We start from the raw sequence: 461,373 nt of genomic DNA on the forward strand, positions 1-461,373 counted from the left end.
CGCCGCGCCCAGGGCGGCGTGGTCGTCGGCGGTCTGGTCGGCGTAGGCGACGGCGAAGTCGGCGACGGCCCGGTCGAAGGTGTCGGCGCCGCCCAGGTAGGCGGCGATGGCGATGCGGTCGCCGGAGCGGGCGTGGGCGCGGGCCAGGGCGGTGCCGCACAGGCGGGCGTAGGCGGACAGCTCGGAGGGGCTCATGCCGGCGACGTCCGCGGCGCCCTTCATGTCCCGCAGTTGTCGCCAGTAGAAGGCGCGCCCCTGGGGGCCGCTCATCCACCCCAGGAAGATGTCGCCGGCGGCCTGCGTCAGCCGCTGCCCGGCGACCACGCGGTGGCCGGGATGGACGTACGGCCCGTGCGGCAGATGCTCCTCGAGTACGGAGTTGCGTGCCTCCTTGATCTGCAGGAACAGGAGGTCGTCGGTGTCCCGCCCGGCGAGCAGCACGACGAAGCAGCGCATGCCGACGCTGCCGACGCCGACGAGCTTGCGGGCGGCGTCCACGAAGCGGTAGCGGTCCAGGAGCAGACGGCGTTCCTCGGAGAGGGTGGAGCGGTAGTCGCTGAACATCTTGCGGACGGCGGCCATGTCGGAGACGCCGGCGGGTTCCAGCAGCGGCGGGTCGTGCACGATACGGCGGCGGCCGTCGACGACCTCGGTGAGCTTGCCGACCGCCTGCAGGCTGGTGCGGCGGCGGGCGCGGCTGAGGCTGGCGGCGACCTGCCGGCGGCGGCGTGCGGAGCGGGCCAGTGAGCGCAGGCTGTCGGCGTCGATGCGCTCGTACCAGACCTCCAGCTCGCCGCGCCGGGCCAGCCGGCCGATGGTGGTCCGGTAGGCGGCGGTCGCCGCCAGCGCTGCCCGGCGTGCCTTGTCGTCGGCGTGTCCGTTCTCGCGGGCGGCGACGGCCACGCTGGCCGCGAGTCGCTGGACGTCCCACTCGAAGGGGCCGGGGAACGTCTCGTCGAAGTCGTTGAGGTCGAACAGCAGCGTGCGTTCCGGGGAGGCGTACAGGCCGAAGTTGAGCAGGTGGGCGTCGCCGCACAGTTGCACGGTGAGTCCGGTGTGCGGCCGGGAGGCGAGGTCGGCGGCCATCACGGCGGCCGACCCGCGCAGAAAGGCGAGCGGCGAGGCGGCCATCCTGCCGTACCGGATCGGCAGCAGCTCGGACAGCCGGTCCCGGCCCTGCCGCTCCAGCACGGCGACGGGATCGCCCCGATCGACGGGCGCAAGCCACCCGGCATGCCCGGAGCGAGACACCCGCTTGCGAGCGGCCCTACCACGCTGTGCCCGGTCGGCCGGGGAGGCGGGGGCGAGGGGCGTACTCATGGGGCGGACCGGGGAGTTGCACCGGGACCGACTGGGGAAAGGCCGACGGGCCGGGGGGCTGCGGCGGAGCCGGGGTCGGCTTGGCGCAGGCCGACGGGCCGGGGATCTGCTGCGGAGCCGGGGTCGGCTTGGCGCAGGCCGACGGGCCGGGGATCTGCGGCGGAGCCGGGGTCGGCTTGGCGCAGGCCGACGCGACGGGGATCTGCTGCGGAGCCAGGGCCAGTCGGGCACGGGTCGACGGGCCGGGGGGTTGCGCCAGGGCCGACTGGGCCGACGGGCCGGGGGACTGCGCCGGAGTTGAGGCCGGCCGGGCGCTGGGTGGCGGGTCGGCCGTTTGCGGCGCGGTCAGGGCTGGTGGGGGGCGGGCCGACGGGCCGGGGGGCTGCCGTGTGGGCGTGAGGCATGGGCGTCGGGGACGGCGGGCGTCTCCGTGAGGGTCCGCCCGTCTCGCTTGGTGTGCCGTGACTGCCGTTCATCTCGCCTCCCGCCGCCGTGTCCGTCTGGGACGGTTCCGCTGATCCCCTCGGCTCGTCGCCCCTTGATCGCAGTGAAGGCGGGAGGCGGGTCGGGCGCATGCCGGGTCCGGCAATCGGGTGACGCGGCGCGGGCGTCGCAGGGGGCGGTGTCGTTGTCAGTGGGGTTCGCGATGATGCCTTCAGTGGTTTCTACGGGGTGGAGGGTGCATGGGCGGCAGGGAGCGGTACGTCGGTGTGGCGGAGCGGCGGGCACGGCTGGCGTGGCGGCACCGGCTCGCGGGGCCGGCCCGGGGCGCGGCGCCGGAGGAGATCGCGGACGCGCTCGTCGCGCTGCACGGCACGGACCCGGCGACGGTGTACCTGGCGGTGGGCGCGCGTCTGAGGGATCCGGCCCGGACGGTGCCGGAGACGGACCGGGCGCTGTACGAGGACCGTTCGCTGGTCCGGATGCACGGCATGCGCCACACGGTGTTCGTCTTCCCCACCCCCCTCACCGCGGTCGTGCACGCCTCGACGGGCCTCGCGGTTGCCGCGCGCGAGCGGGCCAAGCTGGTGGCGGACATGGCGAAGGCCGCCGCGCCGGACGCGGCCTGGCTGAAGGAGGTCGAGGACTCGGCGCTGGCCGCGCTGGCCCGCCGCGGCCAGGCGACGGCTGCCGAACTGGCCGAGGACGAGCCGCGGTTGAGGGAGCAGTTCGCGTACGCGGCCGGAAAGGGCTACGAGGGCGTGCACACCGTCTCGTCGCGGCTGCTGCGGGTGCTGGGCGTGGAGGGAAAGGTGGTGCGGGGCCGTCCTCTCGGCTCCTGGACGTCGACCCAGTTCCGCTGGGCGCCCGCCCCCGCCCATCCCGAACTCGACACTGCGGCTGCCCAGGCGGAGCTCCTCGGACGCTGGCTGACGGCGTGCGGGCCGGCCACCGAGGCGGACCTGAAGTGGTGGGCGGGCTGGAAGGTGACCGACGTACGGCGCGCCCTGGCGGCGATCGGCGCGCAGCCGGTGTCACTGGACGAGGGCACGGGGTACGTCGTCGAGAGCGACGTCGATCCGGTGGCCGGGCCAGTCGAGCCCTGGGCGGCGCTGCTGCCGGCCCTCGATCCGACGGCGATGGGCTGGCAGGCGCGGGACTGGTATCTGGCGCCGGAGCTGCGGCCGTCGCTGTTCGACCGCAGCGGGAACGTCGGACCGACGGTGTGGTGGGACGGCAAGGTGGTGGGCGGCTGGGCGCAGCGCGCCGACGGGGAGATCGCCTGGCGCCTGCTCGACGACACGGGCGTGGGCCGCGAGGGTGAGGCGGCGATCGAGGCTGAAGTGGACAGACTGCGCGGCTGGTTGGGGCCGGCGCGGGTGACCCCGCGGTTCCGGACCCCGCTGGAGAGGGAACTGGTGGCCTAGGGCAGGCGTGCCGGGCGCCCCGGTGGGAGGGGTGCCCGGCAGCGGTGGGTCACCTCGAGTAACGCATCAGTGCCCGCACCATGTGGCACGTCGTGTCCGACGGCGGGTGTACTCCGATCGTCTCCGCCGTGCTGCGGATCGTCTCGTTGCGGGCCTGGTTCGGTACGTACACGCCCGAGTCGAGCAGGGCGATGGCCAACCGCATCGCCTTGAGGCGGCGGTTGTGCGTGACGTACCACTCGCGCGGTCGCCCCGGCGGCAACGGGCGCTTCTCCACGGGTTCGTACGGCAGGTCGAGCAGGACGGGGCGGTCCACGGTGGACTGGGTCGGCTTCGGCTTCAGTGCGGCAGCGGGCACAGGCATCCTCCTGTCGCGGTGAGGGGGTCGGCACGGGGGTTTCGGCACCCCCCAACACCCTCGAACACTTCTTCTAGTGTACTGCCCGCCACTGACAAAAGCCCCTGGCCACAAGGGCTTTCGGCCACCCCTGCCGTACCGTGGACCCCATGGAGATCTGGATCAACCCGGCCTGTTCGAAGTGCCGCAGCGCGATCGGCCTGCTCGACGCCGAGGGAGCCGACTACACCGTCCGCCGCTACCTGGAGGACGTGCCGAGCGAGGACGAGATCAGGGACGTACTCGACCGCCTGGGCCTGGAGCCGTGGGACATCACGCGCACCCAGGAGGACCCGGCGAAGGAGCTCGGGCTCAAGGACTGGGCACGGGACGCCACTTCGCGCGAGCGGTGGATCACGGCGTTGTCGCGGCACCCCAGGCTGATCCAGCGTCCGATCATCACCGCGGACGACGGCACCGCGGTCGTCGGACGTTCCGAGGAGGCTGTTCGGGACGCTCTGTCCCGTTAGCCGACGGTATCTCCAGCGAGGGGATTCAGGGCCTCGACTGCTGTTACCCTCCGCCGCCATGACCTTCGGTGATCAAGGAACGCCGTACGACCCGTGGGCGGCGGAGCGGGAGCGCATACGCAGGGCACGACGGGCCCGGGCGGCGGCCGGCGCCGCGGTGGGCGTCGTGCTCGTCGGCGCCGCCGGCGCGGGAATGGTGCTGTACTCCGGTGACGGAGGGGACCAGGGTGCCGCCGCGAAGACGTCGGGGAGCCCCCGCGCGGCCGCCCCCGACGTCCGCGTCTCCGCCTCCCTCTCCTCCGACGCCCCCTCCTCGCTGCCCTCCCTGCTCGCGCGCCCCGTGATCCGTCCCGAGCAGGCGTTCCCGTCGAAGAGCGTCCGCCTGAAGGACGGCTCCCGTTACGAGCGGGTGGACCTGGCCACCACCACCGAGTGCGCCCGCGGGATGTCGCAGGAGCTGGCGGCGATCGTCCAACAGGGCAAGGGGTGCCTCCGGTTGACCGCGGCGCTCTTCACGGATGCCGACCGTCGCTCGCAGATCACCGTCACCGTGGTGAGTTTCCGGCGGGCGGAGGACTCGGGGATGGTGTTCGGGATGGCCTCCATGGATCCGGTGACGTACCAGGTGGTCTCCCTCGACCCGCCCCCGCAGGCGGGGTTGCCGACCGTGCCGCCCGGTTCGGCGGGCGTGTTCCGGCGACTGGCGACCGTGCGGTCCGTGGTGTTCGCCAACGGGCAGTGGGGCGACGGCTCGGAGTCCGGGGAGGCCGCGCTGACGCAGGAGACGGAAGGGCTGCTGAAGCTCGTGAACGACACGGTGGTGGCCTACGAGGAGGGCAAGGGCGGGAACCTGTGAGCCCGCTCCAAGTCTGCTGTGACGCAGGTTACTTCAGCGACTCCCGCGACCACTGAGTAACTCTGTTCGGTATCTCGTACATAGCGACGTACGCTCCCCTACCTCTCAGGAGGCGCGCATGTCGCGCAGGAGAACTCTCGGTACGAAGAAGAAGATCGCGCTGCTGGTGAGCGCGGCGGCGGTGGCGGGCGGTGGTGCCTTCGTCATGGCGAGCACCTCCAACGCCGCGCAGAGTCCGAAGACTCTGTCGGCCGCGGACTCGAACGTCTGCCAGGGCCTGGCCACGGCCCTGGGCAACAACCAGAAGTTCATCGACGGGCAGCGGGCCAAACCCGACGCCCAGTCCGCGGCCCGGATCGCCAACCGCGAGGCGGTCATCGCGCAGATCAAGGTGCAGCAGAAGGCGTCCGGTTGCGTGGTTGGGGAGTCGGCTCAGGGCTCCCAGTCCACTCAGCCCGCGCAGTCGGCCCCGCCCGCGCAGTCCGCGCCGCCCTCGCAGGCGGCCTCGGCGCCCGCGGGAAACGCGAACGCGGGTGGCGCTGCCGCCTCCGGCTCCGCCCAGCAGGTCTGCAAGGGCTCCACCGTGACGCTGTCGGGCGAGGCCGGCGCGCCTGCCGCGTCCAGCAACCAGTTCCCGGCGGGGACGACGCTGAAGGTCACCAACCTGGACAACAACAAGTCCACGACGGTGAAGGTCACTTCGGTCTCCGGCAGCTGCGTCCTGCTGAACAACCCGGCCTTCGAACAGGTCCGTGAGCCCGGCAAGTTCCTGATCCGGCGGGCGGTGATCGAGAAGGTGGGCTGAGGCTCAGGAGTTCAGGAACCCCGTGAGGGCGCGGCCCAGTTCGGGGGGCGCGGACTGCGGCAGCGCGTGATGGGAGACGTCGGGGACCACGACCGTCTCGACGCGCGGCAGCAGTCCGGCCGCCCGCGCCGCCACCTTGCGCGGGTCCTGCGTCCTGCTGCTCCCGGCCAGGAGCAGCAGGACCGGCACGTCCAGCGCGCGCAGCGCCTGCGGTGCCGGCCGCGGACCGGTCACCGGCTTCGACACGGAGGGGAAGCCGGCGGCCGCCTCCTGGAGGCGGAGCCAGTCGGGGTCGAGGGGGACTCCCCCGGTCTCCCACTCCAGGAAGGCCCGGGTCCTGCGGGGCGAGGGCCGCAGCAGCGACGGCAGGGCGTGCAGCAGGTACGCCGGCCGGAACCCGGCGAAGCACAGGGCGGGGTCCAGGAGGAAGAGACGGCGCACCCGCGTGCGTGCGCGCAGGGCGTGGTGCAGGGCGATCCAGCCGCCGTAGGAGTGCCCGCCGAGGGCGGTCCCGTCCAGGCCCAGGCCGTCCAGGACCGCGTCCAGCCAGTCCACCAGGTCCGCTGCCGTACGGGGGTGACGGCCGTGATCCTCGGTGCCGCGGCCCGCGCAGGCGGGGAGGTCCACGGCGTGGACGCGGTGGGTGCGGGCGAGTTCGGCGGCCTGGGCGTACCAGGAGGCCGAGGTGGCTCCTCCTCCGCCGGGCAGCAGGACGACCGGGGGTGCGTGGAGCGGGCCGCACCTGTTGACGTACGCCGTCCCGAAGGGCGTGGGAACGGTCACCGCCTCGCGCTCGGCGGGCCACTTCGCCATGACCTTGTCGTACGCGGCCAGGAAACCGTCCATGTCGAACGCGGTGCCCATCGCCTCCGCCTCCTCTATTATCTCGTCGAGCGAGATACTCGGTGAGCGAGACGATACCGGAGAAGGACATGCAGCCCCAGGGCCCGGAACTGGACCTCGTGCATCTGCTGCGCGCGGTGACCGTCGAGCTCGGTCTACTCAGCGGCAGGTTCGCGAGCCGAAACCACATGCATCCGACCGACGTGCGCGCGCTGATCGCGCTGATGGACGCCTCCCGCGCGGGCGAGGAGACGACCGCCGGGCGGCTCGGCGCCGCGCTCGGCCTGAACTCGGCCGGCACGACGGCCCTGGTGGACCGGCTGGAACGGGCCGGGCACGTGCGGCGGGTCCGCTCGGAGCGGGACCGGCGCAGGGTCGTGATCGAGGTGGAGGAGCAGGCGGTGGCGCTCGGCTGGGCCTTCTTCGGGCCGCTGATCGGGCGGACGGCGGAGCTGCTGCGCGGCTACGACGAGCGGGAACTGGCCGCGATCAGGGGATTCCTGGAGGGCGTACGGGAGGCGGCGGCCGGGGAGGGGTGACCGGTTCGGCCGTCGCAGGCGCCCTCACGCCGTGAGTCGCGCCACACCAGCGCCAGGTAACACGGGGTTCACATTCGAGCAATGGACGGGAAACCGCCTGTTGACAGGCTCGCGGGCATCGAACAGCGGCGCCCCAGTGCCGCAGCGCCGCAGCACCCGCACGTGCGTCTGGACATACCCCGAAGGATGTGGCCCGTGAGCTTCAAGGCTGAGTACATCTGGATCGACGGCACCGAGCCGACGGCCAAGCTGCGTTCCAAGACGAAGATCCTCGCCGACGACGCAAAGGGTGCCGAGCTGCCGATCTGGGGCTTCGACGGGTCCTCCACCAACCAGGCCGAGGGCCACGCCTCGGACTGCGTGCTCAAGCCGGTCTTCTCCTGCCCGGACCCGATCCGCGGCGGCGACGACATCCTCGTCCTGTGCGAGGTCTACAACATCGACATGACGCCGCACGAGACCAACACCCGTGCCGCGCTCGCCGAGGTGGCGGAGAAGTTCGCCGCGCAGGAGCCCATCTTCGGCATCGAGCAGGAGTACACCTTCTTCAAGGACGGCTACCCGCTCGGCTTCCCCAAGGGCGGCTTCCCGGCCCCGCAGGGCGGCTACTACTGCGGCGTCGGCGCGGACGAGATCTTCGGCCGTGACGTCGTCGAGGCGCACCTGGAGAACTGCCTGGCCGCCGGCCTCGGCATCTCCGGCATCAACGCCGAGGTCATGCCCGGCCAGTGGGAGTTCCAGGTCGGCCCGCTGGCCCCGCTGGAGGTCTCCGACCAGCTGTGGGTGGCCCGCTGGCTGCTCTACCGCACCGCCGAGGACTTCGGCGTCTCCGCGACGCTGGACCCCAAGCCGGTCAAGGGCGACTGGAACGGCGCCGGCGCGCACACCAACTTCTCCACCAAGGCCATGCGCGAGGGCTACGACGCGATCATCACCGCGTGCGAGTCCCTCGGTGAGGGCTCCAAGCCGCTGGACCACGTCAAGAACTACGGCGCCGGCATCGACGACCGTCTGACCGGTCTGCACGAGACCGCCCCGTGGAACGAGTACTCCTACGGCGTCTCCAACCGCGGCGCCTCGGTCCGTATCCCGTGGCAGGTCGAGAAGGACGGCAAGGGCTACATCGAGGACCGCCGTCCCAACGCCAACGTCGACCCGTACGTCGTGACGCGGCTGCTCGTCGACACCTGCTGCTCGGCGCTGGAGAAGGCCGGCCAGGTCTGAGCCGCACCCGTGCGAGGGCTTGAAGGGGCGTCCACCGTTCGCGGTGGGCGCCCCTTCGCGTCAAGAAGGAGTCCAAGCAGTGAGAGGAGGCTCCTCGTGGGGGCCGCCGTCTGCTTCAATGGGCCCATGGCCAGCTTCCAGAAGCACACCGCGACGGGTCGCCATGACCTCGAGCCGTTCTGGCCTTCCCGTCAGCACCACGACTTCGACCGGGTGTGTTGCCGCGCGACGAACGCGCCGGCCCTCTGAAGCCGTATCTCACCCGGCCTCCGGCCAGCGCGCAACGGCGTACGTCCTTCCCGACGAACCTCTCGCGCGAAAGAGCTGACCTCTCATGGCGACCACCCTCCCGTTGTCCTCCACCCCCGTCACCGCTCCCGCCCGGCACCGGCTGCGCGCCGTCGACCCCGACGAGGTGATCGACGTCGCGGAGTTCCTGCCGCCGGGCGCCACCTGGCTGCCCGCGCCGCAGCACGCCCTGCCCACCCTGCCGGGACAGCCGCCGATGGTCGGCTACATCGTCCTCATCCCGGCCGACCGCCCGCATCTCGCCCCCGCCGCCCCCGGCCTGCCCGACACCGCCGGCGACGAGCTCGTCCGCATCGACGGCGTGCAGCGCACCGCCTCCGTCGACGGGCGCGAACTCGACCTCACCTACCTGGAGTTCGAGCTGCTCGCCCACCTCGTCACGCACCCGAACCGGGTGCACACCCGCGACCAGCTGGTCACCACCGTGTGGGGTTACGGGCATGTGGGCGACGGCCGCACCGTCGACGTCCACATCGCCCGGCTGCGCCGCAAACTGGGCGCCGAGCACCGGCAGGCGATCCAGACCGTGCGGCGGGTCGGCTACAAGTACACGCCGTCGGCGGGCCGTTGAGGCCGGTCCGTGCCGCTCCGGCCGTCTGCTGACGGCAGAGCGGCGTTCCGTCCCGCGCCCCGACCGGGCAGAGTCACCGGCATGAGACTTCTGGTGCTGGGTGGTACGGAGTTCGCGGGCCGGGCCGTCGCGGAGGCGGCCCTCGGGCGCGGCTGGGAGGTGACCGTCCTCAACCGGGGACGGCACCGGCCCCCAGCCGGCGTACGGGAGCTGCGGGGCGACCGCACCGCCCCCGGTGGGCTCGACGCACTCGCGGACGGCGAGTGGGACGCGGTCGTCGACACCTGGCGGCTGGCACCCCGCGTGGTGCGGGACGCGGCGCGGCTGCTGCGGGACCGCGCGCGGCGGTACGTGTACGTCTCCAGCTGCTCGGTGTACACCTGGGCGCCGCCCGCCGGGTACACCGAGGACGCGCCCGTGGCCGAGGGCGCCGCCCCGGACGCGGAACAGACCGACTACGCCCGCGACAAGCGGGGCGGCGAACTGGCCGTGCTGGACGCCTTCGGCGCCGAGCGCTCGGTGCTCGTGCGGGCCGGGCTGATCCTCGGTCCGCACGAGAACGTCGGACGGCTGCCGTGGTGGCTGGCCCGGACGGCCCGGGGCGGCCCCGTGCTGGCCCCGGGTCCGCGGGAGCTGCCGCTGCAGTACGTCGACGTCCGCGACCTGGCCGAGTGGATCGTCGGCGCGGTCGAGCAGGAGCTCAGCGGGCCGTTCAACCTGATGAGCGAGCAGGGGCACGCCACGATGGGCGAGTTGCTGGATGCGTGCGTGGCCGCCACGGGCTCCGCCGCGGAGCTCAGGTGGACGGCGCCCGAGGTGATCCTCGACGCCGGTATCGCGCCGTGGACCGAGTTGCCGGTGTGGGTGCCGCCGGGGACCGACATGCACGACGCCCTGCACGCGGCGGACGTGTCCCGTGCGGTGGGGACGGGCCTGGTGTGCCGGCCGGTGGGCGAGACGGTCGCGGACACCTGGGCGTGGCTGCGGTCCGTCGGCGGGACGGCCCCGTTGCGTTCGGACGCGGCGGTCAAGGGGCTGGATCCGGAGGTGGAGGCGAAGGTGTTGGGTCGGTGATCCCGCGCGGGCCCGGGGTGTACCTGGCACCACCCCCGAACCCGGGGGTCGGGCCCCGTGACCCTCCCCGTCCGCTCGGCCAGACTCTCTGCCATGAACACCAACACGAAGAGCGGCTCTCTCTCCACGAGGGCCCGGGCCGTGGCGATCGCGGCGGGGCGGGGGTTCGTGCTGGCTCTGGTGAGCCTTCCGGGGGCTGTGCTGGGCTTCACGCTGTCACTGCTGTCGATCGCGCTCGTCCCCCTGGGCATAGGGGTGGTCACCACGCCCTGGGTGCTCGGCCGGGTACGGGCGTTCGCGGACCGGCGGCGCGCGCTGGCGGAGCGGTGGTACGGAATGAAGATCCCGTCCGCGTACCGGCCCGTCCCGGACGGGGCCAACGCCTGGGCACGGACGTACGCGATGCTGCGGGACCCGGCGACCTGGCGGGACCTGCGGTGGCTGCAGGTCGACATGACCGCGGGGTACGTCACCGCGCTGCTGCCGGTGGTGCTGCTCGTCTACCCGCTGGAGGGCCTCGCGGTCGCCGCCGGGCTGTGGCGGCCGCTGTCGACGTACGGCGGGTACTGGTACGGCTTCGTGCACGTCACCGACCAGACCTCCGCCCTCGGCGCCGGCGCCCTGGGCACCGTGCTGCTCACCCTCACGCCCTTCGCCCCGCGCATGCTGACCGCCCACTTCAAGCTGACCCGGGCCGTACTGGGCGCCAGCCAGAGCGAGTTGGCCGAACGGGTGCGGGTGCTGACCGAGACCCGGCGGGACGCCGTCGACACCTCCGCCGCCGAACTGCGTCGGATCGAACGGGACCTGCACGACGGCGCGCAGGCCCGGCTGGTGGCGATGGGAATGGACCTGGGCACCATCGAGATGCTCATGGACAAGGACCCGGCGAAGGCCAAGCAGCTCCTCTCGCAGGCCCGGCAGTCCTCCGTGGACGCCCTGGCCGAGCTGCGCGAACTCGTGCGCGGCATCCATCCCCCGGTGCTCGCCGAACGCGGACTGGGCGACGCCATACGGGCGTTGGCGCTCAGGCTGCCGATTCCGACCGAGGTGAGCGTGGAGTTGGGCGGACGGGCGGAGGCGCCGGTGGAGTCGGCCGCGTACTTCGCGGTCAGCGAGGTGCTGACCAACGCCGTCAAGCACTCCGGCGCGGACCGGATCTGGATCGACCTGCACCACACCGAGGGGCGGCTGCGGGTCACCGTCACGGACAACGGCAAGGGCGGCGCGGTGATCGGGGCCGGTTCGGGGCTGGCCGGGGTGGAGCGGCGGCTCGGTACATTCGACGGCGTCCTGGCCGTCAGCTCGCCCGCGGGCGGCCCCACCATGGTCACCATGGAGATCCCTTGCGCGTTGTCCTAGCCGAAGACCTCTTCCTGCTGCGCGACGGACTGGTCCGGCTGCTCGAGGCGTACGACTTCGAGATCGCCGCCGCCGTCGAGTCCGGCCCCGAGCTCGCCCGCGCCCTGGCCGAGCTGGAGCCGGACGTCGCCGTGGTCGACGTACGACTGCCGCCGACGCACACCGACGAGGGGCTGCAGTGCGCGCTCCGGGCACGCCGGGACAGACCCGGTTTTCCGGTGCTGGTGCTGTCGCAGCACGTGGAGCAGTTGTACGCGCGCGAGCTGCTGGCCGACGGCAGCGGCGGGGTGGGCTACCTGCTGAAGGACCGGGTGTTCGACGCGGAGCAGTTCGTGGACGCCGTACGCAGGGTGGCGGCGGGCGGTACGGCGATGGACCCGCAGGTGATCCAGCAGCTGCTGTCCCGGCGGGCCGCCGACGACCGGCCGCTGGCCCGGCTGACCCCGCGGGAGCGGGAGGTGCTGGAGCTGATGGCGCAGGGCCGCTCCAACGCGGCGATCGCCGGGCAGCTGGTGGTGACGGAACGGGCGATCGCCAAGCACACCTCCAACATCTTCGCCAAACTGGACCTTGAGGTGTCGGACGATGACAATCGCCGCGTTCTGGCCGTCCTCGCCTACCTGGACCAAGGCCGGTGAACGGCCGCTGATTTTCCGTAACCTCCCCTGCTCAGAGGGCGGTTGGGAAGCAAAAGCCGAGTAAACCTCTGATTTGTTCGTGAGGCTGCTGAACACCTCTGGGACCACGCCCGTATGAGTGGGAGCCGCTTCACTCCTGTCGGGCGCCTCGATGCCCCGCCAAGCCCGCAAGGAAGTCAGAGGAGTTCCATGGGACGCAACACACGCAAACGCCGTACGCCGCTGGCCACCAAGGCCATAGCCGCATCGGCGGCCCTAGCGCTCGGTGGGGGCGGGCTGATCTGGGCGAACTTCTACGCCTCGGCGCACGAGTCCAACAACTCGGGGCAGAACCAGACGAAGGCCGCCAGCGGTCAGGTGGCCACGATCTCCTGCCCCGACGTGCAGCAGAAGCTGACGAACGTGCCGGCCAGGGCCCAGCAGGGCGTGGCCACGGAGCTGGCCAACCTCGACAAGCAGATCACCGAGGCCTACAACCGGCTCGCCTCCACGCGCCAGGCGCAGACCCAGGACGCCGGCTTCGTGCAGAACGCGATCGTCGGCCCCCTCAAGGAGAAGCGGGCCGCAACCCTCGACCGGATCCGCATCGACATCCAGCGAGTGGGCGGCCAGGTCGACGCGGCGGGCCTCAGCGCGCTCGCCGCCTGCACCACGCAGACCGCCAACCAGACAACAGCCGGCGGCCAGCAACAGCAGAACGGCGGCCAGCAACAGAATGGCGGCCAGCAACAGCAGAACGGTGGCCAGCAGCAGAACGGTGGCCAGCAGCAGGGCGCCAACGGGCAGGCGGGCAACGGTCCGACCGCGGCCGACTTCGTGGACATCACGAAGGTCCAGCCCAACGTCAAGGCGAAGCCGCGCAGGACCGGCAACGCCTCGACCGGCACCTTCACCACCAACTGCGGTGTGAACGCCAACAGGAACTTCAACACCGACAACGTCATCGTCGCGCCCGGCGTGACCAACGGCGCGCACCACACGCACGACTACGTCGGCAACCAGAAGATCAACGCCTTCTCCAGCAACGCCAACTTCCTGCAGGGCGGAAGCAGCTGCCAGAACAAGAACGATCTGTCGGCCTACTACTGGCCGGTGCTGCGCCTGCAGAACGGCACGCAGGAGTTCGACCAGAACAAGGACGGCGGCGGCAAGGAAGGCAACGTCGGCAAGATCCTGACCGCACAGCAGGCTCAGATCAAGTACGTCGGCAGCCCCACGAGCAAGGTCGTCGCGATGCCGCAGTTCCTGCGCATCATCACCGGTGACGCCAAGACCACGACCAACGGTCTGGCCAACGCCAACGCGCACTGGAGCTGCACCGGTTTCGAGAACAAGGTCCAGTTGACGGAGCAGTACCCGATCTGCCCGCAGGGCAGCAACGTGGTCCGTACGTTCGCCTTCCAGAGCTGCTGGGACGGCAAGAACGCCGACTCCGCCAACCACCGGACGCACGTCGCCTTCGCCGACGCCAACGGCAACTGCCAGAACGGCTTCAAGGCCATTCCGCAGCTGACGATGCGCCTGGTGTACAAGGTCGCGCCGCCGACCATCCAGAACGGCGTGGTCAAGAACGCCTACGCGGTGGACGGCTTCCCGGAGCAGCTCCACAAGGCGGCCACCGACCACGACGACTTCATCAGCATCACGACCGGCGGTCTGGCGAACAAGATCGCCAACTGCGTCAACCGCGGGCAGCGGTGCCAGTGACCCTGTGAACCACTGAGAAGGCCGGTGGCGGGATCTCCCGCCACCGGCCTTCCGGTGTGTGTACGAAGAGCTCAGCCGGTGTGCGACGAGCCGTGCGCGCTGTGGTCGGTGCCGATCTCCTCCTCGCCGCCCAGCGTGGTCTGCAGCGCCTTGACGACCTTGTCGTCGCCGACGGCGACCCACTTGCGGCCGACGAGGTAGTGACCGCCGTAGTCCTTGGCGTCGTTGATCCACTCGCGCTGGCCGCGGTCGGTGGCGAAGGTGACGAAGACGTACTTGCCGTCGGAGGTCTTGCAGATGGCCTGGCGCACCTCGTCGGAGTCGATCTGCATGTCCGGCTTGCACTTCACCTTGGCCGCCAGGCTCTCCAGACTGCCGGTGGCGGCCGTGGGGATCTTGGCGGCCGCGTCGCTGTCTCCGGATCCACAGCCCGCCAGCGCCATGACGGCCACGGCACCGGCCGCGGCGAGCATCGGTCGGGTCAACCTCATCTGTTCCTCCGGGTCGCTGTGTTGGCCAGGCCCCAAGGGCCCGTCCCCTTCGATACGGCTGCGGGGCGCGGGGCGCTCAAATCGGCTGGGGATGCGGGTACTGGTGTGCGAGGGTATGCCGGTGAATCAGGACTGGGAAGATCGCGTGGCCGCCGCCTGGGCCACCTTCGACGAGTATCCGGAAGAGCGGGCGGCGGACTTCCGGGGCGTGATCGACGCCCTCGTCGCCGAGCTGCCGGAGGGCAGCCCGCTCGGCCCCTTCGAGCGGGCCTGCGCCTGGGACTCCACGGGCCACTCCGACAAGGCGGTTCCGCTGTACCGGGAGGCTCTGGCGCTCGGGCTGAGCGAGGTCAGCGGCTACAAGGGGCGACGGGCGAAGATCCAGCTGTCCAGTTCGCTGCGCAATGTCGGGCGGGCCGAGGAGGGTGTCAAGCTGCTGACGCCCGAACTCGACGCGCCGTCGGACGAGTTGGACGACGCGGTACGCGCGTGTCTGGCGCTGTGCCTGTCCAGCCTCGGCCGGGACCGCGAGGGCCTGTCCCTCGTCCTGGGCGCCCTGGCCCCCCACCTGCCCCGCTACCAACGATCGATGGCGAACTACGCCCGGGCACTGATCGAACCGGAGGCCTGAGCGGACGGGGTCGCGGCAAGCGGGCGGGCGACGGGGCGGGCGGGATCGCCCGCAGCCCGACGGCCGCCGCCAGACCACCGCGTCGGCGCCGTCCGGACGACCGGGCCGGATGGCAGCTGGGCGGCCGAAGCACGACCACCTGGCGAAGTTCCCGCAACGGGGCGGGCCGGGTCGCGCGCGGACCGGCGGGTGCTGTCGGGCGACCGCCTGGGCGAAGGCGCGGCGACCGGGCGGCCCAGGTTGCAGCGACGGGACGGCCCCAGCACGACCACCGAGCGAAGCACGGTGACAGGGTGGCCGGAGTCGCGCGCGGCCACATGGGCGAAGGCGCGGCGACCCCGGTGGGTGCGGTACGGCGGCCGCGTGGGCGGAGGCGGGGCGGTGACCATCTGACGATTCGCTCGTTCTGCTGAACGTGCAGTCACAGGATGTCGCCCCGCGCCCCGCAGCCTCCCCAAGCGACCCGGTCGTCGACGTGGAGCGGGCCGAAGCCGCGCTCGTCGAGCACTACCCGCGGCTGGTCCGGCTCGCCTACCTGGTGCTGCCGCCGAGCCTCGGCCGCAACCGGCGCGTGGTGACCGCGCACGCCCTCACCCAGCGCGCCCTGCCCAAGGGCCGCACCCAAACCCCCGTGGTCCCGGCGCAGTCGACGGGCCGCGACGGCGACCCCGGGTACGCCCTGGTCCGCCTCCAGGTGCTGCGCAACGCGCTGGAGGCGGGGCTCCCGCTGAGGTTCACGGCGCTGCCCAGGCGGTCCCAGCTTCCGCCGCTGCTCCCCCAGGTGTGGGGTCTGCGGCTGTTCCCCCGCTCGGGCGGCGCCGACGAACTCGCCCTGGACCAGCGCCTGTCGGCCCTGTCGGGCGCGGCCCGCGCCGCCTACGTGCTGCGCGGTCTGGAGAAGCTGCCGGACGCCGACGTACGCGAGATCCTCGCGGCCACCGGCTGCGACGACGTGTCGGGGGCGCTGCGCGAGGCGGACGAGGTGCCGGCGAGCCACCATCCCCTGCTGGAGTCCCCCGAGTTCGACCCGTGCTCGCTGCAGGCGCGGCCCACCGATCTGATGCGGCGCCGACAGCACACCAAGGCCGCGCTCGTGGCCGCCGCCGCGCTGGCCGTGACGGGCGCGCTGCTCGGGATGCCCGGGGGCGGCTGGGGCCCGGACGGTGCCGCCGCTCCCTCCTACGCGCAGAACCCGGCCGCCGAGGCCGCCCTGAACCCGGCCGAGCTGACCAAGGTCGCCCCCACCGCGTGGGAGGCCTCGGCGCGGACCGACTTCTCCGTCTGGCCCGCCCGTGGCGAACTCACCGACGACCGCGCCCTGTTGCGCCGCGCGCTCGCCGTCTGGGCCCGCCCCGGCGAGCGCGTCCGGGTCTCCGCGACGCCGGGCACCCCGTCCGGCGGCCCGTCCGGCCCGCCCCAGCTCCTGTACGCGGGGACGGTCGACAGCGCGCGGGTGGTCATCTTCTACGACGGTCTGCGCATCGTCCGTTACGCCGAGCCGACCGACGGCACCCAGGGCGCCGCGCTCGACTTCGCGCGGGTCGACGGCGCCGACCGGGCGGGGGCGAGCGCGGTGGTGCTGGGCCGGGCCGACGGCAACGTCCGCTATCTGACGGCGCCCTGGGTGACGAAGACCGCCGAGCGCGACCTGCTCAAGCCGGACGCCGGGGCGACGGACCTCGCCCTCGACAAGGGGATCACGGCACCGCTGGCCGGCCCGGCCCAGCAGACCGGTGCCTGCACGTCGTGGAACGTACTGGAGCTGACCGACGGCACGGGCACCCGGCTGCTCACCGACCTCGGCGAGCTGGTCCCGGCCCTGCTCACCACCGGCCGCCCCGGCTCGTCCGCGCAGGCCTCGACGGCCGGGACGCCGCGGGCCTGGGCGCCGTACGCCTGCTCGCTGGGGACGATGCGTTCGGCGGGCGTGCGGGCGGTCAACGCCTGGGCGTACGCCGCGCAGCCGCTGCCGGACGGGAGCGGGTCGGCGGACTGGGTGTGCACGCGCGCGGAGACCTGGCGGGGCGGCGGCACCCGCGTGCTGGCGCAGTTCCGCACCCCGGGCGGCACGTACGGGGCGGTGGCCGCGAAGGCCGAGAACGTGGCGGCCTGCGGTCCGAAGGACCCGCATGTGCTGGCCGGGGTGCTGTGGAAGTCGAAGACCAAGGGCTGGTACCTGCTGGCGGCCGGAGGGCCGGGGACCGCGTCGGTCGCCGCGACGGGCGGCATCGAGGCCTCGGCACGGGGGAACGCGCTGGCGGCCCCGGCGAAGCAGGGGCAGCAGGCCGAACTGAAGGGCACCCTCGACGACGGCCGGGCGATCGGCGGGCTGCGTTAGGGAAGCCCCCTAGTTGACACTGGCGTCAGCAAGTCGGCGCAGGAGGGTTCCGCCGGGACTTACTCGTCAGTACATTGACGCCATGTCTCATAAGCAGGCCTCGGAGCGGGTCGACCTCAAGGCGCGGAAGGTTTCCTTCTCCTGGGAGGACACCCCGCTGCACTGGGTGCCCGGGGACCCCTTCACCACGCACACCATCAACGTGCTGCATCTGCTGCTGCCTGCCGGTGAGCGGTGGTTCGTGCACGTCTACAAGCAGGTCCTGCCCTTGATCCGGGACGAGCGGCTGCGCGCGGACGTCATCGGGTTCATCGGGCAGGAGGCGATGCACTCGCAGGCCCACGACGAGGTGCTGCCGCACCTGAAGGAGCTGGGGCTCGATCCGACGCCGTACACCGCGCAGGTCGACTGGTTCTTCGAGAAGCTGCTCGGCGACCGGACTCTGCCGCCCGGCCGGGCGCGCCGGTGGTGGCTGCTGGAGCGGGTCGCGCTGATCGCGGCGATCGAGCACTACACCGCCTTCCTGGGCGACTGGGTGCTGAACGCCGAGGAGTTGGACCGGCTGGGCGCCGATCCGACCATGCTCGACCTGCTGCGCTGGCACGGCGCCGAGGAGGTCGAGCACCGGTCGGTCGCCTTCGACCTCTTCACCCACCTCGACGGCAGCTACCGGCGGCGGGTGCGCACCTGGGCCACCGCGTTCACGGCGCTGGTGTTCCTGTGGCAGCGGGGGTCCCGTTTCTTCATGGCGAACGACCCGACACTCGTCGACGGCAAGGCATCCTTCAAGGACTTCTACGTCAGCGGCAGGAAGGGCACCCTGCCCGCGACCGGCGACATGCTCCGGTCCATCCCGCGCTATCTGAGCCGTGACTACCACCCCTCCCAGGAGGGCTCCACCGAGCAGGCGGTCGCCTATCTGGCCTCCTCCCCCGCCGCCACGGCCGCAGAGAGGGGCGCCGCCTGATGCCCAAGCCGCTCACCGTCGCCGCCCTCGCCACGGCCGCGCTGCTCACCCGGCGCGCGCTGCGCCGCCGTGTCCGGGTCTCGCCGCTGTGGCCGATGCCCGCGCTGGACCCGCCCGTCTCCGGCCGGCCCCGCTCCCGGGCCCTGCGGCTGCTGGTCGCCTCGCACGAGACGGTGGCCGACGGCGTCGTACAACTGCGCCTGGAGGGTGAGGATCTGCCCCGCTGGGAGCCCGGCGCCCATCTCGACCTGGTGCTGCCGTCGGGGCTGGTGCGGCAGTACTCGCTGTGCGGGGACCCCGCGGACACCTCCTCGTACACGGTGGCCACGCGGCTGGTCGCGGGCGGGCGAGGGGGTTCGCGCGAGGTGCACGAGCAGCTGGCGGAGGGGATGGAGCTGGAGGTGCGCGGGCCGAGGAACCGGTTCCCGCTCGTCGGGGCCCCCTCCTACGTCTTCGTCGCCGGCGGCATCGGGATCACGCCGATCCTGCCCATGCTGCGGGCGCTGCCGGAGGGCACCGAGTGGCGGCTGCTGTACTGCGGGCGGTCGCGGGAGTCGATGCCGTACCTGGAGGACGTCGAGAAGCTGGGCGCCGACCGGGTCACGGTGGTCACCGGGGTACCGGACCTCGACGCGCTCCGGGTGCCCGAGGAGGCCGTCGTCTACTGCTGCGGCCCGGAGGGGCTGATGGCCGCCGTGGCGGAGCGCTTCGAGCGGGTGCATCTGGAGCGGTTCGCGCCGCGTACCTCCGGCGGCGCCGCCTTCGAGGTCGAACTGCGCCGCAGCGGGCGGACGTTGACGGTGCCGGCCGACTCCAGTGTGCTGGCCGCGGTGCGGGCCGAGCTGCCGGACACGCTCTACTCCTGCGAGCAGGGGTTCTGCGGGACCTGCCAACAGCGGGTGCTGGAGGGAGAGGTGGAGCACCGGGACGAGCTGCTGACGGACGCGGAGCGTGACGACTCGATGCTGATCTGCGTTTCGCGGGCACGAAGTGATCGACTTGTGCTGGACATGTGAACACCGATGGTCGGACCGGCCCGTTCGGGGCCGGATCCGATCGGTAAGGTGTTCGCATGAGTACCGGGGTACGCCGCAGGATGGGAGTCGAGGAGCGGCGGCAGCAGTTGATCGGCGTCGCCCTCGAACTGTTCAGCCAACGCTCTCCCGACGAGGTCTCCATCGACGAGATAGCAGCCGCCGCGGGCATTTCCCGCCCGCTGGTCTATCACTACTTCCCCGGCAAACTCAGCCTGTACGAGGCCGCGTTGAAGCGCGCGGCGCAGGATCTCGCGGGCCGTTTCGACGAGCCGCACGAGGGACCGCTCGGTGACCGGCTGCGGCGGGTGATGCGCCGGTTCTTCGACTTCGTCGACGAGCACGGCCCCGGTTTCTCGGCGCTGATGCGCGGCGGCCCGGCGGTCGGCTCCTCGGCGACCAACGCGCTCATCGACGCCGTACGGCAGGCCGCCTATGTCCAGATCCTTTCGCATCTGGAGGTCGACGACCCGCCCGCGCGGCTGGAGCTGGTCGTGCGCTCCTGGATCTCGCTCGCCGAGTCGACCGCCCTGATCTGGCTGGACGGCCGGCGTATCCCGCGCGCGGAGCTGGAGGTCCAGCTGGTGCACGACTTCGCCGCGCTGGCCGCGGTGAGCGCCGCCTACGACGAGGAGATGGCGGGGGTGGTGCGCCGTATGATCAAGGACGAACCGCCGGACGGGGCCTTCGCGGACCTCGCCGCCCGGCTGATCGGGCTCGCGTCCTGAGCCGGGTCGGCTCCCTCAGCGTTCGAACTTGCGGTAGGACGGGTCGAGGTCGCGCACCTCGGCGGACGCGTGCAGGACGATGTGGCCGTCCTCGCGCACATGCTTCTTCAGCAGCTCCAGCACGGTCTCGGTCAGCTTCGCCTTCGTCTCCTCGGTGCGGCCGGCGAGCAGCCCGATCATGACGTGCACGACGGCGTGGCCCAGCTCGTCCGGCTCCTCGTAGCCGAACGCGGTGACCTCGGAGGCGCGGAACTGCGTCTTGCACGCCTCCGGCTTGGCGGCCGCGATCTCGACGAGCGAGGTGTGCAGGTCCCGCGCGAAGCCCTCCCGGTCGAAGTCGATGTGCTTCGAGTGGTCGACGGTGATCTGCGGCATGGGTACTCCTGTTCTACGACAGCGACAGGCTCACCCTAGTTCCCGAGCTGCAGGGCGAGCATGGCGATGTCGTCCTCGTGGTCGCTGCCGAAGGAGGCCAGGAGGGTGTCGCACAGCGCGTCCAGGCCGGGCAGGGCCCCGACGGCGGCGGCGCGCAGCTGTTCCATGGAGGCCGAGAGGTCCACGCCGCGGGTCTCGATCAGGCCGTCGGTGACCATCAGGAGCCGGTCGGCGGGCTCGAGGTACAGCTCGGCGGGCACCGGGTGCGGCAGGCCCACGCCGATCAGCGGGCCGGCCGCCTTGACGTACTCGGCGTCGCCGGAGTCCCGCAGGAGCAGCGGCGGGATGTGGCCCGCGTTGGCGATGCGGGTGCGCCCGGTGGCGGGGTCGATCAGTACGAGGCACACGGTGGCCGTGACGTCGGGGTGGTAGCGCTGGAGCATCCGGTCCAGTCGTTCGGCGAGCACCGCCGGGTCGCTCTCGTCGACGCAGTAGGCGCGCAGCGCGTGCCGGATCTCGACCATGACCGTGGCCGCGTCCAGCGAGTGCCCGACGACGTCGCCGACCGCGGTGAGCACGCCGTCGTCCACGCGCAGCGCGGCGTAGAAGTCGCCGCCGATCTCGGTCTCCCGGGACGCCGGCACATAGCGCACGGCGAGGTCGATGCCCGGCAGTTCCGGCAGCCGGTGCGGCTCGGGCAGGAAGCTGTGCTGGAGGGTGAGGGCGACATGCCGCTCTGCCTGGTACATCAGCAGCGGTTCGGCGGCCAGCGCGGTGGCCTGCGCCAGCTGGGCCAGCAGGGCCTCGCCCTCGGGGCTGACCCGGCGCAGGCCGCGGGTGGGTGTGGCCAGGCACACCGGGGCCCGGCCCTCCTGGGTGAGGACGAGTGCGAGGCGGGCGTCGTGCTGCACGCCGGGCCGGAAGAACCCGGCGGGCCACAGCGGCGACGGCACCGTGGTGATCTGCACCCCGGCCTGGCCGCGGGTCAGGCGCCGCAGCAGCGCGGCCACGGCCCGGTGCGCGCCCTCGTCCGGCAGGGACAGCCGGGTGCGGGCCCGGTACAGCCCGCGGTACAGCTCGTCGTCCCGGTCGAGCACGAACACCGCGGCGGGGCATCCGAGCAGCCGTGCGGTGCCGTCGGCGGCCGCGTCGGCGAGCTCCTGGAGCGAGCGGGCCGCCTGGATGGTGACGATGGTCTCCGACAGCTGCCGCAGCCGCTTCACGAGCGCCTGGTCGTCGGCCCGCAGCCGGGCCGCTCGTACGGCGGCCCGCACCGCCGCCTCGATCTCCTCCGGCTCGGCCGGCACCGTCAGATACGCCTCGGCGCCCGCGAGCAGGCCCTCGCAGCGGTCGGCGGGCGGCGCGGCGAGCGCGGAGAAGTGCACCACGGGCAGGCCGGACATGTGCGGGCGCTCCCTGAGCCGGCGGCACAGTTCGAAGCCGCTCATGTCCGGCAGGTGCACGTCGACGAGGGCCACATCGGGCATGGTGCCCTTGCGCAGCCGTACGTCGAGTTCGACCAGCGCCTCGCCGCCGCTGCCGACCGGGACGACCTGGTGACCGGCCCGGCGCAGCACCGTGCCCATGGCGTAGCGGCTGGCCGCCACGTCGTCCACGACCAGCACGGTCGTGCCTGTCAGGTTGTCTTTGTCGTCCATCCTCTGCCCTCGGACAGCACCGGTGGGACAGACCGGGGTTCGGGGTCTGTCCCACCAAAGTAGTGCCGTGTCAGTCAGTACGGGAGAAGACGGCGACAGTGCGCCCCGGAACGGCGAAGGTGCCCGATACCCGCTCGTAGGAGGAGGACTTGACGATAGGGTCCGCTCCGGACGCCTGCACGGGGTGCAGGTGATAGGCCGTACCGGCCAGAGAACCGATTCTCTGCTCCTGCTTCGCCGGCGTCGCGTTGAAGACGACGACCAGGTCGCCCAGCTCCATGGTGATCACTCCGGGCGTCTCGTCCTTGCCCGACAGCGGGAACGAGAGCTTCGACTGCACCTGCCCGGCCGTGTCGAGCGAGAACAGCTTCTCGCTCGTACGGATCCTCAGCAGATCACGGTAGGCGGCCGAGGCGCCCTCGATCTGCGGGCATCCCACCTTCACCGTGCTCAACAGGGGCTTGGCGAACGTCCACTTGGACTGGTTGTCGGCCGCCGGCGGCAGTCCGCGGCCGAACCCGTTGCCGTCGGCGCAGTTCCAGTGGATGGCGTTGAACCAGTCGCCGCTGTCGTAGGAGTTGCGGTCCAGGGACTTCGAGCGCAGCAGGTCGGAGCCGGCCTGGGAGAGGGACGGGCCCTGCGAGAGGGTGGCCGTCGCCATCGCCAGGACCTGCATCCGCGCCCGGTCGGCGGCGGAGGTGTCCTTGGGCAGCTTGTACGTCAGCGCGTCGAACAGGGACTCGTTGTCGTGCGCGTCCGCGTAGGCGAGGGCGTCGCCGGGGGCGTCCGCGTATCCGGCGGCCTGGCCGTTGTAGTCGACCTCGGAGCCCTTGACCTCCTTGCCGTCGGTGTCGGTGAAGGCGAACGACCTGAGGTTGCCGGACAGGCCCACCTTGATCAGGTCCTGGTAGTGCAGCAGGCGGGCCTTCTGCTCGGCCGAAGTGCCGTTGGCGGTCGAGGAGTTGGGGTCGGTGTAGAGGCCGGAGCCGAAGCCCTGGACGCCGGGGTCGGAGTCGAAGGGTCCGCCGCCGCGCACCGCGTCCCGCGCCCGGTCGGAGAAGGTCGCGACACCGGTCCCGGCCATGTTCTTCTGCGTGGCCTGGACGAAGCGGGCGTCGTCGGCGACCTCGCCGAAGTTCCAGCCCTCGCCGTACATGATGATCTTCTTGCCGTCGACGCCGTCCTTCTTGAGGGTCAGCGCGTCGAGGGCCTTGCGCACGGCCAGGATGTTCGCCTTGGGCTGGTGGCCCATGAGGTCGAAGCGGAAGCCGTCGACCTTGTACTCCCTGGCCCAGGTGACCACGGAGTCGACGACCAGCTTGCCCATCATGGCGTTCTCGGTGGCCGTGTTGGCGCAGCAGGTGCTGTTGGCGACCGAGCCGTCGGCGAGAAGACGCTGGTAGTAGCCGGGCACTATCCGGTCGAGGACGCTGGTGTCCGCCTCGCCCGCGGCCGAGGTGTGGTTGTAGACGACGTCCATGACGACGCGCAGCCCGTCCTGGTTGATCGCCTTGACCATCCTGCGGAACTCCACCGTGCGCTCGGTGCCGTCCGGGTCGGTGGCGTAGGAGCCCTCGGGGACGGTGAAGTGGTAAGGGTCGTAGCCCCAGTTGTAGGCGTCCTTGGCCGCCGTCCTGGCCACGCACTCCTGCTGCTTGTCGGAGTCGGCGGCGTAGGAGGCGAGGTCGCAGTCGGGGCTCGCCTGGTCGGCCTTCGTCTCCGGCACGGTCGCGAAGTCGAAGACGGGCAGCAGATGGACGTACGAGGTACCGGACTTCGCCAGCTGACGCAGGTGCTTCGAGCCGTCGCTGCCCTTGTCGGTGAAGGCGAGGTAGGTGCCCTGGTCCTTGGCCGGCACGGTCTTGTCCGCGACGGAGAAGTCCCGGACGTGCAGCTCCTGGATCTGGGCGTCCCTGAGCGGCACGGCCTTGGGCTTGGCGAGGGCCGACCAGCCCTTGGGTGCGAGGGACCGGTCGTTCAGGTCGGCGACGACGCTGCGTCCGGAGTCGGCGGTGAGGGCGACGGAGTAGGGGTCGGTGACCTTGTTGGTGACGACCTTGCGGACGCTGGGCGCCCACACCTTCACGACGTACCGGTACTCCTTGCCCTTCCAGGACGCGGGGCCGGTGACGGACCAGACGCCGGTGGCGGCGTCGCGGTGCATCGGCTTGCGGGAACCGTCGAGTTCCAGCGAGACGTTCTGCGCGGTCGGCGCCCACACGGACAGCGTGGGACGGCCCTGGTGGAAGGTCGGGCCCAGGTCGGCCTTGGTGGCGCCCGCGTACTCGTCGTCGAGGACGCCGGCGATCTGGACGCCCGTGGCGGCCAGCACGGCGCCGTTGGCGGCCCGTTGCGAGGCGACGATCTGGCCGTCGAGGGCCCCGCGCACCCGGTCCCGGTCACGCGGGTCGACGGACCAGGCGGTGTAGTCCTTCAGGTAGGGGAACTTCGCCTTCTGGGCGTCGGTGAGCGTGGTCTTCGAAAGGCGCAGCCAGCGCTCGTCGTCGCTGGTCAGCGTCCCGTCCTTGACGGCGATCGAGCCGTCGTGGGAGTACAGCAGCTGGGTGGAGGCGGCGGCGTCGGAGCCGTTCCAGGCGATGGTGTCCCGGTCGATCCAGACCGCCTTGGAGGTGGTCAGGTCGAGGGCGGCGGCCGATCCGGCGGGTTGCGGCAGCAGGTACTTCTCCTGGCCGTTCAGCAGCCACACCTCGTAGCCGTTGGTCTTGAGATCCAGTGACTGGTCGGCGGGCAGGTCCTTGTCGTCGCCCTTGTGGAGGATGTAGCTGAGGCTGGTGGCGCCGTCGGTGAGCGGCACCTCGAAGACCGCGCCGTAGGCGTCCGTCCGCACCGGCTTCAGCGGGCTCGGCCAGTCGGTGGGGTGCGCGGCGCCGGTCCAGACGTGCAGGCCCCAGCCGTCGTAGTTCCCGTCGGCCCGGTGGTAGTGGATGACCGCCTTGGCCTTGTCCTGCGCCGGGTAGTCGGGGCGGGTGGTCTCGACGGTGTCCTTGCCCTGCTCGATCCACACCTCACCGGTCTTGGTGACGTCGATGGAGCGGTCCGCGGAGACGTCCTTGTTGCCGTCCTTGTCGATGACGAGGAACCCGACGTTCGAGGCGCCCGGCTTCAGCTTGACGTAGGCGAAGGCCCCGTAGGCGTCGCGGCCCACGAACGGGTGGCTGGCCGGCCAGTTCGTCGACTCGCCGTCGGCGAGGTCGCCCCAGGCGTACAGGCCCCAGTTGTCGTAGTCGCCGTCGGTGCGCTTGTAGTGGACGACCGCGTAGTCGCGGGAGGAGGCGGTGGGGATCTCCGGTGCGGGCGCGGTGCCGGTGGTGGAGGCCGCCGTGGCGGACGCCGTGTGTCCGGCCGAGTCGACGACCACGGCCTTGTAGCGCAGGGCCGTTCCGGCAGGTACGTCCTTGCCGAGGGTCTGGGTGACCTTGTACGGGGCGTGGTCGGCGGAGCCGAGCACGCGCCATTTGCCGTTGCCGATCTGGGCGGCGAGGACGACCCGGTTGAGCCGGCCGCCGTCCACGCCCGCGGACACCTCGACCGTGCCGGTGGCGCCGGCGTCGGGGGCCTTGAGGGTGACGGTGGGTGCCGTGGCCGGCGGGGCGAGCCTGCCGGCCGCCTTGAGGACGACGGCGGACCCGGCCGGGACGGTGACGGTGACCTTGTGGTCGGCGCCGGAGGTGACGGTGGCCGAAGTGCCGTAGATACCGTGGTACTTCATGTCGGCCGAGCCGGCCGCGAAGGTGGCGCTCTTCGCCTCGCCGGCGTTGTTGAAGGCGACGACGTACTCCTGGCCGGACTTGGCGTCCGTGCGGGAGAACGCGTAGATGCCGGAGCCGTCGGCCGCGTAGCGCTCGGTCTGGACGCCGTCCGTCAGGGCGGGGTTGGCCTTGCGCAGCTCGCCGAGAGCACTGATCTGCTTGTAGAGCGGTGCTTCCCTGTCGTAGGCGTCGCTGGCGGCGGTCCGGTCGGTGCCGATCTCGTCGTCGTCGAGGTAGTCGGCGACCTTCGAGGCGAACATCGTCTGGCGGGCGTCCTTGTCGCCGCCGGAGCCGGTGAAGCCCTGCTCGTCGCCGTAGTAGACGACGGGGTTGCCGCGGCTGAGGAACATCACCTCGTTGGCGAGGCGGTCCTTGGCGAGCAGTTCGGCGTCCGTGGCCTTCGGGTTGTCCTGCTTCAGGAAGTACCCGATCCGGCCCATGTCGTGGTTGCCGAGGAAGGTGACCTGCTCGTACGCGTTGGCCTTGTCGGTCGTGTACTTGTAGTCGTCACCGAAGACCGAGGCGAGCTTCTGGGCGCTGCCGCCCTGCGAGGCGTAGCTGCGGGCCGCGTCCTGGAAGGGGAAGTCGAGGGTGGCGTCGAGACGGCCCTGGGTGACGTACGGCGAGGTGATGGAGGTGTCGGCCGAGTAGACCTCGCCGAACATGAAGAAGTTCTTCCGGCCGCGCTCGGCCGCGTACTTGTCGAGCGCGGTCGCCCACTGCGTCCAGAACTCCGTGTTCACGTGCTTCACGGTGTCGATGCGGAAGCCGTCGACGCCGAAGTCCCTGACCCAGCGCTCGTAGATCTTCTCCATGCCGCTGACGACCTCGGGACGCTCGGTCCACAGGTCGTCGAGGCCGGAGAAGTCGCCGTAGGTGGCGTTCTCGCCCGCGTAGGTGGAGTCGCCGCGGTTGTGGTACATCGTCGGGTCGTTGAGCCACGACGGGACCTTGATGTTCTTCTTCCCGGCGGGCACGGTCGGCGTCCGCGGGAAGGAGTCGGTGTCGACGGCCGGGAACTTCTTCGTGCCGTCCGCGTAGTCGGCGTCGTCGAAGGGCCGCCCGTCCTTGGTGAGGTAGGGGAAGGCGCCCTTGGAGAGGTAGTCGTAGGACTTGCCCTCGTAGTCGACGACGTCGGCGGTGTGGTTGGTGATGACGTCGAAGAAGACCTTCATGCCCTTGGCGTGCGCCTTGGAGATGAGGCTCGCGAGGTCCTTGTTGGTGCCGAAGTGCGGGTCGACCTTGGTGAAGTCGGTGATCCAGTAGCCGTGGTAGCCGGCCGAAGCGTTGGATCCGGTGCCCTGCACGGGCTGGTTCTTGAAGATCGGGGCCATCCAGATGGCGGTGGTGCCCAGGCCCTTGATGTAGTCCAGCTTCTTCGCCAGGCCCTTGAGGTCACCGCCCTGGTAGAAGCCCTTGTCGGTGGGGTCGTAGCCGGTGCTCAGCCGTGAGCCCGTCAGACCGCCCTTGTCGTTGCCGGTGTCCCCGTTGGCGAAACGGTCCGGCATGACGAAGTAGAACTGCTCGCGGGTGTCGTCGTGCCGAGCGGGCTCGGCGGCGAGTTTCGCGTCCGACGGCGGTGACGGCGGGGAGGCCGCCTGCGCGGCCAGTGGCTGGATCAGGGCGGCGGCAACAGCCACGACAGTGACGGCCGCGACCCGTCTCGCTCTCGGTATCACAGGCGGAAACTCCTTGCGATGACGGCTCTGGTGGGTCCGACCCCGCGTGACCGTACCGCCGACGAAAGGTTTACAGCAAGAGGCTTGAAATTCACAGCAAGAAGTTTCAACCACAACCTTGACGTGCCCTTCTCAACTCCCCCACGCTCACCACTGGTTGAAACCCCAACACCCCCTCAACGGAGCCGCACATGAGCAGACACCGACCCCCGGGTGTCCTCCGGCGCACGGCCACGGCCGTCGCCGCCGGCACGCTGGCCCTCGCGGGCGCCGTCGCCCTGCCCGCCGCCGACGCGCACGCCGACACCACCGCCAAGGGCGACGTCATCGCCAACCTCTGGGAATGGAACTGGGACTCCATCGCCTCGGAGTGCACGAACGTACTGGGCCCGGCCGGCTACGGCGCGGTCCAGGTGGCCCCGCCCGCCGAGTCCCTCAAGCAGTCCTCGTACTACTGGTGGGACGTCTACCAGCCCTACTCCTACGACCTCAACAGCCGCTTCGGCTCGCGGGCGAAGTTCGCCTCGATGATCAGCGCCTGCCACACGGCCGGCGTCAAGGTCTACACGGACGCGGTGATCAACCACACCGCCGCCCAGACCGGCACCGGCTACAACGGCACCACCGTCACCAACAGGTACGACACCCCGGAGTGGAACCGCACCGACTACCACGACTCCTCGGACTGCCCCACCTCCGACCTCACCATCAAGGACTACTCCAACCTCACCCAGGTCCAGAACTGCGAACTGCTCGGCCTGCCCGACCTCAGGACCGGCTCCGACACGGTCCGTGCCGGCATAGCCGACTACCTCAACTCACAGCTCGCCCTCGGTGTCGACGGCTTCCGGGTGGACGCGGCCAAGCACATCCCCGAGGCCGACATGGCGGCCATCGAGTCCAAGCTGACGAACACGACGTCCGGTTCGGCGCCGTACGTCTTCCAGGAGATCTACCCGGGCTCCACCCCGCAGCCCTCGGACTACTACGCCTCCGGCGACGTCCTGGACTTCACCTACGCGAGCAGGATGAAGTCGGCATTCCAGGGCAACGTCAGCGACCTGTCCTCGCTGGCGAGCAGCGGCATCCTCCCCGCGGCCAACTCGGTGTCCTTCGTGACCAACCACGACACCGAGCGCAACGGCCTGCACATGTCGTACAAGGACGGCGACACCTACAAGCTCGCCAACCTCTTCCAGCTCGCCTACAGGTGGTCGACCCCCACGGTCTACGCGAGCTGGGAGTGGACGCAGAGCGACCAGGCCCCGCCCAACTCCTCCGGCTTCGTGACCACTACCGACTGCTCGAACGGCTCCTGGTACTGCCTCGACCGTGACACGGGCGTCGTCGGCATGGTGGCCTGGCACAACGCGGTGGACGCTGCGGCGGTCTCCGACTGGCAGACCAAGTCCTCGAACGTGATCGGCTTCGGCCGCTCGGGCGCGGGCTTCTTCGCCCTCAACAACGGTTCCTCGTCCGCAACTTACACCTTCACCACCGGCATGGCCGACGGCACCTACAGCAACGTCGTCGACGGCGGCGCGACCAAGGTCACCGTCTCCGGCGGCAGTGCCTCGATCACCGTCCCCGCCAAGAGCGCGGTCGCCTTCTACAACGCCTCCTACACCTGCACGGTGGGCTGCGGTGACACGGGCGGCGGCTCCGGCTCCACCGGCTCGACGGTCAGCGCGACCTTCAAGGAGTACGCCCCCACGACCAGCGGCACCGACGTCTACGTCGTCGGCTCGATCGCGGCGCTCGGCGGCTGGGACACCTCGAAGGCTGTCAAGCTGTCGTCGTCCGGTTACCCGCTCTGGTCGGGCGAGGTGAGCGTGCCGATCAACACGTCGTTCACCTTCAAGTACATCAAGAAGGACGCGGCCGGGAACGTCACCTGGGAGTCCAACGCCAACCGGTCGGCCACGACCGCGGCATCGGCGATCTCCCTGAACAACTCCTGGAACGTGGCCGACGCGGACGCCACCGACGTCACCTTCAACGAGTACGCGACGACCGACTGGGGCACCGACGTCTACGTCGTCGGCTCCGTCGCCTCCCTCGGCTCCTGGAACACCGCCGACGCGATCCCGCTGTCGTCGGAGTCGTACCCGACGTGGAGCAAGCTGGTGATCGTGCCCAAGAGCACGGCCTTCACGTACAAGTACATCAAGAAGGACGGCTCCGGGAACGTCACCTGGGAGTCCGGGACGAACCGCTCGTACACGACGGGCAGTTCGTCCGGGTACTCCACCGGCGACACCTGGAAGTGAGAGGTCACCCCCTGAGGGTGCAGGTCACCCATGACCTCGCCGGAACCGTCGCGGTCAGCGCGCCCCCGCTGACCGCGACGGTCGTCCGTCGTGCCGTGCCGGAGGGTCAGCAGGTCGACTTGCCCGCATAGATCGCCAGGGCCGTGTTCGAGCCCAGCGTCGCCGTGAACTGTCCGCTGGAGTTGACCGTCACGCTCGTGTTGTTCTGCACGTTGCAGTACGTCCCGGCGGGCAGCGAGGTCTGGTACGTGCGGCTCAGTGAGCCGGACTCGTGGTTGATGGCCACGAAGCCCTTGGTGCCGCGCCCGAAGGCGATGGCGTCGTTGCCGTCGTCCCACCAGTTGGTGACGGCCTGGCCGCGGGTGGCGTTGCGGAAGGCGACCATGCGCATGATCTCGGGCCAGGCGTGCTGGCACTTCCAGCCGTCCTGCCAGCAGGCGTTCACCTGGCCGCCGTTGGGCGGCCCGGCGTCGGCGTCCGACCACTCGTAGCCGGAGTTGATGTCCGGGGCGCCGTAGGGCCAGGCGAGCATGAAGACGTTGGCGAGGGTGTAGTTGGCGCCGTCCTTGTAGTTCAGGGTCGAGCCGTTGCGCTCGGTGTCGTGGTTGTCCACGAAGACGCCCGCCACCGAGCTGCTCATGTACCCCCAGCCCTCGCCGTAGTTCTTCAGGTAGGCGAGGTTCTCGTTGTTGAAGACCCGCTTGAGGTCGTAGGCGTAGCGGAACTCCTGGACGTCCCCGTTGCCGGTGTACTCGGTGGGCTGGACGGCCTCGCCGGCGCCGTAGATGACCTCCTGCTTCCAGTAGGCGTTCGGGTTGGTCAGGCGGGACTTGATGTTGGCGAGGTCGGCGGCGTCGATGTGCTTGGCGCCGTCGATGCGGAAGCCGTCGACACCGTAGCCGAGGAGGGAGTTCATGTAGCCGGCGATGGTGGCGCGTACGTACTCCTCCCCCGTGTCCAGGTCGGCCAGGCCCACGAGTTCGCAGTGCTGGACGTTCCAGCGGTCCTGGTAGTTGGAGACCTGGGAGGTGCAGTCGTCGAAGTCGTAGGAGGAGTACAGCCCGGGGTAGTTGTACTTCGTGTACGACGATCCGCCGGTCCCGGTGCCGCTGCCCGCGGACATGTGGTTGACGACGGTGTCGACGACGACCTTCACGCCGGCCGCGTGACAGGTGTTGATCATGTTCTTGAAGGCGGTGGCGTCACCGAGCCGGCCGGCGATCTTGTAGCTCACCGGCTGGTACGAGGTCCACCACTGCGAGCCCTGTATGTGCTCGGCGGGCGGGGAGACCTGGACGTAGCCGTACCCCGCGGGGCCGAGGGTACTGGTGCACTCCTTGGCGACGGAGGCGAAGTTCCACTCGAAGAGGACGGCGGTGACGTCCTTGGTGCCGGGCGGGGAGGCCTGAGCGCTGGACGTGGTCATGACAAGGGCCGCCGTGGAGAGGGCGACGGCCGTGGAAAGGATTCTGCGCGGTGCCATGTGGGGTTCCTTCACCGTTGAAGGTTTTTGCTGCAAGCTTTCAACCAACTTGCGATGACGGAGATGTTAAATGCCCGCCACCTGAAAAGGCAGCGTGCGGTGTGAAGTTGATGCAAGAAATTTCAGCGCGTGGGAGCGGGCAGCCGATACAGCCCCTGCGGGCTGCCGAACTGCACGAACCGCTCGACGAGGACCGCGCCCAGGTCCTCGAGAAGCCGACGCGAACGCGCGTTGGCCTCCTGTGTCACGGCGACCAGGTCCCGCCCCGGCACAGCGGCTTGAGCCCAGTCGACGACGGCCGTGACGGCCTCGCGTGCGTAGCCGTGGTGCCAGTGTTCGGGCAGCAGTTGGTAGGAGAGCTCGGTGCGACCGTCCCGGGCGTCCGGCTCCACCAGCATCGAGCCCACCATCCGGTCGTCCGCCCGGAGCACGACGCTCAGCAGGCCCGGCACGCCCACGCACAGCCGCTCACGGGCCCGGACCACCTCCGCGTCGACCGGTCCGCCCAGGTAGCGGCGCACCTCGTCGTCGGCCCAGAGACGGGCGTGTGCGGCGACGTCGCCCGGCTCGACGGGGCGCAGCAGCAGGCGTCGGGTCGTGAGAGAGCAGGGCCACCAAGTGGCCTCGGAAGTGGCGGACATGAGGGCGAGCATGGCAGAGGCCTGCCGCCCGAGGGTGGGGTGGCAGGCCTCTGGGGGTAAGGGGCGTCAGGGCGTTGTGAACCACACCGTCGTGTCCGACGGGACCTTCGTCTCGCCGTCCGCCTCCGTCACCTCTCCGCTGGTGAGGAGGACGCGGCCGTAGGCCGGGGTGGTGATCGACTCGCCGGTCGTGTTGGCGACGCACACGAACTCGCCGCGCCGGAAGGCGAGTACGCCCTCGGGGGCCCGCAGCCACTCCACCGAGTCGCCCGCGCCGAGGTCGGGGTGGGCGCTGCGGATGGCGAGGGCGGCGCGGTAGAGCTCCAGGGTGGAGCCGGGGGTGCCCGTCTGGGCCTCCACGCTCAGGTCGCCCCAGCCCGCCGGCTGCGGGAGCCAGCTGCCGCCGCTGCCGAAGCCGTACGAGGAACCCTCCCGCGTCCACGGGATCGGGACCCGGCAGCCGTCGCGGAAGCCGTCCTGGCCCGCGCCACGGAAGTACGCGGGGTCCTGGCGGACCTCGTCCGGGAGGTCGACGACGTCCGGGAGGCCGAGTTCCTCGCCCTGGTAGACGTACGCCGATCCGGGCAGCGCCAGCATCAGCAGGGTCGCGGCCCTGGCCCGGCGCAGGCCGAGTTCGCGGTCGCCGGCCAGCCGGATCTGGGTGCCGAGGCCGGGCGGGTTGGCGAAGCGGGTGGCGTGCCGGGTGACGTCGTGGTTGGACAGCACCCAGGTGGACGGGGCGCCCACCGGCCGCATCGCCTCCAGGGTGCGGTCGATGACCTCGCGGAGCTCGGCCGCGTCCCAGGCGGTGGACAGGTACTGGAAGTTGAAGGCCTGGTGGAGCTCGTCCGGGCGGACGTAGTTGGCGGTGCGCTCGACGGTCGGCGTCCAGGCCTCGGCGACGAAGATGCGCCCGCCCGTCTCCCGCCCCCGCCCTTCTGCGGAAGGCCCTTCGGGCCCCTCTCCCTTTCCGCTGTACTCGTCGAGGATGAGCCGCCACTGGCGGTAGATCTCGTGCACGCCGTCCTGGTCGAAGAACGGCATGACATCGTTGCCCAGCAGCTTCAGCTGGTCGTGGGCGCCGAGGTCGGGCAGGCCCGCGGCCTTGACCAGGCCGTGCGCGACGTCGATGCGGAAGCCGTCGACGCCCATGTCGAGCCAGAACCGCAGGATGGAGCGGAACTCGTCGCCGACCGCCGGGTGCTCCCAGTTGAAGTCGGGCTGCTCGGGGGCGAAGAGGTGCAGGTACCACTCGCCGGGGGTGCCGTCGGGCTCGGTGACGCGGGTCCATGCCGGGCCGCCGAAGATGGACTCCCAGTCGTTGGGCGGGAGTTCGCCGTCGGCGCCCTTGCCGGGGCGGAAGTGGTAGCGCTCCCGCAGCGGGGAGCCGGGGCCCTCGCGCAGGGCCCGCTTGAACCACTCGTGCTGGTCGGAGGAGTGGTTGGGGACCAGGTCGACGATGATCCGCAGGCCCAGCTCGCGGGCGTCGCGGATCAGCGCGTCGGCGTCCAGGAGGTTGCCGAACATCGGGTCCACGGCGCGGTAGTCGGCCACGTCGTAGCCGGCGTCGGCCTGCGGGGAGGCGTAGAAGGGGCTCAGCCACACGGCGTCCACGCCGAGGTCGCGCAGGTACGGGAGTCGGGAGCGTACGCCTTCCAGGTCGCCCATGCCGTCGCCGTTGCTGTCGGCGAAGCTGCGCGGGTAGACCTGGTAGATCACCGCGTCGCGCCACCAGTCCCGGCGCTTGGCGACGGTGGCAACGGCGGAGGTCGGGGCCGGGTCGGCGGCAGTGTGCTGCTGGCTCATGGCGTCCTTGATACGTGACTGGGGTGGGGTCATGGGCTGTGGTGCGGAACGGCGGCGGGTCGGGCGACGAGGCGGCCGCGGTCGCAGCGGGGTCGGATGGCGACCGCGACCGCCTCGGGTCCTGTCCCCAGGGCGTCAGCCCTTGGTGCCGCCCGCGGTGAGGCCGGTCACCAGGTTCTTCTGCACGAGGTAGAAGAACGCGGAGACCGGTATGGCGATCAGTACCGCGGTCGCGGCCATCAGGTTGCGCTGGGCGTCGTGCTCGCTGATGAAGGTCTGCAGACCGACGGCGAGCGTGTACTTCTGGTCGTCCAGCATGAACGTGGTGGCGAAGGCGACCTCGCCGAAGGCGGTGATGAAGCTGTAGAAGGCGGCGACCGCCAGGCCCGGCTTGGCGAGCGGCAGGATCAGCCGGGCGAAGGTGCCGAAGGGGCTGAGCCCGTCGACGCGGCCGGCCTCGTCGATCTCGAACGGGATGGTGTCGAAGTAGCCCTTGAGCAGCCAGGCGCAGTACGGCACCGCCGTCGAGCAGTAGACGAGGACGAGACCGAGGTAGCTGTCGATGAGTCCCAGGTCGCCCAGGATCTGGTACATCGGCACCATGAGCACGGCCACCGGGAACATCTGGGTGAGCAGGAGCACCCACATGAACTTGCGGTAGCCCGGGAAACGCATGCGGGAGACCGCGTATCCGGTGGTGGCGGCGACCAGGACGCCGAGCACGGTGGTGCCGAGCGAGACGATCAGGGAGCTCTTCAGCCAGTCGAAGAAGCTCGTGTGGTTCAGGACGAACGAGTAGTTGTCGAGCGACATCTTCTTCCAGATGCCACCCGGGTGGAGGTAGTCGTCCTTGTCCGGGCCGAGGGAGAGGAAGACGAGCCAGGCGATCGGGAAGAGCGCGACGACGCTTCCGGCGATCAGGATGCCATGGGAGGCGAGCGAGGCGCCGAGGCTGCGCTCGCCGCGCCCGCGGATCTTGCCGGGGGCCGCCGGCGCCGGACGGTCGTCGGTCGCCGCGGACGAGGTCTGGACAGTGGTCGTACTCATGGGAACTCCTGCCTCAGATCGCGAGCTGCTGCTCATTGCGGTTCAGCCAGCGGCGGTAGAACGAGGTGAAGACGATCAGGATGGCCAGCAGCAGGATGCCGTAGGCGGCCGACTGCGCGAAGTCGCGCGGCTGCTGTCCGAAGCCGAGGAAGTAGGCCCACGTGACGAGGATCTGGGCGTCCGGGGCTGAGGTGGGGCCGAAGAGCAGGAAGATCACGGCGAACTGGTTGAAGGTCCAGATGATGCCGAGCAGGACGACCGTGGAGCTGACCGAGCGCAGGCCCGGGAGGGTGACGTAGCGGAAGCGCTGCCAGGCGCTCGCGCCGTCCATCTCGGCCGCCTCGTACAGGGAGGCGTCGATGGACTGCAGGCCGCCGAGGAGCGAGACCATCATGAACGGCACACCGCACCAGGTGTTGACCGCGATGGCGGCGAACCGCTGCCAGAAGGTGTCCTCCAGCCAGGACGGCTGCGGCAGATGCAGTGCGTGCAGGGCGGTGTTGATGATGCCGCCGTCGGAGAGCATGATCCGCCAGCCGAAGACGGTGACGAAGGTCGGCACGGCCCAGGGCACGATGAGCAGCAGCCGGTAGAGGGTGCGGCCGCGCAGTTTCTGGTTGAGCAGCAGCGCGAAGCCGAGGCCGATGCTGTAGTGCAGGGCGACGCACAGGGCGGTCCACACGACGGTCCAGATGAAGTGCGACCAGAAGCGGTCGTAGGACAGCGGGCCGAACAGGATGTCCTTGTAGTTGTCCAGGCCGATGAACTTGTAGGTGGCGTCGATGTGGTTGACGCCGATGGTGCGCGCGGTGTTGAGGCTGTTGGCGTCCGTGAGCGTCAGGTAGAGGCCGTACACCAGGGGATAGAGCACGAGGACACCGAGGACGATCACCACCGGGGTGATCATCGCGTACGCGTACCAGTACTTCTGGTAGCTGTGCTTGAGGCGCTGGCCCAGCCCGGGCCGCGGCCCGCGCTCGCCACGGCGTTTGCCGGTGGCGCGGTCGATGGCGACTGTCATGTTCGACACCTTCTGGAAGTTCTACGGCACTGAGAAGAGGCTGGGCGCAGACCGGTGGCCGCCGGTTCCGTCCTGTGGAGGGGGATCCGGCGGCCGCTCGGATTTACTTGCTGAAGTCCGGCACGAGCTTGGCGATGGCCAGTTCGGCGTTGCTCAGGCCCTTGTCCAGGGACTCCTTGCCACCGGCGATCTTCGGCAGCTCGGTGTCCAGCGGACCCCACAGGGAGCTGTACTCGGGCAGCGCGGGCCGCGGCTGGGCGGCGGACAGCACGCCCTGGTAGCCGGCGATGCCCGGGTCGGCCTTGACCTCGGAGGTGTAGGCGTCGGCGCGGGTCGGCAGCGTGGAGTTCTTCAGCGCGATCTCCGTCTGCGACTTGGCGGAGGTCATGAAGTTGACGAACTTCAGGGCCGCCTTCTGGTGCGCCGAGTCCGAGCCCGCGTAGACGGACAGGTTGTGGCCGCCGGTCGGGGCGCCCGCCTTGCCGGTGGAGCCGGCCGGGACGGTGGCGATGCCGAGGTTGGACTTGTCCTTGAAGGCCGAGCCCTTGTAGAAGTTCGTGATCTCCCAGGGGCCCTGGATGATCGAGGCGACCTTGCCGTTGACGAACGCGTCCTGGATGTGGGCGTAGGCGTCGGCGGTGGTGTCGGCCTTGTGCAGGCCCTTGCCGGAGAAGAGGCTCAGCCAGGTGCCGTAGGCCTTCTTCGCGGCGGGCGAGTTCACGGTGATCTTCTTGGCGGAGGCGTCGACGGTGTCGGTGCCCTCGCCGTAGAGGAAGTTCTGGGCGTAGTAGGCCTGGGTGGAGCCCCAGTAGCCGTCGACCTTGGCCTTGTCCTGGACCTTGGCGGCGTCGGCCTTCAGCTCGTCCCAGGTCTCGGGGGCCTCGGTGATGCCGGCCTTCTTGAACAGGGCCTTGTTGTAGACGAGGGCGAGGGTGTCGGTGACCAGCGGCACGCCGTAGGTCTTGCCCTGGTACTGGGCCTGCGTGATCAGGCTGGACTGGAACTTGTCCTTGTCGGCGAGGGCGTCGGTGCCGTCCAGCGGCAGGAAGTAGCCCTTCTTGGCGAAGGCGGGGGTCCAGCCGACCTCGGAACGCAGGATGTCCGGGGCGCCCTTGGAACCGGCGGCGGTGTCGAACTTGTTCTGCGCCTGGTCGAAGGGGACGTTGACGTACTTGACCTTGATGTCCTTGTTGGCGGCCTCGAACTGCTTGACCAGGGCCTTGTACGTCGGCGCCTCATTGGTGGCGTTGGAGGTGTCCCACCAGGTGATGGTGACCGGCCCGCTGCTCTTGTCGCTGCCGCTGTCGCTTCCGCCGCAGGCCGTCGCCGCGAGGGCGAGGGACGCCACCAGCGCGGTGGCCGCTATGCCACGCCGCATGAGTTCTCCTTGAGGGTTAAGCCCGTGTGGTGCGGGAGCGGCCCCGTCCGCCGTTCCCGCTGTGTTGCCGACTGCGCCGTTGCGGCGGCCGGGCGTCAGGGAACGTAACAGCGTTGCAAGCGTTGCGAAAGACCTTGCAGCAAAAAAGTGCAAGAGGATGCGGAAGTTACTCCGCTGTGACCCCCCGTCGACCGTCGCGAGACCCTTGTTCTCCAGGCACGAGCGGGACGTGGCCGGGTTGTGCAAGACTCTGCAAGGCCTTGCCATCCGGCTCCAGCGCGGGAATCATCCCCTTGCGGACAAGGGGCACCGACCAGAACAGAGGGACCGCGATGACGATACGGCCGGTACAGTCCGGTGCCGTGACCACACGGCTTGCCGACATCGCTGCTCAGGCGGGGGTGAGCGAAGCGACCGTCAGCCGCGTCCTCAACGGCAAGCCGGGCGTCGCCGCCACCACCCGCCAGTCCGTGCTGGCCGCACTGGACGTGCTCGGCTACGAGCGTCCCGTGCGGCTGCGGCAACGCAGCGAGGGTCTGGTGGGGCTGATAACCCCTGAGCTGGAGAACCCGATATTCCCGGCCCTGGCGCAGGTGATCGGGCAGGCGCTGACCCGCCAGGGCTACACCCCGGTGCTGGCCACGCAGACGCCGGGCGGCTCGACCGAGGACGAGCTGACCGAGATGCTCGTCGACCGGGGGGTCGCCGGGATCATCTACGTCTCCGGGCTGCACGCCGACACCACCGCCGACATGGAGCGCTACGAGCGCCTGCGCGCGCAGGGTGTGCCGTACGTCCTGGTGGACGGCTTCTCGCCCAAGGTTCAGGCGCCCTTCATCTCCCCCGACGACCGCGCGGCGATGACGCTGGCGGTGACGCACCTGGCGTCCCTGGGGCACGCGCGCATCGGTCTCGCCCTCGGCCCGAAGCGGTTCGTGCCCGTCCAGCGCAAGATCGAGGGGTTCGTGCGCGCGATGCAGGACCAGCTCGGCCTGAACGCGGAGACCATCGAGAACGACCTCGTCCAGCACTCGCTGTACACCCTGGAGGGTGGTCAGGCCGCCGCCACCGCGCTGATGAACCGTGACTGCACGGCGATCGTGTGCGCCAGCGACATGATGGCGCTCGGCGCGATACGCGCGGCGCGGCAGCGCGGTCTGGACGTCCCGAAGGACATCTCGGTGGTCGGCTTCGACGACTCCCCGCTGATCGCCTTCACGGACCCGCCGCTGACCACGATCCGCAAGCCGGTGCCGGCCATGGGGCAGGCGGCGGTGCGCACGTTGCTGGAGGAGATCGGCGGAACGCCCGCGCCGCACAGTGAGTTCGTGTTCATGCCGGAGCTGGTGGTACGGGGTTCGACCGCTTCGGCCCCTGGGGAGCGCAATCGTCCCTAGGGCGGAGAATCCGGGGGATTCGCCGGTACGCCGGGAGTAGGCGCGGCAGTCCGCGCGTTGTAGGAAGTGCGACCTGAACCCAACCGGGGGATGATCGGTGGCGGAAGGCATTTCTGGCAGACTCTGTGCCCATGGGTGACTCGACCGTGACCAGTCTGGGAGACCGTGAGCAGGCGGCCGTTCCGGACTCCCCCACGGCCGCGGAAGGGGCTCCCGCGACCCCGCGTCTCCTGGGCCGGCTGCGCACCCCCCGCCGCCCCCGTCTGTGGTTCGAGATCCTTCTGATCGCGGTGAGTTACTGGACGTACTCGATCGTCCGCAACGCGGTCCCGGAGCAGCGCGGCAAGGCGCTGCGCAACGCCGACTGGATCTGGAAGACCGAGCACCAACTGGGCATCGCCGTGGAACAGTCGGTCAACCACACGGTGAACTCGGTGTCCTGGCTGATCGTCGGCATGAACTACTACTACGCCACACTGCACTTCATCGTGACGCTGAGTGTGCTCGTGTGGCTGTTCCGCAGTCATCCCGGCCGCTACGCGGCGACCCGGCTGGTGCTGTTCGCGACGACGGGTGTGGCCCTGGTCGGCTACTACCTGTACCCGCTGGCACCCCCGCGTCTGATGAACGGCAGCCACTTCCTCGACACCGTTCTGATCCACCGGACCTGGGGTTCGATGGCCTCCGGCGACCTCAAGCACATGTCCAACCAGTACGCCGCGATGCCGTCCATGCACATCGGCTGGTCCCTGTGGTGCGGACTGACCGTCTTCGCGCTGGCCAGGGTGCCCTGGGCGCGGGTGCTGGGACTGCTGTACCCGGTGGCCACCCTGATCGTGATCGTGGCGACGGCGAACCACTTCTGGCTCGACGCGGTGGGCGGCCTGCTCTGCCTGGCGTTCGGGTACGCGGTGGCATGGGCGTGGTACGGGAGGCTGCCGTACGCCCTGCCCAGGACGGTGCCGGAGAAGGCGAGGGAGAGCGGGCCACTGCCGGCGAAGACCTAGTTCAGCCCCCTCGGTGCACCACGTGGCCGCCGGTGACCGTCAGTCGTACCGGGGCCTCGGCCAGCTCGTCCGCCGGGGCCTTCACGGCATCGAGGGCCAGGGCGGTGAGGTCGGCCCGGTGGCCGACGGCGATCCGCCCCGCCGTCCGAGACTCCCCCGCCGCCCGCGCCGCGTGGGTGGTGCAGCCCTCCAGCGCCTCCAGACCCGTCAGGCCGACCCGCGCGGCGGCCGCTCCCCTGGGCGCCCGTGCCGTCGCCAGGACGGCCCGCACGTCGTAGTGGGCGATCGGCCAGTCCGAGCCCAGGGCGACCGTCGCGCCCGCGTCCCGCAGGTCCCGCAGCCGCCAGGCGTGCCCGGCGCGGGTTGCGCCCAGGCGCCGGGACCACTCGTCGGTGCCGTCGGCCCGGGTGTACGCGGTGTGCGGCGGTTGCATGGACGCCGCCACCCCCAACTCGGCGAACCGCGGCAGCAGCGCGTCCGGCGCCGTCTCGATGTGCTCGATACGGTGCCGGCCCCGGGCGCCGGGGCCGAGCCCCGCCACCACGTCCAGGACGCGCCGTACGGCGGCGTCCCCGATGGCGTGGGTGGCGGTGCGGACGCCGGCGGCGTGCAGGTGCCGTACGGCGGCCGCGTACGCCTCGGGGTCCGGCCAGAAGGCCTCGGTGCCCTGGCCGTGGCAGTCCGCGTGCTCCAGCCACGCGGTGCCGCCCTCCACGGTGCCGTCCATGAAGAACTTCACCCCGCCGACCCGCCAGTGTCGGCCCCCGCGCCCCTGCACCTCCACGAGCTCCGCCAGCGCGGCCGCGTCCGCTCCGGGCATGCACCAGGGCGCGAACCGCAGGCGCACCGGCAGCACCGTCTCCCGGGCGACCGAGCCGACCAGCTCCATGTCCCCCGCGTCCATGACGTGCGCCCCGGTCAGGCCGGTCGCGGCCATCGCCGTGAGCAGGTCGACCAGGCGGGCGCGGCGGGCCGCGTAGGAGGGCCGGGGCAGGACCTGGGTGAGCAGGTCCATCGCCGCGTGTTCGACGAGGTGCCCGGTGGGCCGCCCGGAGGCGTCGCAGACCACCTCCGAGCGCTGGGCGAAGACCCGCGGCCCGGTGACGCCCGCCGCGGCCAGCGCGGCGCCGGTCGCGAGGGCGGAGTGGCCGTCGTAGAGGCGGAGGAAGGCGGGGGTGTCCGCGCCGATCGTGTCCTCCACGAGCACGCGGTCGATCGGCCGCCCCTCGAAGGCGTTGTGGTCGAGGCCGAATCCGACGACCCACCCGTCGATCCGCTCGGCCCCGGCGAGTGCGGCCAGCAGCCCCGCCAGATCCCGCACGCCCGACAGGTCCACGCCGGTGGCCATGTCCAGCCCCCACACGGGATGGCTGTGCGCGTCCACGAGCCCGGGTACGAGATGCGCCCTCTCCAGGGCCACGACCTCGGTACCGGGCCCGCGCCAGGCGGGTACGTCCGCCTCGTCGCCGACCGCCGCGATCACCCCGTCACGTATGGCGACGGCGCCGGCGTAGGGGCGTTCGGGGTCGAGGGTGCGGATCTCGGCGCCGGTGAGGATCAGATCGGGGGCGAGCATGGCTGGGGTGGACTCCTTCTCTCGTACGGCTATTCGGCGGGCTCGGCGGCGAAGTCCCGGTACACCTCGGGCCGTTCGCGGCGCAGCCACCAGGCCAGGGCCAGGCCCGTGACGAACACGGCGGGGGCCGTGACGATCAGGACGGTGTCGACGGTGGACGAGGCGCCGGTGAACAGGTTGATGTGGGTGATGACGAGCCCTATCGCGGTGGCGAGCAGCACCGCGGCGACCACCGGCGCGACGATCGTGCGCAGGGCGCCCTCCTGGTGGCTCACCCGCCGGAAGTAGCAGGGCACGGCGATCGCGGCGAGCAGTTGGAGCAGGAACAGGCCGATCATTCCCGGGGTGTTCACCCACAGGAGGAGTTGCTGGTAGGGGTCGGCGCCGACCGCCCAGAAGGCGACGACGACGGCCGCGCCGAGGGCGGTCTGGGCGATCCCGGCGACGTACGGGGAGCGGTGGCGGGGGTGGACGCGGCCCAGCGACTTCGGCAGGACGCCCTCCTCGGCGAGGGCGAGGGCGTAGCGGTTGATCGCGTTGTGGAAGGCGAGGAGGGAGGCGAGGACGCTGGTGACGATGAAGACGTGCATCAGGTCGGCCGCCCAGCCGCCGACGTAGGTGGTGATGGCGGAGAAGAACAGCCCGCCGGGGTCCTTGGCGGCCGCGGCGATCACGTCGGCGTCGCCGAAGGCCTGGATGACGATCCAGACGACGAAGGCGTAGAAGAGGCCGAGGAAGGCGACGGCCACGTAGGTGGCACGCGGGATGGTGCGGTGGGGGTCGCGGGCCTCGCGGCGGTAGATGACGGTCGACTCGAAGCCGGTGAACGCGGCGAAGGCGAAGGCCAGGACGACCGCGGTACCGGAGACCATGACGTGCCCCGGCGCGAAGGAGGCGCCCGACAGGCCGTGCGCACCGCCCTTGACCAGTACCCCTCCCGCGAGGAGCACCAGGATGCCGGTCTCGGCGAGGAGCAGCACGCCCAGCACCTTGGCGCCGAAGTCGATCGAGCGGAAGCCGCCGTAGCCGACGAGGAGCAGGCCGGCGAGGGAGATGGGCAGCCAGGGGACGCCGGTACCGAACAGGGCGTGCAGGGTGTCCTTGGTGGCGGAGGCGAGGAGGCCGTAGACGCCGATCTCCATGCCGTTGTAGCCGATCAGGGCGAGCAGGGCGGCGCCGATGCCGACCGGGCGGCCGAGGCCCCGGGTGATGTAGGCGTAGAAGGCGCCGCCGCTCTTCACGTGGCGGCTCATGGTGGTGAAGCCGACGGCGAAGACGGCGAGGGTGATGCCGGCGATGAGGTAGCCGGCCGGGGCGCCGATGCCGCCGAGCAGGATCGCGAGCGGGGCGACGCCGGCCATGACGGTGAGCGGGGCGGCGGCGGACACCACGAAGAACGCGATGTCGGCGCTGCCGAGGGAACCGGAGCGGAGGGTCGCCGTGGCGGCCGGCGTTCTCTCCTCGGGGGTGGTGACGGACATGGGCAAGCCCTTCGGGCGCGGCGGACGGGGAGGATTCCGGACGTGCGGGTCGGCAGACGGCTCCCGGGCGGGAGGATGGCACCCGGGACCGTAAACCTAAAGGCTTTCGGTTTCGGCAATGTAGCCTCCTCCTGGGCATCCGGGAAGACCTCAAGGGGGACCGCCAACCATGGGACGGCCGCGCACACCGCTCCTCGACCGCGAGCGCATCACCACGACGGCTCTGCAACTGGTCGACGAGCAGGGGGACTTCAGCGTGCCGCAGATCGCGAAGAGGCTGGGGGCGCAGACCGGCTCGGTGTATCACCATGTGGACGGCCGGGACGGGATCGTGGAGCTGCTGCGGGAGCGGGTGGCCGAGGCGATCGACCCCGGGACGCTGGACCTCGTCCCCTGGGACACGGCGCTGGAGGCCTGGGCCCGCTCCTATCGCGCGGCCTTCGCCGCCCACCCGAGGGCGATCCCGCTGCTGATGACCTCACCCGTGCGGGCGCCCCGGGTGCTGGAGCAGTACGAGCGCGCGGTGAACCTCCTGCTGGCGGCGGGATTCGCGACGAGTGAGGTGATGCCGCTGATCATCGCACTGGAGAACCTGGTCCTGGGCTCCGCGCTGGACCTCGCGGCGCCGGAGACGATGTGGGAGCTGACGGAGCGGACTCCGACGCCCCGGCTGGCGGAGGCGCTCGCGGCGGTGGGCGAGGGGCGGGCGGACCGGGCCTTCGAGGTGGGGCTGGCGGGGTTCCTCGGGCACGCGCGGGCTCTGCTGGGCAGGTGATCCGGGGCGAGCCGAGGGAATCCGCTCAGCCCGCGCAGCGCCCTGGGGAACTGCGCTCAGCCCGCGTAGAACAGCTCCTCCACCACCGACCGTGCCCTGCGCGCCGTGCGGCGGTAGGCGTCGAGCATGTCGCCGACCATTCCGTCGCCGTAGCCCAGGTAGCGCCCCACGGCGGCCACCTCGCGGCCGTCCGACGGGAAGGTGTCCCCGGCCCGGCCGCGTACCAGCATCACGGCGTTGCGCACGCGGGTGGCCAGGACCCACGCCTCGTCCAGGATCTCCGCGTCCTCGGCCGAGATCAGTTCGGCGGCACGCGCCGCCGCGAGGGCCGCGCGCGTCCGCGTGGTGCGCAGCCCCGGCTCCGCGTGCCCGTGCCGCAGCTGCAGCAGCTGCACGGTCCACTCGACGTCGGACAGGCCGCCGGGGCCGAGCTTGGTGTGCAGCTTGGGATCGGCGCCGCGCGGCAGCCGCTCGGCCTCCATCCGGGCCTTCAGCCGCCGGATCTCCCGTACGGCCTCGTCCCCGAGCCCGCGCGCCGGGTACCGCAGCGGGTCGATCAGCTCCACGAAGCGGCGGCCGAGGACCTCGTCGCCGGCGACCGGTTCGGCCCGCAGCAGCGCCTGCGACTCCCACCCCAGCGACCAGCGGCGGTAGTACGCCTCGTACGACTTCAGCGTCCGTACGAGCGGGCCGGACTTGCCCTCGGGCCGCAGGTCCGCGTCGATCAGCAGCGGCGGGTCCGCGCTCGGGATCTGCAGCAGCCGCCGCATCTCGGAGACCACCTTGTTCGCCGCGTCGGCGGCCTCCCGCTCGTCCACGCCCTCGCGCGGCTCGTGCACGAAGACGACGTCGGCGTCGGAGCCGTAGCCCAGTTCGTGGCCGCCGAAGCGGCCCATGCCGATGACGGCGAACCGGGTCGGCAGCTCCTCGCCCCAGCCGTCCCGCACCACCGCGCGCAGCGTGCCCGCGATGGTCGCCGCGGTCAGGTCGGACACCGCGGCGCCGACCAGGTCCACCAGCGCGCCCTGATCGGCCTCGGCGGGGTGCGTCTCGGTGCCGTACGAGCCCACGATGTCCGCGGCGGCCGTGCGGAACAGCTCCCGCCGCCGTACGCCACGCGCTGCCGTGACCGCCTGGACCGCGCCGTCCGCTCGGCTGACCGCGGCGAGTATCTCCTGCTCCAGGTGGTCCCGGCCGCGCGGCTCCAGCCCTCCGCCGTCGCCGTCGCCGAGCAGCGCCACCGCCTCGGGTGCGCGCATCAGCAGATCGGGGGCGAGCCGGCCGGCGGACAGCACGCGCGCGAGGTTCTCCGCGGCGGCGCCCTCGTCCCGCAGCAGCCGCAGGTACCAGGGCGTCTTGCCCAACGCGTCCGACACCTTGCGGAAGTTGAGCAGGCCCGCGTCCGGGTCGGCGGAGTCCGCGAACCAGCCCAGCAGCACCGGCAGCAGGGTCCGCTGGATCGCGGCCTTGCGCGTCACCCCCGACGCCAGCGCCTCCAGGTGGCGCAGGGCGGCCGCCGGGTCGGCGTAGCCCAGCGCGACCAGCCGCTCCCTCGCCGCCTCGGGGCTCAACCTTGCCTCTCCGGGCGCGAGTTGGGCCACGGCGTCGAGCAGCGGTCGGTAGAAGAGCTTCTCGTGCAGGCGGCGTACGACGGCCGTGTGCCGCCGCCATTCGCGGGTCAGCTCGGCGACGGGATCGACGCGCAGGCCGAGGGAGCGGCCGATGCGGCGCAGGTCGGCGTCGTCCTCGGGGACGAGGTGTGTGCGCCGCAGCCGGTACAGCTGGATGCGGTGCTCCATGGAGCGCAGGAACCGGTAGGCGTCGTCGAGCTGCACGGCGTCCTGCCGTCCCACGTACCCGCCGGCGGCGAGCGCCTGCAGCGCGTCCAGCGTCGTCCCGCTGCGCAGCGACGCGTCCGCCCGCCCGTGCACCAACTGCAGCAGCTGGACGGCGAATTCGACGTCCCTGAGGCCGCCCGGGCCGAGCTTCAGCTCGCGGTCGACCTCGGCGGCGGGGATGTTCTCGACGACCCGGCGGCGCATCTTCTGCACGTCCACGACGAAGTTCTCGCGCTCGGCGGCCTGCCAGACGAGGGGTTCGAGGGCGGTGACGTACTCCTCGCCGAGTTCGATGTCGCCGGCCACCGGGCGGGCCTTGAGCAGTGCCTGGAACTCCCAGGTCTTGGCCCAGCGCTGGTAGTAGGCGAGGTGGCTGGAAAGGGTGCGCACGAGGGGGCCGTTGCGGCCCTCGGGGCGGAGGTTGGCGTCGACGGGCCAGATGGAGCCCTCGACGGTGGTCTCCGAGCAGACCCGCATCATGTGCGAGGCCAGCTTGGTGGCGGCCCTGAGTGCCTTGCCCTCGTCGGCGCCGTCCGCCGCCTCGCCCACGAAGATGACGTCCACGTCGGAGACGTAGTTGAGCTCGTGGCCGCCGCACTTGCCCATCGCGATCACCGCGAGCCGGCACAGCGCCGCGTCCTCGGGCGCGGCGGCTCGGGCGAGGGCGAGGGCGGCGCGCAGGGTCGCGGTGGCGAGGTCGGCGAGCTCGGCGGCGGTCTCGGCGACGTTCGTGGTGCCGCAGACGTCACGGGCGGCGATGGACAGCAGGCAGCGGCGGTAGGCGACCCGCAGGGAGACCGGGTCGCCGGCCTCGGCGAGGCCCCGCTCGAACTCCTCCACGCCCGGGTGCAGGTCGCGCGGCTCGTACGTGACCAGCGCGTGCCAGTCCCGGGGATGCCGGGCGAGGTGGTCGGCGAGCGCGGCGGAGGCGCCGAGCACGCCGAGGAGGCGGTCGCGCAGCGGCTTGGCCGCTATCAGGGTGTCGAGCAGCTCGCGGCGCGCGGTGGGGTCGGGCTGCGCCTCCAGCAGCCGTACGAGACCGAGCAGCGCCTGGTCCGGGTCGGCGGTGGCGCCCAGCGCCTCCAGGAGCACCGGGTCGTTGCGCACGGGCATCAGCTCGGCGCTGTCCAGCAGCCGCTCGGCGGCCGAGGCATCGGTGAAGCCGTGCCGCAGCAGCCGTGTGAAGGTACTGCTCCTGCGCCCCGGCGCCGTCATCCGCGGCCTCCCCTCGGATCAAGGTCGTACTGGCCCGAGCCTAACCGCAGGCACTGACACGGGCGCCCGGGCGGAGCCTGCGCCTTCGTCCTGTTCGGTGGTGCCAGGACGCATTCGGTGGCGCCCCGCCCGGTTTTCGGCTTCGGTGAGGAGCGGTGGCAAGGAGCAGCCGTACGACGACGAGGGAGTCGTTTCCATGGACATGAGCCTTGAAGTGATCATGCTGCCGGTCTCCGACGTGGACCGGGCCAAGGAGTTCTACCGGGACAAGGTCGGCTTCCACGTCGACCTCGACGGCGAGGTGATGGAGGGGGTGCGGATCGTCCAGCTCACCCCGCCCGGCTCGGGGTGTTCCATCGCGCTGGTCGACGGGTTGCAGGTGCCGACCGGCATGCCGCAGCCTGGTACGTACCACGGGATGCAGCTCTGTGTGGCGGACGCGAAGGCCGCGTACGAGGAGCTGACCGCGCGCGGTCTGGAGGTCAGCGAGCCGCAGCGGTTCGCCGACCAGGACGGGGCGACATTCCTGTACTTCACGGACCCGGACGGCAACGGATGGGCGATCCAGGAGTACCGGCGCCGGGCGACCGAGCCACTGCACGAGGTGCTGGCGCGGCAGGCCGCCGAGCGGCAGTAGTTCACCCGCTCTTCATCCGTCCGGTTGGGCACCGTGGGGCGCGGGAATGTTGGCGTGTGCATGCTCTGTCCGCACTGCCAGCCCCGCCCTTCCCCCCTCCGGAGGTTGATGTGTCCGGCAGCACCGCAAGTCCTGCCCGTCCGAGAGCCCGCCGCGGCCGCGCCGCACTCGCGTCCACGCTCGCCTTCACGGCCGCGGCCGTCGGTCTGTGGACCGGTCTCGGCGGCTCCTCGTCCGCGGCCGCGGCGGCCGTGCCGAGCCCCGACCACGTGGTCGTCGTGGTCATGGAGAACCACGCCTACAGCCAGGTCATCGGCTCCTCCAGCGCGCCGTACATCAACTCGTTGAAGACCGGTGGTGCGAACCTGACCCAGTCGTACGGGATCACCCACCCGAGCCAGCCGAACTACTACGCCCTGTTCTCCGGCTCCACTCAGGGCGTCACCGACGACAGCTGCGTCACCCCGGGCTTCTCCTCGGCCGCCAACCTCGCCTCGGAGGCCCTCGCGGCGGGCCGCACCTGGGCCAGCTACAACGAGTCGCTGCCCAGCCAGGGCTCGACCACGTGCGGCAGCGGCAACTACGCCCAGAAGCACGACCCTTGGTTCGGCTTCAAGAACGTGCCGACGTCCAGCGCCAAGACGTTCGCGCAGTTCCCCACGGACTACTCGACGCTGCCGCAGATCTCCTTCGTCACCCCCAACCTGTGCAGCGACATGCACGACTGCTCGGTGTCCACCGGCGACACCTGGCTGAAGAACAACCTGGGCGGCTACGCCACCTGGGCCAAGACCCACAACAGCCTGCTCGTCGTCACCTTCGACGAGGACAACCGGCTGTCGGGCAACCGCATCCCGACGGTCCTGTACGGCCAGCCGGTGACGGCGGGCTCGTCGTCGTCCACCACGTACAACCACTACGACCTGCTGCGCACCCTGGAGGACACCCAGGGCCTGTCCACGCACGCGGGCAACGCGGCCTCCGCGACGGACATCACCGGTATCTGGGCGTCCTGACGTGTACGTAGCGGACAGCCGGGCGACGCTCGACGACGCTCCGCGCGGGGGACCCCCACCGGCATCCGCGGAAGGCGCCGCCCGGCCCAGCACTGGCCGGGCGGCGCCGCCCCGCGGTCGCGCCCACGGTTCTCGCGCCGGCATCGACGGCGGCGCCGGCGCTGTGCACGGCGGTGTCCCTGGCCTTTCTGCGCCCCACGGCACGCGAGGCGACGGCGTGACCCCCGCCGCGCCCCCGCCGCTCGCCCTCCCGCGCCCGACCGCCGTCCGGAAGGGGCCCGCATGATCCTGCGCAACCGCATCCTCGTCCTGCTGGCGGCCCTGGCGGCGCTCGGGGCGGTCGCCGTGGCCTCGGTCCTGCACGCCTCGGCGCGCGCGGACCGGCGTGACCGGGCCCAGCCCGGCGGCCCGCAGGTGACCTCGGGGACCGTCACCCTGACCACCCCCGGCCGCATGGTCTTCCGCAACCTGGCGTGGGGCCCGCACCGCGACGAGCTGACGACGGTCCCGGCGACCGGCCCCTCCGGCCCGCGCACCGCCTCCGGCGTCAAGTGCCTGCGCTTCTACGCCGCCTCGGGCACCGGGGTGTGCCTGCAGGCGGTGCACGGCGCGGTCTCCGACACCTACCGGGCGGTCGTCCTCGACGCGCACCTGAAGGAGCGGGCGAGGTACGACGTCCCCGGCATCCCGTCCCGCGCCCGCGTCTCCCCGACGGGCCACTTCGCGGCGTGGACGGCCTTCGTGGGCGGCGACTCGTACGCCGGCACGAACTTCTCGACCCGCGCGGCGATCCTGGACGTCCGCACCGGGAAACTGACTCCGTCCCTGGAGGCCTACCGGGTAGTGAAGGACGGCCATGTCTACCGCGCGGCGGACCTGAACTTCTGGGGGGTGACGTTCGCGTCGGACGACCGCACGTTCTACGCGACGATGGCGACGCAGGGCCGGACCTACCTGGTCAGAGGCGACCTGCGCACCCGCACGGTCACCACGCTCCACACCAATGTCGAATGCCCGTCCCTGTCCCCCGACGACGCCCGGATCGCCTTCAAGAAACGGGTGCGGGGACTGCCGAGGGACGCCCCCTGGCGGCTGTACGTCCTCGACCTGCGCACGATGCGGGAAACCCCGCTGGCCGAGCCTCGCAGCGTCGACGACCAGGCGGTCTGGCGCGACGCCCACACCCTGGTCTACGCCCTCCCCGGCGACTACGGCGCAGACCTGTACACGATCCCGGCGGACGGCACGGGAAAGCCGCGGCGCATCAGCACCGCGGCGGTGTCACCGGCGTTCGTGGGCTAGTTCCTTCGGCGATCAGAAATCCGCGTGGGGAAGGACCTTGAACCTCCCCAACCGCGCACGGGGAAAAGGCCGCACCAGCGGAAGGACGTTCCGTGCGACGCCTTCCGCGATTCCCGCGTCGAGCATCCGCCGGTATCCCTCCAGCGCCTGGCGATACCTGCTCACCAGAGCCACCTGAGCCGACCTGTCCATCCGCGGCAGCAGGTAACAGCGGTCCGCGCTGAACTCCACGAAAGAAAGCCCCTCGCGCGACACGTAGTCGTCTCTCATCAACGCCGTGAACTTCAGCTCGAAGCCGGTCTGCCCCGCCGGCGTCATCCAAGAGGCGTCGATCGACTGGATCTGGTTGTCGTCGATCATGATGCCGTCGGCGCCGGTGACGGCGTCGAGGATCGGTTTCATGACGTTGTCGAGGTCCGCCACCAGATGGGTCTGGTAGCGGCGTGACTCCTCGATGAGCCACACGAGGTTCACTTCGACGTCGTGCGTGAACACACCCGTCGTGGCCCTCTGGACAGCAGCACCGAGAGCGGCCTTGAAGCCGGCCTTCCGTGCGGGATCGGCCTGGAGGGAAACGGGATCCACCGCGCTCCGGATCTCGACCCGCCCGTAGTCACGGAACTCCCGCACCACGAAGTCGCGTTCGGTCACCCCTGAACTGGACATGGACGGCATGCTCTCAACGCCCGACGATCACCACAAGCGCGAGCGGGGCTGACGGCCCACGCCCGACAGCCCCACCCGACGAACCGATCCGCGCTTACAGCACCGGCAGGTTCTTCCGCAGTTCGAACGCCGTGACCTCGCTGCGGTACTCCTCCCACTCCTGGCGCTTGTTGCGCAAGAAGAAGTCGAAGACGTGCTCGCCCAGGGTCTCGGCCACCAGGTCGCTGCGTTCCATCAGGGTCAGGGCCTCGCCCAGGTTCTGCGGGAGCGGCTCGATGCCCATCGCGCGGCGCTCGGCGTCGGAGAGGGCCCAGACGTCGTCCTCGGCGCCCGGCGGGAGTTCGTAGCCCTCCTCGATGCCCTTGAGGCCGGCGGCCAGGAGGACGGCGTAGGTGAGGTAGGGGTTGGCGCCGGAGTCGATGGAGCGGACCTCCACGCGCGCGGAGCCGGTCTTGCCGGGCTTGTACATGGGCACGCGGACCAGGGCGCTGCGGTTGTTGTGACCCCAGCAGATGTAGGAGGGCGCCTCGCCGCCGGCGCCGGCGGTGCGCTCGGAGCCGCCCCAGATGCGCTTGTAGGAGTTGACCCACTGGTTGGTGACGGCCGAGATCTCCGCCGCGTGACGCAGCAGGCCCGCGATGAAGGAGCGGCCGACCTTGGAGAGCTGGTACTCCGAGCCGGACTCGTAGAACGCGTTGCGGTCGCCCTCGAAGAGGGAGAGGTGGGTGTGCATCCCGGAGCCCGGGTGCTCGGAGAACGGCTTCGGCATGAACGTCGCCTGGACGCCCTGCTCCAGCGCCACCTGCTTCATGACCAGGCGGAAGGTCATGATGTTGTCGGCCGTCGAGAGGGCGTCGGCGTAGCGGAGGTCGATCTCCTGCTGGCCGGGGGCGCCCTCGTGGTGGGAGAACTCGACCGAGATGCCCATCGACTCCAGCATGGTGATCGCCTGGCGGCGGAAGTCCATGCCGATGTTCTGCGGGGTGTGGTCGAAGTAGCCGGAGTTGTCGGCGGGGGTGGGGCGGGTGCCGTCGAGGGGGCGGTCCTTCAGCAGGAAGAACTCGATCTCGGGGTGGGTGTAGAAGGTGAAGCCCAGGTCGGAGCCGCGCGTGAGGGCACGCTTGAGGACGTAGCGCGGGTCGGCGAAGGACGGGGAGCCGTCCGGCATGAGGATGTCGCAGAACATGCGGGCGGTGCCGGGGGCCTCGGCGCGCCAGGGCAGGACCTGGAAGGTGGACGGGTCCGGCTTGGCGATCATGTCGGACTCGTACACGCGGGCGAAGCCCTCGATGGCCGAACCGTCGAAGCCGATGCCCTCGTCGAAGGCCTGTTCCAGCTCGGCCGGGGCCACGGCCACGGACTTGAGGAAGCCCAGCACGTCCGTGAACCACAGGCGTACGAACCGGATGTCCCGCTCCTCCAAGGTCCGGAGCACGAACTCCTGCTGCTTGTCCATCTTCCGCTTCCCCATCCTTGCTGGTCAGGCCGCCTGTCTCCCTGTCCCGCAGGAGGCGGTCGGGCACCTGAGCATCACACCACAACAGCATTTCATGCGCGTTGCCGACCTTGATCGTCGAGACGGCCTCGGCCTGAACGCCTCCCATACGGCGGGTGTACGGCTCCGCAGCCCATCTTGCCTGCTCGGACCGACATCCGTAACGCCCGGATCCCCTCCATCCGTGAGCGACGCCACTCCCTGATAATTTGCATCTCAAATGCAAGTTTAACTACGGTTCCGATCAGCCGAGTTCGCAGGACCGGGCTCGGACGACCAAGAGGAGCCCCGATGCTGTCCGAACAAGCCGCCGTCACCGTCCGCGCCACACTCCCCGCCGTCGGCGCGCACCTCGACGAGATCACCGAGCGCTTCTACGCCGGCCTGTTCACCGCCCGTCCCGAGCTGCTGCGCGACCTGTTCAACCGCGGCAACCAGGCGGCCGGCACGCAGCGCCAGGCGCTCGCCGGTTCGATCGCGGCCTTCGCGACGCACCTCCTGGAACACCCGGAGTCGCGTCCGGACGCGATGCTGGCCCGCATCGCGCACAAGCACGCCTCCCTGGGGGTCACGCCGGAGCAGTACGCCCTGGTCCACGAGCACCTCTTCGCCGCCATCGCCGGCGTCCTCGGCGAGGCCGTGACTCCCGAGGTCGCGGCCGCCTGGGACGAGGTCTACTGGCTGATGGCGAACGCCCTCGTCGCGATCGAGAAGCGCCTGTACGAGGAGTCCGGCGAACCGGGCTGGCGGAACTGGGAGGTCGTCGAGCGCGTCGCCGAGACCGCGGACGTCGTCACCTTCCGGCTGCGCCCGGCCGACGGCGGGCCGGTCGCCGACTTCCGCGCCGGCCAGTACGTCTCCGTGCGCGCCGAGCTCCCTGACGGCGCCCGTCAGATACGCCAGTACAGCCTGTCCGGGGCGCCCGGTTCGACCCTCCGGCAGATCAGCGTCAAGCGGGTCCTGGACGCCGGGGACGCGCCCGACGGCGAGGTGTCGAACCACCTCCACGCGCGCGTGCGCGAGGGCGACGTCCTGGAGCTGTCCGCCCCGTACGGCGACCTCGTCCTCGAGGACGCCGCCGACACGCCCCTGCTGCTCGCCTCCGCCGGCATCGGAGTGACCCCGATGGTCGCCATGCTGGCGCGGCTCGCGGAGACCGGTCACCGCGCCCCGGTCACGGTCGTCCACGGCGACCGCTCCCCCGCCGACCACGCCCTGCGCGCCAACCACGAGGCCTACGCCGAAAAGCTCCCCGACGCGGCCGTGCACTTCTGGTACGAGCAGGACGCGACGCCGGGCACCCGCACCGGCCTGGTCGACCTCGACACCGTCGACGTCCCGGCGGGCACGCGCGCGTACCTGTGCGGACCGCTGCCCTTCATGCGGGCGGTACGCGCCGGCCTGCTGGAGAAGGGCGTCGCCGCGTCCGACATCCACTACGAGGTCTTCGGCCCCGACCTGTGGCTGAGCCGGGCCTGAGCCGCGCACGACCGGGCCTGCGCACGGCCCGATCCAGGACACCCGCCGACCGGGCCCGGTCCACGGCACGGGCCACGGCCCGGTAGCGGACACCACACGCGCCCGGGCCCATGCCGGACACTCTGCTGATCCGCGCCCGCCGCGGGCACCCGGGAACCCCATCCGGCTCGGAACACCCGAAAGTCCCGCCCCGCCCGGGCACGCGGAAGCGCGCCCCGGCTCAGGACGCCCGCGAGATCCCCAGCAGCAACGGCCCCGTCGGTTCCGCGACGATGTCCTTCACGGTCAGTGGGTCCAGGGTGGCGAAGAACGCCTCCTGGGCCCGGCGGAGCGCGCCGCGCAGGCGGCAGGCCGAGTTGAGTGGGCAGGGCGTCGATCCCTCGCAGTCGACCACGTCGCCGTCGCCCTCGAAGGCGCGGACGACGGCGCCCACGGACGCCGTGCGGCCCCGCTCGGTGAGGGAGAGTCCGCCGCCCCGGCCGCGGCGGGCGTCGACCAGCCCCATGTGCTGCAGTTCGGCGACGACCTTCGCCGCGTGGGTGTAGGGCACGTCCACGCCGGCGGCGACCTCGCGGGTCGTGGGGCTGGAGTCGCCCGCGACGGCGAGCCGCATCAGGACGCGCAGGGCGAGGTCGGTGGAGCGCAGCAGCCGCATGGAACCAGCGTAGATAATGCGCATCCGCGGTTCAAATTATCGGTCGGCAGTGGTCGGTATCGGTCGGCAGCGGTTGGCTGTGACCCGTCTACGAGATCACCGCCCGGCCCCACTACGATCAGTCACCCGACCGTCCCATTTCCCAGAAGGACCCCGCGATGGCTTCCGGCAACAAGAGCAGCGGCGCGGCACGCAGGGCGCGCATAGAGGAGATGCGGCGCGCCGAGCAGGCCCGTGAGCGGCGCAACCGGATTCTGACCATCGGCGCGAGCGTGGTCGTGGTCGCCGCTCTGGTCGTCGGCGGCGTCCTCGTCGTGAAGTCGCAGAGCGGCGACAACGGCAAGAAGGACACCGCGAGCGACGCCAAGGGCGGCAACTCCGGGGACTCCGGCCACTTCGTCACCGGCAAGGACGGCGTGCGCACCTGGACGGGCAAGCTGTCGCGCACGCATGTCACCGGGACGGTGAACTACCCGATGCACCCGCCGGTCGGCGGCAACCACAACCAGGTGTGGCTCAACTGCAACGGCGACGTCTACACCAAGGCCGTGCACGACGAGAACGCCGTGCACGCGCTCGAGCACGGCGCCGTGTGGGTGACGTACACGAGCAAGGCGAAGAAGGCGGACGTGGACACGCTCGCGGCGAAGGTGAAGCAGACGCCGTACACGCTGATGAGCCCGTACGAGAAGCAGACCTCGCCGATCGAGCTGTCGGCCTGGGGGCACCAGCTGGGTGTGACGAGCGCGAGCGACCCGAAGGTCGCCAAGTTCTTCGAGACGTACGTGCAGGGCAAGCAGACGCCCGAGCCGGGTGCCTCGTGCACCGGCGGGACGATGTGACGTGAAGCGGCACATCGGCTGGATCACGGGGGCCGCCGCCGCGGTCCTCGTCGCGGCCGGCGCGGTCACCTACGCGGTCGCCGAGGACGACGGTTCCGGCCCGAGTACGCCGTCCGCCGACTCCGCGGACGCCGGGTTCGCCCGGGACATGGCGGTGCACCACCAGCAGGCCGTCGAGATGTCGTACATCGTGCGGGACCGCACGAAGAACGAGGAAGTGCGGCGGCTCGCCTACGACATCGCCCAGACGCAGGCCAACCAGCGCGGCATGCTGCTGGGCTGGCTGGACCTGTGGGGGCTGCCGAAGGTGTCGGCGGACCCGCCGATGACCTGGATGGGCATGGGTGACATGGCGTCCGGCAAGGACGGCGCGCTGATGCCCGGGATGGCCACCAACACCGAGCTGGAGAAGCTGCGGACGCTCGGCGGCAAGCAGGCCGAGGTGCTGTACCTGCAGCTCATGACGGACCATCACAAGGGCGGTGTCCACATGGCCGAGGGCTGTGTCGCCAAGTGCACGGTCGGGGTGGAGAAGCGGCTCGCGCAGGGCATGGTCGACGCACAGCGGTCGGAGATCCAGCTGATGGCGGACATGCTCGAGGAGCGGGGCGCGAAAGCGCGTTCCTAGCAATTCGGACCTCGCCACCACGGGGACGAAAGCACCAAATCGCCCTTCATGACGGTTCTTTGAGGTTCTCTTGGCCTGCGATTTCCCCTGGCATGAACGGTTCATCGAAAGAGTGACCCCCATCGCTTGATCCACAGCCCGCGCCTCCGCCGCGGAGCGGGATGTCTACGCGGATCACGCGACGAGACGACCACACATGCGAAGAACCGCATCGCAGGGGGTTCCATGAGATCCAACCGCGCCAGACTTCGCGCCACGAGCATGGCGGCAACTCTGCCCATGCTCGCCGGTGCGTTGGCGCTCGGCATACCCGCGGCGCACGCTGCGGACAACCCGGCCAGGGACGCGCTCGTGGGCACCAAGCCCGCGTGGGCGACGGCCAAGGCGGACAAGGGCGATGCCTCCAACGGCACCCAGCTCTCCCTCCGGGTCTATCTGGCCGGCAAGGACGCGGCGGGCCTCGCGGCCTACGCAAGGGCCGTGTCCGACCCGAGCTCGCCGCTCTACGGCAAGTACCTCAGCTCCAAGAAGGCGCAGACCCGCTTCGGCGCGACCAAGGCCCAGGTGGCCGCGGTCAAGTCGTGGCTGACGTCGAACGGCCTGAAGGTCACCGGCGTCACGCGGCACTACGTCTCCGTCTCCGGTGACGTGGCCGCCGCCGAGAAGGCGTTCGGCACGCAGCTGCACAACTTCACCAAGGGCTCGAAGACCTACCGCGCGCCGTCGAAGACGGCCTCGGTGCCGGACAGCCTCAAGGGCGCCGTCCTGACCGTCACCGGCCTGGACAACGCCCCGCACATGTCGCGCCACGACGACCAACTGCCGCCGCCGGAGACCGTGTTCCGCAACTCCGGGCCGTTCTCGTCGTACTACGGCTCGAACATCGCGAGCACGCTGCCCGACGCGTACGGATCGAAGATCCCGTACGCCATCAAGGGTTACACCGGCAAGCAGCTGCGCGCCGCCTACGGCGCGGGCAGCTACACCGGCAAGGGCGTCCGCGTCGCCATCACGGACGCCTACGCCTCGCCGACCATCGCCCTCGACGCGCAGACGTACGCGACGAAGCACGGCGACGCCAAGTGGACGACGGGTCAGCTGCACCAGGTGCTGCCCACGAAGTACACGAACACCAAGGACTGCTCCGCCGCCGGCTGGTACGGCGAGGAGACCCTGGACGTCGAGGCCGTGCACGCGGTCGCGCCGGCCGCGGACGTCACCTACGTGGGCTCGGCCTCGTGCATGGACTCCGACCTGCTGGACTCGCTGAGCAAGGTGGTCGACAACCACCTCGCGGACATCGTGTCCAACTCGTGGGGCGACATCGAGGCCAACCAGACGCCGGACCTCGCGGCCGCCTACGACCAGGTGTTCCAGTTCGGCGCGGTCGAGGGCATCGGCTTCTACTTCTCCTCCGGTGACAACGGCGACGAGGTCGCCAACACCGGTGTGAAGCAGGTCGACACCCCGGCCAACTCGGCCTGGGTGACGGCGGTCGGCGGTACCTCGCTCGCGGTGGGCAAGAGCAACAACTACCAGTGGGAAACCGGCTGGGGCACCGAGAAGGCCGTGCTGTCGGCCGACGGCAAGAGCTGGACCAACTTCCCCGGCGCCTTCACCTCGGGCGCGGGCGGTGGCACCAGCAAGACGGTCGCCGAGCCGTACTACCAGAAGGGCGTCGTCCCGAACGCGCTCGCCACGGCCAACAACGCCGAGGGCAACCGCGTGGTCCCGGACATCGCGGCCATCGCCGACCCGAACACCGGCTTCCTGGTCGGCCAGACCCAGACCATGCCGGACGGGAAGACCCAGGCCTACGACGAGTACCGCATCGGCGGCACCTCGCTCGCGGCCCCGGTCATCGCGGCCGTCCAGGCCCTGGCCCAGGAGGCACGCGGCGGCAAGGCGATCGGCTTCGCCAACCCGGAGATCTACGCCCGTTACGGCAAGGGCGTGTACCACGACGTGACCGACAACCCGACGGGCTCCGGCCTGGCGGAGGCCCGCGTGGACTTCGCCAACGGCTACGACGCCACCGGCGGCCTGGTCACCTCGGTCCGCAGCCTCGGCAAGGACAGCTCGCTGTCCGCGGTCAAGGGCTACGACGACGTCACCGGCGTGGGCTCGCCCGCGAACGGCTACGTGGAGTCGTACAAGCGCCCCTGAGGTCCACGCGACACCAGCGGCAGCCGCGCCCGCTCCCTCCGGGGAGCGGGCGTTCGCATGGGTAGGGTGCCCACATGACCGGATCGAGAGGCGGGACGTACGGGCTGCTGCTGCTCGCCGTGCTGCTCCTCGACATCGTGACCATGCACACCCTGGGGCATCCCGCGGAGCAGGGTTCGGGGTCCCCGTCACCCGTCGGGACGCACGTCGGTCACCTGATGGCCGCGCCGTTCCCCGTGTCGGCGCACGTGCCGGTGGCGGGTTCCGAATCCGCCGCCATGAGCGGCATGAACCCCGGGTCCGTGTGCCTGGCCGTTCTCGGCGCCTTCACGCTCGTCGTCCTGCTGGCGGCGGCGTTCGGCAGCAGCCCGCCCGCGCCGCTCTCCCCACCCCGGCCCGCCCGCCTGCTGCGGGCCTTGTGGCCCGACCCACCTCCCGCCGGACCGTCGTTCAACGGTCTGGCGGTGCTGCGCATATAGGCCTCGCACCAGCCGCTTCGGCCTGCCCTCATGGAGGAGCGCCCCGAAGCGGCAGACGCGTCCGGCCCATCTTCAGCACCCTTCAGACGAGGTGTCAGCACATCATGCGTACTCCCACACGCCGCTCCGTTCTCGGCGCGTCCGTCACCCTCGCCGGGACGGGAGTCCTGGCCGCCTGCTCCGACTCGGTCGCGAGCACCACCATCCCGGGCGGCTCCGCCGTGAGCGCCCCCAAGGGCTATGTCGTCCCGGACGGCGAGGAGGTGGCCGCAGCCGAGAAGAAGCGCGCCGCGAGCGGCGGCACCGTCCGCAAGGTCCGCCTCACCGCCGCCGAGAGCCGGCTGGACCTCGGCGAGCGCACGGTCAGGTCCTGGTCCTACGGCGGTGACCTGCCCGGCGAGGAGATCCGGGTCACCGCGGGCGACACCCTCGCCCTGACCCTGGCCAACCACCTGCCGGACACCACCTCCTTGCACTGGCACGGCATCGCCCTGCGCAACGACATGGACGGCGTCCCCGGCCTGACCCAGCGTCCGATCGCGTCGGGCACGGAGTTCCACTACTGCTTCACCGTCCCGCATCCGGGCACGTACTGGTTCCACCCGCACGCCGGAGTCCAGCTGGACCGGGGACTGTACGCCCCGCTGATCGTCGACGACCCCCGTGAGCCCCTGTCGTACGACAGGGAGTGGGTTGTGCTGCTGGACGACTGGGTCGACGGGGTGGACGGCTCCACCCCGAACGCCGTGCTCCACGAACTGCGCGGGGGGATGGGCGGCATGGACATGGGCGGCTCCATGTCCGGCATGTCGATGCGGACGGAGAGTGCGACGTCATCGGACTCCGGCCCCTCCAGGAGGCTGACGGGCGCCCACAGCGACAAGCTGGGCGGCGACCCCGGCGACGTGGCGTACCCGTACTACCTCGTCAACGGGCGGACGGCGAAGGCCCCTTCGGTCTTCCGGGCCCGACCCGGGGACCGGATCCGCATCCGCTTCATCAACGCCGGCGGGGACACCGCCTTCCGCGTCGCCCTCGGCGGCCACGAGCTGACGGTGACGCACACCGACGGCTACCCGGTGCGGCACGCGAAGGGGGACGCGCTGCTGATCGGCATGGGCGAGCGGTACGACGTGGTGGTGACGGCCGGCGACGGCACCTTCCCGCTGACCGCGCTGGCCGAGGGCAAGGACGCGTCCACGATGGCCGTCCTGCGCACCGGCGGCGGCGCGGCACCCACCGCCGAGGCCAGCCCGCGGGAGCTCGACGGAAGGCTCCTGGCCGCGCACAAGCTCACGGCGGACGAGTCGGTGGCGCTGAAGCGGAGGTCGCCGGACCGGACGATCAGGCTGCAGCTGACCGGCACGATGACGCACTACGACTGGGCCTTCGACGGCAAGCCCTACAACGCCTCGCAGCGCCACCCCGTGCGCGCCGGGGAACGGGTCCGGCTGGAGTTCCGCAACCGGACGTCCATGTGGCACCCGATCCATCTGCACGGCCACACCTTCGCCCTGGCCAAGGGGCAGGACGGGCCGCGCAAGGACACGGCGCTGGTGCTCCCCGGGGGCATGCTCACGGTCGACTTCGACGCCGACAACCCGGGCCTGTGGATGCTCCACTGCCACAACGTCTACCACTCGGAGGCGGGAATGATGACGGTGGTGGGGTACCAGAGCTGAGGACGCGGGGCGCCCGGGGGGCGCGGGGAGTGGTGCGAGCCACCCCCGCACCCCCCATCGCGTCGCTTTGACGATTACACTGGGCGCCCGCCTCGACTCCGCCTTCACCCGAGGAAGCACCGTTGAACTTCTGGTCGATCTATCAGCACGGCTTCGCACGCGTCGCCGCGTGCACGGGCCACACCGTCATCACCGACCCGCCCGCCAACGCCGAGGCGGTCCTGCGCCATGCGCGCAGGTGCGCCGAGGAGAGTGTCGCGGTCGCCGTCTTCCCGGAGATGGTGCTGTGCGGCTACTCGATCGAGGACCTGCTGCTGCAGGACGCGCTGCTCGACGAGGTCGAGGGCGCGCTGCGGGAAGTGGTGGCCGGCTCGGCCGAGCTGCTGCCGGTCCTGGTCGTCGGCGCCCCGCTGCGGCACCGCAACCGGGTCTACAACTGCGCGGTGATCGTGCACCGCGGCCGGGTCCTGGGCGTGGTGCCCAAGTCGTACCCGCCGAACTACCGCGAGTTCTACGAACGCCGCCAGATCGGCGACGGCGCCGACGAGCGGGGCGGGTCGATCCGGGTCGGCGGTGAGACGGTGCCGTTCGGCGTGGACCTGCTGTTCGCCGCCGAGGACGTGCCCGGTCTGGTGCTGCACGCGGAGATCTGCGAGGACATGTGGGTGCCGGTGCCGCCCAGCGCGGAGGCGGCCCTGGCCGGTGCGACGGTCCTGCTGAACCTCTCGGGCAGCCCGATCACGGTGGGCCGCGCCGAGGACCGCAAGCTGCTGTGCCGCTCGGCGTCCTCCCGCTGTCTGGCCGCGTACGTCTACGCGGCGGCAGGTCTCGGCGAGTCGACCACCGACCTGTCCTGGGACGGACAGGCCATGGTCTACGAGAACGGCGTGCTGCTGGCCGAGACCGAGCGCTTCCCGCTGGGCGACGAGTACGCGGTGGCCGACGTGGACCTCGACCTGCTGCGGCAGGAGCGGCTGCGGATGGGCACGTTCGACGAGAACCGGCGCACCCACCAGAGCCGCACCGGCGACTTTCGGACGGTGACGTTCGCACTCGAGCCGCCCATGGGCGACCTGGGCCTCAGGCGCCGTCTCGAACGCTTCCCGTTCGTGCCGGCCGACGCCGAGCGGCTCGCCCTGGACTGCTACGAGGCGTACAACATCCAGGTCGCGGGCCTCCAGCAGCGCCTGGTGTCGATCGGCGGCCCGAAGGTCGTCATCGGGGTGTCCGGCGGTCTGGACTCCACGCACGCGCTGATCGTCGCCGCCCGGGCGATGGACCGCGCGGGCCGGCCGCGCAGCGACATCCTGGCCTGGACCCTGCCCGGGTTCGCCACCAGCGACCACACCAAGGACAACGCCCACAAGCTGATGAACTCGCTCGGCGTCACCTCGGCCGAGCTCGACATCACGCCGACCGCGCGGCTGATGCTGCGGGAGATGGACCACCCGTTCGCCGCCGGCGAGCCGGTGTACGACGTCACCTTCGAGAACGTGCAGGCCGGTCTGCGCACCGACTACCTGTTCCGGCTGGCCAACCAGCGCGGCGGCATCGTGCTCGGCACCGGTGACCTCTCCGAGCTGGCCCTCGGCTGGTCGACGTACGGCGTCGGCGACCAGATGAGCCACTACAACGTCAACGGCGGTGTGCCGAAGACGCTGATCCAGCATCTGATCCGGTGGGTCATCAGCAGCGGCCAGTTCGACGAGGAGACCGGCAAGACGCTCGCCGCGATCCTCGACACCGAGATCAGCCCGGAGCTGGTGCCGGGCGAGGAGATGCAGTCGACGGAGTCGAAGATCGGGCCGTACGCGCTGCACGACTTCACGCTCTTCCATGTGCTGCGCTACGGCTTCCGGCCCTCGAAGATCGCGTTCCTGGCCTGGCACGCCTGGCACGACCCGGAGGCCGGCGACTGGCCGCCGAACTTCCCCGACGCCAAGCGGGTCGCCTACGACCTGCCGGAGATCCGGCGGTGGCTCGAGGTGTTCTGCCGGCGGTTCTTCGGGTTCGCGCAGTTCAAGCGGTCGGCGATGCCCAACGGTCCGAAGGTGTCGGCGGGCGGTTCGCTGTCGCCGCGGGGTGACTGGCGGGCGCCGAGCGACAGTTCGGCGCGGGCGTGGCTGCGGGATCTGGAGCGGTTCGAGGAGTTGGCCGAGTAGGCGGTGCGGTGCGGGTCGGTGGGGGTGCTCGGCCCTGGGGGCTGCGCCCCCAGACCCCCCGTCGGCCCTTCGGGCCTCGTCCTCGAACGCCGGCCGGGCTGAGAATGCCCGACGGCGTCTAGCGGTGCAGGACCTCCGACGCCTCCGGCAGATGTACGGCGACGAGACGCTCCCTGTCACGCTGCGGCACCGCGCGGCGGTCCACCGCGTACGCCACCCCCGCGACCCCCAGCCCCAGCACCGCCAGCATCGCGCCCGCCGGGGCCGGGGACGTGACTCCGAAGCCCGCGGCCAGGGCGGCGCCGCCGATCCAGGCTCCGCCCGCGTTCGCCAGGTTGAAGGCGGCCTGGTTGGCCGAGGACGCGAGCGACGGGGCCGCCGACGCCTTCTCCATGACCATCAGCTGGAGCGGGGAGCCGGTGATGAAGGCGGCCGCTCCGAGCAGGGTCACCGCGAGGGCCGCGCTCCACTGGGCGGACATCAGCAGGGGGAACAGGGCCAGGACGGCCGCCAGGGCGAGCAGGCCGCCGAAGAGGGTGCCGCGCAGGGCGTGGTCCGCCAGGCGTCCGCCGAGCAGGTTGCCGATGGTCGCGCCGACGCCGAAGAGGGCGAGGAGCAGGGTGACGCTGGTCTCGGCGTATCCGGCGGCATCCGTGAGCATCGGGGTGATGTAGCTGTACGCGGAGAACAGCGCGCCGAATCCGGCGACCGTGGTGCCCAGGGCCAGCCACACCGGCAGGGACCTGAGGGCGGTCAGCTCGCGGCGCAGCCCGGCGGCCGGTGCCTGCGTGTGATCGTGCGGGATGAGCAGGGCCAGCGCGACGATCGCCGCGAGGCCGATCGTGCTGACTCCGAGGAAGGTGGCCCGCCATCCCAGGTGCTGGCCCATGAGCGTGGCGACCGGCACGCCCGCGATGTTGGCGACCGTCAGGCCGAGGAACATCAGCGAGACGGAGCGGGCCTTGCGCTCGGGCGCGACCATGTTCGTGGCGACGACCGCGCCCACACCGAAGAAGGCGCCGTGCGGCAGGCCGCTGAGGAAGCGGGCCGCGAGCAGGGAGTCGTAGCCCGGGGCGAACGCCGAGAGCGCGTTGCCCGCCACGAACAGCGCCATCAGGCCGATCAGGACCGTGCGCCGGGACATCCGCGCGGTCAGCGCGGCGAGCAGCGGGGCGCCGATCACCACGCCCAGCGCGTACGCCGAGACCAGGTGACCGGCGGTGGGGATGGAGATGTGCAGGTCGGTCGCGACGTCGGGCAGCAGGCCCATCATCACGAACTCTGTGGTGCCTATACCGAAAGCGCCGACGGCCAGAGCGAGCAGGGCCAGGGGCATGAAGGGGCCTGTTCCTTTCCGAGATCGGAAGTCAGAGGGACGTGTGTTCCGCCAGTGTATGTTCACTGGCGGAACAAAGCCTCTCAGGCCCACTATTCCGCAGGGTTACGAGCTGGTGTCCAGGTTCACACGGGCCGCCACCGGCAGGTGGTCGCTCCCCGTCGCCGGCAGCGTCCACGAGCTCACCGGTTCGACGCCCTTGACCATGATCTGGTCGATGCGCGCCATCGGGAACGAGGCCGGCCAGCTGAACCCGAACCCGTTGCCCGCCGCGCCCTGCGTGGAGCGCATCTGGGAGGTGACGCCGTTGAGGGAACGGTCGTTCATGGTGCCGTTGAGGTCGCCGAGCAGCACCTTGCGCGGCAGCTTCTCGTCGGCGATGGCCTCGCCCAGCGCGTCGGCACTGGTGTCCCGCTGGCGGGCGGTGAACCCTGCCTTCAGCTTCACGCGGACCGACGGCATGTGGGCGACGTAGAAGGCGACCGGGCCCTGCGGGGTGGTGACCGAGGCCCGCATCGCGCGCGTCCAGCCCAGCTTGATGTCGACGGCCCTGACACCGCTCATCGGGTACTTGCTCCACAGGCCGACGGTGCCCTGCACGGAGTGGTACTTGTAGGTCGGCGCCAGCGCCTTCTCGTAGACCGGGACGACCGAGGCCTTCAGCTCCTCCAAAGCCAGCACGTCCGCGCCGGAGGCGGCCACGTCACGGGCGGTGCCCGCCGGGTCGGGGTTGTCGGCGTTGACGTTGTGCGTGGCCACGGTGAGGTCGCCGCCGCTGCCGGTCTTGTCGGTGAGCAGGCCGCCGAAGAGGTTCAGCCACACGGCGACCGGAAGGATCAGCGCGATCAGGGCCGTGGCCGACCTGCGCACCACGGCGAGCAGGAACAGGACCGGGACCAGCAGGCCCAGCCAGGGCAGGAAGGTCTCGGTGAGACTGCCCAGGTTGCCGATGGTGTTGGGGACCCGCGCGTGCAGCAGCATGACCAGGGCCAGGACCACCGCGAGGGCCGCGAGGACGATGCCCCGGCGCCAGATTCTCGGGTCACCGCGCCAGCCGGAGATCAGACGGTTCATCAGGCGCCGGAACCGGGCTCCCCGACGCTCGGGCCCCGAGCCGCCGTTGTCCGTCTCCGTCATGTATGCCTGCTGCGCCATACCGCGTCGCCTCACTGCCTGCCGTGCACACCGTTCGTCCCCCGAGGAGGGGGAGGCCCCTGAGGGCGTGTGTCGAAAGTGCCGTCGTCCGCCCGAAGGGCGGCCCCCGCGGTGTCTGGCGCGTGCGATCGCAAGGCGCCGGAGCGCCCTGACAGCGGAGCTGTTCGGGCGTTTCGGCAACGCCGCGAGCGTGCGTGCCAGACACCGCGGGGCAGGCGGGACTTTCGACACACGCCCTACTAAGACCCTAGGGGATGATCGGCGTCGATCCTGCCGCCGTGCGGCGGCCGTACGGGCAGTGGGACGAAGGGGCCGACGTCACGGGTTCCGTGTGCACGGGCGGAAAGCGCGCTCTGTGACACAACGCGCACATTCGGGTTACGCGGACGGCGAACTGACGGGCCGTAGTCCTTCTAGGAGCGTGTCCACGATCTGCTCCGACAGGCCCTCGGAGAGGTCGGGCTCCGTCGCGGCCTGCGGGCGCATGACGGTGCGCACCAGCATCGGGGCGACGAACAGGTCGTGCAGCAGGTCGATGTCGACGTCCTCGCGGAGTTCGCCGCTCTGCTGTCCGCGGCGCAGGATCTCGATCTGCATCCGGCGCCGCGGCGCGACGACGGAGGCGTGGTAGGCGGCCCAGACCTTGGGGCTGCTCTTCATCTGGGCGAACACGTTGTGCAGCAGCGCCGAGCTGCGGGTCATGACACCGCGCTGACGCAGCGGCTCCAGCAGGGCCACCAGGTCGTCGCGCATGGAGGTGCCGGGCAGTTCGGGGTCCGGCGGCTCGGCGGCGCGTACGACGTCGACGAAGAGTTCCTCCTTGCCGCTCCAGCGGCGGTAGATGGTGGCCTTGCCGACGCCGGCCGTGCGGGCGATGCGCTCGATGGAGAGGTCGGCGAGCGGCACGCCGTCCTCCAGGAGCTTGAGCACGCCCTCTATGACGGCGCGTTCGACCGCCTCGCTGCGGGGGCGCCCCCGTGCGGGTGCCCCGGAAGCGGCTGGGCTGTCGGCAAGGCTCACTTCTGCGTCCCTTCCTCGTACTGGAGCGATTCTCCCCGCTGCCACCCGGTGTCGCGGAAGGTGTTATTCCGCCGCCGACACCAACTGCTGCTCCTCTTCGCCCTCCTGGCGGGCCGGCGGCTTGCCGGGCAGGAACAGGAAGACCACCACCGCGCCGAGCAGGGCGACGACCGTGCCGCACAGGGCGGTGATGTGCATGGCGTGCAGGAAGGCGTCGTTGGCCGGGCCGACGAGACCCTTGCCGCGCGGGCCGAGCTTGGCGGCGACGCCGAGCGTGGCCTCGATGGACTCGCCGGCCGCGTCCCTGAGGCCGGCCGGCAGGAGGGAGAGCTTGCCCTCGATGCCGTTGCGGTACGCCGTCGACAGCACCGAGCCGAGGACGGCGATGCCGAGGGCGCCGCCGACCTGGCGGAAGGTGTTGCTCAGCGCGGACGCGGAGCCGGCCTTCTCGCGCGGCAGGGCCTGCATGATGACGACGGACGTCGGCGTCATGACGTGCGCCATGCCGGTGCCCATGAGGAAGAACACGACCTCCAGGACCCAGATCGGGGTGTCCGCCTCGAACCCGGCGAACGCGGCCAGCATGCCCGCGAGCAGCACCAGGCCGCCCCCGGTCGTGGCCTTGTGGCCGAACCGGTCGACGACGAGCCGGGCCCGCGGCGCGAAGATCATCTGCGCGGCGGCCAGCGGCAGCATCAGCAGACCGGACTGCAGCGGCGAGTACCCGCGCACGCTCTGGGTGTAGAAGACCGAGAAGAAGGTCACGCCCATCAGCGCGAAGAAGACCAGCGCGATGGCGGCCATGGCGGCCGAGAACACCTTGTTCTTGAAGTAGGACACGTCCAGGGACGGGTGGTCGCTGCGCTTTTCGAACACCACGAACGCGGCGAGGACCAGGACACCGGCGCCGATGGTGGCCAGCACCTGCGGGTCGGTGAAGTCGGCGAGCTCGCCGCCCTTGATGATGCCGTAGACGAGCAGGACGAGGCCGACGACGGACAGCACCACGCCGACCGGGTCGACGCGGCCGGGCCTCGGGTCGCGGGAGTCGGGGACCAGCCAGACCATCAGCGCGAGGGCGAGGAGCACGATCGGCACGTTGATCAGGAAGACCGAGCCCCACCAGAAGTGGTCCAGGAGCACGCCGCCGGTGATCGGGCCGATGGCGATGGCGAGGCCGACACCGCCGGCCCAGATGCCGATGGCCTTGGGCTGCTCCTCGCGCTCGAAGACGTTCATCAGGACGGCGAGGGTGGCCGGCATGACGAACGCGGCACCCAGCGCCATCAGCGCGCGGTAGGCGATGAGCTGCCCGGGTGAGCCGGACTCGGCGGCCAGGGCGGAGCCGATACCGAACACGACGAGCCCGCCGAGCAGCACCTTCTTGCGGCCGACCCGGTCGCCGATGAGCCCCGCGGTGAACAGCAGGCCGGCGAAGACGAGGGTGTAGGCGTTGATCGCCCACTCCAGCTCGCTCTGCGTGGCGCCGAGGCCGGTGGGGGCCGGAGTGGAGATGGTCTTGATGGCGACGTTCAGGATGGAGTTGTCCAGAACGACGATCAGCAGGCTCAGCATCAGCACGCCGAGGATCGCCCAGCGGCGCCGGTGCACCGCTTCGGGTATGCGAGGAGCTGGGACGGCAGGAGTGGTCATGTCCCTACCGTAAGCAATTCCGATACGAGACGGTGCCGTATCGAAAATGTTTTTACCCAGCCCTTACCCATCTTTGTCACGTGACGCAGGTCCTCTTGGCCGGGCCCGGCACGAGGTGCCACCATGGGGGTGATCCGGGGACGCCGTCAGGGCGCCTCGAGATGACGAAGGAGCCGTTGCCATGACGCAGCTTTCGGCTGCCCAGACTGCGCAGCACACCCCCTCCGACGGCAGCAAGGCGCTGTACGGGGGGAAGGGCACCCGCCGCATCACGGTCCGCGACATCGCCCTCGCCAAGGAGCGGGGCGAGAAGTGGCCCATGCTCACCGCGTACGACGCGATGACCGCGTCCGTCTTCGACGAGGCCGGCATCCCGGTGCTCCTCGTCGGCGACTCGGCGGGCAACTGTCACCTCGGGTACGAGACGACCGTGCCCGTCACCATGGACGAGATGACCATGCTGTCGGCCGCCGTGGTGCGCGGCACCCGGCGCGCCCTGATCGTGGGCGACCTGCCCTTCGGCTCCTACCAGGAGGGCCCGGTGCAGGCGCTGCGCTCGGCGACCCGGCTGGTGAAGGACGCCGGGGTGGGCGCCGTGAAGCTGGAGGGCGGCGAGCGCTCGCACGAGCAGATCCGCCTGCTGGTGAAGTCCGGCATCCCGGTGATGGCCCACATCGGACTGACCCCGCAGTCGGTGAACGCGATGGGCTACCGCGTCCAGGGGCGCGGCGAGGAGGCGGCCCAGCAGCTGCTGCGGGACGCCAAGGCCGTACAGGACGCCGGCGCCTTCGCCGTGGTGCTGGAGCTGGTACCGGCGGAGCTGGCGGCCGAGGTCACGCGCGTGCTGCACATCCCGACCGTCGGCATCGGCGCGGGTCCGGAGACGGACGCGCAGGTGCTGGTGTGGACGGACATGCTGGGCCTGACCTCGGGCCGGGTGCCGAAGTTCGTCAAGAAGTACGCGAACCTGCGTGAGGTCATGGGCGACGCGGTGAAGGAGTTCGCGCAGGACGTGGTCGGCGGGGGCTTCCCGCTGGAGGAGCACAGCGTCCACTAGAGCCACTGTGGCACCAAAGCAGCCCGCCGATCTTCCCCCGTCGGCGGGCTGCTGCTTTGTGGCTGCTTTGTGGGGGTGCGCGTCCCTGGGGGCTGCGCCCCCAGACCCCCCTTCGGCCCTTCGGGCCTCGTCCTCAAACGCCGGACGCGCTGGATTTGCCGCTGTCGGTGGTCTGTCGGTCCCTGTCGGTGGGCTGTCGGTGGTTTGTCGGTGGGGGCTGGAACCTTCGTTGTCATGACGCGAATCGACAAGAACTCCAGCGGCGGCGGCAACGCCGTCACCGTGCGGGGGATGGTCAAGCACTACGGCGAGACCAAGGCGCTGGACGGCGTCGACCTGGACGTGCGTGAGGGCACCGTGATGGGTGTGCTCGGGCCGAACGGGGCCGGCAAGACCACCCTCGTACGGATACTTTCCACGCTGCTCTCCCCCGACGCGGGCGAGGCTACCGTCGCCGGCTACGACGTCCTGCGCCAGCCCCGGCAGCTGCGCCGGGTGATCGGCCTCACCGGGCAGTACGCCTCGGTCGACGAGAAGCTGCCGGGCTGGGAGAACCTGTACATGATCGGGCGGCTGCTCGACCTGCCCCGCAAGGAGGCCCGCGCCCGCGCCGACGAGCTGCTGGAGCGGTTCTCGCTGACGGACGCCGCCAAGCGGCCCGCTAGCACCTACTCCGGCGGCATGCGGCGGCGGCTCGACCTCGCGGCCTCGATGATCGGGCGCCCCCAGGTGCTGTTCCTGGACGAGCCGACCACCGGTCTCGACCCGCGCACCCGCAACGAGGTGTGGGACGAGGTCAAGGCCATGGTCGGCGACGGGGTGACCGTCCTGCTGACCACCCAGTACATGGAGGAGGCCGAGCAGCTCGCCTCCGAGCTGACCGTGGTCGACCGGGGCAAGGTCATCGCAGGCGGCGCCATCGACGAACTGAAGGCCAAGGTCGGAGGGCGCGCCCTGCGGGTGCGGCCCGCCGATCCGCTGCAGCTGCGCCCGCTGGCCGCCGCCCTCGACGAGCTCGGCATCACCGGGCTCGCCGCCACCACGGTCGACGCCGAGAGCGGCGCGGTGCTCGTGCCGATCCTCAGCGACGAGCAGCTGACCGCCGTCGTCGCGGCCGTGACCGCCCGGGGCATCACCCTGTCCTCCATCACCACCGAACTGCCCAGCCTGGACGAGGTGTTCCTGTCCCTCACCGGCCACCGTGCCAGTGCCCCGCAGGAAACCGTGCCCGCCGAGACCCGCGAGGAGGTCGCCGTATGAGCGCCGCCACCGCCACCGCCCCCGCTCCGGCCGCCGTGGCCGACGCCCGCATCACGCTGCGCGGCCACCTGCGCCACACCGGCGCCCTGATCCGCCGCAACCTGCTGTGGATCAAGCAGGACCCCGAGTCGATGTTCGACGCGCTGCTGATGCCCGTCGTCTTCACCCTGCTGTTCGTGTACGTCTTCGGCGGCTCCATCGGGCAGGCCCTGGGCGGCGGTCAGGACGGGTACGTGCAGTACGTCATCCCCGGCATGATCGCGATGATGAGCATGACCCTGTCCCAGGGCGTCGGCACCGGCTTCAGCCAGGACTTCAACTCCGGTGTCATGGACCGCTTCCGGTCCCTGCCCATCGGCCGCGGCTCGGTGCTCTTCGCGAAGATCTCGGTGGAACTGGTGCGGATGCTGTTCGCGACCACCGTGCTGATGATCGTCGCCCTGCTCGTCGGGTTCGACATCCACCACTGGGCCGGACTGTTCGCCGCCGTCGGTCTGTCCGCGGTGTTCGCCTGCTCGATCATGTGGGTGTTCCTCACCCTGGGCGTGGTCCTGAAGAACGCGCAGTCCGTGCAGGCCATGGGCTTCCTGGTGCTGTTCCCGCTGCAGTTCGGCTCCTCGATCTTCGCGCCGACCCAGTCGATGCCGGGCTGGCTGCAGGCCTTCACCGACTACAACCCGCTGTCCACGCTCGCCGACGCGGCGCGTGGACTGATGATCGGCGGACCGGTCGCGCACGACCTGTGGGTGACGCTGGGCTGGTCGGTGGCGATCACCGCGGTCGCGGCACCGTACGCGATCCACAAGTTCCGTACCAAGAACTGACGTTCGTCCGGACGGTTCAGACCAGGGCGGTGGCCTCCACGAGGGAGAGGCCGCCGCCCTCGGCGTGTGCGGCCTCGTACGCCTCGTCGCCGAGCGCGGCGCGGGTGTGCCGCTCGGCCCGTTCGTACACCTCGCGCTCCAGCGACGTCGCCGCGTGGCGCGGCGGCAGGGACGCCTTCGCGGCACCGAGGACGCGGGCGCCGTCGCGGGCCCGGCGGCCGCCGTCGGTCTCGGCCAGGCCGATCGCGGCGAGGGCCAGGTAGAGCGGGTGCATGTGCGGGGCGATGGCCTTGGTCAGCGAGTCGGCGGCCCGCTCCAAGGTCTGCCGGGTCTTGGCCAGGGAGAGGTCGTAGTTGCCGTCGACCGCCTCCACCCAGGCCTCCGAGCCGAGGATGAAGGCGTCGAAGACCACGAAGTGGGCGACCTTGAACTCCTCGCGCAGCAGCCGCAGTTGCTCCCGCGCCTCGGCGACCCTGCCCGTCATGGCGAGGCGTCCGGCGAGGAACATCCGGGCGGCCGGCATCGCCTCGTTGCCGGCGCCGTCCCGGCTGGCGATCACCTCGCGCAGGATCCGCTCGCCCCGCTCGGCGTCGCCGGCCTCCAGCAGGGCGCTGCCCAGCCGGGCGCCGAGGGCGGCCCGGTGGGAGCGGACGCCGAGGCGCCGGGCGAGCTCGATCGCGGCCTCGTAGTCGGCGGCGGCCAGGCGGTACTCGCCGGTGCGCTCCAGGGACTCGCCGCGCGCGGACAGCGCCTCGGCGGTGCCCCACAGGTCACCGATCCGCCGGTAGATCTCCAGCGACTCGTCGGCGTCGCGGGCCGCGTCGCCCGCCCAGTCGCTGCGGTTGGCCAGGAGGTTGGCCCGCATCTGCAGGGTGGCCGCGAGGTCCCACTCCATGCCCGGGGTGGCCCGGCAGGTCTCCACGCAGGCGTCCAGGATGCCGGGCAGCATGTCCACGCTGCCGCTCAGCATCACGGCGTAGAACCAGAGCATGCCCGGTGCCCGGCAGGTCTGCGGCAGGCCCGGCTGGTACACCTCGGTGATGACGCGCAGCTTCTCCTTCGCCGCCGGGGTGTCCCAGGCCTCCAACTCGGTGTCCATGCAGGCCAGATGGGCGAGGTGGACGCCGCGCCGGGCTTCGGTGAGGAGTTCGCCGGACCAGGGCGGCGGGGTCTCGGTGCAGCGCTGCCAGACCGGTTCGGCGCGCCGGACCGGGGTGGTGAAGGGGTCGGGGCCCAGGGCCATGACCTCGACGCACCAGTTGCGGGTCTCGATCCGCACGTCGCGCATCTGCCAGTACCAGGCGAGGGAGAGGATCAGGCACAGACCCTCCTGCTCGTCGCGTTCGTTGACGGCGTGCCGCAGGGCCGTGCGCAGGTTCTCGTACTCGCGTTCCAGCAGGGCGATGGCGTCGAGCTGACCGGGGCCGCGCAGCAACGGGTCGGTGGTGCGGGCGAGTTCGCGGAAGTACGTCAGGTGCGCGCGCTCGGTCTCGCGCCGCCGGCCCACCTCGTCGAGCCGCTCGCCGGCGTACTCGGCGACGGTCTCCAGCAGCCGGTAGCGCATGCCGCCCTCGCCCGAAGGGGCCGCCACCACGAGGGACTTGTCGACCAGGGAGCCGAGCACGTCGAGGGCCCATGGGCCGCAGACGGCCTCGGCGGCGGCGAGGTCGCAGCCGCCGGCGAAGACGGACAGCCGCCGCAGCACGTCCCGTTCCTCCTCGTCGAGCAGGTCCCAGGACCAGTCGACCACCGCGCGCAGCGTCTGCTGGCGGGGCAGGACGGTGCGGCTGCCGGAGGTGAGCAGCCGGAAGCGGTCGTCGAGCCGGTCGGCGATCTGCCGTGGCGTCAGCATCCGCAGCCGGGCGGCGGCGAGTTCGATGGCGAGCGGCAGGCCGTCGAGCCGTCGGCAGATCTCGGCGCAGGCCTCGGGGTCGTCCGCCACCCGGAACCCGGGACGCGCGGCGGCCCCCCGGTCGGCGAGCAGGCGCAGCGCGACGGGTTCGGGCAGCGGCTCCACGGGCCGCAGCAACTCCCCCGGCACACCGAGGGGTTCACGGCTGGTGGCCAGCACGGTCAGCCCGGGGCAGCGCTCCAGCAGTTCCTCCACGAGCCGCGCGGCGGCGTCGACGACATGCTCGCAGTTGTCGAGGACGATCAGCATGCGGCGCCGGCCGCAGTGCTCGGCGAGGCGCTCCACGGGGTCGCCGTGCCGCTCGTTCGCGGCGGCCCGCATCGCCTCCGCCCCCGCGCCGTACAACACGGTCTCCCGGGCCCCCAGCGCGGTCAGCACGGCTTCCGGTACGGCCTCCGGGTCGTCGACCGGAGCGAGCTCGGCCAGCCACACGCCGTCGCGTACGTCCCGCACGGTCTCGGCGGCCTCCAGCGACAGCCGCGTCTTCCCGGCCCCGCCGGGGCCTAGCAGCGTGACGAGCCGTGACGAGCCCAGGTCCCCCCGGATGGTCTCGATGTCGACCTCCCGGCCGACGAAGGAGGTGAGACGGGCACGGAGGTTGCCGGGGGGCGGGGCGGCGAAGCCGACGGCCCGCTCACCGGCGGCGGAGGCGACCTGGGCGGAGGACGCGGGGCGATCGCCGGATGCGGCAGGGGCGGCGAAGGCCGCGTGACGATCGCCGGTTCCGGATGCGGCCGGGGGGACGGCCTGCGCCCCGGCTTGCGTGGCGGCACGGGTGAACGCACGCGCCTCCGCCTCCGTCGCGGCACGGGTGAAGGCATGCGCCTCGGCATCCGTGGCGGCCGGGGCGGCGGCGCCCGGCGTCCCGGGCCTGCGGCTCCCGAGAGCGCGTGAACGAGTCGGCCGCCCCCACGGGTCGGCCCCCTCCGCGCCCCCGTCCCGGTCCCGCTCCTCCGGCTGGAGCAACTCGGCGTGCAGGGCTCTCAGTTCGGGCCCGGGGTCCGCGCCCAGGCGGTCCGCGAGGAGTTGTCGTACGTCCTCGAAGGCGGCCAGCGCCTGCGCCGTGCGGCCCGCGTCGCGCAACGCGCGCAGCCGCAGGGCCTGGAGAGGCTCGTCGAGGGGGTGCGCGTCGCACAGGCCGGTCAGCTCGGGCAGCGACTGCTCGGCGTGGCCCAGGGCGAGCGCCGCGGTGTGGCGGGCGCGCAGGGCGTCCAGGCGGCGGGCCTCCCAGCGGGCCGCCTCGGCGGTGCGGTCGGGCAGGTCGGCGAGGGCGGGGCCGTGCCACAGGGCGAGGGCGTCGTCGAGGACGACGGCCGCCTTGGCGGGGTCGCCGTCGGCGAGCGCGCGCGTGCCCTCACCTGTCAGCCGCTCGAAACGGTGCAGGTCGACGTCGTCGGGCGCGGCGGTGAGACGGTAACCGCCCTCCGCCGAGGCGACGGTGTCCGCGCCGAGGGCCCGGCGCAGACGGCCCACCAGTGCCTGCAGCGCACCCGGCGCGTCGGCGGGCGGATCGCCGTCCCACACCTCCTCGACGAGCAGCCGCACCGGCACGGTGCGGCCGGGCCGCAGCGCGAGCACCGTCAGCAGGGCGCGCAGCCGCGCCCCGCCGACCGGGACGGGGCTGCCGTCGGGGCGGAGAGCCTGAGCTGTGCCGAGGATGCGATAGCGCACGGGGTCCATTGTCTCCGGTCGGATCGGCGGCGGTCACGGGTTCGGGGCGAAGGGGCGTCGGGCACGGCCGCCGGACCTCGTCGGACACGGGCCGGTGGCCCGCTCGCCCCACCCTTCCCGGAACCGAAGGCGCACCGCGAGACGTTTTCCCGGTGTGCCCGGTACCGTCGGGCAGTCCCACCCCGTGCTCGTCCAGTCCAGGGAGCCCCATGACCACCGCGACCACCCGCCACAGCGACCGGCGGGTCAGTCCCGTCTTCGTCGGCATCCTGGCCGTGATGGCGGTGACCGGCTGGGCCACCTGGTCCGGGTTCGCCGAACAGCCGGGCGTGGCCGTGTTCCTGTTCGTGACGGCCGCGTGGGTGGTGTCCCTGTGCCTGCACGAGTACGCGCATGCCCGTACCGCCCTGCACAGCGGTGATATCACTGTCGCCGCCAAGGGCTATCTGAGCCTCAATCCTCTCGCCTATACGCACGCCCTGCTCAGCATCGTGCTGCCGGTGGTGTTCGTGATCATGGGCGGGATCGGGCTGCCCGGCGGCGCGGTGTTCATCGAGCGCCAGCGCATCCGGGGCCGCTGGCGGCACAGTCTGATCTCGGCCGCGGGACCGCTGACCAACGTCGTGTTCGCCGCCGTGTGCACCGCACCGTTCTGGCTGCACGCCCTGGACGGCGTGCCGACGCAGTTCCGGTACGCGCTGGCCTTCCTCGCCCTGCTCCAGGTGACGGCCGCGCTGCTGAACTTCCTGCCGGTGCCGGGCCTGGACGGCTACGGCGTCATCGAGCCCTGGCTGTCGTACAAGATCAAGCGGCAGGTGGAGCCGTTCGCGCCGTTCGGTCTGCTGTTCGTGTTCGCGCTGCTGTGGGTGCCGGCGGTCAACCGGGAGTTCTTCGACGTGATCGACGCGATCCTGCGGGGCCTCGGGGTCAGCGACTACGACACCTCGGACGGCTACGCCCTCTACCGCTTCTGGGACTGAGCCGCCCGGCCCCGCTTGATGTAGTACAAGCACATGTTGCTGGACAGGCCCGCCAGCAGCACCCACACGATCCCCAGCCAGCTGCCCTGCGCGAAGGAGACGACGGCCGCGGCGACGGCGAGCGCGAAGACGATCAGGGCGTAGACACCAAGGCGGGGCATTTCAGTCGGCTCCTTCGGGGGACACTGCTACGGCGACCAGTGTCCCCCATCGGCCTATACGTCCGTGACGCGGAGCCCGGCGTGCGCCTTGTAGCGCCGGTTCACCGAGATCAGGTTCGCCACCAGCGACTCCACCTGGTGGGCGTTGCGCAGCCGGCCCGCGAAGATGCCGCGCATGCCCGGGATGCGGCCGGCGAGCGCCTGGACGGCCTCCACGTCGGCCCGCTCCTCCCCCAGCACCATCACGTCGGTGTCGATCTCCTCGATCTCCGGGTCCTGCAGCAGAACGGCCGACAGGTGGTGGAAGGCGGCGGTGACCCGGGAGTCCGGCAGCAGGGTGGCGGCCTGCTCGGCGGCGCTGCCCTCCTCCGGCTTGATCGCGTAGGCGCCCTTCTTGTCGAAGCCGAGCGGGTTCACGCAGTCGACGACCAGCTTGCCGGCCAGTTCCTCGCGCAGGGACTGAAGCGTCTTGCCGTGTCCGTCCCACGGCACGGCGACGATCACGAGGTCGCTGCGCCGCGCGCACTCGGCGTTGTCCGCGCCCTCGACACCGTGCCCGATCTCCTCGGCGGCGGCCCGCGCCCGCTCGGCGGCCCGCGAGCCGATGATCACCTTCTGGCCGGCCCTGGCCAGCCGGTAGGCCAGGCCCTTGCCCTGCGGCCCGGTCCCGCCGAGGACGCCGACGACGAGCCCGGAGACGTCGGGGAGGTCCCAGGGGTCCTTCGCGGGGGCCTTGGCCGGGGTCTGTGCAGCACTGTCGCTAGAGGTCATGGGCCGACCTTACGTCCGCCCCGTCCGCCCCGGCCGGTCAGGTGAGCCGCGTCACCGGCAGCCGCCGGAAGACGATCCGCTCGTAGGCGCCGAAGTCCCCCGTCTCGTAGAGGATTCCGACGGTCGAGTCGTCGACGCGGACCAGGTCGGAGTAGGCGGCGGGCAGGCCGTCCAGGGTGTACACCGGCCGCCAGGTGGTGCCGTTGTTCGTGGAGGCGCGGACGGTCATCAGGGCGCGTGCGTCGGGGTACGCGGGGCCGGAGAAGAGCAGCACGTCCGGGTCGCGGAGCTGGAGCAGGCTGCCCTCGCACACCGGGCCCGCCAGGCCGGCCTGCGGGCGGAAGGGCGTGCGCAGGGTTTCACCGCCGTCCTCGGAGCGGGCGTCGGCGCGGTTGCCGGGAGCCGGGGAGTCGTTGCGGGTGTTGAAGTAGACGGTCAGGTCGGGGAGTTCGGCGGCGGTGGTCTCGTTCACGTTGATGTAGCCGTCGGTGTTGTCGTCGACGTAGCCGATCGACCAGGTCTCGCCGCGGTCGTCGCTGAGCAGGCAGTGGCCGCCGTTGTACTTGGCCTCGGTGCCGGTGTCGGTGCCGGTGGGCGGCAGGCTGTGGTTGGCGGGGACGACGACGCGGCCGGTGCTCAGCCGGAGGGCGTGGCCGGGCGTGGTGGCGTACCAGCGCCAGCCCGGCCGCTTCACGGACGCGGTGATCTCGGCCGGCTCCGACCAGGTGACGCCGTCGTCGTCGCTGTGCTGCACCCATACGCGGCGGCCGTCGGCGTCCGTCACCCTGCCCTGCCGGATGAGTTCCTCGGTGGCCGTGGCGGCGGCTCGGACGTGGACGAGGAGGACGCGGCCGGTGTCGAGGACGACCGGGGCGGGGTTGCCGGCGAGGCCGGTGCCGTTCGCCGCGGCCACCCGCAGCGGGCTCCAGGTGCGGCCGCCGTCCGCCGAGCTCTTGAGCACGATGTCGATGCGGCCGTGGTCGCTCGCGGACGTCACCCGGCCCTCGCAGAAGGCGAGCAGGGTGCCGGTGGGGGTGGCGACCACCGCGGGGATGCGGTAACTGGCGTATCCCTCGCGGCCGGCGCGGAACGGGACGGAGACTTCGGTCATCCGGGCACTGTCCCCAAAGCGGGCGAATTCGCGGTGAACGGCGGGTCACGAGTGACCGGTTGGGGCAGGATGCGGACGTATGGACGCCGTACGGGTCGCCTTGTTGCGCGAAGTGCTCGCCGGGACCGAGTGGTTGGGGGCCACCCGCCGGTTCGCGGGCGCGCTGCGCGGGTCGGTGGTGTCGCACGGGGGCGGGCTGCTGCTGGTGGGCACGCCCGCGTACGAGCCATGGCATCTGGCGGCCCATCTCGTCGACGAGGCCGCGTGGTCGGGGACGCCGGAGCTGGCGCCGACGCTCGTCCGGCATGACGCGCGCACCTCGGATCCGGCTCATCTGGCCGTCGGCCTGGGCAGGTTGGCGGCGGCGCGGCGGGGCGAGACGCTGCTGGTGGTGTCGCCCTGGTCGTCGGAGGCGGTGTGTCCGGGAGAGCCGGCCGCCCCGCTGCTGGAGCGGGTGCACGACGCGCGGCGGGCCGGGGCGACGGTGCTGGCGCTCGGCCCCGGCGAGGGGGACCTCACGTCGATGGCGCACGAGTCGCTGGCCGTGCCGGACGGCTCCGAGCTCGACCTGGACACCGTGCAGCACCTGGTCAGCGCGGCCGCCGGGGAGAACGCGGTGCCGGTCCCCCGGGGCGGCCGCCGCTTCCGGGACCGCCTGTCCAGGCTGGCGGAGACGCTGACCGAGCCGCCGGCCCGCTGGTAGCGGCGGCGCTGCCCGGCCGCGCCGCTGAAGGCGCGGGCCCTGACCAGCCGCCGCACCGACGGCGAGGACCCTGACCAGCCGCCGCACCGACGGCGAGGACCCTGACCGGCCGCCGCGCTGGCGGAAAAAACCCTGACCGGGGCCAACAAGCGCTGAGAGCGGGGGCGCTGCCCCGTCGCCGCCCGGGTGCCCGAGCCGAAAACCGTTTGCCCGCCGCCGTCCGCGCGCCCACCATGAGCCGACGTGACCGACGACGCCCCTGAGCCCCCGTCCCGCCTGCGCGCGATCCTCCCCGACCTCGCCCCCTGGCGGGCCTCCGTCGACTTCCGGCGGCTGTGGGTGTCGGGTCTGATCTCGAATTTCGGGAGCTTCCTGACGTTCGTCGCGCTGCCGGTGCAGCTCAAGGAGCTGACCGGTTCCGCGGCGGCGGTGGGCGCGATCGGGGCGGTGGAGCTGCTGCCGCTGCTGGTGTTCGGGCTGTACGGCGGGGCGCTGGCCGACGCCCTGGACAAGCGAAAGCTGATCATCCGGACGGAGGTCGGTCAGGGCCTGCTGTCGGCGGTGCTGCTGCTCAACGCGCTGCTGCCGTCCCCCGCCGTCTGGCCGCTGTACGTCGTGGCCGCCCTGTCCTCGGCGCTGATCTCGGTCCAGCGCCCGGCGATCGACTCCCTGTGGCCCCGGATCGTGGCCCACGACCACATGCCGGCCGCGACCGCGCTGAACTCGCTGCGCTGGACGGTGGGCGGGGTCGCGGGCCCGGCGCTGGCGGGCGTGGTGGTCGCCTACGCGGGCCTCGGCTGGGCATACGGCGCCGACCTGCTGACGTTCCTCGTGTCGGTGGCCCTGATGCTGCCCATCGCCGCCTCGCCCGCTTCGCACGAGGCCGCGAAGCCGTCCCTCAGGGCGATCGCGGAGGGCGCCCGGTACGCCTGGAGCCGCAAGGAACTCCTCGGCACCTATGCCGTGGACCTCGCGGCGATGTTCCTGGCGATGCCGCTGGCCGTGCTGCCGTTCCTGGCGGACGAACTGCACGCGAACTGGTCGCTGGGCCTGATGTACGCCACCGTCCCCCTCGGGTCCATGCTGGTCAGCCTGACGAGCGGCTGGACCTCGCGGGTGCACCGGCACGGCCGGATGGTCGTCCTGGCGGCGGCGCTGTGGGGCCTGGCGATCGCGGGCGCGGGCGTCGTCGGCAACGTGTGGCTCGTTCTGCTGTTCCTGACCGTGGCCGGGGGCTGCGACATGGTGAGCGGAATCTTCCGGGGTGCCATGTGGAACCAGACGATCCCGGACGAGCTGCGCGGCCGGCTCGCCGGGATCGAGCTGCTGTCGTACTCGGTCGGTCCGACCGTCGGCCAGGTCCGCTCCGGCGGGTTCGCCGCCTGGTGGGGCGTGCGGGCGTCGGTGTGGTCGGGCGGTCTGCTGTGCGCGGGCGCGGTCGGCCTGCTCGCCCTGTGCCTGCCGAAGCTGATGACGTACGACGTCCGTACGAACGAGCACGCGGTGCGGCTGCGCGACCACCGCACGGCAGCCGCACCGGCTCAGGCGCAGGCCTGATCAGTCCTCCTCCGCGCTCCCGGCGGGGGCGTCGTGCCACTTGGGGTCGTTCTCCCACTGGAGATTGCGTTCGCGGGCGGTCTCCATCGCGTGCTGGGCCTCCTGCCGGGAGGCGTACGGCCCGAACCGGTCCTTGGCGGGGCATTCGGGCCCCTCCTCGACCTTCTTGTGCTCCAGGCAGTAGAACCACTCACCCGGCTTGCCGACCGTACGCTTCTTGAACAACGCCATGACCTGCTCCTCTCGCCTCCCACATGTTCCCCCGTCCCGGCTCGTTAGACTCGCTGGCATGTCTGGCCAGTCGCTGCTCGTCCCAGGGGAGCTGTCCCCCATCCGTTCCGTGCCCGGAAACATCCGCCGCCCCGAGTACGTCGGCAAGCCCGCGCCGGCGCCGTACACCGGACCGGAGGTGCAGACGCCCGAGACGATCGAGGCGATGCGGCTCGCCGGCCGGATCGCCGCACGGGCGATGGAGGAGGCCGCGAAGCTGATCGCGCCGGGGGTGACCACCGACGAACTGGACAAGGTGGCGCACGAGTACATGTGCGACCACGGCGCCTACCCCTCGACGCTCGGCTACCGGGGCTTCCCCAAGTCCCTGTGCACCAGCGTCAACGAGGTGATCTGCCACGGCATTCCGGACTCGACGGTGCTGCGCGACGGCGACATCGTCAACCTCGACGTGACGGCGTACATCGGCGGGGTGCACGGCGACAACAACGCCACGTACCTGGTCGGGGGCGTCGACGAGGAGAGCCGTCTGCTCGTGGAGCGCACCCGCGAGTCCCTGAACCGCGCGATCAAGGCGGTCAAGCCGGGCCGCCAGATCAACATCATCGGCCGGGTCATCGAGTCGTACGCCAAGCGCTTCGGCTACGGCGTGGTCCGGGACTTCACCGGCCACGGCATCAACTCGTCCTTCCACAGCGGCCTGATCGTCCCGCACTACGACAGCCCGCACGCGACGACGGTCATGCAGCCCGGGATGACCTTCACCATCGAGCCGATGCTGACGCTCGGCACGCACGAGTACGACATGTGGGACGACGGCTGGACGGTCGTCACCAAGGACCGCAAGCGCACGGCGCAGTTCGAGCACACGCTGGTGGTGACGGAGACGGGCGCGGACGTCCTCACCCTGCCCTGACGGGCCCTCGCATGGACTCCTTCTCCACCGTCATCCGCACCGCCTCCCACGCGCAGCACGCGGAGGCGGAGTCCTCGCCGTTCATGGGTGACCTGCTGGGCGGACGGCTCGGTGTGGCGGCGTACGCGCGCTACACCGAGCAACTGTGGTTCGTCTACGAGGCGTTGGAGGCCGGGGCCGGGCGGCTGGCGGCGGATCCGGTGGCCGGCCCCTTCATCCGGCCCGAGCTGTTCCGCCTGCCCGCCCTGGAGCGGGACCTGGCGCATCTGCGGGGCCCCGAGTGGCGGGCGGGGCTCTTCGCGCTGCCGGCGACGCGGGCGTACGCGGCGCGGGTGCGGGAGTGCGCCGCGGACTGGCCGGCCGGATGCGTGGCCCATCACTACACGCGTTACCTGGGCGATCTCTCCGGCGGTCAGATCATCCGGGACCGGGCGGAGCGGACGTGGGGGTTCGCGAGGAAGGGTGACGGGGTCCGCTTCTACGTGTTCGAGCAGATCGCCAACCCATCAGCCTTCAAACGGAGTTACCGGGAACTGCTCGACGGCGTCCGGGCGGACGACCTGGAGCGGCAGCGGATCGTGGCGGAGTGCAGGCGGGCGTTCGCGCTGAACACGGCCGTCTTCGCGGCGCTGGGCGAGGAGTTCCCGCTCAGCGCCTGACCCGGGCGGCCCTCAGCGCTCCGGCTGGCGCTCCAGGAAGACGCGCCCGCCGATCTCCACCCATCCGTACGGCTGCGGGGCGGTGAGGATCTGCGAACCGGCGCCCTGGGTGATGTTGAGCGCGCGCCCGAGCCCTTCGGTCAGCAGCAGCGCCGCCGCGCCGGTCGCCTCGTCCTCGTCGATCCCGTCGTCCCGGCCCGGGAAGGCACGCGCCCGCACCCGCCCGGCAGCCTCGTCCTCCCAGGCCCAGGCGTAGATCCACTCGCCCTTGGGCGGCACGGGCAGCGCGTCGACCTCGGCGGCCGTGGCGTACTGGCGCAGCGTGCGCGGCGGGGCCCACTCCGCCCGTGCCTCGATCCAGCTGAACTCCCCGTCCTGGCGGGCCCCGACCACACCGGCCGGCGTCACCAGCTCCTCCACGTCCAGGAGCCAGGCCACGCCGACACACGGGTGACCGGCGAAGGGCAGTCGCAGGGTCGGCGTGTAGATGTCGATCACACCGCGCTCGGGATCGTCGACGAAGATGGTCTCGCTGAACCCCAGCTTCCCGGCGAACGCCTGTCGCTCGGCCCGGTCGGCCATCACCGAGCCCTCCCGCACGACCCCGAGCTCATTGCCGTAGCCACCGTTGGCCGCACAGAAGACACGCAGCACGTCGTAGTCAGTCACCCAGAAATTGAAACACCGCTCGCGCAGGGTGCCGTCCACAGCTCTGGTCTCAGAACCACCCGACTCCTTGAAGGTTTCTTGACTATTTCTTGGGGGCTGCTTTTGGCCACCGTGATCGGGGCGTGCTCATACAGCGTCCATGAGAGCTGAATCACCGCATGGGTGGGTATCACGCAGGCAAGGCTTAGATAAGTTAGGCGAGCCTCACCATCCCTGGTGGGTCCGGACACGCGATTTTTCGCCAGCACTTGGAGCCTGCATGCGAGCCGCCAGACTCTCCGTCGTCACCGCCGTAGCCACGGCCGCGGCCCTGGCCGCCGTCACCGGCTGCACGCAGAAGAGCGAGGGTGACGGTGACGGGGCGATCAAGGTGACCGCCGCCGACTCCAAGTGCGACACCTCCGCGAAGTCGATACCGGCCGGTCAGGTCACGCTCAGCATCCAGAACACCGGCTCCCAGGCGACCGAGGTCGAGATCCTCTTCCCCGACGACCGCATCGTGTCGGAGAAGGAGAACATCGGGCCGGGCACCAAGTACACGCTGACCGCCGAGGTGAAGGCGGGCGACTACGAGATCGCCTGCCGGCCCGGCATGAAGGGCCACGGCGTCCGCCAGAAGCTCACCGTCACCGGCTCGGGCGCAGCCGCCAAGCGCGACCCGCGGCTGGACAAGGCCGTGGCCGCCTACCGCGAGTACGCGCAGGAGCAGGCCGACGCGACCATCCCCAAGGTCGAGGTCTTCGCCAAGGCGATCAAGGCCGGCGACCTGAAGGCCGCCCAGAACGCCTACGCTCCCTCCCGCGTCGGCTGGGAGCGCACCGAGCCGATCGCCGAGTCCTTCGGCGACATCGACCCCAAGACCGACACCCGCGCCGACGGCCTGGAGAAGGGCCAGAAGTGGACCGGCTGGCACGCGCTGGAGAAGGCGCTGTGGCAGGACAAGAAGATCGGCGCCGAGCAGAAGGCCCTCGCCGACCAGCTGGTCACCGACCTGAAGGACTGGCAGGAACGGATCGGCAAGGCCGAGATCACCCCGACCTCCATGGCCAACGGCGCCAAGGAGCTGCTGGACGAGGTCGCCACCGGCAAGGTCACCGGCGAGGAGGACCGCTACTCGCACACCGACCTCAGCGACTTCAAGGCCAACGTCGAGGGCGCGCAGAAGGCGTACGAGCTGCTCAAGCCGGTCGCGCAGAAGAACGACAAGGCGCTGACCACCGAGCTGGACAAGCGGTTCGCCGCGCTCGACACGACGCTCGACAAGTACCGCTCGACCAAGACCTCGGACGGTTTCGTCTCGTACGACACCGTGACCGAGGCACAGCGCAAGGAGCTCTCGGACGCGGTGAACGCGCTCGCGGAGCCGCTGTCCAAGCTCGCCGCCGCCGTCGTGAAGTAGGGGACGACTGACCATGACGGACACCCAGGAAGCCACCGCCGCGGACGACCGGAAGGCCGCGCCCAGCCGGCGCTCGCTGATCGGATGGGGCGGGGCCGGGCTCGCGCTCGGCGCCGCCGCGGCCGGCGGCGCGGTCGCGATGACCCGCGTCGGCAACGACGTGGACCCGGCCGCCGCCGAGACCGGCGCCGCGGTCGCCTTCCACGGCGCCAATCAGGCGGGCATCGCCACCCCGGTGCAGGACAGACTGCACTTCGCCGCGTTCGACGTGCAGACCGACGACCGCGCCGAGTTCGTGCGGATGCTCAAGGACTGGACCGAGGCGGCACGTCGGATGACGGCGGGCAAGGCCGTCGGCGAGGGCGCGTACGGCGGTCTGGCCGAGGCCCCGCCGGACGACACCGGCGAGGCCCTGGGCCTCAAGCCCTCCCGCCTGACGCTCACCATCGGCTTCGGTCCGTCGCTGTTCGAGAAGTTCGGCGACGCGTTCGGGATCAAGGGCAAGCGGCCCGAGGCCCTGGTCGACCTCCCGCAGTTCGCCGGCGACAACCTCGACAAGACGCGCACGGGCGGCGACCTGTGCATCCAGGCCTGCGCGGACGACCCGCAGGTCGCGGTGCACGCCATCCGCAACCTGGCCCGCATCGGCATGGGCACGGTCAACATCCGCTGGTCGCAGCTCGGCTTCGGCAAGACCTCCTCCACGACGCCCGACGCGCAGACCCCGCGCAACCTGATGGGCTTCAAGGACGGCACCCGCAACATCGCGGGCACCGAGACGGACCGGCTGAAGAAGTTCGTGTGGGTCGGCGAGAAGGACGGGCCGGACTGGATGACCGGCGGGTCGTACCTGGTCGCCCGCCGCATCCGGATGCACATCGAGACCTGGGACCGCACCTCACTGCAGGAGCAGGAGGACGTCTTCGGCCGCGACAAGGGCGAGGGAGCCCCGGTCGGCAAGGCCAAGGAGCACGACGCGCCCTTCCTCAAGGCGATGAAGCCCACCGCGCACGTGCGGCTCGCGCACCCCGACTCCAACGGCGGGATCACGATCCTGCGCCGGGGCTACTCCTTCACCGACGGCACCGACGGCCTCGGCCGGCTCGACGCGGGCCTGTTCTTCCTGGCCTACCAGCGCGACGTGCGCAAGGGATTCATCCCGCTGCAGCGCAGGCTGTCGGCGCAGGACGCGCTCAACGAGTACATCCAGCACGTGGGTTCGGCGGTCTTCGCCGTCCCGCCCGGCGTCCGCGACAAGGACGACTGGTGGGGCAGCACGCTGTTCTCCAAGGAGGCGTAGCCGTGTTCTCCAACTATCTGATCGGCCTGCGCGAGGGCCTGGAAGCCAGCCTCGTCGTCTGCATCCTGATCGCCTACCTGGTCAAGACCGGGCGCCGGGACGCCATCCGGCCCATCTGGATGGGCATCTCCATCGCCGTGCTGATCGCCATGGGCTTCGGCTGCGTCCTGGAGTTCGGCTCCCAGGAACTGACGTTCCAGGCGCAGGAGGGCCTCGGCGGCACCCTGTCGGTGGTCGCGGTCGGCCTGGTGACGTGGATGGTGTTCTGGATGCGGCGCACCGCCCGGCACCTGAAGTCCGAGCTGCACGGCAAGCTGGACGCGGCCCTCGCGATGGGCACGGGCGCGCTGGTCGCCACCGCGTTCCTCGCCGTGGGCCGCGAGGGCCTGGAGACCGCGCTGTTCGTGTGGGCGTCCGTCCACGCGGCCAGCGACGGCACCCCGCGCCCGCTGATCGGCGTGGCCCTGGGCCTGGCGACGGCCGTCCTGCTGGGCTGGCTGTTCTACCGCGGCGCCCTGAAGATCAACCTGGCCAAGTTCTTCACCTGGACCGGCGGCATGCTGGTCGTCGTCGCGGCGGGCGTGCTGGCGTACGGCTTCCACGACCTGCAGGAGGCCGACATCCTCCCCGGTCTGACGCACCTGGCCTTCGACATCTCCGGCACCATCCCGCCGGACAGCTGGTACGGCACGCTGCTGAAGGGCGTGTTCAACTTCCAGCCCGATCCGACGGTGCTTCAGGTCACGGTGTGGCTGCTGTACTTGATCCCGACGCTCGCGCTGTTCTTCGCCCCGGTAGGGTTCGCCTCCGGGAAGGGGAAGGTGAAGGATCGCGATGAGCAGGGATCGCAGCCGTCCGAGGCGTCCAAGGCTTGACCGGCGCGTAGTGATAGCGGCCTCGCTGACCGCTTTGTCGTTGACGGCGAGCGGTTGCGTGGTGGTGCACGGGGAGCGCGAGGTGCTCCCCTCCGCCACCCGGGCCGAGGCCGCCAAGGCACTGACGGCGTTCACGACCGCGTACAACAAGGCGGACAAGGCGTACGACAGTTCGCTGGACGCCGCCCATGTCACCGGCGCCCTCGGGGACATCGACGCGGCCAGGCTGAAGGCCGGTCACACGACGAACCCGGCCGGCAATCCGGCGTACTCGCCGCTGCAGCTGACCGACGCGAAGTTCACGATCCCGAAGAAGGCCGGCTGGCCGCGCTGGTTCGTGGCCGAGGCTCGGGGCAACAAGGGCGGCAGTCTGCGCTGGCTGCTGGTGTTCACCCGCGACGGACTGGGCCGGCCCTGGCAGGTGGCGTACCTGACGCTGGTCAAGCCCGGCGCGCTGCCGCGGATCAAGACCGACGGGGACGGCCGGGCCGAGGCGGTGCCCGCGAACTCCACCGGTCTGGCCGTCGCGCCCGAGGACCTGAGCAAGGACTACGCGACCTACCTCAAGGGCGGCGGCAAGACCTTCGCCGCCGGTCCGCACACCAGCGAGTGGCGGACGGCCCGCGTCAAGAACGCCAAGAAACCGGGTCTGGCCACGCAGTTCATCGACGAGCCGCTGAGCGAGGGCGACTACGCCCCGCTGGCGCTGCGCACCGAGGACGGCGGCGCGCTGGTGTTCTTCGCCCACCGCCGCTTCCAGAAGATGACCGCGGCCCCGAACTCCTCGATCCCCGCACAGAACGCGGCCGTGCGGGCGCTGACGACGGGGGAGGTCAAGCAGTCGCTCACCATGCAGTTCATGTCGAACGAGGTGGCTCAGGTCCCGGCCGGCGACGGCCAGGTGACGATCCTGTCCCGGCTGGAGGGCATGACCTCGGCCGAGGGCAGCTAGGTTCCGTCAGCGGCGCAGGGGCCAGGCCGCGCCCGGGTGGTCGGTCTCCTGGCCGGCGTGGCGGGCGCCGGCGTCGGTGAGGACCTCGAGGAGGCTCAGCGGGTCGGGCAGGGGGTGTTCCGGGCCGCGCACCCAGTGCACGCGCTGGTCACCGGGGAGCCGGGCGGGCGGCACCAGGACGTAGGAGCCCCGGCAGTGCCAGCGCAGGCCGGGGTGCTCGTCCATGGTCTCGGGATGGCAGTCCAGCTCGCAGGGCCACCACTCGTCCTCGTCCTCGGGGGTGCCGCGGGTGAGGGTGAAGAACAGCATGCGGCCGTCGTCGCTCTCGGCGACCGGCCCGACCTCGATCCCGGCGCCGAGCAGCCGCTCCAGCGCCTCCCGGCCCGCCTCCAGCGGTACGTCGAGGACGTCGTGGACCATGCCGGTCGCGGTGATGAAGTTGGCCTGCGGCTGGTGCCGGGCCCAGCGTTCGATCTGCGCGCGGTCCGTGGTGGACTGCGTCTGCCAGGCGAAGGACACCGGGTGCCGGGCCGGGGTGGGGCAGCCCACGCGGTCACAGGAGCAGCGGTAGTCGGGGCCGGGGTGGGCGGCGGGTGCGAGCGGCAGGCCCGCTTCGGCGGCGGCCAGCAGCAGGGCCTCCCGGCCGCGGTCCTCCGCGGCGGTCTCCTTCGGGCGGCGTCCGCGCAGCCACTGGGAGAGCTTGCCCTGCCGGCCGGTCCGGCCGCCTACGTCCCCGCTCATCTATCCCCTCGCCTCGCCTTCGTGCGAATCAGCATGCCCTATGGTCCCACCATCTGGCGCATCGGGGGTCGGGAGCCGTGAATCGGGGCAGGCGGGACGAGGGGTACGAGCCGGCCACCCGGGTCAGCGGGGGGCGAGGCCGTGCAGGGCGTAGTCGACGAGGGTGTCCGTGTACTCGTGGGAGATCGGGCCCGTGTGCTGCAGCCAGCGCTGGGCCAGCGGTGAGACGAACAGTTCGAGGGCGATGCGCGGGTCGATCTCCGGGCGTACCTGGCCCGCCTCCTGGGCGGCACGCAGCCGGTCGACGTACAACCGCAGGCTCGGTTCCAGCAGCTCGGCCACGAACACCCGGCCGACCTGCTCGTTGACCAGGCCCTCGGCGGCCAGCGCCCGGGACGGCACCTCGAAGCTTGGGTCCGTGAGCTTGTCGACGGTGGCCCGCAGCACGGCCTTGAGGTCGGTGGCGACGTCGCCGGTGTCCGGGATGACGTACGGCTCCCCGTCGGCCTCGCACGCCGCCCGCGCGCTGAGGTCGAGGAACGCCTCCAGCAGGACGTCCGCCTTGGACCCCCACCACCGGTAGATCGTCTGCTTGCCGACCCCGGCCCGGGCGGCGATGGCCTCGACGGTGGTCCTGGGGTAGCCGACCTCGCCGACCAGCGCGAGTGCGGCGTCGTGGATCGCGCGACGGGAGCTCTCGCTGCGGCGGGTGGCGTCCGGGGCCGGCTTCTTGACCATGGGTCGACGGTATCGGTTCGGGCGCTACGGCTGTTCCGTGCGCGGCGGCCAGGAGTCGCCCCAGTCGGCGTCGCGCGCGGCCCTGTACAGCTCGCCGTGCCGCTTGGTGACGGTCGTGCGGCTCAGCCGTTCCTCTGTCTCGCACAGGTCGAGCAGGACCTGGCCCTTGCGGATCTGGGGGCGGCGCACGATCCGGGAGGGGGCGGGGGCGACGGGGAAGCGGGTGGCGGCGACGTAGCTGAACTTCTCGTCCTCGTAGGCCAGCGATCCGCCCTTGATCCGGCGGTGCAGCGAGGAGCGGCTGACCCGGGCCGAGAAGTGGCACCAGTCCTGGCCGGGGACGATCGGGCAGGCGGCGCTGTGCGGGCAGGGGGCGGCGACCCTGAACCCGGCGCCGATCAGCCGGTCGCGGGCCTCGATGACGCGGGCGTAGCCGGCGGGTGTGCCGGCCTCGACGATCACGACCGCCTGAGCAGCGGAGGCGGCGGCGTCGACGAGGGCGGCGCGGTCGGCCTCGGTCAGCTCGTTGAGGACGTAGGAGACCGTGACGAGATCAGTGCTCTCGACGGTGAGCGCCGCTCCGATCCGAGAGCGCTGCCAACTGGCGTCCCGCAGGTCGGGGTTGGCCGCGGCGAGCTCCTTGCCGAGGGCGAGGGCGGGTTCGGCCCAGTCCAGGACGGTGACGCCGCGCCCGCCGGGCCAGACGTCGGTGACGGCCCAGGTGGCGGCACCGGTCCCACCGCCGACGTCCACATGACTGCCGGGCACCCAGTCGGGCACGGCCGCGGCGAACGCGCCGAGCGCCGACCGCACGGCCTCGAAGGTGGCCGGCATTCGGTAGGCGGCGTAGGCGGCGACGTCGGCCCGGTCGCGCAGGATGGGGGCGTCGGTGGGAGTGGCACCCCGGTAGTTGGCGATCAGCCTCTCGACAGCCTGGGCGGCCTGCTTGGGCGGTAGTCCGTCGAGCAGGGCGGCGAGGGTGCTGCGCAGGGTCTCGGCCGGGGATACGGGGGCGTTCACCGGGTGATTCTAAGGCGTCCCGTCTTGACCCCGGTCAGGCCGTATCAGCCCCTCCGGCGATTGAGGACGAGGCCCCTTCAGGGCCGACGGGGGTCTGGGGGCAGCGCCCCCAGGACGGCCCGCGCCACCCGCGTCGCCGCAGCCGCCCGCGGCCCACTGTCAGCCCGCCGCCGCCTCGGATGCACCGCGTTCCCCAGCAGCACCACGAAAGTGTCCGTAGCGGGGTCCAGCACCAACGACGTCCCCGTGAACCCCGTGTGCCCCGCCGCCCCCCGCCCGGCCAACTCCCCCATGAACCAGGTCTGGTCCACGGCGAACCCCAGCCCGGGAGGGCTGAGCAGCAGCTCCACGAAGTCCGGGCCGAGGATGCGCGCGGGCCCGTACGACCCCCCGGCCAGCAGCGTCCGGCAGAAGACCGCCAGGTCCCGTCCGGTCGAGAACAGTCCGGCGTGTCCGGCGACCCCGCCGAGCGCCCAGGCGTTCTCGTCGTGGACGACGCCCCGCAGCATCCCCCGGTCCGCCTTGGCCCACGGCCGCCGCTGGTCCTCGGTCGCCGCCGCGCCGGGGCAGGGCCCGAAGCCGGTGGCGGTCATGCCGAGGGGGCGGGTGATGCCTTCGTGGATCAGGACGTCCAGGGTCCGGCCGGTGATGCGCTCCAGGAGGTACTGCAGGAGCAGCATGTTGAGGTCGGAGTAGGTGTAGGTGCCGGGCACCCCGATGGGGGCCTCCGAGCGCAGCATCGCCATCCGTTCGGCGTCGTCGGCGCAGTCGTACAGGGGGAGTTCGGGTCGCAGTCCCGAGGTGTGCGTGAGCAGTTGCCGCACGGTGATCCCGTGCCGGACCGCCGCCCGGAACTCCGGCAGGTAGGCGCCGACCCGGGCGTCGATGCCGAGGGTGCCGCGCTCGATCTGCTGCACGGCGGCGACGGACGTGAACAGCTTGGTGAGGGAGGCCAGGTCGAAGGGGGTACCGACGGTCATCGGCACCCGGTCCCGGGCGGGCAGCTCGATGCCGGAGTCGGTGTCGGGGTCGTAGGCGGAGTACCGCACGGCGAACCCCGCCGCCTCCTCGACGGCGATCACCGGTCCGCGCCCGGCGACGACCACGACCCCGGCGGCCCAGGGGCGCTCTCCGGTGGTGAGGTCGTGGGCCTCCCGCACGAGGAGGTGCAGCTCCCCGGGGTCGAGTCCGGCTCGTTCCGGGGTGTCGGCCCGCAGTCTCGGCGCGCTCAGCTGTCCGCTCCCTCCGCCGCCGCACGTCTGTTCCAGGGACGGCACATTCCCATGAAGCAGGCCAGCGCCACCAGTGCGGCCACCAGTTGGACGACGGCCATCGGGACGGCGGTGTGCTCGCCGGCGATGCCGACCAGCGGGGAGGCGACGGCACCGATGAGGAAGGAGGAGGTGCCGAGCAGCGCGGACGCTGACCCGGCGGCGTGCCTGGTGCGCATCAGGGCGAGCGCCTGGGCGTTGGGGAGGGTGACGCCCATGGCCGACATGAGGACGAAGAGCGCGGCGGCGACCGGCACGAGTCCGGTCTCGCCGAGGACGCCCGTCGACATCAGGAGCAGCGCGGTGGCGGCCGCGATGACGACCGCGAGGCCGATTCCGAGCACCTTCTCCAGGCTCACCCGCCCGACGAGCACCTTGCCGTTGATCTGGCCGGCCGCGACCAGCCCGACGGAGTTCAGGCCGAACAGCAGGCTGAAGGTCTGCGGGGAGGCGCCGTAGATCTCCTGGATCACGAACGGGGAGGCCGCTATGTAGGCGAAGAGCGCCGCGAAGGCGAAGCTCCCGGCCAGCATGAACCCGCTGAACGGCAGGTCGGCCAGCAGCCGTCGCATGGAGTGCAGCGCCTCGCCCACTCCCCCACCGTGCCGCTCCGCGGCCGGCAGGGTCTCGGGCAGCTTCGCCCACACCAGCGCGCCGAGCAGCAGCCCGACGACGGTGAGGACGACGAACACGCCCCGCCAGTCCGTCACCCGCAGGATCTGCCCGCCGATCAGCGGGGCCACGATCGGCGCGACCCCGGAGACCAGCATCAGGGTGGAGAAGAAGCGGGCCATCGCCACCCCGTCGTACAGGTCGCGTACGACGGCCCGCGCGATCACGATCCCGGCCGCGCCGGCCAGGCCCTGCGCCAGCCGGAAGGCGACCAGGGCCTCGACGGTCGGCACGAGGGCGCACAGGGCGGTGGCGACGACGTACACGGCGAGGCCGGTCAGCAGCGGCCGTCTGCGCCCCCACCGGTCGCTCATCGGGCCGACCACCATCTGACCGAGCGCCATGCCGAGCAGACAGGCGGTGAGGGTGAGCTGGACGGTGGCGGCTGGGGCGTGCAGGGAGCGGGTGACCTCGGGCAGGGAGGGGAGGTACATGTCCATCGCCAGCGGGGGCGTGGCGGTGAGCCCGCCCAGGACGAGGACGACGAGGAGACCGGTGCGGCGCACCGCGGCACCGGCGGCCGGTTCCGTCTCCGGTCCGGCCGCCCGCTGTATGGGGGATGTCGGTACGCCCTGCTCGGGCATGTGCCCCTCCCTTTCCGAGTACTCCGGCACCTATGCTCTCAGCTCGTACACAGTGCCGGACGTCACTTGAGCGAGGGTGGGCATGACCGCGGAAAGCGTGCGGTGGGGGATTCTGGCGACCGGCGGGATAGCCGCCGCGTTCACCGCGGACCTGGTGGACCTGCCGGACGCGGAGGTCGTCGCGGTGGCCTCGCGGTCCCAGGCGTCGGCGGAGGCGTTCGCGGAACGGTTCGGGATCGAGCGGGCGTACGGCGAGTGGGGCGCGCTCGCGGAGGACGCGGACATCGATGTCGTGTACGTCGCCACCCCGCACTCGGCGCACCGGGCGGCCGCCGGCCTGTGCCTTGAGGCGGGGCGGAACGTGCTGTGCGAGAAGGCGTTCACGCTGAACGCGCGGGAGGCGGAGGAACTGGTCGCGCTGGCGCGGGGGCGCGGGAGCTTCCTGATGGAAGCGATGTGGATGTACTGCAATCCGCTGGTACGGCGGCTGAAGGCGCTGGTGGACGACGGGGCGGTCGGCGAGGTGCGCCATGTGCAGGCGGACTTCGGGCTGGCCGGGCACCTCCTGCCGGAGGCGAGGGATGGGGTACTGCCTCCCACGCACCGGCTGCGCGACCCGTCGCAGGGCGGCGGCTCGCTGCTGGATCTCGGGGTGTATCCGGTGTCGTTCGCGCACCTGCTGCTCGGGGAGCCGTCGGACGTCACGGCGAGAGCGGTGCTCTCCGAGGAGGGCGTCGATCTGCAGACCGGAGCACTGCTCTCCTGGGAGAGCGGCGCTCTCGCTTCGGTGCACTGCTCCATCGTCGGCGGTACGGCGACCTCGGCGTCGATCACCGGCTCGCAGGGCCGTATCGACATCCCGCACGGCTTCTTCTTCCCGGACCGCTTCGTGCTGCACCGGGACGGCCGCGACCCCGAGGAGTTCGCCGCCGACCCGGCGGACGGCCCGCGCAACACCCTCCGGCACGAGGCCGCCGAGGTCATGCGGGCCCTGCGCGCCGGCGAGAGCGAGTCCCCCCTCGCCCCGCTCGACGGCACGCTAGCGGTGATGCGGACGCTGGACGCGATCCGGGACCGGATCGGCGTCCGCTACCCCGGCGAGGACCCGGCACCGGCAGGCGGCCCTCTCAGCCCGGTGCGGGCCGTCACACCGGCTTGAGCCCCGGGCTGCCCGCCTCCGTCACGAAGGAGGCTGCGGTGACGGCGGCGGTGCGGGTGCGGCCGGTCCCGCCGAGCCAGGTGCCGGTGCGGAAGCGGTAGTAGTAGACGCGGTCGGGGTCCAGGCCGTCGACCTCGACGTGGACGGTGTGGTTGAACTCGGGGTGCGCGATGGCGGTGGTGCCCTTGGCCACGGGCAGGACGAAGTTCTCGTCCTGGGACATCTCCCGGTCGACGTCGACGGGTTGGGCGGGCAGTCCGCCGTCGGCCTGGCAGGGGCCGGCGCGAGCCGGTCCACAGCACCACCGAGGTGGGCAGCGGGTGGCCGGAGGCGACGCCCGGGGTGAAGGGGTCGCTGTCGATGCGGGCCGCGTCCAGGGTCGCGGCGGCCGCGGTGTCGTTGGCGGGCAGGTCGCCGGCGAAGGCGAGCGCTGCGGCGGCCGCGGTCAGGGTCAGAAAACGGCGGCGCCCGAGCCGCCGGGCGGCGGCGCGCAACTCCGGTGTGTGCCACCGCGAACGGCGTGTGGTCATGATCATCCAGTCCTCCCGTCACAGGTGAGGGAGCGGCCCCGGGAGACCGTGGCCGACCCACCTTGTCGGGTGCACAACACCCGGATGACGGACGAGCCCGTCCCGTATGCCGGACTCTCGCCTACGCTGCCGGGCATGACCGACAGGGAAACGAGGACCGCGGTGGTGACCGGCGCCGGGTCGGGGATCGGACGGGCGGTCGCGGTGGAGCTGCTGCGGGCGGGCTGGTCCGTGGCGTTGGCGGGACGGCGGCCGGAGACGCTGGCGGGGACGGCGGAGCTGGTGCCCGGGGGCGCCTGTGCCGCCGTACGCACGGACGTCTCGCGACCGGAGGACGTCGCCGCGCTCTTCGCGGCCGCCGTGGAGCGGTTCGGGCGGGTGGATCTGCTGTTCAACAACGCGGGGACGTTCGGGCCGGGCGGGATGCCGGTGGAGGAGCTGTCGTACGACGCGTGGCGGCACGTGGTGGACACCAACCTCAACGGGGCGTTCCTGTGCGCGCAGGCGGCGTTCCGGCAGATGAAGGAGCAGCGGCCGCAGGGCGGACGGATCATCAACAACGGGTCCATCTCCGCGCACACGCCCCGGCCGCTGTCGGTGGCCTATACCGCGACCAAGCACGCCCTGACCGGGCTGACCAAGTCGCTGTCCCTGGACGGGCGGCCGTACCGGATCGCCGTCGGGCAGATCGACATCGGCAACGCGGCCACCGACATGACGCAGCGGATGCAGGCGGGGGTGTTGCAGGCGAACGGCTCCGTGGCGCCCGAGCCGGTGATGGACGTCGCCGATGTGGCGCGCACGGTGCGGCACATGGCGGAGCTGCCGCTGGAGGCGAATGTGCAGTTCGCGACTGTGTTGGCGACCACGATGCCGTACATCGGGCGCGGCTGAGCGCGTTCCTGGGTCGCCGAGAAACCGTCAACTCGTCAACTTGCACAAACGGAATTGAAGCGTCCGGACCATTGCGGCCGGTCGTGGATCTATGCTCAAATCTCCTACACAAGAGCTTCACACTTGGAGCAGTGAGGTTCCGTAGGCCCGGGCTGCTCGCACGTCCCGCAAGGCCAAACCGAGGGGGGAGGCGGCAGTCGTTCCGCCGCATCGGGTGGGGGTGGATCCCGCGTTCTACCGCGGGATACGCACCGGTGCGCGGAACGGCTGCCGCACGCACCTCAACCGGCGTGCCCGCCCTCGTCCTTGCGCCTCCTGCGCAGCGCCCACACCCCGCCCGCCAGCAGCGCGACCGTGCCGCCCGCGCCCTCCAGCAGCCGCCACCCCGAGGGGGAGCCGGCGCCCGCGCCGGGAGCACCGGCCGCCGCCTGCACCGTCTTGTGACTCGGCGTCGCCCGCACCCCGCCCTCGCTCAGCGGCTCGACCAGTGTCCCCACCGCTTCCGCCGAACTGGCCTTCTTGAAGCCCCAGTCCAGCAGGGCGGCCGTCTCCTCGTAGACCGCGTTGTAGCCGCTGGTGGGGTGCATCACCGTCACCAGCAGGGTCCGTCCGTCGCGGGTCGCGGCGCCGGTGAAGGTGTTGCCGGCGTGGCTGGTGTAGCCGTTCTTGACGCCGATCAGTCCGTCGTACGTCTTCACACCCCACGCGCCCGTCAGCAGGCGGTCGGTGTTCTGGATCTGGAAGGTCTTCTTGCCCCCGGCCGGGAAGTCCGCGGTCCTGGTGTGGCAGTAGGCGCGGAAGTCGGCGTCCTTCAGGCCGTGCCGGGCGAAGAGGGTGAGATCGTAGGCGGAGGAGAGCTGGCCCTTGTGGTCGAAGCCGTCGGGGCTGACGACATGGGTGTCGAGGGCCTGCAGGTCCTCGGCCCTGGCCTGCATCTCGGCGACCGTCTTCGCGATGCCGCCGTTCATGTGGGAGAGCACGTGCACGGCGTCGTTGCCGGAGCGCAGGAAGACGCCCTGCCACAACTGCTCGACGGTGTAGGTGATCCCGGGCTTGATGCCCACCAGGCTGGATCCGGACGGGACGTCGGCGAGGTCCGCGTCGGTCACCTTGTAGCGCTCGCTCCGGTCGAACTTCTTCAGGACCGTGTCGGCGAACAGCATCTTCAGCGTGGAGGCGGGGGCGAGCCGCTTGTGCGCGTTGCAGGAGGCGAGGACCTCTCCGGTGTCGCCGTCGGCCACGAGCCAGGCGGCGGCGGTGAGCTTCTTCGGCAGCCCGGTGCCCTGGACGCCGGGACGGGCCAGACGCGCCCCGCCGACGACGGTCGCGGCGTGCGCGGGGGTCACCGCGGCAAGCGGCGACGCAGCGGCGGCCAAGCCGAGAACGGCACGCCGGGAGAGCGGAGAGGAACCATGCATCCCGGGACCGTACTGCATCCTTCTGGGGGACGATCCCCGGCCCCCCGGGCCACTCAACTGGGGTTTCCTGGCAGTAGCCCCTCTCCTGCGTAGGAATTGGCTGTCTTACGAAAATTTGAAGGCATACCCCGTTTTCTCAGCTGTGACACACCCTTTACTCAGTCCGACTCAAAGGTTTCTCCCTAGCTTGTGGCAGCGCCCACAGCGGGCGCCAAGAACCTTCGAGGAACGGGATGTTTGGCATCTATCTCAAGCGCGAACTGGGCCGCAGAAAGAAGGCGGCCCTGGTCATCGCACTGGGTCTGGCGCTCGGTATCGCGCTGGTCATCACCGTCAACTCGGTGTCGGCCGGTATGACGCAGGCACAGGACAAGGTCCTCAAGTCGCTTTACGGCCTCGGCACGGACATGACCGTGACCAAGGCGCAGTCGGCCCCCAAGGCGGGCAGCTCGCAGGGCCCGAACTTCAAGTTCGACGCGAAGTCGAGCAGCAGCAACAAGCAGAGTTCGGACCGGGTGATGACTCAGGGCGGTCAGGCTCTGTCGTCCTCGCTGGTCAGCAAAGTGGGCGCGCAGAAGGGCGTGGCGAGCGCGGTCGGCGCCCTCACGCTGAACGTCACCAAGGTCGACGGCTCCTTCACCCAGGGCAAGGCCAAGTCCTCCACGTCGTCCTCCTCGGGCTCCCAGCAGCAGGGCGGCCCGGGCGGCGGCACGAGCAGCGGCGGCGGTCAGCCGCAGGTCCAGGGCGGCGGCGCGAACTTCAGCGTCAACTCCTACTCCGTGGCCGGCATCGACATCACGAACCAGGACCTGGGCCCGCTCGCCACCTCCAAGATCACCTCGGGCAGGACCTTCACCTCCGCGCAGACGAACGCGAAGGTCGCCGTGGTCAGCAAGTCCTACGCCAAGACCAAGAAGTACAAGGTCGGTTCGACCTTCAAGATCTCCGGCACCAAGTTCACGGTCATCGGCATCGCGACGCCCGACAGCAGCGAGTCGACCACCGACGTCTTCGTCCCGCTCAAGCAGGCGCAGACGCTGGGCGACGCGAAGAACAAGGTCACCACGATCTACGTCAAGGCGACCGACTCCCAGCGGATCTCGGCCGTGAAGAAGGCGATCCAGTCCAACATCTCCGGTACGACGGTCACCACCTCCGCCGACCTCGCGTCCACCGTCTCCGGCTCCCTGTCCACCGCCTCCAACCTGGCCACCAGCGTCGGCAAGTGGCTGTCGATCGCGGTGCTGGCCGCGGCGTTCCTGGTGGCGGCGCTGCTGACCTCGTCCGCGGTCTCCCGCCGGGTGCGTGAGTTCGGCACCCTGAAGGCGCTGGGCTGGCCGAGCCGCAAGGTGACCCGGCAGGTCGTCGGCGAGTCCATGGTCAACGGCCTGATCGGCGGCGGCCTCGGCATCGCGCTCGGCCTCGCCGCCGCCTACGCGGTCACCGCGATCAGCCCGAAGCTGACCGCGCAGCTCGGCAGCAGCGGTGGCGGCATGGGCGGGCCCGGCGGCGGTCCCGGCGGCGGCCCCGGTCAGCAGTCGGCCTCCAGCACCATGGAGATCGCCCTGTCCGCCCCGGTCTCCCTGACCACCATCGCGCTCGCGGTGGGTCTGGCGGTCACCGGCGGCCTGATCGCCGGCGCGATGGGCGGCTGGCGCGCCTCCCGCATGCGCCCGGCGGACGCCCTGCGCAGCGTCTCGTAACACCCCGCCCCCGAACCGGGGCGCCGCCTCCCTACATCCCCCCGGGAGGCGGCGCCCCACCCCATACCTTCCTGTGGAGAACTCCATGTACAGACTCACCGGCGTCACCAAGCGCTACACGCGGGGCAAGGAGACGGTGGAGGCGCTGCGCGGCGTCGACCTGACCATCGCCGACGGCGACCAGCTCGTCATCCAGGGCCCCACCGGCGGCGGCAAGTCCACACTGCTGCAGATGATCGGCGGCCTGGACCGGCCGACCGAGGGCAGTGTCGAGCTGGACGGCGTCGACCTGGCCCGCATCAGCGAGACCAAGCTGACCCGGGTGCGCGCCGAGAACATCGGCATCATCTTCCAGTCGTTCAACCTCATCCCGACGCTGACCGCGCAGGAGAACGTCGAGACGGCCCTGGTGCCGCTGGGCGTTAAGCCCGCCGAGCGCCGGGAGCGCGCCGCCGAGGCGCTGCGCTCGGTCGGTCTCGGCGAGCGGCTCGGCCATGCCCCGTCGGAGATGTCCGGCGGCCAGCAGCAGCGCGTCGCCATCGCCCGCGCGCTGGTGAAGAAGCCGAAGGTGCTGCTGGCCGACGAGCCCACCGGCAACCTGGACGAGGGCACCCGCGACGACATCATGGCCCTGCTGGAGGGGCTGTGGCGCGAGCACGGACTGACGTTCGTCATGGTCACCCACGACTCCTCCATCGCCCGCCGCGCCCCGCGCCTGGCCACCATCAAGGCGGGGTCGCTGACGCTGACGGAGCAACAGCCGCACGGCGTGGGGGCGTACGACGGTCAGGTCGCCCACTGACCCTGTCCAGCGGGCCCGTCGGGGCCGCTCACCTGCCCAGGATCCGGTCGATCTCGGTCAACTGGCCCGCGGTGAGCGGCCCCTTGGCGATGGCGCCGGCGTTCTGCTCGGCCTGGGCGACCGAACGGAAGCCGGGGATGGGAACCGTGCGGGGACTGCGGGCCCAGATCCAGCCGAGGGCGCCCTGGGCGAGCGTACGGCCGTCGCTGGTGAGGATCTCCCTCATGGCGTCGACGCGGGAGAGCCAGTCGGACGCGGCCCCCGAGCCCTCCTCGAAACCCGGCAGCCAGGCCGGCGGCCTGCTGCGGATGTCGCCCGCCTGCAGCTCGCCCTGACGCCTGCCCGCCAGCAACCCCATCGCCAGGGGGCTGCGGTCGATGCTCGCCAGGCCCGTCTCCTCGCACAGGGCGAGCATCTCGGGAGCGTCCTGGAACACGTTCAGCGCGTGCTGTACGGCGGTGCAGTGGGCGCCTTCGGCGAAGACGGCGGCGCGGGCGGGGTCGTCGGTGCTCCAGGCGTAGGCGCGGATCAGCCCCTCCTGTACCAACTCCTCGCAGGCGTCGCGGAGTCGGCCGCCCTGTTCGGGGTGGGCGTCGGAGATGTGGAGCTGGTACAGGTCCACGTAGTCGGTGCCGAGACGGGCGAGCGAGGCGGTGAGCGCCTCGCGGACGTACTCCGCCGAGACGTCCGCGCCCTTGAGAGCGCGGGTGCTCTCGTCGAAGAGGTTGCCCCACTTGGTGGCGAGGACCACGTCCGCGCGCCGCTTGCCGAGCGCCCGGCCCAGCACGCGCTCGCTGTGCCCGGTGCCGTACACATCGGCCGTGTCGAAGAAGGTCACCCCGAGGTCGAGGGCGCGGCGGACCGCGCGTACGGACTCCTCGTCGTCGACCTTTCCCCAGCCGAGAGGCCGGCCGTCCGGGTCGGACCACTCACCGCCGATCGCCCAGCAGCCGAAGCCGAGGGCGCTGACCTCTATCCCGCTGCGTCCCAAAGTCCTCTTGGTCTCCATGGACACAGACGGTAGGACTTGGAGTGCACCCCAGGGCAAGCCCTTTCACCGGACGCGTCACACCTGCCCGGTCTCGAACCGGGCGATCCTGCCGTCGTCGGTGACGTCGAAACTCCAGCGGGTGCGCATCTCGCCCCAGGCGTCGTTGCGGTAGTGGGCGACCAGTGCCCGGCCGCCCCTGGACTCGTTGTCGACGTCCAGGTGACCGTTGGAGGAGAAGATCTCCCGGTCGATCCAGTCACCGAGGTCGCGGTCGGAGCCGTCGTCCGACATGGTCGCGTCGTCGGTGAGCAGGGCCATGAACGCGTCGCGGTCGTGGGCGTTGACGGCGGTGACGAAGGCACGCACGACCGGGTCGCTGAGTTTTGCCGGCTGAATCGTCATGCCAGCCAGACTCACACCGCTCCCCTGCCGCCGCCACCGGAACGGCGGCGCGCGGAAGTCCGCCGGGTGCCGGCGGTGCGACGGTGGATACGCGGAGGGGACTTTCCTGTGTCTGCTGCGGTGGATACGTGCAAGGGCCGCCCCGTGTCTGCCACCGTTGTCCGTTCCTGTTCTTCCCGGGAGTCATCGTGACTGCTTTCGACCGGCGTGATGTGGGCCTGCTGCTGCTCCGGCTGGGGGCCGGGGGTGTGCTGGCGGCGCACGGCGCGCAGAAGCTGCTGGGCTGGTTCGGCGGCCACGGCATCGAGGGGACGGGCCAGTTCATGGAGTCCGTCGGTTACGCGCCGGGCCGGGCGAGCGCGACGGCGGCGGGCCTGGCGGAGGCGGGCGGCGGCACACTGCTGGCACTGGGCCTGGCGACGCCCGCGGCCGGTGCGGCGGCGGCCGGCGCGATGGCGGGAGCGGCCGCGGTGCACGCCCCGAACGGCTTCTTCAACCAGGAGGGCGGCTACGAGTACGCGGCCACCCTGGGTCTGGCCGCCACCGGCCTGGCGGTCACCGGACCCGGCCGGCTCTCCCTCGACCACGCCCTCGGCCACGCCCTCGACCGCGGCTGGATGGTGCCGGCGGCACTCGGCGCGACGGCGGCGGTCACGGCGATGGTCGTGGGCGCGCGGAACCGGCGGCTGCGCAAGCCGGAGCAGGACGAGGCGGCGGCAGGGTTCGACTCCCAGGAGTCGCTGTCCGGGGAGTGACCCTTCTTTGGGAAGGTGGGTCCCATGACCGATCAGCCCGCCTCCTCCGGTACCTGCTCCCCCTCCTCCCCCGACCTCTGGTCCTCCGTCGACGCCCTGTGGACCTGGCTGGACGGCGACCGCGCGCACGACGGCGGGGAGGGTCTCCTCCTGCGCATCCTCAAACTCTCCGAGGAGGTCGGCGAGGTCGCCCAGGCCGTGATCGGGGTGACCGGCCAGAACCCCCGCAAGGGCGTGACCCACACCTGGGAGGACGTCCAGGGTGAGCTGTGCGACGTGGTGATCACGGCACTGGTGGCCCTGCGCACGCTCACCCCGGACACCCGCGAGGTCTTCACCCGGCACCTGGAGCGGGTCACGGCACGTTCCCTCGGACCGTCCGCGCCCGCCCGGCGGAAGTGACGGAACGGCAAACACGGCAGCCCCCTCCAGGGGCGGGTCCCTTCTTCGGACACACAGCGCTGGGCTTCCCCCACGGGCAGCCGTGTGCGCGGATATTGGGCAACTCATTGACCGGTGCAGAAAAACTGCCTACATTCGCAGCGTTTCCCGGCGCCGCCCGTCCCCGTCCTCCGCTCGAAGGGGAGCCCCACGTGTCCACCGAAACCCGCACCCAACCCGGCAGCACCGCCACCGAACCGGCGTCCGGCGGACTGCCCGTCGGCACGCTGGTGGCCGGCTGTTTCGCGGTCTGCCTGGCCCAGATCGCCCTCGCCATGCCGGCCACCCTCAACGGTCTCTTCCAGGAGGACCTGCACCCCGTCGGCTCGCAGCTGACCTGGATCTCGGACGCGTTCCTGCTGCCGGTGTCGGTGCTGGAGCTGACGTTCGGCGTGCTCGGCGACCTGTTCGGCCGCAAGCGGCTGCTGGTCGGCGGCGGCGGACTGCTCGTGCTCGGCGAGGCGCTGGCCGCCGCCAGCACCGGCATCCATGTCCTCTGGGTGGGACAGGCCATCGCCGGCCTGGGCGCGGCGGCACTGTTCCCGACGTCCCTCGCGATGATCGCCGCCGGCACGCACTCGGCCCGGGACCGGGCCCGCACCATCACCATCTGGGCCGCCGCCCTCTCCAGCGGCGGATTCGTCGCCCCCGTGCTCGGCGGCATCACCGGCAACTACGGTTCCTGGCGCTGGGCGTTCATCGTCGTCACCGGCCTGGCACTGGTCAGCACGCTGCTCAGCCAGCTCTTCGCCCGCGACTCCAGCGCTCCGGAGGGCCGTTCACTCGACCTGGCCGGCCAGATCACCATCGGCGTCGGCATGTTCGCCCTGCTCTACGCGGTGATCCAGGGCCCGGCGGACGGCTGGACCGCGACACCGGTGGTGATCGCCTACGTCGTCGCCGTGGTGTTCGTCGGCCTGTTCGTCGTGGCCGAACTGCGCGCGGACGCGCCGCTGTTGCGCCTCGACCTGTTCCGCAACAGGGCGTTCGCGGTGGCGTCGTTCGTCGCGGTGGTCGGCATGTTCAGCTACCTCGGCACCGCGTACGCCACCAGCATCCGGCTCGGTCCGATCCAGCACCAGAGCCCGCTGCGCGGCTCGTTCGCGTTCATTCTCCTCAACGCCTGGACACTGCTGCTGATGCCGCTGATCTCCCGGCTGCTGGAGCGGGTCAGCGCGCGCTGGGTACTCGGCTCCGGTCTCGGTCTGATGGCTGCGGGCGACTTCGTCGCCGCCACCCTCTCGGTCCACGACCGCGCCCTGACCTCGCTGATCCTCCCCATCGGCCTGGTCGGCATCGGTTTCGCGCTGACCGTCTCCTCGATCACGGCGACCGCCGTCAACACGGTCGAGGTCCGCTACGCGGGCATGGCCAGCGCCTCCACCAGCCTGCTGCGCGACTTCGGCTTCACGCTCGGCCCGGCGGTCATCGGCGCGATCGCGCTCAGCCGCGCCGCCGACGAGTTCACCCGGAAGCTCGCCGCCTCCGACCTGTCCGCCCAGGCCAAGGCCGCGGCGGCGCAGGTCGCGGCGGAGGGCGGTCCGCTCGCCTCCAACTCGGTCCCCCCGGCGTCCCCGCCGGGCGGTGGCGTGCCGATCGCCCTCGAGGCCCTCGGCAACGGCTACGCGATCGGGTACGTCGTCTGCGGCATCGCCGCTCTCGCCTGCTGTCTGCTCAGCGTGGTCGCGCTGCGCGGCAAGGGCCAGGAGGACGCGACGGTGGGCATCGCCAAGGAGGAGGAAGCGGCGGCGGTGACGGCCTGACCTGCGTTATGTCACCGCTGCGTCACAGGTGACGCACAGGGGAAACCCGTGGTGCCCGAGATCGGTCTCCCTCGGCGAAAGCCGGCGGGGACCGGCTCGTGCGAACCGACCTCGGGGGACCTCATGCATCACGTCAACACTGTCCGCAAGGCCGCGCTGGCGGTGGCCGCGCTCTCCGCGACGCTGGCGGTGACCGCCTGCCAGCCGAGCGACTCCGCGTCCGGCACCGGCGGTTCCTCGCCCACGCCCAGCGCCTCCGCGTCCGCTTCCTCCTCGACGCCGGCCTCCTCGGCTCCGAGCTCCGCCCCGTCGACGCCGCCCGCGACCGCGTCCCCCGCCTCCCACTCCAGTGCCGGTTCCGGTTCGGGCTCCGGCTCCTCGGGTACGGCGCCGAAGACCTGTGCGGCGACCGCCCTGGACGTCACCGCCCACCAGGCCGCCAACCGGCCCGTCGGCACCGGAACCGGCGCGGCGGTCTTCGAGTTCACCAACACCTCCAAGCAGACCTGCGTCCTGCAGGGCCACCCCACCGTGGCCGGTGCCGGCAACGGCTCCCCGCAGCACAACGCCCCGCTGAAGGTGACGCCCACCGGCACGGCCACCCAGGTCAAGCTGGCCCCCGGTGGCAAGGCCTGGCTCAAGCTGACCTTCGTCCAGGTCCAGGGCGAGGCCGACGGTTACTGCAAGTCCGGCGCCACACCGACGACGTACCCGACGATGGTGATCGGTCTGCCGGGTGCCGGCTCCCACCAGGTCGCCCTGGACGACGGGGTGTTCGCCGAGTGCGACAACACGGTGACGGCCACGGCGGTGTCCGGGGCGGCGCTGTCCTGACGCCTGTCCGGGAATAGCTGTTCGAAGGTACGAGCCACGGTTTCTGCGGCTACTGTCCCCGCCGTGGACACAAGTGCAATGGTGTCGTTCCGGTTCTCTCTGCTGGGCCCGCTGCGGGCCTGGCGGCAGGAGGCGGAGCTGACGCTCGGCCCCCCTCAGCAGCGCGCCGTCCTCGCGCTGTTGCTGCTGCGCCGGGGCCGGGCGGTCGGGGTCGGCGAACTGGTGGACGGGATATGGGGCACCGACCCGCCGACGGCCGCCGTCTCCGTGCTGCGCACCTATGTCTCCCGGCTGCGCAGACTCCTCGAACCCGACCGGCCCGCGGACGGGTCACCGCGGCTCGTGGTGTCCCTGGGCGACGGGTACGCCCTGCGCACCGACACCGTCGTCAGCGACCTCGACCGGTTCGAGGGCCTCGTCGCCCGGGCCGGGGCGCGGCACGCCGAGGGCGACGCTCCGGCCGCTGTGGAACTGCTGCGCGGCGCGCTGGATCTGTGGCAGGGCACCCCGCTGGCCGGGGTGCCCGGACCGCGTGCCGAGGCCGAGCGACGCCAGTTGGAGGAACGGCGGCTGGCCGCCCTGGAGTCGCGGCTGCGCATCGAGCTCGACCTCGGGCAGCACGCCCGGGTGCTGCCCGAACTGACCGCCCTGTACGAGGCGCACCCCCTGCGGGAGGCGCTGTGTGAACTCCTCGTCCTCGCCCTGTACCGGAGCGGACGGCGGGCGGAGGCCCTCGCCGTGTACGACCGCACCCGGCGCACCCTCGTCGACGAACTCGGCATCGAACCCGGCCCGTCGCTGCTCGCCGTGCGTGCCGGGCTCCACGCGGAAGAGGGCCACGGTTCGGCGGAACCGCCCTCCCGGCGGCAGGCACCCGGCGACCTCTCCGGTACGGCGACGGATGCCGGCCACCTCGCCGGCCCGATCACCGCGACCGGCGACCTGTTCGGTGCGCCGGGGGCCGGCTTCGGCGCGGCGACCGCAGCAGGTGGGCCGGGCGAAGTGGCCTTCGGCGACGGCGGGAACGGGCTCGTGGACGCGGGGGGCGCGGACGGGGCCCGGGACGGGCAGGACGGTCCCGGCCTTCCTGTGAGTGCCGTACGGCCTTCCCAACTGCCCACCGATCTGCCGACGTTCACCGGACGTCGCGCCCAACTGGACGGGGCCGCAGCGCTGCTGCCCGACCGCGGGCGTCCGCAGACCAGTGTCATCGGCCTGATCAGCGGGATGGCCGGCGCGGGCAAGACGACCCTCGCCGTGCACTGGGCGCACCGGATCGCCCACCGCTTCCCCGACGGCAACCTCTACGTCAACCTGCGCGGCTACGACCCGTCCGGCTCGCGGATGAACCCCGGCGAGGCGATCGAGACGTTCCTCGTCGCGCTCGGCGTCGCCCAGCAGGCGGTCCCGGAGGAGCTGGAGGCGCGGGCCGCGCTCTACCGCGGTGTCCTCGCCGACCGGCGCGTGCTGATCGTGCTGGACAACGCCGCCGACAGCGAGCAGGTGACGCCGCTGCTGCCCGCGGCCCCCGGCTGCCTCGTCATCGTCACCAGCCGCAGCCGGCTCAGCGGCCTGGTCGCCCGGCACGGCGCCCATCCGCTCGCGCTGAACCCACTGTCCGCCGAGGAATCCCTCGAACTGCTCGCCCGGCGGCTGGGCGACGTCCGTGTCGACGCCGAACCGGAAGCCGCCCGGGCCATCGTCGCCCTGTGCGCCGGGCTGCCGCTGGCCCTGTCGATCGTGGCGGCGCGGGCCGCCCTCAACCCCGGTTTCCGGCTCGCCGGCATCGCCGAGGAGCTCCGCCAGGACCACGGCAGCCTGGACGCCTTCGCCGGCGGCGACGCCGGCACCGACGCCCGCGCCGTGTTCTCGTGGTCGTACCACGCCCTGTCGCCCGAGGCGGCCGGTCTCTTCCGGCGGCTCGCCCTGCACCCCGGTCCGGACATCACCGTCGCCGCGGCAGCCGCGCTGGCCGGCGTGCCCCGCCGCCGGGTCCGCACCCCGCTGACCGAGCTGACCGGGGCGAGCCTGCTCATCGAACGGGCCCCGGGCCGGTACGTCTTCCACGACCTGCTGCGCGCCTACGCGGCGGAGCTCACCGAGGCCGAGGACGGCGAGGAGGTGTGCCGGGCGGCGCTGCTGCGGATGCACGATCACTTCCTGTTCACCGCGCACGACGCCTCCATGGTCCTCGACCCCTTCCGGGAGACCATCCCCCTCCCGGCGAGCACAACGGACGCCACGCCACTACGGTTCAACGACCGGGCGGAAGCGACCGCTTGGCTGCGCACGGAGCGGTACGTGCTGCGCGAGATCGTCGCGCACGCCGCCACCCACGGCTTCGACACACACGCGTGGCGTACCGCGGCGGCCCTGGACGTCTACTTCAACCGGCTCGGCTACTGGCACGACCTCCTGGAGATCAACGGCGCGGCGCTGCGGTCGGCCCGCACGCTCGGCTCCGTGACCGGCGAGGCGTACTCGCTGTGCGGGCTCGGCGTCGCGCACTCCCAGCTCAACCACGCCACGCAGGCCCGGCGTCATCTCGAGGACGCGCTGGAACTGTTCCGGTCCGCCGACCACGCCGGCGGCCAGGCCCGGGTGCACCGCGGCCTTGCCTACCTGTGCAACCGGACGGACCGCCGCCCCGCCGCGCTCGACCACTACACGCGGGCCATCGAGCTGTACCGGGCCGAGGACGACCGCAGCGGCGAGGCCGGTGTGCTCAACCAGGTCGCGTGGACGTACATCCTGCTGGGAGAGCACGAGAAGGCCCTCGAACGCTGCGAGGAGGCCGTCCTGTTCTACCAGGAGCTCAACGACCCCTACGGCGAGGCCTCGACGCAGGACACGCTCGGCTACGCCCTGCACCATCTCGCCCACCACGCGGAGGCCATCGGGCACTTCGAGAGGTCGGCGCGGCTGTTCCACGGGATCGGCGACCGCTACCTCGAATCCGACGTGCTGCGGCACCTCGCCGACGCCCGTCTCGCCACCGGCGACCGCGACGCGGCCCGCGCGGCACGCCGGGCCGCGCTGGCCCTGCTGGAGGAACTCGGCCACGCGGAGGCGGACGAGGTACGGCGCGAACTGCGCGAGCTGGGTGAGCCGGCCGAAGCGGCGCCGGGGGGTCCGGCCGCCTGAGGCGCGGGCGTTCACCGCACCCCGCTCTCCTCCAGCGCCGCCTTCAGACTGCGCAGGGCGTAGTAGACCCGTGACTTCACCGTGCCCTGCGGGACGCCCAGTGCCTCGGCCGCCTGCTGGGTGGTGCGGTCCGCGAAGATGGTCGCGCGCAGGGCCTCGCGATGGGCCGGCGTCAGGGAGCGCAGGGCGTCCTGCACCACGATCGACGACAGCATCCGTTCGATGTCGTCCGCCTCGGCGCACATGTCGCTCAGCCAGGAGTTGCCGCTGATCTCCGTCGGCCGCGCTGTTTTCGTCCGGTGCGCGTCGATGACGAGGTTGCGGGCGACCCGGAACATCCACGGCCGTACGGCCATGCCCTCGCTGTCGGCGAGGGTCTGCTTGTTCCAGCAGCGCAGCAGGGTCTCCTGGAGGATGTCCTCGGTGCGGTGGGTGTCTCCCCCCAGCATGCGCAGCACGTACGAGTAGAGCGCCGGGCCGTGTTCCAGGTAGAGGTCCCGCAGCGCCCGTTCCTGCGGGGAGACCGCGCTCGCGGATCCGATGACCGTCACGTTCATGGTGTGCTCCTGCTCCTCGGGGCGGCCTGCCCCGGCCCGTGGACGGGGGGCGGGGCCGCCTGGAGCTCGGAGTGTTGCGACGGGCGATGCACATTCGTTCGACGAGCGGGCCACACGGCGATTGACGACCGGTCCACACGGTGGACGGATCGATATACGCGCAGGTCGCGGGCGTCAAAGGCGGGCCCGGGGCGTGGTCAGACGTAGGCGGCCTCCAACGCGTCGACGCGTCGACGCACCCGGTCGGCGAGTTCCGCGTCCTCGACCGCCAGCAGACCGCGGCGGTGCAACCGGTCCCACATGTGCAGCAACTCGCGGCCGTGCGCCACGGCCGCGCGGTCGTCGTCGATCCGCTGCCAGGCGGCGGCCGCCCGGGCCACCTCCTCGGCCGCCCGCCGGTCCCCCGCCCGGCACCGGATCCTCGCCACGGCCAGGGCCAGCACGGTGGCCTCCCGGTGGTCGCCGCGCAGGTGGGCGATGTAGGCCTCCACCGCCCGCGCCTCCACCGCGCGCGGATCCTCGGCACCCGCCTCCTCGGTGAGGCTCTCGCGCAGCCGGTTCGCGAGAATGTGCGCCTCGTCCAGCCGGCCGACGGACGCGAGAGCGTGGATACGACCGACGGGTCCGGCGAGGTCGGCGGGAAGCACGACGGTGGGCACCGTGGCCACGGTGGGCAAGGGGGTGGTGGCCGGGCTCGGGGCGGTCACCTGGCTCGCGAGGGCCTCTCGGCCGTGGTCATCCGCCCGGCTCGGGGTCCCCGTTCGGCCCTCGGCGGCCGCCCGCGCGGCGGCGGTGGCACGAGCGACGGCGGTCGCGACGGCCGAGCTCAAGGGGGAGGCGCGCCTGGGCAGGCGGGCGGGGCCGGCGCCGGCGAAGCCGTCCTGGGGTGCGATGTCGGACTCCGGCTCGGGCCCGTCTCCGGCCTCGGCGCCGAACTCCTCCTCCAGCTCGCGGAGATCGTCCTCAGCCTCGGCTCCGGCTCCGGCTCCGGCTCCGGCTCCGGCTCCGGCTCCGGCATGAGCCTTGCCCTCCGGCTCGGGCTCGGACCCGGCTTGAAGCCCGGTTTCAGAACCCGGCTCGGCGGCCGGCCCGCATTCGGCCCGGGATCCGGCCTCGGGATCCTTGTCCGGCTCGTCCTCGGTCCCCTCCTCGAACTCCGGGGTTCCCGCGGAGGCGAGGACCCGGCTGGAGCCGTCCGGGGAGACCTCCAGGACGAAGTGGCTGGTGTCGGGGCTGTCGTTGACCGTCGCCTCGACGGCCTCGGCGCGTTCGGCGGCGTACCGCTGGAGCCGGTCCAGTACGGCCTCGTGCAGGGACTGGCCCGGGGCGGGGAAGAGGGGTTCACCGTCGATCGCGGCGAGTCCCTCGTCGGAGATGTACACCTCGTAGCGGTCCATGGTGTTCCTCCTCAAGGAGTGGGGGTGAGGGACTCGGTGGGGACGGCGGTGGGCAGCGAGGTCTGGATGCCGGTGGGGATGGGCGTGCCGGACGGGATGGCGGCGACCCCCGCGTACTTGGCGAACTGGGCGCGTACGGCGGCGACATAGCCCTGCGCCTCCGCGGTCCTGGGCACGCCCTTGGCGGCGCGGACGGCGTCCATCCCGACGTCGTAGCCGGCGAGGGCGAGGTCCAGGACGCTGCCGGTGGCCTCGTTGGCGTCGATCATCTTCTGGGCCTCGTCGGCCATGGCGCAGATGTAGCGGCCCTGCGCCATGATCGAGTCCTTCGCGTCCAGCGCGGAGGTCTTGCCGTTGTCGTCGTCGTCCTTGCCGTACTTGGTGAAGATGTCGGGCGGCAGCTGCGAGATGCCCTGCTTGCCGTCGGGGCCGACCAGGGAGGCGTTGAAGCCGGACGCCTTCTCGATCTGTGAGGCGATCACGATCGGCCCGATGGCGCCGCACAGTTGGCCGGCCTTCTGGACGGGGTCGACCAGGTCCTCGGGGACCGTGGAGGTGTCCAGGTCGCCGTGGCCGTCCCCCTGGAAGACAGCCAGCACCGAGCTCGCGTCGCTCGGGCCGGGCACGTCGCCGCCCCCGCCACCGCCGCCGAAGACGCTGTGGAAGAGCAGGTAGACCGCGATCAGCGGGGCCAGCAGGACGCCGAACCCGCAGAACACGATGACGATGACGGTACCGCCGGCCAGACCGAGCGGGAACAGCAGACAGCCCGCGCCGCCGGCCGCGATCGCCGTGTTCCTGACGGCCTTCGACTGCCCCTCCTCGTCCGGCTGAACCGGTGCCGGTGCCGCGGGGCCGCCCTGCTCGCCCGTCTCCACGCCCATGGGTGTCCGCCTTCTTCCCCTCGCCTTGAACCGCTGTGCCTGGACGGCCCGTTGTGCTGTCCGTCGGGCTCGGCAGATCGAAACGGGCCTCAGAGCAAATAAGTTCAAAACGGTGGAAACCAAATGAGTCAGAGCAGCGGACGTACGAGGCAAGAGGGGGGCGGGGCACACATGGGCACACCGTCGGCGACGCCGTCGGGCCGGGGAGGTTGGGTGCGGGGGCCGAAGTCCCCGCAGCCGGCTCCCCCGCCTCCCGCGCCCCAGAGCGAGGGCGCCGGTCCGGCCGTGCGGTCGCCGCACGTCGGCCACGGCGTCGGCGTCGCACCGGCGCCGGTCCCCGTACCGGCCACCGTGTCCGCGACCCCCGTCCACACCGCGGCCACCACCGCCGTACAGCCGGCCGCTTCCCCCCACGCCCCGAGCCGCACCAGCGCTCAGCCCGCCGTCCAGCCCCGCACCCGGCGCCTCTCCGCAGCCCCCGCCGCCGAGCCCGCCTGGGGTGAGCCCCGGCGGCCGAGGTCGGCCCGGGGCCGGTCGCGGAACGAGGTCGGCTGGGTCAAGGCGCACGGCGGCGCCGGGGTGACCTCGCTGGTCGAGGTGCTCGGCGGCGTGGACGTGGGGGCGCGCTGGCCCGATCCGTCCCGGGGCGAGCCGCGACGGGTCGTGCTGGTCGGGCGGACCAGTGCGCGCGGACTGCGGGCGGTTTCCCAGGCGTTGGGCTCGCTGCACGACGGCAGGGCCCCGCAGGGGCTGGAGTTGCTGGCCGTGGTCCTCGTCGCCGACGCGCCCGGCCGGCTGCCGCTGGGCCTGCTGCGCCGGGTCCGGGTGCTGCGCTCCGCCACCCGGGTGCAGCGGGTGCCGTGGATTCCGGCGTGGCGCACCGGCGGCAGGCCGAAGGTGCTGCCCCGGCAGTTCGACAGGCTCGCCGAACTGGTGGGAAGCGAGCTGTACGCCGAGGGGGCCGCGTCATGACGCGTGCCCTGCCGGTCGCCCGGTTCCTGGCCGACACCTACACCCCGCCCGAGGGCGCGCACACGATCATCAACACCCTCGCCTGGTGCGTCACGGCCGCCGGTGTCTTCGGCCTGATGGCCGTCGGCATCAACATGGCGGTCCAGCTCAACCGGGGTGAACCGGGCGAGGGCGGCGCGCACTTCCGCGGTGTCTTCTTCGTCGCGCTGGCCTGTCTGGTCGCCGCGACGGCCGGTCCGCTCGTCACGTTCCTCGGCGACCTCTCCCTCCTCGGGCCGTAGGCCCGCCGCCTCTCCCGGGCCGTTGGCCCGCCGCACACCTTCCTTACCGACAGCCATCCCTCGCCCGCCGATCGCGCGGGGCACTGATTCCACGGAGATCTCCCATGTCCTCACTGCTCATCGAAGCCTCCAACTTCCTTGCCGCCGACGTGCCCCAGCCGGTGAGCAACGCCCCCGGCGAGCTGTCCACCAAGGTCAACACCGTTCTCGGCATCGTCGCCTGGGCGGGCACCGCGGCCGGCGTGCTGGGCGTGCTGATCACCGGCGCGATGATGGCCGTCTCCCTCAAGCGCGGCGAGAGCTCGGAGCACATGAGCCGCCTCGGCATGGTGCTCGGCGGCTGCGTGCTGGTCTCCACCGCCGGGCCGCTGGTCGGCTTCGTCTTCAACTGAGCAGGCGGACGGTCGAGATGCTCATGCGCAGGCAGCGCCGGACCGAGCCGTCCGGGCCGTACTGGAAGCAGCGCAACTGGCAGTTGTCGGCGGGGTTCCTCGCCGTCGTGGTGCTGCTCGGCGGGTTCGTCGCGCTCACGTCCGACGGTGACGGCGCGAAAGCGGCGGCGGCCGAAGGCCCGCTGTCCCACGGCTCCGTGCTGAAGAGCGGCCGGCCCAAGGGCTGCGCCACCGACGACAGCGCGGGCGGCGCGCTGCCCAAGTCGGCGCCCAAGGACATCAGTTGGCACACGCTCGGGATCGCCCGGGTGCCCGTCTCCGCCTCGGCGGGGCCCACCCGGACGACCGGCCCGATGCGCTGGTGCTACGCGCACACGCCCGTCGGTGCCGCGCTGGCCGCGACCGTCATCCCGTCCCAGATGAGCGGGTCCGGCTGGAAGACGGTCAGCCGGCAGCAGGTGGTGTCGGGGCGTGGGCGCGACCTGTTCGAGTTCCAGCGCGCGACCGTCCAGGACATCGACAGCGCCGCGCAGAGCGGCGGCACCTCCGCCGGCTCGTACGCCGGCTTCTCGGTGACGTCGTACACGCGCGGGGCGGCGAACGTCAGTCTGCTGATCAGGACCGGTCAGGGATATGCGACGACCACCATCGCGCTGCGCTGGAGCGGCGGCGACTGGAAGGTCGTACCCGACGACGGCGGGTCCCTGCACACGCCGGTGACGACGGTTCAGGGCAGCCCCTCCGGCTACGTCCTGTGGGAGGTGTGAGATGAACTGCGGTTCGACCGGGAATCCGGTCTTCGACCTGGCGAAGGGCTTCTTCGACTTCCTCGGCGACCCCATCGGGACCATCGTCGAGCTGATCGCGAAGACGATCCTCGCGGGCGCGATCGCGGTGTTCGGGGCCCTGACCACCGGGGTGCCCACGCTGACGGGGACGACCACGGCGAAGGACGTCAACGGCCAGACGCAGTGGCTCGTCGTCTATCTCGCGGTCGGCTCGCTGCTGTTCGCGTCCGCCCGCATGGCCATCGAGCGGCGCGGCACGGCGGGGACCACCGCGCTCAAGGGCATGCTGCGGGTCATCGCGGTCTCCGGCGGCGCCACCACGATCGTCACGGCCGCGGCCGCCGTCGCGGACGACTACTCCACGCACCTGTTCAACGCGGGCGCCCAGGATGTGCTGACGAAGGTCGGCGCCTGCTCCAACGGTTCCAATATCGAGGCGTTCCTGCTCCTGATCCTGGCCTTCCTGCTGCTGATCGCCGGGATCATCCAGACGATCCTGATGTACATCCGGCTCGGCGTCATGATCCTCCTGCTCGGCACGCTCCCGCTGGCCGCTGCGGCGTCCATGACCGACTGGGGCGGCGGCTGGTGGCGCAAGCACATCGGCTGGATGATCGCGTGGCTGCTGTACAAGCCCGCGGCCGGTCTCGTGCTGTACGCGGGATCGCAGATGATCGTGTCGAGCCAGACCGGCGGCCAGGGCGGCAACGCGGTCAACGAACGCATCGCCGGTATCGGCGTGATGCTGCTGTCCGCGGTGGCACTGCCCGCGCTGCTGAAGCTGGTGGTGCCCGCGACCGCCGCGCTCGGCGGTGCGTCCGCGTACTCCGGTGCGATGCAGTCGGTGGGCGGCGGCCTGGCCACCGGAGCCCGGTCGCTCGGCGGCAGCGGCGGGTCCGGCGGCCAGGGCAGCCCCGGTCCGAGCGGCGCGTCCGGCGGCTCCGGCGGCTCGGGGGCGTCCGGCGCGAGCGGCTCGGACGGCGCGGGCGGAGCCTCGGGCGGCGGCAAGTCGTCGGCCGGCGGTGGGTCCGCTGCCGGTGGCGGAGGCGCGGCGAGCGGGGCCGGCCGGGCCGCGGCCGGCGGACCGGCCGGTGTGGCCGTCGCCGCGGCGGTGACGGCGGCGCAGGTCGTCGGCAGAGCCGCCTCCGGTGCCCTGGAGGGCGCCGACGGCGACCAGGGCCACAACCCGAGCCCGCAGCACCGCTGAACCCGGCGGCGGCCGGTTCGAAGCGTGCCGCCGCCCCCGGAACGGGCCGCCGGACTCCCGCTCCCCCCGGAGAGTCCGGCGGTCCTCCCCGCTCTGCGATCGCCCCGCCCCGACCCGGCCCAGCGCCGTGGCCGTACGCCGTATCACCTCACGAAGGGAAACCGGACCCCATGTCCACGGAAGCCGTCACTCATCCGACCTACGGGAACTGGCGCCGGCCACGGCGGCCGGGGCTCGGGCCGCTCGGGCTCGTCGGCACGTTCGGTGTCTTCGGCGGGCTCGTCGTCACCCTGCTCGCGTCCCTGATCTCGCTGTACGCGGCGCTGGTCGTGCTCGTCCCGGTCGTGCTGTTCCTGACGCCGCTGGCCCTGCGCACCCAGGACGGGCGCAACGTCTACCAGTTGCTCGCCCTGCGCATCGGCTGGCGCAGCCGCAAGGCCAAGGGCGCGCACCTGTACGTCTCCGGGCCGCTGTCCGCGCGGCCGGGCGGCCGGTTCCGCCCGCCGGGGCTGCTCAACAAGGTCGCGGCCATCGAGGGCCGGGACGCCTACGAGCGTCCCTTCGGCGTGCTGCACCATCCGGCGCGCAACCTGTACACGATCGTGCTGGGCTGCGACCCCGACGGCGGCTCGCTGGTCGACCCCGACCAGGTCGACGTCTGGGTCGCCCTGTGGGGCGAGTGGCTGGCCCGGCTGTCCCACGAACCCGGGCTGCGCGGCGCCTCTTTGATCGTGGAGACCGCGCCCGACCCCGGCACCACCCTCGCCCACGAGGTGCTGCCGCGCATCCGCCCCGACGCACCGCCCGCGGCCCGCGCGGTGATGGAGGAGGTCGTCGAGCGCTATCCGACCGCCTCCTCGGAGATGCACACCTACGTCACCCTCACCTACGGCATGCCCGCTGGGCAGAAGCGCAGCAAGGAGGACGTGATCACCGACCTGGCCATCCGTATCCCCGGCCTGCTCAGCGGGTTGGTGGCGGCCGGCGGCGGGGCCGCGTACCCGCTGTCGGCGGAGCGGATCGCGGAGGTCGTGCGGGTCGCGTACGACCCCGCGGTCGCCGCCGACGTCCTCGACGCGCGCGCCACGTACGGCGGTACGGGCCTGGAGTGGGAGGACGCCGGGCCGGCCGCCGCCGTGGAGACCGTGGGCAGTTACCAGCACGACTCCGGGGTGTCCCGGACCTGGCTGCTGACGCTGGCACCGCGCGGCACCGTACGGTCCTCGGTCCTGCGGGGTCTGCTGGAGGCGTCGCCCGGTACCCGCCGCAAGCGGGTCGCGCTGGTCTACCGGCCCATCGACCCGGCCACCTCGGCGCGGATCGTCGAGGCGGACCGGCGTGCCGCCCAGTTCATGGCGACGTCGGGGCGGGGCATGGTGCAGGCGCGGGCGGCCTCCGAGATGCGCGCCGCCGAGCAGACCGCGGCGGAGGAGGCGTCGGGCGCCGGGCTCGTGGAGTTCTCGCTGATGCTGACGGTCACCGTCGACGACATGGACCAGCTGGCGGACGCGACCGTCGCCGTACGGAACCTGACCGCGGCCTCCCGGGTGCTGATGCGGCCCGCGGACCGGATGCAGGCGGCCGCGTTCGCCTGCACGCTGCCCGCCGGGATCCTTCCGTGGGAGCAGACCCTGATCCCGCACGAGCTGCAGGAGGCGCTGTGAGCCGGCGGAGCGAGGAGAAGAGGGCGGAGCGGGCGGACCGGCTGGCGGAGGAGGCGGCCTGGCGTTCACCGGCGGGCGTGCCGCGGACGGAACTCGACCCGTCCTGGGCGGAGAAGAAGCCGGGCGGGACGGCGCGCAGCGGCAAGAAGGCGAAGTCCTCCCGCCCCAAGGAGCTCTACATCCCGCCGCGCGGCTGGTACGGCCCCGGCGGCGGCCGGGTCGGCTACATGGATCCGCCGACCATGTGGCGTGCCACCACCGTGCAGGCCTGCGGCATGTGGCCGTTCGCGGCCGGTTCGGGGTCGCCGATGACCGGAGTGCCGCTCGGGCAGCACCTGTTCACCGGCGCGACCGTGTGCGGCGACCCGCTGAACTGGTTCACGCGGGCCCGCTACATCTCCAACCCGTCGCTGTTCATGCTCGGTATGCCGGGCCTGGGCAAGTCCACGCTGGTCAACCGGATGCTGATCGGGCTCAGCGCCACCGGTGTCGTACCGCTGGTGCTCGGCGACCTCAAGCCCGACTACGCCGACACCGTGCGCGCGCTGGGTGGCCAGGTGATCTCCATCGGCCGCGGCCGGGGCGGCATCAACGTCCTGGACCCGGGCGCGATGGGCGCGGCGGCGGCGCGGATCGGCGGCGAGGCGGGCGAGGTCCTGAAGGCCGAGACGCACGGCCGTGTGCTGAACATGGTGGCCGCGCTGGTCACGATCGTGCGCGGCCGCCCGATGGACGACCACGAACAGTCCGTGCTGTCCGCCGTGTTGCACCACATCCGCGAGCGCACCCCGGAGGGCCGTCCGGCGCTGCTGCCGGACCTGCTGCGGGTACTCACCGAGGGGCCCGACCGGGTGCGGGCGGTGACCCTGGACCGCGGGGACGACGCCCGTTACCGGGATGCCGTCGACCCGTTGCACCGCTCCCTGCTCGGCATCCTCGACGGCCCCCTGGGCGACACCTTCGCCTCCGAGACGTCGACCCGGATCGACCCGGACGCGCCGGCGGTGTGCATCGACATCTCCGGCATCGGCGAGGCCGACACCCAGCTGACCGCGGCCGCGATGCTCGCCGCCTGGTCGGACGGGCTGGGCACGGTGGCCGCCTCGCACGCCCTGGCGGACGCGGGGCTCGCGCCCCGGCGCTGGTTCTTCACCGTCCTGGACGAGCTGTGGCGCCCGCTGCGGGCCGCCTCCGGCATCGTCGACCGCATCGACGCGCTGACCCGTCTCAACCGGTCCCTGGGCCTCGGCGACGCCAAGATCACCCACACCCTCAAGGACGCCGAGGCCCTCGGCACCGACTCCGACCGGGCCAAGGCGCGCGGCTTCGTCGAGCGGGCCGGGATGGTGGTCTGCGCGGGGCTGCCGAAGGCCGAGATGGAGGACCTGGGCAAGGTGGTGGGCCTGTCCCGGCGCGAGATCGAGCTGGTGTCGTCCTGGTCCTCCCCGCCCGGCTGGGGCGTCTCCGGCGAGCACGAGGAGCCGCCCGGCCGTGGCCGTTTCCTGATCAAGGTCGGCGGCCGGCCCGGCATCCCCATCAAGGTGGCCATCACCGACGCCGAACGGCAGTTGCACAACACCAACACCCGCTGGACGCCCAACGAGACGGCCGTCGAACAGGCCGTCACGCACACCGCGGCGCAGGTCGCGCGGGCCTCCCAGGAGGAACCCCGGCAGCTGCCCGGGAGGTGGACCGCATGACCGGCAGACCGCCCTCCACCAGCGGCGTCCACGACCTCGCGCCCTGGGCGATCGTGGCCGTCGCCGCGGCCTCCCTCACCGTGTTCACCGTCGGCTGGGCGGGCGGCACACTGGGCGCCGGCATCACCGGACACGGCTGGGACGCGCCGCCGTTCGCCCTCTCCACGGCCTCGCACCTCGTCGGCGACGGACCCGGGACCCTGTGGCCGGGCACCCCGCCGGCCGCGGTCTACGGCGGGATGGCCGGCCTGCTCGCCCTGATCGCTGTCCCCGCGGTCGTCGTCGTACGACTGCTGCTGGCACGGGCGGGCCGCACCAAGGGCCTGGCCGGCCGGCGCGAGCTGGCGAGCATGTGCCCCAAGGGCATCGAGGCCCGGGCCCGCGAACTGCGCCCCGGCCTCAAGGGCCGGGACGAACTCCACCCCGACGAGACCGGCAACCTGCTCGGCGACCTCGACCCCGACGGGCCGGAGCTGCGCAGCAGTTACGAGGACGTCGAGCTCGACCTGATGGCCCCGCGGGCCGGCAAGTCGACCGGCATCGCCGTCCCCCGCGTCCTGCGCGCCCAGGGTGCCGTTCTGCTGACCTCCAACAAGTCCGACGTCTACGCCGTCACCCGCGCCGAACGCGCGAAGGCGGGCCGGGTGTGGACGTTCGACCCGCAGGGCATCGCCCACACCGAGCGCGCCATGTGGTGGAACCTGCTCGGCGACTGCCACACCATCGAGGGCGCTCGCCGGCTGGCCGGGCACTTCGTCGCGTCCGTCAACGACGACAGCGCGAAGAAGGACTTCTGGATATCGGCCGCGCAGAACACGCTCACCGCGCTCTTCCTGGCCGCGGCGCGCGGCGGCGCCCCGGTCACCGACCTCCTCGGCTGGCTCGCCGACCCCGCCGACCGCACCCCGATCGACCTGCTGCGCGACGCCGGACTGACCGCGATGGCCGAGCAGTTGCAGGGCACGGTGCGCGGCGCCGTGGAGACCCGGGACGGCATCTTCGAGACCGCCCGGCAGACCGTGTCCTGCCTCCTCGACCCGGAGATCCTCGCCTGGGTCACCCCGGATCCGTACCTGCCCGAGTTCCGCCCGGACAGGCACGTCGTCGGCACCGACACCCTCTACCTGCTGTCCAAGGACGGCGGCGGCTCGGCGGCCGGCGTCATCGCGGGCCTCGCGGACGCGACGATGCGGGCGGGTGTGGTGGCCGCGGAGCGCATGGGCGGGCGTCTCGACCCGCCGCTGACGGCGGTCCTCGACGAGGCCGCCAACGTGTGCCGCATCTCCGATCTGCCCGACCTCTACTCGCACTTCGGCTCTCGCGGCATCAACGTCGTGACACTGCTGCAGAGTTACCGGCAGGGCGCCCGGGTGTGGGGCGAGGTGGGGATGGACGCGCTGTGGAGCGCGGCGACGGTGAAGCTGCTGGGCGCGGGTCTGGACGACGCCGACTTCGTGCAGAAGATCTCCACGCTGGTCGGGCAGCACGACGTGAAGACGCCGAGCCTGTCCCGCAGCAAGGACGGCACGCAACGCTCGTACTCCTACCGGCAGGAGTCGATCCTGCCGCCCGACAAGATCCGCGCCCTGCCCAAGGGCACCGCCCTCCTGCTCGCCACCGGCATCCGGCCGGCCCTGATCCGGCTGCGCCCCTGGTACAGGGAACCGGGCGCCGACGCCATCTCGGCACAGGCGAAGGCCGAGGCGAACGCCATCACGGCGCGTGCCGCGGCCCGCGCGGCCGGCGGAGTGGCGCTGACGAAGAAGAGCCGCTGGGAGCGGGACGCGACACCGGCGTGAGGGCGCCGGTCGGTCGGTTGGTACGGCGGTGGCGGTGTCAGGGGGACACCGCCACCGCCGTGCCGAAGGCGACGGTCGAGGACAGGAACCAGCCGAACGACGGGGCGAGCAGGTGTCGTACGGTCCACAGCCGGGCCGTCGCGGGCCGCTCGCGTACGAAGACCACGGGCACGGTGCGGCCGAGCGGCGGCAGCCCGCACAGCGGCGCGTAGGCCCCCGGATCGAGGACGAGGTCGCGCCCGAGGTGGTCGGAGAAGGCGACGAGGCCGCCGAGCCGCCGGTCGGCCGCCGTACGCGCGGTGACGACGCCCATCACACGCAAACCGCGCGCCCACAGCCGCCCGGCCGTCAGGAGGCCGCGGGCGGCGAGCAGCAGACAGCCGAGTCCGAACCCCGTGCACAGGGCTGTCAGCACCAACTCCGCGTCCATCGCGTCCCCTTGTCCTCGACACCGGCGTGGGCCCCCACGACAGGGCACAACGGACCGCGGCCCACCCCGGTTCACGCCGGGCACGACGCCTTGAACCACCGTGCACGGCACCCCCGTTGTGTGGACGAAGCCGTCACCACGTCGGCTGTGAAGGGAGCTTCGGACGGCATGAGACGGATCCCGCGCGTACACGGTCACCGCACGGCGGCGGCCCTCACCCTGTTGTGCGCCCTGACGGCGACGACGCAGTCGGCGGCCCTCGCGGCCCCCGGCCCCGCCACCCTCGAAGAGGTGCGCGCACAGCTCGACGACCTGTACCACCAGGCGGAGGTGGCCACCGAGAAGTACAACGCCGCCGACGAGAAGGCCACCGCCCAGCGCAAGAAGGTCGACACGCTCAACGGCCGGGTGACACGGGCCGAACAGCAGGAGACGCGGCTGAAGGCGTTGCTCGGGGCCGCGGCCCGTGCCCAGTACCGGGGCGGCGGGCTGCCTGCCGAGATGCAGTTCGCGCTGGCCCACGACCCCGAACACGCTTTGGACGACGCCGCGTTGGCCCAGCGGGCGCAGCAGGGGACGCAGGACCGGCTGACGGCACTGGAGGCGACCCGCAGGGAACTGCGCACGCGCACGGACGAGGCCAGGGCCGTACTGGGGGACCTGCGGGCGAGCCGTCACGCGATGGACGACAACCGCGACAGGATCGAGAAGCGCATCGCGACCGCTCGCGCCCTGGAGTCGCAGCTGCGGGCCGAACAACTGAGCAAGCTGGCCCAGTTGGAGAAGCAGGCGCAGGACAAGGCGCAGGCGAAGTGGGAGGACACCGGCGTCCTCGACAAGGTCTCCACCAAGGCGACCCCGGCGGGCCGGAAGGCCATCGCCTATGCGACGAAGCAGCTGGGCAAGCCCTACGTCTGGGGCGCCGAGGGCCCCGACTCCTTCGACTGCTCCGGCCTGACCTCCCAGGCCTGGCTGCACGCGGGCGTGGTCATCCCCCGCACCTCCGAGGAGCAGTGGGCCCGGCTGCCCCACGTCCCCGTCTCCCGGATGCGCCCCGGCGACCTCATCATCTACTTCTCCGACGCCAGCCACGTCGCCCTCTACATCGGCGACGGCAAGATCATCTCCGCGCCGCGTCCCGGGCGGTGGGTGTATGTGTCACCGGCGGGGTCGATGGAGATCCTGGGGGTGGTGCGGCCGGACGCCCACTGAGCGTCCGGCCGAGCATGACGCGGCGCTCCCGGCCGGACCGCTTGCGTCCGGCGGGGAGCACCGCGTGAGTGTGCCGGGAGGTCCGATCCCGGCCCCTACCTGCCCTTCTTCGGCCTCCCGCCCGCGAAGTACAGGAGCGCCGAGGGGACGGGCTTCTTGGGCTTCCGGTCCCTGCCGCTCGAGGACTCGCCCCTGGACGACTCACCGCGGGAGGACTCGGCGCGGGGAGCCGAGGATGCGGCGTCGGGCGAGCGCTCGGGCGAGTCACCGGTGTGGGCCCGGACCCTCGTCAGCTCGCCGCCCCCTTCGAAGGAACCGGCCGACCGCGTGCTTGGAGTCGAATCGCTCCGGCGGGGCGCAGGCGGACTGTAGCCGCCGGCGTTCGCGACCGGCGGGGCCGGGTAGTTGGACGCGCCGACGGAGGGGAACGGGTAGCCGCTCGACTGGCTGGACGGCGCGGGGCCGCCGCCCGGCGAGAAGTCGAACGAGCCCAGGGCATCGGTGAGCGCCGAGACGTTGGCCGCGGGCAGGGACTCGCTGATCATCGGAAGGGTCGTCGGTACGGCCACGGAGTAACTGCTCCCCCCTGGCTGGTACGCGGCGACGGACTGGGCGTAGGCGGCCGGGCTCACGCTGTAGTTCGACGAGGAAGTCGCCGTCGTCGAAGGCCAGTTGTAGGGCGTGCTCCTGGGAAAGGCCGAACTGGGGTAGTCGGGCACGGAGGACGGGCCGGCCGGCGCGAAGGACCCCGCTCGGGACATGGCCGGCATGGAGCCGAGGCTCGCCGTGGACTCCCGGCGAGCGGGGAAGATGGAGGTGGCGTCACTGCCCCTGCGCTGCTGCTGCTCGGACTCCAGCGCCTCCAGCTTGGCCATCAGCGACTCCTGGGAGCCCCTGCGCGAGGACGACGGGCCCTGCCCCGAGGTGCTGGTCTGCACCCTGGACAGGTTCGCGGGGCTCTCCGTGAGGTCGGGTCCCGGTCCGTCCGGGTGGGACAGGACGAACTCGACGTCCTGCCCGGACCCCGACCACCTGCGGCGGAAATCGTCGAGGGTGGTCTGCACGCCCGCCCGGTTGCGTTCTATCGCGCGGGCGACGTTCTGCGTGACGAACTCCCGCTGCTGCCTGGCGACATAGGAGTCGGTCCGGGTCACCTGCGGCAGGTGGTCGAACTCCTGCTGGGTCCGCACGTCGTAGTGACCGACCTGCTCCAGCAGTCCCGTGTCCGAGTTCCTGTGGATGACGTTGACGTGCAGATGGTCGACCAGACCCTGCTCGATCAGGCCCTTGAGCTCGGGCCACTCCTTGTCCCTCAGGACGCAGTTCTCCGGCAGCCCTTCGAACACCGTGGCCTCGACGGTGCCCCGCGCGTCCGCCGCGTACTGCGGCGACAACTCGTTCCACGTCTCCCACAGTGAGGGAGACGGCGTCGTACGATCGAAACCGAAGGTCAGCTGGTCGAGCACGCCGGCCGCGCTCCCCGCTTCCAGGGTGTCGCCCAGCTGTTCGGCCGGGCGGGACGTGGACTTGACCCAGAAGGCCGTGTTCTGGACGGACTGCGCCGCCACGTCCTGCCGCGCCTGCGCCAGGCTGTCGCCGTCAGGGGCGTCGCGGTGTGCCGTGGCCCACTGGGCGGAGACGTGCAGGGCGTTCACCGCAGTGAACGCGGCCATGAGCTGCCGGCGCGCGGCGACCGATTCGGCACGCCTCTCCCAGCCGGAGTTCGCCGGGTTGTAGCCCGCCCGGATCCACTGGCCTTCCTGCCGCATCACGTCCGTGAGGGCGCGGTAGGCCTGCCGGACCTCGGGAGTGCCCAGCACGGCCCTCCACCTCTCGATCCGGGCCAAGCCCGTCTGGACGTCGTGGTTGAACTTCGCCTCGTCCCATGCCATTTGCGGTTCCTCCTTGCCGTGTGCGGTGGGCGCGGTACTCCCGCGCCCACCGCCCTGTCAGGGATCGTCACCCTCTGCGCCGCGTCGCGGGCCGGGTGGCACTGCCCGCCGCGGGCACGGACCGCGAGGGGGTCTGTGTCTGAGCGGGACGTTGGTTCGAGCCCGGCGTGTGCGGCCGCTGGAGCGTGGCCTGGGCCCCGAGCGGGTTGTCGGGCGGCGGCGTGCCCATCGCCGGGCCGGGGACCGTGGCACCGCCTTCGAGCAGGGACGCCTCACTGCCGAAGTACCGCGCTCCGAGCTGGGCCGGGGTCAGAGGGGTCGCCGGTGGGATCAGGGGTGATACGGGTGGCGACACCGGGGGCGGGGACGCCGGGTCGAGGCGCCGTACCGCGGTGTCGCGGGCGGGCTCGGGCGACCGGGTCGTCTCCGACTGCGACGACTGCACCCCTGTCTCGTCCGGCGCCGCCAGCAACTCCTCGGCCGTGGGCATCGCTTCCTGATGCCGCCCCGGAAGCGCGGACGACGTGCTGCCGGCCTCCGCCCGGCTCCGGGCCGCCGCCGGCTGGGCCTCCGCGACCGTCGCGTCCCAGTGGTCACGGCCCGGCGACTCCACGGACGCCGCCCGCGGCACGGGTGCCGTGCCCGCGGACGCGCTGTACGCGGGGAGCTGTTCCCGGACGGCCGCCACGCTCGTTCGTGCCGCGTCCGACCGGTCGGCCGGGGCGACTTCCCTGTGATACGCGTTGTTGGCGAACCGCACCAGGAAGGAGTCCCGGCCTCTGTCCAGGTCCCGGTCGTAGGCCCGGCGCCACCTGCCCTCGGTCCTGACCTTGTTCAGGACCGCGTCCTCGAAGGCGTGGCGTTGCCCTCTCGGCAGCTCACCGATCAGCCGGACGAGCTGATCGAGCGGCGACATCTCCCTGCCCGCCGGTCTCCGCGCCCCCTCGGCCCGCTGCATGCCCCGGCCCTGAGCGGCTCCCCGCTCCCATCCGTCCGAGGCCGGCGCGCCGGGCGCCTGCTGCCATCCCGCCGCCGCGGCGCCGGGTTCGTACCCTCCGCCGCCTCCTCCTCCGGCGGATCTACGGCTGAACACGCGCCGAAGCAGCCGCATGAGGCTCTGCATCCCGTCGGAGACCATGCGCCGCGATCGGTCCCACGCCCGCCGGGCACGGGACGGGTGCTCCAGCCTGAACAGCGCGTCGGACAGCCCGTCGGCATCGACGGACGGGAGCACCGACCGGCTGCCCTCCCGCGGACTCGGGCTGAGGTCGGACATGGCGCCCCTCTCATGGGCCGGAGATGCCGATGCGTGGCACAACGGGCCGCATGGACGAGCGGTTCAATCCGGTGGCCTTGAACCGCGGCCGGTGCGCGCACGTTGCGTCCTCACCACGGCTGAGTCCCAGACCCGAGGAAGGGCGCCCGCCATGACCACTCAGACGTCCGAGGCCCCCGCCACCGCGGAAGGCACCGGCACGGAATCGGACCGGCCCGCTGTCCAGCCCCAGCCGCCCGCTCCCCCGCAGTTCATCCTGTATCTCCAGGGCGCCGAGTACGGGCAGACGCTGCGCCGCCTCACCCTCTGGGTGCACAACGTGCTGCTCCCCGTCTACGGCAGGGAGGTCACCTCCAACTCCCCCTGGTGCGGCCGCTGGTGGGAGCACCACGAGGCTGTGGCCCAGCTGCACGGCCTGTGGCTGGCCTGGGGGGAACTGACCGGCCCCGACGGCGGAATGACCGGACCGGCCTCATGGCACCGGGACTACCTCGGTCCCGTGATGGCCTCGCTTCGGGACCCGCAGGGCCCGTTCGCGGGGTGCAAGAGCGGCGGACACCGGGGGAAGCAGGCCCCGCCCGTCGATGCCATGGACCCGTTCGGCCCGCCGCCGGGGGCGGCCTGACGCACCTGAACGATTCCGGGTGAGCCGGAGATTGAACCGCGCCCGCGCGTGGCCCGTTGTACCTCGCAGCCAGACCGCCAGGAAGGGAAGGGCATGAGCCGGGACGAAGAGACGCAACACTTCTCGGTCGTCATCGCCGCCGACGGCTCCGCCGCCATCGACGGGGTACCCGTACGGGCCGCCGACGGGGAGTCCGTCGACTCGGCGATCCTCGACGCGCTGCACGGGTACGCGAGCGACCGCGACGCCACTGTCACGGCGGCGATTTCCGATCCCGCAGTGGAGCAGGTGACCTTCGTCGAGGTCGCTCCCGACGGTTCCAGCAGGCTGGTGGAACGGCCGCACGAAGAGCCCGCCGGCGAGGTGGGGCGGGCCGTACCGGTCGAGCGGGCGGGCGCGGTGGCCTACGGCGGGTTGCCCGAGGAGCCCCTTCCCGATGCCGCTTCGGAAGCGGACGACCTGGCCGACACGGACGATACGACCGACCTGGACGGCGGGGACGGCGACGGGCGGTACGCGCTGCGGCAGCCCCCGGGCGTCCCGCCCGTGCCCGGGCACCTGCTGCGCCGCCCCAAGCCCGAGGCCGGCAGCACCTCGCGTCAGTCCGACGACGAGTACCGGGCCTCCGGCCTGCTCCATCGCCCGCTGGTCGTCGGGCCGGTGGCGCTCGGAGTGGCGGCTCTGGTCGTCGTACCGCTGGTGCTGCTGGGCAGCGGAGGATCGGGCGGTGGGCAGAACAAGGCCGCCGGTGCCAGCGACGAACTGAGCAAGTCACCGTCGAGCCAAGGTCCTTCGTCCACACCGACGCCGACCGTCTCCGTGTCGCCCAGCCTGCTGTCCCCGTCGCCCAGCCCCTCGCCGACGGGGAAGGGCAAACGCGGGACGAAGGGCAAGAAACACACCGACGGCGCCACGGGCGTGACCACCACGGTGACCGTACGGCCCCCGGCGGCCACGGCGACCGTGACCGCCAAGCCCGCAGCGGACACCGCCGCCACCGCAGTAAACCGGCTCGCCAGGAACGACCCCGGACGGCACATCTGCTACCGCGCGTACGTCTCCGGGCAAGGCTGGCAGAAACCCGTGTGCGACGGCACGGTGGCCGGTACGACGGGTCAGAACCGGTCGATCAAGGCGCTCAACATCGCGGTGCGCGGAACGAGTGGCACGGCCGCCAACGCCTTCGTCCACAAACCCGGTTCGGCCGACGGCAAGGGTGTGTGGATGCCGCACTGGACGGCCAACACCGCCGACGGCAAGGACATCTACATCGGCCACGCGAAGAAGAGTGCCCCGAACATGCTCGGGTTCGCCATCAACATCGGCAGCGGCGGACAGGTCTGCCAGTCCGCCCGCGTCCACAACTCCGGCTGGGGACAGTGGGGTTGTGTCGGCCCGCGGCCCGAGTACGTCTTCGGCGGCACCCTCACCAACGATGTGTGGCTGGAGGCGGTCAAGTTCAGCGTGTGAGCGCGGTCACGGGTGGGACGTACTGAATCTCACGTCTTGTGACAACCCCGGACGGAAACAGTTCAACACACGGGCAACATCGCGCACATGAAGTGTCACTAGAGTCCGCAACGTGAACGCAGCGAACTCGACCGACTTACGTTTCTCCGTGCTGGGGCCCGTCCGGGCCTGGCACGCGGACCGAGAGCTGGATCTCGGTTCTCCGCAGCAGCGGGCCGTGCTGGCCGCGCTGCTCCTGCGGCGTGGGCACCCCGTCTCGCTCGCCGAACTCGTCGACGCCGTCTGGGGTGTCGAGCCTCCGACGGCCGCCGTATCCGTTCTGCGCACCTATGTCTCGCGGCTGCGCAAGGTGCTGGAACCCGGCCGCGGCCCGGAGGACCCGCCCCGGACGATCGTCTCGGTCGGTGACGGCTACCGGGCCTGCATCCCGGAACAGGCCCTGGACCTGACCGTGTTCGAACGCCGCACGGCGGACGCGGCGAAGGCGGCCGCCACGGGCGAGGTGTCCACCGCCGCGCGGCTGCTGCACGACGCCCTCGATGGGTGGCCGGGCGCGGCACTGGCCGGCCTGCCCGGCCCGCTGGCCGAGTCGGAGCGGGCCCGGCTGGCCGAGGAGCGGCTGAGCGCGCTGGAGATCCGCCTGGACCTCGACGTCCGGCTCGGCCGCCACGGCCAGGTGATCGCGGAACTGATGTCGTTGACCGGTGAGCACCCGCTGCGCGAGGAGCTGTGCCGGCTGCTCATGCTGGCCCTGTACCGGTCCGGGAGGCAGGCGGAGGCCCTTGCCGCGTACCGCAGGACCCGCGCGACGCTGGTGACGGAACTGGGCATCGAACCCGGCGCCCCCTTGCGGGACCTGCACGCCCGCATCCTGGCGACCGACGCGAGCCTGGGCGCAGGGGCTTCCTCGTGGACGACGCCGGGCGGGAGTTCCCCGCAGGAGCCACCGGTCCCCGCCGCCCCTCAGCCCCCGGAGACGCAGTCGTCTTCCGCACCGGCCGGCGTGGCCACGGCACCCGCCACACCGCCTTCGCCCGCCCCCCGGACGAAGACCTCCGAGCGCCCCGCGCGCCGTCCGGCCTACGCCCCGCGTCTCGCCCAACTCCCGGCGGACCTGCCCACCTTCACCGGCCGCGAGGCCGAACTGAAGGCGACACTGGGCATGTTGCCGCTCGACGGGAGCGCTCCCGCCACGCTCGTCATCAGCGCGATCGGGGGCATGGCGGGCGTCGGCAAGACGACCCTGGCGGTGCACCTGGCGCACCGGGTCGCCGCCCGCTTCCCCGACGGACAACTCTGCGTCAACCTGCGCGGTTTCGACCCGACCGGCTCGGTGATGAGTTCGCAGGAGGCCATCCGCGTACTGCTGGACGCCCTGGGCGTCCCCCCGCAGCGACTGCCCGCCGGCCTTGAGGCGCAGACGGCGCTCTACCGCAGCGTCCTCGCGGAGCGTCGCGTGCTGATCCTGCTCGACAACGCCCGCGACGCCGAACAGGTCCGCCCGCTGCTGCCCGGCTCCCCCGGCTGCTTCGTCATCGTCACCAGCCGCAACCAGCTCACCGGCCTGGTCGCCGGTGAGGGAGCGCACCCGCTGACACTGAACCAGCTGACGCCCGCCGAGGCCCACGAGTTCCTGGCCCGCCGGCTCGGCGCCGCACGCCTGGAGCGGGAACCGCGGGCGGTGGACGAGATCATCTCGCGTTGCGCGCTGCTGCCGCTGGCCCTCGCCGTGGTCGCCGCCCGCGCCGCCACCCACCCCGACTTCCCGCTCAGCGCCATCGCGGAGGAACTGCGGGACAGCGACGACAGCCTCGACGCGTTCGCGGGCGACGACATCACCATCGACGTACGCACGGTGTTCTCCCTGTCGTACGAGGCCCTGTCCGCGCCGGCCGCACGGCTGTTCCGGCTGCTGGGCCTGCACGCCGGCCCGGACCTGTCCTCACCCGCGGCGGCCGCGCTCGCCGGACTCACCCCGCGCGAGACCCGCGGCCTGCTCGTCGAACTGACCAGGGCCCACCTGCTCACCGAGTACTTCCCCGGCCGGTACACCCTGCACGACCTGCTGCGCGTCTACGCCGCCGAGCGCGTCCGCGCCGAGGAGTCACCGCGGGACCGGGACCTGGCGGTGGAGCGGCTGCTGTCCTGGTACCTGCACACGGCGGCCGCGGCCTACCCCCTGATCACCCCGAACCGCAACCCGATCCCCCTCGACCCGCCGCCGGCCTCCTGCCGCCCCCTGTCGTTCACGACCCTCGACCAGGCCGTGGACTGGTGCGAGACCGAACGATCCAACCTGGTCGGCGCGGTCCACCAGGCGGCCGACTCCGGGCAGCCGGGCATCGCCTGGCGCCTGCCCGCCGTCCTGTGGGGCTTCTTCTACCTCCGCAGCCACCTGGGCGACTGGCTCGACACCACCCGCACGGGCCTGTCCGCGGCCCGTGCCGCGCAGGACAGCCGGGGAGAGTCACAGGCTCTCGCGGACGCGGCCGCGGCGCTGCGCAGCAACGGCCGCTTCGACGAGGCCATCGAGCTCTTCCACCGGTCGATCGCCGTCTGCCGCGAACTCGGCGACATGGACGGCAGATTGCGCGCCGTGGGCAACCTCGGGGACGCCTACCTCCAGACCGGCCGGCTGGACAAGGCCGTCGAATACAGCCGCCGGGGGCTGGCCCTGGACCGGATCGTCGGTGACATCTGGGGAGAGGGCATCGCCCTGAGCAACCTGGGAGACGCCTACCAGCGGCTCGGCCGGTTCGACGACGCCGTCGACTGCCTGGAGCAGGCCCTGACCGTGCTGCGCGCGAGCGGTAACCGCTGGGTCGAGGGGGTCGCCCTCGACGTACTCGGCACGGTCCACCACCGGTTGGGGGCCCGTGACCGTGCGGTCGAGTACTACCGGCAGGCGCTCGACGCGCACCGGGACATCGGCAACCGGTGGGGAGAGGGCCACACCCTGGGCCACCTCGGTGACGTTCAACTGGCCGCCGGCGAACCGGAGGCGGCCGACGGCAGCTGGCGTCAGGCCCTGGGTGTCTTCGCGGAGTTCGACCATCCGGACGCCGCGAAGATCCAGGAAAAGCTGCGCTCCCTTCAGCTCGCCTCGCGGTAGGCCCGACCGGCGGCGTTCGCGGTCGTACCGTCGTAGAGGCCGGTCGGACTGGTCGTGGTGGACAGGGTGAACCAGGCGTAGCGCTCGACGTAGTCCAGGCCGTCCAGCATTCGCGTGGAGGAGTTGATGAAGTCGGTCTCCTCCTGCTGGCTGGGGTAACGGGGGGTGGCCTGGGAGAAGTCGATCAGGCCGTACTCCGTCAGCCAGATCGGCTTGTGGTAGCGGTCGTGGACGCGCTGGATGTACTGGCTGAGCTGGTTGACCGCGTCGGGTCCGAAGTCGGCGCCGTACCAGTGCAGGGGAATGAAGTCGACGCGCAGGCCGCGCTGTTCGGCTCCCTGCATGAAGCGGTCCAGCCAGCCGCCGGGGGTGTCGGCGCCGGAGGCGACGGCGGGAGCACCGAGCCGCATGCCGGTGCTCTGCAGCCGGGGCCACAGGTCCAGCGCCTGCTCCACTGTCATGTCGGCCTGCGAGCCGGAGTCGGGCTCGTTGAACCCGAGCAGCTCACTGCCCTCGCGCTTGGCGCTGCCGAGCTGCTCGTCGGTGACGGAGCCGGGACCCCAGATCATCGGGACGTACTCGACCCCGTCCGGCTTGATGACACTGCCGGTCGACGAAGCCCAGTTGAAGTACCAGGAGGCCTTGGAGTCGACGAGCGCCTGGGAGGCACCGTCGACGGGGTTGAGGCTGACGCCCTTGCGGGTGGAGGTGGCGGGGTGGTTCGTGGTGGTACCAGGATCGGAGGTACTGGGACTGTTCGCCCCGTTGAAGGTGACGGTCATGCCACTGCACTTGGTGCACTGGTACATGGTCCTGTTACCGGGCTCCGCATCCTGCTTGGACCACGCATAGGCAGTAGGGCATTTCTGGTTGACGAAGTCGCTGTAGGAGGTCTTGGCATCCCGATTGGGATTCACGCACACCAACGACTTCCCCGACGCCGGGTCCTTGACGAGATCCTCGGCCGGACAGGCGGACAGCAGATCAACGGCACACCCGGCCGCCGCGCACTCCCCGGTCTCGGGCGGGGTCATGTCGTTCGGGGTGATGGTGACGGCGGCGGAGACGGCGTCGACGTAACTGACGTCGTACCAGGGCGCGAGGGAGTCACTGGGGTCGAAGTTGAACTCGGCGAGGCTGGTGGGCTGTTGCCCGGTGGAACAATGATCCGCATACGGCCCACAGTCACCGACCGCGCAGTGGAAGGTACTGCCGTCGTCCCCGGAACACCCCTGCCGGGCGAAGAAGGTACCGCGCCAGTGCCCGGCGCCCTCACGCTCGGGGACGGTGAGGGTGGCGGACTGCCCCGGCTCGAGAACGGGCAGCCCGGTCAACGCGGCAGACCCGTCCGCGTTGACATTACTGCCCACCCAGATACGACTGTCGGTCCTGTTCTGCAGCGTGATGGTGTGCTCCGCGTTGCCGACGTCGGCGGCGGGCGCGCCTCGGAGCCGGTCGGCGTCGGAGTGCCGGCCACTGAGACCGACGGCGGTCGCGGCGGTCGCCCCGACGACAACCAGTAACAGGACCAACAGGATGGAACGTCTGCGTATAAAACGCATAGAAAGCATGCCTCTCAGATCGCGCTTGCGGCGGATCGCAGACGATCGGACACCGCCTGCGGAGGCACGACGGATGCGGACGGGGGGGTGGTTCAGTTCGAAGCCGTCGGGCAGGGGCAGGAGGCTGGCCGGCAGAGGTGAGCAGGAGGGCTCCGAGGCCTGCAGGCGATCCGCCGCACCCTTTGCCTCCCGCCCCGAACCTGTCTCCCCGTCGATGACGGCCCTACGGCGACGCAACAGACCGTGAGGACCGAGGCGAGGACGCGAGGACGTCCCCGCGGTCGAAGTGGGCGGCGTGAACACGAGCGCGACCTCCCGGCCTCGACGACGGACCGACATCGCCGGTCGTGTCCGCACAACGGGGCGGAGGCGGCTGGAGGTTCAAACGAACAGGATCGGCGGGGAACCCGAGACCAAAGATGCGGAACGTTTCCTCAGGTCAGCACCACTTCCTGTCATCACTCGATCGCGGGGAATCAATGACAGTCGCGCAACTGTCGGCTTCCGTACCGAGTTGCCCAGGTGCTCATGAGTTGATCACCAGGAAGGCCCACCTTGGCCATGCACCGTCTCTCGCGCCTCACCACGACTCTGGCCGCCGCGGCAGCACTCGCCTTCGCCACGCCGATGCCGGCCCACGCCACCGCGATCGGGTCGACGCCCGTACGAACCTTCGAGTACAGCGTGGGCGGAATGACCATGAAGGTCCCGACCGGCTGCATGTTCACCCATATCATCCGCGGCAACGGCAGGAAGATCACCTATCAGAACGCCGGCGTCGACTGCGCGTTCGTCGCGGCACTCGGCAGCGGCTTCTGCAACTGGCGGATCGACTTCAGCTACGCCGACACCAACAACCGCACTTACCGCACATCACGCGGACAGACCCACAACGAATGCAAGATCGATCCGATGCGGAACAACGCTCCCCAGACACTGCCTCGTTATGGCAAAGCGTGCGCCCACCTCTACGTCAACGGAGTGCGCCGCGTGAGCCAGTGCCACCACATCACGAAGTGAGTCCTGCATGGTCGAGCAGAAACAGCAGAACGGGTCGGACAAGGAAGGGGAGACACGCAGGCGTCGAGGCGGCATCGCCGCATTCCTCGCGGGTCTCGTCATCACCCTTGCATTCTTCGCCTTCTTCCCCGGGCTACCCCACGTCATCGACTGGGGAGCCATCTTGGTGGCCCTCCTCGTGGGTGCGCTAGCCCGATGGGTTTGCCAGTCCAGCATGAAGAAGGCGGGACGTAAGAAGACAGAAGTCTGAGGTTGAGGACCACACAACAGTCCCGTGGCGGCCGACACCACGTCTCATAACGGCCGCCCACTCCCCGCCAGCGGACGGCTCGACGCGTTCCTGCCGCGAGCGGACCTAGGGAATGCCGCCCCTCGTGGAGCGCGCCGTTCGACATCGTGTCTTGGCCAATCAGCCCTCACTCCCTGGCAGTTGAGCGCCTTCACGAGATTGACGGGAGCCGTGAGGACCGGCGACAATCCGGCTCACTCACCGTTTCTGAAGTGAGCGAAGTGACGCGAGTGGCCCCGCCCCCACGAACTCCTCGTCTTCGTGCCCGTCGGTCGGCCGCGCGCGCCCACTCACCTCCCACACCCCTGATTCCACAGAGGCAGATCTTGACGCGCTCTCCCCGCTCCAGAACCTCGGTCGCCCTTGCTGCAACCGCTTTCCTCGCCGCCGCCACTCCGCTGCTCGGAGCAACCGCGGCGAGCGCCACGACGGCCGGCGACTGCCAGTCCGCCACCGTGCAGTACCGCATCGTCGACGCCGACGGAAAGCCGGTCGGCGCCGACTGGACCTCGCAGGGCGGCTTCCACCAGTGGACCACCGTCCCTGGCACCGTAGAAGTGCGCCTGGCCCCCGGGCAGACCGTCGGCGACGGCTGCAAGTACCCGGTCTCGCTGGCCGAGTACACGACCGAGGGCTCCAACTGGTACACCTCCGGCCACCAGACCCTCGTCGACCACGCGACGGTGTACCTCACGGCCGACGACGTCGCCGACAACAGCGGCGACGGCAAGCGCACCTGGCAGAAGCTGGCGGTGAAGACGCCCGACTGCTACGGGCAGATCGACCTGTACGGCGACGACGTCATCTACGACGGCAAGTCGGGGGACGGACACGGCCCCGCCCCGTACCAGCCCGACAACATCGTCACCCCGTACCACCTCATCGCCGCGTGGAACGGTGGCGAGAAGCCCTGCACGCCGGACAAGCCCAGCTCCCCCTCGCCGTCGGAGTCGACCCCGGCCACCCCGAGCACGCCCCCCGCGAGCCAGCCGCCCGCCAAGGAGTCGACCCCGCCGGCCACCCCGACGAAGCCGTCCTCGGCCACCACGCCGCCGACCACTCCGGACGTCCCGCCGCTGCAGTCGACGCCGCCCGCCACTCCGACGCCGTCCCCCAGCGACAGCACTCCGCCCCTGGCCGAAACCGGCTCCAGCGCACCGGTCGGCGCGATAGCCGGTGGTGCCGCCGTGGTGATCGCGCTAGGCGCCGGCGCGCTCTACATGACCCGCCGCACCCGCCGCTCGTAGAGGCAACTGGTCGGACGATCAACGCACCGCAGTACATCCGGCAGCTCCGCCGCACACCCACCTAAAGCCGCTGCGCGAGAGGCGGGTCGGCGGAGCTGTCGCGGCCAGGTCGGCTGGACTGACCCTTGACTGAACGGTCCTGTGGCCGGAGCACCCCGTGGTGTTCCGGCCACGGTGCTAGGCGAAGGGTGTCCAGTCGGGGTCCACCGGGCGCGTCGGACGGTCCCACACCAGGGCCTGGTCGACGAGACCGGGCACCTTCTTGTCCTGGTGCCCGTCCGCGTACTCCACACCGCGGTTCTCGTACAGGGCGTCGGCGACTTCGATGAGGTAGTCGGCAAACGACGGCCACACGCCCAGCTTGGGGATGCCGGCCTCCTCGAAAATACCGATCCGTCCGTACCCGGGTCCCGGCGTGCAGTCGGTGAACAGCCCGTACAGGCAACTGCGGTCGGTCGCGGCGAAGGCGAGGTACCGCATCGCCGGATCGGCCGGCATGCCGACGGTGTGGGGGCCTCCGGTCCAGTACGGCAGCTGCCGCACCGGAGGGATCGCGTGCTTCCTCGGCAGCAGCCAGGCCGTTCCCCGTCCCTGGAGCGGAAGCCCGGTCCCGGGCTCGGGTGTCCAGCCGAAGTCGGCGGGGTGGCCGGTGCCGTTGCGGAGGCGGTAGAAGGCTTTGAGGCCCGGGGGCATGGTGAGGTCGAGTCCCTGCTCCACCTCAAGGATGTCCGCTTCCGGAGCGGGCGGCGGAAGCATATAGGAGCGTGGGGCGTTCCGCCCCAACCACGCTTCGATCCTCGCCCAGGCGCCCGTCGCGGCCTCTTCCTGCTGTCGGTCGTCGGTCATACCCGCGACCCTACGGATCTCCTGCCCCCACATCCGTGGCCTGCTTCGTGCAGCCGCCGCAATGCCGCCGGGCATCGCAGTGGACGCCTGTATCAGGACAACGTCCGGTCAGAAAACGTTGGTTGGAACGAGCCGCCGCCTCAGAGAACGCCGCGCAGGTCGACCACTGACTGGTCCTCTGTCAGGTAGGCGCGATAGCGGCCCTCAGCGAACATCTCCCGCAGATACATTCCGGGGAAGTCCAGGATTTCGTGTCGATCAGCGAGAGCGATCCGGACGCGATAGCGGCTGTCGCCATCGAGGACCAGCACATCGCACCAGTCCGACTCCGGCGCCTCGATACCAACCAATGTGATGCGGTCATCGGCCATCTGCCCTACCCAAGCCGCCAGGTCCTCCAACAGCCAAGCCATGTTCATCCAGGACGGCGCGTTGGCGGCGGGCTGCCAGTCGTACGTGCGACGCGCCTCGCGTCCGGTGCCGGGCGGCTCGCCCTCGAAGTAGACAGGCGGCTCCGACGGGCCGCTGGTCTCGGTGAACGCGATGGTGCGGGACCGGAGCGTGAGCGCGGTGACGCGGAAGCGGTCACAGCCGAGGTCAAAGGCGACTTCTGACGCGTGGGTGAGAAATTCACTGTCCCTATCGGTCACGAATTTCCCTTCCTGGGTGGCGGATCGCCGCCCCCGACCGACTGGTGGGCCGGAGGCGGCCGAGCTGGATCGAACGCTTTACCGCAGGCGGGAGTAGGACCCGACGTAGCGGTACCGGTCCTCGGCGGTGGACGCCGGGACGGTCTACTTGAGGGGAAAAATTTGCGTCGACGGTTGCCCTGGCAGACAACTTCCCATCGGCAGGGCCGTCGACAGGTTGGCGGGGATGACACGTCGGTGACCAATCCCAAGCTGTGATGAGCCATTCAGGAAAACGTTCATTTCCTTCGGGCGGCAGACGAGTCACGCTGTACGCTGGGGATTGTCACTGCAGCGCTATGACTTGCGTAGACGTATAGGCAGGGCGTCTGTATGGCTACGTAAGACGACATCACGCCCGAGGGCGGTCCAGACGGGGACTTCCTCAGTATTGGGATCAGGGGGGCGACTCGATGCGCTCGAAGACGTCCGAGTCCGTCTTCATTCGGCTGCCTTCGCATATTGCAGGCGACTCCGACGGTGGTCGCGTAGACCGCGAGCCCAACGACGGCTGAGCGGTGCGGTACCTGCGCGGTGTCGGCAGGTGGACGCCAATCGATCACCATTCGCCGCACGGAGCCTCAAAGCCACCACGGTGGACACCGCCAATCGCCTCCAACGCCGCGAGTTCGATGTAGCCCTCGTTTGACATTCCCTCTCCGGCCGCCAAGAAGCCTCCGCCATGCACCGGAAGATCGGCGCCTGCGCGTCCTGTCTTCCTGCCACCGCTTCGCCTGCACCGTGGTGGCCCTCGCGGACTTCACGCACCTACTGGGCGGCGTGCGCATCGAGCAGTGACGGAGCAGTTGGGGCGGGCGTAACTCCTGGGGTCCATTCAGAGCGGCCTTGGCGGCTTTTCCGATTCAGCCGTCGTACTGAAAGCGCGCCGACTCGTCTAGCACAGAGCGGGCACTCTCAAAGTCGGCCAAGCGGGCCGCCACCGTGGCCACGGCGAGGCGTTCCGGGAGGGCGGCGGAGAACTTCAGGCCGCGTACGGCCCGGCGGTCCACGTCGGGCAGGACGAGGTTCTCGCCGACGTCCTCTCGGGCCACACGCCAGGCGGCCGGGGTGAGGTTCTCACGCAGGCGCAGCCAGCTGTCGGTGGGCCGTTGCAGGGGGTCAGTGACCGACTGGAGGGTGGCCGCCAGGGTGGCGTTCGCGCGGTAGCCGGCCCAGGTCCACCAACGGACATCGGAGCCGACGCGGGTGATCAACGTGCCGCCCGGGTGGACGGTGTCGGGTGCGTCTGTTTCGCGCTGTTCGGCCAGGCACGCCGCCGCCCGCCGGGTGAGGGCGACGGGCGGGTTGGTGCCGAGCAGCACCTCGCGCATGGCGCGCGTCAGGGCGTACGACAGTCCGGCGACGCCGCCGTTCATCCACTTGGCGATGCCGCCGCCGTCGGCCGGTTCGACGAAGACGCGTTTGCGCAGCCAGTCGATGTACGTGACCTGCCAACTGCGTCCGCCGAGTAGCAACCGCCTGGGGCCAGGGCGTTCCCCAGTGAGCACGCTCGGGTCGGTACGGCCGATCTCCGTGCGTCCGGACAGGACGGTGAACTGCGGAGGTGCGGTGAAGGAGGCGGTGAGTTCGATGAAGTGGCGTTTTCCGAAGCGTCGTTCCGCCTCCGGGCCGACGAACAACATCCCACCGTCGGTGTCGAGGAAGCCCTCCTCGGTGAGGAAGCGCAGGATAGGTGCAGCCGACTTGTCGAATGGGGCGAGGCCGTTCCACTGCCGGTCCCACAACTGGTCGCCGAGCTTGTGCTGTTGCAGGGTGACGGCGAGCAGTTGCTGGGCCACAAGGTGGCGCGGCTCGGGCGGGGGGACGACCGGTTCCACCCAGCGGCGCGACCACATCAGCAGCAAGCCCGCCGCCTGGAGCAGCGTTTCCTTGCGGGTGGTCAGGAAGAGGCAGTTTCGCACCGTGCCGGACCGCCGCCCGGTTCGTCCGATGCGTTGCAGGAACGAGGCGACGGTGGCCGGTGAGTCGATCTGGATGACGCGGTCCAGGTCACCGACGTCAATGCCGAGTTCGAGGGTTGACGTGGAGACGATGACGCAGTCGCGGGCCTCGGCGAATGCCTGCTCTGAGCGGGTGCGTTCGTCGACCGAGAGGGAGGCGTGGGACAGGAAGACGGTCACCTCTCGTGCCCGGAGGGCCGCGCCCAGCTCCTCGACCTGGCGACGTGAATCGCAGAAGACTAGCCGCTTCTCTCCCCTGTGCAGCGCCGCGATGAGTTTGGCAGCATTGTCCAGGGAGCCGACGTAGTCGAGTTCAACTTCGCCCGCCGGCCTGTGAGACGGTTTGGCCACCGCCTTGTCACCCTGACCGGTCCCGTCACTCGTCGGCAGGTGCACGCCAGGGGCGACGACCTGATTCGCGCGGCTGCCGGCGCCTGCCCCTTGCAGCCAGTGCAGCAACTCGGCGGGGTTGCCCACAGTCGCCGAGAGTCCGACGCGCTGGATGGGCCGTCCGGTGACCCGTTCCAGCCGTTCGAGCACGGCCAGCAGGTGCCATCCCCGGTCGTCCCCCGCGAATGCATGCACTTCGTCGACGACGACGGCCCGGATGCTTCCCAACAGGCGGGCGTGGTCGGTCTTGACCCCGATCAGCATCGCTTCGAGGGATTCGGGCGTGGTCAGCAAGATGTCCGGCGCCTCGGCCCGAATACGCTGCCGTTGCGATTCCTTGGTGTCGCCATGCCACAGCGCGGCGCGCCGCCCCAGCCACTGGGCGTACGCGTCGACACGCCCGATCAAGTTGTTGAGGAGTGCCTTGAGCGGGCACAGGTACAGCACGGACGTGCCGGTCCACTTCTGCTCGGTCATCGCCGACAACAAGGGGAAGCAGGCCGCCTCGGTCTTGCCGCCCGCCGTCGGAGCCAGCAGGACGGCATCCTTTCCGTCCATGAGCGGGGGGATCGCCGCGCGCTGGAGAGGGCGCAGGTCGGGCCAGCCGAGGGTGTTGACGATGTGGTGCAGGACGACAGGGTCGAGCCGGTCGAGTACGTCCATGTCGTCGTCACCCGGTCCTTTCCCGGCTGGGCTTCCCGCGTCCGCCATCACAGCTCCAGATCGATGTCGTCGGCTGATGTGGAGCCCCCGGAGACCGTTGCAGCCAGGTTCCGCTCGACGTCGGTGAGTTCACTGCCTGTGACGGTGAGCCGGTAGTGCTGCCGGGGGTCGAAGTCGTCGAACTGGTCCACGCGGTCGAGTACGTCCCCCACGAGTTTCTTCAGGAACAGCCGGGGGGCCACTCCGACCTTCCCGCCCAGCGCTCCGCCGACTGCCAGCGCGAGGTCCGCGACGTACGCGTCGTCGACGACCTTCCGCACGCGTTCCGGCGCTTCTGCGGCGTCGGCATACAGGTCACGAATGGTGAGGCCGAGTCCGACCAGGGACTCCTGGTTGAAGCCGGGGAGCCTGATCTGTACGGCGCGAGGGTTGTCGAAGCGCGGGTCGGTGGTGAAGTCGGTGGCCAGCCGCTGCGCGAGCGGGGCAAGGCGCTGCACGCCCTGTTGACCGTCGTAGAAGGCCGGCGTGCCCGTGATGACCAGGTAAAGACCGGGGAAGCGGCCGGAGTGCACCTCGTCGATGAGCTGCCGCAGCGCGTTGAGCGCCTTGTCGCGGGCGTCCGACCGGACCCGCTGTAGTGTCTCCACTTCGTCGAGGACGACGAACAGCCCGGTGTGCCCTGAGTCGCGCAGCACGGTGAGGAGCCCCTGCAGGAACCCGAGGGCGCCGAAGTGGTCGAGGTCGCCGCGCACGCCGGCGGTCCTGCGGGCCGAGGCCGCGACGTGCGGCTGGCCGCCGAGCCACGCCAGGACGGCCGCGGCGGTTGCCTCGTCGCCGTCCGCGAGGGCAGCCCGGTAACCGCGCAGAGCGGTGGCGAAGGACGGAGCGTGCCGGGAGACCTCGGCGAGCCGTGCGACAAGCAGCTTCTCCACCTCGCTCGGAAGCTCGTCCTCGGTCGCGCCGGACGCGAGGGCGTCCTCCTCCAGGGCATAGAACCATGCGTCGACCACGGGCCGCAGCGCGCTGGGCGGGAAACTGGAAGTGGTGAGCCGTTCGGTGAGCCGCCGGTAGACCGTCTCCAGCCGGTGCAGGGGGGTCTCGTTCTCCGAGACCTGGATCTCGGCGACGGCGAAGTTACGGCGCTTGGCCCGCTCCCCCAGCCAGCGGGTGAAGAACGTCTTGCCGGACCCGTACTCGCCCCGCACGGCCTTGAACACGGATCCGCCGGACGCCACTGCGTCCAGTTCCGCATCCAGGGCCGCCTCGAACCGGTCGAGTCCGGTGGCCAGCAGGTCGAGCCCGCTGTCGGGCACGGCACCGCGCCGCAGCGCGTCGATGACGGTACGACGACGGGCGGCGCTCACCTGTGCGGGGCGCTGGGATCCGGTGGTGCTCACAAGAACCAGTCTTCCATTTCCACGAGCACCGCCGTGCGGGGACCGGAAGCCGACCGCTGGCCGGGCCGCCGTCCACGGGGCACTGCGGCGAGCCGCCTACTTCGTTGAATCGGTTGACGGTCACCCGAAGACGCTGCTGGAATCACTCTCCGTACATAGGTCAGGGTGGGGAGTGGAACGAACGTGGCGGCACTGGACAATGTGAAGCTGAAAGACGTACTCGCGGACGTGGCATCGGGCTCCTTACAGTTGCCCGACTTCCAGCGGAACTGGAAGTGGGACGACGACCGGATCCGCGCGATCATCGCGACAGTGACGCTCGACTACCCGCTCGGCGTCGTGATGACGCTGCAGACCGGCGGCGCCACCCGGTTCCGCTCCCGGACACTCACCGGGGCACGCCCGGACGGGGATCCGAGCGCGGACCTTCTCCTGCTGGACGGGCAGCAGCGCCTGACCTCTCTCTTCCAGGCCCTGTGGCTGGACGCCCCCGTCGAGACTGCGGATGCCCGGGGCAAGCCCATCGAGCGGTGGTACTACGTCGACATCGCGAAGGCCGTCGGTCCGTCCGCTGACCGTGACGAGGCCATCCTGTCCGTCCCGGCGGACAAGGTGCTCCGCACCGACTTCAACCGCACGGTGGTGCTGGATCTGAGCACTACCGAGGACGAGTGCGCGGCCGGTCTCTTCCCTCTGCATCTCGTCTTCGACGCCCAGCGTGTGAACCAGTGGAAGAAGTCCTACATCAAGGCGGACGAGGACCGGAACTGGGACCTGTGGGGCCAGTTCGACGAGTCGGTTCTCCAGCAGGTCCGTGCCTTCCAGGTCCCGATGATCCGACTGGCCGCCTCCACCTCCATGGACGCCGTGTGCGCCGTGTTCGAGCGTGTCAACACGGGCGGTGTGCCCCTGAACGTCTTCGAACTGCTCACCGCGACCTACGCCGGGGACCGCGACTATGTGGAAGAGACCGGGGACTACTACCAACTCCCCGAAGTGTGGCGGGAAATCAAGCAGGGGCTGGCGGCCAAGTACCCGGTCTTCGGTCGTCTGGACAGCGGCATCGAAAACGGGCTGAGCAGCATCGACTTCCTGCAGGCCATCGCCTTGGTACGCACCTGGGAACGGAAGCAGGCGGGCACCGGGGCGACGGTGTCCTGCAAGCGCCGGGATCTGCTGGAACTCCCGCTGGCCGACTTCGTCCGCCTGGCTCCGAAACTCGCCGAGGCCTTCGCCTGGGTGGGCGACTTCCTGGAACGGCAGTGCATCGTCCGTCCGAGCGACCTGCCGTACAAGACCCAGCTCGTCCCGCTCGCGGCCGTCCGCGCCATCCTCGACACAGCGCTGGACGGCCTGGGAGCGGAGGAAAAGACCGAGCAGTGGTACTGGTGCGGGGTCCTCGGCGAGATGTACGGCGGCTCCACCGAGACCCGCTTCACCCGTGACGTCGAGCAGCTCGTCCCCTGGATCGCGCAGGACGACCGGGCGCCCGACACCGTCACGGACGCGTTCTTCTTCGCCGACCGCCTCGACAGCCTCACCACCCGCAACAGCGCCGCCTACAAGGGGATCTACGCCCTGCTGATCAAGCAGGGTGCGGTGGACTGGCACTACACGGACAGTCCGCTCAGCCCTGGCCGGCTCGACGAGTACAGCGTGGACGTCCGGCAGATCTTCCCCAAGACCTGGTTCCGCCGGGGCAACAGCCAGGGTCTGCCCACGAACTCCATCGTGAACAAGACACCCCTGTCCTACCGCGCGGCGATGGACATGACCGGGGCGCCGGCGTCGTACTTGTCCACCATGGTCGCCGCCTCCGACATGCGCCCCGAATGGTTCGACGACGTCCTCGCCACCCACCTCATCGATCCGGATGCGCTCCGCGACAACGACTACGAACGGTTCTACAACGACCGTTCCAAGCAGTTGCAGGACCTCGTGCACGCCGCGATGGGCAAGAGGACCATGCTCCGTGACCTCGCGGAGGGCGACGCCCGATGACGACTTCACCGAGCGGGCAGGACCTGGCCGCGCTCAAGGGCAGGACCGTGCCTGTTCAGGACATCCTCGACCTGTTTCAAGTGAGAGTCCGCGACCACCGGACGGTGCACCGCATCTCGCAGGCGCTCACGGACGCGGGGCTGACGACGCTTCCGGACTTCGCCGTCTGCGGCCTGCGTAGCAACGTCGACGTGGTGCCGCTCGCGTCCGTTCCCGCACAGGCCGCCCCCGCCGACGCTGAGGAGGACGAGACGGAGGAGGCGCTGCCCTCGGCTGCCCTTCCGCAGCGTCTGCTGCTCGGGGACATTCCGTCGGCGCGGCGTGGCCTGGTGTCCGTGGGTCCCGGCACACCACTGGCGCAGACGACGTTCCTGATGCGTACGAAGGGCGTCGCGCAGGTGCCGGTGACCACGGGCATGGCGCAGATCCATGGGGTGGTCACCTGGGGTTCTGTCGCCAAGATGTACGAGGCGGGCAAGCAGCCGACGCTGGACAACGCGATGGAGAAGGACTCCCTTCCGGTCGCCGACACCCGTCAGGAGTTCTTCTCCGCCCTGCCGGTCATCCGCGAACACGGCTACCTCCTGGTCCGCGGCGACGACGGCTGTCTCTCGGGGCTCGTCACCGCCGCGGACGTCACGGACCGTTTCGAGGGCGCGGCACGGCCCTTCTTCATCGTCGGGGAGATCGAGTCCCTGCTGCGCCGCTGCCTGGGCGCGGCCTTGGATAAGGAGACCATCAAGGCCGTCCAGACGAACAAGAAGCCCGAGCACCGCACCGGCCAGGTCTCCGACCTCATGTTCGGCGACTACCTGAGGCTCCTGGACGGGGACCAGACGAAGACGTCGCTGGCCGAGGCCGCCGACGCCAACTGGGAAGCCCTGAAGTGGCCCAACATGCCCAGGGAGCAGTTCATCGGCCGCCTGAAGCGAGTGAAGGACATTCGCAACCGGATCGCCCACTTCGACGAGAAGCCGCTTCCGCAGGAGATGATCGACGAGCTGACGACCTTCGCGAAGCTGTTGCGGGCGTTCGTGAGCTGAGGCGGCGAAGCGGCAGGGCAGCAGCGAGCATGCCGTACGGGGTGCCTCCAAGCGGACGCCGGAGGCACCCCGAACGCTGTCAGGCCGCGCGGAGGGCGAACTGTTCGCGCAGCAACGCCTCATGGAGCCGCAGCGTGCGCCCGTCCGGCAGGGTCTCCAGCACCTGTACGCCGTCGTAGTTGAGGAGTTGGCGTAGGACGGCGGCGAAGCCGTCGCCCCGGGTGGTGGGCATGCCCGCACGCTGGGCGAGTGCGGTCACCGGCAGGGTGCCGCCCGCGTCGAGCAGGGCGGCGAGGGCCTTGTGGACCGGTTCCTGCTGCGGTTTGCGGGCCAGACCCTCGAGCTGTGCCTGGTATGTCTCCGAGTCGAGCAGCGCCGTCACGAGTGCCTCGGTCCGCGAGACGGCGGTCGGGGTGAGCAGGGCATCGTCTCCTCCCGTGGTCAGTGCCACGTCGAAGAGCGCGTCGGGCAGCGTCCCGGGTTCGGGTTGCTTCTTCCGGGGTTTCGCGGTCCCCTTCTTCGCAGCCGCGCCGGCCGTCTGGGCCGCCTGCTGGTCCGGGAGCGGTCTCCCCGCCTCCTCCGGAGCCCACCAGACCGGCCGCTGGTCCCCCAACTCCCGCCACCCCTTGGGCGGTTCCGCCCCGAACCGCAGGAAGGCGAGCACCGGGATGGTGAACTCGGCGAGGGAGGCCCCACCGTGGTAGCCGGCTTTGAGGGCGGTGTAGCGGGAGTCGGCGTCCCACAGGGCGACGATGGACGCGCCGGGCTCGGGCGCGACCACGCGCGGCCCGGAGAGGGCGATCTCCTGTTCGGCGAGTGGACCGTCGCCGGGCAGGCGGTGTCGGGCGGACGCGGGCTCGGCGACGGCGTCGAGCTTGGTGCCGTGCCGGTCGACGACATGGCCGTGGTCACTGGTGACGATGACGGCCATGCCCTGCGCCGCCGCCACCCCCAGCAGGTCGCGAAGGCCAGGGACGTCGTCCACCCGCCAGGCTCCGTCGCCGAGCTTCTGTTCCTTCGCGAGGCGGTCGTCGATGGCGTTGAGGACGACGGCGACATGGGTCCTGCCGTCGGCGAGCGCTTCCGTGAGCGCCGGGCCGAAGGTGTCGCCCGCGGTCTCGGTGCGCAGGTCGTCCTTGTGGAACACCGCTGCCGGGGCCCCGCCCCACAGCTTCAGTGCGGGGAAGAGCCGCTTCTCGTCGGCCTGGGTGCCCTTCGTCAGCGTGCCCGAGAAGAGCGAGGTGCGGGACACGGCCGTCACGGTGGGCAATGCCGCCGCCATCGCCCGACGATGCGGCTCGCCCTCGGACAGCGGGTCGAACTCCGCCCAGGAACGGCGCAGTTCCTCGCCGAGTTCGTTCGCTATGGCCGCGCTCATGCCGTCGAGGACGAGCAGCAGCACCCGTCGCTCCGCCTCGCGCCGCACCACCGGTCCGACGACGCGGTCGAGGAAGGTCTCGACGGTGAGCATGCCTCCGGGCTGGGTGCCGGCCTCCGTCCAGGCGGCCAGTGAGCGTGCGAAGGCCGCGTCGATCTGCCGCCGCCGGTCTCTGACGCGTGTGCCGAGGGTGTCGTAGGCGGCCTTCAGCACCGGGTCCGGGTCGCCACCGGCCTCGATGTGCTCCAGAGCGAGGTCCGCCCAGCTGGTCTCGGCGATGTGCCGCTGTATGGCGTCGGCGACGGTGGGCATTTCGACGGGCGGGTCGGTGGCCAGCCAGCGGGCGAGGCGCTGCCCCATGCGGGCGCGTTCGATGCGGGCTGACTCCTCCGGGTCGGTGGCGAGCCGGTGGTCCGCCAGGCGCCGTACGGCCTCCGACGCCGCCGCCGTGTCACCCGCCGCCAAGGCGTGGCCGACGGCGGTGAACCGGGCCTCGAGTCCGCCGCGCAGAACGGGGCTCGCCGCGACGGCTGTCTGCGCCCCGAACTGGCGGGCCAGTACGTCCGCCCGGTCGAGCACGATGCCGGTCGTGCGGCGTGCCTCGCGAGCCTGGTCGGCGTCGGCGCCGCCGTTGCGGTGTCCGGCCGCCAGCAGCGTGGTCACGTACTCCTCGGCGAACCGGCCGAAGGCGGCCACCAGAGTGTCGAGTTGTTCGCCCACTGCCGGCGGCTGGTCGCCGAAGTAGCGTTCGGCGCGGCCACGGGCCTGGTACGTCTCCGGGGCGGGCTCGGCGTGCTGCCACAGGGCCGCGCACACGAGACCGAAGGCGGCGGCGTCCGCGCCGCGTTCGGCGTCGACGAGGGCGAGCAGGGCGCGTCCGGCAGGGCCGGCCTGGTCCTCCTCGCCGAGGAAGGCGGTCAGTCCGGCGCGCTCGGGGCCGCGCAGACCCAGCAGCCGTTCGGGGGCGCCGGGCCGGGTCGACCAGTGCAGCAGGGTCTGCGCGTCGAGCCGGTCGTCGCCGAGGCGCCACGCGCCGCCCTCGGTGTCGTAGCGGCCAAGACGCAGACGGCGCTGGGCGAGTGCGGTCAGGGCGTACTGCCTCGACAGCCAGCCGCCGGGCACGGGCGGCCAGCCGCCGGGCGGGGTGGCGTCGAGTAGCGCCTCGGCGGCCCAGTTGACGTCCTTGAGGCGCGGGTCGATCTGCCGGGCGCCGAACGCCTCACGGACGACGTCCCAGCTGTCGACCGTGTCGATGCGCAGTTTGTGGACGCGGGCGAGGATCGCCGGGTCGAGTTCGTTCTGCTCCCGGTCGGTGAGGACGACCAGGACGGCGGGGCCGGGGCGCCGGCCCGCCAGGTGCTCGATGACGAGTTCGTGAACGGCGAGCGGCGAGGGGGCCACCGCGACACCGGCCGTCCGGCCCTCGCCCCAGGCGGGTTCGGCGGGGCCGTCCCACTGGGGCGCGGACCGCAGCAGCACGACGCGGCGCCTGCCCCGGCCGTCCCCCGCCAGGGAGGCGGCGAGAGAGGACTGCGAGGACAGGTACTGGGTGACGGTCGCGGTGTTCAGCCGTACGGCGCCCGGGGCGACAGTGACGGTGTCCGTCATTCGACGACCTGCCAGGTGATCTCGATGGTCGCGTCGGGGTGGCGGGCGGCCAGCTCGGACAGTTCCGCCTGGAGGTCGGCGGCGGCTCGGGCCGCGGTCGTACGGCGGCCACCGGATTTCCGCGCGGGCCCACTGCCCGAACTCGGAGTGGGTGTCTGCTGCGGGGTGTACGGAATACGCGGGTCGCTGGTCGGCGTGTCGAGGGACAGGTCGCCCGCCGTGGGCTGAGGAGGCGCGACGGGCGCGGACGGCTGGGCGGCGGCCTGGCTGCGCTTGACCAGGGCGACGACTTCGCGCTGGGTGCGGGTCAGGGCGTCGCGCAGGTCCGCGGTGCGCTGGTCGTCGCGGGCCACGTTGCGCAGCGAGTCGAGCAGGGCCTCGCCCTCGGGGCCGAGTCCGGCGGCGAGCTCCAGGGTGCTCCAGGGCGCGGAGGCGACGGCCTCCGCGACGCCGCGGGCCTGCTTGATGGAGGTCCCGTACCGGTCGGCGCTGGTCTGGCCCAGGTCGAAGGAGGCGAGGGCCTCCACGGTCTTCTTCGCCCCGGCCGCGCCCTTGCCGGCCTCCGCCGTGAGCGCGTCCAGCAGTTGCAGGGAGCGGCGGGCGAGGGCGAGTCGTCCGGTGTCGGCGGTCTGGTCGAGACCGAGGAAGGAGGCGTGGGCCTCCAACTGGTGCACGAGGTCGGCCGCGTGGTCCCGGTGGGTGCGGGCGGCCTCGATGATCTGGCGGGCGAACTGGTTGACCATCCGGCCGCGCCGCAGGGCGGGTGCCTTCTGCCCGAAGATCGTCTCGAAGCGCTGGCGTGCCGTGTCCCAGTCGGTCTCGGCGGGCAGCGGCTGGCTGCGCAGCGCGTCATGGTCCCTGATCGCGGACAGTTCGGGCGCGGGGTCGAGTACGGTGCCGCCGCGCACCCACACCCGGTCGTCCATCTCGGCGAAGGCGGCGACGACGAGCCGGGCGAGGAAATCGGGCAGGCCGCGCGGATCGGGCCTGTCCGTCCAGTCGGTCAGGGTGATCAGGGACAGGTCCCCCGTGACGCCCTGGGCGCTGGCGAGCTGGCGGAAGTGGTCGGCCCAGTAGCGGGACAGCTCGAAGTACGCCTCTTTCTGCTGCCCAAGCCGCAGGGGCCCGGCGATCCGCTGCATGAGTTTGCGGTCGGCGGCCGGGACCTCCACCCGTCCGTCACGGGCTTCGGCGGCGGCCCGGACGTGGGTGAAGACCTTCTTCGTGTCGATCGGCTTGACGGCGATACCGGTGGCCTCGGGGTCGAGGTCGGGGTGCGCCGGGTACTGGTGGGCGAGCAGCTTGCCCGCGACATGGCGGATGCCGTCGTGCAGGCTCTGCCCGAAGGACAAGGTGAGGCTGTCCACGTCGGGCAGCGCGACGAGGTGGTCGTCGAAATCGGGGACGACGTCGGCGGCCTGCTTCTGGGCGAGGCCGTAGGCCTGCTTGAAGGCGCCCTTGACCTGCTTGAGCAGGGCCTCGCGCTGGGTTTCGAGGAGGCCCTTGGCGCGGCTGCGGTTGTCGGCGTTGAGGTGGCCGGCGTACTGGGTGTCGAAGCGGTGCTCGTCGGCGAGGGCCTTGTCGATGACGACGAGGCGCCGGAAGTCGGCGAAGCGCTGCGCGGACAGGTGGGCGGGCAGCCAGGCGACGGTACGGGACCGCTCGCCCTGCTGGCGCTCACGCAGCCGCCGGATCCGGTTGACGTCCTCGACGGGACCCCACTCCCCCTCGTCGAAGGGGAGGTCTATGGCGATACGCCAGTGGCCGTCCTCCTGCGGCATCAGGTCGTGGTCGGGCAGCTCGTCCTCGTCGGCGACGTTACCGAAGACGATCTCGGCGGTGCGGGCGGTACCACGCCAGGTGAAGCTGAGCTGGTCGCTCAACTGGCCGTGTTCAACGCCCAGTTCCTCGGACAGCAGGCGGCGTGCGAGCGCGGCCCGGTTGCCCGGGTTGTCGTTGACCTGGGCGTTGGCGATGACCGAGTCCACGTCGACGCCGGAGAGTTCAAGCCGTACGCCCGGGTTGGCGTCGGTGCCGGTCTCCTTGATCTCAGGGAACCGGGCCGCCCACTCCGCGACCTTGTTCTTGATGATGCCGACCTCGGCGCCCGGGATGGGAGCGAGGACGGACCCGTGGTTGAGCGCGCCGAGCCGCCGGATGGTGAGCTCGGCCAGCGCGGGCACGCTGGGCGCGAGCGCGGACAGCAGCAGGGTGCACACGAGCCGGTTGTCACCGACGAACATGCGGCAGCGGTTGGCGCGCTGCGGGTCGGTGATGGCCTCGGGCCGGTTGAGGTACTGCTCGACGTCGTCCTCGGTGATGTCGTACGAACTGAGCAGGTACGGCCGCAGCTTGGTCTTGTAGAGCTTGTCGGCGGCCTCGAAGACGACCTTCAGGCTGTCGGTGAACGGCTTGTCGCCGCCCTCGGCGATCACCGGGTAGAGGTCACCGACCGGGATGAGCTGCCCGAGGCGGATCTCGTTGCGGTGATCGGCGAGGAGCTGGCCCATCAGCTTCAGACCCGTACGGGAGCGCTGCAGCGCGGACGAGATGTGGACGAGGGTGTCCATGAAGGCCGGCGAGAACGGGTACGTCAGCCGGAACGACTCCGCGTCCGCGCCGGTCGTGCCCTTCTCCGAGCCGAGCAGGGTGTCCCACACCTGGGTGCCGACCCGCTTGGTCTGCTCGAAGGCCGCGTCGACGAGCCGTTCCGCCTCGGCGTCCTTGGGCTTGAGGAGGCGGGCGTGGGCGATCTGCGGGAGGTTGCGGTCCTCCAGAGTGATCTTGTCGAAGCGACCCGATGCCAGGTTCAGGGTGTCCTGGATGGACGACTCCGCAGCACCGGAGACTTCTTCGCCGACGAGTTCGCGCAGGTCGCGCTGGCGGGCGATGAATGACACGACGGGAATGGCGCGGCGGGCGTCGCCGCCCTCCACGAAGTTCGTGATCTTGCTGGCCTCGCGGGCCACGAACTTCTGGTCGTGGATGAGGGTGGCGAGCCAGAGGATCAGCTCGTCCATGAACAGGATCAGGCCGTCGTAGCCGAGCGACTTGGCGTGCTCGGCGATGACGGACAGACCGGCGTCGAGGGAGATGAAGCCGTGCTCGTCCTCGACGGCGTTCTTGGCGAAGCCGGGCAGGAGGTTGGTGCTGGCGTCGTTGACCAGCTTGGCGCGCAGCTCGGCCGGGGTGGAGGGGTTGCGGAGGTCGAGCGGGGTGCCGGCCTCGTGGTTCTCCTCGGCGGCAAGTGCGGTGTCCAGGAGCTGCGGGGTCCAGGCGAAGCCCTCGCCCCACTCGTCCTCTTCGCCGTCGTCCGCGTCGCTGGTTCCCAACCCTCGGATGACGGCCTCGTCGCCCATGTTGGCGCGCATGGCGCGGATGTCGGCGAAGAGGGAGTCGGTCCGGTACACCTGCGGGGTCGGGGCGTCCGGGCGCAGCTTCTTGACATGCGTGACGTATCCGCCGAGCACGCGCTGTTCGAGGGCCTTCGCGCCGAGCATGTGGTACGGCACGAGCAGGAACTTCTTGCCGTCCGTCGTCAGCCACTCGTGCTTGGTCAGCACCGGGTCGAACTCGGTACGGGCGCGGGCGGCCGGGTCGCCGCTGAGCAGCGCGTACAGCACGGCCATGAAGTGCGACTTACCGGAACCGAACGAGCCGTGCAGGTAGGCGGCCTTGGAGCGGTGCCCGTCGAGCGAGGACTTGATGAGCTTCAGCGCCTCGTCGAAGTTCTCCAGCAACCGCTCGGTGACCACGTAGTCCTTGAGCGCGTGCTCGGCGCCCTCGGGTGTCGTCGCCTCGGCGAGGGACAGCACGAAGTCCGAGGTGGAGATGGACTCCTTGATGTCGATGACATCGCGGAGGAGGGGCTGCTGCGCCATTGCGGGTCTCGCTCTCCCATACGGTGTTCGGTGCTGCTGCTCGTACTCGGGTCGTGCGGGGTCCGCCGCCGAGGCCCGACGCTGGCTGGGGCGGTGGGGCGGGGCTCAGGGGTACGGATGGCCGGTGCGGCGGGCCGGCTGTCCTGGCCGGTGCTGAGGACGGAACCGGCGATGCGGTGACCGGACGGGAACGACGCTCACGGCGTCGACCGGGTCAAGGTAGACGGGCTCGCGGCGTCTGCACTTTTCGTCCCCCTCGTACTGAACGTCACCCATACGGCCTGCGCATAGCACCCTACATCCGTACCCCCATCGCCCCCGTGCCGTATACCCTCACGCACCGTCCGTGCGACCGCCCCCGTCCCGCCGTAAGCACTACGGCCGCCATCGCCCCGACCGGTAGGCATCCAGCAGTTGCCGGCTCGCGACCGTGAAGGGATGTTCGGGGCCCAGGCCGCGTTCCCGCCGTTCGACGACGTCGCTCATCAGCGCGATCCCCTCGTCCACCTGTCCGAGCGCGGCCCGGGTCCGGGAGAGGAGTTGCCGGGCGGCGAGCACGATCGGGTACTCGGGCCCGAAGCGCCGCACATACGTCTCGGCGACCCGCCGGATCTCCCGGTCGGCCTCGTCGAAGCGGCCCAGGAGGTAAAGCGCCCACGCGTGGTTGTGTCGGGCGCCCAGTGTCACGGTGTGGTCGGGGCCGAGGGACCGATCGCATTCCGACGGCAGCGCGAGCAGTGTGCCGCCTTCCTCGGTGACCACTTCGGCGGCCGGCAGCATCTCCAGCAGGCTGGCGCGGGCCCGCAGGGTCAGCGGATGCGCGGGGCCCAGCGCCGATCGCCGCCCGGCGACGCATTCGCGCAGCAGGGCGACGGATTCCTCGCGTCTGCCGAGGTTCGCCAGCACGAGCTGGAGGCCGTAGCCGCTGTCCGTGGTGTCGGGGTCGTCGGCGCCGAACAGGCGCTCCTGGGTGTCCCGGACCGCGCGGAGCGCCGCTTCGGCTTCGGCGTACCTGCCCAGCCGGAACAGCGCCCGCCCTGCCCTGGAGCGGGCGGCGAGGACGGTACGGTGCTCCGCGCCGAGGAGTCGCTCTGCGAGGTCCGCCGCGCTTCGGGCGGTCTCCCAGGCGGAGAGGTAGTCACCGGTCCGGTGCAGGGCGACCGACAGCCGCGTCGTGACGGCCAGGGCGTCGGCGGCGGACGGTCCGCCGATGTGCGTCAGCAGGGCCAGCGCGTGCGGTACCAGCAGGCGCAGTCGCGGATCGTGCGGACCCGCGTCGGGTACGCCGGGCACGGCCGCGTCGAGCAGCCGGACGGCTGTCGTGTCGAGGGCGGGCACCAGGTGCGCCGGGGTGGCTGCCGAGACGCTGTCGAGCAGGATCCCGTGACTCTGTACGCAGCGCGTGCCGGCGGCGTCGACCAGTTCGGACAGGGACTGGTCGAGGAGGGCTCTGAGGGCTGTCTCGGTTCGGGCACGAGGCAGTACGGCGCCGATGCCGGCGTGGTTGAGCAGAGGCAGCGGCAGCGGCTCGGCGGCGAACCGGGCCAGCAGTCTGAGCAGGGCCACCGCTTCCGGAAGTCCGCGCGCCTCGAAAGCGTCGAGGGTCAGCTGCCAGGTCAGGCCGACCAGATGCCGGGGGTCCGCTTCGGACAGCGCGTCGGCTCCCCGGTCGATCAGCCGGACCCGTTCGTCTCCGTCGAGCTGGTCCCCGTAGGCGTCCATCGTCCAGGGGTCGATGACCTGGTGGGAGAGGAAGCCGCCCGCCAGGGTGAGGGCGAGGGGCAGCCGCCCGAGCCGGTCCGCGACCCGCGCCGCCTGCTCCGTCGTACCGCTGTGCGGGGCGAGATCGCGCAGTACGAGCGCGGCGTCCTCTCGGGGCAGTACGCCGATGTACTGCAGCTCGGCGCCCGGCCACCACCGGGCCGCCGCGCGCCGTGTGGTCACCAGGACGGTGCCGCGCGGGCTGGTGCGCAGCCAGTTGCCGTCCCGCAGGATCTCGGGCTCGTCGGTGTTGTCCAGGACCAGTAACCAGGGTTCGGCGGAACGGTCGAGATACGTCCAGACGAGATCGGCGGCAGGTCTGAGGCCGTTGCGTGCGGCGAGCAGTTCGCCGTCGCCCGCCCCTCGGTCGGCGGCGACGGCGAGCATGCCGGCGCGCAGGCTCGCATGGTCGGAGGCGTTGACCCACAGGCCCACCCGGCCCTGTTCTCCGGTGACCTCCTGGAACAGGGCGCAGGCGACCGCCGTCTTGCCCGAGCCGCCCATGCCGTACAGCACGTAGACCTGGCCGCCGCGCCCCTCCTCGACGCTCGCCCGCAGGCGTTCCATCACCTCGCTGCGGTCGCGCAGCGCGACGGGGGGCCGGCCGACCGCCGGGCGTCGCACCGAGTCCGGTCCGCCGTGCTCCGGCCCGTCACCGCCGTAGTGGTGGTGTTCGCTGATGTGCTGGTCGCCCCGCGACTGGTAGACACGTCCGTGGTCCTCGGCGTGGCCGTCCGTCCCGCCCGTCATCGCTCTGCGATGTGCTGGTCACGTCCCGCTTGGTAGACCCGGGCCTGACCGGACGCGGTGGCGTGCTGGGTGATCTGCCGGGCAGCCGAGCCACCGGGATCGAGTTGGTCCAGCAGTGCGCGCAGTTCCTCGACGGCGGCGGGCCGGGCGACGAGCAGCCGCCGCACCAACCCCTGCCACTGGAGGCGCAGTTCGTCCAGGGTCTCCTGGTCGTCCGCAGCCAGGGCGGCCAGCACGTCCTCACGGCCGGCCTCCAACTCGGCGGCGACGGACTCGGCGCGCTCGGGTTGCGTCCGGCGCCAGAGCTGTGTGATCCCGTCACGCACACGGTGCCAGGCATCGGTCGCCATCAACGTGACCAAGGTGGCCCCCGCGCTCTGTGCGAGCACGGTCACTTCTGGGTCCACAGCCGCCCCTCCGTTCACCCGATTATCCGACAGCACAGATGGGAAGTGTCACCTGTCAGGCATCGGCGTGATTTTCTTTCCGATCATTATCATTCCAGCCCCGAGCGACACGAGACAAGGAGGAATCAATCCTCGCCATTACCCCTTCGGACTGGTTCTAACACATGGTCAGACGGGTAAGTTGCACGCTACAGTGAGACATCCCGATCGATCGAGGGGGCGATGGGAATGGCCAGGCCATGGGAAGCAGATCCGGACACAGGTTTCAAACAGCGCCTGGGAAAAACTCCCCAGGAGCTCGGAAACACAACCGGCACTCCTGACTGCCCGGACATCTGGGAACTCACCAACGGTGACATCGCTGTCATCGGCCGAGACCTGACCCAGTCTCTTGGCAGGAACCTCCCCGACGGGGTCTCGATCGGGTCGGACGAGCGCCTCGTGGTCATCCCCAGGAACATGCTCATCGCAGCGAAGCCGGACATCCCAAATGTTTGACTCCTTCCGCAGCGGCACCTCCGAACGCCTGGACCGCCCCGCCTACCACGCGGACTTAGGCCGGGTCTACTCCAGCGGGATCGGCTTCCTCAACAAGCTCGAGCGCGGCCAGCACTTCAAGGAGCGCGGCTTCCCCAGCTGGGAGGCCTTCGCCGACGGCGACTGGGAGAGGGCCCTGTCCCTGGCCGACGAGAGGCGCGAGGACTACGCCCAGGAACTCCGCCAGGCGTCGCGACTGGGCGTCACGCAGCGCCGCCTTCGCGTCGTGGAATTCCCGATCACACCTTATGTGCAATGGGAGTTGTTCGTCCTGCGCGTACGCGTGGACGTGGGCGACGACATCAAGGTCCTCGACGCTCGCGATATTTCGCACATCGAGCGGACTCGCCCAGTTCCAGAGGTGGTAATTCTCGGCGATGTAGCCATGTATGAGGTCGTTTACGACCAGGACGGAAATGCGGCCGGAGCCAACCGTTACACCGACCGCTCACTGATCCGGGAAACGAACGCCGGATTCGATGAGCTCTATGAGCGCGGTGAGGGATTCCACGATTTCTTCAACCGAGAGATCGTCACCCTGGCCCCGCCCCGGGTGTCCGGTGCTCCGACGGGCATTCGCGGTTCGCGGTGATCAGCGGGGCGGGATGACGAGCGAGCCCTCATGCCAACAGATCACCGCGCCCGGCGATGACGAGAACGCTCGCCGCATCGGCCGCCCCTTCGGGGGGTGAGGAGTGCGCTCGCGCTGTCAAGACTGGGGTTCCTCCAGCTTGATGGCAGCGTCGTCTGCGCCGTGCTGGTCGGCGTGTGCCGTGGCGAAAGCCTCGTCGTCTTCCACGACTTCGCCGTCCACGACTTCTCCATCCATCACTCGGTTTGACGCTTCCGCCAGCGGCAGGCTGGAGAGGTGCTTCTTGAGCCTCTTGGCCATCGGAAGGTAGGTCGCAAGAGTGAGCCCGCCGGAGACGACGGCCCCGACAAGAGGGATGGCCTTCGAGACGGCCTTCGCGAAGGACTGCTTCGTCATCTGGACGCCGAGGTAAGCCGCGACCTTTTTCACCATCGGGTAGACGACACCCTGGGTGAGTGCCTTCTGGGGCAACTTCTTGGCGACCTGCTTCGACATCATCCCAGCGACCTTCCCCACAGCGGCGTTCGCCGACTGGGTGCCGAACATCACGCCAAAGAAGAGCGTGAGCACCCCCATGGTCGCGTCATCGACGTCATCGCCGTCGTCGGAGAACAGATCGGGCCAGCTGTAGAGGTAGGCGAGTTTCTGCGCGATACGCACCATGTGGCCGAAGTACTGGGCCACATCGGCGGGCACGGTGGCGGGAAGGGCGAGCACGCCGGGGATCCCGGCAGCGGCGGAGAGAGCGCTGACCTTGCCGGTTTCGAAGCGGATGGAGTCATTGGCCACCTTGTCGAGAACCTCAACAGAGATGCCCGCCGCGGCAGGGGTCTCTTCTATCGCTCTCCGGATGTCGTCCTCGGAGCAGTGACGAGCCAGCGCACTTCGGAGGTACGTCTCCCGGTTGATACGCACACCGGGAAGCTTTGCTGCCGCCAGCAGTACCGCGGAGAAGCGCGACTCGGGGTTCTCGATGCCTTTGCCCTGTTTCATAGCAGGAACTTACAGTAGCTCCGCGCCTCAAGGGCCTGACTTGGTATGCCCAGTTGTGGCCTCCTGATGTGGGTGTCGGTGGCGTGTGGGCTGGGTCCATCACGATGTAGGTCGTCACCCGAGAAGGCGACCGCCGTCGCGAACCGCGCGTCGCTGGGCGGACGTTGATCGCCGTGGCAGCCAGCGCTGGCGCGGCACCCGGCGAGCAGGGCGGGAGGACTGCTGAAGGTGCTGCGCGGGCGGACATACGCAGGGCCCTCGGCAAGCACGTGCCCACCGGAAGGCCCTGCCATCGGCGCCATCCCTGTCAGAGTGCCGCGAACTCGACGAACGCGGTCCACGCCGTGGGTTCTACGGCGAGTGTGGCGCGGGTTGTGTCCTTCGAGTCGCGGACGTGGACCCTGCCGGGGGAGGCGGCGACCTCGACGCATTCGCCACCTTCCTCACTGCTATAGCTGCTCCTGCACCATGCCAACTGGTCTATGGATGGCTGATCTACGTGCGGTTTCATGGCTCTCCCAACAACTTCTCTACGTACGCCAATGATTCACGAGGAGTCAGGGCCTGCGCCCGGATGATTCCATACTTGACCTCCAGCGCCCGGACTCGCTCCCGCTCCGTTTGCAGGCGGCTCACGTTCTGTACCTCGGCGTACGCGATCCTCCGCCCTTCCTTCGTCTCGATCAAGGTGAAGGGACCAGCCATACCGGCGTTCTCCTCACGGTCGAGCGGCATCACTTGGATCTCGACGTTCCGCCGCTCTCCCGTCAGAAGGATGTGCTCGAGCTGGCCACGCAGGACTCCTCGTCCTCCGATCGGACGCCTCAACACGGCCTCATCGATGACAAAGCTGGCGAGCGGCGCATCACGGCTGGACAAGATCCCCTGCCGGGCCAAGCGCGCGGACACACGCTGTTCGATCAGCTCGTCAGCCATGGGCGGTCGCATCATCATGAAGATGGCCCGCGCATACTCCTCCGTCTGCAAGAGCCCGGGCACCGCCTGGTTCGCGTACACATGCAGTTCGACGGCCTCCGCCTCCAACCGCGCTGCATCCCGGAAGAACGCGGGATACTGAGCCCGAGCCACCTCCTCCTTGCTCGCGCTCAACACCCCACCCGCCCCGAGCACTTCATCCGCCTGGCCGATGAACTTCGACGGCGGAATACGTCGTCCCTGCTCGAACGACGCGATCGTCGAGGCCGAGTACCCGGTCAGCGACCCGAACTGCGCGCGGTCCATCCCCGCTCGCTCCCGGAACAGCTTCATCTGTCGGCCGAATACGCACAGCATGCCCGTCCCGAACTCGTTCTCCGGCTGCTGAACCTCGTCGTCCACGCCGCAGCTCCTCCCGTACGATCATCACGGTCACCGGACACCGCCCACCCAACGCGCGGCCCCGCAACCAGTCACGCCCAACACCGCGTACAAGCTCACCGCCCACGCGTACAGCCCGCACCCGTCAGCGCATCACTCCTGTTCAACGCTACTCAGAGTTCGCAACCGTTGACCGCATGAAGTCACCAACTCCCCCGAACGGGCATATGCCACAGCACCCTGCACCGGAACGCGAGTTCACCATGCGGTTCACCTCAACCCCACGCGGCGCTCGCCTCGCCCGCCGACTCGTCTCGCACCGCCTGAACGACTGGGGCCACCCCTACACGACCCCGGTCAACGAGACGCTCACCCTCATCACGGCCGAACTCACCGCCAACGCCGTACGCCACGGCCATGTCCCTGGTCGGGACTTCCACGTCCAACTCACCCTGGCCGAGGACACCTTCCGCATCGAGGTGACCGACAGCCGCGCCGAGAAGCAGCCCCGGTCCACTCCCCCGACCCCCGGCTCCGCATCCGAGTCCGGCCGCGGCCTCCACCTCGTCGCTGCCCTCGCCGACGACTGGGGCGTCACCCCTCGCCCGGCCGCCCCCGGCAAAACGGTATGGGCCAAGCTGGGCCTACCGACCAGCGGCCACCCGCGCCGGCAGCCGGTGGCCCCTCGTCCGGCAGACTCGGCATCGGCGTACGGGCACGACACCGAGTCGTTTCCGGCTACTTCTTCATAGCGGCGCGACGGCCTCGGGTTGCGGCCGGGGGCTGCCAGTTACGGAGATCGTCGTCCGTGAGTCCGTGCTCGCCCTGCTTCTGCTGTCGGTAACCGGCGAAGAAGTCCGCTGGGGAGCCGCTGTAGAGCATGTCGAAGTCGTTGTGCCACTGGTACAGCCACGGCTGGAGTTCCAGCAGGCCGGCGAGGAACGGCGTGATCTCCTCGGTGGACAGCGCGGTGTTGGTGAAGTACGTGGCGAGGGCCTGCGCCTGCTCGCGGTGGTTCCAGCCAGCCCAGCCATACAGCTCGGGGGTGGCGGCGTTGGTCTGCCCGTACGAGATGAACCGCTCCTTGGGCACGTCGAGCTTGCCGCGCGCCCTCCAGTAGGAGGGGCGGAGGAAGTCGGCCGAGGTGTATTTCGGCGGTACGGGGATGGAGTCCCGGATCTTCCGCTTGGCGGGCTCGTCGGGCGCGGCGTCCTCCTTGCGCTGGAGGTCCCACACCTCTTCCCAGTCCGCGCGCTTCTTGAGACCCGAGGGCTTGTAGCGCAGGGCGGAGAGGAACGGCACGTGCTCGTCGGTGATCAGCTCGGCGACGACCTTGGCGAGTTCCTTGCGGGGTGCGTGAAGCTTGGCGACGGAGACGAAGTCCTCGTCGCGGGAGAGAGCGTCGGCGAGGCGGGCCAGGGTCAGGATGGTGGGCTGACCGTTCTCGTCGAACCAGTGGTCGCGGCTTTCCATACGGTCGAGCAGCCAGGAGCGCAGGGCCTTCTCCTGCAGTGCGTCCCAGCCTTCAGTAGCCCAGCGGCGCTTGTACTCGGGTCGCTCAACCATGCCGATGGCACGGTTCGACTCGATGGCGTCGATCCGCTTCTGGACGATCTCGCGGTAGGGGGCGGGCCAATGGGCGGGGAGCTGGGTGATGGGAGTGGAGTTGTGCCGCTTGAACCACTCGTCGCTGGCCTCACCGGCGGCGACACGACGGGCAAGGACGATCTCGAAGGCACGCTCACCGAGGGCGAGTTCGGGGATGTTGGGATCGTCAGGGTCCTCGGAGACGCGAAGGTCTTCGGAGTGGAGGTTGTAGAGGGAGTAGACCTGCCAGTCCAGCTCCTCTTGGAGGGCGATCATTCGGGCTCGCGTTGATTCCCAAGCAAAGCGGGCATCATGCAAGGTCGAAGGGGTAAGAGTCTGCCCGTCTGCGATTTCTTTAGGGGCCACGGAGGCGAGACTCTGGACGTGCCGGTCAATACGCTCAGGATACGCATCCGGATACGCGACGGGTAGAGGAAACTTCTCCAATTTACTGCCCGAGAACTCGAAGAAGCTCTCCCAAGCAAAACGACCCGTCCCCCGCTCGCCACCACGGTTACCCTTATCATGGTTCACTTGCTTCAGCCAAAATGCAGCCGTGGAGCTGTTCAACAAACCAACCAAGCGCAAATAATCGCGTTCAACGAGCTCAGGCTTCAACTTGATCACTGGCGCGGATCGATTGAATAGAAAACCTGAGCGGTCAAGGGCAAAGTGGTTATGACTCGCCACGAAGGCGAACGACACGCCTAGAGTGCTCCCCAGCTTACTGCTGTAGTTCTCTAGATGCACATACCAAGGGCGACCATTTTCAGACAATGACTTACCAAAAATCTTTCGACGCCCCAAACGCGTTCGATCCCGCCACAACAGTCGTTCGACCACTACGTTTGATTCAGACGCGAGCTCAGTTTGCGCCAAATCAACATATGGGTTCGCCACTAGTAGACTGCCGATAATCTGGTAATCGCGAACAGCATCTCCCGCGACAAGGGCTCGCACACTGGCCGCGTAGCCGTACCGCTTGGCAGTCGCCAAATCAGGGATGAAGAAAGCATCATCAGCACCAGTAGAGGTCGTCCGCCCAATACTTGAGGTCAGATCTTTGAGACTACCTACCGAAGCACCTTCGATCTGTTCAACCATCTCCAGTCCGCCATCCGAGAGAATCCATGGTTGAGACCCGAAATAGCGGACACGATCAAGGTCGTCTACAGATACCCACTTGCCGGTCGAGCCGGGAGTATCGATTTGATCCACAATTGCACGCCATACGTAACCGTCTTCCCCCCTCTCTGGCATACCCGGTTCACCCTGGACGCTCCTGACGGTCCGGACGGTTTTAGTACGACGAGAGCTGGAGTTAGGCTTGCCGACAAGGATTACCGTTGGCGTACCATGACCAGGAATGTAGGCACCAGAGGTGTCGATCACTTCCAGCAACTCAACCCGGTGACGGAAATAATCCTGAATCAGCCTTGATCCAAATTCCCGCTTCATGAATGAGTTTGCCGTAATCTGACCCACCATACCGTAGCCGGTGCCGTCGAGATTTCCTTTTTTAGCGAGCTCGAAGAATCGCTGCGCAAATGGCACCGACATCGCATAATTTCCGGCACAAGCATCGTATAGTTCCCGATAAAGCGCATTAAGGCTTGAATCTGAAACTTGGATGTACGGAGGATTCCCCACTACCACATGATATCGTCCCTGCTGAAGAATTTCTGGATGCTCATGCACGTCCTCTGTGGTGTATTCGAAACTGGCGAGGGGGTCGCTAGACCCGTCCTGGTCAAGACCCAAGGTAAGTTCAAGTTGTCGAGCTTTGATAAGCGAATCTCCAACAGCCAAGTTCACCGGCCACTCGTACTTAGCCGACTCCCCGAGCGTCCGCGCACCACTGGCCGCCATAGCCGCAACCAGCAGCCGGAACCGAGCAATAGCTACAGCGAACGGGTTGATGTCCACCCCGTGCACTGAGTCCAGCGCTTCCCGCACTCGCTCATGCACATCCCGCCCCGGCTGCTCCTCACCCCACAGCCGGACCAGCCGCCGGAACGTGCCAAGCACGAAGTGACCCGACCCGCACGTGGGGTCAATCATCTTCAGGCCCTCGTAGCCGAACTCCCGCACCGCGGGGTTCATAGTGCGGTCGAGGATGAACTCCTCCACAAACTCCGGCGTCTGGAGTAGCGCGTACGTCTCCCGCGCGGCTTCGCTCAAGTCCTGGTACAGGTCCCCCAGGAACCGCGTGTCCCACCCCTCCGTGCCGTCCTCGTTCAGCGGGTCGGTGAAGTCGTGGACGAGGACGCCCGCCTCATCCCTCCCCCGCCAGAACTCGACCAGCTCCCGCGCACCGTCATGCGACAGCGGAACCTGGTACAGCGGGTTGTGCCGCTTATCGAAAAGCAGCCGCCCCGCCTGCCCCTGCCCCAGTTCCTCGAACGCCTTCTCCAGCCACCCCCGGTACGTCGGGTCATCGTCCGACTCCACATACGCGTCGTACCGGGACTCCGCCAGCTCCCGCCGGTCACCGTCCGGCCCCGTCAGGTACGGCTCCGGGATCAGCCGGTTGTCCTCGCAGAACCGTACGAACACAGTCCCCAGCACCCACGCCACCGCGACCTGCGTGACCCGCTCGTCCAGCCACGAGGTCCACGTCGCCGCCGTACGCCCCAGCTTGCGCGCCTGGTCGTACTCGGCCCTCAGCCGTGCACCGACATCCCCCAGCGCCTTCACCTGTCGCCCGAGGTCAGCCTCGACCGCCTTGACCTGCTGCTTCAGGTCGTCCAACAGAGCCTTGCCGTCGATCACTTGACGTCTCCCTCGACACCACTGGCACTAGCCACAACCTCGCCGGACCCCCGATGGGCGTTACCCACCCACGTGTCCGGAAGCTGAATCCACTCCCCCAGGCCGGCCTGGTACGGCACCGCCACCTGCCCCAGCCGGGGCTCGCGCGAGGGGTCGCTCTGCGGGACCAGGAGCCACAGCCCCCGCCCGCCCCGCCGGGCCGCCGACGCAAGCCGGTCCAGGACGCCCATCGCGTCGTAGCGCGCGAACACCCCGGCCTCCGTCAGCAGCACAGGACCGACAGGACCGGACCCGCCACCGCCACCGTTGCCCAGCAGCTCCGCGATCCGGGGCTCCACCGCGCCCCACGCCGTCCGCGTGAACTCCGCGAACCGCACCGCGCCCTTCGAGCCCGGCTCGGCGGCGTCCGCCTTGAGCAGGGTCTCCCAGGTGGGCTTGGTGCCCGGCGTGACCTGCGCGTGCAGGGCCTCCAGGAACAGCTCCGTCACCGACACCGCTTCCGTGCCCAGCCGCTCGGCGCCCAGCTCCCGCACCGCGTCCCGCACCAACTGCTGCCGTACGGTCAGCACCCGGTACCCGTCCCGGCGAGCCGACGCGAGTAGCCGTTCCTCCGCGCGCACCGCGCCCGCGAGCTGCGGGTCGTCGGCGTACCGCGTCACCGCACCCGTACGCGTGGACTGCCGCCACGCACCCGTCGTGAGGTAGCTGGACGCGTCGTCGACCCGCGTCGGCAAGTAGCGCAGCACGCCCTCGCGTTCGTGCATGCTGAGCGACAGTTCGAAGCCGGCGTCGCGCAACGCCTTGGTCAGCGGGCCACCCGTCGGCAGTTCGTGGTGCGTGCCGCCACGCCCGTCAGGAACGACCATCTCCGGGAAGCGAGCCCGGACCCGCTCGTGCACGGCCTCGCCGGTCAGGCCTGGCTGCTGTCCCTCCGGCATGCCCGGGATCCAGCGGACGAGCCCGGCCTGGGTGAGCCGCAGCGCCCGGACGAGCGACAGGTCGCGCGGGTAGATCTCCAGGCGCGGAGTGGCGGCGGCGTTCACGGATGCCGCCGCCGCCAGCTCCACCATGCGCCGCTCGTCCCAGTTCACCGCGCCTGGCGGCACCGTCAGCGCGCCCAGCTCGGCCAGCACAGTCGCGGCCGTCGGCAGGGTGTCCAGCTTGGCCAGCCGGTCGGCCGTACGGCCGAGACGGGTCGCGTACTCCAGCAGGCCCGGCGCAGTCGGGGTATCCGGACCGTCGTTCTCCCGTACGTCGAGCGCGAGCAGGCCGGCGCCCAGGGACTCGTCCGTCGCCTTGCGGTTGGGCTGGTGCTGGAACTCGGCCTCCTGCGGCACCAGTTGCTCCACCTCGACCACGGCCCGCACGGCCGCCAGCGCCATCGCCCGCCGCTGCTCACGCCCCGCGAGATGCGTGCCGCGCCGGACCGCCAAGGCGTCCGCGATCTCCACCGCCGAGGCGACCCGCCCCATGCTCACGAGCAGGTCGATGATCTCCTCGCGCAGTGCCTGGACCGCGGGTTCCGCCTTCCAACGCTTGCGCTCCTCCTTGAGCATCTGCGGGATGCGGCCGTGGCTCAGGGCGAGCGCGTCGGCGACGTCCTTCTGCTTCGGCCAGACGCCGATGTCCGGCAGCACGCCGTGCTCGTCGGGCAGGCGCAGCAACAGCCGTACCATCTCCGCCTTGTTGCGGTTGGAGCCGTTGTTGTTGACGGCGGGTACGAAGATGGTGGCGAGGGTGTCGAGGCTGACGGAGCGCAGTGTGCGGGCGGGCAGCGCGCCCGCCGACTCGCCCGTTGCGAGGTGGCCCACCAAGGCCGACTCGGCGGCCGTGAGCTGGTCCAGCTCCTCCTTGGCCTCCGCGCGGCCCTTCGGTGTGAGAGGCGAGACGGGGATCTCGCGCAGCCGTTCGCCCCACTCGCGCTGCCGTTGCTGGACCTCGTTGCGGGTCTTGGCGCCCAGGCCGGGGGCGTTGACGAGCTTGCGGCGGCTGTAGTCGAGCAGTTCGCCGACCGTCGTGATGCCCAGGCCGTACAGGAAGGACTGCGCGGCGAGCGTGAGGCCGGAAACGGTCAGTGAGGTGTCGCGGGTGACCGCGGCGGCGAGGCGGTCGCGCTGCTGCTCGGCGCTCTCGGGCTCGGCGTCCGCGATCACCGCGGCGGTGCCCTCGGCGGGCAGCCCTTCCCCCGTGGTCGTAGGCGCGGGGGCCGGGGAGCGGGTGCGGTGGCCGGACGGGACGGTCTGGGAGGCGTCGAGGAAGACCTTGCGCCAGGCGTCCCGCATCGGCTTCAGCTCGGGGTACCGCTTGGCCGCGTCGCGGTGCAGGGCCTTCTGGAAGAAGGCGACGAGACCGTCCCGTACGGCCGGGTCGAAGGCCTCGGCCGCGATGGTCGGGTACGGCCATTCCTTCGCGTCGGTCATGCGGGGCGGGAGGCTGCCGTCGCCCCACTTGGGCAGCTCGCCGGAGGCCATCTGGTGCAGGGTGACGGCGACGGCGTACCGCTCGGCGTGCGAGTCGTACGAGCCGCGGGTGATGACGTCGACGAAGGGGTCGAGGTAGCCGTCGGTGCCCGCGTCGGTGTTCTTGGCCGGGTAGCCGGCGAGGGAGAAGTCGATGAGGACGAGTTCGCGGGTGCGGTTGGGGCGGATGCGGATGGCGATGTTGTCCGGCTTGATGTCGCGGTGCCAGACGCCCTCGCCCTCCAGGAAGTCGACGGCGCCGAAGAGGTAGTCGCCGTACGCCTCCAACTGGTCGACCTGGAGGCGGCCGTTCTCGCGGAGCTGGCGGGCGACGGTCTCCTCACGGCGGCGCGGGCGGGACCCGGCCTCGGTGCCCTGCCCGTTGTCGTCGCGCTCGTCACCGACGTACTCCAGCGCCAGGACCGTACGGCCGGCGATGTGCAGCGGCTCCGGTTCGACGAGGCGGATGATGCCTGAGTGGGGGCGCAGGCGGCCCATGGCGTCGGCCTCGCGGGCCAGGATCTCGCCGCGGTTGTCGGAGAGGGCGACCTTCAGCACGGCCAGCGGGCGGGTCCTGCGGGCCTCGGCCTCAAGGTCGCGGACGAGGAAGGCGCGGCTGGTGGAGCCGGTGCCGAGGCGGCGTCGGATCTCCCACCGGCTGGCGAACACGTCACCGGCGACGGCCTCCAGCGGGTCCTTGTCGACGGGCGTCGTGTCCTCGTCGCTCGGCCCCTCCGCACCGGTGGCTGTCGTGGCCGGGGCGGTCAGGGAGTCCTCGACGACCTCGAGCAGCTCCAGGAACTCGTCCACGCTGGAGAGGCGTTGACCCGGACGGTAGGCGGTGGCGGCCTGCACCAGGTCGTCGACGTCCTCCGACAGGCCGTCCACCAGGGAGCTGGGGCGCAGGCCCTCGCCCGCCTCCAGGCGGGCCAGCAGCTCGGCCTGGCTGGCGGCCGGGGCCTTGCCGGTGACCAGCAGGTACGTGAGGACGCCGAGCCCGTACACGTCGAGGTAGACCGGGTCGGGGTTGAGCGCGGTGAGCTCGGGGGCGAGGTAGGCGTCGGCGTCGTCGGCCAGGTGCATCGCGGACAGGGCGGTCGGCGCGAAGCGGGTCATGCCCTGGCCCTGGGAGGAGTCGCCGCTGCGCTGGGTGGCGATCTGCCAGTCGGAGATCTGCAGCTGCGGGGTGAGCCAGGCGGTCTCCTCCCCCACGGCCCGGCCCTTACCGCCGCGCGGCCGGGGGACGACGAGCACGGAGCGGGCGGCGAGCGCCCGGTGGTGGATGCGGCTGGAGTGCGCGGAGCGCATGGTCTCGGCGAGCTGGCGGACCAGCGCCATCCGGCCGAGGATGTCCAGCTTCTCGCCGTACTGGACCAGGTACTCGTCGAGCTTCAGGGTGGCCGGGTGGTAGTCGAAGATCAGCGCCGGGCCGGCGGCGTGCCCGGAGGGGAAGTACTGCTTGAGTTCGACCGCGCCCGGGTGCTTGAAGCGGCCCAGCACCGCGGCCTCGCGCCGGGCGGCGTTCTCCACGGACTGGCGCAGGGAGGCGTCGGAGCCGCGCTCGCTGAGGTAGATGCGGACGCGGGCGGCCTCGGGGAGGTCGCTGTGGCGGGCGAGGTAGTCCGCCCAGGTGGGCCCGGAGTCGAAGGACTTCCGCTCCAGCTCGTACGGGCCGACCTTGTACTGCGCGTCGCTCTTGCGGATGCCGATGTTCTTGAGGGCCGCCTCGATCTCGCGTGAGCCGATCGCCGTGATGCGGCGCCGCTCGTCGCGCGGGGGCTGCCCCAGCATCTCGACCAGCTGGTGGACGGTGTAGACGCCGTTCTGGTCGTGAGCGGGCAGCCGTACGCGAAGGCTGCTGTCCGTGAAGCAGACGGCCTCGGCGACCCAGACCCGCTTGCTCCCGGGCAGCGCGAGCAGGCCGGCCAGTTCCTTGGCCTTGCGGTTGACCAGGTGCAGCGGGTTGCCGTGCGTACGGCGACGACCGCCGGGCGTGGTCTGGACCCAGGTGCCGTTCTCCGAGGTCACCGAGCCGTGCCAGTCCTTCAGCTCGACCATGCAGACGCCGCCGGGGGCGACGACCAGCAGGTCCACCTCGCGGACGTGGCCGGTGTTCGCGGTGAAGGTGAAGTTCGACCAGGCACGCCAGGGGTCGGAGTCCGGCAGCTTCTCCCGGATCGCCTCCAGGCCGCGGCGTTCATGATCGAACTCGGACTCGGTGACCGTGACCCACCGGCCTTCCCGCATGCCTGTTCCCCACTCCTCGTGTCCCACAAGGGCGACCGTTCCCCGTGGTCAGACCCCTGGCGCAAATCCTAGTGGCTGGCCATGCCATGAAAAGAGACGGTGAAGGACGGGAGTACGGGACATTCCCCCCTTATCACCCGACTCCGGTGACTTGTGGTGTGCGGACCATCAATATCCTGGAGTCTCGCTCACCCTCTCAGGCGAGAATGCGCAAACTCCACACACTCGATGTCGGCATCGCGATCGACGCCGTCCAGTCCGGCGCCATCGCGTCTGGCGACCGGACCGAGACGCCACGGCGTCCAAAATCGAACCGCGTCAACTGGCCCATGTACTAACGTTGTTACCCGCTGCGCACCTTCCCGGAGGGTACGACGGCGGTGTTTCAGGTGCCGGTCCTCGGCGATGAGCGACGAGTGGTCTCCATCGCGTGTCTCACGCGGTGTGACTGCGGATGCCCGGTAGGGCGATCCCTGCCATTCCCAGCTCACGCTCAGGAGTGGAAACCGATGAACCCCGTTGAGTACAAGCCTGCACGTCGTGACCGGATTCGTCAGATTCTGGTCGACGTCGCGGTAGGAGTCATCACCAATCTGCTGGTGACGGCGCTGACCGTGGTAGCGCGCCTGGTCTTCTGACCGGCAGGTGGCGGGCCCGGGAGCCCGCCACTCCACCTACCGGTCCACCGTTTCAGAAAAGGCGCATCTCCCCGGGCGGGGTGTCCTTCTTCTGACGCTTCCTGCGGCGGCGCCGTCCTCGGGCGGGACGGGGCAGATGTGGCTGTCGCGCCTGCTCCGGCAGGTTCTCCCAGGTGGGGCGCAGACCGTGGATCTGGACGTCGCCGACAAGCCCCTTCAGATACTCCCGGGTCTCCTCGTCCGTGGAATAGAGCACGGTCGCCCGGCTCGCCCGGGTCATCAGCACGTGGTACGCGTGCCGGACGAGGCGGGCGAACTCCTCATCGTCCACGCTCTTCGGCTTCACCTTGGGATCGAACGACCCGGGAACGGCGACCCGCTTGACGCCCGCCTCCTTGTCCGCCCTCTCCTTGCCCCGCCGGAACACCCAGTGGTCACCCCGGCGCACCATGTCCTCGCCCATGATCACGCCGCACCAGTCCCACTCCAGGCCCTGCGCGGTGTACACACAGCCGATCTGGCCGAGGCCGTTCTCGTGCACGGACCAGATCTTGGACGGTGGGACGGTCTTGTTCTCGCAGAAAGACTCGCTGTCCGCGTTCCACGGCCGGTGCCAGTCACCGATCCGGACATCGGGCTCGAGCCGCTTCTCCTTGCCCAGCGGCTTCGTCCAGGGCCAGCAGTATCCGGCGACCATACGCGCGGACGCACCCGCCCCGGCCTCGGAACGGATGATCCGCTCGAGTTCCTCGGGGCAGTCCACGACCTCGACGTGCATCAGTCCGTCCGGGGTCCACAGCTCCGGCTCCGCGTCGGACACCCCCAGCGCTCCGCGCACCCAGCGAATGTAGGCATCGCTGCCACCGCACCGGAACTGCTCCCGCAGGCAGCTACGGACCAGAACGGCGTTGTAGCGCTGTGCCGCATCCTCCACGAGAGCGGCGGTGCCGACCTCCTGCGGGCGTACGGACTGACCCTCGTCGAGGAAGAACACCGTCAACCGGGAGGCCTCGAGGAGCTCGTCCACCTGAGGCTTGGTGCCCCAGTCCTCGGGTTTCCAGAAGCGGTTGGTGGAGCGGTCGCGCAGGCGGTGGGCCTCGTCGCAGATCAGCACGTCCAGCGGCGGGTCGGGCGGGGCGACGAAGTTGCTGAAGTAGGTGAAGGTCTCCTTGAACTCCCGGTCGCCGAAACCGACATGCTCCTGCAGGGCGCCGTTGAAGGCCCTGCTGCCGCTCGCATACTTGACCGTGCGGCCTTCCGCCTCCAGTTCGGCCTTGAGCTGGAGGCCGATGGCGCTCTTGCCGGTGCCGGCACCGCCCGTGACGAGGAAGACCACCCGTCGCTCGTCGGGGAGGAGCGCGGGCTGCCGGGGATCGGGAAGCACCTTCGCGGCCGTCTCGAGGATCTGGTTCGCAACCTCCTTCTGACGGCCGCGCAGGGTGAAGACCGTGTCCTCGCCGCTGGAGCGGATCATGGCGTCGAGCAGCGGGGTGTTGCGCAGGCCCATGCTCCGTAAAAGGGTCTCGGCCGCCGAGTCGGCGCCGTCGGCGGCGAAGCTGCTCCGCAGGTCCGACAGCAGTTGGGGGCGGCGATCACCCGTGTAGACACGGGCGTAGGAACCGGTCGGCGCGTCCACTCCGACCAGCGGGAGCACCGCGGCGTCGGTGGCGTTGTGCAGATAGGCGAAGCCGCCGCACTCGTAGTTCAGCCCGTGCAGCGGTCCCCTGTCACTCGTGAACGCCTCGTAGTACTCGCGCAGTTGCAGCGCGGGATGCTTCTTCGCGCCCATACCGGGGACATGCACCAGCTCGGCGGTGGCTCGCTCCACCCGGGTCACGGTCGACCAGCGCTTCAGCTCGACGAGTTGGACGGACAGCCCGTTCTCCTCGGGATGATGGCCCACGAGGACGACGTCGATGAGGCGCGGGTCCCCCGGGCGGTCGATCTCGTCGAGCGTGGCCGCGCACTCGACGACCATCTCGACGTTCCCCCGGTCGGCGGCGACCAGATCCTCGGCGAGATGCACCAGGCTCTCTGCCCAAGCGGAACGTTCGGTCAACGAGGCGTCGGTGCTGAGGAAGTGCTTCCACCTCGCGGCGAGGTGGGGCACCATACGGCGTCTCGAGTTCAGGTTCAGCAGATCCCGCGCTGCCAGTTTCAGCAGGAGCATGGACACGAGGTGGATCCCCCAGGGCACGAGTGACTCGTGCGGATGGGGGCATGTCCACATGGGGAAGCCCGTCGGGCCGCAATGACGCCTGGGATCTTAAGGAAGTAATCGCCCTTCCCGGCGCACACGACACATCGGTCGGCTGGAAGCACCGCCATCATGGCCGGATATCACGCGCTCACCGCCGCAGAAGGGACTCCTGGACCGCGACAGGCCGTGACCCCGGTCGGCCGGACACCAGCTCCCGCAGCTTCTCCCGGGTCTCCGGATCGGTCGAGTACACGATCGTGCCGACCATCCCCCGCGTCAGCAGCACCTTGTACGTGTTCCGGATGAGACGGTCCACATCGGTGTCCGATGTGGACTTCTTGAAGACCGGGTCCTTGGAGGCGGTGCGGTCGGTGACCCAGCGGTCACCCCTCCAGACCAGGTCCGGGCCGATGATGACGCCGGACCAGTCGTACTCGAACCCCTGGGCGGTGTAGACGCAGCCGATCTGCCCGAAGCCCGCAGGGTCGGTGGCCCACAGCGCGGACGGGGGCGCGCCGGAGACCGACCGGTCCCCGCGCAGGTTCCAGGGCCGGGCCCAGCCCCCGATGACGACGTCGAGAGGCAGCGGATCGCCTGGCTTGGGCTCGGGGGACCACCGCCAGCAGTAGCCCGCGGACATCCGGGCGCCGTATTTCTCAGCGCGGCGGGCGTCGAGGAACGCCTCCAGTTCTTCAGGACTTTCCGCGACCAGCAACTGCATGCGGTCGTCGGGCTCCCACACGACCGGCCCGCCGGGCTCGAGGCCCAGGAGCCGGACCACCCAGCGCAGATAGGCGTCGCTGCCTCCGCAGCGGAACTGGCTTTCCAGGGGCACGACATGGCAGTCGATACGCCTTCTGGCCGCGGCCTCACGGATCTCCTCCACGGTGCCCATCTCACCGGGACGCACCACTTGGTGCTCGTCGAGGAAGAAGACCGGTACGTGGGCCACGTCGATGAGTTCGTCGATCTGTGCCCTCCCGGTCCGCAGTGCCGCGCGGGTGTAGCGGTTGGCGGACGTCTCCCGGATGCGGTGCGCCTCGTCACAGATCAGAGCGCCCAGGCTGTTCTTCTCCGTGGTCATGAAGCTGTTGAAGTACTTGAAGAGATCCTGGACCTCCCGTTTCCGGGAGCCGGCCACCTTGCGCATCGTCTTGGTGAACGACTGCGAACCGGTCGCGTGGACCGCGGCCACACCCCGCCGGTAGAGCTCGCCGAGCAGTTGGAGCGCGATCACGCTCTTCCCCGTACCGGGGCCGCCGGTGACGATGACGACTTCCTTGTGGTCGGCGCGCTTCGCCCGCTCCACCGCGTTGAGCACCATGCGGTAGGCGACCTGCTGCTCGTCGAGGAGGACGAACTGCTGACGCTCCCGCACTTCCTGAGCCGCCACGGACATCAACTGCTTCGACGGCACGGTGGCGCCCGCGAGCAGTTCGTCCGCCGCACGGGCACCGGGGTGCTTGTCGCTCAGCTTCGAACGGAGGTGGTCCAGGAACGCACCGCGACGCTCCCCCGTGAAGAGCAGTCCCTGCCCGTCGCGCTCGATCTCCCGCAGCCCCGTCACCCCGAACTCGGTGGCGTTGTGCAGGAAGGCCACTCCGTGGATCCGCTCGCCGTGCTCGGCCACCGCGCCGTTGAAGTTGACCAGGTAGTCACAGTACCGCCGCACCTGTTCGATCGGGTTGAGCACGGGGTGCGCGTAGGCGTCGACATGGCACAGGGTGGGGTCGTCCTCGTGCGGAGTCGCCTGACTCCACTGCTTCAGTTCCACCACGACGTAGGACGGCTCCCCCGTGACCGGGTGCACTCCGGCGAGGACGACGTCGGCGCGCTTGCTGTTCAGCGGGAGTGAGTACTCCAGCATGACCTCCACGTCGCCGAGGCCTGCGTCGTTGAGCACGGCGGCCAGGACCGGGATGCTGCGTTCCCAGGACCGCGCCTCCGAGACGCCGGGCCGGTAGCCGTGCATGTGGACGAACTTGTCGGTGAGATGCAGGAACAGCGAACCGTCGAGTGCCATGACGGCGACCGTTTTCGCGGACGCGCGGAACAGCAAGGACTTCCCCCAGGCAGCACGAAAAGACTCGTGCGGGTGGGGGCATGTCCTTCGAGACTCCACCAAGGTGGAGCGGAAGCCCGGCGGGCCGCGTTGACGATGTGTCCGAGGGTACCTGGCGGTACTGAGTGTCGAACCAGTGCTCGTGATTTCGACGGCGGACGCCGTGCAGGGACACTTCTGCCGACGTCCAACCGGTCCGCGGATGCTCAGTGGTCGACAGGCATTACTCCGCCTTCCGCCTCGACCAGGTCACCGACGGCGATCAAGGCGTCGATGTCACCTGTCAGCGAGTCCCGGATGTCGGCCCCCAGCCGTGCCCACCCGAAAAAGCGGGCCACCTCCCGCAGCAACTCTTCGCGCTGAACGCCCGGTCCTTCCTCGACCACGTTCCTGAGCACGAGCTGCCGCTCTGTTGCAGGCACTTCCGTCACCCGTCGGGCGCACCGTTCCGTTGGCATGCGAGCAAACTCCGTCGGACGGCCGGGCCTGTCATAGGCCGTCCCCACGTGAACGATCTTGCCCTGATTGAGTAGACGACGAAGGGCGCGGTCGATGCGGTCGCGGACCACCTGGCCGGCTCGTCCGAGGCCCCATGCAAGACGGACCCGGGTATAGATGACTTCCTTCTCCACCGGTCCTTCGACCTCGACGACACACAGCGCCACATCTGCCACCACATCGATGGCCCCAGGGTCCTGCAGCTCCAGGTTCCAAAGGCCACGCTCGCGACTCGCCCGCTCCCGTGCCGCCGCGAGCATGTCGAGATCGACATCTTGGTAAGGACGGCTCCAGGGCACAGGTCCGTCGTCGACCGTCACAAACTCCACGCGTGGAGTGACAGGACCACCACCGACGCCTACCGGGACTTCGGCCGTCGTGCCCACGAAGTCGTCCGCGGTTTCCGCCGTATCGCCTCCGTCATGGCTTCCGCCACCCCCGGCGACCGGCGGCGTGACCTTCACCGCATGCGGATCCTCCGCGCACGCTGCTTCCACCGCGGCCCGCAACCGTGCCATCGCGTCCCGGCGGTTGCGGTACCAGTCCGTGCCCCAGATCCGGTGAAGCTTCCACCCGAGGTCTCGCAGGACCGCCTCGCGAAGCCGGTCCCTGTCGCGGGCCGCCCGTGAGGAGTGGTACATGGCGCCGTCGCATTCGATCCCCAGTGCGTATGTGCCAGGCGCGCCCGGGTGCCGTACGGCCATGTCGATGCGGAAACCTGCGACTCCCACCTGCGGCTGGATCTCATACCCCCACCCGCGCAGTACGTCGATGACCTCCTCTTCGAAGGGGCTCTCGGGAGCCGCGTCCGGATCTGCGGCCTCGGTCTGAAGGGTCGCAGGACCGTACTGTGCGTACTGCAGGTACCGCTTGAGGTGCTGCACGCTCTTGTTGGGGCTGTCCGGCAGGTCGCCACCGTAGAAGGAGGCGACGACCTCCATTCGGCGTCGGGCACGGGTCACGGCGACGTTCAGGCGTCGCCAGCCGCCCTCCCGGTTGATGGGGCCGAACGTCGACAGCAGCTTGCCCCGGTGGTCGGGACCGTAGCCGATGGACAGGATGATGACGTCGCGCTCATCTCCCTGCACCGTTTCGAGGTTTTTGATGAAGAACCCATCGAGTCGGCCTTCCTTGAAGTGGTGGTCGAGGTCCGGACGCGCCGCTCTGGCCTTCTGCACCGCTTCTTCAATGGCGTCCGCCTGGGCCTTCGACAGCGCAACCACGCCGAGGGTGTGCGTGGGGCGGGTGTCGAAGTGGTGGATGACGCGCTGGGCCACCTTGGCGGCCTCGATCGGGTTGTCGCTGCGTCCGCCTCGGTCGTAGACGCCCTCCACTTTGACGAATTCGATGCCGATGTCCGGCCCCTGCTCCAACGCACCCGGGAAGGTGACCATTCGGTTGTCGTAGAAGTCGTGGTTGCTGAAGGCGATCAGATTCTCGTGCCGGCTGCGGTAGTGCCATCGCAGCGGCAGTCCATGGAGCACACCGCTGGCCTTGCACACGTCGAGGATGGACTCGAAGCTGTCGGTGGCATCGTCGTCCCACTCGTCGCCGTCGTCACCGTCGCCACCCGCGCTGAAGAACGAGGTCGGTGGCAGCTGCTTCTGGTCGCCCGCCACGATGAGCGCCTTCCCGCGGTAGACCGAGTTCACCGCGTCCTGGGGCAACACCTGAGAGGCCTCGTCGAAGATGACGACGTCGAACTGGAAGTTCGGAGGCAGGAACTGGCTGACGGTCAGCGGACTCATCATGAAACACGGCTTGATCGTCCGTACGACCTCGCCTGTCTCTTTCAACAGCTGTCGTACGGGCATGTGGCGACGCTGTTTCTCCGCCTCCCGGCGGATCACCGCGGCCTGTCCCACCGATGTGCGGCGTGGACGACGGGCATTGCAGGCCGCGATGACCTCGGCGTGAGCCGCCGCGATCATGTCTTGATCCGCGTTCTGGAACCGCTCCACCAGTTGGTCGCGTTCCGCAGCCCTCATCGGCTGCAGCCTCTGGTCCGTGGCGAGTTGGTGCTCCACCCAAGAGGTGAGCACCGCACGCTCGATCGCAGCGGGGAAGTCCTCAGCCGAGACGTCCCGGCGTGCCAACTGGTGGGGTAGTCCGTCCAAGTGGTGGCGGCGCAGCCGGGTCAGCGCGTCGGCGCAGCTGGTCCACGCCTCCGGGCCGGAAGGGTCGCGGTCCAGGCGGGACAGGACGGACTCAGCCGCGGGGAGGGACTCGGCGAGTTCGCGTCGCAGCTCCTCCGCCCGTTCAGACCCGAAACACCCGACAAGTGCCTCGCGCTGGCGGCTCCAGTCGTCGGCGCGCGCCGCGATAGAGGAATCGGCGGGCGCAGCGAGCATCAATCGGGCCGCTGCTTGGGGCAGGGACGCCGAGTGACCGCCATGTGCGGTACGGCGGACCTTCTGCGCCCAGTCCAGCGCGTCCAGAACCTCATCACGGTCTGTCTGCACACCGCGGTACAGGGAACCGAGAAGGCTGTGGTACACGGCTGCGTTGTCCACGAATGCAGCCTCAGCGGCACGGGCAGCGACGACGGCGGCCACCGCATCCCTGGCCTCTGAAAGGGTCAGGCCCCCGTCTCTCTCCGTAACGCGGGCGGTGGATCGGATGAGGTCGGCCGCCTCTTCGAAGGGTTCCACGTGCGCTCGGAGCCAACTCGCCGCCCGGTGCAGAGGGCGGGCGGCAAGGGCCGTGCCAACCGCCGCGACGTGTTGCTGCCTCGTGAACTCGTCCCAGATTTCCAGGTCACGCCGAATCTGCTTCGCCTGTGCAAGGACTTCAGGCGATTGGGGGCGGCCATCTGCCAGCACCGCGACGAGGTCGCTGCGGCGCGCGGGGTCGCTGATCGTGTCCGACGCGAGACAGGCGACCAGCCGAGCGGAGCCCCAGGCTGCACACAGGGCTTCGGTGATGAGGTGCCCGTCCGGGGCATAGCGACCCAGGAATTCGCGCTGTTCCTCCGTCGCATACGGTCCCGGTTGCTGCTGTGTCAGGCGCAGACCGCGGCGAAGGAAGTCGCTCACGGATTCGTGATCTGTCACGCCATGGAGTGTGTCTTCACGCAGATCATCGGCTTGTGTGTCGAGTCCTCGGTACCAGGGTCCCAGGAGGCGGCGGTCAGTCGTGGACCGAGCGGCGAATGCAGCTGTCTCCGTCTGAGCCGCGTGCGCCGCAGCAACCGCACGGCGTGCGGAGGCGAGAGTGTGCTCGATTCCGGGGCTGCTTTCTCGACGCCCGACAGCGGCCACCGTGTCCAGGAGCGTAACGGCCTGTCGCAAGGGAGCCAGGTGAGCTCTGAGCCAGCGGGCAGCATCGTCGAGCGGACGCTTGATGAGGTCGGCCGCATGAGGTGCAAGCGAGGGAGTGGACAAGTCCGATCGCCATTTGGCAAGTCCGTCCCGCAGCGACGCACCCAAGTCGACAAGGGCGGGTTGCGGATTTCGGCCGTCTGTCAGATGTACGGCCAGCAGACTCCGGCGGTAGGGGTCGGCGACGGTTTCCGGCGCGAGTGCGTGCACTGCTTCGGCGTGCTCGAGAGCCTTGCGCAGGACAGGAACATCGGGCAAGTCGACGCCCCTGTAGCGACCGATGACCTCGGCATGAGTGGCCGCCAGCGATTGCAGCTTCCGGTGCGCGGTGTACCAGGCGTCGAGGAGCGGCAGCTTGTCGTAGAGCTCTCCGCGCCACGAGCCACCGTGCGTCACTCCGGCCACGAGCTTCCGGTCGGCACGGATGCCGCTGGACAACATGCCGGCGAGTCCTTGCCGGCCCGCCGCGAGTCGCTGGACGGCTTCGGGCAGTTCGGGCGTGGAGACGGCCTCGGGCACAAAGGTGTCACAGGCCGCTTTTTCGGCGACTCTCAGTTCCTCGGCGGCAGCGGAGATCTCCGCGACGGCAGCCTGGACACCGAGCAGCGCGCGGGGATCGAGCCAAGCTTCGAGGGCACGGTCCGAGGCTGTGGTCAGGTCCACGAGCATGGCCAAGTCCTCGGCGTCAGACGTCGCTTTCGGCCTGCCGCATCCGAGGCGCTCGGCAACCGAGTTGGCGTCCCCGGCGGCTGTCTCAAGAACGTCGGCGAGGGCGTCGAACCGCCTGGCCAGGTCCGCGGCCTCGCGACTGGTCAAAGAGGCGATATCCATTCCCGGCGGTTCCAGTGAGGCGAGGGCCTGTTCGTTGACCGGCCGCTCCGTGCTCACTTCTGACCCCAGTTCGGCCCACCCCGGGCCGGCGTGTGCCGTGGCGAGGGCCTGAGCGGCTATCACGTGCTCCCGCCGAGAGAAGAAGTCGCTCAATGCATCGGCAGCGATCCCGACCGCGGCCGCCTCCACGAGCGCGGGGCCCTCAGGGACCAACCACTGCTCGAGGGGACGGTGTTCCGTGCCGGCGACAGCGATCACGTCACACAGATGACGTGCTTCTTCAAGGCCGTCGGGATTTGTGAGCCCGGTGATGTGACTGACCTGGGTGAGGCTTCGCAGGGTCCGCTCCAGCACATCAGCAGTTGCGTCGAACTCGCCGGCGAGTTCTCGCGCTCGCCCCTCGGTCAGTCCGGCGAAGTCGAGGCCGCGCGGTGCCATCCGGGAGAGCATCTTCTCGGCTTCACCGACCTCGGCCTTCAGCCTGGTCGACAGCTCCTGCCAACGCTCCCCAACGGTCGCGAGGACGGTGGCGCTCGTACGCTGAACCGTGCGCAGTTCCTTGAGGAAGGCGTCGACCCGGTCGTCCACCTCGTCGGCGAAGGCGTCGGTGGTCAGCCAGGCTTCTGGCACGGGACTTCGCACGTCGAGCAGCCGCAGGAGCGCAATCAGGCGGTCGACGCCGCTCTGGCCGGCCGCTGGCAGACCCTCGGGGGTGAGATCCCGATACCGGTCGACGGCTGCCGCGAGCGAATCCCGCGCCGCCATCGCCTGCTCCAGTACAGGACGTGGGTGCGGCAGGTCGCCCCGCAGATCACGCCAGGGGAACGACGGGTCGGCGACCGCCTCCCAAGCGTTGGAGATGGCTTTCGTCGCCTCGATGATCAGGCGTAGGTCTTCCCCGTCCAGCGTCTCGGCGCGAAACGTCGCCTCTCCAACCGTAGTGGTGGCGTCACCGTGGCTCAGGTACGCCACCGGGGCCTCGGAGAGCTGGCCGACCCGACCGAGCACGTCGTGCAGGGTTAGTCCCAGCGGGTCGCGGACCTCGTTCATTGCTTCGGCGTAGGCGCTGAGGGCCAGGCGGAGCTCCTTGGCCTGCGCAAGCGTCTGCTGCGACAGTTGGGGTGCGAGCAGCTTTTCCCCGAGCGCCCGGCCCAGCTCCTGGGCCACCGCTTTTCGGCTGGTGTTGTGGCTGTGGAGGGCCAGGGCGAATGAGTCGAGTCCCACCGATCTCAGCCGGTCGAGGACGACGTCGAGGGCCGCGGCCTTCTCACTGACGAACAGCACGCTGCGGCCCGCGTGCATGAGCCCGGCGATCATGTTGGTGATCGTCTGGCTTTTGCCTGTTCCTGGCGGGCCGTCCAGGACGAACGACTGCCCGACCACGGCCGCGGCGACAGCCTGCCGCTGCGAGGCGTCGGCGTCGAGCACCAACGGGCTGTCCTCGGGCGGGCTCAGATCATCGATCCGGTCGAGCTCGATCTCCTCGAAGTCGAAACGGTCAGAGGCGAGTCCGGAACTTGGGCCGAGCGCGATCGCGCGGACGAGATCACTGTTGAGGACCCGGCCCTCGTTCTCCAGCAGGTCCTGGTACATCGACTCCTTGTGGGAAGCGAAGAGCGCGAGAACCACACGGTCGGAGACCTGCCATCCGGACTTGTCCGCCACCACGCGAGCAGCGGCGGACAGGACCGCCTGCGGGTCCGACGGGTCCTGTTCGGCGACCGGTGTCCAGTCGATGTGGAACTGCTGCAGCTTCACTCTCAGGGCCGGATTCAGGCGGGGTTCTTCGTCGTCACTCGCCCTGAGGCGCACCCGGCCGCTGCGCGTGCGCTCGATGACCGCCGGCATCAGAACCAGAGGGGCATCGCTGCCTGCCTCGGCTCCGTCCTCACGCCAGCGGAGCATGCCGACGCCGAGGTTGAGGGTCCACAGGCCGTAGTCATTGAAAATCTGCGTCGCTTTACCGCGCAGGCTGTTCAACGCGCGCTGGAGAGACGGCGCGGTGGTCTTCTGAGTGACGATGCCGTCGGCGCGGTCCCCCTTCTTTGCCAGGACAACGTCTCGGGGGCGCACTCCCTCGCCGGCTTCCGATTGGTCGTCCGGGAGAGGCGCGAAGTCCCAGCCACGGGACAAGCTTTGGACAAGCTGCTGCGCAGACGGGGTCGAGATCTCCAGTGTCGCCGACTTGGTGTGGCGGAAATTGAGCAGCCGGTTACGGCCGCTCAGATCCACGAGTGAGGTGCGCCAGCTCTCAAGCATCCCCTTGAGGCGGTCGACTTCCTGACTGCCTTCGTGGCCACCCGCGTTCGTCACGTTGAGCCCCTGATGTTGTCGTCTCTGGGCCAACGAGCACCGACGTCGTGCAGCAGTCCCCACCGCCGCCAACGCAAAGCGCGGCCACAGACGTCCATGCTGTCCTGGTGGCCGCACAAGTCCCGCTGATCCCCCCTGAATCCGGAATTCTACGGTCAGCACACCAATGCGTGAAGTGTTAACTACAAACAGCTTCCACGGCGCTCACGAACCCGACTGCGCCCGTTCGCTTCTCCGGAGAAGCGAAGGGGCCGGCACCGACTCCGCAACGGGTCCGCTGCCTCGACATCTGGACGCGCTTCCCGGGCGCAGGCCATCACCGATGGGGCCTTACCGCCTTGCCATAACGATGGACATATCGGTACCTTTGTTCCGATTTACTCAGGATTAACTCTGTACTGTCCAGCCTCCAGTGCGCAGAACTCGTTGTGCGAAAGCTCTGGTCGAAGCAGACTCCCAGCAGCGCTGGAACCGGCCGGGGGCAGGGAGTTGCTGCCCTTGGTGCAGACCGTATTGGAAGCGGCAGACGAGTCGGGCTGTACGCCGGGTTCTGTTCCGGGAGGTCCTCGCGGACCGCCCGGCGACGGCCATCCATCTAGGGCCGGCGTTGCCGCCGGCCTCGTGCGGTCTACCCGGGGGCTCGGGCGGGCAGCCCTCGAACGTCCCCGCAGGAGCACCGGGGTGCTCCCTCTTGACCTTGCTCCGGGTGGGGTTTACCTAGCTGCCCAGGTCACCCTGGGCACTGGTGGTCTCTTACACCACCGTTTCACCCTTACCGAGGGCCGAAGCCCCCGGCGGTTTGCTTTCTGTGGCACTGTCCCGCGAGTCGCCTCGGGTGGCCGTTAGCCACCACCCTGCCCTGTGGAGCCCGGACGTTCCTCGGGAAGCCCCTCAAGGGGACTCCACGCGGCCGTCCGCCCGGCTCGTCTGCCGTGTCGACCATGTTACCGGGCGGGTCGGACGTGCCCGACCAGTCGTCGTGGCGAGGACCGAGCCGGCCAGGATCAGCGCGAACGCCGCCCCGATGCCCCAGGTCAGGTCCTCGCCCAGGAACAGCGCTCCCGCCGCGACCGCCACCGCCGGGTTGACGTAGGTGAAGACCGTCGCCCGCGTCGGGCCCACCTCCTTGATCAGCTCCAGGAACGCCACGAAGGCCAGCGCCGTGCAGATCACGCCCAGGCCCGCGAGGGCCGCCAGCACCGTCGCCGACGGCATCTCGGGCGGTCGGGTCGCCACGGCCGGCCCCGCGTACACCAGTGCCGCCAGCGCCAGGCAGGGGGCTATGAGCTGGAAGGTGGAGACGTTCTTCAGCCAGCGGGCCGCGATCAGCGGGGCCGTCGCATAGCCCACCACCGTCAGCAGCACCTCCGCCAGCGAACGCGCGTCGCCGCCCGTCAGGTGCGGGACCGTGAGGACCGCGACGCCCGCCAGGCCCAGCGCCAGGCCCGTCGTCCGCCGTACCCCCAAGCGCTCCGTGTCGCCGAAGAGGCGGGCCAGCGCCACTCCGACGATCGGGACGCCCGCGATCAGCAGACCCGCCGTCGAGCTGGACAGGTGGCGTTCGGCGTCCGTCAGCGTGAACCACGGGCCGATGATCTCTATGCACGCGAAGGCCAGCATCGGCAGCCAGTTGGCGCGGACCGTCTTCACCAGGCCGCCCTGTCGTAGCGCGAAGGGGACCAGGAGCGCCGCGCCGAGCGCGCAGCGCGTGAAGACGACCACGGACGGGGACAGCGGGGCGTCCACCGCCACCTTGATCATCAGGTAGGGGATGCCCCAGACGACTCCCATCAGGGAGAACAGGAACCAGCCGCGTGCAGTCATACGGCGATTTTCGGCCCTGCCCCTAACGGTCGTCTTGAACGCTGTTGCGGTACGCCGCCGGGGTCACCCCCAGCACCCGCCGGAACCAGCGGGTCAAATGCGCCTGGTCCGAGAAGCCGACCAGCGCGGCCACCTCGGCCGGGCGAAGGCCCGACTCCAGCAGCCCTCGTGCCCGGGCCACCCGGTGCTGGGCCAGCCAGGCGTACGGCGGCACGCCCATCGTCGTACGGAAGGCGCGCAGGAGCTGGTAGCGGGACAGGTCGAGGTCGGCGGCGAGGGCGGCCAGGGACGGAGGGTCCAGCAGTTCGTCCGCCAGGCGGTCTCGTACGACCGTGGCGATGCCGGCCGCGCCGGGGATGGTGTCCGTAGCCGGGCGGGCCGTGGAGTGGCGGCGGGCCAGGGCCGTCAGGAGCCACGGGAGGCGGGACTCGGCCTCCAGCGGGTCGGGGTTCGCGCCCAGATCGGTGTGCGTGCGGAGGATGGCCGCGGCCAGATCGGGGTCGTCTATCAGTGGCTCGCTGAAGTGCGGGAAGCCGCCCAGCGTGCCTTCCGTGAGGAGCGAGGGCTCCGCGTACAGGGCTCGGTAGGAGTAGCCGTCGGTGGTGTTGCCCGGGCCGCCCGTGTGCATCTCCCCGGGTGAGAGGACGACTATGGAGCCCGGTCCCGGGCGGATGCGACCGCCCCGGTAGTCGATGATCTCGGAGCCGCCCACGCAGACGCCGATCGTGAACTCGTCGTGCGCGTGCGGGGCGTAGACGTGTCGGCGGAAGCGGGCCGTGAGCATGTCCAGCTGCGGGCCGCAGCGGCCCAGCCGCGCCCTGGTCCACAGTGCCTGTTCCATGCGTCGCCCCCTGTCCGCCGTCCACAGGGTGCAACGCCGGGAGACTCAGAGAAAGTCCGTGGTCTCCAGTTCGAACTTGAACGGCTCCGGAAGGGTCAGCGCTTTACCGAAGGGACGCGTGCAGTGCTCGCGGTAGTCGTCCTTTTCGGGGCCGCTGAAGAGCGTGGCCTGGGATGTGTCCCGGTCGACCAAGAGATAGAGAGGAATGCCGCCACGGGCGTAGCAGCGGCGCTTGGTCTCACGGTCGGCCGTGGGCTTGGTGGAAGTCACCTCCAACACCATGGCAACGCCGTCGCAGGGCATCCAGGATCCGGTGCCCCCAAAGAGGTCGAGCTGAATGGGCGCGAAAGTAACGTCCGGGACTACGTGGTTCTTCGGGCAGGCTTCCCCGCTCTTCAGCCTTAGCCCCTTGTTCCCGGAGAAGTCCATGTCGGTCCTGGACTGCCTGATCACCTGCCTCACGATTCGGCTGATGTACTTCTCGTGATCCCCGTCCGGCGGCGGCGTCACAACGATCTCCCCCTCGATCAACTCGGCCCGGAAACCCTCCGGGGTGTCCAGGGCGAGAAAGCCCTCCAGCAGGACTTGTTCCTGCGTGAGCGGCTCATGGGCCATGGCAGTCATGTCACGCCCCTCCTTCGGTCGCTCGCCAGACTGGGACATCGGGAGATCACCTGTCCGAGAGATCGGGAACCGTTCCCTCGATCGTGGCACACGATCTCCTCCGTCGTCAGGGACCGCCTTCCGCAAGCTCACGCCGGCGCGAAGCGCACCTTTGCTGTTCCCGGGTCGGCCTGGGTGAGGCGGACGCGGAGGTGTTCGCCCAGGGGCAGACGGTCGCCCTCGATTCGGCCGATGACCGCCGGGGATTCCAACTGGACCGTGCCCACGGTCGGTTGGCGGTCGTCCACGTCCACCACGCAGGCCTCGAACACCTCCCCCACCCGGCCCGCCAGCAGTGCCGCCTCGACGATGTCGACGCATTCCCGTTCGACGGTTCCGGCGCGGCGGGTGCCATCGGTCATTTCGTGGGGCAGCGTGTCGAGCGAGGCGATGACCCAGTCGGGTGGGGGATCGCCCTGCACCGCTGCCAGGCAGATTTCCGACGCGTACCGGTCGGCCAGGCGGCGTAGCGGGGCCGTGCAGTGGGCGTAGGGGGCGGCGACGGCGGCGTGGGTGGTGATGGGCGGGAGGGCGCCGTCGCGGAAGACGGTGTAGCCGGCGCCTCGCAGCAGGGTCGTGCATTCCTGGAGGAAGGCCGCGTGGTGCGGGTCGTGCGGGTCCAGGGAGCGGATGAGCTGGGCGTAGGAGACGTGGTGGGGCCAGTCGATGTGCAGCGCGTGTGCGGTGCGGCGCAGGCGGCCCACGGCGCCGTCGGGGGCGGCGGGGAGGGTGCGCAGGATGCCTGTGCCCGCCGCAAGCATCAGGTCGGCCGCCGCCATGCCGGTCAGGAGGGAGAGCTGCGCGTTCCAGCCGTCGGCGGGGAGCGGGGCGCGATAGGTGAGTTCGTAGGTGTGGTCCTGCTCGACGATCTCCTGTTCCGGCACGTTCAAGGAGATCCCGCCGCGCTCCACCTCCAGGCGCTCCCTCAGCTCGCCGATCTCCTTCAACAGCATCAGCGGTTCTTCGGCCGTTCCGTCGTCGATCTGCTTCTGTACGGCGGCGTAATCGAGCTTGGCGCGGCTGCGGACCAGGGCGCGGCGCACGTCGACGGCGAGGGTGCGGCCGTCCGCGTCGAGGTCGATCGTCCAGAGGGCGGCGGGACGGGTCACGTTCGGCAGCAGGCTGGCGGCGGCCTCGCTCAGCACCTCGGGGTGGAGCGGGATCTTCTCGTCCGGGAAGTAGAGGGTCGTCACCCGTCGGTGCGTCTCCGCGTCCAGGGGCCCGCCGGGTACGACGAAGGCGGCGACGTCGGCGATGGCGTACCGGACGCGGTAGCCGGTGCCGTGCCGGGACAGGTGCATCGCCTGGTCGAGGTCGGTGGAGGTGGGCGGGTCGATGGTGAAGAGGGGGATGTCCGTGGCGTCCAGGGCCGGCAGGGCTGGGGTCGTGGACACGCGTTCCGCCTCGGCCAGGGCCTCGGGCGGGTAGCGCTCGGGGATGGCGAGTTCGGCGCGCAGGGCGGTGAGGGCGGCCCGGAGGGGGGCTTCGGGGGCGCCGGTCACGCGGATGTGGCGGCGGGGCATACAGCGAGGGTAAGTAAATCCGGCGCCGTACGCTGTGCGGGAGCTCAACCGTAAGGAGATCTTCCGTGCTTGTCCTGCTGCCGCCCTCCGAAGGCAAGGCGTCCTCCGGCCGTGGCGCCCCGCTGAAGCTGGAGTCGCTGTCCCTGCCGGGGCTGACGGAGGCCCGTACGGCCGTCCTCGGGGAGCTGGTCGAGCTGTGCGCCGGGGACGAGGAGAAGGCGCGCGAGGTGCTCGGGCTGAGCGAGGGGCTGCGGGGCGAGGTCGCGAAGAACGCCGGGCTGCCGAGCGCCGGGGCGCGGCCCGCCGGGGAGATCTACACGGGGGTGCTGTACGACGCCCTGGACCTCGCCTCCCTGGACGCGGCCGCGAAGAAGCGGGCCGCCCGGTCGCTGGTCGTCTTCTCCGGGCTGTGGGGTGCCGTCCGGGTGACCGACCGGATTCCCTCCTATCGGTGCTCGATGGGGGTGAAGCTGCCCGGTCTCGGTGCGCTCGGCGCGCACTGGCGGACGCCCATGGCGACCGTGCTGCCGGAGGTCGCCGGTGACGGGCTCGTCCTCGATGTGCGATCCTCCGCCTACGCGGCCGCCTGGAAGCCGAAGGGCGAGGTCGCGGAGCGGACGGCGAGCGTGCGGGTGCTGCACGCGCCGACCCGGAAGGTGGTCAGCCACTTCAACAAGGCGACGAAGGGGCGGATCGTACGGAGCCTGCTGGCGGCCGGGGTCGCGCCGAAGGACCCGGCCGGGCTGGTCGAGGCGCTGCGGGACCTCGGGTACGTGGTGGAGGTCGAGCCGCCGAAGGGTGCCGGGAAGGCGTGGATGCTCGACGTGCTGGTGGACGAGGTGCACTGACACCATTCGCCGCGCGTTGCAGTATGCGCAATGCGCTTTGCGCAGGGTGCACAGCGCGGGCACCATGTCGGCATGGTCTCGTCGTTGCTCGATCTCGCCCCCGTCGTGCCCGTCGTCGTCATCGAGGACGCGGCGGACGCCGTACCGCTCGCGCGGGCGCTCGTCTCCGGTGGGCTGCCCGCCGTCGAGGTGACGCTGCGGACGCAGGTCGCGCCGGACGCGATACGGGCGATCGCCGCCGAGGTGCCGGACGCGGTGGTCGGGGCGGGGACCGTGATCACGCCGGAACAGGTGAGGGAGTCGGTGGCGGCCGGGGCGCGGTTTCTGGTGAGCCCGGGCTGGACGGACGTACTGCTGGAGGCGATGTGGGCGTCCGGGGTGCCGTTCCTGCCGGGGGTGTCGACCACGTCGGAGGTCGTGGCGCTGCTCGAACGCGGAGTGCGGGAGATGAAGTTCTTCCCGGCGCGGGCGGCGGGCGGTACGGCGTATCTGAGGTCGTTGGCCGGACCGCTGCCGCAGGCCCGGTTCTGTCCGACCGGCGGGATCGGGCCCGGCGACGCCCCCGACTATCTGGCGTTGCCCAACGTCGGCTGCGTGGGCGGCAGTTGGATGCTCCCCGCGGATGCGGTCGCCGCCCGCGACTGGGGGCGCATCGAGGCGCTGGCCCGCGAGGCGGCGGGGCTGCGGCGGGGAGCGTGACGCGCCCCGCGCGCGGGGGCCTCAGCGCAGGTGGGACGTGTCGTTGAAGAGCCGCACGCTCGCGTTGCCGTCCGCGTAGTACGCCACGGCCGACAGGGAAGCCGCCGAGAGTTCCATGCGGAACAGGGACTCCGGCGGGGCGCCCAGGGCGAGTTGGATGAACGTCTTGATGGGCGTCACGTGCGAGACGAGCAGGACGGTACGGCCCGCGTAGGCCTCGACCAGCTTGTCGCGTGCCGCGGCGATACGGGTCGCCGTCGCCGCGAAGCTCTCGCCGCCGCCCGAGGGTTCGACCGTGGGGTCGGCCAGCCATCTGGTCAGGTCGTCCGGATAGCGCTCGCGGACCTCGGCGAACGTCAGGCCTTCCCAGGCGCCGAAGTCCGTCTCCCTGATCTCGTCCTCGACGCTCACCTCCAGGCCGAGGTGCCGGGCGACGATGGCGGCGGTCTCACCGGTACGGGCGAGGGGGGAGGCGACGATCGCCTGCACCGTCCCTCGGCGGGCCAGCGCGGCGCCGACGCGTTCGGCCTGCTCCCGTCCGACCTCGGACAGCGCGGGGTTCGTGCCGCCGCTCCCCGAGAACCGCTTCTGCGGGGTCAGCGGGGTCTCACCGTGCCGCAGCAGTACGAAGGTCGCCGGGGTGCCCATGTCGGCGGGAGCCCAGCCGGGGGCGGCGACAGCGGTCGCGGCACGGGCGTCGGCCTCGGCCTTCGCGGCGCCGTCAGCCCTCGCCCCGTCAGCGACAGCGGCTCCGCCGCCCAAGCTCTCCACCGCTCCGCGGCGAGAAGAAGAAGCGGCGGAAGAGGTCACGGACCCCCCGGACACGGCACCACCGACCCCGCCACCGCCCCCCGCGGGCAACAGGCCCCCGTCAGCACCGCCCCCATCAGCGCCGCCCCCATCAGCGCCGCCCCCATCAGCAGCAGCGGCTCCGCCGCCCAGAGACCCCGCCGCTCCGCGGCGAGAAGACCCGGCGTCCCGGCGAGCAGAAAGTTCGGCGGACGACTCCGCCGCCGACCACTGCTCCCCCCGGCCCCCCGCATCCATCGCCTCGTTCGCCAACCGGTCCGCGTGCTTGTTCCGCTCCCGCGGTATCCACTCGTACGTGACCCGGTCCGCCGGAAACACCCGTGCCGCCTCCATGGCCAGCGGCTTCATGTCCGGGTGCTTGATCTTCCAGCGCCCCGACATCTGCTCGACGACCAGCTTGGAGTCCATGCGGACGTGCACGGTCGCGGAGGGGTCCAGGCCGTACGCCGCCCGCAACCCCGCCAGCACCCCCCGGTACTCGGCGACGTTGTTCGTGGCGACGCCGATGTACTCGGCCGCCTCGACCAGCGTCTCCCCCGTCGCCGCGTCCAGCACGACCGAGCCGTAGCCGGCGGGACCGGGGTTGCCCCGCGACCCGCCGTCGGCCTCGACGATGAACTCCCGCACCTCACAAGCCCCTTGGATGTCTACAGACCGGACTCGGCCGTGCGCACCAGGATGCGGCGGCAGTTCTCGCAGCGCACCACCGTGTCGGGGGCCGCGGCGCGGACGTCGTTGAAGTCGGTGATGGACAGCTCCTGGCGGCAGCCCTGGCAGGTGCGCTGGTAGAGCTTGGCCGCGCCGATGCCGCCCTGCTGCTCGCGCAGCTTGTCGTAGAGCTTGAGCAGGTCGGCGGGGATGGTGCCGGCGATGACCTCGCGCTCCTTGGTCACCGTGGCGACCTCGCCGTCGATCTCCTCGATGGCGGCATCCCGGCGCGCGGTGGCGTCGTCGATCTTCGACTGGACGGAGGAGACCCGTTCGGTCAGCTCGCGCACCCGCTCCTGCACGGACTCGATGCGCTCCATGACCTCCAGGACGACGTCCTCGAGGTCGCCCTGGCGCTTGGCGAGGGAGGCGATCTCGCGCTGGAGGTTCTCCAGGTCCTTGGGGGAGGTGACCGCGCCGGAGTCCAGGCGCTGCTGGTCGCGGGCGGCGCGCTGGCGCACCTGGTCCACGTCCTGCTCGGCCTTGGTCTGTTCGCGGGCGGTGTCGCTCTCCTCGGTCTGCGCGGCGACCAGGAGGTCGCGCAGCTGCGTGTGGTCCTTGGTCAGCGACTCGATCTCGGCGTGTTCGGGCAGCGACCTCCGCTTGTGCGCGAGCTGCTGCAGGCGTACGTCGAGGGCCTGGACGTCGAGGAGTCGGATCTGGTCGGCGGGCGCGGCGTTCAGTTGGGGGCTCCAGGTGAAGGGGAGTGGCTGGTCCAGGGGTCGGTGACCGTCTTGGAGACGTGGACGCGCAGGTCCCATCCGTGGCGGTCGGAGATTTCGTCGAGCTGGGTGGCGGCCAGCTCGCACCAGGGCCACTCGGTGGCCCAGTGCGCCGCGTCGAGCAGCGCGAGGGGGCTTTGGAGGACGGCCTCGGAGGCCGGGTGGTGGCGCAGGTCGGCGGTGAGGAAGGCGTCGACGCCCGCGGCGCGGACCTGGTCGAAGAGGCTGTCGCCGGAGCCGCCGCTGACGGCGACGGTGCGGATGGTGGCCTCGGGGTCGCCGGCGACGCGGATGCCCTGCGCGGTGGCGGGCAGGCGCTCGGCGGCCCGGGCGGCGAGTTCGCGCAGCGGCAGCGGGTGGTCGAGTTCGCAGATGCGGCCGAGGCCGCGGCGCCCGTGCGGATCGCTCGCGTCCGGCACGAGCGGTCGTACGACACGGAGGTCGAGGGCGCCGGCGAGGGCGTCGGAGACGCCCGGGTCGGCGGTGTCGGCGTTGGTGTGGGCGACGTGCAGCGCGATGTCGTTCTTGATGAGGGTGTGCACGACGCGGCCCTTGAAGTGGGTCGCCGCGACCGTCGTCGTACCGCGGAGGTAGAGCGGGTGGTGGGTGACGAGCAGGTCGGCGCCGAGCTTGACCGCCTCGTCGACGATCTCCTGGACCGGGTCGACGGCGAACAGGACCCGGGTGACCTCCTGGCCGGGGTCGCCCACGACGGTGCCGACCGCGTCCCAGGACTCGGCCCGCTCGGCGGGCCACAGGTCGTCCAGCGCGGCGATGACTTCAGACAGACGGGGCACGGACAGAAGGCTACCTGCCTGATCCGTGCCGCTGAACCGATGTCCGCGGCCGGTCGCGCACGGTTCCGGTGACCGGGGCGGTCGGCGGCCACCCTCAGCACACTGGGCCCCCTTCCCTCAGGCGAATCGTTCCTCTACCACCCTTATGCGTGAAGCAGGAGCCTCGTGGCCCCCCGTGTGTGCGCGTGAAAACTAGCTTCATGACCGGAGGTGACCAGACGATGACGGTCTGTGCGTTCGAGCCCGAGGCTGCCCCCGGGGACGGTGCTCCGGAGGTGAGCTGCTCCATCACCGCGGACGGCGCCTACGCCGCCCGCCTCGCCCTGGACGGCGACTGCTGGTTCCCGGAGCGCTGGACGCTGGACGGCCCCGAGCCGTACGCGGTGCCGCTGCCCGGCAACCAGCCGGAGGAGCCGGGCACGGAGGTGCAGCCGATGGGCGACGGGCGGGTGCTGATCCGCCGGCCCACGGACGGGCGGCACGTCTTCTCCCTGCTGTATCCGACCGGCCCCGGCACCGGCGAGGTGTTCCTCGGCGCGGTCGCGTGCCCGGACGAGGACGCTCCGCTGCGGCTGCTGCCCCCGGCGCCGGGCGGCGAGAAGGCGTACGCCCTGGCAGTGGGCCGGCGTGCCAGCACGCTGTGGCTGGTGGCGGGCGGGGCCTTCGGGCCGGAGCCGCTGACGGAGATCCCGGGGCGCTGTTCGGGCGGGGTGTGGCTGGACCACGCGGGCCGGATGCTGGCGCTGGACCGGGAGGTCGGCGGGCGCACGAAGACGGTCGTGGTGGACCTGGGGCGGGGCGGCGAGGTGTCGCCGTTCCTGCAGATCACCGACGGCAGCGACGACCGGCTGCTGCTGGCCGACCCGGACAGCGGGCTGGTGCTGATCCGCTCGGACGCGCCGTCGCCGGGCGAGGCCCGGCTGGGCTGGGGGGTGCTGGGCAGCACGCTTCCGGTGCGGTTCCCGGAGTGTCTGCGGGTGCCGGACTGCTCGGTGACGCCGTTCGCGATCCAGCCGGGGCTCGTACTGATGCCGGAGAGCTGTGCGGTGGCGCTGCGCGTGGACGGGCCGATGGGCGGCTGGGTGGGGCTGTGGCGGCCGGACCGGCGGCAGGTGCACCATTTCCCGGCGCCGGCCGGCTGGTTGGCCGGGGCGGGGCTGTGGACCAGGGACGGGGTGCTGCAACTGCCGTGCGCGACGGCCGAGACGCCGTGCGGTCTGGCGCGGATGGCGGCGCCCTCGGAGGAAGCGGGGGAAGCGGTTCCGGAGGGTTCGGGGGAGGACGGTACGGCCGTGCGGGCGGTGTCGGGGGCCGCTCCTGCGACGGCGGACGAACCGTCACAACCGGACCCTTCGAAACCGGTCGCGGCCCGTCCGGTGCCGTTGCGGGAAGCCCCCTTGGGACCTCTTGTAACGAACTAGTGCCGATGGGTGTGGCCGCCTGGATCCGGGTGGTGGGGTGCTGGTTAGACTCGCCGGGCTGTTCGAAAGATCATGTTGACGGGGTGAATCCTTCCGATGAGCGACACCAGCACCATGCAGCCGCTGTCCGCCGAGACCCAGGGGGACGCCGGTCACGGTCGTCACCGGGGTCCGAACTCGGCCCAGGACGGTGACTCGGCCCCTCGTGGCCGGCACCGCAAGCCGGCCGAGGACACCGAGGCAGCTGCCTGAGGGTACGCAGGGAAGGGCCCGCACACCGGCCGGTGTGCGGGCCCTTCCGCGTGTCCACGTCCGCTCGACGTCGGCTTCAGGTCGGCTCTACGTCCGCTTCAGACCGAGCACCTCCGCCGCCGCGAATGTCTCCCCCTCGGGCCGTTCGGCGTAGTGCGCGGTGAGTACGGCGTCCAGCTCGTCGTAGGTGAAGGTGTCCTGCTTGCTGTCGAACTTGGCCCGCACGCGCGGCCGGTCCACGACGGCGACCATGCCGCCGTGCACGACGAACAGCTGGCCGTTGGCGCGGGCCGCGGCGGGTGAGGCGAGGTAGCCCACCAGCGGGGCGACGTGCTCGGGGGCGAGCGGGTCGAGGCCGTCGGCGGGCTGCTCGAAGCCGGCGAAGACGTCCTCGGTCATCCGGGTGCGGGCGCGCGGGCAGATGGCGTTGGCGGTGACCCCGTACTTGGCGAGGGCGAGGGCCGTGGAGGTGGTCAGGCCGACGATTCCGCCCTTCGCGGCCGCGTAGTTGGGCTGGCCCGCGGAGCCCGCGAGGAACGCCTCGGAGGAGGTGTTCACGATGCGGCCGTAGACCGGGCCGCCCGCGGCCTTGGAACGCTCGCGCCAGTGGGCGGCGGCGAAGTGGGTCGTGTTGAAGTGACCCTTGAGGTGGACCCGGATCACCGAGTCCCATTCGCCCTCGGTCATGGAGAAGACCATGCGGTCGCGCAGGATGCCCGCGTTGTTGACCAGGATGTCCAGTTTGCCGAACTCCTCGATGGCCAAATCAACGAGCTGGCCCGCCTGTTGGAAGTCGGCCACGTCCCCGGTGTGGGCGGTGGCCCGTCCGCCGGCCGCGCGGATCTCGGCGGCGACCTCCTCGGCGGGGCCCGCGGAGGATTCCCCGGAGCCGTCCCGACCCGGTTGGCCGTAGTCGTTGACGACGACGGCCGCGCCGAGCCGGGCGAGTTCGAGCGCCTCCGCCCGGCCCAGGCCCCGGCCCGCGCCGGTGACGACGGCCGACAGTCCTTCCAGTGGCAGCGACACAGGGCCTCCGTCAGATCTCGATGCAGGTGCGCAGGGCGGTACCGGTGCGCATCTGGTCCAGTGCCTCGTTGATCTCGGCCAGCGGCACCCGGTGCGTGATCAGGCCCTCCAGGTCGATGCGGCCCGCCCGCCACAGGGCGATGGTGCGCTCGTAGGAGCGCAGGACGTCGCCGCCGCCGTACATCGACGGCAGGATGCGCTTCTCGTCGAAGAACAGCTCGAACATGTTGAGTTGGAGGAAGTCGTCCATGGCGCCCGCGCCGACCACGACGAGGGTGCCGCCGCGCCGGGTGTGGTCGTACGCCGTCCGGGCGGTGGCCGACTTGCCGACGACCTCGAAGACGTAGTCGAAGCCCTCACCGCCGGTGACCTGTTGCTTGGCGTCGCCCAGTTCGTCCGGTGAGACGGCCTTGGTGGCGCCGAACCTGAGGGCCGACTCGCGGCGCGAGGCCACCGGGTCCACGGCGACGATCTCCGCCGCGCCCTTCAGCCGTGCGCCCTGGATGGCCGAGATGCCGACACCGCCGCAGCCGATGACGGCGACCGACGAACCGGCTTCCACATCGGCGGTGTTGAGGGCGGCCCCGAGTCCGGTGGTCACTCCGCAGCCGATCAGTGCCGCGATGTCGAAGGGCACGTCGTCCGGGACCGGCACCGCGCAGCCCGCGTCGACGACGACCTCCTCGGCGAAGGTGCCGGTGCCGGCGAAGCCGAAGAGATTGCCGCCGGGACGGCGGAAGTTGGGGGTGCCGGCGTTCATGAACCCGGCCAGGCACAGCTCGGTCTGGCCGCGCTTGCAGGCGGGACAGGCGCCGCAGGCCGGCAGCCAGCACACGACCACCCGGTCGCCCGCCTTCAGGTGGGTGACCCCGTCGCCGACCTCGAGGATCTCCCCCGCCCCTTCGTGCCCGGGCACGAACGGCGCGGGCTGCGGCAGTACCCCGCTCATCGCGGACAGGTCCGAGTGGCACAACCCGGTCGCCCTGACCCGGATGCGCACCTTGCCGGGCCCGAATCCCACGGCCTCGACGTCGTCGAGGACCTCCAGCTTCTCCTGGCCGATCTCCTGCAGTACGGCTGCGCGCATGGTGCGGCTCCCCTCAACTGCTAGCTGTGTCAACCGTGTTCGACGATGGTGTCGGCGAGGACCGGCGCGTCGTCCCGCTCCACCGCGCTGACGGCGACCGTGGTGGACCGCGGCGTGTGCCACATCCGCATCCGCAGGGTCTCCCCCGGATACACGACGCCCGCGAACCGGGTCGAGTACGACCGCACCCGGCTCACGTCCCCGCCGAGCAGCGTGTCGACGACGGCCTTGAGCGTCATGCCGTAGGTGCACAGCCCGTGCAGGATGGGCCTGTCGAAGCCGGCGAGCTTGGCGAACTCGGGGTCGGCGTGCAGCGGGTTGTAGTCGCCGCACAGGCGGTAGAGCAGGGCCTGGTCCTCGCGGACGGGCCGTTCGACGATCCGGTCGGGGTCGCCGGCCGGAGGTTCGAGGCGTGCGGAGGGGCCGCGGTCGCCGCCCCAGCCGCCCTCCCCTCGTACGAAGATCTGGGCGTCGTTCGTCCACAGCGGGCCGTCGGCGTCGGCGACCTCCGTGCGCATGACCAGGACGGCCGCCTTGCCCTTGTCGTAGACGGCGGCGATGCGGCCGGTGGCGGTGGCGGTGCCCTGTGCCGGAAGGGGGCGGTGGATGGTCAGCGACTGGCCGCCGTGCAGCACCTTGGCGAGGTCGACGTCCACGCCCGGCATGGACAGACCGCTGATCACGCCGGGGGAACCGGCGCCCGCGACGGTGGCGAAGCTCGGCAGGACGTGCAGCCGGGACTCCAGGGTGTAGCGCAGCTCGTCGGGGTCGGTGGCCGGGACGCCGGCGCCGATGCCGAGGTGGTAGAGCTGGACGTCCTTGTGGTCCCAGGTGATCTCGCCGGACCGGGGTTCGGCGGCGAGGGCCTTCGCTGCGTCGATGGGCATACGGCTCCTGGTGGATCGAGTGGATCAAGACCTCGGCGCGGCCGTCCGCACCGTCGGCCGCGACCGAGGTCGTCACGGTGGCCGATCTAGAACGCGTTCCAGTCCGGCGCCCTCTGTATAGCCCAGGGCTCGCCACTTGTGAAGGCTCCTGACGCCGCGTCAGGTCTGTACGGGGTACGCCGGGCCGCCCGTGACATTTGTCCTGCCCAGGTCCGTACAAGCGCATCTGCCGGACGGGGGCGCCCACTTCGTAGCGTCGTAGCCATGACACAGACGGAATGCGCCGCCGTGTCCTTCACGGGGGCGGTCAAGAACTTCGGCGCCGTGCGCGCAGTCCACGGCGTCGATCTGACCATCGCGCCCGGCGAGACGGTCGCCCTCCTCGGCCGCAACGGCGCCGGCAAGTCGACGACGATCTCCCTGCTGCTCGGCCTGAACGAGCCCGACGAGGGCACCGTCGAGCTGTTCGGGCAGCCCCCGGGCGCCGCCGTGCGTGCCGGGCGGGTCGGTGCCATGCTCCAGGAGGGCCGCGCGGTGCCCCGCGTCACCGTGCGCGAGCTGGTCGCCTTCGTCGCCGGGCGCTATCCGGCGCCGATGCCGGTCGAACGGGCGCTGCGGCTGGCCGGGATCACGGAACTGGCCGGACGCCGCGTGGACCGGCTGTCCGGCGGCCAGACCCAGCGCGTCCGCTTCGCCGTCGCCCTCGCCGGGAACCCCGCGCTGATCGTGCTGGACGAGCCGACGGCCGCCCTGGACGTGGAGGCGCGGCACGCCTTCTGGACTTCGATGCGGTCCTACGCGCGCCTCGGCCACACGGTGCTGTTCTCCACCCACCACCTCCAGGAGGCGGACGCTCACGCCGATCGCATCCTCGTCATCGACGGCGGCCGGATCGTCGCCGACGGCACGAGCGAGGAGCTGAAGCGGTCGGTGGGCGGTGGCCTGGTCGCCTTCGACCTCGCCGGAGGCGGCACCCGGGGGCTGGAGCGGCTGCCCGGCGTGCGGTCGCTGGAGGTGCGCGGGGACCGGGCGCGGCTGCGGACCGACGACCCGGACGCCACGGTGATCGCTCTCGCGGAGCTGGGGGCGATACGGGGGCTGGAGGTGGCGCCGGCGTCCCTGGACGACGCGTTCCTCGCGCTGACCGGTGCTGGGGGCTCTGCCCCCAGACCCCCGTTCGGCCCTGAACGGGTTTCGTCCTCGAACTCCCCCAGAGGGGGTACCCCCGGACGGGCTGGATCGCAGCGGCCGACGTTCAAAGGCGCAGCCGTCGAGGAGGTCTCGTGATGCCGGACTACCTGCGGCTCGAAGTGCGCCGTACCCTCCGCGACGTCGGGTTCGTCGTCGGCGGGGTCGCCATGCCGGTGTTGATGTATCTGCTGTTCACCAACCTCGGTGCGGACGACGGGGGTTACAAGACCGCGGCGATGGTGGGGATGGCGGGGTACGGGGCCGTCGGGTCCGCGCTCAACACCGGCGGCGGGGTCGCGGAGGACCGGGCGATCGGCTGGCTGCGGCAGTTGCGGGTGACGCCGATGACACCGCGGCAGGTCGTCGTCGGGCGGGCCCTGACCGGCTCGGTGACCGTGCTGCCGGCGATCGTGGCGGTGCTGGCGGCGGGCGGTCTGGTCAACGGGGTGCGGCTGGCGGCCTGGCAGTGGGGCGCGATCGCGCTGCTGCTGTGGCTGGGCTCGCTGCCGTTCACACTGCTGGGGCTGGGCAACGGCTACCGGCTGACCGGACAGACCACCGGCGTGGCGAACATGGCCTGCAACCTGGGGCTGGCCGTCCTCGGCGGCCTGTGGTTCCCCGTCACCCTCTTCCCGGGCTGGCTGCGCGCCCTGTCGGCGTACACGCCCACCTACCGGTTCGCCCAACTGGGCACCTCGGTCGCGGACGGACGCGCTCCGGCGCTCGGCGCCGTCTGCGTCCTGGGGGCTTGGCTGCTGGCCTTCGGTTCGTACGCTGTGCTGTCGTACCGGCGGTCCGGACGGACCGCCTGAACGGGGGACGAGGCACATGAACTGGACACGTGGGATCGCCTGTCAGCTGCGGCAGTGGCGGGCGGCCCGGGATCGGTGGCGGGCGGACATGCGGGCCTTCAAGGCCGCACAGAAGGAGGCGCGCCGCACCGGCGCCGAGGTGCCCGAGCAGCCGGGCCCGCCGCCGACCGCCTTCTCCCTGCTGCCGTGGCTGCTGATGGGGCTGGGAGCGTTCTCCAACCTCTTCCAGGGCAGGACCCCCAACCCGTGGATCGGCGGTCTGGGGCTGCTCACCTTCAACTCCCTCTACATCTTCGTGGCGACGCGCGCCTTCGTGAAGGAGAAGCGGCAGTCCGTCTCCACACGGGTGGCGCTGGCCGTGATGGCCGCGATCACCTGCGCTCTGGCCGGCGCCTACGGCGACAACTGGCTGCTGTTCTTCCCGCTGCTCGGGCTGGCCACGGGTGCGGCCCTGCGGGGCGAGCACCTGCGCTGGTCCGGTACCGGTGTCGCCCTGCTCGCCGGGGTGGTCTCCACCGCGCGCGACGGCTGGAACGGTCTGAACATCGCCTACGCCACCTTCATCTCGACCATGGTGACGGCGGCGATCCTCTCACTGTCCGAGGCGGTACGGGAACTGCGCGCCGCCCGTGAGCAACTCGCCCACCAGGCCGTGGAGAAGGAGCGGCTGCGCTTCTCCCGCGATCTGCACGACCTGCTCGGCCACACCATGTCGGTGATCGTGGTGAAGTCGGAGGCCGCCCGGCGGCTGGCCCCGCGGGACCTGGACGCGGCGCTGGCCCAGATCACCGACATCGAGTCCGTGGGCCGGCAGGCCCTCACCGAGATCCGGGAGGCCGTCACCGGCTACCGCGAGGGCAGCCTCGGCACCGAACTCGACCGCGCGCGCTCGGTGTTGGAGGCGGCCGACGTGGAGCCGGTGGTGCGGCGTTCGGGTACGCCCCTCGCCCCGCAGACCGAGGTCCTGCTGGGCTGGGTGGTGCGGGAGGCCGTCACCAACGTCGTGCGGCACGCGGGAGCGACCCGCTGCGAGATCACCGTGGACAGCGCCTCCGAGCAGGTCCGCCTGACGGTCGCCGACAACGGCGGCGGCGAACCGGCCTTCCCCTCCTCCCCCGGCGTCGGCGGCACGGGCCTGAAGGGCCTGACCGAGCGCCTCGCGGCGGCGGGCGGCTCCCTGCGGGCCGGCCCGTCGCCGCGAGGCGGCTTCACGGTCACCGCCGAGCTTCCCCTGGAGCCCGGCGACGCACCGGCACCCGTGGCGGCTACGGCGCCCAGGGCGCGCTGACCACCCAGCTCGTGTCGTCCGTCCAGGACGTCGCGCTGTCCCAGGTGTTGGAGCCTCCGTCACTCGCTATGTAGACGTTGTAGTCGTAGTGGCGGATGAACTTCGTCGGGTAGTTGTACGACGCGAACGACGTGCCCGTGCCGCTCTTGCCGGTCGTCGGGCAGAACGTGGCGTCCTGTCTGAACTGGGTGGTGCCGGTCATCGGCTGCCGCAGCAGCTGGTAGTTGTAGTGGCGCAGGAAGTCGCCGGGATAGTTGCGCGACTCGAAGGAGACGCAGGAGGCGTCGGCGAGGCCGCGGCGGACGATCCAGGTGGCGTCGTTCTTGTCCAGGGCCGAACTGCTCGACGTGATCGCGGAGACGACGGCCGTGTTGTTCTGGTGACGGATGTAGTCGCTGGTGCAGCAGGACGTGGTCGCCCTCAGGGAGATCTCCGAGCCGGGCGTGAGCGTGCCGGTGGAGCCGGTCGCGCCGCCGTAGCCGACGGAGACGATGTTGGCCTGGACGGAGTTGTCGGCGGCGTCCGTCGGTATGCCGGAGGTCATGACGCCCTCGAAGAAGGAGCCGATGGAGCCGTTGCTGTTGTCGCCGCCGGTGCCGAGGACGATGGCGCCCTCCTGGTGCATCGGCGAGTAACCGCCGGCGTTGGTGGGCTCACTGCCGGAATAGGTGGTGGTCAGTCCACCGGATTGGGCGTTGCCCCATTTCAGTGCGAAATGGTTCTGGCCGTTGTTCTTCAATAGCGCGGTCACGAACGGCAGGGCGCCGGTACCGGTGTTGGAGGAGTTCGTGCTGTAGCCGAGGTTGGACTGGAACAGCCCGTTCTCCAGGTCCGCCTGCACCCACGGGCCCTGGCCGTAGCAGGGCGAGAACCAGCATTCGGTACCGAAGTTGATCGCGTCCATGTGGCCGTTGCCGGTGTCCTTGTTGTTCGTCTCGGCGTTGCCGTAGTCGAAGCAGCAGCTGCCGTTGACGTGGGTGCCGGACGTGACCATGTACATCCCCTCGGCGCCGCCGTTGGTGGCTACGCCCGAGGTGGAGTTGTCCCGGTAGCCCATGCCCGCCGAGATCTCCAGGCCGTAGACCTGGTGGCCGCCGACGGTCACCGGCAGGGCGTCCGCGGGTGCGCCCACGTCGGCCGCTCCGGCGCCTCCCGCGCCCTCCACGGTCAGGTCGTTGTGGCGCGAGGACTGGTCGTAGATCTTGGTGATGATGCAGGTGGTGCCGGCACAGAAGGAGTCCTGGGCCGCCGCGTTGGCGTACCCGCCGGCGGTCAGCAGCCCGATGTCCTTGGTGGCGCCGTCGGAGGCCCGCTGCACCTGGTAGAGGGAGCCGTTGTACGAGGAGTACAGCGCCCTGGCCAGGCTGTGCGCGGCGACACAGGGGGTGCCCGCGGCGGCGTAGACGTCGCAGGGCAGCGAACTCGCCGCCTGGGCCTGCGGAATGCCGACGGCGAGCGCGAGCACCGTGACGAGCGCCGAGAGCGCTGCCAGGGCCGCGGTTCTGAGTCTGGAGTACACGCCGGAGTACACGTGTGAGTACACGGTGGAGCCTCCTTCACTGTCCGGTATACCGAACGATGTTCGAAGTAAATCCCGGATTTCTTTCGCCGGTCGAAATGCCGAACAAATGCGGGTGGGAGTACGGAGACGGGAATTGCAAAGGCGAACTCTCAATGCAGAGGCGATTGTTGGGCCGCCGTCAGAAACCGTCAAGCCTTCCGGAACGGAACCATGCCGAGTCTTTAAGGGAGCCGACCGGCCGCCCGCGCTCTACTCTTGGCCCGTGGACGAGATGCCCCGGGGACACCGGCCGACCAGGAACGTGCGGGTTCTGCTCGCCGAGGACCAGGGGATGATGCGTGGCGCGCTCGCCCTGCTGCTGAACCTGGAGGCCGACCTGGAGGTCGTCGCCCAGGTCGCCGCCGGCGACGCGATCGTGGACGCCGCGCTGACGCACCGCCCTGACGTGGCCCTGCTGGACATCGAACTGCCGGGCATGAGCGGCTTGGACGCGGCTGCCGAACTGCGCGAGCAGGTACCGGACTGCCGGGTGCTGATCCTGACCACCTTCGGCCGGCCCGGCTATCTGCGCCGCGCCATGGAGGCGGGGGCCGCCGGCTTCCTGGTGAAGGACGGCCCGGTGGAGGAGCTGGCCGCCGCGATCCGCCGGGTGCTGACCGGCGAGACCGTGATCGACCCCGCGCTCGCCGCGGCGGCGCTCAGCGCCGGGCCCAGTCCGCTCACCGCCCGTGAGTGCGACGTCCTCAAGGCCTCCGCGGACGGCGCGACCGTCGCCGACATCGCCGGCAAACTGCACCTGTCGGAGTCGACGGTCCGCAACTACCTCTCCTCGGCCATCGGCAAGACGGGCACCCGCAACCGCATGGAAGCGATGCGGGAGGCCCGGCAACAGGGTTGGCTCTGAGGGGAGTTACTGGTCCAGCCCCGTCACCCGCGCGTTCTTGAAGGCCGTGCCCTTCGGTGCGACGCACACGAACCAGCGGTCCGGGGAGCCCTCGACCGACCGGATGCCCTGCTTCAGCGAGCCGTCGGCCTCGGGGTCCGAGACCCGGTGCAGAACCGCGCTGGTGCCGTCCTTCCAGTCGCAGGTCACCTCCAGCGCGGTCTTCGCGACCTGGCCGATCACCAGACGCAGGGGCTTGGCCTGCGGCGACAGACCCTGCCCCGTCACCCCCATGTCCGTGCTCACACTGGCGTCCCGCGCGGGCAGCGAGTTCTCGATCACCACCGACGTGTCGCCGTCATAGCTGCGCTGCACGAAGTACGTGCGCTTGCCCACCAGGTCGGCGGCCGTCCGCACTGACCCGGGCCACTCGCCCCTGTACTCGCCCATTGCCGTCAACTGCGCCTCCGCCTGCGCCTTGTCGCGCGGCGCGTCCCACACGTCGACGAACACCTCCCAGTCCTTGCCGTCCTCCGTTCCGCTCGCCAGCTCGGTGCGGTGCGGCTTGTTCTGGAAGACGTCCGGCAGGGGCGCCGACGACCGGGTGACCGCCGGTTCCGCCCGCCCGCCGCCACCGCCCGGCAGCCCCGCCAGCGCCACCGTCCCCGTCGTCCCGACGATCGCCAGCGCCGCGGCGGCGGCCACCGCCCACCGCCGCGCCCTGCGCCGCCGCCCACCCCGCACGACCGCCTGTGTGGGGGCTATACCGACCTCGACGCCGTCCGCCGCGTCGGCCAGCAGGAGGGCGATGTCCCTGTGCGTCATGTCCTGGTCCGCTTCCCGGTCCGCGCTCATCACTTACCGCCCCCGCTCGTCACCATGTCCGCCAGCCCCGGTATGGCGCGCAGTTTCGCGATCCCCTTGGCCGCGTTGCTCTTCACCGCGCCGACGGAGCAGCCCATGGCCTGCGCCACCTGGGTCTCCGTCAGGTCCTCCCAGTACCGGAGGACCACCGCCTCCCGCTGCCGCGGCGGCAGTTGCGCCAGCGCCTTCAGCAGGACTCCGCGGTCGTCGGCCTGGGCGATGCGGTCACCGGTGTCGGCGACCTCGCGGACCAGGCCGGAGTCGTCCTTCGGCGCCAGGAACTCCCGCAGCTTCCTGCGGTGCCTGCGCGCGTGCGCGTTGATCATCACGCGCCGTACATACGCCTCCGGGTCTTCCGCCGAGCCGACCCTGCGCCAGGCCACGTAGACCTGTTCGAGGGTCGCCTGGGCGAGGTCCTCGGCGGCGTGTCGCTCCCCCGTGAGGAGAAATGCCGTCCGCACCAGCCGCGGCCAGCGGCCGGTGACAAAGCTCTGGAACTCCTCGTCCCGAGCCTCCTTGCGATCCCCCATGGGCACCTCCTTGATGTCTGAAGGAGTCCGTGAGCGGCCCGGACCGTTGCCTCGCTCCGCGAAATCACTCCGCGGGGTCACTCCACGGGGTCACTCCGCGGAAGCACTGCACGAAATCAGCCCGCGGAATCACGACGCGAAATCCCCCTCCCCGCGCCCCGCCGCCTTCTGCCGCGGCAGCCACACGAGCATCAACACCACCCCGGCGAGCAGCACCCCGGCCCCCGTCCGGAACACCAGGGCGTACCCCTCGGTCAGCGCCTCGGGCGTCCCGCGATCGCCCGTGCGCGCCGCGGCGATCGTCGACATCACCGCGAGCCCCAGCGAACCGCCCATCGTCCGCGAGGTGTTGATCAGCCCTGACACGAGGCCGGCCTCCTCGGGCGCCGCCCCCGACGTGGCGAGCGCGGCCAGCGGGGTCGCCGTCAGGCCGGCCCCCAGCATCATCAGGATGCCGGGCAGCATGATCTCCGTGAGATACGCGCCCTGAGACGTCATCGCCGACTGCCATACATAGCCCGCGGCCGCGATCAGCGTTCCGAGCGCGGCCAGTCCGCGCGCCCCCAGCGCCGGCAGGAAACGGGGCGCGAGCTTGGAACCCAGGATGATCGACAGGGAGCTCGGCACCAGGGCCAGTCCCGCCTCCAGCGGGGTGTAGCCGAGCACGTTCTGCGCGTACAGGGTCATGAAGAACCACATGCAGAACATCGCGGAGCCGTTCAGGAACATCGCCGCGTTCGCCGACGACACCGCCCGCACCCGGAACAGCCCGAGGGGCATCAGCGGGACCGTCGTACGCGCCTCGACGGCCAGGAACCCGGCGATCAGGGTGAGTCCTGCGGCCAGCGGCACCAGGGTCGAGGCCGACGTCCAGCCCTCGGCCTCGGTCTGCGAGATGCCGTACGCGAGCGTGGCGAGCCCGGCCGTGACCAGCACGGCGCCCGGCAGGTCCAGCCGACGCCCGCCGCCGTTCCGGCTCTCCGCCAGCCACTTGACCGAGCCGGCCAGCACCACCGCGCCGACGGGCACGTTGATCAGCAGCACCCACCGCCAGGACAGCCCGTCCACCAGCGCTCCGCCGACCAGACCGCCCGCTGCCCCGCCGCCCGCGCCCACCGCGCTCCAGGTGGCGATGGCGCGCATTCGGGCCGCGCCCTCCGGGACCGCCGACGTCAGGATGGTCAGCGTCGAGGGCGCCAGCACCGCCGCGCCCAGCCCCTGCACGGCCCGCGCGACCAGGAGTTGCCCACCCTCCTGCGCCAGTCCGCCGCCCAGCGACGCCAGCGTGAACAGGCCGAGCCCGACCAGGAACATCCGCTTGCGCCCGTACAGGTCGCCGGCCCGCCCGCCGAGCAGCATGAACCCGGCGAAGGCGATGGCGTAGGCGTTGACCACCCACTGCAGGCCCTGCGCGCTCAGCCCCAGGTCGATCCGCATCGACGGCAACGCCACGTTGACGACCGACACGTCCAGCACCACCAGGAACTGACCCGCGCAGGCGAGGGCCACGACCAGCCAGGTGGGAGGGGCGGTACGACGGGAGGTCCGGGCGACGTCAGCGGTTTCCAGCATGCCTGTCATGCTCTCAACCCTGTTGCACGCCTTGCATCGGCATTTCGCCCCACGAGACCTTCGGTCGCCGGACCTAGGGCCGCCCCGCGTCCGCGCCGAAGCCCGGACCTACAGGACCCCGCGCACCCGGGCCGAAGCCCAGACCTACAGGACCCCGCGCGCCTGGGCCTCCCTAGACCGCCCTCAGCATCGTCACCACCGCCGCTCCGCCCAGGCCGATGTTGTGCGCGAGCCCCACCCGCGCGCCGGGAACCTGCCGCTCCCCCGCCGTACCCCGCAGCTGCCAGACCAGCTCGGCGGCCTGGGCGATTCCCGTGGCCCCCAGCGGATGTCCCTTGGAGATCAGGCCGCCGGACGGATTCACCACCCAGCGCCCGCCGTACGTGGTCGCCCCGGATTCGACGAGCTTGCCGGACTCGCCCTCCGCGCACATCCCGAGCGCCTCGTAGGTCAGCAGTTCGTTGACGGAGAAGCAGTCGTGCAGCTCCACGACGTCGACGTCCTCGATCCCTAGCCCGGCCCGCTCGTACACCTGCCGGGCGGCCTCCCGGGACATGGGCTGCCCGACGACGTCGATGCAGGAGCCGGACGCGAAGGACTCCTCTGTGTCCGTGGTCATCGCCTGGGCGACTATCTCCACGAGCCCGGTGAGACCCCGCGCCTCGGCGAACCGTTCCGACACCACCACCGCCGCCGCGGCACCGTCGGACGTCGGCGAGCACTGCAGCTTGGTCAGCGGCCGATGGACCGTACGGGCGGCGAGGATGTCGGCCACCTCGTAGACGTCCCGGAACTGCGCGTACGGGTTGTGAGCGGAGTGCCGGTGGTTCTTGGCGGCGACGGCGGCCAGCTGTGCCTCGGTGGTGCCGTACTTCTCCATGTGCTCGCGGGCCGCGTCGCCGAAGATCTGGGCGGTGGGCGGCGTCATCTCGAAGCCGTGCCGGGCGGCCATGACCCCGTAGTGCCGGGCCACGGGGGAAGTCGAGAAGTCACCGCCGTCGGCCCCTCCCCCCAGTGCGCCCCGCTTCATCTTCTCGAAGCCCAGCGCCAGGACGCAGTCGGCCGAGCCGCCCCGCACCAGCTGTCGCGCCAGCATCAGCGCGGTCGAGCCGGTCGCGCAGTTGTTGTTGACGTTGTAGACCGGGACGCCGGTGAGACCCAGCTCATAGGCGGCGCGCTGGCCGGCGGTGGAGGGCTGGAAGCAGTAGCCGACGGGAACCTGTTCCACGTCCTCGTACGTCACTCCCGCGTCCGCGAGCGCCGCGCTTCCCGCCTCCCGGACCATGTCCCAGTACTGCCAATCACGGGTCTCGGGTTTCTCGAATCGGGTCATCCCGACCCCGGCGACGTAGGCCTTCATGGCGCGCAGACTAGAACATGTTCCACCTATCCACCAGACCTGACGGCACCTCAGATTCCCATGCCCGGGTCAAGGATTGATTAGAGTCCTGAAGCAACGGAATAGTTGCCTGTGCATACGAGGTTTACCCAGCACTTATCCAACGGGAGGCCTCACGCAATGACGCACACGACGAACGACCAGCCCGCCCGGAGAGCCGGCGGGGCCGTGGTCCCGGTGCTCGCCTTCGCGGGAATCGTTGTCGCGGTGATGCAGACCCTGCTCGTCCCGGTCATCAAGGACCTGCCGCAACTGCTGGACACCGCACCCAGCAACGCCACCTGGGTCCTGACCTCGACACTGCTCTCGGGCGCCGTCGCCACGCCGATCATGGGCCGTCTCGGCGATCTGTACGGCAAGCGCCGCATGCTCATCCTCAGCCTCGCCGTGATGGTCGTGGGCGCCCTGGTCAGCGCCCTCACCAGCACCCTGCTCCCGATGATCGCCGGCCGTACCCTCCAGGGCTTCGCGATGGGCGCCATCCCGCTCGGCATCGGCCTGATGCGCGACATGCTGCCCCGCGAGAAGCTCGGCTCCGCGATGGCCCTGATGAGCTCCTCGATCGGCGTCGGCGGCGGACTCGCCCTGCCGCTCGCGGCTCTCGTCGCCCAGCACGCCGACTGGCACGCCCTCTTCTACGGCGCCGCCGGCCTCGGTGTCCTGTCCATCGCCCTCACCCTCCTCGTCGTACCGGAGTCCCCGATGCGCGCCGAGGGCTCCTTCGACGTCCTGGGCGCGATCGGCCTCTCGGCCGGCCTGGTCCTCTTCCTGCTGCCGATCACCAAGGGCAGCGACTGGGGCTGGACCTCCGGCACCACGCTCGGCATGTTCGGTGCCGCGGCCGTCGTCCTCGTCCTGTGGGGCCTGTTCGAGCTGCGCTCCGCCGCACCCCTCGTCGACCTGCGCACCACCGCCCGCCCGGCTGTCCTCTTCACCAACCTCGCCTCGATCATGGTCGGCGTCTCGTTCTACGTGGTCTCACTCGTCCTTCCCCAGTTGCTCCAGCTCCCCAAGGCGACCGGCTACGGCCTCGGCCAGTCGATGGTCGTCGCGGGCCTGCTGGTCGCCCCGCTGGGCCTGACGATGATGGTCACGGCGCCGGTGTACGCCCGGCTGTCCGCCAAGTACGGCCCCAAGGTCACCCTGATCCTCGGCATGCTGATCATCGCCGTCGGCTACGGCGCGGGCCTCGGCCTGATGAGCGCCGCCTGGCAGAGCCTGGTCATCTCGGTCGTCCTCGGCGCGGGCATCGGCCTCGCGTACTCCTCGCTCCCCGCGCTGATCGTGGGCGCGGTCCCGGCGTCCGAGACGGGCGCCGCGAACGGCCTCAACACCCTGATGCGCTCCATCGGTACGTCCGTCTCCAGCGCCGTCATCGGAATGGTGCTGGCCAACACCGCGCAGAACGTCGGCGGGGTCGCGATCCCCACCATGCACGGCTTCCGGGTGTCCTTCCTCATCGCGACGGGTGCGGTGGCGATCGGCCTGCTGATGGCCCTGTTCCTGCCGAAGCCCGACCGGGCACCGCGGCTGCGGGCCAGCAGCGAGGAGGAGGCCGCGCTGGAACGCGCCGAGCAGGTGCTGCGCGGGTTCCGCGGACGCGTCCTGGACGCCGAGGGCGCGCCGGTGGCCCGTGCCAAGGTCACCCTGATCGACCGGCGGGGGCGGCAGGCGGGGGCGACACTGTCGGAGCCGGACGGGACGTATGCGCTGGCGGTACCGACGGAAGGGGCGTATGTGCTGGCCGCGAGGGCCTCCGGCCATGGACCGTTGGCCTCTGCGGCGACGCATTCCGGGGAGGAGCGGGCGGTGGATCTGGATCTTGCGTTGCCCGGGGAGAGTGTGACCGCGTAGGGCTCGGGGAGGGCTGTCGTGTGGCGGCTCACCCGCCATCGTGGCTGGTCGCGCCCACGCGGCGGAGCCGCATATCGATACGGCCCCGCGCCCCTTTCGGGGCGCTCCACGCACCCTCGGTCGAAGTCGTGGCCGGGGGTGCGGCAGCATGGGGAGCCGTTGATGTTCGTACGACCGGGAGGAACCCCATGGCCGCGGCGCCCAAGCCGGAGATCCTGGCCGCTTTCGAGGCGGCGAAGGGGTTCATGCCCGTGCACGAGGGGCTGGCGTTGTACGCGGCCGCGGTCGAGGCGGGCGGGCTGGGGCTGCCTCTGCTGGAGGTCGGGACCTACTGCGGCCGTTCCGCCGTCCTGCTCGCCGACGCGGCCCGGCAGGCCGGGGTGACGGCCCTGACCGTCGACCACCACCGGGGCAGCGAGGAGCAGCAGCCCGGCTGGGACTACCACGACCCGGAGACGGTCGACCCGGAGATCGGCCTGATGGACACGCTGCCGGCGTTCCGGCGCACCCTGCACCGGGCGGGCCTGGAGGAGCACGTGGTCGCCCTGGTGGGCCGTTCCCCGCAGATCGCCAAGTTCTGGGGCACCCCCCTCGGGCTGGTCTTCATCGACGGCGGCCACACGGATGAGCACGCCACCGCCGACTACGAGGGCTGGGCCCCGCACGTCGCCGAGGGCGGACTGCTCCTCATCCACGACGTCTTCCCGGACCCGAAGGACGAGTTCACCGGCCAGGCCCCGTACCGCGTCTACCTTCGGGCACTGGGGTCCGGCGCCTTCACCGAGGTCTCGGTGACCGACTCGCTGCGCGTCCTGCGGCGAACGGGAGCGGGGATCTGAGGGCGCCGTTAGAGTCGCAGACGTGTCGTACGTAGGCCCGGACTTCGATCCACCGCAGCCCCGCCGTCCCCGCCGCGGCCCCCTCACCGTCGCCCTCGCCGCGCTCGTGCCCGGCGCGTTGCTCGGCTGGCTCGTCTACGAGGCCGTGGGCGGGTCCGGCGGCGGAGGCGGGTCGGACGGGGCGACGGTACGGGCGGCCACCAGCGCGGCGTCCAGCGGCGCGGCCACCGCCTCCTCCGCGGCTCCCGGTGACGACGCCAGGCAGCCTGGTACGCCGACTCCTTCGCTCGCCGACCCGACCAGTTCCGCCCCGGCCGCCTCCGGCCCCCTCAAGGGCAGGGTCGTCGTCATCGACCCGGGCCACAACCCCGGCAACTTCCAGCACACCGCCGAGATCAACCGCAAGGTGAACATCGGCACGAACTGGAAGGAGTGCGACACGACGGGCACCTCCACCAACGCGGGTTACACGGAGGCCCAGTTCACCCTGGACGTCTCGCATCGGCTGAAGGCGCTGCTGGAGCGGCAGGGCGCGACCGTGAAGCTGACCCACGACAACGGCTCCCCGTCCTGGGGCCCTTGCGTCGACGGCCGGGCCCGTATCGGCAACGACGCCCACGCCGACGCCGCGATCTCGATCCACGCCGACGGCTCCGCGGCCGGCAACCGCGGCTTCCACGTCATCCTCCCGGGCGCCGTGCACTCGGGCGCCGCCGACACCCGCCCGATCGTCGCCCGCTCGGCCTCCCTGGGCGAGCGCGTCGCGGGCAACTTCGTCCGCGTGACGGGCGAACCCGCCTCCAACTACATCGGCGACGGCACCGGCCTCGTCACGCGTAAGGATCTCGGCGGTCTCAATCTGTCAACGGTTCCCAAGGTGTTCATCGAGTGCGGCAACATGCGCGATAGCAAGGACGCGGCACTGCTCACCAGCGGAGCCTGGCGACAGAAGGCGGCGCAGGGAATCTCTGAGGGAATCGTGAGTTTCTTGAAAAAGTAGAAGGTTCAATTCCTGCGCCTGACCCTACGAACGCTCAGATCAACCTCAAAATCCTTGTACAGGAACTTCCCCCCTGATCAACTGATCCCGACCAGGGGCGGTCGCTACCGCCTCTTTGATGATCATGGGGGATCACTTGAAGCTCCAAACAATCAGGCGTGGCACAGCCGTTGGCGTCCTGTCCATGAGTCTGCTCTGCGTGGGCGCCTCGGCACAGGCCGCTCCGACCCCGAAGGGTTCCGATGGCGCGAGCATGCACGCGGCCCCCATCGAGGCCAAGAGACTGATCCACGTGCGGTCGATCGGGACCAAGTGCGGCAAGACGCCCATTGCGATGGCGTCGGGTCGGGGGAAGATGACGCTGCGCATAGATGAGACCCGGTCCACCGGCACGGTACTCTCAAAGCACATCGACGCTTCGAAGGGTGTCATCAGTGCAGGTGTCGGCTGGGACGTGACGAAGTCGCACAGCATCACCGTGAGCGGCTCAAAAGAAGTACCTCGCGGCAAGTACGGGACACTCAAGGCCTATGTGAAGTACTCCGGGAAGAAGTTCGACGTGCAGGCCATGCTCATACCGGAGGGCTACAAGTGGACTCTGCAGAAGAACAAGACGGCCTACAAGCCGATCGGCGTGTGCTTCGCCTACAGCGAGTGATGGCACAAGCCCCTTGGCTGGTGCTCAGCCCTTGACGAATTGGCCCGCCGGATCCCGCCCCGGCGGGCCAATTCGCGTTGCGGACAACGCGAGCCTAAGGCAGGTGACGAGTGATCATCCGGGTACTAGTGTCCCTGAGAGTCGGGATGGGCTTTGCCCGTTGAGGCGAGCCGATCAATGAAGGGCTCGCCTCAACGGCCACGTACGCGTCATCTCAGTCATCACCGTTCCCTGGAGCACCGGCCTCGTGGAAACCCTGAGGGAGTCGTGAGTGCCTTGCGCGTGTTTGGATCGCTGGGAGATCCCCACAGACAGCGTCCTCGTACAGACGATAGTGTCCTCCCTAGGATGAGGGGCCACGCCTGCGTTTCACACCGGAGCCCGAGTGAGACACGGTTACAGCGCGATGCCTCCGCCGATGACGAGACGACTGAGCTGAAGGACCGACTGAAGTGAATATCCGCTCCCTCACACGAGGCGACGGCGTGGTGATCGGAGCAGCGGTGTTGCTGTTCATCGCGTCGTTCCTCGACATTTTTTCCGTCGACGGTGCCGATGGCATCGACATGCCGAACGCCTGGGGCAGCGGACCGCTGTTGATGAGCGTCGTCCTGGCAGGCATCATCGGCGCTGCGCTCATCGTGGTCGCACGCGGACTGCCGCAGGCCCCTAAGGTCGCCGGTCTCGACCTCGGCCAATTCGGCGTCGCCCTCGCGGTGTTTGCCGCTTGGAGCGCGCTCGGCAACATCTTCGACCCGGCCGGTGGTGCGAACAACGTGGGTGCGGGTTCCTCCTCCGGCCCCGACGCCGGTATCGGTCTCATCCTCGCGCTCATCGCCGCCCTGGTCCTCGCGGGTGCCGCCATCGCCACCCCCCTCGTCCCCGCGCTGCAGGCCGCGCTCATTCCGGCGCCCAAGCCGCAGGCAACGCAGCCGTACGGTGCGCAGCCTCCTGGTGGTTACGGCTACCCGGGGGCGCAGCAGCCGCAGTACGGCGGTCAGCCGCAGCCGGGGCAGCCGTACGGGGCCCAGCCTCAGCCGGGCCAGGGGCAGCCGCAGCCGGCCGGCGGGGAGTTCTCGCCGTTCTGGTTCGCCGTTCCGGTGCCGCGGCCGCTGTTCGCGGAGGACGGTTCGCCGACGCCGATCGCCGAACTCGCGCCGGGCACCTGGTACCTGGCCGTCGAGCAGCGCGGTCCGGGCCTGGTCGCCCAGACCCAGGACGGACGTCGTGGCGTGCTGCAGGACACCTCGGGGATCCAGCGCGGCTGACCTCCCCCTGTCGCTTCACGGCCGGCCCCTCGCCCTTCCGGGTGGGGGGCCGTTGCCGTACAGTCGCAGCCCGCAGTCCGGTAACTGACTGACCGTCAGGTCCTTGAGGGAGGCGTGTCATGCGACTCGGGCTCGCGCTCGGCTACTGGGGCCGCGGTCCCGACGCCGGCCATGTGCCGCTCGCGCAGGAGGCCGAGCGGCTCGGATACGACTCCGTGTGGACCGCCGAGTCCTGGGGGTCCGACGCCTTCACGCCGCTGACCTGGATCGCCGCCCGGACGTCGACGATCAGGCTGGGCACGGCGGTTGCGCAGATGGCCGCCCGGTCGCCGACGACCACCGCGATGCACGCGCTCACCCTCGACCATCTGTCCGGCGGACGCATGATGCTGGGGCTCGGGCTGTCTGGGCCGCAGGTGGTGGAGGGCTGGTACGGGCGGCCGTTCCCCAGGTCGCCGCTCACCGCCACCCGTGAGTACGTGGACGTCGTACGGCAGGTGCTGCGGCGGGAGGCGCCGGTGCGGATGGAGGGGCGGTTCCACTCCCATCCGTACCGGGGCGCGGACGGGACGGGCCTCGGGAAGGCGCTGAAGCCGATCACTCATCCGCTCCGGGCCGACCTGCCCGTCCTCCTCGGTGCCGAGGGGCCGAAGAACGTCGAGCAGACGACCCGGATCGCCGACGGGTGGCTGCCGTTGTACTGGTCGCCGAGCCGCCCCGACGTCTACGGCCCGGCGCTCACACGGCTGCGGCCCGGGTTCCTCGTCGCCCCCATGGCCCAGGTCCGGGTCTGCGACGACGTGCGCGAGGGGCTGCTGCCGGTGAAGACCATGCTCGGCTTCTACATCGGCGGGATGGGGCACGCGTCCCGCAACTTCCACGCCGATCTGATGGCGCGGATGGGGTACGAAGAGGAGGCGCGGCGCGTGCAGGAGCTGTTCCTCCAGGGGCGGCGCGAGGAGGCGGTACTGGCCGTGCCGGACGCCTTCGCCGACGAGATCTCCCTCGTCGGCCCGCGTGAACGGATCGCCGATCGGCTGGAGTTGTGGCGCAAGGGCCCGGTCACGGACCTTTTGGCGCTGGCCCCCGACCACCGGACGCTTCGGGTGCTGGCGGAGCTCAACTCGTAGGCTCAGTACGCCTGGAGCTCCACCAGTGTGCCGTCCGGGGTCCTCAAGTGGGCGGTGCGCAGGCCCGGTCCCCACTCGGGACGGTCCTGCGGCTCGGCGACGACGGTGGCGCCGTGGCCGCTGAGCCGGCGCGTGGCGTCGTCGACGTCGGAGACCCGCAGGACGAGCATCGCGGTGTCCTGCGCGGGCGGCGCGGAGGGCAGGGAGTCGGTGCCGACGACCTGGGCGACGGCCTTGCGGCCGAACAGGACGAGGACGGCCCGTCCGTCCAGGTCCCAGTTGGCGTAGCCGGCGGCGGGGAGCACCTTCACGGGCTCGATGCCGAGGAGGTCACGGAGGGCTTCGGTCCAGAAGTGGGCCGCGGTGTCGAAGTCCTCGACGAGCAGCCTCGGGTAGAGGGCGTCCACGGCGGTCATCGTACCGACCGGGTTTCATCCGGGAAGGCGCGGCAATCCGGAAAGCATGTCTCGATATAGCAGCGGCAATCGGGCCGGCGCGGTCGTGGCGATCGTCGCCGACATCATGGCCCTCATCCTGGGGCTGTGGATCCTGATGTACCTGTTGGACGCCAACCGGGCCAATGACCTGGTGCAGTTCGTCCACAATGCGGCCAACTGGCTGGCCGGCTGGTCGCGTGACCTGTTCACGTTCGACAAGGCGTGGGCCCGTGTGGTGGCGGGCTACGGACTGGCGGCGGTGGTCTACCTGTTCGTCGGTCACGCGATCGCCGGACGGCTGCAGCGCCACTGAGGCGCGGCAGCGGCGCTGAGGCCCCGGCAGGGACGCCGGGGCCTCAGTCGCAGCAGTCGGGGTCCAGTCCGCTCGGCAGGTTCTCGCCGCCGAAAACCGTGCAGGTGGCCTCGTGGCCGCCGAGGGCGGCGACGGCGAGGAGGAGCGAGCCGGCCGTCCAGGTGGTCAGTTCCTGCGGCCAGATCGCCTCGTCCTCGAAGACGTAACCCGTCCAGTACAGGCCGCTCTCGGCGTCCCGCAGATGCTGGATCGACTTGAGCAGCTCCAGCGCCCGGTCCGACTCGCCCATCGCCCAGAGCGTGAGGGCGAGTTCGGCGGACTCGCCGCCCGTGACCCACGGGTTGGGGACGACGCAGCGCACACCGAGGCCGGGTACGACGAAGCGGTCCCAGCCCTCCTCGATACGGGACTTGGCCTCCGCTCCGGTGACCGCGCCGCCCAGCACCGGGTAGTACCAGTCCATGGAGTAGCGGTCCTTGTCGAGGAACCGCTCCGGGTGCCGGCGGATCGCGTGCCGCAGGGCGCCCACCGCCAACTCCCAGTCCGGCTGCGGTTCTTCACGCTGCTCGGCGATGGCGAGGGCGCAGCGCAGGGCGTGGTGGACGGAGGAGGAGCCGGTCAGCAGCGCGTCGGTGGTGAAGCCGCCGTCGTCCTCGCCCTTCCAGCCGATCTGCCCGCCGGGCTGCTGCAGCCGCAGGACGTACTCGATCGCCGCGCACACGGAGGGCCACATGCGGTCCAGGAAGGTGTCGTCGCCGGTGGAGAGGTAGTGGTGCCACACCCCCACCGCGATGTAGGCGACGAAGTTCGTCTCCCGCCCGCGGTCGGTGACGTCCGCGAAGTCGCCGTCGGCGTAGGCCGCGTACCAGGAGCCGTCCTCGTTCTGGTGCCGGGCGAGCCAGTCGTAGGCCCGCTCGGCGGCCTCGTGCTCGCCTGCGGTGTCCAGCGCCATGGCGGCCTCGGTGTGGTCCCAGGGGTCCAGGTGGTGGCCCCGGAACCACGGGATCGCACCGTCCTCACGCTGTACGGCGAGGATGCCGGCGACGGTCGCGGCGGCCTGCCCGGCGGTGAGGACCCCGGGCAGGACGAGGTGTTCCGTCCGGGGGGTGGTCACTTGGCGTCCACCACCGGCAGGTGCGGCTTGGTCGCGTACGCCACGAAGCTCTTACCGATCAGCGGGTTCAGCGCCTGCTCGGCGACCCGGGTGGCCAGCGGCTTCTTCATGATGTCCCAGACCAGCAGCTTGTGGTACGCCCGCACGGGCAGCGCCTTGTCGTTGTCGACGCCGAACGCGCACTTCAGCCACCAGTAGGGGCTGTGCAGGGCGTGGGCGTGGTGGGTGCCGTAGGGCTTGAGGCCGGCTTCCTTGATCTTGGCGATCAGTTCGTCGGCCCTGTAGATGCGGATGTGGCCGCCCTCGACCTCGTGGTAGGCGTCGGACAGCGCCCAGCACACCTTCTCGGGGCCGTAGCGCGGGACGGTGATGGCGATGCGGCCGCCGGGCTTCAACACCCTCACCATCTCGGCGAGTACGCCCTTGTCGTCCGGGATGTGCTCCATCACCTCGGAGATGATGACGACGTCGAAGGACTCGTCGGGGAACGGCAGCGCGAGGGCGTCGCCCTCCATGGCGGTGGCGGTGGCGCCCTCGGGGGCCTCGCCGGCCTCCTTCATCGCCGCGAACCACTTCGCGACCTCGCGGATCTCCTCGCCGTTCTGGTCGAGCGCCACGACCTGGGCGCCACGCCGGTAGCACTCGAACGCGTGCCGTCCGGCACCGCAGCCGAGGTCCAGGACGCGGTCACCCGGGGCGAGCGGGAACCGGGAGAAGTCGACGGTCAGCACGTGGCCCTGCTTTCGGAGTAGACGCCGGTGTCGGGTGTGGGGGGCGTGGACTCGACGCCCTGCGCGGCCGCGGTGCGGCCGGGAAGCCTGCCGGAGGACCGGCCGATCGCCTCGCGGTACCTGGCCACCGTGCCCTCCGCGGCCCGTGCCCAGGTGAAGTGCCGCAGCACCCGCTCGCGGCCCGCCCGGCCGAGGCGTGCCCGCAGCTCCGCGTCGCCCAGCAGCCGGCTCAGCCCCGCCGCGAGGGCCCCCGCGTCGCCCGGCGGCACCGCCAGGCACGTCTCGCCGTCCCGGCCGGCGACCTCGGGGATGGCCCCGCCGGTCGTGGCGACGAGCGGCGTACCCGTGGCCATGGCCTCGGCGGCCGGCAGGGAGAAGCCCTCGTAGAGGGACGGCACGCAGGCGACCTCGGCCGAACGGACCAGGTCGACCAGTTCGGCGTCCGAGATGCCCTTGACGAAGTCGACGGCGCCTTCGAGGCCGTAGCGCTCGATCGCCTGCGCGACGGGCCCCTCGGTGGGCCGCATGCCGACGACGACCAGGTGGGCGGCGGCGTGCTCGGTGCGGACCTTCGCCAGGGCCTCGACGAGGAAGACCAGGCCCTTGAGGGGGACGTCCGCGCTGGACGTCGTCACGATCCGGCCCGGGACGACGGGGACCGACGCGTCCGGCGAGAACAGGTCGGTGTCCGCGCCGATGTGGACCACGTGGATACGGTCCTCGTGCACCCCGAGGTGGTCGACGATCTCGGCGCGGGAGGTGCCGGAGACGGTGAGCACCGAGGGCAGGCGGCGCGCGACCCGGCGCTGCATGCGGGTGAAGGCGTACCAGCGGCGCTTGGACAGCCGCTGCTGCCAGTTCTCGGCGGCGTCCAGCTCCAACTGGCGGTCGACGGTGATGGGGTGGTGGATGGTGGTGACGAGGGGCGCGCCCACGTCTCCCAACAGGCCGTATCCCAGCGTCTGGTTGTCGTGCACGACGTCGAACTCACCGCGCCGGGCGCGCAGATGGCGGCGGGCGCGGAGGGAGAAGGTGAGCGGCTCGGGGAAGCCGCCGGTCCACATGGTGGCGACTTCGAGGGCGTCGATCCAGTCGCGGTACTCGTCGCGGGCCGGGCTGCGGAAGGGGTCGGGCGAGCGGTAGAGGTCGAGGCTCGGCAGCTCGGTCAGGGTCAGTTTGTCGTAGCCCTCGTCGAGGACGGGGTACGGCTGGCTGCCGATGACCTCGACGCGGTGCCCGAGGCGGGCCAGCTCGCGGGAGAGGTGGCGGACGTAGACGCCCTGTCCGCCGCAGAACGGGTTCCCTTTATAGGTGAGGAGCGCGATGTGGAGCGGTCGCTCGCCGTCCGCGGCCAAGTCCTCCTGGGGACCGGCCTGACTGGCCTCAGCGGTCACTCTGGGCCCCCTTCTGCATGCATTGTCCCGCGAGATTACGCCGGGACGCTAATCTAGAACAAGTTTCAGACTTGATCGTCCAGGAGGCTCTGAATCTACCGGCAGGTAAGGGCACTGTGAGCAGTGGATCAGGTGATTCGCGCCACGGCTGAGCCCTTCCCGTGCCCGGTCCGATCACCAGCCCTCACCGAGTGTCACGGAACGGGACCCATGCCTGCGGAAGCCAAGCCAGACGCCACCGCGCGGACGTCCTCCTCGCCCCTCACCGAGCGGCAGGAGGCCCGTCGCCGGCGCATCCTGCACGCGAGTGCGCAGCTTGCCAGCCGGGGCGGTTTCGACGCGGTGCAGATGCGGGAGGTCGCCGAGTCCTCCCAGGTGGCCCTGGGCACGCTGTACCGCTACTTCCCGTCCAAGATCCATCTGCTGGTCGCCACGATGCAGGACCAGCTGGAGCACATGCACGGCACGCTGCGGAAGAAGCCGCCGCAGGGCGAGACGGCGGCCGAGCGGGTCGCCGAGACCCTGATGCGGGCCTTCCGCGCGCTGCAGCGCGAGCCGCACCTGGCCGACGCCATGGTCCGCGCGCTCACCTTCGCCGACCGCAGCGTCTCGCCGGAGGTGGACCAGGTCTCCCGCCAGACGACGGTGATCATCCTGGACGCGATGGGCCAGGCCGACCCGACGCCCGAACAGCTCTCGGCGGTCCGGGTCATCGAGCACACCTGGCACTCGGCGCTGATCACCTGGCTCTCGGGCCGGGCGTCGATCGCCCAGGTCAAGATCGACATCGAGACGGTGTGCCGCCTGATCGACCTGACCGATCCGGGGCATCGAGCCTGAGGCGGGGCGCGTCCATTCCCCGGCGGGAATTGTCGGTCCGTCGCGCACGCCCGAGGATCGGCTGGGCAGTGAACCGGTCGGCGAGGAGGGGCACATGAGGGAGATCGATCCGCAGGACCTGGCCCGGCGCTACATCGCGCAGTGGAACGTGGCGGACGCCGCCGAACGGCGCGCGGCGATCGAGCGGCTCTGGGCGCGGGACGCCGTCCACATCCTCCAACCCCCGGTGGAGATGAGGGAGATCGCCGCCGGGCTGGGCTTCGGCCACAGCACCCTGGAGGCCCACGGTCACGACGCCATCGAGAACCGGGTGGCCCGCAGCCACGAACGGTTCGTCGAGAAGGAGGGCTTCACCTTCCGGGCCCGCGCCGACGCCGTGCGGCTGCGCGGCATGGTCAAGTTCGGCTGGGAGGCGGTGTCCACCGCGACCGGGGACGTCATGGGCGGCGGTCTGGACATCCTCGAACTCGACGACGACGGCCGGATCCGGACCGACTACATGTTCCCGGGCGCCTGAGCGGCCGCCAGGCGCAGTGCGTCGGCCGTCGCCGGGTCGGCCGGCAGGAACGCCTCCAGCTTCAGCTCGGCAAGCGTCACGTCGACGGCCGTGGCGAATGTCGTGACGGTCGTCATCAGGCGCAGTTCGCCGTACGCCGACGCCAGGCGCAACGGGACCGCGAAGCCGAGCTGACCTGCGGAGGGCTCCAACTCCGGTACGTATGCCGTCAGTTCCTCGCGCAGCTCCGGCAGGTGGTCCAGCCGTACCAGGATGTGCCGTGCCCATTCGGCGAGGTTGCGGATGCGGGGAGCGAGTCCGTCGGGGTGCAGCGCGAGGCGGTAGGCGTTGGCTCCCGGGGCCACCAGCTCGGCGGCCGCTCCCTCGGTGATCAGGTCGAACGCGCTGTTGGCGGCGACCAGGTCACCGCGCCGGTCCACCACGACCGCCGGATAGGGCTCGTGCCCGCGCAGGATGTGGTCGATCGCGGCGCGGGCGGGGGCCAGTACGGGGTCGTCCAGTGAGCTCTCGGCATACAGCGGCGCGTACCCGGCGGCGAGCAGCAGTTCGTTGCGCTCCCGCAGCGGCAGCTCCAGCGACTCGGCCAGCCGTACGACCATGTTCCGGCCGGGCACGGATCTGCCGGACTCGATGAAGCTGAGGTGCCGCTGGGTGGTGCCCGCCTTCAGCGCCAGGTCGAGCTGGCTGATACGACGGCGGGTGCGGCGGTCGCGCAGTGCGCTGGGGAAGTCCACGGCCCCGTTGTACCCGCGGCGCGGGACGCCGGGCCATTCCCCGCGGGGAATTGTCGCCATGCCCCGCAGGCCGTGAGCATCGGCGGCATGGACATCGGCGTACTGCTTCCGACCTCGACCGCGCAGTGGGGCGCGGACGGCGACCCCCGCGAGCTGATCGCCTTCGGCCGCCGGGCCGAGGACCTGGGGTTCTCCTCGCTCTTCGTCAACGACTCGCTGATCAGCCCCCGCATCGAGGCGCTGACCATGCTGGCCGCGCTCGCCCCGGTGACGCGGGAGGTGACCCTGGGGACGGCCGCGCTGCTGCCCTTCCTGCGCCGGCCGGTCCAGGTGGCGCAGTCGCTGGCCTCGGTCGACCTGCTGTCCGGCGGCCGGCTCGTGGTGACCGTCGGCGCGGGCTTCCCCGGCCGCTTCGGGCGCCCCCTCTACGACCTGTCCGAGGTGCCCTGGCCCCGCCGCTTCGCCCGCCTCGACGAGACCGTCGCGCTGTGGCGGGCGGTGTGGAACGGCGCCGGCTCCTTCCACGGCGACCTGATCCGCCTCACCGGCATCCCACCCGCCACCGCTCCGTCACGCCCCGGCGGGCCGCCCGTCTGGCTCGGCGGCGCCGCCCCGGCGGCGCTGGACCGCACCGGCCGCCTGTACGACGGCTGGCTGCCCTACCCGCCCGACCCGGCCGACTACGCGTCCGGCCTGCGCGCCGTCCACAGGGCCGCGGCCGACGCCGGCCGGACGGCCGGGGACATCACCCCCGCGCTGTTCGTCACGGTCCTCGTCGCCGAGGACGTCGTCGGCGGCCGACGCGCCCTGGACGGCTACGCCCGGACCGTGTACGGCATGCCGCTCGAGGAACTGGAGAAGATCCAGGCGCTCGTCGCGGGCCCCGCCGACCACGTCCGCCGCCGGCTGGAACGGTACGTCGCCGCCGGCGCCCGCCACCTCGTCCTCCGCCTCGCCACCCTGGACCTGCGCTCCCAGCGCGAGCAGCTGGAACGAGTCGCCGCACTCATCCCCGCCGTGCGGGCGTCCGCGTCCCTCACGACACCGGCATGAGGGGACCGCAGGCGCACGACACCCCGCCCCGGCGCCTCACCCGACCACCACCAGGCCGCTCCAACTGCGCCCGACCGCCGCCCCCCCCTGCGCCCACCGCGCGAGCAACTGGCACGAGTCGCCGCACTCACCCCCGCCGTGCGGGCGTCCGCGTCCCTCACGACACCGGCATGAGGGGACCGCAGGCGCACGACACCCCGCCCCGGCGCCTCACCCGACCACCACCAGGCCGCTCCAACTGCGCCCGACCGCCGCCCCCCCCTGCGCCCACCGCGCGAGCAACTGGCACGAGTCGCCGCACTCACCCCCGCCGTACAGGCGTCGGCGGTGAGGGACCGCGGGCGTGCGGCATTTCTTCGGCGGTCCGGGACCTCACCCGACCGTCGACAACCCACTCCAGCTGCGCCCGATCGTCGCGCCCTGCGCCCACCGCGCGAGCAGCTGTCGCGCCTCCTCCTCGGGGGCGGCGAGGGACACCGTCTGGGCGCCCGCCGGCAGGCTCCGCTCCTGCTGGTGGGTGCCCTCGCTGCAGCAGGCGCAGAGCATGCGGACACTGCTCGCGGGTTCGGCGCCGTAACCGTGCTCGCCGAACAGATCCAGCAGCGCCCGCAGGTCGTCCGGCTCGCCGGCCGCCACGGTGACCTCCAGGGTGGGCAGCTCGGAGGCCTCGAACAGCAGCAGCTCGTCGAACACGGGATACGTCGTCCCGTCGATGATCCGCTCGCCCTTCGGCTCACCGTCGTGCACGACGATCTCGCCGTACCGCCGGCCGCCGGTGACGGGCACGTTGACCACCCGTCCCCGCGTCGGACACAGCCGCTCGATCCACACGACCTCGCGCTCGCCGCCGGTGTCGAGCCGCACGCATGCGTGCCCGAAGGAGCCCATGATCTCGCCCTCCCCCTCCGGGAGGTCGATTCCGAAGCCGTCCCACGCCTCGCGGGCCGTCGCCCAGTCGCGCTGGATCGTCGCCGCGATACCGAGGTTCCAGTAAGCCGGATCACCCTCGCCGTGCGGGGCACGGGCGGCGGCCTCACGGCCGAGCTCGTAGGCCTTCGCCCAGTTCCGCAGGAACTTGTGGGCGAGCGCGGCGTCGTACCACCACACCGCGCTCGGCCCCTCGTCCGGGAAGTGGCCGAGCACCCGCTCGTAGAGGTCGGCGGCGCGCAGCCACTCCTCGGCCTCCCATGCCTCGCGCGCCTGCTCGATCAGCTCTCTGGCCTCGGCCTTGTGCACGTACCCTGCCCCGCTCACGGATTGTTCCTACGCCGACCGCAGGAGCGTAACCGTCACTCCTCGGGCGGGAACACCGGCTCCCCGCTTCCCGACAGCGTGACCACGATCGCCTCCACGGGACAGTTCTCGGCCGCCTCCAGCACCCGTTCGTTCGCGTCGGTGTCCGGCTCCACCGGATGGGACTGCATCGCGGAGTCGAGCCGGAAGGCGCCCTCGGCCCGGTGGACGCACTGGGCCGAACCGATGCACACGGAGCGGTCCACCTCGACGTGCCAGCGGTCCCCCATGACCGCTCAGCCCTCCCAGCCGGCCGGCAGGTGGATCATCTTGTGCTCCAGGTACTCCCCGTACCCCTCGGGCCCGAACTCCCGTCCCAGGCCGGAGTTCTTGTAGCCGCCGAACGGGCCCAGCATGTCGAGGCTGAAGGTGTTCACCGAGTACGTCCCGGTCCGCACCTGCCGCGCCACGTCGATGCCGTGGCCGACGTCCGCCGTCCACACGCTGCCGCTCAGCCCGTAGTCCGAGTCGTTGGCGATCTTCAGGGCCTCGGACTCGTCGCCGTAGGGCAGCAGGCAGATGACCGGGCCGAAGATCTCCTCCCGCGCGATCCGCATCGAGTTGTCGACGTCGCCGAAGAGGGTGGGCTCCACGTACCAGCCCCGGTCCAGCCCCGCCGGACGCCCGCCACCGGTGAGGATCTTGGCGCCCTCCTCCTGGCCGATGCGGATGTAGTCGAGGTTGCGGCGCTGCTGGCGCTGGGCGACGAGCGGGCCGACCTGGGTCGCCGGGTCGAGCGGGTCGCCGACCACGAGGGCGCCGGCCGCTGCGGCGAAGGCCTCGGCGAACTCGTCGTAGCGGGAGCGCGGCAGCAGGATGCGCGTCTGGGCCACGCACGCCTGGCCGTTGTTCATCCAGGCCGCCGGCACGACCCCCGCGACGGTCGTCGCCACGTCCGCGTCCGGCAGCACGACGGCCGCCGACTTGCCGCCCAACTCCAGTGTCACGCGGGTGAGGTTGCGCGCGGCGACCTCCATCACGCGCTTGCCGGCGGCGACCGATCCGGTGAAGGAGACCTTGTCGATCCCGGGATGCCCGACCAGGTACTCGCTGACCTCCCGGTCGGCGGGCAGCACGGACAGCACGCCCTCCGGGAGCCCGGCCTCCCTGGTGATGTCGGCGAGGATGTACGCGTCCAGCGGCGACTCGGGCGACGGTTTGAGGAGCACCGAACAGCCGGTGAGCAGCGCGGGCGCGAGTTTGGCGGCGGCGACGAACTGCGGGACGTTCCAGGGAACCACGGCCGCCACGACCCCGACCGGCTCGCGCCGCACGAGGATCTTCCCGAGCACGCCGTCGCGCCGCTCCTCGTAGGTGAAGTTCCGGGCGACCGTGATCGCCGCGTCCCACACCATCATCGCGCCGAGGGCCTGCGCGAGGACGCTCCAGGAGTACGGCGACCCGTTCTCGGACGAGATCACGCGGGCGATCTCCTCGTGCCGTACGGCGATCGCGTCCTTGATCCGGGTGACCACCTCGATCCGCTCGTCCAGTGACATCCGCGGCCAGGGCCCCTCGTCGAAGGCCCGGCGCGCCACCGCCACCGCCCGGTCGACGTCCTCCCGCGAGGCGTGCGGCACCCGCCCGATGACCTCCTCGGTGTGCGGGGAGATCACCTCGATGACGTCCTCGCCCAGGGGATCGGTCAGTTCCCCTCCGATGAACAGCTGTCCGTGTTCCAAGAGCTCGGCCATCACCACTGCCCTCGTTTCTGACGGTGTTTCAGGAACTGATACCAGTTCTAGTTATAGTGGGCAATGGCCGTGGAGCGGAGGGCAGATGGCGGAGACGTTCGATCATGGCGGGGGCATACGGTCCGTTCGGGTGCCCATTCCGGACAACCCGCTCGGGCACACCCTGGTGTACGTCGTCGGCACCGACCGCGGGCCCGTCCTGATCGACACCGGCTGGGACGACCCGGGGGCCTGGTCCGTGCTGGCGGAGGGGCTGCGCGCCTGCGGTACCGACGTCTCGGAGATCCACGGTGTCGTGATCACCCATCACCACCCCGACCACCACGGCCTGTCGGGCAGGGTGCGTGAGGCCTCCGGTGCCTGGATCGCGATGCACGCGGCCGACACGGCGATCGTCCGGCGCACCCGTGAGACCCGGGCCGACCGCTGGTTCACCTACATGGCCGCCAAGCTCACGGCCGCCGGCGCCCCGGAGGAGCACGTGGCTCCGCTGCGCGACCCCGCCCCGCGCGCCGCCCTGCCCGGCCTCTCCCCCGCCCTGCCCGACCGCGAGATCGTGCCCGGCGAGCTGCTCGACCTGCCGGGGCGGCGGTTGCGCGCGATCTGGACGCCCGGCCACACCCCCGGCCATGTGTGCCTGCACCTGGAGGAGGAGCACCCCTCCCGACTGCCGGGCCACGGACGCCTGTTCTCCGGGGACCATCTGCTTCCCGAGATCACCCCGCACATCGGCCTCTACGAGGACCCGGACGACGCCACGGTCACCGACCCCCTCGGCGACTACCTCGACTCCCTCGAACGCGTCGGCCGGCTCGCCCCCGCCGAGGTGCTCCCGGCCCACCAGCACGCCTTCACCGACGGGCCGTCCCGCGTAAGGGAGTTGCTCGCCCACCACGAGGAGCGCCTCGCCGGGCTCCTGAGCCTGCTCGCCGCGCCCCTCACCCCCTGGCAGCTCGCCGAGCGCATGGAGTGGAACCGGCCCTGGGAGCAGATCCCCTACGGTTCGCGCAACATCGCCGTCTCCGAGGCGGAGGCGCATCTGCGACGACTGGTGAAACTGGGCCGGGCGGAGGCGGTGCCGGGGAGCGATCCGGTGACGTACACGGCCGTCGACCGCGTATGAATACGGTGACGTACACAGCCGTAGACCGCGTATGAATACGGGTTCATGGAGAACCTTCTCGCCGAGCGCGCCTGCGAACGCCTGATCCTCGATTTCGTCCACCGCCTCGATCTCGGTGAACCGGCCACCGTGGCCGAGTTGTTCACCGAGGACGGCGTCTGCCAGTGGCCGGAGGGCCAACGACGGATCGAGGGACGGGACGCGCTGCGGACGTACTTCGGCGCCCGTCCCGCCGACCGGCTCTCGCGCCGCGTGATGTCCAACGTCCGGGTCACCGTGACGGGTCCGGACACGGCCACGGCCACGTCGTACTTCACGACGTACCGCCTGGACGGCCACCCGGGCGGCATCCTGCCCGCCGGGCCGCCGTACCAGGTGGGTCACTACGAGGACGCCTTCCGCAGGGCCGCCGACGGTACCTGGCTGCTCGCCGCCCGCACCCTCGTCCTGCCTTTCGGCGGCGGCCCGCAGCGCGTGCACACCGACGCCGCGCCCTACGTCCGCTTCTCCGACGGCACCGAACCGCCGCTGTCGCAGGGCGTGCGCACCGGTCCCTTCCTGTTCACCTCCGGACAGGGACCCCTGCATCCGGGCACCCACGAAATGCCGGCCGCCTTCGCCGAGCAAGCACGCCTGGTGCTGGCCAATGTCGCGGCCGTGGCCGGTGACCGCCGCTCGATCGTGCGCTGCACCTGCTACCTGGCAGACCGCGCCCACTTCGCCGAGTTCAACGCCGTCTACCGGGAGTTCTTCACCGGCTGCGACCCGCTTCCGGCCCGGACGACGGTGGTGGCGCGCCTGGTGCGGGAGGGGGTGCTGGTGGAGGTGGACGCGGTGGCCGTCGTGGGCTGACCCACGGGCGCGAGAGAACCCGGGGCCCGTCCCGCCGGCGATCTGGCCCTGGTGCTGTGCCGGCTGTCGGAGGCGTCGGCGTCGGTGACCTCCGTCACGCACAGCCACCGCTCAGACCTTCCTGACCCGCGGGTACAGTGTCCGGGTCGTCATCACCCGTACGGGGGAAAGCCGGTGCGAATCCGGCGCTGACCCGCAACCGTGACCCGGTCCGACCCGGACCGGCCAGCCGGAGTGCCCCGTACGGATCGTGACCGGCTCACGTGTGCCGGCTCCCCGCCGCCACACGGCACCGTCGAGGTATACGGAGCCGAGCCGCCCGGGGCTGTCCCGTGCTGCTTTCCGGCTCCCCAGGGAGAGGCAGCAGCCGATCATGAGCGTCATCCGTCACAGCGCCGCGGCGCTGGCCGCCGTAGCCGTACTCGGCGGCGCGACCCCCGCGGTCGCCGCCTCGCCGTCCCCCTCGGCATCGCTCCCCACCGGCCTCTACGGCACCTCCGACCCGACGTACGACGGCGTCTGGCGCCAGTCGCTCGCCCTGCTCGCGCAGCGCACCGTCGGCGTCGAGCCGGCCGACGCGGCCGTGGCCTGGCTGGCCGGGCAGCAGTGCGGCGACGGTTCCTTCGCCGCCTACCGCGCCACCGCCGGCGCGCCGTGCAAGGCCGACACCAACAGCACGGCGGCCGCGGTCCAGGCCCTCGCCGAGATCGGCGGCCACGACGGCCGGGTGGCGAAGGCCGTCGGCTGGCTGAAGTCGGTGCAGAACAAGGACGGCGGCTGGGGCTTCACCGCCGGTGGCGCCAGCGACGCGAACTCCACGTCCGTCGTGATCGGCGCCCTCGCCCAGGCCGGCGTGACGGTGCCGAACCTCCACAAGGACGGCAAGTCCCCCTACGACGCCCTGCGCGGCCTCGCGCTGCCCTGCGACGGCCCCGACGCGGGCGCCTTCGCCTACCAGCCCGACAAGAAGGGCAGGCTCGCGGCCAACGCCGACGCCACCGCGGCGGCCGTGCTGGGCCTGCTCGGCGAGACGGTCGCGGGCAGCAGGCAGGACGACACCGACGCGCCCGCGGGCTGCGCGGACCCCGACAGCGACTCCGGCCACCAGCCCGCCGCGGACAACGGCGCCGCCTGGCTCGCCAAGTCCCTCGCCAAGAGCGGCCACCTCACCACCGCGCTGCCCGGCGCCAAGCCCCAGCCCGACTACGGCAACACGGCCGACGCGGTCGTCGCCCTGTCGAGCGCCGGCCTCAACTCCCAGGCCGCGAAGCCGCTGCACTGGCTGGAGTCCCACGCCGCCGACTGGGCCGCCCAGGCCGGTCCCGCCGCCTACGCCCAGCTGATCTTCGCCGCGTCCGCCGCCCGGGGCGGAGACGTCCACGACTTCGGCGGCCTGGACCTCGTCGCCAAGCTCAACGCGACCGGCCCGGCCCCCGCGGGCGTCGACGACAACCCGACGGCCGGCCCGGACGGCACCAAGGCGTCCGCCGGCAAGGACGAGGACTCCCTCGGCGTGGCCTGGACGGTCGGCGGCGGCCTGCTCGTCGGCGCCCTCATCGGCTTCGCGCTGATGCTCCGCGGCAGGAGGCGTCAGCGGTGACGCGCCGCGCGACCCTCCTCCTCACGACCCTGTTCCTCACCCTGGGCCTCGCCGCACCGGCCGGGGCCACCGGTTACCGGTACTGGTCGTTCTGGACCCTCGACTCCGGTCACTGGACCTACGCCACCCAGGGCCCCTCCACCGCCCGCCCCGCCGACGGCGACGTCCAGGGCTTCCGCTTCTCGGTCAGCGAGGACTCGGGGGACGCGGCGAAGCCACGCGGCGCGACGTCCTTCGCGGCGATCTGCGCACGGACTCCGGCGGTCCGGGGCGAGAAGCGGATAGCCCTGCTCATCGACTTCGGTACGGCGAAGGACGCCCCGTCCGCCGAGCAGCCGCCCGCCCGCCGCACGGCATGCGCCCGGGTGCCGTCCGACGCGACGACGGCGGACGCCCTGGCCGCGGTCGCCAAGCCCCTGCGCTACGACACCAACGCCCTGCTCTGCGCGATCGCCGGGTACCCGGCGAAGGGGTGCGGCGAGCAGGTGTCGAGCGCCGAGGACAAGCACACGGGCGGCGGCGGAAGCGGCCCTTCGGCGGGCCTGTGGGTGGGTGCGGGCGCGGTCGCGCTGCTGGGCGCCGCGGCGGCATGGCAGGCACGACGGCGCAGGCATGCCTGACACCCACGATCCCGAGCGGTCCGAACAGGGCGGCGCCCCGCGGGTCTGCGTGCCGCGGTCGCGGCAGCGGCGTCTCCTCGTGCACCCCGGGGCCTGGTGGCTGTGGTCGCTCGCGCTCGGCACCGCGGCCACCCGGACCGGCAACCCCCTGCTCCTCGGCCTCCTGATCGCGGTCTCCGCCTACGTCGTCTCCACCTGCCGCCCCCACTCGCCCGACGCCCGCTCCTACACCGCCTTCCTCCGGCTCGCCCTCGCCGTGCTCCTCATCCGCCTCGTCTTCGCCGTCGTCCTCGGCTCCCCCGTCCCCGGCACGCACACCCTCCTCACGCTCCCCGAAGTTCCGCTCCCGCACTGGGCGCAGGGCATCCGCCTGGGCGGCGAGGTCACGGCCGAGTCGCTTCTGTTCGCCCTCTACGACGGCCTGAGGCTCGCCGCCCTCCTCGTCTGCGTGGGCGCGGCGAACGCCCTCGCCAACCCCGCCCGTCTGCTGAAGTCCCTGCCCGGCGCGCTGTACGAGACGGGCGTTGCGGTCGTCGTGGCCCTCACCTTCGCGCCGAACCTCATCGCCGACGTCCACCGTCTGCGCGCCGCGCGCCGGTTGCGCGGCCGCCCGGACAGCGGCGTCCGCGGCCTGCTCCAGGTGGGCCTGCCGGTCCTGGAAGGCGCCCTGGAACGCTCCGTCGCCCTCGCCGCGGCCATGGACGCGCGCGGATACGGCCGTACCGCCGAGGTCCCCGCCCCCGTGCGCCGTACGACCACCGCCCTCACCCTCGGCGGTCTGCTCGGCGTGTGCGCGGGGACGTACGGGCTGCTCACCGCCGAGGCCGGCACCTACGGTCTGCCGCTCCTGCTCGCCGGTGTCACCGCGTCCCTCGCCGGTCTCCGCCTGGGCGGCCGCCGCAGCCTGCGCACGCGGTACCGCCCCGACCGCTGGGATGCGCGCGCCTGGCTGGTGACGGCGTCCGGCGCCGTGCCCGCCGCACTGCTCACCCTGGCCGCCGCGACCGACCCGGCCGCCCTGGCCCCCGCCGTCGTCCCGCTGACGGCACCCACCCTTCCCCTCTGGCCGGCGGCGGCCGTACTCGTCGCCCTGCTGCCGGCTTTCGTCGCCCCCACCCCCAAGGAGCCGTCGTGATCCGCTTCGAGGACGTCTCGGTGACCTACGAGGGGGCGGCCGAACCCACCCTCAGGGGCGTGGACTTCGAGGTCCCGGAGGGCGAACTGGTGCTGCTGGTGGGCCCGTCCGGCACCGGCAAGTCGACCCTCCTGAACACCGTCGGCGGCCTGGTCCCCCACTTCACGGGCGGCACACTGCGCGGCCGCGTCACGGTGGCGGGCCGTGACACCCGTACGCACAAGCCACGTGAACTGGCGGACGTGGTGGGCACGGTGGGCCAGGACCCCCTCTCCCACTTCGTGACGGACACGGTCGAGGACGAACTGGCCTATGGGATGGAGTCGTTGGGCCTGGCACCGGCGGTGATGCGCCGACGTGTCGAGGAGACCCTGGACCTGCTCGGCCTCTCCGACCTCCGTGACCGCTCCATCGCCACCCTGTCCGGCGGGCAGCGGCAGCGCGTGGCCATCGGCTCGGTCCTCACTCCGCACCCGCGGGTCCTGGTCCTCGACGAACCGACGTCGGCCCTGGACCCGGCCGCGGCCGAGGAGGTCCTCGCGGTCCTGCAGCGCCTGGTCCACGACCTGGGCACGACCGTCCTCATGGCGGAACACCGCCTGGAACGCGTCATCCAGTACGCCGACCGGGTCGCGGTCCTGCCGGCCCCTGGAGCGGCCCCCCTGCTGGGGACGCCCGCGGAGATGATGGCCGTGTCGCCGGTGTGTCCGCCGGTGGTAGAACTGGGGCGCCTGGCGGGCTGGACCCCGCTGCCGCTGACGGTCCGGGACGCGCGCCGCAGGGCGGTCGAACTGCGCGAGCGGCTGGCGGACCTCGCGCCGCCCACGCCCGATCGCACCTCCGTGGCGGCACACGCTCCTGAGCCCGACGACGCCTTGCGGACGAAGGCGACTCTCACGCCGCCGGCCGGGAACGCGCTCGACCCGCGCACGAACGGCACCCCACCAGCCGGGAACGCACCCACCCCGAACACCGACAGCACCCCACCGGCCGGGAACGCACCCACCCCGAACACCGACAGCACCCCACCAGCCGGCATCGCGCGCCACCCGCGCACAGACGGCACCCCATCGGCCGGGATCCCACCCACCCCGAACGCCGACGGCACCCCGTCGGCCGGGGCGAGCGGCACGCTGCCCGCCTCCCGTACCCGCAGGCAGCGCTGGTTCCCCGCCCGCCGCAGGGGCACGACGGTCCCGGCCGCGGTGTCCGGCCACGTCGCCGAGGTCCGGGCCCTGACCGTTCGCCGTACGCATGCCGAGGTCCTCCACCAGGTCGGTCTCACCATCGCCGCCGGTGAGACCGTCGCCCTGATGGGGCGCAACGGTGCCGGGAAGTCCACGCTCCTGAGCGCGCTCGTGGGCCTCGTCGAGCCCTCCGCGGGCACGGTCCGCGTCGCCGGCCTCACCCCGCACCGCACCCCGCCCCGGGACCTCGTCCGGCAGGTGGGCCTGGTCCCCCAGGAACCGCGCGACCTCCTGTACGCGGACACGGTCGCCGCCGAGTGCGCGGCGGCCGACCGGGACGCCCAGGCAGCGCCCGGCAGCTGCCGCGACCTCCTCTCCGGGCTGCTCCCCGGCGTCCCCGACGACACCCACCCCCGGGACCTGTCGGAGGGCCAGCGCCTCACCCTCGCGCTGGCCGTCGTGCTGACCGCCCGCCCGCCCCTGCTCCTCCTCGACGAGCCGACCCGGGGGCTGGACTACGCGGCGAAGGCCCGCCTGGTCACGCTTCTGCGCGCCCTCGCGGCCGACGGCCACGCGATCGTCCTCGCGACGCACGACGTGGAACTGGCCGCGGAGCTCGCCGACCGCGTGATCCTCCTCGCGGAGGGAGAGGTGATCGCCGACGGCCCGACCGCGGACGTCGTGGTCTCCTCCCCCTCCTTCGCCCCGCAGGTCACGAAGATCCTCGCCCCGCGGCCCTGGCTCACGGTCGCCCAGGTGCGGGAGGCCCTCCGATGACCCCGGCCCTCCCGGCCCCGCCCGGCCAGGCCCCGCCCGGCCGGGCCACCGCCGTCCGTCTCGGTCCCCGTTCCCTCGCCGCTCTCGCCCTCGTCAGCGCGGTCGGTGTCGTCGCCTTCGGCTGGCCCTTCCTCGCCCCGCCCGGCTCGGGCCTCGCCGCCCACGCCCAGGACGCCCCGTGGCTCTTCGCCGGTCTCCTGGTGCTGCTGGTCGCCGTCGTGGCCGCGACGATCTCCGAATCGGGCCTCGGTCCGAAGGCGGTGGCCATGCTGGGCGTGCTCGCCGCGACCGGCGCGGCCCTGCGCCCGCTCGGGGCCGGGACCGCGGGCATCGAACCGATGTTCTTCCTGATGGTGCTCAGCGGGCGGGTCCTGGGTCCCGGTTTCGGCTTCACCCTCGGCTCGCTCACGATGTTCGCGTCGGCGCTGCTGACGGGCGGGGTCGGTCCGTGGATGCCGTTCCAGATGCTGGCGATGGGCTGGTTCACGATGGGGGCCGGGCTGCTCCCCGGCCCCGGCCGGCTGCGGGGCCGCGGCGAGCTCGCCCTGCTCGCCGCCTACGGCTTCCTCGCCGCCTTCGCCTACGGCACGATCATGAACCTGGCGGGCTGGCCGTTCATGGGCACCTCGGCGTCGAACATCTCCTTCGACCCGCACGCCGCCGTCCCGGCCAATCTCGCCCGCTTCCTCACGTACTGCACGGCCACCTCACTGGGCTGGGACCTGGGCCGGGCCGTGGTCACCGTCGCACTGACGCTGACCCTGGGCCCGGCCGTGCTCAGGGCGCTACGCAGAGCCACACGGCGGGCGGCTTTCGAGACCGCCGTCACATTCGAGGGTCGTTGAGCCGTGAACCGCCCCACATGACCCACATCACCCACGGTCCGACCTAGTAGTGCATATCGGACGCCATGCCCACGACATAATGGTGTCTGACCTGCACTTTGAGAGCCAGATCACAACCTTGCCCGCACCCCAGATGCGGCCACAACTAGTAAAAGCGGTCTTTGCGGACATCTCGCGAGCCTGTTTCTCTGGACGACGTCGCACGGCGCCGACGTGCCCCCAGGGCCTCGGCGCCGACGCACGACCCGGGTCCCCGGACCCGGTCCGCGTCCGGCACCCTGTCCCCGAAGAAAAGGTTTCCCGTGCTCGTCTCCCGCATCGCCCGTCGCATCTCGTCCCCGAAGAAGGCTCTCGCCGGTGTCGCCGTGGCCGCCGCCACCACCGGCATGGTGCTGACCGCGGCCCCCGCGCACGCGGCGACCGCCAACTCGGCCACCGAGGCCAGGGCGATCGCGCACCAGATGATCCCGAACGCGGCTCAGTACGCCGCCTTCAGCAAGATCGTCGAGCACGAGAGCGGCTGGAACGTCACCGCGACCAACTCCTCCTCCGGCGCCTACGGCCTGGTCCAGGCGCTGCCGGGCTCGAAGATGGCCTCCGCCGGCTCGGACTGGAAGACCAACGCCAAGACCCAGATCAAGTGGGGTCTGGACTACATGAAGTCCCGCTACGGCAGCCCGACCGGCGCCTGGGCCTTCTGGCAGGCGAACGGCTGGTACTGAGCCGCGACAGCAGCATCACGGACGAGGGGCGCCTCCCGTGCCGACGGGCACGGGAGGCGCCCCTCCGCCGTACCCGGGCCACCGGTCAGTTTTCGAGAAGCCCCCGCGGGCGCCGCTTCCTAGCATGAGATGGCAGCGAGACGGCCCCACGACGGAGGAGACCTGCCATGGCCACCAAGGCGAAGACCGACGAGAAGTACGACGGCTTCACCGCCGAGGAGCGCGACGCGATGAAGGAGCGCGCCAAGGAGCTGAAGTCGACCGCACGCGGCGGCTCGCGCACCTCGAAGGCGAAGGCGGACCCGGAGGCCGAGGTACTGGCGAAGATCGCCGAGATGCCTCAGGAGGACCGTCTCCTCGCCGAGGGCATCCACGCCCTGGTCAAGGCCGCCGTGCCCGAGCTCCAGCCGAAGACCTGGTACGGGATGCCCGCCTACGCCCGGAACGGCAAGATCGTCTGCTTCTTCCAGCCGTCCGGCAAGTTCAAGGCCCGCTACTCCACCCTCGGCTTCAACGACCCGGCCAACCTCGACGACGGCGAGATGTGGCCGACCGCCTTCGCCGTGACCGCCCTCACCTCCGAGACCGAGGCCCGGATCACCGACCTCGTGCGCCGGGCGGCGAGCTGAGCGCGTCGAACCAGCGCGTCACCTGCGGCGCCGACACGGCGAACGACCCGAAGTGGTCCACGTCCCCCTGGTTCAGCACCGGCACCGGCTCGCCGTGCCCGGCCAGCCGTGCGGCGCAGCTGTCCGCGTTCCCGATCGGCACGTCGGTGTCGGCCGCCCCCGCGTACAGCCGCACCGGCACCTCCGGCTTCCAGTCGCAGGTGTGGTCGGCGGCGCGCATCGCGGCCAGCAGCGGGCCGCCCGGGTGCCGCATCCGCTCGTAGAAGGCGGGCGTGAGCAGCTGCTTCACCGAGGGCGCCAGTCGGCGGACCACGTCCTCCTCCTCGTGCGTTCCGTCGAAGAGGGCGGTGACCCGGCCCGCGTAGGGTGCGCGGAAGACCTCGGCCGGGTCCTTGTAGAGGGGGTGCAGCCGGTTCTGGGCCGTCAGCCAGTAGGAGATGTACAGCACGCCGCTGGTGTCGTTGACCCGCCCGTCGTACAGGGCCGGCATCTCCTGCCCCTCCAGGTCGTAGGGGCCGCTGATCGGTGCGAGCGCCTTCAGCCGGAAGTGCTCGTCCACCCCCGCGTGCAGCGCCCTTCCGAGTGCCATCGCGACCTGACCGCCCTGTGAGAACCCGGTGGCGTACACCGCACCCGTCAGCGGCCGTCCCAGTCGGCCGGCCGCCGTCCGGGCGGCCCGCAGCATGTCGACGGACGCGGTGACGGAGGAGCGGGTGTCCATGTAGGGGTGCGGCCCGGGCCCCTCCCCCAGCCCCAGGTAGTCGGGAGCGGCGACCGCGCGCCCCGCGCCCGCGTTCAGGTACGAGGGCACCCGGCCGAAGTCCTCGCTCGCGGAGGGCGCGTAGCCGCGCTTGACCATGGTGCCGTGGGTGTCGGAGACGAGGTCGAGGCGACGGGCTCCGCCGGTGGGCAGCGTGAGCAGGCCGGTCGCGGTGGTCGGCTTCCCGTACGGGTCCACGGTCCGGTACGTCAGCCGGTACGCCCGTACCCCGTACCGCACGGGGTCGGCGGCGATGCCCCGCTCGTCGAGGAACCGCCTGACCTGCCCGGCGTCGTGGTGGGCGACGGGGGTGACGGAGAGGAGCCCGCCACGCGCGGACGGCCGCCCGTCCGCCGCCGCGACGGGCGCGGCCGCGAGCCCGGTGAGCAGGAGGGCGGCCACCGCGGCGAGCCCTCGTCGGGTAGGCCAACCGGTGTGTTTTCCAGGTGATTTGCGCGTCTCATCACTCATGCCGCGAACGCTACGGACGCGCGGGTCGCGCCGACATCCGAGAGTCCCCCGCCCGCATGGTGGACTTGGGTGCACCCTGCCCGTCCGGACGACCGGAGACCCAGTGAGTGAGAGCGCCGACGGACACGAGACCCGCGGACTGCGGCTGGTGCCCGTCCTGTTGGGGCTGACGGTGGTCAGCGGACTGATCGACGCGGTGAGTTATCTGGGCCTCGGGCACGTCTTCACCGCGAACATGACCGGCAACGTGGTGGTGCTGGGCTTCGCCGCGGCCGGTGCCCCCGGCTTCTCCATCCCGCACACGGCCACCTCCCTGGTCTGCTTCCTCGCGGGCGCGGTGGCGGGGGGCCGGGTCGCGCGACGGCGGGCGGAGGGCTCGCGCCGTACGTGGGCGCGGCTGATCCTGGCGGCGGAGGCGGCCCTGGTGGGCGTGTCCGCACTGACGGCCTTCCTCGCCCCGCACGCGACGGCCACGGTCTACTCCCTGATCGCCCTGACGGCCTTCGCGATGGGCCTGCGCAACGCCACGGTCCGCCGGCTCGGCATCGCCGACCTGACGACCACGGTCCTCACCATGACCCTGACGGGCCTGGCCGCCGACTCCCGCGCCGGCGGCGGCCGGGGCACCCACTCGCCCCGCCGTACGGCCTCGGTGATCGCGATGGCGGCGGGCGCCTGCCTGGGCGCGTGGCTGGTCATCCACCACGGGCTGGGCATCCCGCTGCTGGTGGCGGCGGTCGCGGCGGGCGTGCTGGCCGCGGTGGCTTCGGGGCGGGAGTAGGTCCGTTCGCCCGCTCCCACTACACCTGGGGACTGACACCCCCGGCCTTCGCCGCCCGGCGGGATCTCCACTCCTTTCTGGCGAAGAGGAACCGCAGGGTGCCGACCGCCAGGAACAGCAGCCCTATGCCGCCCCGGGCCAGGCCTCCCACGGTGAAGAACCAGTAGAAGGCCAGGCCGGCGAAGAACGCGCAGACCGCGATGACCAGGGGCTCGCGGATGTAGAAGGGCAGGACGCGGAGGATCAGGTTGATCAGCATCGGGCAAGTCGACCAGCCCGGACTTCACCTGTCCACAGGCTTTCTACAGCCTCTGGATGATCGTCCCGGTGGCCAGCCCGCCGCCCGCGCACATGGTGATGAGCGCGAACTCCTTGTCCGTGCGCTCCAGTTCGTGAAGTGCCGTGGTGATGAGCCGGGCGCCGGTGGCGCCCACGGGGTGCCCCAGCGCGATCGCGCCGCCGTTGACGTTCACCTTCGCCAGGTCCTGCTCGAAGACCTGCGCCCAGCTCAACACCACTGACGCGAAGGCCTCGTTGATCTCGACGAGGTCGATGTCCTTCAGCGACATGCCCGCCTTGCCCAGTACCGCGCGCGTCGCGTCGATGGGACCGTCGAGGTGGAAGTGCGGGTCGGCGCCGACCAGCGCCTGGGCCACGATCCGCGCCCTCGGCCGCAGCTTCAGCGCCCGCGCCATCCGCTTCGACGCCCACATGATGGCCGATGCGCCGTCGCTGATCTGCGAGGAGTTGCCGGCCGTGTGGACGGCCGTCGGCATGACCGGCTTCAGGCCGGCCAGCGCCTCCATGGACGTGTCGCGCAGGCCCTCGTCCCGGTCGACGAGCCGCCACATGCCCTGTCCGGCGCGCTGTTCGTCCTCGGTGGTCGGGACCTGGACGGCGAAGGTCTCCCGTTTGAAGCGCTCCTCCGACCACGCCACGGCGGCCCGCTCCTGCGAGATCAGCCCGAGCGAGTCGACGTTCTCGCGGGTGAGCCCCCGATGGCGGGCGATCCGTTCGGCCGCCTCGAACTGGTTCGGCAGGTCCACGTTCCACTCGTCCGGGAACGGCTTTCCCGGCCCGTGCTTGGACCCGGACCCCAGCGGGACGCGGGACATCGCCTCGACACCGCAGCTGATGCCCACGTCGATGACGCCCGCCGCGACCATGTTGGCGGTCATGTGCGAGGCCTGCTGCGAGGAGCCGCACTGGCAGTCGACCGTTGTCGCCGCCGTCTCGTACGGCAGTCCCATGGCCAGCCAGGCGGTGCGCGCGGGGTTCATGGACTGTTCGCCGGCGTGGGTGACGGTGCCGCCCACGACCTGTTCGACCGCGTCGGCGGGGATGCCGGTGCGGCCGAGGAGTTCACGGTAGGTCTCGCCCAGGAGGTAGGCGGGGTGCAGGTTGGCGAGCGCTCCGCCGCGCCTGCCGATGGGGGTGCGTACGGCTTCGACGATCACGGGTTCCGCGGCCATGGGGGGATCCTCTCCTCCGGTACCCGCGCGGCGCGGGGGCGTCCCGGCCGGCCCCGCCACGCTGAACTAGTACGTGTTCTAGTTCTGCCAGCAGTCTGCTGACAGGGCGCGCACAACCGCAAGGGTCGTGCAAGCAATTGGGCCTGCCGTACCCCTTGCACCTTGTAGAACCCGTTACTACCTTCACGGCAAACCTGATGGACCGTCAGAACACCGGCTGGAGTGAGTCGCCCATGCCCTGTCCAGCTCTGCCCGACGGGTTCGACTTCACCGACCCCGACCTGCTGCAAGCCCGTGTGCCCCTGCCGGAGTTCGCCGAGCTGCGCCGGGCCGAACCCGTGCGCTGGGTTCCCCAGGCGGGCAACATCGCCGGCTTCCGGGACGAGGGCTACTGGGCCGTGACCCGGCACGCCGACGTCAAGTACGTCTCCACGCACCCCGAGTTGTTCTCCTCGTACCTCAACACGGCGATCATCCGCTTCAACGAGCACATCGAGCGCGACGCGATCGACGCCCAGCGGCTGATCCTGCTGAACATGGATCCGCCCGAGCACACGCGCGTCCGCCAGATCGTGCAGCGCATCTTCACCCCGCGCGCGATCCGGGCGCTGGAGGACCGGCTGCGCGAACGCGCCCACACCATCGCCCGCTCCGCCCGCGGCCGCTCCGGCACCTTCGACTTCGTCACCGAGGTCGCCTGCGAACTGCCGCTTCAGGCCATCGCGGAGCTCATCGGCATCCCGCAGGACGACCGGGCCAAGATCTTCGACTGGTCCAACAAGATGATCGCCTACGACGATCCCGAGTACGCCATCACCGAGGAGGTCGGCGCCGAGTCGGCCACCGAACTCATCGCCTACGCCATGAACATGGCCGTGGACCGCAAGGGATGCCCGGCCAAGGACATCGTCACCACGCTGGTCGCCGCCGAGGACGAGGGCAACCTCAACTCCGACGAGTTCGGGTTCTTCGTGCTGATGCTGGCCGTGGCCGGCAACGAGACCACCCGCAACGCCATCACCCACGGCATGCACGCGTTCCTCACCCACCCCGACCAGTGGGAGCTGTACAAGCGGACGCGGCCCGAGACGGCGGCCGAGGAGATCGTCCGCTGGGCGACCCCGGTCAACGCTTTCCAGCGCACCGCCACCCAGGACCTCGAACTCGGCGGCAGGCGCATCCGGAAGGGCGACCGGGTGGGCATCTTCTACGCCGCCGCCAACCACGACCCGGAGGTCTTCACCGACCCCGACACCTTCGACATCATGCGCGACCCCAACCCCCACCTCGGCTTCGGCGGCGGCGGTCCCCACTACTGCCTGGGCAAGTCCCTCGCGGTCCTGGAGATCAACCTCATCTTCAACGCCATCGCCGACGCCCTGCCCGGCCTCACCCTGGCCGGCGACCCCGACCGCCTGCGCTCCGCGTGGATCAACGGCGTCAAGCACCTGATGGTCGAGACCGGCTGACCGGCATCCCGGTTGCTCGGGCCGGCGGCCTCCCGGAGCCGCCGGCCCGTCCCGCCGATCTCGAGGGAGGCAGGAGCATCCCCCTACGCCCCGCTTCTGCCTCCCCCGAGGCCGGCGGCGACGGCCTCCTGGGGCGGATCACCGGCACCGACCGCCACGGCCGTACGGGCCCGCGGTCCCTGCAGCAGGTACGCCAGTCCGAAGCCCACGCCCACGACCGCCGCGCCGCCCACCGCGTCCAGCACCCAGTGGTTGCCGGTGGCCACGATCGCCGAGACCGTGAAGAACGGGTGCAGCAGGCCCAGCGCCTTCATCCACCACTTGGGCGCGATCACCGCGATCACCACCCCGCACCACAGCGACCAGCCGAAGTGCAGCGAGGGCATCGCGGCGTACTGGTTCGTCAGCGCGGTCAGGGTGCCGTAGTCCGGCTTGGAGAAGTCCTGGACGCCGTGCACGGTGTCGATGACGCCCAGGCCGGGCAGCAGGCGCGGAGGGGCCAGCGGGTAGAGCCAGAAGCCGACCAGGGCCAGCAGCGTGGCGAAGCCGAGCGCCGAGCGCGCCCAGCGGTAGTCGACCGGGCGGCGCCAGTACAGCACGGCGAGCACGGTCAGCGGCACGACGAAGTGGAACGACTCGTAGTAGAAGTCGTAGAAGCCCCGCAGCCAGTCGATCTTCACGACCGCGTGGTTGACGGCGTGCTCGATGTCCATGTGCAGGAACCGCTCGAGGTCGAGGATCTGATGGCCGTGGTGCTCGGCCCGGGTCCGCCCCGCCTCGTTCGAACCGCCCGTGGCCGCGAGCCTGACCTTCTGGTACGCCGCGTACGTGACGCGGATCAGCAGCAGCTCCAGCAGCAGGTTGGGGCGGGTGAGGACGCGGCGCAGCTGGGGCAGCAGCGGCACGTGCCGCAGGCGCGCCGGGACCGGCTCGGCGTAGTCGGTCGGGACCGGCGCCTGGTAGTACGGCGAGGTGCGGGGCAGGAACGGCACGACCGTGGCCGCGGCGAGGGCGGCGAGCAGGACGACGTTGTCACGCAGGGGGTCCATCGCCGCCATGTTCGGCAGCATCATCTTCGCCGGCAGCGTCATCACCAGGACGACGGCGACCGGCCACACGTACCGGTCGGAGGCCCGCTTGCCGACCCGCCCGACGACCCCGAGCAGCACCCACAGCAGCTGGTGCTGCCAGGTGGTCGGCGACACGGCGATCGCCGCGCAGCCGGTGATGGCGACGGCGAGGAGGAGCTGTCCGTCGCGGGCGTGGTGCACGGCCCGGCGGACGCCGACCACGGCGACGGCCGTGCCGAGCGCGAAGAACAGGCCGATCTCCAGGGGCCCGGTCAGCCCCAGGCGCAGCAGGGCGCCGTGCAGGGACTGGTTGGCCAGGTCGTCGGCCTTGCCGCCGAGCCCGGTGCCCGCCATGTGGTGGACCCAGTAGGTGTACGAGTCGTGCGGCATCGCCGCCCAGGCGAGCGCGGTGAGCGCGACGAACGTGGCACCGGTGGAGACGGCGGGCCGGCGCCGGCCGGTGAACCACAGCAGCGGCGCGAAGAGCAGGATCGTCGGCTGGAAGGCGGCGGCGACGCCGATCAGCACGCCGCTGGTGCGCTCCCCGCGCACGATGAAGCAGCCGACCAGCACGAGCAGCACCGGCAGGATGCTGATCTGGCCGAGCCAGAGCGCGTTGCGGACCGGCAGGGACAGCATCAGCAGGCTGATCGCGACCGGCGCGCCCAGCAGCGAGGTGCGCCGGCTCACCGGCTGGGGCAGGGCGCGCGCGGCGACCAGGCCGAGCGCGACGACCAGCAGGAGAGTGCCGAAGGTCCAGCCCCAGCCGAGGGCCTGCTCGGCCGCCCGGGTGAGCGGTTTGAGGACGAGCCCGCCGAACGGCGTGCCGGTGAACCGCGTCGAGTCGTACAACGAGCCCTTCACATGCAGGACGCCGTTGGGACCCACCCAGGTCTCCAGGTCCGTCAGCCGCTCACCCCGGGGTGTACCGAGGACGACGGCCACCTGCCGGACGGCGAGGACGGCCGCGACCAGCCACAGGGCCAGGCGCGCAGCCCGCAGCCGGCCCCCGCCGGCCGTCGCCCCCAAGGCTCCCGCCGGTCGCCCGCTGTGCTCCACGTTCGCCACGCCTCGTCGGCCTCCCGCCCCGATGTTCCTGTGAGCCCCCACAGAGAGACGCAGGCTACCCCGGCTTCACCTGACGTCCGTTCTCCTTTTGTCTGGATGACGATAGTGCGCCGGGGGGTCGGTTGCCTCGGTGGGACGCGAGATGGATCACAGCCGATCCTCGCGGGAAGCGCTTCGGGCGGGCATACGAGCCTGGACACACCGCATTTACCTGCACTGTGCAACGACTTGTGTGCGACACGTGAGGGCGACAAGTGCCCCTATGGTCGATTTTCGGCCCCCGTCACCGTCGCCGGGCGGGCCGCGTCCCTGTCCCCGTCGAAAGGTAGGCGAGCGAGTCTTGGCGACCGCCGCAGTCCCCGCTCCCCCGGTACGCACCCCCCGCACCTCCGATGCCACCGCCACCGATCCCGCCCCCGTCCGGCGTGCCGTGCAGGCCGCGGCGCTGGGCAACGCGATGGAGTGGTTCGACTTCGGTGTCTACAGCTACATCGCGGTGACGCTGGGCAAGGTCTTCTTCCCGTCCGGCAACCCCACCGCCCAGCTGCTGTCCACGTTCGGCGCCTTCGCCGCGGCCTTCCTGGTCCGCCCGCTCGGCGGCATGGTCTTCGGGCCGCTCGGCGACCGCGTCGGCCGGCAGAAGGTCCTCGCCCTCACCATGATCATGATGGCGGCGGGCACCTTCGCCATCGGCCTGATCCCGTCGTACGCCACCATCGGCGTCGGCGCGCCGCTGCTGCTGCTCCTGGCCCGCCTGGTGCAGGGCTTCTCCACCGGCGGCGAGTACGCGGGCGCGTCGACCTTCATCGCCGAGTACGCCCCCGACAAGCGGCGCGGCTTCCTCGGCAGCTGGCTGGAGTTCGGCACGCTCGCCGGCTACATCGGCGGCGCGGGCCTGGTCACCCTGATGACCGCCCTGCTGTCCTCCCACGAGCTGCTGAGCTGGGGCTGGCGCGTCCCGTTCCTGATCGCGGGCCCGATGGGCGTCATCGGCCTGTACCTGCGCATGCGCCTGGAGGAGACCCCGGCCTTCGCCGCGGAGGTCGCCAAGAGCGAGTCCACCCGCCCGAAGGTCCCGCTGCGCGAGATGATCACGGGGCAGTGGAAGGCCCTGCTGCTATGCGTGGGCCTGGTCCTGGTCTTCAACGTCACCGACTACATGCTGCTGTCGTACATGCCGAGCTACCTGACCAGTGAGCTCCACTACGACGAGACGCACGGTCTGCTGGTCGTCCTCGGCGTCATGGCGCTGATGATGATCGTCCAGCCCTTCGCGGGCGCCCTGACCGACCGGATCGGCCGCCGCCCGGTGATCGCCGCGGGCTGCGCCGGCTTCCTGTTCCTGTCCGTCCCCGCGGTCCTCCTGATCCGCCAGGGCAGCCTGGCCGCGGTCGGCCTCGGCATGGCCGCGCTCGGCCTGCTGCTGGTCTGCTTCACGGCCGCGATGCCGTCCGCCCTGCCGGCCCTGTTCCCGACCCGGGTCCGCTACGGCTCCCTGTCGATCGGCTTCAACGTGTCGGTGTCGCTGTTCGGCGGCACGACCCCGCTGGTCGTCACGGCCCTCATCGGCGCGACCGGGAACATGATGATGCCCGCCTACTACATGATGGCGGCGGCCGTGATCGGCGGCGTCGCGGTGTGGTTCATGGCCGAGTCGGCGGGCAAACCGCTGCCGGGTTCGGCACCGGCGGTGGAAGGGTAGGCACCCGGCACCCCGCCGTTCCGCTCCGGTCGCACGAAAGGCACAGGTGAATGAGCGAGTCGCTGTGGCACGACGTGGACGACTACTTCACCGCCCACCTCGCGCAGGACGACGAGGCCCTTCGGGCCGCCCTGCGCGACAGTGCGGCCGCCGGACTCCCGCCCATCGCCGTCACCGCGCCCCAGGGCAAGTTCCTGCGGCTCCTCGCCGAGATCCAGGGCGCCCGCACCGTCCTGGAGATCGGCACCCTGGGCGGCTACAGCACCATCTGGCTGGCCCGCGCCCTCCCGGAGGACGGCCGCCTGGTGTCCCTGGAGTACAGCGCCGCGACCGCCGAGATCGCCGTCCGCAACATCGCCCGCGCCGGCCTGGACCGGCTGGTCGAGGTGCGGGTCGGCCCGGCCCTGGAGTCGCTGCCCAAGCTCGCCGACGAGAACCCGGCCCCCTTCGACCTGGTCTTCATCGACGCCGACCGGGTCAACAACCCGCACTACGTGGAGTGGGCCCTGCGCCTGACCCGCGCCGGCAGCCTGATCGTCGTCGACAACGTCGTACGGCGCGGCCGGGTCACCGACGCGGCAAGCACCGACCCCGAGATCCAGGGCGTCCGCGCCGCCGTCGAACTGATCGGCAGCCACCCGAGGCTGAGCGGCACGGCGATCCAGACGGTCAGCGGCAAGGGCCACGACGGCTTCGCCCTGGCCCGAGTGCTGTAGCCGCCGGGCCCGCCCCGGCTAGAACTCGTGGTAGAAGCCGACGTTGACGCTCCTCGGGGCGGTGCGGTCGCGGACGACGATCTCGCCGTTGCCGCCTCTGGGCAGCGTCACCGTGCCGCCGTAGGCGAGGGGCTGGGCGTACTCGCCGACCACCAGCCGGACCTCGGAGGAGGGATCGGCCTGCGAGCCACGCAGCCAGGTGACCTGCCAGGTCCCCTCCGGGCCGCACTGGAACTCCAGGTGCACCCGGGACACGAACAGCCAGTCGTCGGGCGTCACCAGACGGCACAACGCCCTGTCCCGGCCCACCCGCAGCACGGCGCCGGGCTCGCTGGGCGCGTCGGCCATCTGCATGCCGGCCGTGGCCCCCTCTTCCGCCGCGGCGACGGTGGCCATGGTCAGTTCGAGCACGTGCGCTCCTCTTGAAGTGGTCTTACGCAGCGGCCGCATGATAAATCGCCCGGGTCTGCGGCGTCCGGCACAATGAAGTCATGACCGAGCGAAAGCCACCCGGCGTCCCGTTCGAGTCCTGGGTGGACAAACAGATCCGGGAGGCCGAAAGGCGCGGTGACTTCGCTCAACTCGCGGGCGCGGGCAAGCCGTTGCCGCCCGGTACCGACACCACGTACGACGAACTGTGGTGGATCAGGCAGAAGATGGCCCGCGAGGGTCTGTCGGTACTGCCTCCGACCCTGGCCCTGCGCAAGGAGGCCGAGGACACGCTCGCGGCGGCGTACGCGGCCCCTTCGGAGCGCATCGCGCGCAAACTGATCACGGACGTCAACGTCAAGATCCGCAACATGATGTTCAAGCCGCCGCCGGGACCCCCGCTCGGGATGAAGCCGTACGACGTCGAAGAGGTCGTACGGCAGTGGCGGGAGCGCCGCACGGCGGCGGGGAAGGCCGAGGAGACCGCGTAGGTCCCCTCGGCCGGGTGGCTGTCCGGGTCAGCCGTGGAGCAGGCGTTCGGCCAGCTCGCGATAGTCCCTCAGGGCCAGCCTGAGCTGTTCGGTGTCCGTCCGCGCGGCCTCGTCCGCGCCGCCGGACTTGCCGTCCTGCCAGGACATGCGCAGGGTCCGGCGCCGCCGGGTGACCGCCTCGGCGAACCGCCCGGCGATCTCCTCCAGCACCTGGTCGGCCTCCTGCACGGCGTCCCGGGGACCGTCGACGAACCCCGCGACGGCGTGCCGCAGCCGCGCCTCCAGCTTGTCGCACTCGTCGTGCGGGAGCAGCCGGGTCCCGGTGGCGGCGCCCCCGGCATCCGTTGCGCCGGCGCGGGAGCCGTGGCCGCCGATACCGGTGTCCGTACCACCGGTATGCGAGCCGGACCCGCCGATACCCGTGTCGGTGCCACCGGTATGTGTGCCGGACCCGCCGATACGGGTGTCCGTGCCACCCGTGTCCGTCCCGGGTGTCGTGCCCGCGGTGGAACGGCCGGTTCCGGAGGTGGGCGTACCGGTGTGCGCACCGGCGCCCGTGTCGTCGTACGCGCTGCCCGCCTCGGCGTCGGTCGCCTCGTGCGGCGTGGGCGCGACGACCCGGCGCTCCGTCCCGACCCCGCCTCCTCGCCCGGTCTCCTCGGGCGCGGGCGTCGTCCGCCCGCCTTCCCGCTCGGTCTCGCCGGGCGTCGGGGTCACCGTGCGGCGATGGGTCCCGTCGTCGCCCTCAGAACCCCTGGCACCGGCGCCGGGGCCGGTCACAGCGTCCGTCATGTCGCTCAACTACCCTTCGCGTGACGTCGGTTGAAGGCCCACGGCAGATGGCCGCGGCTCTCGTGGTGCCCGTTGCCGCGCGGGTCGCCGTCGGCGGCGGCCTCGTCGCCCCGCTCGGCCCGCTCGGCGTTCGCGCCGCGGTGCCGGGTGGAGGACATCAGGTCCTCGAAGAGCGAGCGGGCCTCGACCATGGCCTCACGCATCTCCTCGGTGTCGGACCGGTCGCCGTCCTGTCCGCCCGCGCCTACGCGGGCGACCCGGTGGACGTGCCGGTAGCCGTGGACATGGTGGGCGTGGTGGACGGACAGCGCGGCGAGCTGCTCCTCGTACTGGCCTCCGTCCGGGAAGCCGCGCTCGGCGGCCAGCTCCGCCAGCAGGCGGTCCGCCTCGGCGACCGCCTCCCGGGGCGCGTCGACGAACCGCTCCTGCGCGGCCGTCCAGCGGGCCTCGTACTGTTCCCGCCGGCTCGCGTCGAGCGGCCGCTCACGCAGCGAGCCGTGCCGCTCCACGCGCTCGGTGAGCTCGCGCTCGGCGGCCGTGGCGTCCCCGTCGTGCCGGGCCACCGTCCGGTCGTATTCGGGCCCGAAGCGGCGCTTCAGGTCCCGGCCGCCGTGCGGGCCCTTCGCACGCAGGGCAAGGACGGCCGCGACAACGACCACGGCCGCCACGATCACGATCAAAGCAATGATCATGCCTGTGGACATGGGTGCCTTCCGTTGTATCGGCCCAACGGGCCGGTTCTCCGAACGGGTGACCCGGAACACCCCGCGTAAACGGGTGTCAAAATCCGCCCGACGTGTCGATCCCGCGCGTCCCCGTTCGACACGTCGGCGAAGGCACCGCGAGGGTGCCCGCAGCGAAGGGGATCGCCATGGGTGAGGTCATCGCACGGCTGGCAATGTCGCTGGACGGATACGTCGCGGGCCCTGAGTCGGGCCGGGAGCACCCGCTGGGCATCGGCGGGGAGCGGCTGCACTCCTGGGTGTTCGGCCTGCGGACGTTCCGCCGGATGCAGGGGATGGAGGGCGGCCTGACCGGGCCGGACGACGACCTGATCGCCGAGCACGTCCGGCGGCCGGGCGCGGTGGTCATGGGGCACGGCATGTACGTCACCGGCGAGGTCCCGTGGGGCGACGAGCCGCCGTTCCACGCGCCGGTGTACGTGGTCACCCACCATGCGCGCCCGTCCGTTCCCAAGGAGGGCGGCACCACGTTCCACTTCGTCACCGAGGGCCCCGAGCGCGCCGTGGAGCTGGCCCGGCAGGCGGCCGGTGAGAAGGACGTGTCGCTGGCGGGCGGCGCGGACCTGGTCCAGCAGTTCATCCGGGCAGGCCTGCTGGACGAACTGCTCCTGCACGTCGTCCCGGTCCTGGCCTGCGGCGGCCGCCGCCTCTTCGACAACCTGGGCGATCAGCACATCGAGTGGGAGAAGACCCAGGTGCTGGACTCACCGGAGGTCACGCATATCCGGTTGCGGGCGCGCCGCAACGTCTCCTGAGATGGGGGCCATGACCTGGACCATCACCCCGGAGCCCTACGACTCCCCCGTGGCCGCTGCCCTGTGGCGGGCCTACTACACGGAGGTCAGCGACCGCTGGTACCTCCTGCACCACGGCCGCCGCACGGACCCCGCGGAACTGGAGCGCGAGATCGCCGCCAGGACCGGCGCGGAACTGGCCCCGCCCACGGGCGAGCTGCTGGTCGCCCGCTGCGCCGGGGAACCGGCGGGCTCGGCGGGCGTACGTCTGCTGGACGCGCAGACAGCTGAGCTGACCCGGGTGTTCGTGCACGAGAGGATGCGGGGCAGGGGCGGCGCGCCTCTGCTCGTCCGGGCCGCCGAGGAGGCCGCCCGGGCCCTGGGCGCCCGCCACCTGATCCTGGACACCCGGTCCGACCTGGTGGCGGCCCGCGCCCTGTACGCCCGCCTCGGCTACGAGGAGACGGCACGCCACAACGACGACCCGTACGCCGAGCACTGGTTCCGCAAGGACCTGCGGCGCGACCCCACCGCCGCGCCGACCGCGACGGAGGCGCAGGGGGCGTAGGGACACAGGCCGAACAGGGGCACAGGGGGCGCCGGGGATCAACCGGCCCCCTCCACCACCCCCTTGTGCGGTTCCTCCCGCTCCGACCCGCACAGCTCGCCGTTCAGCTCCCGCACCAGCTGCACGAGGTCCGTGGGCCGCCCCGGCCCCCACCAGTCGCCGAGGAGCCGTGCCAGCGACTCCTCCCGGGCCTGGGCGAGCCGCTCGGCGACCTGTCGCCCGCTGTCCGTCAGCACCAGCTCCAGCCCCTCCCGCACGGCGAGATGCCGCACCTCCACCTGCCGGGCGGCCTCGATGATGACGCTCAGCGGCACGGAACTGCGTTCGGCGAGCACGGCCGGCTCGGCCCAGCCGTACCGCCTGATCCGCAGCAGCAGCCAACTGGCCGCCGGCAGCAGGTCGTAGCCGGCCCGCTCGGTGATCTCCTGGTACACCCTGCGCCGCCCCTCGCGCGTGCCGAGCACGGACAGGGCCCGGCACACCTCGTCGTACGAGGACCGCTCGACGGGGTTGCTGGCGAGCGTCTCGGTGACGTCGGGCGCGGTGACGGAGCCGCGCAGCGGGTCCTCCTTGAGGAACCAGGCCAGGACGAAGCCCAGGAGGGCGACGGGGGCGGCGTACAGGAAGACGTCGGTGATGGCGGAGGCGTACGCGTGCAGGGCCGGCGCCCGCAGTGCGGGCGGGAGTGAGGCGATGCCGCGCGGGTCGGACTCGAGGGCGTCCGCGGAGACGCCTCCCGGCAGCCGCACGCCCCGGAACGCCGCCGTCAGCTTGTCGCCGAGGCGGCTCGCGAAGACCGTGCCGAAGATCGCGACGCCGAAGGAGGCGCCGATGGACCGGAAGAAGGTCGCGCCGGAGGTCGCGACGCCGAGGTCCTCGTAGGAGACGGCGTTCTGCACGATGAGCACCAGTACCTGCATGACCAGGCCGAGTCCGAGGCCGAAGACGAAGAAGCAGGCGCTCATCGCGAACGTGGAGCTGTTCTCGTCGAGGCGGTGCAGCAGGAGCAGCCCGAGGGTGGTGACGGCGGTGCCCGTCACCGGGAAGACCTTCCAACGGCCCGTCCGGCTGACGATCTGCCCGGAGCCGGTGGACGACAGCAGCATTCCGAACACCATGGGCAGCATGTGCACGCCGGACATGGTGGGGGTGACGCCCTGCACCACCTGGAGGAACGTCGGCAGGTAGGTCATCGCGCCGAACATGGCGAAGCCGACGATGAAGCTGATGACGGCGGACAGGGTGAAGGTCCGGATGCGGAACAGCTTCAGCGGCAGCACCGGTTCGGCGGCCCGCCGCTCCACCGCCACGAACGCCACGGCGAGTACGACGCCCAGCACGGCCAGCCCGACGATCTGCGCCGAGCCCCACCCCCAGGTCGTCCCGCCCAGCGAGGCGACGAGCACGAGGCAGGTGGCGACGGACGCGATCAGGAACGTACCGAGGTAGTCGATGACGTGCCGCGTCTGCTTGCGCGGGATGCGCAGCACGGCCGCGATCACCGCGAGGGCGATCACGCCGACGGGGAGGTTGACGTAGAACACCCAGCGCCAGCTGAGGTGTTCGGTGAACAGGCCGCCGAGCAGCGGTCCGAGGACGCTGGTCGCCCCGAACACGGCCCCGAACAGCCCTTGGTAGCGACCGCGCTCGCGCGGCGGCACCACGTCCCCGACGATCGCCATCGACAGCACCATCAGCCCGCCGCCGCCGAGCCCCTGTACCGCGCGGAAGGCGATGAGCTGCGGCATGTTCTGCGCCATGCCGCACAGCGCGGAGCCGATGAGGAAGAGCACGATCGCGGTCTGGAACAGCCTCTTGCGCCCGTACTGGTCGCCGAGCTTGCCCCACAGCGGGGTCGCGGCGGTCGAGGCCAGCAGGTACGCGGTCACCACCCACGACAGGTGATCCAGCCCGCCGAGGTCGCTGACGATGGTCGGCAGCGCGGTCGAGACGATGGTCTGGTCGAGCGCGGCGAGCAGCATCCCGAGGAGCAGCGCGCCGATCGAGACGAGGACGCTCCCGGGCACGTGCGGATCCTGCGCCTCCTGCCGGTGCCGGGTCACCGTGCTCGCATCCCCTGCCATAAGGCCTCCCAACGATCTCCGTGCGTTCTCGACGCATCTCCCATCGTGGTCGGAGTGACCGGATATGGCCCGTCGAGTCCTCGGAAGCCGGGATTCCGGGGGCTTGTGGGAGACGAGGTGAGGGAGATCTGCATAATCTCTGGAGTTCGCGAGGGGAGCACGAGGGGAGGGACGAACGCGTGACAGACCCCGAAGGTCACCTGTGCCCGGAGTGCGGTGCGCCCAGAAGCGGCGACAACACGCCGTCGTGCGGCTGCGCGCAGCGGGCGTCCGAGGCCCTGCGCGAGGCCCGTACGGCGCAGGCGGCCGCGGCGGAGGACTTCGATCCGCTGCGGATCAGGCCGTACGTCGACCTGGAGGGGGCGACGGAGGGGACGATGCCGTTGCGGGCGGTCGGCCCGGACCTGCGCCCGTTCGAAACGACCGCCCCGCCGGCCCCGGCGGCCCCGCCAGTCGCCGCGTCGGTCCCCGTTCGGTACCCCGGCCGCCGACGCCCCCGCACGCGCACCGTCCTGCTCGCCGCGGGCGGCGCCGTCGTGGCGGTGGTGGCGGCGGCCGGACTGGCCAGTGGGCTCTTCTCGTACGAGCCGCCGTCGCGGGACACGGCACTGCCGGACGACGTGCGCGCGAGCGTCCCGGAGGCGCCGACGAGCAGGGCGCCGAGCTCGCCGTCCGAATCGGCGGCCCCGGCAGGCCGGCCGGCACCACCGTCCGCGCCCGTCGGCGCGACTCCGTCCCCCTCGGCCTCGGCGTCCGCCACGAGCGCCTCGCCGTCGCCCTCCGTGACCCCGACGCGCAGTCCGGCCACGCCGACGGCCACGTCCTCGGCGACCGGCACGATCACCTCGGGCAACGACCAGCGCACCCGCCCGCCGGTCCTGCGCCGCGGCGACAGCGGCCCCGAGGTGAAGGAACTGGAACTGCGCCTGACGCAGCTCGGCCTGTACACCCGAAAGGCGACCGGCCACTACAACGAGGGCGTCGAGGACGCGGTCACCCGCTACCAGCAGGCCCGCGGAATCCAGCCACAGCAGTACGGCGTCTACGACCTCGAAACCCGCGCCCACTTGGAGTCGGAGACGTCGAAGCCGTAAGACCGACCACAGGTCGGACGAGGACGCGGTCGACCCCGGGGACCTCGGCACCGCGAGCCCGACGGCCCGGTCCGGGCGCGTGAAGCGGGAGCCACATGCCGACGCGACAGTCCCGGCCCCCGCAGCGCACGCCGAATTCCGACACGACCGCAACGGGAACACCGTCGGAGCCGTGAAGGCCGGACGGTACGGGGCAGACAAGGGCGCGGCATCGAACGCGGACCCGGACGCGGCGGCAACGGGAAAATCGTCGGCCGTGAGGCCGACCGCACAGGGCCGACCGGGGCAGGTCACTCACATGGGCCCGGACGCGACCGGCCCGGGGTACGTCGTAACCGTGAGGCCGGCGGGCCGTTCCTGCCGCGGCCCGACACGCACGTGGATCCGAGCCGCTCGCAGCCGGAGCCGTCCGAGCCGCAGACCGCGCGCTTGCGGGCACGGCCGAACGCGGAGTCGCGCGGGCGGCGCGACCAGCCCGGCCTCGGCCCGGCCTCACGCGCAGCCTGGCGCGACCGGCGTCCCAGACGCCCGAGCCTCAGGCCGGCGCGATCCGCCGGCCGCGGCACGTCAGCGCACGCAGATCCGGATCGCGCCGTCCACCGTCGCCTCGACGCGTACCTGGGTGAGGTCGCGGACGACGATGTCCGGCTCGTGGAAGTCGGCTCGTGGGCCCACGCCCACGACCCGCATCCCGGCGGCGCGCCCGGCGGCGATGCCCGCGGCCGAGTCCTCGAAGACGACGCATTCCGCGGGGGCGATGCCCAGCTCGGCCGCGCCCTTGAGGAACCCCTCGGGGTCCGGCTTGCTCGCGGCGACGCTCTCCGCCGTGATGCGCAGGCTCGGCAGCGGCAACCCCGCCGCGGTCATACGGGCCGTGGAGAGGGCGACGTCCGCCGAGGTCACCAGCGCGTGCGGCAGCCCGTTCAGGGAGGCCAGGAACTCCGCCGCACCGGGGATCTCCACGACCCCGTCGGTGTCGGCGGTCTCCTCGGCCAGCATCCGCGCGTTGTCGGCGTGGTTCTGCTCCATGGGACGGTCGGGCAGCAGTACGGCCATGGAGGCGTAGCCCTGGCGCCCGTGGACCACCTTCATGACCTCGTCCGCGTCCAGCCCGTGCCGCTCGGCCCAGTGCCGCCAGATGCGTTCGACGACGGCGTCCGAGTTCACGAGGGTGCCGTCCATGTCCAGCAGGAGGGCGCGGGCGGTCAGGACGGTGGGCACGGCGGTGACCGTCATCGGCAGCTCCAAGGCAGGGAGGGGGGAACAAGGCGGCCCCGCCCGCCGGTCAGGGGAAACGGGCGGGAGCCACTTTGTTTCTCCACGGTACAAAACAAGCCCGCCATCCGCCACCGTCTACCGGAAGAGTTCACCGGCCGTTCAGCTCCTCCGCCGCCCAGCCGGCCGCCTCACCCGGCCGCGGCCTCCCACAGGCTGCCGGTGGGGCTCGGTGCCGTGCTCGCGCTGTGGGCGGTGGCCGGACTGGGCATCGTCGGCGGAAAGGGTCGTCTTAGCGGGCCGCGAGGTCGGCCGTCATGATCTGCGCCAGGTCACCGAACCCGGCGACGAGGATGAGCATGAAACCGGTGCCCGCGACCTTCCAGAAGGACTGGTCCTCGGGCCTGCGGATCCCCTCCTCGCCGCCCCCTGCCGAACAGCAGCATCGCCGCGCCGCCCAGGAAGAGCAGTCCCGTCAGTGCGTGCACGAGCCGCCGCGGCAGCAGGGTCGGCACACTGTCCGCCGCCACGGCGAGCACGACATGCAGCAGGAACGCGGCCGCGACGCCGGCGAAGACGTACGAGGCGCGGTACCGCGCCCCCAGGACGAGTCCGGCGAGCGCCGTCTTGTCCGGAACCTCCGCGAGGAAGACGACGCCGAAGACGAGCGCCATGACGGTGATGCCGATCAAGGTTGAAGGTCTCGCCGGCGGAGGTCCACGAGGGACCCGCCTCCAGGCTCCGGCTCAGTCGAGCTGAGCATGTCGACGGTCCGGCGAGGCGACGAGCCCGCGGGCGAAAGTTCAGCCGTACACCTTGTCGTGTCATGTACGCGTCACTAACTTCTTACCGAACGCACACCCGGACGCAACACGGCGCCGGGAGCATTCCCCTGCTCGCACTCAACGCCCCTACACCCCAAGGGAGTTCGCATGGCGAAGTTCTACGCGCGTCGACGGCTCAGCATACTCGCGGCCCTCACCGGACTCATAGCCTCCGTCGGGCTCCTCAACGGCCCGAGCGCGTCCGCCGCCCTCCCCACCCCCGTCAGCGCCACCACCGCCCGCAGCTACCTCGCCTCGCTCACCGTGGCGACCGAGAACCGCACCGGCTACAGCCGCGACCTCTTCCCGACCTGGATCACGATCAGCGGCACCTGCAACACCCGCGAGTACATCCTCAAGCGGGACGGCACGAACGTCGTCACCGACTCCGCGTGCGCCGCGACCAGCGGCAGCTGGTACTCCCCCTACGACGGCGCGACCTGGACCGCCGCCTCCGACCTGGACATCGACCACCTCGTGCCGCTCGCCGAGGCCTGGGACTCCGGCGCGAGCAAGTGGACCACCGCCCAGCGCCAGGCCTTCGCCAACGACATAACCCGCCCGCAGCTGCTGGCCGTCACCGACAACGTGAACCAGTCCAAGGGCGACCAGGACCCCTCCACCTGGGTGCCCTCCCGGTCCGCGTACGTGTGCACCTACGTCCGCGCCTGGGTCCAGGTGAAGTACTACTACGACCTCTCGGTCGACTCCGCCGAGAAGTCGGCGCTGACGAGCTACCTCTCCGGCTGCTGATCCGACTACTGATCGTTACGCGCGGAACCTCCCCCCTCGCCTCCGTCGTTCCGTACCGTACGGGGCGACGGAGGAGCGTGAGTACGTGGCCGAACTGCGCCTGGGTCCACTGCTGAGGTATGCCGACGGATCGTCCGCGACCGTCTGGGTCGAGGCGAGCCGCCCCTGCACCGCCGAGGTGCGCTGCGCCGACGGCTCCGGCGGCGAGGCCCGCACCTTCCAGATCGCGGGCCACCACTACGCCCTGGTGCCGGTCACCGGCCTGACCGCGGGCACGACGACGTCGTACGACGTCCACCTCGACGGCACCCGCGTGTGGCCGCCGCCCGACTCCCGGTTCCCGCCCTCGGTCATCCGCGCCCCGCGCGAGGACGACGACGTCCGCGTCTGCTTCGGCTCCTGCCGCTGGGCCGCCCCGCCGGCCGACGAGCCGGACCCCGTCGGCCCGGACGCCCTCGACACGCTCGCCGTCCGGATGGCGGCCGACCCCGAGGGCGAACGCCCGGACGTGCTCCTGCTGCTGGGCGACCAGGTCTACGCCGACGAGACCTCGCCCGCGACGCAGCGCTGGCTCGCCGCCCGCCGCGGCCTCGGCGACCCGCCGGGCAGCCAGGTCGCCGACTACGAGGAGTACACGCACCTCTACTACGAGTCCTGGCTCGACCCCGAGGTGCGCTGGCTGCTGTCCACCGTGCCCAACTGCATGATCTTCGACGACCACGACGTCATCGACGACTGGAACACCTCCGCCTCCTGGGTGGAGGACATGCGGGCCACCCCGTGGTGGCGTGAGCGGCTGCTCAGCGGTCTGATGTCGTACTGGGTGCACCAGCACCTGGGGAACCTCTCGCCGGCCGAACTCGCCGCCGACCCGCTCTACGCGGCCGTACGCGAACTGCCCGACGGCACGGACGAGTTGCGCGCCTTCGCCTCCCGCGCCGACGTCGATCCCGCCTCGGTGCGCTGGAGTTACCGGCGCGACTTCGGCCGCACCAGGCTGGTGATGGTGGACTCGCGGGCGGCCCGCGTCCTCGACGAGGAGAACCGGGCGATGCTCGACCCGGGCGAGGCGCGGTGGCTGCGCGAGCAGGTGCTGGACGCCGGGGCGTACGACCATCTCCTGATCGGGACCTCGCTGCCCTGGCTGCTGCCGCACCTCGTGCACGACGCCGAGGCGTGGAGCGCCGCCCTGTGCCGGGGCGACCGGGGCGCGCGCTGGGCGCGGTTCGGCGAGGACCTGCGACGGGGGGCGGATCTGGAGCACTGGGCGGCCTTCCCGGACTCCTTCGCCGGGCTGGCCGAACTGATCGCGAAGGCAGGTTCGGGCTCGGGGGCGCCCGCGACGGTGCTCGTCCTGTCGGGCGACGTGCACCACGCGTACGTGGCGGAGGCATCGTGGCCCTCGGGGGACGGGCCGGACGCCCGGGTACTGCAGCTCACCTGCTCGCCCGTGCACAACGCAGTCCCGCGGGCGATCCGCCTCGCCTTCCGGTTCGGCTGGAGTGCGGCGGCGCGGGTGCTGGGGCGGCGGTTCCTGCGGCACGGCGGGTGCGCGCCGGTGCCGGTCAAGTGGCGCAAGACCGGCGGGCCCTGGTTCGGCAACCAGCTCATGACCCTGACGCTGAAGGGCCGTTCGGCGCGGCTGCGGCTCGAACAGGCCCGTGGGGAAGGGGTGTTGAGGACGGTGGAGGAGTCACAGCTCAGCTCCTCGTGACCGGCGGGGCCCGGGAAGGGAGCGGATTCGGTCACCCTTTCGGGCATGCGAGTGCACGTGGGAGCGCTCCCACGTGCACCGACACGACGGACGGCACAGGGAGCAGCGCCGACCCGTTGGCCAATGTTGAACTTCCAACATCATCCCGGCTGACCTAACGTAAAAAGCTCGTTCGGTACCGCCGTCCCATCACCTGTCATGTCCCCGACAGGTCGCGACAACACCGAAGGAGCACCCCCCACATGACCGCTCGTCTCAACGCCGCCCAGCCCTACGCCCTCGGCCTGTTCCGTATGGTCGTCGGCCTGCTGTTCGCCTGCCACGGCGCCGCCTCCCTCTTCGGCGTCCTCGGCGGCACGTTCGGCACCGGCGGCACCGTCCAGACCGGCACCTGGCCTTCCTGGTACGCGGCCGTCATCGAACTCGTCGGCGGCGTCCTCGTCCTGCTCGGACTGGCCACGCGCGCGGCGGCCCTCATCGCCTCCGGCTCGATGGCGTACGCCTACTTCAAGGTGCACCAGCCGCACGCCCTGTGGCCGATCGAGAACGGCGGCGAACCCGCGGCGATCTTCTGCTGGGCCTTCCTGCTGCTGGTCTTCACCGGCTCCGGCGCGTTCGGCCTGGACCGCGTGCTGGCCAGGCGCTCCACGGCACAGAGCGAGCGGGCCGCGGAACAGACGCCGGTGACCGCCTGACACGCCGACGCGGGTCGGCAGCCGGGTGAACGTCCTGTGCCGATCCCACGTGCCCCCCATGAATCTCCCGTCACACCACGGGCGTACGCTGTATGGCTGTTGATGGCCGCCCTGCCGCTCCCCTGCGACGTCGCGGCACGGTGTGGTCCACGGGGGAGTTCACGGGGAGTCTGCGGTGCTGGAGAGTGTGGGGTCGTTGACCGGGACCCCTTGGATCTACGCCATGGTGGCGCTGTCGGTGCTGCTGGACGTGTTCCTGCCGGTGCTGCCGAGCGGGGTGCTGGTCATCACGGCCGCCACCGCGGCGGCCGCGGGCTCGGCGACCGGCCGGGTGCCGCACGAGGTCCCCGACATCCTCGCCCTCACACTCTGCGCCGCCACCGCCTCCGTCCTGGGTGACCTGGTCGCCTACCGGCTGGCCTGGCGGGGCGGCGAACGCCTGGACCGCGCCATCGCCCGCTCCCGCCGGCTGACCGACGCGCAGGAACGTCTCGGCGTCGCTCTGGCCCGAGGCGGCGGCGCCCTGGTCATCCTCGCCCGCTTCGCCCCGGCCGGCCGCTCCGTCGTCTCCCTCGGCGCCGGCGCCGCCCACCGCCGCGCCCGCGACTTCCTGCCCTGGTCGGCGCTGGCCGGCCTGGCGTGGGCCGCCTACAGCGTGGCCCTCGGCTACTACGGCGGCCAGTGGCTCGGCGCGACCTGGCTGGGGACCGGCGTCTCGGTCCTCGCGCTCTTCGGAGCGGGGTCGGGGGCGGCGTACGTGATGCGGCGGCCGGTCAAGGCGTCCGAGGTCGGCTGATCCTCCCGCCCCTCAGGCACTCGCCCGCTGCTGCCCCCGCACCTCCAGGCCGTCCAGCAGCTCCGCCGTGGCCTGCGCGATCACGTCGACGGCGTGGTCGAACACCTCCTGGTTGTGTGCGGCCGGCGCCCGGAAACCGGACACCTTCCGTACGAACTGCAGGGCCGCGGCCCTGATCTCCTCCTCCGTCGCCTCTTCGGGCAACGCGGGCGGGCGAAGTGTCTTGATGCTCCGGCACATGGGAACAGTCTCGCCCAACTCGGCGTCTCCTGCGATGATCCGTTCCGAGGCGGCCACCGTCGTGGGGCCGACCGGCGAAGGGAACAAAAAAACATCATGGCGAACGACGCACTCACCGTGGCGGTGCTGGGTCCCGGCGGCATCGGCGGCCTGCTCGCCGGACTGCTGGCGCGCACCGGCCACCGCGTGATCTGCCTGGCCGGCGAGGACACGGTCCAGGTGCTGCGCAGGGACGGCATACAGGTCCGCAGCGAGAGGTTGGGCGACTTCACGGCCCGCGTCGAGGCCGACACCATGCTGCGCGAGCCGGTCGACGCGTGTCTGGTCTCCGTCAAGCACACCGCCCTTGAGGCCGCCCTCGACCGCGTCCCGCCGTCGGCCCTCGGCGGCGGCCTCCTCGTACCGTTCCTGAACGGCGTCGAACACCCCGCCGCACTGCGCGCCCGCTACCGCCCCGACCTGGTCGCCCCCGCCGTCATCCGCGTCGAGTCCACCCGGGTCGCACCGGGCGTGATCGACCACGGCAGCCCCTTCGCCGAGATCGACCTGACCGGCGAGGGCGTGGACCGCGAGCGGCTCGACGCGCTGGCCCTGGCGCTGGAGGCCGCCGGGCCGGTCACGCGGGTGCTGGACGACGAGACGGGCGCGCTGTGGGCGAAGATGTCGTTCCTGGCACCGTTCGCCCTGCTGACCACCCTGCACGCCCTGCCGCTGGGCGACGTACGCACACGGCACCGGGACGAGTTGACGGCACTCGTCGAGGAGACCGCGGCCGTCAGCCGGGCCTGCGGCGGTCCGACCGACCCGGCCCAGGCGATGGCCCGCTACGACGCCTTCCCGCCGCAGACCAAGTCGTCGATGCAGCGCGACGCCGAGGCGGGCCGGCCCCTCGAACTGGACGCCATCGGCGGCGCGTTGCTGCGGGCGGCGGACCGGCACGGGGTGAGCGTGCCGGTGACGGCGCGAGTGGTACGGGAGTTGGCGCGGCACCACGCCTGACAGGCCGCCCTCAGCGGTACTGGCCGACCTGGTAGTCGCCCGCGGGCTGCCGCGTCATCACATTGCCGCGGTTGAAGGCGTTGATGATGGCGATCTGGGCGACCAGTGCCGCGAGTTGCTCCTCGTCGTAGTGCTTGGCGGCGTTCTGCCACACCTCGTCCGGGACGCCGCCGGCCGCGTCCGCGATACGGGTGCCCTGCTCGGCCAGCTCCAGTGCGGCGCGCTCGGCCTCGCTGAAGACGGTGGCCTCCCGCCAGGCGGCGACCAGATTGATGCGCACGGCGCTCTCCCCCGCGTGCGCCAGCTCCTTGGTGTGCATGTCGATGCACCCGGCACAGCCGTTGATCTGGCTGGCCCGCAGGTTGACGAACTCCCGCGTGGCGAAGGGCAGCCCCGACTCCCCCAGCGCATGGCTCGCGGCGACGATGTGCTTGAACGCCTTGGCCGCGACCGGGCTCGCCATCAAATTCAACCGAGCTTCCACGATGCACTCCTTGTTCGTCCGTCGCTGACACCCCTGGGACGAGACACCTCCCGACCCCTGTGACACGACCGGAAGTGACGTGGGTCTCACAGCACGGACAGCGACCCGACCCAACTGCCGGCCGCGGTCACCCCGTTCGCACCAACCCCCCGAACAGACTCGCATCCCAAAATCGAACAGGCGTAGCATTGTGTCGTGGCAACGACCTATGACTTTCCGAATGACCTCCTCGCCGGTCAGGAGGAGCTGCATCAGGTCCGGGCCGAGCTGTCGGCCCTGCTCAAGCGCCTCCCCTGGTCGGTCGAGCCCCTGGACGGATTCAGTGACACCGGCGGCTGGCGCAAGGTGGAGCGCCCCGCCTCCCCGGGCTGGACACCCGACGAACAGGCCGAGGTCGAAAAACTGCGCCGCCGCGAACACGAACTCGCCGTCTTCGTCACGACCCACCGCTTCTGGACGGAGATCACGGCCGGGGACCGGGTGGAGGCCCGCACGAGCCTGAAGCACGCACACGAGCGATGAACACGAAAGACCCCGGCCGAAACGGCCGGGGTCTCCACACGGTGGGCGCGGACGGTTTCGAACCGCCGACATCCTGCTTGTAAGGCAGGCGCTCTACCACTGAGCTACGCACCCGGGACAGGTCGACAGACTACATTGCCCGGGGCGCTGTCCTGCAAACCGGTTGTGAGCCGGCTGGACGTCAGCCGTATTCCTGTGGACCGAGCGGCGGTGGCTCCCGCCACCAGGACGCATGCTCGGCCGCGTGTCCCGAGTGGTGTTGGACACGCTGGTCGCCCGCTTTCTCTCCACGTCCCGGCGACACGGATCGGGTCCGTGGTCCGGCGGCACGGGGGCGGGGTCCCTCACGCCCCCGGGCCTCCGGTTCGGCCTGGACGGTCCGATGCCCCGCACGATCTCTCCGGTCGTGCGGGGGCGGTGCCGTCCGTCGCCGGATCGGATGCCCGAGAGCGCGCCGTCCGGTCGCCACGGCGGCCGCGTCGTGGCGAGTGGTCCTGCGGGTGGGGGTCGTCAGCGGCCGCTGCCAGTGCCGGGCACCCCAGCGGGAGGTGTAGGCCGGATCCACCGCGACGACCGTGATGCCCTGCTCGGCGGCCATCGACACCGGTCGGGCCCTGAGCCTGGCCGTGGGAAAGCGGGAGACGACCCGGCGGAAGGACGTGTTGCGGCCGAAGCTTTCCCGCGTCCTGCTGTCGGTGAAGTCGAGGTCCTCGATCGCCACCGCACGGACGCCCGTGCGTCGTGCGTGGTGGAGGAGGCGGGTCAACGCGTGCCGGATCTGCGCGTCCCGATGCGACGCGCTGCCCGAGAGGTCGTAGGAGAACCGCTTCGGCTCGCCGACGGGGTTGCCATGTGCGTCGAGGCGCCAGGCGGCGAGATGGTCGTCGTTCATGTCGAGCGCGACCAGGCCACCGGCGACCGCCACCGCCGTCGGGAGGACGGGAAGGGCCAGGCGCTGCCAGGAAGCGGTCAGGTACCAGCGGCCGCGCCGGGCGTCGAAGTGGATGCGATAGGCCACCGCCCGGTTCGCGGCGACCCGGTCCTGCCACTCGGCGTGCCGGTGAGCGAAGACGACCTTCGCTTCGAGGACGTACCGGCAATGAGGGGCGTTCGAGAGATGCGACAGGGCAGCCGGAAGCCTGATGGAGAGCTGCCCCGCGTCGCTCACGCGGATCGTCTCGTTGCCGTACCGCTTACCGGTCTCGCCGTCGGCCGCCAGGAACGCCCGGGCGGCCCGCCAGCGCTCTCGCCATGCCTCATGGCTCAGCGCGACCTCCTTCAGGTGGTGCCGCTGGTGGGCGAGTCGCTTGCCCCCGCGCACGACATGGACGCGCCCCGCCGTCCAGTCGCGCTCGAGGGAGGCCACTCGGCCTTCGAGGGCGTGAAAGCGTCGCGATTTGGCGTGCCACTCCGAGCGGGTGGCGCAGCCACGCACCAGCCCGTGCCGCCGGTCTGCCTTCGCGCCGACCGGTCGGGCGAGCCTGGCCTGGAGGCGCGTGATCTCTCGGCGCAACCACGCCAGCTCCGCCGCCTGACCGCGTCTGGCCAGCGCCCATTGGTCGTTCGTCGCCTTCCCGCCCACCGCGCCGACGAAGCCCCCGACAGTTCGCGCTTGCGGGCGGCCCAGGATGCGGCATCGGAGTCCGGGCCCTGCCGGCAGCGCGCCGAGAGGTCTCTCGAAGCGAGGGAACCCAGCAGCACACCCACCTCTGCCAGCACCGTCGCATCGGAGGACGACAATCTCAGCCGGGTCCGGACGGCCGTCCCCGCAGGACCGGGGACCACGTACGGCGGTGTCGGCTTCCGCAGTCCGCGCATGACCTCCCGATCGCCCCGAAGATTCCTTCTCCATCCCAACGACCCGCCGTCGAAAGGGTCACCCGTTCGGAGCAGGAACCCGCATCCGCACACCGACCCGGGGGTTATCCCCACCCCCGATCCGCCGGTGGTCCGGATCCCGTTCGGGGGGCGGGGTGTCTAGCGTCGGAGGGGCTTCGTAGGTCTGGTTCAGGGGGGACTCGTCATGGTCGGTCGTAGTAATGGTGCCCGGTTGGCGCTCGCCGTCGTCGCTGTCGTGCTGGTCGGTGGGGCCACCGCCTGTGGCGCGTCCGCGGGGGACGACAAGGATCCGGATCACCGGACGTTCGCACTGCAGGGGCGGACACTGACCGTGGACTCCGACGACTCGGCGCTGGAGATCGTCGCAGGGGACGGGAACACGGCGGGGAAGGTGGCGGTGACCCGGTGGTTCCAGGGGAAGGTCGCCATCGGCAGCGACCCTAAGGTGACGTGGTCGATGCGCGGTGACCGGCTGGTGCTGCGGGTGAAGTGCTCGGGGGTCGTCGCGGACTGTTCGGCCAGGCACCGGATCGAGGTGCCGCGCGGGGTCGCGGTGAAGGTCCGGGACGGGGACGGCAGCGTGCGCGCGCGTGGCTTCAGGGACGCGCTGAGCATCAGTACCGGCGACGGCTCCGTGCGGATCGGCGACTGCACCGGTCCGCTGGAGGTGCACACCGGTGACGGGTCCGTGCGCGCCGAGGTCGACTCACGCACGGTCCGGGCGGAGACCGGCGACGGGTCGGTGCACCTGGAGCTGGGTGTCGTACCGGACCTCGTGGACTCGCGCAGCGGCGACGGGTCCGTGACGATCGCGCTGCCGAGGTCCGCGTACCGGGTGGCGGCGCGGACGGGCGACGGTTCGGTGCATGTGTCCGTTCCCCGTGACGATTCCAGCTCGCATGTCGTCAGGGCCCGTTCCGACGACGGTGAAGTCACGCTGCGCACGGCGAACTGACCGGCCCGTGTGTTCGTCCTCTACGGGTGGGAGAATGAGATCGGGCACCCGCCAGGACGGATGACAGCACGGGAGAGGGATGTGACGGCGACACCTTCGCAGCCGTACTCGCCGTCGGTGCCGCGCGCACACCGCCACCGCCACGCGCTCGCGGACACCCTCACACTGCTCGCCCTGCCGCTGGTGGCCGCGCTCGCGCTGCCGGCCGCGTTCGCCGGCGGTGGCACCCGGCGCTGGTTCGGCGGGCGGGCCGAGGCGCAGCGGGCGGAGGCGCAGGCCGCCAAGGACGCCGCGGCGGCCGCGTTCTACGAGCTGGACACCGCCCAGCGGGATCTGCGGATCTCGATCGAGACGATCACGGCGGTGGACTCCACTCCGGCCGCGCGCCGGGCCGTGTCCGACTTCGAGGCGCTGGGCCGCCGTATCGACGAGGCGAGCCAGCGGTACATCGGCGCGGTCGACGCCCATGATCTGGACCATGACGACCTGGAGGCGTCGGTCGCGGCGCAGGCGCGTACCGAGCTGACGCGGGCGAAGGACGAGCTGGCGAACGTCAAGCGGGAGCTGGACCGTTTCGCCGAGGGTCTCGGGCCGTTGCTGGGGAAGGCGGAGACGCAGCTGGCGCGGCTGGCCCCGGCGGTGGAGCGGGCCCGTCAGGGCTTGCTGGCCGCTTCCAACGCGCTTGACTCGGTGCGGGGTTCGGGGCTGAAGGCGGACGATCTCGCCGCCCGGCTCGCGGCCCTCGCCCCGGAGCTGACCAAGCTCAACCAGGGTGCGGGGCAGCACGGGCTGCCGCAGACGCTGGAGCGGGCGGAGCGGGTGGCGCGGGAGGCCGAGGCGATCCGGGTGGAGGCCGAGCGGCTGCCGGAGAAGGCGGCCGAGATCGACCACCGGCTGGTTTCCCTGCGTACCCGCGCGGAGGCGCTGACGACCCGGGCCGGGCAGGTCGAGCCGGTCCTGAGCGAGCTGCGGCGGCGTTTCTCGGCGGCCTGCTGGCAGGACCTGCAGCAGGTGCCCGAGCACGCGGTGGAGAACGTCCGGCAGGCGGAGACGAAGCTCAAGGAGGCGCAGGCGGCCCGTGACGCCCAGCGCTGGCCGGACGCGACGGCGCTGCTGTCGACGGTGCGGGCGCTGCTGAACACGACGGACGAGTCGGTGTCGGCGGCGCGGGACCGGCTGCAGCGGTTGAACGCCGTGCAGAAGGATCCGCAGCAGGAGGTCGAGCGGACGCGGTTCGCGATCCGGGACGCGCAGCGGCTGGCGATGTCGGGGCGGTCGACGCCCGATCCGCGGCACGCGCGGCCGTTGGACGACTCGGTCGCGCGCCTGGACCGGGCGATCGCCTCGCTGCAGGGCCGCCATCCCGACTACTGGCACTTCCTCACGGAGACGGAAGCGGTGCGCCGGACGGTGGCGGGGGTGGTCGCGCAGATCCGCGAGGAACGCGGCACCGCGCCTTAGCCCCTGGCTGCGCTGGGCGTAGTGGGTGAACCAGGACCATTCGTCGACGCCGATCCGGGTGTCGGAGTCGCTCGACGTTCGGGGGTGGCTGTTTGCGCTACTTCACGACCGTCGACCAGTCGGGCGACTGTGCGGGGTCCAGGCCGCGCAGGCGTGCGAGGGTCTCCGGCTTCTGCACGTCCAGCCAGTCGGCCAGTTCCTTGAAGGAGACGCACTTGACGCCCTTCTTCGTGCAGACGTTCTTGATGACCTGGTCGACGGCCTTCATGTATATGCCGCCGTTCCAGTCCTCGAAGTGGTTGCCGATGAACAGCGGGGCGCGGCTGCCGTAGTAGACGCGGTTGAAGCCGTCCATGTAGGAGGCGACGGTCTGCTGCTCCCACGCGGGGTAGTCGGCGGGGTCGCCGTCGGTCTCGCCGCCCGACTGGTTGTAGAGGAAGTTGAAGTCCATGGACAGGCCCTGGTAGTCGGCGCCCTGGTACGGCAGGAGCTGGAGGGGGAAGTCCCAGATGCCGCTCTTCTTCTCGGGCCATATCTGGAAGCCGCCGGGCGAGGAGGCGTCGTAGCGGTAGCCGTAGTCCTTGATGACCTTCAGGAGGTTCTTCTGGCCCTCCAGGCAGGGGGCGCGGCCGCCGACGACCTCCTTCTTGAAGTCGAAGGGCAGGGCGGGGATGTCCTTGAAGCCGGTGTTGGTCTTCCAGTGCTCCACGAGCGAGTAGAACTGGTCGATCTCCTGCTTCCACTCGTCGGTGGTCCAGTACTTGCCGCTGGTCTTGCTGTCGCAGAAGTGGCCGTTGAAGTGGGTGCCGATCTCGTTGCCCTCGTTGTAGGCGAGGCGGAGCTGCTCCAGGGTGGTGCGGACGTGTTCGTCGGTGGGGTAGTCGATGGCCGCGGCGCCGGCCTTGTGCAGCGGGGGCTCGTAGAGGGTCTTCTTCTCCTTGGGCAGCAGGTAGATGCCGGTGAGGAAGAAGGTCATCTGGGCGTCGTACTGCTTCGCCAGCTCGCGGTAGTGGGAGAAGAGGTGGTCGCTGCCCTCCAGGGCGCCGTCCCAGGAGAAGACGACGAACTGGGGCGGCTTCTCCCCCGGCTTGAGCGGCACGGGCTTCAGCTGGCCGCTCTGCGGGCCCGTGTAGGAGGTGGAGCCGTCGCCGAGGATCTTCGTCTTCCCGTCCCAGGAGGGTTCGGACTTCGGCTTGGCCTTCGCGGAGCGCTGTGAGGAGGCGGCGGGCTGGGGATGGTCCTGGCGGGTGAGGGCCAGGGCGCCCGCGACCAGGGAGGCCACGACGAGGAAGGCGGCGAGGGTGAGGACCTCGGGGCGGGCGGGGCGGCGCGGGGCGCGCTCCTTGCGTCGGCGGCCCTTGGCTTTTGCTCCTGGCACGGTGCGGCTCATGCGGTGCTCATTCTGCGAGGGAGTGGGGGGCGATACGGGCTTCGGTGATCAGTCGAAGCCCATGGCGCCCGACCACACGGCGTAGGGGACGCTGCCGGTGGGTGTGCCGGCGATGCCCTTGAGCGGGAGCGGCTCCAGGGACTTGGTGAGGTCCATGCGGTAGACGACGACGGCGGTGGACAGTGTGTCGGTGTTGCCTGTGTACCAGGCGGCCTTGTCGTCGGAGGCGATTCCGGTCATCCCGCCCGCCCGCACCGCGGGGACGGTGGGGTGGGCGCGGAGCAGGGAGCTGGTCAGTCCCGCGGAGACGTCCTTGGCGACCTGGGCGTCGATGGCGCGGTGGGCGGTGGGTGTGGCCAGGGGGACCTTGGCGCCGTTCTTGGTGATGCGGCGTACCGAGTACGGCTCGGTGTGCATGCCGTTGGCGGCGAAGGTGGCGTATCCGCTGGCCATCCGGATGGCGCTGGGCGTGGAGCTGCCGGTGGCCAGGGCGGGCACCTGGGCGCCGAGGCTGGAGGAGAGCAGTCCGGCAGCCACGGCGGTCTGGCGCACCCTGTCCAGGCCGGTGTCCATGCCTAGTTGCATGAACGGCCCGTTCACGCCCTGGGCGAGTGCGTTGCCCAGGGAGATCTGGCCGTAGGACTTGCCGTCGTCGTTGTGGGCGAGGACCCGTTTGCCGCTTCGGTCCCAGTACGGTCCCTCGGGTGTGGTGACGACGGTCCCGTCGTCGCCGTCGTAGACGGTCTCCGGGGTGACGGTGGTGTTGGGTCCGGTGCGGGTCTTGCGGATGCCGTGTTCCAGGCCGGCCGCGTAGACGAAGGGCACGAAGGCCGAGCCGGCGGGGACGGTGGTGGCGTTGGACTCGTTGTAGCCCTGCGTACGGTGGTCGGGGCCGCCGTAGACGGCGAGGATCCGTCCGTCGGTGGCGACGGAGGCGGCGCCGTAGTGGACGGTCTTCGCGGCCTTGGGGTCGTTCTTCTTGGCCTGCTTGCGGGCCTTGGTGACAGCGTCGGTGAGCCGGGTCTCCCGCTTGCGGTCGAAGGTGGTGTAGATCTGGTAGCCGCCGAGGTCGAACTGCTTGTCGGAGATGTTCGCGGACTTCTTGGCGTACTGCTGGGCGAGTTCGACCAGGTAGTCGCTCTGCTTGCCGGTGTCGTAGACGCGGGCGGTCTTGCGGGGTTCGGGGAACGTCTTGTACTTGGCGCGCTCGGCCGGGGTCAGCTTGCCGATCTTGACCATGCGGTCGAGGGTCCACGACCAGCGCTCCACGGCCCGCTGGTGGTTGGCGGCGGAGAGGGTGGGGTCGTAGAGGCCGGCGCCCTTGAGCAGCGAGGCGAGGAACGCGCCCTGGCTGGCGTTGAGGTGGGAGACGTCCGTGCCGTAGTACGCCTGGGCGGCGCGCTGGATGCCGTAGGTGCCGCGGCCGAACCAGCTGGTGTTGAGGTAGCCCTCGAGGATCTGGTCCTTGCTCATGCGGTTGTCGAGCTTGAGGGCGATCATCGCCTCGGTGAACTTGCGGCTGACGGTCTGGTTCTGCGTCAGGTACACGTTCTTGACGTACTGCTGGGTGATGGTGGAGCCGCCCTCGGTGTCGCCCTGGCCGATCGTGCGGTAGAGCGCGCGGGTGATGCCCTTGAAGGAGATGCCGGGGTCGGAGTAGAAGCTCTCGTTCTCGGCGGCGAGCACGGCCCAGCGGACGTCCTCGGGTATCTCCTTCAGCGGCATGGCCTGCCGCTGCACCCAGCCGGTACGGGCCATGGGGGTGCCGTCGGACCAGTAGAAGACGTTGTCCTGCTGGGTGGCGTAGGAGTTGAGGTTCTTGGGTATGTCCGTGGCGGCGTAGGCGACGACCAGGAACAGGCCGGTCAGGCCGATGGCTCCGAGGAAGCCGCCGAGCCACTGGCGCCAGGAGGGCAGCCAGCGCTGCCAGCCCATGCGGCCGGGGCGGGGGTAGGCGGGGCGCAGGCGGCGCAGGAACGGGAGGGCCGGCTGGAGGCGTTCGCGCAGTACCGTCCGGGCAGACGTCCAGGCAGAGGTTTTGGGCGCGGCGCGGCGGCGGCGCGGCCGACGGTGGTCACCCGGCCGGCCATTGCTCTGCGCTGTCCCGGTCACGGACGAAAAATATCAATGATCTTCGCATCTTCTCCACATGCGATTGTGTTAAGAACGGGCACATATCGACCACAGTGGCACATGGTGGACTTGAGAGTTGAGTCACACCCGGGATATGGAACCACCGCTAACCTCTTCCTATGCCTCGCTATGAATACCGCTGCCGCACCTGCGGCGACACCTTCGAAGTCAGCCGGCCGATGGTCCGCTCCTCCGACCCCGCCGCCTGTCCCGCGGGTCACGAGGACACGGTGAAGCTCCTGTCGACCGTGGCCGTGGGCGGGACCGCGTCGGCGCCGGCGTCCAGGGGCGGCGGGGGCGGGGGCGGCGGATGCTGCGGCGGAGGGTGCTGCGGCTAGCCGTCCCGAGGGCGCGGTGCGCCGCTCAGGACGCCGTACCGCGCGTCGCCCTCAGAAACTCCCGCAGGATGCGCTCCCCCGCCAGGACCCCGCGTTCCGGCAGCGCCGCGATCTGCGGGGCCGTCCAGGCCGCGTCCGCCAGTTCACCGTGGCCCGGGCGCCAGCCCCGGTCCGCCGCCAGCAGCAGGTCGGCGTCCAGCAGCGAGTCGCCCGCGGCCAGCGTCAGCTCCGCGCCGGTCCGCCGGGCGACCTCGCGCATCGCCGCGCTCTTCGTCAGCGGCTTGGGGACGGCGTAGATCTTCCGCCCCTGCAGCGACACCGTCCAGCCGCGGTTCTCCGCCCAGACCGCGAGTTCCTTGACCCACTCCTCCGGCAGCAGTTCGCGTTCCACGACGAGGTAGGCGAAGAGGTCCTCGGCGACGCGGTGCTTGCGCACCCAGAGCGGGTCGGCACTGGCCAGCAGGTGCTCGCGCACCTCGTCCAGCGGCGCGCACTCGTCCGCCAGCCGGGCCGTGACCCGGGCGTGCCAGTCCAGGTCGGACACGCCGTCCACCATCAGGTGCCCGCCGTTGGCGCAGATCGCGTACTTCGGCGCCGGGCCCGGCAGGTTGATGCGCAGGTACTGCTTACGGGTCCGGGTCGTCGTCGGCACGAACACCGCCGCGTCCCCGAGGTCGGTCAGCAGCCCGGCCGCGGTCTCCGTCATGAACGACAGCGGTCTGCTCTCGTGCACCTCGACGCACAGCAGCCGGGGCGCCCGCGCGTCCGGCATGGTCAGCGCGAGGGCCGCCGGGGAGTAGATCAGCGTACGGTCGAGGTCACTCGCCACCAGCACCGGCATCAGACGTTCACCGCCCTGCCGTCGGCGCCCGTCGCACCGCGGGTGTAGCGGGGGTGGATCAACCCCACGCAGGTGTAGGGCAGTTCGCCGACCTCCTCGACGGGAACCCCCCGCTGCTCGGCCAGCAGGCGTACGTGGTCCAGGTCGGCGCCCGCCCCGGCCCGCGCCAGGATCTTCCAGGGCACCCGGCGCAGCAGCACCCGCGTGGTCTCGCCGACGCCGGGCTTGACGAGGTTCACGTCGTGGATGCCGTACTCCTCGCTGATCCGCTCCACGGCCGCCCAGCCCTCCCAGGTCGGCGCGCGGTCGGCGGACAGCAGTTCCTTCGCCTGCGCGTCGACGGCCTCCGTGACCTCGGGGAAGCAGGCGGCGACGGCGTCGAGGAAGGCCACGGAGACGTCCGCCCCGGCGAGTTCGCGGTAGAACTTGGCGCCGTGGAAGTCGTGCGGGCCGACCAGGTCGGCGCGCAGGACCGTGCGGGAGATCAGTCCGGAGACGGTGGAGTTGAGGCAGGCGGAGGGGATCAGGAAGTCCTCCCTGGTGCCGTACGTCCGCACGCACGAGCCCGGGTCGGCCAGCACCGCGATCTCCGGGTCGAAGCCGGTGATGCCGTCGGACGCCTCGAACTCCTCGATGGCGTCGGCGAGTTCGCGGGTGATGGCGCCCTTTCCGGTCCAGCCGTCGACGAACACGACGTCGGCGGGGTCGTGGTGGGCGGCCAGCCAGCGCAGGGCGTTGGCGTCGATGCCGCGGCCGCGGACGATCGACACGGCGTAGTGCGGCAGTTCGAGGCCGTGCCGGAACTGCGCCCAGCGGCGCATCAGCACGCCCACGGGGGTGCCCGCGCGGGCGAGCGAGACGAGGACCGGGCGGGGCGACCGCTCGGCGAGCACCAGCTCGGTGACGGCGCCGACGGCCTGAGCGATCCGGGTGGCCGTCGTGCCCAACGCCGCGTGGAACAGCTCCTGGTACTGCTCGCTGGGCTGGTACTCGACCGGCAGCGACTCGGCGTAGTGCGCGCCGCCGCTCTGGATGGCCTCCTCCCGCTCCTCGGTCGGCGCCTCCAGCGTCACGTCCGAGAGGTCCTGCAGCAGCCAGCCGACCTCCTCGGGCGCGTACGAGGAGAAGGCGGGGCCGCGGAGGGGCTCGGGCAGCATGGATGGCCTTTCGGGGACGTACGAGGGCACGACCGCGAGCAGTACGTGCGGGGTGTGGAGGGCGAGCTGGGCCAACAGGCCCTCGGGAGCGTGCAGTTCGGGGGTGTCCGCGGCCGAGTCGACCACGGCGACGACCGCGTCGAAGCCGGCGCCGGCGACGTTGTAGGCGTAGCGTTCGCCGGGGCCGTCGGCGGGGTCGTCGTGGGCGGGGAAGGTTATCCGGCTGCGTATCGCGTAACCGGGGTCGTCGACGGCGAGGACGGGCGAACGGGTGGTGGTCGAGTACCGCACCTCGACGCCCTGGACGACCTGCTCCAGCTCGCGGGCCAGGCGCAGGGGGGCGTACATCAGCTCCTCGAACCCGAGCACATGCACGCGCCGGGCCCCTTCGGGGAGCGCGTCGGCCAGGCGGGCGACCATGGCGGGCAGGGCGGATTCGAGGCGGGCCCGATGCGCGGGGGTGAACCCGTGCCGGCCGCCGTCGGGGAGGTCGCGGGGCCACATCAGGTCCACACGCCTGACGGCCGGGTGCGGGTGGGTGGGGGCGGACACGGATCGCGTCTGCCCGGTGCGGTCGGATGCCGGGCGCGGGTTGTCCGTGGCCAGTCGCGCAGTTCCCCGCGCCCCTGGGGGGTTGCCGTGGGCGTCGGCCGTAAGGGCCTGCGCCTCGGAGTGGTGCGCCTCGTCGGGCACGGTCTCGGCAACGCCCTCAAGGGGCGCGGGGAACTGCGCGATCGGCCCCGACGCGCCCGCAGCACCCCGGGCGGCATCCTCTGCCTCGTGCCGGGCGACAAGGGCCTGCCCCTTCTCCAGCACCCCCTCCGGCAGCCGTACCGTCCCCGAGGCAGCCGCCACCAGGTCGACCCTGGCGCCTATCTCCCGCGCGAACTCCTCCAGGCGCCCCGCGTCCGCGGCCGAGCGCATGTCGACCAGGGCGACGACCACGTACCGGCCCCTGGGGTACCGCCCGTGAAGGTCCCGCACGGTGTTGAGCACCGTGTTCCCCGTGGAGAACTCGTCGTCGACCAGCACCAGAGGCCCGTCTCCTGCCAGCAGCGCGGGGTTCTCCGGCAGGAGGAGGTGCGAGGTGGCGTGGGAGTGGGACTCCTCGAAGCCGCCCGCCGCCGTCACACCGGCGACCGGGCGGCGGGTGGAGTGGAGGTAGGGGGCGGAGCCGATGCCGTCCGCGACGGAGTGGCCCAGCCCGGTCGCCGTCTCCGCGTAACCGAGGACCACCGCCTCGCCCGCCTCCTCGGCGCCCAGCAGCTCCCGCACCCTGCGACCCAGGGCGAACCCGTAGCCGTACACCACCGACGGCGACTGCGGTACGTGCTTGCCGAGCACGTTGGAGACGAGCAGATGCGCCCGCTTGGGGTTGCGGCGCAGCGCCAGCCCCAGCAGGTCGGTGAGCTCGTCGTCGCCCATGAGTTCGAGCCCGAGCCGCTCGGCGACCCAGGTCCCGGACCACACCCCGTCGTTCACTGCGTTGATCATGATTCCCTGGTCGGTGAGGTTCAGCCGGGTATGCCGGCGGCGAGCAGATCCACGAAGCTGACGTCCTCGCGCGCGACGCCGAAGACCTCGGCCCGCAGCATGGTCCGCTCGGCCCAGGCGCGGTGCGGCTTCACCTCGTTCATCTTGTTCGTGTACGACGACCTGAGCACTCCCCCGCCGCCCCGCCCGGGCCGCAGAATGTCCGCGGCGTCGCTGAACTCCTCGTGGCTGACCACGGACAGCGCGTGCACGGGCAGGACATGGGTGGGGTGGATGCAGGTCTTGCCCAGCAGACCGTTGGCCTGGTCGAGCGAGATCTCCCGCAGCAGACCGTCCATGGCGTGCTCGATCAGTCTCTCGCGCAGTTCGACGGCCTGCCCCTCAAGGAACGGGCTGGTGCGCAGCAGCGGTTTGAACATGCGCTCCGGGACGCGGAAGTACTCCCACACCGGCCCGGTCACGGTGAACCCGGTGCCGTCGGCACGCCCGAGCATGTTGACCACGTCGGCGATCACGGAGGCGATGATCTGGACGTCGTAGGCCGTCATGTCGGGGGCCCGGCGCAGGCCGTAGGAGGAGCAGAAATCGGTCACTCCGAGGCGCAGCGCGAGCACGCGGTCGCGGTACTTCTCCACGGAGCGGGCGATGCCCTCCAGGGCGTCCACGCGCGTCTCGCGGTACATCAGCTCCGGCGTCTCCAGCACCGGCATCCCGAACAGCCGCCGCCCGCTCGCGGCCTCGGCGCCGGCGAGGGCCTCCAGGAAGGGGATGCCGCGCTCCTCGGTGAACTTCGGGAAGACGAACCCGGACAGCAGCCGGACGGTGGCGCCGAGTCGTCGTACCAGGTCGGGAATCTGCTCGGGCGTGCGCACCCGGATGAACAGCAGCGGCACATCGGCGCCCGCGCCGGCCCGCGCGTCCAGCTCCGCGAACTGGCGTACGAGGTTCTCCTCGCCGGCCACCACGTCGGCGTCGTCTATGGAGTCCTCCAGGCACAGCACCATGGAGACCACGCCGAGGCCCGCCTGCTTGACGATGTCGTCGGCGAGCCGCGGCCGGGTGGCCGGGCTGTACAGCGTGGCGCCGAGGGCCGCGGAGAGCGTGCGGGCCGGGGAGTCCGTGCCGAACTCGCAGGGCTGCTGGTGGAAGAGGCGCCCGCGCACCTCCGGGGCGATGTGCCCGAAATGACGCATGGAACTCCCCCGAGACGCAGGACAAGAATGTGGATTGGGTAAACAGGTGGCCGGTAATAGTACGTACAAACCCGTGTCAGGGGTTCCCGCAGGCCATGAATTTCTGGTAACCGGGCCATGTCGACGGCGATTCCACACATGACCGGCACGCCCGACGGGACCCCCACCCCGCGTTGTCGTGACCAGGACCGAGAGGGCAGGATGACCGCATGACGCACGCGATGCTGAAGGGGTCGAACGTCCCGCTCGAGACCACCACGGTCCGAGCGGTGCTGCGCTGGACGCCCGGGCAGGGGGTCCCGGACGTCGACGCCTCGGCGTTGCTCCTCGGTCCCGACGGTCGTGTGCGCTCCGACGAGGACTTCGTCTTCTACAACCAGCCCCGGCACCCCTCCGGGAAGATCTGGTGGCTCGGCAAGAAACGGCTCGCCGATGGTCCCACCGACACGATCCAGACGGATCTGGCCGGAGTCGAGAGCGATGTCAGCCGGATTCTTCTGGTCGCATCGGCGGAGGACGTCCCCTTCGGCCGCGTCCCGGGCCTGCGCATCCTGCTGTACGACGCCCGGACCGCCGACGGCGAGCCGCTGATCTCCTTCGACATCAAGCCCGAGACGGGCGGCGAGACGGCCCTGATCTGCGGCGAGCTCTACCGCCGCGACGACACGTGGAAGTTCCGTGCCCTCGGCGAGGGCTACGCGGACGGCCTGAAGGGCCTGGCCACGGACTACGGCATCTCGGTCGACGAGTCGGAGCCGGACGCCGCGCACCCCCAGCCGGCCGCCACCTCCCCCGCCCAGCCGCTGCCTCCGGAGCAGCCCACGGCGGTCCCGTCCCAGCCGGCCTACGGTTACCCGCAGCCGGCCCCCGCGACCCAGCCGGCGTACGGCTACCCGCAGCCCGCCCCGGCGACGGCGGGCGCCCAGACCGGCTACGGCTATCCGCCCCAGGTCACTACGCTCCCGAACCCGGACTTCCGGCTCCCGCCGCAGGGCCCGCAGTTCATCGGGCGGTAGGCGGAACGCCACCGGGGGCACTCAGCGCTCGGCCTTGGCCTTGTAGCCGCGCCCCCACTGAAGGCCCCACCCGTACAGGCGGTCCAGCTCGGCCTGGAACCCGTAGACGAACTTCACCTCGCGCCGGACGACGAGTTCGCCCTTCACGTTCTCGATCATCACCACCGCGCACGAGCGGGCCTGCGGATGGCGCTCGTCGAGGTGGATCTCGATGCGGGGCCCGTTGCTCGGGTACAGCGTCACGATCGCGTGCGTGCGGTCGAACGCCGGTGTCTGGTCGTAGATGTACACGAACACCAGCAGCCGCTTGATGGCGTCCCGGTGGTCGAGGTTGATGTACATGTCCTCGCCGGAGCCCGACCCGAACCGGTCGTCGCCGCTGAGCTTGACGTACGGCGGCGCGTTGACGTCCCCGAGGTAGCCGCCGAGGGGCTGGACGACCCCCTTGGTGCCGTCGGTCAGCTCGTACAGGCAGCCCAGGTCGAGGTCGACGTTGACCATGCTCTGGCTGTGTCCCATGACCTCCGGCGGCCTCAGCGCCTTGAAGGGGTGCCGCAGCAGGGACTCCCGCTGCGAGCCGCCTATGTCGGAGGTGCGCATCCTCCAGCTCAGGTTGACCCGCAGGTGCCCGGTCGCCGCTCCCTGCTTGGTGAGGGAGACCTGGTGGTGCCGTTTGGTCAGCTCGATGGAGTTCGTGGCCGCGCTGCCGGAGTCGAAGTCCGCCGTACGCGATCCCAGCAGGCCGTCGAAGAAACCCATTCCCGCCCCCACGTCTCACCTGGAACGACCGGCCGCGAGAGGGCCGGCCGACATGACCGACGGGGCGGCCGGAGACCGGCCGCCCCGCTCAGAGCGTTCCTCACCCGAGGGCGCGTCACACCCCGGACGAGACTTCAGTCTTCTCGTCCGAGCCCTCGGCTTTTCCCTCGGCGGCCGCGAGTGCTTTGTTGCGGCGCACGGAGGACCAGAAGGACCAGGCGATCAGGACGACGCCGACCAGGCCGGTGATGACCTCGTTGATCTCGTACTGGATGGTGACCATGAGGATCACGGCCAGGGCGCCGATCGCGTAGTGGGCGCCGTGCTCCAGGTAGACGTAGTCGTCGAGGGTGCCCTGGCGGACGAGGTAGACCGTCAGCGACCGGACGTACATGGCGCCGATGCCCAGGCCCAGCGCCATCAGCACGATGTCGTTGGTGATGGCGAACGCGCCGATCACGCCGTCGAAGGAGAAGGAGGCGTCCAGGACCTCCAGGTAGAGGAACATGAAGAACGCGGCCTGGCCGGCCAGCAGCACCGCCGATTTGGGCTTGCCCTCGCGCTCGGCGCGCTCCTCCTCCTCGTGCTCGCGCTCCTCCTCTTCCTCCAGCTTGTCCTCGAAGTAGCCGGACAGGCCGCCGACGACCATGTAGGTGATCAGGCCCGCGATGCCGGAGATCAGCACCGTCTGCGCCTTGTCGGCGTGCGCGCCGCCGTGCTGGTGGGCGTGGGTGGCGAAGGTGAAGGAGGTGATCAGCAGGACGATCAGGGCGATGCAGACCGACAGCATGTCGACCTTGCCGAGCTTGGCCAGCGGGCGCTCGATCCAGCGCAGCCACTGGATGTCGCGGTCCTCGAAGATGAAGTCCAGGAAGATCATCAGCAGGAACATGCCACCGAAGGCGGCGATCGCCGGGTGGGCGTCGGTGACCAGCTGCTGGTACTGGTCCTTGTCGGTCAGGGCCAGGTTGACGGCGTCGATCGGATTCAGCTTGGCGGTGACCGCCACGATGACGACCGGGAAGACCAGCCGCATACCGAACACCGCGATGAGCACGCCGACCGTGAGGAAGATCTTCTGCCAGAAGGCGTTCATCTTCTTCAGGATCCCGGCGTTGACCACCGCGTTGTCGAAGGACAGCGAGATCTCCAGGACGGAGAGGATCGCCACGATGCCGAAGGCCTCCCACCCCCCGTAGAAGACCGCAGCGACCAGGCCGAGCGCGGTGACCGCGAACGACCAGCCGAAGGTTTTCAGAAGCACTGGCTACCCAATCCGTACGTGTACGGGTTTCCCCCGTGCCGCACTCGGCTTTACGAAACTTTGAAGCCGAAGTCTAGTCGGCACCCCTCTGTACCCCACCCTGCCCCGGTCTTTTGCTCATATCGCGTTATGAGACGTTGACCCCGAAGTCCAGGGCGATGCCCCGCAGCCCGGACGCGTATCCCTGGCCGACCGCGCGGAACTTCCACTCGCCGTGGTAGCGGTAGACCTCGCCGAAGATCATGGCGGTCTCCGTGCCGGCGTCCTCGCTCAGGTCGTAGCGGGCGAGCTCCTGCCCGTCGGCCTGGTTGACGACCCGGATGAAGGCGTTGCTGACCTGGCCGAACGTCTGGCCCCGCTCGTCGGCCATGTGGATCGAGACCGGGAAGACGATCTTGTCGCACTGGGCGGGCACCTTGGAGAGGTCGATCAGGATCGACTCGTCGTCACCCTCGCCCTCACCGGTGAGGTTGTCGCCGGTGTGCTCCACCGAGCCGTCGGGGCTCTTGAGCTGGTTGTAGAAGATGAACCACTCGTCGCCCAGCACCCGGCCGCCGCTGCACAGCAGGGCGCTGGCGTCGAGGTCGAAGTCGGCTCCGGTGGTGGAGCGAGCGTCCCAGCCGAGCCCGATCATCACCTGCGTGAGATTGGGTGCGGCCTTGGACAGGGAGACGTTGCCCCCCTTGGCGAGCGTGACGCCCATGATGCTGGTCCTCCCCGAGATGGTGCGTGTTTGGTTGTCCTGCGCTCCCCCGGAAGGGGGCACCCGCCGGCGCCGCACGCGAACGGTGCGGCGCCGGCGGGTGAGAGCCGTCGAGGCGTCGCTCAGACGTTGACGCCGAAGTCCTGCGCGATACCCCGCAGGCCCGAGGCGTAGCCCTGGCCGATGGCGCGGAACTTCCACTCCGCGCCGTTGCGGTACAACTCGCCGAAGACCATGGCGGTCTCCGTGGAGGCGTCCTCGCTGAGGTCGTACCGGGCGATCTCCTGTCCACCGGCCTGGTTGATGACGCGGATGAACGCGTTGCGGACCTGGCCGAAGGACTGCTGGCGGTTCTCGGCGTCGTAGATCGAGACCGGGAAGACGATCTTGTCGACGTCCGCGGGGACGCCCGCGAGGTTGACCTTGATCTGCTCGTCGTCGCCCTCGCCCTCACCGGTGAGGTTGTCGCCGGTGTGCTCCACCGAGCCGTCGGGGCTCTTGAGGTTGTTGAAGAAGACGAAGTTCTGGTCGTTGCCGACCTTGCCGGAGTTGTTCAGCAGCAGTGCGCTGGCGTCGAGGTCGAAGTCCGTGCCGGTCGTGGTGCGGACGTCCCACCCCAGTCCGACGATGACCGCGGTCAGGCCCGGGGCCTCCTTGGTCAGCGATACGTTGCCGCCCTTGCTGAGGCTGACTCCCACGAGTCCTCCATTGGTGTCCAGGGGCGGGGAGCCCCGCCGTGCGTCGTATGACATCGGATCAACGAATCGATCCTAGTGACGGGTTCCCGTCCCACGCAGGCCCTGGGACCTGAGAATCACAGGGTGTCGAGCGCCTTCACGTACTCGGCGAGGTCGCGGGCGTCCGGCAGGGCGTTGACGACGGTCCAGCGCACGACGCCCTCCTTGTCGATGACGAAGGTGCCGCGCACCGCGCAGCCCTTGTCCTCGGCGAAGACGCCGTAGGCACGGGAGACCTCGCCGTGCGGCCAGAAGTCGCTCAGCAGCGGGTACTCGAGGCCCTCCTGCTCGGCGAAGACGCGCAGGGTGTGGATGGAGTCGTTGGAGACGGCGAGCACCTGCGTGTCGCGGTCCTCGAACTTCGGCAGGTTGTCGCGCACCTCGCACAGCTCCCCGGTGCACACACCGGTGAAGGCGAAGGGGTAGAAGAGCAGGACCACGTTCTTCTCGCCGCGGAAGTCGGAGAGCTTCACGGCGCGGCCGTGGTTGTCCTTGAGCTCGAAGTCAGGGGCCTTGTCGCCGACCTGGATCGCCATCGAAGTACGTCCCTTTCCGTAGGGCTGTTCGGGTGGCTCCCACCCTACGCAGCGCCCGGAAAGGGCCGATGGACGGGCCGAGGAGTCCCGGCCCGTCCCGATGGGGCTACTACTTCTTGGACTTGGCGGCCTTGGGCGTCACCAGCCGGCTGCCACTCCAGTCCTTGCCCACGCTGACGCTCTTGGAGGCGGACAGCCCCGCCGTCGTCGCGGCTTCGGAGATGTCGCTCGGCTCCACGTAGCCGTCACGGCCGGTCTTCGGCGTGAGGAGCAGGATCGAGCCGCCTTCTTCGATGTACGTGGTGGCGTCCACCAGCGCATCCGTCAGGTCGCCGTCCTCGTCGCGGAACCAGAGCACCACGGCATCGGCGACGTCGTCGTAGTCCTCGTCCACCAGGTCGCTGCCGATGACTTCCTCGATGGACTCGCGGAGTTCCTGGTCTACGTCGTCGTCGTAGCCGATCTCCTGGACCACCTGCTCGGGCTGGAACCCCAGCCTTACGGCAGGGCTCGTCTCCGCGTGGTCCGCGGTCGCGCTCACGGGTTGCCTCCTGATCATGTCTTGGAACGGGGGTCCCCCCTCGGGGGGAGTTCAGCCACGCGCGTGCGCGAAGCGTTGGCCGTAGTCCACACGGGCGGGACGGATCGCGCAAGTACCCGGCCGTTCAGACCGCCGAAACGGTGACGTTCCTGGCCGTGTCACCCCAACTCCGCGCACGCCGCCCACGCCCCGAGTGACCTACACCACACCTTTGTGCCCCCTTTGCGGCATTGGGAACCCGGCCGAATCGGCGGGTGCCCCGGTTACCCCACAGTAGAGATGACGTTTGCTTTCCCGAGGTCCACGATGGGGAACGGTGCAGGCATACCGAAAAGCAGCTCAAAACAGCCCTCTGACAGGTAAGGAACAGCGTGGCTTCCGGATCCGATCGCAACCCGATCATCATTGGCGGCCTTCCGAGTCAGGTTCCTGACTTCGACCCCGAGGAAACCCAGGAGTGGCTCGACTCCCTCGACGCCGCCGTCGACGAGCGGGGCCGGGAGCGGGCCCGCTATCTGATGCTGCGGCTGATCGAGCGGGCCCGCGAGAAGCGCGTGGCCGTGCCGGAGATGCGCAGCACGGACTACGTCAACACGATCCCCACCAAGAGCGAGCCGTTCTTCCCGGGCAACGAGGAGATCGAGCGCAAGGTCCTCAACGCCACGCGCTGGAACGCCGCGGTGATGGTCTCCCGCGCCCAGCGTCCCGGCATCGGGGTCGGCGGTCACATCGCCACCTTCGCCTCCTCGGCGTCCCTCTACGACGTCGGCTTCAACCACTTCTTCCGCGGCAAGGACGACGGCCTCGGCGGCGACCAGGTCTTCTTCCAGGGGCACGCCTCGCCCGGCATCTACGCGCGCGCGTACCTGCTCGACCGGCTGACAGAGGAGCAGCTGGACGGCTTCCGCCAGGAGAAGTCGAAGGCGCCGCACGGGCTGTCCTCGTACCCGCACCCGCGGTCGATGCCGGACTTCTGGGAGTTCCCGACCGTCTCGATGGGCCTCGGCCCGATCGGCGCGATCTACCAGGCGCGGATGAACCGCTACATGCAGGCGCGCGGGATCGCCGACACCTCGAAGTCGCACGTGTGGGCGTTCCTCGGCGACGGCGAGATGGACGAGCCGGAGTCGCTGGGCCAGCTGTCCATCGCCGCCCGCGAGGGCCTGGACAACCTGACCTTCGTCGTCAACTGCAACCTGCAGCGCCTCGACGGCCCGGTCCGCGGCAACGGCAAGATCATCCAGGAGCTGGAGTCGGTCTTCCGGGGCGCCGGCTGGAACGTGATCAAGCTGATCTGGGACCGCTCCTGGGATCCGCTGCTCGCCCAGGACCGCGACGGCATCCTGGTCAACCGGATGAACACCACGCCTGACGGCCAGTTCCAGACGTACGCCACCGAGTCCGGCGCGTACATCCGCGAGCACTTCTTCGGCGACGACCAGCGGCTGCGCGCGATGGTCGAGCACATGACCGACGACCAGATCCTGCACCTGGGCCGCGGCGGTCACGACCACAAGAAGATCTTCGCGGCATTCTCGGCGGCCAAGGCGCACAAGGGCCAGCCGACGGTGATCCTGGCCAAGACGATCAAGGGCTGGACGCTGGGCCCGAACTTCGAGGGCCGCAACGCCACGCACCAGATGAAGAAGCTGACGGTCGACGACCTCAAGCGCTTCCGGGACCGGCTGCACCTGCCGATCTCCGACAAGGAACTGGAGTCCGGGCTGCCGCCGTACTACCACCCGGGCCGGAACTCCGAAGAGATCCAGTACATGCACGACCAGCGCAAGCAGTGCGGGGGGTACGTCCCGACGCGTGTCGTGCGCTCCAAGCCGCTGCCGCTGCCGGACGACAAGACGTACGCGACCGTGAAGAAGGGCTCCGGTCAGCAGTCGATCGCGACGACCATGGCCTTCGTCCGCCTGCTCAAGGACCTCATGCGGGACAAGGAGTTCGGCAAGCGGTTCGTGCTGATCGCGCCGGACGAGTACCGCACCTTCGGCATGGACTCGTTCTTCCCGAGCGCGAAGATCTACAACCCGCTCGGCCAGCAGTACGAGGCCGTGGACCGGGACCTGCTGCTCGCGTACAAGGAGTCGCCGACCGGGCAGATGCTGCACGACGGCATCTCCGAGGCGGGTTGCACGGCCTCGCTCATCGCCGCGGGCTCGGCGTACGCCACGCACGGCGAACCACTCATCCCGGTCTACGTCTTCTACTCGATGTTCGGTTTCCAGCGCACGGGTGACCAGTTCTGGCAGATGTCCGACCAGCTGGCGCGCGGTTTCGTACTGGGTGCGACCGCCGGGCGTACGACGCTGACCGGTGAGGGGCTGCAGCACGCCGACGGCCACTCGCAGCTGCTCGCCTCGACCAACCCGGGCTGTGTCGCCTACGACCCGGCGTACTCGTACGAGATCGCGTACATCGTGCAGGACGGTCTGCGGCGGATGTACGGCGGCGACGAGGAGCACCCGCACGGCGAGGACGTCTTCTACTACCTGACCGTCTACAACGAGCCCATCCAGCACCCCGCCGAGCCGGCGGACGTGGACGTCGAGGGCATCCTCAAGGGCGTCCACCGCCTCTCCGAGGGCGCCTCCGGGTCGATCCCCGCGCAGATCATGGCGTCCGGTGTGGCGGTGCCGTGGGCGGTGGAGGCGCAGCGGATCCTCGCCGAGGAGTGGAACGTCAAGGCGGCCGTCTGGTCGGCGACCTCCTGGAACGAGCTGCGGCGCGAGGCCGTGGAGTGCGAGGAGCACAACCTGCTGCACCCCGAGGAGGAGCAGCGGGTGCCGTACGTGACGCGCAAGCTGTCGGGGGCGCAGGGGCCGTTCGTGGCGGTGTCCGACTGGATGCGGTCGGTGCCGGACCAGATCGCTCGGTGGGTGCCGGGGACGTACCAGTCGCTGGGTGCGGACGGCTTCGGCTTCGCGGACACGCGGGGTGCGGCGCGGCGGTTCTTCCACATCGACGCGCAGTCGATCGTGGTGGCGGTGCTGACCGAGCTGGCCAAGGAGGGCAAGGTCGACCGGTCGGTGCTGAAGCAGGCGATCGACCGGTACCAGCTGCTGGACGCGTCGGCGGCGGACCCGGGGGTCGCGGGCGGCGACGCGTAGCTCGCGCGGTGTCGAGCGGTGAGGGGCGGCGGGCTGTGGTCCCGTCGCCCCTCACCGTTTCCCTACGATGCGGGCATGGAGCGACAAACGGCGCAGGCGCGCTGGGAACACCGGACGCAGCGGCCGCTGCTGGCGCTGACCGTGCTGTTCGCCGTCGCGTACGCCGTGCCGATCGTGGATCACTCGGCGGGCCACACGCTGACGCAGTGGTGCACCGTGATCGAGTGGGTGGTGTGGGGGACGTTCGCCGCGGACTACCTGGCACGACTGGCGCTCGCCGAGCACCGTGGCCGGTTCGTGCGCCGGCACTGGCTGGACCTGTGCGCGGTCGTGCTGCCGATCCTGCAGCCACTGCGGCTGTTGCGCATGGTCGCGACGCTGCTGCTGGTGGGCCGTCGGGCCCGGATGGCCAACCAGATCCGGCTGACGACGTACGTCGGCGGGGCGGTCGTCGGCCTTTTGATGTTCGGCTCGCTGGCCGTGCTGTCGGTCGAGCGCGACTCGCCGGACGGGAACATCCGGACGCTGGGTGACGCGCTGTGGTGGTCGTTCACGACCATGACGACCGTCGGGTACGGCGACCACGCTCCGACCACCGGGCTGGGCCGCATGATCGCCGTCGGCCTGATGCTGTCCGGCATCGCCCTGCTGGGTGTGGTCACCGCGAACATCGCCGCCTGGTTCCTGGCCCGCTTCGAGAAGGACGACGCGGAGGAACAACGCCAGACGGCAGCCATCCAGGCCCTTACGGAGGAGGTCCGAGCCCTCAGAGCCGAGGTGGCGGCCCTGAAAGAGGTCTCCGACAGGCTGTGAGGCCGCCGGGGCGTGGGTGGACCCCCGGCCCATCAAACCGGGGGTCCCTCCCTCACTCGCCCCGGGTCAGAACAGACCGTTGCCCGGGGTCGCCGCTCCCGCCAACCAGACGATGGCCAAGAGCGTGTCGATGGCGCCCAGTACGAAGGCGACCAGGGCCGGCACCGGACGACTGCCCGCCCAGCTGCGGCCCATGGCAAGCCAACCACAGACGACCGCGACGGGTCCGAGGATGATCCCCAGCACGAAGAACCCGGCGACCGCGCAGATGACTCCGATGATTCCGAGCGTCGCGCGATCCGGCCCGGTCCGTGACCACGTCCGGCCACGTGAGCGGGGGTACCTGCGCGTTCCATGTCCGAAGCCCGCCATCATCAACTCCCTGAACCCCGGGGTCTGTTCGGGGTTCAAGCAAGCGGGTACCCCCGGTGCGGCTCCTAATCACCGGCCGTGTCACCGGTCTGTCGGCGCGCTGTCCCCCTCCGGCAGCGCGCCGCAGCACCGGTCGCCCCCTTGCGGAGGGCTTGACCCACTGTGACCTGCGGCGCGCGCCGAAGGGGAGGGATCTTTAGCGTCTTCACCCTGATAGGGGAAGTCCGTTGAAGTCGCGTCAGGTCTCCGGCTGCTCAGATGTGGCCGACGCCCGCGCCCGCCTCCGCGTTCTCGCCGCGCTTGGTGAGCAGGGCGACGAGGACGGCCACGGCCGCGACCCCGCAGGCCACCAGCGAGGCCAGGCTCATGCCCGAGATGAACGTGTCGTGCGCGACGTCCGTGATCTTCGCGACGATCGGCGCCGGAGTGCCCTTGGCGACAGGGGCGACGCCGACCTGGACCGCCTCCGAGGCCTGGTGCAGCTGGGCCGGGGTGAGCGGCGGCAGGCCGGCGCCCTTCCAGTTGACCGCGAGGTCGTTGTCGACCTTGGAGGCCATGACCGCGCCCAGCACCGCCGTACCGAGGCTGCCGCCGATCTGCATCGCCGCCTGCTGCAGCCCGCCGGCGACGCCGGACAGCTCCATGGGGGCGTTGCCGACGATGACCTCGGTGGCGCCCACCATGACCGGCGCGAGGCCGAGGCCGAGCAGGCCGAACCAGATCGACATCACGCCGCTGCCGGTGTCCACCTCGAGCGTCGACATGCCGTACATGGCGACCGCGGTCGCGATCATGCCGCCGGCCAGCGGGACGCGCGGGCCGAGCCTGGTGATCGCGAAGCCCGCGAGCGGCGAGCCGACGATCATCATGCCGGTGAGCGGCAGCAGGTGCAGACCGGCGTCGATGGGGCTCATCCCGTGCACGTTCTGCAGGTAGAACGTCACGAAGAACAGGCCGCCCATGAACGCGATGGCCATCAGGACCATGAGGACCACGCCCGCGGACAGCGGGATCGAGCGGAACAGGCCGAGCGGGATCAGCGGCTCCTTGACCTTCGTCTCCCAGAAGGAGAAGAGGGCGAAGCCGAGGACCGACGCGGCTATGAAGGTCCACGTCCTGCCGTCGCCCCAGCCCCAGCTCGGCGCCTTGATCAGGGCCCAGACCAGGCAGAACATGGCGGCCGACAGCAGGCCGATGCCCAGCAGGTCGAAGGAGCGCGGGGCGTTCTCGGCGCGGTGGTCGAGCAGGATCAGCAGGCCCAGGACCAGGGCGATCGCGCCGACCGGCACGTTGATGAAGAACACCGACTGCCAGTTGACGTGCTCGACGAGGACACCGCCGAGGATCGGGCCGCCCGCAGTGGAGGCGCCGATGACCATGCCCCAGATGCCGATCGCCATGTTCAGCTTCTCGGCCGGGAAGGTCGCCCGCAGCAGGCCCAGCGCGGCCGGCATCAGCAGGGCGCCGAACAGGCCCTGGAAGACGCGGAAGGTGACGACCGCGGCGATGCTGTTCGACAGGCCGATGGCGCCCGAGGCGGCGGCGAAGCCGGTCACGCCGATCAGGAAGGTCTGCCGGTGGCCGAAGCGGTCGCCGAGCTTGCCCGCGGTGATCAGGGAGACCGCGAGGGCCAGGAAGTAGCCGTTGGTGATCCACTGGACGTCGGCGAAGCTCGCCTTGAGGTCCTTCTGGATGGCCGGGTTGGCGATGGCCACGATGGTGCCGTCCAGGGCCACCATCATGACGCCGACGGCCACGGTGATCAGGGTGAACCAGGGGTGGCCGCGGAGCCCCGAGGACCGCGGCGTCCCCTCCGACGGGGCTTGTGGCGCCTGGCCCCCCGACCCCGTCGTGCCGATGGTCTGACTAGTCATGCGTTCGAATCTAGTGTCAGCCGCTGACAATTGACAAACCAGTTCACAAGTCGGTAACTGACGCGTATGGAGACACTCCGCGAGCGCAAGAAACAGCGCACCAGGGACGCGCTGCTGCGGGCCGCCGTCGAACTGTTCACCACACGCGGCTACGAGCGGACGACCGTCGACGACATCGCCGAGGCCGTCGACGTCTCCCAGCGCACCTTCTTCCGCTACTACGCGGGCAAGGAGGAGGCCGCCCTCGCCCTGCAGGAGCTGGTGGTGGCCCGGTTCGTGGAGGCGGTGCGCGAGCGGCCGGCCGCGGAAGCGCCGATGGAGGCGCTCAAGCAGGCGGTCCTGGAGGGCTGGCAGACCCTGAACGAGGTGATCGAGGCCGTCGTACCCGTCGAGCTGTACCTGCGCATGTACCGGGTGATCGAGTCGACCCCGGTCCTGCTCGCCGCCCATCTGCGGCGCAACATGGAGATCGAGGAGGCCATGGCGCGGGTGCTGGCCGAGCGCGAGGGCCTGGACGTGGACGCCGATCCGCGGCCGCGGCTGGCGGTGGCGGTGTTCGGCGGGGTGATGCGGGTGACCGAGCGGCAGTGGAGCACGGGCGAGGACTTCAGCCTGGAGGCCATGCGCGCGTTGACGATCTCGCACCTCGAACAGGTGGGACCCGCACTCACGGAGAACTGGCGGACACGCTGAGACACACCACGGCACCGCCACGTTTATCGAAACGTGATACCTGTCACTCGGCTCACGCGAGACCCCCTCGTTCTCCTAGTGTGTCCTCCCAGTGACTTCCTTCGACACCTCCCCGCAACTGAACGTCTGGCGCGCACTGCTCGCGCTGGCCGTCGTCTTCGTGATGCTGGCGACCACCGGCTGGACCGCCCTGCGCAGCCACGGCGCGAAGACCCCGCTCCAGGCCTCGCTGTCCTCGTGGGAGCACGGCCGGATACACGGCCACGGCCTGCCGGACGCGGACGCCTCCCCCACGCGCCTGGCCCGCTTCTTCGCCTCGCTCACCGCACAGGAACGCGCGCTGCTCGCCCGCCGCTACCCGCTCGCGGTCGGCAACATGAACGGCGCCCCCGTCGCCCTGCGCTACCGCGCCAACCGTCTCGCGCTGGACTCCCAGCGCAAGGTCGAGATGCGACGCATGCACGACAGCCGTCTCTCGCCCGCCGGGCAGCAGGAAGCGGGCCGCCGTATGCACCGCTACGAGTCGCTGCTCCAGCGCGGCCGGCACATCCTCGCCTTCGACCCCGACGGCAGCGGCCGGGTCGCCGAGGTGTTCGGGAACCTGACGCGGGCCCGGCGGGTCTCGGTGATCGTCCCCGGCGTCGACACCGACCTGCTCACCTTCCAGAAGACCTACCGCCCGTACTCCGCGCCGGTCGGCATGGCCAAGTCGCTGTACGCGGCCGAGCGGGACGCCAGCCCGACGACGCGTACGGCCGTGATCGCCTGGGCCGACTACACGGCACCGGCCGGGCTCGGCATCGACTCGGCGACGGGGACACGCGCGAGGGACGGCGCGGTACGGCTGAACGCCCTGCTGGGGGCGCTGCCCGGCAGGACGCGGGTCGCCCTGTTCTGCCACAGCTACGGCTCGGTCGTCTGCGGGGTCGCCGCGCACGCGCTGCCGCGCCGGGTGTCCGACATCGTCGCCGCCGCCAGCCCCGGCATGCGCGTCGAGAGGGCGGCGGGCCTGCACACCTCCGCCACGGTGTGGGCGATGCGGGACACCACGGACTGGATCCAGGACGTGCCCTACCTCCAGCTCGGCGGGCTCGGGCACGGCGCCGATCCGGTGTCGGCCGCCTTCGGCGCGCGGGTGCTGTCGGCAGAGGGCGCCAAGGGCCACGCCGGGTACTTCGAGCCCGGCACCGCGAGCCTGCTGAACTTCGCGGAGATCGGGGTTGGCGCGTACCGGTCGGTGGTCTGCGCACGCGAAGACGGCGTGTGCAGCGCGGGTTTGTCCGGTACGGCGACGGCCGGACGCGCGTAGAGGGCGCAGAAACCACGGTCTGCGCGGGGTGGCGACGAAGGAGCTGACCACGCATACGATGAGCCGCATGGGTGACGTACTGGCCGGATTTCATGCCGCCTGGGAGTTCGAGTCCGACTCCGTGCTCATCCGCTACGAACGGGGGATTCGGACACCCAAGCTCTTCCAGGCGCTCGGGGAACGCCGGGTTCCGCTCGAGGCGATCGCGGGCGTGACGCTGGCGCCGGGCCGGCGCGGGACCGTGGTGGTGCGGGCCGAGCTGCGCGAGGGCGCCGATCCGCTGCTGGATGCGGCGGCCGGGCAGCTGAAGGAGACGTGCGACCCGTACCGGCTGGTGCTGCCCGCCGAGCGGGAGACGCTGGCCGAGTACTACGTCGACGAGCTGCGGCCGCTGCTGGGCGGCGCTGGTCCGGTTGAGCGTCATCTGGTGGCCGCGCCCGAGGCGCCGCGCCAGTTCAAGGCGTACGACGCGAAGGCGTCCTTCGACGGCAGGACGGTGAGCTTCCGCTGGTTCTGGACCGGGGCGTCGTCGGCGAAGTGGAAGGCCGGCGACCAGGTCTTCGCCGTGGACGAGCTCAGCGGGGTGGAGTGGCGCTCGCCGGAGGTGTTCGAAGGGCATCTGCGGCTGCTGCGGCGCGCCGGGGCGGGGACGCCGGCGCAAGCCGACCAGGATCCGGCGTCCGTGGTGTTCGGGCTCGGGTACGGTCCCGTCCACGAGTCGCTGCCGTTCGCGGCGGCCGTGCTGGCGGCCGTACGGGAACGCGGGGCGGCCCCCGCGGTCGTTCCCGCGGTGGCCGCCCCGCGCCGGGATCCCGCCGACATCGCCGAACGCATCCGTCACCTGGGCGAGTTGCACCAGGCCGGGCTGGTGACGGACGAGGAGTTCTCGGTGAAGAAGGCGGAGCTGCTCGCGGAGCTCTGAGTCACTCCCGGCCGGCGGACGCGAACGTCATGTCCGCGTACCGGTCGCCCGCGACCTGCCCTGCGATCGGCTCCAGGACGGCCAGCTCGTCCTTCGTCAGTTCGATCGTGGCCGCCCGCACGTTCTCCTCCACCCGCGTCGGTTTGCGGGTGCCCGGTATCGGGACGACCGGGAGGCCGTGCACCGACGCCTGCTGCTGCACCCAGGCCAGGGCGATCTGGCCGAGGGAGGCGCCGTGCGCCTCGGCGACCGTGCGGACGGGCTCCAGCAGGGCGACGTTCGCCGCCGCGTTCTCGCCGGTGAAGCGGGGCTGCTGGCGGCGGACGTCGTCGGCGGTGAGGTCCTTGTCGGCGTTGGTGAAGGAGCCGGTGAGGAAGCCCCGGCCGAGCGGGGAGTACGGGACCAGGGCGACGCCCAGCTCTCGGGCGGCCGGCACCACGTTGGCCTCGATGTCCCGGCTGAACAGCGACCACTCCGACTGCACGGCGGCGATCGGGTGGACGGCCTGGGCCGCGCGCAGTTCGCCTGCCGTGACCTCGCTCAGCCCCAGGTGCTTGACCTTGCCCTCGCGGACCAGCTCGGCCATGGTGCCGACGGTCTCCTCGATCGGCACGTTCACGTCGCGCCGGTGCATGTAGTAGAGGTCGATGACGTCGACGTCCAGGCGCTTCAGGCTCGCCTCGACGGCCTGGCGGATGTAGGGCGGGTCGTTGCGGATGATCCGGCGGGTGGGTTCGTCCGGCGGGATTGACAGGGCGAACTTGGTCGCGATGACGACGGCGTCCCGGTTGGCCCTGAAGAACGGGGACAGGAACCTCTCGTTCTCGCCCCGGCCGTACGCGTCCGCCGTGTCGAACAGCGTGACGCCCAGCTCCAGCGCCCGCTCCAGGGTGGCCCTCGACTCCTTCGCGTCGGCGGGGCCGTAGGCGAAGCTCATGCCCATGCAGCCCAGGCCCTGTACGCCGGCCTCGGGGCCGGTCGCACCCAGCCGTGCGGTCGGGATCCTGCCGTCCGTCATCGGACCTTCTCCCCCTCGTAGGCGCGGGCGCGGCCGGCGTCGGCGTAGAAGCTGATCTTCCGGTCGAGCACCGCGAGTGTGTCCTGCAGCTCCGCGATCCGGGCGAGCACGTCCCGGCGGGTCGCCTCCAGCAGTTCGAACCGCTCGCCGAAGGTGTGGTCGCCCTCGCGCACCAGCTCCGCGTACCGCACCATGTCCGCGACCGGCATGCCGGTGAGCCGGAGCTTGCCGACGAGGTCGAGCCAGTCGAGGTCGCGGTTGCTGTAGCGGCGCTGGCCGGTGTGGGAGCGGTCGACGTGCGGCATCAGACCGATGCGCTCGTACCAGCGCAGGGTGTGCGCCGTCAGCCCGGTGAAGGCGACGACCTCGCTGATCGTGTAGCTGTCCTGGCCTTCGGGGCGCCGGTGCGGGTGGGGCGGGGCTCCGCAGTAGTCGGTCCTGGTAGGGGTGGTCTCCATCACCGTCATGCCCACAACGCTATGGCCTTCGAGTGCACTCCAAGCAAGCGGAACCGGTAAGAATTCGGCGCCTCTTGCGCCACTGTGCGGCTCGGTCGCCTCCGGGGGCGCCCCCTGCGGCTCCCTCGCGGCCGGCGCGTCGGCACGGTGGGCGTTGGTGGGCAGTTGCCGGGGCTGCCCAGCCGGACCCCAGGATGATGCTCGGACTCCGAGCGGCTTAGGCTCGGCTTCATGTCCTTGCAGAGCCTCGCGTTGATCGAGAACTGGCCGGTTTCCACCGCTGCGGCGGGCGTCGTGCGGGCCGACGGCACGGTCCTGGGGGTCCACGGGCCGGCCGACCGTCCCTTTCCGCTGGCCTCGGTCACCAAGCCGCTCGCGGCGTACGCCGCCCTCGTCGCGTACGAGGAGGGGGCGGTCGAGCTCGACGAGCCGGCCGGGCCGGCGGGGTCGACGGTGCGGCATCTGCTGGCGCACACCTCCGGGCTCGCCTTCGACGAACACCGCGTCACGGCCCCGCCGGGTGAGCGCCGGCTGTACTCCAACGCCGGCTTCGAGCAGCTCGGCGACCACATCGCCAAGGCGACGGACATCCCGTTCGGCGAGTACCTGCGGCAGGCGGTGCTGGAGCCGCTGGGCATGACGTCGACGACGCTCGACGGCTCCCCGGCGAAGGACGGCGTCTCGACCATGGCCGACCTGCTGCGGTTCGCGGCGGAGGTGCAGGCACCGCGCCTGCTGGACCCGCGCACGGTCGCGCAGGCGATGACCGTCCAGTACCCGGGGACGAAGGGTGTCCTGCCGGGCTACGGCCACCAGAACCCCAACGACTGGGGCCTAGGCTTCGAGATCCGCGACTCCAAGTCCCCGCACTGGACGGGCGCTTCCTCCTCCCCCCGTACCTTCGGCCACTTCGGCCAGTCGGGCACGTTCCTGTGGATCGACCCGGACGCGGGGGTGGCGTGCGCCGCTCTGACGGACCGGAATTTCGGGCCGTGGGCCGTGGAGGCGTGGCCCGCGTTCACCGACGCGGTGCTGGACGAGATCTGAGCATCCTCGCCGTACCCCGGCGGCCCGCTCGCTAAAGTTAACTCCCCTGCGAGCGGGGACAGTTGTCAGTCGGGGGAGGGAACGGGTCACGTGCCACCCACGGTCGTCGTTCTGACGGCGCTGCCATGCGAATTCCAGGCCGTACGCCGCCTTCTGTCGGACGTCCACGAGGACGCGCATCCTCAGGGCACCCTCTTCGACGTGGGGCGGGTGCCCGGACTGCCGTGGCAGGTGGCGCTCGCCGAGATCGGGGAGGGCAACAGCGGCGCCGCGGCACACACCGAGAGGGCGATCGCCTACTTCGAGGCCGCCGCGGTGTGCTTCGTCGGGGTCGCCGGTTCCCTGCGCGACGACATCCCGCTGGGCGACGTCGTGGTGGCCAGCAAGATCTATCTGCACCACGGCGGCAAGGAGGGCGACGACGGCTTCCACGCCCGCCCCCGCGCCTGGGAACCGAGGCACGACGTCGAGCAGCGGGTGCGCCGGATCGTCCGCGACGACCCTTCGGTGCACTTCAAGCCCCTGGTCGCCGGCGACGTCGTGCTGAACTCCCGGGCGTCCCCCCTCGCCGACCTGATCGATCGCAACTACAACGACGCCGTCGCCGTCGACATGGAGAGCGCGGGCATGGCGCAGGCCGCGCACCTCAACGCCATACCGGTGCTCGCAGTCCGCGGCATCAGCGACTTCGCCGACGGCCGCAAAGCGGTCGCGGACGCGACGGGCTCGCAGCCCACGGCCGCCCGCCACGCAGCCGACGTCGCCCTACGCATCCTGCGGCAACTGCCCCTCCCCCGCCCCCGGCCACAAGCGCGCCGCGAACCCCCGCACGCGCCGGCCGTCGTAGTGGCCTCGGGTCCGGCCGCGGCCGGATCAGACACGGCGGAGTGGTGCGGCGGGGCCGTCGTCCGCGTGGACGGGGAGAAATGCTTGTTGTACGACGGCCCGGGTGACCTGCTGGCCGAGACCTCGACCCGCGACCACACTGTCCTGCGACGGCAGGCACTCGCCCATGTGCTGGACGGGCAGGGGCGCGCCCCGCGTTTCGTCTGGCTGCGGCAGGTTACGGCGGCGTACGACGGCCCGGTGGCGCGGGCGGCGCTGCGCGCACTGTCGGACGAGCACGACCTGCTGCGACGGTTGGGCCGCGGACAGGACGTTGTGCATTACGGGCGGCGCGGGGACACCGCAACGCTGGCCTTGGCGTGGCCGGTGTCCCGACGCTCCGGAACGCCGTGCGAGTCCCTCGCCGTCCTCCTGGGGGACGGCTCCGAACCTCTCAACGCCTGGCGAGCGCACCGTGTGGTGCGGGGTTTGGCCACCTCGTCCGGGATCCTCGGCAGGCTGCACGAACGCGGGCGGGCGCATCGGGCGCTGCATCCGGCCTCGCTGGTCGTCGACGACGACGGCCGATTGCTCCCGCGCGATCTCGGGCTGGCGGCGACTGCGCCCGTGCCGGGCGAGGCCCCCGGCCCGTACCAGGCCCCGGAGCAGCGACTGCGGCGCTCCCGCTCGGACGTTGCCGGCACGGCCACGGACGTGTACCGGCTCGGCGCCATCGTCCACCGCCTGCTCGCCGGGGTCCCGCCGGTGCCGGGAATGCCGTCGGCGCTCCGGGCGCTGCCTCGCCCGCTCCCCGGGGCCGAAATCGTCGAAGACGCGCTCGCCCCCGACCCGCGCGACCGCCCCACTCCGCGCGAGCTGACCACCGGGCTGCGTACTTTGAGCGACGGCCTCGCGAACCTTGCCGTGAACGAGCAGTGAGAGGCGCCGTGTCCTTCGTCACCGTCGACCTGCCCGGCCCCGTGATGCTGGTGCCCGGCGGCTCTCTGGACAGACAGCTGCGCGACAAGTCTCAGCTGCACCCGGGACTGCCGACCTCGGTGACGCGGATCGCCCACGACCTCAGCGCCCTCGGCAGCGGTGTCCCCGCTCGGATCGAGGAGGGCGGCCGGGGCACAAGCCTGTTGCTGCACACGGCGGCCTACAAGCTGCGGCTGTATCCGACGGATCGCGGAACCGGCTACTTCCTGGCGAGCGTCAACCCAGTGCGACTGCGCGACCACAACGAACTCGCCGGGCGCTGCCTGCTGGTACGGCCGCCCCGGTGGCACCTGGTGCCGGAGCTGCGCGAAATACCCCAAGGTGCCGAGGCCGGCTGGGACCGGCTTCGCCAGGCCTGGCAGCGCCTGGGCGCGGTCCCCGCCGAACACCGGGAGGCCGCCGTACAGAACACGGCACAGTCCGGCTTCCTCGACATGATCGGACAACTCGTCGACGCCACCGAACGCATCACCACCCGGGAGGAACGCCGCGACGGCCCCTACCCGTACGCCTCGGTCGCCGCCACCGGCGGGCAGCGGCACACCAGGCGAGCCGCGTACGCATTCCGCCTCGCAGTGGCCGAGGCGCCCCAGGAGGGCGCTTTCGTGGAGGTGCGCGGGATGGCCGAGATGCGGGGCCAGGTCACCCGCGCGGACGGCGGTCTCGTCACCGTACGTTTCGACCGGCCCGTGTCCTGGGCGGACATTCCGCGGCAGGGCGAACTCTCCGTGACGCCGACTTCGGTGGTCTTCGACAAGCAGCGCGAGGCGGTGGCCCTGCTCAGGACCCGGGAGAGCCGCAACCCGCGGCTGCTGCCCGCCCTGGTGGAACACCAGGTGCGCGAGATCCGGCCCGCGCCCGTGACGCCCGCCGAGCCGCTGGACGCCGACCAGCTGGAGGCGTTCCGCAAGGCCCTCGCCACGGACGACGTCCTCGTGGTCCTGGGCCCGCCCGGTACCGGCAAGACCCGCACCATCACGCAGATCGCGCACGCATGTGCCACCGGCCCGGCAGGCGGCCGCCCGAACGACGACGCGAACGGACGCGTGCTGATCACCTCGCACACCAACCGTGCGGTGGACAACGTGCTGGCTAAGCTCCCCGAGGACCTGGTCGTGGTCCGCGTGGGCAACGAGGGCAAGGTCCACGAGGACGGCCGGGCCTATCTGCTGGACCGCCAGATCAACGATCTCGCCGGAGTCGTACAAAACGCCATGGCGCTACGCGAGGAGCGGTTCGCGCATCTGGACATCGCCGGCGCCTGGGCCGTCGAGCTGACACGGGAGCTGGACCGCCTTGGCACGCTGTCGGCTGCGGTGGACTCGGCGACCAGCGAGCTGCACACGGCCCGCCGCGCCGCCGGCGGCCCGGCACGGCAGCGCCTCGACGGCCTGAGCGTCCGGCGCGAGGTCGACCAGGGCGAACGGGAGAAGATCGCGCAGGCCATCGCTCAGGCGTCCGACAAGTGCCGCCAGGCACAGGAGCGTTCGGGCAGCCGTGTGCTCGGCCGGGTCTTCCGCGGCCAGGCGCGGCGTTGGCAGCGACGGCTCGACGAACTGCGGGGCCGGGATGACGAACTGAGCTCCGCGCTCGCCGCCGCGGACACCGCGACCGCCGAGGCCTGCCAGGAACTGGAACGGGTCACCCGAGAGGACCCGGCCGTGCGCCGCGCCCTGCGGATTCGGGAGCAGGCGGCCGAGGACCGAACAGACTGCCTCGGGCGGGCACGCCGCGCCGCCGAGCGCGCCGTCGCCGCCGTCGCCCATCTGGACAGCCCGCCCCTTCCGAGTCCCGCCCCGGAACGTGACGAACTGCGGGCGCTGAACAGGTGGCTGGAGCGACGGCTGCCGCTGCTCACCGCTCGCCGACAGCTCGCCGCCGAGTGGCGTACCGCCATCACGGCCGAACCGGAGCAGCTGGTACCGGAGTTCATCCGCTACGCCCATGTCGTGGGCGCAACCTGCATCGGCACGGCCTCACGGCCGGAACTGTCCGGCGTCGACTTCGACCTGGCCATCGTCGACGAGGCGGGCCAGATCGGCATCGCCGACGCCCTCGTGCCGCTGGTCCGGGCGCGACGCGGGGTGCTCGTCGGCGACCACAAGCAGCTACCGCCGTTCCTGGACAGCGAAGTCGCCGACTGGGGCAAGGACATCGCTTCGGCAGAGCTGCGCGGGCTGATGGCGAAAAGCGCCTTGGAGCGGTTGGTCGACGGGCTGCCGGCCTCGCACATCGTCCAGCTGAGCGTGCAGCGCCGTATGCCCGTCGAGATAGCCGGCTTCGTCTCATCGACGTTCTACGGCAACCTGCTGCGCACCGAGAAGGATCATGTCCACCACGATCCCCTGTTCGACAGCCCGATCGCCTTCGTGGACACCGGCGGCCTGTCGGCCCGCGAACGGGAGGAGTCTTCGGGCCGGCGGGCCCAGGAGTCCTTCGGCCGCGCCGGGGTGTCCAACCGCTGCGAGGCACGGCTGCTGGCGCGGCTGGCGGCCTTCTATCACGGGCACGGCGGCGACTGGACCGTGATCGTGCCCTACCGCGCCCAGGTCGCCGCGGTGGTGGCCGAGGTGTCCCAGCTGATCGGGGACGCCCAGCGCGCCAAGGCCTCGGTCGGCACGGTCGACTCCTTCCAGGGCGGCGAGCGCGAGGTCATCCTCTACGGCTTCACCCGCAGCAACGCCGAGGGCCGCATCGGCTTTCTGAAGGAACTGCGGCGCGCCAACGTCGCCTTCACCCGCGCGCAGCGGCAGCTCGTCCTGGTGGGCGATCTGGGCACGCTGCTGCGCGCCGACGACCCGGACTTCCGCGCCCTGATGCACGGCCTGTACGAGCATCTCAGGAGCTGCGGTGACATCCGGGCCAGCCACGACGTGATGGGACGGCTGGCGGCGCACGGAGGGGACGGAGCATGAGCGACGGGCGGAGTCTGATGCCGTTTCGACCGGAGCGCGTTCTGGAGGACGCCGCCGTCGAGCGGGGCCTGAGGCCGACCAGGCTGCACGCGTTGCTCTTGCCGGTGTGGCGGGTGGAGATCCGGGCCACTGTGACCGAGGGCGAGGACTTCCACCTCATCGACCGCTTCCTGGAACGCGGCCTGGCCCACGGTGGGCTGGAAACGGTCGCTGAACTGGCCGAGTTCTTCGCCCTGGACGAACCGCTGGTCGTACAGGCGGTCCGCTTCCTGAGCCGCACCGGTCACATCGAGGAACGGGCGGGCAGGCTTGCCCTCACCCCGCTCGGCCTGCGCTCCGTGCAGGACGACCGGCGCTACACCATCACCCGCGAGGACCGCCGCAAGCTGTGCTTCGAGGCCCTCGCCTGCACCCCGCTGGCCCGGTCCCACTACGACGAACGCACGGTCACCATGCTTTCGGGCGACGCCTTGCAGAAGGCACTGGACAGCAGGCGGTACCCGCGGTTCACGTGTGTCCATCCGACCGCGGGCTTCGACGACCGGGCACTGACCCAACTGACCCGCGGCACCGACGGCAAGGAGCGCGACCGGCTCAATCTGCCGGCCGCCCTGGACGACGTGCAAAGTCTGGGCGCCGAGGAGTTGGTTTTCCTGCCGGTGCACGTGGTGCGAGGGGTGCGCGCCAACGGGCGCCCGGGACTGCTCGTCTACGGCCAGACCGGTGTCGAGCCCGACCCGGATCTGACAGCGGTGTGCGAACGGGCTGAGCACGTGTTCGCCGTGATCGAGAATGAGGAGCGGGAGGCGGAGCGCCGCGAGGCCGGCCGCAGGGCCGCCGAGGACTGGCTGGAGAAGCAAGGGCTGGGCGCTCACCGTCCGTCACGTGGGCCCGACGGGACGTACTCGGTGGAACTCCCGGCGTCGGCGTTCGGTGACGACGGCGTCCGGCTCACCAAGGTCGGTTCCTACACCGTGTACGGCTCCAGCTTCTTCCATGTGTGGTGTCCCAGCGAGAACCTGCGCAAGCGTGCGCTCCTGGAACGGCTCGACCTGCGCCTCGCGGCAGCACGGCGGATCGACCGCGCGGCAGCAGAGACGGTCGTGGCTCGGCTGGCCAGGCAACTCCATCTCGAAGTGCCTGACCTGTGGCAGCTCCGCAAGGGAGCGGAGAAGACGGGCCGGGAGGCTCTCGCCGCCCAGCTGGAACGCCTGACCCGCCCCGAGCCCTAAGGACTGCCCGTCATCTCCCACATCAGCAGTTCGGCGTTCGTCGTCGCGATCGCCTCCAGGTCCTTGGCGTCCGTCAGGCGGGCCGCGTCGCCCGCGGCCAGACCCTCGCCGTCCAGGGTCACTTCGCCGCGCACCACGTGGACGTACACGAAGGGGCCGTCCGGGACCGCGGTGCGCTCGCCCGCCGTCAGGCGGCGTACGTGCAGCATCGCGGCCGCTTCCGGGACCGCGTAGGGGGTGGAGTCGGCGATGCCGCGGACGATCTCGTAGGACGGGGTGCCGCCGGGTTCCCGCGGGGCCAGCCACATCTGGACGAAGGTGAGAGGCTCGGTGGTGTCGTTGCGTTCGACGTGACGTACGCCCGCCGCCGAGCTGAGGCGCTGGACGTCGCCGGGGCGCACCCGGGTCCGGTGGCCCGCCGAGTCCCGGTGCGTCAGCTCGCCCTCGACCACCCACGTCACGATCTCCGTGTGGCTGTGGGGGTGTTCGTCGAAGCCTGCGCCCGGCGCGAGGCGCTCCTCGTTGCAGGCGATGACCGCGCCGAAGCGGAGGTTGTCGGGGTCGTAGTGCGGGCCGAAGGAGAAGGCGTGCCACGACTCGATGCCGGCCGCCGCATCGCCCCCCGGGTAGCGCTCCGCAGCGCGCCGTACGTCCATCACCCGTCCCACGGTAGCGGCGCGGGCGGCGCCGCGTGGCGGCCACCGGCAACCCTGCGGCGCACTCCGTCGTCCGGATAAGGCAGTCTTGTCCCGTGCCCGAACCCGAAGCCACCAGGCCCGAAGCAGCCCATACCGCCGTACATGCCCACGCCGCGACCCTGAAGCGGCTGGAGAAGTCCTCCGGGTCCCTCGCCGCGCAGGCCATCGCGCGCATGGACGAGACGCTGCCGTGGTACCGGGCCATGCCCCCGGAGAACCGTTCCTGGATCGGGTTGGTCGCCCAGGCCGGTATCGCCGCCTTCACCGAGTGGTTCCGGCACCCCGACGCCCCGCAGGCCATCTCGACCGACGTCTTCGGCACGGCCCCGCGCGAGCTGACCCGGGCCATCACGCTGCGGCAGACCGTGGAGATGGTGCGCACGACCATCGAGGTCATGGAGTCGGCCATCGACGAGGTCGCGGCCCCCGGTGACGAGAGCGTGCTGCGCGAGGCGCTGCTGGTGTACGCCCGCGAGATCGCCTTCGCCACCGCCCAGGTGTACGCCCAGGCCGCCGAGGCACGCGGTGCCTGGGACGCGCGTCTGGAGTCGCTGGTGGTCAACGCGGTGCTCAGCGGGGAGGCCGACGAGGGGGCCGTGAGCAGGGCGGCCGCGCTCGGCTGGAACGCGCCCGAACATGTGTGTGTCGTGCTGGGTACGGCCCCGGACGGGGACTCCGAGCTGACCGTCGAGGCCATCCGGCGGGCGGCCCGGCACGCCAAGCTGCAGGTGCTGACGGGAGTGCTCGGCGACCGGCTGGTCGTCATCGCCGGCGGCAGCGACAACCCGCTCGGGGTGGCGAAATCCCTGATCGGGCCGTATGCGGCGGGGCCCGTGGTCGCGGGGCCGGTGGTGCCGGACCTGCTGGCCGCGACCCGGTCCGCGCAGGCCGCCGCCGCCGGACTCAAGGCCTGTTCGGCGTGGCAGGACGCCCCGCGGCCGGTCCTGGCGGACGATCTGCTTCCGGAGCGCGCCATCGCCGGGGACCCCGGTGCGCGCGAGCAGTTGGTGGAGGAGATCTACAGACCGCTGGAGGAGGCGGGGTCGGCTCTGCTGGAGACGCTCTCCGTCTATCTCGAACAGGCGTCCAGCCTCGAAGGCGCGGCCCGGATGCTCTTCGTCCATCCGAACACCGTGCGCTACCGGCTTCGACGTGTGACAGACGTCACCGGCTGGTCGCCGTCTGATGTACGTTCGGCGTTCACGCTGCGGATCGCGCTGATCCTGGGGCGTCTGGCCGACGGAGATCTACCGGCCTAGTCTTTTGTGGGGGCTCCACAAAACCCCCTCGTGTTCTTCGTCCCTGTCCCCACGGGCGGCCATGCCCGTCCACAAGAGAGAGTGTGAGAGTGCTCGTACTCGTCGCTCCCGGCCAGGGCGCCCAGACGCCCGGCTTCCTGACTCCCTGGCTCGAACTGCCCGGCGCCGCCGACCGCGTCGCCGCCTGGTCGGACGCCATCGGACTGGACCTCGCCCACTACGGCACCCAGGCCGATGCCGACGCCATCCGTGACACCGCGGTGGCGCAGCCGCTGCTGGTCGCGGCCGGGATCCTGTCCGCCGCGGCACTGGGTGACATCCGGCCCGGCGCGGTCGCGGGCCACTCCGTCGGTGAGATCACCGCCGCCGCCTTCGCCGGCGTCCTCGACGACACCGCCGCGCTGACCCTCGTACGCAAGCGGGGTCTGGCGATGGCCGACGCCGCCGCGATCACCGAGACCGGCATGTCGGCGCTGCTCGGCGGCGACCCCGAGGTCTCCGTCGCGCACCTTCAGCGGCTGGGGCTGACCCCGGCGAACGTCAACGGCGCGGGCCAGATCGTCGCCGCCGGCACGCTGGAGCAGCTCGCCGCGCTGAACGAGGACAAGCCCGAGGGCGTCCGCAAGGTCGTCCCGCTGAAGGTCGCGGGCGCCTTCCACACGCACCACATGGCCCCGGCCGTGGACGCGCTGGCGAAGGCCGCCGCGGACCTCGCCCCGGCGGACCCGAAGGTCACCTACGTCTCCAACAAGGACGGTCAGGCCGTCGCCACCGGCGCCGAGGTCGTCGAGCGGCTGGTCGGCCAGGTCGCCAACCCGGTCCGCTGGGACCTGTGCATGGAGACGTTCAAGGAGCTCGGCGCGACCGCGATCGTCGAGGTCTGCCCCGGCGGCACGCTGGTGGGCCTCGCCAAGCGCGCGCTGCCCGGCGTGCAGACCCTCGCGCTCAAGACCCCCGACGACCTCGACGCGGCCCGCGCGCTCATCGCCGAGCACGCCCAGGCCTGACGCCCTAAGGAGCCGTACGAACATGTCGAAGATCAAGCCCAGCAAGGGCGCCCCGTACGCGCGCATCCTCGGCGTGGGCGGCTACCGTCCGACGCGGGTCGTGCCGAACGAGGTGATCCTCGAGACGATCGACTCCTCCGACGAGTGGATCCGTTCGCGCTCCGGCATCGAGACCCGGCACTGGGCCTCCGACGAGGAGACCGTGGCCGCGATGTCCGTCGAGGCGTCCGGCAAGGCGATCGCCGACGCCGGGATCTCCGCCGAGCAGATCGGCGGCGTGATCGTCTCGACCGTCTCGCACTTCAAGCAGACCCCGGCCGTGGCGACCGAGATCGCCGACAAGCTGGGCACGAACAAGGCCGCCGCCTTCGACATCTCGGCCGGCTGCGCGGGCTTCGGCTACGGCCTGACCCTCGCCAAGGGCATGATCGTCGAGGGCAGCGCCGAGTATGTCCTCGTGATCGGCGTCGAGCGGCTGTCCGACCTCACCGACCTGCACGACCGCGCCACGGCCTTCCTGTTCGGCGACGGCGCGGGCGCGGTCGTCGTCGGCCCCTCCCAGGAGCCCGCGATCGGCCCCACCGTCTGGGGCTCCGAGGGCGACAAGTCGGAGACCATCAAGCAGACCGTGCCGTGGACGGACTACCGCGAGGGCACGGTCGAGAAGTTCCCTGCGATCACGCAGGAGGGCCAGGCGGTGTTCCGCTGGGCCGTGTTCGAGATGGCGAAGGTCGCCCAGCAGGCGCTGGACGCGGCCGGAATCACCCCGAACGACCTGGACGTCTTCATTCCCCACCAGGCCAACGAGCGGATCATCGACTCGATGGTGAAGACGCTGAAACTGCCGCAGCACGTCACGGTCGCGCGTGACGTGCGCACCACCGGCAACACCTCGGCCGCCTCGATCCCGCTCGCGATGGAGCGGCTCCTGGCGACCGGTGAGGCGAAGAGCGGCGACACCGCGCTCGTCATCGGCTTCGGGGCGGGTCTCGTCTACGCCGCGACTGTCGTTACCCTCCCCTAGGCACTGCGTGCCGGATCACGAACGGTCCGGACCCGCAGGACACCGCCAAACCCTCTGGATCACAAAGAAGGAGCGCCTGACATGGCCGCCACTCAGGAAGAGATCGTCGCCGGTCTCGCCGACATCGTGAACGAGATCGCCGGCATCCCGGTTGAGGACGTCCAGCTGGACAAGTCCTTCACCGACGACCTGGACGTCGACTCGCTGTCCATGGTCGAGGTCGTCGTCGCCGCCGAAGAGCGCTTCGACGTCAAGATCCCGGACGAGGACGTCAAGAACCTCAAGACGGTCGGCGACGCGACCGACTACATCCTCAAGCACCAGGCCTGAGCCCTGCTCGGGCCGGGCGCTGAACCGGCCCCGCCACCCGGCGGTGGCGCCGCTTAATCCTCGTAATTGGAGAAAGAATTCCCGTGAGCCCGACCAATCGCACCGTGGTCGTCACCGGTATCGGCGCAACCACACCGCTGGGTGGCGACGCAGCCTCTACCTGGGAGGGCCTGATCGCCGGCAAGTCCGGTGTGAAGCCCCTGGAGCAGGAGTGGGCCGCCGACCAGGCGGTCCGCATCGCCGCGCCCGTCGCGGTGGAACCGACCGAGGTCATCCCCCGGCCGCAGGCCCGACGCCTGGACCGCTCGGCGCAGTTCGCGCTGGTCGCGGCCCAGGAGGCGTGGGCGGACGCCGGTTTCGAGGGCAAGGCCGGTGAGGACCCGAAGGTCGACCCGGACCGCCTCGGCGCGGTCATCGCCTCCGGCATCGGCGGCGTGACGACCCTCCTCGACCAGTACGACGTGCTCAAGGAGAAGGGCGTCCGCCGCGTCTCCCCGCACACCGTCCCCATGCTGATGCCGAACGGCCCCTCGGCCAACGTGGGCCTGCTGGTGGGCGCCCGGGCGGGCGTGCACACGCCGGTCTCCGCGTGCGCCTCCGGCGCCGAGGCCATCGGTTACGCCATCGAGATGATCCGCACGGGCCGCGCCGACGTCGTCGTCGCCGGTGGCACCGAGGCGGCCATCCACCCGCTGCCCATCGCCGCGTTCGGCAACATGATGGCGATGTCCAAGAACAACGAGGACCCCCAGGGGGCCTCGCGTCCCTACGACACGGCCCGTGACGGCTTCGTCCTGGGCGAGGGCGCGGGTGTCGTCGTCCTGGAGTCCGCGGAGCACGCCGCCCAGCGCGGTGCCCGGGTGTACGCCGAGGCCGTCGGTCAGGGCATCTCCGCCGACAGCCACGACATCGTGCAGCCCGAGCCGGAGGGCCGCGGCATCTCGCAGGCCCTGGAGCACCTGCTGGAGCGCACCGACCTCGACCCGGCGGAGATCGTGCACGTCAACGCGCACGCCACGTCGACGCCGGCCGGTGACATCGCCGAACTGAAGGCGCTGCGGAAGGTCTTCGGCGACGACGCCGACCACATGGCCGTCTCCGCCACGAAGTCGATGACCGGTCACCTGCTGGGTGGCGCCGGCGGCATCGAGACGGTCGCGACCGTGCTCGCCCTGTACCACCGGGTGGCCCCGCCGACCATCAACATCGACAACCTCGACCCGGAGGCGGAGGCCAACGCCGACGTCGTCCGCGGTGAGGCCCGCAAGCTGCCCGTGGAGGGCCGTATCGCCGCGCTGAACGACTCGTTCGGCTTCGGCGGGCACAACGTGGTCCTGGCGTTCCGTACGGTCTGAGAGCGCCGTTGAACGGAAATGGCCCGGCCTCCGGTGGGAGGTCGGGCCATTCGCCGTCGTGTCCGTCGTTCGCGGGCGGGTACGGATCCGCCGTGGCCGGTCGCGCGGTTCCCCGCGCCCCCTCGGCGGCGTCAGCCCTCGGGGCGTCTTTCAGACCACCTGGTGCAGCCAGCGGACCGGCGCGCCCTCGCCGGCGTAACGGAAGGGCTCCAGTTCGTCGTCCCACGGCTTGCCCAGCAGTTTGGCGATCTCCGCCTCCAGGTCCGTCTCGTCCCGCTGGGAGCGGACCAGGGCGGCCCGCAGCCGGTCCTCCGGGATCAGGATGTCGCCGTGGATGCCGGTGACGGCGTGGAAGATGCCGAGGTCGGGGGTGCAGCTGTAGCGCTCGCCCTCGGCCGTGGGGCAGGGCTCGGCCGTGACCTCGAAGCGCAGCAGGTGCCAGCCGCGCAGCGCGGAGGCGAGCTTGGAGGCGGTGCCCGCCTCGCCCTGCCAGGAGAACTCCGAACGCCAGGTCCCGGGCGCGGCGGGCTGCCGGATCCAGTCGAGGTTGACGCGCGTGCCGAGCACCCCGGCGACGGCCCACTCGACGTGCGGGCACAGCGCGCGCGGCGCGGAGTGCACGTACAGAACTCCACGTGTCGTCACCGGGACCTCCGGGCAGAGCGGGACATCTTGCGAACTGGCGGACGGCCGTGGCCGGGGGAGCCACGTTGATGGCGAGGCTACCGTGCGGCGGCGCAAGGAGTGTGACGTACCGTCGGTCCCGATGCGCCGAAACCCCCGCCATTCACCCGGCAGGACGCTTGTACGGGTGCGAACCGTTGCGGGGTTCCGGGTTCGGGAACTCCCGCGCGTTGTCATGAGGGGAGACATCCCAGTAGGCCGACCGAGGGGAACAGCAGCGGATGCGGAAGCCGAGCCACCGTTCACGGGCCGTTCTCGCCGTCACGGCGGCGGCCGTCCTGGGCGTCGCCGGCTGCGACGCGGTCGGTGGCAACGAGGCCGCGCCCACGCGCGGTGTGAGGCATGCGCCCGCCTGGGACGTGAGTCCCGGTTCCGTCGCGGCCGTCGGCGACTCCATCACCCGCGGCTTCGACGCGTGCACGGTCCTGTCGGACTGTCCGGAGGTGTCGTGGGCGACCGGGTCCAGCACCGAGGTCGACAGTCTCGCCGTACGGCTGCTGGGGAGGGCGAAGGCCGCCGAGCGGAGCTGGAACTACGCGGTGACGGGGGCGCGGATGGCCGACCTGCCGGCGCAGATGGCGCAGGCGGTGGCGAGGAGGCCGCAGCTGGTGACGGTGATGGTGGGGGCGAACGACGCCTGCCGGGCCTCGACGGCGGCGATGACCTCCGTCGCCGATTTCCGGGCGGACTTCGAGGACGCGCTCGCCACCCTGCGCAAGGCGCTGCCGAAGACGCAGGTGTACGTGGCGAGCGTGCCGAACCTGAAGCGGCTGTGGTCGCAGGGGCGGACCAACGCGCTGGGCAAGCAGGTGTGGAAGCTGGGCATCTGCCCCTCCATGCTGGGCGACGCGGACGCGCTGGACTCGGCTGCGACGCTGCGGCGCAACACCGTGCAGAAGCGGGTCGAGGAGTACAACACGGTGCTGCGGGAGGTGTGCGGGAAGGACCGGCGGTGCCGGTTCGACGGGGGCGCGGTGTACGCGTACCGCTTCGGGACCGCGCAGCTGAGCCACTGGGACTGGTTCCATCCGAGCGTGAACGGGCAGGCCCGGCTGGCGGAGATCGCCTACCGGACGGTGACCGCGAGGAAGTCCTGACAGGCATGTGACTTAGGGTTCCGCTCATGAGCGAACACTTCGGCACACTTCCCGACGGCACGCCGGTGGAGCGCTGGACCCTGGAGCGGGCCGGCGTGCGGGTGCGGATCCTGTCGTACGGCGGGGTCGTGCAGTCGGTGGAGGTCCCGGACCGGGACGGGCGTACCGGGAACGTGGTGCTGGGGTTCCCGGGTCTGGACGGCTACGTCGACCACCCCGGGCCGTATCTCGGCGCGCTGGTCGGCCGGTACGCCAACCGCATCGGGGGCGCCCGCTTCACGCTGGACGGCGTGACGTACCCGCTGGAGCCCAACAACGCCCCCAACTCGCTGCACGGCGGCCCCCTGGGCTTCGACAAGCGGGTGTGGGAGGTCACCCCGGTCGAGCACGGGGTGCGGCTGGGCAGGGTCAGCCCGGACGGCGAGGAGGGGTTCCCGGGACGGCTGGAGGTCGCGGCCACGTACGCGCTGGACGCCGACGGCTCGCTGCGGATCGCCTACGAGGCGGTGACGGACGCGCCGACGGCGGTGAACCTGACGAACCACTCGTACTGGAATCTCGCCGGCTCCGGCGACGCGGGCGGCCACGAACTGCGCCTCGCCGCCTCCCGGTACACGCCGGTCGACGCCGATCTGATCCCGACGGGTGTCCTGGCGGACGTCACGGGCACGCGCTTCGACTTCCGGCGGGGCAGGAAGGTCGGGTCGGGCTTCGACCACAACTTCGTGCTGGACGGCGGTGTGACGGAGGTTCCCCGCCAGGTCGCCGAACTCCACGACCCGGCGTCCGGCCGGGTGCTGACCGTGGCGACCACCGAGCCTGGTCTGCAGCTGTACACCGCGGACCATCTGCCCGAGCCGTTCACGCCGGGCGACGGTGTCGCGCTGGAGACCCAGCACTTCCCCGACTCCCCGAACCGGCCGGACTTCCCGAGCACGGTGCTGCGGCCGGGCGAGGTGTTCCGCTCTCAGACGGTGTACGGCTTCGGGGTGCGCTGATCCGCGCTCTGACGGGCTTGCCCCGGTCCAGGGGTCAGGTCCCGGACCGGGGCTGCTCGTGGGGGAGGTCGTCCCGGATCAGACGTTAATCGTCGCGGTGAGGCGGCGGTCGGCGATCGACCGGCTCACCTGGATCTCGTACGAACCCTTCACAAACGACCACGAGCCGACCACTTCGTCCCACACCTCGAAGGCGCGGCGGGGGATCTCGACGACCGCCTCGGCCGTCTCGCCGGGGCCCGCCTCGACGCCCGCGAATCCGGCGAGCAGGCGCGCGGGGCGGTCGGGGCCGGGCTCGGTGGGCGCCAGGTAGACCTGCACGACCTCACGGCCCGTCCGCCGGCCGGTGTTGCGGACGCGGATCCTGGCGGTGGTGCCCTCGACCTCGACGGACTCGTAGGCCCAGTCGGTGTAGCCCAGGCCGTGGCCGAAGGGGTACGTGGGGGCCCTGCCCTCCTTCTCCCAGGCGCGGTAGCCGATGAAGACGCCTTCCGTGTACGGGAGTTCGCCGTCCTGTGGGGTCACGCGGGTGACCGGGGCGTCGGCCAGGGGGCCCCAGGTGGTGGGCAGCCGGCCGCCGGGCTCGTGGGCGCCGGTGAGCACGTCCGCGAGGGCGGCGCCGCCCTCCTGGCCGGGGAACCAGCTGAGCAGCACGGCGGCGACCTCGTCGCGCCACGGAAGTTCCACCGGGGAGCCGGAGTTGACGACCACGACGGTGTTCGGGTTGGCGGCGGCGACGGCGCGGACCAGGTCGTCCTGACGGCCGGGCAGGGCGAGGTCCTTGCGGTCGTAGCCCTCGGACTCGACGCGGTCGGTGGTGGCGACCACCACGACGGCCGTGTCGGCGGCCCGGGCCGCGGCGACGGCCTCGGCGATCAGCTCGTCGGCGTCGCGTGCCGGTTCCTGGTGGGCCAGGGCGAAGGCGACGACCTTGAAGGGGATCTCCTCGGGGAGGGCGAAGACATGGGTCAGGGAGACCTCGACCGGTTCGCCCGCGGTCAGTTCGGGCTCGGCGCGGGCCACGGGGGCGCCGAAGAACGCCTCGAAGGGGTCGCTGTCGTCGGCGGGGAGCTGGACGTCGTCGAAGTACGTCGTCCCCGCGACGGTGAGGGTGAAGTGGCCGGTGCCCTTGACGCCGAAGGTGTGCCGGCCGGTGTCGCGGGGGGTGAAGGTGCCGGTCAGTTCGACGGTGTGCAGGCCGGCGTGGGTGACGCCCTCGGGGAGGTCGGAACCCATCCACTGGATCTGGCCGTTGGGGGCGGAGCCGGTGCCGATGACGTTCCCCTCCGTGTCCCGGCACACGGCCTTCAGGGTGAAGCCCTTGTCGGCGACGGCGAGTTCGGTGTTCGGGTCGGCGCCGACGGCGTAGGTCAGGGCGCCCTCGGGGAGGGCGGCGGTGAGGCCGTCGAGCGGGGAGACGATCCGGGACGGGAAGACGGTGGCGGAGCCGCCGCCGAGGACCCGGGCGTCGCGGGCGGCGGCACCGAGGAGGGCGACCGTGCCGGGCTTCAGCGGGAGGGCCCGGCGTTCGTTCTTGACGAGGACGAAGGAGCGGCGGGCGATCTCGCGGGCCAGGGCCTCGCCGTCGACGGCCGCGGGTGGTTCGGCGACGGCCGGCTCGGCGCCGTCCAGGGCGCCGACGCGGGCGGCGAGCCGAAGGACGTTGCGGACGGCCTCGTCGACGACGCTCTCCTCGACGCGGCCGTCGCGCACGGCCTGGGCGAGAGGGGCGCCGTAGACGGTCTGCGGGCCGGGCATGGCGACGTCGAGGCCGCCGTGCACGGCCGCGACCGTGTCCCGGGCCGCCATCCAGTCGGAGACGTTGTAGCCGTCGAAGCCCCATTCGCCGCGCAGCACCTCGTTCACGAGGTGGCGGTGCTCGGTCATCGTCGTGCCGTTGACCGTGTTGTAGGCGGTCATGACGCCCCAGGGCCGCGCGCCGGCGACGATCATCTCGAAGGGGGCCAGGTACAGCTCGCGCAGGGCGCGCTCGCCCACCAGGTTGTTCACCGTGAAGCGGTCGGTCTCGGCGTCGTTGGCGACGAAGTGCTTGACGGTGGTGCCGACGCCTCCCTGCTGTACGCCGGTGACGTATCCGGTGCCGATGCGTCCCGTCAGGTACGGGTCCTCGCTGTAGGCCTCGAAGTGGCGGCCGCCGAGCGGGGAGCGGTGGAGGTTGACCGTGGGGGCGAGCAGCACGTGCACGCCCTTGCGCCGGGCCTCCTGGGCGAGCAGCGCGCCGGCGCGGCGGGCGAGCTCCGGGTCCCAGGTGGCGGCCAGGGCGGTGGGCGAGGGAAGGGCGACGGAGGGGTCGTCGGCGGTCCAGCGCACGCCGCGGACGCCGATCGGGCCGTCGGACATGACGAGCGACTTCAGTCCGATCTCCGGCAGCGCGGGCAGGGACCACATGTCCTGGCCGGACAGCAGCCGGGCCTTGGCGTCCAGGTCCAGCTTGCCGAGGGCCGCCTCGACGGCCGCCTCGCGGGCCTGGTCGGTGGGGTTGGCCGGGGTTGCCGCCATCGCGGTGCCTCCTCGTCGCGTCCTGCTCGTCCTGGGCCCCATCGTGCACCCGTTGCCTGTAACGCGGTAGGTTTCGTTATCGGGCCGTGATATTCACGGTGCGGCGATGTCGTACGGTGACGCCATGAACGCCAGGGTCAGGAGCGAGGAACGGCGCGCGGAGATCGTCCGGGCAACACTGGAGGTGATCGCCGAGCGCGGCTACCGGGGGGCGAGTCTGGCCGCGGTGGCGGAGAAGGTGGGGCTCACCCAGCAGGGCCTGCTGCACCACTTCCCGACCAAGGAGGCGCTGCTGGTGGCGGTGCTTCAGGAGCGGGACCAGTGGGACGCCGTGCCGGACACGCAGTGGCGGGTCGACCTGCTGGCCTCCCTCGTCGAGTACAACGCCATGCGGCCCGGCATCATCCAGACCTTCTCGGCGCTGCTGGGCGAGAGTGTGACGGAGGGGCATCCCGCGCGCGGGTACTTCACGGAGCGGTACCGGCAGGTGCGCGAGAGCATGGCGGCGGTCCTGCGGGCCGAGTACGGGGACCGGCTGCCGAACGGGCTGACGCCGGAACGGACCGCGCCGCTACTGGTCGCCGTGATGGACGGGCTGCAGTACCAGTGGCTGCTGGACCCGGAGTCGGTGGACATGCCGGGGGCGTTCCGGGACTTCCTCGCACTGCTGGGCGAGGACGCCTGAACGGACCCACTACTGGCGCCAGATGTGGGCGAGGCTCTTGCTCACGACGCACAGGACGGCGAAGGCGATCGCCCAGACATGCGCCCCGGCCGCGAACCACAGCACCGCGCCGGCCCCGAACCACAGTGTCTCGAAGGCGACCCGGGCGGCGCCGTGGACTTTGAACCTGGCGCGCGGGGAGCCGAACAGGCCCCACAGCACAGCGAGGCCGACCGCCCCGGCCAGGCCCAGCAGCGGGCCCCAGCCGGAGGCGCTCCTCCAGGCCCAGTACCAGACGCCCGCGAGGACGCCCAGTTCCAGCAGGAATACGACGCCCAGGTTCACGGCCTTCGCTGTCTTCACGCGCGGCAGTATCACCCGCGGGAGGCCACCGCCGCCACGATTTCGATCTCGACCAGGACCTCGGGGCGGTGCTGCGGGAGGCAGCGGCCCGTCTCCGCCCCGCCGCCTCCTGAGCCGCACCCCATGGCGTAGACCACTTCCGTCACGCGATACTGCGGCCGTCCGCACCACGCTCCCCCACGACGGCGACGGAAGGACCTGAACCCCCTTGAACTCCATACGTGTTCGGATGGTTTTCCTCGGACTGGCGCTGACCGCGGGACTCGCCTCCCCCACCACGGCGACGGCGGCCGGGGCGGCGTCCTCCCCCACCGTCGAGGAGCAACGGCTCGACAAGGCCGTGCCGCGGGAGATCCTCCGCAGGTCGGGATTCGACGACGTGGCACCGCGGCTGGCCCGCGAGCTGGGCGCGGCCGGCTCCTACGCCGAGGCGCGGCGGATCGTCGTGCGCGAGGGCGGCGCGCTGTGGCGGCGGGCCGTCGACCGGGTGCAGGGGCGCGGGCCGGCCGAATCAAGAAGGCGCGAAGCGCTTCCTCGGAAGGGTGGTGGTGGGCGACGGGAGGGCCTGAGCCGGGACGACGACCGGCCGCTGTACTGGGCGCGGCTGGGTATGACGCGCGAAGTGCGCACCTGGGAGCCGGAGTTCGGGCTGGGCGACCGGCAGCGGGCGCTGCTGCTCGATGTGCTGGAGCGGACCTCGCGGGGGCAGACGGAGGTGCGCTTTCCGGGCGGCGGGGGCCTCAAGCGGATTCTCGTCACCGGGTTCGACCCGTTCACGCTGGACCGGGACATCCGGATCTCCAATCCCTCCGGGGCCACCGCGCTCGCCCTCGACGGCACGGTGATCCGGACGGCGGACGGTCCGGCTCGGGTGGAGACGGTCGTCTTCCCGGTGCGCTGGCAGGACTTCACCGCGGGCACGGTGGAGCGGACGCTGCGGCCGTACCTGAAGAAGGTGGACCTGTTCACGACCGTCAGCCAGGGGCGGGTGGGGCGGTTCGACGTGGAGCGCACCAACGGCGCCTGGCGGGGCGGCTTCCCGGACAACGACAACATCGGGCGCACCGAGACCGTCCCGGTGAGCGATCCCGCCTCGCAGCCGCAGTGGACGACGACGACCCTGCCGTACAAGGCGATCGTGGCCGCCGACACCGGGCGGTTTCCCGTCTACGATCACACCGAGGTGACCGAGATCCCGGCGGGGGGCACGACGGAGGTGGTCCGGCCGGACGGGCCGACGCAGGGGTCGACGGCCCGGGCGGGCGGTGGCGGGAACTACCTCTCCAACGAGATCGCCTACCGGGCGACGCTGCTGCGCGACCGGCTGGGGCTGCACGACTCGCTGCCCGGAGGCCATGTGCACACGCCGGTGCTGCAGTTCGCCGGCGGGAACACGACCGAGATCACGGATGCCGAGTTCGTGCGGAACCGGCTGGACATCGTGGCGCAGGTCCGGGCGATCATCACGGTGGCCGCGGACGCGACGTTCAGGAAGTGACGGGCTTCTTTTCCGTCTCGTCCTCCGGTCCGTCCCCGGCGTTCTCCTCGCCCAGCAGTTCCCGGGCCATGAGGGTGGCGCCCGCCACCGCGCCCGGCATCAGGAAGACGGCCACGAACGGCACCAGGAACGCCACGGCCAGCGGGGTGCCGAAGCCCCACACCAGGGCCCTGCGGGAGCGCAGGAGGGCGAGCCGGGCGCGGAGTTGGACGTCGCGGCGCTGGAGGGCGACGGCGGTCAGTTCCTCGGTGAGGAAGAAGCCGGTGACGAAGAAGCCGATCACCGGGACGACGGTCTGGCCGGCGAACGGCAGGAAACCGCACGCGAACAGCAGGACGCCCCACAGGGCGGCGCGGACCAGGATGCGCAGGCTGTCCCGGGCCGAGATCCACAGCTCGCGCCAGAGCGGGAGGCCGGACTCGGGGGCGGTGCCGTCCGGGGAGACGTCCCGGTCGACCTTCTCGGAGAGGTTCTCGTAGAAGGGCTGGCCGATCAGGAGGGTCACGGCGGTGAAGGTGAGGACGGCGAGGAGGAGGCCGAGCGCGAAGAGCACCGCGGTGAGGAAGCCGCGGAAGAGGCCCTGCCAGGGGCTGGACCAGTGGTCGGCGAAGGGCGTCGACCAGGAGACCGCGTCCTCGCCCCACAGGGCGAGGACGACGAGCACGGCGACGTAGAGGACCAGGGTTATCAGGCCCGGAAGCAGGCCGAAGCCGTAGTGCCTGCCGTGCCGGGCCACCCAGCGCTGGCCCTTGAGGAGATAGCTGAAGCCGGCGGCAAGATCACGCATGGGAGGACTTTACCCGGCGGGGCGTGGGGTGTTGCCGGCGGATGCGGGGGTGCGGCCCGGGGCGTCAGGCCGGTGCTACGGCCACCACGATGCCTCGGTCGCTCGTGGGTGACACCGCCGCGCTCACGCGAACCGCCGTCGCGCGGACGAAGCCGCCGGCCCGTGCGGCGGCTCCCAGCAGCAGGGGCTGCAGCTGTTCCAGGGCCGACACCAGCAGCTCCTCCCCCGCCACCAGGACCGGGCGCGCCGCCTTCGTCGTCGCCGCCGCTGCCTCGGTGAGGTCGGCCAGCGGCGGGAGGGACGCCCGGACCGCGCCCGCGCCGGCCGCCGCCGCGCGTTCCGCCAGCGCCACCTGCAGCGGCATCAGCGGGGCCAGGGCGTCGGTCAGGGCCTCGGCGACGCGGGTGAGTTCGGGCGACGAGTCGCGCAGGACGTCCGCGGCGGACCGGAGCACGGGCGTCAGCGCGAGCAGCGCTCCGGCGGCCATGCCCGCCGCCGCGGGCAGCAGCGGCGAGGACGCCTCCACCAGGTCGCCCAGCGCGTTCGTGAACTCCTCCACGGCGGGTTCGACCGCGTCCAGTACGGGGAGCAGGCTGTCGCCGAGGGCGGTGAGCAGGGCCCGGACAGGCTCGCTCACGGGGTGGACCGCCAGCGGGGCGCCGCTGGTGCCCAGGCGGGTGAGGGTGTCGACGATGCGGTAGAACGCCTCCTGCGCCTGCGGGGACGCGCTCGCCTCCGCCAGTTCCGCGGTCGTCTCGCGCAGGACGCGCAGCACCTCGGTGCCGGAGCCGTCCCGGGGGTCGAAGGTGTTGATCGCGATCCTGGTGAGGTTGCCGGCCGTGTCCAGGAGCTGGCCGGTGATGTCGGTCGTACTGCGTGCCATGCGCAGCACGTCGTCCCTGCTGGGGAGCGAAGGGATCGTTGCCATGGAGACTCCTCGCCTCACGAGCGCCGCCGACGGTCCGACCCCAGGATGCCCTGTCGGCGCCACCCGGTCCGCGGCATCCAGGGGTTCGGTGACGCCAACTGCCTGCTGTTGCCATTGAGTCGAACGGGCACGCCCCGCCGTACCGATCTCAGCAGACATCGGTTCAGGTGAGGAGAACGGATGACGCAGGAGATCCACGGCACCGTGGCCGACGGCTTCGGGGCTGTGCGCGAGGAGTTCGCCACGTTCGTGGCGGGGGAACGGCCCGACTACGAAGGCCAGTTGTGCGCGTATCTGCACGGCCGCAAGGTCGTCGACCTGTGGGCCGGTGACGGCACGGAAGCCGATTCCCTCTACGCCGTGTACTCGTCCTCCAAGGGCGCCGCCCATCTGGTGGTGGCCCTGCTGGTGCAGGACGGCACGCTGGAACTGGACCGCAAAGTGACCTACTACTGGCCGGAGTTCGCGGCCGAGGGCAAGGGCTCGGTGACCCTGCGCGACCTGATCAGCCATCGCGCGGGGGTGGTCGGCACGGACGGCGGGTTCACGGCCGCGGAACTGGCCGACGACCGTGCGATGGCCGAACGGCTCGCGGACCAGAAGCCGTTCTGGCGTCCCGGCACGGCCTTCGGCTACCACGCGCTGGTGATCGGCGCGCTGACGGGCGAGGTCGTACGCCGGGCCACGGGCCACTCGCTCCAGGACGTCTACGAGGAACGGATCCGTGCCCCGTACGCCCTGGACTTCCATCTGGGCCTGCCCGCCGCCCTCGAACCCCGTTTCCGGCCGGCGCAGCCGATGGTCCCGACCCCTGTGCAGCAGGCGGTGCTGGACGAGGCGCCGACGGGACCGCACACCCTCGCCTCCATCGCGATGAACGCGCACGCGCCGGACGCGGGCACGCTCGTCGACTACGCCAACTCGCGGGCCGTACGCGCCAAGGGGCCGGCCTCCGCGGGCGGGGTGGCGGCGGCGCGCGGGCTGGCCGGGATGTACGCGGCGGCGATCAGCGAGGTGGACGGGAAGGCGCCGCTGCTGAAGCCGGACACGATCGCCGAGGTCGGCCAGATCCACTCGGCCGGCTACGACCTGGTGGGCCGCTCCCACCGAGCGTTCGGCCTCGGTTTCCAGGCCACGGCGGACATGTGGCATCCCGTCCTGGGCGCCGGGGCCTTCGGGCACAGCGGTGCGGCCGGCTCACAGGCCTTCGCCGACCCGCGCAGCGGCCTGGCCTACGGCTACACCCGCCGCCGCGTCGCCTACCCGGGCGGCGCGGCCCCGGAGAACGACCGTCTGGTCAGGGCCGTCCACGGCGCGGTGCGGGCCGGATGAGCCGGCCCCCGAGCACGGCGGAGGCCGCACCCCACGTCCAGGGGTGCGGCCTCGCTCCTTGCCAACGACCGATGTCAGACCAGCGTCACGCTGATGTTCCCGCGGGTCGCCTTGGAGTAGGGGCAGACCTGGTGGGCCTTCTCGACGAGGTCCCTGGCCGTCTCCGTGTCGACGTTCGGGATCCGCGCCGAGATCTCGACGATGATCCCGAAGCCGTCGTCGTTCCTGCCGATGCCCACCTTGGCGGTCACGGTCGAACCGGCGACGTCGGCCTTCGCCTCGCGGGCGACGACACTCAGGGCGCCCTGGAAGCAGGCGCTGTAACCGGCCGCGAAGAGCTGCTCGGGGTTGGTGCCCGCGCCGTTGCCGCCCATCTCCTTGGGCGGGTCGACGACCACGTCGAGCCTGCCGTCGTCGGTGGCGACCCGGCCGTCGCGGCCGTTCTCGGCGGTGGCGACGGCGGTGTACAGGACGTCGGACTGCTGAATGGGCATGCGGTTGTCTTCCTCCTCGGTCCGCCGCGACTCGCGCCCACGATCGACGACGGAATTCGGAAAGGAGTTACCGCATGCCGGAAAGAGCGAGGAAAACCTACAGCTTGACGATCATCTTTCCGGTGTTCTCGCCCCGCAGGACCCCGAGGAACGCCTCCAGGTTGTTCTCGATGCCCTCGACCACGGTCTCGCGGTACTTCAGCGCACCCGAGGCGACCCACGGGCCGACCTCCTGGACGAACTGCGGCTGCAGGTCGTAGTGGTCACCGACCAGCACGCCCTCGACGCGGAGCCGGTTCTGCAGGATCTTGACCATGTTGCGCGGGCCGGGCGTCGGCTCGGTGGAGTTGTACTGCGAGATCATGCCGCAGATCACGGCACGGCCCCGGAGGTTGAGGGCACCGATGGCGGCCTCCAGGTGCTCGCCGCCGACGTTGTCGAAGTAGACGTCGATGCCGTCCGGGGCGGCCTCCTTGAGCTGCTCCCGGACCGGGCCGTTCTTGTAGTTGAACGCGGCGTCGAAGCCGTACTCCTCGACGAGGAGCTTGACCTTCTCGTCGGAGCCGGCCGAGCCGATGACCCGCGAGGCACCCTTCAGCTTCGCGATCTGGCCGACCTGGCTGCCGACGGCACCCGCGGCGCCGGAGACGAACACCGCGTCGCCCTCCTTGAAGGCGCCGACCCGCAGCAGACCGGCGTACGCCGTCAGGCCCGTCATGCCGAGCACGCCGAGGTAGGTGCTCAGCGGGGCCGCGTCCGGGTCCACCTTGACGGCGCTCTTCGCGTCCACGACGGCGTACTCGCGCCAGCCGAGGAAGTGCAGGACGTGGTCGCCGACGGCGATGCCCTCGGCGTTGGAGGCCACGACCTCGCCGACCGCGCCGCCCTGCATGACCTTGCCGAGCTCGTAGGGCGCCACGTACGACTTGGCGTCGCTCATCCGGCCACGCATGTACGGGTCGACCGAGAGGTACTCGTTGCGGACCAGCACCTGGCCCTCGCCCGGCGTGCCGACCTCCGACTCGACCAGGGCGAAGTCCTCGGGCTTGGGCCAGCCGACGGGGCGGGAGAGGAGGTGCCACTCGCGGTTGATCATGACGGAGCCTTTCCAATTTACTTCAGTACCTGAAACAACCATGCCTCTGAATATTTCAGGTTGTCAAGCAATGGGGTAGGCTGAAGCCATGGCCACTCCGCAGCAGACTCAGCGTCCCGACGCGCTGACCCTCGAGGTCGTCGAGCTGATCGGGGACGTCGTGGCGCGTTATCACGCGGACTTCGACGAGGCGGCCGCTCAGCACGCACTGACCGGGGCGCAGGCCAGGCTGCTCAGCCTGCTGTCACTGGAGCCGCTGCCGATGCGGAAGCTGGCCCGGAAGCTGAAGTGCGAGCCGTCGAACGTCACGGGGATCGTGGACCGGCTGGAGTCCCGGGGGCTGGTCGAGCGGCGGCCCGATCCGGCCGACCGGCGGGTGAAGCTGGCGGCGCCGACGGAGGAGGGGCGGCGGGTCGCCCGGGAGCTGCGGGACGGGTTGCGCTTCGCGCGGGAGCCCTTGGTGGGACTGTCGGATGCGGAGCGGTTGTCTTTGCGCGATTTGCTGAAGCGGATGCTGGGGGCTTCGTCGGGGGCGTGATATCCGGGCACCCGGGGTGGCTCGGCGGGGTCCGCCTGGGCTGCCGTACCGGGGGCTGCCGCCCCCGGGCCCCCGCTTCGGCCCTGGACGGGCCTCGTCCTCGAACGCCGGACGGGTCGAGTCGCGCCGGCCGGCTTGAGCAGGGCCGAAGCAGCCCTCAGCTGCACCACCAAAGGAACCGTGTGCACGTCTTCGTGGGGGACGGCGTCGGACTGGGGGCCGAGGTCGTCGGGGCCGACGTCGCGGGCGGGGTGGTGGCCGGGGGTGCCGCCGTGGGGGCCGTCGTCGTGGCTCCCGAGCCGGTGGTGGCCGTGGTGGACGAGGCGGACGCACTGGGCTCGTCGTGCTTCTTCTTGTCCTTGGGCGGCTTGGAGGCCGTCGAGGACGCGGACGCTCCGCCGGTCGGGGTGCCCGTCGCACCGGCGCCCGTGCCGTCACCGACCGACTTCGCCTTGCCGCCCGCCTCCGCCGACGCCCCGCCCTCGGCCGAGTCGCTCCCGGCCGTGGCCGGTGCCGGCGAGGAGAAGGGGGCGTCCATGCCCAGCTCGGCGAGGCTGAGGCCGCCTGCGGCGAGCACGGCCGCCGCGGTGATCAGCAACACCCGGCGCCGACGCCTGCGGTGCGCGGCGGCTTTGCGATCGCGGCGACTGGCAGCGCCCCCAGGTCCGGCGGGACCCTCGGCGCCCCCGCGCGAACGCCCACGGCCGCGCCCACGGCCCTGTGCCCGGCGTGCCGCCCGGCCGGCCGGATGGCCGTCCTCCGGGGCCTCCTCGTCGTCGTGGGGGCTCTCGTCGTCGCCGTAGGGGGTGTCGTCGTAGGACCCTTCGTCGCCGTGGCCGTCGTACGCCACCCCGTGCCCTTCCTCGTACGGGGGCAGGCCCGAGTGCTGTGCGTGCGTCTGCGCGCGGAGCTCTTCGAGGGTGGTGCCGCACCCCGGGCAGGCGAGGGCGCCGTTGAGGTGCCGTCGGCACGGGTCGCAGTAGTCCATGACGCGGGAAGACTAAGTTCCTGACAGGTCACGTTCATAGGCACAGCTGTGAAAGTTGTGTGGTGAACGACCTGTTCCGGCGTGGCGGGTTGCGGACATCTGCGAAACCGCGACCGAAAAGCGTGCCGAAAGCAGTGTCGAAACCGTTATGCGTTCGACCCATTGACACCCCCGCCACCCCGTCCTTACTGTCACGCCAGCATTTCGAACGTGTGACGAAATTTCGAACACACTTGAAGAGCCGAACGCAAGCAGACGACGCAGCAAGGGGCAACTGCCGTGCGCATCACCGGAATCAGCACACACGTGGTCGGGACGCCGTGGCGCAACCTGACATACGTCCAGGTGCACACCGACGAAGGGATCACGGGAGTCGGCGAGACCCGGATGCTGGGCCACACCGACGCGCTGATCGGCTACCTGCGGGAGGCCGAGACCAATCACATTCTGGGCTCCGACCCCTTCGCCCTGGAAGACCTCGTACGCCGGATGAAGTACGGCGACTACGGCCGCGCCGGCGAGATCGTGATGTCCGGCATCGCCGTCATCGAGATGGCCTGCTGGGACATCAAGGGCAAGGCCCTCGGGGTGCCCGTCTGGCAGCTGCTGGGCGGGAAGGTCACGGACAAGGTCAAGGCCTACGCCAACGGCTGGTACACCACGGAGCGCACCCCGGAGGCCTATCACAAGGCCGCCCAGGGGGTCATGGAGCGCGGGTACAAGGCGCTGAAGATCGACCCCTTCGGCACCGGGCACTTCGAGCTCGACCACGAGCAGAGCCTGTACGCCGTCTCCCTCATCGAGGCCGTGCGCGACGCCATCGGGCCGGACGCCGAGCTGATGCTGGAGATGCACGGGCGGTTCTCGCCGGCGACCGCGGTGCGGCTGGCCCACGAGCTCGCCCCCTTCAAGCCCGCCTGGCTGGAGGAGCCCTGCCCGCCGGAGAACCTGAAGGCGCTGGAGAAGGTCGCCGCCAAGGTCGACATCCCGGTCGCGACCGGCGAGCGGATTCACGATCGCATCGAGTTCCGTGAGCTGTTCGACAGCCAGGCCGTGGACATCATCCAGCCGGACGTCGGTCACATCGGCGGCATCTGGGAGACGCGGAAGCTGGCCGCGACCGCCGAGACCCACTACATGCTCGTCGCCCCGCACAACGTCGGCGGGTCCGTGCTCACCGCCGCCTCCCTCCAGGTCGGCTTCACCTCCCCCAACTTCAAGATCCTGGAGCACTTCAACGACTTCGCGGACGCGGAGATCAAGAAGGTGGTCAAGGGCGCGCCGGAGGTCGTGGACGGCTACTTCCACCTCTCGGACGCGCCGGGCCTCGGCGTCGAGCTCGACGTGGACGCGGCCGCGGAGTTCCCGCAGCAGCAGGCCCGTTTCGACCTGTGGGCCGAGGGCTGGGAGCAGCGCAAGCCCAAGGGCGCCAAGTGAGCACCCAGGTCGTCATCGAGGCACCGGGCGAGCACCGGCTGACCTCGCACGACCCACGGCAGCCGGGGCCGGGCGAGGCGCTGGTGGCCGTCCACGCGGTCGGCATCTGCGGCAGCGACCGGGAGGTGTACCAGGGCAACCGGCCCGAGGGGTACGTCCGCTATCCCCTCACGCCCGGCCACGAGTGGTCGGGGACCGTGGAGGCGGTCGGCGCCGGGATCCCGGAGACGCTGGTCGGCCGCAAGGTCGTCGGCGAGGGCTTCCGCAACTGCCAGGTCTGCGACCGCTGCCACGCGGGCGAGACCACCTTGTGCAGCAGCGGGTACGAGGAGACCGGGTTCACCCAGCCGGGTGCGATGGCCACCACGCTCACCCTGCCGGCGCGGCTGCTGCACGTCCTGCCGGACGACGCCGACCTCACGGCCGCCGCGCTGCTGGAGCCGGCCGCCTGCATCGCGGCCGCCGCGATCAAGGCGAACGCGCTGCCGGGCGAGCGGGTCGCCGTCGTCGGCACCGGAACGCTGGGCATGTTCGCCGTTCAGTTCCTGAAGGCGGGCTCGCCGGCCGAGCTGCTGGTGGTCGGGACGCGACCGGACCGGGCGGAGCTCTCGAAAGCTTTCGGCGCCACCGACTTCCGCACCCGGGACCAGGAGCTCCCCGACGACTTCGACGTCGTCATCGAGACCGCCGGGTCCGCGTCGGCCGCGGACACCGCGGCCTCCCTGCTGCGGCGCGGCGGACGTCTGGTGCTGACCGGCATTCCCGCGCCGGGAGCCGATGGGCTGGACCCAACGGCCCTAGTGGTACGGCAGTTGGAGGTGTCGACTGTCTTCGGCGCGCCGCCGGACGCCTGGGCCCACACGGTCCGGGTGTTCGGCGCCGGGCTGCTCGATCCCCTGCCCCTGGTCACGCACGAGCTGCCGCTCGACCGGTTCGCGGAGGCCATCGAGCTGGTCGGGTCCGGCGATCCGAAGGTGGGCAAGGTGCTGCTCCGCCCCTAGACCGTACGCCGGTTCGGGGGCGACCTGACGGCCCCCGTACCGGCGTACACCCAAGCCCCCCATGACTTGAGCCGCGAACCTCGTCCGAAATATCGAACACGAAGGACAGCTTGTGACGACCGACGCTTCCGCTACGGCGGCCCGCCGACCCGGTGAGCAGGCGCTCTCGGCCCTCGGCCTGGGCGCGCCCGCCCCCGACCCCGCCGACGCCTCCCCGCACACCTTCCCCGGCGGCGGCAAGTGGCGCACCGAGATCCCCTCGTGCGAGGGTCCCGAAGCGCTGGCCGTCGTCCTGAAGGAGTCCTCCCGCCTGGACGTGCCGATCCACCGGATCAGCCAGGGCAGCGGTGTGTGGATGCTGAGCGACGCCGAGATCACCGAGATGGTCGAGGCGACCGACGAGCGCGACATCGAACTGTGCCTGTTCACCGGGCCGCGCGGCACCTGGGACATCGGCGGCTCCGTACGGTCCGACTCGCGGGGGGCCGGACTGCGCGCACGCGGCCACGACGCCGTCGCCGGCTGTGTCGAAGACGCCGTCCGCGCGACGGAGTTGGGGGTCAAGTGCCTCCTCGTCGCCGACGAGGGTGTGCTGTGGACGCTGCACCGGGCGCGCGAGGCGGGGATCATCCCGGCCGACACCACCCTGAAGGTCTCGGCACTGATCGGTCCGGTCAACCCGGCCTCGTACGCGGTGTACGAGCGGCTCGGCGCCGACTCCCTCAACGTGCCCAGCGACCTGACGCTGGATCACCTCACCGAGATCCGGCGGGTCTCCGCCGCCCCCATGGACATGTACATCGAGGCCCCCGACGACCTCGGCGGTTACATCCGGATGTACGAGGTCGCCGAGCTGATCCGGCGTGGCGCACCGCTCTACCTGAAGTTCGGTCTGTCCAAGGCTCCCGGCATCTACCCGTGGGGCACCCACCTGCGGGACGTGACCCTGGACACCGCCCGGGAGCGGGTGCGGCGCGGCCGTCTCGCTCTCGACCTGCTCGCCCGGCACGGTGCGGACGGCGACATGGCGCCGCTCGGCTCCCGGCTGCCCGGACCGCTCAACCGCTTCCCCACCGAAGCCTGACCCTCTCTCAACGACGAGAAACCCAAGGATGGATGACCCATGCGCAACCGTAGAGCAGCCCTCGCCGCGATAGCCGGAGCCGCGTCCCTCGCCCTCACCCTCTCCGCCTGCGGGCAGAGCGGTTCGGGCGGCAGCAAGGAGAAGGCCGGCGACTCCAAGGGCGGCACGATCGGCATCGCGATGCCGACCAAGTCCTCCGAGCGCTGGATCTCCGACGGCAAGAACGTCGTCAAGGACCTCCAGGCCAAGGGCTACAAGACCAAGCTGGTCTACGGCGAGGACAACCCGGACACCCAGGTCTCCCAGATCGAGAACCTGATCACGCAGGGCGTCAAGGGTCTGATCATCGCGGCCATCGACAACAAGTCCCTGAACAACGTGCTCCAGGAGGCCGCGGACGCCCACATCCCGGTCATCGCCTACGACCGCCTCATCCTGGGCAGCAAGAACGTCGACTACTACGCCTCGTTCGACAACGAGAAGGTCGGCGTGCTGCAGGGCACGTACATCGTGCAGAAGCTCGGCCTGGACAAGGGCAAGAAGGGCCCGTTCAACATCGAGCTGTTCGCCGGTTCGAACGACGACAACAACACCAAGTACTTCTTCAACGGCGCGATGAGCGTGCTCCAGCCGTACATCGACAAGAAGCAGCTGGTGGTCAAGTCCAAGCAGACCGCGCTCAACCAGGTCACCACCCTGCGCTGGGACGGTGCCACCGCCCAGAAGCGCATGGAGGACATCCTCACCTCCACGTACTCCAGCGCCAAGGTCGACGCGGTCCTCTCGCCGTACGACGGCATCTCGATCGGCATCCTCGCCGCGCTCAAGTCGGACGGTTACGGCTCCAAGAGCCAGCCGCTGCCGGTCATCACCGGCCAGGACGCCGAGCTCGCCTCGGTGAAGTCGATCATCGCGGGCCAGCAGACGCAGACGGTCTACAAGGACCTCCGCAAGCTCGCCAAGGTCGCCGCGGCGATGATCGACGACGCTCTGAACAAGAAGACGCCCCAGGTCAACGACACCAAGACGTACAACAACGGCGTCAAGGTCGTCCCCGCCTACCTGCTGCAGCCGGTGAGCGTCGACAAGAGCAACTACGAGGACGTCCTGGTCAAGGGCGGCTACTACACCGACGCCGAACTCAAGTAACCGCCGCCCCCTACTGATTGGAAGGCAAGACCATGGCGGGACCCGTCCTGGAAATGCGCTCTATCGTCAAGACCTTTCCCGGTGTCAAGGCGCTGTCGGACGTCACGCTGACAGTCCGCCAGGGCGAGGTCCACGCCATCTGCGGAGAGAACGGCGCCGGCAAGTCCACCCTGATGAAGGTGCTCTCCGGCGTCCATCCGCACGGCACCTACGAGGGCGAGATCCTCTTCGAGGGAGAGGTCTGCGAGTTCAAGGACATCCGGGCCAGTGAGGATCACGGCATCGTGATCATCCACCAGGAGCTGGCCCTGGTGCCCTTCCTGTCCATCGCGGAGAACATCTTCCTCGGCAACGAACACGCCTCGGGCGGGTTCATCGACTGGCGGGAGACGCTCAAGCACGCCAGCGAACTGCTGCGCCGGGTGGGTCTGAGCGACCACCCGGAGACCCGCGTCGCCGACATCGGCGTGGGCAAGCAGCAGCTGGTGGAGATCGCCAAGGCGCTGTCGAAGAAGGTGAAGCTGCTCATCCTGGATGAGCCGACCGCGGCCCTGAACGACGAGGACAGCGGCAAACTCCTGGATCTCATGCTGGAGTTGAAGAAGCAGGGCATCACCTCGATCATCATCTCCCACAAGCTGAACGAGATCCGCCGGGTCGCGGACTCGGTGACGATCCTGCGCGACGGGCGGACCATCGAGACGCTCGATGTGAAGGCACCGGAGACGACCGAGGACCGGATCATCTCCGGCATGGTCGGCCGCGACCTCGACCACCGCTTCCCCGACCGCACCCCGTACGAGGGTGAACAGGACGCGGCGCCGGCGCTGGAGATCCGCAACTGGACCGTGCACCACCCGCTCGACCAGGCCCGCAAGGTCGTCGACAACGTGTCGATCAACGTCCGGCGCGGGGAGATCGTGGGGATCGCGGGTCTGATGGGCGCCGGCCGCACCGAGCTCGCGATGAGCGTGTTCGGGCGCACCTACGGCCGGCACGCGGGCGGCACCGTCTTCAAGGACGGTGCGGAGATCCGTACCAAGACCGTCTCGGAGGCGGTCGGGCACGGCATCGCGTACGTCACCGAGGACCGCAAGCACTACGGGCTCAACCTCATCGACACCGTCAACCGGAACATCTCGCTGAGCGCGCTGCAGAAGGTCGCCAAGCGGGGCGTGGTCGACGAGCACGAGGAGCGGCAGGTCGCCGAGGGCTTCCGCAAGTCCATGAACATCAAGGCGCCGACCGTCTTCGAGCCGGTGGGCAAGCTGTCCGGCGGCAACCAGCAGAAGGTCGTCCTCAGCAAGTGGATCTTCGCGGGTCCGGACGTGCTGATCCTGGACGAGCCCACGCGCGGTATCGACGTGGGCGCCAAGTACGAGATCTACACGGTCATCGACCGGCTGGCGGCCGAGGGCAAGGCGGTCGTCTTCATCTCCTCCGAGCTGCCCGAGCTGCTCGGCATGTGCGACCGCATCTACACGATGGCCGCGGGCCGGCTCACCGGTGAGGTGGCGCGGGCCGAGGCCACGCAGGAAGTGCTGATGCGCCAGATGACGAAGGACAAAGAGGTAACCCGATGAGCACGGACGTCACCGACAAGACGCCGGCGGCGGCACCGCCCGGCGGCGGAAGCCCGTCCGGCGGCCGCAACTTCGTGCAGGTGGTCTTCGGCTTCATAGCCCAGAACCGGCGCCAGTACGGCATGCTGATCGCGCTGCTGCTGATCGTCCTGCTCTTCCAGTTCTGGACCGGCGGGGATCTGCTGCTGCCGCGCAACGTCTCGAACCTGGTGCTGCAGAACAGCTACATCCTGATCCTCGCGATCGGCATGATGCTGGTGATCATCGCCGGGCACATCGACCTGTCGGTCGGCTCGCTCACGGCGTTCATCGGAGCCTTCGCGGCGGTCCTGACGGTCAGTCATCATGTGGCCTGGCCGGTGGCGTTGGTGCTGTGCCTGCTGATGGGCGCGGTGGCGGGCAGCATCCAGGGCTTCCTGATCGCGTACGGCGGCATACCGTCGTTCATCGTGACCCTCGCCGGCATGCTGCTCTTCCGGGGTCTGACGGAGATCCTGCTGAAGGGCCAGACCCTCGGCCCGTTCCCGAACGGCCTGCAGAAGATCGGCAACGGCTTCCTGCCCGCGGTCGGCCCGAACACCAACTACCACAACATCACGCTGCTGCTGGGCATCGTCCTGGTCGCCTCGGTGGTGTGGCAGGCGGTCCGGGGCCGGCGCAGGCAGCAGGAGTTCTCGCTCGACGTGCAGCCCAAGGGCCTGTTCTACGGTCTGCTCGCCGCCCAGGTCGGCGCCATCGTCTGGCTGACGCTGACCCTCGCCAGCTACAACGGCGCACCGATCGTGCTGATCATCCTCGGTGTCCTGGTGGTCGGTTACGGCTACGTCATGCGCAACTCCGTCTTCGGCCGCCACATCTACGCGATCGGCGGCAACCTGCCGGCGGCCAAGCTGTCCGGCGTGAAGGACAAGAAGGTCACCTTCTATGTCTTCCTGAACATGGGCGTGCTCGCGGCCCTGGCGGGTCTGGTGGTCGCCTCCCGTCTGAACGCGGCGTCTCCGAAGGCGGGACTGAACTTCGAACTCGAGGCGATCGCCTCGTCGTTCATCGGTGGCGCGTCCATGAGCGGCGGTATCGGTACCGTCATCGGCGCGATCATCGGTGGTCTCGTCCTCGGCGTGCTGAACAACGGCATGAATCTCCTCGGCGTCGGCACCGACTGGCAGCAGGTCATCAAGGGCCTGGCCCTGTTGGCCGCGGTCGGCTTCGATGTCTGGAACAAGCGCAAGTCCGGTTCGTAGTACGTCAGCTCGGGCCCCGTCGCAAGGCGGGGCCCCACCCCTTTACGGGAGCCGCAACATGGAACTGAACAGACGCACGGTCATCGCAGGAGCCGCGGCGGCGGGCATCGCCGCGACCACCCTCGGCACAGGTACGGCCGAGGCCGCCTCGGGAGGCAGGAAGCCGGTGAAGGAGCTCTTCGGCAAGCTCGCCGACGGCACCAAGGTCTACCGCTGGTCGCTGGAGAACGGCGGCACGCGGCTGAAGGTCCTCAACTGGGGCGGTGTCGTCCAGGGTCTGGAGATCCCGGACCGCAAGGGCCACTACGCCAACGTCTCCCTCGGCTTCGACAACATCGAGGACTACGTCGCCAAGACCCCGTACTTCGGGGCGCTGATCGGCCGTTACGGCAACCGCATAGCCAAGGGCCAGTTCACCCTGGACGGCAAGAGCTACCAGCTGTCCGTGAACGACGGCGTCAACAGCCTGCACGGCGGCACCCAGGGCTTCGACAAGCACATCTGGGACGTCGAGCCGTTCACCAAGGGCTCCGACGTCGGCCTCCACCTGTACTACACGTCCGTCGACGGCGAGATGGGCTACCCGGGCACGCTCAAGGCGAAGGTGACGTACACCCTCACCAAGCACGGCGACTGGCGCATCGACTACGAGGCCACCACCGACAAGGCCACCGTCGTCAACCTGACCAGCCACGTGTACTGGAACCTCGGCGGCGAGGGCACCGGCACGATCGAGGACCACGAGCTGTCGATCGCCGCCGGCCGGTACACGCCCACCGACTCGGGTCTGATCCCGACCGGTGAGCTGGCGAAGGTCGCGGGCACGCCCTTCGACTTCCGCAAGACCAAGACCATCGGCCGGGACATCCGCGCCGGCCACGTCCAGCAGGTGCAGGCCAAGGGCTACGACCACAACTGGGTCCTGGACAAGGGCATCACCGCCAAGCCCGAGCACGTCGCCACCCTGCGCGACCCGCGCTCCGGCCGCACCCTGAAGATCGCCACGGACCAGCCGGGCCTGCAGTTCTACTCCGGCAACTTCCTCGACGGCACGCTCACCGGCACCGGCGGCCACACCTACCGTCAGGGTGACGCGCTGTGCCTGGAGACCCAGCACTTCCCGGACGCGCCGAACCACGCGAACTTCCCGTCGACGGTCCTGCGTCCCGGGCAGACGTACCGGACGAGCACCGTCCACACCTTCGGCTGCTGACCCTGCTGACCCTGCTGACCCGCGAATGAAGTGAGAAGGCGGCCCGTGCTGTGCGCACGGGCCGCCTTCCGCGTCGCCGGGACGGTCAGTTTCCGTAGTAGGCGCCCGGACCGTGCTTGCGGGTGTAGTGGCGGTCGAGCAGGTGGCGGGGCGGCGGGGCCGTGGCGGCCAGCGCCATGGTGTGGATCGCCATGTCGGCGACGGCCTCGCAGATGATCGCGTGCTCCACTGACCTGCGGGCACTCGCGCCCCAGGTGAACGGCCCGTGGTTGGCGACCAGCACGCCGGGGACCTCGATCGCCCGGTCGTCGTCGCCCTCCAGCAGGTCGACGATGATCCGGCCGGTGTTGTACTCGTAGTCCTTCGCGCACTGCTCGGGGGTGAGGTCGGGCGTGCACGGGACGGGCCCGTTGAAGGTGTCCGCGTGCGTGGTGCCGAGGACGGGGATGTCCCGGCGGGCCTGGGCGAAGGCCACCGCATGGGTGGAGTGGGTGTGGGTGACGCCCCCGACGGAGGGGAACGCCAGGTACAGGCACCGGTGGGTCTCGGTGTCGGTGGAGGGCCGCAGCCGGCCGTCGACGACGGCCCCGTCGGACAGCCGTACCGTCACCAGGTCGTCCGCCTTCAGTTCCTCGTACGGCACTCCCGACGGCTTGATGAGGAAGACCCCCGCCTCCCGGTCGACCCCGCTCACATTGCCCCAGGTCAGGGTCGCGAGGCCGGCCCGGGGGATGGCGAGGTTGGCCTCCAGGACCTCCTGCCGCAGCGCGTCCAGGACATGCGTGGTCATGACCGGCTCCTGGGGGTGAGGCGGTAGTAGGCGGAGTTCCAGCGGATCTCCTTGGCCAACTGGTCCGAGGTGGTGTGCTCGTCGATGGTGAGCAGTTCGACGTCGGCCATGGAGGCGTAGTCGGTCAGGGTCTCCAGGTCCACGGCGGAGCTGAGCACGGTGTGGTGCGGGGCGCCGGCCAGCAGCCAGCTCTCGGCCGACTCGGCCAGCGACGGACGCGGCACCCACACGGCCCGGGCGACCGGCAGATAGGGCAGCGGTTCACTGGCCACGACGTCGACGGTGTTGGCGGTGAGCCGGAAGCGGTCGCCGAGATCGCACAGGCCGACGACCACGGCAGGGCCCGGGGCCGCGTCGAAGACCAGCCGGACCGGGTCCTCGCGCCCGCCGATGGACAGCGGGTGGATCTCGCAGCGGGGCCGGGCGGCGGCGATGGACGGGCAGACCTCCAGCATGTGGGCGCCGAGAATGCGCGGGGTACCGGGGCCCAGGTGGTAGGTGTAGTCCTCCATGAACGTGGTGCCGCCGTGCCGGCCGGCGCCCATGACCTTCATGGTGCGCAGCAGCGCGGAGGTCTTCCAGTCGCCCTCGGCGCCGAAGCCGTAGCCGTCGGCCATCAGCCGCTGGACGGCGAGTCCGGGCAGCCGGCGCAGGCCACCGAGGTCCTCGAAGTTGGTGGTGAAGGCGGTGAAGCCGCCGTCGAGCAGGAAGGCGCGCAGGGCGAGTTCGACCCGGGCCTCGTACACCAGCGAGTCGTGGCGGGGGCCGTCCGGCCGCAGGATCGGCACCACGTCGTACGACTCCGCGTACTCGGCGGCGAGTTCGGCGGCCGCCTTGTCCTCGACCTCGTCGACCTGCGCGACCAGGTCGTTCACGGCGTAGGTGTTCACGGAGTAGCCGAAGCGCAGCTCCGCCTCGACCTTGTCCCCCTCGGTGACGGCGACGTCGCGCATGTTGTCGCCGAAGCGGGCCAGGCGCAGGGTGCGGGCGGCCTGCCGGCCGGCCGCGGCCCGGGACCAGGCGGCGACGCGGGCGATCACCCGGGGGTCGGTGACATGCCCGGCGACGATCTTGCGGGGCACCCCCAGGCGCGCCTCGATGTGGGCGAACTCCCGGTCGCCGTGGGCGGCCTGGTTGAGGTTCATGAAGTCCATGTCGATGCTCGACCAGGGCAGCGACAGATTGAACTGCGTGTGCAGGTGCAGCACCGGCCGGTTCAGGACGCCGAGTCCGCCGATCCACATCTTGGCCGGGGAGAAGGTGTGCATCCACACGATCACGCCCGTGCAGGTGTCGGAGGCGCCGGCCTCCTGGCACATCCGGCGGATCGAGTCGGCGTCCGCGAGGACCGGCTTCCACACGATCCGGGCGCGTATCTTCGGCGACTCGTCGAGGATGGCGGCGATCCGGCGGGACTGTTCGGCGACCTGCTTCAGGGTGTCCTCGCCGTAGAGGCTCTGGCTTCCGGTGAGGAACCAGATCTCCTGAGGCTGGTAGGTCTCGTTCGGTGCGGTCATGACGGTTCCTTTCGGGGAGATCCGGTTCGTCAGGAGGCTTCGGTGCGGATGCGGCGCAGGCGGTGCATGACGTCGTTGGCGCCGCGTCCGAAGTAGTCGTGCAGGGTGCGGTACTCGGCGTAGAGGCGGTCGTAGGCCGCGGCCCGGTGCGGGTCGGGGAGGTGGACACCGCGCTCGACCTTGCCCATCGCCCGGGCGGCGATACGGATGTCGGGGTAGGCGCCCGCCGCGACGGCCGCGTGCGTCGCCGCGCCCAGCGCGGGGCCCTGGGCGGAGGCGATGACGCTCAGCGGACGGCGGGTGACGTCGGCGTAGATCTGCATGAGCAGGGCGTTCTTGGTCAGCCCGCCCGCGACGATGAGCTCCTGGACGGGGACCCCGGCGCTCTCGAAGGCCTCGATGATGGTCCGGGTGCCGAAGGCGGTCGCCTCCAGCAGGGCGCGGTAGATGTCCTCGGGGCGGGTGGCCAGGGTCTGGCCCACGATCACACCGCTGAGGTCGTGGTCGACCAGGACCGAGCGGTTGCCGCTGTGCCAGTCCAGGGCGATGAGCCCGTGCTCGCCGACCTTCTGCCGGGCGGCGAGGCCGGTCAGGTACTCGTGCGGGTCCTGCCCGGCCGCCTGGGCCGCGGCGGCGTACCCGGCGGGAAAGCCGGTGCGTACGAACCAGCCGAAGATGTCACCGACCCCGCTCTGCCCCGCCTCATAACCCCACAGGCCCGGCAGGATTCCGCCGTCGACGATGCCGCACATCCCGGGCACCGTGCCGTAGTGGTCGGAACTCATCACATGACAGGTCGAGGTGCCCATGATCGCGACCATCTGCCCCGGCTCCACCGCCACCGCCGCCGGGGCCGTCACATGCGCGTCCACATTGCCGACGCACACCGCGATGCCCTCCGGCAGGCCCGTCCAGGCCGCCGCCTCCGCGCCCAGCCCGCCTGCTCGATCGCCGAGTTGGGCGATGGGCTGGTCCAGCTTGTCGGCGACGAAGCCGGCGAAGTCCGGATGCAGCGCGGCCAGATACTCGCGGGAGGGATACCGGCTCTCCTGGTACTGGCCCTTGTACCCGGCCGTGCAGGCGTTGCGGACATACCTGCCGCACAGCCGCCACACGATCCAGTCCGCCGCCTCCAGCCACCGCTCGGTACGCCGGTAGACCTCCGGATCCTCCTCCAGCACCTGCAGCGCCTTGGCGAACTCCCACTCCGAGGAGACCTTCCCGCCGTACCGCTCCAGCCACGCCTCCTTGCGCTCCGCTGCCAGCGCGTTGATCCGGTCCGCCTGCCCCTGCGCGGCATGGTGCTTCCACAGCTTGGGATAGGCGTGCGGACGGCCCGCCAGCCCCGGCAGCTCACACAGCGGGGTGCCGTCGGCCAGCGCGGGCAGCACCGTGCACGCGGTGAAGTCCGTGCCGATCCCGATCACCTGCTCCGGCCGCACCCCCGCCGCCGCCAACGCCTCCGGTACGGCGGTGCGCAGCACGTCGATCCAGTCGGCCGGATCCTGAAGCGCCCAGTCCGGAGGCAGCTGCGTGCCGTCGGGCAGTTCCCGGTCCAGCACGGCGTGCGCGTAGACGTGCTCGGCCGACGCCAGTTCCGCGCCGTCGCCGACCCGCACCACCACCGCCCGTCCCGACAGCGTGCCGAAGTCGACTCCCACGACGCAGAGTTCGGGGTTCATCAGCCAGCCACCCTTCCAATTGTTCGATATTTCGATCGGCGTTCGGAAACGTGACGCGAAGCGACGGCATCACCCCTCCATGGTGTCCGTGGGCGCGACCTGCGGGCATGGGCCGTCAGGTCCCGCGTGAAGGGTCGAACGGGGCCGATCCGGGCACCAGTTGGGTCGCGCTCGGCGCTTCGCAAGGTTTCGCCGGGAGTTGAACACCGTCACCCCGGCCCCCGTATCTAGGTGCGGCCCGTGCTCCCCCGCGCGGGCCACCCAAAGACGACGGGCCCGATCCTCCCCAGCGGGCCCGCCCCATACGGAGGTTCCATGGCCGACAACGTCACCTCGCTGTTCCGCAGCACCGCGGCCCACAGTCCGTCGATGGCTGCGTTGGCGCGGGAGGGCGGCGACGGGGCCGGTCCGATCGACTTCTGTATCCCCTGCAATCCGTACTTCCCCACCCCGGCCATGTTCGAGGAGATGTCGGCCCGCCTCCGCGACATCATCACGTACTACCCGAGCAGTGCCGACACGATCACCGCCGAGCTGTGCGACCTGCTGCAGCTGCCGCCGCAGTGCGTGGCCATGGGCAACGGCTCGACCGAGCTGATCACCTGGATCGACCACCTGCTGGTCCGCGAGTCCCTCGCCATCCCCGTCCCCACCTTCGGCCGCTGGACCGACCAGCCGATGGAGACCGGCAAGCGGGTCGACATGTTCCCGCTGCAGGAGTCGAGCGGCTTCGCCCTGGACCTGGCCCAGTACGCCGAGTTCATACGCAAGCGGGGCACCCGGGTCGCGGTGGTCTGCAACCCGAACAACCCCGACGGCGGCTATCTGCACAAGCAGTCGCTCGTGCAGTTCATGGACGCGATGGCCGACCTGGACCTGGTCGTCGTCGACGAGTCGTTCCTGGAGTTCGCCGACGCGGAGGCCGAGCCGTCGGTCGTGCAGGAGGCGATGATCCGCCCCAACGTGGTCGTGCTGCGCAGCCTCGGCAAGAACTTCGGCCTGCACGGCATCCGCTTCGGCTACCTCGTCGCCAATCCCGCCCTGGCCGGCAAGGTCCGCTCGATGCTGCCCAAGTGGAACCTCAACTCCTTCGCCGAGCACGTGGTGTTCATGCTGAAGGAGCACGGCTCGGAGTACGCGCAGAGCCTGCAGCAGGTGCGCCGGGACCGCCTCGACATGGCCGGTCAGCTCTCCGCGCTGCCCGGGCTGACCGTCTATCCCTCCCAGGGCAACTTCCTCTTCGTGCGCCTTCCCGTGGGCGCCGAAGGCAGTGTGGTCCGGGACCGGATGCTCACCGAGCACCGGATCCTGGTCCGCGAGTGCGGCAACAAGATCGGTTCTTCCAGCCGCTTCCTGCGGCTCGTGGTGCGCCCCCAGACGGACGTGCGTCGCCTGGTGTCCGGCATGGAACAGGTGCTCTACGGGACCAGGAGGGGAGCCGCCGTGCCCGAGCTGGGCGCCGGGACCAGCTACAGCTCGGGTACGGCGGCCGTGGACCGGCTGGTCAGCGAGACCAACGGGGCCGGTATCCCGCTCGCCGCGCAGGCCTTCGCCGGGGGCGGGGTCGGGATGCCGATGCCGGTGCCCGCGGCGGCTCAGGCGGGGCCGCAGCCGGTGCCGACTCCCATGCAGGCGCCGGTACCCATGCAGGCGCCGGCTCCCATGCAGGCGCCCGCGCCGATGCCCGCGCCGGCGCCCGCTGCGATGCCGATGTCCGCGCCCGCGCCGGTGCCCGCCCCGATGCCGACTCCTGCTCCGATGCCGGCGCCCGCTCCCATGCCGGCCCCTGCTCCCATGCCGGCGGCAGCACCGATGGCGCCGGCCGCCGCCATGCCCGGGCCCACGCCGCCGGGGGTGCCGGCTCGGGGTGGGCTCACCGCCGCGCAGGTGCGGGGGACCACCGGGCCGGGGCTGACTCCGGCTCCCGCCACGGGGTGGCCGAACGCGCAGAGCTGGCCGAACGCGGCGGGGATGGGGCAGGCCGGCTAGTCGTGTCGTCGGGTGCGGGTCTGATGTGGCCGGTCGCGCAGTTCCCCGCGCCCCTTACGGGGCGCTGCAGGCACCCGGCGTTCAGGAAACCGGCCGCCTTCGGGGTGCTGTACGCGCTCGGCGTGGAGAAGTTCGGTCAAGGTGTTTCCTATCACTTTGATCTTCACCGAAAGCGCACAGAGCGGGGCTATTAACCCGTACGGATGGACGAGCGGTCGTCGGCTAGTACGCCACGGGCCAACCGCTGCTCCAGTTCAGCAGGTTGATGCCGAGCTTGGGCGTGCCGTTGTCGTTGCCGTCGTAGTAGTGGTAGACGATCAGGTCGCCGTCGGAGTCGTTCATGATGGACTGCCCGCCGGGGCCGATGACGCTGCCGTGCGACTCCAGCACGGGCGTACCACCGTTGTTCGTCATGGCGACGCCGCTCTTGTCGTAGTACGGGCCGGTGACGGCGGCGGCCCGGCCGACCTTCACCTTGTACGTCGAGCTGGTGCCCTGGCAGCAGACGTCGTAGGAGGCGAAGAGGTAGTAGTAGCCGTTGCGCTTGACGACGTACGGCGCCTCGACCGCCTTGGTCCCCGTCGGGCGGGCGGCGATGGAGTACCGGGTGGTGTTGGAGGAGAGCTGTTTCCCGGTCGACGGGTTGATCTGGATCATCTTGATCCCCGTCCACCAACTTCCGAACGACAGCCACCACTTGCCGTCGTCATCCACGAACAGGTTCGGGTCGATGGCGTTGTAGTCGCTGGAGGTGGTGGAGGTGTAGACGGTCCCCTGGTCGGTCCAGGAACCGGGCAGTCCGGTGCTCGAAGTGGCCATCCCGATCGCGGACTTGTTGGAGCCGAAGGTCGAGACGGCGTAGTACATCAGGTACTTGCCGCCGTGGTACGAGATGTCCGGCGCCCATGCCTCGGTCGCGTAGGACGACCACCAGCTCGGCTTGGTGGGGAAGGCGTCGCCACCGGCACTGAACGCGATCCGGTCGGTCGAGGTCTTGTACGCCAGTCCGCCGCCCGTGGCGTAGAGCAGGTAACGGCCGGCCGAGGTGCGGATCATCGTCGGGTCGTGGACGACGACACTGCCGGTGACCGTGCCGGGGTTCGGGTACGCCGAGGCCGCGCTCGGGATCAGCGCGAGCAGAAGGGCGGCGGGGACGGCTAGGAGAGCGGTTCTGGTGCGGGGGGTGCGGCTCACGCTGAGCTCCTTGTGATGGGGGGACGCTCCAGGATGAGGTGCATTCGTTCGAGATACCGATCGCCGATCAGAGTCTCGGACGGACCGTAGAATCGAACCCCTTGCGCGTCAATGGTCCGCGCAGTCACGGAAGTTGCCGGAGATCGCACAGGTGGACACCTATGCTCCCCACCATGACCGAACCCGTCAGACCGGACAGCCGGGCTCCCCTGCTCCTCGCCCGCCTCACTCAGGGAGCGATACCCGTGGCCGCCGCCGCGGAGGTGTTCCGGGCCGCGACCGTCCGGGCACATCGCCTGCATCCCGCGAGCACGTCGGCCCACCGGTCGGCGTTCGCGTCGATGCTGCTGGTGTACGCGGCGACGGTCGCGGCCGTGCTCTTCCTGGTGTGGTTCGGCCGCTGCCGGAACAACGCCCGGCTGATCTCGCCCGACGCCGCCCTGGGGTCGGACGTCTGGGCCGTCGCGGCATGGCTGGTCCCGGTGGCCAACCTGTGGTTCCCCCGCGGACTGCTGCTCGGGACTTCCTGGTCCTCTCCGAGGCCCTGTTCGTCGCCGCGGCCGGTCTCGCCGTCAGCCCTGATCCAGCGCGTCACCATCCGTCAGGGCACCGCCCTGGCCGCTCTCCGGCCGGCGGCGCGGGGAGTGGCAACCGTCTGACGCAGGCGCTCAGGCGCCCGTCGCCGGGCCGGCCAGGGAGCGCCACCCGGGCACGTCGACCTCGGCCCGCACGGTCTTTCCGGGCGCCTCGCGGTCCAGAACCTCCCAGCGGTCGGCGAGGGCGTCGACCAGGACGAGACCGCGACCGTGCTCGCCGAGAGGATCGGGCGTCCGTACGGCACCGGGGGCGGGCGGTCTCAGGTCGTCACGCGTGTCGGTGACCTCGACGCGGACGCTGCCGGTGACGAGCGAGAGCCTCAGCTCGAAGTCCCGTCCCGGCACCCGGCCGTGGGTGACGGCGTTGGCGGCGAGCTCGGCGACGATCGCGGCCACGGCGTCGGAGGGCGGGGTGCCGTGCGGGATGCCCCAGGCGTGCAACTGGCCGACGGCGAGGCGACGGGCCAGCCGGGCACCGCGCGGGGTCGGACTGAGGCGCTGGGTGAACGTACGTACGGTAACCGGGCTTTGGGGGGCTGGACGTGCGGTCATGCCCCCATCCGACCGGCTCTCACCCGCCTTCACCAGGTCCGGCGCGCGTACGCCGCCGCAGCGTACGCGGTCACGGGCTGGACAGTACTCGTGACGGGCCGTGACCATGAGCGCGGGAGGTGACCGACTGTGGTCGATGGTGGCGGTGAGCCGGAGTCGTCGGACAGCATTCGGACGTTCGGGGCGGTGCATCAGGCCCTGCGGGAGCACGCGGGGATGACCCGGGAGGAGTACGCCGATCTCGTCCGGTTCTCCAAACACACGGTGGCGTCCGTGGAGTTGGGACGACGCATGCCCGACCCGGCGTTCGTGGAACGGGCGGAGGAACTGCTGGGCAACACGGGTGCGCTCCGGAAGGCGCTGCCGACGCTGGCCCGCCAGCCGGGGTTGGCGGCGTGGTTTCGGCGGTGGGCGCGGCTGGAGCAGCTGGCGATCAGCTTGTACACGTACGAAGGCCGTATGATCCCGGCCTGTTGCAGACGGAGGCGTACGCCAGGGCCCTGTTCGAGGGGCAGCTGCCACCTCTGGACGACGTCCAGATCGAGGAGCGGTGGTCCGCGCGAGCCGAGCGACAGCGGCTGCTGCGTGAGCGACCGAACACGGCGTACAGCTTCATCCTGGAGGAGCACCTCTTCCTCCGGCGCACGGGCGGAGTCGAGGTCACGCGCGAACCCATCGATCACCTGCTGGAGATCGGACAGTTGCGGAACGTCGAGATCCAGCTCATGCCGCTGACGCACGGCACGCACGCCGGCCTGGCGGGTCCCGTGCAGCTGCTCGAGACGCCTGAGAAACGGTGGTTCGCCTACAACGAAGGTCAGCGCGGCGGGCTGTTCATCAGTGACCCGAAAGAGATCAGCGTGCTCCAGAGGCGGTATGCCAGGATGCGTTCGCAGGCTCTCACCCCCGAAGACTCCGTGAGCCTGTTGGAGCGGATGCGAGGAGTGCTATGAGCAGCGGCGAACTGCACTGGTTCAAGTCGAGCTACAGCAGCAGCGGCGACGGCGACTGCGTCGAGGTCGCCCTCACCCCCGGCACCGTCCACGTCCGTGACTCCAAGAACCGGCAGGGCAACCGGCTCGTACTCTCGCCGGACTGCTGGACGGACTTCCTGGTGCACGCCCGCCGACAAGCCTGACCGACAAGGAACTTGACGAGGCGTCACTTTGCGGAACTGACAGCTCGGCAACAGACTCCGCTCCTACGGTGCCGTGTCCATGACAGACACCCCAGAAGCAGCGAACCCCATCGGGCGCCGCACCCTGCTGATCGCCACGGGTGCCACCGCCGCGACCCTCGCCGTGGGCGCCGCCGCGCCCGGAGCCCGGCCGCCGCGAACACGGCCGACACGCAGCCCGTCGCCGCGGCCGTCTGCACCCTCACCAAGGAGATGACCGAAGGCCCCTACTACCTAGACGGAGCGCTCGTCCGCTCCGACCTCACCGAAGGCAAGGCGGGCATCCCGCTCAAGCTCGCCCTGACCGTCGTGGACTCCTCCTGCGCCGTCGTACCCAACGCGCTGGTCGAGCTCTGGCACGCCGACGCGCTCGGCGAGTACTCGGGCTACGTCGGCAACAACGGCCACAACGAGAGCGACGACGGCACCTTCCTGCGCGGCGGTGTCCTGACGAACGCGTCGGGCGTCGCCGACCTGACCACGATCTACCCCGGCTGGTACCGGGGCCGCTGCGTGCACATCCACGTCAAGGTGCACACCGGCGTCACGCTGTCCTCCGACGGCTCGTTCACCGGCGGCACCGAACTCCACACCGGACAACTCTTCTTCGACGAGTCGGTGACGGCCAAGGTCGCGAAGGTCTCGCCGTACTCGACGAACACGGTCACCCGCACCACACTGTCCCAGGACTCCATCTACGACGGCGGGGGCGCCTCCTCCGGGCTGCTCACCCTGACGGCCCTGGGTCCCTCGACCCCCTCCGGCTACACCGGCACCCTCACGCTGGGCGTCGACCGGAGCTGACGCCGCGCTTCCGTCCCCACACGGCAGGGGTGGCCCGCACCGGGGGCCACCCCCTTTCCGTGTGCCGGACTCCGCCGGCTCAGGACGCCGGGCACTCCTTCCACGCCATGTGGTACACGGTGCTGATGTCCCCGTCGGTCGAGTCCATCGTCATGAAGCTGACCTTGCCCGGGTTCGAGGTCCCGGCGTTCACTCTCAGCTCGGTGTTGATGTTGAAGTTGCGCTGGACCCCGCAGGGCGCCCAGACGAGCTGGGCCCAGTCGGTGGAGTCGGTCGCCTGCCAGTCGTCGTTGTACGAGCCGCTGAACGGGTGGGTCTTGGGCACGGTGTTCGAGGAGCCCTGGAAGTAGTACGACGCCTTCTGCGTGGCGCTCGCCCCCGGCTGGAGCGAGAGGAAGCCCCGGTAGTCGGCGCTGGCGACCGCGTAGGTGAAGCCCTGCGGGACGTGCACGATCAGGTTGAGCTGGCAGTTCTTGCGGAAGGCCGTGGGGTCGGAGTTGCCGCCGGCCTGCGCGAGGTACTGGCTGTAGGTCACCGTGAAGGCCGTGTTGTCCGGGGCGACGGCGACGGCCGCCGTGCCCGCGGGGCAGCCGGAGCCGTTCACGGTCGCGACGTCGATGACGATCTTGTCCGGGGGCGGGTTGTCGAAGACGCCCGAGTGAGGGTTCGCGGGTATCGCGGTGGTGAGGAGAGCGGCTACGGCGCCGCCCAGCAGGAGTCCGCCAGACATGGGTCTCTCCGGATTCTGTGAGTGGGGGGTGGCACGCCCCGGCCCCCCCGGAGAGCTCGGAGAACTCTCTGGAGAAACAGTGAGGTTTCTGTGAAGACCGGAGGCGATCCGCATCGTAGAAAGCCGCGGGAGCGGCGGTCAGGGCGAACTCCGGCCATTCACATCCGCGGATTTCACACCCGCTCAGGCGCTCACCGGTTGCCGCTCCCCGGCGGGTTCGGGCCGGGTGTCCCTCTCCCGGCGATGGGCGCGGACCGAGTGCGCCAGGGCGGCTGCCCACAGGCCGTAGAGGACGACGTACACGCACGCGCCGACCGTGCCGGGGACGTGGATCCAGTCGGCGAGCAGGGTGCGGGCGTTGAGCAGGACGATCAGGCCGCCCACGGTCGAGCCGAGGATGCGCGGGGCGACGAAGCGGGCCAGCCAGGCGGCGACCGGGGCGATGACCGTGCCGCCGACGAGGAACGCGAGCACCCGCGGCCAGTTCACGCCGTGCGAGCCGAGCGAGAACAGGAAGCCCAGGCTCGCGGCGAGCGCCACCAGCGCCTTGCTCGCGTCGACCGAGCCGACCACCTTGCGCGGCTCCAGGCGCCCGCCGGCCAGCAGCGCGGGTGTGCCGATCAGTCCCCAGCCGCCCCCGCCGGTGGCGCCGAGGAACCCGGCGACCAGCCCGACCGGCACCAGGAACCGTTTGCCCAGCGGCCGGCCCGCCTTCCCCCGGGGGACGCCGCGCACCGTGAAGCGCCAGGTGACGTAGAGGCCGAGGGCGAGCAGGATCACCGCCATGACCGGCTCGGCGAGCGCGGTGGACAGGTGGGACAGCACGGTCGCGCCGACGAAGGCGCCCACGGCGCCGGGGACACCGATCCGGATCACGACCTTCCAGTCGACGTTGCCGAAGCGGGCGTGCGAGGCGCCCGAGACCAGTCCGGTGCCGATCTGCGCGAAGTGCACGATGGCCGAGGCGGCGGCCGGGGTCGTCCCCAGGGCGAGCAGCAGCACGGTCGAGATCACCCCGTGCGCCATGCCGAGGCTGCCGTCCACGAGTTGGGCGCCCAGACCCGCGAGAGCGAGCAGGATCAGCGTGCGCATGTGTCGGTCCCGTCCTGGTGCCGGTGAACGGGACGGGACCCTAGGACGTCAACCTGAGGACAGCCTGAGAGCGCGCCGCGGCTACGGGTTCTCCCACGCGGCCGGCTCCGCCGCCAGGTCCCGCACCTGTTCGGGCAGCGCGTCCTGCGCCAGGTCGGCGATCGTGACGCCCTCCAGGATGCGGCGGACGTTGGCGCGCAGGGCGATCCACAGGGGCAGCAGGGGCTGGGCGGAGCCGGTGTACTCAAGGCCCGTGGGGCGCTCGCCGCGCACGGACACGATCGGCCCGTCCACGGCCCTGATGACGTCCGCGACGGTGATCTCCCCGGCCTCGCGCGCCAGCCGGTAGCCGCCGCCTCCCCCGCGCCGGCTGTCGACGATGCCGCCGCGCCGCAGGTCGCCGAGGATGCCCTCCAGGAACTTGTGCGGGATCTCCTGCACCGCGGCGATGGCTTCCGCCTTCACCGGTCCGCCGTCCTGCCGGACGGCGACCTCAAGAACCGCCCGTACCGCGTAATCCGCTCGTGCCGAGATCCTCATACGACCATTGTGGCCGGTCCCGCGTACACAATGATCCCGCACGCGCCGCCCACCGACCGGCACGACGGGAGGCTCCCATGGGGCTCAGCAGACGTACCTTCAGCGCTCTCGCCGGAACCACCGCACTGGGCCTGGCCCTGGGCGGCAGCGGCGCGGCGAACTGCGCCTACGCCGCCCCTACGGCACCGACCGGACCGGCGCCCGCGCCGCCGCGCGCGGACGGCCGCCGGCACGCCATCGGATTCGACCGCCACTCGCTCGTCGTCGACGACCGCCGGCTGGTGGTCTGGTCGGGCGAGATGCACCCCTTCCGGCTGCCGAGCCCCTCCCTGTGGCGGGACGTCCTGCAGAAGATGCGGGCCCACGGCTACAACGCGGTCAGCGTCTACGTGTCGTGGAACTACCACTCCCCCGCGCCGGGCAGCTACGACTTCACCGGCATCCGCGACCTGGACCTGTTCCTGCGCACGGCCGCCGAGAGCGGCCTCTACGTGATCCTGCGCCCCGGCCCGTACATCAACGCCGAGATCGACGGCGGCGGCTTCCCCGGCTGGCTGACCGCCGCCGAGGGCTCGGCACGCACCGCCGACCCGGCGTACCTCGCGCACGTCGACGAGTGGCTCACCCACGTGAACGCCATCGCGGCCCGCCACCTGTACACCGACGGCGGCGGCACCGTCCTGCTCTACCAGATCGAGAACGAGTACGACGCCCACGTCACCGAGGCGACGGGCCGCGACTACATGGCCCACCTGTACGACAAGGTGCGCGCCGACGGCATCGACGTACCCCTCTTCCACAACGACAAGGGCAGGAACGGCTACTGGATCCCGGGCTCCTTCGACACCCGTGGCGAGGACGGGGGTTGGCTCTACGGATTCGACGGTTATCCGTCGCCCACCCAGACGCCGCCCGACTGGGGGCACTTCGGGATCGGCGGGACGAAGGGCGGGGCCACGGCGAGCCCGCGGACGCCCGGGTTCATGCCCGAGTTCGGAGGCGGGTGGTTCGACCCGTGGGGCGGGGTCTGGTTCGACCGGAAGGGGTACGCGGAGTCGCGGCGGCAGCGGGACGCCGCGTACGAACGGCGCTTCTACCTCACCAACCTCGCCAACGGCATCACCCTGCACAACGTCTACATGACCTACGGCGGCACCTCGTGGGGCTGGCTGCCGGCGCCGGTCGTCTACACCTCCTACGACTACGGCGCCGCCTTCGACGAGGGACGGCAGCCCACCGCCAAGCTCGTGCCGATGCACCAGCTCGGTCATCTGCTGCACCACGTGCCGGACCTCGCCAAGCTGGACCGGGCGGCCGACGTCGAGGCGGCCGGTTTGAGGGTGTACCACCTGACCAACCCGGACACCGGGGCCCACGTGTACGTGGTGCGCAACGACGGTGCCAAGGAGGTGACTTCGGCCGTGCCGGGTCTCGACGGGCTGTCGGTCACCGTCCCGGCGAAGGACGCGCGCCTCCTCGTCGCCAAAATGGTCCTGGGCAGACGCAAGGTGCGCTGCTCCAACGCCCAGCCGATGCTGTCCCTCGCCGCGGGACGCCAGGAGATCGCCGTGTTCACCGGGCGCCCGGGCGAGGCGACGGTGACCGTGCTGGAGTGCGCGGAGCGGCCGGCGGTGAAGGTGCTGGAGGGCGGCGCGGCCCACACCTACGAGGACGGACTACTGCGCGTCGAGGCCCGACTCGACGGACTGACCCGGGTGCTGGTCTCCGGGGACGGGACCGGCGCCCCACTGCTGCTGCTCCTGGCCGACGACGAGACCTCGCTGCGGCTGTTCCCTCACGACACCCCGTCCGGACCGGTGCTGGTGCGCGGTCCCGCCCTGGTGCGGACGGCGGCCGTGAAGGGGAAGGCGCTGCGGCTGACCGGGGACACCGTGGCGGCCGCCGCACTGGAGGTGTGGGGACCGCGCGGCATCACCGAACTCACCTGGAACGGACGGCACTTGGCGGTCGAGGCCACACCGTCCGGGAGTCTGCGGTCCGTACGGCCGCTGCCCGGCGTCGGGAAGGTCTCCCTGCCCGCGCTGCGCGCCGGCTGGCGGCGCAGGACCGAGAACCCGGAGTCCGCCCCCGGCTACGACGACTCGGCCTGGAAGCGCGCCGACCGCACGACGTCGTACAGCACCACGCCCGTCCCCGGCGGGCAGCCCGTCCTCTTCGCCGACGACTACGGCTTCCACTACGGCGACGTCTGGTACCGCGGACACCTCACCGACGCGGTGGGCGCGCGGTCGGTGTCCCTGGCTTACAGCACGGGCACGCAGGGTCTGCTGATGGCCTGGCTGGACGGGCGGCCACTGGGCACCCACCGCATGCCCGTGCCGGACAACAGCACGGTCCGCAAGGGGAGTTGGACGGACACGGCGGTGTTCCCCGTACCCAAGGAGGCGCGCACGGCCGGCCCGCACGTGCTGTCGGTCCTGGTCCGCCGGATGCAGCACGACCAGGACGGCAAGGCGCAGGACACCCACAAGGTGGCGCGCGGGCTGACCGCCGTCACCTTCGACGGGGCAGCCCCGCGGGTGAGTTGGCGGATCCAGGGCGAGAAGACGCCGGACGCGAGGCGCGGGCCGCAGAACACCGGCGGGCTGTACGGGGAGCGGCACGGCTGGCACCTGCCGGAGTACGCCGACGGGAGCTGGCCGGCCGGCTCGCTGCCGCGCGCCGACCGGCGGCAGGGCGTGACCTGGTACCGGACGACGTTCCGGCTGGCGGTCGACCCCGGCATCGACGCGTCGGTCGGGCTCGTCCTGGACGACGACCCGGCCCGCGCCTACCGCGTCCAGATCTTTCTCAACGGCTGGAACATGGGCCAGTACATCAACGACGTGGGCCCGCAGCACACCTTCGTCCTGCCGAACGGGATTCTGCGCACACGTGGTTCCAACACACTCGCTCTCGCCGTACTGTCCGACGGAACCACACCGTCGGGGCCGTCGGACGTACGGCTGACTCTGCTGGGGGCGGCGGCGGGCGGGGTGCCGGTGGTGTCGGTCTGACCGTGTGCGTCACACAGGCATGACCCGAGAAGGGGGACCATCGTGCGAAGAAGGCGTTTCATCACCGGATTAGCGGGGGCCGGGGCCGGACTGGGGCTGACCTCGGCGAGCGCGCGGGCGGCGGCGGGCGGCGACCGCTCGACCGGCGCGGGGACGAACAGCGGTGTCCGGTCGGCCACCGCCGGGGAACCCCACACCTGGCAGACCGTGCCCGCCCCGCAGGGCACACCCGCCGCCCAGCTCATCGGCGTGGCGGCGGCCGGTCCCGACCTCGCCTGGGCCGTCGGCGAGGAGGGCCGCAACGGCGGGACCGCCGGGACACCCCTCGCCCTCGTCTGGGACGGAACCGCCTGGACCAGGGTCGGCCTCGCGCATCTCCGTCTGACCGGCGGCCTGCGCTCCGTCGCCGCCGACTCCACCGGCCGGGCGTGGGCCGTGGGCTCCGACGCACACCTGCTGAGCTGGGACGGATCCACCTGGCAGGAGGTCGACTTCCCCGGCCGCGGGACCTCCGGCACCACCCTCACCGGTGTCGCGACCGACGCCGACGGCGGCGTGTGGGTCTGCGGCCGCACCGGTGACGGCTCGGTGCTGCTGCACGGCGCGGACGGCGAGTGGTCCTGGATCGCACCGCCCCCGAGCGGGACCACCGCCACCCCGTCCGGCGTCCGCGTCACCGTGTGCGGTGACGTCTGGGTCTACGACAGCGCCCTCGTCGCCCGCTGGGACGGCTCGGCGTGGACCGGGCTGACCGCGCCCGGCGGCCTCCGCCCCGCCGTCACCGGCCTCCTCCCGGTCGCCGCCGACGACATCTGGCTCACCGGCTACGACTACGGCGTCGGCGGTCCGCCCGGCAAGCCGCCGGGCGTCACCCTCAAACACTGGGACGGCACCGCCTGGAACACCGTCACCGCGCCCTTCACCGTCGGCATGCTGACGGCGATCGTCGACGACGGACGGGGCGGCCCGGACCGGATCGCCGGCTGGGACTTCTGGGACCAGGCCCGGGCGCACTACCTGCGCTGGCAGCACGGGAGCTGGGTGAGCGAGCGCGGCGCGACCGCCACGACGTCCGTCCTGCCCGAGGACCTCACACCCGTGCCCGGCACGGGCGGCTACTGGTCCGTCGGCACGACGTCGTTCTCCCCGTACCCGCCCGCGCAGGTGTACATCGAGCGCTAGGGCCGGTCGTGACCGTCAGGCCAGGCGGATCATGTTCCAGGACAGCGGCTCCAGTACGGCGCTGAGGGTGCCGTCCCGGACCTCGGTGCCCTCGACGGCGTGCGGGGCGACCCGCTCGGGCTCGGCGAGGGTGTTGCGGGCGTCCGGGTCGGCGTCGGCGAGGGCGCTGTGCTCGACCACGGAGCTCAGATCGAGCCCGTTGAGGGCCACTTCGAGGGGCAGCGCCTCCGTCCGGGAACGGTTGACGGCGAAGACGGTGACGGTGCCGTCCTCTGCGCGGACCGCGGTGGCGTGCAGCAGGTCGGCCTCGCCGTACTTCCTCGTCTCGTACGTCGGTGACTGCACGCGTACGTCGAGGACCTCGCCGCGGCCGTGCCGCGCGGCCTGGGCGAAGGGGAAGAACGTCGTCTGCCGCCAGGCCGGGCCGCCGGGCTCGGTCATGATCGGGGCGATGACGTTGACGAGCTGGGCGAGGCAGGCGACGGTGACGCGGTCGGCGTGCCGCAGCAGGGCGATGAGGAGCGAGCCGAAGACGACCGCGTCCAGGACGCTGTAGTTGTCCTCCAGCAGACGGGGGGCCTCGGCCCAGTCCCGCGCGGCGGAGTTCTCGATCTCGTGCCACCTCGAGGTGTACCAGACGTTCCACTCGTCGAAGGAGAGGTTGATCTTCTTCCGGGACTTCAGCCTGGCGCCCACGTGGTCACAGGTGGCGACCACGTTCTCGATGAAGGACTCCATGTCGACGGCGGAGGCCAGGAAGGAGTCGAGATCGCCGTCCTGGGGCTCGTAGTAGGCGTGCAGGGAGATGTGGTCGACCAGGTCGTACGTCTCCTGGAGGACCGTCGCCTCCCACTCGGCGAAGGTCGGCATGGACTGACTGGAGGAACCGCAGGCGACCAGTTCCACGGACGGGTCCATCTGGCGCATGGCACGGGCCGTCTCGGCGGCGAGGCGGCCGTATTCCCGGGCGGTCTTGTGTCCGGTCTGCCAGGGGCCGTCCATCTCGTTGCCCAGGCACCAGATCCTGATGCCATAGGGGTCCTTGTCGCCATGGGCGGCGCGGAGGTCCGACAGGGCGGTGCCGGAGGGGTGGTTGGCGTACTCCTGGAGTTCCAGGGCCTCCGCAACGCCCCGCGTGCCGAGGTTGATCGCCATCATGGGCTCGGCCTGCGGGCCGACCTTCTTCAGGAAGGCGATGTACTCGGCGAGTCCGAAGCGGTTGGTCTCCGTCGACCGCCAGGCGAGGTCGAGGCGGCGGGGGCGGTCCTCGGCGGGGCCGACGGAGTCCTCCCACTTGTAGCCGGAGACGAAGTTGCCGCCGGGGTAGCGGACGGCGGTGACGCCGAGTTCGCGGACGAGGTCGAGGACGTCCTGGCGGAGGCCCTCGGCGTCGGCCGTGGGGTGGGTCGGCTCGAAGATGCCGGTGTAGACGCAGCGGCCCAGGTGCTCGACGAAGGAGCCGAACAGGCGGGGGTTGACTTCGCCGACGGTGAAGGCGGGGTCGAGAGTGAAGCGGGCGGTGTGCATGTTCGCCTTTCGGGGTGGGTGGTGCGTGTCTCGTTGGCGGCTGCGGGTGCTCGGGGGCTTGTCGCGCCCGCGCGGCGGAGCCGCGGATTGGTACGAGCCCCGCGCCCCTACAGGGCGTTGGGCCGCCCGTCTTTTCCGTGTGTTCTCACTGTCCGGCCAGTCCTGTGTGGGCGACGCCCGCCACGATCTGGCGCTGGAAGAAGACGAAGACGACGATCAGCGGCAGGCCCGCCATGAGGCCCCCGGCCATGAGCTGGGCCCACTGGATGCCGTAGGAGTTCATGACGGTCGCGATGCCGTTCGGCATGGTCATCAGGTCGGGGTTGCTGGTCACCATGTACGGCCACAGGAAGTTGTTCCACGAGGCGATGAACGTGAAGATGCCGACCGCGGCGAGGGACGGGCGGGACAGCGGCAGGACGATCGTGAAGAAGACCCGCCAGCGGCCCGCGCCGTCGATGAAGGCGGCCTCCTCCAGTTCGTGCGGGATGCCCTGGAAGAACTTGTAGAGGATGTAGACCATCGCGGCGGGCGCGCACTGCGGCAGGATCATGCCCCAGTAGGTGTCGACCATGCCCATCTGCTGGACGGTGGTGAACAGCGGGACGCCGAGGACGGCCGGGGAGACCATCAGCCCGGACATCACCACGCCCATCAGCAGGCCCTTGCCGCGGAACTCCGTACGGGCGAAGCCGTATCCGGCGAGCGCGCTCACCAGCACCACGACCGAGGTGACGCACACGGAGACGACGAGGGAGTTCACGAACCAGTCGGTGATGTTGCCGGTGTCGAACAGCGCCTTCCACGCCTGGCCCGTCCAGTGCTTGGGCAGCCAGTGCGGCGGCACCTCGACGGCCTCGGTCTCCGACTTCAGCGACGTGAACAGGCCCCACGCGAACGGCGCGAGGAAGACGACGGAGACGGCCGCGCCGAGGAGGGTGAGGACGATCTGGCTGGGCGTCCAGGACGACTTCCTGCGGGGCCGCACGGCTGTGCTCATCGGGCCGCCTCCTCACGGTTGCGCAGCAGCCACATACGGGCGAGGGCGACGGCCGCGATGATGACGAAGAAGATGATGGAGATCGCGGAGGCGTAGCCCACGCGGTAGCTGGTGAAGCCCTCTTCGAGGGTGTACTGGACGAAGGTGCGGGTGGCGTTCTCCGGTCCGGGGCCGAAGTCCATCATCACCACCGCCTGATCGAAGACCTGGAGCGAGGCGAGGATCTGCAGGGCGACGACCAGCCCGGTGATGTTGCGCAGCATCGGCAGGGTGATGTGGACCATGCGGTGCCAGGCGTTCGCGCCGTCCAGCTTGGCGGCCTCGTAGAGGTGGCCGGGGATGGACTGGAGGGCGGCGAGATAGAGCAGGAAGCTGAATCCGACGGTCCACCACAGGGTCTCGACGACGATGGCGAGCATGGCGTACGACGTGTCGGTCAGCCAGGGCGTGTCACCGCCGAAGACATGGTTGATCATGCCCGTGCCGGGGTTGAACAGCCACTGCCACAGGTTGCCGGCGACGGTGGAGGGCAGCAGGAAGGGCGCGAAGAAGCACAGGCGCCACAGCCATTTGCCGCGCTCGATGTGGTGGGCCAGCATCGCGAGGAGGAGGGCGAGGACCGTGATGCAGGGCACGACCAGGAGCGTGAAGTACGCGCTGTGCCCGAGCGCGTCCCACATCAGGGGGTCCTTCAGGGCCTCGCGGTAGTTGTCGAGGCCGATGAAGCTCTCCCCGGCGCCGGTGATGTTGGCGTCGGTGAGGCTGAGGTAGACACCGCGCAGCAGCGGCCAGATCACGAAGAGCGTGAACAGGGCGAGGAACGGCGCGACGAACCAACCACCGTGCTGGAAGCCCTGCTTGTGGCGGACGGGGGCGCTGACGGCGGCGGTCTTCGTGCGCGCCGGTACGACGACGGTCTCTGCGCTGGTCGTCATGCGACCGCACCTCCCTGCGCGGCGGTCCGGCCGTCCATGGGGTTCTTCATCGCGAGCAGCGTGGTGAGTTCGCTCTTCATCCGGCGGGCGGCCGCGTCGGGCTTGGCGGAGCCCATCGTGGCGGAGACGACGACGGGGCCGACGCGCTGGGCGAGGATGCCGGTGGAGCCGGCGAACCACACCTTGGGCTCGGTGGCCTGGTGGTTCATCGCGGAGACGTACTCGTTCTGCGGGTAGAGCTTCTTGTACGCCGGCGTGGACAGGGTCGGTGTGTGCGCGGGGATGTGGCCGCCGGCCGCCCACTGCCGGGCGTGGGTGACCACGTGGGCGGCGAGCCGGTGGGCGGCCTCGTTCGTGGCGCCGCCGCGGTCGGGCTGGTGCGGCAGGACGAAGGTGTGCGACTCGGCGTGGGTGGCCTCCCGCCCGAAGACGGGCGGCAGCGGTACGGCGCCGTAGTCGAGCTTCGCGCCGGAGAAGACGGGCACCGACCAGTTGCCCTCCCAGGTGAACGGCGCGCCGTTGATGAACTGTTCGGCGTCGGCGGCGCCCGCGACGGCGTATCCGTGGGTGACGTGTCTGCGCAGGAACTCCAGCACCCGGGTCGCCTTGTCGGTGTCGAAGGTGACCTCGGTCCTGGCGTCGTCGAACCAGGTGCCGCCGAGCTGGGTGTAGAAGGCGACGAAGAACCACCACTGGAAGTTCTGGTCGTTGGCGTGCAGGCCGAGCGTCTGCAGGCCCTTCCTGGTGGCCTTCCTGGCCTCCTTGAGCACGTCGAACCACTCGTCGGTCGACGTCACGGTGACCATCCGGGCATCGTCGCCGAGCAGGCCCGCCTTCTTCAGCACGTCCTTGCGGTAGAAGCAGAGCTGGACGTGGATGTCGAGCGGGAGGGCGTAGAGCCTGCCGTCGATGACGCCGCGCTGCCAGAGCACAGGGTTGAAGTCCTCCCGCCGTACGCCGTACTTGGCGAGCAGGCCGACGTCCCACGCGTCCAGGAGGCGGCCGGGCGCGAAGCCGGTGACCCGGCCCATGTGCATGACGCCGAGGTCGGGCGCGCGGTCGCCCGCGGCCGCCATGGCGAGCTTGGTGTAGAAGGGGTTGCCCCACTGGAGGGTGGAGTCCTTCACGGCGATGTCCGGGTGGGCCGCACGGAAGGCGTCCAGCATCGCGATCATGTTGTAGCCGTCGCCGCCGCTGAAGAGGTTCCAGTAGCGCACCCGGGTGTCGGCGGTGGAGGCGAGTGCGTCGGCGCCGGTGCCCAGTGCGGCGAAGCCGAAGCTTCCGGCGACGAACAGTCCTCCGAGCCCGCCCAGAAGCTGCCTGCGACTCAGGTCAGGTCGTCCCATGCCCTGCCCCATCTGATCGACTGTTCCCGATCGATCGTGTTCGACATGTCGAATTGCGCTCGTAACTTCGAACGGGACCGTAAATAGGAAGCGCTTGCCAGTCAATGGTTCGGGCAGGACTTTCCGGCCAGCGGGACCGTTCGCGGTTGAACGACCGGCGTAGTCTCGAACGGCCTGCTGTGCGGCGGCGAGAGGGGAAGCGATGGACATCGCGGGCGTGCGGAGGACGGCTGCCCGGATCGCCGCGGGGCTGCGCCGCTCGCCGAGAGCCTGCGGCATGCGCGAGCTCGCTCACCACCTCCACGCCGCCGTGCGGGTCAGGCCACGCCCGCCGGCCGACGCGCGCGAACTGTGCCGGGCACTGTGCGAGGAGATGAGCGCGCGGCGCGGCGGACGGCCCGTAGAGCTGCGGTTCGAACGGTTTCCGGACGAGATCGAGGTGACGGGGCTGTGGGTGGGCTTCAGGGACTTCGACCTCGTCATCGTCGAGGAGCGGGCCGAGGCCGCCCAGCAACTGGTCATTCTCGGCCACGAGTTGTGGCATCTGCACGTCGGGCACAGCCATCACCACACGGCCGGGACCGCGCTGGCCGAGGAGCGCGAGTGGACCGGCACGGCGCTGTCCGTGGCGGCCCGTGACGGCTCGCGCGCGGCCGACGAGGCGGAGGCCGACGACTTCGGACACCGGCTCGCCGCCACGCTGCGGCCTTTCCTGCCGGGGGCGGCCGGCCGGCCGCCCCTTTGGAGGTTCAGCCCGCGAACGCCGGCTGGGGCAGGCCCTTCCCCGCGCCGGGGACGACGAGCAGCGAGCCGGCCACCGGGTGGGGTGAGGTGAGACCGACCCGGGCGGTCGTGATGTACAGGTCCGTCAGGTCCGGGCCGCCGAAGGCGCACGCGGTCACGCGGGGCGTGGGCAGTTCGACCACGCGGTCCAGCTCGCCGTCGGGTGTGTAGCGGCGTACCGCGGCGCCGTCCCACAGGGCCACCCACACACAGCCGTCGGCGTCCACGGTCAGCCCGTCGGGGAAGCCGGCGCCGTCCTCGATCTGCGCGAAGCGGCGCCGGTCGGTGATCCGGCCGCCCTCGTGGTGGAAGACGTCGACCTGCCGGGTCGGCGAGTCGATGTAGTACATCAGGCGCCCGTCGGGGCTCCAGCCGGTGCCGTTGCTCACGGCCACGTCGTCGAGGACGACCTCGCCCGAGCCGTCCCCGGTGATCCGGGAGAGCGTGCCGCCGCCGGGGGCCTCGTCGTAGCGCATGGTGCCGGCCCAGAGGGAGCCGTCGGGGGCCACGGCGGCGTCGTTGCCGCGGCGGCCGGGGACCGGCTCGCGATGCAGCCAGCGGAAGGCGCCGTCCGGGTCGAGGAGCCCGACGCCGTCCCGGAGGTTGAGCACCAGGCCGCCGCCGGCCCGCGGCTTGGCCGCGCCGACGTGCTGGTCGGTGACGCGGACCGTGCGCCGGCCGGTGCCGGGGTCGTACGTGTGCACGCGTGCGCCCAGGATGTCGATCCAGATCAGCCGCCCGGCGGCGGCGTCCCAGGTCGGACCCTCCCCCAGGGTCGCCTCGGCGCGCACCGCCACCTCGTAGGCCGTCATGCGACGGTCCGGTGGCCGAGGCGCTCCGACAGCTCGGCGGCGCCCTTGGCGGCGAGCTGCTCCAGCTCGGCCCGGCGCTCGTCGCTCCAGCGGATCATCGGGACGGAGATGGACAGGGCGGCGACGACCTGGCCGGTGCGGTCGCGGACGGGCGCGGCGACGCAGCTGACGTCCGGGTTGGACTCCCGGCTCTCCACCGCGATCCCCCGCTCACGGATCTCCGCGAGGGCCTCACGCAGAGCGGCGGGCTCGGTGATGCTGTTGGGTGTCATCCGCACGAGTTCGGCGTCGTCCGGGACGCGCGCGGCGAGCTCCGGCTCCGGGAGGGAGGCCAGCAGCATCTTCCCGACGGACGTGCAGTGGGCGGGCAGCCGGCGCCCGGCGGCGGACACCATCCGCACCGCGTGCGTGGAGTCCACCTTGGCGATGTAGATGACATCGGTGCCCTCGAGGATCGCCACGTGCACGGTCTCGTCGCAGGTCTCGGCGACGGACCGGGCGACCTGCTGCCCCTCGGCCGCGAGGTCGAGCTGCTCGGCGTAGCGGCTGCCGAGCTGGTACGGCCGTACGCCGAGCCGGTAGCGTCCGGGCTGCCCCGGCACCTGGACGATGTACGAACGGGCGGCGAGAGTGGTCACCAACTCGTGCACGGTGGTGCGCGGCAGCTGCAGCCTGCGCACTATGTCGGGGGCGGAAAGAGTCCCGTCCCCGTCGAGGAAGAGCTCAAGAATGTCGAGAGCCCGAGTCACCGCAGGTACGAGGCGTCCCACGACCGGCCCCCTCCCTTGTTTTCCTAGGCGCCTGTGTTCGAAATTTCAACAGACGATCGGCATGACGAACACAGGGTAGACATAGCGCGTTTGCCCGGGCAATGGTTCTGCCGGAACGCCTCGCTCGGCTGTGGTACTACTGTCCCCCATGTGCGGCACGTCACATCATGTCGCACACGGGGTGTCCGGGACGGGAGGGGTCCGCGGCATCCCCGCAGTGCGAAGTGGGGGGATTCCATGCACGAGATGGTCAAGGGCTCGAACGTCTCTCTGTCGGCCCTGAGCGACAACGTCGGTTCCGTGGTCGTCGGACTGGGCTGGGCCAGCCCGAGCGGAGAGGGCGACGCGGACGTGTCCGTGCTTCTGCTCGACGCCGACGGCAAGGTGCGCAACGACACCGACTTCTACTTCTACAACAACCCGGTGGCCGCCGACGGAAGCGTGCAACTCCTGGGCAAGACGCCCACGGAGAACGGCAACGTCGACCGGATCGGCTTCGACCTGACCGCGGTCCCGGTGGAGGTGGACCGGATCGTGGTCGCCGCGAGCCGGTACGAGAGCGCTCGCTTCGGCGAGTTGGAGGACCTGCGCGTGACCCTCGCCGACGCTGCGGGCGAGCAGCTCCTGCAATTCGCCGTCGACGACGCCGACTCGGTCGGCGCGGTCATCTTCGGCGAGTTGTACCGCCGCGCTCAGGAGTGGAAGTTCCGTGCCGTGGGGCAGGGGTACGCGGCAGGACTGGCGGGCCTGGCCACGGACTTCGGAGTGAACATCGACGACGACGCCGGGACGGTCGAAGTGACGGCCCTGGACGGCGGTGACGGTGCCGACGGCGGTGACGCGGCGGATACGGCCACGACGGCCGCGTCCGCACCCGCCGAGCCCGATTCCGGAACGCCCCTCGAGGCGATCCCGGCTCCCCGGCGTTCCGACGACGAGATCGCAGCCGAGCCCGGAAAGCCGTCCGTGGGCCGGCCCCGTACGGCGAAGAAGAAGGTCACCCTGCCGAAGACGGCCAGGAAGTCCCTGGCGGAGAACGAGTCGTGGTCGCCGTCCCGGCTGTTCCCGGTCTCGGCGCTCAAGAGCGACCGCGACCGCGAGATGCGGGCCACGTCGGTGCTGCTGTCGGTGATGGCGCAGGTGCCGGAGTTCGGCCGGCGCCTCACCGCCGGGTTCGGCGCGCCCGCGGGCCGCATGGAGACGTTCACCGAGGTCACCCTGCCGCACGGTGACACACCTCGCCGTCCCGACGGGGTCATCCGCGTCGAGCGCGCCGGAAAGCTGTGGACGGCGCTGGTCGAGACGAAGACCAACGGCAACGCGCTCAAGCCCGAGCAGGTGCAGGCGTACATGGACATCGCCGCCCGCCGCGGCTACGAAGCGGTCATCACCGTGTCGAACGACGTCGCCCTGGAGGGCAGCCCGCTCGTCGACGTCAAGATCGACGGCCGGCGCAAGCACAAGGTGGCCCTGCGTCATCTGTCCTGGGCGGAAGTCGCCTACCAGGCACAGATGTTGATCCGCCACGAAGGCGTCGGCAACGCGGCGCATGCCTGGCTGCTACACGAACTGCTGCACTATCTGCAGCACGAGAACTCCGGCTGCCACGGCTTCCAGAACATGGGGGCGGCCTGGGTGCCCGTCCGCAACGGTATCGACGACGAGACCCTGTGCCAGGGCGACCCGCGCGCGCTGGAAGTCGTCGAGAGCTGGGAGCGCCTCGTCCGCCAGGTGTGCCTCAGGCTCGGCGGAGAACTCGGGCAGAAGGTACTGCCGGTCCAACGGGCCAAGCGGGGAGCGGATCCGGAGGCCCGGCGGTCCTCGCTGGCCGACCGGCTCTGCGCGGAGGGCAGGCTCCAGGCGGAACTCCGTATCGAGGGAACGCCGGGACTGCTCGCCGTGACCGCGGACCTACGGACCGGAAGACTGCGTACCTCGTTCGAGATTCCGGCACCGGAACAGGGCTATCCGCTGTCCTGGGCCAAGCGGCTCGTCCGCCGGCTCGAGGAGGCGCCCGCAGACCTGCACGTGGAGACACTCGTCGACGGCGAAACGGGAGGGCCGCGCGGCACCCTCGAAAAACTCCGCCCGGAACCGGCCGACATGCTCCCGAAGAACTCCGCGACCAGGATCACCGGGTTCCGCCTGTCCCTCTTCAAGAGCGTGGGCAGCGGCCGCGGCAACGCCGAGTCGGGCTTCATCCGCAGCGTGGACGACGCGGTGCACCGCTTCTACACGTCGGTGGTGATCCACTTGGACGGTCCGGTACGGCGGGGGTCCACCAAGGAGCGGGTCGGGGCGGGGTGAAGACGGCCCCTGCGAGCACCGCGACGTCCCCCATATGACGGGCGCGCACGAGGCGCATCGGAGCACAGGCCGACGCATTCCATGCATCGGCCACCTCTGTGGTGGGGTTTGAAAGGAGCCGCTGCCGCCGCCGACGGGACACGATATTCACCGAAGTCGCCGGTCGCCCATTCGTGGCTCTGCCGTCACACGTACCGAGTATCCATGACCCGAAATTCGTCGTTTCTCCCGGCGGCCCCGCGGGCATTCACCGGTCAGCCTCGAGCGGGGCACAAAGGGGGGAGCTGCCGTAATGATCGAACGAATAAGGCAGTTCATGGCGACGACAGGTGCGATCCTGGCGGCCTGTTTGGGATGCGCGTTCGTGAGCGTGTTACTGGTGCAGATACCTCTCCTGCAGAGCAACAGTAGCAGCAACGCCGGTCAGGCATTCGGAGCGGCATCCGCGGCCAGCACAACGGCAGCACTCTTCTACATGGCACGCACCATGCGTATGCAGAAGAAGGAGTCAGAACTACAGCGCTTGGCACTGCAATACCAGTTGGAGGCACTGGAGGCACAATGCGATGTCGCGGGACTTTCCCGAGGTGAACTACATCGCACCTCGGAAGCGCTGATCCGCGGACTTCACATGTCCATCCTGAAGATGGCCATGGACGACCCGGAACTGGCCGCCACATGGCCGCTTTCGACCAGGACGAGTCGACAGCGAGCAATCGCCAGCGCCTGTACATGAAGGCTTCTATGAAGCATCTCTTCAGCAATCCACTGTGGTGCGAGTTCTGGGAGAAACGGCGACTCGACCGTGCACCGAATGTTCCGCCGGACACCGCAGAAGGGGATTTCTCCCGCATCGCCGAAAGGGCCTACGAGGCGGCGATCAGCACCATACCGCTCCGCAGGAACGGGTAGTCACAAGTGGGGAATGTCCTGCCGGGCTTCGATGAGTACCTCTCGGGGCAGAACGACCACTCGCTCGTCAGGCCCGACTCCCGCGTCGCTCGGCAACAGGCCGCGGAGCTCCTCCGTCATCTCCAGGCCGATGACCGCGAAACGCCCGTCACTCAGTTCGAATACGTCGGGGCAGTTCGAGTCAGTGAGACACCCACGCGCTTGGGGGGCCTTGCCGAGGCGGCGATTTACCTTCAATTCGGGCACTCCGGTGGATTTTAGGGAGGTGAGGCGGAGTGAGAGTAGCGTATCCAGGGGGACTGGTTGTTCGTGAGCGACACAAAGAGTCCTATGTTGCGATCTACCGCTTCCTTTCCGGTCCGTGATGCTCGAATCTGTTCCCGTGGACGTCGTGAACGAGAGTTTGAGAGACACAGTCGTTCTGGTGACCGGCGGCAGTGGGTTCGTCGGTAGTCATCTGGTGGTACGGCTCCTGGAGCGCGGCCACCACGTGCGTGCCACCGTCCGCAACGTCGCCGACACCGCCAAGGTCGCCCCCTTGCGGGCCCTGCAGGACCGTCACCCCGGGCGGCTCGAGCTGTTCGAGGCAGATTTGCTGGTCGACGGGGACTTCGACGAGGCCATGAAGGGGTGTGAGGTGGTGTTTCATGTCGCCTCGCCCTTCCTGATGCCCGAGAAGATCAAGGACGGGCAGCGGGACATGGTCGAGCCCGCGCTCACGGGGACGCGGAACGTGATCGGGAGCGTCGAGCGGACGCCGTCCGTGCGGCGGCTCGTGCTCACCTCCACCGTGGGTGCCGTCTTCGGCGACTACGTCGACGTACTCGCCATGGACGGCCAGGTGCTGAGCGAGAAGTACTTCAACACCACCAGTACCGTGCACAACAATCCGTACCACTACGCCAAGACCGTCGCCGAACAGGCCGCCTGGGAGGCCGCGGAGGCGCAGGAGCGGTGGAGCATGGTCGCCGTGAATCCCGGGCTCGTGCTCGGGCCCTCGCTCACGCCCGCCTCCGAGTCCGGCAGCCTCTTCCTGCTGGAGGAGCTGTTCAAGGGGTACTTCTTCTACGGCGCCCCCGACTTCAGCTTCACCACGGTCGACGTGCGCGACCTGGCCGACGCGCACATCGCCGCGGCGGAGCGGCCGGAGGCCCACGGCAGGTACATCGTCGCCGCCGAGCGGATGACCTCGTTTCACGAGATGGCGCGAATCGTCCGCACGCGGTATCCGAGGGATCTGCGGCTGCCCCGAACCCGCCTGCCGCACTGGCCCGTTCGCGTCCTCGGGCCGGCCTTCGGGCTCACCCAGGACTACATCCGCAAGCACCTCGGCATACGGTTCGAGGTCGACAACCGCCGGAGCAGGCAGGAGTTGGGGATCGAGTACCGGTCCGTGGAGGAGACCCTGCTCGATCACTACGAGGCCTGGCGGCGGCAACGGCGGGCCCGGTGACATCGCGAGTCACGAACGCCCCGTCTCCCCCAGAACCCCCCTCAACCTCTGCGCCCGCAGCACCAGTTCCAGCTCGAATCTGCGGTCGGGGTCGTCGATCTCGTCGCCCCACAGTTCACGGATCTGGCGCAGGCGGTAGCGGACCGTCTGGGGGTGGACGCCGAGTCGTGCGGCCACCTCCGGCGCCCCACCGCGGGTCTCCAGCCACGCCAGCAGCGTCTCCGCCAGCCGGCGTCCGTGCGTCGGGCCGCAGTGGGCCAGCGGTGCCAGGCAGCGCAGGGCCAGGTCGTCGATCAGTTCCTCCGGCTGCAACAGCACCAGCGCCTCGGTGTGCTCGGTGCAGTACAGGACCTCCCCGGCGGGCAGCAGCCCCCGCTCCATGAGGTGTACGGCGGCCTCGGCCCAGCGCAGCGACTTCGCCGCGTCGGCCAGCGGTACGGGCGGCCCGATCGCGCCCGCCCACCCGGTCAGCGCCCGGTGCAGGAGTTCGGGGCGGCCGGCCGCGGCCGGTTCGGGGACGACCATACGGGGCTGCTCGTACTCCATGTCGAGCAGCACGCCCTCCCCGACGGCGGGCGCGACCGCCTCCCGGGCCGGGCGGAGCAGCACCCCGACGGCGACCCTGCGGGGCAGCGGCCAGCCGATCCGGGCGGCCCGTTCGGTGAGCGCGTCGGCCGGATCGCCCCGGTGCCGCTCGGCCAGCAGCAGTTCCATCAGGCGGCGCTGGAGGCGAAGGCGCTCCCCGGCCTGCCGCGCGGCCGCCTCGGCGTAACCTCGTACCGACTGGTCGACCAGGCCGTCCAGGTACTCGTAGCCCGCGTCGACGAGTTCGTACATCGCGGGCGGCGGGATCTCCACACGCTGCCCGATCTCGGCGAAACGGCGCCAGGCCAGGCGTACGCCCATGCGGTATATCGCCTGCAGGGAGTCGAGGGAGCGGCCGTGCAGGCCCTCGCCGCGGCCGAACTCCTGGAAGACGCCGGGCGGGACGGTGGGGCGACCCTCGGACTTCTCCAGGTGCTGGACGAAGACCTCGATGGCCCGGCGGATACCGACCAGTGCCATCGGCTCGCCCGACTCGTCGAGCACGACGGGAAGGTGGGGGTACTCGCGGCGGATCTCACGCAGGATCTCCTCGGCGAGTTCGGGCGCCTCCGCCATGGCGATGGCGGCGAAGCGGCGGACCTGGAGGCGGGGCACGTCGTGCCAGGCCGAGCGGGTGGTGACGGCCGGCGGGTGAGCGGGCGTCACGGGTCAACTCCCCTGGCCGGCTTGCTCGTACGTGATCAACGGCGTGTTCGGCTGGTCGGGGGTCGCGTCGAGCAGGGCGACGATACCGAGGGCGGCGCCCACGGCAAGGGCCGCGGCGGCCACGACGGTGAGCGCGGCGGCGAGCAGTCTGGACATCGCTGGGTCAGCCTCTCCGTACGGAAGGTCGTCCCCACCCCGGTGTCCCACCTCTGCCTGTCGGCCCAGTCTCGACAACCATTGACACCCCGTCAAGAGCAGCCTACGGTCTCCCGCTCATAGGCCCTGCCTTTCGGACCGGCTCGGCGTCGCGGGCCCTGGCACGCACTTCTGCGGCGTTGTCGTCGGTCGCCGACGCTCCGCGTCGACGCCCCCCTCCGCCTCGCAGCTGCACGCGCCAGACCCCGCTCGGCTCGGCCGACCAGCGCCGTCACTCACGCCCGACCCGGTCCGAAAGGCAGGGCCAGAGCGGCCCGAACTCCGTCGTCCCTTCCTCCTGGAGTGTCCGGATGCGCCGTACCGCCTCCCCCCTCTCGCTGATTCTGCTGGGACTCGGCACGTTTCTGCTGGTCCTGGCTCCGATGTTGGTCTGGTACGTCGAGCCGCGGGCCGCAGTGAACCCGATCGACATCGACACCACGGCCGTCTACCAGGGCACCGGAAGCTACTTCGACACCGACGAGATCAAGACGGTCCACGACCAGCGCATCACCGTCACCCAGCAGGTGCGCGGCAACGTCGCGGACAGTGAGAAGAGCGGGCGGGCGGTGTGGGACGTGACGACGGCGGTCGACACGGACAAGTCTCTGCCGGCCGCCGACCCGCACGACGCCCTGGAGTTCTTCCTGAACCGCTGGGTGACGGACCGCCGTACCAACCGACCGGTCCACTGCTGCAAGGAGAACCCCTACTTCGAGGGCGACGCGTATCTGAAGTTCCCCTTCGGCGTGCAGCGACGCTCCTACACGTGGTGGGACAACTCGCTCGGCGACACCGTGGTGCTGCATTACGCGGGTACGCGCAAGGTCCAGGGGTACAAGGGTTACCGGTTCACCGGCACCGTCCCGCCGACGAAGATCGGCACTCGGCTGGTGCCGGGCACGATCGTCGGCAAGAAGAACAAACCGCAGGTTCTGGCCGAGGAGTGGTACTCCAACCACGGCATCGAGCTGGTCGTGGACCAGCGCACCGGCCGGGTGCTGTACGCCCAGGTCGGCCCGCGGCGCACGCTGCGTGCCCCGGGTGCCGGGAAGGACGCGGTGGTGCTGCTGGACAGCGAGAAACTGGGGTTCACCACCGCGACGCAGAAGGCGCAGGTGAAACAGGCGAAGAAGGAGAGCGGCCAGCTGCGCATGGTGGGGCAGACGTTGCCGATCGCCTCCGCGGTGGCCGGATTCGTACTGGCGGCGGTGGGTGCCGTTTTGGTGGTACGAGGGCGTAAGCGCCCGGAGTTGACCGAAAGCTCCCGATCGCCCCAGCCTCAGCTCACGATGTGACATGACGTCAGTTCTAATAAAGCCGCAAATTGTCACCTCCGTGAGTAGCCGTGGCGAACGGCGCGGCGAAAACTGTCCAACCCCACCCGAGCACAACCCGTCCACACCCCACACCCAGGAAGCGCTCAGTCCCCCCACAGCACGTCCGGAAAGCCACCACTGAGTTCCGCACCCTGAGACGAGTTGGAGCACCCATGCCCCAGCACGTGCCATCCCCGCTGCGCGCCATGCATGCCCAGGCACCGCAGCACCCTCCGGCGCTCCCCCCACAACCGCGCCGAATCGTTTTCCTCGCCCACCGCGACCTGGACAACCCGGCCGCCGGCGGCTCCGAGCTGCTGGTCGACCGGCTCGCCGAGGGCCTGACCGGCCTCGGCCACCAGGTGACCCTGATCTGCGGCGGCCCGGCGGCCTTCCGCGATTACAAAGTGGTCTCGGCGGGCGGCGAGTTCGGCCACTACCTGCGGGCCCGGTCCGCCTTCGCCCGTCAGGTCGGCGAGACCGATCTGCTGGTCGAGGTCTGCAACGGAATGCCGTACCTCGCACCCCTCTGGCACCGCGGCCCCACCCTGTGTCTGGTCAACCACGTCCACTCCGACCTGTGGAAGATGAGGTTCGGCGGGCCCCTGACGCCGGCCGCGCGGCTCGGGCGAAGACTGGAGCAATGGGCGCTGACCGGGGCCCAGCACCGCAGTCTGCTGGTCGCCGTCTCGCCCTCCACGGCCCATGCGCTACGGGCGATCGGCGTCGAGAGAGAGCGCATCCGTGTGGTCCACAACGGCGTGGAGGAGCCCGGTCCGCGGGCCGACAGGTCGGCCGAGCCGCTGTTCGTGGCGGTCGGCAGACTCGTCGAGTACAAACGGATCGATCTGCTGCTCAGACTCTGGGAACGCGTACGGCCCGTCACCGGCGGCCGGCTGGTGATCGTGGGCGACGGTCCCGAACGGCAACGGCTGGAGCAACTCGCCGGTCCCGGCGTGGAGTTCGCCGGACATGTCTCGGAGGCCGAGAAGCACCGGCTGCTGTGTGCCGCGTGGCTGCTGCTGCACCCCTCGGCCGTGGAGGGCTGGGGCCTGGTGGTCACCGAGGCCGCGACACGGCAGACGCCGACCGTCGCCTTCGACGTGCCGGGCCTGCGGGACTCCGTCGTCGACGGGGAGACCGGGGTGCTGGCGCACGGCGAGTCGTCGTTCGCGGCCGCCTGGTGCACGCTCGCCCTTTCCTCGGAACGCCGTGAGGCGATGGGCAAGGCCGCCCGTGACCGGGCGGCCCGCTACCGCTGGCACCGCACGGTCAGACAGTTCCGCGCCGTGGCCGCCGAGGCGGTGAGGAGCTGGGCCCCATGACCGGCACCGGTCTCAAAGACCCCTCCATACGCCGGTCGATGACCCTCTTCCGGGCGTTCCTCCACGAGCAGGACGATCCAGAGACCTGCTACGCGCTGCTCGCCCGCGACGCCGTCGACCAGGTCGAGGCCTACGACGGTCCGGTCGCCGGGCGGACGGTCGTGGACGTCGGCGGCGGCAGCGGCTACTTCACCGAGGAGTTCCGCCGCCGCGGCGCCCACGCCCACCTCTTCGAACCCGACGTGCGCGAGCTGGGCGAGAAGCCGCCCGAGGGCACGGTGATCGCCGACGGCTATCTGCTGCCCCTGTCCGACGGCGTCGCCGACGTCACCTTCTCGTCCAACGTGCTGGAGCACGTCGCCGATCCGCAGACGTTCCTCAGCGAACTGGTCCGGGTGACCCGGCCCGGCGGCCTGATCTACGTGTCGTTCACCAACTGGCTGTCCCCCTGGGGCGGCCACGAGTGGGCCCCCTGGCACTACTTCGGTGCCGAGCGGGCCCGCGCCCGCTACCGGCGTCGTACCGGAAGACCGGCCAAGCACACCCTCGGCGAGAACCTGTTCGCCGTGCACATCGGCACCACCCTGCGGCAGGTGCGCGCCCGCGACGACGTCACGGTCGTCTCGGCGCGCTCCCGCTACTGGCCCTTCCTCGCCGAGACGGTCGTCAAGGCGCCCGGCATCAGGGAGTTGGCCACCTGGAACCTCCTCCTCATCCTCCGGCGGTGTCCACCATGACGACCACGGTCCAGGCCCCTCCTCCGGCAGCCGTCCCCACCACCGCGGCCACCTCGGGTCCGCCGGAGGGCCCGCGGTCGAGGCGCTGGCTGGTCGGGTTCTGGGCCGTGATGTTCGTGCTGTTCCTGGTGGTGCACCCGGGACGGCAGACCTTCGACACCAAGCTGGGCGTGACGACCGACCCCGGCGCGTTCCTCTCCGACCTGGGGCAGCTCTGGCACGACCAGGGCGGCTTCGGCGGGATCCAGGACCAGTACGCCGGTTATCTGTGGCCGATGCTGCCGTTCTACTGGCTGGCCCATCTCGTGCACCTGCCGGTGTGGCTGGCCGAGCGGCTGTGGATGTCACTGATCGTGTCGGTCGCCTTCTGGGGCGCGCTGCGGCTCGCCGAACGGCTGCGGGTGGGCAGCGGAGGGTCACGGCTGCTCGCCGGGATCGCGTACGCGCTGTGGCCGGTGTTCACCATCGTCGTCGGGTCCACGTCGGCCGCCGTACTGCCCGGTGCCTTCCTGCCTTGGGTGCTGCTGCCCCTGACGAACGAGCGGTACACCGCCCGGGTCGCCGCCCTGCGCTCGGCGCTGGTCGTGCCGTTCATGGGCGGCGTCAACGGGGCGTCGACGCTGGCCTCGCTGCTGCCCGTCGGGCTGTATCTGCTCTCCCGGCCGCCCGGGCCACGTCAGCGCAAGCTGATCGCCTGGTGGGTGCCGGGGGTCCTCGTGGCGACGGCCTGGTGGTGGATCCCGCTGCTGATGCTCGGCGTCTACGGCGAGAACTTCCTGCCCTACGTGGAGACCGCGCAGACGACGACGGCCACCATGTCGGGGACCGAGGCGCTGCGCGGGGCCGGCAACTGGGTGGCCTATCTGCACTTCGGGCAGGCGTGGCTGCCGGCCGGATGGACGGTCGCCGCCTCCGTGGTCGTGATCGTCTGCTCGGCGCCGACCGCCGGGCTGGGGCTCGCAGGCATCGCGAGACGGGACATGCCCGAGCGGCGGTGGCTGGTGCTCACCGTGATCTCGTGCGCGCTGGTGCTGCTCGCCGGGTACGGCGGGGCTTTCGGCGCGCCCTTCCACGGGGTCGTGCAGGACTGGCTGAACGGCTGGCTCGTCCCCTTCCGCAACATCTACAAGTTCCAGACGGGGCTCGCGCTGGCGCTGGTCCTCGGGCTCGCCCACGTGGTGGGCGTGGCCACCGACTCGCGCGGTGCGCGGCCGGTGCGGGGGCGGCGGTTCGCGCCGCTCGTCGCGGCGGTGCTGATCCTGCCGGGCCTGCTGTGGCCGTACCTCAACGGCTCGATCCTCAACCCGGGATCCTTCCAGGAGCTGCCGAAGTACTGGAAGACGACGGCGAGTTGGCTGCAGAAGTACTCCCCCGACTCGCGCGCCCTGGTCGTGCCCGCCACCGCACACGGCATCTACAGCTGGGGCTCCCCCATCGACCAGCCGCTCGACGTACTGGCCAAGTCCCGCTGGGCGCAACGGGACTACGTGCCCTTCGGCACCCCCGGCAACCGGCGGGCGATGGACGCCGTCGAGAACGCCCTCGCCTCCGGGAGCGAGGTGCCGGGGCTGGCCGACTACCTGAGCCGGGCGGCCATCTACTACGTCGTCGTACGCAACGACCTCGACCCCGACCAGATCGGCGCGGTGCCGACCACGACCGTGAAGCGGACCCTGCAGCAGTCCGGGTACGTACGGGTGACGGGCTTCGGGCCGGTCATGACCGGCGGCCGGATCGCGCACGACGCCCCGCTGCAGGTGGAGGGCCTGTACCCGCGGCAACGGGCGGTCGAGATCTACGAGCCGGGCGGCAAGGACGTACCACGACCGGGGCAGGCCCGGCTGCTGCCCGTCTCCGACACGGCCGTCGTCTCCGGCGGACCCGAGGCCCTGCTGCCGCTCGCCTCCGAACTGCGCGGCCGGGCGACCGTGCTCACCGGCGACAACACCCCCGGGCTGGGCACCCCGGCACTGCGGATCGTCGGTGACGGGCTGCGGCGCGCGGACACCCGGTTCGGGCTGCTCAGCGCCAACACCTCGTACACGTACACGAGTTCGGAGCGCAACGCCCCGGACGCCGTGCAGGACGCCGGGAAGGAACCGCACCAGATCCTGCCGACCAAGGGCATCGCCCACCAGACGGTGGCCCAGCTGCGCGGCGCCCGCTCGGTGACGGCCTCCTCCAGCGGCAACTGGCTCTTCCACCTGCCCCAGTACGACCCGGTGAACGCCTTCGACGGCAATCCGGACACCGCGTGGGCCGAGGGCGCACCCGGCTCCGCGGACGGCCAGTGGCTGCGGATCGGCTTCACGGGCTCCTACGACATGCCGTCGTCGTTCAAGGTGACGCCGTTGCCGCAGGCGAGCGTGCGGTCGGCGGCGACGAAGGTGCGGGTGGAGACGGAGAAGGGGAGCAGGACGAGTTTCCTGCGGCCCAACGGACAGACGCAGAGCGTCAAGGCACCTTCCGGGGCGACGCGTTGGATGAAGCTGACGATCGTCGAGTCGGTACGGCGCCACTCGGGCCTGACGGGTGCCGGCTTCTCCGAGATCGCCCTGCCGCACGTCCAGGTGACCCGTCTGCTGCGTCTGCCGACCGACGCCGACAACGCCTCCGACGCCGCCGCCACGCAGATCTCCCTGCACCGCACCCCCGACCCCACCGGGCTGTCCGCGACGGGCACGGAAGCGGGCCTGCACCGCCGGTTCACGACGTCCACGGCGGGAACGTACGAGGTGACGGCGGGGGCGGTGCCGGTGAGCGGCGCGGAGCTCGACAAGCTGCTCTACCGGGTCGCCCCGGACCAGCAGAACCGCATCGTCGCCACCGCCGACTCCACGGCCGCCCTGGGCGCGGGCCTGTCGGCGCGCAACCTCACCGACGGCGACCTGACCACGGCCTGGGTCGCGGGTGACCGGCCGACCGTCCATCTCAGCTGGAACGGCAAGCAGCCCATCGGGGAGATCGTCCTGGCCCCGGCGGGCGGGCTGTCCACCCGTGCCACCCAGGTCCACATCAGCTCCCCCGACGGCGCCACGATCGCCGGGGTCGACGAGAACGGCGTGGCCCGCTTCGACCCCATCACCACGGACCGCCTCGACATCACGATCACGCAGACCGCGCCGCTGACCCTGCACAACCCGGTGGCCGACGAGGACCTGCACCTGCCCGTCGGGCTGAGCGAGGCGTACATCCCGGCCCTCGACCAGTACCGCACCAAGCAGCCCGGCGCCTCCCACGCCTTCTCGCTGCCCTGCGGGCAGGGGCCGGACGTGGCGGTGGACGGGAAGCTGTACCGGACGAGCGTGCAGGGGACCGTGCGGGACCTGGTGGAACGCCGCCAGGCGCAGGTGACGCTTTGTCAACAAGGCGGTGGTGAGGGCGGCCTGGAGCTGACGGCCGGGACGCACCGGGTGGAGGCCGGCGACGCGGGTCCCCTCGCCCTGACGGATGTCACGCTGACGCGCGGGACGGTGAGCGAAGCCGACGCCGAGACACGGCAGTTGACCGTACGGGACTGGCTCGGCGACCGGCGTGAGGTCACCGTCGGCTCGGGCGGCGCCACCTATCTCACGACGTACGAGAACTACAACGACGGCTGGAAGGCCACCCTGGGCGGCAATGAGCTCACGCCGGTCCGGCTCGACGGCTGGCAGCAGGGCTGGCGGATCCCGGCCGGGGCGGGCGGCACGGTCAAGTTGTCGTACGAGCCCGCGACCACGTACGAGGGCGGGCTGATCGGCGGCGCGGTCGGGCTGGCGGCGCTGGTCGGCCTGGCCGTGTGGCGCCGGCGCGCACCGAACCCCGATCCGCCGCAGCCGGTGCCGCCGCTGCCGGGGCTGTGGCTGGGCACGGTGGCGCTGACCGTGGTGGCGATCGTGATCGCCGGGTGGTTCGCCCTGCTCGTCCTCGCGCTGGCCCTGCTGGCCTCCCGCCGGCACACACTGCTCGTACCGATCGCATTCGCCGCCCTCGTCGGAGCGGGGATCGCGGCGGCGACCGGGGCCGGGGAGCCGGTGGGCGCCGGCCATGGAGCGTTCGGGCACGCGGCCCAACTGCTGGCATTGATCGGCCTGTTCGCCGGTGTGGTGAGCGTCCACGAGCCGGACGAGGAACCGGGCCACACGGCGGTCCTGCCCCCCACGACCGAACCGGCCCTGTGGGCCGCATCGGAGGCCCCGACCCGCGAGCTGCCGCAGCGGCACCGGGGAGAGAGGCCCGCCCCGGACGCCGGCGCCGCGGACCGGCAGGAGACCCCGCCGGCCCCGCCACCCGGCGAACAGCACGGAGAAGGCCTCTTCGGGGCCGGTCCCTGGCAGGAGCGGCCGGAGGGAGGGCACGCGGGCAGTCCCTCGCAGGGGCAGCACGCAGAGGGCCTGCCCGTGGGCAGCCCACGGCGGCTGCAAAACACGGAAGGCCCGCGCGAAGAGGGCTCTCAGCTCGGGCAGCACGCCGAAGACCCTGCGGCGGGCAGCACCCGGCAGGAGCAGAACGCGGGGCGCCTTCCCGAAGAGGGCCCTCGGCAGGGGCAGCACGCCGAAGGTCTCCCCGTGGACAGCCCCCGGCCGGACGCCGGGCCCGTCGTCTCCGCGCGGGGGCCCGGGGGTACGGAGTCCCAGGCGCCCACCGGGCGGATCCCGTTCCGCAAGCCGCGGTTGCGCGCGACCGAGCCCGAGCCGCCGCAGGCGTCGGACGACGACACGGGGAGGGGCTGATCCCTGTGACCGCACTCGAACATCCCGCACGCGCCGGCGGCCCGCCCGGGGCGCCCAGGCGGATCCCGTTCCCCGTGGTGGACGAGGTGGCCCGGCACTGCCTGCAGGAGGAGGAGCCGGAAACCGTGCACATCGAGGTCCATCTGCCCGGCCCGCTGGACCGCGACCGGCTGCGGACGGCCTTCGCCGAGGCCCTGCGACGGCACCCCCGCATCCTGATGCGCGAGGCGCCCGGCGGCTGGTACCGGCGGCGCTACGAGTGGGAGCTGACGGCGGAGCCGGACGTGGGGGTGGTGACGTTCCCCCCGGTGGGCAGGTGCGCTCTGCGGGACGCGCGGACCCGCGCGCTGACGAAGGCCCCGCCGCTGTCGGCCTCGCCGCCGATCAGGCTGGAGGTGGTCGAGGGCGCCGGGGACGTCGAGGGGAGCGAGGCGACGGACGCGGTCGGTGTGCCGGCTCCGCACGACGGCGCCGCACCGCGGCGGTCCGACGGCACCGTCCTCTTCCTGACCATCAACCACACCGCGCTCGACGGCCCCGCCTGCCTGCGCGTCCTGGCCACCGCCGCCGAGCTCTACGGCGGCAGGGACAACTCCCCGGCGGCACCGCCCGTACGCCGGGCGGAAGCTCCCCACGCCCCGGAGGACACGCCCTCCAACTGGGCCCGGCCGGCCCGGGTCGCACCCGGCACCCCCGAGCCCTCCCCCGGCAACGGGCTGCTCGTCACCGAGCTGCCGCTCCCCCACCGGCCCAAGGGCTCCCCCTACACCGTCAACGATCAGCTCATGGTCACCACCGCCCTCACCCTCATCCACTGGAACAGGGAACACGGCGCCCGCCCCCGCCCGCTGCGCATCACGATGCCCGTCGACGACCGCCCCCGGGACGCCGGCATGCCCATCGGCAACGGCACCCGGCTCGTTGAAGTCCCCTTCGCTTACGATGAGTTGGTCGCGCACGGGCCCGCCGACATGCCCGCGCTGCTGCACCGCACTGCCACCCGCACCCGCGCCCTGAAGTCCCTCCCGCGTCCACAACTCGGCCACGGCGCCGCCCTCCTGACCGCCCCGGTCACCCCCGTCACCTGGCGCGCGGCCCTCACCCGCGGCCTGCGCAGGGCGGCCGCGCCGTGGACGTCGACGACACTGCTCAGCAACATCGGCCGTGTCCCGTACCCGCTGGACTTCGGTGAGGAGGCCGGCCGCGCGCACGCCGTCTGGTTCTCGGCGCCCGCCCGCATGCCCCGCGGCCTCACCGTCACCACCGCCTCCACCGCCGGCCGCCTCCATCTGGCCCTGCGCTGGTCCCGGACCCTGCTCAGCCACGGCGACGGCGCCCATCTGCGGGACCTGTTCGAGCACTACCTGCACTCGACGGAGGTGAGCGGCCCATGACGACCACGGTGCCGCACCGGCGCCCCAAGGACCTGCGCGACTTCTACGAGGACCCGTCGGTCCCCGTCGCCTCCGGCGCGCCCCGCAGCCTCCGCCAGGCCCGCATGCTGGCCGCCGCGCTGGGCACCGCCCGCGAGCGGACCATCCTCGACGTCGGCTGCGGCGACGGGTCCGCCGCCGCCACCGCTCGCCCGCTGCTGGCCGGCCACCGCATCGTCGGCGTCGACTGGTCCCAGGACGCCCTCAAGCGGGCCCGCGCCCACCTGTCGTACCCGGTCCGCGGCGAAGTCACCGGTGGCGGACTGCCGTTCAGGTCGGCCTCGGCGGACGCCGTGCTGTTCAGCGAGGTGATCGAGCACCTCGTCGACCCGGACGCGGCCCTCGACGAGATCCGCCGCGTGCTGCGGCCCGGAGGCCATCTGATGCTCTCCACCCCCAACCTGGCCGCCTGGTACAACCGCGGTCTGCTGCTGGCCGGTGTGCAGCCGGTGTTCTCCGAGGTCAGTCTGCGCGGCATCCACGGCCGGCCGGGCACGGAGGTCGTCGGGCACCTGCGCCTCTACACCGCCCGCGCGCTGCGGGAGTTCGTCGCCGCGTCCGGTTTCGAGGTCGTACGCGTGGCGGGCGCCCCCTTCCACGGCGTGCCGCGTGCTTTGCGCCCCCTCGACCGGCTGGCCTGCTCCAGACCCTCCCTCGCCTCGATCCTTCTCCTGCACGCACGGAAGACCTAGGGGGGTGCACCCATGTGGTGGGGAGTGGCCGCGGCCCTGTTGGCGAACACCCTGTACAGCCTCGGTTTCGTCCTGGAGAAACGGGCGCTGACCGCGCTCCCCGAGGTGACGATCCGTCAACCGGCGCGGCTGCTGCGGCTGGTGCTGGGCAGTCCGCTGTGGATCGCCGGATCCGTCGCCCTGGCCTCCGGGTTCGGCGCCCAGCTCGTCGTCTACCGCACCCTGCCGATCGCCGCCGCCCAGGGCATCTTCGTGTCCGGCCTGGTGCTGCTCGTCCTGCTGTCGGCCCGGCTGCTGGGCGAGGAGACCACCGGGCGGGAGCGGTACGCCCTCGGCGCGATCCTCGCCGCGCTGCTGATGGTCGTGCTGTCCCTGAAGGAGGCCGGCGCGCACGCGGACACCGTCGGCCGCGGCGCCCCGTACCAGCTGATCCTGCTGGTGTGCGTGCCGTCGCTGGCGGCCGGCGTGTGGCTGTACGGGGCCGCCGAGCGCCGCGCCCGGCACCGGCACCGGGCGCCGAGCACGGGCGTGGAGTACGGGGTGGCGGTGGGCCTGCTGTACGGCGTCAGCTCGTTGGCGATCAAAGGCGTGTCGAGCTACCTGAGCTCGAGCGGCCTCGGCCAGGCGGTGGTCGGCGTGCTCAAGTCGCCGTACCCGTATCTGCTGCTGTTCACCGGCGCGTTCGGCCTCGTCATGTCGCAGGCCGCGCTGCAGCGCTGCCGGGCCTCGCTGATCGTGCCGGTGTGCACGACGGTGACCTCCCTGTACACGGCGGTGATCGGCACCCTCTCGTTCGGCGAGGCGCTGCCGCACGACCCGTTGCGGCTCGCGCTGCGCCTCGCGGGCACCGCGCTCGCCGTCTGCGTACTGCTGACCATGCCCAGACACGACCCCGCACCACAGCAACCCCCCATCGGTGCCAAGGAGTTGACGCCACCATGAACCCCGACGACCCGCTGCTGCGGATTCTGGCGTGCCCGCTGGACAAGGGCCCGCTGCACCTCGTGAAGCCGGACGGGCCCGAGGCGTCCGAGGCCCTGTACAACCCGCGTCTGCACCGCCGTTACCCCGTCGTCGACGGCATCCCCCAGCTGCTGCCGTCGTCCGGGGAGCAGGTGTCGGACGAGGAGCACGAGGTCCTGCTGAAACGGGTGGCCCGATGAGCACGGCACCCCGGCACCCGTCCCGCACCCTGGCCGCCCGGCTGGCCCCGCTGCTGCCCACCCGCCTGGTCGCCGCCACCGCCCGGGCGGTCTATCCGCGCTTCGAACCCGAGCTGGCCCGGCTGGCGGAGCTGTGTCCGGCGGACTGCGGGACGGCCGTGGACGTCGGCGGCTGGTACGGCCCCTGGACGCGGCGGCTGGCCCGGCGGGCGCGGCTCGTGGTGACCGTGGAGCCGGTCCCCCATCTGGCCCGGCTGCTGACGGCCGCCGCCCCGTCGAACGTCCGTGTCGTCGAAGCGGCCGCAGCGGACCGCTCGGGCACCGCCCGGCTGTGGCTGCCGCCGGACGACGCCGGCGACCGGGGCGTGTCCTCCCTGGTCCGCCGGGACATCCACGGCCACGCGCTGGACGTGCGCTGCGTCACCCTCGACGAACTGGGCCTGCGGGACGTCGGATTCATCAAGATCGACGTGGACGGCAGCGAGCCGGCCGTGCTGAGCGGCGCCACGGGCCTGCTGGTCCGCGACCGTCCCGCGCTCTTCGTCGAGCTGGAGTCGCGCATCCAGCCCATCGCCCCGGTCGTCGCCCACCTCTCGCTGCTCGGCTACGACGGCTGGGTGCTGCCCGGCGCCGACTGGGTGCCGTTGGCGAAGTTCCCGCTGGAGGAGCACCAGGCGGCCGCCGCGCACGTGGTGGCGCAGGGACTGCTGCCCCGCGTCCTGCCGTTCCGCAGCCGTCCCCGCTACGTCAACTCGGTCCTCTTCCTGCCCGACGGCCGCCGGCCGGGCGATGTCGGTGCCGTGCGCGACGATGGGAGACATGCCGTCCGCGAAGCGCCCCACTGATCCCTTCACAGCGCTCGACTTCCAGCTGGTCCTGCTGCGCCGCATGGCCGACCACAACCCCGGCCTGGTGGAGGAGGCCCGGCGTGAGCTGGGCGTGTCCATCGCCGGGATGCGGGAGGCCAACAAGCGCTGGCAGGCGATGCTGCACTCCCCGCGCGCGCGTGCCGCCGCCTCCCGGTACCGCTCGGTGCTCGGCGAGCCCGAGTCGACCGCCTCCCGCAGGATCGGCGACCTGGACTGCGAGGCCTGGCTGTGGCCGCTCCCGCTCTGGCCCGACCTGCGCTTCGAGGTCCTGCTCGCCCCGAACGGCGGGGTGTGGAACGAATGGCTGGTCCGTGTCCCGGGCGCCCCGGGCCCGTCCCTCACCACCCTCGACGACCTCACGCCCTGGTCCTGCACGGTGGACGAGGCGGCCCGCGCCTTCGCCCCGGCCCGCCCCCTGGAGGGCACGGCGCCGACCCGCTGGGGGCTGGCGTTCACGGCGCCGGACGGGCAGGGGGTGCGGCGGAAGGTGGCGGCGGAGTTCACGTGGGGCCTGCTGCAGCGGGTCGCCGTCGCCGACTGAGCGGAGTGCGCCCCTCAGCCCGCGGCCGCCGTCAGGATCGCGTCCCGCACCGCCGGCACCGAGCCGGGGTGCAGGAACAGGAAGAGGTTCGGCTCGACCAGCTCCAGTTCCATCACCACCGGCTCCCCGTCCTCCCCGTCGACGAGGTCCACGCGCGCGTAGAGCAGTCCGGCCGCGTCCGGTACCGCGGCCAGGGCGCTTTCGGCGACGGCGACTTCGGCCGGGGTGGGCCGCCACGGCTCCAGGTCCGGGTGGGCGACCTTGTCGGCGTCGTAGGCGGTGCCGGGGGCGAGGACGGCCCGCTTTCGGCTGGCGTGCAGCAGGCGTCCGCCGAAGAACTGCAGGGCCCGCTCGCCGCCGGTGTCGATGGCGCGCATGTACGGCTGCACCATCGCGGTGAACCCCTCCTCGTGCAGGCGCGCGAGGTGCCGTACGGCCGTCTGCCGCTCCTCAGGCAGGTAGCGCGCGGCGTAGCGGGCTCCCGCGCCGGAGGTGGGCTTGACGACGTACTCGTGACCGTCCGGCAGGTCGGCGGCGGTGCCGGGCGCGAGGTACCGGGTGGGTACGACGGGCACCCCGGCCGCCGCGAGGTCGCCGAGGTAGCGCTTGTCGCTGTTCCACCGCACGACGTCCGCCGGGTTGGCCAGCCGGGTGAGCGCGCCGCACTTGTGGGCCCAGGCGGTGAACTCGGCCGCCCGCCAGCTGTAGTCCCAGGTGGAGCGGATGACGGCGAGGTCGTAGGCGGCCCAGTCCACTTCGGCGTCGTCCCACACCACGACATCCGCCCGCGCACCGGCCGCACCCAGCGCGTCCCGCAGAACGGGCAGGTCGCGATCGCGGTGGGGCTGCGGCCCGGGATCGTAGGTGACGAGGGCGACACGGGCCACGACCAGAACTCCGTCCGACGGCGAACAAAAGACCGCCGCAGGCTAACCACCCCACCCCGTCCCCCGGCAACCCGACCGACGTCGTGGAGGTCATGGGCTGAGGGCGGTTCGGGGTGGGGGTGTGTGTGCTTGGGAGCGGTGCGGGGACGATGGTGTCGTCGTCCCCTGCTGCAAGGAGATCGCCGCGTGTCCTCTCTGTTCCCAGCCCTGAGCGATGAGTCGAGCGAGCGGGTCGCCCTGCGCTTCGGCGAGCGGTCCCTGACGTACGGGGGGCTCGCGGCGGCGGCCGGTGCCCTCGGGGAGCGGATCCGCGGGGCGGACCGGGTCGCGGTGTGGGCCACCCCGGCGCTGGAGACGGCCGTCGCCGTGGTCGCCGCCCTGGAGGCCGGGGTGGCCGCGGTGCCGCTCAACCCGAAGTCGGGCGCGAAGGAGCTGGAGCACATCCTGGCCGACAGCAAGCCCGCGCTGGTGCTGACGGCTCCGGGCGACCGGCCGCCCTCCCCGGTGAGCGACCTGCGGCGCGTCGACGTGGAGGTGGTGACCGGCGCCGGTGCGCCCGCCCCCGTCTCCTCCGTCACCGGTGAGGACCCCGCCCTGGTCGTCTACACCTCCGGCACCACCGGCCCGCCCAAGGGGGCCGTCATCCCCCGCCGGGCGATCGCCACCACCCTGGACGCGCTCGCCGACGCCTGGCGGTGGACCGGCGACGACGTCCTCGTGCACGGGCTGCCGCTGTTCCATGTGCACGGCCTGGTGCTGGGCATCCTCGGCCCGCTGCGGCGCGGCGGTTCGGTCCGGCACCTGGGCAGGTTCTCCACCGAGGGCGTCACCCGTGAGCTCGGGGCCGGCGCGACCATGCTGTTCGGCGTCCCGACGATGTACCACCGGATCGCCCAGGCCCTGCCGGAGGAACCGGAGCTGGCCGGGGCCCTGGGCCGGGCCCGGCTGCTGGTGTCCGGTTCCGCCGCGCTCCCCGTGCACGACCACGAGCGGATCACGGCCGCCACCGGGCAGCGGGTGATCGAGCGGTACGGCATGACGGAGACCCTGATGAACACCAGCGTGCGGGCGGACGGGGAGCCGCGCGCGGGAACCGTCGGCGTGCCGCTGCCGGGCGTGGAGCTGCGGCTGGTGGAGGAGGACGGGACGCCCGTCGCCTCGTACGACGGCGAGACCGTGGGCGAGATCCAGGTGCGCGGCCCGAACCTGTTCACCGGCTACCTCAACCGGCCCGACGCGACCGAGGCCGCCTTCACCGCGGACGGCTGGTTCCGCACCGGGGACATGGCGGTGCGCGAGAGCGACGGGTATGTGCGGATCGTCGGGCGCAAGGCCACCGACCTGATCAAGAGCGGGGGTTACAAGATCGGGGCCGGTGAGATCGAGAACGCGCTGCTGGAGCACCGGGGGGTGCGGGAGGCCGCGGTCACCGGGGAGCCGGACGCGGACCTGGGTGAGCGGATCGTGGCGTGGGTGGTGCCGGAGGATGCCGAGAACCCGCCGGGTGACGGGGAGTTGGCCGATCATGTGGCCGCCCGTCTCGCCCCGCACAAGCGGCCGCGCGTGGTGCGCTACCTGGACTCTCTGCCCCGCAACGACATGGGGAAGATCATGAAGCGGGCCCTGAACCGTGACTGAGCGCCTCACCGCCCGCGAGATCCTGGAACTCCTCGCGGACGACGCCACCTTCACCGAACTCCCCCATCCCGCACGCGACTCCGGGCCCGACGGGCCCCTCGCCTGGCAGGGCTACGACGCCTCGCGGGCCCGCGCGGCCGAGCGGACCGGCGAGCGGGAGTCCGTGGTCGTCGGCACCGCGAGCGTCATGGGCACGCCGGCGGTACTGATCGTCTTCGAGTTCGGCTTCCTCGGCGGCTCGCTCGGCGAACGCACCGGCGACCGCCTGGTGGCGGCCCACGAGTACGCCCGCGCGCACCGCCTGCCCGTCGTCCCGCTCGTCGCCACCGGCGGCAGCCGGATGCAGGAGGGCATGGTCGCTCTCACCCAACTCCAGCGCGTGGCCCGCCAGTCGGCCCTCACCCGCGAGGCGGGCCTGCCCCAGATCGCGGTCCTGCGCGACCCGACGACCGGCGGCGGCTGGGCGACCCTGGGCGCGGGCGCCGACGTGATCCTCGCCCTGCCGGGTGCGCAGGTCGGCTTCGCGGGCTCCCGGGTCCGCCCGGCGGACGCCGATCCGACGGCGTACACGGCCGAGGCCCAGGTGGCGTGCGGCGCGGCGGACGCGGTGGTACCGGTGGCGGACCTCCGGCAGGTGCTCGGGCGGTGGCTGCGGCTGCTGACCGGCGGGGCGGATGCCGCAGCCGCTCCCCGCCCCGCCCCCGTCCCCTTCGCGCTGGGCGCCCAGGGCCTTCCGGGCAGCGGCTGGGAGGCCGTGCGGCGGGCCCGTTCACCGGAGCGGCCCCGCGCCCGCGCCTACCTCGACGCCTACTTCGGCCACCGCGTGGCCATCAGCGGGGACCGGAGCGGCGGGGCCGATCCCGACGGGATGCTCTGCGGCTTCGGCGAGCATCAGGGCCGTACCGTCGCCTACGCGGCCCAGACCGGCACCGCCACCCGGCCCTCCGGGTACCGCACCGCCACCCGGCTGATCCGGCTCGCGGACCGGCTCGGCATCCCGGTGCTGACGCTGGTGGACACCCCGGGTGCGGCCAACGACGCGGAGGCGGAGCGGCAGGGGGCCGGGGCGGCGATCGCGGAGCTGTTCGGTGCCGTGGCCGGCGCCCGAACTCCCGTCACCACACTGGTGATCGGCGAGGGCGGCTCCGGCGGCGCCCTCGCGCTCGCCGCGCCCGGCGACACCTGGGCCACGCCCGACGCCTACTTCTCGGTCATCGCGCCGGAGTCGGCCGCCGCCATCCTCAAACGCCCGGACGACCGGGTCGAGACGACGGCGGACCAACTCCGCATCCGTCCGCAGGACTTGCTGGAACTCGGGGTGATCCGCGGCATCGCCGGCCCGCCGGGTACGTTGTCGCCGGTCACACGGAAACGACACAACGGAAACCACGACAGCACCGGCCACCGTCCGTAACATGGGGGGTCGCCTTGAGTCACCAGCACGGGGGAGTCGCCGCGCCATGGACGCGTTAGTGGAGTTCAAGACCGAGGACGGCGCGCTGGTCGTCGTCGAGGGCGTCGACGAGGACACGGGGGCCCGGATGGTCTCGCGCGGTGACGGACCGGCCCAGGCGGCCCGCACGTTCGAGAACGCGCTGGGCGGGGTCCGCGCCGCCGCCGAGTCGGCGCTCCGGGTGTTCCGGGACGGCACGCTGCGGCCGGACTCGGTGGAGCTGGAGTTCGGGGTGAAGCTGAGCGCGGAGGCCGGGGCGGTCATCGCGAAGGGGGCGGCCGAGGGCCATCTGCTGGTGAAGCTGAGCTGGTCGCCGGGGCCGGCCGACGCGGACCCGGAGGCAGCCGACCGGTCATGAGCGGTTTCGCCTGGCACGCCCGGATCGTCTGCGGGAACGAGATCGGCGCCGGATTCCTCGTCTCCGCACGCCATGTCCTCACCTGCGCCCACGTCGTCCGCGCGGGCGACAGCAGCGCGGTGACCGTGTCCTTCCCCGGCGGCCGCGGCCTGGGCCAGGTCTCCGCGACCGTGGCCGTGCACGGCGGCTGGGCGGGCGGCGGCGCCGACCCCGGCGATCTCGCCGTACTCGAACTCGACCGGGAAGTCCCGCTCGAACCGGCCGAGTTCGCCCCGCCGGGCGCCGAACTCGCGGGAGAACACGCGCCGACACTCGTCGCGTACGGCTTCCCCAAGGGGTACGACGAGGGCATGCTCGCCCGCTACCACGCCGTGCCCGGCGCCCTGGTCTCGGACGAGTGGCGGCAGTTGGAGGCCGCCACCGCGCACGGGCAGGCCCTGGCGCCCGGGTTCAGCGGCGCCGCCGTGCACCTCGCGGACGGCAGGGTGGTCGGCATGGTGACCACCATCGCCGGTTCGCGCGACGGCCGGGTCGGTCGCATGCTGCCCACCCAGGTCATGGCCCGCTACTGGCCCGGCCTCGGCGCCCTCGTCCCCACGCCCGGCCACGGCCGGGACGAGGTGCGCCGGCTGTACGCGCTGGTGCGGCGGGCGGTGGCGGAGGGCGTCGACTGCGATCCCGTACGGCTGGTCAACCACGCCGTGGGGCCCTTCGGGCAGCCCCCGCCCGAGGACGCCGCCGCCTCCCTGGAGGCCGCCGCCGGGTACGTGCAGTGGGAGGTCCCGGGCGCCGAGGCGGTGACCCGCTTCGCCGACCGGCTCCAGGAGGTGCTGGACGGCACGCCCGCAGCGCCCGCCGCCGGTCCGGCGTGGTCCCCGATCGTCGTCGAGATAGAACGCAGCGGCGCCGGGGCCGACCTGGTCACCGTCGAGGTCTCCGCCTACCACGACGGGCAGCGCCGAAAGGTCGGCTCCCGGCGCCTGCGGCGCTCCGCCGTCCGCGCCTACGTCCAGGGCTGCATCGACGACGCGTTCGCCCAACTGTCCCTGGACGCGCAGGAGTTGATCACATTCGTGCTGCCCCGTGAGTGGCTGAACGAGCCGGTGGCGCGCTGGGAGTGCGGCGCCGACGACTCCACCCCGCTGGGCTGCGCCTATCCGCTGGTGGTCGTGGACCGCTCGCGGTACCGCAGCGGCCGGCTGCGCCGGGAACTGGCCAAACGGTGGCAGAAGCTGGACACCTCGCCGGGGGCCCGGCTGCACCGCGTCGACTGCGGCGGCCCGGAGCGGCCGCAGACCCTGCGCAAACGCCTGCGCGACGACGACGCCGACCTCGCGGGCTACGCCTTCCCGCCGGACGCCGCGCAGCCGCACTTCGAGGCCGGCCTCAACTCACCGGTGCCGGTGCTGCTGTGGCCGCGCACGGGCTGCGCCGGCTCCCGGCACGACGGCCCGTGCTCCGGTACGGCGTTCCTGGACGAGCTCGCCGACCGGCTCGCCGGCGTCCCGCCCGCCGAACTGCCCGGTCAGGTGCGGGCGTTGCGCGAGACCGCGGACGCGGACGACGACCCCGACGGACACTGGGCGAGCGGTCTGCAGCTCCTGTGGGACGATCCGCGCTGCTTCCCCGAACCCGCCGCGTTCCTCCACTCGCCCGTCGCCTGAGCGGCCGCCCAGCTCCGACTCCCCTCAAGAAAGCGAACGTCGCATGGCCCTGTGGCCCGTCTACACCGGCAGCGGCACGCCGCACGACGGCATCTCCCGGCTGCCCCCGCCGCCGCCCTGGCGCGCCTTCGACGGCGCACCCGTGCTCGACGCACCCGGCGAGAGCGACGCGGCGGCCGCCTCCCCCGACCGCGTGCACCGCGCCGAGACCTACCGGGCCACCCCGCAGACCGTCCAGCTCGTCAACGCCGCCCTGTACCTGCGCCGCCCGTTGCTGGTCACCGGCCCGCCCGGCACCGGCAAGTCCTCGCTCGTCTACGCGGTCGCCCGCGAGCTGCGCCTCGGCCCCGTACTGCGCTGGAACATCACCAGCCGCAGCACCCTGCACGACGGCCTCTACCAGTACGACCCGCTGTCCCGGCTGTACGCGGCCCGGCACGCGCAGGCCACCACCGAGGCGGGCATCGAGGACCACCTCCGGCTGGGCCCCCTTGGCACCGCCCTGCTCCCCTACGCCCGCCCGCGCGCCCTGCTCATCGACGAGATCGACAAGAGCGACCTCGACCTGCCCAACGACCTGCTCAACGTCCTGGAGGAGGGCCAGTACGAGATCCCCGAACTGGTCCGCGGCGCCCGCCGCACGCCAACGGCGGAGGTGATGATCGACGGCACCGACGAGCGCGTCCCGGTGGAGCGCGGCCGGGTCCGCTGCCGGGCCTTCCCGTTCGTGGTGCTCACCAGCAACGGCGAGCGCGAGTTCCCGCCCGCCTTCCTGCGCCGCTGCGTCACCCTGCGGCTGCGCCAGCCCGACGACGGCCAGCTCATGGCGATCGTGCGCGCCCACTTCGACGGCGAGCCCGACACCTACGCGCAGACCCTGATCGACCGGTTCCTGTCCCGGGTCGGCGGCGGCGAGCTGGCCACCGACCAGCTGCTCAACGCCATCTATCTGGCCCGCTCCTCCGACCTCGGCTCGAAGAGTCTGGACGACCTGGCCGAGCAGTTGATGCCGTACCTGGGCGACGCCCCGCACACGGACGCCTTCTGAGGCCGGATGCCGTCCGACACCCCGGGCTCCCCCGAACCGCTGGCCCGTCTCGCCGACGTCCTGGCCGAGGCGGCCTCCGGCGTCCGCCCGACCCCGCTGGAGCTGGCCGAACTGCTGTGGCTGGCCCGGCACATGGAGTCGGGGACACCGTCCGCCGAGCGGGAGCCCCGCCCCACCCCGGACGCACCGCACCCCGAACCGCCGCCCGCACCACTGCCCTCTTCGAAGCCGCCGCGGCCGGAGACTGCCGCGCCCGTCGACTCGCCCCGTGCGCCCCTCCACCTCCCGTCCGCGGCCCGGTCCGGCGACGACCGCCCGCACACCACGCTGCTCGCCCCCGCGCCGCCGATGCTGCGCCACCCCCTGGGCCTGCAACGGGCGCTCCGCCCGCTCAAACGCCGTATCGAGTCCCCCGTGGGCCACGAGCTCGACGAGCCCGCCACCGCCGACCGCATCGCCCGGCTCGGCGCGGCCCCCGAGTGGTGGCTGCCGGTGATGCACCCCGCCCGGGAGCGCTGGCTGCGCCTGAACCTGGTGTACGACAACGGGCCCACAATGCCCGTCTGGCACCCCCTCGCCCGCGAACTGCACACGATGCTGGCCCAGTCGGGCGTCTTCCGCACGGTCGTGCCCTACCGGGCCGAGCCCGACGGGACGGTGCACGGCCCGGGCACCCCCACGACCACCGACGGCCGCACCGTCACCCTGCTGGTCAGCGACTGCATGGGCCCCCAGTGGCGCCAGGGGCCGCCCGGCGCCCTGTGGTACGCCACCCTGCGGCGGTGGGCGGCTCGCATGCCGCTGGCCGTCGTACAACCGCTGCCGGAGCAGCTGTGGCGGGAGACGGCTCTGCCCACGACGCCGGGACGGCTGTCGGCGCCGTATCCGGCCGCGCCGACGGCGGCGCTCACCTTCACGCCCTACGAACCGCATGAGCGGGGTCCGGCCGTGCCGCTGCCCGTGATGGAGCCCGACCCCGGCTGGCTGGCCAACTGGGCGGCGCTGCTCACGAGCCCCGGCAGCTGCGAACTCCCTGCTGCCGTAGCCCTTTTGGACCGCCCGGCCGACCCGGAGGACCGCGCGGACGTCGCCCTGCTGTCCGCCGGGGAACTGGTTCTGCGGTTCCGGGCGACCGCCTCTCCGGAGGCGTTCCGGCTGGCCGGGCATCTCGCGGTGGGCCGACCCGACCTGCCGGTGATGCGCCTGGTCCACGCCGCCGTCGAACCGGACCCACGCCCGCAGCACCTGGCCGAGGTCATCCTCAGCGGCATGCTCACCACCGTCCCCGGGCCGCCCGGCTCCTACGCCTTCCGCCCCGGCGTACGCGATCTCCTCCTGCTCGGCCTGCCCCGCACCGCGCGCACCCGGACCGCCGAACTCCTGCGGCGGGTCGGCGCATCGATCGACCACCGGGCCGGCCGCTCGCGGGGCGAGTTCCGAGCCTCCACGCCCTCGCCCTCGGGCACGGAGACCGGGACGGGCGCGGACGGCGAGGCGTTCGCGACGGTGAGTCCGGACAGCGTGCGACGGCTGACGGGATCCCCGAGGCAGGCCGGCCCCGACGTCCCGCGCTCCCCCGCGCCCCCGCCCGAACCGCGGCGCCCCGCCGTGCTCTTCGAGGCCGACGACCTCACCGGCCGGCCGGAGGCGCGGATCGCGCTCGAGTACGCGGTGGACCGGATCCTGGAGCGCGCCGGGCTCGCGCAGCGCGAGGTGCGGGTGCGTGCGCACGGCTACCTGGTGCTGCCCGGGCCCGGCGCCTACACGCTCCCGGTGCTGGTGGCGACCCTGCGCGGGATCGCCGAGTCGGTCGGGGAGCTGGCGGACCCGCCACGGCTGCGGGTGACGTTCTGGCACACGGCCGGCGCCGGCGATCCCGTCGTACCGCCGGAGGTCCTCACCCTGCAGGGCCGTACCCCCGCCGACGTCCTCCTCGTCGTCTCGCCTTCCTGGTACGAGGAGTTCGCGGCCAGTTCCGCCGCGCTGGAGGAGCCGCGCTTCCAGCCCCTGCACGGGGGCGCCCCGGACGAGCCGCCCGTCGCCTGGTACCTCACCCTGTCCACGGCGGGGCCCGAGCCGGAGAAACGGGACCTGGTGAAGGGCCCGTTCATCACCCACGACCTGCGTCGGCCGGGCATCCCCGCCCCCGGCCGTACCGCGATCGTGCACACCCAGCCCGACGGTCCCCTGACCCTCCTCGACCCGGCGCGTCCGCACAGCCTGCGCCCGCCCCGCCGCACCACCTACTACGAGGTCGACCTCACCGGCCACCAGGCGTTCCACACCGTCTCCCTGCCGAGTTCCGGCAAGGGCGCCTTCACGGCCGCGGTCGAGCTGTCCTGGCACGTCGTCGATCCGGTGGCGTTCGTGCGCGCCGAGACCACGCGTGTCTCCGAGCGGCTCCTGGACCATGTGCTGGACGCGGCCTCCCGCATCACCCGCCGGCATCCGCTGCGCCGGGCGGGCGCGGCGCAGCGGGCGGTCAACTCCGGGCTGGGCAGCTGGCCGGTGCCCGGCCTCACGGTCTCCTACTCGGTGCAGCTCAGTACCGAGGGCGCCCCGCCCCCCGTACCGCGGCGGCCGGCGCCCCGGCCCGCGTCCGCGCTGCTCGCCGACGCCGGGACGGTGCTGCTCGGTTTCGACGGACCCGTCACCCGGCTGTTCTCCGCGCAGACCGCCCGGGAGGCGGCCCTGGACCTGCTCTCCGTGGTCGCCGAACAGCGCGATCCCGAGGACGCCTTGGGGGGCCGGCCGCTGCCGCGGGCCACGGGGCACGAGGTGTTCGCGCATCCGCTGGACGTACTGCGCGCCTTCGCCCACGACCGGCTCGCCCCGCAGCTGCGCGACCGTCTCGACCAGCTCGAACTGCGGGCCGTCCCGGACGCCCCGCTGACCCACAACACGGCCGTCCTCGTGCGCGCCCTGCACCAGGCCGACCGCCGGGTGGCCGTCGTCTCCGACGTCTGCGAAGAGGCGGTACGCCGGTATCTGCGGCCGTTCCGGCTCCCCCTCACCGGCATCCACGGCCGCGCCGCCGACGTCCGCCTGCTGATGCCCGACCCGGACTGTCTGCGGCGCGCCCTGCATTCCCCCGACGCGCCGGCTCCCGCGAGCGTGCTGATCGGCTCCACGGTCGCCGAGCTGACCGCGGCCCAGCAGCTGGGGCTGGACTTCATCGGACTGGCCCGGAATCCGACGATCGAGCACGGCCTGCGGAAGGCGGGCTGCGAGGTCACCGTGCCCTCCCTCGCGCCGCTCCTCGAAGCCGCTCGAGCCCTCTGACTCGCCTTTATCTCCCATTTACTTCGGGCACAAGCCGCTAAACCGCCCATTCAGCGGCCCCCCGCCCGGCCCCCTCCAGGCAGCGCCCGGCTCCCGGCCCGCGCACGATGCGAGGGAGGCCCGCCGCCCGGCGGGCCTCCCGGATCAGAAACAGAGAACGAGGCCCGCCACCCTCCACCGGCGGCCCCCACGGTCTGCGCTCTCGGGAGGACCTGCCATGACCGCCAGTCTGGAGCAGCTGCGCCGCTGTCACTTCGCCGTCGACCTGGGGGCGGCCCGGACCCGCGTCTACGTCAAGGGCGCCGGCCTCGTCGTCGACCAGCCGTCCGTAGCCGCCGTGAACACCAGGACCGGCGCGCTCATCGCGGTCGGCGAGTTCGCCGAGAAGATGACCGGCCGCACCCCGCACTACATCCGCGTCGTACGGCCCGTCTCCGGCGGCACCGTCGTCGACATCGAGATGGCGCAGCGCATGCTCCGGCACCTGCTCGGCGACAAGGTCCGCCGCACCCTGCGCCGCAAGCCCTTCCTGCGCGCGGCGGCCTGCACCCCGCACGACGCCGACCCGCTGGCCCAGCGGGCGGCCATCGAGACCCTCGTGGGGCTCGGCGCCCGGCGCGTGGAGCTGGTGGACACGCTGATCGCCGCCGCCGTGGGGTGCGGGCTGCCCGTCGAGCGGCCCGAGGCCACCATGATCATGGTGTGCGGGGCCGCCGCCACGCAGGTCGCCGTGCTGTCGCTGGGGTCGATCGTGACCGCCGAGCGCATCCCGGTCGGCGGTGAGGCCGTCGATCACGCGATCGTCCAGCACCTGCGCCACGAGCACGAGTTGATGCTTCCGAGCCAGTCCGTACGGCCCCTGCAGCTGGCCCTGTCCGGCAACGGGCTCACTCTCCAGGGCCCCGCCTCCACCGAGATCCACGGCCGCGACGTCGCCACCGGCCTCGCCCGGTCCGTGCAGGTCGACACCGCCGCCGTCCGGGACGCCATCGAGACGCCGCTGACGGCCGTGCTCGACGGCATCGGACGGGTGCTGCGGGACTGCCCGCCCGACCTGGTGGCCGACCTCGCCGACCGCGGGATCATGATGGTCGGCGGCAGCGCCCTGCTGCCGGGCCTCGACCAGATGCTGCGCGCGGCCACCGGCATGCCGGTGGCCATCGCCGAACGCCCCGACGTGTGCGCCGTCCAGGGCCTCGGCTACATGCTGGAGGGCCGGATCGAGCCCCTCGTGCTGGACCCGCTGGCCACCTGAGCGGCACGGTCGCGCGACCGGCGCCCGGTACGCCCAGGACAGGCGCCGCCGCGGAGGTCAGCGGGCGAACCAGCAGCGGACCGTGGTTCCTTCGGGGCCGGTGTGCACGCGGACGAGGTCGGAGACGAGGTTGACCAGGAGCAGGCCGCGGCCGCCGCGCTGCTCGCGCGGTGCGGGCCGGCGCCCGGCGAGCGGGTCGACGAGATGGCCCTTGTCGCACACCTCGCTCACCACGTACCCGTCCTCGGCCCACACCCGGACCGTGCCCGTGCCACCGCCGTGCACCACGCTGTTCGTGGCCAGCTCGGCCGTGACCAGGGCCAGGTCCTGGACCCGGGCGGGCGCGAGGCCGAGCCGGGCGCCCTCGTCGGTGACGAGGTGCCGGGTCTCGCTGAGGGACTCCGCGTCGAAGCGCACCGCGGGGACGTCGGGGGCGGGCGGCAGGGGCTCGTTGTAGCGGGCGATGAGCGCCTCGGGGGCGTAGGCGCTGCTCTCCTCCGCCGCCCGCGATCCGCCGCGCAGCAGCGTGGGGTGGGTGACGTACGCGTCGGCGATGACCTCCGGGGGCAGGGCCCGGGTGTCGTAGGGGCAGAGGATGGTCGCCTCCCGGCCCCGGAACGCCGCGTTGATCAGCGCCTCGTGCTGGACGCAGGCGGGGTACTCGGCGGGGGTGCGGCCGGCCCAGACCGGCTCGCCGACGATGTGGACGCGCGTGCCGGGCGCCTGGGTGTCGGCGAAGGCCCGCAGCACGCCGGGGATGATCCGGCCGGGGTTGCGCCCGACCTCACGCATGTCGAGGAACCGTACGGCGTCGGCGTCGGTGCCCAGTTCGTCGCGGATCAGCCGGAGGTTCTCGGCGGGCACGGCCACGGCGACGGGCTCGCCGGCCGTGAGCGCGGCGCGCACGAAGGGGACGGTGCCGGCCAGGTACTCCCGCTCGTCGCCGTAGAGGAGCGCGGGGTGGACGAAGGGGTCCTGCTCGGTGGTCGCGGTGCTCATGACGACGGCACCTCGATCGTCGGGATGCCGGGCCAGAACAGATCCAGCAGACGGCGCAGACTGATGGGGGGTTGCTGAAGCACGATCCTCCTGCCCTCGTCCAGTGACTGCGCCGCGGCGGCGAGCGCGTCGGTGCCGGCGACGTCGACGAAGGTGAGCGCGGACAGCTCCAGCCGGTACACGGGCCGCGAGTCGCGCGCGGCACGCGACAACGCACCCTCCCACTGGGACAGGGTAGCGAGTCCGACCTCGCCGCCGACCCTGAGGCCGGCTCCGTCCGGCAGCGGGAGCACCGTGAGCCGCGGTGCGGGGGCAGGCCCGGGCGGTACCCGGTACGGGACGTCCACAACCTTCTCCCCTCTTCTCGCGGCCGCTCGATGGACCCCGGTGTCGTCGGTTCACGTACCCGTGGGACGGGAGGCCATTCCCGGCGGCGGACGGTGTGTAGTCCGTGACACTACGGGCAGGCGCATGGTCAGCACCGCCGGGTCCTCGCGGGGCCGGTACGGGAGACCCGCGCCCGGCGGCCGGTGACTCAACGTCGTGACGACTGTCGGGAGCAGCGAGGCTGACATGACCTCAGCGGTACACACACCTCTCGGGGGGAAGCCGAACACCCTGGTCATCGACGCGAGGGTGGAAGAGGAGCTGGCCGTGCTCACCCCGCGCGGCGAACTCGTCCACGGCTGTACGGACGTGCTGTCCGAGGCGCTGGAAGGGCTGCCGGCGCACGTGGGCCGAGTGGAACTGGACATGACCGAGGTGGTCTTCATGGACACGGCGGGGCTGCAGTTCCTGGAGCGGCTCGGCGCCTTCGGCCGTCGGCGGGCGGTTCCGGTGCGGTCCAGGCACTGGAACGGCCAGCCGCGCCGGATCCTGGAGCTCGCCGGTCTGAACCCCGACGCCCCCCTGCGGCACGCGGCCCACCCGGTGGAGGGGGAACCCGAGTCGCCGGGCGCCTCCGCGGTCGCCCGGGAGCGCGCGGAGCAGCTGCGGGAGCTGCGCACGGAGGTCGAGCAGCTGAAGCAGGCGATCGCCTCACGTCCGGTCATCGACCAGGCCCGCGGGGTGCTGATGGCCGTGCACGCCTGCACCTCCGAGCAGGCGTGGGAGATCCTGCGCGAGACCTCGCAGCGCTCCAACATCAAGCTGCGCGCGGTCGCCGCGGCGGTCACGGCCGGCGCGGAGCCGGACGGCCCCGCGCCTTCCGAGGAACTGCGCCGGGCCCTGCGCACGGCGGTCTCGCACCACCTGCACTGACGACAGGGCCCATGACGTCAGTACGGCAGGATCCGCCCCGACGGCGTCCTGCGGTCGACGGGGGTGTCGCGGGGCTGGCTCGGGCGGCGGCTGACGCGGACGCGTATCCGGTGGTTCATGACGACCTCCTCGGGTCTCTCGGTCCCTCTGGCCGACGTGAACCAGCCTGGTCCGCGCACCGCCCCGGCACATCGTGCCGACGAAGGCACCTGCCCTGCCTCTCCAGCGGGACCCGGCCGGGCGCCCGCTACTCCCCGGGGAGGAGGGTGACCCCAAGATCCCCCCGACGTCGCACCGATAAACGATCGTTTTCGGCCACGCCCCAAGTGACCTGGCCGAATCGGCTCAGTCCGAGGGAGGACAGGGCGGTGGTCCAGTCGGACGCGACCGCTTCTCGAGCGCTTGGGAGACCAACCGGAAACGAAGGAGCGCGCGTTCAGTGCGCGGCGAACTGCACGCGGGTCGGCTGTACGACGTTCGGCTTCACGGCGATCCCGTCCACCGTCAGCCGCTCACCGTAGATGTCGGTGATCCGGACGGCCCCGCCGCATCCGCTCCCCTTCTCGGAGAGGAAGTAGTTGTACGAGGTGCGCGGCAGCGCCAGCCAGCGGTTCCCGGTCCGCAGCTCCAGCCGCGCCACCGGGTTGCGGTGCCCGAGCACCTGGATCCCGCACCAGTACTGACTGGACCCGGTCTTGTAGCGCACCGAGAGCGTGCCGGCGGCGGCGGGGCTCACCAGTTCCCAGGAGACGGCGATCCGCCCTGTCGAGGGCGCGGCGAGCCTGGCGAAGGCCTGCACGCTGAGGTCGAGCTGTCCGACCGCGCAGTCCCCCGGGCACTCGTTGACGATCCGGACCGTGACGGAGGCACCGCTCGCGGCGCGGACCCGGACGTACGCGCCGCACGCCTTGGACGTCTCGTAGTCGGCGGTGTTCATCGCCGCGATCATCATGTCCGCGCTCGGACCGAACGAGCAGGCGCCGTTGCCGTCCGCGGCGTCGTAGTGCGTGGCGACGCCCTGGCGGGTGGTGCCGGGGACGATCCGCCCGGCCAGTGACGCCGACGCCGGAACGGCGCGCGGCGCCCCGGTCGGCGAACTCGAGGCCCGCGCCGAGGCGGTGGACGCTGTGGCCGACGGCGTGGCGGTACGGGCCTTGGGCGACGGGAAGGCCGACTTCCGCGCGGACGGCGTCGGCGACGGGCTCGCCTGCTCGGCACCCGCGACGGCCGTGGCCGCCGTATGCCCGGTGGCGGCGGCCGCGCCGCCGCCGTCCGGCCGGAACGCGACCACCAGGGCCACGACGAGCGCCGCGGCCGCCACGGCGACGACGGACACGAGAGCCGTACGCCGGTCACGGGGCCGGCGGTGCGGAGTACGGGACGCCACGGGCGAGGTCCTTACCTGGTTCGGTGACGGGAACGTCGCCCCTGGGTCGCCGCCGGTGCCGGAAAGGTTGCCGCCGTTTTCAGGACAGCGCGCTTCCCGCCCGCCAGGTCGCCCAGTCGACGTTCCAGTCCCCGTAGCCGTTGCCCTCGGCGACGGTGTCCTTGGAGTGGACGACGGTGACGGGATCACCGAGGTGGACGTGCCCGAAGAACCACCGCGCGTCGCTCGTGCTCATGCCCACACAGCCGTGACTGCCGTTGACCCGGCCGAACTTGCCCGCGTTCCACGGCGCCGCGTGCACGAACGTGCCCGACGGGGTCAGCCGCACCGCCCACTTCACCGAACCGAGGTTGTACGCCTCCGGGCCGAAGATGCCCACGGTCCGGGAGTTCATCCGGATGCTGGGGACCTTCTCCAGGACGACCATGGTGCCGTTCCAGGTCTCGTAGCCGGGCTTGCCGCTGGAGACCGGAAGGGTGCGCAGCACCTTCCCGTCCTCCTTGACCGTCATGGTCTTGCGGTTCGTGTCGACGGTGCCGACGACCGCGTGGCCGACGCGGAAGCGGACGACGCGCTGCTGGGTGCCGTACACCCCGCCGCCCGCGTCGACGCCGCTCAGGGCCATCCGCAGGGTGACCTCGGTGCCGGACGCCCAGAACTTCCGGGGCCGGTAGTCGACGCGGTCCCTGCCGCTGTGGTCCTTCACCCAGCTCCAGGCCCCGTCGACGTGCGGGCTGGTGGCGACCGAGAGCCTGCGCTCCACGGCCGCCCTGTCCCGGACGGGCTTGTTGAAGACGACGGACACCGGCATGCCGACGCCGACGGTGGCGCCCTTCTCCGGGCTGTACTCGCCGACGAACGTGCCGCGCGCCCGCGCGGTGCCGATGGTGGTCCGCCGCGTCACCGTCCTTCCGTCCGCGCCCTTGGCCCGGGCGACCACGGTGTACTTGGTCGCCGGGGCCAGCAGGGCGGACGAGGTCCAGGTGTGTCCGTCCGCCGACAGCGATCCGCCGAACTCGTCGGTGTCCGGGGCGCTCACCCGTATGTCCAGGAGCCTGCCGCCGGAGGAGTGGACGGTCACCTTGTCACCGGGCGAGGCGGCCGCGCCACCGGTCCCCGGCTTCACCGTGATGACGGAGGCCGGGCTCTTCGTGGCCTGCTTCCCGTCGCTCTTGCCGCCCCCGCCGCCGTCACAGGCGGTCAGGAGCAGCGCGGCGAGGCCCAGGGCGGCCGTCACTCTCCTCGCCGACCGGCCGACACCCGGAAGGTCCGTTCCTCGCGGTCGTCGTGCCCGGCGCACCTGCATGAGTCCCTCCTCGTCGAACTCTCCTCCACGCTACGCGGGACGAGTGCCACGCCGGGGCCGGGGAATGTGTCGTCGCCGCACGCTTTCAGCGGCTCACCGTCGCGTGGTGGCCGGGGGCCTGCCCGGGGTGCCCTCGGCGCGCAGCGGGCTGTGGCCGGGTCCGGGCCGGCCCCCGGCCTCGGTGGTCCTCCTCGGGTGGTGCCGGGGTACGACGTCCTGCGGGAAGGTCAGCTGGGCGTTCATCCACTTCAGGGCGGCGGGCATCTCCCGTACCCAGGTGGGGAAGTTGTGGCTGCCGTTCTCGGGCAGGATCGAGGCGACCCGCATCGGCGCCTTGACGGCCCTGATGAACGCCTGGGTCTCGGCGTAACCCTTCTCGCCGTGCTTGCTGTTGGCGACCAGAACCGAGACCTGGGGGGCGGGCAGGTTCGCGAGCCGCCACATCAGGTCGTGGCCGTCGACCCGGGCCTGGCGGCCCAGACCGCTGCCGAAGAGGTTGCCGGTCGTGGGGTCGTCCTTGACCTTGTAGTCGGGCGACAGAGCGGCTGCCGTGGTGTAGACGTGCGGATTGCGCATCGTGAGCTGGAGGGCGCAGCTGGCGCCGGAGGAGTACCCCATGACACCCCAGGCGCTGGCGTCGTGGCCGGCCCGGTAGACGGACCGGACGGCCTCCGGCAGGTCCTTGGCCAGGAACGTCTCGGTCTGCGGCCCGCCGGGCACGTCCACGCACTCGGTGTCGCGCGGCGGGGCGATCGTGGGCCGGATCATCACCATGATCGTCGGCTGCATCTGGCCCTTGCTCTGCAGCTCGCCCGCGGTCTGCGAGACCCGCAGGTGCTGCGCGAGGTTGAAGATGCTGCCCGGGTAGCCGCTCAGCGCGACGATCACCGGGAAGCGCATACGGTGGTAGGCCTTCTGGAAGTACTGCGGCGGCAGATAGACGAAGGCCGGGTCGACGACGCCGGTGCGCTTGCCGATGATCTTCACGGACTCCACCCGGCCGACGGCGGCGGCCGGCCCCTTGGGCAGTCCGCTGACCCGGCTCAGCTGCTCGTTGCCGGCCGGCTGCACGAGCGAGCCGTGCACGCTGCTTATGCCGTTGACCGAGCCGTCGCCGTTCTGGTCGGCCGCCTGCGTCACGCCCACGGGGGCGGTGTCGACGTTGCCGAACAGTTCTCCCCAGGAGCCGAAGAACTGGTACGAGGAGTTCACCCCGCAGGCGAAAGCGGCGACGATCGTCACCTGCGTCACACCGATGGCGCACAGCCGCCCCAGCACCTGCCACACCCCCGGTTTGGCGAGCCGCGGCCACAGCCAGACCAGCAGCGCCACAGACAGGGCTGCCAGCGCCACCATCGCGTATACGGTCGTTCGACTGGTCAAACCCATGTCACTCAGTCCCTGAGATCCCTGCCCGTGCACCTGTCCTGCACAGGAGGAGGGCTGAAGAGCCTTCCGCGTTCCGTAACGAGAGCTTTGGGCGGAAGACATGGCCTGTTCCGCTATGTCACGCGGCAGGAAAACACCGGGCCCGAAACGGGCGCTCCTCAGCCGGGCGGTGCGTAGAGGGCCTCGATGTCGGCGGCGAACTTGGCCGTCACGTATCCGCGCCGCACCTTCTGCGAGGGCGTCAGCTCCTCCCCCACGGCGAACCCTCGGCTCAGGATGCGGAATCGCCTGATGGACTCGGCCGCCGACACCGTCCGGTTGGCCTCGTCCACCGCGGCCTGGACGGCCGACCTGAGCTCCGGGTCGTCGCGCAGCTCCGCGACGCCGCCCGCCCACGAGCGGTCGTGTTCACGCCCCCACCAGGTGAGGAACTCGGGGTCCAGCGTGATGAGGGCACCGATGTAGGGCCGCCGGTCGCCGACGAGCACACACTGGTCGATCAGCCAGTGGGCCCGGAGCCGGTCCTCCAGCGGGGCGGGCGCCACGTTCTTGCCGACGGCCGTGACGATGAGGTCCTTCTTGCGGCCGGTGACGGTCAGATACCCGTCGTCCAGCTCCCCGACGTCACCGGTGCGGAACCAGCCGTCCTCGTCGAACGCCTCGGCGGTGGCCTCTTCGTCGTGCAGATAGCCGCCGAAGACGTTCGGCCCCTTCACCAGCACCTCGCCTGCGGGACCGATGCGGACCGCACAGCCGGGAAGCGGACGGCCCACGCTGCCGACGCGCTGGGCGGTCGGCAGGTTGAGGGTCACCCCGGAGGCGGTCTCGGTCAGCCCCCAGCCCTCCAGCACGGTGACTCCGGCACCCCGCATGAAGTGCCCGAGACCGGCCCCCAGTGGTGCGCCGCCGCTGCACGCGTAGGCGACCCGGCCGCCCAGCGCCGCCCGCAGCTTCCCGAAGACCAGCCGGTCGAACACCCGGCGCCTGACCCGCAGCCACAGGCCCGGACCGCCCTGGTCCAGCGCCTCGCTGTAGGCCACGGCCGTGGCCTCGGCGGCCCGGAACATCCTCGCGTGCCCGCCCGCCACCGCCGTGCGCTGAGCGGTGTTGCGCAGCTTCTCGAAGATCCGGGGCACGGCCAGCAACAACGTGGGCCGGTAGGTCCGCAGCTCGGTGGTGAGGTTCTCGAGGTCACTGGTGTGCGCGACCTGCGCGCCGTTGTGCACGGCGGCCAGCGCGACGACCCGGGCCAGGACGTGGGCCGGCGGCAGGAACACCAGGAGCGTGGTGCGGTCGGTCAGGACGTTCTCCGTGATCCTGTCGGCGGCGGCGACGTTGCGCACCTCGGCGACCAGATTGCCGTGACTGATCAGGCAGCCCCTGGGCCTGCCGGTCGTACCGGAGGTGTAGACGACGGTCGCCAACTCGGCGGCGCCGACCGCGCGCCGCCGCCGCTCGACCAGTTCGCGGGGCACCGGCCGGCCCAGCTCGAGGAGACGCCCGAGCCCGCCGTCCAGGCGCCACACCTCGCCCACCGAGTCCACCCCGGCGGCGGTGACGACGCGGGCGCGCTCCTCGCCCTCGACGAACACGGCCCTGGCGCCGCTGTCGCGCAGGATCCACTCGACCTGCGCCGGGGACGAGGTCTCGTACACGGGCACGCTGACCGCCCCCGCGGTCCAGATCGCGAAGTCGCACAGCATCCACTCGTAGCGCGAGCCCGACATCAGGGCGATCCGGTCGCCCGGCGCGATCCCGGCCGCCATCAGCCCCGCGGCCAGCGCCATGACCTCGTCGGCGAACTCCCTGGACGTGACCGTCCGCCAGCCGCCGTCGACCTTGCGGGCGAACGCCTCGTGGTCCGGGCGGTGCAGGGCGTTGTCGACGATGTCGTCGGTCGCGTTCGCCCGAGGCGACGTCACGTACTTGGCCGGGGTGTACCACGTTCCCGCGTGCGATGGCTCCTCCATGCCACCATGGTCGCGCTCCGCCGGGCCCCGGTAAGGGGACCAACAGCACCGCGTCAGGGCCCACCGGCCCAGGACGGGGCGGAGACGGGCATCCCACGATGGGGGCACGATGAGTCTTCAGCTCCGCCCCGACGACGTACCCGCGGGCTATCCGTCCGCGTACGAGCGCGAACTGCGGCTGTGTGACGGCCGACGCGTCGTGATCCGGCCGATCGTGCCGTCCGACGCGCCGGATCTGGCGGCGGCGATCCGCTCGGCGGACGCCGAGACGCTGCACCGCCGCTTCCTGGGCGGCCCGCCGCGCCTCACGCCGGACCTGCTGAACCGGCTGACCAGGCTGGACTACGTGCGCCGGTTCGCCCTCGTCGCGGCGGAAGCCGCCTCCGGCCAGGGCATCGCCATCGCGCGTTACGAACGTCTGGCCGACGGCGTCGCGGAGGTCACCGTGGCGGTGGACCCGGCCTGGCGGCGCGTCGGACTGGCGACCGCCCTGGTCGAGTTGCTGGCCCAGGCGGCGCTGGAACGGCACATCCACAGCTTCAGCGCCTCCTACCTCGCCGAGAACCGCCCGGTGGCGGCGCTGTTGTCCCTCGCCGAGCTCACCGGCCCGCAGGAGGTCGAGCTCGGACTGGCCGAGTCCGAGGTCGAGTTGGACCGCGGCAGCGTCGCCGCGGCCGTACACGCGATGGACACACAGCGGGGTTCAGCCCTTGACCGCGGAGCTGGCCACCCCCTGGACGAACCACCGCTGGAAGAACGCGAAGACGATCAGAACGGGCAGGATCAGCAGGACGCCGAAGGCCAGGACCTGTCCCCAGTCGACCGGCATCTGCCCCTGGAAGACGCTCATCTCCAGCGGCAGGGGGCGCACGGCGGGGTCGGAGACCATCAGGACGGGCCAGAGGAAGGCACCCCACTGGGTCAGGAAGGTCAGGATCGCGACCGAGGCGAACACCGGCTTCGACATCGGGACGACGATCGCGAAGAAGGTACGCCAGGGCCCCGCGCCGTCGATGCGGGCGGCCTCCTCGATGCTGGGCGGGATCGCGCGGAAGAACGTGGAGAACTGGTAGATCGAGAAGGCGTTGGCGATGAAGGGGATCGCCTGGACGTAGACGGTGTTGCGCTGCTCGTTGAACATGTAGAACAGCGGGACGGCGACCGCCTCGAACGGTACGAGCATCAGGAGCAGGACGACGGTGAAGACGGCGCCCTGGCCGCGCCAGCGCAGCCGGGTGAGGCCGTAGGCGGCCATGGAGTTGACGATCAGCCCGCCGAACACGACGACGGTGGCCAGGAGCAGTGAGATGCCCATGAAGCGCCAGAAGTAGCCGGTGGCGTCGGAGTCGAAGCTGTTGAGGACGGCCCGGTAGTTGTCGAAGGACAGGTGGGTGGGCAGGAACCCGGTCAGGCCGTTCAGGACCTGGTCGGAGGGCTTGAAGCTGCCGAGGATCAGATAGAGGACCGGCAGGACGAAGACGAACGCGAGCACGCTGAGGACGGCGTAGTCGGCGAAGCGGCGCAGGGGTGTGCGGGTCATGATCAGTCCTCGTTGCCGGGGCGGACGACGCGGCGCTGGATGAGGGTCAGGGCGACGACGATCAGGAAGAAGACGACCGTGATCGCGGCTGCCTGTCCGATGTTGTTCTGGTCGAAGGCCGTGGTCACGGCCTGGTACATCACCGTGCGGGTGGCGTCCTCGTCGAGTCCGCCGCCGTGGACGAGGACGTAGACCTGGTCGAAGACGCGGAAGGACAGCACCGAGGTGAGCATGGCGACGAACACGAGGGTGCCGCGGATGCCCGGCAGGGTGACGTGCCGGAACTGCTGCCACCGCGAGGCCCGGTCGAGTTCGGCGGCCTCGTAGAGCTCGCCGGGGATCTGCTGGAGGCCGGCGAGCAGGATGACCATCTGGAAGCCGACGCCCTGCCACACGGACAGCACGATGACCGAGGCCATGGCGGTGAGGCTGTCGCCGAGCCAGTCGAAGGCCCCCCAGTTGCCGAAACTGACCGCGTGCAGCGCCGAGTTGAGCAGGCCGTCGCCGCTGCGGGCGAGGATGAGCCGCCAGATGACCGCCACCAGGGCCATGGGGAAGACGACCGGCAGGAAGAACAGGGACCGGAAGACGCCGATGGCCTTGAGCTTGCGGTTGAGCAGGATGGCCAGCGCCAGCGCGAGACCCGTCTGCAGGGGTACGACGACCACGGCGAAGGTCAGGTTGTTCAGCAGGGCCCGCAGGAACGGGCCCGACATGTCGGGGTCGGTGAAGATGCGCCGGTACTGCTCGATGCCGAAGAAGCGCGGCGGCAGCGGCGAGCCGAGCCGCACGTTGTAGAAGGACAGGACGACGGCGTAGACGAACGGCACTGCGACGAAGGCGATCAGTCCGCCGAGAGCGGGCGCGGACATCAACAGCCCGTGCAGGGCGTCGCGGTTGGGGCGCCGGGAGCGTACGGGTTCGGGGGACGTCGGTGGTGCGCTCGGCTTCCGCCTGTCCGGTGCGGCGGGCGCGGGATTCACGATGGTCACGGTAGGGGTCCTCTTCCCGGCCGGGAGGGACGGACGCTGTCAGGGCGCGTCCGGCCCTCCCGGCTGCTGGATGCCGGCTACTGAAGCTGGTAGCCGTCGTTGTCCGAGAAGTCCTGGTCGATGGCGCGGGCGGCCTTGGCCAGCGCCGTCTTGGGGTCGGCGCCGCCGTAGACGTCGCTGAGCGCCTGGCTGAACTTGGCGGTCACCGTGGGGTATCCGGCGGTGACCGGGCGGGTCACGGCGACGCAGGACTTGGCGATGTCGCTGTCACCGCAGGGCTTGGCGAGCTGGTCGGCGAAGAGCTGGAGCGGGCCGCCCTGCTTGTACAGGCTGCTCTTGGTGAGCGCGCTCCGCGTTCCGGGAGGGGCACCGTTGGCCGTGGTCATCGCGGTGACGTTGGTGTCGTTGAGCAGGGAGTCGAGGAAGGCGCCGGCCGCCTTGCCGTTCTTGGTGTCGGCGCCGATGCCCCATGCCCAGGAGCCCTGGCCGGTCTTGGGGCCGTTGCCGAAGTCGGGCAGCGGCAGCACGACGAGGTCCTTGCCGACGGCCTTGCTGTAGGCGGGGTACATCCAGTGGCCCACCCAGCTCAGGGCGACGCGGCCCTTGGCGAAGGCGTTGCCGTCGGTGTTGGGGTCGACGTACCGCTTCCAGGACTGGAAGGTCTTCAGCGCGGAGGTCACCGCCGGGGTGTCCAGGGCGCCTTCGGCCTTGCCGTTCTTCAGCAGGGAGCCGCCGGCCGACCAGACGACGGGGGCGAAGCCGTAGGTGCCCCACTCGTTGGCGAACCCGTTGCTCTCCTGCAGGTCCAGGCTCTTGCCGTCGGAGTCCTTGGCGGCCAGCTTCTTGACGGCGTCGGTGAACTCGGCCGCCGTCCAGTCGTCGGCCAGGCCCTTGGGGTATTTGACGCCGGCCGCGTCCAGCAGCTTCTTGTTGCCGTAGACGCCGAGCCCGGAGTCGTACATGCCCAGCCCGTACTGCTTGCCGTCGATGCTGCCCTCGGCCTTGATGGCGGGGGTGGCGTTGGCCAGGGTCTTCGCGGAGACGTAGGAGTCGATCGCGGCGAGCTTCTTGTTGTAGACGAAGCTGGCCATCGTCGGGCCGTCGAACTCCATCACGTCCGGCAGCTTGGCGGCGTCGGTGGCGGTGATGGTCTTGGTGTAGTCGGTGTCGGGGATCAGCGTCAGCTTGACCTTGATCTTCTTCTGCGAGGAGTTGAACGTCTTCACCGCGTTCTGCAGGGCGGCTGCCTCGCTCGCCTGCCCCTGGTGGGCCCAGACGGTGATGGTGCCGGTGCCGCTGCCCTGTTCGGCGGAGGTGCCGGTGCCGCTGCCCCCTCCGCAGGCGGCCAGCGCGGCCAGGGGCAGGGCGAGGGCGACGGCCGTGGCGGCCGTACGGCGGAGTCTTGGGGTGCCGGGGTTCATGCTGGGTGCCTCCGGTGTGTGGTGCGGGCGAGGTTGGGTGGTGCGGAGGTGTGGGGGTTCGAGACCGCCCCGTGCCTTACGGCGACGAGGGCGACGACTCGGTCGTGAGGACCTGGCGGTGGGGCAGGTCGGTGTCGGCGCTCGGCTCCTTGACCGTGAGCGGCAGCAGGTGCCAGGCGTCGACCGTGTAGTTCAGGCGCGTGTCCGGCGCGGTGCGGGCCTGAAGGCGCCAGGGGCCGTCGCCCGTGGGGTAGAAGCGCACGGTGAGCACCTGGCCGGTGGTGGTCAGGAAGACCTCGGCGATGGAGTGGTCGACCACCACACGCAGGTCCACGGGCCGGCCGGTGGGGCAGGGCATGCGGTGGGAGCCGCGGTGGGCGCGGCCGTCGGACGAGGCGTGGTCGCGGTCGACGACCAGTTCGCCCGCGGCGGCGTCGAGGCGGATGTCGAGGTACTCGTCCGGGCCGGTGAGCAGCCGCAGGCTCGCCGCCCCGGTCGCCTCCAGCCGGGCCGTCAGGTCGAAGGCGCGGCCCACGCCACCCAGTTCGACGGATTCCTGGTGGGCCGAGCCCTCCGCGTGGAGCGTGTGCTCGCCGCGCAGGGCGAGGAGTTCGACGGCGGGCCGCTGGTGCAGCGTGCCGTCGGCGGCGACGGTGATCTCGCGGGGCAGGGTCAGGACGCCGGCCCATCCGTCCGCGACCGCCCAGCCCTCCTCGCGGGCCTCCGGGGACCAGCCCCACAGCAGCCACCGGTCGCCCGGCGCCCGCAGGAGGGCTGGGGCGTAGCAGTCCGGGCCGTGGTCCGCGAGGGCGGGCGGTCCGGCCGCGAAGACGCCGTCGCGTTCCTCGCCGGTGAGTACCGTCACGCAGCGGTCGCCGTCATGGTCGTTCCAGGCGCTGAAGATGAGCGCCCCGGGGCGTCCGGGCCGTGGCGGCAGGTACTGGGGGCATTCCCAGCCCTCGCCGGTGTGCAGGCCGGTGACGCCGACCGGCTCCTGCCGGCGGGCGTCGAAGGGACCCCGCAGGTTCCATGTCTCCAGGTCCGCCGACTCGTACAGCAGGGCCGCGCCCCGGCCGTCCGCGAGGGCGGCGCCGACCAGCATCCGCCACCGGTCGCCGTCCCGCCAGACGTACGGGTCGCGGTACATGGTGCAGTCCTCGGGCCAGTCGGGGACGAGCAGGCCGCCGCGCGGGGTGAAGGTCCGGCCGCCGTCGTGGGAGACGGCGGTGGTGACCGGCTGGTGCTGCGGCGAGCGGTCGCGGCGGTTCGCGGAGTAGAAGACGACGAGGCGGTGGCCGTCGGAGACGGCGTTGCCGGAGAAGCAGCCGTCGGCGTCCACGCCGCCGGGGGCCGGGGTGAGGGCGATCGGCAGCGGCTCCCAGCTCAGCAGGTCGGGGCTGCGGAAGTGGCCCCAGTGCATGTTCGCGTGCGTCGCGCCGTACGGGTTGTACTGGTGGAAGACGTGGTAGTGGCCGTCATGGAAGACCAGCCCGTTGGGGTCGTTGATCCAGTTCCGGGGTGGTCGCAGATGCGCGACGGGCCGGTACGGATCGCAGGGCGCGGTGGACACACGCGTGCCTTTCGGTATGTGCGGCGGAGCATGCGAGGACGGGCGGTGACCGGACGCGGCCGGCCACGATCGCCTCGTGGACTCGGTGAAGGTGGCCTCCCGCGGCGCCTGTCGAAGGCCCCGTGGCAGGGCGACGGAGGCCGGGGCCGGCGTGCGGCCGGCGGCGAGGCGCGGGAGGGGTGGTGTGCGGCGCCGACCGACGGGTCGGCGGGAGCGCGGGTCAGTACTCCGCGGCGCTGTGGTGAATCAGCCGGTCATGGCGGTGCGACGGCTCGTTGAGAATGTCGGGGGACATGTGTGTACCCTCACTGTGTTCCACGTAACTGGCAGGACCGACGACCGGTTGCGACGGTCGCCTGTCACGGTGCGAGAGCTTCGCCGTCCCGGGGTCAGAGTCGGGGCGGCGAAGCGACCGATGCCCGCGCCACCAGCGGGCAAGGCAGCTTTTCCTTCGTGTCCGGGCCCGGTGGCCGGCCCGGAGTCTTGGTGAGTGCGAGCAGTTGGGCCACGGCCCGTGCCCCCATCTCGTAGTGCGGGAGCTGAACGGTGCTCAGCTGCGGGTGGACCGACTCGCAGACCAGTTCCTGGTTGTCGAACCCGATGACGGACAGGTCTCCGGGGATGGACAGCTCCAGTTCGGCGGCGGCCCGGTAAGCCCCCGCGGCCATCCGGTCGTTGAAGCAGAACAGGGCTGTCGGGCGCTGATCCGCCGTCAGCAGGCGGCGTGCGGCCCGGTATCCGGTGTCCACGTCACCGCCGACGGTGTTGAACGGCACTGCAGTCTCGGCCGCGACCAGTGACGGGTCGTAGGCGATGCCGGCCTCGGCGAGCGCCTTGCGGTAGCCCTCCAGGCGGCCGTTGCGGGCGGGAAGGTCGACGGTCTGCACGGTCACGCCGATCCGGTGGTGACCGTGGTCGATCAGCTCGCGCACCGCCACGTAACCGCCCTGGACCTCGTCGGGCACCACGGAGGGGATGGCGGGGTCGGGCGAGCCGGCGTCGAGCAGCACGGTGGGTGTGGCCCGCAGCGCTTCCGGCAGGGTCACGATGCGGTGGTACATGGCCGCGTACAGCACGCCGTCCACCTGACGCTGGAGCAGCATGTCGATGCTGGTGCGCTCCAGTTCGGCGTCGCCGCTGGTGTTGACCAGCAGCAGCACCAGGCCCTCGGCCGCGGCGGCCTCCTGGGCCCCCAGGATCATCCGGCCCGCGTGGGGGGTGGTGGCGATCTCGTCGCTGACGAAGCCGATGGTCTGCGACCGCTGGGTCCGCAGCCCGCGGGCCAGGCCGTTGGGCGCGTATCCGAGTTCGTCGGCGGCCTTCCAGACCCGCTGACGCGTCTCCTCACTGATCCGCTTGCCCTCGACCCGGTTCAGGACGTGGGACACGGTCGCGGTCGACACACCTGCCGCCGCAGCCACGTCCTTGATCCCGATCCGGCGCGCCATTACCCCTGCCCAAAGTGGTTGATTCCGGGTTGGCTAATCGTTTAGCCAACCGTGTGGACATGAGAGTGCCGTCAGCGGGAGCGACTGTCAATGCCTCGTTACGAACTCGTGGCCACGGGGTGTCCGCACACTGAGGGCGCCCTTGCGGCACCGGAGCAGGCAGGCGCCCGGACCGCGGCACAGCCGGTACGGCCGATCGATCCCGGACAGTGATCTTCGAGAAGGGCGCCGGCTCGTCGGCGCGGTGGGCCTCGTCCGCCCAATATCTGACCCGGCATCTGACCGGCATCGGGTCCGAGGCGTTACTCGAGCCCCGCTGAGACGTTTCCCCATACACCGGGGACCTGCACTGGTGGGGCGGGTGGGACTCGAACCCACGGCCGACGGATTATGAGTCCTTTGAGGATCTCGGCGGCTCTTGCCGATCAAGGCTTATCTGTGACGTTTCAGCAGGTCAGAAAGGGCGAACTTTATCGGTGCTCCTCAGCTCTTTTCCGTCTGTTCCTGTCCTTGCGGCCTCAACGTGGCCTCAAGGGGCCGGAAACAAAGGCATCGAGGCCGATCCCGCCGGTTCGAAAGCGGACGACATGTATGACGAGAAGCATCCCCATGTAGCCGCAGTATGGCACCTGGCCACCTCACCGCCGTGCTCTGAGCGCGGGCTCCACCTCACGCATACTTGCCCAGGGCCGGGAGCATCGGGCCCAAAACAGAATGAGAACACTCTGCTCCAGGCGCATAGTGGCGGACGCGAACCTCAGCCGTGGTAGAGCACGCGGACGACGTACGTGTCGGCCCGGAGTGCGTCCAGGTAGTCGTTGAAGTAGTGGCGCCGCTCGGCGTTCCCGACGACCAGCCAGCGGCCGTCCAGGGTCAGCAGGGCGTGGGAGGGGAGGGCCTGGTCGGCGGCTGCCCGTACGTACGCTTCGACGTCACCGGTCAGGCGGGCGGCCGGGTCGCCGCCGATCAGCTCGCGGAGCTCGGGGTTGTCCCCGAGCGCCACGATGGCCGGCTGGGTGCGGTAGTCCTCCAGGGCCTGTGCCTGCGGGTAGCCCTCCGGGTCGGCGAAGTGCCTGGCCCGGAAATGGCTCGACGGCAGGGTGGGCGGGTAGGCGGCGGAGAATTCCTGCCACGCTTCGAACGTCCGCCGTGCCCGGGCGGCCGCCCGGGCACGCGGCGTTTCGAGATCCAGCAGCGCGCGTGGCCCGCCGTCGCACAGTGAAGGCGGAAGGTCGCGCGGCTCTCCGGACAGGGCCTTGGCACCCCGGATAAGGCGCGGGTCGTCCTCGTACCCCGCGACGACCGGGAACTCGATCCCTCCGCCGTCGATCTGCCAGTAGTCCCACCAGGTCTCGACGTCTGGATCGCCGACCCCGACGTCCCGGTTGTAGTCGAACGGCGCCATGGCCGCGCCGATGGCCTCGGCGACGTCCCCCGGGTCGCACGGGGGGACGCATACCGTCACTCGCTCTTTCGCCATGACCCTCTCCTCGGTCTCTTTCCGCCCCTCATGCTCACATCATCGGTGCCGGGTCACAGGAGACGAGCCAGCCGTCGCAGCCGCGCTGCCAGGAACGGGTGGCGTCCCAGATCATGTACAGGTCGCCGATGACCCCGAGACCGCCCATGAGCTTGCCGACCCGGCTGCCTCCCCCGCCCGACCTGGGCTCGGACGGCACATCGGGCACGCTGGGGGCCTTCGCGGTGACCTCGCCGGGGGTGATCCGGATGGTTCCTCCGTTGATCTTGCGGACCAGCGGCTGCACGCGTTGCGTGTCGAAAGCGCCGTCCGGCCAGATCACGCGGACGTGCTTGTTGCCGACGAACTTGTCCCGGATCGCCTCCGCCTCGGCCTGGCTCTTCGCGACGTAGACGGTGTTCTGGGTCTGGCCCTTGCCGCTGTCGCTGGTGTTCATCTTGTTGGAAACGGTGCTGGCGACGTTGTCCGCGTTGAACACCTTGGCCTTGCTCTCGTTGGCGTCCCAGGTGTCGACGGACACGATCTTGCCGTTCTTCCAGGTGACCTTGATGAAGTCAGCCGTGACACCGGCCGCGACATGGTCGCCGTTGGGGCCGTGCATCAGTCCCTTCCTGGGGATGACGCCCTTGTCGTCCTGCCACAGGTACCGGGAGCCGCTGCCGTTCGCGGAACCGTCGTAGTACTTGCCGCCGTTGCGCAGGTCATCGTTCATGTAGTCGAACGCGACCTGCTCCGAGACGTTGTTCGTCCGCTGGCCGAGCGTGTGCGGGACGCCGCGCTCGTCGTAGATTACCTGGCGGCCGCTGACCGTGCCCTGGGTGAGCGCGCGCTCCGGTGCGATCTCCGGCGGGGGTTGCGCCGCGACGGGCACTCCGTTGCGGCACACCGCCGTCCCCTCCCAGCACTCGATGGCCTGCAGACCGTCCGGGTCGCTCTTGGTGACCGGGTTGTTGCCGGCGTAGGAGTAGCCGTTGATCTGCAGCGGGTCGGACGGGTCGATGACCGGGTCGGCGGAGAGGAAGCGGCCGGTGGACTGGTCATACTCGCGGGCGCCGAGGTGGATGAGGCCGGTGCCCGTGTCGTCGATGCCGGTGCGCAGGTAGGAGCGCTTGTTCGGCCAGCTGAAGGGCTGGCTGCCGCGGGTCTCGCCGAACGGCTTGACGAAGCGGCGGGTGAGGGTCTGCCCGCTGGTCTCGTCCACCGACGTGGTGGCGGTACCGAGTTGGTCGGTGAGCAGGATGCTCAGCTTGTGGCCCGTGGTGGCGCCGTACTTGACGGAGCGGACCACGGTGGGTGCGCCGGTCTGGGCGTAGCTGCGGGAGGCGCCGACGATGTTGCCGTTGATGTCGGCGCTGACCTCGGTCTCGCCCAGGTAGAGGATGCTGCCCGCGGCGGTGTGCTCCAGCAGGCGGGTGCCCGCGCCGTCGTAGACGTACGTGGTGCGGTCGGCCGGGGTCCACTGCTGGGCGGCAGTGCCGTTGCAGGTGTAGAGCTGCAGGTCGGTGCTGTCCGCGTCGTTGGAGTTCGGTACGTCGACGCACTTGCCCGAGGCCGCGTGGTAGAGGCTCTTGTCGGAGGCGCGGACGGTGAACTTCTGGGCGCTGCTGCCGTCGCAGGTGGCCAGCAGGATCTTGGTGCCGTTCGCGGTGCCGGTGGCGCTCGCGCACTTGCCGAAGATCCGCAGGCTGTCGCTGGTGGTCTTCCACTGCTGGGCGCGGGAGTTGTTGCACCGGTAGAGCTGGACGGGGTTGCCGTCGGCGGTGGAGCCGTTGGCGTCGTCCAGGCATTTGCCGGACAGGCCGACGACCGCTCCGGCGCCGTCACCGGCGCCCTTGACCTCGGTGACCTTGTCCTCGGAGTTCCAGACGAGGCTCTGGGTGCCGCCGGGCAGCGTGCGAGTCTCGGCGTTGCCGACGGCGGTGTACGTGTAGCTCGACGCCGTGCCGGTGGAGGGGGTGACCTTGGTCAGGGTGTGCGGCTGGTTGAGGGTGCCGGCACTGGTCTGTACGCCGTAGGTGTAGGCGCTCTTGGCGTCCTTCGTCGTGTCGGCGGGGTCGTGCTCGGTGAGGCTCGCGCGGTTGCCGATCGCGTCGAAGGTGAAGGACTGCCAGTAGGCGTTGATGTCGGTGGAGACCGTGCCGGAGGCGGGCGCGGCGGCGTTCAGCGAGGCCGCCATGTCGCTGTCGGGCGCGGTGGCGTCGGTGGCGGAGTCTGGGGCCTCGGCGATGGGTCCGGCCGAGGACTGGCCGTCCTCCCGGTAGCCCCAGGCGGTGCCGTTGGCGGACTTGCACCCGGTGCCGGCCGTGCCGACGGCCACCGTGGAGGTCCAGGCGTCGACCATCTCGCCCAAGTAGTCGTAGGTGAAGCACTGGGTGTCCCAGGCGCTCGTCGACCCGGTGGTCTGCTTGCGGGCGCTGGAGGTGACGTTGCCGGCACGGTCGTAGGAGTAGTAGGAGTCCGAGATCCGGTGGGAGTCGGCGGTCTCCCGGTCCCACACGGTGCGCTGGACGCGGCCGGTGTGCTCGTCGATGAAGTTCGTCGTCCACACCCGGTAGGGCTGCGCGCCGCTGACGGTGCGCAGGGGTTCGCCGTACGGCGAGTAGGTGACGTCGGAGGTGTACCAGGTCTGGCCGGAGGTGGACTGGGCCAGGCCGTCGCTGTCGTAGCGGGTGACGACCTTCTCCTTGGCTAGGCCGCCGACGGCCGGGAGGGTCACGCTCAGGGGCTTGCCGGTGGGCGTGTAGGTGTACGCGTACTGGTAAGTGCCCGCGAGACCGCTGGTGTTGGCGTTCGCGGGGACGGTGATCTCTCGTCCGGTGGGCCGGTACTCGCTGTCGTAGCCGGTGACGGAGTCGACGTAGTCGCCCCCGGCGTCGTGCCGGATGGAGGAGGCGGGCTTGCCGGCCGCGCCGGGCAGGTCGTAGGTGAACTCCTTGACCGGCGTCGCGGTGGCCGAGCCTTCGCGGACGTAGGTGACCCGGCCGATGGCGTCGTAGTCGGTGTACGTCGCCTTCTGGTTGGCGTCGGTCGCCTTGGTCTGGCGGTCGAGGTCGTCGTACGAGAAGGAGGAGTGGCCGAGGTCGGGGTCGGTGGAGTCGACCAGCCGGCCGCGGGCGTCGTAGGTGTAGGTCCAGAGGTTGCCCTGGTGGTCCTTGACGGAGGTGCGGTTGCCGCGCGCGTCGTAGGAGTACCAGGTGGAGCGCCAGTCGGTGAGGTCCTTGTTGGTGAAGTGCTGGACCTGAGTGGGCCGGCCGAGCGCGTCGGTGGTCGTCTTGGTCGCCGGGGTGGCGCCGCCGGCCGGCTTGGCGAGCGTCCAGTTGTCGCCGTAGCTGGTGGTGTCGGAGTAGACGGCCGTGCCGCTGTGCAGCGCGGTCATCTTCACCGGGCGCTCCAGACCGTCGTACGTGGTCCGGGTCATGCTCGGCACCAGGCTGAGGCTCTTGGGCTTGAACTGGGCGGCTTCCGGCTCGCCCTTGGCGAGGTAGTCGCCAGTCTTGTCTCGGACCAGGCCGTGGTCGTCGTAGCGGGTGTCGACGATGACGCGGCCGGGGCCGTGGGCCTCGCTCTGCACCTGGAACTGGCGGCCCAGGCCGTCGTACAGGGTGATCTGCTTGGCGTAGCTTCCGTCGTCCTTGATGGTCTGCACGGTGACCGCGGTGGGCTTGGTCGAGGTGGAGGTGACGGCGGCCATCTGGTAGCCGATGATGACGTCCGGGGACTGGTCGCCGGAGGAGCGGGACGCGGACCAGCCCTTGGTCAGACGGCCCAGGGCGTCGTACTCGCTGCGGGAGACGTGGCCGTTGGTGTCGGTGACGGTCAGGGCGAGGCCGCGGCCCGGATCGTAGGTGGTGGTGCTGGTGTGGCCTTTGGGATTGATCGTCTTGATGGCGGTGACCGGTCCGCCGATGTCGGCGGGCGTGTACTGGGTCTCGGTGACGCCCTTGAGCGGGTCGGTGATCTTGCGCAGCCGGCCGAGCGGGTCGTAGCTGCGGCCGGTGACGACCGAGTAGCCGACGCCGGTGCCGTCGGGGTTGGCGGTGCTGGTGGGCAGGCCCTTGGTGGGGGTCGCGCCCCAGGCGAGGTTGTCGTAGCTGGTGCGAGTGGCGTTCATCAGCTGGGTGGCCGGGTCGGCGGTGGCCCAGCCGTCGCAGGAGGTCGCCGTCATCCGGACCTGCTTGGGAAGGCCGATGAGGTTGGCGTCCTCGTTGTTGACGTAGTCGGTGCGCGCGCAGGCGTAGTCGCTGAGCTTCTCGCCGCTGCCGTCGGGCTTGACCACGGCGGTCTGCACCTGCCACGGCAGCCCGTGATCGGTCTCGAACTCGGTCTCGGTGCGCACCTCCTGCCAGCTGGTGTCGACGATCTGGATGGCGTCGGTGCGCCGGACGCCGACCTGGAAGGCGAGCAGCGGGTCGAGTCCGCCGTCCCGGGTGCGGGAGGCCGTCTGGTGCGACCAGGGGTAGTTCAGGGTGCGCTTGAGCAGCCGGCCGCCGGTGCCGTCGTAGGCGAGGGTCTCTGCCGCCATGCCGGCGTACTGCGGGGCGTCGTCGGCGGCCAGGGTGACCGTGCCGGTGGAGTCCTTCAGCGCGCCGCCGGTGCCTCGGAAGTAGCGGGTGACGCCGTACGACTGGGTCTGCGGGACGCCGACGGTGGTGCCGCCGTTCTTGGCGCCGCGGATGGTGGCGACCTTCTGGTAGCCCCGCCAGACGCTGTAGGTGCGCAGACTCGGCTTGGTGAGCTCGTCGTCGTCCTGGCTCCAGGCGGCATCGCTGTAGGCGTACTTGGTGGTCACGCGGTCCGAGACACCGGAGATCTTGTCGATCTCGGTGACCGAGTCGACGACGTACTTGTTGAACCAGGCGAGCGGGGGCTTGGCCAGTTCCGCGTCCGGTGACCAGCGCACGGGGTAGCAGGTGCCGTGGTTGTCGGCGGGGTCGACGGACGGTTCGGTGCGGCAGCCGCCGCGGTAGACGACCTCGAAGTCGCCGCCGTTCTCGGTGGACACCGTGCCGATGCGGGGCCGGGTGAAGCCGGGACGCGGGTCGCCCTTGTAGCGGGGGACCAGGTTGGGCAGCTGCTGGTCCTTGAGGTAGCCGCCGAGCGGGTCGTCCTTGCTGACGACGTACGGCCCGAAGCTGACGCCGGACTTGGTCAGCAGGGTGCCGGTGCTGTCGCCGGGCGCGTAGCCGGTGCGGGTGATGGAGTCCAGCCACAGTCCGGGCGAGGTGTTGTACCAGTCGCGCGGGAAGGAGTGGTGGAGGGTGTAGGTGTCGACGCGGGCCAGGCCGCTGCCGCCGGGGCGGGCGGCGTAGGTGGTCACGGTGCCGAGCCGCATCCGGATCCAGAAGGACGGGAAGGCGGGGCACAGCTTGGAGTCGGACTTGCAGTTGAGGTTGCCGGGGCTGTCCCACCAGGGGCGGTAGGAGGCGGGGTTCGAGGTGTCGTCGAACTTGTCGGCGGCGCAGGAGCCGTCGGTCTCCACGCAGCGCTGCACGGCGTCGAAGACGATCTTCGCGGACGGGCTGGTGAGGCTGTCGGGGCGCATCCCGTACTCGATGGTGTCGGGGTAGCCGCCGCGAACGTACTTCTCGGGCGTCTTGAACTTCTTGTTGACGGCGTAGTAGTTGGTTGACTTGTGCCAGGTGACGACCATGGTGTTGCCGTGCACGTCGACGACCTTGTCCAGGCCCCAACTCCACGCCTGTTGCTGCTTGGTGCCGTCGCTCGCGGTGCAACGGGAGTCGGCGAAGGCGTCCTTGTGGCAGGGCTCCCCGGGGTGGTTGCCGAAGACGGGGACGGTGAAGACGGAGCCGGTGTCGGCGTGACCGCCGCCCACCTTGTTCAGGCCGTAGTAGTACTGCGTGCCGTCGGGGGTGGTGACGACCCAGTACTCGCCGTTGTTGTCGCCGTTGTCACCGCCTGTCTTCAGCTCGACCCGGGTACCGTCGTCCTTCTCCAGCCGGTAGCTGCTGGTGTCCCCGACCCGGACCAGCTGGGAGGTCTTGCCGCCGAGCGAGAGCACGGCGTTGTACGACACCCAGCACAGGTCGGACGTCTTGTACTTCTTGTCCTTGTTGTTGGGCGTGCCGGCGGCCGTGTCGTCGCGGTCGTCCTTGCAGCTGCGGTAGCGGCGCTCGATGTGCCCGGGGTCGTAGTTCCAGCCCTCGCCGATCCAGGAGGACTGGGGCGAGGAGGTGGCCGTTTTCCCGTCCACCGCCTGGGAGTTGTAGTCGAAGGAGATCTGCGGGCGGGGTCCGGCCGGCGCCGGGGGCACCTGCAGCGGGTAGGACCAGGTGAAGGCGCCGGAGGAGTCGCCCGAGGCCCACTTGCCGTCGGAGGCCAGCGGGGTGGCCTTGAAGGTGCCGGCCGGACCGGAGCCGGAGTCGACGGCGCCGATGACGGCGCTGTCACCGCTCGTGGCGGCCGGCCGGACGTAGGAGGCCCGCATGACGCCCGCGCCGGAGGTACCGGACCCGCTCGCCGCGGCCTGGCTGACGGTGCCGTCGGCGGCGGTGTCGACGGTGGCCGTCACGGTCCTGTCGTGCGGGTCGTTGACCGTGTCCAGCTCGGTGTACTGCCGGCACTCCTCGATGTCCGGGGTGGTCAGGTAGCACTCGGGGAACTGGACGAACTGCAGCCGGGAGGCCCAGTCGGCGCCGTAGAAGTTCTCGTACTTCTGGTAGCTGAGCTGGACCGAGATCGGCACCGAACCGGTGGTCGGCGCGGTCACCTTGACGAGGGTGCCGTCGAGACCCTGGGCCTCGGGGGCGGCGCGGTCGAAGACGCCGACCTGCCAGGTGCCGCTGGGCGCGGGGGCGTCGGGCGCCTGTCCCAGCTTCACCGGGAGCTGGCCTGCGGGCTTGTAGTCGGTCTGCGTGGCCGTGGCGGTATCGCCGGTGCGCAGCGCGGCCGACTGGGTGGTGGTGCCGCTGAAGTCGACCGCCGCGGTGCCGGCCGGGGCCGGGGTGGTGGTGCCGGCGGGTGCATCGGTCTGGTCGGTGGGCTGGTCCGTGCGGATGCTGTCGAGGCCGGGGTCCCGGGTGGTGCCGGTGACCGTGTCGTCCTCGGCGAGATTGAGCAGGTCGACGTCTTCACGCGGGGCGTCCGCGGTGGTGGGGTCCGGCGGCGAGGCGAACGCCTGGGCGGGCAGCAGGGCGAGGGCCACTGCCACGGCCACCGGCGCGAGCACGGCGGAACGGTGTCTGCGACGGCGCGCGGACGGGAAGAAGGGCACGGCGAAATTCCCCCGGTCGACCCGAAACAAGGTGGAGCGGCGCCTGGGAATGTCCGCAGGTGTAGCCACTTCAAGATCGGCCAGATTCTGTGGTCGGGTCGTGAAGAAATCCAGAGTTCCCTGTGGTCATGTGGTAATGATCACGTCATGTAACGGTCAAAGAGACGGCAATCGGGATGCTACGACGCCGCTGGGGGGCGCGCGCGGGCTCCGTTCCAAGTCATGGGCGTGACGGGCGACTTCGCGTGGGTCATGATCTGCAACCGTTGTCCGAGGGGGGAAGGAAGACTCGCCCATGACGAGCAAGTGGCGGCGCCTGCGCGCCCACCGGGCCGCGGCGGCGGCCGTCGTGGCCCTCGCCACGGCCTGCGGCCTGACGTACGCCGGGCTGACCGGCGCAGGCGGTGACCGGCACCAGGGCGCCGACCGTCCGGCGCGGCCCGCCGCACCGGTCACCGAGGCGGAGGCCGCGTCACGGGCGGCGAGCTCCGGCAAGCCGGTCGAGGTGACGGCGCTGCGCACGGCGTACGAGACGACGTGGGCGCGTCCCGACGGGCTGTTGCAGCGGCGCGTGCACGCGACTCCGATCCGGGCGAAGGCCGACGGCCGCTGGCAGCCGATCGACACCCGGCTGGTGCGCACCTCACGCGGCTGGTCCCCGCGCGCCACCAACGTGGGCCTGACGTTCTCGGCGGGCACCCGCGCCGGCTCCGCGCGGGCAGACCGGGGGGCCGGGGTGAGCCGGGTCTCGCTGGTCGCGGCGACCACGGACACCGCGAGCGCGCTGGTGACGCTCACCACCGACGGGCACACCGTCCAGCTGACCTGGCCGGGCGCCATTCCGACGCCGGTGATCGACGGCTCGCGCGCGCTGTACCCGGAGATCCTCCCCGGTGCCGACCTGGTGCTGACGGCGGACGACGGGGGCTTCGCGCAGCTGCTGGTGGTCAAGACCCGGCAGGCGGCCGCCGATCCGCGGGTGGCGCAGCTGACGTACGGGCTGACCTCGCCGGATCTGACCTTCAGTCTGGACCCCACGACCGGCATCGTCAGCGGCCGGGACGCCGACGGCGAGGAGGCGGCGCTCTCCCCGACTCCGCTGATGTGGGACAGCTCCGGCACGCCGGCGCTGACCGACGGTCAGGCGGGTACGACGGCGTCGCCGACCGCGTCGGAGAGCCTGTCCGGCGACGCGAGTGCCGCGCCGGACGACTCGGACTCGCCCACCGCCGTCTCCCCAGAGCCCAGCGACAGCGTCGACGACAGCGACGACGGTGACGTGTACGACGAGGTGCTGCCCAACGCGACCGACGAGGCGCCCGACCCCTCGGCCGGGGAGAGCGAGAGCGCCCAGCCGTCGGTGCCCGCCGAGGCCTCGCCCGAGCCCACCCACTCGGGGGCGGCCGTCACCCTGGACCTGCCCTCGCTGGCCGGCCCGCAGCCCGACTCCCGCGGCACCCTGGTCACGGCCGACCTCGACGGCTCCACCTGGTCCCTGACGCCGGACCAGGACTTCCTGACCGACCCCGACACGGTCTACCCGGTCTTCATCGACCCCTCGGTCAGCAAGCACACCAACGACTGGACCACCGCCTACAGCCGCCACCCCAACGCGAACTTCTACAACGGGCGCAACTTCAACAAGGGCACCCATGAGGCCCGCGTGGGCTTCGAGTCCGACACCTGGGGCACCTCGCGGTCCTTCTTCAGCATCGACTGGAACCCGGACCTCAAGGGCGCGACCGTCATCAGCGCCAAGCTGCACGCGCTGGAGACCTACTCCTGGTCGTGCAGCGCCCGCACCATGAATGTCTATCTGACCGGTGCGATCAGCAACAAGACGACCTGGCGCAACGCCCCGAAGATGACGGCCGGCAACAAGCTCGCGAGCAAGAGCTTCGCGCACGGCTACAAGTCCTCCGGCTGCCCCGACGACTACGAGGCGTTCGACGTCAAGCCGGCCGCGCAGAAGGCGATCGCGCACGGCTGGGACACCCTCACCATCGGCTTCCGCGCCGGTGACGAGGACTCGGCGTACTCGTGGAAGAAGTTCCAGGCGGACGGCGGCAACGACCCCTACATCGAGCTGGTCTACAACCGCCCGCCGGCCGCCCCCTCCCACCTGGACCTCGACCCCGACCTGTCCTGCGACACCACCTCGCCCTACGTCAACGTCGGCGCGGACTCGATCACCTTCTGGGCGAACAGCAGCGACAAGGACGCCAACCTGGCCTCGCTCCGCTTCGAGCTGTGGCCGACCGGCGGCAGCGGGAACCTGCTGGGCACCAAGGCCAAGGTCACGGTCGGCAGCCAGACCGGCTCGGCCCGCGTGCACACCGACCCGTTCTCCACCAGCGGTCTGAAGAACGGCGTCAAGTACTCCTGGCGGGTCAAGGCGGTGGACAAGCGCGGGGCGACCTCGGCCTACGCGCCGTCGAAGACACCGTGCCGGTTCGTCTTCGACAGCTCCCGACCCACCCCGCCGGTGGTCACGTCCACGACGTTCCCCGACGCCGACGCGCGGGACGACGGCTTCGGCAACGCGGACGAGGACTCCATCTGGTCCACCGTCAAGTTCGGTACGGCGGGCTCGTTCAGCTTCAAGGCCTCGCAGACCGACGTGGTCAAGTACGAGTACGGCTACAACTCCGCGTCGTACACCGGCTCCGTGCCGCGCACGAACGGCGCCGCCACCTCCACACTCAGCACCTATTCCGGCGTGAAGCCGCCGCTCGCCGGGCCGAACGTGCTGTACGTCCGGACGGTGGACGACGCCGGGAACGTGTCGGACCCGCGGAAGTACTTCTTCTACGTCACCCCGCGCGACACCGCCGACGCGCCGGGCGACTTCACCGGCGACGGCTTCCCGGACCTGATGGTCGTGGACGGCAACGGCAACCTGCGCATGTACCCGGACAAGGGCACCACCGACGGGTCCAAGGGCACCGGCACGCTCGGGTACTCCATGTCCGGCGCCTACCAGGAAAACAGCGACAAGGACCCGAACGGCGACGACCTGCCGCTGTACTCCCGTCCAACGTCCGGCTACTGGAAGAACACCCTCATCGCCCACCTCGGCGACGTCTACGGCGGCGACGGCCTGCAGGACCTGATCGCGGTGCGCTCGGGCAAGCTGTGGGTGTACCCGGGCGACGGATACGGCGCGGTCGACATCGGCCGGCGGCACCAGATCCTGCTGCCGGACGGCGCCCCGGACCCGGCGACGATCAGCCAGATCGTCTCGGCCGGCGACGCGACCGGCGACGGCAAGCCCGACTTCTTCCTCACGGTCGGCGACGCGATGTGGGTGCTGACCGGGTACAACGGCGCCACCGTGGAGGAGGCCCGGCGGCTGTCGGGGTCGGCCTGGACGGACCGCGACTTCGTCACCGCCCAGGACGTCTCGGGCGACGGGGTCACCGACTTCGTCTACCGCTCCGACGTCAGCGGACGGCTGCTGCTGCGCAAGGGCATCAAGGACACGGCGACCGGAGGCGTCGACCTCGACTCGCTGGCATCGGGAGCCGCCTCCTCCGGGGGCGCGGACACCGAATACGGCGCCTCGGGCTGGGGCAGCTCCAACATCCGGCTGCTCTTCGGCACCCCGGACGCCAACGGGGATGGCATCCCCGACATCTGGGCGCTGAAGGCGGACGGCACGGTGCGCTTCTACGCCGGCAGCCGTACGGTCCTCAGCGGCTCCGGTACGGAGATCGTCGGCAATGGCGACGGCGTCGGCTGGAAGAACAAACTGACGGTCGGCTGATGCGATGAAAGGGGCGGGGCCTCCCGCTCCTGCCGGGTGCGCAGGATGCTCGGCTCAGGCAGAAGTCCGACCTCGGGGAGGCCCTCGATGACTTCACCGTACGACGGTGTGCAGTGGGTGGGGAAACGGACCTGCACCGGCACCGCTCGGTCCCAGTGCGGATGGCGCAGGACGGGCAGCCGCTGGGGAAGATGTCCGGTTCACCAATGATCCGGCCCGGCTCAAGCGGGAGATCGCCAAGGCCGGTCCTGGGGCACGGGTGGCGCTGGAGGCCACGCTCGGGTAGTACTGGGCCGCCGATGCGCTGGCCCAGGCCGGTGCCGAGGCCCACCGGGCCCACCCGCTTGGCTTGAAGGCGTTCACCTCCCGCCGGGTGAAGAACGACGAGCGGGACGCCGCCGACCTGGCCGACCTGCTGCGGCTGGGACGGCTGCCGGAGGCATGGCTGGCTCCGCCCGAGGTCCGGGAGCTGCGGGAGCTGGTGCGCAGCCGGCACAAGCTGGTGAAATCTGCGCACCAGCTGCCGCACCCAGGCCCGCGGCGTGGTGGCCAAACAGGGCATCACGGTGCCCATGAGTGACCTGTTCGGTGCCGTCGGCACCGCCTTCTGCAACGGGTTGCCGGTGCCAGCCGGCTACGCGGGGCGGCTGCGGGCGCTGCGCGAGGTGATCGGCAATCTCGACCGGCATGGTCTGGCTCGATGGGCAGATTGCCGCCCCTCTTGTCGACGACGTGGGTTATCGCGCGATCCAGGAGATCGGCGGCATCGGGCCGGTGCCGGCCGCGGTGTTCGTCGCTGAGATCGGCGATGTCACCCGCTTCCCCGTCCCCAAGCAGCTGTGCTCGTGGGCCGGGCTGACACCCGGACACCGTTCAGGGATGACACATCGCCAGGTACCGGATACGGCGCCGACGCGCACGGAGCTTCTTGTGCGCGCCGACGCCGTGCGTCAGTGGACAGGCACGCCTCCCGATCCGCACCCACGCCGCATCTGGCGGATCCCATGGACCGTTTCAGTTCCGGCGGTTTCTGTGAGCCGGCCCGGAATGACGTCGCGTCGAGACAGCAGGACACCGCCGAATGTGATCTCGCTCGGTTCTGCGATGACCAGCCCCATGCACGGAACGCGCTGCCAGAGCACCCCAGAACAGGCATAGCGGAGGAGGTTGCACGCCCTCACCGAAATCCTGCGGCCTCAGCACGGCCTCACGATCTTGAAATGAAGGTCTGAAGACGCGGCCCGGACGGCCACCGACCACCCTGATCGCTCCCATCGGAGCAGGTCAGAGGAGCCGCTTCCACCCCCTGTTCAGACAAAGCTGACGCTCCGATACCCAAAAATGAACGTTTCCGCAGGTCAGAGACCTGCACAGGTGGGGCGGGTGGGACTCGAACCCACGGCCGACGGATTATGAGTCCTTTGAGGATCTTGGCGGCCCTTGCCGATCAACGCTCGTTCATGGCCTATTAGCAGGTCAGGCAGGACAGGCCGTGTCGGTGCTTCTCGGCCCTTGTCAGTCTGTTCCTGTCCTTGCGGCCTCAACGCGGCCTCAATGGGCCCCGCCTGACCGGCTCATCGACGCTGGATGGCCATTGCACCAGCTCGGGAACGGGGCTCGAACTCGGTCGCAGCGGATTGCCCTTCCAACGCAAAGAGGCCCGCCCCATCGTCTGGGGCAGGCTTGATGGCCGTTTTCTCATAGACCGAGAGTTGCCCGTCGCTTCGGCGACAGGCACGGGCTGCGCCCGTGGATCCGGTCTGCCGAGGACGTAGGTCTCGTCACCGAGATCGGTGACGATCCTCAGCTTGCCGCCGAGCGTCTGACGTAGGCCGCGAGGGTATCGGCCTGGCTGCCTCGAGCTGGCCTTCTCGATTCGGGAAACGCGGGCCTGAGTGACACCCATGGCCTCGGCGACCTGCACCTGCGTGGTGTGCTGCCGCTTGCGCAGCTCAGCCAGGCGATGCACGCGAGAGGCGGTGACCATCGTCTGCGCTCCCTGGACGATCTACTCCTCCTCGGCATCAGTGAAGGCGAAATCCTTGATCAGGTCTCCCTAGGAGACGGCCTGCGGGTCCTTCAGGTGATCGGTCATCGCGTCCCGTCCCCTCCTTCAATTCGCTTCAGGTGATCTGCGTAGGCCTGCTCCCCTTTGCGGTACCGCGTCGCGATGTCAGCCGGACCAGGTAACCGCCTTGTCGCCGCCTGCCAGGATCACGGCCTGGCGCTCCGGGGGTGGAAGACGAACAGCAGCCGCACTTCCGTGGCCCCGGCCGAGCCGGGGCGGAGTTCCTTGAGGTAGGAGAGCGTCGAGCCCTTGATGGCCCCGACCAGAGGCCGGCCCAGCGGGTTCAGTCTCACCAAGGCCGCGGAGGCCATCGGCTTGCGGTGCCCCAGACCGCCGCTGCCGTGTAGACCTCCGCACGGTCGCGGCAGACGACCTCCCTCTCCGCCTAGGACTTGCCGGGCTTCAGATCGCCGATCACCCCGATCCGGATGCCCAGCCACGGATAGGTGTGGTTGTAGAACACGTTGTCCTGCGGCTGCAGCCCGACAGCGGAGGGCCACATCTGGAAGGCCGGTGCGTTGGAGATTCCGCCGTGGAGCCGCCGCCACACCCGCAGGGAGCTCCGTCCGGAGGGGGGCGCCGTGATCGTGTCGGTCCACTCGACCGCGTTGCCGCCCTGGTCGAGAGTGCCCCACGGCGAGGTGGTCCTCGCCCCGCCGACCGTGCTGAGGCTGCCCTGGTAGACCTCGGCATAGGTGCTGGGGTCGAGTCCCAATGGGTTGACGGTGGAGCAGTCCTCGGGCTGCAGCTGTCCCGGGCACCAGCTCGGTGCCGGCTTTCCGCTCGCGTGGTACGAGGCCAGTGGCTGGGTCGCCGCGTTGGTGACATCGCCGGTGGCCGGGTTGAGGACGGTGGGGTTGGGGGCGGTCGCGTCTCCGTCGCCGAAGACTCCCGGGTTGGTCGGGTACTTCCAGTAGGAGTAGGTGCCGCCGCCGCGCGGGTCGTAGTAAGCCGCCTTGATCCATTCGTCCTGGCTCGGCAGGACGAAGCCCGAGCGATGGGCTCGGGTCGTATTCGGCCGGGCCAAGTCGTACATCCCGCGCTCGGTCTGCGCCGATAGTCTGACCTGATAAGTGACATAGTTGAAGCGGCCATTGCTGCTGGACCGCTTGGAGATCAGTCGGCCGTTGTAGAGCGAGTTGACGAATCGTGCCGCCCTCAGGAAGTTTGCGAAGCCGTACGGCTTGTCCGCCCACTGCGGAAAGGCCACCGAGTAGTGGCTGCCCATGTCGGCGCTGCGGGAGAAGTTGATCTGGCCGTACCTCGGCCATGCCGACGAGCTCTCGGTCTCGTCATAGAGACCGAGGCGGTTGCGTCCCTCGGGATCGGCCGTATTCAGGAACGCCACCCACTGTTCCACGGTGACTTCGAGCTGCCCGATCTCGTAGCGATGGCGCACACCCCCGACTGTCAGACACTTGCTCGGGGAGGGAGCTTCGGCGCACGAGGGGTACAGGGCGTCCTTGAATGGGAGAATGCCCACCGAAGGATTACCGGGCGCGCCGACCTTGGCGGTCCTGAGTGTGATGACCGCACCCCCGGGGGAGGGGCCGTCCCCAGAGGGACGCGGCTCGGCGGCAGCAGCACCGGAGCCGGCCGTCACGGAGGCGGCGAGCAACGCCGACAGACCGCACGCCGCTACGACGGCCCTGCTGACGCGAGTACGGCGGGAAACAAAGTGCATGAGCATTCTCTTTTCGGCCATGCCAGCCTCTCCGCGGCAACGGCCAGCGCGGATCGGACCGACGATCACTCAACGGTTGACGTCACGCTAACCCCATTCACTACTCTCCGCTTTCCTTGCATCACGGAAACCGCATGACCGGCCGCGGGCGGCCTGGAATTTCGGTCGCGACCGGGCACGGGAGTGAATCCCATGGGCCGCCCGGTGCGGGAGGAAAGAGCGGAAGGCGGGGGGTGCCCCTATGACTTTGGCCGAGGGGACGGTCCATGTCCCTGACAGGCGCGGCGCGGAAGGGCCCGCTTCCCTGTGCTCGAATGCACTGTCGAGATGCGGCAGCGTTATCGGCGACCGGCCAGAAGCCGGACGCCGAACCGCCGTCAGGTCAGGCCGGTGACGTGCCAACCCGGCCGAGATGCCGGACGAAGAACCGGGCCGATTTGTCGACCTTGAATCTGGGCACCTGGTTATGCCTGCCCGGACAGGCGTGCCACACCCTTTCCTTCGAGGCGCAGGCGTCGAACAATGCGAGACCGGATTGGCGCGGGACGGAACCTGCGGGCCGGCGAGGGCGGCCGGCCTCGGCCGCAAGGAGCATCCGGCCTGACGCACCGACGTCAGCGCGACCCCAATGTGCGACGAGGAAGGGGCTTCGGCTCCCGCCCCTTCCCTCCGGCTGTAACGGGCAGGTACGAGCGAGTGGGAGAAGGGTCGGCCCGCCAGTTCCGATCATGGCTGAGCCGTGGCCGGTGACGCTGACACAGAGGCGAGGAGCGTCCGCGCGGCCAGCCAGCTACTGCAGAGGCCGTCTCATTCAGCCTCTCTGCCGTCGTTCAGGACAGGCCCAAGCCAATCCTCGCCGACAGAGCGGACCGGGCATGAACGCCGGTGAACGGCGGTGGACGACGCCCAGCAGGCCACCAACAGACTTGGAACGCCGGTCAGCCGAGGCGGGATGCCGCTTGGCAAGCAGCCGACACAAGTCGTCTCGACCGACAGCTGACGAGCACACCGAGCAGCGCAGCTCCTCGCCGGCTGGACGCCAGCTGCGGCGCATGCGCTTCATCGCGAATGTGATGGTGTCGCCGCCCTCCTGGCAGCCGAAGTGACCGACTGAACCGTGGGCGCTCCCGCGGAGTGGCGGACACGCAAACGTTCGCCAGACTCCAGGAGTGCTACATCGTGGCACCTGGTAGCACACCGGGCTATCCTGGGGCTATGACCGCCCAGCCCGAGATCACCCAACGAGACCTGCGCACCAACTCCAAACAGATCATGGACGCTGTCCAGAGCGGCCAATCCTTCACCGTCACCCGCGACGGCCACCGCATCGGCGAACTGATCCCCCTGCGCCGACGCCGGCGCTTCGTCCCGCGCGGCGAGTTCGCCGCCATGTCCCGCACCGCCCCGGACATTTCCCTGGACGCCTTCCGCGTCGACCAGGACGCCACCACCGAGCAGGAGCCGGACGACCCCTATGCCCGGTGAGCACCGACAGGGACTCCTCGACACCAACATCATGATCCTTCGCAAGTGGATCAACCCAGAGGAACTGCCCGCAGAGATGGCCATCACCGCCATCACCCTGGCCGAACTCTCCGCAGGCCCCCACCAGGTCCGCAGCAACGCCGAGCAGGACGACTACGACGAACACGCCGAACGCGCCCGCCGCACGGACATCCTCCAGCGCGCCGAGAACGAGTTCGACCCCATCCCCTTCGACGCGGAAGCCGCCCGCATCTACGGCCGCGTCTGCGCCGCCGTCGTCAGCGCGGGTCGCCAACCCCGGCGTCGTATCGCCGACCTGATGATCGCCTCCATCGCCATCGCGGAGGGCCTACCCCTGTTCACCACCAACCCCGACGACTTCAAAGGCCTGCACGACCTGCTCACCATCGTGCCGGTCACCCGCCCCAAAGTGCTCCACGATCATTAGGTCGCCACCACACCCGTCCCCGGGTGTGTCTGACGTCCGTGCAGCCGACGCGTCAGAGACCGCCTCCAGCGACCATCGGCACCATCCCGCTGCCCGCGACCGTCAGGCGCACGGGCCTGATCCGCCACTGCCCACAGCGGCTGACGCGGAGAGCACACCCGTCCGCCGTTCCCTCGCGTCGGCACCGCCCGGCCCGCCTTCGCCCACCCCACCGACCGCCACATCGAACGCGTTGCCCCACGTGCCCCAACCGGGCCGCAGCCCCGTTCCCGTTACCCGCGGCCTCAGGATGGCCTCAATTCGTGGCACTACCGCCGCCCGACCCAGCACAGCAGGCCCCGTCGCCTACGCATCCGCCCACCTTTGTGCAGGCCAGACGCCGGATCAGCTAACGCCGCCCGAACCGACCCCCAACTCACGAGCAGCGGATTCCGTCCGTTCAGGCAAGGCTGACGGTCCGGCACCCAAAAAGAACGTTTCCGCAGGTCAGAAGCCTGCAAAGGTGGGGCGGGTGGGACTCGAACCCACGGCCGACGGATTATGAGTCCGCTAGGGAACTTGGCGGCCCTTGCCGATCAACGCCTATCCTTAACGTTTTCCCAGGTCAGACGCCCTGATCAGTGTCAGTCCTGAGTGGTGCTTGTCGATGCGTTCCTGTCCTTGTGGCCCCTTAATGGCCCCTGAAGGTCGATGAGTTGGACGCTCGCCACAGCAGCAGCCTCGTCCGCCCAGTTCGGCCAAGAGGATGGAACCCTCTCGCAGCGGATTCCCCTACCGACGTGCCGATGCTCCACCCCTGATCCCGGGGTGGAGCATCGTCCCTGATGCCAAGAGGTGAGCCGGCCTACCGGACTGCGATTGAACCGGGGTCGTAACTTGCCGATCGGATCAGCCGAGGACGTAGCTCTCATCGCCGAAGTCAGCGACGATCTTCAACTTGCCGCCGAGCGCCTTGACGTAGGCGGCGAGGGTGTCGACCTCGCTGCGCTCCAGTTGGCCCTTCTCAATGCGTGAGACGCGGGCCTGGGTGACGCCCATGGCTTCGGCGACCTGGACCTGTGTGGTGTGCTGCCGCTTCCGCAACTCGGCGAGGCGGTGCACACGGGAGGCCAGGACCATCGCCTGCGCCCCCTTCTGGATCTGGTCCTTTTCGGCATCGGTGAAGGCGAAGTCCTCGGCCAGGTCTCCCCAGGAGACGGCCTGCGGGTCCTTGAGGTGATCAGTCATCGCGCCCCGTCCTCTCCATCGATTCGCTTCAGATGCTCCGCGTACGCCTGCTCCGCCTGGGGCACCGCGACGCGATACCAGCCCGACCAGTTGCCCGCCTTGTCACCGCCAACCAGGATCACGGCCTGACGGTCCGGGTCGAACACGAACAGCAACCGCACTTCAGTCGCCCCTGCCGAGCCGGGGCGGAGTTCCTTGAGGTTCGACAACGCCGAGCCCTTGATCGTGTCCACCAGAGGCCGGCCCAGCGCGGGACCTTCCTCCTGAAGAGCGGCGACAGCCTGGCTGACCTGAATCAGGGTGTCGCGGTCAGTACGGCGCAGACCGTGAAGCCACGAGAGAGCCGGCTCGACCACGACAATCTTCCAAGCCATGCACCGTCCACATCTGCAATTTATTACACTGACAGCATACACCACTGACGTCATATCGGGAGGGGCTGCGGTTCTCGCAGTGCTGACGCGTTGCCGCCGATCCTGTACGGCGTCGGCAACCGCACCCGGGCGCTCGACACCAGGGGGCGGCCGTTCTGCGCGCTGCTGCCGTCTGCCGAGTACGCGGCGATCGAGGGCACACGGCTGCTGTGGACTCACACCGAGAGGCCAACGACATACCACTGCCCTTCCTGGCCGAGGGGCCGTTCAGGCGCTCGGCCACATGCTCTGCAAGAAGGGCGGCCCGGAAGAGGCGAACCGAACTGTTGGCGCGACTGGAGGAGAGGCACGCGGAGTTGGAGGCTGCCCGGGCGGCCAACCCCGAGCTGGCCCGGGCCCTGAACCAGAAGCGAGCCGCGGACCGCTGGGGTCTGGCCAGCTCGGCCGTCCAGCCTTCCAGTCGAGGCAGCCCTTGGCTGCGGAAGGCGCGCTCCGGCGGGGCGCCTCCCGCTTCGACCGCCGTCCCGGGGAGAGCGACGCGACCGCGACCGATCTTGCGCAGCCCGAGCGACAGCAAATACTTGGCTAGCCACATGTTTGCTGTTACGTTGGTTATGTGTCCAGCCACCTAAATGGGTGGTGACACGAGAGGAGTCGTCATGAAAGCCATCCTGTTCGACCGTTTCGGAGGCACGGAAGTGCTGCACGTGGCGGACATCGAGGTCCCGCAGCCCGGCCCCGGGCAGATCCGCGTCCGTGTCAAGGCGGCCGGGCTGAACGCACTGGACGGCAAGATCCGCTCCGGGGCCATGGAGGCCGCGTTCCCCACGCCGCTCCCCGCCGTCCCCGGTGGCGAGCTCGCCGGCGTGGTGGACGCCCTGGGTGAGGGCGTGCAGGACGTGCAGGTGGGCGACGAGGTGCTGGGCTGGTCGGACACCGGCTCGTACGCCGAGTACGCGCTGGCCACCACCGTGGCCCCCAAGCCCGCCGGCCTCGACTGGCAGCACGCGGCCGCGCTGCCGACGGCGGGCGCGACGGCCGAGCGGGTCCTGGACCTGCTCGGCGTCGTCGCCGGGGAGACCGTACTGATGCACGGCGCGGCCGGAGCGGTCGGCACCCTGGCGGTCCAGCTGGCCACGGCCCGCGGAGCGCGTGTCATCGGCACCGCCGGCCCCGCCAACCAGGACTACCTCACCTCGCTCGGTGCCACCGCGACCCTCTACGGCGAGGGCCTGGTCGAGCGGGTCCGGGCACTCGCCCCCGACGGCGTGGACGCGGTGTTCGACCTGGCCGGGAAGGGGGCCCTGGAGGACTCCATCACCCTGCGCGGCGGCACCGAGCGCATCGTCACCATCGCCGACTTCCGCGCACACCAGCTCGGCATCACCTTCTCCAGCAGTCCCCGGGAACGCTCCGCCGCCGGCCTGGCCGCGCTGGCCCAGGACGCCGCGACCGGCAAGGTCGTCACCACCGTCACCGCCTACCCGCTCGCCGAGGCCGCCACGGCCCAGCAGGTCAGCGACGCCGGGCATGTCCGGGGCAAGCTCGTCCTCACCGTCGACTGATCACGCCCGCCTCTCCCCCTGTTCCGATCATCACCGCACCGAAGGACCCCTCATGCTGAACGCCCTGTGGACACCGACCGCCGTCGGTGACATCTCCCTCCCGCACCGCCTGGTCATGGCCCCCATGACCCGCGACCGCTCCACGCCCGAAGGCGTGCCGACCGAGCTGAACGCCGAGTACTACGCCCAGCGGGCCTCGCACGCGCTCATCATCACCGAGGGCACCCAGCCCTCCCCCGACGGCCAGGGCTACCTCCTCACCCCCGGCATCCACAATGACGAGCAGATCGCCGGGTGGCGCAAGGTCACCGACGCCGTGCACGAGGCCGACGGCCGGATCGTCATCCAGCTGATGCACACCGGACGCATCGCCCACCCCGACAACACCCCGCACGGCCGTCAGCCGGTCGCCCCTTCGGCGATCCGGCCGCAGGGCGCGATGTTCACCGCGTCGGGCCCCCAGGAGATGCCGACCCCGCGTGCTCTGTCGACGCAGGAGGTCGCGGCGACCGTCGACGACTTCCGCCGCGCCGCAGCGGCCGCCGTCGCGGCAGGCGCCGACGGCGTGGAGATCCACGCCGCCAACGGCTACCTGGTACACCAGTTCCTGTCCGACAACACCAACCAGCGCACCGACCGCTACGGCGGTTCCCTCGACAACCGCATCCGCTTCGCCGTCGAGGTCGCCGCTGCCGTGGCCGACGAGATCGGCGCCGACCGCACCGGCCTGCGCATCTCCCCCGGCAACCCCTACAACGACATCGCCGAGTCCGACACCGCCGAGCTGTATCCGGCGCTCCTGCGCGCCCTGAGCCCGCTCGGCCTCGCCTACCTCCACGTGATGCACGCGGGCGACGAGGAGCTGCTGGGCACCTTGCGCGCGCTGTGGCCGACCACGCTGATCCTCAACCGGGCCGGCACCGACCTGCCCACCCGCGCCAAGGACGTCGACAACGGCACGGCCGACCTTGTCTCCGTCGGCGCCCTCGCGCTCGCCAACCCGGACCTGGTCGAGCGGCTACGCTCTGACGCGCCGCTGAACACCCCCGACCCGGCGACCTTCTACGGCGGCGGAGTGGCCGGCTACACCGACTACCCCACCCACACCGTCTGAGGAACCGCATCATGCCCGCCTCCACCCACCGCACCCCCTCTACGGCCAGCGAGGGGCCGATGAGTTACGCGATCTTCCAGCTCGCCCGCGCCCACCGCGCCCGCGCCGCCGCCATACTCCGCGAGATGGACCTGCATCCCGGACAGGAACTGCTGCTCATGCAACTCCTCGACCGGGACGGCCAGACCCAGTCCGAACTGCTCGAAAGCGTCGGCCTGGACCACTCCACCGTCTCCAAGTCCCTGCGCCGCATGCAGGACGCCGGCCTGCTCATCCGCGAGCCGGCCGCACACGACCGGCGCGTCATGGTCGTCCACCTCACCGACAAGGGCCGTGCCATGCGCGAGCCCCTGGCAGCCATGTGGCGGGCCCTGGAGGAGACCTCCGCAGTGAACCTGTCGGCGCAGCAGGCAGAGTCCTTCGTCCGCACCGCCTACGCCATCGCCGACGCGATCAACAGCCGCGCTGTTCCACGGGAAGATTCCGAGTAACTCCTCTGGGCCCGCACCCCGGTTCCGGCCTGGAGTGCGCTTCGTTTCCGGCGCTCCTGCGAGTGGACAGTGCTGCAGCGCACTCGGCTCATGAAGGACCGGCTCCCTCGGCGGTAAGGTCGTCGACGAACTGCTCAAGCGCGGTAAGAACGTCCGCGCTCTGGTCCGGCCGACCACCGACGCGAGCAGGCTCGAAAGGCGGGGTGCCGAGATCGCCCGCGGCGACATGCTCGACCTCGACTCGCTCGTCGCCGCCATGAACGGCGCCGATGCCGTCATCACCACCGCTGCCGGCTACACCCGCGGCGGCAAGAACGCGCACGACATCGACACCGTCGGCAACGCCAACCTCGCCGAGGCCGCCCACCGCACCGGCATCCGGCGGTTCGTCCTGACCAGCATCCTCACCAGCGACCAGACGCCCCAAGTCCCGCACTTCTGGCACAAGAAGCTCGCCGAGGACAAGCTCGAACAGCTCGGCGTCCCGTTCGTCGCACTGCGCCCGGGGGCGTTTCTCGACCAGGTCGCGAGCATGGCGGGCGACCCGGTCGACAAGGGCCGCATGGTGTGGATCGGCAAGGCCACCGTCCCGCTGACCTTCGTCCACACCTCCGATCTCGCGGCGTATCTGGCAGCCGCGGTCGACGCCGAGGCCGAGGCCGGTGAGCGGATCGACATCGGTTGGGACCGTCCGGTCAGCATGCGAGAGGTGGCCGACGTAATGGGCAGCCGGGCCGGAAAGAAGATCAAGGTGTGGGCCCTCCCGTCCGCCGTCACCCGCGCCGCAGGAGCCGTCGCCGGCCGCTTCATGCCCCTGATCAAGGACATGGCCGCGATGTTCCGCTGGTTCGAGACCGGCCGCTACGTCGCCGACCCCCGCCGCCAGGAGCAACTGTTCGGCCCCGTCCCCACGGCCGAGGACGCCCTCGCCCGGTACACCGACGAGCTGGGCATGGCGCAGCACCGGGACAGGCCCGCACGCCGGTCCCGCCGCCCAGGCCCGTTGTGACAGGGCGCCACACGTTCCCCGTACCAGGAATGGGACCTGCCCGGGTCGGCTGCAGCCGAGCTTCAACTGAACTGGCTATACCACGACACCTGTTGCACTTGTCAGCGTCAACGGAACCGGCGCTGAGCTGCATGAAGCCCCCTCGGCCGGCCTCGCGCCACAGTCGCTCCCCTGGAGAACTCCTGGCCGTCAGGAACCGCTACCACCGCAGCAGGTCCACCCTCGTACGACCGGATCATCAGCGCAGGCTGCGCCTGCGCCTGAGCGGCCCGCAAAGCAGCCGCTGCCCGGCTTGCCCCGGTCACCACGGGGGTCCAGACGAGAAAGGGTCGAGTAACCCATCGGGGCCGTTTCCCCTCCGGGCCGTTTCCTTGCCCCTCGGCCATCGCCGGGACACTTCCTCAGCAGCGACAGGCTCTCCACAGCACAGACCGCAGCCGACGTCGCCCTAGCCCTACCCGCGTCCGCGCACCCGCCGCGCCGGTATCCGCACTGCCTCCGCCGCCGGCCCGATACTCAGCTGGCCACCCTGTGGATGGCTGCCCCAGCCGCGTCACCATCAAATGGGACAACGAATCGACTCCGAGACACCGTCGTCCTGGACACGTCTGCGCCGTCCCGGCCCCTGTAGGGCCCCTGGGTCTTGGCTCGGCCCTCGACGCAGTCGCCCGGACCGCGAGCGACGCCCTCGATCATCTACTCAGCCGCAGGTCAGAGGGGTTGGAGTCCCCCGAGCACGGCCGACTCCAAACCCACGAGCAGCGGATTCAGTCCGTCCAGGCGAAGTTGACGCCCCGACACCCGAAAATGAACGTTTTCGCAGGTCAGAGGCCTGCAAAGGTGGGGCGGGTGGGACTCGAACCCACGGCCGACGGATTATGAGTCCGCTGCTCTAACCGGCTGAGCTACCGCCCCATAGCGGCGTGTCGCGTACATGTGTGCGCGCCGTCTGCCGCAGCATAGCCGCTCATACGATCTCCTGCTTCGCAGGGGCGACTTCGCATGCCCTTCAAGACTCCCCCCGTGACCTGCATGGTTCCGCCGACACACGGTCGGACATGAAAAAGGACCCCGGCGGGGTCCTCGTTCAGCATGCTCCCCCGACTGGACTCGAACCAGTAACCTGCCGGTTAACAGCCGGCTGCTCTGCCAATTGAGCTACGGAGGACCGAGCTCCCCCGACTGGACTCGAACCAGTAACCTGCCGGTTAACAGCCGGCTGCTCTGCCAATTGAGCTACGGAGGAATGCCTCGTTGCATCGAACGTACCTACCTGGGTATTCGCCAGGGGGCGGGCGCTCGCTGCGACACATACATTAGCGCAAGCAGGGGGGTGCTCCGCCAATCGGTATCCCCCACGGACGGAAGGGTGGCTCCCTCATGCGCTACAAGCTCACGTTCGTCGTCGGCCTGGCTCTGGGTTACGTCCTGGGCACACGCGCCGGACGCGAACGCTACGAGCAACTGAAGAAGTCCGCGCGCCAGGTCGCCCAGAACCCGGCGGTCCGCAACACCGCAGAGACGGCCGCCCAGCAGGGCCGCCAGTTCGCGGGCAAGGCGTACCACGTGGTCAGCGACAAGGTCGGGGACCGGGTGCCGGACTCGGTGACGGACCGGGTGCGCTCGCTGAAGGGCCGGCACACCAACGGCACGGGCGAGGACGACTGGGGCACCAGCAACACCTAGGCGTACGGCTCCGCGAACCCCCGCGGCCCTTCGCCCATAGAATTTTCGCCATGGGGATAGTCGCCGGGTTGGACAGTTCGCCCGATTTCACTCGCATCGTCGTCTGCGACACGGACACGGGCGCCGTGCTCCGGCAGGGGTATGCCCCCCACCCGGTGGACGGTGACCGCCCCGCCGACGTCGACCCGCAGGCCTGGCTGCTCTCCCTCGGGGAGGCGGCCGGCGGCGGGCTCCTCGAAGGCGTGCAGGCCATCGGCGTGTCGGCGCAGCAGAACGCGGTGATCGCGCTGGACGCGCAGGGCAACACGGTGCGCCCGGCGATGGTCGGCGGCGACAGGCGGACGCAGGTCGCCGCGGCGGATCTGATCGACGCGCTCGGCGGGCGCGAGTCCTGGGCGCAAGCCGTGGGGTCCGTGCCGCAGGCCGCGCAGCCGGTGACCAAGCTGCGCTGGCTCGCCAAGAACGAGCCCGACGCCGCCCTGCGCGCCGCGATCCTGATGCAGGCCCACGACTGGCTGGTGTGGCAGCTGCTCGGGCGGCCCGTACGCAGGACCACCGACCGGGGCGGCGCCTCAGGGACCGGCTACTGGTCGGCGGCCACCGGTTCCTACCGCACCGACCTGGTGGAGCTGGCGCTGGGTCACCAGGTCATGCTGCCCGAGGTGATCGGTCCGGCGGAGGCGGCCGGTACGACTCCGGAGGGGCTGCTGATCTCCGCCGGGACCGGCGGGACCATGGCCGCCGCCTTCGGGCTCGGCATCGGGCTGGGCGACGCGGTCGTCTCGCTGGGTGCCTCGGGGTCCGTGATGGCCGTGCATCCCGAGGCCCTCGTCGACGGCACCGGGATGATCACCGCCCTCGCCGACGCGACCGGCATGCACCTGCCCGTGGTCACCACCCTGAACGCCGTACGGACCCTGCGCGGGACCGCCGAACTGCTCGGCCTGTCGGACCTGGAGAGCCTGTCCGACCTGGCGATGAAGTCGACGCCCGGCTCGCACGGACTGGTGCTGCTGCCGTATCTGGAGGGCGAGCGGACGCCCAGCCTGCCGCACACCGCGGGGACCCTCGCGGGCCTGCGCCGGGAGTCGATGAAGCCCGAGCACCTCGCCCGGGCCGCGTTCGAGGGCATGCTGTGCGGGCTCGCCGACGCACTGGACGTGCTGCGCGGCCGGGGCGTCGACGTACGGCGGATCTTCCTGCTGGGGGCGGCCGCCGAGCTGCCCGCCGTGCAGGCCGCCGCGCCCGCCCTGTTCGGCGCGCAGGTCGTCGTACCGCAGCCCGCGGACTACGCGGCGATCGGTGCCGCACGGCAGGCCGCGTGGGCGCTGGGGGTGTCGCAGGGCGCGCTGGACCCGCGCAATCCGCCGGCCTGGCAGGGCGCGGCCGCGCAGGTGCTGGAGCCCGGTGAGGAGCTGGCGGTCGGGCAGGCGGTGCGGCAGCAGTACGTGTCGGTGCGCGAGCAGACCCATCCCGGGGCGTTCCGGACATAGCGGATCGGCAGCGGAACGTAAGGATCCGGTAGGAGGCCCACCCGGAAGGCCGCATGAGACGCTGCTCTCGGCTTAATCGGTTGAGGTAACGCGGGGGGAATGTTCGACGATGGGGGCCACGGGCAACGAACCCGCCCCCACCGCCGACTCCGAGAGACGCAGCGTGCTCATACGACTTCTACGGACCTATCTCAGGCCGTACAAGAAACCCATCGCCGCGGTGGTGCTGCTGCAGTTCCTGCAGACCTGCGCCACCCTCTACCTGCCGACGCTGAACGCGCACATCATCGACAACGGTGTCGTCAAGGGCGACACCGGCTACATCCTCTCCTTCGGCGCGCTGATGATCGGCATCTCGCTGGCCCAGGTCGTGTGCAACATGGGGGCCGTGTACTACGGCGCCCGGACCGCGGCGGCCGTCGGCCGGGACGTGCGCGCCGCGGTGTTCGACCGGGTGCAGTCCTTCTCCTCGCGGGAGGTCGGCCACTTCGGGGCACCCTCGCTGATCACCCGGACCACCAACGACGTCCAGCAGGTCCAGATGCTGGCCCTGATGACGTTCACGCTGATGGTGTCGGCGCCGATCATGTGCGTGGGCGGCATCGTCCTCGCGCTCGGCCTGGACGTGCCGCTGTCCGCGGTACTGGTCGCCGTGGTGCCGACGCTGGGCATCTGCGTGACGTTGATCGTGCGGCGGCTGCGGCCGCTGTTCCGGGCCATGCAGACCCGCCTGGACACCGTCAACCGAGTACTGCGCGAGCAGATCACCGGCAACCGTGTGATCAGGGCCTTCGTCCGGGACGAGTACGAGAAGGAGCGGTTCGGGAAGGCCAACGGCGATCTCACCGAGATGCAGCTGGCCACCGGCAACATGCTCGCGCTGATGTTTCCGATCGTCATGACGGTGGTGAACCTGTCGTCCATCGCGGTGGTGTGGTTCGGCGCCCACCGCATCGACAGCGGCGGGATGCAGATCGGCGACCTGACCGCCTTCCTCGCCTACCTCATGCAGATCGTGATGTCCGTGATGATGGCCACCTTCATGTTCATGATGGTGCCGCGCGCTGAGGTGTGCGCCGAGCGCATCGAGGAGGTCCTCGGCACGTCGTCGAGCGTGGTCCCGCCGACGGCGCCGGTGGTGGAGCTGCGCAGGCACGGACACCTGGAGATCCGGGGCGCGGGCTTCCGCTACCCGGGCGCCGAGGAGCCGGTGCTCAAGGCCGTCGATCTGGTCGCCCGGCCCGGGGAGGTCACCGCCGTCATCGGCTCGACCGGCAGCGGCAAGTCCACCCTGCTCGGCCTGGTCCCCCGCCTGTTCGACGCGACCGACGGGGAGGTCCTGGTCGACGGCACCGACGTGGCGACCATCGAGCCCAAGCTGCTCGCGAAGACGGTCGGCCTGGTCCCGCAGAAGCCGTACCTGTTCGCGGGGACGGTCGCGACCAACCTGCGCTACGGCAACCCGGACGCCACGGACGAGGAACTGTGGCACGCGCTGGAGGTGGCGCAGGCCAAGGACTTCGTCACCAAGCTGGAGGGCGGGCTGAACGCGCCGATCGCGCAAGGCGGTACGAACGTCTCCGGCGGTCAGCGGCAGCGGCTCGCGATCGCCCGCACACTGGTGCAGCGGCCGGAGATCTACCTCTTCGACGACTCCTTCTCCGCCCTCGACTACGCGACCGACGCGGCCCTGCGCGCGGCGCTCGCCGAGGAGACCGCCGAGGCCACCGTCGTGATCGTCGCCCAGCGCGTGGCGACCATCCGGGACGCCGACCGGATCGTCGTCCTCGACGAGGGACGCGTCGTCGGCACCGGCCGGCACCACGAGCTGATGGCGGACAACGAGACCTACCGGGAGATCGTGCTCTCCCAGCTGACGGAAGCGGAGGCTGCCTGATGGCCGGGCCGATGGCGCGGATGATGGGTCAGGGCGGCGGTCCCGACAGCCGTTCGATGGACTTCAAGGTGTCGGGCCGGCGCCTGATCGCGCAGTTCAAGCCGGAGCGGCTGACGATCTACGTGCTGCTGTGCTGCGTGGTCGTCAGTGTCGGGCTCAACGTGATCGGGCCGAAGATCCTCGGCAAGGCCACCGACCTGGTGTTCGCCGGGATCGTCGGGCGGCAGATGCCGTCGGGTGCCACCAAGGAACAGGTGCTGGACTCCATGCGCGCGCGGGGTCAGGGCCAGGTCGCCGACATGCTGCGCAGCACCGACTTCACGCCGGGCAAGGGCATCGACTTCGACGCGGTGGGCCGCGTCCTGCTGCTCGTGCTGTGCACGTTCGTGGTCGCCGGTCTGCTGATGGCGGTGGCGACCCGGCTGGTGAACCGGGCCGTCAACCGCACGATGTACCGGCTGCGGGAGAACGTGCAGACGAAGCTGTCGCGGCTGCCGCTGTCGTACTTCGACAAGCGGCAGCGCGGCGAGGTGCTCAGCCGGGCCACCAACGACATCGACAACATCGGCCAGACGCTGCAGCAGTCGATGGGCCAGCTCATCAACTCGCTGCTGACCATCATCGGTGTGCTCGCGGTGATGTTCTGGGTGTCGTGGCTGCTGGCGCTGGTGGCCCTGGTGACCGTGCCGCTGTCGTTCGTCGTCGCCACGCGCGTCGGCAAGCGCTCGCAGCCGCACTTCGTGCAGCAGTGGCGCTCCACCGGCAAGCTGAACGCCCATATCGAGGAGATGTACACCGGGCACACCCTGGTGAAGGTGTTCGGGCGGCAGGACGAGTCGGCGCAGCAGTTCGCCGAGCAGAACGAGGCGCTGTACGAGGCCGGGTTCAAGGCGCAGTTCAACAGCGGGATCATGCAGCCGCTGATGATGTTCGTCTCCAACCTCAACTACGTACTCGTGGCGGTGGTCGGTGGTCTGCGGGTCGCCTCGGGCGCCCTGTCCATCGGTGACGTGCAGGCCTTCATCCAGTACTCGCGGCAGTTCTCGATGCCGCTGACGCAGGTCGCGTCCATGGCGAACCTGGTGCAGTCGGGTGTGGCCTCGGCCGAGCGGATCTTCGAACTCCTGGACGCGGAGGAGCAGGAGGCGGATCCGGTCGAGGGCGCCCGGCCCGAGGAGCTGCGGGGACTGGTGGAGCTGCAGAACATCTCCTTCCGCTACGACCCCGAGAAGCCGCTGATCGAGGACCTCTCGCTGAAGGCGGAACCGGGCCACACGGTCGCCATCGTCGGCCCGACCGGCGCCGGCAAGACCACCCTGGTCAACCTGCTCATGCGGTTCTACGACGTCTCCGGCGGCCGCATCACCCTCGACGGCGTGGACGTCGCCACGATGTCCCGGGACGAGCTGCGGGCCCGGATCGGCATGGTGCTGCAGGACACCTGGCTGTTCGGCGGCACGATCGCGGAGAACATCGCGTACGGCGCCTCGCGCGAGGTCACCCGGGGCGAGATCGAGGAGGCGGCGCGGGCCGCGCACGCCGACCGGTTCATCCGTACGCTGCCCGACGGCTACGACACCGTGATCGACGACGAGGGCTCCGGCGTCAGCGCCGGTGAGAAGCAGCTGATCACCATCGCGCGGGCGTTCCTGTCCGACCCGGTGATCCTGGTGCTCGACGAGGCGACCTCGTCGGTCGACACCCGTACCGAGGTGCTGATCCAGAAGGCGATGGCCAAACTCGCCCACGGGCGGACCTCGTTCGTGATCGCGCACCGGCTGTCGACCATCCGGGACGCGGACACGATCCTGGTGATGGAGAACGGCTCGATCGTCGAACAGGGCGCGCACACCGACCTGTTGGCGGCCGACGGGGCCTACGCGCGGCTGTACAAGGCGCAGTTCGCGCAAGCGGTCGCGGAAGTGGACTGACACACCGGGGGCTGGTCCGACCTCGAGGGGCGCGGGGCCGCATCGACATGCGGCTCCGCCGCGTGGGCGCGACCAGCCCCCACACACCCGCACCCGGCATCAATCCAGATAGCCCCGCAGCTGGTCCGCGAAGGCGTGGTCCCGTAGCTTGTTCAGGGTCTTGGACTCGATCTGGCGTATCCGCTCCCGGGTCACCCCGAAGATGCGCCCGATCTCCTCCAGCGTGCGCGGCCGGCCGTCGGCCAGCCCGTACCGCAGCTGTACGACCTTGCGCTCCCGCTCCCCCAGCGTCGACAGCACCGCCTCCAGGTGCTCCCTGAGCAGCAGGAACGCGGCCGACTCCACGGGGCTCGCCGCGTCGCCGTCCTCGATCAGGTCGCCGAGGGCCACGTCGTCCTCCTCGCCCACCGGGGCGTGCAGGGAGACCGGCTCCTGGGCCAGGCGGAGCACCTCGCCGACGCGCTCGGGCGCCAGGTCGAGGTGGGCGGCGACCTCCTCGGGGGTCGGCTCGTAGCCCCGTTCCTGAAGCATCCGGCGCTGGACGCGCACGACGCGGTTGATCAGCTCGACGACGTGGACCGGGACCCGGATGGTGCGGGCCTGGTCGGCCAGCGCCCGGGACATGGCCTGCCGGATCCACCAGGTGGCGTAGGTCGAGAACTTGTACCCGCGGGCGTAGTCGAACTTCTCGACCGCCCTGATCAGGCCGAGGTTCCCCTCCTGGACGAGGTCGAGCATGGTCAGGCCGCGGCCGACGTACCGCTTCGCCACGGACACCACCAGCCGCAGGTTCGCCTCGATGAGGCGGCGCTTGGCCATGCGGCCCATGACGACCAGGCGGTCCAGGTCCAGCGCCAACTCGCTGTCCAGGTCGGGGGTGTTGCTCAGCTTCTCCTCGGCGAACAGGCCGGCCTCGACCCGGCGGGCCAGCTCGACCTCCTCGGCGGCCGTGAGCAGCGGGATGCGGCCGATCTCGCGGAGGTACTGGCGGAACAGGTCCGAGGACGGTCCGCCGGTGTCGGCACGGGCCCGCTCCACGGCGGGCGTCTCCACGGGCTCCGGAGTCTCCGTCTCCAGTGCCTCGGCGGGGGGTTCGGCCGCCTCGGGCGGCCCTTCGGGTTCCACGGGGTCCGCCTCTGGATGGTGCACGACACGGGTCTGCGGGGGGACCGCGACGAGGACGTCGGCCTCCGCGTCCGGCTCCGTGACGTCGTTGCCGGTGTCGGTCTGGGTGAGGGTCTGGGTCTGCACGCGGGCGACCTCCAGGATGATCGCTGCCAGGGGGTGCGGCAGCGGTACTTCGGGGGCGGAGTCGACGGCCTCGCCGCTGTCCGTCCCGTACGCGTTGAGCGGAACCGCGGGGGTCTGTGACCCGTACGGGACGGATCGGCCGCGCTCCGAGGACTCAGGCACCGGAACCCAGTGTGGAGTACGACACATCGTCGCCACGAGGGGCGTGCGGTGACTTTTTGCAATCGGCCCGTGACCGGCCGGTTACCCTGCCGTCCCGATGCCTCAGAGAGCGGCGGCGCCGTGTTCGCGCAGGGCCTGGTCGTACTGCTGGAGGACCCACAACTCGTTCTGTACGGCGGCCAGTTGGGCGGGGTCGCCGGAGGTGCCGAGGCGCGCGAGGGTGGAGGTGATGTCACGGACCCGGCGGTCGACGGCCCGGCGGCGGACGGTGACCAGCTGGGCGCCCGCGTACACCTCGTCGACCGTCTTGCGCATGATCGCCTCCACGGCCAGCTCGGTGACCATGGCGCGCACGGTGTCGTCCGGGGCGGCCTCGCGCACCCTGACCAGGTAGTCCTGTGGGTCCTGTACGCCGTACTCGGCGCCGCCCGCGTCCATGATCGCCTGGCGTACGGCGGCGTAGGGCGCGGCGGTGAACTCGTCGGCGCCGTAGGCGTCGAAGGCCGGGGAGACCAGTTCCGGCCGCTGGAGGGCGAGCTTGAGCAGTTCGCGTTCGGTGGCGTAGACGGGGTTGCGGAGGGTGAGGGCGGGGCCGGAGGCGTTGGGGCGCGGGGCGGCGTCATAGGGCTGCTGCGGGCCGCGGCCACTCGGCGCGGGGCCCTTGCCGCCGCGGTCGCGGGCCCAGCGGGCGAGCTGGGCGACGCGCTTGACGACGAACTGGGTGTCGAGGATGCCGAGCATGCCGGCGAGCTGGACGGCGACCTCGTGCTGGGCACCGCTGTTCTTGATGCGGGCCACGATGGGCGCCGCCTCGTCGAGGGCGGCGGCACGGCCGGCGGGGGTGTCGAGGTCGTAGCGGACGACGATCTGGCGCAGCGCGAACTCGAAGAGCGGGGTGCGGGGTTCGACCAGGTCGGCGACGGCCTCGTCGCCCTTGGCCAGGCGCAGCTCGCAGGGGTCCATGCCGTCCGGCGCGATCGCGATGTAGGTCTCGGCGGCGAACTTCTGGTCGTCCTCGAAGGCCCGCAGGGCCGCCTTCTGGCCGGCCGCGTCGCCGTCGAAGGTGAAGATCACCCGGGCCGAGCCGTTGTCCATCAGCAGCCGGCGCAGGATCTTGATGTGGTCGCCGCCGAAGGCGGTGCCGCAGGTGGCGATGGCCGTGGTCACCCCGGCGAGGTGGCAGGCCATGACGTCGGTGTAGCCCTCGACGACGACGGCGCGGCTGGCCTTGGCGATGTCCTTCTTCGCCAGGTCGATGCCGTACAGGACCTGGGACTTCCGGTAGATCGCCGTGTCGGGGGTGTTGAGGTACTTGGGGCCGTTGTCGGCCTCGTAGAGCTTGCGCGCGCCGAAGCCGACGACGTCTCCGCCGATGTCGCGGATGGGCCACATCAGACGGCCGCGGAAGCGGTCGATGGGGCCGCGGCGGCCCTCCTGGGAGAGGCCGGAGAGGACGAGCTCCTTGTCGGTGAAGCCCTTGCCGCGCAGGAAGCGGGTGAGGTGGTCCCAGCCCTGGGGGCTGTAGCCGACGGAGAAGTGCTGGGCGGCGGCCTGGTCGAAGCCGCGCTCGGCGAGGAAGATCCGGCCGGTGTCGGCCTCGGGGCTGGTGGCGAGCTGTTCGGCGTACCACTCGGCGGCGATCTTGTGCGCCTCGACCAGGCGGATGCGTTCGCCGCGCTGGTGGGAGGGGTTGTAGCCGCCCTCCTCGTAGCGCAGGGTGATGCCGGCCTGGGCGGCCAGGCGCTCGACCGCCTCGGAGAAGGACAGGTGGTCGACCTTCATCACGAACGTGATGGTGTCGCCGCCCTCCTGGCAGCCGAAGCAGTGGAAGAGTCCCTTGCTCGGACTGACCTGGAAGGACGGCGACTTCTCGTCGTGGAACGGGCACAGGCCCTTGAGGTTGCCCCCGCCCGCGTTGCGCAGCTGGAGGTACTCGGACACCACGGCGTCGATCGGGACCGCGTCCCGTACCGCCTTCACGTCCTCGTCGTTGATCCGTCCTGCCACAGGGTGATTCTACGGGTCAGAACTGACACTCCTGGGGCGAGACGGCCCTCGGCCGGGGGTCCGGGGGTTGTCCCCCGGGGGATTGCAGGACGGGGACGGACCGACACTCAAGAGACGAGGCTTTCGAGCGGAACGTGCGGGTCCGCCAGGGAGTCGGAGTTCACCCGGGTCCTGGAACGGATCAGCTTCTGGATGGGGTCCGTGACGTTCCACACGTTCACGTTCATCCCGGCCAGCACCCTGCCGTCCTTGACCCAGAAGGCGATGAACTCGCGCTTGCCGGCGTCTCCCCTGATGACCACTTCGTCGTAGGTGCCGGGGGGCGCCCAGCCGGAGTACTCCATGCCGAGGTCGTACTGGTCGGAGAAGAAGTAGGGCACGCGGTCGTAGGTGATGTCCCGCCCGAGCATCGCCCGGGCCGCGGCGGGCCCGCCGTTGAGGGCGTTGGCCCAGTGCTCGACGCGCAGCCGGGTGCCGAACAGGGCGTGCGGGAAGGAGACGACGTCTCCGGCCGCGTAGATGTCGGGGTCGGAGGTGCGCAGCCGTTCGTCGACGACGACGCCGCCGCCGTACTGCCGGTCGGCGATCTCCAGGCCCGACGCCTCCGCGAGGCCGGTGCGCGGGGCCGCGCCGATCGCGGCGAGGACGTCGTGGGCGGGGTGCTCCTCGCCGTCGTCGGTGCGGGCCGCCAGGACCATGCCGTCCTGGCCGACGATCTCGGTCAGCCGCGCGCCGAAGTGGAAGCGGACGCCGTGCTCGCGGTGCAGCTCGGCGAAGAGGTTGCCGAGCTCGGGCCCGAGGACCGCGTGCAGCGGGGTGGCGTTCGGCTCGACGACGGTGACCTCGGCGCCGTACTCGCGGGCCGCCGCGGCGACCTCCAGGCCGATCCAGCCGGCGCCCGCGATGACGATGTGGCCGTTGTCCCGGCCGAGCGCGGCGAGGACGTGCTTGAGCCGTTCGGCGTGGGCGAGGCGGCGCAGGTGGTGGACGCCCGCGAGGTCGGTGCCGGGGATGTCGAGGCGGCGCGGCTCCGCGCCGGTGGCCAGCAGCAGCTTGTCGTAGTGGACGAGCGTGCCGTCCTCGCCGAAGCGGACCGTCTTCGCCTCGCGGTCGATGGCGTCGACGGTCTCGCCGAGGTGCAGCTCGATGTCGTTGCGCGCGTACCAGGCGGGTTCGTGGACGAAGACGCTGTCGCGCTCCTCCTTGCCCAGCAGGTAGCCCTTGGAGAGCGGGGGACGCTCGTACGGGTGGTCGCGCTCGTCGCAGATCAGTATCACGCGGCCGGTGAAGCCCTCCGCTCGGAGCGTCTCGGCCGCCTTCGCGCCGGCGAGGCCGCCTCCGACGATGACGAATGTCTGATCCGCGTCGACCACTTGATGCCTCCTACGGGGGGTCTGGGGGGTGTCCCACCAGAAAACACTGTGGGTGCCGCCACATGCGAGCGTCCCGCACGGAGCGTGATGGGGGAAGAGGGAGTGGCCCGATCAGGCCACGGAGTGTCACATTCGGGCTCATTCCTCGTCACCCACGCCCCCTCAGTCTCTCGTCTGCCCCGTCAGACGTCCGTGAAGCGACCGGGCCGAGGCGTCGGTGAGGGAGGCGATCTGGTCGACGATCACCCGTTTGCGGGCGCGGTCGTCGCCGGCCTGCTCGAACAGGGACCGGAACTGCGGGTCCAGGCCGTCGGGTGCACGCGCGGTGAACGCCTGCGCGAGTTCGGCCACGACGATCCGCTGGTCGGCGCGCAGCCGCTCCTGTTCGGCGCGCTGCATCACGTAGCGGTGGGCGACGGCCTTGAGGATCGCGCACTCCAGACGGGTCTCGCGCGGTACGACGAGTGCGGCGTCGTACCGGGTGAGCCGGCCCGTGCCGTACGCGGCGCGGGTGGCGGACTCGGCGGCGAGGGCGAAGCGGCCGATGAGCTGGCTGGTGGCGTCCTTGAGACGGGCCTGGGCGACGGCCGTTCCGTCGTAGCCGTGCGGCCACCACTCCTGGTCCTGCAGGCGGTCGAGGGCGGCGGCGAGTTCGGCCGGGTCGGTGTCCGCGGGCACGTAGCGGCCGCGGGCCACCGCGAACACCTCCTGGCGCTCGGGTTCCGCGTGCAGGCAGTCGGGGTCGATGTGCCCGGCGTGCAGGCCGTCCTCGACGTCGTGCACGGAGTACGCCACGTCGTCGGACCAGTCCATGACCTGGGCCTCGAAGGTGGAGCGGGTGCCGGGGGCCTCCTTGCGGACCCAGTCGAAGACGGGGCGGTCGTCCTCGTAGACACCGAACTTGGGCGAGGCGGGGTCGGTGGGGTGGGCGCCCCTGGGCCAGGGGTACTTGGTGGCGGCGTCCAGGGTGGCCCTCGTGAGGTTGAGGCCCACCGAGCCCTCCGGGGTGAAACGCTTGGGCTCGATGCGGGTGAGCAGCCTCAATGACTGCGCGTTGCCCTCGAAGCCGCCGCAGTCGTGGGCGAATTCGTTGAGGGCCTGTTCGCCGTTGTGGCCGAACGGGGGGTGGCCGAGGTCGTGGGAGAGGCAGGCGGCCTCCACCAGGTCGGGGTCGCAGCCGAGGGCCGCGCCGAGTTCGCGGCCGACCTGCGCGCATTCCAGTGAGTGGGTGAGGCGGGTGCGGGGGCTGGCGTCCCAGACCTGGGTACGGGTGCCGGGGGTGACGACCTGGGTCTTGCCGGCGAGCCTTCTGAGTGCGGAGGAGTGCAGTACGCGCGCACGGTCGCGTTGGAAAGCGGTGCGGCCGGGGCGTTTGTCGGGTTCTGGGGCCCAGCGTTCTGTTGCCTGCGCGTCGTACGACATGTCTCGACAGTAAGGGCAGGGACTGACAATTGGGGTGCGCCCAAGCGTTTGCCGGGATCGCTCACATGGCGAGCGCGGGCTGTGCGTGGCTTGTCGCGCCCCGCGGCGGAGCCGCGGATCGACACTGCCCCGCGCCCCTTACGGCGCTGTCGTACCGGTGGAGGAGCAGTTCCGCCATTGCCGGGTGGGTGCCCAGGGGGGCCGAGGCGATCCAGGGGGCCGCCTCCGCGCACTCCGTCGCGAAGCGGCCGGGGGCCGTGAAGTAGGAGGCGACGGCGACCCGGTGACGGCCGCTCGCCGCGAGGGCCCGGATCGCGTCCGGGACCGTCGGGGCCGACGTGGTGGCGTAGGCCGGGACCACCGGGACGCCCAGGCGGTCGGCCAGAAGTTCGGCCGTGCGGCCTGTGTCGACCCTGGACTCGGGGTCGCGGGAGCCCGCGGCGGCCAGGACGACCGCGCTCGCGCGCCGCGTCCCCTCGTCGGCGGGGGCGCGCCAGCCGGCCTCGACGAGGCGGGCGTACAGGGCGTCGACCAGGAGCGGGTGCGGGCCCAGGGCGTCAGCCACGCGCGCGTGCACATCGGAGGCGGCGGCCATCTCGGGGATGTCCCGCTTGATGTGGTAGCCGCGGCTGAGCAGCAGGGGCACGAGGACCGCCTCCCGACCGCCGAGGCCGGCCAGGGTGTCGGGGAGCAGTGGCGCGTTCAGCTCGATGTGGCCCAGGTGGACGGGCAGGCCGGGGCGCCGCTCGCGGACCCGCTCCAGGAGCGCGCGGACGGTGCTCAGGGCCCGCGGGTCGCGGCTGCCGTGCGCCACGACGACCAAGGCGGGCGGGGCCGGGCGGCGCCGGCCGTCCAGGGAGACGAGGCTCAGCTGGCCGGCGAGCCGGCTGCCGATCTGGCTCAGGAGGTGCGCCGTACTGTCCGTCATGCGCCGATCCTCGCCGGGGCAGGTTGCCTCCCCGTTGCCTGGTGATGACGGGCTTTTTCCAGCGGTTCACTGCGGCGGGTGCAGCTCTGTGAGCCGCCACGACCTGCGGTTTCGTCTCGCGGAGTGAACCTGCTCACTTAGGGTTTGCCGAACCGCCGGGCTCGACGGGACGTCTCTGACTGTCGAGAAGCAGGCGGAAGAGGGGGACGTTCGATGCGCAGACCGCGGCTGCCACGCACGCGTACCGGACAGCGGCGGCTAGTGCAGGCCGTGATGGCCGGGTGCGTGCTGGCGCTCCTTCCGATGACGTGGCTGTACGTCTCCACTGCCGGCCGGCTGGGCACGGTCGCGGACGCGCCCCGCACCGAGGTCGCCGTCGTCTTCGGCGCCGGACTGTGGAACGGCGAGCCGTCGCCGTACCTGGCCAACCGGCTCAACGCGGCGGCGAAGCTGTACCGCGAGAACCGCGTCGAGGTGGTCCTCGTCACGGGCGACAACAGCCGCAAGGACTACGACGAGCCCGACGCCATGCGCGCCTACCTGGCCAGGCACGGGGTGCCGGACGGGCGGATCGTCAGCGACTACGCGGGCTTCGACACCTGGGACTCCTGCGTGCGCGCCAAGAAGATCTTCGGCGTGGACCGGGCGGTTCTGATCAGCCAGGGCTTCCACATCCGGCGGGCGGTGGCGCTGTGCGAGGCCGCGGGTGTGTCGTCGTACGGCGTCGGGGTGGACGCGAAACACGACGTGACCTGGTACTACGGGGGCACGCGCGAGGTGTTCGCGGCCGGCAAGGCGGCGCTGGACGCCGTGTTCCATCCCGATCCGCAGTTCCTCGGGCCCAAGGAGAAGGGGGTCGCGCGGGCACTGGCGAGCGCCCGGTGACACGGGGCTCACGCCGGCCGGCGCGGCACGGGGAGGCCGCCGTCCCGTCGGCGTAACAAGGGGCCGCGCCGCACGTAACACGGCCGAAGCACGCTGGCCGGTATGCAGAACACCGTGACGCCCACCCACTGCCCGTACTGCGCCCTGCAGTGCGGGATGAACCTGACGCCCGCCGCGGACGGCACGGTCGAGGTGAGCGAGCGCACGGACTTCCCGGTGAACCGGGGCGCGCTGTGCGGCAAGGGCCGTACCGCGCCGGCCGTGCTCTCGTCCCGAGTGCGCCTGACCTCCCCGTTGGTGCGCTCCGAGGGCACGCTTGTGCCCGCCACCTGGGACGAGGCACTGGACCGGATCGCCGGCCGGCTGCGTCGGACGCGCGTGGAGCACGGGCCGGACGCGGTCGGGGTGTTCGGCGGGGGCGGCCTGACCAACGAGAAGGCGTACACGCTCGGCAAGTTCGCGCGGGTGGTGCTCGGCACCTCCCAGATCGACTACAACGGGCGTTTCTGCATGTCGTCGGCCGCGGCGGCCGGCACGAAGGCGTTCGGGCTGGACCGGGGGCTGCCGTTCCCGCTGGAGGACATACCGAAGACCGGCTGCGTGATCCTGGTCGGGTCGAACCTTGCCGAGACCATGCCGCCGTCGCTCAGGTTCTTCACCGAGCTGAAGGAGAACGGCGGCACGCTGATCGTCGTCGACCCGCGGCGCACCCGGACCGCCGAGCAGGCCGACCTGCACCTGGCCCCGCGGCCGGGAACCGACCTCGCGCTCGCCCTTGGCCTGCTGCACCTGGTCGTCGCCGAGGGCCGGGTCGACGAGGAGTACGTGGCCGGACGCACCGCCGGCTGGGAGGACGCGCGGGCCGCGGCGATGGCGCACTGGCCGGAGTACGTGGAGCGGATCACGGGGGTGTCCGTTCCCCAACTCCGGGAGACCGTACGGCTGTTCTGCGAGCCCGAGCACGCGATGGTGCTGACGGCGCGCGGGCCGGAGCAGCAGTCCAAGGGCACGGACACCGTGAGTGCGTGGATCAACCTGTGCCTGGCGACCGGCCGGGCGGGGCGGCCGCTGAGCGGTTACGGCTGTCTGACCGGGCAGGGCAACGGGCAGGGCGGCCGCGAACACGGCCAGAAGGCCGACCAGTTGCCCGGCTACCGCAAGCTGGACGACCCGGCGGCGCGGCGGCACGTCGCCGAGGTGTGGGGCGTGGACCCGGACAGTCTGCCGGGGCCGGGGCGCAGCGCGTACGAGCTGCTGGACGCCCTGGGGACGGACATCAGGTCGCTGTTGCTGATGGCGTCGAACCCGGTGGTGTCGGCGCCGCACGCCGCGCACGTGGAGGAGCGCCTGAAGTCCCTCGACTTCCTGGCCGTGTGCGACGTGGTCCTGTCGGAGACGGCGGCGCTCGCGGACGTCGTGCTGCCGGTGACGCAGTGGGCGGAGGAGACGGGCACGACGACCAACCTGGAGGGCCGGGTGCTGCTGCGGCGGCGGGCGATCACGCCGCCCGTCGGCGTCCGCAGCGATCTGGAGGTCATGCGCGAACTCGCCGACCGGCTGGGCGTGGAGAAGGGCTTCCCGACCGATCCCGAGGAGGTCTTCGAGGAGTTGCGCCGGGCGAGCGCGGGCGGGCCCGCCGACTACTCCGGGATCACCTACCGCAGGCTGGCGGAGGAGAACGGTGTGTTCTGGCCGTGCCCCCAGGACCTCTCCGGCCAACTCCCGCCGCAGGCAACCGAGGAGGCCCACCCGGGCACCCCCCGTCTCTTCCTCGACCGGTTCGCCACTCCCGACGGACGGGCCCGGTTCGTGCCCGTCTCGCACCGGGCGATCGACGAGGAGCCCGACGACGAGTACCCGGTCCTGCTGACGACCGGCCGGGTGGTGGCGCAGTACCAGTCCGGTGCCCAGACGCGCCGTGTGGACGAGCTGAACGCCGCCGCGCCGGGCCCGTTCGTGGAGCTGCACCCGCGGCTGGCGGCGCGGCTCGGGGCGGCGGAGGGCGATCCGGTGTCGGTGGTGTCGCGGCGCGGGCGCGCCGTCGCCCCGGCCCGCATCACGACCGCCATCCGGCCCGACACGGTCTTCATGCCCTTCCACTGGCCGGGCGAGGGGCGCGCCAACACCCTGACCAACCCGGCGCTGGACCCGACCTCGCGGATGCCGGAGTTCAAGGCGTGCGCGGTGCGGCTGGAGCCGGTCACCTCCGAGGGGAGCTCCTGAGCAGCCAGTCCCCGCTCTCGATGGGCCGCCCCCGGGCCCGCAGGCGTGCGGCGACCGAGTCGGCGGCGACGTACACCCAGGCGCGGACGAGGGTGTCGTCGGCGTCGCGGCGCACCTCGCGTTCGACGCGCTCGTAGAGGTTGCGGGGGTCGCCGGGCGCGTACTCCTCCAGCCGGTCGAGGGCGACGAGCAACTCCGCGTACCGCTCGGGCAACGCGGTCACCAGCTCGCCGCGCACCTCGCCGCCGCCGGGCGCCTCCACGGCGTACGGGTAGCCGGGGCCGTCGTACAGCACCGAACCGGTCAGCCGCCCCGGTTCCTCGGCGCGGGTGCGGCCGCGCAGGAAGTGGTCGTGGTTGACCTCGCCGGGGCGGAGGGTGCCGTAGACGAAGAAGGGCAGCCGGGGGCTCACAAAAACGATTCTCTCTCCACACACACCTCCTCACACGCACTCTTTACGGCTGCCTGTCATGACCCCTTAAATCTTGGTCAACACAGCGCCGACCACCCCCACGCGCCCTCCCGGCGCCCTACCGAGGAGATCGATGAGTCGGATCCGGCTGCACCCCACCACCGCACGCAGGTCCCGTCGTCTCGCCGCCGCCACCGCCGTGGCCGCCACCACCGCCGCCCTGCTGGCCTCCGCGCTCTCCCCCGCCTCGGTCGCCGCCGACCGGCCGACCAGAGCCGGCGCGATCGAGAACGCGGCCTCGGCCCTGCTCGCCCATGCCGCGAGCCTGGGTCTGACGTCCGCCGAGGGCACGTCCGTGCGGGACGTGATCGTCGACGCGGACGGCACGCAGCACGTCCGCTACGACCGCACCTACCGCCAACTGCCTGTTCTGGGCGGCGACTTCGTCGTCCACCTGGCGCCGGACGGGAAGTACCGCAGCGCGAACCGGGCGACGCGGAGCGAGATATCCCTGGTCTCGATCGTGCCCTCCATATCGGCGCCCAAGGCCGCCGACCTCGCGGCGAACGCCCTGCGCGCCGTGAACCTCGGCGAGACCCTGAAGCAGCTGACGGCCAAGCCCCAGCTGGTCGTCGACGCCCTGCACGGCACCCCGAAGCTGGCCTGGCGCACCCAGGTGGCGGCCAAGGACTCGCTGGGCAACCCGGTCGCCCGCACGGTGCTCACGGACGCGAGGACCGGCCGGCAGATCGACGCCTGGGACGACATCGAGACCGCGACGGGCGACGGCAAGTCGCTGTACAGCGGCACGGTTCCGCTGGAGACGACCCTGTCGGGGTCGACGTACCAGCTCAAGGACCCCACCCGCGGGAACACCTACACGGGCGACGCGGCGAACAAGACCGACCTGTGCTTCCTGACGAGCATCTGCATCAGCCGCGCCCCGTCGACGGTGTTCACCGACACCGACAACCACTGGGGCACCGGGGCGACTTCGGACCGCGCGAGCGCCGCGGTCGACGCCCAGTACGGCACGAACGTCACCTGGGACTTCTACAAGAACACCTTCGGCCGCAACGGCATCGGCGGCGACGGCAAGGGCTCCTACAACCGCGTCCACTACGGCAACGCCTACAACAACGCGTTCTGGGACGACAGTTGCTTCTGCATGACCTACGGCGACGGTGACGGCACGACGTTCGGCCCCCTGGTGTCGCTCGACGTCGCCGGCCACGAGATGACCCACGGCGTCACCTCCAAGACGGCCGCCCTGACGTACTCGGGCGAGTCCGGCGGCCTGAACGAGGCGACCTCCGACATCCTGGGCACGCTGGTGGAGTGGTACGCGAACAACGCGTCCGACCCCGGTGACTACCTCATCGGCGAGAAGATCGTGAAGTCCGGCTTCGGCCGGGAGGCGCTGCGGTTCATGGACAAGCCGTCCAAGGACGGCAACTCGGCCGACTCCTGGAGCAGTTCGGTCGGCAACCTCGACGTCCACTACTCCTCCGGGGTCGCCAACCACTTCGCGTACCTGCTCGCGGAGGGCAGCGGCGCGAAGACGATCAACGGGGTCAGCTACAACTCGCCCACCTCCGACGGCTCCACGGTCACCGGGATCGGCCGGGACAAGCTCGGCCGGATCTGGTACCGGGCACTGACGGTCTACATGACGTCGTCGACGAACTACGCGGGCGCGCGGACGGCGACCCTGAACGCGGCCAAGGACCTGTACGGGGCCGGGAGCACCGAGTACAACGCGGTGGCGGCGGCCTGGAGCGCCGTGAACGTGAACTGACCGACCCCGCCCGCGGGTTGCGGCCGCTCCGGTGCTGTCCGACCGGAGCGGCCGTCCCGTCTCCCCGAGTCGCCGCTCAGCCCCCGTACGGCCTGCGCTCCCGTGCCTCCCGCAACCCGCGCGCCCACCAGAGCAGTTGGTCCAGCATCGTCTTCGCCGCCGCGTCCGGACCCGTGGGGTCCTTCGGACGGCCGTCCTCGAAGGCGCCGCCCGCGTTGTGGAAGGAGACGGTGTCCCGCACCGTCACGGCATGGAGCTCGGCGAAGACCTGGCGCAGGTGTTCCACCGCGCGCAGGCCGCCGGAGACGCCGCCGTAGGAGACCAGGGCGACCGGTTTGGCCTGCCATTCCGTGTAGTGCCAGTCGATGAGGTTCTTCAGGGCCGCGGGATAGGAGTGGTTGTACTCGGGGGTGAGGACGACGAAGGCGTCCGCCGCCGCCAGTTTCGGGGTGACAGAGGACAGGGCCGCCGTCGTCGCGGGAGTCCGGGCGAACGTCGTGGGGAGTTCGGCGTCGGCCACGTCCACGACTTCCACGATCAGGTCGTCGCGGTCGCGGAGGCGGGTCAGGAGCCAGTCGGCGACGACCGGGCCGAAGCGGCCGTGCCGGTTGCTGCCGATGACGACGGTGACCTGGAGAGGGGCATCGGGTGTCTGCATGCGGATCAGCCTCGTATCTCAAGCTTGGTTGAGGTCAAGCCCGGCTTCCGCCGGATCCGGGTCACCCGTTCACACGTGCGCTCTGCGCCCTTCGGGTGCTCTTCCGCCGGACCCTCCCCACACGCCGCTGACCTGCTGAGACTCCCGGCGAAGGGGTCGTGGGCGCACACGCCTGACACCCATTCACCCCATTTCTGACGATCCTTCAGCAAGCGCGCTCGCTCCGCTGCCACTTACCTCGGAAGGGCAGAGGACACCAGCAAGAGCTCGGAGGAGCACCGATGCGCCGTACCGCCCGTCTGCTGTCCGCCGCCGCGCTCGCCGTCGCGGCCGCGGGGATCGCCGCGGCGCCCGCCTACGCCGACGACGACGAGGGCGGCCTGGAGGTGTATCCGTCCTCGGCCGAGCCCGGCGGGCAGGTCACCGTGAACACCTCGGCGTGCGACGCCGGTACGGCGGAGGGCGACGCCGGGGCCGTGGGCGCCGGCGCGTTCACGCTCGCGCCCAGCACCCACGAGGGCGAGGCGATCGGACAGTTCCGGGTGCCGCCGAGCGCGCAGCCGGGCACGTACGAGATCGTCGCGAAGTGCGCCGAGGGCGACCGCGAGGCCTCCGGCGACCTGGTGGTCACGCTGTCGCCGGTGCGGGGCCGGGTGCAGCCCCGAGGAAGTGTGAAGACAGGGGTCGGTGGCGTGATGGGCCCCGACCCCGTGCGGACCGCGGCCGGCGTGGCGGCTCTCGCCGTCGCCGCCGCGGGCGGTACCTGGCTCCTGCATCGCCGGGCGAGAGGCGACGGGATCTGACGGACACCCTCCGCTGTCCGTCCGCCGGTACCGCATGCCCCTCCCCCTCCGGGTCCGACGCCCCTCGCGGCCCGGAGGGGGACCGGGGTTCCCCAGCCGTGGCGGGGTCCGTCCGCTCCCAGGCAGGAGGCTCGTGTGCGCAAATTCAGCAATGTCGCCCTGGCGTCCGTGACCGTCGTCTCCCTGTGCACGGGCGCCTGGCTGCTCGGCAACGGCGAGGAGACCCACGCCCCGCCGCAACCCTCCCCGGCCGAGGCCCGCTCGGGCGCCGCCGACCCCCGGTCCGCGCCCGCGCTGCCGCCGTCCCCGCCGGACCGCATCCGCATCCCGTCGATCCGGGTGAACGCCTCTCTCATGGGCCTGGGCCTCACCCGGTCCGGCAGCCTCGGCGTCCCGCCCGCCGGGGAGAAGAACCTCGCCGGCTGGTACGAGGCCGGCACCACCCCCGGCGACACGGGCACGGCGATCGTCGCCGGCCACGTCGACAACGCCGACGGACCCGCCGTCTTCTACGACCTCGGCGCTATGAAGAAGGGCAGCGCCATCGACATCGACCGGCGGGACGGCAGCACCGCCCGGTTCACCGTGGACGCGGTCGAGGTGTACAAGGCGACCGGCTTCCCCGACCAGAAGGTGTACGGCGCGGCCGACCGGCCCGAGCTGCGGGTGATCACCTGCGGCGGGGGCTACTCGCGGTCGACCGGCTACCAGGGCAACGTGGTCGTCTTCGCCCACCTCACGGGCACGCGTCGCTGACCACGGCCGCCACGACGGTCCGCGCGCAGTCCAGGGCCTCGGTGTGCGTGGTGTCCACCTCCAGGTCGTAGACCACACCCTGGTGGACCGCCTCCGCCTGCTTCTCGGCCATGCCCGGGGCCCGGTCGCCGCGGACGATCTCCCGGCCCGCGGCCACGGCCGCCTCGCAGCGCACACCCACCCACAGCACGTCGAGGCCGGCCAGCGGCTCCCGCCACCGGTCCTGGGACGCGGCGCCGCCGAGGAAGACGTCGTCGATGATCACCCGGGCGCCCGCCCGTGCCGTCGCCGCCACCCCCCGCCGCCAGGCCGCCTCCAGCCTGCCGAACTCCCGGCCCACCTGCACCGTGCCGTCCGGCGAGACCAGCGCGGCCTGCAGAGAGGCCGGCATCGCCTCGACCAGGCCGTCGATCCCGAACGCCAGCCACGGCTCGGGCAGCAGCGCCTGCAGGCACCGTACGATCCCCGACTTGCCCGAGCTGGAGCCGCCGTTCAACACGATCACCTCAGTCGCCATGCGGTGACCGTACCGTCCGGCCGCCCACCGCCCGTAGGCAATATCCGCGGCCTCCGGGCGCCACCGCCCCGGCCTCACACCGCGCCCCCGACGTGGGCTCCGAACCCTCACACCCACCCCGCGCCGGTGCTGAGGGCAGCGTTCCTCGCGGGAAACAGACGTGATGCGGTCGGGTAACACCGGCAACGCACGCTCCTGGACATGACCTCGAATACGCGTGTGGTGGTGATCGGCGCCGGGCTCGCGGGCGTCCGGCTCGCCCGGCGGCTCGGTGAGCTCGGCACGCCCGTGACGCTGATCGGCGAGGAGGAGCACCGCCCGTACAACCGGGTGCTGCTCGCCGAGGTGCTGGCCGGGCGCTACAGCCCGGACGTCATCGCGCTGCCCGCGCCCGCGGAGCTGGTCCGCGGCCGGGTCACGGGCATCGACCGCGAGGTGCGAGCCGTACACCTCGCGGACGGCTCGAAGATCGCATACGACACCCTGGTCCTGGCCACCGGCTCGAACCCCGTGCTGCCGCCGCTGCGCGGTCTGTTCACCCCGGATCACGTGCTGCCCGAGGGCGTGCACGCGTTCCGCACCCTGGACGACTGCCTGGGCCTGTCGAAGGCCGTACGGCCGGGGGTGAAGGCGGTCGTCATCGGCGGCGGGCTCCTCGGGGTCTCCGCGGCCCGCGCGCTCGCCCGGCGCGGCGCCCAGGTCGTCCTCGCCCAGCAGTCCGAGCGGCTGATGGAACGTCAGCTCGATCCGGCCGCCTCGAAGCTGGTCCGCCGGCACCTGACCGACCTCGGCGTCGAGGTCCACACCGAGTGCCGGGTGAGGGACGTGCGCTGCGTCGGCGGCGCCGTCCGCTCGGTCGAGATGCACGACGGCTACGCGCTCGACGCCGACCTCGTAGTCCTGGCCTGCGGGGTCCACCCCCGCGTCGGTCTCGCGCAGACCGCCGGCCTGGAGGTCCGCAAGGGCGTCCTCGTCGACGACGAACTGCGCACCTCCGACCCGCACATCCGGGCGATCGGCGACTGCGTCCAGCACGACGGCACGGTGTACGGGCTCGCCACCCCGGCGCTCGAACAGGCCGAGGTGCTGGCCGAGTCGCTGTCCGGGCGCTCCGACGCCCGCTACACCGGCACCCGTTCACTCACCCGGCTCACGCTGGCCGGTGAGGGCTTCTTCGACCTCGCCGCGTTCGGCGAGACGGAGCCGCGTCCCGGGGACGACGTCGTCCAGCTCACGGACGCCACCCGCGGCACCTACCGCAAGGTCGTCGTCCGCGACGACCGCCTGGTCGGCGGGGTCCTCGTCGGCGAACTCGGCACCGTCGGCGCGCTCGCCCGCGCCTGGGAGGGAGCAGAGCCGCTCCCCGACGACGGCCCCCTGCTCCACCTGCTCACCAATGATGGAGGCTCCTGATGACCGCCGCCCTGGAGGCCACCCCCACGATCGTGCTCGTCGGCCACGGCATGGTCGGCCAGCGCTTCCTCGAAGCGCTCGCCGCCCGCGGCCTGACCGCCACGCACCGCGTGGTCGTGCTGTGCGAGGAGCCGCGTCCCGCGTACGACCGCGTCGCCCTCACCTCGTACTTCTCGGGCAAGACGCCCGAGGAACTCTCCGTGACCGACATGGAGTTCATCAACGACCACGGCATCGAGCTGTACGTCGGCGACCCGGCCGAGACGATCGACCGCGAGGCACGGAAGGTCACCGCCCGCTCCGGCAGGGTCTTCGACTACGACACCCTCGTCCTGGCCACCGGCTCCTTCCCCTTCGTGCCGCCGGTGCCGAACAAGGACGCCGAGGGCTGCTTCGTCTACCGCACGATCGAGGACCTGCTCGCGATCGAGGAGTACGCGAAGTCGAGGGCCACGGTCGGCGCCGTGGTCGGCGGCGGCCTGCTGGGCCTGGAGGCGGCCGGCGCCCTGAAGGGCCTCGGACTCACCTCCCACATCGTGGAGTTCGCGCCCCGCCTGATGCCCGTCCAGGTCGACGAGGGCGGCGGCGCGGCCCTGCTGCGCACCATCGAGGAGATGGGCCTGAGCGTCCACACGGGCGTCGGCACGCAGGAGATCGTGGTCGGGGAGGACGGCGCGGTCACCGGCATGAAGCTCTCCGACGGTTCCGAACTCGCCACGGACATGGTGGTGTTCAGCGCCGGTGTCCGCCCTCGCGACCAGCTGGCCCGCGACTGCGGCCTGACCGTCGGCGAACGCGGCGGCATCAGCGTCGACGCGCAGTGCCGCACGGTCTCCGACCCGCGCGTCTTCGCCATCGGCGAGTGCGCGCTGGCCTCCGACGGCCGGGTGTACGGCCTGGTCGCCCCCGGTTACGAGCAGGCCGAGACGGCCGCCGCGACCATCGCCGAGGACGAGGCGTCCTTCACCGGCGCCGACCTCTCGACGAAGCTGAAGCTCCTCGGTGTCGACGTGGCCTCCTTCGGCGACGCGCACGGCACCACCGCCGACTGCCTGGACGTCGTCTACTCCGACTCCCGCGCCGGCCTGTACAAGAAGCTGGTCATCGGCCGCGACGGCACCCTGCTCGGCGGCATCCTGGTCGGCGACGCGGAGGCGTACGGCACGCTGAAGGCGTTCACCGGTTCCGTCCCGCCGGTCAAGCCCGAGTCGCTGGTGCTGCCCGCCGGCGCCGGCGAGTCCGTCCAGCTCGGCCCGACCGCGCTGCCGGACGAGGCGATCATCTGCTCCTGCAACAACGTCACCAAGGGCACGATCCGCGGCGCGGTCACCGAGCACCGGTGCACCACCGTGCCCGAGGTGAAGAAGTGCACCAAGGCCGGTACCACCTGCGGCAGTTGCGTCAAGGTGCTCGGCCAGCTGGTCGACGCCGAGCTGGAGGCGTCCGGCGTCGAGGTCGACAAGGGCCTGTGCGGCTGCTTCGCGCAGACCCGCGAGGAGCTGTACGAGATCGTCCTCGCCCTGCGCATCAACACCTACCAGGACCTGCTGGACCGCTACGGCCGCGACGGCGCCAGGGGCGGCGACGGCTGCGAGGTCTGCAAGCCGGCGGTCGGCTCGATCATCGCCTCCCTCGCCCCGACGATCGGCGCGAGCGGCTACGTCCTGGACGGCGAGCAGGCTGCCCTTCAGGACTCCAACGACCACTTCCTGGCCAACCTGCAGAAGAACGGCTCGTACTCGGTCGTGCCGCGCATCCCCGGCGGTGAGATCACCCCCGAGGGCCTGATCGTGATCGGTGAGATCGCCCGGGACTTCGGCCTCTACACCAAGATCACCGGCGGTCAGCGGATCGACATGTTCGGCGCCCGCGTCGAACAACTCCCACTGATCTGGATGCGGTTGGTGGACGCCGGCTTCGAGTCCGGCCACGCCTACGGCAAGGCGCTGCGCACGGTGAAGTCCTGCGTGGGCTCCACCTGGTGCCGCTACGGCGTCCAGGACTCCGTACGGATGGCCATCGACCTGGAGCTGCGCTACCGGGGGCTGCGCTCACCGCACAAGCTCAAGTCCGCGGTGTCGGGCTGCGCCCGCGAGTGCGCGGAGGCCCAGTCGAAGGACTTCGGCGTCATCGCGACCGCGGGCGGCTGGAACCTGTACGTCGGCGGCAACGGCGGCGCGACGCCGCGCCACGCGGACCTGCTCGCCCAGGACCTCTCCGACGCCGAACTGATCCGTCTGATCGACCGGTTCCTGATGTTCTACATCCGCACCGCCGACCGCCTGGAGCGCACCTCCACCTGGCTGGAGCGCATCCCCGGCGGCCTGGACCACGTCCGTGACGTGGTGGTGGAGGACTCCCTCGGCATCTGCGAGGAGCTGGAGTCCCTGATGGCGGCGCACGTGGCGAACTACGCCGACGAGTGGGCCACCACCATCAACGACCCCGAGAAGCTCGCCCGGTTCGTGTCCTTCGTCAACGCGCCGGACACCCCCGACCCGGTCGTCGGCTTCGTCCCCGAACGCGACCAGATCAAGCCCGACCTGCCGCTGCTGTCCATCGGCATGCGCCCCGCTGAAGACGTCCTGGAAGGAAGCGCCCAGCGATGACCCTGGCACCCGAGACCACCGACCTGAAGATCCAACTGCAGCTGGAGGAGGGCTGGTTGACGGTCTGCGACCTGACCCAGCTGGTCCCCGGCCGGGGCGTGGCCGCGCTCCTGCCGGACGGCCGCCAGGCCGCCCTGTTCCGCGACCGCAACGGCGAGCTGTACGCCGTGGACAACCGCGACCCCTTCGGCGGCGCGGCGGTCCTCTCCCGCGGCCTGACCGGCACCCACCAGGGCCGCCCGTTCGTCGCCTCGCCCCTGCTGAAGCAGCGCTTCGACCTGGCCAGCGGGCAGTGCCTGGACGACGAGACGGTACGGATCACCACGTACGAGGTCCGGGCCGCGTAGCCGCAGAAGCCGCATTCTTGACCGATCGTTCTGGTTGTCACTAGGCTGGATCGCATGGCCAGGACCAAGGAGTTCGATCCGGAGGCCGCGCTGCAGGCAGCCCTGGAGCTGTTCTGGCAGCGCGGCTACGAGGCGACGTCCATGTCCGACCTGGTGGACCGCCTCGGCATCGGCCGCGCCAGCATCTACGCGACCTTCGGCAGCAAGCACGAGCTGTACCTGATGGCACTGGAGCGCTACGACCGGGCGGGCCTCCCGCCGATCATGCGGGAGCTGTCCCGGCCGGGCCCGGCCCTGCCGGCCGTCCGGGCTGTCGTACGCCGTTACGCCACCGAGGCGGCCGACGAACGGCTGCGCCTCAACGGCTGCCTGGTCACCAACACGGCGTCCGAACTCGCCCCGCACGACCCGGCCGCCGCCCGGCGGGTCGAGCGCAACTGGGACCAACTGGAGACCGTGCTGCACTCCGCCCTGCTGCGCGCCCAGGCCCAGGGCGAGCTGCCGGCCCACCGCGACCCGCTCACCCTCGCCCGCATGCTGCTGGTACTGCTGCAGGGCCTGCGGGTGGTCGGCAAGGCGTCCGGCGACCCGGCCCGCGTACGGGACGCGGCGGAACAGGCGCTGGCACTGCTCGACTGAGCCGCCCCTCCTCATCGAGGGGCGTTTCTTCTGCTCTCATACTGAACCGATCGGTCAAGAAATGGGGAGACCATGACCAGAAGCCGTTTCGCGGGGAGGACCGCTCTCGTCACGGGCGGGGGGTCGGGCATCGGCCGAGCCGTCGCGCTCGCGTTCGCCGCGGAGGGCGCGTACGTGGTCGTGGCCGGCCGGCGCCGGGAACCACTCGACGAGACGGTCGCCCTGATCGAGCGGTCGGGCGGCAAGGCACTCGCCGTGCCGGCCGACGTCTCCCGCGACACCGAGGCGACCGCCGTGGTCCGGGCCGCCGTCGAGACCTTCGGCTCGCTTGACGTGGCCGTCAACAACGCGGGCGTCTTCCGTGGCGGCGCTCCCCTGGCCGACCTGTCCGAGGAGGACTGGCGGGCGCAGCTCGACGTCAACGTCACGGGCGTGTTCCTGGCGCTGCGGGCGCAGGTGCGGCAGATGCGCGCCCAGCGCTCGGGCGGCGCGATCGTCAACGTCTCCTCCACCTTCGGGCTCCACACCAGCCCCGCCGGCGCCGCCGCCTACTCCGCCACCAAGGCCGCGGTGACGGCGCTGAGCCGGGGCGCGGCCCGGGACCACATCGGCGACGGCGTCCGCATCAACGTCGTGAGCCCGGGCGCCACCGACACGCCCATGTCGCTGCGGCCGGGCGAGACGGAGTCCGACCGCACCGAACGGGCCGCGGCGATCCTGCCGTTGGGCCGCATCTCCACCACCGGGGAGATCGCGGCCGCCGTCCTGTACCTGGCCTCGGACGACGCGGCCTCGGTGGTGGGCACGGACCTGGTCGTGGACAGCGGCGGCTCACTCTGAGCGGGCGTGCCCTCAGGCCTTCAGCGCGTCGTAGGACACCCCGGTCAGCCGCTCCGAAGCCTCCCAAAGCCGTTCGCCCGCCGTGTCGTTGAGCGTCCACGGCGCGCGCCACGACGGAGCGGGCGCCCCGCGCCACATCATGAACGACGGTCCCGTGAACGAGTCGGGGCGCACACCGGGCGCCGTCGCCGCGTACAGCACGGGCAGGGCACCGGCCTCCGCCGACTGGGCGAGGACGCGGTTGCCGACCTCGACCAGCCGGCCGACCAGTCGGCGCCCCTCCATACGGGGGCCGGCGGTCTGCAGGTTGGTCGAGGCGTAACCGGGGTGCGCGGCCGCGGCCACCACGTCCGAGCCGTGTGCCGCCAGCCGCCGCGCCAGCTCGTGGGTGAAGAGCAGGTTGGCGGTCTTGGAGCGCGCGTAGGCGACCCAACGCCGGTAGCGGCGCTCGCTGTTGAGGTCACGGATGTCGATGTTGGCGATCGCGTGCATCTCGCTGGAGACGGTCACCACCCGGGCGCCGGAGGTGGCGAGCAGGGTGGGCAGCAGCAGGCCGGTCAGGGCGAAGTGCCCGAGGTGGTTGACCCCGAACTGCGTCTCGAAGCCGTCCGCCGTCGTCCCGTAGGGCAGCGCCATCACCCCGGCGTTGTTGACGAGCAGGTCGAGATGCTCGTACGGGAAGCGGTCCGCGAAGTCCCGTATCGAGCGCAGGTCCCCGAGGTCGAGTCGCATGCATTCGGCGACGGCGTCCGGGACCTCGGCGACGATCCGGTCCACCGCCGCGTTCCCCCGCACCTCACTCCGGCACGCGAGCACCACCCGCGCCCCCTTGCGGGCGAGCTCGCGCGCGGTGACGTACCCGATCCCGCTGTTGGCACCGGTGACGACGGCGATGCGGCCGGTCCGGTCGGGAATGGCGTCGACGGTCCAGCCTGGCATGGCCGAACTCCCTTCGAGGTGGGCTTGCGGTGCCTTCGTGACTCCAGCGTAGGAGAGAGGGGTCGCGGACAGCCCGAAGGGGCGGCACCCCCGCACAGGGTGCCGCCCCCTCTTTCGTGATCCGGAGCCGCCGCCCATCGGTGTTGAGGGTCGGGGACGGGCGGCGGCTCCGGGGTCCGGGTGGGTCAGCGGTGGTCGCTGCCCTCCGACTGCACGGCCGCGCGTCCCGCCTCCAGGCGCGCCACCGGGATACGGAACGGCGAGCAGGAGACGTAGTCGAGACCGACCTCGTGGAAGAAGTGGACCGACTCCGGGTCGCCGCCGTGCTCGCCGCAGACGCCGAGCTTGAGGTCGGGACGGGTCTCGCGGCCCGCCTTCGCGGCCAGGCTGACCAGGGAGCCGACGCCGTCCTTGTCGATCGTCTCGAAGGGGCTGACGCCGAAGATGCCCTTCTCCAGGTAGGCGGTGAAGAAGGAGGCCTCCACGTCGTCCCGGCTGAAGCCCCACACCGTCTGGGTGAGGTCGTTCGTGCCGAAGGAGAAGAACTCCGCCGCCTCCGCGATCTGGCCCGCCGTCAGCGCGGCCCGCGGCAGCTCGATCATCGTGCCGATGGCGAGCTTGAGCTGCGTGCCGGTGGCGGCCTCGACCTCGGCGACGACCTGGTCGGCCTCCTCGCGGACGATCTCCAGCTCCTGGACGGTGCCGACGAGCGGGATCATGATCTCCGCGCGCGGGTCGCCCTTGGCGGCCTTGCGCTCGGCGGCCGCCTCCGCGATGGCCCGGACCTGCATGGTGAACAGGCCGGGGATGACGAGGCCGAGGCGTACGCCGCGCAGACCCAGCATCGGGTTCTGCTCGTGCAGCCGGTGCACCGCCTGCAGCAGCCGCAGGTCGTTCTCGTGCGACTCCTGGCGGGACTCGGCGAGCGCGACACGCACCGACAGCTCGGTGATGTCGGGCAGGAACTCGTGCAGCGGCGGGTCGAGGAGGCGGATGGTGACGGGCAACCCGTCCATCGCCTTGAACAGCTCCACGAAGTCCGCCTTCTGCAGCGGGAGCAGCTCCTTCAGGGACTCCTCGCGCTCGGCCTCCGTGTCGGCCAGGATCAGCCGCTCGACCAGCTCGCGCCGGTCGCCGAGGAACATGTGCTCGGTGCGGCACAGGCCGATGCCCTGGGCGCCGAAGCGGCGGGCGCGCAGCGCGTCCTCGGCGTTGTCGGCGTTGGCGCGCACCCGCAGGCGGCGCATCCGGTCGGCGTACCCGATGATCCGGTGCACGGCCTCGACCAGCTCGTCGGCGTCGTCGGCGCCGGCGTGCATCCGGCCCTCGAAGTACTCCACGACCGGCGACGGCACGACCGGCACCTCACCGAGGTACACCTTGCCGCTGGAGCCGTCGATGGAGATGACGTCGCCCTCCTCGACGACGTGTCCGCCGGGGACCGTCATCCGGCGCCGCTTGGTGTCGACCTCCAGCTCCTCGGCGCCGCAGACACAGGTCTTGCCCATGCCGCGGGCGACGACGGCCGCGTGCGAGGTCTTGCCGCCACGGCTGGTCAGGATGCCCTCGGCGGCGATCATGCCGTCAAGGTCGTCGGGGTTGGTCTCCCGGCGGACCAGGATGACCTTCTCGCCCGAGCGCGACCACTTCACGGCGGTGTACGAGTCGAAGACGGCCTTGCCGACGGCCGCGCCCGGCGAGGCGGCGATGCCCCGGCCGACCTGCTCGACCTTCGCCTCCTCGTCGAAGCGCGGGAACATCAGCTGGGCGAGCTGGGCGCCGGTGACCCGCTGCAGCGCCTCGGCCTCGTCGATGAGCCCCTGGTCCACGAGCTGCGTGGCGATGCGGAAGGCGGCACCGGCCGTCCGCTTGCCGACGCGCGTCTGCAGCATCCACAGCTGGCCGCGCTCGATGGTGAACTCGATGTCGCAGAGATCCTTGTAGTGGTTCTCCAGGGTCTCCATGATCTGCATGAGCTGGTCGTACGACTTCTTGTCGATCTGCTCCAGCTCGGCGAGCGGCACGGTGTTGCGGATGCCGGCCACGACGTCCTCGCCCTGGGCGTTCTGCAGGTAGTCGCCGTAGACGCCCTGGTGGCCGGAGGCCGGGTCGCGGGTGAAGGCGACGCCCGTGCCGGAGTCCGGGCCCAGGTTGCCGAAGACCATGGAGCAGACGTTGACGGCCGTACCGAGGTCGTGCGGGATGCGCTCCTGGCGGCGGTAGAGCTTGGCCCGGTCGCCGTTCCAGGAGTCGAAGACCGCCTTGATGGCGAGGTCCATCTGCTCGCGCGGGTCCTGCGGGAAGTCCCGGCCGGCCTCCTTCTTGACGATCTTCTTGAAGGCGGTGACCAGCTTCTTCAGGTCCGCGGCCTCCAGGTCGGTGTCGACCGTGACCTTCTTGGCCTCCTTGGCCTTCTCCAGCGCCTCCTCGAAGAGGTCGCCGTCGACGCCGAGGACGGTCTTGCCGAACATCTGGATGAGGCGGCGGTAGGAGTCCCAGGCGAACCGCTCGTCGCCGGCCTGGTCGGCGAGGCCCTTCACGGACTTGTCGGAGAGCCCGATGTTGAGGACGGTGTCCATCATGCCGGGCATCGAGAACTTGGCGCCGGAGCGGACGGAGACGAGCAGGGGGTTGTCGGGCTGGCCGAGCTTCTTGCCCATCTTGGTCTCGAGGGCGTCGAGGTGCGCACTCACCTCGTCACGCAGTGCCGCGGGCTCCTCGCCGCTGTCGAGGTAGACCTTGCAGGCTTCCGTCGTGATGGTGAAGCCGGGGGGAACGGGGAGTCCCAGGTTGGTCATCTCGGCGAGGTTCGCGCCCTTGCCACCGAGGAGGTCCTTGAGATCCTTGTTTCCCTCGGTGAAGTCGTAAACGAGCTTCGCTACGTGAGGTTCTTTGTTTTCCGACACGGGTCTCGACTCCCTCGAAGACGCGGTGGCTGCCCTGACGGCCAGGAACATACCCAGATCGAAGGCGTCTGGGTACGTCTACTCGCGCGTCATGTGCCCGTAACCAGCGCTCCGCCAGAGGATTGAAAGTCAAAGCTCGGCAAGCAACCGGCCGCTTATGTTTTCAATTCTTGAACGCATCCTCGCCCACAGGTGCGGTTTTGCGCTCAGATGAGCAGCCCTCACGCCCACTTGATTTCGCTCGATGAACGATCAAACGGTGGCACCCAGTGCCACTCCTTGGAGAAGTGCAGCCGCTCAAGATCCGCTCATCTGAGCGCAACCCTTATCAAGGGTGGCGAGAATCACGCTGCCACAGCGGCTCGGATTTCACCATGCGGACGCGCCCGGACCTGCGACGCAACGCGAAACCCGGACGTCACACGCCCATCGCCGACAGCCGCTCCTCCACCCGCTCCGGCGCGTACAGGTACTCCACGACCAGCGCCGCGGCCCCCACCAGGCCGGCCCGCTCGCCGAGCCGCGAGGTGACGACGTCCAGATGGGCCGTGGAGCGCGGTAGCGCCCGCTGGTACAGCAGCTCCCGCACCCCCGTGAGGAAGGGGGTTCCGGCCAGATCCCCCGCGATCATCAGCACACCGGGGTTCAGCAGCGTCACGACGGTCGCCAGCACGTCTCCGACCCGCCGCCCGGCTTCCCGTGCCAGCCCGACGGCCTCCGGGTGTCCGGCCGCCAGCAGGTCCCGCACGTCCGAGCCCGAGGCCGCGGGCACGCCCGCCTCCGCCAGCCGCCGCGCGACGGCGCCGCCACTGGCGACGGCGGCGAGACACCCGTACGACCCGCACCGGCACAGCGCCTCCGCGCCCACCCGGATGTGCCCGATGTCGCCCGCGCCCCCGTCGATGCCCCGGAAGATCGAACCGCCGACCACGACCCCGGCCCCGATGCCGGTGGACACCTTCACCAGCACGAACGCCGAGCAGTCGGCGTAGCCCGCCCGCTGCTCGCCGTACGCCATGAGGTTCGCGTCGTTGTCGACGAGCACCGGAACGGCGCCTGTGCCCGTGCGCTCACCGAAGGCCCTGCTCAGCCGCCCTCTTATGTCGTAGCCGTCCCAGCCCGGCATCATCGGCGGCTGCACGACCCGGCCGGTCTCGCTGTCGACGGGTCCCGGCACGGCGAGCCCGATCCCGCAGGCCGACCCCGCCGGCCGCCCGGCCTTCTGAAGCAACTCGGCGAACCAGCCGCCCAGTTCGCCCAGTACGGCGTCCGGGCCGTCCTCGACCCGCAGGACGCCGGAGCGTTCGGCGAGGATCTCGCCGGTCAGCGTCAGGACGGCGGCCCGCGCATGCCGGGTGTCGAGGTCGGCGGCCAGCACGACGGCGTGCTCGTCGTCGAACTCCAGTGTGATGGAGGGGCGTCCGCCCAGCGGCGAGTCGACCGGGCCCCCCGCCCCCTCCCTCAGCCAGCCCGCGCGGAAGAGGCGGTCGAGGCGCTGGCCGACGGTGGCGCGGGACAGTCCGGTGACCTGCTGGAGCGCTCCGCGCGTGGTCGCGCGTCCACTTCGTACCAGTTCGAGCAGATCGCCGGCGCGTGCCTGTCCACGTCCCGTCATGCGCACCCCCTTGTGCTTCTCAACTCTGCATTACATATTGAGTTTTGCGTGTTAAATAGACGTAACTCTACGATGGCTACGACCGAACCGGTCGCCCGCACCTCTTTCGGGGAGCCCCGAGTGGATCGCACCGCCCAGCTGACCAGCCGCGCCACCAAGCGCCCCACTGCATACGATCCACCCCCCACGGGGGATTCGCCGCACGTCAGGGCCGCCCGTGTGCTGGAGGACAACTGGACGGGCTCCTCCACGGTCCCCTCGCGCAGCCTGTACCCGCACCAGTGGTCCTGGGACTCGGCGTTCGTCGCGATCGGCCTGCGCCACCTGTCGCCGTTACGGGCGCAGACGGAACTGGAGACGCTGCTGGCCGCCCAGTGGGGCGACGGCCGCATCCCGCACATCGTCTTCAACCCCTCCGTGCCCCTCGACGCGTACTTCCCGAGCCCCGACTTCTGGCGCTCCTCGACCGCGGGGCGCGCTGCGGGCGCCCCGCGCACCGTACAGACCTCCGGCATCGTGCAGCCACCGGTGCACGCGCTCGCGGCCTGGCTGGTGCACTGCGCCGACCCCGGGCTCTCCCGCGCACGCGGCTTCCTGGCCCGCCTGTACCCCCGCCTGGCCGCCTGGCACCGCTATCTGCTGCACCGCAGGGACCTGGGCGGCGGCGGGCTCGTGTCCGTCGTCCACCCCTGGGAGCAGGGCATGGACAACAGCCCCTGCTGGGACGCCCCGCTCAGCCGGATCGTGCCCGCCCCGGCCCGCTCCTTCCGCCGCGCCGACCTCGACCACGGCGCCCCCGAGGACCGTCCGACGGATCTCGACTACGGGCGGTACGTGCGGCTGGCGACGGACTACCGGGATCGCGGGTACGCCGACGGGGGCGGCGAGTTCGCCGTGGAGGACCCGGCGTTCAACGCCCTGCTGATCGCCTCCGAACACGCGCTCGCCCGGATCGCCCGCGAACTGGGCGCCACGGGAACGGCCCGCCACGGCCGCGCGGAACGCCTGACGGCAGCGCTCGTACGACGCCTGTGGGACCCGGCGAGCGGGATGTTCCTCTGCCGCGACCTGCGGGGCGGGGTCATCCCCGAGCGCAGCGTCTCCGGCCTGGTCCCGCTCGTCCTCCCCGGACTCCCCCGCGACCTCGTCACGGCACTCACGCGCACCCTGCGCGGGCCGCACTTCGGTCTCGGCAGCAGCACGCGCCTGGTGCCCAGTTACGACCTCCTCGGCGAGGCCTTCGACCCGCACCGCTACTGGCGCGGCCCCGCCTGGTTCAACGTCAACTGGCTGCTGGAGAGCGGACTGCGCACGCACGGCGAGCCGGATGCCGCCGACGCGCTGCGCGAGGCCGTCCTGGACACCGCCGACGCGTCCGGGTTCGCGGAGTACGTGGACCCGCGCACCGGCGAACCCTGCGGAGCGCTCGGCTTCGGCTGGACCGCAGCACTCGCGCTGGATCTGCTCCACACGCGCCCCGGAGACGGCGTGTCCCCGACGGGCATCGACACGTTCGACGAGATGAGCGACGAGAACGCAAGGGGAGGGGACCGGGGATGAGCGACCGGCATCATCTGCTCGTGCACGGCGGGACGTTCGCGGCCGTGGGCGACGGCGGGGACATCAGCGGGGTCCGGGGAGCCGGCTCCCCGGACGGTCTGTTCGTGCGGGACGCCCGGCACCTGAGCCGTTGGCAACTGACGGTCGACGGCGCCGTGCCGGAGTCGCTCACGCCGGTCGCGGACGGGGACACGGCCCGCTGTGTCCTCGTCCCGCGCGGCGGACGGCAGGAACCCCCCGCCTGCACGGTCTTCCGTGAACAGGCGGTCGGGGACGGCACGTTCGTGGAGTCCCTCAAGGTCACCAGCAACCGCCCGGCGCCGACCACGGTCCGCCTCGCGATCACCGCGGACGCCGACTTCACCGACCAGTTCGAACTCCGCTCCGACCACCGCACCTACGCCAAGACCGGCGCCACCCGTTCCCGCCAAGTCCTCGACGACGGCGTGGAGTTCGTCTACCGGCGGGGCGAATGGCGGTCCTGTACGACGGTGACGGCCGAGCCCGCTCCGGACGCCGTGGAGGAGACGGGCACGGGAGCCCGTCGCCTCGTATGGACCCTGGACCTAGCCCCGCACGGCACCGCGGAACTGGTCCTTCGCGTGATGGCCCGCCCGCACGGCGACAAACGGGCCCTGCGCGTGCCGGCCTCCCCCGCCGCGGTGATCGAACAACTCCTTTCCCTCGAAGGCGAGTTCGTGGAAGGTGTGGCCTTCCCGACGGGCTGGCCGGAGCTGGCGGCGGCGTGCGCGCGGGGCCTGGCGGACCTGGCCTCGCTCCAGCTGTCGGCGACGGGCCCGGACGGCGAGGAACTGCGCGTGCCGGCCGCCGGCGCCCCGTGGTTCCTGACCCTGCTGGGCCGGGACGCCCTGCTCACCTCCCTCTTCGCCCTCCCCTACCGCCCGCAGCTGGCCGCCGCGACCCTGCCCGCCCTGGCCGCCACCCAGGCCACCGAGACGGGCGTGGACTCGGTGGCCCAGCCGGGAAAGATCGTGCACGAGGTCCGCCACGGCGAACTGGCGCACTTCGGCCAGGTCCCGTACGGCCGCTACTACGGTTCGGTGGACGCCACCCCCCTCTTCCTCGTCCTCCTCGGCGCCTACGTCGAACAGACCGGCGACACCGCGCTCGCCCGCCGCCTGGAGCCCCACGCCCGCGCCGCGATCGGCTGGATGCTGGACCACGGGGGCCTGACCTCCCGCGGCTACCTGGTCTACCGCGCCGACCAGGGCGGCCTGGCCAACCAGAACTGGAAGGACTCCCCCGGCGCGATCTGCTCGGCCGACGGCACCCGGGCGAGCGGAGCGGTGATGGCGGCGGGGGCGCAGGGCTACGCGTACGACGCGCTGCGCCGCACGGCGTGGATCGCGCGCACCGTGTGGACCGACGAGACGTACGCGGCGCTGCTGGAGCAGTCGGCCGCCGATCTGCGGGACCGCTTCCAGCGGGACTTCTGGATGCCGGAGCGATCGTTCCCCGCCCTGGCGCTGGACGGCGCAGGAAGGCAACTGGACGCGCTCGCGTCGGACGCGGGCCATCTCCTCTGGTCGGGGTTGCTGGACAAGGAGTACGGGGAGGCGGTGGGCCGGCGCTTGCTGGAGCCGGACTTCTTCTCCGGCTGGGGTGTCCGCACCCTGGCATCGGGCCAGGCCGCGTACCACCCGCTCTCCTACCACCGGGGCTCGGTGTGGCCCCACGACAACGCGCTGATCGCCCTGGGGCTGGCGCGGTACGGGCTGCACGACGAGGCGCGCACGGTCGCGCACGGCCTGGTGGACGCGGCGAACGCCACCGGGCACCGGCTGCCGGAGGTCATCGCGGGGTACGGGCGGGACGCGCACGCGGAGCCGGTGCCGTATCCGCACGCGTGCGTGCGGGAGTCCCGCTCCGCGGCGGCGCCCCTCGCCCTGCTGACGGCGGTCGGCGGTGCCTGAGGGACCGGGCCGTTGAACAGCCGTTTGCCGGGTGTTTGCCCGGTGCCGTGAACACCCGCGGGGGGCCCGCCGTACGGAAGGTCGGCGGGTCCTTGCCTCCCCAGCGTGACCCGCCCCTCCCTCTCCCGGGCCTCGCTACGGAAGGACCTTCGGGTGCCTGTCTTCACGCGCCTTCGCCACCAGCCGGAAACCGCCGACGCCGTCACCGAGGGCACGTCACCCGAGGAGCGGGAGACGGCCGCGCGGGTCACCCTGCGGTCCCGGTTCGCCGCCTGGCGCGAACGGCACCCCGCGGTCGTGCGCGGCACCCACTGGACGATCACGGCCCTCGCCGCGGCGCTGGTCTTCCTGGCACTGGTACTGCCGAACAAGGAGAGCGCGCTGCACGCGGACCGGTTCGTCCGGATACCGGTGGAGGCGATCCTCGGGGCCGCGGCGGCCCTCACCCTGCCCCGCCGGCCCCGGCTGACGGTGGCGGCACTGTCCGGCGTCGCGCTCGGCGCGATGACGATCCTGAACCTGCTGGACATGGGCTTCTGGGAGTACCTGGGCCGGCGCTTCAACCTCGTCCTGGACTGGGAACTGCTGCCCGACGCGCAGTCCTACGTCAAGGACTCGATGGGCCCGACGGTGGCGACCCTCGCGACAGTGGGCGCCTTCATCCTGGTACTGCTCCTCCTGACCGTCATGGCACTGGCCATGATCCGCCTCAGCTCGGTGCTCGCGCGCAACAAACAGGCAGCGACCCGGGGAACGCTGGCCGCCGCCGTCGTATGGGTCCTGTGCTCCGCACTGGGCCTGCAGATCGCCGGAACGCCGGTCGCGGCCGACCGCGCCGCAGGAGCGGTGCTGTCACAGGCACGGCTGGTCCACACGACCCTGCGCGACGAGGCGGAGTTCCAGAAGGTCGCCAAGATCGACGCGTTCGGCAACACCCCGCCCGGCCAGCTCGTCCCGGACCTGCGCGGCAAGGACATGATCTTCACCTTCATCGAGAGCTACGGCCGCAGCGCGATCGAGGACCCGGTGGAGGCGCCCGGCGTCGACGCGACCCTCGACGCCCGCACCAAGGCCCTCGCGAAGGCGGGCTTCCACGCCAAGAGCGGCTGGCTGACCTCCGCCACCTACGGCGGCAGCAGCTGGCTCGGCCACTCCACCACCATGTCGGGCCTGTGGATCGACAACCAGCAGCGCTACCGCACGCTGATGGCGAGCGACCACATGAGCCTGACCGAGGCGTTCAAGAAGAGTGGCGCCTGGGACACGGTCGGCATCATGCCGGGCGTGCAGAAAAGCTGGCCGGAGTCGAAGTTCTACGGCCTGGACTCCTACCGCAACGCCTTCCAGATGGGCTACAAGGGCCCCAAGTTCAGCTGGTCCACCATGCCCGACCAGTACGCGCTGCAGCAGTTCCAGAACCTGGAGCACGGCAAGAAGCGCACCAAGCCCCTGATGTCCCTGGTCATCCTGACCTCCAGCCACCAACCGTGGGCCCCCATCCCCAGGATGGTCCCCTGGACCGAACTGGGCGACGGCAAGATCTTCAACTCGATCCAGGCAGCAGGCCACAAGCCCTCGGACATCATCGCCAGCTCCCCCAGGTCCCAGGCGGAGTACGGCAAGTCGGTCCAGTACTCCGTCACGGCCCTCACCGAGTGGCTGGAGCGCTACGGCACGAAGGACACCGTCCTGGTCTTCCTCGGCGACCACCAGCCGATCCCCCGCGTCAGCGGCAACCACGCCAGCCGCGACGTCCCGGTCTCGATCGTCGCCAAGGACCCCAAGGTCCTGGACAGGATCTCCACCTGGAACTGGACGGACGGCCTGCGCCCCGCCCACAACGCCCCGGTCTGGAAGATGAGCGCGTTCCGCGACAGGTTCCTCACGGCGTACGGCTCGACGAAGCATCCGAGGAAGGGGTGAGCAGCGCCGTACCAACAGACCCACCGTCGCGGTCGCGCAGTTCCCCGCGCCCCCAGGGGCGTGGCGGGCGCCCTCGGCGAGAAGGGGACGGGGCGGGGGGTGTCCGCCCGCAGCGGCGGGCGTCCATCACCGTCACAGATCAAGACGCGGCCCCGCCCGACCGAGGACGGACACCCCCCGCCCCGTCCCCGACCCACGACGAAACCGCAGGCGGCCGAACCTCAGCCCCCCGACGTGTCGAGCTCCGCGTCCTCCCCGACACCCGCGCAGTCGTAGGGGTCCTTCAGCCACCCGTCCGGCAGCACCACCCTGTTGTTGCCGGAGGTACGCCCCCGAGGCCCGTCGGCACCGACCGGCCAGGCCTGATCAAGCTCCAACTCGTCCAGCCCGCCGCGCAGTTCCTCCAGAGACGACGTGACGGCGAGCCGCTTGCGCATCTCACTCCCGACGGCGAAGCCCTTCAGATACCAGGCGACATGCTTACGGAAGTCGACGACTCCCTTCGCCTCGTCGCCGATCCACTCCCCCAGCAGCCGAGCATGCCGCACCATGACATCGGCGACCTCACGCAAAGAAGGCCGCGCGACGTCCTGCTCACGCCCCTCGAACGCCGCGACCAGGTCCGCGAACAGCCACGGCCGCCCCAGGCACCCCCGCCCCACGACCACCCCGTCGCACCCGGTCTCCCGTACCATCCGCAGCGCGTCCCCGGCCGACCAGATGTCGCCATTGCCCAGCACCGGAATCTCCGGCACATGCTCCTTCAGCCGGGCGATGGCGTCCCAGTCCGCGGTACCGCCGTAGTGCTGCGCGGCCGTACGCCCGTGCAGGGCGATCGCCGTGACGCCTTCCTCGACGGCGATCCGCCCGGCGTCCAGATACGTGATGTGGTCGTCGTCGATGCCCTTGCGCATCTTCATGGTCACGGGCAGGTCCCCGGCGCCCGAGACGGCCTCACGCAGGATCGCCCGGAGCAGGTTCCGCTTGTAGGGCAGCGCGGACCCGCCGCCCTTGCGCGTCACCTTCGGCACGGGGCACCCGAAGTTGAGGTCGATGTGGTCGGCGAGACCTTCCTCCGCGATCATGCGGACGGCCTTGCCCACGGTGGCGGGGTCGACGCCGTACAGCTGGATCGACCGAGGCTTCTCGCTCTCGTCGAAGTGGATCAGCTGCATGGTCTTCTCGTTGCGCTCGACCAGCGCCCGCGTGGTGATCATCTCGCTCACGAAGAGGCCCTTGCCGCCGCTGAACTCCCGGCACAGGGTCCGGAAGGGAGCGTTGGTGATCCCGGCCATGGGGGCGAGGACGACAGGGGGCTGGACGGTGTGCGGACCGATCTGCAGGGGCGTGGACATTAGCCCATTGTCACCCATGGAAAACGCCCGCATCCCCGCCCTCCAAGGATCATGCATCCACCATTAGTTAGCACCACTATTAGTTAGACACACTATCGACATCGGCGTACGATAAAACGCATGCCCGAGCTCAGTCACCGCCGACGTCTGCTGGTCCTGGCGATCTGCTGCATGAGCCTGCTGATCGTCAGCATCGACGTCACCGCTCTGAACGTCGCCCTGCCGGACATGCAGCGCGAACTGCACGCGAGCACGTCCGGCCTGCAGTGGACGATCGACGCCTACACGCTCGTACTGGCCTCGCTCCTGATGCTCGCGGGCTCCACCGCCGACCGGATCGGCCGCAAGCGCGTGTTCATGACCGGCCTGGTCCTGTTCGTCGTCGGCTCGCTGCTGTGCTCGCTCGCCCCGAACCTCGACTCACTGGTCGCGTTCCGGATGATCCAGGCGGTCGGCGGCTCGATGCTCAACCCGGTCGCCATGTCGATCATCACCAACACCTTCACCGACCCCCGCGAACGGGCCCGGGCGATCGGTGTGTGGGGCGCCGTGGTCGGCATCTCCATGGCGGCCGGCCCGCTGGCGGGCGGTCTGCTCGTGGAGTCGGTCGGCTGGCGGTCGATCTTCTGGGTCAACCTTCCCGTCGGCCTCACGGCCCTGCTGCTGACCCTGCGCTTCGTCCCCGAGTCCCGCGCCCCCAGGGCCCGCCGTCCCGACCCGGTCGGGCAGCTCATGGTCATCGCGCTGTTCGGCTCCCTGACGTACGCGATCATCGAGGCCCCGGACTCCGGCGTGGCCGCGGTCCTGCCGTTCGCGCTGGTCGCCGCGGCGGCCCTGGGCGGCCTGCTCTGGTACGAGCCGCGACGCGACGAACCCCTCATCGACCTGCGCTTCTTCCGCTCCGTGCCGTTCAGCGGCGCGACGGTGACAGCGATCGCGGCGTTCGCCTCGCTGGGCGGCTTCCTGTTCCTGTCGACGCTGTACCTGCAGAACGTACGCGGGTACGACGCACTGCACGCGGGGCTGTGGATGCTGCCGATGGCGGTGCCGATGTTCCTGTGCGCGCCGGTGTCCGGACGGCTGGTCGGCAGCCGGGGGCCACGGCTGTCCCTCATGGTCGCCGGTGTGGCGATGACGGTGAGCGCGGTGCTGTTCGCGGCGTTCGACGCGGAGACCTCGAACACGACGCTGTTCGTCGGGTACGTGCTGTTCGGCGTCGGCTTCGGATTCGTGAACGCGCCGATCACCAACACGGCGGTGTCGGGCATGCCGCGGGCGCAGGCGGGGGTCGCCGCGGCGGTGGCCTCCACGAGCCGGCAGCTGGGTCAGACGCTGGGCGTCGCGGTGATCGGGGCGGTGCTGGCCTCCGGCGTGGAGGGGTCGTCGTACAGGTCGGCGTTCGTTTCGGCTTCGGTACCGGGGTGGTGGGTGCTCGTCGGCTGTGGTGTGGCGGTGTTCACCCTCGGGGCGGTGACCACGGGGCCGTGGGCGCGGGGGACCGCGGAGCGGACCGCCGAAAAGCTGTCGTCGGCGGAGGTGCGCCAACCCACAGGGGTGAGTGCGTAGTCCGGCGGGTGCGGCCGGGTGGGGGCTGATCGCGCAGTTCCCCGCGCCCCTTCAGGTCGCGTCCCGGCCCCCGGCGTGATCTCGGGCCGTCTCTCGCGGCCCGTCAGCGTGCCTCCCTGGCCAGCGCTATCGCATGGAGTTCCTCCATCCTGGCTCGCGTTTCGTCGTCCGCCGGGACGTACGTCACCAGCCGTGAGCCCACTTCCGGTCCCAGCCACAGCTCGGTCTGGTCCACCACGACTCGTCCCACCAGGCGGTTGAGGAACTCCTTGCGCTTACTGTGGGCCACGACCACCTCGTGCCGCTCCCATGCCTCGCAGAACTCCGGGTATGCGCGCAGCCGCTTGAGCAGCAGCTTCCAGGCCGGCTCGCCGAGGTGCCCGGCCATGGCGGCGCGCAGCCGGGCGGCCATGAGGCGGCGGGTCTCCTCCAGGTGCACGATCGAGTCGCGCCACTCCTGGTTGGTGTAGGAGAGCAGGAGGCAGTTGCGGTCCTCCGGCGCCACCGCCGCCAGGTCGCACAGCAGCAGCCCGAGGACGCGGTTGTGGGCGAGGATGTCGTACCGGCTGTTCTGGATGCTCGCGGCGTACGGCTCGAGCTGTTCCAGCATGGCGCGCAGCGCCGGCGTCACCGACGGGCAGATCAGGGCCGGTGTCGGGTCGACCGCGCCGGCGAGCTGGAAGAGGTGGGCGCGCTCGGTGGGGTCGAGCATCAGGGTGCGGGCGAGGGCGTCGAGGACCTGGACGGAGACCTGGATGTCGCGGCCCTGCTCCAGCCACGTGTACCAGGTGACGCCGACGGCGGAGAGCTGGGCGACCTCCTCGCGGCGCAGCCCTGGTGTGCGGCGTCGCCGCCCGCGCGGGAGGCCGACCTCCTCCGGGGCGATCCGCTCGCGGCGGCTGCGCAGGAAGGCCGCCAGCTCGTGCCGCCGGACCTCGGCGCCCGTGCCGCGCGAGCGCGCGGTCACCGTCTCCTGGGCGATGGTCGTCATGCCTCTACCGTGCCCCTCCCGGCACCCTGTGTCCAGGTACTGCTTCTACCAGGATAAAGACACTCTGGTACCACGCTGGGCAGCGGAGCAGCCTCGATGACGTGACCGAAACGATCGCTCCACGTACCGTCCGGCCGCCGGCCGCGACGCCCTCGCTCGGGGCCGTCGGCCTCTTCACCGTGCTGCTGGCAGCGGCGCTGCCCCTCATCGACTTCTTCATCGTCAACGTCGCCCTGCCGACGATCGGCCGGGACCTGCACGCGAGCGAGTCCGTCCTGGAACTCGTCGTCGCCGGTTACGGGTTGGCGTACGCCGTGCTGCTCGTCCTGGGCGGCAGGCTCGGGGACCTGTTCGGCCGGCGCCGCTTCTTCCTCGGCGGCATGGCGGCGTTCGGGCTGACCTCGCTGGCCTGCGGTCTGGCGCCCGACGCCTGGACGCTGGTGGCGGCGCGGGTGGCGCAGGGCGCGTCGGCCGCCGCGATGCTGCCGCAGATCCTCGCCACCATCCAGGCGGCGACCGCCGGGCCGCGCCGCGCGAAGGCCATGGGCCTGTACGGCGCCACGGCCGGCCTGTCCATGGTCGCCGGGCAGATCCTCGGCGGGGTCCTGGTCGCGGCGGACATCGCGGGCACCGGCTGGCGGGCGGTGTTCCTGGTGAATGTGCCAGTGGTCGTCGTGGGCCTGCTGCTGGCGGCCCGTGCCGTCCCGGAGACCCGTTCCCGGCACCCCGAGCCGGTCGACGGCCCCGGCACCGTCCTGCTCACCGCGTCCCTGCTCGCCCTGCTCGCGCCGCTCACCGAGGGCCGTTCGGCGGGCTGGCCGCTGTGGACGTGGCTGTCGCTGGTGGCGTTCCCCTTCCTCGCGGCGGCGTTCTACGCGGTGGAGCGCCGGGCCGACCGGCAGGGCCGCACGCCTCTCGTTCCCCCGTCGCTCTTCGCGCTGACGTCGTTGCGGCGCGGTCTGGTGATGATCCTGCCGTTCTCGGTGGGCTTCAGCGGCTTCATGTTCGTGATCGCGGTGGCCTTGCAGCGGGGTGCGGGCCTGGGACCGGTGCGGGCCGGACTGGCCCTGGCACCGATGGCCGTGGTGTTCCTCTTCGTCTCGCTCGCCGGCCCCCGCCTGGTCACCCGGTACGGCACCCGGGTGGTCACCGCCGGGGCGCTGCTCCAGGGGCTGGGCATCGGCCTGATGGCCCTGGCGGCCTGGCGGTCCTGGCCGGACCTGGGGCTGGTCGAGCTGCTGCCGGGCGCGGTGTTCGCCGGCGGCGGCCAGGCGCTGCAACTGCCCATCATCTACCGGGTGGTGCTGTCCGAGGTGGAGCCGGTCCGGGCCGGGGTCGGCAGCGGGGTGATGATGACGACCCAGCAGTCGGCCCTCGCTCTCGGAGTGGCCGCTCTGGGCACGCTGTTCCTGTCCCTCGTCCCGGGCAGCGGCATGCGGGACGCCCTGGTCGTGACGCTGCTGACGCAGCTCGGCTGCATCGTCGTGACGGGCCTGCTGAGCCTGCGGCTGCCCCGCACCATCGGCTGACGGGGGCGGTCCTGTGTGGGATCGGCCACGGGTTGGTCAACTCACCGTGGAGGGTCCCCTGTTGATGTTGGTCTTGCTGCACACTCCTGTGCCGGAGGGGAGGCAGCATGCTCGAGATCAACAGGAGCCGGGTGAGGCGCTGGGACGGGCACGGCCGCGAGCACGTCGTCCGCGTGCAGCGCACCGGTCTGCAGCGGACGATCAGATGTGACACCTGCGGCTGGCGGCAGGGGGCGCAGTTCCTGCCCTGGCTGAAGGCCGAGGAGCATCTGGCTCAGGCGCACCAGGCGACGGTGGACCCGACGGAGCCGGAGCCCTCGGGCTGAGGCGCCGGGAGAGATGAGTTTCCGGCGCGGCAGGAGTCGTACAGCTGACCGCACCGCCCGCGCACCGGAAGGCCGGAGATGACCGAGACCGAACTGAAGGCCGTTCTGCGCCGCCATGTCGAGGACGGCACGGTGCCCGGCGCCGTCGCCCTGGTGGCGCGCGGCGAGGACGTCCATGTGGTGACCGTCGGCTCCGTGGACACCGACGGAACCGCGCCGATGGCGCGTGACTCGATCTTCCGTATCGCCTCCATCACCAAGCCGATCGCGGCGGCCGCCGTGCTCATGCTGGTGGAGGAGGGCGTGTTCGCCCTGGAGTCGCCGGTGGAGGAATGGCTTCCGGAGCTGTCGAAACCGACGGTGGTGCGGACGCCGTCGAGCCCCGTGGACGACGTGGTCCCGGCCGCCCGCCCGATCACGGTCGAGGACCTGCTCAGCTCCCGCACCGGCTGGGGCTTCCCCTCCGACTTCTCGCTTCCGGCGGTGCGGTCGCTGTTCACGGTGCAGAGGGACGGCCGCGCCCTGCAGGACTGGCCGGACGCGGGCACCTGGCTGGGCCTGCTCGCCCAGGTGCCGATGCTGTACCAGCCGGGCGAGGCCTGGCTCTACGGCACCTCCTCCGACCTGCAGGGCATCCTGGTCGAGCGGGCGTCCGGCCGTACGCTCCCGGACTTCCTGGCCGAGCGGCTCTTCGCGCCGCTGGGCATGACGGACACGGCGTTCGAGGTCCCGCCGTCGAAGCGGCACCGCTTCACCTCGGCCTACGCGCCCGCCCCGGACGGCTCCCCGCACCTGTGGGACACCCCGGACGGCGAGTTCAGCCGTATCCCGCGCTTCCATTCGGGCGGCGGCGGCCTGGTCTCCACGGCCGACGACTGGCTGGCCTTCGCCCGCCTCCTGGTGAACGGCGGCACCGCCCCGGACGGCCACCGCCTGCTCACCTCCACGTCGGTCAGCCGTATGACCACCAACCACCTCACGGCCGAGCAGCGCGACCGCGCCACGCTCTTCCTGGAGGGCCAGGGCTGGGGTTACGGCGGCCAGGTCGACGTCACCCCGTCCGACCCCTGGAACGTCCCCGGCCGCTACGGCTGGGTCGGCGGCACCGGCACGACGGCCCACATCGTCCCGCCCGCCGGAACCGTCGCGATCCTGCTCACCCAGGCGGGCATGGCGAACCCGACCCCCACACCGGTGATGCGGGGCTTCTGGCGGTTCGTGGCCGGCGGCTGAGACCGCCGGGCGGCGCGGCCGGCGCCCACCCTACGATCGCGCCCATGACCAAATTCATCGCCACCGTGTGCCTGCCGCCGACCAAGCCGCGCAGGCTCGTCAAAGCGGCAGCCGCCGCCATGGCACCGTACGACCTCTCCGACGCCCGGAACCCGGCCGGCGAGTGGGACTGGTGGGCCGTCCACTCCGAACCGGGCCGCGGGTTTCTGGTGCTGCCCGCGCACGACGGGGACCGAAGACTCCTCACGCCCGCCACCGTGCCCCGAAGAAAGGCGGACCTCGCCCCTCTCGGACCACTGGAGTGCCACGGCGGCCCGCGCGCCCTGCTGGACTTCGACGCGATGCGGCAGCGGTCGGCGCACCGGTACGACGCCCTGCGCGCCGCCTGGGAGGAGCTGGCCGCGCCGCATCCGCCGGCCCGTCCGCTCACCGAGTTCGTCGCCCGCCACGAGGCCGATCCCGAGGGGTACTCCAAGGAGGACGCCAAGCGGGACCATCTGCTGCAGCCGCTGGTGCAGGAGGTGGCGCAGCGGGCCGTCGCGGGCGACCCGCACTTCGACATGTCCTTCCTGCTCAAGGACCCGGTCGCGTACTTCGCTCAGGAACACGACGCGGCCCGCCGGGACGCGGTCGAGGCCGCCGTGCCGGGCTTCGCCCTGCTCACCCTTGACGGCACCTGGACGGACGCGACGAGCGACGGCTACTGGGAGCGGGCCAACGGCTACCTCGACGACCTCCCCGGGGAGGCGGTCGTCGTCGACCTGCTCTGCCACTGCTGAGCGGCCCGCCCCGAGGGCCCGGCGCCCCTTCCGGGCATTCCAGGACCGCTGGGCGGGGTCAGGCGGACAATCCGCGCACCAGCAGCTCCACCACCGCCTCGAACTCCCCCTGCACGCCCGGCTGTTCCCACTCCTTGGCGTAGCCCGGGTCGTGGAAGCGGGCCGTGGCCTGGAAGAGGGCGCGGGCGGCGGTCGCCGGGTCGGCGACCGTGAAGGTGCCCGCCTGCGCACCGGCGCGGACGATCTCCGTGAGCTGGTCGGTCAGTTCGGTGATGTGGGCGCTCACCACCTCGCCCGCCCCGTCCGTCAGCACGGAGTACGTGGCGAACAGCTCCGGGTCGTCGCCGGCCTTGCGGCGCTTGGCGGCGAAGAGGGCCGCGAGCCACTCGCGCACCCTCGCCTCCGGGTCCCGTCCGGCGTCGGCGGCGATCCCGGCGAGGACCTGTGTCGTCCGGTCCAGCCACCTCTTGGTCACCGCCTCCCGCAGCGCTGCCTTGGTCCGGAAGTGCCGGTAGACGCTGCCGTGGCTGACGCCGAGCGCGCGGGCCACGTCGACCACGGTGGCCTTGGCCGGGCCGTGGCGGCGCAGCACCTCCTCGGTGGCGGCGAGGATGCGCTCGGCGGTCAGGGTCTCGCTGGTCGGAGGCATGGCTAGACGGTACCCGGCACCGCGATCAGCGTTCGCTGTCGAGCATGGCCATCTGCGCGGGCGCGTACCGCTCGCCGGCCGCCGCGTCCGCCGGTACGGCCGCCTCGATCGCGGCGAGGTCGGCCGCGTCCAGGGTCACGTCCAGGGCGCCCAGGGCCTCGCCGAGCCGCTCGCGGGTGCGGGCGCCGACCAGCGGCACGATGTCGTCGCCCCGCGAGAGCACCCAGGCGATGGCGATCTGGGCGACGGAGACGCCCTTCTGCTCGGCGATCTTGCGCAGGGATTCGACCAGGCGGAGGTTGTGCTGGAGGTTCTCGCCCTGGAAGCGGGGCGTGTGGGCGCGGAAGTCGTTCGCGGCGAACCCCTGCCCTGGTGTGACGTGACCGGAGATCAGCCCGCGGGAGAGCACCCCGTAGGCGGTGACGGAGATGCCCAGCTCGCGCAGGGTGGGCAGGATCTCCCGCTCGGGCCCGCGGGAGATGAGCGCGTACTCGATCTGGAGGTCGGCGATCGGGGCGGTGGCGGCGGCCCGGCGGATGGTCTCCGCGCCGACCTCGCTGAGCCCGATGTGGCGGACGTATCCCTGCTCGACCAGTTCCGCGATCGCGCCGACGGTCTCCTCGATCGGCACGTTCGGGTCGAGCCGGGCGGGCCGGTAGACGTCGATGTGGTCGACGCCGAGGCGCTGGAGGGAGTACGCGGCCCAGGTCTTCACGGCGGCCGGGCGGGCGTCGTAGCCGAGCCACTCGCCGTCCGGAGCGCGGTGGGCGCCGAACTTCACGCTGACCAGGGCGTTCTCCCGGAGGGCGGCCGGGGCGGTGCGCAGGGCTTCGGCGATCAGGAGTTCGTTGTGGCCCATGCCGTAGAAGTCGCCGGTGTCGAGCAGGGTCACGCCGGCCTCCAGGGCGGCGTGGATGGTGGCGACGGATTCTGCGCGGTCCGCGTCGCCGTACATGCCGGACATGCCCATGCAGCCGAGGCCGAGGGCGGAGACCTGGGGGCCGGTGATGCCGAGGGTTCGGGTTCGCATCGTCATGCCACCACCCTGACATGACAGCTGACAGATTTCAATATCTGTCATTCCAACTCCGTCGCCAGGCCGCCGCAAGCACCCCGACCCAACCTGGTCCAGACCTATTGACGAGAGGTCTGGACCAGAGCACTGTCATGCCTACGACACCTCACCGCACCCCCACCGGGAGGCCCGTATGCTCCGCCGCACCCTGTCCCTGCTCGCCGCCGCGCTGGCGACGGCCTGTCTCACCCAGCTGCCGGCGGCCCCCACCGCCTCCGCCGCCGACACCTGCGCGCCGAAGTCGCGCCCCTCCGGCAAGGTCCTGCAGGGCTACTGGGAGAACTGGGACGGCTCCGCCAACGGCGTCCACCCGCCCTTCGGCTGGACCCCGATCACCGACTCCCGCATCCCCGCCCACGGCTACAACGTGATCAACGCGGCTTTCCCGGTGATCCGTTCGGACGGAACGGCCCTGTGGGAGGACGGCATGGACGCGGGCGTGAAGGTGGCCACGCCCGCGGAGATGTGCGCGGCGAAGGCCTCAGGCCAGACGATCCTGCTGTCGATCGGCGGCGCCGCGGCCGGCATCGACCTCGGCTCACAGGCGGTCGCCGACCGCTTCGTGGCGACGATCGTCCCGATCTTGAAGAAGTACAACTTCGACGGCATCGACATAGACATCGAGACGGGCCTGGTCGGCAGCGGCAGCATCTCCCAACTCTCCACCTCGCAGGCCAACTTGATCCGCATCATCGACGGAGTCCTGGCGCGGATGCCGGCGGGCTTCGGGCTCACCATGGCCCCGGAGACGGCCTACGTCACCGGCGGGAGCGTCACCTACGGCTCGATCTGGGGCGCGTACCTGCCGATCATCAAGAAGTACGCCGACAACGGCCGCCTGTGGTGGCTCAACATGCAGTACTACAACGGCAGCATGTACGGCTGCTCGGGAGACTCCTACCAGGCGGGCACGGTGCAGGGCTTCACGGCCCAGACGGACTGCCTGAACAAGGGCCTGGTCGTGCAGGGCACGACGGTCAGGGTGCCCTACGACAAGCAGGTCCCCGGCCTGCCCGCCCAGCCGGGCGCCGGCGGCGGCCACATGTCACCGTCCCTCGTCTCCCAGGCCTGGAAGCACTACGGCAGCTCCCTCAAGGGCCTGATGACCTGGTCGGTCAACTGGGACGGCTCGAAGAACTGGACCTTCGGCGACAACGTGAAGTCCCTGCAAGGGCGTTGACACACAAGCGCCGGGCGGGACCGAGTCTCCTCGGCCCCGCCCGGCGCTTGCACGGCACCGCGGCGGACGTCAGCAGCCCAGCAGGCGGCCCGCCAGGTATCCCTCGATCTGGTCCAGCGACACGCGCTCCTGCTTCATGGAGTCCCGCTCGCGCACCGTCACCGCGTTGTCGTCCAGGGTGTCGAAGTCGACGGTCACGCAGTACGGCGTGCCGATCTCGTCCTGGCGGCGGTAGCGGCGGCCGATGGCGCCGGCGTCGTCGAACTCGATGTTCCAGTTCTGCCGCAGCGCCTGGGCGAGGCCCTTGGCCTTCGGCGACAGCTCGGGGTTCCGGGACAGCGGGAGCACGGCGACCTTGACCGGCGCCAGGCGGTGGTCGAGCCGCAGCACCGTGCGCTTCTCCATCTTGCCCTTGGCGTTCGGCGCCTCGTCCTCGACGTAGGCGTCGAGGAGGAAGGCCAGCAGCGTACGGCCGACACCGGCCGCGGGCTCGATGACGTACGGCGTCCAGCGCTCGCCGGCCTCCTGGTCGAAGTAGGAGAGGTCCTGGCCGGAGGCCTTGCCGTGGGCGTTCAGGTCGTAGTCGGTGCGGTTGGCGACGCCCTCCAGCTCGCCCCACTCGCTGCCGCCGAACTGGAAGCGGTACTCGATGTCAGCGGTGCGCTTGGAGTAGTGGGAGAGCTTCTCCTTCGGGTGCTCGTACCACCGCATGTTCTCCTCACGCAGGCCGAGACCGGTGTACCAGCTCCAGCGCTGCTCCATCCAGTACTCCTGCCACTTCTCGTCCTCGCCCGGCTTGACGAAGAACTCCATCTCCATCTGCTCGAACTCGCGGGTGCGGAAGATGAAGTTGCCGGGCGTGATCTCGTTGCGGAAGGACTTGCCCATCTGCGCGATGCCGAACGGCGGCTTGCGGCGCGAAGTGGTCTGCACCTGGGCGAAGTTGGTGAAGATGCCCTGGGCGGTCTCGGGGCGCAGGTAGGCGATGGAGCCGGAGTCCTGCGTGGGGCCGAGGTGCGTCGAGAGCAGGCCGGAGAACTGCTTGGGCTCGGTGAACTGGCCCTTGTTGCCGCAGTTCGGGCAGTTCACATCCGCCAGACCGTTCTCCGGGAGGCGCTTGTGCTTGGCCTCGTAGGCCTCCTCCAGGTGGTCCGCGCGGAACCGCTTGTGGCAGGAGGTGCACTCGGTCAGCGGGTCCGTGAAGGTGGCGACGTGACCGGAGGCGACCCAGACCTCGGGGGCCAGGATGACGGACGAGTCGATGCCGACCACGTCCTCGCGCGACGTCACCATGTAGCGCCACCACTGGCGCTTGATGTTCTCCTTGAACTCGACACCCAGCGGCCCGTAGTCCCAGGCGGCGCGCTGGCCACCGTAGATCTCACTGCAGGGGAATACGAAGCCACGGCGCTTGCTCAGGCTGACGATGGTGTCGATCTTGTCGGCGGCCACGGTGCTCTCTTCATTACGACGACGGGCGACGAAGCGAGATGCTTCCAGCGAATGCTTCAGGGTACCGGCGGGGGCTGCCCCTCAATCAAATCGGTGACCGTCGGATCGTTTGTTGACAACGGTTTCCATGTTTGATGAAAATGACTGTCATGAACGTACGACGACAGCGCATATCCGCGGTGGCCCTGGCGGCCGTCACCGCCCTCGGCCTCGGCACGCTCACCGGCTGCTCCGGCGACAGCGCGGCGGCGGCAGGCACGGGGAAGTTCGACGTCGTCGCGTCGTTCTACCCGATGGTCTTCCTCGCCGAGCGGATCGGCGGCTCCCATGTGCACGTCACGAGCCTGACCCAGCCCGGCCAGGAGCCGCACGACCTGGAGATCAGCGCCCGGCAGACCGCGCAGCTCCAGGACTCCGACGCGGTGCTCTACCTGAAGAACCTCCAGCCCTCCGTCGACGACGCGGTGGCCCAGTCCGAGGTGAAGACCAAGATCGACGCCGCCTCCCTGACCTCGCTGGAGAAGCACGGCAACGAGGTCGGCGGCCACGCGGCCTCCCACGACGACTCGAAGAACGAGGAACTCTCCGGCCTCGACCCCCACATCTGGCTCGACCCGGTGCGCTACGCCCAGGTCGCCGAGGGAGTCGGCAAGGCCTTCCAGAAGGCCGACCCCGAGCACGCCGCCGACTACCGGAAGAACACCGCGACGCTGGTGAAGAGGCTGCACGCCCTCGACACGCAGTTCAAGGACGGCCTCGCGCACACCAAGTCCAAGGTCTTCGTCACCACCCACGCCGCCTTCGGCTACCTCGCCGAGCGCTACGGCCTGACCGAGGAGGCCATCAACGGCCTCGACCCCGAGTCCGAGCCCAGCGCGGCGCGGGTGCGGCAGCTGGAGACGATGGCCAAGGCCGACGGCGTCACCACCGTCTTCTACGAGACGCTCGTCAGCGACAGGACCGCGAAGACCATCGCCTCCGACGCAGGCCTGAAGACGGACGTCCTGGACCCGATCGAGGGCATCACGGCCAAGTCCCGCGGCACGGACTACTTCTCCGTCCAGGAGGCCAACCTCAAGGCCCTGCAGAGCGCTCTGGGAGAGAAATGACATCCCGGGACGGCATGAACGAGCCCGTCATATCCCTGCGCGGCGTCCGCGCCGACCTGGGCTCGCGCCCCGTCCTGCGCGGAATCGACCTCACCGTGGCACGCGGTGAGGTCGTCGCGCTGCTCGGCGCCAACGGCTCCGGCAAGTCGACGGCCATCCGCACGATCATCGGCCAGGTGCCGGTGAGCGCCGGGCGCGTCGAGCTGTTCGGCACCGAGCGCGGGCGGTTCCGGGACTGGGCGCGGGTGGGCTACGTACCGCAGCGCACGACGGCCGCCGGGGGCGTCCCCGCCACGGTCACCGAGATCGTCTCCTCCGGCCGGCTGTCCCGGGCCCGCTTCGGCGTGCTGCGCAAGGCCGACCACGCGGCCGTACGCAGGGCCCTGGAGCTGGTGGGCATGGCGGACCGGGCCAAGGACTCCGTGAACGCCCTGTCCGGCGGCCAGCACCAGCGCGTCCTGATCGCCCGCGCGCTCGCCGCCGAACCGGAACTGCTGATCATGGACGAGCCGATGGCGGGCGTGGACCTGGCCAGCCAGGAGGTGCTGGCGCGGACCCTGCGCGAGCAGGTCGCGGCCGGTGCGACCGTCCTGCTCGTCCTGCACGAACTCGGGCCGCTGGAACCGCTGATCGACCGCGCGGTCGTCCTGCGCGACGGCTGCGTCCTGCACGACGGCCCGCCCCCGAAGGCGGTCGGCCAGCACGCCCTGCCCGGCCACGACCACGTCCACCCCCACGAGCCCGGGCCGCTGCGCACGGGACTGCTGGGCTGAAGGAACTGTGATGGACTTCCTCGACTACGCCTTCATGCAGCGGGCCCTGCTCGCCGCCGTCCTCGTCGGCGTCACCGCCCCGGCGATCGGCATCTACCTCGTCCAGCGCCGCCAGGCCCTCATGGGCGACGGCATCGGCCACGTGGCGATGACCGGCGTCGGCCTCGGCTTCCTGCTGTCCGCCTCCCCGGTGTGGATGGCGACACTCGTCTCCGTGCTCGGCGCGGTCCTGATGGAGCTGATCCGCTGGTACGGCCACACCCGCGGCGACATCGCCCTCGCGATGCTCTTCTACGGCGGCATGGCCGGCGGCGTGATGTTCATCAACCTCGCGCCCGGCGGCTCCAACGCCAACCTCACGTCGTACCTGTTCGGCTCCCTGTCGACCG

General features: G+C 71.1%; 375 protein-coding genes, 5 tRNA genes, 1 other RNA gene, 9 pseudogenes and 1 riboswitch (2 of these 391 only partly in view). Of the genes and pseudogenes, 211 read left to right on the plus strand and 179 right to left on the minus strand.

Annotation, left to right across the window (positions count from 1 at the left end):
* A protein-coding gene (locus FBY22_RS32245) for a DUF2252 domain-containing protein (RefSeq protein ID WP_142151501.1) crosses the window boundary here: on the minus strand, positions 1-1,320 show its 5' portion. 39 nt of this gene lie to the left of the window's left edge; 1,320 of the gene's 1,359 nt are visible here — the first part of the coding sequence; its start codon is at positions 1,318-1,320; the stop codon falls past the left edge of the window.
* A 683-nt stretch (positions 1,321-2,003) separates the two neighbouring features.
* Between FBY22_RS32245 and FBY22_RS32250 the strand changes: the two genes are divergently transcribed.
* The gene (locus tag FBY22_RS32250; RefSeq protein WP_142151502.1) at positions 2,004-3,188 is read left to right on the plus strand and encodes a winged helix DNA-binding domain-containing protein; all 1,185 of its coding nucleotides are present in this window, start codon (positions 2,004-2,006) and stop codon (positions 3,186-3,188) included.
* Positions 3,189-3,237: 49 nt separating this feature from the next.
* Here the strand turns inward: FBY22_RS32250 and FBY22_RS32255 are convergent, their stop codons facing one another.
* The gene (locus FBY22_RS32255; RefSeq protein WP_142151503.1) at positions 3,238-3,546 is read right to left on the minus strand and encodes a hypothetical protein; all 309 of its coding nucleotides are present in this window, start codon (positions 3,544-3,546) and stop codon (positions 3,238-3,240) included.
* A gap of 149 nt (positions 3,547-3,695) precedes the next feature.
* Between FBY22_RS32255 and FBY22_RS32260 the strand changes: the two genes are divergently transcribed.
* The 3 genes from FBY22_RS32260 (at position 3,696) to FBY22_RS32270 (ending at position 5,716) form a co-directional block, all read left to right on the plus strand.
* A complete protein-coding gene (locus tag FBY22_RS32260; RefSeq protein WP_142151504.1) occupies positions 3,696-4,055 on the plus strand; it encodes an arsenate reductase family protein in 360 nt (119 codons plus the stop codon).
* A 58-nt stretch (positions 4,056-4,113) separates the two neighbouring features.
* On the plus strand, positions 4,114-4,911 hold the full coding sequence (locus FBY22_RS32265) for a hypothetical protein (RefSeq protein WP_142151505.1): 798 nt from the start codon (positions 4,114-4,116) through the stop codon (positions 4,909-4,911).
* A 118-nt stretch (positions 4,912-5,029) separates the two neighbouring features.
* On the plus strand, positions 5,030-5,716 hold the full coding sequence (locus FBY22_RS32270) for a hypothetical protein (RefSeq protein WP_142151506.1): 687 nt from the start codon (positions 5,030-5,032) through the stop codon (positions 5,714-5,716).
* Positions 5,717-5,719: 3 nt separating this feature from the next.
* Here the strand turns inward: FBY22_RS32270 and FBY22_RS32275 are convergent, their stop codons facing one another.
* The gene (locus FBY22_RS32275; protein ID WP_142151507.1) at positions 5,720-6,580 is read right to left on the minus strand and encodes an alpha/beta fold hydrolase; all 861 of its coding nucleotides are present in this window, start codon (positions 6,578-6,580) and stop codon (positions 5,720-5,722) included.
* Between the two features lie 68 nt (positions 6,581-6,648).
* Here FBY22_RS32275 and FBY22_RS32280 point away from each other — a divergent pair, with 68 nt between their 5' ends.
* The 8 genes from FBY22_RS32280 to FBY22_RS32310 all read left to right on the plus strand — a co-directional run bounded on the left by FBY22_RS32280 (position 6,649) and on the right by FBY22_RS32310 (position 13,983).
* Positions 6,649-7,098 (plus strand): MarR family transcriptional regulator, encoded by a 450-nt coding sequence (locus tag FBY22_RS32280; RefSeq protein WP_142152588.1) that lies wholly within the window; start codon positions 6,649-6,651, stop codon positions 7,096-7,098.
* Between the two features lie 195 nt (positions 7,099-7,293).
* Complete coding sequence (glnII, locus tag FBY22_RS32285) at positions 7,294-8,322, plus strand: glutamine synthetase (RefSeq protein WP_142151508.1); 1,029 nt, start codon at positions 7,294-7,296, stop codon at positions 8,320-8,322.
* Positions 8,323-8,448: 126 nt separating this feature from the next.
* Positions 8,449-8,571, plus strand: coding sequence for a hypothetical protein (locus FBY22_RS45425; RefSeq protein WP_260845223.1), 123 nt, complete (start codon positions 8,449-8,451; stop codon positions 8,569-8,571).
* 85 nt (positions 8,572-8,656) lie between these two features.
* On the plus strand, positions 8,657-9,202 hold the full coding sequence (locus tag FBY22_RS32290) for a winged helix-turn-helix domain-containing protein (protein WP_142151509.1): 546 nt from the start codon (positions 8,657-8,659) through the stop codon (positions 9,200-9,202).
* Between the two features lie 81 nt (positions 9,203-9,283).
* Complete coding sequence (locus FBY22_RS32295) at positions 9,284-10,276, plus strand: NAD-dependent epimerase/dehydratase family protein (protein WP_142151510.1); 993 nt, start codon at positions 9,284-9,286, stop codon at positions 10,274-10,276.
* Positions 10,277-10,369: 93 nt separating this feature from the next.
* Positions 10,370-11,638, plus strand: coding sequence for a sensor histidine kinase (locus FBY22_RS32300; RefSeq protein ID WP_142151511.1), 1,269 nt, complete (start codon positions 10,370-10,372; stop codon positions 11,636-11,638).
* A complete protein-coding gene (locus tag FBY22_RS32305) occupies positions 11,623-12,276 on the plus strand; it encodes a response regulator transcription factor (RefSeq protein ID WP_142151512.1) in 654 nt (217 codons plus the stop codon). Before FBY22_RS32300 ends, FBY22_RS32305 begins: the two co-directional genes overlap by 16 nt.
* Positions 12,277-12,465: 189 nt before the next feature.
* Complete coding sequence (locus FBY22_RS32310) at positions 12,466-13,983, plus strand: DUF1996 domain-containing protein (protein WP_142151513.1); 1,518 nt, start codon at positions 12,466-12,468, stop codon at positions 13,981-13,983.
* A gap of 71 nt (positions 13,984-14,054) precedes the next feature.
* On the opposite strand, the gene FBY22_RS32315 is transcribed toward FBY22_RS32310, so the two are convergent.
* On the minus strand, positions 14,055-14,474 hold the full coding sequence (locus FBY22_RS32315; RefSeq protein ID WP_142151514.1) for a hypothetical protein: 420 nt from the start codon (positions 14,472-14,474) through the stop codon (positions 14,055-14,057).
* Positions 14,475-14,589: 115 nt separating this feature from the next.
* Here FBY22_RS32315 and FBY22_RS32320 point away from each other — a divergent pair, with 115 nt between their 5' ends.
* From FBY22_RS32320 to FBY22_RS32340, 5 genes are all read left to right on the plus strand, one after another.
* Positions 14,590-15,105: a tetratricopeptide repeat protein gene (locus FBY22_RS32320; RefSeq protein WP_174267313.1), complete on the plus strand. Its 516-nt coding sequence runs from the start codon at positions 14,590-14,592 to the stop codon at positions 15,103-15,105.
* A gap of 415 nt (positions 15,106-15,520) precedes the next feature.
* Positions 15,521-17,443: a hypothetical protein gene (locus FBY22_RS32325; protein WP_142151515.1), complete on the plus strand. Its 1,923-nt coding sequence runs from the start codon at positions 15,521-15,523 to the stop codon at positions 17,441-17,443.
* 82 nt (positions 17,444-17,525) lie between these two features.
* The gene (locus FBY22_RS32330) at positions 17,526-18,410 is read left to right on the plus strand and encodes a metal-dependent hydrolase (protein ID WP_142151516.1); all 885 of its coding nucleotides are present in this window, start codon (positions 17,526-17,528) and stop codon (positions 18,408-18,410) included.
* Positions 18,410-19,426: a PDR/VanB family oxidoreductase gene (locus tag FBY22_RS32335; protein ID WP_142151517.1), complete on the plus strand. Its 1,017-nt coding sequence runs from the start codon at positions 18,410-18,412 to the stop codon at positions 19,424-19,426. Before FBY22_RS32330 ends, FBY22_RS32335 begins: the two co-directional genes overlap by 1 nt.
* A gap of 56 nt (positions 19,427-19,482) precedes the next feature.
* Positions 19,483-20,172, plus strand: a complete 690-nt coding sequence (locus FBY22_RS32340) for a TetR/AcrR family transcriptional regulator (protein WP_142151518.1) — start codon at positions 19,483-19,485, stop codon at positions 20,170-20,172.
* A 15-nt stretch (positions 20,173-20,187) separates the two neighbouring features.
* Here the strand turns inward: FBY22_RS32340 and FBY22_RS32345 are convergent, their stop codons facing one another.
* From FBY22_RS32345 to pulA, 3 genes are all read right to left on the minus strand, one after another.
* On the minus strand, positions 20,188-20,547 hold the full coding sequence (locus FBY22_RS32345) for a 5-carboxymethyl-2-hydroxymuconate Delta-isomerase (RefSeq protein ID WP_142151519.1): 360 nt from the start codon (positions 20,545-20,547) through the stop codon (positions 20,188-20,190).
* Positions 20,548-20,582: 35 nt separating this feature from the next.
* Positions 20,583-22,205, minus strand: a complete 1,623-nt coding sequence (locus tag FBY22_RS32350; protein ID WP_142151520.1) for a fused response regulator/phosphatase — start codon at positions 22,203-22,205, stop codon at positions 20,583-20,585.
* Positions 22,206-22,275: 70 nt separating this feature from the next.
* Positions 22,276-27,654 carry a pullulanase-type alpha-1,6-glucosidase gene (pulA, locus tag FBY22_RS32355; RefSeq protein WP_142151521.1) on the minus strand — a complete coding sequence of 1,793 codons (5,379 nt, stop codon included), beginning with the start codon at positions 27,652-27,654 and terminating at the stop codon, positions 22,276-22,278.
* A 191-nt stretch (positions 27,655-27,845) separates the two neighbouring features.
* Between pulA and FBY22_RS32360 the strand changes: the two genes are divergently transcribed.
* Positions 27,846-29,924, plus strand: coding sequence for a carbohydrate-binding module family 20 domain-containing protein (locus FBY22_RS32360; protein ID WP_142151522.1), 2,079 nt, complete (start codon positions 27,846-27,848; stop codon positions 29,922-29,924).
* Between the two features lie 106 nt (positions 29,925-30,030).
* Here the strand turns inward: FBY22_RS32360 and FBY22_RS32365 are convergent, their stop codons facing one another.
* From FBY22_RS32365 to FBY22_RS32390, 6 genes are all read right to left on the minus strand, one after another.
* Positions 30,031-31,407, minus strand: coding sequence for an alpha-amylase family protein (locus tag FBY22_RS32365; protein ID WP_174267314.1), 1,377 nt, complete (start codon positions 31,405-31,407; stop codon positions 30,031-30,033).
* 122 nt (positions 31,408-31,529) lie between these two features.
* On the minus strand, positions 31,530-32,048 hold the full coding sequence (locus tag FBY22_RS32370; RefSeq protein ID WP_260845224.1) for a GNAT family N-acetyltransferase: 519 nt from the start codon (positions 32,046-32,048) through the stop codon (positions 31,530-31,532).
* A gap of 66 nt (positions 32,049-32,114) precedes the next feature.
* Positions 32,115-33,854 (minus strand): glycoside hydrolase family 13 protein, encoded by a 1,740-nt coding sequence (locus FBY22_RS32375; RefSeq protein WP_142151524.1) that lies wholly within the window; start codon positions 33,852-33,854, stop codon positions 32,115-32,117.
* A gap of 135 nt (positions 33,855-33,989) precedes the next feature.
* A complete protein-coding gene (locus FBY22_RS32380; RefSeq protein ID WP_142151525.1) occupies positions 33,990-34,901 on the minus strand; it encodes a sugar ABC transporter permease in 912 nt (303 codons plus the stop codon).
* Positions 34,902-34,914: 13 nt separating this feature from the next.
* A complete protein-coding gene (locus tag FBY22_RS32385; protein WP_142151526.1) occupies positions 34,915-35,922 on the minus strand; it encodes a carbohydrate ABC transporter permease in 1,008 nt (335 codons plus the stop codon).
* A gap of 103 nt (positions 35,923-36,025) precedes the next feature.
* Complete coding sequence (locus FBY22_RS32390) at positions 36,026-37,300, minus strand: extracellular solute-binding protein (RefSeq protein WP_142151527.1); 1,275 nt, start codon at positions 37,298-37,300, stop codon at positions 36,026-36,028.
* A gap of 362 nt (positions 37,301-37,662) precedes the next feature.
* On the opposite strand from FBY22_RS32390, the gene FBY22_RS32395 reads away from it, so the two are divergent.
* Positions 37,663-38,697 carry a LacI family DNA-binding transcriptional regulator gene (locus FBY22_RS32395; protein WP_142151528.1) on the plus strand — a complete coding sequence of 345 codons (1,035 nt, stop codon included), beginning with the start codon at positions 37,663-37,665 and terminating at the stop codon, positions 38,695-38,697.
* 131 nt (positions 38,698-38,828) lie between these two features.
* The gene (locus FBY22_RS32400) at positions 38,829-39,704 is read left to right on the plus strand and encodes a phosphatase PAP2 family protein (protein ID WP_142151529.1); all 876 of its coding nucleotides are present in this window, start codon (positions 38,829-38,831) and stop codon (positions 39,702-39,704) included.
* Position 39,705: 1 nt separating this feature from the next.
* Here FBY22_RS32400 and FBY22_RS32405 read toward each other — a convergent pair whose 3' ends face one another.
* Together FBY22_RS32405 and FBY22_RS32410 are read right to left on the minus strand one after the other, a co-directional pair.
* The gene (locus FBY22_RS32405) at positions 39,706-41,280 is read right to left on the minus strand and encodes an amidohydrolase (RefSeq protein ID WP_142151530.1); all 1,575 of its coding nucleotides are present in this window, start codon (positions 41,278-41,280) and stop codon (positions 39,706-39,708) included.
* Between the two features lie 29 nt (positions 41,281-41,309).
* Positions 41,310-42,761 (minus strand): APC family permease, encoded by a 1,452-nt coding sequence (locus tag FBY22_RS32410; RefSeq protein WP_142151531.1) that lies wholly within the window; start codon positions 42,759-42,761, stop codon positions 41,310-41,312.
* Between the two features lie 169 nt (positions 42,762-42,930).
* Here FBY22_RS32410 and FBY22_RS32415 point away from each other — a divergent pair, with 169 nt between their 5' ends.
* Complete coding sequence (locus FBY22_RS32415) at positions 42,931-43,536, plus strand: TetR/AcrR family transcriptional regulator (protein WP_142151532.1); 606 nt, start codon at positions 42,931-42,933, stop codon at positions 43,534-43,536.
* Positions 43,537-43,592: 56 nt separating this feature from the next.
* On the opposite strand, the gene FBY22_RS32420 is transcribed toward FBY22_RS32415, so the two are convergent.
* Entirely contained in the window at positions 43,593-46,589 is a 2,997-nt protein-coding gene (locus FBY22_RS32420) for a bifunctional [glutamine synthetase] adenylyltransferase/[glutamine synthetase]-adenylyl-L-tyrosine phosphorylase (RefSeq protein WP_142151533.1), read from the minus strand.
* A 196-nt stretch (positions 46,590-46,785) separates the two neighbouring features.
* Here FBY22_RS32420 and FBY22_RS32425 point away from each other — a divergent pair, with 196 nt between their 5' ends.
* From FBY22_RS32425 to FBY22_RS32435, 3 genes are all read left to right on the plus strand, one after another.
* Positions 46,786-47,226 carry a VOC family protein gene (locus FBY22_RS32425; RefSeq protein WP_142151534.1) on the plus strand — a complete coding sequence of 147 codons (441 nt, stop codon included), beginning with the start codon at positions 46,786-46,788 and terminating at the stop codon, positions 47,224-47,226.
* Positions 47,227-47,336: 110 nt separating this feature from the next.
* Positions 47,337-48,242, plus strand: coding sequence for an alkaline phosphatase family protein (locus FBY22_RS32430; RefSeq protein WP_142151535.1), 906 nt, complete (start codon positions 47,337-47,339; stop codon positions 48,240-48,242).
* 282 nt (positions 48,243-48,524) lie between these two features.
* Positions 48,525-49,544: a TolB-like translocation protein gene (locus FBY22_RS32435; RefSeq protein ID WP_142151536.1), complete on the plus strand. Its 1,020-nt coding sequence runs from the start codon at positions 48,525-48,527 to the stop codon at positions 49,542-49,544.
* Positions 49,545-49,556: 12 nt separating this feature from the next.
* On the opposite strand, the gene FBY22_RS32440 is transcribed toward FBY22_RS32435, so the two are convergent.
* Positions 49,557-50,195, minus strand: coding sequence for a RusA family crossover junction endodeoxyribonuclease (locus FBY22_RS32440; protein ID WP_160159944.1), 639 nt, complete (start codon positions 50,193-50,195; stop codon positions 49,557-49,559).
* 109 nt (positions 50,196-50,304) lie between these two features.
* Entirely contained in the window at positions 50,305-51,666 is a 1,362-nt protein-coding gene (locus FBY22_RS32445; protein ID WP_142151538.1) for a glutamine synthetase family protein, read from the minus strand.
* 330 nt (positions 51,667-51,996) lie between these two features.
* On the opposite strand from FBY22_RS32445, the gene FBY22_RS32450 reads away from it, so the two are divergent.
* The gene (locus FBY22_RS32450) at positions 51,997-53,184 is read left to right on the plus strand and encodes a globin domain-containing protein (protein ID WP_142151539.1); all 1,188 of its coding nucleotides are present in this window, start codon (positions 51,997-51,999) and stop codon (positions 53,182-53,184) included.
* A 220-nt stretch (positions 53,185-53,404) separates the two neighbouring features.
* Here the strand turns inward: FBY22_RS32450 and FBY22_RS32455 are convergent, their stop codons facing one another.
* Positions 53,405-53,839: an Rrf2 family transcriptional regulator gene (locus FBY22_RS32455; RefSeq protein WP_142151540.1), complete on the minus strand. Its 435-nt coding sequence runs from the start codon at positions 53,837-53,839 to the stop codon at positions 53,405-53,407.
* A 158-nt stretch (positions 53,840-53,997) separates the two neighbouring features.
* Between FBY22_RS32455 and FBY22_RS32460 the strand changes: the two genes are divergently transcribed.
* From FBY22_RS32460 to FBY22_RS32485, 6 genes are all read left to right on the plus strand, one after another.
* Entirely contained in the window at positions 53,998-54,681 is a 684-nt protein-coding gene (locus FBY22_RS32460) for a DUF3105 domain-containing protein (RefSeq protein ID WP_142151541.1), read from the plus strand.
* 1 nt (position 54,682) lies between these two features.
* On the plus strand, positions 54,683-55,309 hold the full coding sequence (locus FBY22_RS32465; protein WP_142151542.1) for a DUF305 domain-containing protein: 627 nt from the start codon (positions 54,683-54,685) through the stop codon (positions 55,307-55,309).
* Between the two features lie 261 nt (positions 55,310-55,570).
* On the plus strand, positions 55,571-57,475 hold the full coding sequence (locus FBY22_RS32470; protein ID WP_260845225.1) for a protease pro-enzyme activation domain-containing protein: 1,905 nt from the start codon (positions 55,571-55,573) through the stop codon (positions 57,473-57,475).
* A gap of 74 nt (positions 57,476-57,549) precedes the next feature.
* A complete protein-coding gene (locus FBY22_RS32475; protein WP_142151544.1) occupies positions 57,550-57,954 on the plus strand; it encodes a hypothetical protein in 405 nt (134 codons plus the stop codon).
* A gap of 104 nt (positions 57,955-58,058) precedes the next feature.
* Positions 58,059-59,636, plus strand: coding sequence for a multicopper oxidase family protein (locus FBY22_RS32480; protein ID WP_142151545.1), 1,578 nt, complete (start codon positions 58,059-58,061; stop codon positions 59,634-59,636).
* A gap of 122 nt (positions 59,637-59,758) precedes the next feature.
* The gene (locus tag FBY22_RS32485) at positions 59,759-61,798 is read left to right on the plus strand and encodes an NAD(+) synthase (protein ID WP_142151546.1); all 2,040 of its coding nucleotides are present in this window, start codon (positions 59,759-59,761) and stop codon (positions 61,796-61,798) included.
* Between the two features lie 118 nt (positions 61,799-61,916).
* Here the strand turns inward: FBY22_RS32485 and FBY22_RS32490 are convergent, their stop codons facing one another.
* The 4 genes from FBY22_RS32490 to FBY22_RS32505 form a co-directional block, all read right to left on the minus strand.
* A complete protein-coding gene (locus FBY22_RS32490; RefSeq protein WP_142151547.1) occupies positions 61,917-63,134 on the minus strand; it encodes an MFS transporter in 1,218 nt (405 codons plus the stop codon).
* Between the two features lie 105 nt (positions 63,135-63,239).
* Positions 63,240-64,208, minus strand: a complete 969-nt coding sequence (locus FBY22_RS32495; RefSeq protein ID WP_399212573.1) for an endonuclease/exonuclease/phosphatase family protein — start codon at positions 64,206-64,208, stop codon at positions 63,240-63,242.
* A 459-nt stretch (positions 64,209-64,667) separates the two neighbouring features.
* Entirely contained in the window at positions 64,668-65,309 is a 642-nt protein-coding gene (locus tag FBY22_RS32500; protein WP_142151549.1) for a TetR/AcrR family transcriptional regulator, read from the minus strand.
* Between the two features lie 63 nt (positions 65,310-65,372).
* Positions 65,373-66,962 (minus strand): MFS transporter, encoded by a 1,590-nt coding sequence (locus FBY22_RS32505; RefSeq protein WP_142151550.1) that lies wholly within the window; start codon positions 66,960-66,962, stop codon positions 65,373-65,375.
* A 181-nt stretch (positions 66,963-67,143) separates the two neighbouring features.
* Here FBY22_RS32505 and panB point away from each other — a divergent pair, with 181 nt between their 5' ends.
* The 3 genes from panB (at position 67,144) to FBY22_RS32520 (ending at position 70,103) form a co-directional block, all read left to right on the plus strand.
* The gene (gene panB, locus FBY22_RS32510; protein WP_142151551.1) at positions 67,144-68,019 is read left to right on the plus strand and encodes a 3-methyl-2-oxobutanoate hydroxymethyltransferase; all 876 of its coding nucleotides are present in this window, start codon (positions 67,144-67,146) and stop codon (positions 68,017-68,019) included.
* A gap of 234 nt (positions 68,020-68,253) precedes the next feature.
* The gene (locus tag FBY22_RS32515; protein ID WP_142151552.1) at positions 68,254-69,279 is read left to right on the plus strand and encodes an ATP-binding cassette domain-containing protein; all 1,026 of its coding nucleotides are present in this window, start codon (positions 68,254-68,256) and stop codon (positions 69,277-69,279) included.
* Positions 69,276-70,103 (plus strand): ABC transporter permease, encoded by an 828-nt coding sequence (locus tag FBY22_RS32520; RefSeq protein WP_142151553.1) that lies wholly within the window; start codon positions 69,276-69,278, stop codon positions 70,101-70,103. Before FBY22_RS32515 ends, FBY22_RS32520 begins: the two co-directional genes overlap by 4 nt.
* Positions 70,104-70,119: 16 nt before the next feature.
* On the opposite strand, the gene FBY22_RS32525 is transcribed toward FBY22_RS32520, so the two are convergent.
* A complete protein-coding gene (locus tag FBY22_RS32525; protein ID WP_142151554.1) occupies positions 70,120-73,695 on the minus strand; it encodes a BTAD domain-containing putative transcriptional regulator in 3,576 nt (1,191 codons plus the stop codon).
* Between the two features lie 200 nt (positions 73,696-73,895).
* Here FBY22_RS32525 and FBY22_RS32530 point away from each other — a divergent pair, with 200 nt between their 5' ends.
* Entirely contained in the window at positions 73,896-74,666 is a 771-nt protein-coding gene (locus FBY22_RS32530) for a site-2 protease family protein (RefSeq protein WP_142151555.1), read from the plus strand.
* Here FBY22_RS32530 and FBY22_RS32535 read toward each other — a convergent pair.
* From FBY22_RS32535 to FBY22_RS32545, 3 genes are read right to left on the minus strand one after another with little or no spacing between them, the layout of a single operon-like run.
* Complete coding sequence (locus tag FBY22_RS32535; RefSeq protein WP_142151556.1) at positions 74,648-74,827, minus strand: hypothetical protein; 180 nt, start codon at positions 74,825-74,827, stop codon at positions 74,648-74,650. The two genes, FBY22_RS32530 and FBY22_RS32535, sit on opposite strands and share 19 nt — an antisense overlap.
* Before the next feature lie 54 nt (positions 74,828-74,881).
* Complete coding sequence (gene npdG / locus FBY22_RS32540; RefSeq protein WP_142151557.1) at positions 74,882-75,598, minus strand: NADPH-dependent F420 reductase; 717 nt, start codon at positions 75,596-75,598, stop codon at positions 74,882-74,884.
* A 37-nt stretch (positions 75,599-75,635) separates the two neighbouring features.
* Positions 75,636-76,709, minus strand: a complete 1,074-nt coding sequence (locus FBY22_RS32545) for an exo-alpha-sialidase (protein ID WP_142151558.1) — start codon at positions 76,707-76,709, stop codon at positions 75,636-75,638.
* Between the two features lie 79 nt (positions 76,710-76,788).
* On the opposite strand from FBY22_RS32545, the gene FBY22_RS32550 reads away from it, so the two are divergent.
* Both FBY22_RS32550 and FBY22_RS32555 read left to right on the plus strand, forming a co-directional pair.
* Positions 76,789-77,412 (plus strand): hypothetical protein, encoded by a 624-nt coding sequence (locus FBY22_RS32550; RefSeq protein WP_142151559.1) that lies wholly within the window; start codon positions 76,789-76,791, stop codon positions 77,410-77,412.
* 243 nt (positions 77,413-77,655) lie between these two features.
* On the plus strand, positions 77,656-78,969 hold the full coding sequence (locus FBY22_RS32555) for an MFS transporter (protein WP_142151560.1): 1,314 nt from the start codon (positions 77,656-77,658) through the stop codon (positions 78,967-78,969).
* On the opposite strand, the gene FBY22_RS32560 is transcribed toward FBY22_RS32555, so the two are convergent.
* Positions 78,970-79,200, minus strand: a complete 231-nt coding sequence (locus FBY22_RS32560; protein WP_142151561.1) for a hypothetical protein — start codon at positions 79,198-79,200, stop codon at positions 78,970-78,972.
* A 58-nt stretch (positions 79,201-79,258) separates the two neighbouring features.
* On the opposite strand from FBY22_RS32560, the gene map reads away from it, so the two are divergent.
* On the plus strand, positions 79,259-80,116 hold the full coding sequence (map, locus tag FBY22_RS32565) for a type I methionyl aminopeptidase (RefSeq protein ID WP_142151562.1): 858 nt from the start codon (positions 79,259-79,261) through the stop codon (positions 80,114-80,116).
* Positions 80,117-80,127: 11 nt separating this feature from the next.
* Positions 80,128-80,775 carry a heme oxygenase (biliverdin-producing) gene (locus FBY22_RS32570; RefSeq protein WP_142151563.1) on the plus strand — a complete coding sequence of 216 codons (648 nt, stop codon included), beginning with the start codon at positions 80,128-80,130 and terminating at the stop codon, positions 80,773-80,775.
* Between the two features lie 12 nt (positions 80,776-80,787).
* Here FBY22_RS32570 and FBY22_RS32575 read toward each other — a convergent pair whose 3' ends face one another.
* Complete coding sequence (locus tag FBY22_RS32575; protein WP_142151564.1) at positions 80,788-81,444, minus strand: PhzF family phenazine biosynthesis protein; 657 nt, start codon at positions 81,442-81,444, stop codon at positions 80,788-80,790.
* Positions 81,445-81,703: 259 nt separating this feature from the next.
* Between FBY22_RS32575 and efeO the strand changes: the two genes are divergently transcribed.
* From efeO to FBY22_RS32595, 4 genes are read left to right on the plus strand one after another with little or no spacing between them, the layout of a single operon-like run.
* Positions 81,704-82,843 carry an iron uptake system protein EfeO gene (efeO, locus tag FBY22_RS32580; protein WP_142151565.1) on the plus strand — a complete coding sequence of 380 codons (1,140 nt, stop codon included), beginning with the start codon at positions 81,704-81,706 and terminating at the stop codon, positions 82,841-82,843.
* Positions 82,844-82,856: 13 nt separating this feature from the next.
* Positions 82,857-84,143, plus strand: coding sequence for an iron uptake transporter deferrochelatase/peroxidase subunit (gene efeB / locus FBY22_RS32585; protein ID WP_142151566.1), 1,287 nt, complete (start codon positions 82,857-82,859; stop codon positions 84,141-84,143).
* 2 nt (positions 84,144-84,145) lie between these two features.
* Positions 84,146-85,018: an iron uptake transporter permease EfeU gene (gene efeU / locus FBY22_RS32590; protein WP_142151567.1), complete on the plus strand. Its 873-nt coding sequence runs from the start codon at positions 84,146-84,148 to the stop codon at positions 85,016-85,018.
* Positions 84,978-85,970 carry a hypothetical protein gene (locus FBY22_RS32595; protein WP_142151568.1) on the plus strand — a complete coding sequence of 331 codons (993 nt, stop codon included), beginning with the start codon at positions 84,978-84,980 and terminating at the stop codon, positions 85,968-85,970. The genes efeU and FBY22_RS32595 overlap by 41 nt, the downstream gene beginning before the upstream one ends.
* Positions 85,971-85,976: 6 nt before the next feature.
* Here FBY22_RS32595 and FBY22_RS32600 read toward each other — a convergent pair whose 3' ends face one another.
* The 5 genes from FBY22_RS32600 to FBY22_RS32620 form a co-directional block, all read right to left on the minus strand.
* Entirely contained in the window at positions 85,977-86,711 is a 735-nt protein-coding gene (locus FBY22_RS32600) for a bifunctional DNA primase/polymerase (RefSeq protein WP_142151569.1), read from the minus strand.
* A 123-nt stretch (positions 86,712-86,834) separates the two neighbouring features.
* Complete coding sequence (locus FBY22_RS32605) at positions 86,835-87,449, minus strand: TetR/AcrR family transcriptional regulator (RefSeq protein WP_142151570.1); 615 nt, start codon at positions 87,447-87,449, stop codon at positions 86,835-86,837.
* A gap of 24 nt (positions 87,450-87,473) precedes the next feature.
* Complete coding sequence (locus tag FBY22_RS32610; RefSeq protein WP_142151571.1) at positions 87,474-88,469, minus strand: small ribosomal subunit Rsm22 family protein; 996 nt, start codon at positions 88,467-88,469, stop codon at positions 87,474-87,476.
* Positions 88,470-88,546: 77 nt separating this feature from the next.
* Positions 88,547-89,746 (minus strand): serine hydrolase, encoded by a 1,200-nt coding sequence (locus tag FBY22_RS32615; RefSeq protein WP_142151572.1) that lies wholly within the window; start codon positions 89,744-89,746, stop codon positions 88,547-88,549.
* Entirely contained in the window at positions 89,698-90,996 is a 1,299-nt protein-coding gene (locus tag FBY22_RS32620; protein WP_142151573.1) for a multidrug effflux MFS transporter, read from the minus strand. The genes FBY22_RS32615 and FBY22_RS32620 overlap by 49 nt, the downstream gene beginning before the upstream one ends.
* Positions 90,997-91,078: 82 nt before the next feature.
* On the opposite strand from FBY22_RS32620, the gene FBY22_RS32625 reads away from it, so the two are divergent.
* Complete coding sequence (locus FBY22_RS32625) at positions 91,079-92,155, plus strand: Gfo/Idh/MocA family protein (protein WP_142151574.1); 1,077 nt, start codon at positions 91,079-91,081, stop codon at positions 92,153-92,155.
* 46 nt (positions 92,156-92,201) lie between these two features.
* On the opposite strand, the pseudogene FBY22_RS46085 reads toward FBY22_RS32625, so the two are convergent.
* Positions 92,202-92,691 (minus strand): annotated as a pseudogene (locus FBY22_RS46085) (PhoD-like phosphatase N-terminal domain-containing protein); the annotation flags it as partial.
* Between the two features lie 129 nt (positions 92,692-92,820).
* Here FBY22_RS46085 and FBY22_RS32635 point away from each other — a divergent pair.
* On the plus strand, positions 92,821-93,579 hold the full coding sequence (locus FBY22_RS32635) for an SDR family oxidoreductase (RefSeq protein WP_142151575.1): 759 nt from the start codon (positions 92,821-92,823) through the stop codon (positions 93,577-93,579).
* A 281-nt stretch (positions 93,580-93,860) separates the two neighbouring features.
* On the opposite strand, the gene FBY22_RS32640 is transcribed toward FBY22_RS32635, so the two are convergent.
* A complete protein-coding gene (locus FBY22_RS32640; protein WP_174267315.1) occupies positions 93,861-94,997 on the minus strand; it encodes a D-alanyl-D-alanine carboxypeptidase family protein in 1,137 nt (378 codons plus the stop codon).
* Positions 94,998-95,230: 233 nt separating this feature from the next.
* Here FBY22_RS32640 and FBY22_RS32645 point away from each other — a divergent pair, with 233 nt between their 5' ends.
* The gene (locus FBY22_RS32645) at positions 95,231-96,700 is read left to right on the plus strand and encodes an ABC transporter permease (RefSeq protein ID WP_142151577.1); all 1,470 of its coding nucleotides are present in this window, start codon (positions 95,231-95,233) and stop codon (positions 96,698-96,700) included.
* A gap of 85 nt (positions 96,701-96,785) precedes the next feature.
* On the plus strand, positions 96,786-97,502 hold the full coding sequence (locus tag FBY22_RS32650) for an ABC transporter ATP-binding protein (RefSeq protein WP_142151578.1): 717 nt from the start codon (positions 96,786-96,788) through the stop codon (positions 97,500-97,502).
* A gap of 28 nt (positions 97,503-97,530) precedes the next feature.
* On the opposite strand, the gene FBY22_RS32655 is transcribed toward FBY22_RS32650, so the two are convergent.
* Together FBY22_RS32655 and FBY22_RS32660 are read right to left on the minus strand one after the other, a co-directional pair.
* Positions 97,531-98,511, minus strand: coding sequence for an aldo/keto reductase (locus FBY22_RS32655; RefSeq protein ID WP_142151579.1), 981 nt, complete (start codon positions 98,509-98,511; stop codon positions 97,531-97,533).
* Positions 98,512-98,568: 57 nt separating this feature from the next.
* Positions 98,569-98,895 (minus strand): nuclear transport factor 2 family protein, encoded by a 327-nt coding sequence (locus FBY22_RS32660; protein ID WP_142151580.1) that lies wholly within the window; start codon positions 98,893-98,895, stop codon positions 98,569-98,571.
* Between the two features lie 188 nt (positions 98,896-99,083).
* Here FBY22_RS32660 and FBY22_RS32665 point away from each other — a divergent pair, with 188 nt between their 5' ends.
* The 5 genes from FBY22_RS32665 (at position 99,084) to FBY22_RS32690 (ending at position 105,832) form a co-directional block, all read left to right on the plus strand.
* Positions 99,084-99,650, plus strand: a complete 567-nt coding sequence (locus FBY22_RS32665; protein WP_142151581.1) for a DoxX family protein — start codon at positions 99,084-99,086, stop codon at positions 99,648-99,650.
* A 24-nt stretch (positions 99,651-99,674) separates the two neighbouring features.
* A complete protein-coding gene (locus FBY22_RS32670) occupies positions 99,675-100,052 on the plus strand; it encodes a MazG-like family protein (RefSeq protein WP_142151582.1) in 378 nt (125 codons plus the stop codon).
* 191 nt (positions 100,053-100,243) lie between these two features.
* On the plus strand, positions 100,244-101,854 hold the full coding sequence (locus FBY22_RS32675; RefSeq protein WP_142151583.1) for an MFS transporter: 1,611 nt from the start codon (positions 100,244-100,246) through the stop codon (positions 101,852-101,854).
* Between the two features lie 123 nt (positions 101,855-101,977).
* A complete protein-coding gene (locus FBY22_RS32680) occupies positions 101,978-102,688 on the plus strand; it encodes a DUF4232 domain-containing protein (protein ID WP_142151584.1) in 711 nt (236 codons plus the stop codon).
* 63 nt (positions 102,689-102,751) lie between these two features.
* A complete protein-coding gene (locus tag FBY22_RS32690) occupies positions 102,752-105,832 on the plus strand; it encodes a BTAD domain-containing putative transcriptional regulator (RefSeq protein WP_260845226.1) in 3,081 nt (1,026 codons plus the stop codon).
* An 11-nt stretch (positions 105,833-105,843) separates the two neighbouring features.
* On the opposite strand, the gene FBY22_RS32695 is transcribed toward FBY22_RS32690, so the two are convergent.
* From FBY22_RS32695 to FBY22_RS32705, 3 genes are all read right to left on the minus strand, one after another.
* Entirely contained in the window at positions 105,844-106,389 is a 546-nt protein-coding gene (locus FBY22_RS32695; RefSeq protein WP_142151585.1) for a sigma-70 family RNA polymerase sigma factor, read from the minus strand.
* Positions 106,390-106,586: 197 nt separating this feature from the next.
* Complete coding sequence (locus tag FBY22_RS32700) at positions 106,587-107,786, minus strand: hypothetical protein (protein ID WP_142151586.1); 1,200 nt, start codon at positions 107,784-107,786, stop codon at positions 106,587-106,589.
* A gap of 11 nt (positions 107,787-107,797) precedes the next feature.
* Complete coding sequence (locus FBY22_RS32705; protein ID WP_260845227.1) at positions 107,798-108,670, minus strand: lytic transglycosylase domain-containing protein; 873 nt, start codon at positions 108,668-108,670, stop codon at positions 107,798-107,800.
* Positions 108,671-108,883: 213 nt separating this feature from the next.
* Between FBY22_RS32705 and FBY22_RS32710 the strand changes: the two genes are divergently transcribed.
* The 8 genes from FBY22_RS32710 to FBY22_RS32745 all read left to right on the plus strand — a co-directional run bounded on the left by FBY22_RS32710 (position 108,884) and on the right by FBY22_RS32745 (position 117,473).
* Positions 108,884-109,642 (plus strand): hypothetical protein, encoded by a 759-nt coding sequence (locus FBY22_RS32710; protein WP_260845228.1) that lies wholly within the window; start codon positions 108,884-108,886, stop codon positions 109,640-109,642.
* Complete coding sequence (locus FBY22_RS32715) at positions 109,639-109,923, plus strand: hypothetical protein (protein WP_142151587.1); 285 nt, start codon at positions 109,639-109,641, stop codon at positions 109,921-109,923. Before FBY22_RS32710 ends, FBY22_RS32715 begins: the two co-directional genes overlap by 4 nt.
* 104 nt (positions 109,924-110,027) lie before the next feature.
* On the plus strand, positions 110,028-110,315 hold the full coding sequence (locus FBY22_RS32720; RefSeq protein ID WP_142151588.1) for a hypothetical protein: 288 nt from the start codon (positions 110,028-110,030) through the stop codon (positions 110,313-110,315).
* Positions 110,316-110,338: 23 nt separating this feature from the next.
* Positions 110,339-111,082: a hypothetical protein gene (locus tag FBY22_RS32725; protein WP_260845229.1), complete on the plus strand. Its 744-nt coding sequence runs from the start codon at positions 110,339-110,341 to the stop codon at positions 111,080-111,082.
* Position 111,083: 1 nt separating this feature from the next.
* Positions 111,084-112,310 (plus strand): hypothetical protein, encoded by a 1,227-nt coding sequence (locus tag FBY22_RS32730; protein WP_142151590.1) that lies wholly within the window; start codon positions 111,084-111,086, stop codon positions 112,308-112,310.
* Between the two features lie 170 nt (positions 112,311-112,480).
* A complete protein-coding gene (locus tag FBY22_RS32735) occupies positions 112,481-113,974 on the plus strand; it encodes an SCO6880 family protein (RefSeq protein WP_142151591.1) in 1,494 nt (497 codons plus the stop codon).
* Entirely contained in the window at positions 113,971-115,674 is a 1,704-nt protein-coding gene (locus FBY22_RS32740) for an ATP/GTP-binding protein (protein ID WP_142151592.1), read from the plus strand. The genes FBY22_RS32735 and FBY22_RS32740 overlap by 4 nt, the downstream gene beginning before the upstream one ends.
* Positions 115,671-117,473: a type IV secretory system conjugative DNA transfer family protein gene (locus FBY22_RS32745; RefSeq protein ID WP_142151593.1), complete on the plus strand. Its 1,803-nt coding sequence runs from the start codon at positions 115,671-115,673 to the stop codon at positions 117,471-117,473. Before FBY22_RS32740 ends, FBY22_RS32745 begins: the two co-directional genes overlap by 4 nt.
* A 37-nt stretch (positions 117,474-117,510) precedes the next feature.
* Here FBY22_RS32745 and FBY22_RS32750 read toward each other — a convergent pair whose 3' ends face one another.
* A complete protein-coding gene (locus FBY22_RS32750; protein WP_142151594.1) occupies positions 117,511-117,903 on the minus strand; it encodes a hypothetical protein in 393 nt (130 codons plus the stop codon).
* A 168-nt stretch (positions 117,904-118,071) separates the two neighbouring features.
* Between FBY22_RS32750 and FBY22_RS32755 the strand changes: the two genes are divergently transcribed.
* On the plus strand, positions 118,072-119,115 hold the full coding sequence (locus FBY22_RS32755; protein ID WP_142151595.1) for a C40 family peptidase: 1,044 nt from the start codon (positions 118,072-118,074) through the stop codon (positions 119,113-119,115).
* Between the two features lie 95 nt (positions 119,116-119,210).
* On the opposite strand, the gene FBY22_RS32760 is transcribed toward FBY22_RS32755, so the two are convergent.
* Both FBY22_RS32760 and FBY22_RS32765 read right to left on the minus strand, forming a co-directional pair.
* Positions 119,211-121,007 carry a hypothetical protein gene (locus tag FBY22_RS32760; protein WP_142151596.1) on the minus strand — a complete coding sequence of 599 codons (1,797 nt, stop codon included), beginning with the start codon at positions 121,005-121,007 and terminating at the stop codon, positions 119,211-119,213.
* Positions 121,008-121,074: 67 nt separating this feature from the next.
* Positions 121,075-122,283, minus strand: a complete 1,209-nt coding sequence (locus FBY22_RS32765; RefSeq protein ID WP_142151597.1) for a hypothetical protein — start codon at positions 122,281-122,283, stop codon at positions 121,075-121,077.
* Between the two features lie 151 nt (positions 122,284-122,434).
* Here FBY22_RS32765 and FBY22_RS32770 point away from each other — a divergent pair, with 151 nt between their 5' ends.
* The 3 genes from FBY22_RS32770 (at position 122,435) to FBY22_RS32780 (ending at position 127,490) form a co-directional block, all read left to right on the plus strand.
* Positions 122,435-122,908 carry a DUF4913 domain-containing protein gene (locus FBY22_RS32770; protein ID WP_142151598.1) on the plus strand — a complete coding sequence of 158 codons (474 nt, stop codon included), beginning with the start codon at positions 122,435-122,437 and terminating at the stop codon, positions 122,906-122,908.
* Positions 122,909-123,001: 93 nt separating this feature from the next.
* Positions 123,002-124,378, plus strand: coding sequence for a hypothetical protein (locus FBY22_RS32775; RefSeq protein ID WP_142151599.1), 1,377 nt, complete (start codon positions 123,002-123,004; stop codon positions 124,376-124,378).
* Positions 124,379-124,490: 112 nt separating this feature from the next.
* A complete protein-coding gene (locus tag FBY22_RS32780; RefSeq protein WP_260845230.1) occupies positions 124,491-127,490 on the plus strand; it encodes a BTAD domain-containing putative transcriptional regulator in 3,000 nt (999 codons plus the stop codon).
* Here FBY22_RS32780 and FBY22_RS32785 read toward each other — a convergent pair.
* A complete protein-coding gene (locus tag FBY22_RS32785) occupies positions 127,472-129,022 on the minus strand; it encodes a glycosyl hydrolase (protein WP_260845231.1) in 1,551 nt (516 codons plus the stop codon). The two genes, FBY22_RS32780 and FBY22_RS32785, sit on opposite strands and share 19 nt — an antisense overlap.
* A 591-nt stretch (positions 129,023-129,613) precedes the next feature.
* Here FBY22_RS32785 and FBY22_RS32790 point away from each other — a divergent pair.
* From FBY22_RS32790 to FBY22_RS32800, 3 genes are all read left to right on the plus strand, one after another.
* Positions 129,614-130,072: a hypothetical protein gene (locus tag FBY22_RS32790; RefSeq protein ID WP_260845329.1), complete on the plus strand. Its 459-nt coding sequence runs from the start codon at positions 129,614-129,616 to the stop codon at positions 130,070-130,072.
* 7 nt (positions 130,073-130,079) lie between these two features.
* The gene (locus tag FBY22_RS32795; RefSeq protein ID WP_142151601.1) at positions 130,080-130,322 is read left to right on the plus strand and encodes a hypothetical protein; all 243 of its coding nucleotides are present in this window, start codon (positions 130,080-130,082) and stop codon (positions 130,320-130,322) included.
* A 365-nt stretch (positions 130,323-130,687) separates the two neighbouring features.
* A complete protein-coding gene (locus FBY22_RS32800; RefSeq protein ID WP_142151602.1) occupies positions 130,688-131,608 on the plus strand; it encodes a hypothetical protein in 921 nt (306 codons plus the stop codon).
* 177 nt (positions 131,609-131,785) lie between these two features.
* On the opposite strand, the gene FBY22_RS32805 is transcribed toward FBY22_RS32800, so the two are convergent.
* From FBY22_RS32805 to brxD, 4 genes are all read right to left on the minus strand, one after another.
* Positions 131,786-132,454: an SMI1/KNR4 family protein gene (locus FBY22_RS32805; RefSeq protein ID WP_260845232.1), complete on the minus strand. Its 669-nt coding sequence runs from the start codon at positions 132,452-132,454 to the stop codon at positions 131,786-131,788.
* Between the two features lie 140 nt (positions 132,455-132,594).
* Positions 132,595-133,104: a hypothetical protein gene (locus tag FBY22_RS32810; protein ID WP_142151604.1), complete on the minus strand. Its 510-nt coding sequence runs from the start codon at positions 133,102-133,104 to the stop codon at positions 132,595-132,597.
* A 902-nt stretch (positions 133,105-134,006) separates the two neighbouring features.
* A complete protein-coding gene (locus FBY22_RS32815) occupies positions 134,007-136,205 on the minus strand; it encodes a DEAD/DEAH box helicase (protein ID WP_174267316.1) in 2,199 nt (732 codons plus the stop codon).
* Positions 136,205-137,554: a BREX system ATP-binding protein BrxD gene (gene brxD, locus FBY22_RS32820; RefSeq protein WP_142151606.1), complete on the minus strand. Its 1,350-nt coding sequence runs from the start codon at positions 137,552-137,554 to the stop codon at positions 136,205-136,207. Before brxD ends, FBY22_RS32815 begins: the two co-directional genes overlap by 1 nt.
* Positions 137,555-137,737: 183 nt before the next feature.
* Between brxD and FBY22_RS32825 the strand changes: the two genes are divergently transcribed.
* Positions 137,738-139,555, plus strand: a complete 1,818-nt coding sequence (locus FBY22_RS32825) for a DUF262 domain-containing protein (protein WP_142151607.1) — start codon at positions 137,738-137,740, stop codon at positions 139,553-139,555.
* Positions 139,552-140,598, plus strand: a complete 1,047-nt coding sequence (locus FBY22_RS32830) for a CBS domain-containing protein (protein WP_142151608.1) — start codon at positions 139,552-139,554, stop codon at positions 140,596-140,598. Before FBY22_RS32825 ends, FBY22_RS32830 begins: the two co-directional genes overlap by 4 nt.
* Positions 140,599-140,677: 79 nt before the next feature.
* Here FBY22_RS32830 and pglZ read toward each other — a convergent pair whose 3' ends face one another.
* The 4 genes from pglZ to FBY22_RS32850 form a co-directional block, all read right to left on the minus strand.
* Positions 140,678-143,584, minus strand: a complete 2,907-nt coding sequence (gene pglZ / locus FBY22_RS32835; RefSeq protein ID WP_142151609.1) for a BREX-2 system phosphatase PglZ — start codon at positions 143,582-143,584, stop codon at positions 140,678-140,680.
* On the minus strand, positions 143,581-147,465 hold the full coding sequence (locus FBY22_RS32840; RefSeq protein ID WP_142151610.1) for a phage resistance protein: 3,885 nt from the start codon (positions 147,463-147,465) through the stop codon (positions 143,581-143,583). Before FBY22_RS32840 ends, pglZ begins: the two co-directional genes overlap by 4 nt.
* A gap of 375 nt (positions 147,466-147,840) precedes the next feature.
* Positions 147,841-149,976 (minus strand): tetratricopeptide repeat protein, encoded by a 2,136-nt coding sequence (locus FBY22_RS32845; RefSeq protein WP_142151611.1) that lies wholly within the window; start codon positions 149,974-149,976, stop codon positions 147,841-147,843.
* Positions 149,973-150,383: a hypothetical protein gene (locus FBY22_RS32850; protein ID WP_142151612.1), complete on the minus strand. Its 411-nt coding sequence runs from the start codon at positions 150,381-150,383 to the stop codon at positions 149,973-149,975. Before FBY22_RS32850 ends, FBY22_RS32845 begins: the two co-directional genes overlap by 4 nt.
* Positions 150,384-150,611: 228 nt before the next feature.
* On the opposite strand from FBY22_RS32850, the gene FBY22_RS32855 reads away from it, so the two are divergent.
* Both FBY22_RS32855 and FBY22_RS32860 read left to right on the plus strand, forming a co-directional pair.
* Complete coding sequence (locus FBY22_RS32855; RefSeq protein WP_142152595.1) at positions 150,612-150,881, plus strand: hypothetical protein; 270 nt, start codon at positions 150,612-150,614, stop codon at positions 150,879-150,881.
* Entirely contained in the window at positions 150,874-151,512 is a 639-nt protein-coding gene (locus FBY22_RS32860) for a DUF6879 family protein (RefSeq protein ID WP_142151613.1), read from the plus strand. Before FBY22_RS32855 ends, FBY22_RS32860 begins: the two co-directional genes overlap by 8 nt.
* A gap of 117 nt (positions 151,513-151,629) precedes the next feature.
* On the opposite strand, the gene FBY22_RS32865 is transcribed toward FBY22_RS32860, so the two are convergent.
* The 3 genes from FBY22_RS32865 to FBY22_RS32875 all read right to left on the minus strand — a co-directional run bounded on the left by FBY22_RS32865 (position 151,630) and on the right by FBY22_RS32875 (position 153,843).
* Positions 151,630-152,505, minus strand: coding sequence for a hypothetical protein (locus FBY22_RS32865; protein ID WP_142151614.1), 876 nt, complete (start codon positions 152,503-152,505; stop codon positions 151,630-151,632).
* Between the two features lie 307 nt (positions 152,506-152,812).
* On the minus strand, positions 152,813-153,016 hold the full coding sequence (locus FBY22_RS32870) for a DUF397 domain-containing protein (protein ID WP_142151615.1): 204 nt from the start codon (positions 153,014-153,016) through the stop codon (positions 152,813-152,815).
* Positions 153,013-153,843: a helix-turn-helix transcriptional regulator gene (locus tag FBY22_RS32875; protein WP_142151616.1), complete on the minus strand. Its 831-nt coding sequence runs from the start codon at positions 153,841-153,843 to the stop codon at positions 153,013-153,015. Before FBY22_RS32875 ends, FBY22_RS32870 begins: the two co-directional genes overlap by 4 nt.
* Before the next feature lie 242 nt (positions 153,844-154,085).
* Between FBY22_RS32875 and FBY22_RS32880 the strand changes: the two genes are divergently transcribed.
* A complete protein-coding gene (locus FBY22_RS32880) occupies positions 154,086-154,574 on the plus strand; it encodes an ATP-binding protein (RefSeq protein WP_174267317.1) in 489 nt (162 codons plus the stop codon).
* Here the strand turns inward: FBY22_RS32880 and pglX are convergent.
* On the minus strand, positions 154,561-158,181 hold the full coding sequence (gene pglX / locus FBY22_RS32885; RefSeq protein ID WP_142151618.1) for a BREX-2 system adenine-specific DNA-methyltransferase PglX: 3,621 nt from the start codon (positions 158,179-158,181) through the stop codon (positions 154,561-154,563). The two genes, FBY22_RS32880 and pglX, sit on opposite strands and share 14 nt — an antisense overlap.
* A complete protein-coding gene (pglW, locus tag FBY22_RS32890) occupies positions 158,178-162,887 on the minus strand; it encodes a BREX system serine/threonine kinase PglW (protein WP_142151619.1) in 4,710 nt (1,569 codons plus the stop codon). Before pglW ends, pglX begins: the two co-directional genes overlap by 4 nt.
* Before the next feature lie 509 nt (positions 162,888-163,396).
* On the opposite strand from pglW, the gene FBY22_RS44605 reads away from it, so the two are divergent.
* Positions 163,397-163,525, plus strand: a complete 129-nt coding sequence (locus tag FBY22_RS44605) for a DUF6408 family protein (protein WP_222127822.1) — start codon at positions 163,397-163,399, stop codon at positions 163,523-163,525.
* A gap of 52 nt (positions 163,526-163,577) precedes the next feature.
* On the opposite strand, the gene FBY22_RS32895 is transcribed toward FBY22_RS44605, so the two are convergent.
* The 8 genes and pseudogenes from FBY22_RS32895 to FBY22_RS32930 form a co-directional block, all read right to left on the minus strand.
* Positions 163,578-165,695: a DUF2075 domain-containing protein gene (locus FBY22_RS32895; protein ID WP_260845330.1), complete on the minus strand. Its 2,118-nt coding sequence runs from the start codon at positions 165,693-165,695 to the stop codon at positions 163,578-163,580.
* 178 nt (positions 165,696-165,873) lie between these two features.
* Positions 165,874-167,784, minus strand: a complete 1,911-nt coding sequence (locus FBY22_RS32900) for a DUF2075 domain-containing protein (RefSeq protein WP_142151621.1) — start codon at positions 167,782-167,784, stop codon at positions 165,874-165,876.
* Between the two features lie 209 nt (positions 167,785-167,993).
* On the minus strand, positions 167,994-174,749 hold the full coding sequence (locus FBY22_RS32905) for a DUF3320 domain-containing protein (protein ID WP_260845233.1): 6,756 nt from the start codon (positions 174,747-174,749) through the stop codon (positions 167,994-167,996).
* A 523-nt stretch (positions 174,750-175,272) separates the two neighbouring features.
* Positions 175,273-175,675, minus strand: an RNA gene (rnpB, locus tag FBY22_RS32910) — RNase P RNA component class A.
* Positions 175,676-175,787: 112 nt separating this feature from the next.
* Positions 175,788-176,573: pseudogene (locus FBY22_RS46090) on the minus strand (DMT family transporter); the annotation flags it as partial.
* Between the two features lie 22 nt (positions 176,574-176,595).
* The gene (locus FBY22_RS32920) at positions 176,596-177,414 is read right to left on the minus strand and encodes an AraC family transcriptional regulator (RefSeq protein ID WP_142151622.1); all 819 of its coding nucleotides are present in this window, start codon (positions 177,412-177,414) and stop codon (positions 176,596-176,598) included.
* Positions 177,415-177,459: 45 nt separating this feature from the next.
* Entirely contained in the window at positions 177,460-178,038 is a 579-nt protein-coding gene (locus FBY22_RS32925; RefSeq protein ID WP_174267318.1) for a Uma2 family endonuclease, read from the minus strand.
* Between the two features lie 128 nt (positions 178,039-178,166).
* Positions 178,167-179,600, minus strand: coding sequence for an RNB domain-containing ribonuclease (locus FBY22_RS32930; RefSeq protein WP_142151624.1), 1,434 nt, complete (start codon positions 179,598-179,600; stop codon positions 178,167-178,169).
* A 65-nt stretch (positions 179,601-179,665) separates the two neighbouring features.
* On the opposite strand from FBY22_RS32930, the gene yaaA reads away from it, so the two are divergent.
* Both yaaA and FBY22_RS32940 read left to right on the plus strand, forming a co-directional pair.
* A complete protein-coding gene (gene yaaA, locus FBY22_RS32935) occupies positions 179,666-180,448 on the plus strand; it encodes a peroxide stress protein YaaA (protein WP_142151625.1) in 783 nt (260 codons plus the stop codon).
* A 72-nt stretch (positions 180,449-180,520) separates the two neighbouring features.
* A complete protein-coding gene (locus FBY22_RS32940) occupies positions 180,521-181,147 on the plus strand; it encodes a bifunctional 4-hydroxy-2-oxoglutarate aldolase/2-dehydro-3-deoxy-phosphogluconate aldolase (protein WP_142151626.1) in 627 nt (208 codons plus the stop codon).
* 21 nt (positions 181,148-181,168) lie between these two features.
* Here FBY22_RS32940 and FBY22_RS32945 read toward each other — a convergent pair whose 3' ends face one another.
* From FBY22_RS32945 to FBY22_RS32955, 3 genes are read right to left on the minus strand one after another with little or no spacing between them, the layout of a single operon-like run.
* The gene (locus tag FBY22_RS32945) at positions 181,169-182,584 is read right to left on the minus strand and encodes a bifunctional RNase H/acid phosphatase (protein ID WP_142151627.1); all 1,416 of its coding nucleotides are present in this window, start codon (positions 182,582-182,584) and stop codon (positions 181,169-181,171) included.
* Between the two features lie 20 nt (positions 182,585-182,604).
* Entirely contained in the window at positions 182,605-183,348 is a 744-nt protein-coding gene (locus FBY22_RS32950) for a zinc ribbon domain-containing protein (RefSeq protein WP_186363033.1), read from the minus strand.
* Entirely contained in the window at positions 183,345-184,184 is an 840-nt protein-coding gene (locus FBY22_RS32955; RefSeq protein ID WP_142151629.1) for a Nif3-like dinuclear metal center hexameric protein, read from the minus strand. The genes FBY22_RS32950 and FBY22_RS32955 overlap by 4 nt, the downstream gene beginning before the upstream one ends.
* Positions 184,185-184,405: 221 nt before the next feature.
* Here FBY22_RS32955 and FBY22_RS32960 point away from each other — a divergent pair, with 221 nt between their 5' ends.
* Positions 184,406-185,605 (plus strand): hypothetical protein, encoded by a 1,200-nt coding sequence (locus tag FBY22_RS32960; protein WP_142152597.1) that lies wholly within the window; start codon positions 184,406-184,408, stop codon positions 185,603-185,605.
* 96 nt (positions 185,606-185,701) lie between these two features.
* A complete protein-coding gene (locus FBY22_RS44315; RefSeq protein WP_174267319.1) occupies positions 185,702-185,857 on the plus strand; it encodes a hypothetical protein in 156 nt (51 codons plus the stop codon).
* Positions 185,858-185,944: 87 nt separating this feature from the next.
* Here the strand turns inward: FBY22_RS44315 and FBY22_RS32965 are convergent, their stop codons facing one another.
* The 3 genes from FBY22_RS32965 to FBY22_RS32975 are packed head-to-tail and all read right to left on the minus strand — an operon-like array spanning position 185,945 to position 188,857.
* Entirely contained in the window at positions 185,945-186,883 is a 939-nt protein-coding gene (locus tag FBY22_RS32965) for a 3-oxoacyl-ACP reductase (RefSeq protein ID WP_142151630.1), read from the minus strand.
* A gap of 10 nt (positions 186,884-186,893) precedes the next feature.
* The gene (locus tag FBY22_RS32970; RefSeq protein WP_142151631.1) at positions 186,894-187,970 is read right to left on the minus strand and encodes a Zn-dependent alcohol dehydrogenase; all 1,077 of its coding nucleotides are present in this window, start codon (positions 187,968-187,970) and stop codon (positions 186,894-186,896) included.
* Positions 187,971-187,999: 29 nt separating this feature from the next.
* Positions 188,000-188,857, minus strand: coding sequence for a MaoC/PaaZ C-terminal domain-containing protein (locus tag FBY22_RS32975; RefSeq protein WP_142151632.1), 858 nt, complete (start codon positions 188,855-188,857; stop codon positions 188,000-188,002).
* 264 nt (positions 188,858-189,121) lie between these two features.
* Between FBY22_RS32975 and FBY22_RS32980 the strand changes: the two genes are divergently transcribed.
* From FBY22_RS32980 to FBY22_RS32990, 3 genes are read left to right on the plus strand one after another with little or no spacing between them, the layout of a single operon-like run.
* Complete coding sequence (locus FBY22_RS32980; protein ID WP_142151633.1) at positions 189,122-190,144, plus strand: ABC transporter ATP-binding protein; 1,023 nt, start codon at positions 189,122-189,124, stop codon at positions 190,142-190,144.
* Positions 190,144-190,860 (plus strand): ABC transporter permease, encoded by a 717-nt coding sequence (locus tag FBY22_RS32985; protein ID WP_142151634.1) that lies wholly within the window; start codon positions 190,144-190,146, stop codon positions 190,858-190,860. The genes FBY22_RS32980 and FBY22_RS32985 overlap by 1 nt, the downstream gene beginning before the upstream one ends.
* Positions 190,861-190,876: 16 nt before the next feature.
* Positions 190,877-192,148, plus strand: coding sequence for a sensor histidine kinase (locus FBY22_RS32990; RefSeq protein WP_142151635.1), 1,272 nt, complete (start codon positions 190,877-190,879; stop codon positions 192,146-192,148).
* On the opposite strand, the gene FBY22_RS32995 is transcribed toward FBY22_RS32990, so the two are convergent.
* Positions 192,126-193,691 carry an alpha-L-arabinofuranosidase B gene (locus tag FBY22_RS32995; protein WP_142151636.1) on the minus strand — a complete coding sequence of 522 codons (1,566 nt, stop codon included), beginning with the start codon at positions 193,689-193,691 and terminating at the stop codon, positions 192,126-192,128. The genes FBY22_RS32990 and FBY22_RS32995 overlap by 23 nt on opposite strands.
* 250 nt (positions 193,692-193,941) lie before the next feature.
* Here FBY22_RS32995 and FBY22_RS33000 point away from each other — a divergent pair, with 250 nt between their 5' ends.
* Positions 193,942-194,574 (plus strand): response regulator transcription factor, encoded by a 633-nt coding sequence (locus tag FBY22_RS33000; RefSeq protein ID WP_142152598.1) that lies wholly within the window; start codon positions 193,942-193,944, stop codon positions 194,572-194,574.
* A gap of 6 nt (positions 194,575-194,580) precedes the next feature.
* On the opposite strand, the gene FBY22_RS33005 is transcribed toward FBY22_RS33000, so the two are convergent.
* The 4 genes from FBY22_RS33005 to FBY22_RS33020 all read right to left on the minus strand — a co-directional run bounded on the left by FBY22_RS33005 (position 194,581) and on the right by FBY22_RS33020 (position 198,879).
* Positions 194,581-195,378, minus strand: a complete 798-nt coding sequence (locus tag FBY22_RS33005; protein WP_260845236.1) for a hypothetical protein — start codon at positions 195,376-195,378, stop codon at positions 194,581-194,583.
* A gap of 29 nt (positions 195,379-195,407) precedes the next feature.
* Entirely contained in the window at positions 195,408-195,947 is a 540-nt protein-coding gene (locus FBY22_RS33010) for a SigE family RNA polymerase sigma factor (RefSeq protein ID WP_142151638.1), read from the minus strand.
* A gap of 129 nt (positions 195,948-196,076) precedes the next feature.
* The gene (locus FBY22_RS33015) at positions 196,077-197,528 is read right to left on the minus strand and encodes an MFS transporter (protein ID WP_399212249.1); all 1,452 of its coding nucleotides are present in this window, start codon (positions 197,526-197,528) and stop codon (positions 196,077-196,079) included.
* A 163-nt stretch (positions 197,529-197,691) separates the two neighbouring features.
* Positions 197,692-198,879: a lipid-transfer protein gene (locus FBY22_RS33020; protein WP_142151640.1), complete on the minus strand. Its 1,188-nt coding sequence runs from the start codon at positions 198,877-198,879 to the stop codon at positions 197,692-197,694.
* Between the two features lie 159 nt (positions 198,880-199,038).
* Between FBY22_RS33020 and FBY22_RS33025 the strand changes: the two genes are divergently transcribed.
* The 6 genes from FBY22_RS33025 (at position 199,039) to FBY22_RS33050 (ending at position 205,667) form a co-directional block, all read left to right on the plus strand.
* Positions 199,039-200,772, plus strand: a complete 1,734-nt coding sequence (locus FBY22_RS33025) for an MFS transporter (protein ID WP_142151641.1) — start codon at positions 199,039-199,041, stop codon at positions 200,770-200,772.
* Positions 200,773-200,960: 188 nt separating this feature from the next.
* Entirely contained in the window at positions 200,961-201,611 is a 651-nt protein-coding gene (locus FBY22_RS33030) for a class I SAM-dependent methyltransferase (protein WP_142151642.1), read from the plus strand.
* Positions 201,612-201,633: 22 nt separating this feature from the next.
* Positions 201,634-202,611, plus strand: coding sequence for an N-acetylmuramoyl-L-alanine amidase (locus FBY22_RS33035; RefSeq protein ID WP_142151643.1), 978 nt, complete (start codon positions 201,634-201,636; stop codon positions 202,609-202,611).
* A gap of 184 nt (positions 202,612-202,795) precedes the next feature.
* The gene (locus FBY22_RS33040; protein ID WP_142151644.1) at positions 202,796-203,269 is read left to right on the plus strand and encodes a hypothetical protein; all 474 of its coding nucleotides are present in this window, start codon (positions 202,796-202,798) and stop codon (positions 203,267-203,269) included.
* Positions 203,270-203,721: 452 nt separating this feature from the next.
* The gene (locus tag FBY22_RS33045) at positions 203,722-204,537 is read left to right on the plus strand and encodes a DUF5336 domain-containing protein (RefSeq protein WP_142151645.1); all 816 of its coding nucleotides are present in this window, start codon (positions 203,722-203,724) and stop codon (positions 204,535-204,537) included.
* 119 nt (positions 204,538-204,656) lie between these two features.
* A complete protein-coding gene (locus FBY22_RS33050; protein WP_142151646.1) occupies positions 204,657-205,667 on the plus strand; it encodes an LLM class F420-dependent oxidoreductase in 1,011 nt (336 codons plus the stop codon).
* Between the two features lie 2 nt (positions 205,668-205,669).
* On the opposite strand, the gene FBY22_RS33055 is transcribed toward FBY22_RS33050, so the two are convergent.
* The gene (locus FBY22_RS33055; protein ID WP_260845237.1) at positions 205,670-206,083 is read right to left on the minus strand and encodes a VOC family protein; all 414 of its coding nucleotides are present in this window, start codon (positions 206,081-206,083) and stop codon (positions 205,670-205,672) included.
* Positions 206,084-206,129: 46 nt separating this feature from the next.
* Here FBY22_RS33055 and FBY22_RS33060 point away from each other — a divergent pair, with 46 nt between their 5' ends.
* Positions 206,130-206,417: a hypothetical protein gene (locus FBY22_RS33060; protein WP_058925604.1), complete on the plus strand. Its 288-nt coding sequence runs from the start codon at positions 206,130-206,132 to the stop codon at positions 206,415-206,417.
* A 43-nt stretch (positions 206,418-206,460) separates the two neighbouring features.
* On the opposite strand, the gene FBY22_RS33065 is transcribed toward FBY22_RS33060, so the two are convergent.
* From FBY22_RS33065 to FBY22_RS33075, 3 genes are read right to left on the minus strand one after another with little or no spacing between them, the layout of a single operon-like run.
* Complete coding sequence (locus tag FBY22_RS33065) at positions 206,461-207,531, minus strand: prenyltransferase/squalene oxidase repeat-containing protein (RefSeq protein WP_142151648.1); 1,071 nt, start codon at positions 207,529-207,531, stop codon at positions 206,461-206,463.
* Positions 207,528-208,262 carry a class I SAM-dependent methyltransferase gene (locus tag FBY22_RS33070; RefSeq protein ID WP_142151649.1) on the minus strand — a complete coding sequence of 245 codons (735 nt, stop codon included), beginning with the start codon at positions 208,260-208,262 and terminating at the stop codon, positions 207,528-207,530. Before FBY22_RS33070 ends, FBY22_RS33065 begins: the two co-directional genes overlap by 4 nt.
* Positions 208,256-209,656, minus strand: a complete 1,401-nt coding sequence (locus tag FBY22_RS33075; protein WP_142151650.1) for a glycosyltransferase family 4 protein — start codon at positions 209,654-209,656, stop codon at positions 208,256-208,258. Before FBY22_RS33075 ends, FBY22_RS33070 begins: the two co-directional genes overlap by 7 nt.
* Positions 209,657-209,866: 210 nt before the next feature.
* Between FBY22_RS33075 and FBY22_RS33080 the strand changes: the two genes are divergently transcribed.
* Positions 209,867-210,496: a TetR family transcriptional regulator gene (locus FBY22_RS33080; RefSeq protein WP_142151651.1), complete on the plus strand. Its 630-nt coding sequence runs from the start codon at positions 209,867-209,869 to the stop codon at positions 210,494-210,496.
* Between the two features lie 94 nt (positions 210,497-210,590).
* The gene (locus FBY22_RS33085; RefSeq protein ID WP_142151652.1) at positions 210,591-211,013 is read left to right on the plus strand and encodes a hypothetical protein; all 423 of its coding nucleotides are present in this window, start codon (positions 210,591-210,593) and stop codon (positions 211,011-211,013) included.
* Here the strand turns inward: FBY22_RS33085 and FBY22_RS33090 are convergent.
* Positions 210,992-211,747: a helix-turn-helix domain-containing protein gene (locus FBY22_RS33090; RefSeq protein ID WP_142151653.1), complete on the minus strand. Its 756-nt coding sequence runs from the start codon at positions 211,745-211,747 to the stop codon at positions 210,992-210,994. The genes FBY22_RS33085 and FBY22_RS33090 overlap by 22 nt on opposite strands.
* Before the next feature lie 87 nt (positions 211,748-211,834).
* Here FBY22_RS33090 and FBY22_RS33095 point away from each other — a divergent pair, with 87 nt between their 5' ends.
* Positions 211,835-212,800: an LLM class flavin-dependent oxidoreductase gene (locus FBY22_RS33095; RefSeq protein WP_142151654.1), complete on the plus strand. Its 966-nt coding sequence runs from the start codon at positions 211,835-211,837 to the stop codon at positions 212,798-212,800.
* 372 nt (positions 212,801-213,172) lie between these two features.
* Here the strand turns inward: FBY22_RS33095 and FBY22_RS33100 are convergent, their stop codons facing one another.
* Genes FBY22_RS33100 through FBY22_RS33110 form a run of 3 tightly spaced genes read right to left on the minus strand, consistent with a single transcriptional unit; the run spans position 213,173 to position 215,787 of the window.
* Positions 213,173-214,036 (minus strand): tetratricopeptide repeat protein, encoded by an 864-nt coding sequence (locus FBY22_RS33100; protein ID WP_142152599.1) that lies wholly within the window; start codon positions 214,034-214,036, stop codon positions 213,173-213,175.
* 53 nt (positions 214,037-214,089) lie between these two features.
* The gene (locus FBY22_RS33105) at positions 214,090-214,323 is read right to left on the minus strand and encodes a ferredoxin (protein ID WP_142151655.1); all 234 of its coding nucleotides are present in this window, start codon (positions 214,321-214,323) and stop codon (positions 214,090-214,092) included.
* Positions 214,324-214,329: 6 nt separating this feature from the next.
* Positions 214,330-215,787 carry an aldehyde dehydrogenase gene (locus FBY22_RS33110; protein ID WP_142151656.1) on the minus strand — a complete coding sequence of 486 codons (1,458 nt, stop codon included), beginning with the start codon at positions 215,785-215,787 and terminating at the stop codon, positions 214,330-214,332.
* Positions 215,788-215,872: 85 nt separating this feature from the next.
* On the opposite strand from FBY22_RS33110, the gene FBY22_RS33115 reads away from it, so the two are divergent.
* The 10 genes and pseudogenes from FBY22_RS33115 (at position 215,873) to FBY22_RS33155 (ending at position 225,277) form a co-directional block, all read left to right on the plus strand.
* Entirely contained in the window at positions 215,873-216,910 is a 1,038-nt protein-coding gene (locus FBY22_RS33115; protein WP_142151657.1) for an MBL fold metallo-hydrolase, read from the plus strand.
* Positions 216,911-216,955: 45 nt separating this feature from the next.
* A pseudogene (locus FBY22_RS45445) lies at positions 216,956-217,387 on the plus strand (nuclear transport factor 2 family protein); the annotation flags it as partial.
* Positions 217,385-217,762, plus strand: coding sequence for a RidA family protein (locus FBY22_RS45450; protein ID WP_260845331.1), 378 nt, complete (start codon positions 217,385-217,387; stop codon positions 217,760-217,762). The pseudogene FBY22_RS45445 and the gene FBY22_RS45450, both read left to right, overlap by 3 nt.
* Before the next feature lie 124 nt (positions 217,763-217,886).
* Positions 217,887-218,022, plus strand: a riboswitch (cobalamin riboswitch).
* 113 nt (positions 218,023-218,135) lie between these two features.
* Complete coding sequence (locus tag FBY22_RS33125; protein ID WP_142151659.1) at positions 218,136-219,362, plus strand: prenyltransferase/squalene oxidase repeat-containing protein; 1,227 nt, start codon at positions 218,136-218,138, stop codon at positions 219,360-219,362.
* On the plus strand, positions 219,359-219,982 hold the full coding sequence (locus FBY22_RS33130; RefSeq protein ID WP_142151660.1) for an SCO2322 family protein: 624 nt from the start codon (positions 219,359-219,361) through the stop codon (positions 219,980-219,982). The genes FBY22_RS33125 and FBY22_RS33130 overlap by 4 nt, the downstream gene beginning before the upstream one ends.
* The gene (locus tag FBY22_RS33135; RefSeq protein WP_142151661.1) at positions 219,975-221,117 is read left to right on the plus strand and encodes an energy-coupling factor transporter transmembrane component T; all 1,143 of its coding nucleotides are present in this window, start codon (positions 219,975-219,977) and stop codon (positions 221,115-221,117) included. Before FBY22_RS33130 ends, FBY22_RS33135 begins: the two co-directional genes overlap by 8 nt.
* The gene (locus FBY22_RS33140) at positions 221,114-223,081 is read left to right on the plus strand and encodes an ABC transporter ATP-binding protein (RefSeq protein WP_142151662.1); all 1,968 of its coding nucleotides are present in this window, start codon (positions 221,114-221,116) and stop codon (positions 223,079-223,081) included. Before FBY22_RS33135 ends, FBY22_RS33140 begins: the two co-directional genes overlap by 4 nt.
* Positions 223,078-223,926 carry an ECF transporter S component gene (locus FBY22_RS33145; RefSeq protein ID WP_142151663.1) on the plus strand — a complete coding sequence of 283 codons (849 nt, stop codon included), beginning with the start codon at positions 223,078-223,080 and terminating at the stop codon, positions 223,924-223,926. The genes FBY22_RS33140 and FBY22_RS33145 overlap by 4 nt, the downstream gene beginning before the upstream one ends.
* A gap of 302 nt (positions 223,927-224,228) precedes the next feature.
* A complete protein-coding gene (locus FBY22_RS33150) occupies positions 224,229-224,648 on the plus strand; it encodes a transglycosylase SLT domain-containing protein (RefSeq protein ID WP_142151664.1) in 420 nt (139 codons plus the stop codon).
* A gap of 167 nt (positions 224,649-224,815) precedes the next feature.
* On the plus strand, positions 224,816-225,277 hold the full coding sequence (locus FBY22_RS33155) for an iron chaperone (protein WP_142151665.1): 462 nt from the start codon (positions 224,816-224,818) through the stop codon (positions 225,275-225,277).
* On the opposite strand, the gene FBY22_RS33160 is transcribed toward FBY22_RS33155, so the two are convergent.
* A complete protein-coding gene (locus tag FBY22_RS33160; protein WP_142151666.1) occupies positions 225,246-226,508 on the minus strand; it encodes an alpha/beta hydrolase in 1,263 nt (420 codons plus the stop codon). The genes FBY22_RS33155 and FBY22_RS33160 overlap by 32 nt on opposite strands.
* Before the next feature lie 103 nt (positions 226,509-226,611).
* On the opposite strand from FBY22_RS33160, the gene FBY22_RS33165 reads away from it, so the two are divergent.
* Entirely contained in the window at positions 226,612-227,289 is a 678-nt protein-coding gene (locus FBY22_RS33165) for a YoaK family protein (RefSeq protein WP_260845238.1), read from the plus strand.
* A 19-nt stretch (positions 227,290-227,308) separates the two neighbouring features.
* Here FBY22_RS33165 and FBY22_RS33170 read toward each other — a convergent pair whose 3' ends face one another.
* Positions 227,309-227,548, minus strand: coding sequence for a hypothetical protein (locus FBY22_RS33170; RefSeq protein ID WP_142151668.1), 240 nt, complete (start codon positions 227,546-227,548; stop codon positions 227,309-227,311).
* A gap of 43 nt (positions 227,549-227,591) precedes the next feature.
* The gene (locus tag FBY22_RS33175; protein WP_142151669.1) at positions 227,592-228,761 is read right to left on the minus strand and encodes a steroid 3-ketoacyl-CoA thiolase; all 1,170 of its coding nucleotides are present in this window, start codon (positions 228,759-228,761) and stop codon (positions 227,592-227,594) included.
* 233 nt (positions 228,762-228,994) lie between these two features.
* On the opposite strand from FBY22_RS33175, the gene FBY22_RS33180 reads away from it, so the two are divergent.
* Entirely contained in the window at positions 228,995-230,230 is a 1,236-nt protein-coding gene (locus tag FBY22_RS33180) for a cytochrome P450 (RefSeq protein ID WP_142151670.1), read from the plus strand.
* 83 nt (positions 230,231-230,313) lie between these two features.
* On the opposite strand, the gene FBY22_RS33185 is transcribed toward FBY22_RS33180, so the two are convergent.
* Entirely contained in the window at positions 230,314-232,368 is a 2,055-nt protein-coding gene (locus FBY22_RS33185) for a bifunctional glycosyltransferase 87/phosphatase PAP2 family protein (RefSeq protein WP_260845239.1), read from the minus strand.
* Between the two features lie 340 nt (positions 232,369-232,708).
* Between FBY22_RS33185 and proP the strand changes: the two genes are divergently transcribed.
* Both proP and FBY22_RS33195 read left to right on the plus strand, forming a co-directional pair.
* Complete coding sequence (gene proP, locus FBY22_RS33190; RefSeq protein ID WP_142151671.1) at positions 232,709-234,070, plus strand: glycine betaine/L-proline transporter ProP; 1,362 nt, start codon at positions 232,709-232,711, stop codon at positions 234,068-234,070.
* 50 nt (positions 234,071-234,120) lie between these two features.
* On the plus strand, positions 234,121-234,786 hold the full coding sequence (locus tag FBY22_RS33195; protein WP_142151672.1) for an O-methyltransferase: 666 nt from the start codon (positions 234,121-234,123) through the stop codon (positions 234,784-234,786).
* Between the two features lie 18 nt (positions 234,787-234,804).
* On the opposite strand, the gene FBY22_RS33200 is transcribed toward FBY22_RS33195, so the two are convergent.
* A complete protein-coding gene (locus FBY22_RS33200; RefSeq protein ID WP_142151673.1) occupies positions 234,805-235,197 on the minus strand; it encodes an FHA domain-containing protein in 393 nt (130 codons plus the stop codon).
* Between the two features lie 80 nt (positions 235,198-235,277).
* Here FBY22_RS33200 and FBY22_RS33205 point away from each other — a divergent pair, with 80 nt between their 5' ends.
* Complete coding sequence (locus tag FBY22_RS33205; protein ID WP_142151674.1) at positions 235,278-235,706, plus strand: DUF1992 domain-containing protein; 429 nt, start codon at positions 235,278-235,280, stop codon at positions 235,704-235,706.
* 27 nt (positions 235,707-235,733) lie between these two features.
* Here FBY22_RS33205 and FBY22_RS33210 read toward each other — a convergent pair whose 3' ends face one another.
* Both FBY22_RS33210 and FBY22_RS33215 read right to left on the minus strand, forming a co-directional pair.
* Positions 235,734-236,498, minus strand: a complete 765-nt coding sequence (locus FBY22_RS33210; RefSeq protein WP_142151675.1) for a hypothetical protein — start codon at positions 236,496-236,498, stop codon at positions 235,734-235,736.
* Between the two features lie 5 nt (positions 236,499-236,503).
* The gene (locus FBY22_RS33215; protein ID WP_142151676.1) at positions 236,504-237,202 is read right to left on the minus strand and encodes a hypothetical protein; all 699 of its coding nucleotides are present in this window, start codon (positions 237,200-237,202) and stop codon (positions 236,504-236,506) included.
* Positions 237,203-237,369: 167 nt separating this feature from the next.
* Between FBY22_RS33215 and FBY22_RS33220 the strand changes: the two genes are divergently transcribed.
* Positions 237,370-237,996 carry a dihydrofolate reductase family protein gene (locus FBY22_RS33220; RefSeq protein WP_142151677.1) on the plus strand — a complete coding sequence of 209 codons (627 nt, stop codon included), beginning with the start codon at positions 237,370-237,372 and terminating at the stop codon, positions 237,994-237,996.
* A 10-nt stretch (positions 237,997-238,006) separates the two neighbouring features.
* Positions 238,007-238,543 carry a GNAT family N-acetyltransferase gene (locus FBY22_RS33225; RefSeq protein WP_174267321.1) on the plus strand — a complete coding sequence of 179 codons (537 nt, stop codon included), beginning with the start codon at positions 238,007-238,009 and terminating at the stop codon, positions 238,541-238,543.
* A gap of 38 nt (positions 238,544-238,581) precedes the next feature.
* Here the strand turns inward: FBY22_RS33225 and FBY22_RS33230 are convergent, their stop codons facing one another.
* Entirely contained in the window at positions 238,582-240,627 is a 2,046-nt protein-coding gene (locus FBY22_RS33230; RefSeq protein WP_142151679.1) for an MFS transporter, read from the minus strand.
* A gap of 179 nt (positions 240,628-240,806) precedes the next feature.
* Between FBY22_RS33230 and FBY22_RS33235 the strand changes: the two genes are divergently transcribed.
* A complete protein-coding gene (locus FBY22_RS33235) occupies positions 240,807-241,721 on the plus strand; it encodes a peptidoglycan-binding domain-containing protein (protein WP_142151680.1) in 915 nt (304 codons plus the stop codon).
* A 567-nt stretch (positions 241,722-242,288) separates the two neighbouring features.
* Here FBY22_RS33235 and FBY22_RS33240 read toward each other — a convergent pair.
* Complete coding sequence (locus FBY22_RS33240) at positions 242,289-242,957, minus strand: HAD-IA family hydrolase (RefSeq protein ID WP_142151681.1); 669 nt, start codon at positions 242,955-242,957, stop codon at positions 242,289-242,291.
* Between the two features lie 274 nt (positions 242,958-243,231).
* Positions 243,232-243,628 (minus strand): annotated as a pseudogene (locus FBY22_RS33250) (TMEM165/GDT1 family protein); the annotation flags it as partial.
* 240 nt (positions 243,629-243,868) lie between these two features.
* Between FBY22_RS33250 and FBY22_RS33255 the strand changes: the two are divergent.
* From FBY22_RS33255 to FBY22_RS33270, 4 genes are all read left to right on the plus strand, one after another.
* Positions 243,869-244,513 (plus strand): HNH endonuclease family protein, encoded by a 645-nt coding sequence (locus tag FBY22_RS33255; RefSeq protein ID WP_142151683.1) that lies wholly within the window; start codon positions 243,869-243,871, stop codon positions 244,511-244,513.
* A gap of 85 nt (positions 244,514-244,598) precedes the next feature.
* Positions 244,599-246,227, plus strand: a complete 1,629-nt coding sequence (locus FBY22_RS33260; RefSeq protein ID WP_142151684.1) for an alkaline phosphatase D family protein — start codon at positions 244,599-244,601, stop codon at positions 246,225-246,227.
* Between the two features lie 242 nt (positions 246,228-246,469).
* The gene (locus FBY22_RS33265) at positions 246,470-246,922 is read left to right on the plus strand and encodes a DoxX family protein (protein WP_142151685.1); all 453 of its coding nucleotides are present in this window, start codon (positions 246,470-246,472) and stop codon (positions 246,920-246,922) included.
* A gap of 175 nt (positions 246,923-247,097) precedes the next feature.
* On the plus strand, positions 247,098-247,718 hold the full coding sequence (locus FBY22_RS33270; RefSeq protein ID WP_174267322.1) for a DedA family protein: 621 nt from the start codon (positions 247,098-247,100) through the stop codon (positions 247,716-247,718).
* A 12-nt stretch (positions 247,719-247,730) separates the two neighbouring features.
* Here FBY22_RS33270 and FBY22_RS33275 read toward each other — a convergent pair whose 3' ends face one another.
* The gene (locus FBY22_RS33275; RefSeq protein ID WP_142151686.1) at positions 247,731-247,958 is read right to left on the minus strand and encodes a DUF2277 domain-containing protein; all 228 of its coding nucleotides are present in this window, start codon (positions 247,956-247,958) and stop codon (positions 247,731-247,733) included.
* 96 nt (positions 247,959-248,054) lie between these two features.
* On the opposite strand from FBY22_RS33275, the gene FBY22_RS33280 reads away from it, so the two are divergent.
* The gene (locus FBY22_RS33280) at positions 248,055-248,957 is read left to right on the plus strand and encodes a ketopantoate reductase family protein (protein WP_142151687.1); all 903 of its coding nucleotides are present in this window, start codon (positions 248,055-248,057) and stop codon (positions 248,955-248,957) included.
* Between the two features lie 10 nt (positions 248,958-248,967).
* Here the strand turns inward: FBY22_RS33280 and FBY22_RS33285 are convergent, their stop codons facing one another.
* Entirely contained in the window at positions 248,968-249,441 is a 474-nt protein-coding gene (locus FBY22_RS33285; RefSeq protein ID WP_142151688.1) for a carboxymuconolactone decarboxylase family protein, read from the minus strand.
* 195 nt (positions 249,442-249,636) lie between these two features.
* Here FBY22_RS33285 and FBY22_RS33290 point away from each other — a divergent pair, with 195 nt between their 5' ends.
* On the plus strand, positions 249,637-249,963 hold the full coding sequence (locus FBY22_RS33290; protein ID WP_142151689.1) for a hypothetical protein: 327 nt from the start codon (positions 249,637-249,639) through the stop codon (positions 249,961-249,963).
* 42 nt (positions 249,964-250,005) lie between these two features.
* Here FBY22_RS33290 and FBY22_RS33295 read toward each other — a convergent pair.
* Positions 250,006-250,077, minus strand: a tRNA-Val gene (locus tag FBY22_RS33295).
* A 126-nt stretch (positions 250,078-250,203) separates the two neighbouring features.
* A pseudogene (locus FBY22_RS33300) lies at positions 250,204-251,781 on the minus strand (IS200/IS605 family accessory protein TnpB-related protein); the annotation flags it as partial.
* A 205-nt stretch (positions 251,782-251,986) separates the two neighbouring features.
* Between FBY22_RS33300 and FBY22_RS33305 the strand changes: the two are divergent.
* Positions 251,987-252,757, plus strand: coding sequence for a DUF4097 family beta strand repeat-containing protein (locus tag FBY22_RS33305; RefSeq protein WP_142151690.1), 771 nt, complete (start codon positions 251,987-251,989; stop codon positions 252,755-252,757).
* Between the two features lie 81 nt (positions 252,758-252,838).
* Positions 252,839-254,218, plus strand: a complete 1,380-nt coding sequence (locus FBY22_RS33310) for a hypothetical protein (protein ID WP_142151691.1) — start codon at positions 252,839-252,841, stop codon at positions 254,216-254,218.
* Positions 254,219-254,315: 97 nt separating this feature from the next.
* Here the strand turns inward: FBY22_RS33310 and FBY22_RS33315 are convergent, their stop codons facing one another.
* Both FBY22_RS33315 and FBY22_RS33320 read right to left on the minus strand, forming a co-directional pair.
* Positions 254,316-255,608: a hypothetical protein gene (locus tag FBY22_RS33315; protein WP_142151692.1), complete on the minus strand. Its 1,293-nt coding sequence runs from the start codon at positions 255,606-255,608 to the stop codon at positions 254,316-254,318.
* A 48-nt stretch (positions 255,609-255,656) separates the two neighbouring features.
* Positions 255,657-257,720 (minus strand): transglycosylase domain-containing protein, encoded by a 2,064-nt coding sequence (locus tag FBY22_RS33320; protein ID WP_260845240.1) that lies wholly within the window; start codon positions 257,718-257,720, stop codon positions 255,657-255,659.
* A gap of 140 nt (positions 257,721-257,860) precedes the next feature.
* Here FBY22_RS33320 and FBY22_RS33325 point away from each other — a divergent pair, with 140 nt between their 5' ends.
* Positions 257,861-258,079, plus strand: a complete 219-nt coding sequence (locus FBY22_RS33325) for a zinc ribbon domain-containing protein (RefSeq protein ID WP_142151693.1) — start codon at positions 257,861-257,863, stop codon at positions 258,077-258,079.
* 25 nt (positions 258,080-258,104) lie between these two features.
* Here FBY22_RS33325 and FBY22_RS33330 read toward each other — a convergent pair whose 3' ends face one another.
* The 3 genes from FBY22_RS33330 to FBY22_RS33340 are packed head-to-tail and all read right to left on the minus strand — an operon-like array spanning position 258,105 to position 262,764.
* Positions 258,105-258,920 carry an HAD family hydrolase gene (locus FBY22_RS33330; RefSeq protein WP_142151694.1) on the minus strand — a complete coding sequence of 272 codons (816 nt, stop codon included), beginning with the start codon at positions 258,918-258,920 and terminating at the stop codon, positions 258,105-258,107.
* Positions 258,920-261,571, minus strand: a complete 2,652-nt coding sequence (locus FBY22_RS33335) for a phosphoribosyltransferase (protein WP_142151695.1) — start codon at positions 261,569-261,571, stop codon at positions 258,920-258,922. The genes FBY22_RS33330 and FBY22_RS33335 overlap by 1 nt, the downstream gene beginning before the upstream one ends.
* A gap of 20 nt (positions 261,572-261,591) precedes the next feature.
* Positions 261,592-262,764, minus strand: coding sequence for an HpcH/HpaI aldolase/citrate lyase family protein (locus tag FBY22_RS33340; RefSeq protein WP_142151696.1), 1,173 nt, complete (start codon positions 262,762-262,764; stop codon positions 261,592-261,594).
* A 209-nt stretch (positions 262,765-262,973) separates the two neighbouring features.
* Here FBY22_RS33340 and FBY22_RS33345 point away from each other — a divergent pair, with 209 nt between their 5' ends.
* Positions 262,974-263,780 (plus strand): TerD family protein, encoded by an 807-nt coding sequence (locus tag FBY22_RS33345; protein WP_142151697.1) that lies wholly within the window; start codon positions 262,974-262,976, stop codon positions 263,778-263,780.
* A gap of 21 nt (positions 263,781-263,801) precedes the next feature.
* Here the strand turns inward: FBY22_RS33345 and FBY22_RS33350 are convergent, their stop codons facing one another.
* From FBY22_RS33350 to FBY22_RS33375, 6 genes are all read right to left on the minus strand, one after another.
* Entirely contained in the window at positions 263,802-264,539 is a 738-nt protein-coding gene (locus FBY22_RS33350) for a Tellurium resistance (protein ID WP_142151698.1), read from the minus strand.
* A 115-nt stretch (positions 264,540-264,654) separates the two neighbouring features.
* Positions 264,655-265,803: a DUF475 domain-containing protein gene (locus FBY22_RS33355; RefSeq protein ID WP_142151699.1), complete on the minus strand. Its 1,149-nt coding sequence runs from the start codon at positions 265,801-265,803 to the stop codon at positions 264,655-264,657.
* A gap of 127 nt (positions 265,804-265,930) precedes the next feature.
* Positions 265,931-266,506, minus strand: a complete 576-nt coding sequence (locus FBY22_RS33360) for a TerD family protein (RefSeq protein WP_142151700.1) — start codon at positions 266,504-266,506, stop codon at positions 265,931-265,933.
* Positions 266,507-266,628: 122 nt separating this feature from the next.
* The gene (locus tag FBY22_RS33365) at positions 266,629-267,204 is read right to left on the minus strand and encodes a TerD family protein (protein ID WP_142151701.1); all 576 of its coding nucleotides are present in this window, start codon (positions 267,202-267,204) and stop codon (positions 266,629-266,631) included.
* A 116-nt stretch (positions 267,205-267,320) separates the two neighbouring features.
* Positions 267,321-267,779, minus strand: a complete 459-nt coding sequence (locus FBY22_RS33370) for a peroxiredoxin (protein ID WP_142151702.1) — start codon at positions 267,777-267,779, stop codon at positions 267,321-267,323.
* Positions 267,780-267,888: 109 nt separating this feature from the next.
* Complete coding sequence (locus FBY22_RS33375; protein WP_058925542.1) at positions 267,889-268,320, minus strand: DUF3052 domain-containing protein; 432 nt, start codon at positions 268,318-268,320, stop codon at positions 267,889-267,891.
* A 371-nt stretch (positions 268,321-268,691) separates the two neighbouring features.
* Here FBY22_RS33375 and aceE point away from each other — a divergent pair, with 371 nt between their 5' ends.
* Positions 268,692-271,439 carry a pyruvate dehydrogenase (acetyl-transferring), homodimeric type gene (gene aceE, locus FBY22_RS33380; RefSeq protein ID WP_142151703.1) on the plus strand — a complete coding sequence of 916 codons (2,748 nt, stop codon included), beginning with the start codon at positions 268,692-268,694 and terminating at the stop codon, positions 271,437-271,439.
* A gap of 75 nt (positions 271,440-271,514) precedes the next feature.
* On the plus strand, positions 271,515-272,252 hold the full coding sequence (locus FBY22_RS33385) for a potassium channel family protein (RefSeq protein ID WP_142151704.1): 738 nt from the start codon (positions 271,515-271,517) through the stop codon (positions 272,250-272,252).
* Positions 272,253-272,318: 66 nt separating this feature from the next.
* Here FBY22_RS33385 and FBY22_RS33390 read toward each other — a convergent pair whose 3' ends face one another.
* Entirely contained in the window at positions 272,319-272,627 is a 309-nt protein-coding gene (locus tag FBY22_RS33390) for a small hydrophobic protein (RefSeq protein ID WP_142152602.1), read from the minus strand.
* Positions 272,628-272,878: 251 nt separating this feature from the next.
* Positions 272,879-274,498 (minus strand): MFS transporter, encoded by a 1,620-nt coding sequence (locus FBY22_RS33395; protein WP_142151705.1) that lies wholly within the window; start codon positions 274,496-274,498, stop codon positions 272,879-272,881.
* A 66-nt stretch (positions 274,499-274,564) separates the two neighbouring features.
* Between FBY22_RS33395 and FBY22_RS33400 the strand changes: the two genes are divergently transcribed.
* The 3 genes from FBY22_RS33400 (at position 274,565) to FBY22_RS33410 (ending at position 277,422) form a co-directional block, all read left to right on the plus strand.
* Complete coding sequence (locus tag FBY22_RS33400) at positions 274,565-275,191, plus strand: TetR family transcriptional regulator (protein WP_142151706.1); 627 nt, start codon at positions 274,565-274,567, stop codon at positions 275,189-275,191.
* A gap of 91 nt (positions 275,192-275,282) precedes the next feature.
* Positions 275,283-276,500, plus strand: a complete 1,218-nt coding sequence (locus FBY22_RS33405) for an alpha/beta hydrolase (protein WP_142151707.1) — start codon at positions 275,283-275,285, stop codon at positions 276,498-276,500.
* 58 nt (positions 276,501-276,558) lie between these two features.
* Entirely contained in the window at positions 276,559-277,422 is an 864-nt protein-coding gene (locus FBY22_RS33410; protein WP_142151708.1) for a DUF4429 domain-containing protein, read from the plus strand.
* Between the two features lies 1 nt (position 277,423).
* Here FBY22_RS33410 and FBY22_RS33415 read toward each other — a convergent pair whose 3' ends face one another.
* Both FBY22_RS33415 and FBY22_RS33420 read right to left on the minus strand, forming a co-directional pair.
* On the minus strand, positions 277,424-278,440 hold the full coding sequence (locus FBY22_RS33415; protein WP_142151709.1) for an aldo/keto reductase: 1,017 nt from the start codon (positions 278,438-278,440) through the stop codon (positions 277,424-277,426).
* Positions 278,437-278,907 (minus strand): MerR family transcriptional regulator, encoded by a 471-nt coding sequence (locus FBY22_RS33420; protein ID WP_142151710.1) that lies wholly within the window; start codon positions 278,905-278,907, stop codon positions 278,437-278,439. The genes FBY22_RS33415 and FBY22_RS33420 overlap by 4 nt, the downstream gene beginning before the upstream one ends.
* Positions 278,908-279,129: 222 nt before the next feature.
* Between FBY22_RS33420 and FBY22_RS33425 the strand changes: the two genes are divergently transcribed.
* From FBY22_RS33425 to FBY22_RS33440, 4 genes are all read left to right on the plus strand, one after another.
* Entirely contained in the window at positions 279,130-279,945 is an 816-nt protein-coding gene (locus FBY22_RS33425) for a serine hydrolase (RefSeq protein ID WP_142151711.1), read from the plus strand.
* Positions 279,946-280,035: 90 nt separating this feature from the next.
* On the plus strand, positions 280,036-281,709 hold the full coding sequence (locus FBY22_RS33430) for a hypothetical protein (protein ID WP_142151712.1): 1,674 nt from the start codon (positions 280,036-280,038) through the stop codon (positions 281,707-281,709).
* A gap of 8 nt (positions 281,710-281,717) precedes the next feature.
* Positions 281,718-284,684, plus strand: a complete 2,967-nt coding sequence (locus tag FBY22_RS33435; protein ID WP_142151713.1) for a DEAD/DEAH box helicase — start codon at positions 281,718-281,720, stop codon at positions 284,682-284,684.
* Between the two features lie 17 nt (positions 284,685-284,701).
* Complete coding sequence (locus FBY22_RS33440) at positions 284,702-285,916, plus strand: hypothetical protein (protein WP_142151714.1); 1,215 nt, start codon at positions 284,702-284,704, stop codon at positions 285,914-285,916.
* Here FBY22_RS33440 and FBY22_RS33445 read toward each other — a convergent pair.
* Complete coding sequence (locus tag FBY22_RS33445; protein ID WP_142151715.1) at positions 285,913-286,572, minus strand: pirin family protein; 660 nt, start codon at positions 286,570-286,572, stop codon at positions 285,913-285,915. The genes FBY22_RS33440 and FBY22_RS33445 overlap by 4 nt on opposite strands.
* 95 nt (positions 286,573-286,667) lie before the next feature.
* Here FBY22_RS33445 and FBY22_RS33450 point away from each other — a divergent pair, with 95 nt between their 5' ends.
* From FBY22_RS33450 to fabF, 5 genes are all read left to right on the plus strand, one after another.
* Positions 286,668-287,873 (plus strand): CdaR family transcriptional regulator, encoded by a 1,206-nt coding sequence (locus FBY22_RS33450; protein ID WP_142151716.1) that lies wholly within the window; start codon positions 286,668-286,670, stop codon positions 287,871-287,873.
* A gap of 89 nt (positions 287,874-287,962) precedes the next feature.
* Complete coding sequence (locus FBY22_RS33455; protein ID WP_142151717.1) at positions 287,963-288,880, plus strand: ACP S-malonyltransferase; 918 nt, start codon at positions 287,963-287,965, stop codon at positions 288,878-288,880.
* Between the two features lie 22 nt (positions 288,881-288,902).
* A complete protein-coding gene (locus tag FBY22_RS33460; protein WP_142151718.1) occupies positions 288,903-289,904 on the plus strand; it encodes a ketoacyl-ACP synthase III in 1,002 nt (333 codons plus the stop codon).
* Between the two features lie 81 nt (positions 289,905-289,985).
* On the plus strand, positions 289,986-290,234 hold the full coding sequence (locus tag FBY22_RS33465; RefSeq protein ID WP_015660680.1) for an acyl carrier protein: 249 nt from the start codon (positions 289,986-289,988) through the stop codon (positions 290,232-290,234).
* A gap of 83 nt (positions 290,235-290,317) precedes the next feature.
* Positions 290,318-291,589: a beta-ketoacyl-ACP synthase II gene (gene fabF / locus FBY22_RS33470; protein ID WP_142151719.1), complete on the plus strand. Its 1,272-nt coding sequence runs from the start codon at positions 290,318-290,320 to the stop codon at positions 291,587-291,589.
* Between the two features lie 150 nt (positions 291,590-291,739).
* Here the strand turns inward: fabF and FBY22_RS33475 are convergent, their stop codons facing one another.
* A complete protein-coding gene (locus tag FBY22_RS33475) occupies positions 291,740-292,234 on the minus strand; it encodes a DUF3145 domain-containing protein (RefSeq protein WP_142151720.1) in 495 nt (164 codons plus the stop codon).
* A gap of 260 nt (positions 292,235-292,494) precedes the next feature.
* Here FBY22_RS33475 and FBY22_RS33480 point away from each other — a divergent pair, with 260 nt between their 5' ends.
* Positions 292,495-293,370, plus strand: a complete 876-nt coding sequence (locus tag FBY22_RS33480; RefSeq protein ID WP_142151721.1) for an SGNH/GDSL hydrolase family protein — start codon at positions 292,495-292,497, stop codon at positions 293,368-293,370.
* A 26-nt stretch (positions 293,371-293,396) separates the two neighbouring features.
* Positions 293,397-294,368, plus strand: a complete 972-nt coding sequence (locus tag FBY22_RS33485) for an aldose epimerase family protein (protein ID WP_142151722.1) — start codon at positions 293,397-293,399, stop codon at positions 294,366-294,368.
* 78 nt (positions 294,369-294,446) lie between these two features.
* On the opposite strand, the gene FBY22_RS33490 is transcribed toward FBY22_RS33485, so the two are convergent.
* Positions 294,447-296,888, minus strand: coding sequence for a glycoside hydrolase family 3 protein (locus tag FBY22_RS33490; protein ID WP_142151723.1), 2,442 nt, complete (start codon positions 296,886-296,888; stop codon positions 294,447-294,449).
* Positions 296,889-296,994: 106 nt separating this feature from the next.
* Between FBY22_RS33490 and FBY22_RS33495 the strand changes: the two genes are divergently transcribed.
* A complete protein-coding gene (locus FBY22_RS33495) occupies positions 296,995-297,573 on the plus strand; it encodes a TetR/AcrR family transcriptional regulator (protein ID WP_142151724.1) in 579 nt (192 codons plus the stop codon).
* Between the two features lie 9 nt (positions 297,574-297,582).
* Here FBY22_RS33495 and FBY22_RS45455 read toward each other — a convergent pair whose 3' ends face one another.
* Complete coding sequence (locus tag FBY22_RS45455) at positions 297,583-297,915, minus strand: YrdB family protein (protein ID WP_260845241.1); 333 nt, start codon at positions 297,913-297,915, stop codon at positions 297,583-297,585.
* An 11-nt stretch (positions 297,916-297,926) separates the two neighbouring features.
* Entirely contained in the window at positions 297,927-298,061 is a 135-nt protein-coding gene (locus FBY22_RS45460) for a hypothetical protein (protein WP_260845242.1), read from the minus strand.
* A gap of 62 nt (positions 298,062-298,123) precedes the next feature.
* On the opposite strand from FBY22_RS45460, the gene FBY22_RS33505 reads away from it, so the two are divergent.
* Complete coding sequence (locus FBY22_RS33505) at positions 298,124-299,413, plus strand: pyroglutamyl peptidase (RefSeq protein ID WP_174267323.1); 1,290 nt, start codon at positions 298,124-298,126, stop codon at positions 299,411-299,413.
* Here the strand turns inward: FBY22_RS33505 and FBY22_RS33510 are convergent.
* Both FBY22_RS33510 and FBY22_RS33515 read right to left on the minus strand, forming a co-directional pair.
* Positions 299,403-300,200 carry an EI24 domain-containing protein gene (locus FBY22_RS33510; protein WP_142151727.1) on the minus strand — a complete coding sequence of 266 codons (798 nt, stop codon included), beginning with the start codon at positions 300,198-300,200 and terminating at the stop codon, positions 299,403-299,405. The two genes, FBY22_RS33505 and FBY22_RS33510, sit on opposite strands and share 11 nt — an antisense overlap.
* A gap of 64 nt (positions 300,201-300,264) precedes the next feature.
* On the minus strand, positions 300,265-301,128 hold the full coding sequence (locus FBY22_RS33515; protein ID WP_142151728.1) for a hypothetical protein: 864 nt from the start codon (positions 301,126-301,128) through the stop codon (positions 300,265-300,267).
* Positions 301,129-301,308: 180 nt separating this feature from the next.
* Here FBY22_RS33515 and FBY22_RS33520 point away from each other — a divergent pair, with 180 nt between their 5' ends.
* Positions 301,309-302,460: a serine hydrolase domain-containing protein gene (locus FBY22_RS33520; protein ID WP_142151729.1), complete on the plus strand. Its 1,152-nt coding sequence runs from the start codon at positions 301,309-301,311 to the stop codon at positions 302,458-302,460.
* A 74-nt stretch (positions 302,461-302,534) separates the two neighbouring features.
* Here the strand turns inward: FBY22_RS33520 and FBY22_RS33525 are convergent, their stop codons facing one another.
* Positions 302,535-302,954 (minus strand): organic hydroperoxide resistance protein, encoded by a 420-nt coding sequence (locus FBY22_RS33525; RefSeq protein WP_142151730.1) that lies wholly within the window; start codon positions 302,952-302,954, stop codon positions 302,535-302,537.
* Positions 302,955-303,051: 97 nt separating this feature from the next.
* The gene (locus tag FBY22_RS33530) at positions 303,052-304,050 is read right to left on the minus strand and encodes an NADP-dependent oxidoreductase (protein WP_142151731.1); all 999 of its coding nucleotides are present in this window, start codon (positions 304,048-304,050) and stop codon (positions 303,052-303,054) included.
* A gap of 88 nt (positions 304,051-304,138) precedes the next feature.
* Here FBY22_RS33530 and FBY22_RS33535 point away from each other — a divergent pair, with 88 nt between their 5' ends.
* Entirely contained in the window at positions 304,139-304,588 is a 450-nt protein-coding gene (locus tag FBY22_RS33535) for a MarR family winged helix-turn-helix transcriptional regulator (protein WP_142151732.1), read from the plus strand.
* A gap of 157 nt (positions 304,589-304,745) precedes the next feature.
* On the opposite strand, the gene FBY22_RS33540 is transcribed toward FBY22_RS33535, so the two are convergent.
* Entirely contained in the window at positions 304,746-305,576 is an 831-nt protein-coding gene (locus FBY22_RS33540; protein WP_174267324.1) for a hypothetical protein, read from the minus strand.
* A gap of 279 nt (positions 305,577-305,855) precedes the next feature.
* Between FBY22_RS33540 and FBY22_RS33550 the strand changes: the two genes are divergently transcribed.
* The 7 genes from FBY22_RS33550 (at position 305,856) to FBY22_RS33580 (ending at position 314,284) form a co-directional block, all read left to right on the plus strand.
* Entirely contained in the window at positions 305,856-307,013 is a 1,158-nt protein-coding gene (locus FBY22_RS33550) for a mandelate racemase/muconate lactonizing enzyme family protein (RefSeq protein WP_142151735.1), read from the plus strand.
* Complete coding sequence (locus FBY22_RS33555; RefSeq protein WP_142151736.1) at positions 307,010-308,014, plus strand: zinc-binding dehydrogenase; 1,005 nt, start codon at positions 307,010-307,012, stop codon at positions 308,012-308,014. Before FBY22_RS33550 ends, FBY22_RS33555 begins: the two co-directional genes overlap by 4 nt.
* Before the next feature lie 112 nt (positions 308,015-308,126).
* Positions 308,127-309,098, plus strand: a complete 972-nt coding sequence (locus FBY22_RS33560; protein WP_142151737.1) for a hypothetical protein — start codon at positions 308,127-308,129, stop codon at positions 309,096-309,098.
* A gap of 39 nt (positions 309,099-309,137) precedes the next feature.
* Positions 309,138-310,247 carry a multiple monosaccharide ABC transporter substrate-binding protein gene (gene chvE, locus FBY22_RS33565; protein ID WP_142151738.1) on the plus strand — a complete coding sequence of 370 codons (1,110 nt, stop codon included), beginning with the start codon at positions 309,138-309,140 and terminating at the stop codon, positions 310,245-310,247.
* 32 nt (positions 310,248-310,279) lie between these two features.
* Positions 310,280-311,830 carry a multiple monosaccharide ABC transporter ATP-binding protein gene (mmsA, locus tag FBY22_RS33570; RefSeq protein ID WP_142151739.1) on the plus strand — a complete coding sequence of 517 codons (1,551 nt, stop codon included), beginning with the start codon at positions 310,280-310,282 and terminating at the stop codon, positions 311,828-311,830.
* Positions 311,827-313,071, plus strand: coding sequence for a multiple monosaccharide ABC transporter permease (mmsB, locus tag FBY22_RS33575; protein WP_142151740.1), 1,245 nt, complete (start codon positions 311,827-311,829; stop codon positions 313,069-313,071). The genes mmsA and mmsB overlap by 4 nt, the downstream gene beginning before the upstream one ends.
* Before the next feature lie 58 nt (positions 313,072-313,129).
* The gene (locus FBY22_RS33580; RefSeq protein WP_142151741.1) at positions 313,130-314,284 is read left to right on the plus strand and encodes an aldose epimerase family protein; all 1,155 of its coding nucleotides are present in this window, start codon (positions 313,130-313,132) and stop codon (positions 314,282-314,284) included.
* 85 nt (positions 314,285-314,369) lie between these two features.
* Here the strand turns inward: FBY22_RS33580 and araD are convergent, their stop codons facing one another.
* Genes araD through araB form a run of 3 tightly spaced genes read right to left on the minus strand, consistent with a single transcriptional unit; the run spans position 314,370 to position 318,273 of the window.
* The gene (gene araD / locus FBY22_RS33585) at positions 314,370-315,074 is read right to left on the minus strand and encodes an L-ribulose-5-phosphate 4-epimerase AraD (RefSeq protein ID WP_142151742.1); all 705 of its coding nucleotides are present in this window, start codon (positions 315,072-315,074) and stop codon (positions 314,370-314,372) included.
* A complete protein-coding gene (gene araA, locus FBY22_RS33590) occupies positions 315,071-316,591 on the minus strand; it encodes an L-arabinose isomerase (RefSeq protein ID WP_142151743.1) in 1,521 nt (506 codons plus the stop codon). Before araA ends, araD begins: the two co-directional genes overlap by 4 nt.
* Before the next feature lie 29 nt (positions 316,592-316,620).
* The gene (gene araB / locus FBY22_RS33595) at positions 316,621-318,273 is read right to left on the minus strand and encodes a ribulokinase (protein WP_142151744.1); all 1,653 of its coding nucleotides are present in this window, start codon (positions 318,271-318,273) and stop codon (positions 316,621-316,623) included.
* A gap of 315 nt (positions 318,274-318,588) precedes the next feature.
* Between araB and FBY22_RS33600 the strand changes: the two genes are divergently transcribed.
* Complete coding sequence (locus FBY22_RS33600; protein ID WP_142151745.1) at positions 318,589-320,262, plus strand: histidinol-phosphate transaminase; 1,674 nt, start codon at positions 318,589-318,591, stop codon at positions 320,260-320,262.
* 222 nt (positions 320,263-320,484) lie between these two features.
* Here the strand turns inward: FBY22_RS33600 and FBY22_RS33605 are convergent, their stop codons facing one another.
* Positions 320,485-321,456, minus strand: coding sequence for an arabinan endo-1,5-alpha-L-arabinosidase (locus tag FBY22_RS33605; protein ID WP_142151746.1), 972 nt, complete (start codon positions 321,454-321,456; stop codon positions 320,485-320,487).
* 173 nt (positions 321,457-321,629) lie between these two features.
* On the opposite strand from FBY22_RS33605, the gene FBY22_RS33610 reads away from it, so the two are divergent.
* The gene (locus tag FBY22_RS33610) at positions 321,630-322,115 is read left to right on the plus strand and encodes a DUF4328 domain-containing protein (protein WP_160159945.1); all 486 of its coding nucleotides are present in this window, start codon (positions 321,630-321,632) and stop codon (positions 322,113-322,115) included.
* A gap of 9 nt (positions 322,116-322,124) precedes the next feature.
* On the opposite strand, the gene FBY22_RS33615 is transcribed toward FBY22_RS33610, so the two are convergent.
* Complete coding sequence (locus FBY22_RS33615) at positions 322,125-322,604, minus strand: ATP-binding protein (protein ID WP_142151748.1); 480 nt, start codon at positions 322,602-322,604, stop codon at positions 322,125-322,127.
* A gap of 129 nt (positions 322,605-322,733) precedes the next feature.
* Here FBY22_RS33615 and FBY22_RS33620 point away from each other — a divergent pair.
* The 3 genes and pseudogenes from FBY22_RS33620 to FBY22_RS33630 all read left to right on the plus strand — a co-directional run bounded on the left by FBY22_RS33620 (position 322,734) and on the right by FBY22_RS33630 (position 324,585).
* Positions 322,734-323,557: pseudogene (locus FBY22_RS33620) on the plus strand (helix-turn-helix domain-containing protein).
* Positions 323,554-323,742 (plus strand): DUF397 domain-containing protein, encoded by a 189-nt coding sequence (locus FBY22_RS33625; protein WP_142151749.1) that lies wholly within the window; start codon positions 323,554-323,556, stop codon positions 323,740-323,742. The pseudogene FBY22_RS33620 and the gene FBY22_RS33625 overlap by 4 nt, the downstream one beginning before the upstream one ends.
* Before the next feature lie 79 nt (positions 323,743-323,821).
* Positions 323,822-324,585, plus strand: a pseudogene (locus tag FBY22_RS33630) (intradiol ring-cleavage dioxygenase).
* A 79-nt stretch (positions 324,586-324,664) separates the two neighbouring features.
* Here FBY22_RS33630 and FBY22_RS33635 read toward each other — a convergent pair.
* The 3 genes from FBY22_RS33635 to FBY22_RS33645 form a co-directional block, all read right to left on the minus strand.
* Positions 324,665-325,315, minus strand: coding sequence for a DUF4360 domain-containing protein (locus FBY22_RS33635; RefSeq protein ID WP_142151750.1), 651 nt, complete (start codon positions 325,313-325,315; stop codon positions 324,665-324,667).
* A gap of 183 nt (positions 325,316-325,498) precedes the next feature.
* Positions 325,499-326,407: a sulfite exporter TauE/SafE family protein gene (locus FBY22_RS33640; protein WP_142151751.1), complete on the minus strand. Its 909-nt coding sequence runs from the start codon at positions 326,405-326,407 to the stop codon at positions 325,499-325,501.
* A gap of 81 nt (positions 326,408-326,488) precedes the next feature.
* The gene (locus tag FBY22_RS33645) at positions 326,489-326,947 is read right to left on the minus strand and encodes an Rrf2 family transcriptional regulator (protein ID WP_142151752.1); all 459 of its coding nucleotides are present in this window, start codon (positions 326,945-326,947) and stop codon (positions 326,489-326,491) included.
* A gap of 77 nt (positions 326,948-327,024) precedes the next feature.
* On the opposite strand from FBY22_RS33645, the gene FBY22_RS33650 reads away from it, so the two are divergent.
* Both FBY22_RS33650 and FBY22_RS33655 read left to right on the plus strand, forming a co-directional pair.
* The gene (locus FBY22_RS33650) at positions 327,025-329,964 is read left to right on the plus strand and encodes a beta-galactosidase (protein ID WP_142151753.1); all 2,940 of its coding nucleotides are present in this window, start codon (positions 327,025-327,027) and stop codon (positions 329,962-329,964) included.
* Positions 329,965-330,006: 42 nt separating this feature from the next.
* On the plus strand, positions 330,007-331,146 hold the full coding sequence (locus FBY22_RS33655; RefSeq protein WP_142151754.1) for a hypothetical protein: 1,140 nt from the start codon (positions 330,007-330,009) through the stop codon (positions 331,144-331,146).
* Between the two features lie 15 nt (positions 331,147-331,161).
* Here the strand turns inward: FBY22_RS33655 and FBY22_RS33660 are convergent, their stop codons facing one another.
* The 4 genes from FBY22_RS33660 to FBY22_RS33675 form a co-directional block, all read right to left on the minus strand.
* Positions 331,162-332,673: an alpha-N-arabinofuranosidase gene (locus FBY22_RS33660; RefSeq protein WP_142151755.1), complete on the minus strand. Its 1,512-nt coding sequence runs from the start codon at positions 332,671-332,673 to the stop codon at positions 331,162-331,164.
* Positions 332,674-332,818: 145 nt separating this feature from the next.
* The gene (locus FBY22_RS33665; RefSeq protein ID WP_142151756.1) at positions 332,819-333,673 is read right to left on the minus strand and encodes a carbohydrate ABC transporter permease; all 855 of its coding nucleotides are present in this window, start codon (positions 333,671-333,673) and stop codon (positions 332,819-332,821) included.
* Positions 333,670-334,608: a carbohydrate ABC transporter permease gene (locus FBY22_RS33670; protein WP_142151757.1), complete on the minus strand. Its 939-nt coding sequence runs from the start codon at positions 334,606-334,608 to the stop codon at positions 333,670-333,672. The genes FBY22_RS33665 and FBY22_RS33670 overlap by 4 nt, the downstream gene beginning before the upstream one ends.
* A complete protein-coding gene (locus FBY22_RS33675; RefSeq protein ID WP_142151758.1) occupies positions 334,605-335,954 on the minus strand; it encodes an extracellular solute-binding protein in 1,350 nt (449 codons plus the stop codon). Before FBY22_RS33675 ends, FBY22_RS33670 begins: the two co-directional genes overlap by 4 nt.
* 202 nt (positions 335,955-336,156) lie before the next feature.
* Here FBY22_RS33675 and FBY22_RS33680 point away from each other — a divergent pair, with 202 nt between their 5' ends.
* Complete coding sequence (locus FBY22_RS33680; RefSeq protein WP_260845243.1) at positions 336,157-336,789, plus strand: toxin-antitoxin system, toxin component family protein; 633 nt, start codon at positions 336,157-336,159, stop codon at positions 336,787-336,789.
* On the opposite strand, the gene FBY22_RS33685 is transcribed toward FBY22_RS33680, so the two are convergent.
* Positions 336,704-337,549 carry an SMP-30/gluconolactonase/LRE family protein gene (locus tag FBY22_RS33685; RefSeq protein ID WP_142151759.1) on the minus strand — a complete coding sequence of 282 codons (846 nt, stop codon included), beginning with the start codon at positions 337,547-337,549 and terminating at the stop codon, positions 336,704-336,706. The two genes, FBY22_RS33680 and FBY22_RS33685, sit on opposite strands and share 86 nt — an antisense overlap.
* Complete coding sequence (locus FBY22_RS33690; RefSeq protein ID WP_142151760.1) at positions 337,546-338,319, minus strand: IclR family transcriptional regulator; 774 nt, start codon at positions 338,317-338,319, stop codon at positions 337,546-337,548. The genes FBY22_RS33685 and FBY22_RS33690 overlap by 4 nt, the downstream gene beginning before the upstream one ends.
* Positions 338,320-338,556: 237 nt before the next feature.
* On the opposite strand from FBY22_RS33690, the gene FBY22_RS33695 reads away from it, so the two are divergent.
* From FBY22_RS33695 to FBY22_RS33710, 3 genes are all read left to right on the plus strand, one after another.
* Positions 338,557-340,626, plus strand: a complete 2,070-nt coding sequence (locus tag FBY22_RS33695) for a TerD family protein (RefSeq protein WP_142151761.1) — start codon at positions 338,557-338,559, stop codon at positions 340,624-340,626.
* Between the two features lie 292 nt (positions 340,627-340,918).
* Positions 340,919-341,362, plus strand: coding sequence for a DUF6082 family protein (locus FBY22_RS33700; RefSeq protein ID WP_142151762.1), 444 nt, complete (start codon positions 340,919-340,921; stop codon positions 341,360-341,362).
* A gap of 540 nt (positions 341,363-341,902) precedes the next feature.
* The gene (locus FBY22_RS33710) at positions 341,903-342,991 is read left to right on the plus strand and encodes an NAD-dependent epimerase/dehydratase family protein (RefSeq protein ID WP_142152604.1); all 1,089 of its coding nucleotides are present in this window, start codon (positions 341,903-341,905) and stop codon (positions 342,989-342,991) included.
* Positions 342,992-343,000: 9 nt separating this feature from the next.
* Here the strand turns inward: FBY22_RS33710 and FBY22_RS33715 are convergent, their stop codons facing one another.
* A complete protein-coding gene (locus tag FBY22_RS33715; RefSeq protein ID WP_142151763.1) occupies positions 343,001-344,242 on the minus strand; it encodes a CdaR family transcriptional regulator in 1,242 nt (413 codons plus the stop codon).
* A 3-nt stretch (positions 344,243-344,245) separates the two neighbouring features.
* The gene (locus tag FBY22_RS44320; protein WP_174267325.1) at positions 344,246-344,398 is read right to left on the minus strand and encodes a hypothetical protein; all 153 of its coding nucleotides are present in this window, start codon (positions 344,396-344,398) and stop codon (positions 344,246-344,248) included.
* 350 nt (positions 344,399-344,748) lie between these two features.
* Here FBY22_RS44320 and FBY22_RS33725 point away from each other — a divergent pair, with 350 nt between their 5' ends.
* From FBY22_RS33725 to FBY22_RS33770, 10 genes are all read left to right on the plus strand, one after another.
* On the plus strand, positions 344,749-345,735 hold the full coding sequence (locus tag FBY22_RS33725; RefSeq protein WP_142151764.1) for a DUF3068 domain-containing protein: 987 nt from the start codon (positions 344,749-344,751) through the stop codon (positions 345,733-345,735).
* Between the two features lie 194 nt (positions 345,736-345,929).
* Entirely contained in the window at positions 345,930-347,081 is a 1,152-nt protein-coding gene (locus FBY22_RS33730) for a glycosyltransferase family 4 protein (protein WP_142151765.1), read from the plus strand.
* Positions 347,078-347,818, plus strand: a complete 741-nt coding sequence (locus FBY22_RS33735; RefSeq protein WP_142151766.1) for a bifunctional 2-polyprenyl-6-hydroxyphenol methylase/3-demethylubiquinol 3-O-methyltransferase UbiG — start codon at positions 347,078-347,080, stop codon at positions 347,816-347,818. Before FBY22_RS33730 ends, FBY22_RS33735 begins: the two co-directional genes overlap by 4 nt.
* Complete coding sequence (locus tag FBY22_RS33740) at positions 347,815-352,533, plus strand: alpha-(1->3)-arabinofuranosyltransferase (RefSeq protein ID WP_142152605.1); 4,719 nt, start codon at positions 347,815-347,817, stop codon at positions 352,531-352,533. Before FBY22_RS33735 ends, FBY22_RS33740 begins: the two co-directional genes overlap by 4 nt.
* A gap of 5 nt (positions 352,534-352,538) precedes the next feature.
* Positions 352,539-353,927 (plus strand): condensation protein, encoded by a 1,389-nt coding sequence (locus FBY22_RS33745; protein ID WP_142151767.1) that lies wholly within the window; start codon positions 352,539-352,541, stop codon positions 353,925-353,927.
* On the plus strand, positions 353,924-354,658 hold the full coding sequence (locus FBY22_RS33750) for a bifunctional 2-polyprenyl-6-hydroxyphenol methylase/3-demethylubiquinol 3-O-methyltransferase UbiG (RefSeq protein ID WP_142151768.1): 735 nt from the start codon (positions 353,924-353,926) through the stop codon (positions 354,656-354,658). Before FBY22_RS33745 ends, FBY22_RS33750 begins: the two co-directional genes overlap by 4 nt.
* A gap of 24 nt (positions 354,659-354,682) precedes the next feature.
* Entirely contained in the window at positions 354,683-355,600 is a 918-nt protein-coding gene (locus FBY22_RS33755) for a hypothetical protein (RefSeq protein ID WP_142152606.1), read from the plus strand.
* Entirely contained in the window at positions 355,597-355,821 is a 225-nt protein-coding gene (locus tag FBY22_RS33760) for a Trm112 family protein (protein WP_142151769.1), read from the plus strand. Before FBY22_RS33755 ends, FBY22_RS33760 begins: the two co-directional genes overlap by 4 nt.
* Positions 355,818-356,666 carry an FkbM family methyltransferase gene (locus FBY22_RS33765; protein WP_142151770.1) on the plus strand — a complete coding sequence of 283 codons (849 nt, stop codon included), beginning with the start codon at positions 355,818-355,820 and terminating at the stop codon, positions 356,664-356,666. The genes FBY22_RS33760 and FBY22_RS33765 overlap by 4 nt, the downstream gene beginning before the upstream one ends.
* Complete coding sequence (locus tag FBY22_RS33770) at positions 356,641-357,231, plus strand: hypothetical protein (protein WP_174267326.1); 591 nt, start codon at positions 356,641-356,643, stop codon at positions 357,229-357,231. The genes FBY22_RS33765 and FBY22_RS33770 overlap by 26 nt, the downstream gene beginning before the upstream one ends.
* A gap of 14 nt (positions 357,232-357,245) precedes the next feature.
* On the opposite strand, the gene FBY22_RS33775 is transcribed toward FBY22_RS33770, so the two are convergent.
* The gene (locus FBY22_RS33775) at positions 357,246-358,118 is read right to left on the minus strand and encodes a RimK family alpha-L-glutamate ligase (RefSeq protein WP_142151772.1); all 873 of its coding nucleotides are present in this window, start codon (positions 358,116-358,118) and stop codon (positions 357,246-357,248) included.
* Positions 358,119-358,304: 186 nt separating this feature from the next.
* On the opposite strand from FBY22_RS33775, the gene FBY22_RS33780 reads away from it, so the two are divergent.
* The 7 genes from FBY22_RS33780 to FBY22_RS33810 all read left to right on the plus strand — a co-directional run bounded on the left by FBY22_RS33780 (position 358,305) and on the right by FBY22_RS33810 (position 368,816).
* Positions 358,305-359,756 carry an acyl-CoA synthetase gene (locus FBY22_RS33780; protein WP_142151773.1) on the plus strand — a complete coding sequence of 484 codons (1,452 nt, stop codon included), beginning with the start codon at positions 358,305-358,307 and terminating at the stop codon, positions 359,754-359,756.
* A complete protein-coding gene (locus FBY22_RS33785; RefSeq protein ID WP_142151774.1) occupies positions 359,749-361,170 on the plus strand; it encodes a carboxyl transferase domain-containing protein in 1,422 nt (473 codons plus the stop codon). The genes FBY22_RS33780 and FBY22_RS33785 overlap by 8 nt, the downstream gene beginning before the upstream one ends.
* Before the next feature lie 46 nt (positions 361,171-361,216).
* Positions 361,217-361,567: a CU044_2847 family protein gene (locus FBY22_RS33790; RefSeq protein WP_142151775.1), complete on the plus strand. Its 351-nt coding sequence runs from the start codon at positions 361,217-361,219 to the stop codon at positions 361,565-361,567.
* A complete protein-coding gene (locus FBY22_RS33795; protein WP_142151776.1) occupies positions 361,564-363,231 on the plus strand; it encodes a trypsin-like peptidase domain-containing protein in 1,668 nt (555 codons plus the stop codon). The genes FBY22_RS33790 and FBY22_RS33795 overlap by 4 nt, the downstream gene beginning before the upstream one ends.
* Positions 363,232-363,274: 43 nt before the next feature.
* Positions 363,275-364,279, plus strand: a complete 1,005-nt coding sequence (locus tag FBY22_RS33800) for a MoxR family ATPase (RefSeq protein ID WP_142151777.1) — start codon at positions 363,275-363,277, stop codon at positions 364,277-364,279.
* A 6-nt stretch (positions 364,280-364,285) separates the two neighbouring features.
* A complete protein-coding gene (locus FBY22_RS33805; RefSeq protein ID WP_142151778.1) occupies positions 364,286-367,561 on the plus strand; it encodes an SAV_2336 N-terminal domain-related protein in 3,276 nt (1,091 codons plus the stop codon).
* A 217-nt stretch (positions 367,562-367,778) separates the two neighbouring features.
* Complete coding sequence (locus tag FBY22_RS33810) at positions 367,779-368,816, plus strand: rod shape-determining protein (RefSeq protein WP_142151779.1); 1,038 nt, start codon at positions 367,779-367,781, stop codon at positions 368,814-368,816.
* 57 nt (positions 368,817-368,873) lie between these two features.
* Here FBY22_RS33810 and FBY22_RS33815 read toward each other — a convergent pair whose 3' ends face one another.
* Both FBY22_RS33815 and FBY22_RS33820 read right to left on the minus strand, forming a co-directional pair.
* The gene (locus FBY22_RS33815; protein WP_142151780.1) at positions 368,874-369,815 is read right to left on the minus strand and encodes a sensor histidine kinase; all 942 of its coding nucleotides are present in this window, start codon (positions 369,813-369,815) and stop codon (positions 368,874-368,876) included.
* Entirely contained in the window at positions 369,812-370,162 is a 351-nt protein-coding gene (locus FBY22_RS33820) for an STAS domain-containing protein (protein ID WP_260845244.1), read from the minus strand. The genes FBY22_RS33815 and FBY22_RS33820 overlap by 4 nt, the downstream gene beginning before the upstream one ends.
* Before the next feature lie 226 nt (positions 370,163-370,388).
* Here FBY22_RS33820 and FBY22_RS33825 point away from each other — a divergent pair, with 226 nt between their 5' ends.
* Positions 370,389-371,075 (plus strand): ANTAR domain-containing protein, encoded by a 687-nt coding sequence (locus FBY22_RS33825; RefSeq protein ID WP_174267327.1) that lies wholly within the window; start codon positions 370,389-370,391, stop codon positions 371,073-371,075.
* Positions 371,076-371,511: 436 nt separating this feature from the next.
* Here FBY22_RS33825 and FBY22_RS33830 read toward each other — a convergent pair whose 3' ends face one another.
* The 4 genes from FBY22_RS33830 to FBY22_RS33845 form a co-directional block, all read right to left on the minus strand.
* On the minus strand, positions 371,512-372,462 hold the full coding sequence (locus FBY22_RS33830) for an expansin EXLX1 family cellulose-binding protein (protein WP_142151781.1): 951 nt from the start codon (positions 372,460-372,462) through the stop codon (positions 371,512-371,514).
* Positions 372,463-372,541: 79 nt separating this feature from the next.
* On the minus strand, positions 372,542-373,699 hold the full coding sequence (locus FBY22_RS33835; protein ID WP_260845245.1) for an Ig-like domain-containing protein: 1,158 nt from the start codon (positions 373,697-373,699) through the stop codon (positions 372,542-372,544).
* Between the two features lie 162 nt (positions 373,700-373,861).
* Entirely contained in the window at positions 373,862-375,157 is a 1,296-nt protein-coding gene (locus tag FBY22_RS33840; protein ID WP_142151783.1) for an esterase family protein, read from the minus strand.
* Between the two features lie 158 nt (positions 375,158-375,315).
* On the minus strand, positions 375,316-377,127 hold the full coding sequence (locus tag FBY22_RS33845; RefSeq protein ID WP_142151784.1) for a long-chain fatty acid--CoA ligase: 1,812 nt from the start codon (positions 377,125-377,127) through the stop codon (positions 375,316-375,318).
* Between the two features lie 109 nt (positions 377,128-377,236).
* Between FBY22_RS33845 and FBY22_RS46095 the strand changes: the two are divergent.
* Positions 377,237-377,701: pseudogene (locus FBY22_RS46095) on the plus strand (GNAT family N-acetyltransferase); the annotation flags it as partial.
* 129 nt (positions 377,702-377,830) lie between these two features.
* Here FBY22_RS46095 and FBY22_RS33855 read toward each other — a convergent pair.
* From FBY22_RS33855 to FBY22_RS33885, 7 genes are all read right to left on the minus strand, one after another.
* Positions 377,831-378,667 carry a carbohydrate ABC transporter permease gene (locus FBY22_RS33855; RefSeq protein WP_142151785.1) on the minus strand — a complete coding sequence of 279 codons (837 nt, stop codon included), beginning with the start codon at positions 378,665-378,667 and terminating at the stop codon, positions 377,831-377,833.
* Between the two features lie 2 nt (positions 378,668-378,669).
* Complete coding sequence (locus tag FBY22_RS33860) at positions 378,670-379,659, minus strand: carbohydrate ABC transporter permease (RefSeq protein WP_142151786.1); 990 nt, start codon at positions 379,657-379,659, stop codon at positions 378,670-378,672.
* A 77-nt stretch (positions 379,660-379,736) separates the two neighbouring features.
* A complete protein-coding gene (locus tag FBY22_RS33865; protein ID WP_142151787.1) occupies positions 379,737-381,080 on the minus strand; it encodes a sugar ABC transporter substrate-binding protein in 1,344 nt (447 codons plus the stop codon).
* Between the two features lie 76 nt (positions 381,081-381,156).
* Complete coding sequence (locus tag FBY22_RS33870; RefSeq protein WP_142151788.1) at positions 381,157-382,650, minus strand: glycoside hydrolase family 32 protein; 1,494 nt, start codon at positions 382,648-382,650, stop codon at positions 381,157-381,159.
* A 389-nt stretch (positions 382,651-383,039) separates the two neighbouring features.
* Complete coding sequence (locus tag FBY22_RS33875; RefSeq protein ID WP_260845246.1) at positions 383,040-384,071, minus strand: LacI family DNA-binding transcriptional regulator; 1,032 nt, start codon at positions 384,069-384,071, stop codon at positions 383,040-383,042.
* Between the two features lie 784 nt (positions 384,072-384,855).
* Positions 384,856-385,578: a hypothetical protein gene (locus FBY22_RS33880; protein ID WP_142151790.1), complete on the minus strand. Its 723-nt coding sequence runs from the start codon at positions 385,576-385,578 to the stop codon at positions 384,856-384,858.
* Between the two features lie 34 nt (positions 385,579-385,612).
* Positions 385,613-392,764 carry a ricin-type beta-trefoil lectin domain protein gene (locus FBY22_RS33885; RefSeq protein ID WP_142151791.1) on the minus strand — a complete coding sequence of 2,384 codons (7,152 nt, stop codon included), beginning with the start codon at positions 392,762-392,764 and terminating at the stop codon, positions 385,613-385,615.
* Between the two features lie 340 nt (positions 392,765-393,104).
* Between FBY22_RS33885 and FBY22_RS33890 the strand changes: the two genes are divergently transcribed.
* From FBY22_RS33890 to FBY22_RS33900, 3 genes are all read left to right on the plus strand, one after another.
* Entirely contained in the window at positions 393,105-396,575 is a 3,471-nt protein-coding gene (locus FBY22_RS33890) for a DNRLRE domain-containing protein (RefSeq protein ID WP_142151792.1), read from the plus strand.
* 304 nt (positions 396,576-396,879) lie between these two features.
* Positions 396,880-397,155, plus strand: a complete 276-nt coding sequence (locus FBY22_RS33895) for a transposase (protein WP_142151793.1) — start codon at positions 396,880-396,882, stop codon at positions 397,153-397,155.
* A gap of 107 nt (positions 397,156-397,262) precedes the next feature.
* The gene (locus tag FBY22_RS33900; RefSeq protein WP_142151794.1) at positions 397,263-397,733 is read left to right on the plus strand and encodes a transposase; all 471 of its coding nucleotides are present in this window, start codon (positions 397,263-397,265) and stop codon (positions 397,731-397,733) included.
* A gap of 382 nt (positions 397,734-398,115) precedes the next feature.
* Here FBY22_RS33900 and FBY22_RS33905 read toward each other — a convergent pair whose 3' ends face one another.
* The 3 genes from FBY22_RS33905 to FBY22_RS33910 form a co-directional block, all read right to left on the minus strand.
* Complete coding sequence (locus FBY22_RS33905) at positions 398,116-398,562, minus strand: helix-turn-helix transcriptional regulator (protein WP_260845248.1); 447 nt, start codon at positions 398,560-398,562, stop codon at positions 398,116-398,118.
* 227 nt (positions 398,563-398,789) lie between these two features.
* Positions 398,790-398,954 (minus strand): hypothetical protein, encoded by a 165-nt coding sequence (locus tag FBY22_RS44035; protein ID WP_160159946.1) that lies wholly within the window; start codon positions 398,952-398,954, stop codon positions 398,790-398,792.
* A gap of 74 nt (positions 398,955-399,028) precedes the next feature.
* Positions 399,029-400,042 carry a hypothetical protein gene (locus FBY22_RS33910; RefSeq protein WP_260845249.1) on the minus strand — a complete coding sequence of 338 codons (1,014 nt, stop codon included), beginning with the start codon at positions 400,040-400,042 and terminating at the stop codon, positions 399,029-399,031.
* A gap of 1,500 nt (positions 400,043-401,542) precedes the next feature.
* Here FBY22_RS33910 and FBY22_RS33915 point away from each other — a divergent pair.
* Both FBY22_RS33915 and FBY22_RS33920 read left to right on the plus strand, forming a co-directional pair.
* Entirely contained in the window at positions 401,543-401,812 is a 270-nt protein-coding gene (locus tag FBY22_RS33915) for a type II toxin-antitoxin system Phd/YefM family antitoxin (RefSeq protein WP_142151796.1), read from the plus strand.
* Positions 401,802-402,260 (plus strand): type II toxin-antitoxin system VapC family toxin, encoded by a 459-nt coding sequence (locus FBY22_RS33920; protein ID WP_142151797.1) that lies wholly within the window; start codon positions 401,802-401,804, stop codon positions 402,258-402,260. Before FBY22_RS33915 ends, FBY22_RS33920 begins: the two co-directional genes overlap by 11 nt.
* Before the next feature lie 503 nt (positions 402,261-402,763).
* On the opposite strand, the gene FBY22_RS44040 is transcribed toward FBY22_RS33920, so the two are convergent.
* From FBY22_RS44040 to FBY22_RS33930, 3 genes are all read right to left on the minus strand, one after another.
* Positions 402,764-402,842, minus strand: a tRNA-Ile gene (locus FBY22_RS44040).
* Positions 402,843-403,148: 306 nt separating this feature from the next.
* Positions 403,149-403,487 (minus strand): helix-turn-helix domain-containing protein, encoded by a 339-nt coding sequence (locus tag FBY22_RS33925; RefSeq protein ID WP_104780727.1) that lies wholly within the window; start codon positions 403,485-403,487, stop codon positions 403,149-403,151.
* Positions 403,484-403,861 carry a type II toxin-antitoxin system RelE/ParE family toxin gene (locus FBY22_RS33930; RefSeq protein ID WP_142151798.1) on the minus strand — a complete coding sequence of 126 codons (378 nt, stop codon included), beginning with the start codon at positions 403,859-403,861 and terminating at the stop codon, positions 403,484-403,486. The genes FBY22_RS33925 and FBY22_RS33930 overlap by 4 nt, the downstream gene beginning before the upstream one ends.
* 659 nt (positions 403,862-404,520) lie before the next feature.
* On the opposite strand from FBY22_RS33930, the gene FBY22_RS33940 reads away from it, so the two are divergent.
* From FBY22_RS33940 to FBY22_RS33955, 4 genes and pseudogenes are all read left to right on the plus strand, one after another.
* Positions 404,521-405,426, plus strand: coding sequence for an NADP-dependent oxidoreductase (locus tag FBY22_RS33940; RefSeq protein ID WP_142151800.1), 906 nt, complete (start codon positions 404,521-404,523; stop codon positions 405,424-405,426).
* 52 nt (positions 405,427-405,478) lie between these two features.
* The gene (locus FBY22_RS33945) at positions 405,479-406,540 is read left to right on the plus strand and encodes an alkene reductase (protein WP_142151801.1); all 1,062 of its coding nucleotides are present in this window, start codon (positions 405,479-405,481) and stop codon (positions 406,538-406,540) included.
* Between the two features lie 11 nt (positions 406,541-406,551).
* Complete coding sequence (locus FBY22_RS33950; protein WP_142151802.1) at positions 406,552-407,031, plus strand: MarR family winged helix-turn-helix transcriptional regulator; 480 nt, start codon at positions 406,552-406,554, stop codon at positions 407,029-407,031.
* Positions 407,032-407,140: 109 nt separating this feature from the next.
* Positions 407,141-408,040: pseudogene (locus tag FBY22_RS33955) on the plus strand (SDR family oxidoreductase); the annotation flags it as partial.
* Positions 408,041-408,881: 841 nt separating this feature from the next.
* Here the strand turns inward: FBY22_RS33955 and FBY22_RS33960 are convergent.
* From FBY22_RS33960 to FBY22_RS33970, 3 genes are all read right to left on the minus strand, one after another.
* Positions 408,882-408,955: transfer RNA gene (locus tag FBY22_RS33960), tRNA-Ile, on the minus strand.
* 180 nt (positions 408,956-409,135) lie between these two features.
* Positions 409,136-409,208, minus strand: a tRNA-Asn gene (locus FBY22_RS33965).
* A gap of 5 nt (positions 409,209-409,213) precedes the next feature.
* Positions 409,214-409,286 (minus strand) — tRNA-Asn (locus FBY22_RS33970).
* A gap of 134 nt (positions 409,287-409,420) precedes the next feature.
* Between FBY22_RS33970 and FBY22_RS33975 the strand changes: the two genes are divergently transcribed.
* The 4 genes from FBY22_RS33975 (at position 409,421) to FBY22_RS33990 (ending at position 415,047) form a co-directional block, all read left to right on the plus strand.
* Positions 409,421-409,726 (plus strand): YtxH domain-containing protein, encoded by a 306-nt coding sequence (locus FBY22_RS33975; protein WP_142151804.1) that lies wholly within the window; start codon positions 409,421-409,423, stop codon positions 409,724-409,726.
* 50 nt (positions 409,727-409,776) lie between these two features.
* Positions 409,777-411,219, plus strand: a complete 1,443-nt coding sequence (locus FBY22_RS33980; protein WP_142151805.1) for an FGGY family carbohydrate kinase — start codon at positions 409,777-409,779, stop codon at positions 411,217-411,219.
* A 163-nt stretch (positions 411,220-411,382) separates the two neighbouring features.
* Positions 411,383-413,116, plus strand: coding sequence for an ABC transporter ATP-binding protein (locus FBY22_RS33985; protein WP_142152608.1), 1,734 nt, complete (start codon positions 411,383-411,385; stop codon positions 413,114-413,116).
* A complete protein-coding gene (locus tag FBY22_RS33990) occupies positions 413,116-415,047 on the plus strand; it encodes an ABC transporter ATP-binding protein (RefSeq protein WP_142151806.1) in 1,932 nt (643 codons plus the stop codon). Before FBY22_RS33985 ends, FBY22_RS33990 begins: the two co-directional genes overlap by 1 nt.
* A gap of 99 nt (positions 415,048-415,146) precedes the next feature.
* Here the strand turns inward: FBY22_RS33990 and FBY22_RS33995 are convergent, their stop codons facing one another.
* The 5 genes from FBY22_RS33995 to FBY22_RS34015 all read right to left on the minus strand — a co-directional run bounded on the left by FBY22_RS33995 (position 415,147) and on the right by FBY22_RS34015 (position 422,190).
* Positions 415,147-416,460, minus strand: coding sequence for an RNA polymerase sigma factor (locus tag FBY22_RS33995; protein ID WP_142151807.1), 1,314 nt, complete (start codon positions 416,458-416,460; stop codon positions 415,147-415,149).
* A 102-nt stretch (positions 416,461-416,562) separates the two neighbouring features.
* Positions 416,563-418,467 carry a DNA primase gene (gene dnaG / locus FBY22_RS34000; RefSeq protein WP_142151808.1) on the minus strand — a complete coding sequence of 635 codons (1,905 nt, stop codon included), beginning with the start codon at positions 418,465-418,467 and terminating at the stop codon, positions 416,563-416,565.
* A gap of 107 nt (positions 418,468-418,574) precedes the next feature.
* On the minus strand, positions 418,575-419,840 hold the full coding sequence (locus tag FBY22_RS34005) for an NAD(P)/FAD-dependent oxidoreductase (RefSeq protein WP_142151809.1): 1,266 nt from the start codon (positions 419,838-419,840) through the stop codon (positions 418,575-418,577).
* 162 nt (positions 419,841-420,002) lie between these two features.
* Entirely contained in the window at positions 420,003-421,262 is a 1,260-nt protein-coding gene (locus FBY22_RS34010; protein ID WP_142151810.1) for a deoxyguanosinetriphosphate triphosphohydrolase, read from the minus strand.
* A gap of 61 nt (positions 421,263-421,323) precedes the next feature.
* Positions 421,324-422,190, minus strand: a complete 867-nt coding sequence (locus FBY22_RS34015) for a sirohydrochlorin chelatase (protein WP_142151811.1) — start codon at positions 422,188-422,190, stop codon at positions 421,324-421,326.
* A 213-nt stretch (positions 422,191-422,403) separates the two neighbouring features.
* Here FBY22_RS34015 and FBY22_RS34020 point away from each other — a divergent pair, with 213 nt between their 5' ends.
* Entirely contained in the window at positions 422,404-423,075 is a 672-nt protein-coding gene (locus FBY22_RS34020; protein ID WP_142151812.1) for a vancomycin high temperature exclusion protein, read from the plus strand.
* A gap of 102 nt (positions 423,076-423,177) precedes the next feature.
* Entirely contained in the window at positions 423,178-425,298 is a 2,121-nt protein-coding gene (locus FBY22_RS34025; protein WP_142151813.1) for a molybdopterin oxidoreductase family protein, read from the plus strand.
* Here the strand turns inward: FBY22_RS34025 and FBY22_RS34030 are convergent.
* Positions 425,276-425,710 carry a gamma-glutamylcyclotransferase family protein gene (locus FBY22_RS34030; RefSeq protein WP_399212307.1) on the minus strand — a complete coding sequence of 145 codons (435 nt, stop codon included), beginning with the start codon at positions 425,708-425,710 and terminating at the stop codon, positions 425,276-425,278. The genes FBY22_RS34025 and FBY22_RS34030 overlap by 23 nt on opposite strands.
* Positions 425,711-425,843: 133 nt before the next feature.
* Between FBY22_RS34030 and FBY22_RS34035 the strand changes: the two genes are divergently transcribed.
* The gene (locus tag FBY22_RS34035; protein WP_142151814.1) at positions 425,844-427,508 is read left to right on the plus strand and encodes a M4 family metallopeptidase; all 1,665 of its coding nucleotides are present in this window, start codon (positions 425,844-425,846) and stop codon (positions 427,506-427,508) included.
* A gap of 76 nt (positions 427,509-427,584) precedes the next feature.
* On the opposite strand, the gene FBY22_RS34040 is transcribed toward FBY22_RS34035, so the two are convergent.
* Positions 427,585-428,166 (minus strand): NADPH-dependent FMN reductase, encoded by a 582-nt coding sequence (locus FBY22_RS34040; protein ID WP_142151815.1) that lies wholly within the window; start codon positions 428,164-428,166, stop codon positions 427,585-427,587.
* 281 nt (positions 428,167-428,447) lie between these two features.
* Here FBY22_RS34040 and FBY22_RS34045 point away from each other — a divergent pair, with 281 nt between their 5' ends.
* Positions 428,448-428,969 (plus strand): hypothetical protein, encoded by a 522-nt coding sequence (locus FBY22_RS34045; RefSeq protein WP_142151816.1) that lies wholly within the window; start codon positions 428,448-428,450, stop codon positions 428,967-428,969.
* A 135-nt stretch (positions 428,970-429,104) separates the two neighbouring features.
* Positions 429,105-429,725 carry a class F sortase gene (locus FBY22_RS34050; protein WP_142151817.1) on the plus strand — a complete coding sequence of 207 codons (621 nt, stop codon included), beginning with the start codon at positions 429,105-429,107 and terminating at the stop codon, positions 429,723-429,725.
* Here the strand turns inward: FBY22_RS34050 and cpt are convergent.
* Positions 429,706-430,242, minus strand: a complete 537-nt coding sequence (gene cpt / locus FBY22_RS34055) for a chloramphenicol phosphotransferase CPT (RefSeq protein ID WP_142151818.1) — start codon at positions 430,240-430,242, stop codon at positions 429,706-429,708. The genes FBY22_RS34050 and cpt overlap by 20 nt on opposite strands.
* Positions 430,243-430,443: 201 nt before the next feature.
* On the opposite strand from cpt, the gene FBY22_RS34060 reads away from it, so the two are divergent.
* The 5 genes from FBY22_RS34060 to FBY22_RS34080 all read left to right on the plus strand — a co-directional run bounded on the left by FBY22_RS34060 (position 430,444) and on the right by FBY22_RS34080 (position 436,090).
* On the plus strand, positions 430,444-431,655 hold the full coding sequence (locus tag FBY22_RS34060) for an NAD(P)/FAD-dependent oxidoreductase (protein WP_142151819.1): 1,212 nt from the start codon (positions 430,444-430,446) through the stop codon (positions 431,653-431,655).
* The gene (gene nirB, locus FBY22_RS34065; RefSeq protein WP_142151820.1) at positions 431,655-434,264 is read left to right on the plus strand and encodes a nitrite reductase large subunit NirB; all 2,610 of its coding nucleotides are present in this window, start codon (positions 431,655-431,657) and stop codon (positions 434,262-434,264) included. Before FBY22_RS34060 ends, nirB begins: the two co-directional genes overlap by 1 nt.
* Positions 434,261-434,611: a nitrite reductase small subunit NirD gene (nirD, locus tag FBY22_RS34070; RefSeq protein WP_142151821.1), complete on the plus strand. Its 351-nt coding sequence runs from the start codon at positions 434,261-434,263 to the stop codon at positions 434,609-434,611. Before nirB ends, nirD begins: the two co-directional genes overlap by 4 nt.
* A 54-nt stretch (positions 434,612-434,665) precedes the next feature.
* Positions 434,666-435,250 (plus strand): TetR/AcrR family transcriptional regulator, encoded by a 585-nt coding sequence (locus tag FBY22_RS34075; RefSeq protein ID WP_142151822.1) that lies wholly within the window; start codon positions 434,666-434,668, stop codon positions 435,248-435,250.
* Positions 435,251-435,322: 72 nt separating this feature from the next.
* Entirely contained in the window at positions 435,323-436,090 is a 768-nt protein-coding gene (locus FBY22_RS34080) for an SDR family NAD(P)-dependent oxidoreductase (protein ID WP_142151823.1), read from the plus strand.
* Positions 436,091-436,102: 12 nt separating this feature from the next.
* Here the strand turns inward: FBY22_RS34080 and FBY22_RS34085 are convergent, their stop codons facing one another.
* The 3 genes from FBY22_RS34085 to FBY22_RS34095 form a co-directional block, all read right to left on the minus strand.
* Positions 436,103-437,029: an oxidoreductase gene (locus FBY22_RS34085; RefSeq protein ID WP_142151824.1), complete on the minus strand. Its 927-nt coding sequence runs from the start codon at positions 437,027-437,029 to the stop codon at positions 436,103-436,105.
* Positions 437,030-437,214: 185 nt separating this feature from the next.
* Complete coding sequence (ppdK, locus tag FBY22_RS34090; RefSeq protein WP_142151825.1) at positions 437,215-439,935, minus strand: pyruvate, phosphate dikinase; 2,721 nt, start codon at positions 439,933-439,935, stop codon at positions 437,215-437,217.
* 418 nt (positions 439,936-440,353) lie between these two features.
* A complete protein-coding gene (locus FBY22_RS34095; protein ID WP_142151826.1) occupies positions 440,354-441,550 on the minus strand; it encodes an ROK family protein in 1,197 nt (398 codons plus the stop codon).
* Positions 441,551-441,670: 120 nt separating this feature from the next.
* Between FBY22_RS34095 and FBY22_RS34100 the strand changes: the two genes are divergently transcribed.
* From FBY22_RS34100 to FBY22_RS34110, 3 genes are all read left to right on the plus strand, one after another.
* Entirely contained in the window at positions 441,671-443,110 is a 1,440-nt protein-coding gene (locus FBY22_RS34100; protein WP_142151827.1) for an amylo-alpha-1,6-glucosidase, read from the plus strand.
* Entirely contained in the window at positions 443,107-445,044 is a 1,938-nt protein-coding gene (locus tag FBY22_RS34105; RefSeq protein WP_142151828.1) for a glycogen debranching N-terminal domain-containing protein, read from the plus strand. The genes FBY22_RS34100 and FBY22_RS34105 overlap by 4 nt, the downstream gene beginning before the upstream one ends.
* Before the next feature lie 153 nt (positions 445,045-445,197).
* Positions 445,198-446,967, plus strand: coding sequence for a CDP-alcohol phosphatidyltransferase (locus FBY22_RS34110; RefSeq protein ID WP_399212313.1), 1,770 nt, complete (start codon positions 445,198-445,200; stop codon positions 446,965-446,967).
* Between the two features lie 221 nt (positions 446,968-447,188).
* On the opposite strand, the gene dusB is transcribed toward FBY22_RS34110, so the two are convergent.
* Positions 447,189-448,322 carry a tRNA dihydrouridine synthase DusB gene (gene dusB / locus FBY22_RS34115; RefSeq protein ID WP_174267328.1) on the minus strand — a complete coding sequence of 378 codons (1,134 nt, stop codon included), beginning with the start codon at positions 448,320-448,322 and terminating at the stop codon, positions 447,189-447,191.
* A 120-nt stretch (positions 448,323-448,442) separates the two neighbouring features.
* Between dusB and FBY22_RS34120 the strand changes: the two genes are divergently transcribed.
* Positions 448,443-449,888 (plus strand): MFS transporter, encoded by a 1,446-nt coding sequence (locus FBY22_RS34120; RefSeq protein ID WP_142151830.1) that lies wholly within the window; start codon positions 448,443-448,445, stop codon positions 449,886-449,888.
* 103 nt (positions 449,889-449,991) lie between these two features.
* On the opposite strand, the gene FBY22_RS34125 is transcribed toward FBY22_RS34120, so the two are convergent.
* Positions 449,992-450,879, minus strand: a complete 888-nt coding sequence (locus FBY22_RS34125; RefSeq protein WP_142151831.1) for a helix-turn-helix transcriptional regulator — start codon at positions 450,877-450,879, stop codon at positions 449,992-449,994.
* Positions 450,880-450,980: 101 nt separating this feature from the next.
* Here FBY22_RS34125 and FBY22_RS34130 point away from each other — a divergent pair, with 101 nt between their 5' ends.
* The 4 genes from FBY22_RS34130 to FBY22_RS34145 all read left to right on the plus strand — a co-directional run bounded on the left by FBY22_RS34130 (position 450,981) and on the right by FBY22_RS34145 (position 454,746).
* Positions 450,981-452,408 (plus strand): MFS transporter, encoded by a 1,428-nt coding sequence (locus tag FBY22_RS34130; protein WP_142151832.1) that lies wholly within the window; start codon positions 450,981-450,983, stop codon positions 452,406-452,408.
* Positions 452,409-452,515: 107 nt separating this feature from the next.
* The gene (locus tag FBY22_RS34135; protein WP_142151833.1) at positions 452,516-452,734 is read left to right on the plus strand and encodes a hypothetical protein; all 219 of its coding nucleotides are present in this window, start codon (positions 452,516-452,518) and stop codon (positions 452,732-452,734) included.
* Between the two features lie 78 nt (positions 452,735-452,812).
* Entirely contained in the window at positions 452,813-453,967 is a 1,155-nt protein-coding gene (locus tag FBY22_RS34140) for a serine hydrolase (RefSeq protein ID WP_142151834.1), read from the plus strand.
* A 44-nt stretch (positions 453,968-454,011) separates the two neighbouring features.
* Positions 454,012-454,746 carry a hypothetical protein gene (locus tag FBY22_RS34145; protein WP_142151835.1) on the plus strand — a complete coding sequence of 245 codons (735 nt, stop codon included), beginning with the start codon at positions 454,012-454,014 and terminating at the stop codon, positions 454,744-454,746.
* A gap of 58 nt (positions 454,747-454,804) precedes the next feature.
* Here FBY22_RS34145 and FBY22_RS34150 read toward each other — a convergent pair whose 3' ends face one another.
* Positions 454,805-455,395, minus strand: coding sequence for a TetR family transcriptional regulator (locus FBY22_RS34150; protein WP_142151836.1), 591 nt, complete (start codon positions 455,393-455,395; stop codon positions 454,805-454,807).
* A 25-nt stretch (positions 455,396-455,420) separates the two neighbouring features.
* Positions 455,421-456,431, minus strand: a complete 1,011-nt coding sequence (locus FBY22_RS34155) for an aldo/keto reductase (protein ID WP_142151837.1) — start codon at positions 456,429-456,431, stop codon at positions 455,421-455,423.
* Between the two features lie 172 nt (positions 456,432-456,603).
* On the opposite strand from FBY22_RS34155, the gene FBY22_RS34160 reads away from it, so the two are divergent.
* Entirely contained in the window at positions 456,604-457,650 is a 1,047-nt protein-coding gene (locus FBY22_RS34160; protein WP_142151838.1) for a chitinase, read from the plus strand.
* A gap of 69 nt (positions 457,651-457,719) precedes the next feature.
* On the opposite strand, the gene FBY22_RS34165 is transcribed toward FBY22_RS34160, so the two are convergent.
* The gene (locus FBY22_RS34165) at positions 457,720-459,102 is read right to left on the minus strand and encodes a glycine--tRNA ligase (RefSeq protein WP_142151839.1); all 1,383 of its coding nucleotides are present in this window, start codon (positions 459,100-459,102) and stop codon (positions 457,720-457,722) included.
* 149 nt (positions 459,103-459,251) lie between these two features.
* Between FBY22_RS34165 and FBY22_RS34170 the strand changes: the two genes are divergently transcribed.
* The 3 genes in view from FBY22_RS34170 to FBY22_RS34180 are tightly spaced (at most 10 nt apart) and all read left to right on the plus strand, a layout consistent with a single transcriptional unit that may run on beyond the window.
* A complete protein-coding gene (locus FBY22_RS34170; protein ID WP_142151840.1) occupies positions 459,252-460,211 on the plus strand; it encodes a metal ABC transporter substrate-binding protein in 960 nt (319 codons plus the stop codon).
* A complete protein-coding gene (locus FBY22_RS34175) occupies positions 460,208-460,984 on the plus strand; it encodes a metal ABC transporter ATP-binding protein (RefSeq protein ID WP_174267329.1) in 777 nt (258 codons plus the stop codon). Before FBY22_RS34170 ends, FBY22_RS34175 begins: the two co-directional genes overlap by 4 nt.
* Positions 460,985-460,994: 10 nt before the next feature.
* Positions 460,995-461,373: the 5' portion of a metal ABC transporter permease gene (locus FBY22_RS34180; RefSeq protein WP_142151842.1), read on the plus strand. The gene runs 524 nt beyond the window's last position; only the first 379 of its 903 coding nucleotides appear in the window; the start codon lies at positions 460,995-460,997; its stop codon lies off the right edge, out of view.

This window comes from Streptomyces sp. SLBN-31 (genome assembly GCF_006715395.1).
GTDB lineage: Bacteria > Actinomycetota > Actinomycetes > Streptomycetales > Streptomycetaceae > Streptomyces.

What these genes read in the sequence shown, in the direction of transcription:
- FBY22_RS32250 (WP_142151502.1), top strand. Translation starts at nt 2,004, where the DNA reads ATGGGCGGCAGGGAGCGGTACGTCGGTGTGGCGGAGCGGCGGGCACGG.
- FBY22_RS32260 (WP_142151504.1), top strand. Translation starts at nt 3,696, where the DNA reads ATGGAGATCTGGATCAACCCGGCCTGTTCGAAGTGCCGCAGCGCGATC.
- FBY22_RS32265 (WP_142151505.1), top strand. Translation starts at nt 4,114, where the DNA reads ATGACCTTCGGTGATCAAGGAACGCCGTACGACCCGTGGGCGGCGGAG.
- FBY22_RS32270 (WP_142151506.1), top strand. Translation starts at nt 5,030, where the DNA reads ATGTCGCGCAGGAGAACTCTCGGTACGAAGAAGAAGATCGCGCTGCTG.
- FBY22_RS32275 (WP_142151507.1), bottom strand. Translation starts at nt 6,580, where the DNA reads ATGGGCACCGCGTTCGACATGGACGGTTTCCTGGCCGCGTACGACAAG.
- FBY22_RS32280 (WP_142152588.1), top strand. Translation starts at nt 6,649, where the DNA reads ATGCAGCCCCAGGGCCCGGAACTGGACCTCGTGCATCTGCTGCGCGCG.
- FBY22_RS45425 (WP_260845223.1), top strand. Translation starts at nt 8,449, where the DNA reads ATGGCCAGCTTCCAGAAGCACACCGCGACGGGTCGCCATGACCTCGAG.
- FBY22_RS32290 (WP_142151509.1), top strand. Translation starts at nt 8,657, where the DNA reads ATGGCGACCACCCTCCCGTTGTCCTCCACCCCCGTCACCGCTCCCGCC.
- FBY22_RS32295 (WP_142151510.1), top strand. Translation starts at nt 9,284, where the DNA reads ATGAGACTTCTGGTGCTGGGTGGTACGGAGTTCGCGGGCCGGGCCGTC.
- FBY22_RS32300 (WP_142151511.1), top strand. Translation starts at nt 10,370, where the DNA reads ATGAACACCAACACGAAGAGCGGCTCTCTCTCCACGAGGGCCCGGGCC.
- FBY22_RS32310 (WP_142151513.1), top strand. Translation starts at nt 12,466, where the DNA reads ATGGGACGCAACACACGCAAACGCCGTACGCCGCTGGCCACCAAGGCC.
- FBY22_RS32315 (WP_142151514.1), bottom strand. Translation starts at nt 14,474, where the DNA reads ATGAGGTTGACCCGACCGATGCTCGCCGCGGCCGGTGCCGTGGCCGTC.
- FBY22_RS32320 (WP_174267313.1), top strand. Translation starts at nt 14,590, where the DNA reads ATGCCGGTGAATCAGGACTGGGAAGATCGCGTGGCCGCCGCCTGGGCC.
- FBY22_RS32330 (WP_142151516.1), top strand. Translation starts at nt 17,526, where the DNA reads ATGTCTCATAAGCAGGCCTCGGAGCGGGTCGACCTCAAGGCGCGGAAG.
- FBY22_RS32335 (WP_142151517.1), top strand. Translation starts at nt 18,410, where the DNA reads ATGCCCAAGCCGCTCACCGTCGCCGCCCTCGCCACGGCCGCGCTGCTC.
- FBY22_RS32340 (WP_142151518.1), top strand. Translation starts at nt 19,483, where the DNA reads ATGAGTACCGGGGTACGCCGCAGGATGGGAGTCGAGGAGCGGCGGCAG.
- FBY22_RS32345 (WP_142151519.1), bottom strand. Translation starts at nt 20,547, where the DNA reads ATGCCGCAGATCACCGTCGACCACTCGAAGCACATCGACTTCGACCGG.
- FBY22_RS32350 (WP_142151520.1), bottom strand. Translation starts at nt 22,205, where the DNA reads ATGGACGACAAAGACAACCTGACAGGCACGACCGTGCTGGTCGTGGAC.
- FBY22_RS32360 (WP_142151522.1), top strand. Translation starts at nt 27,846, where the DNA reads ATGAGCAGACACCGACCCCCGGGTGTCCTCCGGCGCACGGCCACGGCC.
- FBY22_RS32365 (WP_174267314.1), bottom strand. Translation starts at nt 31,407, where the DNA reads ATGGCACCGCGCAGAATCCTTTCCACGGCCGTCGCCCTCTCCACGGCG.
- FBY22_RS32370 (WP_260845224.1), bottom strand. Translation starts at nt 32,048, where the DNA reads ATGTCCGCCACTTCCGAGGCCACTTGGTGGCCCTGCTCTCTCACGACC.
- FBY22_RS32375 (WP_142151524.1), bottom strand. Translation starts at nt 33,854, where the DNA reads ATGAGCCAGCAGCACACTGCCGCCGACCCGGCCCCGACCTCCGCCGTT.
- FBY22_RS32380 (WP_142151525.1), bottom strand. Translation starts at nt 34,901, where the DNA reads ATGAGTACGACCACTGTCCAGACCTCGTCCGCGGCGACCGACGACCGT.
- FBY22_RS32385 (WP_142151526.1), bottom strand. Translation starts at nt 35,922, where the DNA reads ATGACAGTCGCCATCGACCGCGCCACCGGCAAACGCCGTGGCGAGCGC.
- FBY22_RS32390 (WP_142151527.1), bottom strand. Translation starts at nt 37,300, where the DNA reads ATGCGGCGTGGCATAGCGGCCACCGCGCTGGTGGCGTCCCTCGCCCTC.
- FBY22_RS32400 (WP_142151529.1), top strand. Translation starts at nt 38,829, where the DNA reads ATGGGTGACTCGACCGTGACCAGTCTGGGAGACCGTGAGCAGGCGGCC.
- FBY22_RS32405 (WP_142151530.1), bottom strand. Translation starts at nt 41,280, where the DNA reads ATGCTCGCCCCCGATCTGATCCTCACCGGCGCCGAGATCCGCACCCTC.
- FBY22_RS32410 (WP_142151531.1), bottom strand. Translation starts at nt 42,761, where the DNA reads ATGTCCGTCACCACCCCCGAGGAGAGAACGCCGGCCGCCACGGCGACC.
- FBY22_RS32415 (WP_142151532.1), top strand. Translation starts at nt 42,931, where the DNA reads ATGGGACGGCCGCGCACACCGCTCCTCGACCGCGAGCGCATCACCACG.
- FBY22_RS32420 (WP_142151533.1), bottom strand. Translation starts at nt 46,589, where the DNA reads ATGACGGCGCCGGGGCGCAGGAGCAGTACCTTCACACGGCTGCTGCGG.
- FBY22_RS32425 (WP_142151534.1), top strand. Translation starts at nt 46,786, where the DNA reads ATGGACATGAGCCTTGAAGTGATCATGCTGCCGGTCTCCGACGTGGAC.
- FBY22_RS32435 (WP_142151536.1), top strand. Translation starts at nt 48,525, where the DNA reads ATGATCCTGCGCAACCGCATCCTCGTCCTGCTGGCGGCCCTGGCGGCG.
- FBY22_RS32445 (WP_142151538.1), bottom strand. Translation starts at nt 51,666, where the DNA reads ATGGACAAGCAGCAGGAGTTCGTGCTCCGGACCTTGGAGGAGCGGGAC.
- FBY22_RS32450 (WP_142151539.1), top strand. Translation starts at nt 51,997, where the DNA reads ATGCTGTCCGAACAAGCCGCCGTCACCGTCCGCGCCACACTCCCCGCC.
- FBY22_RS32455 (WP_142151540.1), bottom strand. Translation starts at nt 53,839, where the DNA reads ATGCGGCTGCTGCGCTCCACCGACCTCGCCCTGCGCGTCCTGATGCGG.
- FBY22_RS32460 (WP_142151541.1), top strand. Translation starts at nt 53,998, where the DNA reads ATGGCTTCCGGCAACAAGAGCAGCGGCGCGGCACGCAGGGCGCGCATA.
- FBY22_RS32470 (WP_260845225.1), top strand. Translation starts at nt 55,571, where the DNA reads ATGGCGGCAACTCTGCCCATGCTCGCCGGTGCGTTGGCGCTCGGCATA.
- FBY22_RS32475 (WP_142151544.1), top strand. Translation starts at nt 57,550, where the DNA reads ATGACCGGATCGAGAGGCGGGACGTACGGGCTGCTGCTGCTCGCCGTG.
- FBY22_RS32480 (WP_142151545.1), top strand. Translation starts at nt 58,059, where the DNA reads ATGCGTACTCCCACACGCCGCTCCGTTCTCGGCGCGTCCGTCACCCTC.
- FBY22_RS32490 (WP_142151547.1), bottom strand. Translation starts at nt 63,134, where the DNA reads ATGCCCCTGGCCCTGCTCGCTCTGGCCGTCGGCGCTTTCGGTATAGGC.
- FBY22_RS32495 (WP_399212573.1), bottom strand. Translation starts at nt 64,208, where the DNA reads ATGAACCGTCTGATCTCCGGCTGGCGCGGTGACCCGAGAATCTGGCGC.
- FBY22_RS32505 (WP_142151550.1), bottom strand. Translation starts at nt 66,962, where the DNA reads ATGACCACTCCTGCCGTCCCAGCTCCTCGCATACCCGAAGCGGTGCAC.
- panB (WP_142151551.1), top strand. Translation starts at nt 67,144, where the DNA reads ATGACGCAGCTTTCGGCTGCCCAGACTGCGCAGCACACCCCCTCCGAC.
- FBY22_RS32515 (WP_142151552.1), top strand. Translation starts at nt 68,254, where the DNA reads ATGACGCGAATCGACAAGAACTCCAGCGGCGGCGGCAACGCCGTCACC.
- FBY22_RS32520 (WP_142151553.1), top strand. Translation starts at nt 69,276, where the DNA reads ATGAGCGCCGCCACCGCCACCGCCCCCGCTCCGGCCGCCGTGGCCGAC.
- FBY22_RS32525 (WP_142151554.1), bottom strand. Translation starts at nt 73,695, where the DNA reads ATGGACCCCGTGCGCTATCGCATCCTCGGCACAGCTCAGGCTCTCCGC.
- FBY22_RS32530 (WP_142151555.1), top strand. Translation starts at nt 73,896, where the DNA reads ATGACCACCGCGACCACCCGCCACAGCGACCGGCGGGTCAGTCCCGTC.
- FBY22_RS32535 (WP_142151556.1), bottom strand. Translation starts at nt 74,827, where the DNA reads ATGCCCCGCCTTGGTGTCTACGCCCTGATCGTCTTCGCGCTCGCCGTC.
- npdG (WP_142151557.1), bottom strand. Translation starts at nt 75,598, where the DNA reads ATGACCTCTAGCGACAGTGCTGCACAGACCCCGGCCAAGGCCCCCGCG.
- FBY22_RS32545 (WP_142151558.1), bottom strand. Translation starts at nt 76,709, where the DNA reads ATGACCGAAGTCTCCGTCCCGTTCCGCGCCGGCCGCGAGGGATACGCC.
- FBY22_RS32550 (WP_142151559.1), top strand. Translation starts at nt 76,789, where the DNA reads ATGGACGCCGTACGGGTCGCCTTGTTGCGCGAAGTGCTCGCCGGGACC.
- FBY22_RS32560 (WP_142151561.1), bottom strand. Translation starts at nt 79,200, where the DNA reads ATGGCGTTGTTCAAGAAGCGTACGGTCGGCAAGCCGGGTGAGTGGTTC.
- map (WP_142151562.1), top strand. Translation starts at nt 79,259, where the DNA reads ATGTCTGGCCAGTCGCTGCTCGTCCCAGGGGAGCTGTCCCCCATCCGT.
- FBY22_RS32570 (WP_142151563.1), top strand. Translation starts at nt 80,128, where the DNA reads ATGGACTCCTTCTCCACCGTCATCCGCACCGCCTCCCACGCGCAGCAC.
- efeO (WP_142151565.1), top strand. Translation starts at nt 81,704, where the DNA reads ATGCGAGCCGCCAGACTCTCCGTCGTCACCGCCGTAGCCACGGCCGCG.
- efeB (WP_142151566.1), top strand. Translation starts at nt 82,857, where the DNA reads ATGACGGACACCCAGGAAGCCACCGCCGCGGACGACCGGAAGGCCGCG.
- FBY22_RS32595 (WP_142151568.1), top strand. Translation starts at nt 84,978, where the DNA reads ATGAGCAGGGATCGCAGCCGTCCGAGGCGTCCAAGGCTTGACCGGCGC.
- FBY22_RS32600 (WP_142151569.1), bottom strand. Translation starts at nt 86,711, where the DNA reads ATGAGCGGGGACGTAGGCGGCCGGACCGGCCGGCAGGGCAAGCTCTCC.
- FBY22_RS32605 (WP_142151570.1), bottom strand. Translation starts at nt 87,449, where the DNA reads ATGGTCAAGAAGCCGGCCCCGGACGCCACCCGCCGCAGCGAGAGCTCC.
- FBY22_RS32620 (WP_142151573.1), bottom strand. Translation starts at nt 90,996, where the DNA reads ATGCCCGAGCAGGGCGTACCGACATCCCCCATACAGCGGGCGGCCGGA.
- FBY22_RS32625 (WP_142151574.1), top strand. Translation starts at nt 91,079, where the DNA reads ATGACCGCGGAAAGCGTGCGGTGGGGGATTCTGGCGACCGGCGGGATA.
- FBY22_RS32635 (WP_142151575.1), top strand. Translation starts at nt 92,821, where the DNA reads ATGACCGACAGGGAAACGAGGACCGCGGTGGTGACCGGCGCCGGGTCG.
- FBY22_RS32640 (WP_174267315.1), bottom strand. Translation starts at nt 94,997, where the DNA reads ATGCATGGTTCCTCTCCGCTCTCCCGGCGTGCCGTTCTCGGCTTGGCC.
- FBY22_RS32645 (WP_142151577.1), top strand. Translation starts at nt 95,231, where the DNA reads ATGTTTGGCATCTATCTCAAGCGCGAACTGGGCCGCAGAAAGAAGGCG.
- FBY22_RS32650 (WP_142151578.1), top strand. Translation starts at nt 96,786, where the DNA reads ATGTACAGACTCACCGGCGTCACCAAGCGCTACACGCGGGGCAAGGAG.
- FBY22_RS32655 (WP_142151579.1), bottom strand. Translation starts at nt 98,511, where the DNA reads ATGGAGACCAAGAGGACTTTGGGACGCAGCGGGATAGAGGTCAGCGCC.
- FBY22_RS32660 (WP_142151580.1), bottom strand. Translation starts at nt 98,895, where the DNA reads ATGACGATTCAGCCGGCAAAACTCAGCGACCCGGTCGTGCGTGCCTTC.
- FBY22_RS32670 (WP_142151582.1), top strand. Translation starts at nt 99,675, where the DNA reads ATGACCGATCAGCCCGCCTCCTCCGGTACCTGCTCCCCCTCCTCCCCC.
- FBY22_RS32680 (WP_142151584.1), top strand. Translation starts at nt 101,978, where the DNA reads ATGCATCACGTCAACACTGTCCGCAAGGCCGCGCTGGCGGTGGCCGCG.
- FBY22_RS32695 (WP_142151585.1), bottom strand. Translation starts at nt 106,389, where the DNA reads ATGAACGTGACGGTCATCGGATCCGCGAGCGCGGTCTCCCCGCAGGAA.
- FBY22_RS32700 (WP_142151586.1), bottom strand. Translation starts at nt 107,786, where the DNA reads ATGGACCGCTACGAGGTGTACATCTCCGACGAGGGACTCGCCGCGATC.
- FBY22_RS32705 (WP_260845227.1), bottom strand. Translation starts at nt 108,670, where the DNA reads ATGGGCGTGGAGACGGGCGAGCAGGGCGGCCCCGCGGCACCGGCACCG.
- FBY22_RS32715 (WP_142151587.1), top strand. Translation starts at nt 109,639, where the DNA reads ATGACGCGTGCCCTGCCGGTCGCCCGGTTCCTGGCCGACACCTACACC.
- FBY22_RS32720 (WP_142151588.1), top strand. Translation starts at nt 110,028, where the DNA reads ATGTCCTCACTGCTCATCGAAGCCTCCAACTTCCTTGCCGCCGACGTG.
- FBY22_RS32725 (WP_260845229.1), top strand. Translation starts at nt 110,339, where the DNA reads ATGCGCAGGCAGCGCCGGACCGAGCCGTCCGGGCCGTACTGGAAGCAG.
- FBY22_RS32730 (WP_142151590.1), top strand. Translation starts at nt 111,084, where the DNA reads ATGAACTGCGGTTCGACCGGGAATCCGGTCTTCGACCTGGCGAAGGGC.
- FBY22_RS32735 (WP_142151591.1), top strand. Translation starts at nt 112,481, where the DNA reads ATGTCCACGGAAGCCGTCACTCATCCGACCTACGGGAACTGGCGCCGG.
- FBY22_RS32745 (WP_142151593.1), top strand. Translation starts at nt 115,671, where the DNA reads ATGACCGGCAGACCGCCCTCCACCAGCGGCGTCCACGACCTCGCGCCC.
- FBY22_RS32750 (WP_142151594.1), bottom strand. Translation starts at nt 117,903, where the DNA reads ATGGACGCGGAGTTGGTGCTGACAGCCCTGTGCACGGGGTTCGGACTC.
- FBY22_RS32755 (WP_142151595.1), top strand. Translation starts at nt 118,072, where the DNA reads ATGAGACGGATCCCGCGCGTACACGGTCACCGCACGGCGGCGGCCCTC.
- FBY22_RS32760 (WP_142151596.1), bottom strand. Translation starts at nt 121,007, where the DNA reads ATGGCATGGGACGAGGCGAAGTTCAACCACGACGTCCAGACGGGCTTG.
- FBY22_RS32765 (WP_142151597.1), bottom strand. Translation starts at nt 122,283, where the DNA reads ATGTCCGACCTCAGCCCGAGTCCGCGGGAGGGCAGCCGGTCGGTGCTC.
- FBY22_RS32770 (WP_142151598.1), top strand. Translation starts at nt 122,435, where the DNA reads ATGACCACTCAGACGTCCGAGGCCCCCGCCACCGCGGAAGGCACCGGC.
- FBY22_RS32775 (WP_142151599.1), top strand. Translation starts at nt 123,002, where the DNA reads ATGAGCCGGGACGAAGAGACGCAACACTTCTCGGTCGTCATCGCCGCC.
- FBY22_RS32790 (WP_260845329.1), top strand. Translation starts at nt 129,614, where the DNA reads ATGCACCGTCTCTCGCGCCTCACCACGACTCTGGCCGCCGCGGCAGCA.
- FBY22_RS32795 (WP_142151601.1), top strand. Translation starts at nt 130,080, where the DNA reads ATGGTCGAGCAGAAACAGCAGAACGGGTCGGACAAGGAAGGGGAGACA.
- FBY22_RS32805 (WP_260845232.1), bottom strand. Translation starts at nt 132,454, where the DNA reads ATGACCGACGACCGACAGCAGGAAGAGGCCGCGACGGGCGCCTGGGCG.
- FBY22_RS32815 (WP_174267316.1), bottom strand. Translation starts at nt 136,205, where the DNA reads ATGGCGGACGCGGGAAGCCCAGCCGGGAAAGGACCGGGTGACGACGAC.
- FBY22_RS32830 (WP_142151608.1), top strand. Translation starts at nt 139,552, where the DNA reads ATGACGACTTCACCGAGCGGGCAGGACCTGGCCGCGCTCAAGGGCAGG.
- pglZ (WP_142151609.1), bottom strand. Translation starts at nt 143,584, where the DNA reads ATGACGGACACCGTCACTGTCGCCCCGGGCGCCGTACGGCTGAACACC.
- FBY22_RS32840 (WP_142151610.1), bottom strand. Translation starts at nt 147,465, where the DNA reads ATGGCGCAGCAGCCCCTCCTCCGCGATGTCATCGACATCAAGGAGTCC.
- FBY22_RS32845 (WP_142151611.1), bottom strand. Translation starts at nt 149,976, where the DNA reads ATGACGGGCGGGACGGACGGCCACGCCGAGGACCACGGACGTGTCTAC.
- FBY22_RS32855 (WP_142152595.1), top strand. Translation starts at nt 150,612, where the DNA reads ATGGCCAGGCCATGGGAAGCAGATCCGGACACAGGTTTCAAACAGCGC.
- FBY22_RS32860 (WP_142151613.1), top strand. Translation starts at nt 150,874, where the DNA reads ATGTTTGACTCCTTCCGCAGCGGCACCTCCGAACGCCTGGACCGCCCC.
- FBY22_RS32865 (WP_142151614.1), bottom strand. Translation starts at nt 152,505, where the DNA reads ATGAAACAGGGCAAAGGCATCGAGAACCCCGAGTCGCGCTTCTCCGCG.
- FBY22_RS32870 (WP_142151615.1), bottom strand. Translation starts at nt 153,016, where the DNA reads ATGAAACCGCACGTAGATCAGCCATCCATAGACCAGTTGGCATGGTGC.
- FBY22_RS32880 (WP_174267317.1), top strand. Translation starts at nt 154,086, where the DNA reads ATGCGGTTCACCTCAACCCCACGCGGCGCTCGCCTCGCCCGCCGACTC.
- pglW (WP_142151619.1), bottom strand. Translation starts at nt 162,887, where the DNA reads ATGCGGGAAGGCCGGTGGGTCACGGTCACCGAGTCCGAGTTCGATCAT.
- FBY22_RS44605 (WP_222127822.1), top strand. Translation starts at nt 163,397, where the DNA reads ATGAACCCCGTTGAGTACAAGCCTGCACGTCGTGACCGGATTCGTCAG.
- FBY22_RS32895 (WP_260845330.1), bottom strand. Translation starts at nt 165,695, where the DNA reads ATGCTCCTGCTGAAACTGGCAGCGCGGGATCTGCTGAACCTGAACTCG.
- FBY22_RS32920 (WP_142151622.1), bottom strand. Translation starts at nt 177,414, where the DNA reads ATGGAACAGGCACTGTGGACCAGGGCGCGGCTGGGCCGCTGCGGCCCG.
- FBY22_RS32925 (WP_174267318.1), bottom strand. Translation starts at nt 178,038, where the DNA reads ATGACTGCCATGGCCCATGAGCCGCTCACGCAGGAACAAGTCCTGCTG.
- FBY22_RS32930 (WP_142151624.1), bottom strand. Translation starts at nt 179,600, where the DNA reads ATGCCCCGCCGCCACATCCGCGTGACCGGCGCCCCCGAAGCCCCCCTC.
- FBY22_RS32940 (WP_142151626.1), top strand. Translation starts at nt 180,521, where the DNA reads ATGGTCTCGTCGTTGCTCGATCTCGCCCCCGTCGTGCCCGTCGTCGTC.
- FBY22_RS32960 (WP_142152597.1), top strand. Translation starts at nt 184,406, where the DNA reads ATGACGGTCTGTGCGTTCGAGCCCGAGGCTGCCCCCGGGGACGGTGCT.
- FBY22_RS44315 (WP_174267319.1), top strand. Translation starts at nt 185,702, where the DNA reads ATGAGCGACACCAGCACCATGCAGCCGCTGTCCGCCGAGACCCAGGGG.
- FBY22_RS32970 (WP_142151631.1), bottom strand. Translation starts at nt 187,970, where the DNA reads ATGCGCGCAGCCGTACTGCAGGAGATCGGCCAGGAGAAGCTGGAGGTC.
- FBY22_RS32975 (WP_142151632.1), bottom strand. Translation starts at nt 188,857, where the DNA reads ATGCCCATCGACGCAGCGAAGGCCCTCGCCGCCGAACCCCGGTCCGGC.
- FBY22_RS32980 (WP_142151633.1), top strand. Translation starts at nt 189,122, where the DNA reads ATGACACAGACGGAATGCGCCGCCGTGTCCTTCACGGGGGCGGTCAAG.
- FBY22_RS32985 (WP_142151634.1), top strand. Translation starts at nt 190,144, where the DNA reads ATGCCGGACTACCTGCGGCTCGAAGTGCGCCGTACCCTCCGCGACGTC.
- FBY22_RS32990 (WP_142151635.1), top strand. Translation starts at nt 190,877, where the DNA reads ATGAACTGGACACGTGGGATCGCCTGTCAGCTGCGGCAGTGGCGGGCG.
- FBY22_RS33000 (WP_142152598.1), top strand. Translation starts at nt 193,942, where the DNA reads ATGCCCCGGGGACACCGGCCGACCAGGAACGTGCGGGTTCTGCTCGCC.
- FBY22_RS33005 (WP_260845236.1), bottom strand. Translation starts at nt 195,378, where the DNA reads ATGACGCACAGGGACATCGCCCTCCTGCTGGCCGACGCGGCGGACGGC.
- FBY22_RS33010 (WP_142151638.1), bottom strand. Translation starts at nt 195,947, where the DNA reads ATGGGGGATCGCAAGGAGGCTCGGGACGAGGAGTTCCAGAGCTTTGTC.
- FBY22_RS33015 (WP_399212249.1), bottom strand. Translation starts at nt 197,528, where the DNA reads ATGACAGGCATGCTGGAAACCGCTGACGTCGCCCGGACCTCCCGTCGT.
- FBY22_RS33020 (WP_142151640.1), bottom strand. Translation starts at nt 198,879, where the DNA reads ATGAAGGCCTACGTCGCCGGGGTCGGGATGACCCGATTCGAGAAACCC.
- FBY22_RS33025 (WP_142151641.1), top strand. Translation starts at nt 199,039, where the DNA reads ATGACGCACACGACGAACGACCAGCCCGCCCGGAGAGCCGGCGGGGCC.
- FBY22_RS33030 (WP_142151642.1), top strand. Translation starts at nt 200,961, where the DNA reads ATGGCCGCGGCGCCCAAGCCGGAGATCCTGGCCGCTTTCGAGGCGGCG.
- FBY22_RS33040 (WP_142151644.1), top strand. Translation starts at nt 202,796, where the DNA reads ATGAGTCTGCTCTGCGTGGGCGCCTCGGCACAGGCCGCTCCGACCCCG.
- FBY22_RS33050 (WP_142151646.1), top strand. Translation starts at nt 204,657, where the DNA reads ATGCGACTCGGGCTCGCGCTCGGCTACTGGGGCCGCGGTCCCGACGCC.
- FBY22_RS33055 (WP_260845237.1), bottom strand. Translation starts at nt 206,083, where the DNA reads ATGACCGCCGTGGACGCCCTCTACCCGAGGCTGCTCGTCGAGGACTTC.
- FBY22_RS33060 (WP_058925604.1), top strand. Translation starts at nt 206,130, where the DNA reads ATGTCTCGATATAGCAGCGGCAATCGGGCCGGCGCGGTCGTGGCGATC.
- FBY22_RS33080 (WP_142151651.1), top strand. Translation starts at nt 209,867, where the DNA reads ATGCCTGCGGAAGCCAAGCCAGACGCCACCGCGCGGACGTCCTCCTCG.
- FBY22_RS33085 (WP_142151652.1), top strand. Translation starts at nt 210,591, where the DNA reads ATGAGGGAGATCGATCCGCAGGACCTGGCCCGGCGCTACATCGCGCAG.
- FBY22_RS33095 (WP_142151654.1), top strand. Translation starts at nt 211,835, where the DNA reads ATGGACATCGGCGTACTGCTTCCGACCTCGACCGCGCAGTGGGGCGCG.
- FBY22_RS33105 (WP_142151655.1), bottom strand. Translation starts at nt 214,323, where the DNA reads ATGGGGGACCGCTGGCACGTCGAGGTGGACCGCTCCGTGTGCATCGGT.
- FBY22_RS33110 (WP_142151656.1), bottom strand. Translation starts at nt 215,787, where the DNA reads ATGGCCGAGCTCTTGGAACACGGACAGCTGTTCATCGGAGGGGAACTG.
- FBY22_RS33115 (WP_142151657.1), top strand. Translation starts at nt 215,873, where the DNA reads ATGGCGGAGACGTTCGATCATGGCGGGGGCATACGGTCCGTTCGGGTG.
- FBY22_RS33125 (WP_142151659.1), top strand. Translation starts at nt 218,136, where the DNA reads ATGAGCGTCATCCGTCACAGCGCCGCGGCGCTGGCCGCCGTAGCCGTA.
- FBY22_RS33135 (WP_142151661.1), top strand. Translation starts at nt 219,975, where the DNA reads ATGCCTGACACCCACGATCCCGAGCGGTCCGAACAGGGCGGCGCCCCG.
- FBY22_RS33145 (WP_142151663.1), top strand. Translation starts at nt 223,078, where the DNA reads ATGACCCCGGCCCTCCCGGCCCCGCCCGGCCAGGCCCCGCCCGGCCGG.
- FBY22_RS33155 (WP_142151665.1), top strand. Translation starts at nt 224,816, where the DNA reads ATGGCCACCAAGGCGAAGACCGACGAGAAGTACGACGGCTTCACCGCC.
- FBY22_RS33160 (WP_142151666.1), bottom strand. Translation starts at nt 226,508, where the DNA reads ATGAGTGATGAGACGCGCAAATCACCTGGAAAACACACCGGTTGGCCT.
- FBY22_RS33170 (WP_142151668.1), bottom strand. Translation starts at nt 227,548, where the DNA reads ATGCTGATCAACCTGATCCTCCGCGTCCTGCCCTTCTACATCCGCGAG.
- FBY22_RS33175 (WP_142151669.1), bottom strand. Translation starts at nt 228,761, where the DNA reads ATGGCCGCGGAACCCGTGATCGTCGAAGCCGTACGCACCCCCATCGGC.
- FBY22_RS33180 (WP_142151670.1), top strand. Translation starts at nt 228,995, where the DNA reads ATGCCCTGTCCAGCTCTGCCCGACGGGTTCGACTTCACCGACCCCGAC.
- FBY22_RS33195 (WP_142151672.1), top strand. Translation starts at nt 234,121, where the DNA reads ATGAGCGAGTCGCTGTGGCACGACGTGGACGACTACTTCACCGCCCAC.
- FBY22_RS33205 (WP_142151674.1), top strand. Translation starts at nt 235,278, where the DNA reads ATGACCGAGCGAAAGCCACCCGGCGTCCCGTTCGAGTCCTGGGTGGAC.
- FBY22_RS33210 (WP_142151675.1), bottom strand. Translation starts at nt 236,498, where the DNA reads ATGACGGACGCTGTGACCGGCCCCGGCGCCGGTGCCAGGGGTTCTGAG.
- FBY22_RS33215 (WP_142151676.1), bottom strand. Translation starts at nt 237,202, where the DNA reads ATGTCCACAGGCATGATCATTGCTTTGATCGTGATCGTGGCGGCCGTG.
- FBY22_RS33220 (WP_142151677.1), top strand. Translation starts at nt 237,370, where the DNA reads ATGGGTGAGGTCATCGCACGGCTGGCAATGTCGCTGGACGGATACGTC.
- FBY22_RS33225 (WP_174267321.1), top strand. Translation starts at nt 238,007, where the DNA reads ATGACCTGGACCATCACCCCGGAGCCCTACGACTCCCCCGTGGCCGCT.
- FBY22_RS33230 (WP_142151679.1), bottom strand. Translation starts at nt 240,627, where the DNA reads ATGGCAGGGGATGCGAGCACGGTGACCCGGCACCGGCAGGAGGCGCAG.
- FBY22_RS33240 (WP_142151681.1), bottom strand. Translation starts at nt 242,957, where the DNA reads ATGACGGTCACCGCCGTGCCCACCGTCCTGACCGCCCGCGCCCTCCTG.
- FBY22_RS33255 (WP_142151683.1), top strand. Translation starts at nt 243,869, where the DNA reads ATGGCGAAGTTCTACGCGCGTCGACGGCTCAGCATACTCGCGGCCCTC.
- FBY22_RS33265 (WP_142151685.1), top strand. Translation starts at nt 246,470, where the DNA reads ATGACCGCTCGTCTCAACGCCGCCCAGCCCTACGCCCTCGGCCTGTTC.
- FBY22_RS33275 (WP_142151686.1), bottom strand. Translation starts at nt 247,958, where the DNA reads ATGTGCCGGAGCATCAAGACACTTCGCCCGCCCGCGTTGCCCGAAGAG.
- FBY22_RS33280 (WP_142151687.1), top strand. Translation starts at nt 248,055, where the DNA reads ATGGCGAACGACGCACTCACCGTGGCGGTGCTGGGTCCCGGCGGCATC.
- FBY22_RS33305 (WP_142151690.1), top strand. Translation starts at nt 251,987, where the DNA reads ATGGTCGGTCGTAGTAATGGTGCCCGGTTGGCGCTCGCCGTCGTCGCT.
- FBY22_RS33315 (WP_142151692.1), bottom strand. Translation starts at nt 255,608, where the DNA reads ATGAGCCGCACCGTGCCAGGAGCAAAAGCCAAGGGCCGCCGACGCAAG.
- FBY22_RS33325 (WP_142151693.1), top strand. Translation starts at nt 257,861, where the DNA reads ATGCCTCGCTATGAATACCGCTGCCGCACCTGCGGCGACACCTTCGAA.
- FBY22_RS33330 (WP_142151694.1), bottom strand. Translation starts at nt 258,920, where the DNA reads ATGCCGGTGCTGGTGGCGAGTGACCTCGACCGTACGCTGATCTACTCC.
- FBY22_RS33335 (WP_142151695.1), bottom strand. Translation starts at nt 261,571, where the DNA reads ATGATCAACGCAGTGAACGACGGGGTGTGGTCCGGGACCTGGGTCGCC.
- FBY22_RS33340 (WP_142151696.1), bottom strand. Translation starts at nt 262,764, where the DNA reads ATGCGTCATTTCGGGCACATCGCCCCGGAGGTGCGCGGGCGCCTCTTC.
- FBY22_RS33345 (WP_142151697.1), top strand. Translation starts at nt 262,974, where the DNA reads ATGACGCACGCGATGCTGAAGGGGTCGAACGTCCCGCTCGAGACCACC.
- FBY22_RS33350 (WP_142151698.1), bottom strand. Translation starts at nt 264,539, where the DNA reads ATGGGTTTCTTCGACGGCCTGCTGGGATCGCGTACGGCGGACTTCGAC.
- FBY22_RS33360 (WP_142151700.1), bottom strand. Translation starts at nt 266,506, where the DNA reads ATGGGCGTCACGCTCGCCAAGGGGGGCAACGTCTCCCTGTCCAAGGCC.
- FBY22_RS33370 (WP_142151702.1), bottom strand. Translation starts at nt 267,779, where the DNA reads ATGGCGATCCAGGTCGGCGACAAGGCCCCTGACTTCGAGCTCAAGGAC.
- FBY22_RS33385 (WP_142151704.1), top strand. Translation starts at nt 271,515, where the DNA reads ATGGAGCGACAAACGGCGCAGGCGCGCTGGGAACACCGGACGCAGCGG.
- FBY22_RS33390 (WP_142152602.1), bottom strand. Translation starts at nt 272,627, where the DNA reads ATGATGGCGGGCTTCGGACATGGAACGCGCAGGTACCCCCGCTCACGT.
- FBY22_RS33395 (WP_142151705.1), bottom strand. Translation starts at nt 274,498, where the DNA reads ATGACTAGTCAGACCATCGGCACGACGGGGTCGGGGGGCCAGGCGCCA.
- FBY22_RS33400 (WP_142151706.1), top strand. Translation starts at nt 274,565, where the DNA reads ATGGAGACACTCCGCGAGCGCAAGAAACAGCGCACCAGGGACGCGCTG.
- FBY22_RS33410 (WP_142151708.1), top strand. Translation starts at nt 276,559, where the DNA reads ATGAGCCGCATGGGTGACGTACTGGCCGGATTTCATGCCGCCTGGGAG.
- FBY22_RS33415 (WP_142151709.1), bottom strand. Translation starts at nt 278,440, where the DNA reads ATGACGGACGGCAGGATCCCGACCGCACGGCTGGGTGCGACCGGCCCC.
- FBY22_RS33420 (WP_142151710.1), bottom strand. Translation starts at nt 278,907, where the DNA reads ATGACGGTGATGGAGACCACCCCTACCAGGACCGACTACTGCGGAGCC.
- FBY22_RS33425 (WP_142151711.1), top strand. Translation starts at nt 279,130, where the DNA reads ATGTCCTTGCAGAGCCTCGCGTTGATCGAGAACTGGCCGGTTTCCACC.
- FBY22_RS33440 (WP_142151714.1), top strand. Translation starts at nt 284,702, where the DNA reads ATGCCGTTTCGACCGGAGCGCGTTCTGGAGGACGCCGCCGTCGAGCGG.
- FBY22_RS33445 (WP_142151715.1), bottom strand. Translation starts at nt 286,572, where the DNA reads ATGGACGTACGGCGCGCTGCGGAGCGCTACCCGGGGGGCGATGCGGCG.
- FBY22_RS33460 (WP_142151718.1), top strand. Translation starts at nt 288,903, where the DNA reads ATGTCGAAGATCAAGCCCAGCAAGGGCGCCCCGTACGCGCGCATCCTC.
- FBY22_RS33465 (WP_015660680.1), top strand. Translation starts at nt 289,986, where the DNA reads ATGGCCGCCACTCAGGAAGAGATCGTCGCCGGTCTCGCCGACATCGTG.
- FBY22_RS33480 (WP_142151721.1), top strand. Translation starts at nt 292,495, where the DNA reads ATGCGGAAGCCGAGCCACCGTTCACGGGCCGTTCTCGCCGTCACGGCG.
- FBY22_RS33485 (WP_142151722.1), top strand. Translation starts at nt 293,397, where the DNA reads ATGAGCGAACACTTCGGCACACTTCCCGACGGCACGCCGGTGGAGCGC.
- FBY22_RS33490 (WP_142151723.1), bottom strand. Translation starts at nt 296,888, where the DNA reads ATGGCGGCAACCCCGGCCAACCCCACCGACCAGGCCCGCGAGGCGGCC.
- FBY22_RS33495 (WP_142151724.1), top strand. Translation starts at nt 296,995, where the DNA reads ATGTCGTACGGTGACGCCATGAACGCCAGGGTCAGGAGCGAGGAACGG.
- FBY22_RS33510 (WP_142151727.1), bottom strand. Translation starts at nt 300,200, where the DNA reads ATGCGTGATCTTGCCGCCGGCTTCAGCTATCTCCTCAAGGGCCAGCGC.
- FBY22_RS33515 (WP_142151728.1), bottom strand. Translation starts at nt 301,128, where the DNA reads ATGGCAACGATCCCTTCGCTCCCCAGCAGGGACGACGTGCTGCGCATG.
- FBY22_RS33520 (WP_142151729.1), top strand. Translation starts at nt 301,309, where the DNA reads ATGACGCAGGAGATCCACGGCACCGTGGCCGACGGCTTCGGGGCTGTG.
- FBY22_RS33525 (WP_142151730.1), bottom strand. Translation starts at nt 302,954, where the DNA reads ATGCCCATTCAGCAGTCCGACGTCCTGTACACCGCCGTCGCCACCGCC.
- FBY22_RS33530 (WP_142151731.1), bottom strand. Translation starts at nt 304,050, where the DNA reads ATGATCAACCGCGAGTGGCACCTCCTCTCCCGCCCCGTCGGCTGGCCC.
- FBY22_RS33535 (WP_142151732.1), top strand. Translation starts at nt 304,139, where the DNA reads ATGGCCACTCCGCAGCAGACTCAGCGTCCCGACGCGCTGACCCTCGAG.
- FBY22_RS33540 (WP_174267324.1), bottom strand. Translation starts at nt 305,576, where the DNA reads ATGGACTACTGCGACCCGTGCCGACGGCACCTCAACGGCGCCCTCGCC.
- chvE (WP_142151738.1), top strand. Translation starts at nt 309,138, where the DNA reads ATGCGCAACCGTAGAGCAGCCCTCGCCGCGATAGCCGGAGCCGCGTCC.
- mmsA (WP_142151739.1), top strand. Translation starts at nt 310,280, where the DNA reads ATGGCGGGACCCGTCCTGGAAATGCGCTCTATCGTCAAGACCTTTCCC.
- mmsB (WP_142151740.1), top strand. Translation starts at nt 311,827, where the DNA reads ATGAGCACGGACGTCACCGACAAGACGCCGGCGGCGGCACCGCCCGGC.
- FBY22_RS33580 (WP_142151741.1), top strand. Translation starts at nt 313,130, where the DNA reads ATGGAACTGAACAGACGCACGGTCATCGCAGGAGCCGCGGCGGCGGGC.
- araD (WP_142151742.1), bottom strand. Translation starts at nt 315,074, where the DNA reads ATGACCACGCATGTCCTGGACGCGCTGCGGCAGGAGGTCCTGGAGGCC.
- araA (WP_142151743.1), bottom strand. Translation starts at nt 316,591, where the DNA reads ATGACCGCACCGAACGAGACCTACCAGCCTCAGGAGATCTGGTTCCTC.
- araB (WP_142151744.1), bottom strand. Translation starts at nt 318,273, where the DNA reads ATGAACCCCGAACTCTGCGTCGTGGGAGTCGACTTCGGCACGCTGTCG.
- FBY22_RS33600 (WP_142151745.1), top strand. Translation starts at nt 318,589, where the DNA reads ATGGCCGACAACGTCACCTCGCTGTTCCGCAGCACCGCGGCCCACAGT.
- FBY22_RS33610 (WP_160159945.1), top strand. Translation starts at nt 321,630, where the DNA reads ATGACCGAACCCGTCAGACCGGACAGCCGGGCTCCCCTGCTCCTCGCC.
- FBY22_RS33615 (WP_142151748.1), bottom strand. Translation starts at nt 322,604, where the DNA reads ATGACCGCACGTCCAGCCCCCCAAAGCCCGGTTACCGTACGTACGTTC.
- FBY22_RS33625 (WP_142151749.1), top strand. Translation starts at nt 323,554, where the DNA reads ATGAGCAGCGGCGAACTGCACTGGTTCAAGTCGAGCTACAGCAGCAGC.
- FBY22_RS33635 (WP_142151750.1), bottom strand. Translation starts at nt 325,315, where the DNA reads ATGTCTGGCGGACTCCTGCTGGGCGGCGCCGTAGCCGCTCTCCTCACC.
- FBY22_RS33640 (WP_142151751.1), bottom strand. Translation starts at nt 326,407, where the DNA reads ATGCGCACGCTGATCCTGCTCGCTCTCGCGGGTCTGGGCGCCCAACTC.
- FBY22_RS33645 (WP_142151752.1), bottom strand. Translation starts at nt 326,947, where the DNA reads ATGAGGATCTCGGCACGAGCGGATTACGCGGTACGGGCGGTTCTTGAG.
- FBY22_RS33650 (WP_142151753.1), top strand. Translation starts at nt 327,025, where the DNA reads ATGGGGCTCAGCAGACGTACCTTCAGCGCTCTCGCCGGAACCACCGCA.
- FBY22_RS33660 (WP_142151755.1), bottom strand. Translation starts at nt 332,673, where the DNA reads ATGCACACCGCCCGCTTCACTCTCGACCCCGCCTTCACCGTCGGCGAA.
- FBY22_RS33665 (WP_142151756.1), bottom strand. Translation starts at nt 333,673, where the DNA reads ATGAGCACAGCCGTGCGGCCCCGCAGGAAGTCGTCCTGGACGCCCAGC.
- FBY22_RS33670 (WP_142151757.1), bottom strand. Translation starts at nt 334,608, where the DNA reads ATGACGACCAGCGCAGAGACCGTCGTCGTACCGGCGCGCACGAAGACC.
- FBY22_RS33675 (WP_142151758.1), bottom strand. Translation starts at nt 335,954, where the DNA reads ATGGGACGACCTGACCTGAGTCGCAGGCAGCTTCTGGGCGGGCTCGGA.
- FBY22_RS33680 (WP_260845243.1), top strand. Translation starts at nt 336,157, where the DNA reads ATGGACATCGCGGGCGTGCGGAGGACGGCTGCCCGGATCGCCGCGGGG.
- FBY22_RS33685 (WP_142151759.1), bottom strand. Translation starts at nt 337,549, where the DNA reads ATGACGGCCTACGAGGTGGCGGTGCGCGCCGAGGCGACCCTGGGGGAG.
- FBY22_RS33695 (WP_142151761.1), top strand. Translation starts at nt 338,557, where the DNA reads ATGCACGAGATGGTCAAGGGCTCGAACGTCTCTCTGTCGGCCCTGAGC.
- FBY22_RS33700 (WP_142151762.1), top strand. Translation starts at nt 340,919, where the DNA reads ATGATCGAACGAATAAGGCAGTTCATGGCGACGACAGGTGCGATCCTG.
- FBY22_RS33710 (WP_142152604.1), top strand. Translation starts at nt 341,903, where the DNA reads ATGCTCGAATCTGTTCCCGTGGACGTCGTGAACGAGAGTTTGAGAGAC.
- FBY22_RS44320 (WP_174267325.1), bottom strand. Translation starts at nt 344,398, where the DNA reads ATGTCCAGACTGCTCGCCGCCGCGCTCACCGTCGTGGCCGCCGCGGCC.
- FBY22_RS33725 (WP_142151764.1), top strand. Translation starts at nt 344,749, where the DNA reads ATGCGCCGTACCGCCTCCCCCCTCTCGCTGATTCTGCTGGGACTCGGC.
- FBY22_RS33730 (WP_142151765.1), top strand. Translation starts at nt 345,930, where the DNA reads ATGCCCCAGCACGTGCCATCCCCGCTGCGCGCCATGCATGCCCAGGCA.
- FBY22_RS33735 (WP_142151766.1), top strand. Translation starts at nt 347,078, where the DNA reads ATGACCGGCACCGGTCTCAAAGACCCCTCCATACGCCGGTCGATGACC.
- FBY22_RS33740 (WP_142152605.1), top strand. Translation starts at nt 347,815, where the DNA reads ATGACGACCACGGTCCAGGCCCCTCCTCCGGCAGCCGTCCCCACCACC.
- FBY22_RS33750 (WP_142151768.1), top strand. Translation starts at nt 353,924, where the DNA reads ATGACGACCACGGTGCCGCACCGGCGCCCCAAGGACCTGCGCGACTTC.
- FBY22_RS33760 (WP_142151769.1), top strand. Translation starts at nt 355,597, where the DNA reads ATGAACCCCGACGACCCGCTGCTGCGGATTCTGGCGTGCCCGCTGGAC.
- FBY22_RS33765 (WP_142151770.1), top strand. Translation starts at nt 355,818, where the DNA reads ATGAGCACGGCACCCCGGCACCCGTCCCGCACCCTGGCCGCCCGGCTG.
- FBY22_RS33770 (WP_174267326.1), top strand. Translation starts at nt 356,641, where the DNA reads ATGCCGTCCGCGAAGCGCCCCACTGATCCCTTCACAGCGCTCGACTTC.
- FBY22_RS33790 (WP_142151775.1), top strand. Translation starts at nt 361,217, where the DNA reads ATGGACGCGTTAGTGGAGTTCAAGACCGAGGACGGCGCGCTGGTCGTC.
- FBY22_RS33795 (WP_142151776.1), top strand. Translation starts at nt 361,564, where the DNA reads ATGAGCGGTTTCGCCTGGCACGCCCGGATCGTCTGCGGGAACGAGATC.
- FBY22_RS33800 (WP_142151777.1), top strand. Translation starts at nt 363,275, where the DNA reads ATGGCCCTGTGGCCCGTCTACACCGGCAGCGGCACGCCGCACGACGGC.
- FBY22_RS33805 (WP_142151778.1), top strand. Translation starts at nt 364,286, where the DNA reads ATGCCGTCCGACACCCCGGGCTCCCCCGAACCGCTGGCCCGTCTCGCC.
- FBY22_RS33810 (WP_142151779.1), top strand. Translation starts at nt 367,779, where the DNA reads ATGACCGCCAGTCTGGAGCAGCTGCGCCGCTGTCACTTCGCCGTCGAC.
- FBY22_RS33815 (WP_142151780.1), bottom strand. Translation starts at nt 369,815, where the DNA reads ATGAGCACCGCGACCACCGAGCAGGACCCCTTCGTCCACCCCGCGCTC.
- FBY22_RS33825 (WP_174267327.1), top strand. Translation starts at nt 370,389, where the DNA reads ATGACCTCAGCGGTACACACACCTCTCGGGGGGAAGCCGAACACCCTG.
- FBY22_RS33840 (WP_142151783.1), bottom strand. Translation starts at nt 375,157, where the DNA reads ATGGGTTTGACCAGTCGAACGACCGTATACGCGATGGTGGCGCTGGCA.
- FBY22_RS33845 (WP_142151784.1), bottom strand. Translation starts at nt 377,127, where the DNA reads ATGGAGGAGCCATCGCACGCGGGAACGTGGTACACCCCGGCCAAGTAC.
- FBY22_RS33855 (WP_142151785.1), bottom strand. Translation starts at nt 378,667, where the DNA reads ATGACCCGCACACCCCTGCGCCGCTTCGCCGACTACGCCGTCCTCAGC.
- FBY22_RS33865 (WP_142151787.1), bottom strand. Translation starts at nt 381,080, where the DNA reads ATGAACCCCGGCACCCCAAGACTCCGCCGTACGGCCGCCACGGCCGTC.
- FBY22_RS33880 (WP_142151790.1), bottom strand. Translation starts at nt 385,578, where the DNA reads ATGGCGAAAGAGCGAGTGACGGTATGCGTCCCCCCGTGCGACCCGGGG.
- FBY22_RS33890 (WP_142151792.1), top strand. Translation starts at nt 393,105, where the DNA reads ATGACGAGCAAGTGGCGGCGCCTGCGCGCCCACCGGGCCGCGGCGGCG.
- FBY22_RS33900 (WP_142151794.1), top strand. Translation starts at nt 397,263, where the DNA reads ATGGTCTGGCTCGATGGGCAGATTGCCGCCCCTCTTGTCGACGACGTG.
- FBY22_RS33905 (WP_260845248.1), bottom strand. Translation starts at nt 398,562, where the DNA reads ATGGTCACCGCCTCTCGCGTGCATCGCCTGGCTGAGCTGCGCAAGCGG.
- FBY22_RS44035 (WP_160159946.1), bottom strand. Translation starts at nt 398,954, where the DNA reads ATGGCCTCCGCGGCCTTGGTGAGACTGAACCCGCTGGGCCGGCCTCTG.
- FBY22_RS33915 (WP_142151796.1), top strand. Translation starts at nt 401,543, where the DNA reads ATGACCGCCCAGCCCGAGATCACCCAACGAGACCTGCGCACCAACTCC.
- FBY22_RS33920 (WP_142151797.1), top strand. Translation starts at nt 401,802, where the DNA reads ATGCCCGGTGAGCACCGACAGGGACTCCTCGACACCAACATCATGATC.
- FBY22_RS33925 (WP_104780727.1), bottom strand. Translation starts at nt 403,487, where the DNA reads ATGACTGATCACCTCAAGGACCCGCAGGCCGTCTCCTGGGGAGACCTG.
- FBY22_RS33930 (WP_142151798.1), bottom strand. Translation starts at nt 403,861, where the DNA reads ATGGCTTGGAAGATTGTCGTGGTCGAGCCGGCTCTCTCGTGGCTTCAC.
- FBY22_RS33940 (WP_142151800.1), top strand. Translation starts at nt 404,521, where the DNA reads ATGAAAGCCATCCTGTTCGACCGTTTCGGAGGCACGGAAGTGCTGCAC.
- FBY22_RS33945 (WP_142151801.1), top strand. Translation starts at nt 405,479, where the DNA reads ATGCTGAACGCCCTGTGGACACCGACCGCCGTCGGTGACATCTCCCTC.
- FBY22_RS33950 (WP_142151802.1), top strand. Translation starts at nt 406,552, where the DNA reads ATGCCCGCCTCCACCCACCGCACCCCCTCTACGGCCAGCGAGGGGCCG.
- FBY22_RS33975 (WP_142151804.1), top strand. Translation starts at nt 409,421, where the DNA reads ATGCGCTACAAGCTCACGTTCGTCGTCGGCCTGGCTCTGGGTTACGTC.
- FBY22_RS33980 (WP_142151805.1), top strand. Translation starts at nt 409,777, where the DNA reads ATGGGGATAGTCGCCGGGTTGGACAGTTCGCCCGATTTCACTCGCATC.
- FBY22_RS33990 (WP_142151806.1), top strand. Translation starts at nt 413,116, where the DNA reads ATGGCCGGGCCGATGGCGCGGATGATGGGTCAGGGCGGCGGTCCCGAC.
- FBY22_RS34010 (WP_142151810.1), bottom strand. Translation starts at nt 421,262, where the DNA reads ATGTCGTACGACGCGCAGGCAACAGAACGCTGGGCCCCAGAACCCGAC.
- FBY22_RS34015 (WP_142151811.1), bottom strand. Translation starts at nt 422,190, where the DNA reads ATGACGGACAGTACGGCGCACCTCCTGAGCCAGATCGGCAGCCGGCTC.
- FBY22_RS34020 (WP_142151812.1), top strand. Translation starts at nt 422,404, where the DNA reads ATGCGCAGACCGCGGCTGCCACGCACGCGTACCGGACAGCGGCGGCTA.
- FBY22_RS34025 (WP_142151813.1), top strand. Translation starts at nt 423,178, where the DNA reads ATGCAGAACACCGTGACGCCCACCCACTGCCCGTACTGCGCCCTGCAG.
- FBY22_RS34035 (WP_142151814.1), top strand. Translation starts at nt 425,844, where the DNA reads ATGAGTCGGATCCGGCTGCACCCCACCACCGCACGCAGGTCCCGTCGT.
- FBY22_RS34040 (WP_142151815.1), bottom strand. Translation starts at nt 428,166, where the DNA reads ATGCAGACACCCGATGCCCCTCTCCAGGTCACCGTCGTCATCGGCAGC.
- FBY22_RS34045 (WP_142151816.1), top strand. Translation starts at nt 428,448, where the DNA reads ATGCGCCGTACCGCCCGTCTGCTGTCCGCCGCCGCGCTCGCCGTCGCG.
- cpt (WP_142151818.1), bottom strand. Translation starts at nt 430,242, where the DNA reads ATGGCGACTGAGGTGATCGTGTTGAACGGCGGCTCCAGCTCGGGCAAG.
- FBY22_RS34060 (WP_142151819.1), top strand. Translation starts at nt 430,444, where the DNA reads ATGACCTCGAATACGCGTGTGGTGGTGATCGGCGCCGGGCTCGCGGGC.
- nirB (WP_142151820.1), top strand. Translation starts at nt 431,655, where the DNA reads ATGACCGCCGCCCTGGAGGCCACCCCCACGATCGTGCTCGTCGGCCAC.
- nirD (WP_142151821.1), top strand. Translation starts at nt 434,261, where the DNA reads ATGACCCTGGCACCCGAGACCACCGACCTGAAGATCCAACTGCAGCTG.
- FBY22_RS34075 (WP_142151822.1), top strand. Translation starts at nt 434,666, where the DNA reads ATGGCCAGGACCAAGGAGTTCGATCCGGAGGCCGCGCTGCAGGCAGCC.
- FBY22_RS34080 (WP_142151823.1), top strand. Translation starts at nt 435,323, where the DNA reads ATGACCAGAAGCCGTTTCGCGGGGAGGACCGCTCTCGTCACGGGCGGG.
- FBY22_RS34085 (WP_142151824.1), bottom strand. Translation starts at nt 437,029, where the DNA reads ATGCCAGGCTGGACCGTCGACGCCATTCCCGACCGGACCGGCCGCATC.
- FBY22_RS34095 (WP_142151826.1), bottom strand. Translation starts at nt 441,550, where the DNA reads ATGACGGGACGTGGACAGGCACGCGCCGGCGATCTGCTCGAACTGGTA.
- FBY22_RS34105 (WP_142151828.1), top strand. Translation starts at nt 443,107, where the DNA reads ATGAGCGACCGGCATCATCTGCTCGTGCACGGCGGGACGTTCGCGGCC.
- dusB (WP_174267328.1), bottom strand. Translation starts at nt 448,322, where the DNA reads ATGTCCACGCCCCTGCAGATCGGTCCGCACACCGTCCAGCCCCCTGTC.
- FBY22_RS34120 (WP_142151830.1), top strand. Translation starts at nt 448,443, where the DNA reads ATGCCCGAGCTCAGTCACCGCCGACGTCTGCTGGTCCTGGCGATCTGC.
- FBY22_RS34125 (WP_142151831.1), bottom strand. Translation starts at nt 450,879, where the DNA reads ATGACGACCATCGCCCAGGAGACGGTGACCGCGCGCTCGCGCGGCACG.
- FBY22_RS34135 (WP_142151833.1), top strand. Translation starts at nt 452,516, where the DNA reads ATGCTCGAGATCAACAGGAGCCGGGTGAGGCGCTGGGACGGGCACGGC.
- FBY22_RS34140 (WP_142151834.1), top strand. Translation starts at nt 452,813, where the DNA reads ATGACCGAGACCGAACTGAAGGCCGTTCTGCGCCGCCATGTCGAGGAC.
- FBY22_RS34145 (WP_142151835.1), top strand. Translation starts at nt 454,012, where the DNA reads ATGACCAAATTCATCGCCACCGTGTGCCTGCCGCCGACCAAGCCGCGC.
- FBY22_RS34150 (WP_142151836.1), bottom strand. Translation starts at nt 455,395, where the DNA reads ATGCCTCCGACCAGCGAGACCCTGACCGCCGAGCGCATCCTCGCCGCC.
- FBY22_RS34155 (WP_142151837.1), bottom strand. Translation starts at nt 456,431, where the DNA reads ATGACGATGCGAACCCGAACCCTCGGCATCACCGGCCCCCAGGTCTCC.
- FBY22_RS34160 (WP_142151838.1), top strand. Translation starts at nt 456,604, where the DNA reads ATGCTCCGCCGCACCCTGTCCCTGCTCGCCGCCGCGCTGGCGACGGCC.
- FBY22_RS34170 (WP_142151840.1), top strand. Translation starts at nt 459,252, where the DNA reads ATGAACGTACGACGACAGCGCATATCCGCGGTGGCCCTGGCGGCCGTC.
- FBY22_RS34175 (WP_174267329.1), top strand. Translation starts at nt 460,208, where the DNA reads ATGACATCCCGGGACGGCATGAACGAGCCCGTCATATCCCTGCGCGGC.